Raw genomic sequence first — 453,419 nt, 5'->3', positions numbered from 1 at the left:
TGCGCCTGACCGAGATCCTCGGTTCCAAGGTATATAACGACAGCGCCTCGAACCTGACGGTCGCGCTGGGCAAGGATATCGCCGGCAAGCCGGTGATCGCCGACCTGGCCAAGATGCCACACCTGCTGGTGGCCGGTACCACCGGTTCGGGTAAATCGGTGGGCATCAACGCCACCATCCTGTCCCTGCTGTACAAGGCCGACCCGGCCGACGTGCGCCTGATTCTCATCGACCCCAAGATGCTCGAGATGTCCGTGTACGAGGGCATTCCGCACCTGCTGGCGCCGGTGGTGACCGACATGCGCCAGGCCGGCCACGCGCTCAACTGGGCGGTGAACGAGATGGAGCGCCGCTACAAGCTCATGTCCAAGCTGGGCGTACGCAACCTGGCTGGCTACAACAGCAAGATCCTGGAAGCGGCCAAGCGCGAAGAGCACATCCCGAACCCGTTCTCGCTCACGCCGGACGCGCCGGAACCGCTGGACAAGCTGCCCACCATCGTCATCATCATCGACGAGCTGGCCGACCTGATGATGGTGGTCGGGAAGAAGGTCGAGGAGCTGATCGCGCGCATCGCGCAAAAGGCGCGCGCGGCCGGCATCCACCTGATCCTGGCAACCCAGCGCCCGTCGGTGGACGTGATCACGGGCCTGATCAAGGCGAACATCCCGACCCGCATCGCGTTCCAGGTCTCGTCCAAGATCGACTCGCGCACCATCCTTGACCAGATGGGCGCCGAGACGCTGCTGGGTATGGGCGACATGCTGTACATGCCGCCGGGGACCGGCTTGCCGGTGCGCGTGCACGGCGCGTTCGTGTCCGACGACGAAGTGCATCGAGTTGTAAAACACCTGCAGTCTACCGGCGAACCGAATTACATTGAAGGCATCCTCGAAGGCGGCACGCTGGAAGAGGGCAACGCCGAAGGGCTGCCGGCCGCCGAGGGTGGCGGCGAGTCCGACGCGATGTACGACCAGGCGGTGGCGGTGGTGCTCAAGCATCGCCGCGCCTCGATCTCGCTGGTGCAGCGTCACCTGCGCATTGGCTATAACCGCGCCGCGCGCCTGCTCGAGCAGATGGAGCAGAGCGGGGTGGTCTCAGCCATGCAGAGCAACGGCAACCGCGATATCCTCGTGCCGACGGCGAACGCCGAATAAGACAAGGACCACACATGCAATTGAAATCCACATCCGCGCTGGCCACACTGCTGGCAGCCGGCCTGCTGGCCGCCAGCAGCCTGGCCAATGCCAGCGCGCTCGACCAGTTCAAGACTTTCGTATCTAGCACCAAGAGCGCGCGCGGCGAGTTCACGCAAAAGCAGGTGCGCACCTCGGCCAGCAGCAAGGTCACGCCGCCGTCGTCGGGCACCTTCCTGTTCTCGCGCCCCGGCAAGTTCATCTGGCAGTACCAGAAGCCGTACGAGCAGCTGCTGCAGGCCGATGGCGACCAGCTCTATGTGTACGACAAGGACCTGAACCAGGTGACCGTGAAAAAGCTGGGCAATGCGCTGGGCTCGTCGCCGGCCGCGATCCTGTTTGGCAGTAACGACCTGGAGAAGAACTTCACGCTATCCGAAGCGGGCGCGCGCGACGGACTGGAATGGCTGCGGGCGGTGCCCAAGTCGAAGGACACGACGTTCGAACAGATCGGCATTGGCCTGCGTGACGGCATTCCGCAGGCGATGGAGCTGAAGGATACGTTCGGACAGACGACGGTGCTGCAGTTCAGGAATTTCCAGCGCAATCCGGCGCTGAGCCCGAACCAGTTCAAGTTCGAGATGCCGAAGGGCGCGGACGTTTTCAACCAGTAGCGCGGCCTAAGGTACCAGTTTCACTATCAGGGCGGTGATCAGTGCGGTTTGCAGAATACCAACCGTCACCACCCATTTGATCACTTCCGTTCGCAGGTTGGCCATCTCGGCCCTGATTTGGGCGAATCCAGTTTCCATGCGCGTTTCGAGCTGCCGCATTTCTGTTCTAAGATCGCCAAGTCCTTTGACAAGCTCGTCCTTGCCTGCGTGACGGGAGGCGTAGTGTGCGTCGGCTGAACTGATGGCGTCGAGCAATACGGAGACGTAGGCACGGGCCTGGGCATGGGACACGCCCGCCGCCTCCAGCTGTTCCACCATTTTTTGCGTATCCAAAAGCATTTCGGTCATCTCGCATGCCTTCCCATGATAGACGGATCGCGTGATGATGGCGCGATTGAGCGTGCTCCGATACGTGGTTGGTCAATCGGCTACACTAGCGCCTTGCACAACAATACCCACGACTGAACGGCATACCCGCCATGGACGACCTTTTCAAGACCGAGCCCTCGCCGCCGCTGGCCGAGGCGCTGCGCCCGCGCACCATTGACGAGGTGATCGGCCAGAGCCACCTGCTGGGGCCGGGCAAGCCGCTCAACCTGGTGTTCAAGTCGGGCCGTCCGCACTCGATGATCCTGTGGGGCCCGCCCGGCGTGGGCAAGACCACGCTGGCGCGCCTGACCGCCAACGCGTTCGACTGCGAATTCATTCCGCTGTCGGCCGTGCTCTCGGGCGTCAAGGAGATCCGTGCCGCCATCGAGCAGGCGCAGCACTTCGTGTCGATGGGCCGGCAGACCATCCTCTTCATCGACGAGATCCACCGCTTCAACAAGGCGCAGCAGGACGCGCTGCTGCCGCACGTCGAATCGGGCCTGGTCACGCTGATCGGCGCGACCACCGAAAACCCGTCGTTCGAGGTGAACTCGGCGTTGCTGTCGCGCTCGCAGGTGTACGTGCTCAAGGCGCTCACCGAAGACGAGATGCGCCAGCTCCTGCAGCGCGCCCAGCAAAGGGTGCTGGGCCATCTGCAGTTCGACGAGGTGGCCGTGTCCACCCTGATCGGCTACGCGGACGGCGACGCGCGCCGCTTCCTGAACCTGCTGGAGCAGACCAAGACCTCGGCCGACGCCGCCGGCACCACCCAGATCACGCGCGAGTTCGTCGAGAACGCGCTCACGCTCAACGCGCGCCGTTTCGACAAGGGCGGCGACAATTTCTACGACCAGATCTCGGCGCTGCACAAGTCGGTGCGCGGCTCCAATCCCGACGCCGCGCTGTACTGGCTGTGCCGCATGCTCGACGGCGGCGCCGACCCCAAGTACCTGTCGCGCCGCATCGTGCGCATGGCGTGGGAAGACATCGGCATCGCCGACCCGCGCGCGATGCAGATGGCGAACGACGCCGCCACCACCTTCGAGCGGCTCGGTTCGCCCGAGGGCGAGCTGGCGCTGGCCCAGGCCGTCATCTACCTGGCCATGGCACCCAAGAGCAACGCCGGCTACAACGCCTACAACGAAGCGCGCGCCTTCGTAAAGCGCGACCGCTCGCGCGAGGTGCCGGTCCACCTGCGCAACGCGCCGACCAAGCTCATGAAGGAACTGGGCTACGGCCACGAATACCGCTACGCGCATGACGAACCCTACGCCTACGCCGCCGGCGAGACCTACCTTCCGGACGGCGTGGCGGAACCGGGCTGGTATCGGCCCACCGATCGCGGCCTGGAGGGCAAGATCGGCGAAAAGCTCAAGTGGCTGCGCGAGCTCGACGAGCAGGCGCGCAACGGTTGACCGGCCGTGTTATGCCGTGTGGATTGGTGCAGTTTGCATTTAACATTCAGGCAAATGTGATGTAACATCGACAGCTCGGGCAACCGGGCCAGTCGTCCCGGCACCAGCGAACATCGCCCGTCCGCTTACTGAGGAGGGGCATGGAAAGTCGGCCATACGAAGTCGAGGGAGACAGCGAGACAGCAGGGCTCATCCGCGCCATGGACTGGGCCGGCACGGCGCTCGGGCCAATGGACCAATGGCCGCAGAGCCTGCGCACCTCGCTCAGCATTTGCCTGGCCTGCCGCTTTCCGATCCTGCTGTGGTGGGGACCGGAGCGCATCATGCTCTACAACGACGAATACCGGCCGATCCTCGGCAAGAAGCATCCGGAGGCGATGGGCGGCGCCGGGCGCGAGGTCTGGAGCGACGTGTGGCCGATCGTCGGCCCCATGCTCGACACGGTCAGCAGCACCGCCCGCGCGGTCAAGGCGGAGGACCTGCTGCTCCTGATGAACCGCTACGGCTACAACGAGGAAGCCTACTTCTCCTTCAGCTATTCGCCGATCCCGGACGAAACAGGCGCTTGCGGCGGCATCTTCACCCCGGTCATCGAGACCACCGAAAAAGTGATCGGTGCGCGTCGCATCGAAAAGCTGCGCCAGCTGGCCAGCACGCCGCGTGCCGGCACGCTTGCCGAAGCGTGCGCGCAATATGCCGCGGTGCTCGCCGATGCGCGCGCCGACGTCCCGTTTGGGCTCATCTACGCGATCGATGCGGCGGCCGGGCGCGCCACGCTGGCTTGCTCGTTCGGCCTTGACGGCTACCCCGAGGCAGCGCCGCATGAGATCGCGCCCGGGGTTGGCGACGCGGTGTGGCCGGTGCTGGCCGCGCTGCACGCTAACGAACCGACGGTCGCCATTTGCCCCGAGGGCGTGCGCCTGCCGCGCGGCGCCTGGGACGACGCGTGCGGGCAGGCGATCGTGGCGCCGGTCAGGATGCCGGGACAGGAGCACCCGGTCGCGGTGCTGGTGGCGGGGGTGAGCCCGCACCGCGCCCTTGACGCGACCTACCTGTCGTTCTACCAGCTGCTGGCGGACCAGCTGCAGGGATCGATCGGCGAAGCGCTGGCCAACGAGGCCGAGCGCAGGCGCGCGGAAGCGCTGGCCGAAATCGACCGCGCCAAGACCACCTTCTTCAGCAATGTCAGCCATGAGTTCCGCACGCCGCTCACGCTCATGCTCGGGCCGCTGCAGGAGGTGCTGGCAGATCAATCGCTGGGCGCGGGCGCGCGCCGCCATCTTGAACTCATGCGGCGCAACGGGCTCAGGCTCCTCAAGCTGGTCAATGCGCTGCTCGACTTCTCGCGCATCGAGGCCGGGCGCATGGTGGCATCGTTTGCGCCGGTTGACCTGTCGGCCTGCACCGCCGACCTCGCAGGGGTGTTCCGCTCCGCGGTCGAGCGCGCAGGGCTGGCGCTGGACGTCGATTGCCCGCCGCTGCCCGAACCGGTGTACATCGACCGCACGATGTGGGAAAAGATCGTGCTCAACCTGCTGTCCAATGCCTTCAAGTTCACCTTCGAGGGCCGGATCGCGGTGCGGCTGCGGCGCGAAGGCGACCGGGCCGTGCTGCGCGTGTCCGATACCGGGGTGGGCATCGACGCGGCAGACCTGCCCAAGGTGTTCGAGCGTTTCCAGCGCGTCGAAGGCACGCGCTCGCGTTCGCACGAGGGCAGCGGCATCGGGCTGGCGCTGGTGCGTGACCTGGTGGCCATGCACGGCGGCGATGCGCGCATCGACAGCGTGCCGGGGCACGGCACGACGGTCACCGTTTCGCTCCCGCTCGGCAAAGAGCACCTGCCCGACGAACATATCGCAAGCGACGAAGGACAGTTGGCGCGAGAAACCTGGACCGAAGCCTATCTGGAAGAAGCCGAGCTGTGGCTCGCGCCCGCGCGCTCCGGCGTGATGGCGCCGGCCGGGCAGCGCAGCCTGGTGTTCGTGGTGGACGACAACCCGGACATGCGTGACTACGTCGCCGACATGCTCTCGCCGACGCACGATGTGTGCACCTTTGCCGAAGGCCAGCAGCTGCTGGACGCCGTGCGCGCCCATCGGCCCGACCTGATCGTGTCGGACGTGATGATGCCGGTGATGGACGGCTACCAGCTGCTGGCGGCGCTCAAGCGCGACAAGGGGCTCGCGTCGATCCCGGTCATGCTGCTGTCCGCGCGCGCCGGCGAGGACGAGCGCATCTGCGCCGAGCGCGCCGGCGCCGACGCGTACCTCGAAAAACCATTTTCGCGGCGCGAGCTGCTGGCCAAGATCGACGCGCTGCTGCTGCGCTGGCAGCTGCACCGGATCGAGTCCGAGCAGATCCAGCGGATGCGGGCGGTGTTCGAGCAGGTGCCGGCCGCGATTGCCCTGCTGCGCGGTTCCGAGCACGTGTACGAACTGGCCAACCCGCTGTACCGGCGCCTGGTCTTCGGGCGCGACTTGCTGGGCAAGCCGATCCGCAAGGCCCTGCCGGAGCTGGCCGGGCAGGGCGTGTTCGAACTGCTCGACGAGGTGTACCGGTCCGGCGAGCCCTACGTGGGCCACGGCCTGCACGTGGACCTGATGCGCGGCGATGGACCTGCGCTGCAGGAGAGCTACTTCGACTTCGTCTACCAGCCGCTGCGCGACGCCGAGGGAGAGGTCGACGGCATCGCGGTGGTCGCGTTCGAGGTCAGCGAGACGATCCGCGCCCGGCGCGCGGCCGAGATGGCCAGCCGCGCCAAGGACGAATTCATGGCCATGCTCGGGCACGAGCTGCGCAACCCGCTGGCGCCGATCGTCAGCGCGCTCGAAGTGATGAAGCTGCGCGGCATCGACAACGTGCGCAAGGAGCACGGCATCATCGAGCGCCAGGCGCAGCACCTGGTCGGGCTGGTGGACGACCTGCTGGACGTGGCGCGTGTCTCGGAAGGCAAGGTCGAGCTGCAGCGCGAGCCGGCCGAACTGGCGGAAGTGGTGGCGCAGGCGCTGGAGACTGCCGCACCCTTGCTGGAGGAACGCCACGACATCGTCCAGATCGACGTACCGCGCACCGCCTTGCCCTTCTTGGTGGACCGCCAGCGCATGAGCCAGGTGTTCGCGAACCTGCTCACCAATGCTGCCAAGTACAGCGACCGCGGCAGCACGATCCGCATCGCCGGCTGGCGCGACGGGCAGGACATCGTGCTCGAGGTGGGCGACAGCGGGCAGGGCATCGCGCCCGAGCTGCTGCCGCGCGTGTTCGACATGTTCTACCAGGACGCGCAGAACCTGGCGCGCTCGCGCGGCGGCCTTGGCCTGGGCCTGACGATCGTGCGCAGCCTGACTGAACTGCACGGCGGCACCGTGAGCGCGTTCAGCGAGGGACCGGGCAGGGGCTCCACCTTCACCGTGCGCGTGCCGGCCGCCCCGGCCGGCGCGGCGCAGCCGGGCGTGCCCACGGCCGCGAGCGTGGAAGAAGCGGGCAGGCATCCGCTGCGCATCCTGGTAGTGGACGACAACCGCGACGCCGCCGAAACGCTCGGCGAGCTGCTGCGCACCTTCGGCTACACGGTCGAACTGGCGTCCGACGGACCGTCCGCGCTGGCACGGCTGGAACGGCACTGGCCACAGCTGGCTATCCTCGACATCGGGCTGCCCGGCATGGACGGCTACGAGCTGGCGGCGCGCGTGCGCCAGCTGGCCGGCGCGCGCCCGGTGTACCTGGTAGCGCTGACCGGTTACGGGCAGGAGAGCGACCGCGAGAGTGCGCGGCAGGCGGGCTTCGACCACCACCTCACCAAGCCGGTGGACATGCGCGAACTGGTCAGGCTCACGACCAGTCTTGCGCCCAGCTGACGGCGGGCTTTTTGCATTCTGCCCCGTGTTTTGTGCGCTTCGTCGCAAGCCGATGGCGGCACGGGGAGCGGATCGGTACAGTGCAACCATACCGAACCACTTCTGAAGCAAGGAGCACATCATGAAAGTCCGTAAAAACCTCGAAGCCGTCTTCCTCGTCGCCGCCATCGTCACCGTGCCGGCCAGCTTTGCAGCCGACCGCGTGCAGGAGCTGCACGCCGCCAAGACCGCGCAGGCCGCGCCGGTCGCCGCGGACGCCAAGATGAACGTGGTCGTGGTCAAGGGCCACCGCCTCTCGGCAGCCGAGAAGGCGCAGCTGAACTGATGCAGGCTTATCCAGCGTGCGGCAAGGGGCCCCTTGTCGAATCTCGCTAGGATTTTCTGTCGGCTTGGTACAATTGCGCTTTCGACATACGCCCAGTCCAACCGACAATGATAGACATTCAACTTCTCCGCAAGGACATCGATAACGTCGCGGCCCGTCTTGCCACCCGCAAGTTTCAGCTGGACGTCGCAGGTTTCAACGCGCTGGAAAGCGAACGCAAGGCCATCCAGACGCGCACCGAGGAGCTGCAGAGCAAGCGCAACGCGCTGTCGAAGCAGATCGGCATGCTCAAGGGCAAAGGCGAGGACACCTCGGCCGTGATGGCGGAAGTAGCCGGCCTGGGCGACGAGCTCAAGGCCAACGAAGTCAAGCTGGCCAAGGTCCAGGACGACATGGCCAAGTTCATGTCGACGATCCCGAACCTGCCGCACGAGTCGGTGCCGGTTGGCGTCGACGAAACCCAGAACGTCGAGGTGCGCAAGGTTGGCACGCCGCGCACCTTCGATTTCGAAATCAAGGACCACGTCGATATCGGCGAAAAGCTGGGCCTGGACTTCGACACCGCGGCCAAGATGACCGGCTCGCGCTTCTCGGTCATGAAAGGCGGCATCGCACGCTTGCACCGCGCGCTGGCCCAGTACATGCTCGACACCCATACCGGGCAGCACGGCTACACCGAGTGCTACACGCCTTACATGGTCAATGCCGAGTCGCTGTACGGCACCAGCCAGCTGCCCAAGTTCGAGGCCGACCTGTTCTCGGTGAAGAAGGGCGGCGTTGAAGGCGAGGGTGAGAACTTCTACCTGATCCCGACTTCCGAGGTATCGCTGACCAACATGGTGCGCGAAGAGATCGTTGCGCTCGACGCGCTGCCGATCAAGATCACCGCGCATACGCCGTGCTTCCGGTCCGAGGCCGGCAGCTACGGTCGCGACACGCGCGGCATGATCCGCCAGCACCAGTTCGACAAGGTCGAACTCGTGCAGGTCGCGCATCCGGAGAAATCGTACGAGACGCTGGAAGAGATGGTGGGCCAGGCCGAAACGATCCTGAAGAACTTGGGCCTGCCTTACCGCGTGGTGGCGCTGTGCACCGGCGACATGGGCTTTTCGGCCGCCAAGACCTACGACCTGGAAGTGTGGCTGCCGGCGCAGAACACCTACCGCGAGATCTCGTCGCTGTCGAATACCGAAGCGTTCCAGGCGCGCCGCATGCAGGCACGCTTCCGCAACGCGGCAGGCAAGCCAGAGCTGGTGCATACGCTTAACGGCTCGGGCCTGGCGGTGGGCCGCACGCTGGTGGCGGTGCTGGAGAACTACCAGCAGGCCGACGGCAGCGTGGTGATTCCGGAAGTGCTGCGCCCGTACATGGGTGGGCTGGAGCGCCTGGTACCGGCGGCCTGACCGGTCGAGTTGCGCAGGCTCTTCCGTTTTTGCGAGAGCCTGCTATAATCTCGCTTCCTCGTGAAAACGACCGAATGAATACCTGGAGAGGTGGCAGAGTGGTCGAATGTACCTGACTCGAAATCAGGCGTACGGGTGACCGTACCGTGGGTTCGAATCCCACCCTCTCCGCCAAGTTTCAAGAAAAAGCTCCCGCCGGGAGCTTTTTTATTTCGAGGGCAGGAATGGCTTATGTCAGCCTATCACCTGCGCCAGCTCCGCCGCAATCTGCTGCCCCAGCAGGTGAATGTGATACCCATCCACGAATCCATGATGTGCCTGCACCGAGAACGGCAGTTGCAGCTTGCCGTTCGGCGCATCCTTGAAGCGTCCCCAGGCCAGCGATGGGATATCGGGTGAAGCGAGCGAGGCGGTGGGATGCTGGATCGACGTGAAATCAAGCCAGGGGATGCAGGTGACGAAAACCTGGTCCTTGGCCTCCCGCGGCGTCATTTGGCGGTATTTCTGGTTCATGCCCAGCATGGTTGCTGCTTCGTCCCGTGCCGCCTGGCCGCGCGCGACGAATTCGCGCAAATCATCCGCCCAGTCAAACAGGGCGAAGTTCAGGTCCTGGTTATGGTTGGTGACGGTGAACGACGGGATCAGGCGGTCGATGCAAATCACTTCGCCTTCGAAAATGCGGTAGCGGAAATTCTCAATCGCGAGCACGGAGCGCAGCACCGAGCGCAGCATCACGTGAAATGGCGGCAGCCCCTGCGCCTTGCACCATGGCCGGAAATCCGGCAGCTCAAGCGTGAACGTAATGTTCAGGGCCGGGCTCTCCATACGGTCGAACAATTCGAAACGGTCGCGGCGTTGTTCAAACTTGTGCATCTGTTTTTCTTGTTGTGACAAAGCGGAGGATTGTCTCACAGCAGGGCAGGGCCGAGCAGGATGCAGGCTGCCTTCGCTCTAACATTTTCTCAAAAGATACTGGTAATTTCGGCGGGGGCTGCTATAATGCGTGGCTCTCGACGTTACCCCGTCGGGAGACGACCAAGCAGGAGAGGTGGCAGAGTGGTCGAATGTACCTGACTCGAAATCAGGCGTACGGGTGACCGTACCGTGGGTTCGAATCCCACCCTCTCCGCCAATATTCGAAAAAAGCTCCCACCGGGAGCTTTTTTCTTTTCCGGAGAGGAGCGAGCCAGCTGCCTGGCTCGCGCGTGGGATTCGAAGACGGGCGCATGCTTGCGCCCGGGCGGCCTGCAGGATGTAGGCGATCCCACCCTCTCCGCCAATATTCGGAAAAAGCTCCCACCGGGAGCTTTTTTCATTTCCGGGATCTGTTTTTATTTCTGCTTCCCGCGCCGGAACTTCATCCACACCACCAATCCGGTGACGAAGAACGCCAACGGCATCAGTCCATAGAAGCTGATGAACGCTCGTCCCGCCAGGCCAAATGCTTCACCCGTGTGCAGCGGGAAGAGCGTGCTGACGAGACCCTCCGCGCCCGTGGCGCGCAAGGGATCCGATACCCGCAGTACGGAGCCGTCGCCGGCGTCCACGCTGATGCGGGTCGCGCCGTCTCCCTGCCGCAGCTCGCCGTCCTGCCGCACCCGGATTTCGTAGGGCTGTTTCGCGCTTGCGGGTAGCGTCAGGCGCGAGATGCGGGCCAGCGGAAATTGCGCTTGTGCGCGTTCCAATGCGGCGGAGGGGGTAACGCGGGGCTGTGCGGGCGCGCTGCGGTTGAGCACTTTGCCGGCTGGCGCGGCCGGTCCTGCCAGCCGGATCACCGGCGCCACCCAGTCCGGCTTGTTGAACTGCACGCCCGAAAAGCCGGACAGCACGAACAGCGGCGCGACGAAAAAGCCGGCGGTCCGATGGAGCTGGAAACTCAGGCGCGGCCAGGACCCGCCATAGCGCACGGTGAACGCGTGGCGGATCGCGGCCGCCGCCATCCTGGGCCACCAGACGATCACCCCGCTCAGCGCGGCCAGCACCAGTGCCACTCCTTCGATCGCTACCACCACCTTGCCCCCTTCGCCCGCCATCAGGTAGCGGTGCAGGTGGAACAAGGTCGGCATCAGCAACGCCCGCGTCAGGCCGGGCTCGCCCCAGTTGCGTTCGCCGGTGACCGCGAGCGTCGCGGGATCAAGCATGACTTGCCGGGTCACGCCCTGCGTCCAGGTGGGCGCAGGGGCAGGGCGGTACCAGGCGATGAAGACGTCGCCGGCACGCTCGGGAAACATCAGCATGTTTGGCCGGCCGTAACGCGCGTCAGCGGCCAGCCGATCGAATGCGGCCTGGGCCGTTGCCGGTGACACCCGCAATGGTGCGCCATCCTGCATCCCGGCGGGGGGAGCAACATGCAGCAGGCCGGGATTGAGCGCCCGATCAAGCTCGTGGCGCCAGCTCAGCAAGGTGCCGGTGAGCCCTTGCAGCGCGAGGATGGTGCCAAAAATCAGGCCGGTCCAGAGGTGAACGAGGCGGACATATCTTTTCATCGAAGGGAAGTTCGTTGCGTAAATGAGAATGTTTCTCAATTATATTGCTTCGGTAATTGGGAATCGTTATCATTCGCATTATAGCTTGCTTTCGGAAAACTATTACGCTTATGAAGAACAAGAAACCCATCTGTATCGCTGTCGCTGCCGCATGCAACATGCTTGTCGGGCCGGCGTGGAGCCAGGACCAGGCCGACGCCGCCCAGGAACCTGTTGCGTCGGTGGTCGTCACCGCAACCCGTGCCGCCAAGGCTGCCGACAAGATCCCGGGCGCGGTATCGGTGATCAGCCAGCAGGAGCTGGCGGCCCAGTACCAGATCGCGGACGACCCGTCGCAGGCGCTGGCCACCTACATTCCGGGCTACGCGCCGAGTCGCCAGAAGATGACGTCCACCGGCGAGTCGCTGCGCGGCCGCCAGCCGCTGATCCTGCTGGATGGGATCCCGCAGTCCAACCCCTTGCGTGCCGGAATGCGCGAAGGCTACTTTGCCGACAGCGCGATCATCGAGCGCATCGAGGTCATCAACGGCGCTTCGGCCATGCAGGGCATGGGCGCGACCGGCGGCATCATCAACTACATCACCAAGACGCCGCGCGCGAACGGCACCAGCTATGGCGTGAACGTGCGCCTGGCAAGCCAGCTGCGTGCCGATAACCTGGACTGGAAGACCGGCTACTCGGTCAGCCACAAGTCCGACCTGTTCGACCTGTTGGGCTACGCGAGCGTGCAGCAGCGCGGCATGGGCTACGATGGCGACGGCCGCCGCCTTGGCATCGACAACGTGCAGGGCGATTCGCTCGACAGCCATGCCAACGACCTGTTCCTCAAGGTCGGCAAGAGCTTCGGCGACCAGCGCCTGCAGGTGGAGCTGAACCGCTTCGACATGGCCGGCGACGGCGACTACAAGAACGAGCCGGGCGTGGTGGCCGAGGGAGTCCCGACCAGCTCGGTACGCGGCACGGCGCCCGGTGCGCCCCCGCGCAACAAGGTACGCAGCGCCAGTGTCGATTATCGCCACGCCGAGCTGGCGGGCGGCGCGCTCACCGTGCAGCTGTTCCGCCACCATTTCGAGTCGCTCTACGGGGCGACCAACGTGGCCACGTTCCAGGACGTGCGCATCGCGCCGAAAGGCACGCTGTGGGACCAGTCGCACATCGTGGCCAACAAGTGGGGATCGCGCGTGACCTACGTGCGGCCCGACACGCTGGTGCAGGGGCTGGAGTTGACCGTCGGGATGGACTACCTGCGCGACCATACGCTGCAGCGGCTGGCGATGACCGACCGGACCTGGGTGCCCGAGCTGAAGTTCGACTCGCATGCGCCGTTCGCCCAGCTCGAATACGAGCTCGGCGCGGTCACGGTCCGCGGCGGGGTGCGCCACGAGAACGCTGCGCTGCACGTGGACAGCTACCGGACGCTGGCGGCGTACGGCGACCAGCTGGTGCAGGGCGGCTCGGCCGAGTTCTCCAAATCGGTGAAGAACATCGGTGCGGTGTGGCGCCTGGCGCCTTCGTGGTCGGCCTTCGTATCGCGCTCCGAGGGCTTCGGCCTGCCGGATGCGGGCCTGGTGCTGCGCGGTGTAAATACGCCCGGCCAGTCGGTCTCGAACCTCATCAGCCTGCAGCCGATCGTGACGCGCAACCACGAGATCGGGGTGAACTGGCGCGGCCGTTCCGGCCAGGTCGGCATCTCGCGCTACGACTCGCGCTCCGAACTCGGTAGCGTGATACGCATTAATTCGGCCGGCGTGGGACTGGTCGAACGGGTGCCGACCGTCGTCAAGGGCTGGGAACTGAGCGGCGAGTGGCGGCCGCAGCGCGGCGTGTCGCTGTTCGGCAGCTATGCCGTGACAGACGGCAAGACCGCCGCTACCCAGGGTGCACCGCTTGATCTGGACCTGGGCGCCCGTTCCCAGGGGCCGAACAAGGCCGTGCTCGGCGCCAACTGGGCATGGCAACCGAAAGCGCAGTTGCGCGTGCAGGCAAGCCACCTGTTCGACCGCGACATCAACATTGGCCGCAAGGTGGGAACCAGCAACCTGGAAGAGCACTTCAAGGGCTACACCTTGGTTGACCTGGCGTCGAACTGGGAGACCGCATACGGCAAGCTCGGCGTGGCGGTCGAGAACCTGTTCGACCGCCAGTATGTCGGCTACTACTCGCAATCGGCCGCGGCCACCGATGCCGGAAACACCTATGCGGGGCGCGGACGCACATTGTCGGTGAGCCTCAGCCACGTTTTCTGAGCCTGGGTTAAATCGTCGGCGGGTGGGGTTCGATCGCACCAGACCTCCTTTTTGTTTCCGTGTATCATCGGATGCACTAGGAGCCTGTTGCGCTGGGCCTCTCCCGTTACGGCTTAGCTCGCATTTCTTTTATCAGCATTTTCGAGGGCATCAATGGTAAGAATCAGCATCCTCTACCCGAATAACAAAGGCGCGCGGTTCGATATTTCTTACTACGTCGAGACCCACATGCCGATGTCCATCAAACTTCTTGGTACGCACCCCGGCTTCAAGGGCGTCTCTGTTGAGCATGGGCTCGGTGGTGCAGTCCCAGGATCAGAACCGACCTACATCGCGATGTGCCACTTCCTTTTCGCCTCCATCGAAGACTTTCTGGCAGCCTTCATGCCAAACGCACCTGTACTTCAAGGCGATATGCCCAACTACACAGACATCGAGCCCGTAATTCAATTCAACCAAGTACTCATTGCCCAGTAGTCGTTCATTTCGCATGTCGCGGTTCAAGCTGTCATTCCACCCTCGGACAGAGGCCGTAGAACTTTTTTGCTGAGTAGAACGTCTTTTTGTTTCCGAGGTATTATTTAAAGGTTCAATGCGACTCAAGGAGAAGCGTGCGATGACCTGGAATCTCAAGAAGTATTCCTCGATCCTGGCGATGGCGATCCTGCCGTTCTGGTTTGGCGGCGCGGCCCTTGCCGGGCCCGTGGACGAGGCCAAGGCGCACGCCCACCTCGACGCCGTGGCGGCGGGCGACCTCGATGCGCTGATGCGCGACTATCCCGACGACGCCTACATGGAGTGGGTCGGTGGCCCGCTCGACGGCCGCTACCACGGCAAGGAGGCGATCCGCACCGTCTGGCAGAAGTTCATCGCCGCCAACGACGGCAAGCCGCGTCCCGCCAAATTCGGCAAGGCCGCCGCATACGCCAACCCCAAGGGCACCTCGGTTGAATCGAAGGCCGAGTACGGCGGCAAACTGCCGCTCAAGGTCCTGCATGTGCTGACTTATCGCGAAGGCGAACTGACCACCGAGGTGTGGCAGATCGCACCGGCCCTGCAGATCGAGCCATGAGGCGCGCCCGGGCGCTGTCGCTGGCGTTGCTGCTGGCGCTGGCGGGGCAGGCACGCGCGGGCACGGTGGAAGCACATGTGAGCAGTCCCGGCGGCCAGCCCGTCGCCGATGCGGCCGTGGTGCTCGAGCCGCTGACGCCATCGCGCCTGCGGCCGGGCGCAAGGGCGACCATCGAGCAGCGCGGCAAGGAGTTCATCCCTTACGTCACGGTGGTCCAGGCCGGCACGGCAGTGGAATTCCCGAACAACGACACGATCAGGCACCACGTCTATTCCTTCTCCGCGCCCAAGCGCTTCGAGATCAAGCTGTATGCCGGCAGACCCGGCCAGCCGGTCGTGTTCGACAAGCCGGGCGAGGTCGTCATCGGCTGCAATATCCATGACTGGATGGAGGCCTACGTGCTAGTGGTCGAGTCGCCATACTTTGCCAAGACCACGGCCGATGGGAAGGCGCTGATCGCGAACGTGCCCCCCGGGCGCTACCGCCTGCAGCTGTGGCATCCGCTGCAAAAGGCGCAGCAGGCCGCGCGCGAGGTCGAGATTGCCGCCACGCCCGCGCCGCTCAAGCTCGTCCTGGACGTGAAAGCGCGCGAGCGCAAGCCGCGCACCGAGGACGCGGATAGCTACTAGCCATGGCATCGACTTCGCTCCGGCGCCGCATCGTCATTGTCTTCGTGGGCTTGCTGGTGCTGGTCATGGGCCTGGTGCTGGCGCTGGTTCACACCAGCAGCGAGGCCATCGTCGGCAGCGAGGCGCGGCGCGAACTGGCGCTGGGCGCCAAGGTGTTCAAGCGGCTGCTCGACCAGAACCAGCACCAGCTCGAAACGGCGGCCACCGTGCTGTCCGGCGATTTCGCCTTTCGCGAGGCGATCGCGACCCAGGACCAGCCGACCGTGCGGTCGGTGATCGGCAACCACGCGCGCCGTATCAACGCGCAGGTGATGATGGTGGCCGGCACCGATGGCCGCATGATCGCCTCGACCCAGCGCGAGACGGCGCCCGGCGACAGCTTCCCGTTCCCGCTGCTGCTGTCGGCGGCCGAGGCGTCCGGCAAGAGCGCGGGCTTTCGCCAGATGCGCAACGGCCAGCTGTACCAGGTGGTGCTGGTGCCGATCATGGCGCCGGCGCGCATCGCGTGGGTGGCGATGGGTTTCCGGGTGGATGACCGCTGGGCGCGCGACGTGGCCGAGATTTCGGGTGTCCAGGTCCATATCGTGCGGGTGCAGGACGGCGCACAGCAGCTGCTGGCCAGCTCGGCCGAGCCGGCGCAACGGGCGGCCTTCGATAAATCGTTCACCGGCGGCGACCTGTACCAGACGATGCACATGCCGCTGGATGGCGACATCGAGGCGGTGCTGCAGCTGCCGGTGGCGCAGGTGCAGGCGCCGTTCAGCGTGCTGCTGGCCAAGCTGCTGATGGTGGTGGGCGCCGGCTGCGTGGTCTTTGCGGCCGGCAGCGCAATGCTGGCGCGGCGCATCGTGCGGCCGCTGGGTGACCTGTCCGACGCCGCGCGCCGCATCGCGCAGGGCGACTACGGCCAGCAGCTGCCCGAGCTCCCCGGTGACGAGATCGGCCAGCTCGCAACGAGCTTTGCGCACATGCGTGATGGGATCGCCAGCCGCGAAGAGCGCATCAAGCGGCTTGCGTACGTCGATGTGCTGACCGACCTGCCGAACCGCACCCGGTTCCTCGAGACCTTCGCCCAGATACCGGCCGGCAGCCGGGGGGCGGTGGCGGTGCTGAACATCGACCGTTTCGCCCTCATTAACAACGCGCTTGGCCATCCGGTCGGCGACCGCCTGCTGCGCGCGATCGGTGCTCGCCTTGTCGAGCTGGTCCCGAACGAGGGCATGGTGGCGCGCCTGTGGGGCGACCAGTTCGCTTTCCTGCTGCGCGGCGCCGACCGCGACGCGGCCAGGGAGTTCGCGGGCGCGGTACTGGCGACCTTGTCCGACCCGATCACCCTCGACGGCCAGCGGCTGGATATCTCGGGCCGCTTCGGCATTGCGCTGCACCCCGAGGATGGCGTGGATGCGAGCACCTTGCTGCGCCGGGCAGAGCTGGCGATGGCCGAGGCCAAGCGCAGCCACCGCGCGATCGCGTTTGCCAAGGACAGCGGCGCCGAACCGGAACCGGAGCAGCTGTCCCTGATCGGCGACATGCGCCGCGCGATGGCCAGCGGCGAGTTTGCCGTGTTCTACCAGCCCAAGCTCGAACTGAAGAGCAGGCGCATCGTCGCGGCCGAAGCGCTGCTGCGCTGGCTCGATCCGCAGCGCGGCATGATCCCGCCGGGGCGCTTCATCCCGTTCGCCGAGCAGACCGGCTTCATTCGCGAGATCACGCCGTGGGTGCTGGACGCGGTGATCCGGCAGCTGGCGCTATGGCAGGAGACGGGCATCGACATCACCGTCTCGGCCAACCTGTCCGCGCTCGACCTGCTCGACCCCGGCCTGTCAGTACGCGTGCGCCAGACGCTGCAGCGCTATGGGGTGCCGGCCGAGCGCCTGTGCCTGGAAATTACCGAGAGCGCGCTGATGGGCGACCCGGCGCTGGCGATGGCGCACCTGGCGGACTTCGCGGCGCTCGGGATCAAGCTGTCGATCGACGACTACGGCGTGGGCCAGGCCTCGCTTGCCTACCTCAAGCTCCTGCCGGTCAATGAGCTCAAGCTCGACCGCAGCTTCGTTACCGCGATCGACCAGTCGCCGAAGAACTCGGCCATCGTGCAGTCCACCATCATGCTTGGCCATGCTTTGGGCTTGTCCGTGGTTGCGGAAGGCATCGAGACCGACGCGGAGATGCGCTGGCTGCTCGAACATGATTGCGACGTCGGCCAGGGCTACCGCATCGCACGCCCGATGCCGGCCGAGAAGCTGCCGGACTGGATCGCGTCGTTCAGCGCGAACGCGCCGGCCACCGCCTGATACGGCCGCTCAGTACAGCGTTGCGCGCGTGCGCGCCGGCAGCTCGGCGTCGTACTGCTCGCCGCCCACTTCGCCGCCGCTCAGGTCCTTGAGGATGGTGCCGGTGCTGGGCAGGGCCGAGCGCTCCAGTTGCGCGGCCGGGTCCCACAGGCGCGAACGCAGGATCGCGCGCGAGCATTGGAAGAACACCTTCTCCACGTGGATGCGCAGCACCGTGCGCGGTTCCTTGCCCTCGAACGCAAAGCGCGCCAGCAGCGCCGGATCGGCCAGGATCTCGGCGCGCCCGTTCACGCGCAGGGTCTCGCCAATGCCGGGAATGAGGAACAGCAGCGCCACGCGCGGATCGGCCACGATGTTGCGCAGGCTGTCGATGCGGTTGTTGCCGCGCCGGTCGGGCAGCAGCAGCGTGTGCGCGTCCTGCACGTGCACGAAGCCGGCCGGGTCGCCGCGCGGCGATACGTCAAGGCCATCGGCGCCGCTGGTGGCCAGCGCCACGAACGGCGCGGCCTCGATGAAGGCGCGGTAGTGCGGGTGGATGTAATCGACCTCTTTGCGGATCGAGGGCGCGGCCGGTGTGCCGTAGAGGCTTTCGAGCGCCTCTTGGGTGGTGATCTGGTGGGGGCTGCTCACGTGTGGTTCCCGTGGTTGTCGTCTCACGCCCAACTGTACAGCAAGTCGGCGCTTTGGTCACAGGACCGGCTCAGGCGCTGGACGCCACCAGCCACACCGCCGCGATGCGCTCCACGTCCTCGTAGCCCTGCTGTGCGAGCAGTTCGCCGAACACGTCCGGATCGAGCTCGCCATAGGTCCAGCTGGCCGCATGGCGCTTTAGCGCCGGCGTGATCGCCTGAAGGAAGGGATCGTCCGCGCCGGTCATGGCCACGCCGGTGTACACCATCAGCGTGCCGCCCGGGCGCAGGCGCGGCAGCGCGGCATGGACCAGCTCCACCGACAGCTGCGCGCCGTGCAGGCCGCCGCCGTCGCGGTAGGTGCGGCCCTGGCTGTCGAGCACATAGGGCGGGTTTGCGACGACCAGGTCGAAGTCGCCGCTCACGTCGTCCAGCAGGCTGCTGCGGCAGGGCTGCACGTGCGGCACCCCGGCCAGCCGGGCGTTGATGGCCGCAAGTGCCAGGGCGGACGGGTTCACGTCCGCGGCGATCACTTCGGCGTGCGGATAGCGCAGCGCCAGTTCGATGGCGCATGGCCCGGCGCCGCAGCCGATGTCGATGATGCGCCGTGGCGCGGCCGGCAAGTTGGCAAGGCCGCCCAGCACCGCGGCGACAAAGCGCACCGTGTCCGGCCCGAAGAACACCGCATCGCGACCGGCGCTGGGAAAGGCCGAGTGAAAGTAGAGCTGCTGGCCCAGGGTGGCGGCGCGCACCGCCGAGCGCCAGCCGTCGGCCGCCTGCACGAGCACGCTGGCGCGCCGCATGAGCGTGCACATGGAGGGCGGCAGCAGCGTGTCGGCAAACGGCCTGCTCCAGCCGAATACGCCGCGCAGGTCGCTGGCCGTTGCGTTCCCGGCGCGGGCGTTGACGCGGCGGTGCGTGGCCGGCGTCACCGTGGTGAAGCGGTAGCCCTGGGCGGACAGTTCTCGGCCGAGCTGGACCAGCGCGTCGGGGTCGTGGATGTCGAGTGGCATGCCGGCCAGCATGCGCGCTTGCCGGCGGGCTATCTGTACGGCGTCGAACCGAATCGCGCCCAAATCGGCGATTGTGTGAACATTCGAACATACCGCGACTGCGGACTTGGCCATACTGCCTGAAAGGCTTACTCACCCGGGAGGATCGGACATGAACACGATTGCGCATACGCCCAGCAGCCGCATCGACATCGAGCTCGAGCGCGAGCGGCACGAACGCCAGCGGCACGACGAGGAACGTACCGGCCTTGCCGAGCAGGAGGAGCTGCGCACCAAGGACGCGCGCGAGAACCTGGACGCCAGCCACCTGAAGCGGTCAACCGGCCGCTAGGCCGGGCGGGAGGTATCGATGCGCTGGGAAGGTGATCGCGAAAGCAGCAACGTCGAGGACCTGCGCGGGCAGGGCGGGGGAGGCGGATTCGGTTTCGGCGGACGCTCGGTCGGTATCGGCACGATCGTCATTGCGCTGATCGGTTCGTGGTTCTTCGGCGTCTCGCCCGGCACCATCCTGAACCTGCTGACCGGCGGTGGCGCCCCCACGGTCCAGCAGGCCCCGCAGCAGCGCACCGGCCCCGAGGACGAGCAGACCCGCTTCGTGCGCACGGTGCTGGCCTACACCGAGGACACCTGGACCGAGATCTTCCGCGAACACGGCGGCACCTACAAGCCGCCCACACTCACCATTTTCGAGAACGCCACCCGCACCGGCTGCGGCACCGGACGCACCGCCGCCGGACCGTTCTACTGCCCGGCCGACCAGCACGTGTATATCGACCTGGCCTTCTACAACCTGATGCGCCAGCGCTTCCACGAATCGGGCGAGTTCGCGCAGGCCTACGTGATCGCGCACGAAGTCGGCCACCACGTGCAGAACCTCATGGGCATCATGGACAAGGTGGACCGCAAGCGCCAGGCCATGGACGAAGCGCAGGCCAACGCGCTGTCGGTGCGGGTCGAGCTGCAGGCCGACTGCTTTGCCGGGGTGTGGGGCAACCGCACCAACCAGGCGAAGAACATCCTGGAGCAGGGCGACGTGGAATCGGCCCTGCACGCGGCCACCGCCATCGGCGACGACACGCTGCAGCGCCAGTCGCAAGGCGTGGTGGTCCCGGATTCGTTCACGCACGGCACCTCGGCGCAGCGCGTGCGCTGGTTCAAGCGCGGCATCGACAGCGGCGACGTGCGCCAGTGCGACACGTTCGGCGCTTCCCAACTGTAAGCAGGCTTCCCGCAACCCGGTCGTCGTCTTTTTGAGGAAACCGCGCCAAAACGGACTGTTCCTTTCCGTGCGCGTATCGCTATTGGCGACTGTTTGCCCTACCTTGGTTTCTCGCGCCCCGCGCGGGCGCTTTGCTTCCCACAAACGTTTGAGGAGGAGGAATTTATGCTGGCAATGAACTACCGCGGCCCGTACCGGGTTCGCGTCGGGCACAAGCCCGATCCGGTGATCGAGCATCCGGGCGACGCCATCGTGCGCGTGACACGCGCTTGCATCTGCGGTTCCGACCTGCACCTGTACCACGGGCTGGTGCCGGACACCCGCGTCGGCCACACCTTCGGCCACGAGTTCGTCGGCGTGGTGGAGCAAGTCGGTTCGGCGGTGGAAACGCTCAAGCCGGGCGACCGCGTGCTGGTGCCGTTCAACCTGTTCTGCGGCTCCTGCTTTTTCTGCCAGCGCGAACTGTACAGCAACTGCCACAACACCAATCCGGAAGCCACCGCCGTGGGCGGCATCTACGGCTACTCGCACACCACCGGCGGCTACGACGGCGGCCAGGCCGAATACGTGCGCGTGCCGATGGCCGATGTGGGGCCGTACAAGATCCCGGACGACATCGAGGACGACGACGCGGTGCTGCTGACCGACGCGCTGCCGACCGGCTACCAGGCAGCGGAGATGGGCGACATCAGCGAGGGCGATACGGTTGTGATCTTCGGCGCCGGCCCGATCGGCATCTTCGCCGCCAAGTCGGCCTGGCTGATGGGCGCCGGTCGCGTGATCGTGGTGGACTGCCTTGAATACCGGCTCGAGTTCGTCAAGCGCTACGCCCAGTGCGAGGTCATCAACTTCCGCGAAGTGAAGGACATGGCGCTGCACATCAAGAAGATGACCGACTGGCTGGGCGCGGACGTGTGCATCGACGCGGTCGGGTGCGAGGCATCTGGCAGCATGGCGCAGACCATCACCGGCCGCTGGACCATGTTGCAGGCGGGCGCCGCCACCGTGCTGCACTGGGCGATCAACTCGGTGCGCAAGGGCGGCAACGTCTCGATCGTGGGCGTGTATGGCCCGACCTTCAACGCGGTCCCGATCGGCAACGCCGTCAACAAGGGGCTGACCCTGCGCATGAACCAGGCCAGCGTCAAGCGTCACGTGCCGCACCTGATCGAGCATATCCGCGCCGGGCGCCTCAACCCGAAGGAAATCATCACGCACCGCGTGCCGCTGGAAGAGGTGTCGGACGCCTACCATATCTTCTCCAGCAAGCTCGATGAGTGCATCAAGCCGGTCCTGATCCCGCCGCGCGCAGGCAGCATTGCGCGCACGACGGCGAGCAGCATCCTGCACTGAAGGAGAACTGAATGGACAACGAGATCGCCCGCCACGACCAGGCGGAACAGCGCCACAACCCGCACCACCACGGCCACGTGGACTACGACCGCCAGATGGATTTCCACCTCGACCGCCAGCGGCCGTCGCGCGAACAGCTGCAGCACATCCAGGGCTGGGGCGCGGACCTGGACCGCAAGAACCGCCCGGCTGTGCCGATGGAGCACACGCCGCCGCGCTTCATCGACCCGCAGCCGGGCCAGCCGGTGCAGCAGGCCCAGACGGTGGAGGTGTTCTGCTCGCCGGAGCGGCCGGGAATCACCCCCATCTTCGGCACCGCGCAGCCGCCCAAAGGCCTGTCCGGCATGATCCGGCGCGCCGCCTACCGGCAGACCGAGAACGACCTGCGCCACTGGCTGATGCTGCTGCTGGCCGACCGCGTGAATGTGGTCGAAGGCATCGTCGACGACCTGGCGCACGGCCACGTGCCCAACGTGCTGGGCGAGATGGGCATCAAGGCCGAAATGCGCCACAACCCGGCCGGACTGGTGAAAAAGGCGGCCATCGTCACCGCGCTGGCCGGCGCCACCTGGTATCTGATGAGCAGCCGCCGCAGCCGGCGTTGACCCGCACTCGCTCGCCAGCAAACCGTCGTCCCCGCGCAGGCGGGGACCCATGCTGAGCCAGACTGACGGTTGCCGTTGTTCCCGGATACTGTCCATGGGTCCCCGCCTGCGCGGGGACGACGAACTAGAAGCCCCGCGATTGGTTCCCCCGATCGCGGGGCTTTTTGCGTTTGAGCAAACCCTTCCGTTGAAGCTCGTCCAAACTTCCAAAGTGCCCAGCTCGCTTGTGCGCTGAGAACGGATACCGCAAGGCGGCGGCCCGCCGACCACTTCAACGAGGAGTCACCATGAACATGCGTAAAACCCTGCTGGCCGCGTCGCTCGGCGCGCTTTCCCTGTCGGTGTGCGGCTGGGCGGCGGCGGCGCCGATGATGAGCGCGCCGCAGCTGCAGTCGAAACAGGCGGCGGCGTCGCTGGTGTCGCAGCTGTCCAAGCAGCTGGCCAGCCGCGGCCTGGATGCCAACCACGGTTTCGCGGTCAAGGTCCAGCATCCCGGCGTGCAGGGCACGCAGGTGGTGCGCGTGCAGCATACCTACAAGGGCGTGCCGGTGTTCGGTTCGGAATCGGTGGTGGTGGTCGATGGCACGGGGCACATCGTGAGCGAATCCGCGTCCGATCGCCGCAGCCAGCTCGGCAGCAAACCCGGCGCCAGCGTGGACATCGACGTCAAGCCTGCGATCTCGTCCAAGGCGGCCATCGACGCCGCGCTGGCTTCGGTGGGCCCGGGCGCCACCCACCTGGCCCCGCCGAACGCGGAGCTGATCATTTTTCCGGTCATGAAGACCGAGCGCCTGCCCGCCGCCGCCAACAAGCCCGAGGCCGAGCTCAACGCGCTCGATGTGCAGGACGTGGTGGACCACTACGAGCTGGCCTACCTGGTGCACACCCGCTCGGTGGTGGCGGACAAGCCGGTGTACCGCGACACGGTGGTGAACGCGAAGGACGCCCACGTGATCGACCAGTGGAACATGCTGCAGACCGTGATCGGCGTGGGCAAGAGCCAGTACAACGGCGAGGTCCCGATCAGCACCACGCTGGTGAACGGCGCCTACCAGATGAAGGACAGCACGCGCGGCAAGGGCGGCGCGTATGGCGCAATGGCGATCACCAACGCCAACCACGGCAGCAGCGCTGGCCTCATCTACACCAACAGCACCAACACCTGGGGCGACGGCAAGCAGTACGTCGAAGGCGGCAGCACCACCAACGCCAACGGCCAGACCGCGGCGGTGAACGCGATGTGGGGTCTGATGAACACCTACGACACGCTCAAGAACGTGATGGGCTGGCTGTCGCTGGACGGGCATGACACGGCCACCTACATCGCCGCCCACGTCAACACCGCTTACGACAATGCGTACTACAGCGACACCTGCCGCTGCATGTTCATCGGCGACGGCTCGATGTTCTACAGCCTGGGCTCGAACGACGTGATCGGCCACGAGATGGGGCACGGCGTGACGGCGGCCACCTCGAACCTGACCTATTCGGGCGAATCGGGCGGCCTGAACGAATCGAGCTCGGACATCAACGGCGAAGTGGTGGAAGCTTACGCGCGCGCGGGCGGCAAGGGCGACACCGTTCCGCTGACCGGCAACGACTGGGTGATGGGCAAGGAGATCAGCAAGAACGGCACGCCGCTGCGCTGGATGTACAAGCCGAGCAAGGACGGCAGCAGCCCGGACGCATGGAGCACCTCGATCAAGCGGCTCGACGTCCACTACAGCAGCGGGCCGAACAACCGCATGTTCTACTTCCTGTCGCAGGGCTCGAACGCGGACAAGAACAGCGACCAGTACAGCAAATACCTGGTGAAGAACCCGGGTGCGATGAGCGGCATCGGGCTGGATAAGGCCTACCGCATCTGGTTCAAGGCCAACACCACCAAGTTCACCTCGAGCACCAACTACGCCGATGCGCGTAACAAGATGGTGGAATCGGCTGAGGAACTGTACGGGAAGGGCAGCAAGGAGGCGATTGCCGTGCAGCGCGCTTACGCGGCGATCAACGTCGGCGCGGACGTGGACGAGAGCCAGTAGCGGTAAGGGTAGGGTGGGCAGGTCTTCCTGCCCACGCGTTCAAATCACGCTCGCAGGCCGGCGGTATTGCAGGCGTGCTCTGAACGCGTGGGCAGACAAGCTGCCCACCCTACCGTTCAAGCAGCGGGTAGGGGTCCACCGGGGTGCCTTTCCACCACTGTTTTTCCGGCGTGAGCTCGATCAGCGCAAAGTGCAGGTGCGGCGCTTTCGCGTCCGCGTTGCCGGTGCTGCCCACGTAGCCGACCAGGTCCCCGCGCTTGAGCGTCATCCCTTCCTTCAGCCCTTCCGCATAGCGATCCAGGTGCGCGTAGTAGTAGGCGTACTTTTCCTCCGGATCGAACTGGTACACCGTCAGCCCGCCCGGCTTGCTCTTGAAAAGCTTGACCACCTTGCCGTCGCCGGCCGCCAGCACGCGCGTGCCTAGCGGCGCCATGATGTCCAGTGCCTCGTGCTTGCGCGCGCTGCCGCGCTGCTGGTCGAAGGTGTCGCTGATGTCGCTCGCCTTCACGCCTTCGACCGGCACCAGCAGTTTGCCGCCGCCGCTTGCCAGCCGGGGCACCGTGGCCAGCACGGTCGCCGTCACCGGGTCGGGCCGCAGCGGCAGGTCGGCCTCGGTCAGGTCAGGCTCGATCTTCGGCGGGTCGGCCAGCCGCACCTGTTCGCCCTGCGGCGGCGGTGGCGGCAGCGCATGGCCGGTCGCCGTCACCACCGGCTGGGGCGCCTGCGCTGGGGGCAACTGGCTCAGCCAGGCAAACAGAGCACCCGCGCCAACCAACACGCCGAACAGGAAAGTGAGCAGCCATCGCATGTGCGCCTCCTCGGGTCAGGGTCATTCCTCCAGCACGACGTCGGTGCCCGCGGCGACCACTTGCGCCACTTCGGCCGCGCTCCAGTTGGTCAGGCGGATGCAGCCGTGGGATTCCGTCTTGCCGATCGTGGACGGCACCGGGGTGCCGTGGATGCCGTAGTGCGGCTTGGACAGGTCGATCCAGGCCACGCCTACCGGGTTGTTCGGGCCGGGCTTGACGGTGGTCTTCTTGTCGCCCGGCGAAGCGTCCCAGAACAGCTTGGGGTTGTAGTGGTAGGTCGGGTTCTGCAGCACGCCCTGCACCTTCCAGTTCCCGATCGGCAGCGGGTCGTGCTCGCTGCCGGTGGACGCCGGGTACTGCGCCAGCTGCTTGCCGGCCGCGTCGAACAGCATCAGCACCTTTTGGCTGTTTGAGACCGCGATCCTGGCCGCCTTCGGCAGCGGCGCGGCGCCCAGGACGTTGGGCACCAGAAGCTGCTCGCCGGCGCGGCCCAGGTTCTTGCCGGGGTTGAGCCGTTCGAGCAGGGCAGGGCTGGCGTGGAAGCGCTCGCCCAGCGCCTCGGCCGGGCTGGCAAAGCCGAGGACCGGCAGTTCGGCCTTGGCCATCATGTCCTCGGGCACCGGGCGGTAGGGGCCGGCCGCATCGGCCTCGGTGACCGTGTAGCCCGCCAGCGTGGGCGCGCCGTCGGTGTTCAGTGCGTTGAAGGTGGCGTCGTCCAGCTTGCCGGTGGCGGGGAGCCCGCGCGACTTCTGGAAGCCGGCCAGCGCCTGGCGCATGTTGGAGCCGTAGGCGCCGTCGATTTCGCCAGGCGAGAAGTGGGCGCGGTCCAGCAGCACCTGGGCGCGCAGCAGGCGGCCGGCCTGCCCGGCCTCGACCTGGTTCTGGTTGTCCGCAGCCGTGGCCGCGGGGAGTTGCTGGGCGAGGGCGGGCAAGCTTGCAGCCAGCCACGCGAAGAGGAGTGGGTACTTCGTTCGATTCACAGGGTCACCATTGCAAACTACGATGGGGTCCAGCCTAGTGCCGGGCCCGTCAAGGGTCTGTGCGCGAACGAACTCAGGCGCCTGGCGCCGCCAGCGGCTACAATCGCCGCAATGAGCAAGGAATTTATCGTGACCCTGTTGCCCTCCGGCTGGCGCTTTGCCGTGCCGGCGGGCGAACCGATCCTGCGCGCGGCCGAGGCTGCAGGATTCGAGCTTCCCAGTTCGTGCCGCAACGGCACCTGCCGCACTTGCCTGTGTCGCAAGGAAAGCGGCGAGGTGCGCTACCTGGTCGAGTGGCCCGGCTTGTCGTTCGACGAAAAGCGCGAGGGCGACATCCTGCCTTGCGTGGCCGTGCCGGTCACCGACGTCGTGCTGCGCGCCCCGCTCGCGCGCCGCATCGCCTGGCCCGATTGACGCGCGCTTCCCCGCGCACGATTGAAAACTGCCCAAGTTCTTCCATGCTAGTCTGATTGCCAACGGCGATTGTCCGGGCCGGGCCGCCATCGGGCAGCCGCGCCGTTTTTCTTTCAACAGGGAGGACCAGCATGAGCAAACAGAAGGCATCCAGCGGCAGCCAGAGCCGCCAGTCCGCCGGCAACATGTCGGAAGAGGACCAGGCCAAGCAACGCGCAGGCGTCAAGCAGAAGAGCAGCCAGAACAGCATGTCGCGCCAGAAGGCCGGCAGCCAACAGGGCGCTGGCGGCGGTGCCAAGCAAGGCTACAAGAAGGGTTCCTGAACCACCGGCGGCCTGGACTGCGCCCGCGCCGCCCGGTTCGTGGCGGCGCAGCGACGGCCAGGTCCGCCGCTTGATTCAGGATAACGGCCCGCGCCAGCGGGATTGTTACGATCAACCTTGGCAGAAAGGACGAGCATGAAGAAATGCGATGCGCGGCCTGCCGCGGCTGCAGGCGAGCCGCGGCGCGGCCACCAGACGCCCGACCCCGAAACGCCGCCGCCGACCCGCACGCCAGACCAGCAGCCGGATGAGTATCCGGCCCCGACCCACGCCCCGGTCCAGGAACCGAGGATGCCGGAGCCGCCGATCAAGGCCTGAGGCGCTCAGCGCTTGCCGCGCTGCGGCTCGTGCGGCTGGCCGCCGTGGTGGTTGCCGTGGTCGCCGTGCTGGCGGCTCGGCAGCGGCGGGATCTGGCGGATCATTTCCTCGGTCTCTTCCTGGGCCGGGGTTTTCTCGCCGCTGCCGATGTCGGGTTCCTCGAGGTAGGGGCGGCCCTTGTGGGCGGGGTCGGTGGAATGGGGACGTGCCATGTTGCGCTCCAAATGCGTAATGAATAAAGGTCATCCTAGCAGCACCGTGGCGGCGATTGGCGCGCAATAGTCCAGGTGTTGCTTATCGGCTACAGAAGTTGCCGATGGTGTCAACCGTCACAAGTGCGTCATCGTTTGATGCATAGAATGACTTATAAGTCAGTATCAGCTTCACCTTGGAGACACATGATGGGCAATTCCCTGCACAATAAAATCTACCTCGGCCGCAGCTCGTTCCTGGGCTCGCGTCGTTGGCAAGTTGCGATGGTCTGCGGCGTGCTTGCAGCGGGATTGCTGACCTGGGCCGGGTTGCACGGCTGGCACTAAGCTCCAGTGGTTGCCGCCGGGCGGCGGGGCAGGTACGATGTCGCCCTTGCGAAGAAAAGGCGGCAATGAAAGACCAACAACTGACCATCGACGAACTCGACGCGCTCGAATTCATCCGGCGCGGCGCGCGCACCGACCGTTACAACGCCTGTGTCGGCCGTAACGCCAAGAAACTGGCCGGGCTCAAGCTGATCCAGTACGCGCGCAACGGCAGTGTCGCGCTGACCGACAAGGGCACGCAGGAATTGTTCCTGCGCCGCTGCATCGCGGCGCTGCAGGCACTGCAGGCCGACCCGTTGGCGCCGCTCGACGCCGACGTCGTCCATTTTCTCGGCCGTAAGTCGCACATTGCCGTGCGCGAAGAGGGTGGCTTCACGCTCACCGACAAGGGCCGCGAATCGCTGGCCGACATCGCCGGCCAGCACGGCGCGCGCTAGCCGTGGCTGGGCGGGCGGCGCTTGTGCGGCTGCAGCAGGCAGCGCACGGCGATTTCCGGCGGCACGTTCATGGTCGCCAGGAAGGCGGCCGCTTTCTGCACCCCGAGCGTCGGGATCGAGGCGATCGCCTGGTTGATCAGGTCGCGCGTGCGCAGGTCGGTGCGCTGCAGCCGCTGGCCCGGTTCGACCGCAGTCAGGTCAATATCGGTGGTGGACATTCCGAACCTCAATTGCCAAATAGATATTTGTCATTGTAGGCCAATCTTGCCGGATTGGCCACACAACGCGGCGCTCAGACGAAGGCGGTTTCGTCCGCCAGCGACATCACCGGCGGCAGGCTGCGCTGCTCGCGCAGCATCTGCTCGAAGTCGGCAGCCGGCAGTGGGCGGCTGAAGAAGTAGCCCTGCATCTCGTCGCAGCCCTGGCTGCTCAGGTAGTGCAGCTGCTCGGCGGTTTCCACGCCTTCCGCGATCACCGACAGCTTCAGGTTGTGCGCCAGCGCGATGATCGAGCTGACGATCGCCGCGTCGTTGGCGTCGTCGGTGATGTCGGCCACGAACGAGCGGTCGATCTTGAGCACGTCGATCGGGAAGCGCGACAGGTAGGACAGGCTCGAATAGCCGGTGCCGAAATCGTCGATCGACAGCTTCACGCCCAGCGCCTTCATCCGGTGCAGCAGGTCCACCGCCGGCGTCACGTCGCTCATGAACAGGCTTTCGGTCAGTTCGATCTCCAGGCACTCCGGATCCAGGCCGGTGTCGGCCAGCGCCGCCTCGATCCCGCGGATCAGTTCCGGGTCGCCGAACTGGCGCGCCGACAGGTTCACCGCGACCCGCAACCTGCCCAGGCCCGCGTCCTGCCAGGCCTTGTTCTGGGCCGCGGCGGTGCGCATCACCCAGGCGCCGATCGGCACGATCAGGCCAGTCTCCTCGGCCACGCCGACGAAGCGCACCGGGGGCACCATGCCCAGCTCCGGGTGGTTCCAGCGGATCAGCGCCTCCATGCCCACGATCTGGCCGCTGGACAGGTCCACCTGCGGCTGGTAGTACAGCACGAACTCGTCGCGCTCGAGCGCGTTGCGCAGCGCTGTCTCGATGCGCACCCGCTCCAGCGATTCCTCGTTCATCGCCGGGGTGTAGAACTGGTAGTTGTTGCGGCCGAGCTTCTTGGCGCGGTACATCGCGATGTCGGCATGTTCGATCAGGCTGTCGGCCGGCGTACCCTCGCTCGGGTACACGGCCACGCCGATGCTGCAGGTGACCATGAACTCCTTGGTGCCCAGGATGACCGGGCGCGCCACCGACTCCATCACGCGCTGCACGATGTCGTGCGTGAGCGGCTCGCCCGCGTGCTCGGACAGGATCACCACGAACTCGTCGCCCGACAGCCGCGCCACCGTGTCGGTGTCGCGCAGCGCGCCGCGCAGGCGCGCGGCCACCGTCACCAGCAGCACGTCGCCGGCCTTGTGGCCCATGCTGTCGTTGACGTACTTGAAGCGGTCCAGGTCGATCATCATCACCCACACCGGATAGCCGCTGCGGGTGGCGTAGGCCACTGCCTGGCCCAGCCGGTCCTGCAGCAGCGAACGGTTGGGCAGGCCGGTCAGCACGTCGTGCTGGGCCACGTGGTACACGCGCTGTTCCGTGAGCTTGCGGGCGGTGATGTCGCTGCCGGTGCCGCGGTAGCCGGCAAAGGCGCCGGTATCGTCGAACAGCGGGGTGCCGTTGATGCTGAACCAGCGGGTGTCGCCGTTGTCGTCCCTGATCTGGTACTCGAAGTTCTGGAACGGCTCGTGCGCCTTGACGCGGGTGATGTGGGCGCGCCCCTCGTCGGTCTGGTCCAGGTCCGGCACGCACTCCCAGCGGGTCTTGCCGAGCAGGCGCTCGACCGCGATGCCGGCCTTGGTGCTGAAGTCGCCGGTGATGCTGGTGAAGCGGCAGGCCGCGTCCTGCTCCCAGTACCAGTCGGACGACATGGCCACCAGCTGGCGGAAGCGCTGCTCGCTTTGCTGCAGCGCGCGCTCGGTGCGGCGCCGTGCCAGCACGTCATCGACCAGGCGCTGGTTGCTGCGCTTGAGGTCCGCGGTGCGCTCGCGCACCAGCTGCTGCACGCGCCGCGCGCGCTCGCTGGTCAGGTGCACGAACGCCGTCATCAAGACGGTGAACAGCACGCCGCCCACCAGCATCGAGACCGAGCCGAGGTGGTCCGGCAGGAACGGGCGCGGCGTGGCGGTCGCCTCGACCAGCCAGTGGCGGCCGGCGACGATGAAGCTGCGATCGAGGCGCGTGCTGTAGCCGGGAGCGAGCCACGCCGCCAGCTTGTCCTGCGGGACGGGCGCGCCCGGCGCGGCGGTCGAGAACATCAGCCGCGCGGGGTCGGCCTGCGGGCCGGCGTACACCGCCAGCTCCACGTTGCGCTCGTCGAGCAGGCCGGACGTCGCCAGGATGGTGCGCACCAGCTCGGGCCCGCGGATGATCGCGGCGGTGTCGCCCGCCAGGCTGCCGTCGGCGGCGAACACCGGCATCACCAGTTCGAAGCTGGCCTGGCGCCGGGTGTCCTGCGCCAGTTCCACCAGGTCGCTCGCGGCGGCCACACCGGTCACGCGCGCGCGCTCGACCGCCTCGCGCACCTGCGGATGCGCGCCCGCGTCCAGGCCGAACGCCGGTTCGTTGCCGGCCATCGGTTCGAGGTAGTGGACGATGCTGTACTCGGGCCGGCGCGGGGCCGTGCGCTGCACGCCGCCGCGTTTTTCGGTGATCACGGTGCCGGGGCGCACGCGCTGCAGTTCGGCCTCGACCCGGGCGCGCTCGCTGTCCTTCACCAGCCGGTGATAATTGAAGGCCTGGATGAACGGGTGGCGCTTGAGCAGCGGGGTGGTGAAGTCGTGGAACTGCTCGCGCGTGACCGGGCGCACGGTGGAGAACAGCTGGTTGGCCGCGGTCAGCACTTCGACCGCGTCGTTCAGGCCCTGGCGCACCGCGGCCACGCGCTGCGCCGCGCGCTGCTCGAATGCGAACGCCTGGTTGTCGTACTCCAGATGGACGGCAGCCATGAACAGCGCGGCCGACGCCGCCAATCCCGTGCCCAGTGTCAGGCTGGCCGCTAGGGTCAGTTTGAAAGGCTGTGGACGGGGCATCGGGCGATCAGGCGCATTGTAGAAAAGTTTGTTCGTTGCCGGTGGGCACTACTCGCGCCAGTTTGTCACAAAATCGGCCGCTTGGGCAAACGAATTGCGGCAATCGTGTTCCAGGTTCAGTCTGGACGATGCGCGAGCCACACCACCAGCAGTCGCGCCAGCAGCCAGTTGAGCCAGCGCGCGCCCAGGCCGCGGCCCTGGCCGACCCATGCGAAGCGGCGCGCCGCCCGTGCGCTTGCGGCGCCGTCCCCGCCTTTCAAGGCAAAGAAGATGTGGTTGTTCCCGGCCACGCCGTCGAACCAGCACACCTTGCCGCCGAACGCCTGGCGCAGGCGGGCCAGCATGGCGCCCCGCGCCGGGTCGTAGCTGAATATATTGGCAACGGCAACGCCGCCCGGCCGCAGCGCCTCGCGGCAGTCGGCGTAAAAGCGCGCGCTGCCGAGCGACGCCGGCAGGCCGTCGCGGTCGAAGCCGTCCAGCAGCAGTACGTCGGCGCTGCCGCGCAGGCGCGCCAGGTAAGCGGCGGCGTCGGCCTGCACCACGGTGAACCGGGCGTCGTCGGGCGGCACCCGGAACTGCTCGCGCAGGGCGATCACGTCCGCGCGCAGCTCGATCACGGTGATGCGCGCGCCGGGCAGGTGGCGGTAGCAGAACTTGGCCAGCGAGCCGCCCCCCAGGCCGACCATGACGATGTGGCGCGGGCGCGGCACGAACAGCGCAAAGCACATCATGGCGCGCGCGTAGGCCAGCACCAGCGCGTCCGGCCGGCACAGCAGCATTTCGCTCTGCACGTCGCCGGGCCGGAACTCCAGCGTGCGCCGCCCGTCGATGGTGCGCACCAGCGGCGCGGCGTGATCCGGGGCAGGCTCGGCGGCGGGTGGGCGGGAAGGGCTGGGCATGCCCGGCAGTATATGCGAATGGCCCCCGGCCGGCTGCTTGTTGCCGAGCATAAGTTTCTGATAAGCTGGCCGCCGCAGCCCACACGGAGGCAATTCCCATGTTCCTGGACCACCCCACGATTTCGGCGACGAACAGCCAGACCGAGCCGGACCGCATCGAGCGGCTGAACCGGGTGTACGGCTACGCCCTGGCGCTGGCCGACCAGGATGGCTGCGCCGCCTTCGTGGACAAGGTCACCCAGCTGCACGACCACAAGGGGACGCTGATCGTGTTCTGGCACGACGCCCCGACCGATGCCGAGAAGGCCTACTGGGCAAGCGCCTGGGCCAGCAAGGTGGGCGACGGCTCCACCAGTGTCGAACACGAGTTTTAAGGACAGCCGATGGATTCCACCGCAATGGTCCTGGCGCTGGGCAACCTTGCCCTGTGCGCCGCACTGTTCTTCTTCGATTATGGCGCCGCGCGCCCGGCCGCGCTCGGCGTATGGGGCCTGTCGCGCCAGTGCCAGGCCGGCGCCTGGCTGCTGCTGGCGCTGTCGGCCTCGAACGTGCTGCCCGAGCCGCTGGCGCTGCCGCTTGGCTACGCGCTGCTGTTCGCCGGCGTGGCGCTGGAGGCCGGCGCGTTCTGGGAACTGGCCGGCAAAAGCGCCTGGCGGCGCCCGGTGTTCGTCGCGCTGGCGCTGGCGGTGGCGGTATTCCTGGCCTGCTACATGGTGGACGAATCGGCGCTGCGCGCGCTCGCCGCGTCGCTGGTGCTGGGCGGCTTTTACCTGTGCGCCGGCGTGGCGCTGGCCAGCGGCTGGCGCGGCGCGCGCATGCTGCAGCGCTTCCTGGCCGTGGCCGGGATCGTGCTGGCGCTGGCGGTGGCCGCGCGCGGCGTGCTGGTGCTGGCCGCGCCCGGCGGCTGGGCGTGGTGGTCCAACCCGGTGCTGCGCCAGTGTTCCACCGCTGCGTTCTATCTCTTGATGCTGCTGTACGCGTTCGGCATGCTGCTGCTCGCGAGCGAACGGCTGCAGGCCGAGCTGGCGCGGCTGCAGGTCGCAGACCCGGTCACCGACGTGCCGAACCGGCGCGGTTTCTTCAACCTGCTGGCGCCGTGGATGGCGCTGGCGCGGCGGCCGGGCATGGCCACCGCGCTGGTCACGCTCGACCTGGACCAGTTCAAACGCATCAACGACGGCTACGGCCACACCGCCGGCGACGTGGTGCTGCGCCACGTGGCCGAGGTGTGCAAACGCCAGCTGCGCGACAGCGACCAGCTGGGGCGCCTGGTGGGCGGCCAGTTCGCGATCCTGCTGCCGCGCACCAACCTGGACGAGGCGGCGCTGGTGGCCGAGCGCATGCGCGCGGCGCTCGAAGCGCACCCCTGCAAGACCGAGCGCGCGCTGATCGCGATGACGGCCAGCTTCGGCGTGACCACCATCCGCCCCGACGACAGCACCGTCACGCTGTTCCAGCGCGCCGACGGGGCGCTGCGCAGCGCCAAAGAGCTGGGCCGCAATCGCGTGGCGCAGGCGGCGCCGGCAAGCGCGGTGGAGGAAGCATGAGCGCGGCACTGCGGCGCCTGCTGCTGCCGCTGCTGGCCGCCGGCTGCGTGCTGGCCGGACGCGCGCAGGCGGCCGGGCCGACGCTCACCCTGTGCTTCGAGCGGCGCGACGTGCTGCCCTGGCGCACGGTCGACCACCACGGCCTGAATTTCGAGTTGCTCGACGAGGTCGCGCGCCGCACCGGGGTCACCTTCGTGTACCGCGGCATGCCCTGGAAGCGTTGCCTGGAGGAGCTCAAGGCCAACACGGTCGATGGCGCGTTTTCGGTCAGCTACAACCCCGGGCGCGAGGAGATCGGCGTGTTTCCGGGCGGGGCATCGCCCGACCACAGCAAGCGCATGAACGGCGACGGCTACATGCTGGTGCGTCGCCGCGGCAGCCCGATCGACTGGGACGGCAAGGAGCTGCGCCATGTGGACGGGCGCATCGGGGTCCAGCTCGGCTATTCGATCGGCGAGTTCCTGAAGAGCCGCAATGTCGCCATCGACGAGGGCAGCCAGCAGGCCGATGAGCTGGCGCAAAAGCTGGTCAGCGGCCGCATCGCCGCGGCCGCGTTCGGTGGCGCCGATGCCGAGCGTGTGCGGCATGGCCCGTTCGCGCAGCAGCTCGAAGTGCTGCCGGTGCCGCTGCTGCAGCAGGACTACTACTTGGTGCTGTCGCACGCGCTGGTGGAGCGCGACCCGCGGCTGGCCAACCGCGTGTGGGACGCGGTTGGCGTGGTGCATGCCAGTCCCGCGTATCTCCGTCGCAATAAAGCGGCAATCGACGCGGTAATGCGCGGTAAGCACTGATTCCGCTGTTTTTTGCTTCTGGGAAATGGCATACTAAGAGTTTATTTCTTGACATTTCCTTGCTCATCCCGCCTCATGCGTCGTCTCATTTTCCTCGTGATCGCTGCAAGCTGCGTTTTTGGCAGTGCTCCGGCGACTGCCGCCGGCACGCTCACCCTGTGCTACGAGCGGCGCGAGGTGCTGCCCTGGCGTACGCTCGATGGCCAGGGCCTGAATTTCGAGCTGCTGCGCGAGGTGTCGCAGCGCACCGGCGTGCAATTCGATTACCGCGGCATGCCGTGGAAGCGCTGCCTCGAGGCGATCAAGGCCAACGCGGTGGACGGCGGCATTGCGGTCAGCTTCTACCCGGCGCGGCTGGCGGTGGGGGCCTATCCCGGCGGCGCGCACCCGGACCGCGCCAAGCGCATGAACGTGGGCGGCTACATGCTGGTGCGGCGCCGCGGCAGCGCGATCGACTGGGACGGCAAGGCCTTCCACCACGTGGACGGCAAGATCGGCTTCCAGCTCGGCTATTCGGTGGGCGAGTTCCTGCGTTCCCAAGGCGTGCCCACGGACGAGGGCAGCCAGCAGCCTGAGGAGCTGGCGCAGAAGCTGGCGGCCGGACGGCTGGCCGCGGCTGCATTCGGCGCGGCCGACGCCCAGCGCCTCGCGCACGGTCCGTTCAGCGCCCAGCTCGAGGTGCTGCCGGTGCCGCTGCTGCAGCAGGACTACTACCTGATGCTCTCGCACGCCACGCTCGCGCGCGACCCGCAGCTGGCCAGCCGGTTGTGGAACGAGGTCGGGGCGGTGCGCACCAGTCCCGGCTACGCCCGGCTCGAGGCGAGCAAAGTGGAGCCGGAATGGCGATGAAGGGGGGCCTGGCGCGGCTGTTGTTTGCCAAGCTGCTCGACAGCTGGAACCAGAACATCGTGTTCCGGCTCGGCGCCGGCATCGTGCTCGCGGTGGTGCTTTCGACCGGCGTGTACACGACCTACGTGATGCACACCCTGTCGGCCGAAGCCAATGCGCGCCTGCAGGACCGCGTCGAGCGCCAGGCCCAGGTGCTGTCGCAGGCGCTGGCGCAGCCGCTGTTCGACATCAACAGCGCGGCCGTGTCCTCGGTGGTCGGCGCGCTCGGCGCCACCCCGGAGGTGATGTGGCTGCGCGTGCTCTCGCCCGAGGGCGACGTGCTCGCATCGATGACCGGCGTGCCGCGCGATCCGGCGTCCGCGATCCGCGTGGCGCGCACGATCACCTTCAACGACGGCACCCGCACCTACCAGGTCGGCTCGATCGAGCTGGCCTTTTCGCGCCAGCCGATCGACCAGGACTTGCGGCGCCAGACGGTGCGCACCGTCACCGCCAACTTGCTGCTCACGCTGGCCATCGTGGTGTGCGTGTTCCTGGTCGGGCGCCGCATGACCCAGCCGTTCGTGGACATCCAGGTGGCGCTGGACAAGCTCGCGCGCGGCGAGACCGACATCGCGCTGTCGGGCATTGGCCGGCGCGACCAGATCGGCCGGCTGTCGTCGGCGGTGCGCAGCTTTCGCGACACCCTGAACCGCTTGCGCCGCGCCGAGCAGGTGACCACCGGCCTGTTGCGCGAAAAGAGCGTGATCGAGCAGCAGCTGCGCGAACTGAACGAAGACCTGGAAATGCGCATCGCCGCGCGCACCGCCGAGCTGACCGATTCGATCCGCATCGCGCGCGACACCCAGGAAAAACTGCAGGCGATCGTGGAAACCGCGCTGGACGCGGTGGTGCGCATGGACGGCAACGGCCGCATCGTCGGCTGGAACACGCAGGCCGAGAAGACCTTCGGCTTCACCCGCGAGGAGGCGCTGGGCCGCGCGCTGGACGAATGCATCATCCCCGAGCGCTACCGCGAGGCGCACCGCGCCGGGGTGCGCCGCTACCGCGAAGGCAAGGGCGGCGGGGTGCTCGACACCCGGATCGAAATCTACGCGCTGCGCCGCGACGGCACCGAGTTCCCGATCGAGCTGGCGATCACGCGCGTGCAGCTGGCCGACAAGGAAGAGTACGAATTCTGCTCGTTCATCCGCGACATCTCGGAGCGGCGCGAGCGCGAACAATCGCTGCTGGCCGCCAACGTGCGCGCCGAGGCGGCCAACGTGGCCAAATCCGAATTCCTGGCCAACATGAGCCACGAGATCCGCACGCCGATGAGCGCGATCATCGGCATGGCCTACCTGGCGCTGCGCACCGACCTCAATCCCAAGCAGCACGACTATGTGAGCAAGATCCACCGCGCGGCCTTGTCGCTGCTGGGGATCATCAATGACATCCTCGACTTTTCCAAGATCGAGGCGGGCAAGCTCGACGTCGAGGAAATCCCGTTCACGCTGGACGAGGTGCTGTCGAACGTGGCGTCCGTGACCGGCCAGAAGGCGGCCGAAAAGCAGCTGGGCTACCTGGTCAACGTGCCGCGCACCGTGCCGCGCGAGCTGGTGGGCGACCCGCTGCGCCTGGGCCAGGTGCTCATCAACCTGGTCAACAATGCGGTCAAGTTCACGCCTTCGGGCGAGATCGAGCTGTCGTGCACGCCCTTGCCCACGGCCGTGAGCGGCCGCGTGCGGCTGCGCTTTGCGGTGCGCGACACCGGCATCGGCATGAGCGCGCAGCAGCAGTCCAAACTGTTCCGCGCGTTCAGCCAGGCCAATGGCTCCACTACCCGCGAGTACGGCGGCACGGGCCTTGGCCTGTCGATCTCGCAGCAGCTGGTGGGGCTGATGGGCGGGCGCATCGCGGTCGAGAGCAGTCCCGGACGCGGCTCGACCTTCCGCTTCGACCTTGAGTTCGCGCTGTCCGGCCGCCCCGAGCGCGTGGCCGAGGCGCCGGCGGCGCCGGCTGCGCTGCCCGGCGTCGGCCAGGCGCGCGTGCTGCTGGTCGAGGACAACCTGGTCAACCAGCAGATCGCGGCCGAGCTGATGACCGCGCAGGGCATCGTGGTGGACATCGCCGCCACCGGCCAGCAGGCGCTGGACAAGCTCGCGCTGGCCGGTCCCGACGGCTACAACCTGGTGCTGATGGACCTTGAGATGCCGCAGCTGGACGGCCACGCGGCCACCATCGAGCTGCGCAAGGATGCGCGCTTCAACAAGCTGCCGGTGATCGCGATGACGGCGCATGCGCTGGCCGAGATCCGCGAACGGTGCCTGCGCGAGGGCATGCAGGATTACATCACCAAGCCGGTCGAGCCCGAAAAGCTGTACCACACGCTGGCGCGCTGGCTCGGCCACGCGCTGCCGCAGCCGCAGGCGGCGCTGCCGGCCCCGGGTCCGGCGCCGCTGCCGGGGCTGGTGGGGCTGGATACTGCGTTCGGGCTGCGCAACGTGGCCGGCAACGAGCCGCTCTACCTGCAGCTGCTGGAGCGCTTCTGCGCCACACAAGGCACGGCCGGCGCCGACATCCGGGCCGATTTCGAAGCCGGGCGCCTGGACCTGGCGGGCCGGCGTGCGCACACCTTGCGCGGCGTGGCGGGCAACATCGGCGCGCGCGAGCTGCAGACGCTGGCGCAGGCGGTGGAGGAGGGGATGGCGCTGGAAACCGCGGACAAGACCATCCTTGCGCGTGGCGTGGCGGCACTGGAGTCGGCCGTGGCCGACCTGGTGCGCAATATCGAGCGTTACTTCGACAGCGACACCAGGAGTGCCGCACCGGTGCCCGAAGCGCTGGAGGGCGCCGCGCATGCGCTCGCGCACCTGGCCAGGCTGCTGGAAGAATTTTCAGGCGACGCGACCGACTATTTCGACAGCGTGCGGACCTGCCTTGCCCGCGTGCTCGACGCGGGCACGATGACGAGCCTGGAAACTTACCTGTCCGGTTACGAATTCGAGGAAGCGCGGCAGTTGCTGGCGCAGCACGGCGTGAAATTCACCGTGCCGCACGACGCCTGACGGCCGGCGGCACGCGCGCATCTGTTGATGCAGCTCGTGTCCCGCCGCTGTTGCGCCTACCGGAACATGGGCAAATCGTATATATTGTTTAAATCGTTAAACAATGGAGTATTCGATGGCCCAGAAAGCACCCGCCAAAGCCGCGGCTAAGAAAAACGCGGCAAAAGTTGCATCGGCGGACGAGGCGCTCGCAACAGCGCCGGCCAAACGCGCAAGCAAGGCAGCACCCGCCGCAGGCGCAAAACGCGCCGCTGGCAGCGCCACCAGCACAGTCAACAGCACGGCCGGCGCCAAAAAGGGCGCCGTCACCAAGCCGGCAAAGCGAGCAGCCCAGGGGACCGACAAGTCCGCCGCCAAGGCTGCCGCGGCAAAGCCGGCCGCCAAATCGGGCGCGGTAAAACCGGCAGCCAAGGCCAGCGCCGTCAAGCCGGCTGCCAAGGCAGGCGTGGCCAAGCCCGCTGCAAAAACCGGCGCAGCCAAACCGGCCGTCAAGCCTGGCGCCGCAAAACGGGCTGCCAAGCCGGCGGTGGCTGCCAAGCTGGCGAAACCCGCCGCGAAACCGGCAGCAAAACCGGCAGCAAAACCGGCAGCAAAATCGGCGTCCAAACCGGCAGCCAAACAGCCGGCAGCAGGCGCGGTCAAGCCCGCCGCAAAAGGCGCGCGCGCGCCGGGTCGGGCAACCGCCGCCAAGTCCGCGGGCGTTGCCGCCACGCGTCCGCTGGTGCGCCGGACAGCCGGCGACGGCGAAGCGGGCGCCAACGAAAAGCAGCGCCTGGTGCGCGACAGCTTCACCATGCCGGAGCGCGAATACGCGGTGCTCGCGCAGGTCAAGCAGGCGTGCCTCAAGGCCGGCTTCGAAATCAAGAAGAGCGAGCTGCTGCGGATCGGCGTTGCCCTCATCAGCCAGATCGACCTGGCGACGCTGCAAAGCGTGCTCTCGAGCCTGCCGCAACTGAAGACCGGGCGCCCGCGCAGCCACTGAGCGGCACCCGTCGCGTTGCCCGTAGGGTGGGCGGGTTTCCCGCCCACGCGTCCAAATACAGCTAGCATCGCGGCTCATTTAGCCTGAGTTGAACGCGTGGGCAGGAAGACCTGCCCACCCTACGTGGCGCGGCAACTTGTTACGTCAATCAATGCATCGACGCGTTCGTCAGCTCCTTCAGCTCGCGGATCGGGATGTTCGACTTCTCGTGCATGCGCAGCAGGATCGTCGCGCCCACATTCAGCTTGCGGTGGCGGATCTTGCTGATGATCGGCGGTTGCACTTCCAGCACCCGGCACAGTTCCGCGTCGTTCTTCAAATTCATGCGCTCGATCAGCGTGTCGAGCAGCTTGTTCGGCACAAAGCTCGACGGCTCCAGCGCCCGCGCACGTTGCATGGCCTCGAGCATTTCCTGTTTTCTTTGCCGTACGCTCATGTACTTCTCCATCGTCTGTTGAACTTTGGTTAAGGACAGATCGTCAGTTCTGGAATGCCGGGCTGGCTCAGTGTTGTTTTATTGTTATCTTATGTGGCGATAGTACTACGAGAACGCCGATCTCGACGCACTGTTCGTGAACAGTTCGGAAGCCGAGCTGGCTAACTCGTAGTTTCTTTCAGCCCGGAACGGGTGAGCACGAGAATGCGGTCGGCCATGGCGGCCGCCGCGTGGGAGTGGGTGACCATGATCGCCCCGGCGCCGCTGGCCCGGGTCTCGGCGCGCAGCAGGTGCAGGATGCCGTCGGCGGTCTCGGGGTCGAGGTTGCCGGTTGGTTCATCGGCCAGCAGCAGGGCGGGGCGGTGCACCAGCGCGCGGGCAATCGCCACCCGCTGCAGCTCGCCGCCGGACAACTGGCGCGGGAAATCGTTGTCGCGCCCGCCAAGCCCGACCGCCGCCAGCATGCTGGATGCGCGCGCGGGCGGTTCGCCGTTGAGCAGCAGTGGCAGGGCAACGTTCTGCAGCAGCGTCAGGTGCGGCAGCACGTGGAATGCCTGGAAGATGAAGCCCATGCGCGAGCGGCGCAGCCGGGTTGCCGCGTCATCGTCCAGCGCCGACATCGGCTGGCCGTCCACCAGCACCTGACCACTATCCGGTGCATCCAGTCCCGCGATAATATTGAGCAGGGTCGATTTGCCCACGCCCGATTCGCCCATGATGGCGACGAATTCGCCGGCCTGAAAGCGGTGCGACAGACCCGACAGTACCTGCCTGCCGCCGTAGGATTTGCCCAGGTTGACCAGTTCGAGCATCGTCAGCGTCCGCGCGGTCCGGTGGCAAAAAAACCGGGGCGGGCGGCGGGCGGGCAGCAGCGAAAAGCGGGCATCGGGCGGTTTCTCTCCAGGCCAGGATGGTCCGGCGCCGCGCACGGTTGGCGCAAGGCGGCGCTGGAAAGCAAGGGATTCCGCTATGATGGCCAACACAGCAACATTCCCTAGCCATCCCGCATCGTGCGGCATGGCGGCACGAATGATAAACCTTATGCTGACGTCATGCACGACCGAAACGCGACAAGCCACTCCCAGCGCCCATGATCCGGCAGAGCTTTCCGCCGGGCTGCTCGCGCGCGAGGCATGGATTTCCCCCAAATTCCTGTACGACGCCCTCGGTTCCCGGCTGTTCGAGGCGATCTGCGAGCTGCCCGAGTACTACCCGACGCGCACCGAGGCCGCGATCTTCGAGCGCCACGGCGCCGATATCGCGCGTGCCGCGGGCGCCGGCGTCACGCTGATCGACCTGGGCGCGGGCAATTGCGCCAAGGCGGCCGCACTGTTTCCGCTGCTGCGGCCGCGACAGTACGTGGCGGTGGACATTTCCACCGAGTTCGTCAGCGATGCGCTCGAGCGCCTGCGCCTGCGTCATCCGGGCATGGACATGCAGGCGTGCGGGCTCGACTTCTCGCAGCGCTTCGACCTGCCGCCTGGCGTGCGCGACGAACGGCGGCTGTTCTTCTACCCCGGCTCGTCGATCGGCAACTTCAGCCCGGACGAGGCGGTGGCCTTCCTGCGCCGCCTGCGCGGGCAGTGCGGCGACGACGGTGGCCTGCTCATCGGCATCGACCTGGACAAGGACAAGGCGGTACTGGATGCCGCGTACGACGACGAGCTGGGCGTGACCGCCGCCTTCAACCGCAACGTGCTGCGCCACGCCAACCGGCTGGCGGGCGCCGACTTCGACATCCGGTGCTGGCGCCACCACGGGTTCTTCAATCCGGACGAAGGCCGGGTCGAGATGCACCTGGAGGCCGAGCGCGACCAGGTCGTGCGCTGGCGCGGCGGCGCGCGCGAGTTTGTCCGCGGCGAGCGCATCCACACCGAGAACAGCTATAAATACCGCCCGGCCGACGCCATCGACCTGCTCGAACGCGGCGGCTTCGAGGCGGCCCGCATCTGGACCGACCCGCGGCGCTGGTTTGCCGTGATCCACGCGCAGGCGATGCACTGACATGGACAGCGCACTGCTGCGTCACTACGAATCGGTGCGCCAGCGCTCGCTGCGGCTGGCCGAGCCGCTCAGTGCGGAAGACTGCTGCGCCCAGTCGATGCCCGACGCGAGCCCGGTCAAGTGGCACCTGGCGCACACCACCTGGTTTTTCGAAACCTTTGTGCTCGAGCCGCACGAGAGCGGCTTTGCGCCGTTCGACCCGTCGTTCCGCTACCTGTTCAACTCGTACTACAACGGCATCGGCGCGCGCCACCCCCGGCCGCAGCGCGGGCTGCTGACACGGCCGCCGCTGGCGCAGGTGCTGGCCTGGCGCGGCCAGGTGGACGAGCGCATCGCAGCGCTGGCTGCGACCGCCGGCGATGCGCTGCGCGACCTGCTCACGCTCGGGCTGCACCACGAACAGCAGCACCAGGAGCTGATGCTCACCGACGTCAAGCACCTGCTGGCGCAACATCCCGCGGCGCCGGCCTACCTTGGCAGAGGGCTGCCGGCCGCGCCGCCGTCCGCGCCGCTCGGGTGGCAGCGCTTCGAGGGCGGCCTGGTCGAGGTTGGCTACGAGGGCATCGGCTTTTGCTTCGATAACGAACTGCCGCGCCACCGCGCCTGGGTCGAGCCCTTCGAGCTCGCCACCCGGCTGGTCACCAATGCCGAGTATGCGCGCTTCGTCGAGCAGGGCGGCTACCGCGACCCGGCGCTGTGGCTGTCCGACGGCTGGGACCGCGTGGCCGCCGGCGAACTGGCGCACCCGCTCTACTGGCAGCGCGACGGCAACGGCGGCTGGCGCGAATTCACGCTGCACGGGCTGGCCCCGCTCGACCCGCACCGCCCGGTCACGCACCTGTCGCTGTACGAGGCCGACGCCTACGCGCGCTGGTGCGGCGCGCGCCTGCCGACCGAGGCCGAGTGGGAGCTGGCGGCGCAAGGCCAGGCCGTGGAAGAGGGCTCCTTGCACCCGGATTCGGCGCCACGCTTCGGGCTGTCGCAGCTGTTTGGCGCCTGCTGGCAATGGACCAGCAGCAGCTATGCGCCTTATCCGGGCTACCGGCCCCAGGACGGGGCGCTGGGCGAATACAACGGCAAGTTCATGGTCAACCAATATGTGCTGCGCGGCTCCTCATGCGCCACGCCGGCCGGCCATGCCCGCGCCAGCTACCGCAACTTTTTTCCCGCTGGTGCGCGCTGGCAGTTCACCGGCATCCGACTGGCCAGATGAACCGCATGCGCGGGCGCAGGACCCGATTGCTGAACCGGCGCGCCAACGCCTACATCCTGGCGCACCCGCTCGACTTCACGCTGCAGGTGCTCAAGTGCTTCAAGGCCAACCAGGGCCTGCTGCTGGCCGGCGCGGTCGCCTACTACGCGCTGCTGTCGATCGTGCCGTTCCTGATGCTGGTGGTGGTGGTGCTGTCGCACTTCATCGAGCAGGGCGAGCTGCTCGAGACGCTGCGCCGCTACCTCGAACTGCTGGTGCCGAGCCAGTCGCGCGCCATCGTGGCCGAGGTCGCGCATTTCCTCGACAACCGCGACCTGATCACCTGGGTGCTGGGCGGCACCATGCTGTTCTTCAGCTCGCTGGCGTTCACGGTGCTGGAAAACGCGATGAGCGTGATCTTCGTGCACCGCGTCGCGATCCGGCGCCGCCACTTCCTGGTGTCGGCGGTGCTGCCGTACTGCTACGTGCTGGCGCTTGGCGCCGGTGTCATGATCGTTACCCTGGTGGCCGGCGCGCTGCAGGTGATGGGGCAGGAAAGCGTGAGCCTGTTCGGGCACACCTGGTCGCTGAACGGCATTTCCGGCGCGCTGCTCTACCTGCTGGGCCTGGCCGGCGAAATCCTCGTGCTCACCTCGATCTACCTGGTGATGCCGGTCGGCCGGCTGGTGCCTTCGCACGCGCTGGTCGGCGGTGTGACGGCGGCGCTGCTGTGGGAGATCGCGCGCCACGTGCTGGTCTGGTACTTCTCCACGCTGTCGCAGGTGAACCTGGTGTACGGCTCGATGGCCACCGCGATCGTGGTCATGTTCAGCCTGGAGATCGGCGCCACGCTGCTGCTGTTCGGCGCCCAGGTGATTGCCGAGTACGAACGGGTCGGCCGCGCCTACGCCGACCGCAACCCGCGCCCGCTCACCACCCGGCCCTGAGCGACGCCAGGCTGGCCGTTCCATTCGTGCCGGATAAACCCGTGGCGAGCCCGCCACAGCGCCCCAAGCCTTTGACTCTCGTCAAATTCCCGTCATTGCCAAATGGCAGAGTTGATTCTCTGGATCAATAGCTTCAGGTGAAGAACGATCGGAGGGGAACCATGGCTGACCTTGAGTTTGGCAGCATACTGTACGTGCTGGCCGCCGTGCTGGCTGCGGCGCTGGTGCTGGTTGCGGTGCGCCGCATGCGCCGCATGCAAAGGCGGCGCCGCCGCACCGCCGTCCAGGACGCCGGCCTGAAGCTCGCTTTCGACGCCTGCGCGCCCGAAGGCGGCGATCCCTCGCTCGAACCGTTCCGGCTTGGCCGGCTGCGCAGCGAAACGCTGGATGGCCCTGACCTTACCCGGCACCAGTGACGCGCGAACCGCCGCCAAGAGGTCAGAGCAGCACCGCGCGGCCGCGGCCGGCCGACTTGGCGGTGTAGAGGGCGTGGTCGGCGCGCTCGATCACCTGGCCGATCGGTTCGCCGTCGCGCACGCGGGTCAGGCCCGCCGAAAAGCGCAGGCGCAGCTGCGGCACGCTGCTTGATACGGCGGTGTCGGCCAGCACCGCGCGCAGCCGCTCGATGCCGACGGTCGGCTCGCCCGGCCCGTTCTCCGGCAGGATCAGCAGGAACTCCTCGCCGCCCCAGCGCCCGATCGCGTCGGTGGTGCGCAGCACCGCTTGCGCCTGCTGGGCAAAGCCGCGCAGCGCCTCGTCGCCCACGCAATGGCCGTAACTGTCGTTGATCGCCTTGAAGTGGTCCAGGTCGATGATGCCGACGTAGAAGCGCTGCCCGCCGCGCGTGCGGCGCTGCACGTGCTCGTTCAGCAAATCGAGCATGTGGCGGCGGTTGGGCAGCCCGGTCAGCTCGTCGTGCGTGGCCAGCTCGCGGATCTGGGCCAGCGCATCCTCCAGCGCCAGGCGCTGCGACTTGAGCTTGGCGCGCAGGCTGACCAGGTGGTTCGACAGCTGTGCGATGGCGGCCAGGACGGTGGCCGTCATCACGAAGTTGAAGCATTCGAGCAGCGCCGGGTAGTGCGCCGGATCGGTGCGGCTGCGCCACACCATCACGGCGCCGATGGCCACCAGCGTGTAGATGCAGGCCGCGCGCACGGCGGCCGCGCGCATGGTGAACATCCCGAAGGTCATCACCAGCACCAGCAGGGGCAGGGTGGCCGTATGCACCGGACCCAGCACGGCGTAGCCGGCCGCCACCAGCGATTGTGCGGCGATGATTTGCGGGTAGGCCAGCGTGGGGTCGGCAAAGCGCTGGTTGATGCCGCTGCGGATGATGACGAAGAAGCTCGCCATCGTGGCCGCCGCCAGCACGGCCACAACGGCGACATCGCGCACGGGGAACACGTCGAGCACGGCCCCGGCAATGCACAGGGCAATGCCGATCGCGGTCACCAGCGAGGCGAGCAGCAGCACCGTCAGGCAGCGGCGCTGGCGCGGGTCGCTGGTCAGCAGCAAATCGGCCAGCCGCGCGTGCGGCGCGGGAGCGCTGACGGGAGTCGACGACAGGGCGGCCAGTTCGGTAGGCATCGGCTGTTCTCGCAAGGGCGCCGCGCGGCGGCGAAGTGCAAAAGATTATACAGCCGACAACTTTGTAAAGTTATCTCTTATTAAAGCTAGTTGCAGAAAAAACACTTACTGGCACCGCTTGCGCCGATGACGTGCCTGCTGTCCGCCGGCGGCTTGGGTATCATGTGCCGCGGGCTGCGCGGGCGGCCGTTTCAGATGGGAAGGACGAACAGGTGGCACACCAGCGCATTCTTGAGGTCTCCACGCCGGGTCGGGGCACCCGCGACATCACGGACGCGGTCGGCAAGGTCGTTGCCGAATCGAAGGTCCAGTGCGGGCTGGCCCACGTGTTCGTGCAGCACACCAGCTGCTCGCTGACGATCACCGAGAATGCCGACCCCGACGTACGGCGCGACCTGGAAACGATCATGGCGCGCCTGGCGCCGGACGGCGATCCCGACTACCGGCACGATACCGAAGGCCCGGACGACATGGCCGCGCATGCGCGCAGCGTGCTGACCGATAGCGGCTTGACGGTGCCGGTGGGCGGGGGCCGCTTGCTGCTCGGGACCTGGCAGGGCATCTACCTGTGGGAGCACCGCACGTCGGCGCACCGGCGCAGGGTGGTGGTGACAGTGCTGGGCGGCTGACAGCCACGCGGGCCGGAAAGCATCAACGCGCCTGGCTTCGAAGGCGCGAACGCCTGCTGGTTCAGGCCGCTACAGTTACCTGTGCCGTTCCTGCCTCCATCCGCCCGATGACTGCCGCACTCTCGAAGCCTTCACGCTTGAACAGCGCGAGCACCTCGTCCACGCTGCCAGGATCGCACGACACCAGCAGGCCGCCCGAGGTCTGCGGATCGGTCAGCAGCGCGCGCTGGGCGGCGGTGATGCCCGGCGCGAGCTGCACGTCGTGACCATACGCGTCCCAGTTGCGGCCCGACGCGCCGGTGAAGAACCCGTCGTGCGCTAGCTGCTCGACGCCGGGCAGCAGCGGGATTGCTTTCATGTCCAGCTGCGCGGCCAGCCTGGCGCCGCGCGCCAGTTCCAGCAGGTGGCCCAGCAGGCCAAAGCCGGTGACGTCGGTCAGCGCATGCACGCCGGCCATCTCGGACAGCAGCTTGCCCGGCTTGTTCAGCTTGGTGGTGTTGGCGATCATCGCGGCGTAGCCTTCCTCGCCGAGCGCGTTCTTCTTGAGCGCGGCCGACAGCACGCCCACGCCAAGCGGCTTGCCCAGCACCAGCACGTCGCCGGCACGCGCGTCGGCGTTGCGCTTGACCTTGGACGGGTGCACCAGCCCCATCACCACCAGGCCGTAGATCGGCTCCACCGAGTCGATGGTGTGGCCGCCGGCGATCGGGATGCCCGCTTCGGCGCACACCGATTCGCCGCCACGGATGATCTGGCCGATGGTGTCCAGCGGCAGCTTGTTGATCGGCATGCCCACCAGGGCGAGCGCCATGATCGGCGTGCCGCCCATTGCGTACACGTCAGAGATCGCGTTGGTGGCGGCAATGCGGCCGAAGTCGAACGGGTCGTCCACGATCGGCATAAAGAAGTCGGTGGTGGCGATCAGCGCCTGCTCGTCGTTGAGCTTGTACACCGCGGCGTCGTCCGCGGTCTCGATGCCGACCATGAGCTGCGGCGGCACCGGGAAGCCGCTCGACTTCTTCAAAATTTCGGACAGCACACCGGGCGCGATCTTACAGCCGCAGCCGCCGCCGTGGGAAAAAGAGGTCAGTCGGATCGCTTGGTCAGTGGCAACGCTCATCGTGTGGCTCCAGTTTGTCAGGTTGGTTCATGTGTAACGCGTGATTATCGCCCAACTTGGCTACCCCCGCTTGCTCGGCCTTTCCGATGCCGTGCGTGCTTTTGTGTGATTATTGCAAGGTTAATTCTCGGTAACATAGAGCTTTCCCCATCCACCGGAGCTTATCCATGCGGCATGCGCTGCGTCTGCTCGTTGTCCTGTTGGTCTCCTTTCTCGCGGGGTGTGGCGCTAATGAAGAGCGCCTTCCCACTACCGGCCAGACGAGGTTGCTCGGGCAAGCGCAAATCGGGACGGGCGAGTTACGTATTTTCGACCGCGAACGCGCTACTTATGGCATCTCGACCGTGCCGAATGGCTATGCCATTACCGACCTGGCCAACGGGGGCAAGTGGCTGATGGATGTGCAGCCCGGCACTCGCTTGCGGTTTGCCGACGTGTCGGTCGTGCTCGACCCCGATGGACCCGCGGCGCAAGCGTACCGGCTCTACAAGGCTGCGTTCAACCGGACACCGGACGCGGGCGGGACCGGTTTCTGGATCCAGGCCATCCAGTCTGGGGTCAGCGCGCAGCAGGTGGCCGATGGGTTCATCCAGTCGGATGAATTCAAGTCGGTCTACGGTGGCAGCCCGGGCAGCCAGCAGATCGTTGAGGGCCTGTATCGAAACATACTCGGACGCGACGGCGAACAGGCGGGCATCGATTTCTGGAGAAATGCGCTTGAGCGCGGGGCCGCAACGCTGCCGCAGGTGCTCGTCGGCTTCAGCGAGAGCGCGGAGAACAAGGCCGGCGTCATCGGCAGCATCCAGTCAGGCATTCCGTTCCTGGAGCCTGGCGTCACGTACGTCCCCATCGCGAACGCCGGCGCAAACCAGATTGCCGACCTCGGTCGCCTTGTCACCCTGGACGGTAGCCTTAGTACCGTGTCGGTGGGCAAACCGGCCATCTACACGTGGGTGGTCACCTCCCGGCCCGCGGGCAGCGCGGCGGTGCTGCTGCAACCGGCGTCGGCGAGGCCGTCTTTTATCCCGGACCAGCTCGGAACCTACGAGCTGTCGATGACCGTCAGCGACGGCGTGAAGACAAGCGCCGTCTCCAAGGTGTCTGTCCGGGTGCTGTGGAGACCCTCCGACAGCGAGTTGCCGGCTTCCGGCAACATGGTCTACCTCGCCAGCCAGCAAGGCGATTATGTCGGCGGCGGGGCGACGCTGCTCTACACGCCGTCAAATGCCCTGTTCAAGGTTGACGCGGCTGGGGCCACGCTTACGGTCGACGTGACGAGCGACGTCAACTGGAGCGGCCACTTTGTCGTCCGGAACACCATGACCCGGCTGGAGCGTGGTTATTACGGCGACCTGGCCCGTTGGCCGTTCCATGACTTGGCCAAAGGCGGGCTGGACTGGAGTGGCGCAGGACGCGGCTGCGGCGACGAAACCGGATGGTTCGTGGTTGACAGCGTGACGTACGAGGGAACGACACTGAAGGCGCTTGATTTGCGGTTCGAGCAGCATTGCCAAGGTGGCGAACCTGCGCTGCGTGGGCGCATCCGCTGGAGTGCTTTGGATAACACGCCTGCACCACGCCCGGTGATTCCGCCGGTGCCGGACGGGCTCTGGCAGCCGCCGGACAGCGCGACCCCGCAAGCGGGCAATTATGTTTACCTCGCCAGCGAGCAGGGCGATTACATCGGCGCTGGCAAGAGCTACCTCTATACTGGTGGTGACGCGAAGCTGACCGTCGACGCTGCCGATGCGCGCGTGCGTATCGGCGTGACGGGCGACCAACAGTGGCGGGGCGATTTCGCGGCCATGGTCCCGTTGACGGCGTTACAGGCGGGCTATTACGGCAACATCACCCGCGGTCCCATGGAAAATCCGTTCGCGGCAGGTCTTTCCTGGCAGGGCGAGGGAAGGGGGTGCGGCCTGGAAAGCGCGTGGTTTGCGCTGGATAAGGTGACGTATGCGCAGGGACGCCTGACAGAGCTCGACTTGCGGTTCGAGCTACGCTGCCAAGGATCCACTGGCCGCCTGCACGGCAAGGTCCACTGGTCGGAAGGCGCTACGACCGCGCCGCCAGGGCCGGTCTATCCACCGCCATCGGGACTGTGGCAACCGGCGCCAGGCACAACACCAGCGACGGGCAACTTCGTCCTGATTGACATGACGGCGATGAGCGGGTCGGGCGCGCGGCTGTACGTGTACACCCCGAGTAATGCACCGATCGCCGTCTCCGCATTTGGCAACCGCATCCATGTCGACATCCGCAGCGAGTTGTATTGGTACGGTGACCTGGTGGGGATGGAGAGCCTCGCGCAATTGCAGGTGGGTTACTACGGGGGCCTGCAGCGGTATCCTTTCAACAATCCCCTCAAGGGGGGCATCGACTGGGCTGGCGGCGGGGCGGGATGCAATCAGATTGCCGGCTGGTTCGTCATTGACAACATCCGTTACGAGCAAGGCCGATTGACAGCGCTGGACGCGCGCTTCGAACGGCGCTGCGAAATTTTCGGGCCGCCATTGCACGGGCAAATCCATTGGACGGCGAACTAGGGCGCGCCGGGCAAACATGTAAAAAAAAACGGCTGCCGGGGCAGCCGTTTTTCATTCACGCTGGACGCGATCAGTAGTCGCCGAAATTGCGGCGCGCGCTGTCGGTCGAGCGCGGGTGCGAGCCCTTGTAGCCACCGCCGGAGCGGTTGTTGTAGCCCTCACCGGAGCGCTGCGGACGGTCGCCCGCGCGCTGGCCTTCGCCCGAGCGGTAGCCTTCGTTCGAACGGCGGCCGTCGTTGGCACGGTAGCCTTCGTTCGGACGGTTGAAGCCTTCGTTCGGACGGCTCTGGCCCTCGCCCTCGCGGCGCGGTGCGCCGGGGCCGAAGCTGCGCTGGCCCGGCTTTTTGCCGTAGCGGCCTTCGCCCGGCTTCCAGCCCGGACGTGCAGCCGAACGGGGTGCCGGCGCGCGCTTCGGCTCCAGGCCTTCGACCACGTTCACCGGGATCGGCTGCTTGGTGAAGCGCTCGATGCGGCGCACGTGCATGCTCTCGGCGTGGTTCACCAGCGAGATCGCCAGGCCGTTGCGGCCGGCACGGCCGGTGCGGCCGATGCGGTGCACGTAGTCCTCGGGGAACTTCGGCAGGTCGTAATTGACCACGTGGGTGATGTTCGGCACGTCGATGCCGCGCGCGGCCACGTCGGTTGCCACCAGCACCTTGACCTGGCCGCGGCGCAGGCCGTTCAGGGTGCGGTTGCGCGCGCCCTGGTGCATGTCGCCGTGCAGCGCAGCGGCGGCAAAGCCGGCGATGTTCAGGCGGTCGGCGATCATGTCGGCGTCGCGCTTGGTCGCGGTGAACACCACGGCCTGGTCGAGCGCGTCGTCGCGCAGCACGTGGTCGAGCAGGCGGTTCTTGTGCGACAGGTCGTCCACAAAGTGCACGCGCTGCTCGATGTTCTCGTGGCGCTTGGTGGCGCTGGCGATCTGGATCACCAGCGGGTCCTTGGTGATGCGGCGCGCCATGTTGCCCACCACGCCGTCGAGCGTTGCGGAGAACAGCATGGTCTGGCGGCTTTCAGGCGTGGCGGCGACGATCTTTTCGATGTCCTCGATGAAGCCCATGTCCAGCATGCGGTCCGCTTCGTCGAGCACCAGCATCTCGAGCTGGGAGAAGTCGATCTTGCCCGACTCCATGTGGTCGATCAGGCGGCCCGGCGTTGCCACCAGGATTTCCGGATTCTTGGCCAGCAGTTGCATCTGCTTGGGGTAGGGCATGCCGCCCAGGATCGACACCGCGCGGACGCGGCGGATGTTCGCCCCGTATTTTTCGGTGGCGGTGGTGACCTGCAGCGCCAGTTCGCGGGTCGGGGTCAGCACCAGCATTTTCGGCTGGGCCGGGCGGAAACGTACGCGCTCGCCGCGCGAGCGGGCCGACTGCGCTTCCTGCGCAGCGGTGCGGCCCATCGGCGCCTGTTCCGCGCTGGCCAGTTTATGCAGGGCCGGCAGCATGAAGGCTGCGGTCTTGCCCGAGCCGGTCTGCGACGACACCAGCAGGTCACGCCCGCCAATGCCGGCCGGCACGGCCTGTTCCTGGACCGGGGTCGGCTGGGTGTAGCCGGCGTCGGTGACGGCTTTGACGATAGAAGGGTGTAAGCCTAGTGCTTCAAAATTCATTGTCTACTTTACTCGTTTCTTTCAAGTGGGCGCCCGGGCCATCAAGGACGAGCGCGAAAATAGCAACGCGAACCAACCAACAACGAAATGACTTAAAAGATGAAAAAGAAATTTCGGCACAAAAGCTTTGCGCCGGGACGGTGCCAGGTTGCGGCACACAGGGCGGAGGGCTTTTCGGGAGGGTATCTCGTGGATACCTTGGGCTTGCGAAGCTGCTAGTGATACTGCTTGCGAACTACTTGCCGCGATGGGAGCGGCGGTGCTTTTTGCAGCGCACAAAACGAACTATACCGCAGTTTGGGCCTGCATGTATAGTCCGCCCTGTTTTTTTTGCGGCGCGGCCACTGCCGCGTCAGCGCTTGTGGGTGTGGCCGTTGCGCGGCTTGAAGCGCGACGTGCCGCTGTACTTGTTGCTGGTGCGGTTGCGGTGGTCGGCCTCGAACGACACGACGGCGCTGTCCATCACGCTTTCGGCAATGTCGCCGGTGCTGGCCGAGGTCTTGGGCACCAGGATCGTGGAACCGGTCTTCAGGCGGCTTTGCGCCGGAATGTTGTTGGCCTGGCGGATCACTTCAGGCGTGGTGTGGAATTTGGACGCCAGCGTGGCGATGCTCTCCTTGGCGCCGGTGATCTTGTGCGTGGTCCAGGTGGACAGCGCGCGGCCCCACTGCGACAGGTTGATGTGGAACTTTTCCGCGTTTTGCTTCGGCAGCAGGATCTTGGTCTCTTCGCCGGTGATCACCGGCTTCTTGAACTGCGGGTTGAGCGCCTTGAATTCGTCCACCGACATTTCGGCCAGCTGGGCGGCGATCGCCACGTCGATGTCGCTGGTCTTGTCCACCTGGGTGAAGTAGGGCGAGTTCTCGATGTTCGGCAGGCTGATGCCGTACTGGCCCGGGTTGGCGATGATGTTCTTCACCGCCTGCAGCTTGGGCACGTAGTTGCGCGTCTCGGCCGGCATCAGGTCAGACAGGCTGTCGAAATCGGTGGGCTTGCCCAGCGCCTGGTTGCGCTTGATGGCACGCTGGACATTGCCTTCGCCCCAGTTGTAGGCGGCCAGCGCAAGCTGCCAGTCGCCGAACATGGTGTACAGCCGCTGCAGGTAGGTGAGCGCCGCATCGGTCGAGGCCAGCACGCCGCGGCGCTCGTCCTTGAACATGTTCTGTTTGAGGTTGAAGTCCTTGCCGGTGCCCGGCACGAACTGCCACAGGCCGGATGCGTTGGCGGTGGACAGCGCCTGCGGGTTGAACGCCGATTCGATCACCGGCAGCAGGGCCAGCTCGGTCGGCATGCCGCGCTTTTCGAGCTCGGACACCACGTGGTACAGGTACAGCGAGGCGCGGCCGGCGGTGCGCGCCAGGTAATCTGGCCGGCTCACGTACCACTGCGTGTTGCGCGTGACCAGCGCATTGTCCAGGTCGGGAATGGCATAGCCGCTGCGAATGCGGCCCCACAGGTCCGGGTCCTTGTAGTCGTCCAGCCTGGACGCACCGGACTGCGCCGGGGCGCTGCGGATGCTGGCTACCGGCGCGCCAGTGCTGGCGTTGTCGGCGGCGTGGCTGAGGGCAGGGGCGAGCAGGAAAGCCAAAGCGGCCACTGCGCGGGAAATGCGGGTCGTTTCGTGCATAGCTATCCAGTGTTGCGTCCGGGAACTACTTGGCCGGGGAGTTTGGGAGTGTAAGGATGAGGGCCCAAGCCAGTCAAGAAATATGTCGAGCTCGTTACAAATTTTTCCGTTTTAAATCTATTGTTAAGTGCTTGATTCTTTGCGGCAATCTTTGTAATGGCACTAATGGAACAACAACTTTTTTGCCTCTAAGAACAATCCGAAATGTGAAATTCTGCCGGTGACGGCATTGACCGCCGGTTACTTTCGAGGCAGCGCATCGCGCCGCGACGGAGTATATTTGCTTGCAGCACTGTAATTCCAACGTGACACTGTTCAAGTATGAAAAACTCTGTGATCCTCGCCGTCTCCGGCAGCCTGCGGGCCGCTTCCTACAACACGGCAGCCCTGCGGGCAGCCCAACAGGTGGCCCCGCCGTGGGCAGATGTGCGCCTGTTCGACGGCATTGGCGCGCTGCCGCTGTTCAACCCTGACCTCGACAACGCGGCGCCGGAGCCGGTGACCGCATGGCGCACCGCGCTGGCCGAAGCGGACGCGGTGCTGATCGCCAGCCCCGAGTACGCCCACGGCGTGACCGGCGTGTTGAAGAACGCGCTCGACTGGGTGGTGAGCATGCAGCACCTGCCGGGCAAGCGCGTTGCGCTGCTCAACACATCGCCCCGCGCCTACCATGCGCAGGAGTCGCTGCGCGAGATCTTGCGCACGATGTGCCTGCGGCTGGTGCCCGAAGCCTCGATCGACCTGCCGCTGCAGGGCAGCCGGATGGGGGTGGACGGCATCCTGGCGCGGCCCGACATGGTGCAGGCCCTGCGCGGCGCGGTCGAGGTGCTGGCGGCACCGTAGCAATGCTCGGGGCTGTCTAAAAGGTACAGTCTGCCATCGCCGGAACTATGAGCGCACGCAAAGAGTGCGTACAATCCCGGCTTTGCGCGGAGCGCATTTTTTAGAAGGCATCACATGAGCACTACCGACCTGAACGATGATGCGGTCATCGAAGCGACCCGCCGCTGGCTGGAACGCGCGGTGATCGGCCTGAACCTTTGTCCGTTTGCCAAGTCGGTGTATGTGAAGGAACAGGTGCGCTACGTGGTGTCGCACGCCACCACCCCCGAGGCGCTGCTGGAGCAGCTGATGGACGAGCTGCAGCTGCTGTCCGACACCAGCGCGGAAAAGATCGACACCACGCTGCTGATCCACCCGGGCGTGCTGACCGAATTCCTCGATTTCAACGACTTCCTCGACGTCGCCGACGCCGCACTGGAAGACATGGAGCTCGAGGGCGAGCTGCAGGTGGCCAGCTTCCACCCCGAGTTCCAGTTCGCGGACACGGACCAGAACGACATCTCGAACTACACCAACCGCGCGCCGTACCCGATCCTGCACCTGCTGCGCGAAGACAGCATCGCGCGCGCGGTCGAGGCCTTCCCCGACGCGGCCAAGATCTTCGAGAAGAACATCGAGACCATGGAAAAGCTCGGCCACGAGGGCTGGGACAAGCTCGATGTCGGACCTGCCCGCTGACAAGCTGCCGCCACGGCCGGACACACCGTGCGTGGCGGTTTGCTCGACCACGTTCGACGAGGTGTGCCGCGGCTGCGGGCGCACCGTGGTCGAGGTCGCGCACTGGGTGTCGATGAGCGCAGAACAGAAAGAAGTCGTGTGGCAGCGCATCCTGTCGCAGGGCTACCCCCGCCGCAACGGCTGAGGGTAGGGTGGGCTCTCGAGCCCACGCCGTTCGGAGACGCGTGCGAACGCGTGGGCTCGAGAGCCCACCCTACGCATGCAACCCGCCTTAGAAACTGCCGATGAAATCGCGCTTGCCGATTTCGACCCCGCTGTGGCGCAGGATTGCGTACGCGGTCGTCAGGTGAAAATAGAAGTTGGGCAGCGCGTAATGCAGCAGGTAAGGCTGGCCCTTGAACTCGCGGGTGTTGCCCGCCACCGTCAGCACGATGTCGCGCGCCTCGCTGGCGGCGATCGCCTCGCGCGGCAAGCCTTCGATGAACGCCAGCGTCTTCTCGATCCGCTGGCGCAGCTCGCCAAAGCTCTGCTCCGTATCCTCGTAGCGCGGCACCTCGACACCCGCCAGGCGCGCGCACGCTCCCTTGGCGAAGTCGGCCGCGATCTGCACCTGGCGTGTGAGCGGGAACATATCCGGATACAGCCGCGCCTGCAGCAGCGCCGCCGGCTCGATCTTGCGCGCGCTGGCGTGCGCCTCGGCCTTCTCCAAAATGGCGGACAGGCTGCCCAGCATCTGGCGGAACACGGGCACCGCAGCGTCGTACATTGAAACGGTCATGTTGGTCTCCTTCAGAAATGACGCAATGATAACAACTCCCTTCAATCCGCGTATCGAATTGCACATTTTGCACCTTTAGTTTCTCCTCTCCAATTTTGGTGACTTGGAGCAAGGTTTAGGCGCATAATGTTGACGTGCAATATTGCTCGCTAGGCAGCTAGTTTTTTAACATTTCGGATCATTTCATGCCGAAGACCGATTTCTTCCGATTCCCTCTTTACCTGGGCAAGATCTACGGGAAGTCGATCTATGGCGCACTGCTGTTGGTTGTGCTGGGAGGATTGGCGATTCCGGCCGGCGTGGGCAGTTATTTCCTGATCGGCGTGCAGGAGCAGCGCGCCGCCGAGACGGCGCTGAACGAGTCGCTGCAGCGCAACGCCGACATCCTGGCGCTGGGCGTGCAGGAATCGCTCTGGAACATGAACGCCGAAGCGGCGCGCCAGCTCGCCGAGTCGGTGATGCGGGACCCTTCAGTCGTGCATGTGGTGGTGCGCGGCGCGTCCGACCCCGGCTTTGTCGATCTGCGTTCGACCCGCGTCCCGGCCGGCCAACTGCGGCGCGCGCAGCGCCATGTGTTCATGCACGGCCAGCCGATCGGCACCATCACGGTCGAGATGGACGACCTGCGCAGCCAGCACGAGCTGCACACCCGGCAGGTGAACCGGGCGCTGGTGCTGGCCGGGCAGTTGGCCGGTTCGGTCCTGCTCATCGCGTTGTTCCTCAAATATCGCCTGTTGCAGCCGCTGCGCGCGCTGACCGGTTTTTCCGACCGCCTCTCGCGCGGCGACTTCGAAACCCCGCTGGTGCTCGCCGCCAGCGACGAGCTGGGACTGCTCGGTAGCCAGATGGACAGCATGCGCATCGCGATCCGCAACCTGTTCCTCGACATCGGCCGGCGCGAGGAACGCTTTCGCTCGATCGTGGCCCAGGTACCGGGCGTGGTGTTCCGCGCCCGTTTCGGCGGCGCGATCGAATTCGTCAGCGACGCGGCCGAGGAGATCACCGGGTATCCGGCCAAGCGCTTTATGGGCGCGCCGGCCGAACACTGGTCCGACCTCATCTGCCCGGAAGACCGGCGCATGCAGCGGCGCGTGGTCAAGGAGGCGGTGGAGGCTGGCCGGCCCTACGAGGTCGAGTACCGCATCATCGACGCCTGGGGCATCGAGCGCTGGGTGCTGGAAAGCGGCCAGCCGGTGGACGAGCCGGACGTGTCGGCCTGCCGTATCGACGGCATCATCTACGACATCAGCGAACGCAAGCACAACGAGATGCAGATCGAGGAGCTGCTGACCGAGCAGGGCGTCATCCTCGACAACGTGATGTTCGGCGTGATGTTCGTGCGCGAGCGGCGCGTCATCTCGGCCAACCGCCATTGCGAGGAGCTGTTCGGCTACACCAACGGCCAGCTGGTCGGCGCCTCGACCGAACTGCTGTTCCCCAGCCCGCACGAGTACGAGCGCGCCGGCGAGTGCTACTACCCGGTCCTGGCGGAGGGCGGCAAGGTCGAGGAAGAGCGCCAGTTCCGGCGCCGCGACGGCAGCCTGATCTGGTGCCTGGTGAGCGGGCGCGCGCTCGACCCGCTGCGGCCGCACGAAGGCAGCCTCTGGGTCTATGCCGACATCACGGCACGCAAGCTGGCCGACGAAAACCTGCGCCTGTGGGCCACCGCGCTCGAGCACATTGCCGACGGCGTGATGGTGATCGACCTGAACGGCAAGATCATCGCCACCAACCCCGCGTTCACCCAGATCACCGGCTACACCGAGGCCGAAGCGCTGGGCCAGCAGTCCAGCCTGACGAGCTCCAAGCGCCACGACGAGCGCTTCTACGACGCGCTGTGGCGCGACCTGGCCGAAACCGGTTTCTGGCGCGGCGAGATCTGGAACGCCCGCAAGAATGGCGAGGTGTACCTTGAATGGCTGACGGTGTCGGCCGTGCGCGACGATTCGGGCGCGGTGACCCATTACGTGGCCGTATTCAGCGACATCACGCGCGCCAAGGAAGCGCAGACCAAGCTCGACCACCTGGCGCACCACGACCCGCTGACCGCGCTGCCGAACCGGCTGCTGTTCCACGACCGCCTGCAGCACGCGCTGCAGCAGGCCGGGCGCAACAAGACCGAGCTGGCGGTGCTGTTCATCGACCTGGACCGCTTCAAGAACGTGAACGACACGCTTGGCCACCACATTGGCGACGAGCTGCTCAAGCAGGTGGCGCGGGCGCTGTCGAGCAACCTGCGCGAGGGCGACACGCTGGCGCGCCTGGGCGGTGACGAGTTCATCGTCCTGCTCGAAAACATCGACGGCCAGTTCGGCGCCGGCCACGTGGCGGGCAAGCTGGTGTCGATGTTCGAGCAACCGTTCACGGTGTCCGACTACGAATTGTTCGTCACCTGCAGCGTGGGCGTGAGCATGTACCCGCAAGACGCGCAGGACCTGAACATGCTGATCCGGAATGCGGACGTGGCGATGTACCAGGCCAAGGCACGCGGGCGCAACAACTTCCAGTTCTACGCGCCGTCCATGACTGGCGAAGGCCTGGAACGCCTGCGCATCGAGACCATGCTGCGCCGCTCGATCGAAAAGGGCGAGATCTTCCTGCACTACCAGCCGCAGGTGGAGATCGATTCCGGCCGCCTGATCGGGGTCGAGGCGCTGGTGCGCTGGCAGAACCCGGAGCTGGGCCTGGTGCCGCCGGCGCGCTTCATCCCGCTGGCTGAGGACACGGGCTTCATCAGCCAGCTTGGCGAATGGGTGCTGCAGCAGGCGTGCACGCAGATGGTGAGCTGGCAGGAAGCGGGCTTCGTTGTGCCCAAGCTGGCGGTCAACCTGTCGGTGCGCCAGTTCGAGCGCGGCAGCATCGCGGCCATGGTCGACGGCGTGCTGCGCGAATCAAGGCTGGAGCCGGCGCGGCTGCAGCTCGAAGTGACGGAATCGGTGATCATGAACACCGGCGACGCGCTCCAGTTCATCAACGACCTGCACGAGGTCGGCGTGGGCCTGGCGATCGACGACTTTGGCACAGGTTACTCTTCGCTGGCATACTTGAAGAAATTGCCGGTGCAGACGCTGAAGATCGACCGCAGCTTCATCAAGGACATTTCGACCGATGCCAACGACGAGGCGATCACGGTCGCGATCATCCAGCTCGGCAAGAGCCTGAACCTGTCGGTCATCGCGGAAGGCGTCGAGACCGCCGAACAGGCAGCGTTCCTGCTGCGCCACGGCTGCAACCGCGCACAGGGCTACTATTACAGCAAGCCGGCGAGCGCACAGGAGCTGCTGGCACGATGGGGACGACGGGATGAGCGAAACCTTATTGCAGCGGCCACAGGCTGACCAGGCCGCGCCGAAAAGCCGCGGCCGCAGGCGCTTCCTGCTGGCCGGGCTGGCGGCCGGCGGTGCGTTGGTGGTCGGCTGGGGCCTGGCCCCGCCGCGCCAGCGTTTGCATTCCTCGGCGCCGCTGCCGGTCGCGGGCGGTGCGGTTGCCCTCAACGGCTGGGTCGCGATCGCGCCCGATGGCACCGTCTCCGTCGTCGTTCCCCGCAGCGAAATGGGGCAGGGCGTGCATACCGCGCTGCCGATGCTGGTGGCCGAAGAGCTGGACGTTCCCTTGCCCGCCGTGCGCGTTATGCAGGCGCCGATCGACAAGATCTACGCCAACCTGGCGGTCATGGAAGACAACCTGCCGTTCCACCCCGACGACAAAGGCTCGACCAAGCAGGGCGCGCAGTGGCTGCTGGCCAAGGTCGGGCGCGAGCTGGGCATCATGTTCACCGGCGGTTCGACCAGCGTGCGCGACGCATGGGGGCCGATGCGCGAAGCCGGCGCGGTGGCGCGCGCGATGCTCGTCAAGGCCGCGCTCGCGCAGTGGAAGGCCGCGCCGGACGACTGCCGCACGCAGGATGGATTCGTGATCCACAAGGACGGCCGGCGCCTGGCCTACGGGCCGCTGGCCGCGCGCGCGGCCGACGCTGGCGCCGGCATCGGACCTGGCGACGTGCGCCTGAAGGAGCCGAGGGATTTTCGCATCATCGGCAAGCCCGTGCCGCGCCGCGATTCGCCCGCCAAGGTCAACGGCACGGCGGTGTTCGGCATCGACGTGCGTCCGCCCGGCATGGTCTATGCCGCGGTGAGGATGACGCCGGTGTTCGGGGCCACGGTCGCATCGTTCGACGCGGCCAGGGTGGCGTCGATGCCGGGTGTGCTCAAGGTGCTCGACATTTCGGGCGCGCTGCTGCCGATGATGGGAGCGGGGGCCGGGGTGGCGGTGATTGCGCAGCACTGGTGGCAGGCCAAACAGGCCGCGGCGGCCTTGCCGGTGAACTGGAACGAGGGCGCGACGGCGAAGCTGTCCAACGACACGATTTTTGCGGGATTCGCGCATGCGCTCGATACCGAATCGGGCTTCACCTATCACGAAAGCGGCACGCAGGACGTGGCCGGTGCCGCCAGAACGGTGACGGCGGAGTATCGCGCGCCCTTCCTTGCACACGCCACCATGGAGCCGGTCAACTGCACCGCGCAGGTCGCCGATGGCAAGGTCCGGCTGTGGGCCTCGACCCAGGTGCCGAGCGTGGCGGTGCAGGCCGCCGCGCGCGTGGCGGGCGTGAGCCGGGACGACGTGTCGATCGAGGTGCCCTTGCTTGGCGGCGGCTTTGGCCGCAGGCTGGAAGTGGACATGGTGGCGCAGGCGGTCGCAGTGGCGATGGCCTCCGGCGGCAAGCCGGTGCAGCTGATCTGGACGCGCGAAGACGACGTCACGCACGACGTCTATCGCCCGGCGGCGCTGGCGCGCTTTTCTGCAAAGCTCGACGCGGCTGGCAATGTGCTGGCCTGGCAAGGCAAATCTGCCAGCGCCGCGATCGGCCACCAGTACTACCCGCGCAACCTGGGCCTGCCTGGCGTGGGGCCGGACAAGACCACGGCCGAGGGCGAGTACGATATGCAGTACGAGATCGCCAACCAGCACATTGCGCACGTGATCGTGGACAGCGCGGTGCCGGTGGGGTACTGGCGTTCGGTGGGCCACTCGCACAATGCGTTCTTCAAGGAGAGCTTCATCGACGAGGTGGCGCACGCGGCCGGCAAGGACCCGGTGGCGCTGCGGCGCGCGCTGCTGGCCCGGCATTCGCGCCACCTGGCGGTGCTCGACGCCGCCGTCGCACGGGCGGGCAAGCCGGCCGAGGGCAGGGCGCACGGCGTGGCGCTGCACCAGTCCTTTGGCAGCATCGTTGCCCAGGTGGCCGAGGTGTCGGTAGCGGGCAAGGACATCCGCGTGCACAAGGTCGTCTGCGCGGTCGATTGCGGCATGGTGGTCAACCCGAACATCGTCGCGCAGCAAATGGAGTCGGCCGTGGTGTTCGGCCTGTCGGCGGCGCTGGCGGGCGAGATCACCGTGAAGGACGGGCGCGTGGCGCAGTCCAATTTCGGCGACTACCCGGTGCTGCGCATCGACCAGGCGCCCGAGGTCGAGACCATCATCATGCCCAGCGCCGAACTGCCGCAGGGGGCCGGCGAGCCGGGCGTGCCGCCGATCGCGCCCGCGGTGGCCGCCGCCGTGTTCAAGCTGACGGGCCAGCGCCTGCGCAGCCTGCCGCTGCGGCTGGCGTGATGCGGCGCGCATCCCCGCTGCGCCGTAATTTCGGCATCGACAGCCTGCGCGGGCTGGCCATCCTGCTCGTGATCGTGCACCACCTGGCGCTGCCGTTCCGGGTTCCGCTGGGTCCGAGCCTGCTCGGCGAGTGGCTGCCAAAGCGGCTGATCAACGCCATCAGCTTCAATGGCTACGAGGCGGTGTTCGTCTTCTTCGTCATATCCGGCTTCCTGATCACGACCCGGATCATCGAGCACGACGGGGGCTTGGAGCGCGTGAGCCTGGGCCGCTTCTACCGGGCGCGCGCCAGGCGCATTCTACCGCTCCTGGGCGTGACGCTGGTGATCCTGGGCGCGCTGGCATGGCTTGGCGTGCCCGGGTTCGCGCCAGAGAACGGACGCCAAAGCGTGGGTGGCCTGCTCGGGTCCGCGCTCACGTTCACCTTCAACTGGTACGAAGGCCGCACCGGCTGGGCGCCGGCGGGCTGGGACGTGCTGTGGTCGCTCTCGATCGAAGAGGTTTTCTATCTGGGCTTTCCCTTGCTGTGCCTGTGGCTGCCGCGCCGGGTGCTGGTGGCCGCGCTGCTGGTGTGGGCCGCCAGCCTGGTTCCGCTGCGCTCGCTGGTGCCGATGAGCGACGAGGTGTGGTGGGAAAAGGCCTATTTGCCCGGCATGGCCGCCATCGCGTGGGGCGTGCTGGCCGCGCTGCTGGCCCAGCGCTGGCGGCTGGCCTGGCGCGATGCCCGCGCGCTGGCGATCTTCGGCGGCTTTTGCATCCTGCTCGCCATCGGCTGGGGCGAGCTGGTGCACCGCCACCTGTTCAAGTCCGGCATGTACCTGCTGTGCCTTGGCGCCAGCGCGGCGCTGATCGCGGCGCACAGCCAGCCGCCGTCGCAGTGGCGTGGTTTGCGGTGGCTGGCGCGGATGGGGGAGTTGAGCTACGAGCTCTATTTGTCGCACATGTTTGTCGTGCTCGGCGCCGTGGCCCTCTACCGCGCGCTTGCGGGCGCCTCGCAAACCTGGACTTTCGCGATCTACCTTCCCGTGCTCGTCGCTTGCTACTGGCTGGCCATCTCGATCGAGCGGCTGCTCGCGCGCCCGTCACCCGGTGCGGCGCCGAACGTGATCTTGCGGCGCAGCTCCTGAGCACGCACTGTTTCTATACCTGTGCGCTGGAGACCACGCGGTTGCGCCCGGCGTGCTTGGCGGCATACAGCGCCTTGTCCGCAGCCTCGACCAGCGCCGCCGGCTCGTGCAGCCGCTCCTTGTCGAAGCTGGCCACGCCGATGCTCAAGGTGACCATGGGGTACGCCGCGGACGGTGCATGCGCCAGCCCGAGCGAGGCCACATGTTCGCGGATGGCGTTGGCCACCGACAGCGCCTGTTCGGCCGAGGTGTCGGGCAGGATCGCGGCGAACTCTTCGCCGCCGTAGCGCGCCGCGATGTCGGCCGGGCGCTTGAGCTGGCCGGCCAGCGCCTGCGCCACCGTGACCAGGCAGGCGTCGCCCTGCTGGTGCCCGAAGTGGTCGTTGTAGGCCTTGAACGAATCGATGTCGATCAGGAGCAGCGACAGCTCGCCGCCGGCGCGCTGGGCGCGGCGCAGCTCGCGGTCCAGCGCCACGTCGAAGTAGCGGCGGTTGGCGATGCCGGTCAGGCCATCCACGTAGGAGCGCGCGCGCAGCGACTCGGCATGGTCGAGCAGGCGCCGCTCGCGGTCCACGGTGCCGCTCACGTCGCGGATCTCGATCAGGCAGAAGCGCTCGTCGCCCTCGCTGAAGGGCGTCACCGTCACCGCCTGGTCGATCGGCGGACCGTCGAAGCTGCCGGCCTGGCGCAGCGGGAAGGGCGAATGCTCTTCCGTTTGCGGGATGGCCGTGGTGACGTTGTCGGCGAGCGCGCCGAGCACCGCCGCTTCCACGCGCGAACCGCGCAGGACGGGAAAGACGTCGAACAGCGACTGGTTGCGCACGCGCGAGGCGGCGCGGCCCGAGCGCGGCACCATCCAGCCGTTCCACAAGACGATCTCGTGGTTCGCGTCAAGCACGACGACGCCGCAATTGAGGAGGTTGAGCGCGCGCGCGGTCAGGTCAGGCTCGGAATGGATCACGGCAGTGTTCGGTATGTGACAACCCGCCGGATCATACCGGAATTTGCCGGCCGTGCGCAGCCTGCGGTCAGCCGGCGTTGCGCAGCAGGGTGCGCAGGTTGCACTCGCGCTGCCACTGGCGGCGCTCGTCGCTCGACTGGGCCAGGCGGGCTTGCTCGGCGTCGGGGATTTTCTGCTGCGCCTGCACCATGCGGTCGGCCACCGCCGGGTCGGGCAGCACGGTGCCGAAGAAGGCGACGGTCTCGCCGTGCTGCAGCAGCAGCGTGGGGAAGTTCTCGACGTCGAGGTCGCCCACCACGTCGGCCTGGTCTTCGATGTCGATCCAGACGAATACCTTGTCCGGATGGCGCGCGGCGAGCGCGTCGAAGGCGGCGCGGTACGACCCGCAGGTGCCGCACCAGGCGGCGCACAGGCACGCGACGATCCAGCGGTCGCCCGCGAGCGCGGCGGCGACCTCGGTGCGGTTATCGAGCTCGAGGGTCAGGCTATGCATGGGCGGCATTCTACAACGAGCGGCGCCTTCCGGCACGGCCGGGCATGGCTGGGGCGGCGTGGGCCGGGTTAAAATAGGGGATGCCTATCATTCTTGCTATCGAAACCTCGTCCGAGCTCGCATCGTGCGCGTTGCTCGACGGGGACCGCCTGGCCTGGCGCGAGTCGTCGGGCGTGCGCACCCACTCCCAATCCGTCCTGCCGATGGTGCAGGAGCTGCTGCACGAAGCGGGCCGGCGCCTGGCCGATTGCGATGCGGTGGCGTTCGGCGCGGGGCCGGGTTCGTTCACGGGCGTGCGCACGGCGTGCGGGGTGGCGCAAGGGCTCGCGTTCGGCGCCGGGTTGCCGGTGGTGCCCCTGGTGACGCTGGAAGCGATGGCGCAGGCCTGCCGCGAGCGCACCGGCGCGCGCGACGTGCTGGCCGTGCTCGATGCGCGCATGGGCGAGGTGTACTGGGCCCAGTACCGTTTTGACAACGGCTGGCAGATCGTGCGCCCGCCAGCCTTGAGCGCACCCGGCGCGGTCGCGCCGGAACTGGTCGAAGGCCTGGCCGCGTGCGGCAACGGGTTTTCCGCCTATCCGCAGGAGTTCGCGCAGTGCGCGTTCGCGGCCGGCGCACTGGCCGACATCGCGCCGCATGCGCGTGAACTGGCCGCGCTGGCGGTCCCCGCGCTGCAGGCCGGGCAGGCCGTGCCCGCCGCACAGGCCCAGCCGCTTTACCTGCGCAACAAGGTCGCCTACACCTATGCCGAACGGCAGGCGATCAACGCAGCCAAGGGCGGACAGGCGTAATGGCGGCAAGCGTCCACGACCTGCTCGATTTCGCGCCCATGTCGAGCGCGGACATCGACGAGGTGAGCGCGCTGGAAAACAGCGTGTTCCCGCACCCGTGGAGCCGCGCCAATTTTGTCGACTCGCTCGCCAGCGGCTACGATGCCTGGGTCGTGCGCGACCCGCTGGGCGAGCTCGCCGGCTATTTCCTGCTCATGTATGCATTCGATGAGGCGCACCTGCTCGACGTGGCCGTGGCCGGCGGGCGGCAGGGCGAGGGGCTGGGCCGCTGGCTGCTCGACAAGGCGTCGGAGCGTTCGCGCCAGCACGGCATGCTGTCGGTGCTGCTGGAAGTGCGGCCCTCCAACGAACGCGCGCTGCTGGTGTACGAACGCTATGGCTTTGTCGAGATCGGGCGGCGCAAGGGGTACTATCCTGCGCATGAGGGCAAACGCGAGGACGCAATCGTGATGAGGTTCCAGCTATGAGCGGCATGAGCGCACGCGACGCGGCATTCCTGCAGGAGATGGGCATCGGTCCATTGTGGACGCTGCGCGACGCGCCGGCGGCCGAACCGGGGCCGCAGGCCGTGCAGGAGCAGGTACCAGTTGCCGCGCAGGCGGCGCCCAAGGAAGAAACGGTCGAGCCAGCGGCGCCAGCCGCTGCGCGAGCGGTGCCGGACGGCGCACCGACCGACGAACAGATTGCCGGCATGGACTGGGACGAGCTGCGCGCGGCCGTCGCCAGCTGCAACCGCTGCGGCGTCTGCAAGGAGGGCCGCAAGCCGGTGTTTGGCAGCGGTGCCCGCCAGGCGGCCTGGTTCGTGGCGGCGGGCGCGAGCACGGCCGCGGACGAGCAGGCCGGCGCGCCGCTGTCCGGCGACACCGGCAAGCTGCTCGATAACATGCTGTTCGCGGTGGACCTTGCGCGCGAGCGCGACGTGTACGTGACCAACCTGGTCAAGTGCCGCCCGGTAAGCAGCCGGGGCGGCGACCGCGCGCCGACGCAGGAAGAGGCCAACGCCTGCCGCCCTTACCTGGAGCGCGAGCTTGCCCTGGCAGGCGCCGGCACCGTACTTACGCTTGGCCAGATCGCCGCCAATGGCCTGCTCGGCAAGCCGCTGTCCGAACCGCTCAGCGGCAGCCGCGGCGAGGTGCACGAACTGCGTGGGGTGCCGCTGGTGGCCACGCTGCATCCGGGCGAACTGCTGCGGCGCGGCGCCGATAAGGCGCTGGCCTGGGCCGACTTGTGCAGGGCGAGGGCGGCCCGTGCGCGATCCGGCTGACAGCTACCAGGAACAGTTTCATCGGCGCTGGCGGCACCTGCGGCGCGCGCGGGTACGCGCGCTGGCCTGGCTGCTGGATGCCCCCGACCTGCTGGACGTGAGCGACCCCGGCTGGCACGGCAAGGTCGGCACGCTCGGCCCGGTCACGCCCGAAGTGGCGCAATGGCTTGCCGACCTCGATCACGACCCGTCCGCCCTCGATGCCGCGCTCGGCAACCGCATGTACACGCGGCTCGGGCTGTATGCCGAAAAGCTGATGGCCTTCTACTTCGAACAGCGCGGCATCCTGGTCGCGCATGGCCTGCAGGTGCGCTCTTCACCCAACGACACCGTGGGCGAATTCGATTTCCTGCTCGATGCGGGGCCGGGCGGGGTCGAGCACATCGAATTCGCCACCAAGTTCTACCTGCTCGAAGGGCAGGCCGCGCGCCGGTTCGACGAGCTGGTGGGGCCGAACCTGGCCGACACCCTGGGCAAGAAGATGCGCAAGATCGTGGACCAGCAGCTCGAGCTGGGAAGGCACCCGGCGGCGCAGGCGCTCGTGCCGCGGCCGGTGGTCAAGGCGCACGCGCTGGTCAAGGGCTGGCTGTTCTACCCGCTCGGCACCTGGCCGACGATTGCCGGCATCTCGGCGCAGCATTGCCGCGGTTTCTGGTGTGCGCTCGACGAGGTGCAGGGACTGGCCGGGGATGCCTTCCTGATCCTGCCGAAGCTGCAATGGCTGCCGCCGTTCCGGGCGCAGTCGGCCACGTGGATACTGAACCGCGCCGAGCTTTATGCGGAGCTGTCGGCGCAGTTCGAGGGGAACCAGTCGCCGGTGCTGGTGGCGGTGGTGCGTGAGCAGCCGGGCTGCATCGAGGAGGTGGAGCGCGGGTTTATCGTGCCAGACGACTGGCGGGAGCGGGCTGCCGCGCGGCGCATCCCGTAGGGTGGGCACTTGTGCCCACGCGTTACGGTCGATTCGCCGTTACCTGTCACCGCGTGGGCACAAGTGCCCACCCTACGACAATGTGCCGCGCGTCAGTGTTTGTGCTCGCCGATGAGCGCCAGCGAATCGTGTTCGGCCTGGTTGGCCGCATGCCGGCGCATGATCAGGTACATCACGCCCGCCAGCGACAGGCCGAACAGCACGATGATGACATCCAGGTTCAGCTTCAGCGTGATCATGATCGCGTACATCGCAAGCATGGTCAGGATCGACAGGTTCTCGTTAAAGTTTTGCACGGCGATCGAATGGCCGGCACTCATGAGCACATAGCCGCGGTGCTGCAGCAGCGCGTTCATGGGCACCACGAAGAAGCCCGACAACAGCCCGATCAGCGCCAGCAGCGGATAGGCGATCCACACCGAATGCACGAACACCATGCTGGCCACCACCAGCCCCATGAGGATCCCGAGCGGGATCACGGTCAGCGACTTCTTGAGCGGAATCATGCGCGCCGCCAGCCCAGCGCCCACCGCCACGCCAATGGCCACCACGCCGATCAGGGCCGTGGCTTTATCCAGCGGCATGTGCAGCGAGTGCTCTGCCCACTTGAGCACGATGAACTGCAAGGTGGCGCCCGCGCCCCAGAACAGGGTGGTGACGGCCAGGGAAATCTGGCCCAGCTTGTCGCGCCACAGGGTGGCCGAGCAGTTGGCGAAATCGACGATCAGGCGCGCCGGATTGGTTTCCTGGTGCGGGTAGCGGGCCCCGGTGTCCGGAATGCGCAGGTTGAACAGCGCGGCAATGGCGTACACGGCCACGATCACCAGCAGCGAGGCCTCGCTCGGCGTGTCCACCGCCGTGTCGAAGAACGGCATGTCCACGTGGCTCAGCAGCCAGGCGCCGCCGTGCGGGCCGACCAGCGCGCCGCCCATCACGGTGCCCAGGATGATCGACATCACCGTCAATCCCTCGATCCAGCCATTGGCGGCAACGAGCTTTTCGGCAGGCAGCAATTCGGTCAGGATGCCGTACTTGGCGGGCGAGTACACGGCCGCGCCAAAGCCGACCACGGCGTTGGCCACGAGCGGGTGCACGTCGAGGAAAATCATGGCGCAGCCCACCACCTTGATCATGTTGGCGATGAACATGACCCGGCCCTTGGGCAGCGAATCGGCGAAGGCGCCCAGGAAGGCCGCAAACAGCACGTAGAACAACACGAATGAAAGCTTGAGCAGCGGAGTAAGCGAATCCGGGGCCTTCATCGAAGTTAGCAGATCGATCGCGACAAATAGCAGCGCGTTGTCCGCCAGCGACGAGAAAAACTGCGCCGCCATGATGGTATAAAAACCACGGTTCATTCGGAGGTTCTGAAAACTGGACTGGGTTGCTTTATACCATGAAAGACCGCGCCGCCAAAGAAATCGGCCATGCGAAAGTGCTGCGTCCGGTAAAATATCCGTTCCCGTTATCACTTCAAGAAGTTCTTATGCCTCGCCCGCTTTGCGCCACCATCCACCTCGATGCCATGCAACATAACCTGGCCCGCGCCCGAGCGTGTGCGCCGGCGTCGAAGATCTGGGCGGTGGTGAAGGCCAATGCCTATGGCCATGGGTTGGAACGCGGAATGCGCGGCTTTGCCGACGCCGACGGCCTGGCGCTGATCGAGCTGGAAAACGCGGTGCGCCTGCGCCAGCTCGGCTGGACCAAGCCGATCCTGCTTCTGGAAGGCTTTTTCGACGCTTCCGACATTCCGCTGCTCGCCGAGCACAGCCTGAACCCGACGATCCACAACTACGAGCAGATCAAGATGCTCGAGTACACCAAGCTGTACCGTCCGATCGACGTGCACCTGAAGATGAACACCGGGATGAACCGCCTCGGTTTCCGTCCCGAGGCTTACGCGGCGGCGCACGCGCGCCTGGCCGCGATCCCGGGCATCCGCTCGATCACGATGATGACCCACTTTGCCAATGCCGACGAACTGGAGCACCCGCGCCTGCCGATCCGCGAGCAGCTGCGCCGCTTCCGGGTGGGGGCCGAGGGCCTGCCGGGCCAGCGCAGCCTGGCCAATTCGGGCGGGGTGCTGCACCTGGCCGAGCTCGAGGGCGAGCTGCCCAGCGACTGGGTACGCCCCGGCATCATGCTGTACGGCGGCACGCCGGGCGGCAAGAGCGCTTCCGAATACGGCCTGCTGCCGACCATGACGCTCACCTCCGAGATCATCGGCATGCAGCAACTGCAGGCCGGCGAGACGGTCGGCTACGGCAGCCGCTTCGAGTCCACCGGCCCGATGACGGTCGGCGTGGTCGCCTGCGGCTACGCCGACGGCTACCCGCGCCACGCGCCGCACGGCACCCCGGTGGTGGTGGATGGCGTGCGCACCACGCTGGTGGGCCGCGTGTCGATGGACATGATGGCGGTGGACCTGACCCCGGTGGCCAATGCCCGTATCGGCAGCAAGGTCATCCTGTGGGGCGACGGCCTGCCGATCGACGAGGTGGCCCACGCCGCCGGCACCATCGGCTATGAGCTGATGTGCGCGGTGGCGCCGCGCGTGCGCGTGGTCGAAGGCCGCCTGGGTACCCTCTGTGGCTAAGGCGCGTACCAGCTTTGTGTGCAGCGACTGCGGTGCGACCGCCAGCCGCTGGACCGGCCAGTGTGCCGATTGCAAGGCCTGGAACACCATGGTCGAGACCGTGGTGGACGCGCCCGGCGCCAACCGCATGTCGCAGTCGCAGTACAAGGGCCTGGCGCAGGCGGCGCCGGTGCTGTCGCTGGCGGACATCGAGGCGATCGACGTGCCGCGCTTTGGCACCGGCATCGAGGAATTCGACCGGGTGCTGGGCGGCGGACTGGTGGCGGGCGGGGTGGTGCTGATTGGCGGCGACCCCGGCATCGGTAAGTCCACGCTGCTGCTGCAGGCGCTGGCCAACATCGCGCATGTGCGCAAGACCCTGTACGTGAGCGGCGAGGAATCCGGCGCCCAGATCGCGCTGCGCGCGCGCCGGCTGGCGGTGGACGCGCGCGACCTGAAGCTGCAGGCCGAGATCCAGCTTGAAAAGATCCTCGGCACGCTGGCCGAGCTCAAGCCCGAGGTGGCGGTGATCGACTCGATCCAGACCCTGTATTCGGACGCGCTCACCTCCGCGCCCGGCTCGGTGGCCCAGGTGCGCGAATGCGCGGCCCAGCTCACCCGCGTGGCCAAGCAGAGCGGGGTGACGATCATCCTGGTCGGCCACGTGACCAAGGAAGGCGCGCTGGCCGGCCCGCGCGTGCTCGAACACATCGTGGACACGGTGCTGTACTTCGAGGGCGACACCCAGTCGAGTTTCCGCCTGGTGCGGGCGATCAAGAACCGCTTCGGCGCGGTCAACGAGCTGGGCGTGTTTGCGATGAGCGAAAAGGGCCTGAAGGGCGTGTCCAACCCGTCCGCGCTGTTCCTGTCCCAGCACGACAGCCAGGTGCCCGGTTCGTGCGTGATGGTGACGCAGGAAGGCACGCGCCCGCTGCTGGTGGAGATCCAGGCGCTGGTCGATGCCAGCCACTTGCCCAATGCGCGCCGCCTGTCGGTGGGCCTGGAGCAGAACCGGCTGGCCATGCTGCTGGCCGTGCTGCACCGCCACGCCGGCGTGGCCGCGTTCGACCAGGACGTGTTCATCAACGCCGTGGGCGGGGTCAAGATCACCGAGCCGGCCGCCGACCTTGCGGTGCTGCTTGCGATCCATTCTTCGATGCGCAACAAGCCGCTGCCGCGCGGGCTGGTGGTGTTCGGCGAAGTGGGCCTGGCCGGCGAGATCCGGCCCGCGCCGCGCGGCCAGGAGCGCCTGCGCGAGGCGGCCAAGCTCGGTTTCTCGATGGCGCTGATCCCGAAGTCGAACGCGCCCAAGCAGCCGATCGAGGGCATGCGCATCGTGCCGGTCGAGCGGATCGACGAAGCGTTCAGCAAACTGCGTGAACTCGATTAAGGCAGCGGCGGTCCCGGTTTTCGTATAATTTCCTCTGATAATTAGCGCCCCGTTGCAAGCCGTGTTACCAGAACAAAGGAAGTCCCAGCGCAAAGTCCTCAAGAGCCGCGCCATGGTCGCGCTCGATGGCAACCAGACCGTCGAGGGCCGTACCCTCGACATTGGCACCGATGGCATGAGCGTTGGCTTTTCCGACCCGGTCCAGGCCGGGCAGGGCGCTTATGTCCGCTTCGACGTGATGCTCGATGGCAAACCCAACCACGTCACCGCCCGGGCCAAGGCCGTGTACTGCATCTTCAGCCAGGGCCAGTTCAAGGTCGGCTTCCAGTTTGTGAACCTGGACGCGGCCAGTTCGACGGTCATTACCCGCTTCCTGCGCTGACCCACGAGTAAACAGCAAGCGGCGAGCGCCCTGTCGATGGCCTCGCCGCTTTTTCATCGCTTGTCACCCGCGGTTGCGGGTTGTTTCACTACTCGTGATAGTGATCATGCAGGCCCTCGTGCCGTTCACGGACATCCTGGTAGAGTTCGTAAAAGACCATCGCGACCATGCCGCCCAACATTGCTACGCCAATCACGTCGAACATAAGCTGAAAACGCCTTTGAGCATTCCCTCCATCTGGTTGATCCGCTTCCAGCGTAGGCAAATGCCGAGGACATTGGCAAGGTGAGCAGGAGGCGCTATTTCAGTGTCATGTCCGGCGTCATTACTGCTTTCAGGCACAAAGTGTAGTCGTCGTGCGGGTCGCGCTGCTCGAACCACCACACGGCGCCGCGGGGAAAGTCGATGTCGTGCGCGCGCCCGAACAGCAGCTTTGATGCGAGCCGGCCCAGGGTGGGCTGGTGCCCCACCACCAGCACCGCCCCTTGGGCATGGGGCCAGTGCGCCGCGTGCAGCACCGCATGCGGGTCCGCGCCCGGCCCGACTTGCTCCACCACGTCGTAGTCGCGCTCCAGCTTGTCAGCCGTCTGCTGGGTCCGTGTTGCAGGACTGACAAGTATGCGGCAATGCTCGGGCAGGCGCACGTTGAGCCAGTCGGCCAGGTGTGCCGCCTGCTTGTGGCCGAGCGGGGTGAGCTCGCGCAGGCGGTCGGGTTCGCCGTCTTCGGCGTCGGCGTGGCGCCACAGGATCAGTTCCATTGCTTCCTCCGTGCGTGGGTTCGAGCGGCCAGGCCGCGAATCGTTCAAGACTGCCCCAATTGTGCGGCAAATAATCCGGGATCAGGACAAGATGTCGCCGGCTCGCCCTGCTGGACGGGCGCATCTTGTTCATGTCATTAACTTGTCATATTTGGCCGGTACACTGCACAGCAATCAGAACCGTGCCACCAACCCAAGAGGACTTGTCATGCGCATGAAGCACCTGTTCGTTTCGATTGCCGTTGCCGCTTCGACCGCATTCGGCGCAACCGCCCAGGCCGCCGACATCACCGGCGCCGGCGCCACTTTCCCGTTCCCGATCTATGCCAAGTGGGCAGAACTGTACAAAAAGGCCACCGGAACCGGCCTGAACTACCAATCCGTCGGCTCGGGTGCCGGCATCAAGCAGATCAAGGCGAAAACCGTCGATTTCGGCGCCTCCGACATGCCGCTGGCGGCTGACGAGCTGAATAAGGAAGGCCTGTTCCAGTTCCCGGCCATCATGGGCGGTGTGGTCGCCATCGTCAACCTGCCCGGCATTACCCCGGGCCAGCTCAAGCTGACCGGCCCGGTGCTGGCCGACATCTACCTGGGCAAGCTTACCAAATGGAACGCGCCGGCCATCGCCGCGCTGAACCCGGGTGTCAAGCTGCCGGACGAGGACATCACCGTGGTGCACCGCGCCGACGGTTCGGGTACCTCGTTCCTGTTCACCGACTACCTGTCCAAGTCGAGCCCCGAGTTCAAGGGCAAGATCGGCGCCGGCACCGCGGTCAAGTGGGCGACCGGCGTGGGCGGCAAGGGCAACGAGGGCGTGGCCGCCAACGTGCAGCGCATCAAGGGCTCGATCGGCTACGTCGAGTGGGCCTACGCCAAGAAGAACAAGATGTCGCACACCCAGCTGAAGAACCACGACGGCCAGTTCGTGCAGCCGGACGACGACACCTTCAAGGCTGCCGCCGCCAACGCCGACTGGGCCAAGGCCCCCGGCATGGCCGTGGTGCTGACCGACCAGCCGGGCAAGGCGGCATGGCCGATCACCGGCGCCTCGTACATCCTGATGCACAAGGTCCAGGCCGACCCGGCGCGCGGCAAGGAAGTGCTCAAGTTCTTCGACTGGGCGTACAAGAACGGCGGCCAGGCCGCCACCGAGCTGGATTACGTGCCGATGCCGGCCAACGTGACCAAGCTGGTGGGCGATGCATGGAAAGCCAACCTGAAAGACGCTTCGGGCAAGGCCATCTGGTAAGTCAACAAGAACAAGGCAGGCGGCGCCCGCTCCGGGCGCTTTAATGCCGGCAATCGAGTCAAGAGGATAATGAGCGCGCCATCCACCGTCGCCATCGCCAGGCGGGCAGAGCCGGACACGGCCGATGCCAGCCAGGCTGCGCTGCGCACCACCATGCGCAACCAGCGCATCCAGGATTTTTTCTTTCACAAAATCACCTGGCTGTTCGCGGCCTCGGTGCTGCTGGTGCTGGTCGGGATCATCGTCTCGCTGGCCATCGGCGCCGCGCCGGCCTTTGAAAAATTCGGCCCCGGCTTCATCACGTCGAGCGACTGGGACCCGACCAACGAGCAGTTCGGCGCGCTGATCGCCATCTGGGGCACGCTGTCCACCTCGATCATCGCGCTGGCGCTGGCCTTCCCGGTCAGCTTTGGCATCGCGCTGTTCCTTACCGAAATCTGCCCGGCCTGGCTGCGCCGGCCGCTGGGTACCGCGGTCGAGCTGCTGGCGGGCGTGCCGTCGATTATCTACGGCATGTGGGGCCTGTTCGTGTTCGCGCCGCTGTTTGCCGACCACGTGGAACCGGTGCTCAAGAGCACGCTGGGCAAGCTGCCCTTCATCGGGCCGCTGTTCCAGGGGCCGATCATGGGCGTGGGCGTCCTGACCGCGGGCGTGATCCTGGCGGTGATGATCATTCCCTTCATCTCGTCGGTGATGCGCGACGTGTTCGAGATCGTGCCGGCCGTGCTCAAGGAATCGGCCTACGGCCTGGGCTGCACCAAGTGGGAAGTGGTGCGCAAGGTCGTGTTGCCGTACACCCGCAACGGCGTGGTGGGCGGCGTGATGCTGGGCCTGGGCCGCGCGCTGGGCGAAACGATGGCCGTGACCTTTGTCATCGGCAACGCCAACGAACTGTCGTGGTCGCTGCTGGGCCCGGGCGCCTCGATTTCTTCGACCCTGGCCAATGAATTCGGCGAGGCCGCGCCGCTGCACATGGCCTCGCTGTTCGCGCTGGCCCTGATCCTGTTCACCATTACCTTTATCGTGCTGTCCGCTGCCAAACTGATGCTGGTCGCCATGTCCCGCAAGGAAGGCGTCAAATGAAGACTGCCGCCATGAATCCCGTGTACCGCCGGCGCCTGCTGGGCCACCGCATCGGCATCGCGCTGTCCGTGCTGGCGATGGCCGTGGGCCTGGGCTTTTTGCTCTGGATCCTCGCCACGCTGCTGGTCAAGGGCTTTGCCGCGCTGTCGCCGGCGCTGTTCACGCAGGACATTCCGCCGCCGGGCAGCGAAGGCGGCGGCCTGCGCAACTCGATCGTTGGCTCGCTGCTGATGGTGGGCCTGTCCACGCTGGTGAGCACCCCGGTGGGCATCCTGGCCGGCATGTACCTGGCCGAGTATGGCGAGCGCAACAAGTTTGCCCAGGTGACGCGCTTCGTGACCGACATCATGCTGTCGGCCCCGTCGATCGTGATCGGCCTGTTCGTGTATGCCCTCTACGTGGCCAACGCCAGGCACTTTGCAGGCTATGCCGGCTCGATCGCGCTGTCGCTGATCGCCATTCCGGTGGTGGTGCGCACCACCGACAACATGCTGCGCCTGGTGCCCAACAGCCTGCTGGAAGCCGCGTTCGCGCTGGGCGCGCCGCGCTGGAAGGTGGCGCTGATGGTGCGCCTGCGGGCGGTGAAGGCGGGGATCATCACCGGCGTGCTGCTGGCGCTGGCCCGCATTGCCGGCGAAACCGCGCCGCTGCTGTTCACCGCGCTGGGCAACCAGTTCTTCAGCACCGACATGAACGCGCCGATGTCGAGCCTGCCGGCCGTGATCTACCAGTTTGCAATGAGCCCGTACGACGACTGGCGCACGCTGGCCTGGGGCGGCTCGCTCCTGATCACCTTCAGCGTACTGCTGCTTAACATTTTGTCGCGCACCGTCTTCAGCCAGAAGGCGCCGCGCTAACACTCGAACGATGAATTCCATGATCCAGCCCATGACCATGCAAGCCCCGACCGAAACGGTGGAGAAGGTCAAGACCATCGAGATCTCCGGCTTGAATTTCTTCTATGGCAAGACGCAGAGCCTGAAGGACATCAACCTCGACATCCACGAGAAGCAGGTGACGGCCTTCATCGGCCCGTCCGGCTGCGGCAAGTCCACGCTGCTGCGCACCCTCAACCGCATGTACGACCTGTACCCGGGCCAGCGCGCCGAGGGCGCCATCGTGTACAAGGGCCGCAACATCCTCGACCCCGGCCTGGACGTGAACATGCTGCGCGCCAAGGTCGGCATGGTGTTCCAGAAGCCGACCCCGTTCCCGATGTCGATTTATGACAACATCGCGTTTGGCGTGCGCCTGTACGAGAACCTGTCCAAGGGCGAGATGGACGAGCGCGTCGAGTGGGCGCTCAAGAAGGGCGCGCTGTGGGACGAGGTCAAGGACAAGCTGAACAAGAGCGGCCTGTCGCTGTCCGGCGGCCAGCAGCAGCGCCTGTGCATCGCGCGCGGCGTGGCGGTCAAGCCCGACGTGCTGCTGCTCGACGAACCGACCTCGGCACTGGACCCGATCTCGACCGCCAAGATCGAGGAACTGATCAGCGAGCTCAAGCAGGATTACACGATCGCGATCGTGACCCACAATATGCAACAGGCAGCGCGTTGTTCGGACTACACTGCTTACATGTACCTGGGCGAACTGGTGGAATTCGGCGAGACCGACCAGCTGTTCATGAACCCCGCGCGCAAAGAGACGCAGGACTACATTACCGGCCGCTTCGGCTGACCAAAACAGGACGGAGAACACACGTATGGTAGGCGAGCTTCATTCATCCAAGCAGTACGACCAGGAGCTGGAGGCGATCCGCTCGAAGGTGCTGCAGATGGGCGGCATGGTCGAGACGCAGTTCGAGGAAGCGCTCAACTGCTTCAAGGTGGGCGATCCGGCCCGGGCCGACAAGGTGATGGCCGACGACAACGCCGTCAACCAGCTCGAAGTGCAGCTGGACGACGCCTGCAGCCACCTGATCGTGCGCCGCCAGCCGGCCGCGAACGACTTGCGCACGGTGATGGCGACCATCAAGGTCATCACCGACCTGGAGCGCATCGGCGACGAGGCGACCAAGATCGCGCGCACCTCCAAGAGCCTGCACGCGCGCGGCACGATCGGCTTTGCCCACTACGACATGATGCGCACCATCGCGCGCGCCACCTGCGACCTGCTGCACGACGCGCTCGATGCGTTTGCCCGTTTGGACGGCAAGCAGGCGCTCGAGCTGATCGCGGCGGACGAGGTCATCGACCACGAGTTCCGCTCGGTGCTGCGCAACCTGATCACCTTCATGATGGAAGACCCGCGCACGATCTCGCCGGCGCTGGACACGCTGTGGGTGGCCAAGGCGATCGAGCGCATCGGCGACCACGCCAAGAACATCGCCGAGTATGTCATCTACGTGGTCGAGGGCCGCGACATCCGCCACACCATCAAACCGCCGAGCGAGAACGAAGTCTGATGGCCGAGCCGACCCGTGTACTGATTGTCGAAGACGAACCGGCGATCGTCGAGCTGGTGAGCTATTCGCTGCGCGAAGCCGGCTGGGAGGTGGCATCGGTGGGCGATACCGCTTCGGCGTGGACCGCGATCGGGCAGCGCCGCCCGGACCTGCTGCTGCTGGACTGGATGCTGCCGGACCAGAGCGGCCTGCGCTTCCTGGGCCGCATCCGTGCCGACCGCGACTTCAAGGATATCCCGGTCATCATGCTCACCGCAAAGAGCATGGAAGAGGACAAGATCGCGGGGCTGGAGACCGGCGCCGACGATTACGTCACCAAGCCGTTCTCGCCGCGCGAGCTGCTGGCGCGCGCCCGCGCGCTGCTGCGCCGCAAGAGCCCGCACGTGGCCGATGCGCCGCTGTCGGCCGGCTTGGTGCTGCTGGAGCCGGGCAGCTGCACCGTGACCGTAGAGGGCAAGCCGATCGAGATTGGCAATGCCGAATACAAGCTGCTCAAGTTCCTGCTGGCGCACCGCGAGCGCGTGTTCTCGCGCGGCCAGCTGCTCGACAAGGTGTGGGGCGACCACGCCGTGATCGAGGAGCGCACGGTGGACGTGCACGTGGGGCGCCTGCGCAAGGCGCTCGGGCCGGCCGATGGGCTGATCAAGACAATCCGCAGTGTCGGGTATATGCTGTCGGAAAAACAAACGTAAGCCAATACACTTGGTACCGTCGTCCCCGCGGAGGCGGGGACCCATAGGCCGCGTGATTGTACGCTCAGCATGGGTTCCCGCCTCCGCGGGAACGACGGTTACAGGCTAACACTGAATGAATCCAAAACTGCTGTTCTGGGTCCCAGCCCTGCTGCGCGTGGCCCTGGTATTTGCCGCCGCCGGCGTAGTCTGGTGGATGTCCGGCCCCGTTTCCGCCCTGGCGCTGGCGCTGCTGATCGTGGTGGGCATGCTGCTGATGCAGCTGTTGTACCTGCAGCAGCTGGACGAATGGCTCACCGACCCGCACAGCGGCAAGCTGCCGGACGGCTGGGGTTCGTGGACCGACGTATTCGCGCGCCTGTACCGCATCCGCCGCGACGACGAGCGTAACCAGGCCGAGCTGGCCGAGTGGCTGGCGCGCTTTCGCGAGGCGATGCAGCTGCTGCCGGAAGGCGTGGCGATCATGGACGACGTGCTGCAGCTCGAATGGTGCAACCGGGCCGCCGGCAAGCACCTGGGCCTGACGCTGGAGCGCGACAAGGGCCGCCGCGTGACCAACCTGGTGCGCGCGCCGGAGTTCATCGACTACATCATCCTGGGCCGCTACGAGCAGCCGCTGACGCTGCACTTCCGCGGCCGCAAGCTCGAAGTGCGCGTGATCCCGTTCCAGAGCCGGCGCCAGATCCTGGTGACGCACGACGCGACCGAGGCCGAGCGGGTCGAGGCCATGCGGCGCGACTTCATCGCCAACGCCTCGCACGAACTGCGCACGCCGCTGACCGTGGTGGTGGGCTTTCTTGAAATTGCGCTGGCCGACCCGGGCATGGACCAGGCCACGCGGCTGGCGCACCTGAAGCTGATGACCGAGCAGGCGCAGCGCATGCAGCGGCTGATCGAGGACATGCTGACGCTGTCGCGGCTGGAGTCGGACGAATACCCGCTCAAGCGCGAGAAGGTGGACGTGAAGGCGCTGGTCGAGGCGGTGGCGAACGAAGCCAGGGCGCTGTCGGGCGGGCGCCACGAGATCGAGGTGCACGTGGACGGCCCGGACGTCATGGGCAGCCTGGACGAACTGCGCAGCGCGTTCGGCAACCTGGCGTCCAACGCGGTGCGCTATTCCCCCAACGGCGGCAAGATCGTGCTGTCGTGGCAGCGCGGGCAGGACGACCTGCGCTTTTCGGTGCAGGACAGCGGCATCGGCATCGACCCCCAGCACATTGCCCGCCTGACCGAGCGCTTCTACCGGGTGGACAAGAGCCGTTCGCGCGAGACGCAGGGCACCGGGCTGGGCCTGGCGATCGTCAAGCACGTGCTGGCGCGCCATGGCGGGCGCCTGCAGATCGAGTCGCAGCCGGGCAAGGGCAGCACCTTCATCGCCTGCCTGCCCAATACCTCGCTGCCCGGCTGACCGGTTAGCGCTGTTTCGGCGCCTGGTTCGCCTGCATGACCATGGCGCGGTACTGCGCGAACGGTTCCATGCCCATCTTCGCCCGGCGCTCGTCGAGGTGTTTGGGGTCCTCGATCGGCTGCACCTGGAGGCCGCCTGACTGCGTCTGGCGGAACTGGCTGCCGTAGAGCTGCTTCTTGCCCTCGCTGACCAGCACGCGGTCGATGTTGAGCGCAACGTTGCCTGCGTAGAGATCACCGCGTTCGGCGGCAGCCTTCATCGCCGGCAGCAGCCGCTTGATCACCTGGTCAGGTGCATGTTGTACCAACAGCCAGGCGTGGTGCGCGCCGGCGTAGCCGACCAGCTCGGCGTCGGGCCAGCCGTAGGTCTCGAGGATGCGGCGCAGTTCTTTCTGGTTCTGCTTGTCGGTCTCGATCATCTTCTTGATCGCGGCAGGGTTGGCCAGGTCGATATTCTGTCGTGCATCCTGGTCGGCCCGGGCCAGCTCGGCAAGCCGGTCGGCCAGCGCGGGATTGGAGCCCTTTTCCGGGATCAGCTTCAGGTCGCGTTGAGCCGGCGCGTTAAGCTGAACCAGCGGCGCCTTGCCAACCAGGCCGGGCGCGTCGGCGCGAACCAGATAGATTCCCTTGGGCAGGGTGGCGGCGTAACAGGCGCCATTGAAGGGCAGGGGGTGCTGTTCGGGCGGGGTCTGGGTCACCGCGATGGCGACCGCTTTCAAGCCTGCAGGCAAGGGACCGCTGGCGCGAACACAGCCGCGCAGCTCTGCCGTTGCGGATGCCGGTTCCGCCCCCAGTGCCGCCTGCGACAGCAGCGCGCCCGCGACGAGCAAGCCCAGGGACCGGAATCGCTGATTGTTTTGCATTTCTTACTACTTTCCAACAGTTTCGACAGCACACTTTACTCCACCTGCGGGTGCGCATGGTATTTACGGCAAGAACCAGCGGCAACGACCGGGCACGCGAAAGGGGTACAATTCTCGCTTGCACTTTTTCCCCGCCAATCATGCTTTCTCGACGTACCGCTCTTTTCGCACTGGCCGGCCTGGCGCTGGCCGGCTGTGGCAGTGAACCCAAGGTCCCGCCCACTCCCGTTGCCGGTCCCACCCCAGCGCCCCGCAAGCTCAGGATCGCGCTCGCCCTTGGCGGCGGCGCCGCGCGCGGCTTTGCGCACATCGGCGTGATCAAGGCGCTGGAGGCGCAGGGCATCGTGCCGGACATCGTGGTGGGCACCAGTGCCGGCTCGGTGGTCGGCTCGCTGTACGCTTACGGCTACAGTGGGTTCCAGTTGCAGAAGATCGCGCTGGAGATGGACGAGGCGACCATTTCGGACTGGGCGATTCCTTTTTTCAGCAAGTCGTCCGGCGTGCTCAAGGGCGACGCGCTGCAGAATTACGTGAACAAGGCGGTGCACGGCACGCCGATCGAAAAGCTCAAGATTCCGTTCGGCTGCGTGGCGACCGACCTGAAGAATGGCCAGCCGATCCTGTTCAGGCGCGGCAACACCGGGTTGGCGGTGCGCGCGTCCTCGTCGGTGCCGGGCGTGTTCCAGCCGGTGAAGATCGGCGACCACACCTATGTGGACGGCGGCCTGGTCGCGCCGGTGCCGGTGCGCTTTGCGCGCGAGATGGGCGCGGACTTCATCATTGCCGTGAACATCTCGAGCTCGACCGAAGGGCAGGCCACCAACAGCTCGCTGGACGTGCTGATGCAGACCGCGAACATCATGGGCCAGCGCCTGAACCATTTCGAGCTCAAGGACGCGGACGTGGTGATCACGCCGCCGCTGGGCACGATGGGCAGCAGCGACTTTAACGGCCGCAACCTGGCGATCCTCGCCGGCGAGCAGGCCGCCGCCGCCGCGCTCCCGCAGATCAAGGCCAAGCTCAAGGCCAAGCAGCAGTCTTAACCCAACCTGAGGATGCAAGCCATGCAAATGAAACCTGTCCTGACCCTGGATGACGTGAAGAAGATCGCGGCGGCAGCCGAAGACGAGGCCAACCGCAACAACTGGAAAGTGGTGATCTCGATCGTGGACGATGGCGGGCACCTGCTGTGGCTGCAACGCCTGGACGGGGTGGCGCCGGTTTCCGCCTACATTGCGCCGGCCAAGGCCAAGACCGCGGCGCTCGGCAAGCGCGAGTCCAGGATCTACGAAGAGCTGATCAACAACGGCCGCTATTCGTTCATGACCGCGCCCGAGATCGAGGGCATGCTCGAGGGTGGCGTGCCGATCGTGGTCGATGGCCATGTGGTTGGCGCGGTTGGCGTGTCGGGCGTGAAGTCGGCCGAGGATGCGCAAATCGCCAAGGCGGGTATCGCGGCGCTCGGGCTGGCTGCCTGAGCAGTGTTATCTGTCGCTTAAATAGTCACCTTTTGATCCGTCATCCCGGCGCAGGCCGGGATCCATAGACCGCATGCACTGGGTCACAGTCTCCGTCTTCGGTCCGCTCAGCATGGGTCCCGGCGTCCGCCGGGACGACGGGTCCTTTCATGTGCACCAGGCACCGATAGCTCATCAGTTATTGCTGATGTGAATGGGCGTGCTTCCAGTCATGCGCCCTGATCGCATCCATACTAAAAAACTCGCGGATTTAGTCGGCGCTCGATTGCCGGACAGGTGTCCCTGGGATATAATTTCAGGGTTTAGCCATCAATACACCTGCCGTAGCGCCTACACCGCCTCTCTTCACAGTGAATGACGTTTCAAGCCGCGATAAGTAAAGCGGATATCTCTGCAAATGTCGTCCACGCGTGGCGCCGCTACGGTAACTTTATTAGGGAGTTACCCTTGCCGCCATTTTTTTCTGGCCCAGCCGTCCCCGCCATCCTGGCTCTTGCCGACGGCACGATTTTCAAAGGATATTCGATCGGCGCTGCCGGCCACACCACCGGTGAAGTCGTCTTCAACACCGCGATGACCGGTTACCAGGAGATCCTGACCGACCCCAGCTACTCGCGCCAGATCGTCACGCTGACCTATCCGCACATCGGCAATGTCGGCGTCAATCCGGAAGACGTGGAAGCGTCCAAGGTGCACGCGGCCGGCCTGATCATCCGCGACCTGCCGCTGCTGGCATCGAACTTCCGTTCGACCCAATCGCTGTCCGACTACCTGAAGGCCGAGAACGTCGTGGCCATCGCCGGCATCGACACCCGCAAGCTCACCCGCATCCTGCGCGAAAAGGGTGCCCAGAGCGGTGCGATCCTGGTCGGCACCCAGGGTTCGGAGCCGCAGCCGGCGCTGGCGCTGGAACTGGCGCGCTCGTTCCCGGGCCTGAACGGCATGGACCTGGCCAAGGTCGTCTCGACCAAGACGCCGTATGAATTCGACCAGACCGAGTGGAAGCTCGGCCGCGGCTACGGCAAGCAGGAAAACCCGAAATTCCACGTGGTCGCGTTCGACTACGGCGTGAAGTACAACATCCTGCGCATGCTGGCCGAGCGCGGCTGCCGCATCACGGTGCTGCCGGCGCAAACCAGTGCCAAGGAGGCGCTGGCCCTGAACCCGGACGGCATCTTCCTGGCCAACGGCCCAGGCGACCCGGCGGCGTGCGACTACGCAATCGAAGCGACGCGCGAGCTGATCGAGACCGGCATTCCGACCTTCGGCATTTGCCTTGGCCACCAGATCATGGCGCTGGCTTCGGGTGCGAAAACGCTCAAGATGAAGTTCGGCCACCACGGCGCCAACCACCCGGTGCAGGACCTGGACTCGAAACAGGTGATGATCACCTCGCAGAACCACGGCTTTGCGGTGGACGCGGATACGCTGCCGTCCAACTGCCGCGTGACCCACGTCTCGCTGTTCGACGGCTCGCTGCAAGGCTTTGCCCGCACCGACAAGCCGGCCTTCTGCTTCCAGGGCCACCCGGAAGCCTCGCCCGGCCCGCACGACGTCGCTTACCTGTTTGACCGCTTCATCAGCCTGATGCAAGCCGCCGTGGAGAAGAAATAATGCCAAAACGTAGTGATATCAAAAGCATCCTGATCATCGGCGCTGGCCCGATCATCATCGGCCAGGCCTGTGAGTTCGACTACTCCGGCGCCCAGGCCTGCAAGGCCCTGCGCGAAGAGGGCTACAAGGTCATCCTGGTGAACTCGAACCCGGCGACCATCATGACCGACCCCGAGATGGCCGACGTGACCTACATCGAGCCGATCACGTGGAAGGTGGTCGAGAAGATCATCGAGAAGGAGCGTCCGGACGCGATCCTGCCGACGATGGGCGGCCAGACCGCGCTGAACTGCGCGCTGGACCTGCACCGCAACGGCGTACTGGACAAGTACAAGGTCGAGCTGATCGGCGCCACGCCGGAAGCGATCGACAAGGCCGAGGACCGCGCCAAGTTCAAGGCCGCGATGACCAAGATCGGCCTGGGTTCGGCACGTTCGGGCATCGCGCACTCGATGGACGAGTCGCGCGCGGTGCAGCGCGAGCTGGGCTTCCCTGTCATCATCCGTCCGTCGTTCACGATGGGCGGCACCGGCGGCGGCATCGCCTACAACGAAGAGGAATTCGAGGCCATCTGCAAGCGCGGCCTGGAAGCATCGCCGACCTCCGAACTGCTGATCGAGGAATCGCTGATCGGCTGGAAGGAGTACGAGATGGAAGTCGTCCGCGACAAGAAGGACAACTGCATCATCGTGTGCTCGATCGAGAACCTGGACCCGATGGGCGTGCACACCGGCGACTCGATCACGGTGGCGCCGGCTCAGACGCTGACGGACAAGGAATACCAGATCATGCGTAACGCGTCGCTCGCGGTGCTGCGCGAGATCGGCGTGGATACCGGCGGCTCGAACGTGCAGTTCTCGATTAATCCGGCGGACGGGCGCATGATCGTCATCGAGATGAACCCGCGCGTGTCGCGTTCGTCGGCGCTGGCGTCGAAAGCCACCGGCTTCCCGATCGCGAAAGTGGCGGCCAAGCTGGCGGTCGGCTTTACGCTGGACGAGCTGCGCAACGAGATCACCGGCGGCGCAACCCCGGCCTCGTTCGAGCCGTCGATCGACTACGTGGTCACCAAGGTGCCGCGCTTCACGTTCGAGAAGTTCCCGGCGGCGGACAAGCACCTGACCACGCAGATGAAATCGGTGGGCGAGGTGATGGCGATCGGCCGTACCTTCCAGGAGTCGTTCCAGAAGGCGCTGCGCGGCCTGGAAGTGGGCGTGGATGGCCTGAACGAGAAGACCCGCGACCGCGAGGTCATCGAAGAGGAACTGGGCGAGCCGGGGCCGGAGCGCATCTGGTACGTGGGCGACGCGTTCGCGCAGGGCTTCACGCTGGAAGAGGTGCACGCGTTGACCAAGATCGACCCGTGGTTCCTGGTGCAGATCAAGGAGATCGTGGACCTGGAGCTGTGGCTGGACCACCAGAAGCTGGAAAACCTGGACAAGACCACGCTGTACAAACTGAAGCAAAAGGGCTTCTCGGACCGCCGCCTGGCGTTCCTGCTGCACGTGACGCAGGATGAGGTGCGCAAGCGCCGCCATGCGCTGGGCATTCGCCCGGTGTACAAGCGGGTGGACACCTGCGCGGCCGAGTTTGCGACCAACACCGCGTACATGTACTCGACCTACGACGAGGAGTGCGAGTCCAACCCGACCGACAAGAAGAAGATCATGGTGCTGGGCGGTGGCCCGAACCGGATCGGCCAGGGTATCGAGTTCGACTACTGCTGCGTGCACGCGGCGCTGGCGATGCGCGAAGACGGCTACGAGACCATCATGGTCAACTGCAACCCGGAGACCGTGTCGACCGACTACGACACCTCGGACCGCCTGTATTTCGAATCGCTGACGCTGGAAGACGTGCTCGAGATCGTGGATCTGGAAAAGCCGGAAGGCGTGATCGTGCAGTACGGCGGCCAGACCCCGCTCAAGCTCGCGCTCGACCTAGAGGCCAACGGCGTGCCCATCATCGGCACCTCGCCTGACATGATCGACGCGGCCGAAGACCGCGAGCGCTTCCAGAAGCTGCTGCACGAACTGGGCCTGCGCCAGCCGCCGAACCGCACCGCGCGCACCGAAGCCGAGGCGCTGGCACTGGCCACCGAGATCGGCTACCCGCTGGTGGTGCGCCCGTCGTACGTGCTTGGCGGCCGCGCGATGGAAATCGTGCACGAGCAGCGCGACCTGGAGCGCTACATGCGCGAAGCGGTCAAGGTGTCGAACGACTCGCCGGTGCTGCTGGACCGCTTCCTGAACGATGCGATCGAGTGCGACGTGGACTGCATCTCGGACGGCCAGACCACCTTTATCGGCGGCGTGATGGAGCACATCGAACAGGCTGGCGTGCACTCGGGCGACTCGGCCTGCTCGCTGCCGCCGTATTCGCTGGCCCAGGAGACCATCGATGAACTGAAGCGCCAGACCTCGCTGATGGCCAAGGGCCTGAACGTGGTGGGCCTGATGAACGTGCAGTTCGCGATCCAGCGCCAGGAAGTGGACGGCAAGATGCAGGACACCGTGTACGTGCTGGAGGTGAACCCGCGCGCATCGCGTACCGTGCCGTTCGTGTCCAAGGCCACCGGCCTGCAGCTGGCCAAGATCGCGGCGCGCTGCATGGTGGGCCAGTCGCTGGCGCAGCAGGGCGTGACGAAAGAAGTGGTGCCGCCGTTCTTCAGCGTGAAGGAAGCCGTGTTCCCGTTCGTGAAGTTCCCGGGCGTGGACACCATCCTCGGGCCGGAGATGAAGTCCACCGGCGAGGTGATGGGCGTGGGCGCGACCTTCGGCGAAGCTTTTGTGAAGTCGCAACTGGGCGCTGGCATCCAGATGCCGGAGTCGGGCAAGGTGTTCCTGTCGGTGAAGGCGTCGGACAAGCCGCGCACCGTGCAGGTGGCGCGCGACCTGGCCGAGCTGGGCTTCACGCTGGTGGCCACCAAGGGCACCGCGGCCGTGATCCAGGCGGCCGGCATCCCGGTCACCGCGGTCAACAAGGTGATCGAGGGCCGCCCGCACATCGTGGACATGATCAAGAACCACGAGATCGCGATGGTGGTCAACACGGTCGAGGAAAAGCGCAGCGCGATTGCGGACTCGCGCACGATCCGTACCTCGGCGCTGCAAGCGCGCGTGGTGACCTATACCACGATCGCAGGCGCGGAGGCGGCGATCCAGGGCATGCGCTGCCTGGACCAGTTGCGCGTCTACGATTTACAAGGTCTCCATAAGGCCTTAAACTAAGCGCCAAGCAGTACCCGTAAAACCACAGAGCTCGTGCGGCCCAAGCCGTGCGCCTCTGTGGTTTTCGCTTGGTACGTCCACAAACAAACGCTAGAAGTACATTAAATATGAACACAACGGTTCCACTTACCAAATTTGGCGCCCAGCTCCTGAAGGACGAACTGCACCAGCTGAAAACGCAGGAACGCAAGAAGGTGATCGAGGCGATCGCCGAGGCGCGCTCGCACGGCGACCTGTCCGAGAATGCGGAATACGACGCGGCCAAGGAGCGCCAGGCCTTCATCGAAGGGCGCATCATGGAACTGGAAAACAAGCTCTCCAGCGCGCAGGTGATCGACCCGGCCACGCTGGACGCCGAAGGCCGCGTGGTGTTCGCTTCGACCGTGGACCTGGAAGACCTGGAAAACGGCCAGAAGGTGACCTACCAGATCGTGGGCGTGGATGAAGCGGACCTCAAGCTGAACAAGATTTCGGTGACCTCGCCGATCGCGCGCGCGCTGATCGGCAAGTACGCCGGCGACGTGGTCGAGGTGCAGGCGCCGTCCGGCCCGCGCGAGTACGAAATCCTGGAAGTACGCTACATCTGATCATGGAACGGGCCGCGGTGCTGCGCGGTGCGCGCCTCTTGGCGTCGGTGCTGTGGGCGGGCAGCCTGTGGGCGCTTGGCTACGTGGCGGCGCCCACGGTGTTTCGCATGCTGCCGTCCACGCAGGCTGGCGAGATCGTCGGCGCGCTGCTGGAGCGACAGGCGTGGCTGGCCATGGCTTGCGCGCTGGTGCTGCTGGTGCTGGCGCGGTTTGCGCATGACCTGGATGCTAAGCGCAAGCGTGCGCTGGTGATCTTGGTGGTGGCCATGCTTGCGTGCGCGCTGGTGATCTACCTGGGGCTGCAGCCGGCGATGGCGCGCATGCGCGAGGCAGCTGGGCCGGCCGGGGTGAGGGCGTCGCCATACTGGACGCAATTTGCGGCCATGCACGGGGTGTCGCAGGTGCTGCACATGGTGGAGAGCCTGCTGGGCGCGGTGCTGGTGCTGAAAAGCCGATGAGCGTAGGGTGGGCTCTCGAGCCCACGCTGCGGTACGCGCCGCGTGTCAACCGCGTGGGCTCAAGAGCCCACCCTACAGGAGACGCCAACAAAAAACCGGGGACTGGCCCCGGTTTCGATCACTTGTTCAGTGCGCCCTTCTTGGTACTGGCCTGGCGCGGTTTGGCGCGCTTGATGTTGCCGCCCGCCGTGACCCGTTCGTTCCCCTTGAGCAAAACCTTCTTGACCGTCGGCTTGGTCCGGCCGCTGGGGCTCGGCTTGACGATGGTGACCATGCGCATGCCCTTGCCGGCGCTGCTGCGCTCTTTCTCGGCTTCCTTCTTGGGCCGGTACAGGACCAGCAGCTTGCCGATGTGCTGCACCGGAGCCGCGTCGAGCTCGGCGCAGATCTGCTCGTAGATGGCAATGCGCTCTTCGCGGTCGTCGCCGAACACGCGCACCTTGATCAGGCCGTGCGCGTCCAGGCTCTTGGCGATCTCTTTCATCACGGCCGGGGTCAGGCCGGCTTCGCCGATCATGACCACCGGATTGAGACCGTGGGCTTCGGCGCGCAGCGCGCTGCGTTCGGCGGGAGTCAGTGTAAGCATAATGTAATTCTTTTGGATGATCCTTTAAAAGCAGTATTCTACGCGAATGGCCAAGAACAAATTAAACAAAAACTGGTTGCACGACCACATTAATGATCCGTACGTGAAACTGGCGCAGAAAGAGGGCTACCGCGCACGTGCCGCCTACAAGCTCAAGGAAATCGACGAGGCGGAAAAGCTGATCAAGCCTGGCCAGGTCATCGTCGACCTTGGCTGCACCCCCGGCAGCTGGGGCCAGTACACCCGCCGCAAGCTGGCGGGCAAGGAGGGCGGCGGCATCCACGGCACGATGATCGGGCTGGACATCCTGCCGATGGAACCGATCGCGGACATGCATTTTATACAAGGTGACTTCCGTGAGGAAGACATCCTGGCCCAGCTGGACGAGGTGCTGGCCGGCCGCAAGGCCGACCTGGTGCTGTCGGACATGGCGCCGAACCTGTCGGGCATCCCGGCCGCCGATGCAGCGCGCATGGAGCACCTGATCGATTTGGCGATTGAGTTCTCTCAACTCCACCTGAAGCCATCTGGCGCATTGTTGGTGAAGTGCTTCAAGGACATGGGCTTTACCCAGATCCTGGAGAAGTTCCGCGACGAGTTCCGGACCGTGAAGCAGGTCAAGCCCAAGGCCAGCCGCGACAAGTCGTCGGAAATCTTCCTGCTGGGCCGCGGGCTCAAGCATCCCGCCCAGCAGAAAAGTGACGAAACGGATGATTCGGCCCTTGATATTTGAGTCCGCAACCGCACATCACTCGCGAGAGACCTGTAAAGTCGTGAAAAATCGCCTGCTGGTCGCTGTGAAATGCTATAAAAGTGGTATTTCGGCAGCGTCCTGTAGTGCTGCGTGGCACGGCCTGGTTATTGCGGGTAAAATCGGCATTCTAAAATCTGTCAAGATGCGTGCCGCATCGGAGGAGTTTTCGTGAATAATATGTTTTCCAAGTCCGCCATCTGGGTGGTCGTCGCGCTGCTGTTGTTCATGCTGTTCAAGCAGTTCGACAACCACAGCGTCGCAGGCGGGAGCAAGACCATTGCTTATTCCGAACTGCTCGATGACGTGAAGGCAAAGCGCATCAAGGACGTTGTCATCGAGGGTTCCAACATCACGGCCACCCGGACCGACGACAGCAAGGTGCGTTCGACCGCCACCATGCTCGACCGCGGGCTGATCGGCGACCTGCGCGACAACAACGTGCACTTCGACGTCAAGCCGCCCGAGGAGCCGTCGTTCCTGCAGCAAGTGTTCATTTCCTGGTTCCCGATGCTGCTGCTCATCGGCGTGTGGGTGTTCTTCATGCGCCAGATGCAGGGCGGGGGCAAGGGCGGCGCGTTCTCGTTCGGCAAGAGCAAGGCGCGCATGATGGACGAGACCAACAATACCGTCACCTTTGCCGACGTCGCCGGTTGCGACGAGGCGAAGGAAGAAGTGGGCGAGATCGTCGACTTCCTGAAGGACCCGACCAAGTTCCAGAAACTGGGCGGCCGCATCCCGCGCGGCGTGCTGATGGTCGGTCCCCCGGGTACCGGTAAAACCCTGCTGGCGCGTGCCATCGCGGGCGAAGCCAAGGTGCCGTTCTTCTCGATCTCGGGTTCGGACTTCGTTGAAATGTTCGTCGGCGTGGGCGCATCCCGTGTGCGCGACATGTTCGAGAACGCCAAGAAGCATTCGCCGTGCATCATCTTCATCGACGAGATCGACGCGGTCGGCCGCCATCGTGGCGCCGGCATGGGCGGCGGCAACGACGAGCGCGAGCAGACCCTGAACCAGCTGCTGGTGGAAATGGACGGCTTCGAGGCGTCGTCGGGCGTGATCGTGATCGCCGCGACCAACCGTGCGGACGTGCTGGACAAGGCGCTGCTGCGCCCGGGCCGCTTCGACCGCCAGGTGATGGTGGGCCTGCCGGATATCCGCGGTCGCGAGCAGATCCTGAACGTTCACATGCGCAAGGTGCCGATCGCCACCGACGTCAAGGCCGACATCCTGGCGCGCGGCACCCCGGGTTTCTCGGGCGCCGACCTGGCCAACCTGGTCAACGAGGCCGCGCTGTTCGCGGCACGCCGCAGCAAGCGTTTGGTCGAGATGAGCGACTTCGAGGACGCCAAGGACAAGATCTTCATGGGTCCGGAGCGCAAGTCGATGGTCATGCGCGAGGAAGAGCGCCGCAACACGGCCTACCACGAGTCGGGCCACGCGGTGATCGCCAAGCTGTTGCCGAAGGCCGACCCGGTGCACAAGGTGACGATCATGCCGCGCGGCTATGCGCTGGGCCTGACCTGGCAGCTGCCGGAGCATGACAGCCTGTCGGGCTACAAGGACAAGATGCTGGAAGAGATCTCGATCCTGTTCGGCGGCCGCATTGCCGAAGAGATCTTCGTCGGCCAGATGTCCACCGGCGCATCGAACGACTTCTCGCGTGCCACCAAGCTGGCGCGCTCGATGGTCACGCGCTTTGGCATGAGCGAGAGCATGGGCGTGATGGTGTACGAGGACGATGCCAACGAAGGCTTCTTCGGCGGCTCGACCAAGACCATCTCCGAGGCGACCCAGCAGAAGGTGGATGCCGAGATCCGCGCCATCCTCGACCAGCAGTACGCGCTGGCGCGCCGCCTGCTCGAAGAGAACCGCGACAAGGTCGAAATGATGACCAAGGCGCTGCTCGAGTGGGAAACCATCGATGCCGAGCAGATCAACGACATCATGGCCGGCCACGAACCGCGCCCGCCGAAAACGGGTCTGCTGACCAAGCGCACGCCCCCGGGCGACCGCGATGGCGGCGTGGCGCAGAACCAGACGGCACACGCCTGATTTCCTGAACCCTGCCCTGAAAGGCACCCAAGCGGGTGCCTTTCGCTTGTTAACGACCTGGATTTACTCACATGCGTCAATTTCTTCAATGCGGTCGCTTCGACTTCAACCTCGACAAGCGCACCCTGGTGATGGGCATCCTGAACGTCACCCCCGATTCCTTTTCCGATGGCGGCAGCTACCAGTCGCTGGAGTTTGCGGTCGAGCGCGCCGAGCAGATGGTGGCGGACGGCGTCGACATGATCGACGTGGGCGGCGAATCGACCCGGCCTGGTTCGCCCAGCGTGCCGGTCGAGGAGGAGCTGCGGCGCGTGATGCCGGCGCTGTACGCGCTCAAGGGATTGGAAAAGCCCTTGTCGGTGGACACCTGCAAGCCGGAGGTCATGCGCGAGGCCATCATCGCGGGCGCCGACATGATCAACGACATCAACGCGTTTCGCGCCCCCGGTGCGATCGAGGCGGTGGCCGACAGCGACTGCGGGCTGTGCGTCATGCACATGCAGGGAACCCCGCAACAGATGCAGGAAAAGCCGGTCTATACCGACGTGGTGCGTGAAGTGATCGACTTCCTGCGCGGGCGGGTGGATGCGATGGTGGCCGCCGGCATCGACCGCGAGCGGATCTGCGTCGATCCCGGCTTTGGTTTCGGCAAAACGGTCGAGCACAACTACGCGCTGCTGCGCCACCTCGGGCGCATTCGCGATGAGATTGGCCTGCCCGTGCTGGCGGGGCTTTCGCGCAAGTCGATGATTGGCGCGGTAACAGGTCGTTCTGTAGAGAAACGTCTTGCAGGAAGTTTGTGTGCGGCATTGGCTGCCGTAGCGCATGGCGCTAGAATTGTCCGAGTGCACGATGTTGCAGAAACGGTCGACGCGCTCAAGGTATGGCAGGCGGCGACCGCCGACTAACTGAACAAATAAAAGAGAACAAATGGCTCGCAAATATTTCGGTACGGATGGCGTTCGTGGCCTCGTGGGCCAGTCGCCCATTACGCCAGACTTCGTCATGCGGCTTGGCTACGCGGCCGGCACGGTGCTGGCAAAGGGCACGACCTCGGCCAGCGGCCGCCCGGTGGTCCTGATCGGCAAGGACACCCGCATTTCTGGCTACATGCTGGAAGCGGCGCTGGAAGCCGGCTTTTCCGCCGCCGGCGTGGACGTGATGCTGGCCGGCCCGATGCCGACGCCGGCGATTGCCTACCTGACGCGCGCGCTGCGGCTGCAGGCGGGCGTGGTGATCTCGGCCTCGCACAACCCGTTCCAGGACAACGGCATCAAGTTCTTCTCGGAACTCGGAACCAAGCTGCCGGACGCGGTGGAGCTGGAAATCGAACAGGCGATCGACCGGCCGATGGGCTGCGTGCCGTCCGACAAGCTCGGCCGCGCGACGCGCCTGCGCGATGCCGGCGGCCGCTACATCGAATTTTGCAAGAGCACGTTCCCGAACGAGCTCGATCTGCGCGGGCTGAAGATCGTGGTGGACTGCGCCAACGGCGCCGCCTACGACATCGCACCGCACGTGTTCCATGAGCTGGGCGCGGAAGTGGTGGCGATCGGCGCCAAGCCGGACGGCTTCAACATCAACGCGGGCGTGGGCGCGACTGCACCGAAGGCGATGTCGGAGGCGGTGGTCGAGCACAAGGCCGACCTGGGCATTGCGCTGGACGGCGACGCTGATCGCCTGATCATGTGCGACGCGAGCGGGCGCCTGTACAACGGCGACGAGCTGCTGTACGTGATGGTGCGCGACCGCCTGGCGATTGGTCCGGTGGCGGGCGCGGTCGGCACGCTCATGACCAACATGGCGCTGGAAGTGGCGTTCAAGGAGCTGGGCGTCGGCTTTGCGCGCGCCAAGGTGGGCGACCGCTACGTGCTCGAGGTGATGCAGGAGCGCGGCTGGCTGTTCGGCGGTGAGGGCTCCGGCCACCTGCTGGCGCTCGACAAGCACACGACCGGCGACGGCATCATCTCGGCGCTGCAGGTGCTGTCGGCGCTCAAGCGCGCCAACAAGAGCCTGGCCGAGTGCTGCGCCGACCTCAAGCTGTATCCGCAAACGCTGATCAACAAGCGGGTGACGCCGGGCTTCGACTGGACGCGCGATTCGGTACTGGTGGCCGAAAAAGAAGCGGTCGAGCGCGAGCTGGGCGATGCCGGCCGGGTGCTCATCCGTCCGTCGGGCACCGAGCCGCTGATTCGCGTGATGGTCGAGGCGAAGAGCGCGTCGTTGGCAGAGAGCATGGCCAAGCGGATCGCCGACAAGCTGGCGGCCTGAGCAGCTTTTTGGTTACATTGACGCGCCATACCCGAAGCGGTATGATCGTTTCAATCGGAGTGTAGCGCAGCCCGGTAGCGCACCTGCTTTGGGAGCAGGGGGTCCAAGGTTCGAATCCTTGTACTCCGACCACCGTTTCAAAAAGCGGGCTGTCCGAGGACGGCCCGTTTTCACATCCGAACGCGGCGCTCGCCGTGCATCGTCTGCCCATAGCTCAGTTGGATAGAGCATCAGCCTTCTAAGCTGAGGGTCGCTGGTTCGAACCCAGCTGGGCAGGCCAACAAAATCAATAGCTTAGGTGGCCGCATGTGTTTGGAGAGATGAATCTCCAAGCTTCTCAGTGCGCATGGTACCCGTTTGGTACCCCGGCTATAGCAATGGCATGACTTCAGGCTCGACAGTTCGCGCTTGTGCAGGTTCTGCTTATTTTGACGACGTTCTCGGCTTACCCAATAGTAGAACACTTCGATTCCCGGACTCGCCTCTCTTTGGTGTGCGAAAGTAGTTCGCGCGCGCGTGTAGTGTAAGAAAATTCCTCGGTAACTTTCGCCCCGTAGGTTTTGCAGTATCTCCGAAAACTTCGCGTGGCAACGCCTTCAGCACGTGTTGTCCTTTCGTCTCGGTTTGCTGCGAGCAGGTTACGCCTGCCATCTGATGGCTCTGTAATCTTCCGTTGCTTCGTGCGCGTCCCTTGATCAGAGAGTCTCGGGATATGCCCAGTCGTAAGCTCAGGTTTGACTCATGGCCCATGGAAATATTCCGTCGTTTCGAGTGGGCGTACCATTTTTGATATAGTACGGCTGAGCTTGGACCTAAATCATGACTGAACTAATAAGCGCATACGCACCAACGGACGATGCTGGCAAAACGAAAGTTGTCTTTGTGCATGGCCTGGACGGCCATGTCCGTCATACGTGGATGTCGAACAGAACTAAGGACGACACCCTGTGGCCAAGGTGGGTTGGAGAAGCGACAGGTTGCCCCGTCTGGCTGCTAGGTTACGCTTCAGCTAAGACCCGTTGGTTCGGCGATGCGATGTCACTGCCTCACCTTGGAATAGCTTTATTAGATACGTTATGTAGCGCCCCAGCTTTTGCCGATGATGATGAGCCGATTGTTCTGGTAGGGCATAGTCTTGGCGGGTTGGTAATCAAGATGGCCGTCAAGTCGGCTTTTACCTTAGGGGTGGCACGGTACGAAAAGTTGGCTCGGAGAATAAAGGGAGTAGTCTTTGTTGGGACGCCTCACTTCGGCTCGATTTGGGCCTCGATTGTTTCTTTTTTTCACCTCGCACGCGCCAATCCGCAGATGAGGAATCTGGGCTTACACGATGAACATTTGGCGTCGTTGAATACGGAGTTTCGGAATCTGGTGCGTCGTGAAGAAATCCTGACGAGGACTTTTGTCGAAACCGAGCCAATGCGCGTGCCGTATGTTGGGCGGTTTCTTCCTGGCGTAACAATCGTTAATCCCACTAGTTCAGAGCCAAATCTTCCTGGCGAAGTAGGCGTCCCTGTTCAAGCTCATCATCTTAGTATCTGCAAGCCGAAGGACAAAAACGCTCATATCCATAAGTCCTTGTTGAATTTCCTTGAGCAGGTGACGGCCAAGCATTTGTCCAGCGTGGAGGCACAGCGAGAGCGACAAATGCCTTCAACAGCAATGGAGGCCATTTGGCCAACGGAGCGTACAGATACTGAGACGCATTTGGCGTTTGCGATGTTTGGAGATGGACCAGACGTCGAGGCCCCAATCTCTACCGCTGTATGTATTGTGACCGATGCGCCGGACCGTTTACGGCAAGAGTTACTTGCACTATCAAAGCGCGTGCAGGCGGACCCGTTAGTCGATGCAAAGGCGAAACAGCGAGCGCAAAATGCTTCGCTCGAAGCCCTTCTTTCTGATGCGGGAACGCGAGACGCCGCGCTCAGAGGGATTGCGACTATTTCTTTCTCAGCTTATTTGTATTATTGCAAGGGTGCCGCTCTTAAGGAGATGTCGGAGCAAGACCGTGCGTTCAAATTTTTGGTATCACCTTTGGTCCACCGGCTTAGTAAGCGCGGGGAGAAAGTGGTGCAATTTCATTGCGACCTACTAGATTTTGGTGTGTATTTGGAATCGGCGATTGCGGTGGTTGCGTCGGACTTCCATCGAACTATCAATCCTCCCGAGCGAGGTCGGAATAAATACCACGTCCTCGAAGAGCTTGCTCAGCTCGTAGCTAAGGCGAGCGGCCAATACCTAGGTGACATTAACAACTTGGAATATGCGAACGTGTTCCAATACTTGCGAACACGCATTCGATATGCTGAAAATGTGGTGACCGGAGAACGACACACGCGCGATAAAAACCCCTTGCCCTAGAAGGGGTCATCGACACCTTTATCAGAAAAGTATCGCCGTCTCGCTGCTGCCGCCCTTTGCGCCTGAGCGCTCGCTAAAATGTCTTGCCATTTATTGACCAAAACTGGCTCGATAGAGGCGGCGTACGTTAACATACCTTCGAGCCATCGCTCTTTTCTGTGTGGATTTTTTTCGCCGGTCCTGTGCCAGTGTTCAGAGAGTCCATACTTTTCAATATAGTGGAAGATTAGACGGAGCCTGCTTTTCATTCGCTTTGGAAGTCTTGGCATTGCCGCATCATTTACGCTCAGCCCTGTAACGTACTGGCAGCGTCCCTTATATTGATATCTGCATTTTTTATCTCGAAGGGAAAACCCTTCGGACTCCACGACCATGCGTACTGAAGTAAAGGAAGGCACCTGATCACCAGAAAATGTCAGGTCATCCGCATATCTTGTGAACACAGAGCCATGTGACCGGGCCAAGGTCAAAAGTTTCCTATCTAGATTATCGCAAACTAAATTCGCCAGTATCGGGCTACATCTTGTCCCTTGACGTAGGAACCCTTCGATAGTGCATGCTTTTGCTAAAATTGCGGCCACGCTTGCAGGCATCCCTGTCGCTATAAGAGCAACTCTGACCTGTTCCGTGGTTATTGTGTCGAAGAAGCTCTTGATATCGGCGTGAAGTATAACGGACGCGGCAAGGTGCTGTTTCGCGTTGCTGCGAGATGAACGCTTCTTCCGGAAGCCTTGAACATGGTCCGCAAACTGCACGCTATGCGCAACTATCATCGCGACTGAGCGGTGTAAACTCGAAAGCCGGTGGTCCTTAGCCTGAAATACAACCCGATATTCACCCCTACGATTTCTGCCGCGTTTGGGTATTTTTAGTGGAAAGTAATAATCTCTTTGAAGTGGATGGTTAGCGTATTCATTGATGAATTCAGCATCCACACCACACGCTTGAGCGACGTGGTCTAGCGTCTTCAGGTCTACCAGCTTTGTAGAGGTCATGGTCGGTTGCAACGGCGAGATGGAACGAGTGAGGCCTCAGAATCGGGTTCGAACTCGAACCCACAGAAAAACTTTAGACCAGTCATCCCGCTGTTGCCTGACAGAGGATATCAGGCACCCCCCATCATGTAAAGGTGGCCAGTTGAGGCGTCGGGAGCGTATATCGCGCCGTGCAACGGCTACAAGCAAACCCTGGATTCGATGCGCCAACCCTACCGCCTTTACCATGTGGGGTACGCTACCGCAGCCGTGCAAGTGCACTGCAAACCCAGTGAGCATCGTTGCAATCTCACCGTGGTCTTCGGAGATATTGCAAAGTATTTGAGAACCTGCCGTCCTCGGGCTATCAACTTTTTCCGCTCCACAGGCATGTAAAGGTTGCCTGACAGCACTGATAACGGCCCCAAGCGTCGGTTGTCGCCCTGACATCGTCGATGCTCGACTCGAAACCTGACCCTTTATCGACGAGCCGATGCTGCGCTCGCTCTCCATCCTAACCCTACACAAGTATAGGGATAGCTCAGACCGCCGCGGGTAGGGCGCTCAATGTTGTTGCGCCTCGCGCGGCGCAACGTCCCCTTTGTCATCCAAACGCATTGCTGCCTCTATCGCGGTGTCCCTCCGCGATGATAGGATGTTTCATTCTCGAAACAACCGACTAGGCAGCACATGAACCATCAGGCCCTCTCATCCTTTATTTGGTCAGTCGCGGACCTATTGCGCGGAGACTATAAACAAAGCGAATACGGCCGCGTCATCCTCCCGTTTACCGTACTGCGTCGCCTAGACTGCGTGCTGGAGGCGACCAAGCCCGCCGTGCTGGCCGAGTTCGACGCCAAGACCAAGGCCGGCCTGAATCCCGAGCCTTTTCTACTGCGCAAAGCCGGCCAAAGCTTCTATAACGCCTCCCCGCTGGACCTTGTGAAGCTGCTGGGCGACCAGGACCACATCCGCCAGAACCTCTATGCCTACGTCCAGGCGTTCTCGCCGGCCGCACGCGACATTTTCGAGCGCTTCGACTTCTACACCCAAGTCGAACGTCTGGCCAAGGCAAACCTGCTCTACCTCGTCACCGAGAAGTTCGCCAACATCGACCTGCATCCCGAGGTCGTGGACAACGCCAGCATGGGCCTCGTGTTCGAGGAGCTGATTCGCAAGTTCGCCGAAATCTCGAATGAGACGGCCGGTGAGCACTTCACCCCGCGCGAGGTCATCCGCCTTATGGTGAACCTGCTGTTCATCGAGGACGACGACGTGCTCACCCCCGGCAATGCCGTGGTGCGTACCATCTACGACCCGACGGCAGGCACCGGCGGCATGCTCTCGGTCGCCGGCGAGTACCTGCTGGAGCACAACCCGCAGGCCCGATTGACCATGTTCGGCCAGGAACTCAACGACGAGTCCTACGCTATCTGCAAAGCCGACATGCTCATCAAGGGCCAGGACGTCGCCAACATCGCTCCCGGCAACACACTCAGCGACGATGGTCACGGCGGACGCAAGTTCGACTACATGCTGTCCAATCCTCCCTTTGGCGTCGAATGGAAGAAGGTCGAGAAGGTCGTGCGCCAAGAGCACGAGAGCAACGGCTTCGACGGTCGTTTCGGTCCTGGCCTGCCGCGTGTGAGCGACGGCTCCCTGCTGTTCCTGATGCACCTGCTCTCCAAAATGCGTCCGGCGCAGGACGGCGGCAGCCGCTTCGGCATCGTGCTCAACGGCTCGCCACTGTTTGCCGGCGGCGCCGGCAGCGGCGAGAGCGAAATCCGTCGCTATGTGCTTGAAAACGACCTGGTGGAGGCCATCGTCGGCCTGCCCACGGACATGTTCTACAACACCGGCATCGCCACCTACGTCTGGATTCTATCGAATAAGAAGCCGTCGGACCGCAAGGGCTATGTACAGCTCATCGACGCAAGCGGTTTCTGGCAAAAGATGCGCAAGGGCCTGGGCAGCAAGCGCAAGGAGATGAGCGATGCCCATATCGCCATTGTCACGCGCCTGTTTGGCGACTTCAACGAGGCCGAACTCGTCACGGCGTTCGATGAGGCTGGTGCAGCGCTGACCGAGCCGCAGCTCGTCACCGGCACCGACAACATGCCGACCGTGCCCTTAGGCGGCAAGCTCAAGCGTCTGCCCATCTCCCGCATCTTTAAGAATGAGGACTTCGGCTACACCACTATTACCGTCGAGCGCCCGTTGCGTGACGAGAACGGTAACGTGGTGTTGGGTGTGAAGGGCAAGCAGAAGGGCAAGCAGCAGCCAAACAGTGCACTACGGGATACCGAAAACGTGCCTCTGGCTGAGGATATCCAGACCTACTTCGAGCGCGAGGTCCTGCCGCACGCACCAGATGCGTGGATTGATGAAGAAAAGAGCAAGGTCGGTTACGAGATTCCATTCAATCGCCACTTCTACGTCTTCGAACCGCCTCGTAGCTTCCATGCTATTGACGATGAGTTGAAGGCTGCGTCGGTCAAAATTATGAAGATGCTGGAGGAGCTGGCGGAATGAGTATGGCACGGTACAGAGAGTACAAGGACAGTGGTATCCCGTGGGTAGGCGACGTGCCAGGACACTGGCACATCCACCCACTATTACGGGTGGCGGCCGAACGTTCAGAGTCAAACGCCGACATGCAGGAGAGCAATCTACTGTCGCTCAGTTATGGCCAAATCGTTCGGAAGGACATCGACTCCAACGAGGGGTTGCTTCCCGAGTCCTTTGACACTTACCAAATCGTTCACGAGGGCGATATCGTCCTGCGACTTACCGACTTGCAAAACGACAAGCGCAGCCTTCGCAGTGCTCAGGTTCGAGAGCGTGGCATCGTTACCTCCGCCTACTTGGCGCTCCAACCGACGGGTGCTGTTTCGGCGTTTCTCTCGTACTTATTACGAGCCTACGACCTCACAAAAGTTTTTTACTCGATGGGAGGAGGATTGCGCCAGTCAATGAAGTTTTCCGACCTGAAGCGCATGCCAATCGTAGTTCCTCCTGAGTCAGAGCAAACCGCCATCGTCGCCTTCCTTGACCGCGAAACCGCCAAAATCGACGCGCTGATTGCCGAGCAGGAGAAGCTTATCGTTCTGCTGGCTGAAAAGCGTATGGTCACGGTTTCCCATGCCGTTACCCGTGGCATCCGCCCTGATGCGTCGTTAAAGGAGTCCGGTATGGCTTGGCTAGGATCTGTACCAGCACACTGGAATGCGAAACCGCTGAAGGTTTTGTTTCGACAGCAGAAGCGACAATCTTTCCCCGAAAAAGACGTTCTTTCGGTCTACCGCGACTTTGGAGTAATAAGAAAAGATTCGAGGACTGATAATTTCAACAAAACGCCTGACGACCTGAGCTCATACCAACTTGTTGAGCCAAACGACCTCGTTGTGAACAAAATGAAGGGATGGCAAGGGTCTTTGGGCGTTAGTCAGTTCGAAGGTATAACGAGTCCTGATTATATGGTGTTTACTCCTCTGCATTCAGAGAGCTCAGAATATCTTCATATTCTGTTGAGATCAGCACCGATGGTTAGTACTTATCGCTCTATTTCAAATGGAATCCGACCTGCGCAATGGCGCCTTGAGCCGGAGTCCTTCTTGAGGCTGAAAGTATTTCTTCCGCCAGTTGCAGAACAGCAAGCAATTGTAGCTTTCTGTAAGAGCGAAATGCTCAAGCTTGATTTGCTAACTTCAGAAACCGAAGCGATGTTAACTTTGCTCAAAGAACGCCGTAGCGCCCTTATCGCTGCGGTGGTTACTGGGCAAATTGACGTCCGCAGCGCAGCGCGGCAGGCGACGGCCGGGGTGGAGGCGATGGCCGCATGAGCGACATCCAGTTGTTTCGCCTGAATAGGGGCACGGCCACCGAACTTGTCGGCCGCGCTGCACCTTTGGAGAAAACCCTGCAGAGCCTTATCGAAGGCCAGATGGAAACCTTCCTCGGGGTTCGCTTCCTCGCCAACGAATACGCCACTGGTAAAACGCACCGGGGCCGTATCGACTCGCTGGGGCTGGATGAGAACAACTGCCCGGTCATCGTCGAGTACAAGCGCCATAGCAATGAGAACGTCATCAACCAGGGCCTGTTCTACCTCGACTGGCTGCTGGACCACCAAGCTGAGTTCCGCTGGCTGGTAATGGAAAAGCTCGGCAAGGAAACGGCTGAACACATTGAGTGGGCAGGCACGCGGCTGTTGTGTATTGCGGCCGACTTCACCCGCTACGACCAGCACGCAGTGCAGCAGATACCGCGCAATATCGAACTCATCCGCTACAAGCTGTTCGGAGACGACCTCTTGCTACTGGAACTGGTCAACACGCAGAGTGTGCCGGACACCATGGCCGTCAAGCCGACATCGACTGATGAATCGCCGACCCAGCCGGGTACTCCGAAGCCTGTTGGGAAGGATAAATCGCTGGTCGAGCAATTGGCACTGGCCACGCCGGAAATTCGCGCGCTCTACGACCAGACTACCTCGCTGCTGCTATCACTAGGCGACGACGTACAACAGAAGGCCCTTAAGCTCTATACGGCCTTTCGCCGCTTGAAAAACTTCGCGTGCGTCATCGCGTATCCGAACCGCCTGCTTGTTACGCTCAAGCTCGACCCGAGCACAGTCGCTCTCGAAGAAGGTTTTAGCCGCGACATCCGTCAGGTAGGCCATTGGGGTACGGGTGACGTGGAGCTGTGCGTACGCAGTTCTGCCGACCTCCAGAGGGCCCAAGCATTGCTGGAGCGCAGCTACGCCGAGAACTGAGCGCCACTCAAGCATTCGCATAAGAAGACGAATAAGAGACAAAGCATGAGCCAGAACCTGCACCAGGAGCACCACTTTGAAACCGAAATTTGCACCCACTTGGCAGTCAACGGTTGGCTGTACGCCGATGGCGATGCCGCCCGGTTCGACCGCACCAGCGGCCTGTTCCTACCCGACCTGCTGGCCTGGGTGGAGACGACGCAGCCCGATAATTGGCAGCGCCTGACCAAAAACCACGGCGCCGGTCTGCCCCAGGTGCTCGCCGACCGCATTCGCAAGAACATGAACGAGCGCGGCACGCTCGACGTACTGCGCCGGGGCGTGGAAATGCTGGGGCTCAAGGAGCCGCTGGAGCTGGCCCAGTTCAAGCCCGCGCTGGCCATCAACCCGGCCATCCAGGCGAAGTACGCTGCCAACCGGCTGCGCGTGGTGCGCCAAGTCTGCCACTCGCCCAACAATCCAAAGGACGAGCTGGACTTGGTGCTGTTCCTGAACGGTATTCCCGTGGCCACGGTGGAGCTGAAAAGTGATTTTACGCAGAGCGTGCACGACGCCGTTGACCAGTACCGCTTCGACCGTCTCCCGCAGCCCAGGGGCGGCGTGCTGGAGCCGCTGCTGGGCTTCCCGGGCGGGGCGCTGGTGCACTTCGCGGTGAGCCAGAGCGAGGTGATGATGTCCACGCGGCTGGCGGGGCCGGCGACGGCCTTCCTGCCCTTCAACCGGGGCAATGCTGGCGGGGCCGGCAACGCGCCCAACACGGACGGCTTCGCCACGGCCTACCTGTGGGAAGAAGTTTGGGCGGTCGACAGCTGGCTCGACATCCTGCACCGCTACCTCATCTGCAAGCGCAACGACAAGAAGCAGCCGCAGGCCATCATCTTCCCGCGTTATCACCAGCTCGACGCGACGCGCAAGCTGGTTGCCGATGTGCTGGACAAGGGGGCTGGCGAACGTTACCTGATTCAGCACTCGGCCGGCTCAGGCAAGACCAATTCGATTGCCTGGACAGCGCACTTCCTGGCCGACCTGCACGACGTCCAGCACAACAAACTGTTCGACAGCGTACTGGTGGTCAGCGACCGCACGGTGCTGGATGCGCAGCTACAGGAGGCCATCTTCGACTTCGAGCGCACCCACGGCGTGGTAGCCAGCATCACCAACGAGCACGGCAGCAAGAGCGCCCAACTCGGCCAGGCGCTCAAGGACGGCAAGAAAATCATCGTCTGCACCATCCAGACCTTCCCGTTCGCCTTGCAGGCGGTGCAGGAGCTGGCGGCCACCGAGGGCAAGCGCTTCGCGGTGATTGCCGACGAGGCACACAGCTCGCAAACTGGAGAGGCCGCGGCCAAGCTCAAGCAATTGCTGTCGGCGCAGGAATGGGCCGACTTGCAAGACGGCGGCGAGGTGGACACAGAGGCGCTGCTCGCCGCGCAAATGGAGGCCCGCGCCGGGGTGACGGGCCTGACTTACGTGGCCTTCACCGCAACGCCGAAAGCCAAGACGCTGGAGCTGTTCGGTCGCAACGGGCCGGACGGGCTGCCGCAGCCTTTCCACGTCTACTCGATGCGCCAGGCCATCGAAGAAGGCTTCATCCTCGACGTTCTTAAGAACTACACCAGCTACAAGCTGGCCTTCAGGCTGGCTCACGACGGGCAGGAGTGGGACGACAAAGAGGTCGAGCGCAGCACCGCGATGAAAGGTCTGATGCAGTGGGTACGGCTCCATCCCTACAACATTGCAAGCAAGGTGCAAATCGTTGTCGAGCATTATCGCGAGAACGTGCTGCCGCTGCTGGAGGGGAAGGCCAAGGCGATGGTCGTGGTCGGCAGCCGAAAGGAGGCCGTGCGCTGGCAGAAGGCTATCCGCGCCTACATCACTAGGCAGAAATACCCGCTCGGTGTGTTGGTAGCCTTTTCGGGAGAGGTGAACGACACCGAAAGCTTCCCCGAGGCCGTGACCGAGACCAGTGAGGCTTTGAACCCTGGACTGCGTGGACGAGACATTCGCGAAGTCTTCAAGGGCGCCGACTACCATGTGCTGTTGGTGGCCAACAAGTTCCAGACCGGCTTCGACCAGCCGCTGCTATGCGGGATGTACGTGGATAAGATGCTCGGCGGCATCCAAGCGGTGCAGACGCTCTCGCGCCTGAACCGTGCCTACCCTGGCAAGGACACGACCTATGTGCTGGACTTCGTCAACGAACCGGCAGAGATTCTCAAAGCGTTCAAGACTTACTACGAAACTGCCGAGATGGAGGCGGTAACCGACCCGCATCAGGTCTACGACCTGCGCGCCAAGTTGGACGCCACCGGCTTTTACGACGATTACGAAGTGGACCGCGTCGCCAAGGTGGACCTGGATCCGAACGGCACGCAGAAACAACTCGACGCCGCCATTGCGCCTGTGGCTGACCGCCTGCTCAAGCGCTACAAGGCTGCGCAGCAGGACAAGCTGGTGGCCGAGGAGAAGCACGACGACAAGGTTGCGCGCGCGGCCAAGGACCAGTTGAAAGCGCTGCTGCTGTTCAAGAACGACATGGGTGCCTACGTGCGGCTGTATGCCTTTCTAAGCCAGATTTTCGACTACGGAAATACCGACATCGAGAAGCGCTTCCTGTTCTACAAGCGTCTTATTCCCTTGCTGGACTTCGGCCGTGAGCGTGACACGGTAGACCTCAGCAAGGTGGTCCTGACCCATCACACGCTGAAAAGCCGAGGCAAGCAGTCGATGGGGCTAAACGCCGATGGCAGCTACAAGCTGCCTCCGATGGACGCTGTAGGCAGCGGCAGCGTGCAGGAAAAGCAGCAGGCTTACCTGAACGAAATCATCGAGAAGGTGAACGGCTTGTTTGAGGGAGAACTGACCGATGACGACCAGCTCGTCTACGTCAATGGTGTGCTCAAGGGGAAGCTACTGGAGAACGAGACCTTGATGCGCCAAGCTGCCAGCAACAGCAAGGAGCAGTTTGCTAATTCGCCGGACCTCAAGGATGCGTTACTGCACGCCATTATGGATGCGCTCGATGCCCACCAGACGATGAGCACTCAGGCGCTGGGCTCGGAAAGGGTCAGGGACGGTTTGCGTGACATCCTGTTGGGGCCAGCGCAACTGTATGAAGCCTTACGAAACAAATCCGGGCATGGGGCACCTAGGGCTTCAAACTGAGGTGAAGGAACATAAAATTTAGTAGGTCAGACTTGACCTGCCACGACTGTGAGACGAGTTAGAGTTCCGTGACGCTTCCGGCGAGGAGTAGCCATACAGGGCAATCCTCCGGCACCGTTAACTTACTAATTTGCAAGTGATCAAGAGAGAAAAATGAACGTAGAATATCTTGTCCTTATTGATTCTTCAGAGCTTTATTGCCAGTCCGTGGAGTCTTTGAATAGTTCGATACAGGGCTATGATCAGATTAAGGTTGGCGGCACTGAACTTAAGTTTTCCGGTTGCAAATTTAAATATGACGTAGCCTTTCGCAATGTTGAAGGTGGAAACCAAAGATATTTTCATATAAAACTCGGCCTTGATAGAGATTCGGATGAGCAAAAGTTCAGAGATTTGCTGAAGTTGCTTCGAACTATTCTGACGAAGATTAGCGGCAGACCGCCCGAAATACTGTGGGATGAAATGGGAAGCCGATTGTGCGAGCGGGCGTATCCAAAACTTCATCGCACAGAGAATCTCCTTAGGAAATTAATTACCAAGTTTATGCTGCTGAACGTTGGGGTGGCATGGACAAAAGAGGCCATACCGAGTGAAGTCGAAGAATCTATAAAAACAAAGAGGTCTGACAGGTCGGCTAATTATTTGCATGATCTCGATTTCATCCAGCTTTCGAACCTCCTTTTTAAAGAATATTTTACTGGTGATGTCAGGAAGATAACTGAGAAGATTTCAGCATCTACGACTACTGCCGACCTGGATATCAACGAACTGAAAGAACTTGTCCCTGCGTCAAATTGGCAAAGATACTTCGCTCCAATCATCGAGTGCGATAGTGGATACCTTAAAAAGCGATGGGAGCGGTTATACGAATTAAGGTGCAAAGTTGCACACAATCGGTTTATTACTGTTGATGAGTTAAAAGAGATTAACGTGTTGACCGATGAGCTTGACGAGAAGTTCGATAAGGCAATAAGTAGCTTGGCGCAAGTAGAAGTTTCGGCGGCGCAGAAGGAAGAAGTTGCAGAGAACGTCGCAGCGACATCTAACGGTTTGTTTGCTGAATTTCTGAAGACTTGGGAAATCCTTTTATCTTCCTTAAGGGAGCTTGGAGAGTTCTCCGCAGCTGATAGAGAGGAAGTGCGCAAGCTTGCGAAGCACAACTGGGAAGGTTTGACGAGTTTTGCGCTTAGGAAAAAATATATAAACGAAGAATTTAAGGAGCGAGTTGCCGAGATAGCTCAGTTTAGGAACGCGATTGTCCACAATCCTGATGTCTCATTGGCGACAGTGAGCATTTTGGCAAGAATCACGATGATGGAGAGGCTTGCTGAGGAACTTTGGGAGACTGCGGAAGGCACAAGAATTGGGTTGGCGAGAATGAGAGAGGCAATGTGATAAAAGAATGAGTAGATACTGCAAATCCGTTGATTATGGCAAATTCGGGTCGCCGCCGGAATTAGCCATTCGCTAGCGTTGAACGTATTTGATTTCGCAGTTCTAGTTAGCAAGATGTCGCGCTAGAGTTGGGACTGCGCTGCTGACAAGGCGACCACCTAGGCCGCCACTAACCCTATAGGGAAGCGTTGCGCTTTCCCTATAGGGCTGCGTCGCGGGAGCTGACCGGCCTCGTCATAATCTCAACAAACGATTTTGTCCTCACTGTGGGCTTCGGCATGGCAATGTTCAACGCAGCGAGCAGGGGTTCTGGATTCTGCGCGTGCGGCTTCAACAACGCCTCGATAACTGCATCTACAAGCCCGCTGTTCGCTTGAAGTCGCTCACGAGCAAGTTCCATCGCGGCGACCCTAACGGCGGCGCTGTGGCGCTTCTGCGGGGCCTGCCGAGCGAATCCGTACCCTGAAGCTACCTTTTCATGGAAGCTGGCTTGCATAGCCGATAGTTTGGCCTTGCCTCCATGCAGGTCCGACCCGTTCATCTTGCCGTTCACCAGAGGCAGCAGCAGCACATGGCAGTGCGGTGCGCTTTCGTCCAGATGGACCACTGATGAAAGCACTGGTACCCCGAAATGTGTCTCGGCCCAGAGAGTGGCATCCTCAAAATACTTGCGGGGGTCGACGCTAGTTTTCGTCGGCAGCGTGAACAAGAGCTCAAGCGCCATTACCGCTGTCTTGCGAAGCTTCGCGATTCGGGCATTGTCCATCAGCGACTTCGCAAGTTGCGCCACACCGTCAGCGGTGGCAGGGCCACGTAGGCTGAAATTATCAGGGATGCGTGCCGCGTCGATGTGGCCGTCGCAGCCAATCTCGGCGGCAATCTCCCGCAGATTATGCTTCGCCGCGACTTTGATAATGTGCGGGCCATACAATCGCTTGATGCATAGGGCGTGGCCGGCGGCCATGTGCGCCCCCTTCGTGGCCGGAACTGCCGGTTCCCTGCATACTGTCGAGCCACGTTGTGGCAGGGGAGTGACGGTCGCGGACACAAGACGCAGGTAATGTGGAGGGCGCATTAACGGGAGCTGTCCTGAGCGCGCAGACGCAACCATGCATTTACTGCACGGCGGCCTGGCCCCGTCAGGTAATAGACGCCTCGCCTTACTGCGCGGCCGTCACGGTCCGTGTCAGGAACCATTGCGCACCGCAGGCCGGGTTCGCCGAGGCCGAGGGCGCGCAGCGCAGAAATCAGGTCGGGGCCATTGCTGCACCCCGCCGTTGAATCCACGCTTTTGCGGGGCATCGGACGGGTCAAGAGCGCGTGCAAGGCGCGCAGGTAGCGGGGGTTCTCGGTGCCGGCGAATACGATGGTCTCGGTAGTTTCCTCAGGGGTTTTCGTGGTAGCGAAGAGGTCAGATTCTTTCGAGCCGGCCAATTTCTTCCGAGGCTGTTTTTTGGAACGCTTTGCCATTATTCGCCCCCAGCGAGCAAGCGGCGGATTTCGGCGACAGACCATGCCAGGCGGCCCGAGATGCGGACGGGGCGGAGCGGGCCGTTTTCGAAGCACGCCCACGAGCGCAGAGTTTGCGGCTTACGGTTGACGTGGAACGATGCGCACGCCGTGTCGACATGGCTGCGAGTTTCGCTTTCGAGCGACGGGAATTTTTGAACTGACGGCATTGGAGAGCCCTTTCGTGTTGAGAGGGCTCCTATTCAATACCGCATGATTGATTTCGATACTATGTTCGGCGCTTAAGTGCGCTTGCGTGCGTCTAGCTGCACTTGGGTTCTCGCTGCGAGTGCTTGTTAAGTCGTTTTCCCAAGCTTGCTTTTGTCAACCCTGCAACTTCACCACTGTCATCCGTGTACGAAAGTATCCCATTCCGCACATCGCCATTGAAAGGACTCGTCTCTTTTATGGCAAGCTCACGTAACTTTACGAACACTGCCGCAGTTTCTAGGCTACCGGCCAGTTCAATCGCCATCCGAATTGGTGCGTCCAACGAATTTGTTCGAGATTTTTTATACACTCGCACGGGAGCGGCCTGCGCGGGCGGCCGTTCCGCTTCTATGTACCGAAAAAGTTGCTCTGAACTAATTCTTAGGTCAGACACGGATATGGTCATAGGAGGCTTGACTGAATGAAGTACGCTTCTGACCCCATCATTCGATATGCTCACGATGCTCTTAAGTTCGGTTGAGGAGTTCCCCTGACTTAACGCATACAGTTCTGGCCTATCTGCAAAGAAATGATCTGTGCCCTTCGGGGCTGACGGGCGAAGAGGGGTATCAAGATATTTTTCCCCTCCATCTTTCTTGGCAACATCAAATTTTTGAGGCAAGAGGATGGTTAAATTTATATCTCCGTTGATAGCATTCGCCAGGAAACGGTCAGCACACCAGAACGCCGACAGGCCGCGTTCTTGCCGTAACTCGTTCAAAATTTTTGCCGCGTCGTCTAATGTCTCAAACGGTTTAAGTCTCTTCATATAACTATTGCTATTTCACTAAAATCTACTGATGCGCCTATATCGTCTCAGGGTCAAGCGGCGCGCACTACTCTTAAGCCTGACTCAATCGGATTGAACATGACCTCGCCCTGGTCGAGTATCCAAACTTCGATTTGGTCATGCCATTTGCGCAATAGGTCCAGCGGACGGCGGCGATAGTGCTTTTCGGCAAGAGCGCTTGGCTTGTGGCCCATAATTTGCGCTGATATACCGCTCGGCATTTCTACCCATTCGCACAACGTCCCGAACGAGCGACGTAGGCCATGCAGAGAGACATGCGGCAGGCCGGCCGCTGCGAGAGCCTTGGTGTGCGCAATGCGCGGCTCAGCAAGCTTCCCGTCGGCGGCCGTTTCGCTGCTGAACACCCATTGATTACGTCGGGGGAGGGCGGCCAACAGGTGCGAAACGTAAGGTGTCAGCGGAATCGTCCGCACGCCTTCTACCTTGTCATGGATGGTGAGGCTTCGCCATTGAAAATCCACGTCTTCCCAACGCAGGGCGGCAAGTTCTTCACGGCGTGCCCCGGTTAGCAGTAAGGCTTGCAGGTATGCGCTGATAACTGGGTTTCGGATTTTTCGAACGGCATCAAACCACATCTTTAGCTGCTCGCGCTGCAGGCTGTCGCCCTCCTTGGACTGGCTCTTGGGCAACACATCCCTCACGGCGCGGGCGCTGTATGCATCGGCAGGCACCATGTCGCGATACTCGGGCATGTCGGCGCACCACCGGATAAAGGCCCTCAGCAACCGATAACTTTGTGCGGCGTTAGTTGGTCTGTCGCGCGCTTCCTTCGCCAACCAATCAGCAATTGTCGTGCCGCCCAAGTCGACGAGTGCCAGCGACATCAACGGGAACAGTGGGCCGGCGACGGTGAGGCCCGCCCCTCGTTTTTTCGTTTCCCCGCCTGGCGCGGCCAAGGTGACGTGATTTCGTAAGTGTCCTGCGCTCCACTTTGCTTTACGCGAACTCACGTACTTTGGCCATACGTCGCCCAGCGTTATCGACTCGCGCAGGGCGGCAGCGGCAGCCGCGCTCTTGGCGGCTAGTTCAGCGGCTTCGGCGGCGGACTTGGCGTCTCGCGCTGCTTGCGCGGCAGCCAGAACATCGGCTTTTACCTGTCGTGGGTCTTGTCCACTGTCGATGATGACTTTCAGGCGGCGGGCTTCTGCCTGTGCAGCGGCGATGTCCCAAGTCTTCGGGTCGCCAATCTTGATGCGTATTACCTCGCCATTTAGCTTTGCCTGGAATATGTACGATTTGCCTCCATTCGGCGTCGCACGGAGCCCAAGTCCGGGCGCTCCTGTGTCCCACAGGAAAGATAGCTTTTGACCATCAAGGAGAGGAAAGGCCTCGACTCGGCCAGCTGTAAATTTAATTTTTGCCATCGACGTTGATGCAGATTCTTGCGGCTCGGTGGCCAGCCAGTACCCCTTTGGTACCCGGAGCCGCAGTATATCGATCAACTTGCATCAACGCAACGTATGGCGGTGACGATGATAGGTAATTGATTTGTAAGGTGATTGCCGTTTTTCGTAAATGCCAATCAACGCCGAAAAACTCGGTCTTGTTCAGCCTTCTAAGCTGAGGGTCGCTGGTTCGAACCCAGCTGGGCAGGCCACTTGAAGCCACTATCCATGAGTTAATCTGGCATGTCCGTCAGGCTCTGCTCAGCAAGGGTAGTTCCGCAAACTACCTCTTAGGCTCAACAATAATGCCCAGTTCTACGGTGGTGCCTACTAGTGGTGCTTGAGCTCTAGTGTACGAGTAAATCGGTGGGTGCCGTTGGGGTATTTGAGTATTGGTACTTTCGATTGAACTCCTACCGGTTCTCCTGCAGGTTCTGGGACCGCTCTGTACGGCGAAAAGCTGTGCAGGGGCTGATAGATTGGCCCGAGCTCGGAGGAGCGGCATCCAAGAATGCACTGAGGAAACGTGTAAAATAAAATCTAGCTGAACAGGGGGCTTGCCCACACTTCTTTTCCTACAGTACCACCATGTTGCCCATTTCTTGATGTGTATTTGGTAAGAAGGTGTCGACAAACAACGGAGTGTAAAAATTGACTGATTTGAAGTTTTCCGATGTTGAAATTGGGGTCTGCGAGCTCCGAGAGCTGAAACCCATCAATGTCATCCTTGGGCGTAACGGAGCAGGAAAAAGCCGCTTACTCCGCTCGATCGATAAGCAATTAGCTGGCCAAGAGCAGTACCGAGTGACATATGTTACGCCGGAGAGGACTGGCGTATTTCGACGGGATGGCAATGTCGATACCAACATGTCGGGCAATCCGCAGTGGGCCGCGCAAGTCAGGCGCGCAAATCAAACTAGTAATTCTAGTTTCAAGGCAATGTCACATCTTGCGTTGCGCAACGCTGAGACGGCCTACCTTCGGAAGCTTCAAGATGTAGACGCTCGCGGCAAGAGCTTCCAAACCGACTGTCTTGGCCCGATCAATCGAATGCTGAGTAATGTCTTCATTGAGCAAGGTGGAAACGATTTTGTACTTCGAACAATGGAGGGGCTAAAGGTCGAACCAGATGCCTTGAGCAGTGGTGAGTCAGAAACGATCGCCCTCGCCTCCGAAGTAATGAGCTTTATCATGGCAGTCGATCCCAACAAGGAGAACGTACTACTATTGGATGAGCCTGACGTGCACCAGCATCCCGATTTGCAGGCGCGATTTGGTCACTACCTTCTAGAACTACTCAATTCTATCCCGGAGGCAGTCAGGAAGAGGGTATTCATTTATATTGCGACGCACAGCACAGCGCTTGTCTGTGCGCTTGCTGGTAGCGAGCTTGTTGCTGTGGGAACAAAGGAGTTTAGTAGCAATGTCGTTTCCTTTGCCCCTGTGTCTGATAATCTCAAGAAGGTGGCACCATTTTTCGGGCATCCGCTTTCATTGAGCCTCAGTAACGATCCTATCCTCATTCTCGAAGGTGAGGATGATGAGCGGGTCTGGCAGCAAGCCGCCAGATCTTCGGGCGGGCGGATCCGCGTCTTTCCAGTGCTCGCACAGTCCGTTAACCAGCAATCCGAACTGGAACTCTTTTGTGCCAAGACGCTTGGCACTGTCTATGACAATCCCAAAGCGTATTCCTTGAGAGACGGCGACGGCGTTCCAGGTACGCTCAACGCCGTTGGTTGCGTCGAGCGGTTCCGACTGCAGTGTTACGCCATCGAGAATTCACTCGTGACGAATGAATGCCTAGCCGTCCTGAACATTACCTGGGCGGAGTTTCGAGAGCTTGGCATGGCTTGGATTAACGATAACCCCGGGCACCAGAATGTTGTTCTCTTGAAAGATCTGCTGAATGCACAGGATCGATTAAGAAACACCAAGATCAAAGCGGTTCGACAACTGATCGTGGGTATAGCTGGGTCAAAAAAACCTTGGGAGGTCGTTGTCGGACAGGCCTTGGCCAGTGTGACCGGAAAGACGTTTCCACCAGACGATGAATTTTCGCTGCTAAGCTTTTTGGGCGACGCTGCCGCAGTAGGTCTACTGCAGAGAGGAGCTCCTCAGGCTTAGCGTTAGCGACTGAACTTGCGATTGTTTTGCCTTGAGCGTACGGTTTGCGCGTACAGATCCTGCTCGACATTTGCAAGATGCTCCGCTTGCAACGATCAAGGCGTAGTTCGACGTGCGCTAGGGCGAATGGATGGCTGCGGCCGTATGGTGTCGGTGGCCTGTCGTGAACAATCCGGCAAGAGTGCCGGTCGTACCAATGTGCCCTAAAAACCGCGCTAGCCCCGCGGACCGCACCAGGAGCGCGTTGGGCAACGCGGTGCTGCTGGAAAGAGCGACGAATCACGCGCCAGGGCCTTGTCGAACCAACTGGGCAGGCCACTTAAGGCAAGTGTTCGAGCGGGTTTCAATGGACCGAAGCTCAACCATCCGTTACCTTGCTGAACGCCACGTACACTGCGTGATCAATCGGATCGCTTGCAGTTTTTGCGTTCCCATTAGCCACCCATCTCATCATGACGATGCGTTATTGTGACCGGTCGTTCCCTAGCTCGATGATTTCGGCTCCAGCCTGAGCCGGCAATTCGTCCACTGCGACTACCTGAGGCTCAGCCGCCGAGCCAACGAAATGTCGATACATGACGAATTTCTTGTCCGTCTCTCCGTAGGCGTTCGTAGGTATAACAACGGCTGTCTGAGATTCGGATAGGTACAGCCAAGCAGGCCGATTTTTCTCAGCGAAGTCCAGCCGCTCGACCAACCCAGTTTTTGGATTTCGGCTGAGCACGAATCCTTGGAGAAAGTTTGACGTAAACTCGCCAGTGACGACGAGTGCGCGGGCCTTCGAGCCGACACAGGCAACCTGAACCGATGAGCCTCGTGAGCTGTCTCTATCTCCGAAAAAGGGACGCTTGGTGCCATCCTGTCGCAAATAGTAGACGTAAGTATCTGCAATCTTTGAATCGCGAAGTGCATCGACACGTCGCCCCGTGTTACCACCAACATTACAGGTCGCCACTAGTTCGGTCGCAACCGCGAAGGCATGCGCGAACAGACAGAGTTGCAATAAGAAAAGTCGCCTCATTTCACCATGTCCCGAAGCACCTGCATCGACTCAGGGTTCGCTGCCAGTTTTTCAGCGGCAGCCTTGATTTTGCTGTAGTAGATCCCGTTTCTGATTCCACGATAGTCTTTGTATGCTTCGGCCACGGCATCGGCCGAATGATCGGCAGCTCGTTTCTCAATGAGGGCCTGCAGATATGCCGTACCGACGCGAATGTTCGTTGCTTCGTCCAGAAGTTGGTCGCTATCGTGAAACTCGTCTGCGTCGCGGTAGAGATCAGCTTCACGCCTCCGTTGGCGCCAGGGTTTCTTGAGATTTTCCAGTCGGTAGAGTTCTCGGATTGGGGCCTTCAATAGTTGCATCAAACCGCGGGCGCTACTTCCGTCGCTACGGGCGTTCTTGTCAAAGCGTGACTCCATGTAGATCTGGCATATGATTAGTTCAGTGGACAAGTTCGAACGGTTGTTTGCGTCGACCAAGCTTCGAATTTCGCGCAGTCGAGCCAGATCCTCGACCTCAATAGCAATTCCCTTTGTGTCCGAGACGGGTGTCAGCCTCGCAGAGTGTGTCTTGATGACCCTTTTCGTCGCCATCTCATCGGTCCCAATTCGGGTTCAGAGGCGGCGCCTCGGGCGCATAAAGGATCAGTGTGGCTTGCTCGATCCGTGATGCCACGACTTTGGCAGTCTTTCCTTCATGGTTTGTCCGGCCTTCAATACGACGCCCGCTGCTGAGTTCGATCACGTACGGACAATCTGCAATCGGCTGACCTGCCTCGTTCTTAATCTCAAAATGCTGATCGTACGACTCTTGCGACGCAGTAGGATCCTCTGCCGCTCTTGCTTCCGACGTTTGCCCGCCCCGCCTGACAATATCTGTGCTGGCGGCATTCCCGGAAACGTTTTGGAACCGCACGTTTTGGTTGGGCACCAAGCGTGGGTGCGGATAGCATTGGCAGACACAAAGATCCTCCTCAAGGGCGACCTGTATCCCATTCCAACTTTCGTTGAGGCGAGCGCCAACGCAAAGAATGTGGCCGGTGCTGTTGCAGGCGGGGCAGTGGATCGGATCGTTTTCGAGTGCTATGCGGGCACCATTAATCGAACCATGGCTGCTGGCGCCGATTACCTTGCCGCCCGCGGTTGTCGTGGCACCTTCAGTAATCGTGTGTCGCTTCACGCTTTCCCCTCGTGCTGGTACGGTCTCGCGCCATAAAGAATGGCAACAGGAGCACCCTAGCCAAAGGGCATCTGCAGATATTGACCTAGCGCAAAAGACTTGCCTGCGGTTCAATCAAACAGATCGTTTATTCTCGCTGCTCATAGCCGATCCAAGCGTCCCCCATCCACCCGCAGCATCGCGCCCTGCACAAACGCTGCATCCGGCGATGCCAGGTAGGCAATCGCGGCTGCCACGTTCTCGGGCTGGCCGACGTCGCGCTGGTCGATCTTCTCCACGCCCGCCTTGATGTTCGGGTTATTCCACAGCATGGGCGTGTCGATGGCGCCGGGCAGGACGGCGTTGACACGGATGTGGCGCGGCTTGCCTTCCAGTGCGGCCGAGCGGGTCAGCGAGAGCAGGGCGGTCTTGGCCGCGGCGTAAGGCGCGATCAGCGGCGAGGTCTCGATTGCATGCACACTGGACACGTTGACGATCGCCCCGCCATGGACCATCGTGCGAAATGCGTGCTTGATGAAGAAGAAGGCACCGAGCAAGTCAACGCCCAGCACGCTGTTCCAGTCCTCGGCCGTCTGCTCCTCGAGCGGTTTGAAGTTCATGACGCCGGCGTTGTTGACCACGACGTCCAGCCGCCCGAAGCGCGCAATGGTTTCGTCCACCGTGTCGCGCACCTGTTCTTCGTGCGAGACGTCGCAGGTACTGCAGAACACGACAGGCGCGCCCTCTGCCTGCAGCCGCGCCTGCGCCTGCGCCAGCTTGACCGAATTGCGCGCCGCCAGCACGACGGTCGCGCCTTCGCGTGCCAGGCGCGTTGCCACGGCCATGCCGATGCCGCCGGTCGCGCCGGTAATGATGGCTACTTGTCCAGTGAAACGCATGACGTCCTCCTGACGCTCAGTTTCCCTCCGTGTTGCTCGGCGCCAGCGTGCGGCCGTCGTCGCGCGGCATGGTTGGCCGCACGTTGCAGATCAGGTCGTAGTCGCTCGGCATGGCCATCGGCACCTGCAGGCACACGCTCTGCGTCGGCAACACCTGCAACCAGTCCTGCACGAGTTCGCGGTAGGCGATGCCCACGGGCCGGATCTTGCGGTTCAGGTCGAACAGGCCCAGCGCGTTGACCCGGCCCTTGTCCTCGCGCAGGGCCGAGTCCCAGTCCACCTGGTCGGTGAGGGAATACCAGGTGAAGCCGACCAGCGGCACGCCGTTGTTGCGCACGCGTAGCACGTTCGCCCATTCCTTGCGCAGCCACTTGACTGCCTCGTCGCCGTTGGGGCCCTCGCACAGGTTGGTTTCGGTGTGCATCACCGGGAGCCGATAACGGTTGTAGTACTGGTGGGTGATGACAGCGTAGCCAAAGATTTCGCCTGCGGCACGGGTCGAACCATCGGCACGGACGTAGTGCTCGTTGGTCTGGTAATAGTCGTTGCCCATGATGCAGTGGTGCTTCAGGTTGTTGTTGAGGAAGAAGTGGTACTCATCGCGGGTCATCCCGTTGTCGAGCATGTATTCGTACATTTCGGAATCGACCCGGCGGCCGTAGTTCAGGTCGAGCGACAGGAAGCGGCGCGCATTGCGCACTTCGGCCGGGCCGATGGCGCGCGGGTTTTCGGCATGGTAGTACTCGCTCGATTCGCTTTGCACGAAGAGCGCGTCCGGCCGCACTTTCAAAATGGCGTGCATGGCCAGGATGTTGGCCTTGACGATGTGCTTGAGCGCGGTGACGAACGCGCGGTCGGTGCGTTCCTGTTCGTTCCACCAGCCATACAGGGTGGAGAACAGGGCGCAGATCGACATTTCGTTAACTGGCGTGTAGAGCTGGTTCCACGGGTAGCGCTCGGCGAAGGCGCGTGCGTAGCGGGCGAAGAGCTCGGGGAAGTCGGGATTCTGGAAGTTGCCGAGCCAGTCGGGCAGGCCGAAGTGGCACAGGTCCACGATGACGGCAATGTTGCGCTCGCGCAGGTCGTAAAAGCTCAGGTCGGCAAAGTCCCAGTCGTAGCGGTTGGGGCCAAGCCAGGTGCGGTGCAGGGGCGGGCCGTAGCGCAACACCTTCAGGCCCAGTTCCTGCACCAGGTCGAAGTCGGTGCGCCAGTATTTGTAGTGGCCGCATTTTTCCATCTCATCGACACGCTTCCTGCCGTGGTCGATGGTCGGGGTGCTGTTTTCGATCCCGGTTGCGAAGATGAATCCCGGGGACATGATCCCTCCCTAGTGCGTCTCACCATCCATGCTCATTCTGCCAGAACGGGGTTTGCGGTGATGTTCCGTATCGTGCGCGCCTCGCGTTACTCTCGAGTAAACGTTATGCTGTTTGTCCGACAACATTTCTCGCGCCATGTCCGCTGCCGCCAGCCCGTCCAGCCAGAGCGAATTGGTCAATCGGCGCCTCGCCGTTGGCCTGTCGCTGTCGTTGGCGGCGCACGCGTTGCTGCTGTCGCTGCAGTTCGGTGTGCCGGGTCTGGGGGCCGGTGCCGTTTCCCGGCTGGTCGTGAGGCTTGCAGCTCCGCTGCGGCCGCTGGCGAGCGAGCCTGCGCTGCGGGCTGGCGGCCCGGCTGAACCGGTCGCGGCAATGCCGGAAGCGCCGGTGCCGGCCGCCCCGGCACACGGGCTGCGGCTGATGGAGCGTATTCCGCCGCCGCCACCGGCGAAGGCGAGCCCGGCAAAACGAGTCCCACGCAAACGGACCGGCCGGCCCGTTGTTCATCCCAAGACCCAGGCGTTGAGCGAGCGTGTGATTGCGCAGGATGCCAAGCCCGAGCCATCGTTCAGCATCCCCCAGCCGGAACCGGACGCGAGTACGGACAGCGGGACGGTCGCGTTGCGCACTGGCGCTGAGGAGGGTAGCGGCGCCAGCGTCGCCGGCAACGACGCTGAGCAGCGTGAACGGATCGAACAGGCGACGGCCGAGCAGCGTCTTGCAGAGACGCGCAGGCAAGCGGAAGAGGCGGCAGCCCGGCAGGCGCAGGAGGAGACTCGCCAGCTGGAAATGGCAAAGTTGGAACAGCAGCGCCAGGAACAGGAACGGCAGGCGGCGCTGCGCGCGCAAGAGCAGCGGCAGGCCGAGCAGGCGCTGGCGTTGCGTCGCGAGCAGGAGCGAACGCAGCGCGAAGAACAGCTGCGCGCGGCGCAGGAAGCACAACGGCAGGAGCAGTTGCGGCTGGCCGAAGCGGAGCGTACCCGCGCGCAGCAGGAACAGCTTCGCCGGCAGCACGAGCAGCAAGCGGCCGAGGCGCTGGCGCGGCAGCAGGAACGCGAGCGCGAGGCTGCCGCGGCCTGGGCCCGGGAGCAGGAACAGCAGCGGGCGGCGGAGGTGGCGTCGCGTGAACTGGCGCGCCAGCGTGCCGCGCAAGAAGAGGCCCGCCTGCTGGCCGAGCAGCGCGCCGCGCAGGACCGGCAGGAGCGTCAGCGCCAGGCCGAGGAACAGGAGCGGCAGGCGCGCCAGCGCCAGGCAGAGGAGCTGGCGGCGCGGCAGCGCGCGCAGGAGGAGCGCCTGCAGGCCGAGCTGCGCCAGCGGGAGGCGCTGGCTGCCCAGCAAAAGGCTCAGCAGGAGGCGCTGCGGCGCGAGGCGGAGGATGCCGCGCGGCGGCAGGCCGAGCAGCTTGCGCAGCGCCAGGCAGAGGAACTGGCGCGCCGGCGCACCCAGGAAGAGGCGCAGCGCTCGCAGGCGGCGGTGGCTGGCCAGGAGTCGATGGTGCCGGGCGCCGGAGCGGGCAGGCCGCTTGGCGGTAACGGGCTGGACGGTGGGGCGACACGGCCTGGGCGCACTGCGCTTGGCAGCGAACTTGGCAACCGCGCACGTGAGCTGGTGCGGGGACTGGGCGTGCTCGGCGGTGCGCCACCTGTCGCGCGCGCGGCAGAGGACGACCAGCGGCAACGCCGGCGGGTCGTGTCCACGGGAGCGGAGCGCGACGTGCCGCTGCGCCTGTACATCGACGGTTTTCGCCAGAAGATCGAGCGCAACGGCACGCTCAACGGCGGCCAGCTGGGCGATCGGGTGCGAATCGATCCGGTCGTCAGCGTGGCGCTGCGCAGCGACGGCACCGTCGAGGACGTGATGATCGTGCGCTCGAGCGGGCATGCGGAGGTGGACGCGGCGGTGCGGCGGATCGTGCGCCTGAACGAGCGCTATGCCGCGTTCCCGCCGAATGTCGCCGCACTGTACGACGTGATCGAAGTCCGCCGGATCTGGACGTTTGCGAACGGGCTCAAGCTGCTGGAAGAAGTGCGCTGACGCCAAGCTGGTTGGGCCGGCACTACGGTTGAGCCCGGCTTTCAACGCCTCCCTGCTCTAAACCTTGCCACCTGAGCCCGGCGTTTGACGTGCGCCAAAGCCCAGCCATTGAGACGCCGTACTCTGACATGGAGGCGTTTCTTGACAGGCGATCATCATGAGATTCTCTTTTGCAAGAGCACTTCTACGGAGCTGCCCCCTGTTGATCGTATCGGCGCTGGCAGGGTGCGCCAGTGGGCTGCAGTTCCATTCCGGCGGCGCCGACGGCCGGGCGGAAGCGGCGCCGCCCACTGAAATGATCACCGAACAGCTGATCCAGGTGGAAAAGACGAAGGCAGCCCAGCAGAAGCAGCAAGACATCTCCTCCCTGATCGTCAAGAACCCCGGGCCGTACCGCATCGGCGCCGGCGACGTGCTGTCGATTACGGTGTGGGACCATCCCGAGCTGGCCGGCGCCGGCATGCCCGCCGCCGCGGCCGCCGCCGACAACGGCACGCTGGCCACCGCCGCCGCCAATTCCACACCGCCGGGCTTCGTCGTCGACCACAAGGGCCGCATCCAGTTTCCGTTTGCCGGGCTGCTGCCGGTGGAAGGGCTGACCGAGGAGCAGGCGCGGGCGCTGCTGTCCGAAAAGCTGGCCAAATACATTGCCAATCCCAACGTCACACTGCGCGTGCAGTCGTACCGCAGCAAACGCGTGTACATCGACGGCGAGGTCAAGTCGCCGGGGCTGCAGGCAATCAATGACATCCCGATGTCGCTGATGGAGGCGCTCAACCGTGCCGGCGGGCTGCTGCCGACGGCGGACCAGAGCCGCATTGCCGTGGAGCGCAGCAAGGTACGTTACGACATCAACCTGCGCGAGCTGGTGCAAAAGGGCATCGACCCCAACACGGTGCTGCTGGCGCCGGGCGACGTGGTGCGCGTCCATTCGCGCGACGAGAGCAAGGTGTTCGTGTCGGGCGAGGTGATCACGCCCAAGGCGCTGACCATGCACGACGGGCGCCTGACGCTGAACGAGGCGCTGGGGGAAAGCGGCGGGGTGAGTCCGTTGTCCGGCGACGCGCGCCAGATCTACGTGGTGCGCAAGACCGCCGAAGGCACGCGTGTGTTCCAGCTCGACGCACGCGTGACCGGATCGATCGCGATGGCCGAGGAGTTCGAGCTGCGGCCCAAGGACGTGGTGTATGTTGCCGCGTCGCCGCTGGCCAACTGGAACCGCAACCTGAGCCTGCTGTTCCCGGGCGCGTTGACCTCGGCGGTGGGCGTGACCACCCGGCCCTGACCGCAGGAGGAATCCATGACCACGCCAGGCGAACACCACCAGCTCACCCATGTCGTACACAGTCCCCCGATCCTGTCGGTGCCGGTCAACCCGTACCCCTACGAGCGGCCGGGCGACGAGCCGACGGTGGACATCAAAGGCTATTTCAATACGCTGTACGACAGCCGCTGGCTGATCGGCGGGATCACGGCGCTGATCACCTTCGTCGCCGTGCTGTATGCGCTGGTGGCCAAGCCGGTCTATGAAGACAACCTGATGATCCACGTGGAAGAGGAGAGCCCGAACGCGTCCAAGAACATCCTGTCCGAGGCGTCGTCGCTGTTCGAGACCAAGAAGGCGGCAATCGCCGAAATGGAGTTGCTGCGCTCGCGCATGGTGGTGTCGCGCGCGGTGGACAACCTGCAGCTGTACATCCAGGTCGAGCCAAAATACCTTCCGATTGCCGGCTTCTGGTTTGCCAACCAGAACAGCGGGGTGCTGTCCGAGCCCGGCCTGTTTGGCTACGGCGGCTATGTCTGGGGCGGCGAGCGGGCCGACGTGTCGGTGTTTGATGTCCCCGATGCCTGGCTGAACCGGGAATTCACGCTGACCGCGCAGGGCAACAACCGCTACCGGTTTTCCGGCGGCGGCCAGCGCCTGGTGTTCGAGGGCACGGTCGGCCAGCGCTACCGGGTGCCAACGCCCGACGGCGTGGTCGAAATCAAGGTGGACCGCATGTATGCCAAGGCGGGCGCGCGTTTTCGCATCAAGCGCATGTCGCGGCTGGGCACGATCCAGGCGATCCAGCTCGCGCTGGTGATCGCCGAGCAGGGCAAGCAGTCGGGGGTGATCGAGGTCAAGCTGCAGGGAGAGGACGCCAAGCGCATCCACAGCCTGCTGTCCGAGGTGGGGCGTGAATACATGCGCCAGAACCTGGCGCGCAAGACCGAAGAGGCGGAAAAGTCGCTGGCGTTCCTGAACCAGCAGCTGCCGATCCTCAAGCGCCAGCTGGAGCAGTCCGAGGACCGCTACAATCAGTTCCGCAATGCGCACGGCACGGTCGACCTGCAGGAAGAGGCACGCATGAGCCTGGAACAGGCGGCCGCGGCGCGCGCGCGGCGCATGGAACTGATCCAGAAGAAGACCGAGCTGCTGTCGCGCTTTACCGAGGACCACCCGGTGGTGGCGGCGATCAACCGCCAGCGCAAGGAGGTCGATAACGAGCTCGACGCGATCGCGGCCCGGATCAAGACCCTGCCGGTGCTGGAGCAGGACGAGGCGCGGCTGACGCGCGACATCAAGGTCAACACCGACCTGTACACGGCGCTGTCGAACACGGCCCAGCAGCTGCGGCTGATTTCGGTGGGCCGGGTGAGCAACGTGCGCATGATCGACGCGCCGATCGCGCCGGAAAAGCCGATCAAGCCGAACCGGCCCCTGATCGTGGCGCTGGCGGTGGTCACGGGGCTGTTCCTGGGGACGCTGATCGCCTTCACGCGCAAGGCGATCAAGGGCGGCATCGACGACCCGCAGAAGATCGAGCGGATGTTGCGCGCGCGTGTGGTGTACGCGTCGATTCCGCACAGCAGCAACCAGGACAAGCTGCTGCGCAAGGCACGCGGCGAGGGCGGGGTGCTGCCGCTGCTGGCCCAGATGATGCCGGAGGACGAGGCGGTGGAGGCGCTGCGCAGCTTCCGCGCCGCGCTGCAGTTCTCGATGCCGCACTTTAAGAACAACATCGTCATGTTCACCGGACCGACGCGCGCGCTCGGCAAGTCGTTCGTTTCGGCCAACTTCGCGGCAGTGGTGGCGGCCAGTGGCAAGCGCGTGCTGCTGATCGACGCCGACCTGCGCAACGGCCACCTTCACCGCTACTTTGGCGTCAGCCGCGAACGCGGGCTGTCGCGCACGATCACCGGTGCGCTGCCGGTGGAAGAGATCATCCACCACAGCGTGATGGAAAACCTGGACTTCATCCCGACCGGCGAGCTGCCGCCGAATCGCTCCGAGTTCCTGCTGCACCTGAATTTCGGCAGCCTGCTCGAAGCCGTCAGCCCGCATTACGACCTGGTGCTGCTCGATCCGCCGCCGCTGCTGCCGGTGTCGGACGCGCTGATCATTGGCGCCCATGCCGGGGCGGTGTTCATCGTGGCGCGCTCGGGTGTGACGACCGAGGCGCAGATCAACGAATCGATCAAGCGCCTGAACCAGGCCGGGATCTCGCCGCAGGGCGTGCTGTTCAACGACATGGCCTTGCGCCTGGGTGCCTACGGCGGCCAGTACAAGTACGGCACGCCGAGCCAGATCGGTTACGTCGCCGGCTAGCACCGCCAGCGCGTGTGGCCGACCGGAATGCGGCTGGATCGGGGGCAGGTCGTGGACGCCGGCGTCAGTGTGCAACAGGTGCCGCCGGCCGCCGCAACCTTCCCATGGCCGCGGTTGTGCGTGGCAGCGCCCACCGGCGGCACATATGCAATGCCGATACCGCCGATCTGTAGGAATTCCGACCGACGCACTTGCGGCCGTCGCCAATGATCTTCACCGGCAGCAGGCCCGTCCGCGACCCCCAAGCCTTGGTAGCGATCGCTGGCGTCGGCACTGGTAACTGATCGAGAAATTCTCGAGTCGGGCGTGGGGCGTATGGAAGCGCCTGTATCCTTCCTGTGCGTTTGATCGGCGGCGTTTGTGCGTGGCCGGCGGCGTGGCCAATGGCTCATCCGGTGACGGCGCCGCGGATTTACACCAGCCTCGCCGGGAAACCGTGATCGCATGCCCCCCCGGGGACGGTCGCCACCGACCCGGGTTTGGCAAGCGCCAGGCACCGGGCGCGGTGAGTGGCGTCCCTTACTCCGGCGACATGGCGGGCGCCTGCGCCTGTTTTGCCGGGGGCGTCAACAGCAGCCGCTTGGCGCTGGCACGGACACGGTAGGTCTGCGATTCGAACATCAGGTAGGACAGGTAGGCCACGCCCACGATCAGGACCACCATGCCGGCGTAGATGGCGTAATCGAGCGGCTTGTCGGGGGCCAGTTGATCGCGCCCGAATGCGGCGCGGCCAAGGAAGCGCAGCAAGATAATCGTGGGCACGTGGATCACGTACAGGGTGAATGAAAACTCGGAGAAGAACTGCGCGAACGCGCGCAGGCGGCGCAGGGGGCGGGAGGCGTGGTCGATCTTGATCTGCAGCGTTGACAGGAGCAGCAGGAAGGGCAGGCTGCAGACCAGGTCCTGGACGAAGGAGGCGGGCACCAGGTCGTCGTTGCTGCCCGTGATGCGGTAATAGATCGACAAGGCGCCGGCGATCGCGACCAGGGCGTAACGCCAGAAGGGGGCGCAGTCGATCCGGATCCGCGAAAACAGCGCGCCCAGCAGCCAGAGCGCAAAGTACAGGGTGATCGCCCACGGCAGGAGCGATGCGATCAGCGCGAGCGCGGCGACGCTGGCGGCCTGGCGCCACAGGCCCGGGCCGCGGAAGGCCAGCAGCAGGAGCGGAAACGCGACGTAGTACCAGGTTTCGTTGGCCAGGCTCCACAGCGCGTAGTTGCCGCCAAAGTTCTTGACCAGCACCGTCTGCAGCCCGACCAGGTTGCCGGCGAAGCTCAGCACCGAAAAGTCGTTGTCCGCCCCGAGCCCCATGGCGGCCGGGTTGAGCGCCCCGGTGATGATGCCGACGCCAACCATCACGACCATGGCCGGCACCAGCACGGTCCACAGGCGCGTGGCGCGGTCGATCGCGTAGGAGCGCAGCGCTTGCGGCTGGTTCAGCTTGTTAAGCAGGCTGCCGCCGACGAGCCAGCCGCTGACGAGGAAGAACACGACAACGGCCTGGTGTGCGAACCCGGTGATGAAGGCCAGCCCAAGGTAGTACAACGGTGGTTCCGTCACCGAACGCAGACTGGGAAACACCTCGGCCCGCAGGTGTGCTGCCGCGACCTGCAAGGCGGCCATCCCGCGCAGCAGTGCAATCAGCAGCGAATGGATCGAGTCTTCGCTCAGCTGGCTGCGCTGCTGCCAGTGGAGTGTGGGCAGGGTCAGCGGACGCATGGTGTCTCCTGTTCGCGGCACTCAGCCGCAGTGGTCCCAAGGGTGGAGCCGGTCATTGCCGGACAGGGCGAGGGCCGCGCGTGCCATCCAGTAGCCGAGCGGAATCGATTTGACCAGCCAGGCCACCCCGGCAAACGCCAGCACGGCGAAGCCGAGTCCATGCAGCGCGGGCGTGGCCGGCAAACGGCGGACGCAGCGGATGCAGCCCAGGCTGACGAGGGTGCCGATGGCCCAGCCGGCGATCGCCTCGGACGGGGTGTGCTCGGCGCCGGCCACCAGCATGGTGGCGACCAGGCCGCCCAGTACGAGGCCGGCGGCGATGGCGGCACGTTGCAATACGACCCCGTGTCCGCGTACCAGCAGGTAGAACAGGACGGGAAACACGGCGGTGGCGCCGGTGGCGTGACCGCTGAGCGCCTTGAAACCGAGCGCTGGCAAGCCCGTACCCCAGCCGAGGAAGGCGATCTTGCTGGCGCCAACCAGGCCGATACCGCACAGGTACAGCAGGCTCCAGCACAGTGCCATCCGCCAGGCGCGGCTGGCCAGCAGCCACGCCGCCACCGCCGCAGCGGCCGGCAGCGTCAGCGTGATGTCCCCCAGGTGCATGAGCGCGAGCCAGGTCATGTCGGTCAGTGTGCGATGGCCACCAGCGTGCGCCAGATGATGCGCAGGTCCATCCAGAAGCTGCGCTCGCGCACATAGCGCACGTAGTAGTCGAGCTTGGCGGGAAGGATCGTGTCGACGTAGGCGCGCTCGGGGTCGGGGGCACGGCCCAGGATCGTGCTTTCTTCCTTGTACAGGATGGAGGCCCAGTCCGTCAGCCCGGGCGCGACCGACAGCACCAGTGCCCGCACGTCGGCCGGGTAGCAGGCGACGTAGCGCGGCACCTCGGGGCGCGGGCCGACCAGGCTCATGGTTCCCTGCACGACGTTGAGCAGTTGCGGCAACTCGTCGAGCTTGTAGTGGCGCAGGAAGTGGCCGGCACGGGTGACGCGCGGATCGCGCCCGACCGTGAGCTGGCGCTGGTCGTCGGGTCGCACGACCATGGTGCGGAATTTCAGGATGTTGAACAAAATCCCGCCGCGCCCGACCCGTTGCTGGCGGTAGAACACCGGTCCGGGCGAGTCGAGCTTGACCCACAGCGCGATCAGCACGAAGAGCGGCGCCAGCACGACCAGGCCGATGGATGCCGCCAGCAGGTCGAAGGCGCGCTTGCTCATGCCAGCAACTCGTGCATCGCCGCGATGACGCGTTCCTGGTCGGCATCGGTCATGCGCGTGTACAGCGGCAGGGTCAGCATCGACTGGTAGCTGGCTTCGGCCACGGGGAACTGGGCCGGCGACAGGGCGCAGGTGTCGCGCCAGTAGGGCTGGCGGTGCAGCGGAATGAAGTGGACACTGGTGCCGATGCCGCGTAACGACAGCTCGTTGATGAGCGCGTCGCGCGACAGGCGCGCCTGCGGGTCCAGCCGCACCACGTACAGGTGCCAGGCGTGGGTACTGTCGCCGCTTGGCTGTGGCGGCAGCATTAGTGGCAGGCCGGCCAGCGCCTCGTCGTAGCGGCGCGCGAGCCGCACGCGGCGATCGAGGAAGCGGTCGATCTTGCGCAGCTGTTCAATGCCGATTGCCGAGGCAATGTCGGTCAGGTTGTACTTGAAGCCGGCCGCCACCACCTCGTAGAACCAGGCCGGCGTCCTGGAGACGTAGCGGTTGAACGCATCCTGGCTGATGCCGTGCAGGCGCATCAGGCGGATGCGCCGCGCCAGCTCGGGGTCGCGGGTCACGATCATGCCGCCTTCGCCGGTGGTCATGGTCTTGTTGGCGTAAAAGCTGAAGACGGTCACGTCGCTGTCGAGGGTGCCGACCAGGCGCCCCCGGTAGCGCGTCGGGAAGGCATGCGCGGCATCCTCGACCACCTTGATGCCGCGGGCGCGCGCCAGTTCGAGCAAGGCGTCCATCTCGCAGGCCATGCCGGCGTAGTGCACCGGGACGATGGCGCGCGTGCGGCCGGTGATCGCGGCCTGCACCGCGAGCGGCGACAGGTTGAGCGTGGCCGGATCCACGTCCGCGAAGACGGGCGTCGCGCCGAGATAGCGCACCACTTCGGCGGTGGCGGTGAAGGTGAGGGTGGGCACGATCACCTCGTCGCCCGGCCCGATGCCCAGGGCCTCGAGCGCCAGGTGCAGGCCGGCCGTGGCCGAGTTGACCGAGATGGTATCGACGTCGGCGCCGAGGTAGGCACGAAACTCCTGCTCGAAGCGCTTGGTTGCCGGCCCGGTCGTGACCCAGCCCGAGCGCAGGCAGGCGACGACGGCGGCGATCTCTTCCTCGCCGATGTCGGGCAAGGCGAACGGCAGGAAAGTGGGCGTGCCGGCGTCGGCGTGCGGTTGGTCAGCCATGGTGATTGCCTCCTGCACATGCGGTCAAGAATCGTTGTCCAAGGATGGGGTAGGTGTGGTTGGCCAGCGCGTAGGCGCGCCCGCGCTGGCCCAGCGCCTCGCGCCGCGCGGGGGCCAGGGCGAGCATGCGCAGGACGCCGTCGGCGATTGCTTGCGGATCTTCCGGCGCCACGGTCAGCCCGCAGCCGGCGTCGGCCACCGGGTCGTTGCCGGCCTCGACCGCATGGAGCACGGGGCGGGCCGCCATCATGTAGTCGATCAGCTTGTTCGGGGCAATGCCGAAGCGGTACAGGGGCTGGCGCTGCCAGCCGATGTAGGCCAGGTCGAAACGCGCCAGCAGGGCGGGCACCTGGCGCTTGGCGACCGGTTCGAAGAAATGCACGTGTTCCAGGCCCATTGCTGCAGCGCGCTGCTGCAGGGCCCTCTTGTCCGGGCCGCCGCCGACCAGCACGAACGAGACCGGCTGCGCGCGCAGCAGGCTGGCCGCGTCGAGCAGGGTGCCCAGTGCATTGGCCACGCCGTGGGTGCCGGCGTAGCCCACCACGAAACGCCCGGCGCCGCATAGGCCGGACAAGGCCCGGTCCAGCGCCGGCGGCAGTTCCTCGACCGCCGCCAGCCATTCGGCGGGGTCGGTCCCGTTGGGCACCACGTGCAGCTTGTGCGGCGCCATGCCGTGCGCCTCGAGGTGGTCGCGCACCTTGGGCAGGATCGACACCACGGCGTCGGCGTGGCGGCAGGCGTAGTTTTCGGCCGCCTGCAGCAGCATGATGAACGGGTGCCAGCGCGAGTAGCCGCCCAGCTCCATGGGCGACAGCGGCCACAGGTCGTGGACTTCGAACAGCAGCCGGGCGCCGGCCAGGCGCGCGATGCGGTGCGCTGGCCAGATATCGAGCGGATAGGTGCTCGAGGCAATGACGACGTCGGGTCGGCGTTCGGCCGCCAGCGCGCGCGCTTCGCGCAACAGGCGCCACACGAACGCGGCCATGTTGCGCACGCGCGCCGGTCCGTTGCCGGTGTAGGCGGGGGTGGCATACCAGGTGTAGTCGATGCCGTCGATGGTTTCGTCCACCCGCGTGCGCCCGCCCAGCTGCGGTCCGCGCGCGCGGATGTGCGAGTTGGCCGAGGCGACGATCCGCACCGCGTGCCCAAGGCGCACCCACTCGCGCGCGAGGTAGTAGGGCCGGTATTCCATGCCGTGGCGCACGGAGCCGGCGTAGTGGTTGATCAGCAGGATGTTCAGGCGCGCCATGCCAGCTCCTCGACCAGGCGGCGCGCGTTCAGGCGCGTGTTGTCGACCCAGTTGGTCTCCCACTGCACCGGATGGGTCAGGAACAGGATGCGGCGGTGCTGGCCGAGCGCGTCGAATGGCGACATCGGGCGGTAGTAGACCGGGTACTTGCGGTCGCTGATGTACATGTCGATGTTGCGCAGCAGCGGTTCGTCGTAGGCTTCGCATTCGATGCCGCAGTGCGCGCGCAGGCCCGGGTCGCGCAGCAGTTCGTGGTTGATGACGTTCAGGCGCCGGTTGGCAAAGTCGCCGTGGCTGGCCACGGTGGCAAGCGGCATGCCGAGGCGCTGGCGGATGCTGTCGAAGTTGCGGATGAACAGCTCGCGGATCTCGGGGAAACGCTGGCGCAGCGCGTCCGCATCGCGGATGCGGTGGCGCTTGGCGAAGTCGGACACTTCTTCGTAGTGGTAGCTCGCTTCGCTGCCGGCTGCCGCGATCTCGCGCATGAAGCCGAAGTCGAGGGTGCAGAGCCGGAAATAGTAGGTGGCGTGGATGCCGTGGCGCGACTCGACCGCGAACAGCTTTTTTGCGGTGCGCAGGTCGCTGTCGATGTCGTGCCGGTGCACCAGCACGCGCTCGGGCAGCGTGGCCGGCTGGGCGAGCGCGCGGAAGAAGTCGCGCACCGGCAACTGCGCATAATCCATTTCATTGGCCTGGCGCAGGACGGCCTCGTACTCGCCCAGGCGCGACGGCATCAGGTAATCGGCGTAGAAGCGGTGGAAGACGGTTTTCATTGGAGGCTGTATTTCGCGCGATAGGGACGAAAGCCGAGGATCTTCTTGAAGGTCTGCATGCCCGGCTGGGCGCCGAAGAAGGTGTCGTACATGACGTAGCGGACGGCCCGCTGCTCGATCATCTGGGCGACGATCTCCACCACCAGCAAATGCATGATGCCGTCGTTGTTGCGGATGCCGATCAGGTGGCTGAAACCGGCGAAATTGCCGAACAGGCCAAGATTGGCGTAGGCGACCAGCCGGTCGTGCTCGTCCAGAATGCCGTAATAGCGGAAATGCGGCAGGTTTTCGTAGGCCTGTTTTTTTTCCCGGTACTGTGCGTCCATCGGCCGGCCCTGGCGCTGTTCGAGCGAGGTATTGATGGCGTGGATGTCGTCAACGTAGCGGTTGCGGTCGATTTCGCCAAAGCGGTAGCCACGCGAACGGGCGCGCTTGGCGTGCCAGGCGCCATTGTTCTTTCCCTTGATCGCATCAAGGTATTGTTCGCGCGTGCTGCACTGGCCCAGGTCGACCAGCGCCGCGCCCATGGTCTTGTGGCGGATGATCTTGTAGCGCGGATGGGGCTTGGTGTAATAGCGGTAGACGGACCGGATATTCTCGGGATCGATTTGCTGGCGAAATTGCAGATGAGCCACCGGCAAACGCAGGAGCTGGATGAACATATTGTAGTTGTGCAATATCTTGTCCATGGCGTTAGCTCATCGATTAGCGTACACAATACGGCGTCACGCCACGCCGCTGTTTGAAGTTCCTTAAGCCTTCCTGCGCGCGCGGCCGGGTGACGGCAGCCGCGTCGTTGCGCGCTTGCGGCGGCGGGCCCGCGGTATCAGATGTGGGCATAGAAGTCCACCAGCTTGCGCGACTCGGGTTGCCAGTTGTACTTGTCGAGCACGGCGCGGCGGCCGTTCTCGCCCATGCGCATGGCCAGCTCCGGATGCAAGACGAAATGGTCGATCGCGGCCGCGATGGCGGCCGGGTCGCCGGGATCGACGCACACGCCGCAGGCGGCGCCTTCGACGATCTCGCGCCACAGCGGAAAGCGGGATGCGATCACCGGGATGCCGGCGGCCATGTACTCGAACATCTTGACCGGCAGCGCGTCGAGGTAGTTGACGACCGGGTGCAGGGTGACCAGTCCGGCGACCGCACGCCCCATGACGTGGCGTACACCAGCGCGGTCGAGGTGGCCGTGCGCAACGACGCGCTGCCAGCCGGGGTAGGCGGTCACCTCGCGTTCGAGCGCCGGCTCGGCGAAGGCCCCGGCCAGCGCCAGTCGGGCGGGCGAGCGCAGCAGGGCGCAGGCGCGCACCAGTTCGCGGATGCCGCGGATCGCGGAGATGCCGCCGACGTAGCAGACTTCGGCTTGTTTGCCGCTCCAGGCGGCGGGGGCGTCGAATTCGTGCAGCAAGGGGAAGTTGTTGACGTCCACGGTGGCGCGGTTGATGCGCAAGAACTTGTCGCGGATGAACGGGGTCGCGGCGATGATCCCGTCGAAGCGGCGGCAGGCGTAGCGCTCGTAGGCGCCGAACGAGTGCGACAGCACGCGCCCGGACAGCTGGCCCAGGTAGGGCTTGGCCAACAGCTGGGCCGGCACGTCCTCGTGCGCGTCGAACACCACTTTCTTGCCCAGCTGCTTCAGGCGCAGCCCGATCGGGATCAGTTCCGGGTCGTGCAGCTGGTAGACGTCGGCGTCGAGCGCGCGCGCGGCCGCCAGCACGCGGGTGGTGGTGCGCAGCATCCGGTTCACGCGCCCGGGCAGGCGGCCGACGTCGAGGATGCGCACGCCGTCGTCGCGTGCGGCGCCGGCGCCGTCAGCCACGACCAGGTGCACCTCATGGCCATGCTCGGCCAAGGTGCGGCACTGCTTGACGAAGATCCGGGTGTCGTGCCGCGGATGGGCCGAGGTCAGGTGCGCGATCTTTGCCATATTTCCTCTCATACATGTACTTCGAATAGGCACCGAGGGTGGCGCCGATCAGCATGTCGGTGAAGTAGTGCGAGGTCAGCAACAGCAGGATGGTGGTGCAGGCCAGCCCGAAGCCGAGCATGAAGCTGCCGCAGCGACGCGAGGCGAAGAACTCGCGCACGAACATCGGCAGCGCCGGCAGCACCATCAGCGCGCTCAGGTAGACCAGCCCGAACAGGCCGAGGTCGACCCAGGCGGACAGGATGTTGTGCGAGTAATAGCCCGGCTCGTAGCTGGCGTAATCGCCCAGCAACGGGTGGGCCGCAATGGTTTGCAGCGCGTGCACGGTCAGGTGGTGGCGCTTGTTGGCCGAGGTCGATTGCGACAGGTCGAGCAGTTCGAGGATGCGGTTGTCGGGTAGCGCGGCCAGCACCTGGTCGAAGTAGAGATTGGCCACGACCAGGGTGGCGATGGCGACCAAAATCAGCGCGAGCTTGTAGCGCGAGTAGTAGAACTCGATGATCGGCACCATGAACAGCAGGGCGACGAACTCGCTGCGCGCGGTATTGAGGAACAGGGTGACGGCGCCGGTGACGTGCAGCAGCAGCCGCAGCGCCAGCGGCCGGGTGTAGGCGATCACCGCCAGGTAGGTGAACAGGTAGGAGCGCGAAAAACCCTGGTAGGTGGCCAGGCTGTCGGCATCCTTGGCAATGCCCAGTGCGCCGAGGTAGAACACCCCGTCCACCGAGAAGGCCACCGCGATCCCCGTCATTGCGGCCAGCGCGGCCAGGCCGAGCAGGCGAAAGCGGCGCTGTTCGAAGTCGAGGTACTTGAAGATGATGAAGATGTTGACCAGGAAGTGGATCTGGAGAATGTGGTTGGCCGCGATCACGCGGTTGGCGCCGGTGGCGGCGTTGAGCACCACCACGGCCGCGAAATAGCACAGGTACAGGCCGAAGTGCAGGTCCACCAGGCCCAGCTCGCGCGGGTCGCGCCGCACGCGTCCCAGGTAGATGAAGGCCACCGGCAGCGCGAACAGGAGCGAGATGGGCGCGAAGTAGCCGCCGAGGAAGGCCCCGGTGGTGCCGGTTCCCAGCAGCGTGTGGTAATAAAAAAAGCCGGGGAACAGCAGGAAGAAGGCGGCGCCGAGCACGGTCTGCTCGAGGCGGTTGCGGCTGGCGGCGATCGGTCTCATGCGGGCACCATCCGGTTTTGCGAGTACAGCCACGACAGGTGAAGGTAGACCAGGTAGAGCAGCGAGTAGCCGAGCGTGTACCAGAGTACGTTTTGGTGCAGGCTGCCCGGGGCCAGGAAGGCGCTGACGGTCATCAGGAACAGCGCCACCTGCCACACCAGGTCGACCTTTTGCTTGCCTGCCACGAAAAACACATAGCTGAGCGGACTGGCGATAAAGTTGAGGAAGTACAGCGGGGCCAGGATGCGGGCCAGTTCGCCGGCGGCGCGCCACGACTCGCCGAAGATCCAGGCAAACAGCATCGGCGAAAACAGGAACAGGACCAGCGACGGGCCCAGCCCGAGCGCGAGCAGGATCTTGAAGGTGTAGCGGTAGGCGTTGGCGCAGTTACCGACGGTTTTGAATTCTTCCACCGACTGGCGCTTGAATACTTCGAGCACCGAGGCGGCCAGCAGCGCGACCGGGGCGTACAGCACGCGCTGGGTCAGCGCGAACAGGCCGGCGGCGTAGGCGCCGTGGCGCAGCCCGATCAGGAACAGCGGCAGCTGGCTGACCATGGCGTTGAGCAGGTTGCCCGGCAGCGAAAAGCGCCAGAAGTCGCGGTGCCGCACGAGATAGGCGCGCTGGGCGCGGTCCAGGCGCAGGCCGATCGGCGCGCGCGGCGGCTTGAGCTGCAAGCGCGCGGCGGCCAGGCCGGCCGCAAGGCCCAGGAGCTGGCCGCCGAGCAGGGCCAGCTCGCCGCCGCCCAGGTACAGCAGCACCAGTTGGCCGACCGCGATCGTGCCGGCGCCCCAGATCTTGGCGTGCGCCGCCTTGCCGAAGGCGCCGTGCGAGGTTGCGTAGGCGAGGGTGGTCTGCATCGCGGCGGTCAGCCAGGTACCCAGGCCCAGGGTGAACAGGGCGGTGAGCGACAGCCGACCGAGTGCGTGGATGCCGAGGCTGCGCGCGGCCAGCGCGCCGGAAGTGACCAGCAGCGCGGTGACGGTGGCGCTGTAGAACACGACCCGGAAGCAGGTGCGCTGCTGCTCGGGCTCGTGGTCCAGGATCATTGCGGTTTCCATGCGCAGCGTGGCGGTGACGGCCGCCACGGCGACGACGCCGAGCCACAGGCTGAAGGCCCCCATTTCTGCGGGCGTACACAAGCGCGTGATCAAGGGGGCGACCGCCAGCGGCAGGGCCTGGGCCCCAAGGGTGCCGCCCAGCACCGTGATCACATGCTTCCAGAACGTCGGCAGCGCTGCTTTCATACGGCGGCGGGTTCCCCGGCAGCTGGCAGCGCGACGCCGCAGGCGCTCAGTACCGCCAGCGCCACCTTGCGCGCGCCGGCGTCGTCCAGGTAGGGCCCCATCGGCAGGCTCATGACCCGGCCTGCCATCTCCAGCGCAACCGGGCAGGCGTCGGGGCGCGACAAGTGGGCGTAGGCCGGCTGCAGGTGCATGGGCACCGGGTAGTGGACCGCCGTCGGGATGCCTTGCGCATGCAGCTCGGCCTGTACCCGGTCGCGCTCGTCGAGCACCACCGTGTATTGGGCCCAGGCGCTGCTGCGGTCGCGCGCGTGGCCCACCAGCTGCACGCGCCCGGACAGCAGCGCGTCATAGCTGGCGGCGGCGCGCTGGCGCTGCCCGAGCTCCCATTCGAAACGGTCCAGCTTGGCCAGGACGACCGCGCACTGCAGCGTGTCCATGCGGCCACCGACGCCAACGCGGGTGTGCACATAGCGGCGCGACTGGCCGTGCACGCGGATTTCGCGCGCCGCGGCGGCCAGCGCATCGTCGCTGGTGAACAGCGCGCCGCCGTCGCCATAGCAGCCGAGCGGCTTGCTGGGGAAAAAGCTGGTGCAGCCGCTGGTGGACAGGTTGCAGCTCTTTTTGCCGCGGTAGGTGGCGCCGAAGCTTTGCGCGGCGTCCTCGATCACGGGCAGGCCATGGCGCAGGGCGATGGCGTTGATCTCGTCCATGTCGGCCGGCTGGCCGTACAGCGACACCGGCATGATGGCGCGGGTGCGCGGCGTGACCAGGGCCTCGATCAGGCCGGGGTCGATGTTGCAGGTGGCCGGGTTGATGTCGGCGAACACCGGCCGGGCGCCCAGCAGGACGATCGCTTCGGCGGTGGCGATGAACGAGAACGGGGTGGTGATCACCTCGTCGCCGGGACCGACACCAAGCGCCATCAGGGCGATCAGCAAGGCCTCGGTGCCGGACGAGACGGTCACGCAATGGCGCGCGCCGGTGCAGGCCGCCAGCGCCGACTCCAGTTCGGCCACCTCGGGCCCCATGATGTACTGGCCGTGGTCGAGCACGGCCTGGATGCGTGCGTTGATCAGCTCGCGCGAGGCTTGGTATTGCGCTTTGAGGTCGATGAATTCCATGATCGGTCGGAAAGAGTCAGCGTTGGGAGGTGGCGGGCAGCAGCGTGCAGGCGCCGCGCTCGAGCAGGTAGGTGTCGCCGGTATGCGGGCAGACGGCCTGGGCGGCGCCGGACAGCGGTAACGGCAGGCGCTCGCCAAAACGGCTGATCCAGCCGATCTGGCGCGCCGGGACCCCGGCCATCAGGGCGAACGCGGGCACGTCGCGGTTGACCACGGCACCGGCGGCGATGAACGCGTACTCGCCAATGGTGACGCCGCAGACGATGGTGGCATTGGCCCCGATGGTGGCGCCGCGCCGCACCAGGGTGCGCCGGTACTCGTCCTTGCGCACGACGGCGGCGCGCGGGTTGTAGACGTTGGTGAACACCATGCTGGGCCCGCAGAACACCTCGTCTTCGAGGGTCACGGCGTCGTACACGGAGACATTGTTCTGGATCTTGACCTTGTCGCCGATGCGCACGTCGTTGCCGACGAACACGTTCTGGCCAAGCGAGCAGGCCCGTCCGATGCGCGCGCCGGCGCAGACGTGGGCAAAGTGCCAGACGTGCGTGCCGTCGCCGAGCCGGGCGCCCTCGTCGACGATGGCCGATGGGTGGATCGTGGCCGCCATGCTCAGTACTCCAGCGGCAGCGCCACACGCTTGCCGTCGCGCGCCGATTTGTAGGCGGCAATCAGCACCTCGAGCGACTTGAGCCCTTCGCGGCCGTCGGTCTCGGGCTCGGCCTCGCCGCGCAGCACCTTGATGACGTTGTCGTAATAGAGCGGGTGGCCAAAGCCATAGACCGAGGTGGTCTGGTAGCTGGCATCGCCCACCTTGTCGTCGTCCGGGTCGGGGGCGGCAAATTCCCACTGCAGCACTTCGTTGACGGCGACGCCGCCGATGCGCACGGTGCCGTGCTCGCCGAGCACGGTGATCGACCCTTCCAGGTTGCGCGGGTAGGTCAGCATGGTCACGTTCATCGAGCCGAGCGCGCCGTTGCGCCAGCGCAGGCTGAGCACGCCCGTGTCCTCGACCTCGATGTCGCGCGCCAGGGTGGCGGTGTAGGCCTGCAGGCTTTCGACGGGGCCGATGATCCAGTCGAGCAGGTCCACGTAGTGGCTGGCCTGGTTCATGAACGCGCCGCCGTCGAATTCCCAGGTGCCGCGCCACTTGGCGCTGGCGTAGTACTCGGGCGGGCGGGTCCAGAACACGTTCAGGTTGACCATGTAGATGCGGCCGAAGCGCTTTTTCTCGACGGCACTCTTGAGCAGCTGCAAGGTGGCGTTGCGGCGGTTTTGCTTGACCACGAACAGGCGCACCCCGGCTGCGTCGGCCGCCGCGACCATGCGCTTGCCATCCTCCCAGCGCGTGGCCATCGGCTTTTCGGTGATCACATGGCGGCCGGCGCGCGCGATCTGGATCGCCTGCTCGGGATGCAGGCCGGACGGGGTGGCGACGATGAAGGCGTCGGCGTCGCATTTGGCCAGCATGGCCTCCAGGCTGGCATAGGCCTCGGCCCCGGTTTCGCCGGCCGCCGCCGCCAGCGCCCGCGGGTCGATGTCGCACACGCCGGCCAGCTCGGCGCGCTCGGCGTGCTGGCGCAGCGCGCCGATGTGGTTTTTCGAGATGCGGCCGCAGCCGACCAGGGCGAAACGGATCTTGCGGTCCGTAATGGCAGGGGGGTAGTTGCGCATGGGGCTCTCCGGTTCAGGCCTTGACGACGTTCGGCTGGCGCTCGAGGTAGACGCCGCGGGTGTCGACGATCAGGTTCGCGTACTTGCGGATCAGCTCGTAATCGAAGCCGCTGTGGGCGGTGGCCAGCAGCACCACGTCGTAAGAGGCGATCGACTGCGGCGTCAGCGCCACGCTCGACAGGTCGAAGCGGTGCTCGCGCATGCGCGGGAACACCGGCACGTGCGGGTCCGCGTAGTCGACGTGTGCGCCTTTGTCGCGCAGCAGCTCCATCAGCTCGACCGAGGGCGACTCGCGCATGTCCTCGACATCCTTCTTGTAGGCGATGCCCAGCACCAGCACGCGGCTGCCCATCACGCTGCGCCCGCGCTGGTTGAGCGCGTCGGACACCTTGCCGACCACCCAGTGCGGCATGTCGCTGTTGATCTCGCCGGCCAGTTCGATGAAGCGGGTATGCAGGCCGTACTGGCGTGCCTTCCAGGTCAGGTAGAACGGGTCGATCGGGATGCAGTGCCCGCCCAGGCCCGGGCCGGGATAGTAGGGGGTGAAGCCGAACGGCTTGGTGGCGGCGGCGCGGATCACCTCGTGGATGTCGATCTGCATCTTGTCGGCGATGATCTTCATCTCGTTGACCAGGCCGATATTGACCGCCCGGTGGATGTTCTCGAGCAGCTTGGTCAGTTCGGCGGCGCGGGTCGAGCTGACCGGCACCACGCGGTCGATCGCCGGGCCGTACAGGGCCAGCCCGGCCTCCAGGCAGGCCGCGGTCGAGCCGCCGCAGACCTTGGGGATGGTGCGCGTCTCGAAATTGGGGTTGCCCGGGTCTTCGCGCTCGGGCGAGAACACCAGGAAGACCTCGCGCCCGACCTCGAAGCCGCGCGACTCCAGCCGCGGACGCAATTCCTCCTCGGTGGTGCCGGGGTAGGTGGTGCTCTCGAGCGAGACCACCTGGCCGGGCCGCATGTAGGGCAGCAGCGCGTCGGTGGTGTCGAGCACGAACGACAGGTCCGGCTCGCGGTAGGGGTTGAGCGGGGTCGGCACGCAGATGATCAGGGCGTCCGGCTCGCCGGCGCGGGAAAAGTCGGTGGTGGCCTCGAAGCCGTTGGCACGCGCGCGCGCGATGTCGGCGGCGGAAATGTGGTTGATGTAGCTGGCGCCCGCGTTCAGCTTGTCGACCTTGGCGCTGTCGATGTCGATCCCCAGCACCTTGAACCCGACCGCGGCATAGCGCAAGGTCAGCGGCAGGCCGACGTAACCCAGGCCGATGATGCCGATGATGGCGCTGCGGTCGCGCAGCTTGGCGGTCAGCTGCTCCAGGTGGGCTGATTGGTGTTCGTCGCGCATAGTTGTCCTCTGGTGGGGTGGAAGCCGCCGCTAGATGCGAAACGGCACGAATTTCTTGATCAGGCCGGGCTCGGGTACGGCCAGTACCGGCGCTGGCGCTGTGGCCGGGGCGGCCTGCTGGGGCGTGTATTCGGTGACGATGGCCTTGACCATCGACTCGATCATGGCGCGCTCGTGGGTGTCGCAGGCCATCATCAGGCAGGTGATGCAGGTCTCCAGCACCGACGGGCGCAGCGCGTTTTCCTTCATCCGCATGATGCGTGGGTGCTCGCTGGGGAACACCACGCCCTCGGTCAGCAGCTCCTCATGCAGCTTTTCGCCCGGGAACAGGCCGACGAACTTGATCTCGATCTCGCCGCCCGGGTTCTGCGGCGTCTTTTCCGTCAGCCCGGTCATTGCGATCATGGTGCGCGCCAGGTCGAGGATCCGGACCGGCTCGCCCATGTCGAGCACGAACACGTCGCCGCCCTTGGCCATGGCGCCGGCCTGGATCACCAGCTGGGCCGCCTCGGGGATCAGCATGAAGTAGCGCGACACCTCCGGATGGGTGATGGTGAGCGGGCCGCCGCGCGCGATCTGGCGCTGGAACAGCGGGATCACCGACCCGGATGAGCCGAGCACGTTGCCAAAGCGCACCATGCAAAAGGTGGTGTGGGCGCCGTGCCGGGCCGCCGCAGCCTGGAAGATCAGTTCGGCGATGCGCTTGCTCGCGCCCATGATGTTGGTGGGGCGCACCGCCTTGTCGCTCGAGATCAGCACGCAGGTCTCGACCCGCGCCCGGGCGGCGGCCTCGGCAACCACCTGGGCGCCGAGCACGTTGTTGCGCAGGCCCTCGACGATGTTGGCCTCGACCAGCGGCACATGCTTGTAGGCGGCCGCGTGGTAGATGGTCTGGACCGCGCCGTCGTGCAGGATGCGCGCGACCAGGTCGGCGTTGCACACCGAGCCCAGGTGCGCCTCGGCGGCCAGTTCCGGGAAGCGGGTGGCCAGCTCCTGGCGGATCGTGTAGAGCGCGTATTCGGAATGGTCGAGTAGGTGCAGGCAGGCCGGGCCGAGCGTGGCGATCTGCCGGCACAGTTCGCTGCCGATGGAGCCGCCGGCGCCCGTGACCAGCACCTGCTTGCCGCGCACGCAGCGCGCGAACAGGTCCACCCGCGGCGGCACCGGCGCGCGCCCGAGCAGGTCTTCGAACTTGAGCTCGCGGATCGAGTCGCGCGGGGTGGCCTTGTCGTCGGCCAGGTCCACCAGGCGGCTGAGGATCTTGGTCGAGACCCCGGCCTGGCCGAGGCGCTGCATGATGTCGCGCAGCCGCTCGGGCGAGACCGACGGGATGGCGATGACGACGGTGCGGATGTTGTGCGCCTGCACCAGTTCGACCAGCCGGTCGGTGTGGAACACGCGCAGGCCGGCGATGGTCCGGTCGTTCAGTACATGCTTGTCGTCGAAAAAGCAGACAGGGCGGTATTCGCCGCTGTTGCGCATGGTCTGGGCCAGCTGCGCCCCGGCCTCGCCGGCACCGTAGATGGCGACCGTGTCCGAGACCGGGCGCCGGCGCGTGCTGTGGTTGCGCAGGAAGTTGCGCATGCCGATGCGCGAGGTGACCACGTACGAGAATACGATGAACCAGTAGATTGCCAGCGCGCTGCGCGGGAACATCTCGTCGTTGATCGCAAACAGCACGACGTAGGCGCACAGCACCGCCACCGCCAATGCCAGGCCGGTGACCGACAGCAGGCGCTGGTCGATGAAGCGGATCACGGCCCGGTACAGGTCGGACATGGACAGGGCGGCAATCGTCACCACCGCCACCAGCACGTACGAGGCGGGGCCGTAATGCATGGCCAGTTTCAAATCGCCGCCGCGCAGCAGCATGGCAATCAAAAAACAAAATGGCAGCGCTAGCAAGTCGATCACCACCATCAAGGCGATTTTCGTGGTCCGATGCAGGGACACCATTCCGGCGCAAAACTGACTGACGACATTCTCATTTAGCATGGACATGGCCTTGATGCTGCTCGATTTGGTTTCGTCGGCGTGAATGCTTGTACGGCGCGCTGCTCTAAGTGCCTGATTTTGAAGCGCTAAGGTCTTTTTTATTGCCTGTTTTTATTTTCCGAATTGAATTAAATTAAATGGCTGAATTCGAGTTCTTATTGCTGAGTAAGTTTATTATCGTGTCCGCTACGAATGGTGAGTTTGACAACGCTCAACGGCGAGTAGTGAATTAAATCTGCTCAGCTAATTCATTATTTTTTGGAAATGAATATCGGAAATAGAAATGGCGTTTTTATTTCCATTTTTCATTTCAAAACGGGAATATCCGGCCGGCGGGCGCTGCCCGGTTTGGCCCTGTGCTCTCTCCAGCGGCAGGGTGTAGGTGTCGCCGCGCTCCAGATAGATCACGCGCCCGTCCAGCCCGGCCGCCCCGGTGGCGCGCTGAAAGTCGGCCAGCGGTGAATGGAACATGTCGTAGTCGGAGAAATGCAACGGGATCGCGCGGCGCGCGCCAGTCAGCTGGAGCAGGCGGGCGCCGTCCTCGCCATCCATCGACAGCTTGAACGGGCCGGCAAGACGCATGCCGCCCAGGTGCAGCAGCGCCAGGTCGATGTCGGGAAAGCGCTGGCCGATCTGCGCCAGCTCGTCGAACAGCACCGTGTCGCCGGTGATGTACATGCGATAGCCGGGGCCGAACGCGCCGGGGCCGAAGTCCAGCAGCGCGCCCATCACCTCGGGCAGCAGCCAGGCCAGCGCACGCGGCCCGTGGCGCGCCGGGAGCGCCGTGATGCGCAGCCTGGCCTCGCCCTTGCGCACCGTCAGCGAATCCCACGCGGCCAGCCCGTAGTGCTGGGTGAAGCCGAGCTCCTCGAGCTGCGGCGCCGCCTCGCTGGTGGTCACGATGGGCACGTCGCGCCGCAGCCGCTGCTGGACCAGCCAGTCGAAGTGGTCCTCGTGCAGGTGGGTGAGCACCACCAGGTCCACTGGCGGCAGCGCGTCGATGCCGATGGCCGGGCTGGCCAGGCGCTCGGAGCGCAGGCCGTACCCGAGGCGCACGAAGGAGCCGCGCGGCAGGAAGTTGGGATCGGTCAGGATCGCCAGGCCCTGGTACTCGATCAGCACGGTGGCGTTGCCGATGAAGCGCACCGAGCCGCCTTGCGCGGGCGCCGCCGGGCCGGACGGCAGGGTCAGGATGTATTCGTCCGGCTCCTGTGCCCGCGCCGCGGTCCATGGCGCGGCCAGCAGCGCGGCCGCGCCCACCCATGGGATGAGCAGGGTCCGGAGCAGGACAAGCGCGGGCAGGTGCATGGAGGGTCCTTGGACTGGTCTGGCGGCCTGGTGCGAAACACGCACGGCTGACCCGTTGGAGTGCGCGCCTGCTCTTCAGTTCAACAACCCTTGATCCATCCCCAATAAACCTGCGCGGCCGGGGAGCCTTTTGCGCTGCGCGTTGTCTATTGCTGCAGCCGTGACAGCCGGAATCGTTGCGGTCTTTTCGAAGTGGGGAGGAACGCATGAGCAAGATCATCGGCATCGACCTTGGCACCACCAATTCCTGCGTGGCCGTGATGGAAGGCGGGCAGGCCAAGGTGATTGAAAACGCGGAGGGCGCGCGCACCACGCCCTCGATCGTGGCCTACCAGGACAGCGGCGAAATCCTGGTTGGCGCGCCCGCCAAGCGCCAGGCGGTCACCAATCCGCAGCACACGCTGTACGCGGTCAAGCGCCTGATCGGCCGCAAGTTCGACGATCCCGAGGTCCAGAAGGACATCCACCTGATGCCCTACAAGATCATCCGCGCCGACAACGCCGACGCCTGGATCGAGGTGGCGGGGCGCAAGCTGGCGCCCCAGCAGGTGTCGGCCGAAGTGCTGCGCAAGATGAAGAAGACGGCCGAGGACTACCTGGGCGAGCCGGTCTCCGACGCGGTGATCACCGTACCTGCCTATTTCAACGATGCCCAGCGCCAGGCCACCAAGGACGCCGGGCGCATCGCCGGGCTCGAGGTCAGGCGCATCATCAACGAGCCCACCGCCGCCGCGCTCGCATTCGGCCTGGACAAGGCCGGGCAGGGCGAGCGACGCATCGCGGTGTACGACCTGGGCGGCGGCACCTTCGACATCTCGATCATCGAGATTGCCGACGTGGAGGGGGAAAAGCAGTTCGAAGTACTCTCGACCAACGGCGACACCTTCCTCGGCGGCGAGGATTTCGACCAGCGCATCGTCGACTACATCATTGGCGAATTCAAAAAAACCAGCGGCATCGACCTGGGCAAGGACCCGATTGCCCTGCAGCGCATCAAGAGCGCGGCCGAGCGCGCCAAGATCGAACTGTCCTCGACCCAGCAGACCGAAATCAACGAGCCCTACATCGCCATGGCCGGGGGCGCGCCCGCCCACATGAACCTGCGCATCACCCGCGCCAAGCTCGAATCGCTGGTCGAGGACCTGGTCGAGCGCACCATCGAGCCGTGCCGCACCGCGCTCAAGGATGCAGGCATCCAGCCTGAACAGGTCGGCGACGTGATCCTGGTCGGCGGCATGACGCGCATGCCCATGGTGCAGGAAAAGGTGCGCGCCTTCTTCGGCAAGGAACCGCGCAAGGACGTCAATCCCGACGAGGCGGTGGCGGTGGGCGCAGCGATCCAGGGCTCGGTGCTGGCCGGCGAGCGCACCGACGTGCTGCTGATGGACGTGACCCCGCTCTCGCTTGGCATCGAGACCCTGGGCGGCGTGATGACCAAAATGATCCCAAAGAACACCACGATCCCGACCCGGCATACCCAGATGTTTTCGACCGCGGACGACAACCAGCCGGCGGTCACGATCAAGGTCGCGCAGGGCGAACGGGAAATGGTTGCTGGCAACAAGCTGCTGGGCGAATTCAACCTGATGGGCATTGCGCCCGCGCCGCGCGGGATGCCACAGATCGAAGTCACCTTCGACATCGATGCCAACGGCATCCTGCACGTCTCGGCAAAGGACAAGGCCACCGGCAAGGAAAACCAGATCACGATCAAGGCCAACTCGGGCCTTACCGAGGCCGAGATCGAGAAGATGGTGCGCGACGCCGCCGCCCATGCCGACGAGGACCGGCGCGCGCGCGAGCTGGCGGACGCGCGCAACACGGGCGATGCGCTGGTGCATGCCACCCGCAAGACCCTGGCCGAACACGGCCAGGCGCTCGATGCCGGCGAGCGCAAGGCGCTGGAAGACGCGGTGGCGCGGCTGGACGAGGCCCTCAAGGGCAATGACAAGGCCGCGATCGACAGCAGCATCGCCGCGGTCAACAGCGCCAGCCAGAAGCTCGGCGAGAAAATGTATGCCCAGCAGCAAGGTCCCGCTGCCGGCCAGGAACAGCCGGAACAGCAGGGGGCGGGGGCAGGGCGCCAGCAGGACGACGTGGTGGACGCCGAGTTTCGCGAGGTCAAGGGAGGCTAGGGCACGCGGGTTCGGTGCAGCAACGGCTGGCGGCGAGAAGGGAGACTTTGATCTGCACGAGGGCGGGGCCTGGCACCGGGGGCTAGCATCAAGACGTGGCGACCCGGAGCACGCGATGACGATCACCGTAACCCTCGAACAGCTTGTGCGCCTCGCACCGCGCATGCAGCCGCGCTACCGCGAGGCGTTTCGCACCGGCCAGGCCGCGCTCGACCTTTGGGGCATCTCGGCCACGCCGCAGCGGGTCGCGCACTTCCTGGCCCAGGTGCTGCACGAATCGCAGGCCCTGACGGTGGAGTACGAAAACCTCGATTACAGCGCCGCGCGGCTGGGGGCGGTCTGGCCCTCTCGCTTCGGACGTGGTGCGTCGCTGAGCGCGGCGGCCTACGCACACAATCCGCGCAAGCTCGCCAACCTGGTGTATGGCAAACGGATGGGCAACAGCGCGCCCGACGATGGCTACACCTACCGCGGCCGCGGCCTGTTGCAGCTGACGGGCAAGGACAGCTACGCCCGCGCCACCCGTGCCATGCGCGCGAGCGTTGCCGGCAGTCCTGATTTTGTCGCCCGCCCCGATGCCGTGCTCGACCCGCGCTGGTGCGTGCACGTGGCCGCCGCCATCTGGCAGGACAAGGGCTGCAACCAGCTGGCCGATGCGGGCGACCTGTCGGAGCTGACGCGCCGCATCAACGGTGCCGACAACGGCCTGGCCGAACGCGACGCCTGGTGCCGCAGCACCGGCGAGATCTGGTGCTAGGCCCGCTGGCGCCTGGCGCCGTGGCCCGATACGCCGGCAGGCCCGTTGCCGCTTACGCCGCCGGCGTTGCCACAGGGCGCGGCTGCGGCGCCATCGGCGGCACCACGATGTCGTCGTTCAGCCGCAGGAACTTGAAGCCGGCCAGCTTCTGCCCGTTCTTGCCCTCGCGTGCATTGCGCGCCTCGCGTTCGGCGGCGCGCGCCATGAACGACGCGAACGTCTCCTCGCGCACCTGCGGCTCGGACGAATGCAGGAAGTGCCGCTCGCCGTTCGGCCCCAGCACCACCAGGCCCACGTGCGAGGCCCAGTACTCGCCGTTTTTGGTCGAAATCACGTTGACGAAGTCGCCTTCCTGCAGCTGGCTCGCGACCTCCACCACGCGCTCCTTCGGCACGTACGACTGGCGGCTGGTCTCGACCGGGATCGACGCGTCCGTGTGGTGGCGCGTTTTCAGGAACCGGGCGCGGTCCACCGTCATGTCGTAGGTCGCCGCATTGGCCCCGGCCAGTTGCGCGCTGACGTCGGTGACCAACCAGCGGTTCTGCACGTTCCAGTCCAGCTCGGTGTAGTGGTTGCGCGTCTTCACGCCGATCACGCCGTCGCGGTAGCGGATCCGCTGCAGCATCCAGAAAAATTCCTCCCACGACTGCGACAGCGCCATCGCGTAGGTGTGCTCGGCAAAGACCACGCAGTCGCTGTGATCGAGCGAGAACATCGGCAGGCTGTCGTGTATCTCGTACGGAAATTCGCCCAGCAGGTTGAGCGTGTACGGCTGGCCGATGTTCTTGCGGCCGATGGCGGCGATGCGGTGCCGCAGGTCGGGCTCGGCCTGGTGGATGTAGCCGATGTAGCGCCCGGCCTCGCGCGGCGTCATCTGGTACAGCTGCTTGTGCAGCACCGTCTCCAGCGCTACCGGACCCGCTGGCGCAGTCGACGGGGCAGGGGCGGTTGCGCAACCGGACAGGACGGCAGAGGCGAGCAGGAGGCAGGCGAGGCGCATGGCGAAAATTAACAGTGTTGGAAAACGACAAACTAACGGCTGGGGCCGAATTTGACAATGAAAACTTGTGCATGGGCCATAACCCTATGTTCAACTGCACTCACCACATTCCTCAAGGTTATATCCCGACATGCACAAGTGATTATGGTGAAAGGTTAATTCTCGTCAATACTGTGCGCGCGGCAGGCAGAACCTGCCAATTTTTCAAAAAAAATCGCACCCAGGAGATTCATGATGTTCAAACAAACACCGCTAGCGGCCGCCGTCTCGCTGGCTCTGTGGAGCTTGTCGGCAATGCCGGCAATGGCCCAGACCCAGGAAGCCCCGATCCAAACGGTCGAAGTGACCGGTATCCGCGCCTCGATGGCCAAATCGCTGGAGGTGAAAAAGAACGCCACCGCCAACGTCGAGGTGATCACCGCCGAAGACGTGGGCAAGATGCCGGACAAGAACCTGGCCGACTCGCTGCAGCGCCTGGCCGGCGTGGCCGTGCGCACCGACTACGACGAGGCCGAAAAGGTCTCGATGCGCGGCACCAACCCGGACATGTCGCTGATCCTGTTCAACGGCCACACCGTCTCCGGTGGCGACTGGTACGTGGGCGACCAGGGCTCGAGCAGCCGTTCGACCAGCCTGTCGCTGATGCCGTCCTCGGTCCTGAACCAGGCCCTGGTGTACAAGACCTCGCAGGCCAACATCGTCGATGGCGGCATGGCCGGCACCATCAACGTCACCACCAGGAAGCCCCTGGCTGCCAAGGAGCGCCTGTCGGGCGTGGTCAGCGCCGGCATGAGCTACGCCACCCTGCCGGGCAAGAGCGCCCCGGACCTGAATGCCACCGTCAACTGGAAGAACGAAGCGGGCACCTTTGGCTTCATCGCCCAGGGCTTTGCCGAAAAGCGCTACGTGCGTCGCGACACCTCCTCGACCCTGGCCTACGGCTTCTCGAGCGGCTATGACGTCATCAACCTGAAGAACATGCCGGGCATCACCGACGAATCGCTCAAAGGCAGCGGCTACACCGCCAAGGACCTGGACGGCGTGCGCATGCGCGGCACCGCCAGCACCGAGTTCGTCGAAGGCGTGCGCGACCGCAAGGGCGGCATGCTCTCGCTCGAGTTCAAGCCGAACAAGGACCTGGACGTGACCATGACCGGCTTCTACTCCGGCATGAACGCCAACAACTACGGACGCCTGAACGCCGGCGCGTTCTACAGCATGCTGATGGGCAAAGCCGACACGCTCGGCGGCACCGGCACCAACACCAACGTCAACGGCCAGCAAGTCTACGCGACCCTGAAGAACCCGGTCATCGTGACTGAAAAGACGATGTACGGCGACACCATTCGCGTGCTCAAGGCCGCCGACATCATGTACCCGGCCGGCACGCCGCCGCAGTACATCGGCAACTCGGAAAGCTTCTACCGTAACGGCGCGCGCGCCACTTCCGGCTTCCTCGACCTGGACGCCAAGTACCGCGTCAACGACGACCTGACCGTCAAGACCCTGTTCTCGACCACCCAGGGCGTGGGCAAGACCGACGCCGACCAGGGCCTGACCTACGCCCGCTTCGGCACCGGCGCCTCGTTCTCGTATGGCGCCGTCGACCAGGCACCGTTCATCAAGTACTACGGCGCTGGCGCCAACGTGCCGGGCATGAACGCTGACGGCAGCGGCAACATGCTGATCGGCCGCACCATCTCGGGCATCAAGACCACCGACAAGGAAAACAGCCTGCAGCTGGACGCCGAGTACAAGGTCAACAAGAGCTTCATCGAGTCGATCGAAACCGGTGTGCGCTACGCCGACCACCACCGCGACAGCGCGCGCCGCTATCCGGCCTACCACACCAAGGACATCAACGCCAACGCCCCGACCAGCTACATCGGCTTCCCGGGCGACTTCGGCAAGGACCTGGGCGGCCCGGCTGGCTGGGACAACACCGGCTTCACCTTCACGCCTGAGACCCTGAAGGCCTACTTCGCGGCCAACACCAAGCCCACCAGCGACGAGTTCGAGCGCCGCGTGTTCTCCGAACTGCACGTGCGCGAACGCCAGTCGGCCGCCTACGTGATGGCCAACCTGGAAGGCGAGCGCTGGTCCGGCAACGTGGGCCTGCGTTTTGTGCAGACCCGTGAAACCGCCGACATCCCGACCCCGATCGCGCCGGGCAAGTGCGAGCGTGCGGCCCCGGGCCAGCCGGCGATCCCGTGCGCGGCCTATCCGGGCGCGGTCACCACCGCCGGCGACCTGCAGCCGTACTACGACAACACCCCGTTCAACGGCTTTACCGGCAATACGTACTACTTCGCGCACACCGACCGCAAGTTCAACAACTTCCTGCCGAGCCTGAACATCCGCTACGAGCTGTCCAAGGACATGATCGCCCGCTTCGGCGCGAGCAAGACCATCAGCCGCCAGAACTACAACATGTATGGCGTGGGCTTCTCGGGCGCGGCCTGCGATGCCCAGGGTTGCCACGTGAACGGCCCGAACCCGGACCTGCACCCGATGACCGCCAAAAACCTGGACGCATCGTGGGCCTGGTACTTCGCGCGTCGTTCGCTGGTGGCCGTGGACCTGTTCTACTCGAAGATCGACGGCTATGCCAAGACCGGCACCACCGGCGGCGCGACGGTCGAACTGTGGGACGAGCTGTCCAAGGCCGGCAAGGTCTATGCGGTCAACACCTCCTCGCAGCAGGGCGCGAAAATCGCGGGTATCGAACTGTCGTACGAGCAGCCGCTGTTTAACACCAACTTCGGCATCACCTCGAACGTCAGCAAGGCCCATACCAAGGTCGACGACGGCCGTCCGATGGTCGGCGCTTCGGAGTACGCAGCCAACCTGGGCGGCTACTACGAGGACGACAAGCTGTCGGCCCGCCTGGTGTGGAACTACCGCAGCGAGTACGTGAACAGCTCGACCGCGCCGTCGCCGACCGCGAACAGCCAGGGCATGACGACCATCCAGGGCATCCTGATGCCGTCGGCACCGACCATGGCCGCACCGGTCAAGACCCTCGCGTTCAACGCAAGCTACAGCTTCACCCCGAACCTGGTGCTGAGCTTCGACGCGACCAACCTGACCAACGTGCGCCGTGCGTACTATCGCTACAGCGAGGACGAGCAGTCCAAGCTGGACGTGATTGGCCGCCAGTTCTACCTGAACCTGAAGTACAAGTTCTAAGCCAGACGGCAGCAAACGAAAAGGGGAGCCTCGGCTCCCCTTTTTTTGTAGGGTGGGCGGGTTTCCCGCCCACGCGTTCAATTCCGGCAGGCGCCGTGGCCGCCTATGTTTTGTTTGGACGCGTGGGCGGCATAGCCGCCCACCCTGCCTGCTACTTGCAGTTCTTGAACCTGAACTCCCCGATGCGCGTGCTCCAGTTGAACGAGCCGGTCGCACGGATGTACTCCTGCGTGTACCAGAAATTGCAGTCGCCGCTCGGGTCGATCGTCATCGCGCTGTAGTCGCCCCAGCGGTTGTAGGTATCGACCTGCGAGCCGCCGCCCGACACCAGCACCGCTTCCGGCTCCAGCCGCCCCATTGGCTCGCTGCGCAGCCGGCCGGTGTAGCGCACCCCCGGCGGCGTCTTGGTGCCGGACGCACTGTAGCCCAGCGCGATATTGCCCATCCTGTCCATCGCGATGCTGCCCATCCAGCGGTCCAGGCCATCCGGCGCCCAGGTGCCTTGCTGGTACACCGCCACGCTGTCGCTGGCCGGGTTGCGGATCTCGTACCAGCGCACGCCCACCGGCCCGTCGGTGGGCGCGCCCGGCTGCTGCACCGAATGGTTCGCGACCAGCACCTCGCGGTTGCCAAAGTTGCGGTACGCGAGCCGGTGCATCAGCCGGTCGCCCAGCGCATCAAGTGCCTCGCCGGGTGCCGGCTGGCGCACGCACGGGCCGCCATAGGTGCTCGGGCAGGCGATCGTGAACGGCGCCACCGGCACCGTCACCGGCCCGTCGACCGTGGCGTTGGCGAACGAGAAGCGCCACATGAACAGGTGGTCGCCCGTGCCGTCGGCCAGGAAGTCCAGCGTCAGCATGTAGTTCGGGCTGCCGGCGGGCGGCGCTGCCGTGCCGTCCAGGTCCGACGGCAGGATCGGGCCATACGCCGTGCCGAAGTCATAGCAGCGCGCGCTCGCCGAACCGCCGGACAGCAGCGCCGCACGATCCACGCCGCAGGCGCGCGGGCCCAGGTAGCCGCCGGCCGTGGCGCTTTCGAACAGCACCCAGGTGAAGTAGATGGCGTCGGGCCAGACGCCGACCTTGGGATAGTCGGGGAACACGATGTTGCCCGCGCCATTGCGGATCTCCCACGCGTAGCGGTAGTAGCTGCCGGTCGCGTCGGCGGAGGTGGAGACGGCGATGCACTGGTAGTACGGTCCGGTGTCGGTCTTGGCCGGGTCCCACGCGAACTGGGTCAGGATCCAGCGCTTGGCCTGCTTGTCGTACTGGACGATCGGGTCGCCCCAGTTGCTGGTGCGGCAGGCGTCCGCGCCAGGGCTCCCGGTCATGCCGGCGAACAGGGCGTTGCCCGGGATCGGGCCGAGCAGCAGTGCGCCATTGGCCTTGTTGTAGATCGCAAGGCGCGTGTTCACCCACTGGACGTACTGGCTTTCGCCGACCGCGCCGTTCGGGTCCGGCGGCGCGCCTGTCCCGTCGGAGGCAATGCCGTCGATGTTCAGCAGCGGCCCGCCGGTGTACACACCCGGTGTCAGCGCGCCCTGGCCGCTGGTCAGGCTCGATGCCGGCGGTTGCCCGCGCGCGGAGGTTGGCGGCGCCTGGGTGCGCATGGCGGGCGAGATCAGGCGCAGCGGCACCACGCGGCGCGGAGCCGCCACCGCGTTCAGCGGCATCGCCTTCGCCATCGACGCCAGCGTCGGGCTCAGGTCCGCCTTGGGCAACTGGGCTTCGGTGACGGCGATAGGCGCGGCCAGCGCATGGGCGCCGGCCGCAAGCAGCGTTGCCAGAAGCAGGTTGTGTGCGTAACGAGTCTTCATCTCGGGTTCTCCCGTGCGTTAGCGTGCGAACGTTTTGCTGCGCTGCTCGCGCTTGCGCAGGCACCCGGCCAGCAGCAGGCCGCCGGCCAGCAGCGCCACCGACGACGGCTCGGGCACCGCGCTGATCACGAACGCGTGCTCGTTGCCGTTCGGGGTCCAGGTCTTACCGAGGTCATAGCTCTCCATGCCGACCGCGCTGCTGTTGCCGGCCGTGGTCTCCCACAGGAATTCGTTGGGGTCGCCCAGGTTGCTGAAGGCGCCGTTGTGCAGAACGAGCCAGTAGGTCCCGGCGCCAAGTCCGGGCACCGTCCCGAAGTCGAACTCGTTGCGGTATTCCGCCAGCCCCAGGTAGGAGCCGGTGCTGGTGCGTGTCACGCTGCTGGTGGTGCCCGAGCCGAGGATCGACCCACCGGGCGCGCTCAGGATCTGCCACGAAATGCTGCCGCGGTAGGCGCCGCTGGCCTCCAGGCTCCAGAAGGTCAGGCTGGCCGGGCTCTGGCCGGCGCCGATCGTGAAGTCGTCGGCTTGCCAGGCAAAGCCCATGTTGTTGGCGCTGGCGTGGTCCGGCGGACCGTTGTCGAAAACAGGGACGGCGCCGGCCAGCGCGGGAACGGTGCTGGCAACGATGGATGCACAAGTGAGGAAACGGCGTATCGACGCTTTCAGGTTATTCATACACGCTCTCCAGAGATGAGGGTCTCGTGCTCGTGATGGCACGATTAAACAGGAGTAGGCAGGAAGCGTGCCGAGCGGCCCGCGCGAGGGGAGGCGCTGTCGGCCAGGCCGACACAGGCGAGCGCCATGGCCCGAGTGTGAAAAGTTTCGACGCCATTGGCCGGTAGCGCACATTGTGCGTCACCTAACGGTGGCCCTCGTCCCCGACCGCTATGATGGAGGCGTGTGAGTGAGGCGCCGGCGATGCATTCGCGGGTCAAAGCCAAATATCTCAACAGGCCAGCCGGTCCGCCTCGAGGATCGGCACCAGAATCCATGTGCCGGCGCGCCCGCGGGTCGCGCCGGCCGACAAACGGAAGCGGAGGTTGCCATGTCTGCGATCAAGCACCCACCCAAGCACCTGGTCCGCGCGTATCTGGAGCGCCGTGTGCGCGAACAGAAACCGCCCCCCACCCCGGAAGAAATCCGACGCCAGCTTGGGTGGGAAATGCTGATGCCGGCGGACCTGAAAATGGCGACGTCCCGCTCGTAGTTGGGGCAAGACCGGCGCCGTGGCGCCGCCCGCAAGGGGCGCCGCGCAACGCCGCAACGTGTCAAAAGTTTCGACAAAGGAGAGTACGATGACCGCCCGAATCGGCAACAAGGACCAGGCCCAGCACCGCAGCAAGCAGGAAAAGCGCGAGACCAAGCGTGCCAACGTGGTGCGCGAACAGGCCAAACAGGCGGCAGCACGCGCCAAGTACCGCAACCAGGTCAAGGGCCGTCCACCGATGGACCTGTCCGCCAATCCCGCCGTCTGACGCGGCCCGTTCCGCTCGCAAGGCCCGCCCCGGAGAACGCGGCGGGCCTTTTTGCTGCCTGCCGTTCGCCGCCGGCTTCGCCATTCGCCGCCTTCCGTCCGCCATTCACCGAAAACCGCTTCCGCTGCCGCGCGCCCGGCGGTATCTTCTGTCCGTGTTCAACAGACAGGAGTGACCGCACATGCGCAGCAACGACTCTTACCGATGGCGCCGCCAGATGCTCTGGGGCCTGCTGCTGGTTGTCCTCGGCATCGCGCTGTTCCTCGACCAGATGGGCATGTTCGACATCGAACGGCTGTGGCATTATTGGCCGCTGATTCTTGTGGTGGCGGGGCTGAACCGCATGATCGGCTTTCCCAGTGCGCGCGACTTCACCGGCGGCCTGTGGATGACCTGCATCGGCCTGTGGCTGTTCGCCGTCTTCGAGGGCGACTACGGCCTGACCATCTATAACAGCTGGCCGATTTTCATCATCATCTGCGGCGTGGCCATGGTGCTCGAACCGGTCGTGGCGCGCCGCCTGCAGTCCAGGGAGTCCGACAATGAGAAACGATAACCCAGGCCGTACCGGCACCGGCCAGCTCGTGACGGGCGCGCTCGTCATCGCGATCGGCGTGCTGTTCCTGCTCGATAACCTCGACATCATCAACGTGCGCCATGCGATCACGTTCTGGCCGGTGGTGTTCATCGTCGCGGGACTGGTCAAGCTGTTCGACACCAGCTCGCCCAACAACTACGTGGTCGGCGGCATCCTGGTCGCGATTGGCGCGGCGCTGGTGTGCAACCGGCTCGGCCTCTTCTACCTCACCTGGGGCATGGTGTGGCCGCTGTTCCTGATCGTGGCCGGGGCGCTGTTCATGTACCGCGCCTTCGAGGCCGGCCGCCGCCGCGATGCCGCCAGCGCGCCGCAGGCCGGGACCACGTGGACGGACGCAGGCGCCAAGACTGGCGCCGGCATGCCGCCTTCGGACGCGGTGGTCGACATCAGCGCCATCCTCGGCGGCTTCGAGCGTAGCGTCACCAGCCAGGCCTTCCGCGGCGGCGACATCACCGCCATCCTTGGCGGCTGCTCGCTCGACATGCGCGGCGCCTCGATCGAAGGCGAGGCCGTGCTCAACGTCTTCGCGTTCATGGGCGGCGTCACCATCAAATGCCCTCCCGATTGGACGGTCGTGCTGCATGGCTCGCCGATCCTGGGCGGCTTCGAGGAAAAGACCGCCCACCCGCCGGTCGCCACCAAGCGCCTGGTCGTGACCGGCTACGCCATCCTGGGCGGCGTGGAAGTGCGCAACTGATGCAAGGCCCGTTCGGCGCGCGCCAGGGCAGCCTGCTGTACCTGCTGGCCTGGCTCCTGTTTGGCGTCGCGCTGGCCTGGCTGCTCGCGGCCGCGGCGGGCGTCACTCTGGGCGCCAGCCTGCTGTTCGCGCTGCCGCTCACCGTGCTCTATGGCGTGGCCGCCGGGTTCTCTTCATACTACCTGTGCCGCGCGCACCCGCTGGGCGCGGTGGCTCACTGGCGCGTGCTGGCCGCGTTCGGGTTCGCGGCCTTGTGCGTGGCCGGGCTGTGGCTGATCGCGGCCAGCCTGTGGAACGACTTGCTCGGGCAGGGCGGCATTCCCTGGAACCGCTCGCTGGCTGCCACCGTGTTCGGCCTGGGCCTGATCCTGTATGGCTTGTGCGCGGTCGCGAACTACCTGGCGATTGCGGTCGGGCGCGCCCGCGAGCTCGAGACGCGCGAGCTGCAGGCGCAGCTGATGGCGCGCGACGCCGAGCTGCGCCTGCTGCGCACCCAGGTCGATCCGCACTTCCTGTTCAACAGCCTGAACTCGGTGAGCGCGCTCACCACCATCGACCCCGCCGCTGCGCGCGAGATGACCCTGCAGCTGGCCGAGTTCTTTCGCCGCACGCTGGGGCTCGAAGCGCGCCGCCGCATTCCCTTGCGCGACGAGCTGGACCTGTTGCGCCACTACCTGGCGATCGAGCAGGTGCGCTTTGGCGACCGCCTGGCGTGGGACGAAAGCATCGATGACGCGGCGCTGGCCTGCCTGCTGCCGCCGCTGATCCTGCAACCGCTGGTGGAAAACGCGATCAAGCACGGCGTGGCGCGCCGGCTCGATGGCGGCAGCCTGCGCCTGTCGGCCGCGCGCGCCGGCTCGCTGCTGCGCATCGCGCTGGAGAACGACAGTGGCGACGACGAGGTGCCGCGCCCGGCCAGCGGCCACGGCCTGGCCAACGTGCGTTCGCGGCTCGCCGCCGTGTACGCACACGAAGCGAGCGCGCACTGGTCGGCCGGGCCGGGCACGTTCCGGGTCGAGCTTGTGCTGCCGGCGCAAACCATGGAGAGCTGAGCGATGCGTGTGCTGATCGTGGATGACGAGCACCTTGCCAGGGCCGTGCTGCGCGAGCATCTGGCGGCGCTGGAAGATGTCGAGATTGTCGGTGAATGCGCCAACGGCTTCGATGCCGTCAAGGCGATCACGGAGCTCGAACCGGACCTTGTCTTCCTCGACATTCAAATGCCAAGGCTCGACGGCTTCGAGGTGGCCGAGCTCGCGGGCCACAAGACGCGCTACCTGTTCGTCACCGCTTACGACCAGTTCGCGCTGCGCGCGTTCGAGGTGCATGCGGTGGATTACCTGCTCAAGCCGTTCTCGCGGGCGCGGCTGGAGCAGGCGCTGGCGCATGCGCGCTCGCTCGTTGCGGCACCTGCCGGCGTGAGCCCGCTGCTGTCGGAGGCGGCCCGCCGCAACGGCCCGCTCGCGCGCGTGCTGATCCGCGATGGCGCGCGCGTGCACGTCGTGCCGGTCGAGAGCATCGGTTACATCGAAGCGCAGGACGACTATGTGCGGATCAGCGCCGGCGGCAAGTCATGGCTGAAGAACCAGCCGCTGTCCGAACTGGAAGCCCAGCTCGACCCGGCGGTGTTCGTCCGCGTGCACCGCTCCTACATCGTCAACCTGGCGGCGATCCGGCGCATCGAACAGGCCAGCAAGGACAACCACTGCGCGGTGCTCGACGGCGACGTGCGCATCCCGATCAGCCGCAGCGGCTACCAGAAGGTGCGCGAGCTGATACGCTAACCCGCACTGGGCGCTCGCCCGATGCCCCACCAGCGCGGCAGCAGCTCGCGCACGCGCGGCTGGTCGAACCGGTCGTCGATCAGCACCACCACGCCGTGGTCGGCCATCGTGCGCACCACGCGCCCGGCCGCCTGCACCACCTTTTGTACGCCCGGGTACAGATAGGTGTAGTCGTACCCCGCGCCGAATGTCTCCTCCAGCCGCTGCCGCAACTGTTCGTTCACCGGGTTCACCTGCGGCAGTCCGAGCGTGGCGATGAACGCCCCGATCAGTCGCTCGCCCGGCAGGTCGATCCCTTCGCCGAACGCGCCGCCCAGCACCGCGAATCCGATGCCGCGGCCACCCGGCACGAAGCGCGCCAGGAACTCGGCGCGCTCGGCCTCACTCATGCGCCGCCCCTGCAGCCAGGCCGGGATGTCCGGGTGGCGCTCGGCAAACAGCGCGGCCGCCTGCTCCAGGTAGTCGAAGCTGCTGAAAAAAGCGAGGTAGTTCCCGGGCCGGTCGCGGTACTGGCTTGCCATCAGCTCCGCGATGGGCGCGAGCGAGGCCGCGCGGTGCTGGTAGCGGGTGGAGATCCTGCTTGCCACCCGCACCGCCAGCTGCTCGCTTGAAAATGGCGAGTCCACGTCGATCCACGCCGTATCCTCGGGCAGGCCGAGCGCATCGGCGTAGTAATGCCAGGGACTGAGCGTGGCCGAGAACAGGGTGGTGGAGTGCGCAAGCGCGAAGCGGCTCTTCAGGAACGGCGCCGGCACCACGTTGCGGATGCACAGCGCGCTGTCGCGGCCGTCGCGCGTGAAGTCGCACAGCGAATGGCTGGCGAAGGAGTCGGCCAGCCGCGCGAAGTGCAGCGCCTCAAAGTAAAAGCGCTGCAGCGCCGGGTCCAGCGGCCCGGGCTGCTCGGCCAGGTGGTCGGTGATCGCGCTGGCGGCTGCCTGCAGCGCGTCCAGCAGTGCATCGGGCAGCGCCGGCAGCACCTGGTACGGCGCGCCGTGTTCCTTGTCCAACGCCGACCATGCGCGCGTCACGCGCCCCAGCGCCTTCTTCGCCAGCGGTGGTGCTGCCGCGCGGGCGGCCCGCAGCGCGCCGCGTTCCAGCGATGACGTGAACATCGAGCGGGCGCGCGAGACCATGTTGTGCGCTTCGTCCACCAGCACGGACACGCGCCACTGGTTCGCCAGCGCCAGGCCATGCAGCATCGCGCCCGCGTCGAACCAGTAGTTGTAGTCGCCCACGATCACGTCGCTCCAGCGCGCCATCTCGCTGCCCAGGTAGTACGGGCACACCGCGTGCGCGAGTCCCACCTCGCGCAGCGCCGCACGGTCCAGCGTCACGTGGGCGAGGGCGGCCTGGCGCGCTGCCGGCAGGCGGTCATAGAATCCTCGCGCCAGTGGACACGACTCGCCGTGGCAGGACTTGTCCGGATGCTCGCAGGCCTTCTCGCGTGCCGCCAGTTCCAGCACGCGCAGCGGCGTGCCTGCTCCCAGCGTGGCCGCGGCGTCGAGCGCCAGCTGGCGGCCGGGCGTTCTCGCGGCCAAAAACAGCACCTTGTCGATGCGCTCCTGCGGCGCCGCCTTCAGCACCGGGAACAGGCTGCCGACGGTTTTGCCGATCCCGGTGGGCGCCTGCGCGAGCAGGCAGCGCCCGCTGGCGTTGGCCTGGAACACGGCCTTTGCCAGTTGCCGCTGGCCGGTGCGAAAATCCGCATGCGGAAAACGCAGGGTGGCCAAAGCCGCGTCGCGCGCGCCGCGGCGCGCAAGCTCCTGTTCGGCCCAGGCGACAAAGCGCTGGCACTGGTCCGCAAACAGCGCGGCCAGCTCGTGCGCCTCGCGCGTCTCGCGCAGCACCGTCTCCGCGCCGCTGCCGATGTCGTAATACACCAGCGCCAGGTTCACCCGCTCGAGTTGCAGCTGCGCGCACAGCAGGTGGCCGTACACGCGCAGTTGGGCCCAGTGCAGGTGCCGGTGGTTGTCCGGAATGCTGGCGAACTGGCCGCGGTAGGTCTTGATCTCTTCGATCAGGTTCTGGGCCGGGTCATAGCCGTCCGCCCGGCCGCGCACCAGCAGCGGCCCATGCTCGCCCGACAGCGCGACTTCAGCCTGATAGCCGGGGCCGCGCCGCCCAGTGACGGTGGCGTGTCCGGCGATGCCTTCCTGTGCGGTGGGCGAGGGCGTGAAGCGCAGGTCCAGGTCGCCCTGCTTGGCCGTGAACTCGCACAGCGCGCGTACCGCGACGACGTAGCTCAAGCGTTCTGTTCCCACTGCAGGTAGCACACCGCCACCGGCATCTGGTGCGTGGCGCAGTAGTCGATCCAGCGCAGCTGGTTGTCCTGCAGCCGGTCGCCCGGGCCCTTCACCTCGATCATCCGGTAGCGCCGCTCGGACGGCCAGAACTGGATCAGGTCGGGAAAGCCGCTGCGGTTGGCCTTCACGTCGTGCAGGATGCGCTCGCACCAGCGCTTCAGGTGCGCGGCCGGAATGCAGGCGAGCGCCAGCCCGATCAGCGCTTCGTCCAGGTAGTCCCAGAGCAGGAATGGGGACTGGATGCCCGCTTTCTCGACAAAGTGGCGGCAGATGGTGTCGCGGTAGCGGCCATCGTCCAGTTCGGCCAGGCAGGCGTCGAACTCGCGCGCGCGGCGCTGGTAAAAGTCGGGGCTGTGCAGGTCGGCCGGCGCGCGGTGGAACGGATGGAAGAACGCGCCCGGGATGGCACTGAAGATCGCGCGCCAGCAGAGCAGCCCGAACAGCGCGTTGGCGAGCGCGTTCTCGACGTAGAATACGGGCGCCTCGGTGCGCGCCAGATGGTCGCGCACCACGCCTTCGACCCACCAGTCGCCAGGGGGCATTGGCAGGCACAGGTCGATCCGCTCGGCCGGCGCCGCACGGCGCGGCCTGGTGCGCACATGCCCGAGCTTGCGCGCAAGGCGCGGGCCGATGCGCAGCAGGTGCTGGCGTTCGGCGTCGCTTTCCGGCGCGGCCTGGGCCTTGAGCAGCAGGGCGTGTGCCTCGGCATACTGCCCGTCCTTTTCGAGCACGCGGATCGCCCGCCCGCGCGCGCCGGGAAAACGGCAGGCCACGTACACCGCATGGGCACGCCCGAAGTCATGTTGCTTCTCGTAGTGCTGGCCTATCTTGAACAGCAGCTTTTCGCGCCGCCCGTCGATCCACTCGTTGTCCGGCGCCGCCGGGGGCAGGTCGGGGACGATCGTGTCCGGGGATTCGCCGCCCTCGAACCGCTCGCGGCAGGCATGCAGCTGCAGGTACAGGTCGATGTCGCGCCGGCTGCGAAACCCGCGCGACGCCTGCGAAAATTCGACTTGCTCGAAGCGGTAGATGCCCAGGTCCGACAGCACGAACTCGGTCCAGTCCTGGCGCAGGTTGCCAAAGAAGATCAGCCGTAGCCGGTCGCACAGCGGCTTGGCGACGATGCGCAGCGCCGTGTCCGGGCAATCGCGGTACCAGGCAGAAAACGGGCGGCTGTCGGCAAAGTCCGGCCGCAGGGACGCCAGTTGCTCGGCCTTGCGCGCGCCTTTCTGGTGCATCGTCAGCTGGAACACGAGTGCGATCTCGGGCTTGGACAGCAGCTCGAACAGTTCTTCCAGCCCCAGCACGGGGTCAAGCTCGACCCAGCCCGTGGGCAGCAGGTGGCGCGCCGCCTCGACCGGGCAGCCGATCTCTGCGTAGTTCAGCTTGCTTGCCCGGAACAGCTCGCCCTTGCGCATGACCATGCGGACGAACAGCGCACGGGCAGGGCGGGGCAGTGCGGGAAAGGCGGCGATGAACGCCCGTTCGTCCTCGACCAGCAGGTCGTCGTAGCGCAGGGCGATCCAGTCCAGGACACGCTGGAAATTGTCCAGATAGTAAAACTCGTTTTCCAGGATCCTGATCATTATTGAAACGCTACACTGTGCTTTTGTACAGTATAGCGTTTCAGGGCCCGCCTACCCAGCGGATTCGCCGCGGCTCGACTGTTCGATGTGGTTTTGCCCTGCGTTCAAGGCTGAGCCGTGGCTTTTGCGGCACACCCGGCCTCGGCTTCGCAGCCGCCGTCATTGTGTTTGGCCGAGTGCTGGATGACCGCCGAGATCAGCGCGACGTCGCTGTCCACCGGCGCACTCACAGGCTGCACCGTGCCTGCAGGCTTTTTCGGCCGGGCCAGGGTCTTGCCGTGCTGGGCGACCGCCAGCTTGCCGGCGCGCGGGCGCTGGCTTGCGCTGGCCGGGCGCTTCGGTTCGGCTACCCTGGACACCGGCGCCGCCGCGACCGCCGCGTGTCTGGTGGCGGGCTGCTCGATCACTGCCGCCGCCGCGACCGGTTTTGGCGCCGCCTCGGCGACTGCGGCCTGCTTCTGTACGCCCACCTTCTCGTCCACCACGGCAGCGTGGGTGGGCCGCGGCGCCTCCTCGGCGCTCGACTGGGCGGGGGGCGACAGCAGCACCAGCGGCGGCTCATCCTGTCGTGCCGGCGCTGGCCGTGCCTCGTCGATGATCGCCGCGTGCTGCCCGTCGCCCTCGCTGCGGGCGGGCGAGGCCTCCACCGGGGAAGCTTGCGCCACCGGTTCACCCGGGGGCAGTCCCGTATTGTCCCGCGCCAGCCAGATCAAGGTGCCGACCAGGCACACCGCCAGCACTGCGCCGCCCACGTACCAGCCCAGCCGCGCCGGCGACGCCGGACCCCGCCCAAGCCCGCGCGTGCCGTCGCGCTCGAGCATCGCGAGGATGCTTTCGTCGTTACCGCCACGCCGCGGCGAAGACATCAGGTTTGGTCGCGTGGAGTGTTGATTTTCGTCTGAAGGGCGCACGGTGCAGGCTCCTAAGATGATGCTTCCAGTTCTGATTAGAAACAATCTGGGGAATCCCATGCTGATCTTGATCGCACTTCTCTACTTTTGTGTGGTGTGTTGCGTCATTGGATTGTTCGTTTTCCCCACCGCGCGCGAGCTGATGCGTGCCCGCCTGGTGTTGATCGCGCAGCGTGCCGGACAGCGCCACTGGGCCTGGCGCCCGCAGGTCCGCGTGGATTGGCGGCGCGGCCTGCGCGCCGCCGCCAGGGCTGCCTTCAAATACATACGCCGCCACCGCGCCATGTTCGCAATCGGGGTGCCGGTGGTCGCCATCCCGCCCTTGCTTGCCCTGGTCCTGCGCAGCCCGGCGATGCTGCCCGACGCCGGTCCGACCGAGGCGCTGCCTGACGCCAAGGTCGCCGCGCTCCTCAAGGGCGAGCATCTGGTACCGCCGGTGGCGCTGCCGCCGCTCGCCTTCAGCACGCCCGAAGTCGAACTGGTGCGCCCGATGCTGGCAGACGCCAGCCGCAACTGGGGCCTGCTGCACCCGGAATTCAGCCAGCGCCTGCTGCTGGCATTTCGCATCATGCGGGAACAGCACGGTTACGAGATGGCATTGCTGGAAGGCTATCGCAGCCCGTCCCGGCAGGACATGCTGGCCAAAATGGGCAGCCAGGTCACCAACGCGCGCGCCTGGCAAAGCTGGCACCAGTACGGCCTGGCAGCCGACTGCGCGTTCTGGCGCGACGGCAAACTTGTGATCTCGGAAAAGGATCCCTGGGCCATGCGGGGCTACCAGCTCTATGGCCAGGTGGCCGAGTCGCTGGGCCTGACCTGGGGCGGGCGCTGGACCATGACGGACTTCGGCCACACCGAACTGCGCCTGCGCGGCGCGATGCGGCGCCCCGGTTGAACCGGGCGGCGCCCGCGAAATCTTGTGACCTGTCAAATTATGCGACACCGAACGGTGCCAACATTGCTTGCGAGACTTTTCCCCTCCAACTACCGCAAGCCTTCCCTATGGCCCGACTCTGGCAGTTCCTGACCGACAGCCGCGTGCTGGCCGTGATCGGCATTTCCGCCTTCGCGCTATTCCTGTTCCTGATCGCCGACACGTTTGAAATCGCGCTGATCTGGGCGCTGATCGCTGCGCTTGCACTGCTTGCGTGCTGGGGCGTGTTCTGGCTGGTCCGGCGCCAGTGGCGCAAGCGGGCGGCGGCCAAATTGGGCGAGAGCATCGTCGCCGCCGACGGCAACGGCCAGGGGCAGGGCAAGAGCGAGGTGGCGGTGCTGCGCAAGGCGATGCTCGAAGCGATCAACACCATCAAGACCTCCAAGCTCGGGCTCACGCGCGGCGCCGCGGCCCTCTACGAGTTGCCGTGGTACATGATCATCGGCAACCCGTCGGCCGGCAAGAGCAGCGCCATCGCGCATTCGGGCCTGACCTTCCCGATCCCGGGCAGCAAGGCCGTGCAGGGTGTGGGCGGCACCCGCAACTGCGACTGGTTCTTCACCACCGACGGCATTTTGCTCGACACCGCCGGCCGCTATTCGGTGCTCGAAGGCGACCGCACCGAGTGGTTTGGCTTTCTCGACCTGCTGCGCAAGCACCGGCGGCGCGCGCCGATCAACGGCATCCTCATCGCCGTCAGCGTGGCCGAACTGGCCACCGGCCCGGCCTACGCCTCGATGGAGCTGGCGCGCAGCCTGCGCACGCGGGTGCAGGAACTGACCGAGCGCCTGGGCGTGTACGCACCCGTGTACGTCGTCTTCACCAAGGCCGACCTGATCGCCGGCTTTTCCGACTTCTTCGAAGGCAGCGAGCGCGCCGAGCGCGACCGCGTGTGGGGCGCCACCCTGCGCTACAACCGCCGCAGCACGCCGCAGGACGTGCTGGCCTTCTTCGACCAGCAGTTCGACGAGCTGCAACAGGGCCTGAAAGAGATGAGCGTGGCCACCATGGCCGGCAACCGCAGCGCGCGCATGCGCCCCGGCGTGTTCACCTTCCCGGTGGAATTCGCGTCGCTCAAGAGCCAGCTGCGCGCCTTCCTCGCTACCCTGTTCGAGGAGAACACCTACCAGTTCAAGCCGGTGTTCCGCGGGTTCTACTTCACCAGCGCGCTGCAGGAAGGCGCGGTGCAGGACCTTGCATCCAAGCGCGTGGCCGGGCGCTTCGACCTCGAGCTGCCGCCGGCGGAGCAGGCGGGCGGAGCGCGCGAGGGCGAGCAGACCGGCTACTTCCTGCTCGACCTGTTCCGCAAGGTGATCTTCGCCGACAAGGACCTCGTCAAGCGCTACACCAGCCCGACTGTGGCGCGCCTGAAATACGGCTTGTTCTTCGCCGGCGCCATCGCGTTCGGCGTCGCGCTCGGGGGCTGGACCTGGTCATGGTCCGGCAACCGCCAGCTGATCGCCGACGTGCAAAGGGACCTGGACCGGGTGGTCAAGCTGCAAGAGCGCCGCGTTGACCTGCAATCGCGGCTGGAAGCGCTCGACATCCTGCAGGACCGCATCATGCAGCTGGCGAAGTACCGCAACGACCAGCCGCTCGCGCTCTCGTTCGGCTTGTACCAGGGCGACGAGCTCGATCGCAAGCTGCGCGACGAGTACTTTGCCGGCATGCGCGAGGTGATGGTGATGCCTGTTGCCGCCGGCCTGGAAGCCATGCTCGGCGAGATGAACGCCAACGCCGCGCAGCTGGACCCGAATTCGCAGGCCTCGCCGCCGTCGGTGCCGGGGCAGCCGTACCAGGACGTATCCCCGACCAATGTGGGCGACGCCTACAACGCGCTCAAGACCTACCTCATGTTGGGCGAAAAATCGCGCGCCGAGCCGGGCCACCTGAACGACCAGCTGACCCGCTACTGGCGCGTCTGGCTCGAGCAGAACCGCGGCGCCATGCCGCACGAGCAGATGGTGCGCAGCGCCGAGCGCCAGATGACCTTCTACGTCTCGCAGATCCACGACCAGGCCTGGCCGCAGATCACGCTCAAACTGGGCCTGCTCGACACCGCGCGCGAGAACTTGCGCCACGTGGTGCGTGGCACGCCCGCGCGCGAGCGCGTGTACGCCGACATCAAGACCCGCGCCGCGGTGCGCTTCACCGGCGTGACCGTGGCCCAGGTTGTGGGTGACCAGGACAAGGGGCTGGTCGCCGGCAGCTACGCGGTAAGCGGCGCCTTCACCCGCGAGGCCTGGGAGAAGTACGTGCAGGGCGCGATCCGCGAGGCGGCCAACAAGGACCTGCAGAGCACCGACTGGGTGCTCAAGACCTCGACCCATGACGACCTCACGCTCGAAGGCAGTCCCGAGCAGATCCAGAAGACCCTCACCGACATGTACAAGGCCGAGTACGCGAAGGAGTGGAGCAAATTCGTGCAGGGCGTGACCGTCGCCGACCTCAATGGCTTTGACGCCAGCGTGCAGGCGATGAACCGGCTGGGCGACCCGCAAACCTCGCCCATCGCCAGGCTCCTCAAGGTGATCTACGAGCAGACCACGTGGGACAACCCGGGCGTGCCGCGCGAGCTGGGCAAGGTCGAGCGCGGGGTGCTGGGGTGGTTCAAGGAAGTGGTCCTGCGCCGCGCCCCGAGCGACGCGCGCACGCTGGCCGACGCGGTCGGTCCCGTGGGGCCGGGCGGCGTGCAGCCGGGCGGGGCGCCAGCGCTGGGCGTGATCGGCCGCGAGTTCTCCGGCGTCGCGCGGCTGGTGGGCGCGCGCGAGAAGGAAGCTTCGCTCATGACCGGCTACCTCGACGCGCTTTCGCGCCTGCGCACCCGGCTGAACCAGCTGAAGAACCAGGGCGACCCCGGCCCCGGCGCCAAGCAGCTGATGCAGCAAACGCTCGAGGGCACGGGCTCGGAGCTGGCCGACGCCCTGAAATACGTGGACGAGCAGATGCTGACCGGGATGAGCGACAGCCAGAAGCAGGCGCTGCGCCCGCTGCTGGTGCGCCCGCTGGTGCAGACCTTCTCGATGATCGTGCTGCCGTCCGAGGCCGAGATCAACAAGACCTGGCAGGTACAGGTGGTCGAACCGTTCCAGAAGACGCTGGCCGGCAAGTACCCGTTCAACGCCGCCTCCAGGGTGGAAGCGACCAACGCCGAGATCGGCCAGTTCTTCGGGCCGGACGGCGTAGTGGCCAAGTTTGTCAATACGTCGATGGGACCGCTGGTGGTGCGGCGCGGCGACATGCTCACCTCGCGTACCTGGGCCGACATCGGCATCACGCTCTCGCCGCAGGTGGTGAGCGGTTTCCCCGGTTGGGTGGCGCCGCTGTCGTCCAACGGCGTGGCGGCTGGCGGCGCGCCGCAGACCGTGTTCCAGGTGCAGCCGCTGCCTGCGCCCGGCACGACCGAATACACGATCGAGATCGACGGCCAGCAGCTGCGCTACCGGAACACGCCGCCTGCATGGACCACGATGGTCCACCCCGGCCCGCAAGGCGTGAACGGGGCGCGCATCAGCGCCGTGACTTTCGACGGGCGCACCGTCGAGCTGCTGAACCAGCCGGGCGAATTCGGCCTGCAGCGCATGATCGAGGCGGCCGCCAGGAAGAACAAGGGCGACAACGTGTTCGAGCTGCGCTGGTCCGGCAACAACGTCGCCGTGGCCATCAACCTGAAGAAGGTGAGCAGCCCGGACGTGAACGGCAACGGCGAAACGCAGGCGCGCGGCTTCAAGGGCTTGCGCCTGCCGGAAATGATCGTTGGCCATGGCGCGCCCACCCCGGCCGTGGCCAGCCTGGGCGCGGGAGGCCGGTGATGCGCACGGCGACCGAACGTATCGGCTACTTCGGCAAGATCCCGGCCCGCAGCGACTTCATCAAGATGGCCTATGACGCGCCCGTGATGGGCATGCTCGACGAATGGCTGGCGCAGGTCATGAGCGCTCTGCCTGCCAACCCGCGCTGGAAGCTCGACTACGACGCCATGCCGCCGGTGAGTTTTGTCTTCGTCGGCCCGGCGCGGCACTATGCGGTGGCCGGTCACCTGGTGTCCAGCCACGACCAGTCGGGCAGGCGCTTTCCGTTCCTGATGATGCGTACCGTGGACGTGCCCGACCCGGTGGGCTTCGTCTCGCGCTCGCCGCTGGCGCTGGCGCCGCTGTGGACCTATTACGATGCGATGGCACCGCGGATCGTCGCATCCAGCGACCCCGGGCCGCTGCTGCAAGGGATCGCCGACGCCAACGTCGTACTGGGCGACGCGCAGCCCGAGCTGGCCAGCTTCCTGGCAAGCGGCACCGTCTCGTCACTGTCGGCCCTGCTCGGGTGCCAGGTCGAGCGCCTGGTGCTGGCCCTTGGCCTGGTGCTGCAGCCGGTCATGCACAGCCAGCCGGCGGCGGTGCACAAGAGCCTTGTCCTGCCGCTGCCCGAAGACGCCACGGCACGCTGCGCGGTGGCCGCCTTCTGGCTTGAACTGGCCGCGCCGTTCCTGCGCCGTGGCGGCTTTGACCTGGCCCTGTTCATGACGCGCCAGGACGGCAAGCCTGTGCTGGTGGTCGGCTTTTGCAGCGCCGTCGCCGAAGCCCTGCGCGCGATCATCGACCCGCTGGAGGCGGCCGATCAGCAGGTTGGCTTTGCCGACACCAGCTGGGTTGATGAGCAGCTCGGCCTGGACGTGGACGTGCGCGCCCTGGCCAGCTACCTCGACCAGCCGCAGCTGCCGCTCAGGCTCGCGCGCGAGCTGTTCCTGCAAACCTTCATCGGAGCCGCATCGTGAAGCCCATCCTCCTGTTCGCGGCAACGCTGCTTGCCGCCGGCGCCGCCTGCGCCCAGAACGCCTCGCCCATCGTCGTGACCGGCACCGTGGGCGACGAAGCCAGCAAGGCTTCGCTGCTGGCGCGCCTGCGCGAGGTGTACGGCGCGGCTCGGGTGGTCGACCAGCTGTCGGTGGGTAGCGTCGCCACGCCGGCCAACTGGAACGAGCACGTCCAGAAGCTGATCAGCCCCGATCTCAAGCTCATCACGCGCGGGCAGCTGAAAATCGACGGCAACAACGTCAGCCTGCGCGGCGACGTGGCCAACGAAACGCAGCGGCAACAGATCGCGGCAAGCATCGCCGAAAGCCTGAACCCCACCTACGTGGTCAACAACGGCCTGCGCGTGGCGGCTTCCGAGCAGGGCGTGCTCGACGCTGCACTGGCCAACCGCATCATCGAGTTCGAATCCGGCAAGGCGGCGCTGACCGACTCCGGTAAGGCGATCCTGGATCAGATGGCGGTGGCGCTGCAGAAGATCAAAGGGGTGCGCGTCGAGGTGATCGGCCATACCGACAACGCGGGCTCACGGGCCGGCAACCTCTCGCTGTCGCAGGCGCGGGCCGAGGCGGTCAAGAGCTACGTGGCAGGGCGCGGCATTAACCCCGACCTCATCTCGGTCTCGGGCGAAGGCCCGGACCGCCCGGTTGCCGACAACCGCACCGCCGAGGGCCGGGCGCGCAATCGCCGCATCGAGTTCAAGGTCATCCAGTAAGCCCTGGCGCGTAGGGTGGGCGGGACCGCCGAGGGCTTGTGCCCACGCGGTCGAATGCGCTGCGTGTGCACCGCGTGGGCTCTAGAGCCCACCCTACGGCAGCGTGATCGTCACGTTCGCCGCCCGCGGCGGCATCCTGACCACGTCGTTATAGCTGGACATGGTGACCTGCGTGTTGTGCGCCAGCGAGGCCCGGAACCCGATGTACGCCAGCAGTCCGGACAGCGCGAACACCGACCCCAGCACCCACAGCGACAAATCGCTGCGCAGCTTGTTGACCACCTGGTCGGGCCGCTCGGCGTGCGGCGCAAAGCCGCGCGCCTTGCCGCGCATGCGCGCGATCTCGTCGCCCAGGCGTGCCGTCAGGTAGTTCAGCTTGTCCGGCGCATCCAGCGCAAACCGCCCCTGGAACCCGAGCAGCAGGCACATGTGGAAAACCTCCAGCGCCTGCAGGTGCACCGCGCCCTTGGCGCGCAGGTCCTCCAGCCGGTTGAAGAAGTGCTCGCCCGCCAGCTGGTCGCCGAACACGCGCAGCTGCAGCGGCCGGGTCTCCCACGACTCGCGGATATCGTGCTGCGACGAGAGGATGATCTCGTCCACCGCCGCGCAAAAGGCGTACTTGGCCGCGGTGACGTCCTCGGCCGCAATGCCAAGCTGCTTGGCCTGGCGGTCCACGTCGCCCAGGAACTGCGTCATGTGGTCGGCGAAGGCTGCCTTGTCGTGCGGGCTTCCGCCGTTCTTGAGCAGGAAGAGGGCGTAAAACCCGTCGTACATCAGGTCGACCAGGTTCTGCGCGCCAGGGCCCAGCGCGGCGCGGGTCTTGTCGTGGACGGCCCGGCGTTCGATGTGATTGGTTGTGCTCATGCTGCGATCGCTATCAGTTCGAGTTTCAGGTCGCGCATCCCGGTCGGTACATAGATCGAGATCGCCTGTGCCTTCAACATGCTTTCGTAGAGGGCACCCTTGTTTTCAAGGATGAAGTAGTAGGTGTCCGGCCGGATCGGGATCGCTGCCGGCACCTGCGGCGAGTGGACCAGCTTCACGCCCGGCATGGCCGACAGCACGAATTTCTCCACGTCTTCCGGCGCGCCGATCTTGAAACGCAGCGGCACCACCTCCACCAGCTGCAGCGCCGGCATGTCGGCCGATACCGCCAGGTACAGCGCCGTCTGCGCGTTGATCTTGCCCGAGTCGAGCGCGCCCAGGTGGTAGGAAGGCCGCTCGTTGCGCAGCGCGATCGAGAAGTACTTCGACGAGATCACGGTATCGAGCAGGTTGCGCACGATCTCGTCGATGCGGGCAAAAGCGGGCCCGGGATCGGCATGCACGTAGGCTGGCAGGTCCTCGAGCTTGTAGCTGCGCGAATAGGTCATCAGTCCGCCCGCCAGCGTGAGCAGCTCCGAGAACAGGCGCTCCGGATGCAGGTCCGGGTGCGCCAGGTAGTGCGACAACGCCGCGTATCCGGTGCTGGCCGTGTGCAGCAGCCAGAACGCCGACATGTCGCCGCCGCGGATCTCGATCACGTTCTTGCTCGGTTCGCGGTGGTGGCCGTACAGCGCGTTGACCTTGGCCAGCAGCTTTTCCATCAGCCGCGCCAGCTGCGTGTGCAGCCCGGGTGCGCCCTCGATCGTGACCGCCGGCGGCGTGAACGATGGATCGACTTCGAAACCGCCCGTGGCCACGCGCCGCAGCCGCACCAGCGGAAAGCTCTCGTACGCTTCCAGCGGGTCGAGCTCGGACACCAGCCGCACGGTCTTCTTCAGGTAGCTCACCGGCGCTTCGGCCGCGCGCGTGTACAAGTCCTGGGTATCGCGTTCGTGCTGCACGTAGCGTGCGTCCGGGCTCGCGTGCACGCCGTCGGCGCAGTTCTCGCCGTGCGGCTTGAGCGCGGGCAGGGCGGCGTGATAGGTCACCGTCTGCACCGACGGCGCCAGCTCGGAAAGGCGCACCTGCAGCGGCAGGTCGTCGCTCTCCGGCGCGCGGTACACTTCGCCGTCCGGGAAGATCACCGACAGCTCGCTCACCCGCAACACGTCCGAGCGCAGCGCATCGTGGTCAACCGCCAGCCGGCGCACCCCCCACGAATACGGGTGGAGCGCGCTCGCCGTCTGGTTCAGCCTGGCTTCGTGGTAGCGGTCCTGCTGCTGGAAATGCTGGGGACGCAGGAACAGTCCCTCGCTCCATAGCACTTTCGATGGATGGTTCACGTCAGCCTCGCTCGCAGGGTTGGCTTGAAATCTCTAGCTTGAAGGAAATTGCAGCCTCCTCATTGACAGTGCACAGACGACAGCATCCTGAGCTCGGCAGCGGTGGCCCGCGCGCCCGCGCCCACCGACAGCGCGCACGCATGCAGGCCCACCGTCACGCCCTGGCGCTCGGCCTCGGCTGTCGGAAACGCCAGCCGCCAGCGCTGGGCGGCCGGCGCGTGGAACAGCGCCACCACCCCCACGTAACCGGCCTCGCGCGACACCTTCTCCGTGACCTCGTAGTGCTGGCCAGGCACCAGCGTGACCTCCTTCACCTCGATCAGGTCCGGCCCCAGCGCCTGTTTTTCGGCCGCCGGGTCGAGGAAGGCCGCCAGCGGCGCCTGCTCGAACGCCGCGTTCTGGCGCAGCTTGTAGATGCGCGCGACCAGGGCCAGCGGCTGCCCCGATTCGTCCACATTCAGCCTGGTCGCCGCATGCAGGCGCAATGCGATTGCCCGGGGCGGCTTTTGCGCATCGGGCAGCTCAGGCGGCTTGCGCAGACCGGTCGCTTCCAGCGCGGCGCCAGCAATCGAACCGATGCCGCCGCCGGCACAGCCGGCCAGCAGCAGGCACAGGGAACACAGGACATGCAGTCGCAGTTTCATGGGCATCGCCTTGCATTCGGTAAAGTTCAACGCTGACCTTAGCCGACTCTGCAAAACGGCCCGTGAGAAGGCGCAATGGTTGATATGAAAGAGCACAAAACCGACGAAATCACAGTCAATTGATGACCCGCAATTCCCTTGGGAACGCTTGCCGAATAATGGCCTCTGGTCAAAACGTACCGGAGAAAAAGTATGACCTTCCAGCGTGTCATTCCCACCCTCGTCTGTGTTGCCGTGCTGTCCGCCTGCGCAAGTGGTGGCCAGGGCTCGGGCAACGCGCCCAAGGCCCCGACCATCGCGGCCGCAATGTCCGAGGCCGACGCGGCGGTGATGGCCGGCCAGAACGACAAGGCCTACGCCATCCTCAAGACCGCCAGCAGCACCTTCCCGACCGAGAAGACCCCGTGGCAGCGCATGGCGCAGATGCGCTTTGACAGCGGCAACTACGGCGAGGCGATCGTCAACGCCCTCGAAGCGCTCGAGCGCGACCCGGACGATACGCTCGCCAACAGCATTGCCGCCGTGGCCGGTCTGCGCGTGTCGAGCAAGGCGCTGGCTGACCTGACCCAGAAGAACAACCTGTCCGGCACCGTGCGCAGCGAAGCGCAGGACCTGGCCAAGCTGCTGCGCGAGGCGCTCGGCGAGAAGGAGCTGGTGCCGTCCGCGAACACCCGCGCGATGGCGCGCGCCAAGGAGGCCGCGCGCCGCGCCAGCGTCGCCGCGCAGCCCAAGCCGGCCACCACCACCGCCGCCAGCAGCGATCCGTTCGGCGCGCTCAAGTGACCCGCCGGCCGGCGCGTGCCGGCCGCCCATTCCTGCAACCCTGGAGTCGACATGGCCAAAAGTGAAAGCGTGCAGAAGCGCCTGCAGAAAGTGCGCGCGCCGCGTGTGCAGATGACGTACGACGTCGAAATCGGCGACGCGATCGAGAACAAGGAGCTGCCCTTCGTGGTGGGCGTGGTGGGCGACTTCGGCGCCGACCCCAGCGTGGAGAAGAAGCGCCTGAAGGACCGCAACTTCGTCAACGTCGATGCCAGCAATTTCGACGAGGTGCTGGCCGGCGTGGCGCCGGTGGCCAACTTCCGCGTGCAGAACCACATGTCGCCCGAAGGTGGCGAGTTCGCGGTGCAGCTGCAGTTCAAGGAAATGGACGACTTCCGGCCCGAATCGGTGGTGCAGCAGGTGGCCCCGCTCAAGGGATTGCTGGACGCGCGCACCAAGCTGGCCGACCTGCGCAACAAGCTCGCCGGGAACGACAAGCTGGAAGACATCCTGTCCGAAGTCCTCTCCAACACCGAAAAGTTGGGCGCCCTGCGCAAACCGAACAAGGAGGAATGAGATGGCCGCCGTTCTACAAGAATCCGCCAAGCCGGCGGTCGAACTGGACACGTCGCTGCTGGACCAGATCGTCGAGCAAAGCCGGGTCGCCAAGTCGAGCAGCGAAAAGGAACGTGCGCGCGACATCATCGGCGAGCTGGTGACCCAGGTGATGGAGGGGACGGTGGTCATGTCGGCCAACCTGTCGGCCACCATCGACGCCCGCATCGCGGAGCTGGACCGCATCATCTCGGCCCAGCTCTCGTCCGTGATGCACGCGCCGGAGTTCCAGAAGCTCGAACGCAGCTGGACCGGCCTGCACTACCTGGTCAAAAACAGCACCACCAGCGCCCAACTGCAGATCCGCATGATGAACGTGACCAAGCGCGAGCTGGTCAAGGACTTCCAGTCGGCGCTCGAATTCGACCAGAGCACGATCTTCAAGAAGGTGTACGAGGAGGAGTTCGGCACCTTCGGCGGCGCCCCGTACGGCGCGCTGATCGGCGACTATGAGATCACGCGCCAGGCCGAGGACATCTACTTCCTCGAGCAGATGTCGCACGTGGCAGCCGCCGCGCATGCACCGTTCATCAGCTCCGCCGCGCCCGAGCTGTTCGGTATCGACAGCTTCGCGGAGCTGGGCAAGCCGCGCGACCTGGCCAAGGTGTTCGACACCGTCGAATACGCCAAGTGGAAGGGTTTTCGCGAGTCGGAGGATTCCCGCTACGTTGGCCTGACCCTGCCGCGCTTTTTGGGCCGGCTGCCGTACAACCCGGCCGACGGCATGACCACCGAAGGCTTCAACTACGTGGAGGACGTGGACGGCACCGACCACCAGAAGTACCTGTGGTGTAACGCCGCCTACGCCTTTGCCACCAAGCTCACCAAGGCTTTCGAGGACTACGGTTGGTGCGCGGCGATCCGCGGGGTGGAGGGCGGCGGCCTGGTCGAGAACCTGCCCACCCACACCTTCAAAACCGACGAGGGCGAAGTCGCGCTCAAGTGCCCGACCGAGCTGGCCATCACCGACCGCCGCGAAAAGGAGCTGTCGGACCTGGGCTTCATCTCGCTGGTCCACTGCAAGAACACGTCCTATGCCGCGTTCTTCGGCGCGCAGTCGGCGCAAAAGGCCAAGAAGTACGCCAATGAGGCGGCCAACGCCAACGCGGTGCTGTCCTCGCAGCTGCAGTACATCTTTGCCGTCTCGCGCATTGCCCACTACATGAAGGCCATGATGCGCGACAAGATCGGCAGCTTCGCGGCTGCCTCCAACGTGCAGGACTACCTGAACCGCTGGCTGACCCAGTACGTGCTGTTGGACGACAACGCCAGCCAGGACCAAAAGGCCCAGTTCCCGCTGCGCGAGGCCAGCGTGCAGGTTTCCGAAGTGCCGGGACGGCCGGGCGTGTACCGCGCCGTGTCCTTCCTGCGCCCGCACTTCCAGCTGGACGAGCTGTCCGTTTCGCTCCGATTGGTCGCGGAGTTGCCGCAGTCGACCAAGAACTAAACCTACTAACCTGAACCATGGAGTAAGAAATGGCAATTGACGTGTACCTGCAGATCGATGGCATCAAGGGCGAGTCGATGGACGACAAGCACAAGGACTGGATCGAGTGCAAATCGGTGTCGTGGAAGGTGTCGCAGCCGAAGTCGGCCACGGCATCGACCAGCGGCGGCCACACGGCGGAGCGCGTGGAAATGAGCGAAATCACGATCAGCAAGCTGACCGACCTGTCCACGCCGCTGCTGCTGCAGAACTGCGCGTCGGGCAAGACGATCCCGAAGGCGACCCTGCACTTCATGCGCGCGGACGGCAACGGCGAGCGCATCAAGTACTTCGAAGTGCAGCTCTCCAACGTGCTGATCGGCGACGTCAACCCGCAGGTGGGTGACGGCGAATTCATGCACGAAAACGTGGGCCTGAAGTTCTCGGCGGTGAAGTACATGTACACCCAGCAGAAGGTGGGCGGCGGCGCCGGCGGCAATACGTCCGGCGGCTGGGACCTGTCCAACAACAAGATCTACGCCTGACGCCAGGCTGTGTGCACTGACCGCGGCTCGAGGGCCGCGGTATTTTTTCGGAGGCGCGATGACGGGATTCGCACCTGGACTGCTGGATCGCCTGATGAGCGAAGGCGGGCAGGGCGGCGCTGGCACGCAGCTGACGATCGAGCAGCTCAAGGACAGCATCGCGCGTGACCTCGAAGCCCTGCTCAACACGCGTATCGCGATCCCGTCCCGACAATTCGACGAATACCCGCTCGCGCGCGCGTCGATCCTCAATTATGGACTGTCCGACTTCGCGGGCATGTGCCTGACCAGCGCCGAGGACCGCGAAGCCATCTGCGCCAGCCTGAAAGCTGCCATCGAGATCCACGAGCCGCGCCTGACCGGCGTGTCGGCATTTCTCGAACCGTCTGCCGATGGTGTGAATCGCCTCAGCTTCGTCATCCGCGCCAGGTTGCTTTCCCATCCCGACGCTGACCCGGTCAATTTCAACGCCGTGCTGCAGCCGTCGTCGCTGCGCTACTCGATCGCGAAGGGTGCGCGCCAGCGGAGCCAGCCCGAAACGTAAATATGGAGATGTCATGTCCTACGTAGCCATTAATCCCAGGAAGTTTGAGGACACCTCGGTCGGCAGTGGCCAGTGTGTCGCCTTCGTGCAGGCGGCCACACAGGTTGGGCCAACGCGAAATTGGACCCGGGGAAAGCTCGTCATGGGAGCAAACCTGCCTGTCGGTACCGCGATTGCCACATTCGATGAGCAGGGGCGATATGCGAACGACACGCACGGAAGATCTCACGCAGCCATCTACTTGGGACAAACCGCCGTCGGCATCCGGGTACTGGACCAATGGTCACACCGCAAAAAGCAACCAGATGGGACCGTGAAGGTGGTGCCGCATATGGTTCAGGAGCGCACCATATATTTTCAACCTCAAAGCCTGAAGGAGGTGGACGATGGCCGCAAGTATTACGTCATTGAGTAGTTTGGTATTTGCGGCATTGGCTGGCACGGCAATCCAATCCAGCGCCGGACCATTGATCGAGTGCCCGAAAACGCACAGTGACGGGTTCAAGACGGGCGTGCTCTACGATGCGGACGTGTTCCAGGGACCTCCAAAGAACGCCGCAAGCTTGATTCCAGACGAAGAGACATCCGAATGGGAACTTGAGGTCTACCAGCGCAACAGTGAACAGCGTGGAGAAAGCCTGCAATTGGTTTGTAGCTATTCAGGGATTAAGTCAACCGTCGCCATCGAAATTCCCCGGGCCGCTACCTTTTGCAAAGTCGAGGATACGAAGCGGGGCACAGTGGCGTTCTGCGGGAGCAGGTTGCCTGCGCCGACGAACAGCAATGGCAAAGTCCCCCTGTAGCTCAATGCGCTAGGTGGAAGCACCAGCAAATATAGAGGACGGTGATGGATATTAATCTCAAAACACTGATCGGCAAACTAAACGACACCACCCGCACGGCCGCAACGCGCGCCGCCAATATCTGCGTTGGGCTGGGCCAGTACGAAGTCGATGTCGAGCACCTGTTCCTGGCGCTGCTGGAGCAGCCGGCCAGCGACTTTGCGGTTATCGCCCGCCACTGCGACATCAGCGCCACGGGACTTGAGACCGACCTGCGCAACGAGATATCGCGCTTTGCCACCGGCAGCGCGCGCACACCGGTTTTCTCGAAGCACCTGCCCACGCTGTTCGAGCACGCGTGGCTGATCGCCTCGCTCGGCAACGGCGTGCCAAACCAGATCCGCAGCGGCCACCTGCTGCTTGCGCTGCTCACCGAGCCGGACCTCGCGCAGCTGGCCCAGCGTTCGTCCAAACTGTTCGCCAGGTTCCCGCTCGACCGCCTGAAGCACGACTTCGACCGGCTCACGCGCGGCTCCGACGAGGCGGCAGCCGTCCAGCAGGCGCAGGCGACGACGGCGGACCCTGTAACGGAACTGGAGGCGCAAGCCCCCGACAAGACGCCCGCGCTGGACCAGTTCACCACCTGCCTGACGCAGCGCGCGCGCGAGGGCAAGGTCGACCCGGTGATCGGCCGCGACCCAGAGATCCGGCAAGCCATCGACATCCTGATGCGGCGCCGCCAGAACAACCCCATCCTGACCGGCGAGGCCGGCGTGGGCAAGACTGCCGTGGTCGAGGGACTGGCGCTGCGCATTGCGAGCGGCGACGTGCCCGAGGTGCTGCGCGGCGTCGAGATCCACACGCTGGACATGGGCCTGCTGCAGGCCGGCGCCAGCGTCAAGGGCGAGTTCGAGAACCGCCTGAAGAACGTGATCGACGAAGTGAAGAAGAGCCTGCACCCGATCATCCTGTTCATCGACGAGGCGCACACGATGATCGGCGCGGGCGGCTCGGCCGGCCAGAACGACGCGGCCAACCTGCTCAAGCCGGCGCTCGCGCGCGGCGAGCTGCGCACGATCGCGGCCACCACCTGGGGCGAATACAAGAAATACTTTGAGAAGGACGCCGCGCTCGCGCGCCGCTTCCAGGTGGTCAAGGTCGAGGAACCGGACGAGGAAACCGCCTGCGCCATGCTGCGAGGGATGGCGCCGCTCATGGAAAAGCACTTCAATGTGCGCATCTACGACGAGGCGATCCAGGAGGCGGTGCGCCTGTCGCACCGCTACATCAGCGGCCGCCAGTTGCCGGACAAGGCGATCAGCGTGCTCGATACCGCCTGCGCCAAGGTCGCGCTGGGCCAGAACGCAACCCCGGCGCTACTGGAGAACAGCACCCGCAAGCTCGAACAGCTCGATGCGCAGATTGCCGCGCTGGCGCGGGAGGAAAGCGCCGGGGCGGACCATGCCGCGAAGCTCACCGCGCTGCGCGCGGAGCGCGCCCGGCTGGACGGCGAGCGGCAGCAGCACCAGCAGCGCTGGGAAAGCGAGCAGGCCATCGTCGCGCGCATCCACGCCCTGCGCGCCGGCCTTGAAACGGGTGAGGGAGACCGCCAGGCGCTGGCCGCGCTGCTGGAGGAACTGCGTGCACTGCAGGGCGAAACGCCGATGGTGCCGGTGCAGGTGGACGGGCACACGGTCGCCGGCATCGTCGCCAGCTGGACCGGCATCCCGCTTGGCCGCATGGTCAAGGACGAGATCAAGACGGTGATGAACCTGCAGGCGCTGCTGGACGAACGCATCCTCGGACAGAAGCAGGCGACCGGCGTCGTCGCCCAGCGCGTGCGCACATCGCGCGCGCACATGGATGACCCGAACAAGCCAAAGGGCGTGTTCCTGTTCGTCGGCACATCGGGCGTGGGCAAGACCGAAACGGCGCTCGCGCTGGCCGACCTGCTGTATGGGGGCGAGCGCAAGCTCATCACCATCAACATGAGCGAGTACCAGGAAGCGCACAGCGTCTCTGGCCTGAAGGGTTCGCCGCCGGGCTATGTAGGCTATGGCGAAGGCGGCGTGCTGACCGAGGCGGTGCGCCGCAACCCGTACAGCGTGGTGCTGCTGGACGAAGTGGAGAAGGCTCACAGCGACGTGCTCGAACTATTCTTCCAGGTTTTCGACAAAGGCGTGATGGACGATGCCGAAGGACGCCAGATCGACTTTCGCAACACGATCATCATCCTCACCTCGAACGTGGCCTCAAGCCAGATCATGCAGGCCTGCCTGAACAAGCCGGCAGCGGACCTGCCGACGCCCGACCAACTGGCCGAGCTGGTGCGCCCTTACCTGGTCAAGCAGTTCAAGCCGGCCTTCCTCGGCCGGCTGGCGGTGGTGCCGTTTTATCCGATCAACGACGACGTCCTGGCCAGCATCATCCGCCTCAAGCTCGATCGCATCAAGCAGCGCGTGGCCGACAACCACCAGGCCGAGTTCAGGTATGACGACGCGCTGGTGGATGCCGTCCTGTCGCGCTGCACCGAGGTCGATTCCGGCGCGCGCAACGTGGACACCATCCTTAACGGCACGCTGCTGCCCGAGATCGCGGACACGGTGCTCGCAACGATGGCCGAAGGCGGCGCGATCGCCCGCATCAAGGTCAGCGCGACCAAGGCGGGCAAGTTCAAGTACGCCATCGAAGCGGCGTAAGGAGGCATCATGCTCAACATCGAACAACTGCTCGCGCCCATCAGCGAGGCGCAACCCTGCGGCGAGAACCTGGCGTTCTCGCCCGAGCTGGATGCGATTGCCAATGCGCGCCGCGCGGACGATCCAACGCTGGAGCAGGGCGCGTGGGTCACCACGCTCAAGGAAGCGGACTGGAAGTTCGTCGCAAAGCGCTGCGCGGAACTGATCGAAAAGCGCAGCAAGGACTTGCAGCTGGCCGTGTGGCTGGCCGAGGCCAGCGCCAGGACGAGCGGCCTGCGTGGCCTGGCCGACAGCCTGCTGCTGATCGGCGCGCTGTGCGAACGCTACTGGGACGACGTGTACCCGTTGCCGGACGAGGGCGGGTTCGACCAGCGCATCGGGAACCTGCATTGGATTGCCACGCGCGCGCCGCAAATGATCCTCGAGATCCCCATTACCGAAGGCCCTGCAGGCCATTCGATGAAGGACTTCGAGGTCGCCCGGTCGCACGGCGGCGAGCCGGGCGAGGAGCTGGAGGCAGCACGGCGGCGCAGTTCGCGCGCCTTCTACCAGCAGCTCATGCTGGACTGCGACCACTGCGCGGCCGCGCTGGCGGACCTGGAGCGCGTGGTCGATGACCGCGTTGGGCAGGAGGGGCCAAGCCTGTCGTCAGCCAAGGCGGCCTTGCAAAGCCTGATCCATTTCGTGACGCCGGCGGCGCGCGAAGCCGGCGCGTTGCCGGAAGCCGCCCCCGATGCCCCGGTGGAGGCCGCAGACGGGCCGGCGCCGCGGGCGATTTCGTCGGGACCGATCCAGAACCGCGCGCAGGCGCTGGCGCAGCTGCGCATCGTGGCCGAGTACTTCCGCCGCACGGAACCGCACAGCCCGGTGGCCTACCTGGCCGAAAAGGCCGCCAACTGGGGCGAGCAGCCCCTGCACCTGTGGCTGCGCGCCGTCATCAAGGACGACGCGGCGCTGGCACGGTTGCATGAGTTGCTGGGGATCGAAAGCTAAGCGCTGCGATAGATATGCGCCGTCATCCCGGCGAAGGCCGGGATCCATGCTGAACACGAACACACGCGGCTGGGGCAGGCCTTGCCGCGGCGCGCCCCGCCTTTTGCCGGGACGACGTGTGTCTGCTATCCGCGCTTACTCTTCAGCCGATTTTTCGGTCGTCTTTCCCATGCCCGGCGCCACCAGTTCCGTGGCCTTGGCCACCTGTTCCTCGACCGCACGGACCGCGTCGCGCGTGGACTGGGTCACCTTTTCGTAGCCAGCGAACGCGTTGTCGATGGCGGCCTTGATGATCTCCACCGCGTTCTCCGACCCCGGCTTCACGTTCTGCGTCACATCGTGGATCAGCGCCGTGAGCGTGTTCTTCGCCTCGTGCACGTGCGTATCGGCGGCATCGCGGAATTCGCGCAGGATGTCATCGACCACCTGCTTGAGCTCTGCGCCGTAAGCTGCGGCACCCGCCATCCCCGGCTGCACGCCGGAGGAAACCGCTGCCAGCGCCTGCTGCGGATCTTTCGCCTGGCTGAGCTCCTTGCCGACCGCCAGCGCGCCCTGCGCCGAATCCTTGGCTGCCTGCAGGTTCAGTGCCACCACCTGCTGCACCCCTTGCACCGCCTTGTTGGCGAGCGCGTTGAAGGTCTGGGTCTGCAGGTCGAACAGGGTCTTGGTGGCAGATGCAAATTGTTCCGGATTCGTAAACATGGTTTCTCCCTCGGTAGAAATGCGGTGCAGCTCGATTATTTCTGGCTAATTCTTTTCGTGCAATGGCTGTCCTGATAGGGGCCCGACGCCTTTTCCCAGCCCGGCCCCAGCGGCGTCTGCGAGCAGGCGAGCTGGCCATCCACCTTGCTGCGCCATTGGAACCAGGGCGCCGGGCCGGCCACGGCGGCGGCAACATGCAAGGCGAGGAGGAGGGCGGCGACGGTCTTCATATGCAGGCTCAGCATAACCCGATGGTACGGCAAGTCAAGGGCTTGACCTTACCATCATGGGAAGGTGTATCCTGAATTATCGAGATGAGAACGGAGGGCGGCGATGTCGTGCACCGCGAGTGAAACCAGGAACCTGAACATTGGCGAAGCGGCCAAGGCATCAGGCGTGACGGCCAAGATGATCCGGCACTACGAGTCCATCGGCCTGATCGGCGAGGCGCGCCGGACCGACGCCGGCTACCGCCTCTACAACCAGCAGGATGTGCAGGTGCTGCAGTTCATCCACCGTGCCCGCGCGCTCGGCTTTTCGCTGGAGCAGATCGGCGACCTGCTCGCGCTGTGGCAGGACAAGCACCGCGCCAGCGCCGACGTGCGCGCGCTGGCGCACCGGCATATCGAGGAACTGAACCAGAAGATCGCCGAATTGGAGTCGATGCGCCGCACGCTGGAACGGCTGGCCTCGTCCTGCCACGGTGACGGCCGCTCTGAATGCCCGATCCTGGACGACCTGGCGGGGTAGGCGGACAGCCAGAAACGCAAAACGCCGCAATCCTTTTGCAAAGATTGCGGCGTTTTGCGCCGGCTGCTGCCAGAAGATTTTGGTGCCCACGGAGGGACTCGAACCCCCACACCTCGCGGCACATGGACCTGAACCATGCGCGTCTACCAATTCCGCCACGTGGGCACTGCTATGCTGCTACTACGCTTACTTCCGCGTGGGCAGAATCTGCCCACCCTACATTCTTTGGTGCCCACGGAGGGACTCGAACCCCCACACCTCGCGGCACATGGACCTGAACCATGCGCGTCTACCAATTCCGCCACGTGGGCACTGCAATGCTACATACGACAATCAATTCCGGTAGAGTTTGGTGCCCACGGAGGGACTCGAACCCCCACACCTCGCGGCACATGGACCTGAACCATGCGCGTCTACCAATTCCGCCACGTGGGCACTGCTTCAACTACGCGGCATCGCTGCCGAGGCCGAGATTATAGCGGAACCATTGCAAAAGTCAAAGACCCCCGCGAGAAATTCCCGAGCACTGTTCGTTAGGCGAATCCAGTGGTACTCCGTTACACTATGCGTGTCTACGTGTCAATGTGATCTGACGCGCCAGCCGGACTGGCGCAACTTTTGGAAAAAACAAAACGATTTGAAGCAACCTACTCATACCATTCCCAGCCGCGAGGAGATCCTCGCCGTCTTCCGCGAAACCGGCGAGGCCCTGGACTTTAACGCCCTGGCGCGGCTCCTCAAGGTCAAACCAGCTGCACAGGAAGTGCTCACGCGCCGCCTGAACGCCATGGAGCGCGACGGCCAGCTGCGCACCGACATCAGCGGCCACTATGCACTGGCCGATCATTCCGGCTTCGTGGCCGGGCGTATCAGCGCGCACCGCGACGGCTATGGTTTCGTGGTCCCGGACGACGGCAGCGAAGACCTGTTCCTCAACGATAAGGAAATGCAGAAGGTGCTCAACGGCGACCGCGTGCTGGCACGCGTCACCGGCACCGACCGCCGTGGCCGCCCCGAGGGCACCATCGTCGAGGTGGTCGAGCGCGGCAACACCCACATCATCGGCCGCCTGCTGAACGAAGGCGGGGTGTGGGTCGTGTCGCCCGAGGACAAGCGCATCAGCCGCGACGTGCTGATCGTCGGTTCGCCCGGCAAGGCCAAGGAAGGCCAGGTGGTCAGCGTGGAGCTGATCGAGCAGCCTTCGCGCTTCCAGCAACCGACCGGCAAGGTCGCCGAGGTGCTGGGCGAGCTGGACGATCCCGGCATGGAAATCGAGATCGCCGTGCGCAAGTTCGGCGTGCCCCACATCTTCTCCAGCGGCGCCACCAGGCAGGCCGCCAGGCTGCCGTCCGAAGTGCGCGAGGCCGACATGGGCGACCGCGTGGACCTGCGCGACGTGCCGCTGGTGACCATCGACGGCGAGGACGCGCGCGACTTCGACGATGCGGTGTACTGCGAGCCGGTGAAGATCGGCCGCGTCAAGGGTTACCGCCTGCTGGTCGCGATTGCCGACGTGAGCCATTACGTCAAGCCCAACGATGCGCTGGACAAGGACGCGCTCGAACGCAGCACCTCGGTGTACTTCCCGCGCCGGGTGATCCCGATGCTGCCCGAGAAGCTGTCCAACGGCCTGTGTTCTCTCAACCCGAACGTGGACCGGCTGACGCTGGTGTGCGACATGGTGGTCACCGCCAAGGGCGAGGTCGAGGCCTACCAGTTCTACCCGGCGGTGATGCACTCGGCCGCGCGCCTGACCTATAACGAGGTGGCCGAGATCCTGGCCGAACCCAAGGGAGCGCAGGCACAGCGCCGGCTGTCGGTCGTGCCGCACCTGCTGAACCTGAACGAGGTTTTCCACGCGCTGCTCAAGGCACGCCAGGAGCGCGGCGCGATCGACTTCGAGACCACCGAAACCTACATCGTCTGCAATGCGCTGGGCAAGATCGAAAAGATCATCCCGCGCACCCGCAACGACGCGCACCGCCTGATCGAAGAGTGCATGCTGGCCGCGAACGTGTGCGCGGCCGACCTGCTGATCCGCCACAAGCACCCCGGCACCTTCCGCATCCACGCCACGCCGACCGAGGAAAAGCTGAACCAGCTGCGTACCTTCCTCAAGCAGGCCGGACTGAACCTGAACGGCGGCACCAGCCCGTCCGCCGCCGATTACGCCGCGCTGATGCAGCAGATCAAAGACCGGCCGGACGCGCAGCTGCTGCAGACCATGCTGCTGCGCTCGATGCAGCAGGCCGTGTACAGCCCGGACAACATCGGCCACTTCGGCCTGGCGTACGAAGCGTATGCGCACTTCACTAGCCCGATTCGCCGTTATCCCGACCTGCTGACCCACCGTGCCATCAAGGCCATCCTGCAGGGCAAGCGCTACGAGCCGACCGACATCGACCTGTCCAAGCTGAACACCACGATCAGCAACTCGGCGCGCAAGCAGATCGCCAAGGACCGCGCGCAGGGCAAGCAGAAGGAAGAGAAGGACCTGACGGTCTGGGACGCGCTGGGCGTACACTGCTCGGCCAACGAGCGCCGCGCCGACGAAGCCTCGCGCGATGTCGAGGCCTGGCTCAAGTGCTACTACATGAAGGACAAGCTGGGCGAGCAGTTCACCGGCGTGGTGTCGGGCGTGACGCCGTTTGGCATCTTCGTGCAGCTCGACGAGCTGTACGTCGAAGGCCTGGTGCACGTGACGGAGCTGGGTAGCGACTACTTCCAGTACGACGAGGCGCGCCACGAGCTGCGTGGCGAGCGCACCGGCAAGCGCTTTGGCCTGACCGACCGCGTGAACGTGCAGATCGCCCGCGTGGACCTGGAGTCGCGCAAGATCGACCTGGTGCTCGCTCAGTCCGGGCAAACCGGTACGTATGAGCAGGCCACATCGCCCGAGCGCAAGCGCGCTCGCAAGCCGGCATCGAGCGAGCAGCCGTCGCGCTTTGCGGTCCAGGCCGACGACGAGGAAGCGCCGGCGTCGTTCAAGCCGCCGCGCGCGGGCAAGGCAGGCAGCGCTGCGGCCAGGAGCGGCGCCCGAAAAACAGCATCCAAAAAGGCGGCCCCCAAAAAGGCCACCGCCAAGAAGCCAGCATCCAAAACGAGCAGGAAGAAGAAGTAATACATGAAAAACAAAATGATTTTCGGGTTCCACGCGGTGACTTCGCGCCTGCGGCACGAGGCGTCGTCCGTGGAAGAGATCTTCGTTGACGCCACACGCAACGACCGCCGCATGCAGGACCTGGTGGCACATGCCAAGTCGGCCGGCGTGCGCGTGATGCCAGTCGAGGCCGCGCGGCTGGACAAGATCGTGGGAACCCACCGCCACCAGGGCGTGATCGCGTTCGCGGCCCAGCTGTCGCTGGCGCGTAACCTGGACGAACTGCTCGATGCGGTGGAAGGCCCGCCGTTGCTGCTGATCCTTGACGGCATCACTGATCCGCACAACCTGGGCGCCTGCCTGCGCGTGGCCGATGGCGCCGGCGCGCATGCCGTGATCGTGCCGAAGGACCGCGCGGTCGGCCTGAACGCCACCGCGGCCAAGGTCGCCAGCGGCGCGGCGGAAAGCGTCCCGTACATCACCGTGACCAACCTGGCGCGCACCATGCGCGAACTGAAGGAACGCGGCGTGTGGCTGATCGGCACATCCGACGACGCCGACAAGGGCTTGTATGAGGCGGACTTCACCGGCCCGACGGCGCTGGTGATGGGTTCGGAAGGCGAGGGCATGCGACGCCTGACGCGCGAGACTTGCGATCTGCTGGTCAGCATCCCGATGTTCGGTTCGGTGGAGAGCCTGAACGTGTCGGTCGCATCCGGCGTGTGCCTGTATGAGGCGCGGCGCCAGCGGATCGCGAAAGGCGCCTGAGTCGCGCAAACGCACTCCGGCACGTAGCTTTCGCACGTCGTCCCCGCGCAGGCGGGGACCCATGCTGAGTTGACTGGCCCGCGGCGGCGGCTCCTTTGCGATAACGCTCCATGGGTCCCCGCCTTCGCGGGGACGACGTTTGAAATTGCAGGCGAAGAAGTTTTTCGTCGGTGTGCCGCCACTCCCCGCGCCTACTCAGCCAGAATTGACCCCCCGTAAGCAAGCGTGGTCCGAATCGGCTACCATGGCCTTGTCTTGCATTCGTAACTACACCTTTATGTTCTCCAAGCTGCGCGAAGACATCAACAGCATCATCGAGCGCGACCCGGCTGCCCGCAACGGTTGGGAGGTGCTTACCTGCTACCCCGGCCTGCACGCCATCGTCATGCACGGATGGGCGCACGCCTGTTGGACGCACGGCTTCAAATGGCTCGGGCGCTTCATCTCTTACCTGGCCCGCATCATCACCGGCATCGAGATCCACCCGGGCGCAGTCATCGGCCGCCGCGTCTTCATCGACCACGGCTTTGGCGTGGTCATCGGCGAAACCGCCGTGGTCGGCGACGACTGCACCATCTACCAGGGCGTCACCCTGGGCGGCACCACGCTCACGGCAGGCGCCAAGCGTCACCCCACGCTCGAGCGTGGCGTCATCGTCGGCGCCGGTGCCCAGGTGCTGGGTGCGTTCACGGTAGGCGAGTACGCCAAGGTCGGCTCCAACGCGGTCGTGATCAAGCCGGTGCCGCCGGGCGCCACCGCGGTCGGCAACCCGGCCCACATCGTGCGCAAGGAAGAGCAGTCGCGCAGCGCAAAAATGTTCGCCGCGTATGGCGTGACCAATGGCGACGACCCCATGTCCAAGGCGCTGCGCGGCCTGATCGACCACGTCGCCCGCCAGGACGAGCAGATGGAACGCCTGTGCGCGACCATCAAGGCCGCCGGCATCGCCTGTCCCCACCTCGGCGAGAGTGATAAACTCGACCAGGCACAACTGAATCGCCTGGTTGAATAAGGAAACGCATGACCTCAGAAAACGCGGGAGCCTTCGATCCCGCCGCCCATCTCGACGCTGTCGAGCTCCGCGTGCTTGCGGTGCTGGCCGAAAAAGAAGCGCTCACCCCTGACAATTACCCGATGTCGCTCAACGCGGTCGTCAACGGTTGCAACCAGCTGTCCAGCCGCGACCCGGTGATGCAGCTGACCGACGACGAAGTGCAGGACACCCTGCAGCGCCTGATGGAGCGCAAGCTGGTCAACTGCATCACGCAAGCCGGCGCGCGCGTGGCCAAGTACGAGCACCGCATGCGCATCAAATGGTCGCTGGAACAGGACAAGCTGGCCGTGCTCACCGTGCTGATGCTGCGCGGTCCGCAAACGGCGGGCGAGGTGCGCACCCGCACCGGCCGCCAGCACGATTTTAAATCCGTGGCCGAGGTCGAGGGCGCGCTGCAGTTCCTGATCGATAAATATCCGCCGCTGGTGGCCAAGCTCGAGCGCGCGCCCGGCACCAAGGAACATCGCTACGGCCAGCTGCTGGCCGGCGAGATCGAACTGGCGCACGAGGATGCGCGCACCGGCGCCGCGGCCCCCGCTGGCGGCGGTCGCGTCGCCCAGCTCGAGCAGGAAGTGGCCACGCTGCGTGCCGAGGTCGAGGCGCTGAAGACCCAGTTCGACAGCTTTCGCAAGCAGTTCGAGTAACCTGCCCGGACCGGCGTTACTGCGCAGCGTACTCCAGCGTAATCAACGCACTGTCCGGCCACTGCTGGTTTCCGAGCGGCACCTTGTAGCTGCGCTTGTGTACGGCGAGCTTGAGCGAGCGCTCGCCGTCGGTCAGGGTGGCTGACCGCAAAGGCTGCTCCGCCTGGTACGAAAAGGTGACGTCGCCCTTGTTGGTCATGCACCAGTCCGTCGTCAGCAGGACGGTGTTCGCCAGCGCGACGATCCAGAACGGGATCTCCTCCTTCGCGATTGCCACCTCGACCTTGCATTCGAGCCGCAAGTCGCCAAGCCGGCGCACATTGTCCGCCAGTCCCGGCGTGCGGACATTGGCGCCGATCTTGTATTGCCCCTTCTTCCTGTTGAAGATGAGGTCGGCGTTCGCGTCGTACGCCGCTTCGCTGCGGGGCACCGAGAAGATGCCCTGCGCGGAAACCGGTACCGGAATCGAAAAGTCGTCGCTGGCAATGCGCAGCGCGAGGGTCGAGCCATCCTCCTCCGACAGTCCGTTGTCCGACGTGTGGCACATGCCGATGCACTTGGCGCGGTTGGCGACCACGCGAAAGCGCAACTGCGGCACGTCCGGGGCCAGGCGGTGCTGGCGGTCGAAGGTTTCCAGCCCTGCCCACACGGCGCGGTACGACTTCATCTCGGGCTTGCGCACTCCTTCGACCGGCACCGTCTGGATGTCGTCGTCCTGTGCGAACGCAGCGCCGCACAGGGCAAGGCTGAGCAACAGTGACGTTGCGTGCTTCATGCTCAGCCCTCGTCGCGCCAGCGGCGCAGGCGGATCGCGCCGAAGATCATCGCGACGCCTGCCGCAACGCCGATCCATGCGTCGGGGCCGGCCAGCGTTCCCCACGACTGCGCCACTACCGCGCCCAGGTCCAGCCCCTTGTGGGCGGTGTTCAGCAGCAGCGACGGGTCGATATCCTTGTAGCTGAACCAGATGCCCGGCACGATCCCGGTGAGCGCGCGCGCCACCACATCCTGCATGAACGCCATCAGGCCGGACATATCGCTCCCGGTGGTCTGGCTCAGCGTCAGGCTGACCCACTTGGCGATCACCAGCGTGACCAGTGGCGTGCCCACGGCCCACAGGAACACCTTGGAGCGCGCCCAGCCCGACACGAGCATCAGCCACCCGATCGTGGGGGCCGCCCACAGCGCGTACACCGGCAGCAGGCTGGCCAGGGCCAGCGGCGCAAGGTACAGCTGCGGGCTGGCCAGCACATCGCCGAACAGGTTGACGCCGTTCACCGCCAGGGCCGCGCAGGTCAGCACGACCATCAGGAGAGACACGGCGACCGCAAACGCCATCGTGATGACCGGCGTGACGATGACCGCGGTCAGCACCTTGGAGAGCACGGTCATCTCGTCGGAGGTCGGCAGCGACTTCCAGAACAGGATGCTGCGGTCGCGGCGCTCGTCGTACAGCGCGCCCAGGCAATAGAAGAACACGACGATGGCCAGCATCATGAACAGCGGGGCCGAGACGGCGAGGTAGCCGCTGGTGATCATGCTGATGACGTCGCTGCGCAGGTCCATCGGCAGCGCGCGGAATACAGTGGCCTGGTGGACCGGATGGCCATTGATGGTCATGTGCACGCCGTGCTTGGCGAGTCCGAAGATCATGCTGCTGCCCATCGTGGCGAGCAGGATGCCCGCCACCACCAGCGGTGTCCAGAACATCGATCCCTTGTGCTCCCAGAATTCGCGGCGGAGCAGCCATTTCAGCGTATTCATGCGTAGGTTCCTTTCATCGTTGCCACGAACAGGTCGGCCAGGCTCGGGTTGCGCGTTTCGCCAAGCGTGGCGAGCTGGGTGCGCGAGACGCCATCAAAGAGCATGACCGGCTTGCCGAACACGGTGCGCGTGTCGATCGGGGCGAGGGCGTTGGCGGCGGTGACCTTGTCGGCCGCGACCATCACTTCGGTGTAGCGCTCGCCGATTTCGTCCATCGAGGCCGACAGCACGATCTTCCCTTCGCGGATGAACATCAGGTCGGTGAGGATGTGCTCGATCTCCTCGACCTGGTGGGTCGTGATGACGATGGTCTTGTTCTCGTCGAAGTAATCCTCCAGCAGGTTCTGGTAGAACTGCTTGCGGTAGATGATGTCCAGGCCCAGCGTGGGCTCGTCCAGCACCAGCAGCTTGGCGTCGATTGCCATCACCAGCGCCAGGTGCAGCTGCACGATCATCCCCTTGGACATCTGCTTGACCTTCATCGACGGGGTCAGCTTGGTGTTGGCGACATAGCGCTCGGCCTTGGCGCGGTCAAAGCGCGGGTGCACGCCGGCCACGAAATCGATCGCTTCGCTCACGCGCAGCCAGCGCGGCAGGATCGCCACGTCGGCGATGAAGCACACGTCCTGCATCAGCTGGTCGCGCTGGGTGCGCGGGTCCAGGCCGAGCACCGACAGCTCGCCCTCGAACGGGATCAGGCCCAGTGCAGCCTTGAGGGTGGTGGTCTTGCCCGAGCCGTTCGGGCCGATCAGGCCAACGATGCGGCCGGCCGGAATGTCGAAGCTGATGCCGTCAACCGCGGTGCGCTTGCCGTAGCGCTTGGTCAGGCCTTTGGCGGAGAGGGCGCTCATGCCGCACCTCCGGGCTGCGTTTGCGCGAGCAGCGCGGCCGGGTCGATGCCCAGCCGGCGGATGCGTTCGAGCATGGCGGGCCATTCCTCGCGCATGAAGCGCTCGCGCTCGCTGGCCAGCAGTTTTTCGCTTGCACCTTCGGTAACGTACATGCCGATTCCCCTTCTTTTTTCCACGAGTTGTTCGTCGACGAGTTCCTGGTAAGCCTTGGATACGGTGATCGGGTTGAGCTGGTACTCCGCCGCGACCTGGCGCACCGAGGGCAGGGCATCGCCTGCCTTGAGCACGCCGTCGAGCATCATGCCGACCACGCGATCCTTGAGCTGGCGGTAAATGGGTGTGTTGTCGTTCCAGCCGACTGTCATGGGCGGCCTCCTTGGTTGGTGAAACTTCGCAATGGACCACTTCTGGTGAAGTATTGAAGTGGTGTTGTAGTGAAGTATAACAGTGACGCTGGATGTGTCAACAAAAATATTGAACGACTTGGCGCAAGGCGACCTTGCGTTGTTCAGCTAGCATTGGCTGCTTCGTTGTTACAAGGATTCCAGAGCGGCCAAACTGACGATATTGCGGGCGTTGAAGGACTTGGACAATAATCCGTACAAAGGGCCAGTGCAGGTGTCGGTCGTTGTTGTTGACAGAAATGGGAATGCGATGCCGGTCGAGTTGGGGCAACGAGTCGGCGCATCTCCGGACGGCGATTTTCAGCAGTTGATTGCCGCTGACGGAAGACCAACGGGCGACCGGATGGATCGTAGGGGGCACCCTGGTCAACGCGATTTACTTGCGCGGCGGCCCCATGCTCACCGGCCGGGAGTCACCACGCCAGAGGGCAATCCGCATTTGCCGATTTGGACGGGAGGGGAATGATGGTGCCGAAATTCACATACAACGATATTGTCCGGGTCAAAGGGGCAGCGCAGGCGCCCGGCGGGCAATTGGGCTGGATAGTGGGGGTGTTTGAGGAACGGGCAGGCACCTATTTTGACAAGTTTGCCCCTGGAGTGGTCTACACGGTCGAATTCGAGGACGGTTCGGCCACCGAACTGCATGAAAACAAGCTGGAGCCTGCTACGATCCAGGAAGGCGAACAGGCAACGCGAGCAAAATCCGCTGGATGAACCTCTTGCGGAAAGCTAGATCGCTGCGCCGTCTATCGCGTGGCGACTCAACTGGCCGGTAGTGGCAAGCTCGATCCAGCCGCCGCGTGGAGACTCCGTATCGAGCTCCCAGTCGGGCAGCACGTAGCGGCGCTTCTCGCCCAGCAGATGCAGCGCAGGCCGGTGGGTGTGGCCGTGGATGATCACGTCGGCGCCGGCCTGCTCGAACAGCGCATCGACCGCTTCCGGCGTCACGTCCATGATCTCGTACGACTTGGTCGCGTGCGCCTCGCGGCTGCCTTCACGCAGGCCGGCGATGATCTGCTTGCGCTGCGCCAGCGGCAGGGCTAGGAACTGCTGCTGCCATGCGCGCTCGCGCACCTGCGCGCGAAACGCCATGTACTTGGTGTCGGCGGTGCACTGGGCGTCGCCGTGCACGAGCGCGATCCGCTTGCCGCCCACGGTGATGACGTGCGGCTCGGCCAGGATGGTCAAGCCCGCCGCTTGCGCAAACTGCGCGCCGACGAGGAAATCGCGGTTGCCCGCAATCCAGAAGAGCGCGACGCCGCGGTCGGCAAGCGCACGCAGGGCATGGACCACGCGCTGGTGAAAGGGCGTGTCGAGGTCGTCATCGCCCGCCCAGTATTCGAAGATGTCGCCCAGCAGGTAAAGCTGCCGGGCGTGCACGGCGCGCTCGGCCAGGAAGCGGAAGAACGCTTCGGCCGTGCGCGGGTGCGATTCCTGCAGGTGCAGGTCGGAGATGAAAAGCGCGAGCGCCTGGTTTGCGCTCATACAGCCAGTGCTCGCAACGGCGCGCGCTCCATCATCAGAGGACTTCGACCTTCTCGATGACCACGGCGTCCACCGGCACGTCCGAGTGCATGCCGCTGCGGCCGGTCTTGACGGTGTTGATCTGGTCCACCACGTCCTGGCCCTCGGTCACTTTGCCGAACACCGCGTAGCCCCAGCCGTCCTGGCCCGGGTAGTCGAGGAAGCTGTTGTTCTTGGTATTGATGAAGAACTGGGCCGACGCCGAGTGCGGGGCCGAGGTGCGGGCCATGGCGATGGTGTACTTGTCGTTCTTCAGGCCGTTCTTGGCTTCGTTCTCGACGGTCTGGTCGGCCGGCTTCTGGCGCATGGTCGGCTCGAAGCCGCCACCCTGGATCATGAAGTCCTTGATCACGCGGTGGAAGATGGTGTTGGTGTAGTGGCCGGCGTTCACGTAATGGAGGAAGTTGGCGACCGTTTTCGGCGCCTTGGCTTCGTCCAGTTCGACGGTGATGTTGCCCTTGTTGGTGGTCATGCGTACGGTGGCCATGGATCGTCCTTTTTAGTTGATTGGCAATTGCGAATCCGTTATTTTACCGCCTCGGACGACTTGATGACGCTCGCGGACTTGATGACCACCGGCGTCACCGGCACGTTCTGCAGCCCGTGGATGTCGTCCACCACGACCTTAGCAATCTTGTCCACGACGTCCTGGCCTTTGACCACCTTGCCGAACACCGTGTAGCCGCCGTTGCCCTTCGGTCCCGGATAGTCGAGCCCGCTGTTGTCGCCCACGTTGATGAAGAACTGCGAGGTGGCCGAATCCGGATGATCCTCGCGCGCCATCGAGATCGTGTACGGCTGGTTGGACAGCCCGTTCTTCGATTCGTTGGGAATCGGCTTGTTGGTCGGCTTTTGCACCAGCTTGTCGGTGAGCCCGCCGCCCTGGATCATGAAGCCGTCGATCACCCGGTGGAACACGGTGCCCTTGTAGAATCCCGATTTGACGTAGCGGAGGAAGTTGTCCACCGTCTTGGGCGCCGCTTCGTGATTCAGGTCGATCACGATTTCGCCCATCGTGGTCTTGAGGGAAACTTCGGGCTCGGCCAGCGCGGCGCCGGCAACGGCCATGGCAGCCAGCGTGAGGGCGGCGCGCGCGAACAGGGAAGGGGCAGGGCGGTTCAGGTTTGGCATCTTGGCTCTCGTGTCGTGGATGTGGCGCAAAGTGCTGTCAAGTCTTTTCCCGAAAAATAAACCTGAGCCAACTGCGGCCAGTCAGGTTTTTAAGAATGCTATACTCTGCGAACAACGTCCCATTCTATCAAAACAAGAACAAGGCAGAGGGACCTGACGATCTCGACGCAAGCTCAATCGTAGCCGGTGCGCGCCTTCGCGGCGGACGTGCCCGGGTGCCGTTCCGTCCATTGCGTCGCGTTCGTTAACAACCTCAAGACTTCATGAGCCAACTAAAAATCTACAACACGCTCGCGCGTGACAAGCAGGTCTTTGTCCCGATGGTTTCCGGCAAGGTCGGGATGTATGTATGCGGCATCACCGTGTACGATCTGTGCCACATCGGTCACGCGCGCATGATGGTGGTGTTCGATTACATCTACCGGTGGCTCCGGGCCTCGGGCTACGACGTCAAGTTCGTGCGCAACATCACCGACATCGACGACAAGATCATCAAGCGCGCCGTCGAGAATGGCGAAACGCTGTCGTCGCTGACCACCCGCATGATCAAGCAGATGGACGAGGACCTGGGCGCACTGGGCGTGCTGCCGCCCACGGTGGCGCCGCGCGCGACCGAATACGTGCCGCAGATGCTCTCGATTATCGGCAAGCTGGAAGAAAACGGCCTGGCCTACAAGGGTGAGGACGGCGACGTCAACTACGCGGTGCGCGGCTTCCCGGGCTACGGCAAGCTGTCCGGCAAGTCGCTGGACGACCTGCGCGCCGGCGAGCGCGTGGACGTGAACACCGGCAAGCGCGACCCGCTCGACTTCGTGTTGTGGAAGTCGGCCAAGGAATCCGAGCCGGCCGAGGCAAAGTGGGACTCGAAATGGGGCATGGGCCGTCCGGGCTGGCACATTGAGTGCTCGGCGATGTCCTGCGCGCTGCTCGGCGAGCAGTTCGACATCCACGGCGGCGGCATGGACCTGCAGTTCCCGCACCACGAGAACGAGATCGCGCAGTCCGAAGGCGCGTTCGGGCACCAGATGGTGAACTACTGGATCCACAACGGGTTCGTGCGCGTGGACAACGAGAAGATGTCCAAGTCGCTGAACAACTTCTTCACGATCCGCGACGTGCTCAAGGAGTATGACGGCGAGGTGATCCGCTTCTTCGTCGTGCGTGCGCACTACCGCAGCCCGATCAACTACGCCGACAGCAACCTGGAAGACGCGAAGAACGCGCTGACCCGCCTGTACACGGCGCTGGCCGATATCGACCTGGGAGCCGATGCGCCGCAAGTGGACTGGAGCGAAGAACACGCCGTGCGCTTCCGCGAGGCGATGGACGACGACTTCAACACGCCGCTGGCGATTGCCGAGCTGTTCGAGCTGGCCACCAAGGTCAACAAGACCAAGTCGCTGGTTGACGCGCGCCAGCTCAAGGCACTGGGCAATGTGCTCGGCCTGCTCGGGCGCGAACCGCAGCAATTCCTGCGCGCGCCGGTCGGCGACGCCGGCGGGTTGGACGAGGCCAAGATCGCCGAAGCCATCGAGGCCCGCAAGGCAGCCAAGAAGGCGCGCAACTTTGCCGAGGCCGACCGCATCCGCGCCGAGCTGACGGCTGCCGGTATCGTGCTCGAAGACAAACCCGACGGCACGACGAACTGGCGTCGCGCATAATGGCACTGAACAAGGACAATGCGGGCGCCGCCCCGCAGCTGGACGTTCCCGCCTACTGGGTCCAGGCCAAGGCCGAGCTCATGAAGCGCGACCGCATCATGAACAAGCTGATCCCGCAGTTTGGCGACATGTACCTGCGCGGCCAACCCGACCCGTTCACCACGCTGGCGCGCTCGGTGGTCGGCCAGCAGGTGACGACCAAGGCGGCGGACGCCGCATGGGCCAAGCTGCAGGCCACCTGTCCCAAGTTCACGCCGGCCCAGGTGATCAAGCTGGGCGCGGTGCAGATCGCCGGCTGTGGCCTGTCCAAGCGCAAGACCGAATACATCCTCGACCTGGCCGACAGTTTCAAGGCCAAACGCGTGCACAGCGACCTGTGGTCCGAGATGGACGACGAGGCCGTGATCGCCGAACTCGTGCAGATCCGCGGCATTACCCGCTGGACAGCCGAGATGTTTTTGATATTTAATCTGCTCCGGCCGAATGTGTTGCCGCTTGATGACCCCGGCCTGATCCAGGGCATCAGCCAGAACTACTTCTCGGGCGAGCCGGTCTCGCGCAGCGACGCGCGCGAAGTGTCGGCCAACTGGGAGCCGTGGCGTACAGTTGCCACATGGTATTTGTGGCGTAGCCTGGACCCGGTTCCGGTAGAATAGCGCCTGACACCGCCGCGAGGGGAAATGTTTATTGCTCCGCGGCTAAGAATGATGGCCTGTTGCCTATGAGCCGTCATTCCCGCGCAGGCGGGAATCCATGCTGAGCGTGTATTCACGCGGCCTATGGGTTCCCGCCTGCGCGGGAACGACGGGCAGAAGGAGCGGGCTGAAGAACACCCGGAGGTACAATGACTAAAACAACTTTCCTCAGTTTCGAGCAACCGATCGCAGAACTCGACTCGAAAATTGAAGAGCTGCGTTTCGTGCAGGACGATTCCGCCGTCGACATCTCCGAAGAGATCGACCGCCTGGCCAAGAAAAGCCAGCAGCTGACCAAGGACATCTACGCCAAGCTCACCCCGTGGCAAGTGTCGCAGATCGCGCGCCACCCGCAGCGTCCGTACACCATGGACTATGTGAACGCGATCTTCACCGATTTCCATGAGCTGCACGGCGACCGCACCTTTGCCGACGACCAGTCGATCATCGGCGGCCTGGCGCGCTTTAACGGCCAGGCCTGCATGGTCATTGGCCATCAGAAGGGCCGCGACACGAAGGAGCGCGCCATGCGCAACTTCGGCATGCCCAAGCCTGAAGGCTACCGCAAGGCCATGCGCCTGATGAAGGTGGCCGAGAAGTTCAACCTGCCGATCTTCACCTTCGTGGACACCCCGGGCGCATTCCCCGGCATCGACGCCGAAGAGCGCGGCCAGTCCGAAGCGATCGGCCACAACCTGTACGTGATGGCCGAACTGAAGGTGCCGCTAATCGCCACCATCATCGGCGAAGGCGGCTCGGGCGGCGCACTGGCGATCGCCGTGGGCGACGCGGTGCTGATGCTGCAATACGCGACCTACTCGGTGATCTCGCCGGAAGGCTGCGCCTCGATCCTGTGGAAGACCTCGGAGCGTGCGTCCGACGCGGCCGACGCGCTGGGCCTGACCGCGCACCGCCTCAAGGCAATGGGCCTGATCGACAAGATTGTCAGCGAGCCGCTGGGCGGCGCGCACCGCGATCCGAAGCAGATGGCGCAGCTCCTGAAGCGCGCGCTGGCCGACACGCTGCGCCAGTTCCAGGGCATGAAGACCAAGGACCTGCTCGAAGCACGTCACCAGAAGCTGATGAGCTACGGTAAATTCAAAGAGACGCTGCCGGCCGAAGAGTGAGTCGTCCACACGCCGGGCCGGACCAGGCCCGGTCGATTCCCGCCAGGCTCGCACGCGTGCTCGACGCGCTGCGGGCCGAATTTCCTTCTCCCGCCATCGCCGTCGCCTTCAGCGGCGGGCTCGATTCCATGGTGCTGCTGCACCTGGCCCACGCATGGGCGCGCGAGCACGGCATTTCCCTGTTCGCCTTCCACGTCCACCATGGCCTGAGCCCGAACGCGGACCAGTGGCTGGCCCATTGCGAGCGCGCTTGCGCGCAGCTCGGCGTGCGCTTCGACCATCGCCGCGTCGCGGTGGACAAGGGCCGTTCCGGCGTCGAGCAAGCCGCGCGCAAGGAGCGCTATGCGGCGCTTGGCCAGATGTGCGTGCAGCACGGCGTGGGCCTGCTGCTGACCGCCCACCATCTGGACGACCAGGCCGAGACCGTGCTCCTGCAACTGCTGCGCGGCTCCGGGCCGGCCGGGTTGTCCGGCATGGACACGGCCAACCGGGCGCCGACCTTGCTCGGCACTGCCGACGTGGTGATGGCGCGCCCGCTGCTCGGCCTGACACGCGCTGAACTGGAAAGCTGGGCGCGCGAAGAGGCCCTTGGCTGGGTCGAGGACGAGTCGAACATCGATCCGCGCTACGCCCGCAACGCGCTGCGCCACCAGGTCATGCCGGCGCTGGCGCAGGCGTTCCCCGGCTTTCAGGAGCGGGTGGCAAGGAGCGCCGCGCACGCCCAGTCCGCCCAGCGGCTGCTGAACGAACTGGCCGCCCAGGATCTCGCCGCCTGCCTGGCGGGCGACGCGCTGTCGCTGCCGTGCCTGCGCAAGCTGAACGAAGACCGCATCCACAACCTGCTGCGCTATTGGCTGGCCCAGCGCGGCATCAGGATGCCGTCCACCTCCTGGCTGGAGCAGATGGCGGCCCAGGCACTGGACGCGCGCGAGGATGCGCAACTGCGCGTCACGCATCCCGAGTGCGAAATCCGGCGCCACCGCGATCGCCTTTACATCACGCCGCGGCTGGCGACCCTGGCCGGCATGCGCGACCCCGATGACGTCGGCGTCATCCAAAGAGAAGGGCAGGCGTTCCGCTGGAACGGCGAGGCCTCGCTTGCCTTCCCGGACTACGGCGGCGTGCTCCACTTCGACCCCGCGCCCCAAGGCTTTGATCCGGACTGGCTGCGCGCCCGGACGCTGCAAATCGATTTTCGCAAAGGTGGCGAACGCCTCAAGCCGGCCACCAACCGTCCCACGCGCAGCCTGAAGGCGCACTACCAGGCGCTCGGCGTGCCGGCCTGGGAGCGTGAACGCTTGCCCTTGGTATTCGCAGGGTATGACCTCCTGTTCGCCGCCGGTATCGGCATGGATTGCCGCCATCTTGTCAGCGAAGCAACGCAGCCGATAGCTTTACGGTGGGAAATGAAGCCATTCCTTTAAGGAATTAACATATTCTCAAAGGTTCTGAGAAATTTCGGTTTTCCCGACTTGTGATTTTGCGTTGCAGCATGCTAGAGTAGTCGTTACCTTTGATTTTACTCAAGCGGAATAACCGAATCGCTATGGCTTTAATTGTTCACAAGTACGGCGGGACGTCGATGGGCTCGACGGAACGGATCAAGAACGTCGCAGCCCGTGTCGCCAAATGGCATGACGCAGGGCACAAGATTGTGGTGGTGCCGTCCGCAATGGCGGGCGAAACCAATCGCCTCATCGGACTGGCCAAGGAAATCATGCCTCAGCCGGACCCGCGTGAACTGGACATGATCGCCTCGACCGGCGAGCAAGTCTCGGTCGGCCTGCTGGCGATGGCCCTGCTGGCGCGCGGCAAGGACGCAGTCTCCTACACCGGCTGGCAGGTTGGCATCAAGACCGACTCGGCCTTCACCAAGGCGCGCATCCAGTCGATCGACGACAGCCGCGTCAGGGCCGACCTCGACGCTGGCAAGATCGTCATCATCACCGGCTTCCAGGGTGTGGACGAAGAGGGCAACATCTCGACGCTGGGCCGTGGTGGCTCGGATACCTCGGCCGTGGCGATCGCCGCTGCCCTCAAGGCTGACGAATGCCTGATCTACACCGACGTGGACGGCGTGTACACGACCGACCCGCGCGTGGTGGAAGAGGCGCGTCGCTTGAACAAGATCACCTTCGAGGAAATGCTCGAGCTGGCCTCGCTGGGCTCGAAAGTTCTCCAGACCCGCTCGGTCGAATTTGCCGGCAACTACCACGTGCCCACGCGCGTGCTCTCGTCGCTGACCGATCCCCTGATGCCGCTGGAAGAAGAAGCGAATTCCGGCACCCTGATTTCGTTTGAGGAAGAAACCAACATGGAACAAGCCGTCATCTCCGGTATCGCTTTCCACCGCGATGAAGCCAAAATCACCGTCCTGGGCGTGCCGGACCGTCCGGGAGTCGCCTTCGGCATCCTGGGCCCGATCTCGGACGCCAACATCGAAGTGGACATGATCATCCAGAACCAGTCGGTGGAAGGCAAGACCGATTTCACGTTCACCGTCTCGCGCGGCGACTACGCCAAGGCGATGGGCGTGCTGGAGAGCGTGAAGGAGCAGCTGGGCGCGACCCGGATCCTGGGCGACGCCAAGGTGTCCAAGGTGTCGGCCGTGGGCGTGGGCATGCGCAGCCACGTAGGCGTCGCAACGCACATGTTCCAGACGCTGGCGGCGGAAGGCATCAACATCATGATGATCTCGACCTCCGAGATCAAGATTTCCGTGCTGATCGACGAGAAATACATGGAGCTGGCAGTGCGCGCGCTGCACCGTGCCTTCGAACTGGACAAGGCTTAAAAAAGTTGAAAAAAAATGGGGCGTGTTCCTTGACCAAATGAATCGTCCCCATTAATATGCGTGCTCTCGGTTCTGGAGCACCGGAGCTGAGACTGGAGGCGTGGCCGAGTGGCCGAAGGCACTTCCCTGCTAAGGAAGCATACGGGCTTAAACCTGTATCGTGGGTTCGAATCCCACCGCCTCCGCCAAGTTGAGCAAAAAAGCCGCTGCAAAGCGGCTTTTTTCATTTCTGAAGCGCCTGCGCGCTTTGACGCACTCAAATGCCGGGCGCTTGCGCCGGCTGCTGCACCATTTGGCGCGACGCGTCACGGAATCGTTCCATCAGCCACTCGGTCGCTGGACCGGTCGCGAAGTCCAGGCGCCGGATCAGCGAGAACGGATAAATCAACCGCCCCCTGTCCGCCAGCGCCAGTCGCACCAGCGTCCCGTTCGCAAGGTCTTGTTCGATGATGTGGCTTGGCATGGAGCCCCAGCCGAGCCCCGCCACCAGCAGGCGGTGCTTGGCATCCAGGTCCCCCAGGCGCCAGGTCCGCGTTGAATACACGTTGAAGTCGCGTCCCTCGGTCATCCTGCTGCGATCCGACAGAACCAGTTGGGTGTGTTCGCGCAGCGCGGTGATTGGAATCTGTTCCTCGAACTGGGCGAGGGGATGGGAAGGCGCCGCAACCACTTCCAGAACGATTGCACCGGCCGGGACGGCATCGATCTGGTCTGGCCAGCTTCCTTGCGGACCGGCGATGCCGAATCCCGATTCGCCGTCGAGCACGAGCTTCAGCACGCCTCCCAGCGCTTCCATCTTGAGCTTGAGCGCCGTCGTCGGAAACTGCACGGCAAACGCCTGCAACACCGGGACCAGCGCGGCCGACGGATACATGACATCGACCGCCAACGAGACCTCGCCTTCCAGCCCCTTGGCCAGGCCTTCCGCGCGCGCTGCCAGTTCGCTCACCAGCAGGTCCACGCGGCGCGCATCTGCCAGCACGGCGCGCCCGGCTTCCGTGAGCACAGGGCGCCTGCGCCCGCGCTCGAACAGCGCGAAGCCGAACTGGGCTTCAAGGTTGCCGATGGTGTAGCTGATTACTGACTGGGCCCGGTCAAGCGCGTCCGCAGCGCCAGAAAAACTGCCACGTTCGACGACAGCAAGAAAGACCCGCAACTGGTCAAGAGTGGGCGTTCGCTCGGCCATGGTATCGAAAATTTAGATATTAACGATCCATTGTAAGCGATTGTTTGCATGGGAGCTGGGCCATATCATTGAACCCATTACCCCAACTCATTGCAAGCAATGAAGAGTTCTATCCCGACCCGTACCACCGCCAAATATACGAACACCGCAATCGCCCTCCACTGGGCCGTTGCCGCCCTGATGGTGTGGGGCTTTGCGCTTGGCTGGATCATGACCGAGATCCACGGCATCACACCGACCAAGCTGCGCTACTTCTCCTGGCATAAGTGGATCGGCGTGACCGTGCTGGCATTGGCGCTGTCGCGCCTGCTGTGGCGGGCAACGCATCAACCGCCTGAACTGCCAGACGGGATGCACGGTTGGGAAAAGCTGGCAGCCCATGCCGGCCACGCGCTGCTCTACGTGCTGATGCTGTCGATACCGGTTAGCGGCTATTTCTACACGTCCGCGGCCGGGGTGCCGGTGGTGTATCTCGGGGTGCTCCCGCTGCCCACCTTTATCGACGCCGATCCCGCGTTGGCAAAGGTGCTCAAGGCGGTTCACATCTGGCTGAACTATGGCTTGCTGGCCGCGGTGGCAGGGCACCTGCTGGCCGTCGTCAAACACCAACTTTTCGATCGCCAGCGCCTGCTGCAGCGGATGCTGCCGTTCGGCCGGTAACGATTCAAATTTTCAGGAGGCCCAACATGTTCCACCAATCCAAAGTCCGCATGCTCGCGCTGCTTGCCGGCGTATCGCTGTCGGGAGGAGCGCTTGTAGCCCATGCAGCAGTCGATCTTTCGAAGAGCAGCTTGACCGCGACTTTCAAGCAGATGAACGTCCCGGTCGACGGCAAGTTCAAGACCGTCAACGCCAAACTTCAGTTCGATCCCTCGAACCTGCCCAAGTCGAAGGCGCAGATCGACGTCGATGTGAACAGCTTCGATCTTGGCAATGCGGAGTACAACCACGAAGTCACCGGCAAGGACTGGTTCGACGCGAAGAGCTTCCCGCGCGCGACCTTTGTGTCGAGCTCCATCAAGCCCGGCGCCAACGGCCGCTACGACGTCACGGGAACGCTGACGATCCGCGGCAAGGCAAAAAGCGTGATCGTTCCCATGCAATACCGCAAGGAGGGCGCCGCCCAGGTGTTCGACGGCGTGCTGCCGATCAGGCGCCTGGACTACGGCGTCGGCCAGGGCGACTGGGGCGATACCGCCATCGTCGCCAACGACGTCCAACTGAAATTCCACATCGTTTATACCGGCCAATAAGGCTGATCTCACCTCAGGAGTATATTTTGAAGAAGCATTCGCTCGTCGTAGCTCTGTTCGCCGCACTTTCCGTCACCGCCCTTGGTTCGGCCATGGCGGCACCGACCACCTACAACCTGGACCCGACCCATACCTACCCAAGCTTTGCGGCCGATCACTTTGGCGGCATCTCGACCTGGCGCGGCAAGTTCACCAAGAGCAGCGGCACCGTCACGCTGGACCGTGCGGCCAAAACCGGCACCGTCGATGTGACGATCGACGCTGGCTCGGTTGATACGGGTAACGTAGCGCTGGACAAGCACCTGAAAACCGCGGAATTTTTCGATGTCGCCAAATTCCCGACTGCGCATTTCAAGGGCAGCGATATCCGATTCGAAGGCGACACTCCCGTTGCCGTCAGCGGTCAATTCACCTTCCACGGCGTCACCAAGCCGCTGACCCTCAAACTCGAATCGTTCAAGTGCTTCGTCAACCCGATGATCAAGCGCGAGGTGTGCGGCGCCGAGGCCAGCGCGCAGTTCGACCGTGCCGATTACGGCGTCAGCTACGGCGCCAGCTACGGCTTCAAGACCTTGACCCAGTTGCAGATCCAGGTCGAGGGCATCAAGGCCGATTAACCGGATAGCCGCCCGGTCAGGCGGGGAGGGAAGCCGGACGCGCTGGTCGCAGCGAGTACCCTTGTCGGTACAGCGTGACCAGCGTAAGCCGGAAATTGCTCAGCTCTTCCAGCTTGAGCCTGAGCTGGTAGATCGCAACGCGGATATTGTTCATCGCGCTCGATTTGCCGGACTCGTTAAAGAACGCCACCAGCTCCGGTAACGAGATCACCCTGCTGGACCTGGTCAGGAAAAATTCCGCGAGCGCCACTTCGGTTGGACTTAACCGCACGGAACGCCCGTTCAGGGAAATCGCGCGGCGCTCGCGCTCCAACGTAATCTCGCCGCAGGCAAGCCGGTGCACGCTGCGTTGGGAGCCGGTTGCCAGCGCCAATAGCCGGAACGCGAGTTCCGCCGGGCCGAAATCGGGGAACAGCCAGTCCGCCACGGCGCGGCTGTACTGTGCCATCGATTGCAGGTTTGCTTCGCTCGACGCGATGCCAATGACCGGCACGTTGAGGCCACCTTGCTTGCGCATGTGGGAAAGACGGGCGAGCAAGGCAGTGTCGCCGCCATCGACCACCACGATTGTCAGCCCTTCCGGTGCAATTGCGAGATCCTTTTCGCTGGCCACTGCTGCCGTGTATGTCACGAAAGGCACAATTCCAGCGCGCCCCAGCAGCTCTGTTCCACGATGCACGCGCCGCGGCCCGTCGCCAAATGCTGCCTTCACCTTCGCGAAGGTCGAATGACTACCGATGATGTTAATGGCGAGATTCATCGCGATGAGTTAAGGCAGGGATGGTTGCGTTAGCGGCAGTATAGCATGGAAAAACATTAATGCAACCACGCTTGCGTTAATGTCGACCTGGATCGTCCCCGACCTCCCAGGTACAAAGTCCCTTGGTGTGCAGGCTTGCGCCCAGGCGTTGGTAGAAACGGATCGCGCCCTCATTGTTGCTCTCGACGCCCCAGCGTATGCGCGTATGGCCCGCAGCTTGCGCGACCTGTCTCGCACGCGCCATCAAGGCTTCCCCGATCTTCCTGCCACGATATTTGGCGGTGACAAAGACGTCGTCGATCATCATGAATTCGGCGCCCAGCCAAATGGAGTAATTCACCGTGTAGGAGATGTAGCCTGCAGGCTCGCCATCGAATTGGGCGAGGAGGACGCCAAATCGCGGGTCCTTGCCGAAGCCCGCCCGCCTGATCTCGGAAGGGCTGGTATGAATGTGCTGCAAAGCGTTGTGGTGCTCGGCTTCCTCCAGCATCAGCTTGTAGAAGACCTCAACGTCCTGTTCGGTCGCGGCGCGGATTTCGATCATGGTTCCTCTCAAAATGAAGACAGACTAAAAAATGCCGGGTAACGCTTGCAGGCATCCGCAAGCGCAGCCCGAATTGCGTTAAGATGCCCGGCTGACGCGTGGAATCGACGGATGAACGAATGGAACCGAGCACAAAACAAAAGCGGACCGGCGGCCGGAGTGCGCGCGTGCGCGAAACGGTGATCGCGGCGGCACTGGAAGAGCTTGCGAACAAAGGGTACGACGGCTTCAGCATCGCCAACGTGGCGAAGGCGGCAGCGGTGCACGAAACGTCGATTTACCGGCGCTGGGGAACGCGCGACGCGCTCATTATCGATGTGCTGGACGCCGCGCACATGGCCCCGATCCCGGATCTGGGAAGCCTGCATGCAGATCTTTGCAAGCTGATGACCAATTCCCGCGACTTGATGAATTCCCCGATCGGCCGCAGCCTGTTGCAGCTGGCCGCATCGGTCCAGCCCGAGGGCGCGTTTTATCCGGTCATGAAGGAATTCTGGCAGCGCCGCATTCCGGCGCTCGAAGCCGTGTTTGTGCGCGCCATCGCCCGGGGGGAATGGAATCCGCAGGTGTCGTTCCGCATGCGGCTCGATTCGCTGTTGGGCGCGGTGACATGGCGGGTGAGCGTCACCCACGATGGGGTGACGGACGATTACATCGAAGATCTCGTGTCTTTCCACTGTATTGGCGGCATTGTGGGAGCAAACAAGCAAAATGGATCGCTCGCCTGAAAAGAAGCCCCACGGCAGTCGTGGGGCCAAAGCATTGCGGGAGAGTTATCTGCTAGAGATAACGGCCGGCATCATAGTTCGGTATTGACTGTTCGCCGATGAACATTAGTGGCCGCTAAACATGGATTTCTCGCCGTGACGATCGCCATAGAATGGCCCGCACGAGCAAATACATGAGGAAGGGTCATGGACATACTGGTAGGTGTTATCCTGGGCTTGATGGCGGTCGGGAGTTCCAGGCTGGTTGGCTTTGACCGGGAACGCAGCTTTTTCCCGGTCCTGCTGATTGTGATTGCAACCTATTACCTGCTGTTTGCAGTAATGGGCAAGCAGCCAGGGGCGCTTGAAAAAGAGACCATGGCGGCAGCCGTGTTCGCCGGTATTGCAATGGTGGCGTACAAGCGCAGCTTGTGGCTCGTGCCCCTGGGCCTGGCCGCGCACGCGATTTTCGATGTCGTTCATGGGGAACTGATCGTCAATCCGGGCGTCCCGGATTTCTGGCCGACGTTTTGTCTTGGATTTGACCTGGTCGCCGCGGCCTATCTTTCGGTTTTGTTGTTGCGAAAGGAACTTCTCGCAGTGAAAGCGTTAGCGTGAATCTTGAAAATTCAATGAAATTGCCTGTGCTTGCCGCCGCCCAGTGCGCCGTCCATGATGGCGACCTTGCGCGGAACGTCGAGCGTCACCTGTGCTTCATGCAGGCCGCACATCGCCATGATGTGCAGTTCCTTGTCTTTCCCGAGCTGTCCCTGACCGGCTATCTGCCATCGCAGTCCGGCGCATTTGCGCAGGATCTTGATACGCCCTTGATTGCGCCGCTGCGCAGCTATGCGCGCGAGGCAAGGATGACGACAGTGATCGGCTTGCCCCTGCGATCCGCCGCCCATGACAAGCCGCTGATCGCGGCTTTTGTGCTGCATCCAGAGGGAGCGTTGTCCGTGTACACAAAAGTTCATCTCCATGCCGGCGAAGAGCCGCATTTCGCCCCAGGAAATGGCGGTGACCTGCTCAACCTGTGCGACACGCGCCTGGCGTTGTCGGTCTGTGCCGACTTCAGCCAGCCCTCGCATGCTGCCGCGGCAGCTCGTGCGGGGGCGGACGTGTACGTGTCCAGCGTCTTGATCAGCGAGCGGGGCTATCCTGCCGACAGCGCCATCCTGCAGGGGTACAGTCAATCGCACGAAATGGCCGTGTTGATGGCAAACCACGGCGGACCGACCGGCGGTTGGACTTCGGCCGGGCGCAGCGCCTTTTGGGATCAAAACGGGGAGCTGGTCGCGAGCACCGCAGGCGCCGGCAATCAGTTGTTGGTCGTCACTGGAAGCCACGGAAAATGGACTGGATTCGCAACGGCCGTGGCTATTCCAGAGTAGCCAGCTTCAATTGACCGGCAAGTAAAAGCGTGCGAGGTCATCCAGCGAGACCCCGTACGCATGCGCCACGCCAACGACGGTCCTGAACTGCGGGTTTTCCACTTTTCCAGACTCCAGGCGGGAAAGCACCGGCAGGTTCAGCCAGGCCGCGCCGTGCCCAAATTGCTCGGTGTGCACACGCAGGACATCCGACAAGATCATCCCGCGCTTGAGCCGAACCTGGACAAGATACTCGTGCATGAGCACTGGCTATCCCTCAGAACTTGTAGCGCAGGCCGACGGAGAGATTGTCGAGCTTCAGCGAGCCTTCATCGGCGTTGATGGCTTTGCCGTAGTATTCGTACTCGGCAAACACGGCGATTTTCTCGTCCAGCGAATAGCTCACACCAAATCCCACCATCGGGGTCACGCGGCGCGTGTCGAATACCTCGACCTTGGTGCCTTGCGTGGCCTTGCCGGTGGTGCCGGGGCGGGCGATACCCAGCTTCGCATAAGTTGAAAAATCCTTCGAAACGGCCATGCGCCCGGTCACCGCAGCGTAGAACGTTTTTGGTTCCACCGAGACGGTGGTGTCGCCAGCGGAAATCGAGGTTTTCCCGAAGTTGATATAACCGGCTTCCACGCCAAAACCGTTATCGAATTCGTAGCCCCCGAAGAGCTTCGCGCTTGTCGAGCTCATCGAAAGGTCGATCGATTCCGAGTTCATTTTTTGTTGGGTCCGGCCGACGCTGGCGCCGGCGTACGCTTCGCCCGCCACGGCGGGAGCGATGGACGACGCGATCAACAACAGCACTACTAGCTTTTTCATATGGCAGCTCCTTGAGTTTGTGAGGGATCGAACAATATCCAAACTCTGGCTGCGTGAGAAATATGATTAGGGCAGGCTAATTTATGCGCCCGATTGGCGCTACAGATTTCCCGATTCTCAATGGCTGAGTCGCATAACAGCATCGCTTTTCGGTTTTTTTATGCGCTCGATTCGCGCTTTGAACAAAAGCGGTTGGAACGCGCTTAGGCTGTTACTGCGGACACGCATCAGCCCGCCACCCGGTCCCGAACCCTCGGTGACCTGGCGCTCAACCTCAAGGAGCGAACCGTGAAAAATGTACGAAACGTCGTCATCGCAGGCCTGCTTGCCGCAGGCTTTACCGCAGCCTCGGCCAGCGCAGGCACGCTGACCTACCAGGGCGTCACGTTCACATCGAGTTGGAGTGGGAACGTCCTGAGCCTGGAAATCGACGCCGCGCACCCGACCGGGGACTGGCTTACCGCGACCACGCTGGGGGCGCTGCAAATCAAGGATATCGGTAGCTTCGACAGCGTCAGCCTGACCTCGGCCCCGGGCGATGCAATCAACTGGGCCATGTCGTCGAACGAGCTGACGGCCACCGGCTGCGACGGCGGCGCGCATGTGGGATCGAGCCTGTGCTACTCCGGCACCCACGTGTCCCTGACCGACAACATGGTGTTCCAGTTCACCTTCAGCGGCACCAACACCGACTTCACCTCGCCCCACCTGAAGGTCGAAATGTTCAATGGCGCCGGCGGCGACAAGGTTGGCAGCCTCCTGTCGCAAAACATCCCGGCGGCGCCGGTCCCGGAGCCAGACACCTACGCCATGATGTTCGGCGGGCTGGCTGCGCTGGCCGCGCTGGCGCGCCGTCGCAGGGATCGCGCCTGAAGCGAAGGACATTCGGTCATTGCCGATGGCAGCTCAAAGCCTGAGCTGCCAATATCCGACGTCGATCCAGCGATCGCATTTGAAGCCCACTTCGCAAAAGTGGGCCGCCTTGGCGAATCCCATCGCTTCGTGCAGGGCGACACTGCGTTCGTTCGGCAGGGCGATCCCGCCGATGACCAGATGGATGCCCTTTGCGCGCAGCAGGTCGATCAGTGCACGGTACAGCGCGCCGCCCCAGCCCTGGCCGTGCGCGCCGCCCTCCAGGTAGACCGACGTTTCGACCGAGTGCCGGTAGGCCGGGCGCACGCGCCATTTGGTCGCGTAGGCGTATCCGCGCACTCGTCCATCGGTTTCGAGCACGAGCCACGGCAGAGCGGCGTCGTTGACATCGTCGATGCGCCGGGCCATGTCGTCCGGTGTCACGGGTGTTTCCTCGAACGAGATCGTGGTCTGTTCGATGTAGGGGTTGTAGATTGCGGCCAGGGCTGCGGCGTCGGCGCGCGTAGCGGGGCGGATGGTTGGAGAGGTCATAGTGGTTCCAGGTTATGCAGCGCGGCCGGCGTCGTACCAGCCCCGGCTTGCATTGACGACGCGTACCACCAGCAGCATCACCGGCACTTCGATCAGCACGCCGACCACGGTCGCGAGCGCCGCGCCGGATTCAAACCCGAACAGGCTGATCGCGGCGGCCACGGCCAGCTCGAAGAAGTTCGATGCGCCGATCAGGGCCGAAGGGCAGGCGACGGAATGCTTCTCACCCGCCTTGCGGTTGAGCCAGTAGGCCAGCGCCGAGTTGAAGAAGACCTGGATCAGGATCGGCACCGCCAGCAGTGCGATCACCGTTGGCTGTTTCAGGATCGCGTCGCCCTGGAAGGCAAACAACAGTACCAGCGTGAGCAGCAGGGCAGAGATCGACCACGGCGCAATGCGGCCGACCGCCACATCGAACGCCGCCTGCCCCTTGGCCATCAGCGCACGGCGCAGCAACTGGGCGATGAGCACCGGGATCACGATATACAGGATCACCGAGACGATCAGGGTCTCCCACGGCACGGTGATGCTGGATACTCCGAGCAGCAGCGCGACGATCGGCGCGAAGGCAAACACCATGATCAGGTCGTTCAGGGCTACCTGCGACAGCGTAAAGTACGGGTCGCCGTTGGTGAGCCGGCTCCAGACGAACACCATCGCGGTGCACGGGGCAGCGGCCAGCAGGATCAGGCCGGCGATGTAGCTGTCAAGCTGGCCTGCGGGCAGCATCGGTGCGAACAGGTGGCGGATGAAGACCCAGCCCAGCAAGGCCATCGAAAACGGCTTGACGAGCCAGTTGACGAACAGCGTCACGCCGATGCCCTTGACGTGCGCGCGGACCTGGTCCAGCGCGCCGAAGTCGATCTTGACCAGCATCGGGATGATCATCACCCAGATGAGCACGCCGACGGGCAGGTTCACCTTCGCGATCTCCATGGCGCCGACGGCCTTGAACAGGGCAGGGAAGGCCTGGCCGAGCAGGATGCCGACGACGATGCACAGGCCGACCCAGGCGGTCAGGTAACGTTCAAAAAAACCCAGCGGGGCAGGGGCGCCCCGGTTGCTGCTCACCTCACATTGCACGGACATGCTTTGCTCTCTTCCTGGTTCGTTTCACAGCGGCAGATTGCCGATTTCCTTGATCGCGCGGCGCCGGGCATCCGCATCCATCGTTTCGATGGGCAGGGCCACGAAGGCCTCGATGCGGCGCTGGATCTGGGCGAACACCGTGGCGAATGCCGCGCGCTTTTCTTCATCCGAGCCGGTGACCGCGGCCGGGTCTTCATAGCCCCAGTGCGCGGTTGCGGGCCGGCCCGGCCAGAAGGGACAGGCTTCGCCGGCGGCGTTGTCGCAGACGGTGATGATGAAGTCCATGTGCGGCGCGGATGGCAAAGCGAATTCGTCCCAGCTCTTGCTGCGCAGCCCATCGGTAGGGTAGGCGGGGGCCAGCCCCTTGATCTGCTCGATGGCGAAGGGGTTGATGGCGCCGGTGGGCTTGCTGCCGGCAGAGTAGCCCGTGAAGCGGCCCTGGCCGAGGATGGTGGCCAGGGCTTCGGACATGACGCTGCGGGCGGAATTGCCGGTGCAGAGGAAGAGGATGTTGTAGGTCTTGGTGGTCATCAGGATCAGCTCAGTCAGTTGCGGCGCAGCCGTTGGCAGGTGCCGGGGTGCAGGCAGCGCCGCTGCAGCAGTTCTCGGTCAGGAAGGCGAGCAAGCCGTTCATCTTGTCGAAGTTGGCGGAATAGATGACGAAGCGCCCCTCCTGCCGGGGCACGATCAGGCCGGCGTGTGTCAACTCTTTCAGGTGAAACGACATGGAGGATGCGGGCGCGCCGAGCGCCTCGGAGATCTTGCTTGCCGCGAGTCCCTCCGGCCCGGCCTGAACGAGCAGCCGGAACGTGGAAAGGCGAGATTCCTGCGCTAGTGCGGCAAGGGCAGTGATGGCGTCTGTGGTGTTCATGCCAAACCTTTCAATTTGATTGTTCGAGTATAGTCGAATTTTTTGGCTGACAACAGCATCATTTCGACATTTCTAGAAATGTGTTGACAACCGCGAATTGCCGTTGGTATTCTTCGTTCGTCGAATCACGAATGATTTATTCGCCCATTCTTGAATGCACCGTAGGACAATACAAGGAGAAGAACGATGAGTACCGCTACGACCCTGAACAATCTTCCTGTTGCAGTGCTGGGCGCTGGCCCGGTGGGACTGGCTGCCGCCGCCCATCTGCTCGAGCGCGGGCTGACCCCGCTGGTCCTTGAGGCTGGCTCTGCCGTAGCGGCCAACCTCGCCACCTACCGCCAGGTGCGGCTGTTCTCCCCGTGGCAGTTCAATGTGGACAAGGCCGCGCGCCGCCTGTTGCTGCAACACGGCTGGAATGCGCCCGCCGACGATGGCTTGCCGACCGCCGGCGAGCTGGTGGACCAGTACCTTGCACCGTTGGCCAGCCTTCCTGCGCTGGCACCGCATCTCAAGTTCGGCCAGCGCGTTATCGCGATCACCCGCGCCGGTTTCGACAAAGTGAAGACCAAGGGCAGGGAAGCGGCGCCTTTCATTGTGCGCACGCAGACTGCCGAGGGCCCGCAGGAATTCCTGGCGCGGGCGGTGATCGACGCCACCGGCACCTGGTCCCATCCGAATCCGCTGGGCGCGAACGGCATCGCGGCGATTGGTGAAAGCGCGCTGGGCGAACGCATCGCCTACGGCATGCCGGACGTAGCGGGCCTGGAACGCTCGCGCTACGCGGGCCAGCGGGTGCTGGTCGTCGGCGCGGGACACTCGGCAGCCGGCAGCCTGCTGGCCCTGGCCCAGCTGGCGGAACAGGATCCGCGCACCAGCATCGTCTGGGCGACCCGGAGCAGCCAGCTGGCGCGTGTCTTCGGTGGGGGCGACGCCGATGGCTTGCGCGCGCGCGGCCAGCTTGGCCAGCGTTTGAAGGCGTTGCGCGATTCGGGCGCGCTGGAGATGCACGAGGACTTCCGCATCCGCGAGATCGTCGAATCCGGCGGTAAGCTGCACGTGATCGGCGAGCTGAAAGACGGTTCCGCGTCGGCGATCGACGGCATCGACCGCATTGTGTGCGCCACGGGCGCGCGGCCGGACCTTTCCATCACCCGCGAGCTGCGCGTGCGGCATGACCCCTGGCTCGAGAGCACGGACCTGCTCGCGCCGCTGATCGACCCGAATGAACACAGCTGCGGCTCCGTGCGTCCGCACGGGCACCGCGAGCTGGCGCATCCCGAATCGGGCTACTACGCAGTTGGCGCAAAGAGCTACGGCCGCGCGCCCAACTTCCTGATGGCGACCGGGTACGAACAGGTGCGCTCGGTGGTCGCCGCGCTCGCCGGGGACATGGGCGCCGCCGACGATGTGCAGCTCGAGCTGCCCGAGACGGGTGTGTGCAATACCCGCCTGGCCTACGACGACGCGGAGACAGACAAGTCTTCCGGCTGCTGCGGTGGCCCCGGGCCGCGCGGCGAGGCGCAAGACCAGTCCTCGGGCTGCTGCGGTGGCCCCGGGCCGCGCGGCGACGCGCAAGACCAGTCCTCCGGCTGCTGCGGTGGCGCCAAACCCGCAGCGGGCACCGGCACGCTTCGGCTCAGCGAGCTGCCTGCGCGCTGGTTCCGCACCCTGGCGCTCTCCGGCGCCCACTGCTGCGCATGAAGATGCCGGGAACGTCCACTGCACACGCCCGCGCAACCGTTGGCATACTCGCCGTAACGCAGATTACCTCGTGGGGGGCGCTCTACTACGCGTTTGCGGTGGTGGCGCCCCGGATCCAGGCCGAGCTTGGGATGGGGCCGGAACTCCTGTTCGGCGCCTTCTCCTGGAGTTTGCTGGTCTCCGGGTTGGCCGCCACCCCGGTCGGCGTGCTGCTCGACCGCTTTGGCGGGCGCTACGTCATGGCGGCCGGTTCCTTGCTCAGCGCACTTGGCCTGGCCTGGCTCGGCAGCGTGAGCGGGGTGGTCTCTTACTACGGCGCCTGGAGCCTGATCGGCCTTGCGATGGCGCTCACGCTGTACGAGGCGGCGTTTGCGACCATCAATCGCGAACTCGCTTCCGGCGCGCGCCGCGCCATCTCCACGCTGACCTTGTTCGGCGGCCTTGCGAGCACCTTGTTCTGGCCGCTGACGAGCTGGCTCGACGCCAAGCTGGGATGGCGCGCCACTTTCCTGTGGTACGCCGGCGCGCAGGCGCTGGTGTGCTTTCCCCTGCATTTGCTGCTCGGCCGCGGCGGCGCTGCCGGCAGGGCGGCAAGAACCGGCAGCGCGAAAGGCCATACCTTGGCCCAAGCCGTGCGGCAGCCGGTGTTCTGGATGCTGGCGCTCGCTTTTTCGGCCAACACCTTTGTCTTTTCCGCGATGGCGGCGCACCTGATTCCGTTGCTGCGCCAGCTTGGGGTGGCAGCGGGAACCGCGGTGCTGCTGGCCGCCATGATCGGCCCCATGCAGGTTGCAGGCCGGCTGTGTGAGATGGCGTTCGCACGCAGGGTGACGCCACAGGGCGTTGGCAAGCTCACGTTTGCCACGCTGCCCGCCGCATTGCTGATCCTTTACCTTGGCGGCGCGCAGGCGTCGGCCGCGGCCGCATTCTGCATCCTGTACGGGCTCAGTAACGGCATCCTGACCATTGTGCGCGGCACTTTGCCGCAAGCGCTGTTCGGCAGCGAGCACTATGGTGCGATCGCCGGGGCAATGGCAGCACCATCGCTGCTGTCAAAGGCCGCGGGCCCTTTGCTGGCGGCCATGTTCCTGCACGCCTCCGGCACACCGTCGGCGCTGGTGCTGGTGATGCTCGCGGTCTCGGTCATCTCGTTCGCGTTCTATCTGGCGGCAGTACGCGTGGCGAGCGGCCGGTCGCGCACGCTGCTCGCCGTGCCCGCGGACTGATGATATGCTGATCCGCCCAACCATCAATGACCCGATGACCAGTTCCTGCTGCGGCCCCCGCCCGGGCGCAAACGATGCCCCCGACATTGACGCCGATGACCTTGCGCGCATGTGCAAGGCGCTCGGCCATCCTGCCCGCGTGCGCCTGCTCAGGCATCTGGCGGACTATGGCGATTGCTATTTCGGGAAGCTGACCGACGTGCTGCCGCTGGCCGCCTCCACGATCTCGCAGCACGTCACGATCCTGAAAGAGGCCGGCCTGATCGAAGGCGCGTCCGACGACAAGCGTGTGTGCTATTGCGTCAACAAGGAGCGGCTGGCGCAGTTGAAGCAGGCGATCGGGCTTCTGTAGCATCCGGCTGTCGATCGTTTCATGATGCCCGTGCGGCCAAACCGGTCGCCGATTCATGAGCGGGATTCATAAGGCCAAGCAAAATCAGCCGCGTTTTCCAGTCTGGTTTGCCGCTACCATGCTGTTTTGCCAGCATGGCCCGGCGGCATGAACCAGTGCCGGCCAGGTCTTCGCAACACCTGAAAGGAATCCCCATGACTGTAAAAGCTTACGGCGCCCTCGCGGCCGACAAGCCGCTCGAATCGCTCGATATTACCCGCCGCGCGCCCGGACACCACGACGTCCGGATCGACATCGCGTTTTGCGGCGTCTGCCATTCCGACCTGCACACCGTGCGCGCGGAGTGGGCCGGCACACTGTACCCATGCGTGCCCGGCCATGAAATCGTCGGCCGCGTGTCGGCGGTGGGCGACCACGTGTCCGGCGTCAAAGTCGGCGATCTCGTCGGCGTCGGCTGCATGGTGGACAGCTGCCAGCATTGCGAGGACTGCGAAGCGGGCCTGGAAAACTACTGCGACGGCATGGTCGGCACCTACAACGGATCCACGCCGGATGCGCCGGGCCACACGCTGGGCGGCTATTCCCAGCAGGTGGTAGTCCACGAGCGGTTCGTGCTGAAGGTGCGCCACCCGGAAGCGCAACTGGCCGCGGTGGCGCCGCTGCTGTGCGCCGGCATCACCACGTATTCGCCGCTGCGCCATTGGAACGCCGGCCCCGGCAAGAAGGTCGGCATCGTCGGTATCGGTGGCCTTGGCCACATGGCCATCAAGCTCGCGCGTGCGATGGGCGCGCACGTGGTCGCGTTCACGACCTCGGAATCGAAGCGCCAGGACGCGGAGGCGTTGGGCGCGCATGAGGTGGTCGTGTCGCGCGATGCCTCCGCCATGGCAGCACGCGGCAAGAGCCTGGACCTGATCGTCAACACGGTCGCCGCGCCGCATGACCTGGACGCCTACCTTGCGCTGCTCAAGCGCGACGGGACCATGGTGCTGGTCGGTGCGCCGGCTTCGCCGCATCCGTCGCCGCAGGTGTTCAACCTGATCACCAAGCGCCGGGCGATCGCCGGCTCGATGATCGGCGGCATACCTGAAACGCAGGAGATGCTCGACTTTTGCGCCGAGCACGGCATCGTGGCGGACATCGAGATGATCCGCGCCGACGAGATCAACGAAGCCTACGAGCGCATGCTCAAGGGCGACGTCAAGTACAGGTTCGTGATCGACAACGCCACGCTGGCCGCTTGATCGATGCAGCCACAAGTGTGTACGCGTGAGATCCCGGCGCCGGCAGCCTGGGGCGGCGTCTTTGCGCTGTCGCTGGGCGCGTTCGCGCTAGTTGCCGCCGAGTTCATGCCGGTCAGCCTGCTCACGCCCGTTGCGGCCGATCTTCTCGTGACCGAAGGGCAGGCCGGGCAAGCCATTTCGGTCTCCGGGGCGTTCGCGCTCATCACCAGCCTGTCGCTGTCTTCGCTGGCGGGAAAACTCGACCGCAAACTGCTGTTGCTGGCGCTGACGATGCTGATGATCGCCTCCGGCACGATCGCCGCCTTCGCACCGAACTATCCGGTGTTCATGGCCGGCCGGGCATTCATCGGCATTGCCATCGGCGGCTTCTGGTCGATGTCGGCGGCGACAGCGATGCGGCTGGTGCCCGACCATCAGGTTCCCAAGGCGCTGGCGGTCGTCAACGGCGGCAATGCGCTGGCGACCGTGGTGGCGGCGCCGCTCGGCAGCTTTCTCGGCGCGGTCGTCGGCTGGCGTGGCGCCTTTTTTTGCCTGGTGCCGGTGGCCGCGGTCGCCCTTGGGTGGAAGCTGTTCGGATTACCGCCAATGCCCGCCCCGCGAAGGCAACACGGGCGCAATGCCGTCACGCTGCTCAAGCGGCGGGCGGTGGCGCTCGGCATGGCGGCGGTCAGCGTGTTCTTCATGGGGCAGTTCGCGCTGTTTACCTATCTGCGGCCGTTCCTGGAAACCGTGACGCATGCTGGCGCCACGATGACGTCGCTGATGCTGCTGGTGATCGGCATTGCGGGCTTCATCGGGACCACGCTGATCGGCACCTTGTTGCGGGATGGCCTGTACCGGACCCTGGTTGCCATCCCTTTGGTCATGGCGGCGGTCGCCACCGGGCTCATGGCATTCGGCGGCTCGCCCTCCGTGACCGCGCTGCTGCTCGCCGCATGGGGTCTGGTTGGCACCTCGGCGCCGGTGGGCTGGTGGACCTGGCTGGCGCGCACGCTGCCCGACGATGCCGAGGCTGGCGGTGGACTGATGGTCGCAGTGGTCCAGCTCGCGATCGCATCGGGCGCGGCGGCCGGCGGCATCCTGTTCGATGGACAGGGTTATGTGGCCACGTTCAGCGCCAGCGCAGCGCTGCTGGTGTTCGCGGCTGTTCTCGCATTCCTGGCCGCGCGCGCCGCGTCGTCGGTCCGCGACTCGAAGCAGTAGAATCGAACGTTCACCTACACCATTCATGCGCCAGATGGCACGCGAAAACATCAACGACATCCTCGTGTTCCTGGCCGTGGCGCGCGAGCGCAGCTTTACCCGCGCCGCGGCCAAGCTGGGCATGACGCAGTCCGCGCTCAGCCACATCATCCGCGCACTCGAGGCGCGCCTGGGCGTGCGGCTGCTGACGCGCACCACACGCAGTGTCTCGCCCACTGAAGCCGGCGAGCGGCTGCTGCAGAACGTGGCGCCGCGGCTGGAAGAGATCGAAGCGGAGATTGCCGCGGTCAGCGACCTGGGCGACAAGCCGGCCGGCACCATCCGCATCACTGCTACCGACCACGTCATCGATAACGTGCTGTGGCCGCGGCTGGCGGCGGTGCTGCCGGAGTACCCGGACATCCATGTGGAGATCAGCGCCGATTACCGCATGGTCGATATCGCGGCCGAGCGCTACGACATCGGCGTGCGCTGGGGCGACCAGGTGGAAAAGGACATGATCGCGGTGCGCCTGACGCCGGACATGCGCACCATGATCGTCGGCTCGCCCGCTTACTTTGCGCACCGGCCGCTGCCCGCCTCGCCCCAGGACCTGTCGAAACACAACTGCGTCGGCCTGCGCCTGGCGAGCGCCGGTGGCGTCTACGCGTGGGAGCTGCGGCACGAAGGGCGCGACCTGGAAATGCGCCCGCGCGGCCAGCTCATCTTCAATAGCGCTTACCAGATGCTTGGCGCCGCGCTGAGCGGTTGCGGCCTGGCGTTCGTGACGGAAGACCTGGCCGGACCCCATGTGCGGGCCGGGCGCCTGGTGAGCGTGATGGAAGACTGGTGCCCGTCTTTCCCCGGCCTGCACGCCTACTACCCGAGCCGGCGCCATTCATCGCGGGCGCTGGCACTGGTCATCGACGCGATTCGTTTGAAGGACTGAGCAGTCCCGAGCATCGCCGGGACCAGCATTTGAAAAGGAAAAAACATGGAACTGAAACGTGTGGGGTCGCAGCCCTCGATGAAGGGCCCCGACGAATTTTTTACTGGCAGCGTGCGGATCGACCCGCTCAATTTTCCACCCGCACCGGCGCGTGTTTCGGTGGCCAGCGTCACGTTCGAGCCGGGCGCGCGCAGCGCCTGGCACACCCATCCGCTCGGACAGACGCTCGTGGTTACCGCGGGCTGCGGCTGGACCCAGTGCGAGGGTGAGCCGATCGTGGAAATCCGCGCCGGCGATGTGATCTGGTGCCCGCCCGGCCACAAGCACTGGCATGGCGCGACCCCGACCACGTCGATGACGCACATCGCCATCCAGGAAGCGCTCGATGGCAAGAACGTCGAGTGGCTGGAAAAGGTCACCGACGAGGAGTACCTGGCCGGGCCGCCCGCCGCCGGCAGCCGTTGACGTCAGTGTGACCGGTCCGCAATCGACTGGTGCGGTTTCAGGGCCGGTTCCTCGCTGGCCCGCTCGTCCTTCATTTCGCGGCTCAGGAAGAAGTTCAGCGCCGTCCGGATGATCGCAATGGCGGCCAGCTTGCCGATCCGGTCCCAGCTCGGCGCGACCGATGTCGACAGGATGTCGGCTGCCAGCTGCAGTTCCAGCGCGAGCGTAAGGAAGCGCGCGAACGACAGCCGGATCGGGGTGAAGCTGGCTTGCTGCTTGACGGTCGCGTGCCGGACCAGGCCAACGACGACCACGGCCACGCCGGCCGCGATGATCAGGGCGCCCAGCGTCTCGACCAGCAGCCGCAGCCACTCCACGTAGTACTGTACTTGTTCCTCGACCTGGCCGAACATGCATGCCCTCCAGGCCACATGCTAGCCGAACAGGTCGTTTGAGGACGTACGATTGCTGCAGCCTGGCCGAGCCTGCGGCTCATGCCGGGGTGGTGGCGGGAACCCCCTTGCCACTGCCTGTGCTGGCGACCGAAGCCACCCCGACGGCGGCCGCATCGACCAGGTGCAGCGTCTGCGTCGGGAACGGAAATTCGATGCCGCGACGATCGAGGAAAACGTAATTCATCCAGTGATCCCTTGGTGCATTGCTGATGAGGGAGGTATTCAGGTGCGCTTGTCCGGACCGGATTTGCGCCGATTGTTCTGTGCGACTGCCGCTGGTTGTGGCGGAGCAGGAAGCTGGACGAGCTCCAGCCGGGCTCCCTGCAGCCGCACCCCGAGGCCGGCCTTGATCCGGTCCAGATCGCCATTGTCCAAGGCCGGCTGGGCCTGGATCAGGACGATCGTGACCGCCGTCGGCGCCTGGTTGCCGGCAGCCGGCGCCGTGGCGGGCGTGGACTCATTTGCCTGGGACGCAGTGTCCGGGCGGGTTGCCGCAGTGCCGTCGGCGATCGAAATCCTCTGGATGGACGGGTACTGCGCCAGCACCTCCCGAATGATCTCGCCTTGCAGCGCCTTCGCTTCCTGCATCTTCGACAGCTGCAGGTTCAGCTCATCGGCCTTGGATGCGCGGTCGCGCAGCTCGTCGATGGTGCTGTTGTACACGTCGCGCTTGAGCTCTTCACGCAGGGCCACCAGGTCGATCTTCTCCTGCCCCACGTGGCGCACCACCAGCGTCGCCTTTGAAAAACCACCTGAGCGCAGCTGGCCGGAAAGCCGTGCCTGTGCGGCCGCTGGCAGGGGCGTGCCGCCCAGCGTGACGGCCACGCGGCGCGCGCGCACCGACACCTCGCGCGAGAGGACGAAGGAGCCCGGCTCGGTCTCGAGCTCGCGCAGCACTTCCTTGCTGGTAGCGAGGAACATCTGGTCGCGCACCATGCCATAGGCAAGGTAGCCGCTGGGCAGGGCCAGCGCCAGCACCCCGATCGCGATGACGGCATGGGCGCGCCGCTGCAGCGTGGGGGTTGCTTGTTCGTGTTCCGGAAAGCCCATCAGCTTGACGAACAGGAAGGTGGACAGTGCGATGAAAAATGCGTTGATGGCGAACAGATAGGCCGCACCCAGCAGGAAGTCCCAGTTGTGCGTGGCCAGGCCGTAGCCGACGGTGCACAGCGGCGGCATCAGCGCGGTGGCGATGGCGGCGCCCGGGATCACGGTCGATTCTTCGCGACGGGTCTGGGCAATGATGCCGGCGCAGCCGCCGAAGAATGCGATCAGCACGTCCCACAGGTTGGGCGTGGTGCGGGCCACCAGTTCGGACTGCGCCTGGGTCAGCGGGCTGGCGAGGAAATACAGGCTCGAGGTCAGCACGCTCAGCACGGCAAAGATCAGCAGGCTGCGCGCGGCGCTGCGAATCAGGGCAAAGTCGCTGATGGCCGCGCCATAGCCGATGCCAAGGATTGGCCGCATCAGCGGTGAAATGAGCATTGCGCCGACGATCACGGCGGCCGAGTTGACGTTCAGGCCAACCGAGGCGATGAGGATGGCGAAGAACAGCACCCAGAGGTTGGTCCCGCCGATGCGCACGCCGGCGCGGATGCTGTGGTCGATGACGTCGTGGTCGTGCTGGTCTTGCCGGAGGTCGAAGAGGTTTTTGAGGGCATGAAACATCAATGCGGCCTTTTCTGTCGGGCGCCGCGCGCAGCGGTGCCGGTGAGAGGAGCTGCCGCGGGCAGCCGTCGAAGGCTGTATCCTAACTCAACAACTGGCCCGTGCATCAGGCCGGCAGCGGCAACAGGATCGAACGTGCGGCCTGCAGCAGCGCCGCGCCCATTCGCTCCAGCCGCGCCGGCTGGATCCGCCACGCGTGCCAGTACAGCGGAACGTCCACGTGCAAGTCCGGCGTCAGGTCCACCAGCGCTCCCGATTGCAGCATCGCCGCGCATTGTTCCAGCGGCAGCATGCCGTAGCCAAGGCCCAGGCGGATCGCCTCGGCATAGGGTTCGCTGGCCGGCACGTAGTGGAACGGATAGGCGCCTTCCGGCAGGCCAAAATGCTGCAGCAGGAAGTTGGTCTGCAACAGGTCCTTGCGGTCAAAGACCATCACCGGGGCGCGCCGCGCGGCCTCGCGGTTCATCCCGGCCGGGAACCAGCGACTGGCAAATGCCGGCGCAGCGACCATGCGGTAGCGCATCAGGCCCATCGGCGTGACACTGCAGCCGCGCACCGGCGCGGCGACCGACGAAATGCAGGCAACTGCCTGGCCTTGTTCGAGCAGGGCCGCGGTGTGGCCTTGGTTGTCCAGCACGAACTCGACCAGCAACTGTTCCTTGAGCAGGACGGGCGCGAGCGCCGGCAACAGCCAGGTGGAGAGCGTGTCGTTGTTCACCGCGAGCGCCACGCGCGCCGGACCGGCATCGTTGCCCAGTTCGGCAAGGAACTCCGCCTCCAGCAGCGCGCGCCGCCGCAGGAACTGCAGCAGCCGGATGCCGGCAGCGGTCGGCCGGCACGGACGGGTACGCACGAGCAAGGGGGCGCCCATGTCCTGCTCGAGCGCGGCAACACGCTGCGAGACCGCCGACGGCGTGATGTGCAGCTGGACTGCCGCCTGCTCGAAGCTGCCGTGGTCGATGGCGGCGACAAACGCTTCGCTGCGGCGCGGATCGATGTTCATATAATTAGTGCGGCTTATGGTTCAGTAGATTTCGTTAATATAGTTGATGCAGGAGGGCAGCGGAAGGCATGCTCGGGTTTTCGACGAGCAGAAGGAGCAAGCAGTGTTTTCCCAACAGGTTTTCGTGCAGGGGCTGGGCATGGGCGCCAGCCTGATCATGCCGATCGGCGCCCAGAACGCCCATGTGATCCGCACCGCCATCCGCGGCCGGCATGTGGGGCTGACGGTGGCCATTTGCGTGCTGGTGGACGTGCTCCTGATCGCCCTGGGGATGGCCGGCCTGGGCGCGGTGGTCGAGTCGTCGCCGCTGGTGCTGGCCGCCTGTCGTTACGGGGGCGCGGCCTTCCTGCTGTGGTACGGATTGCGGTGCCTTGGCAGTTCCTGGAAGGGTGCAGATGGACCGTCGCTGGTCGCCGGGGCGCAGTCCGGTACGGCAACGGCGGCGGTGGCCGCAGTGCTGGCCATGTCGCTGCTCAATCCGCACGTCTATCTCGATACCGTGGTGCTGCTGGGTGCGGTGGGCAGCAGCCTGGCGGCCGGTCACCGCACCTCGTTCGCGGCAGGTGCGATGGCCGCTTCGCTGCTGTGGTTCTCGGCGTTGGGGCTGCTGGCGCGGCGCTGCGCGTTCGTGCTCGGCCGGCCAGGCGTGTGGCGCGCGGTGGAGGCGCTCACCGGCGCCACCATGCTGGTGCTGGCGGGATTGCTGCTGCGTGGCTGAAGCGACTCCCGCCGCGCGCGATCAGCGCTTCAGTTGCGACAGGTCGCGCACCGCGCCGCGGTCGGCGGACGTGGTCAGCGCGGCGTAGGCTTGCAGCGCCTGCGACACCACGCGGTCGCGGTTGACCGGCTTCCAGGCGTCCTGGCCGCGTGCCTCCATCGCCGCGCGGCGCCGCGCCAGTTCGTCGGCCGGCACGCGCAGGTCGATCTTGCGGTTGGGGATGTCGATATCGACTGCATCGCCGTCCTCGATCAGGCCGATCGCGCCGCCTTCCGCCGCTTCGGGCGAAGCGTGGCCGATCACCAGGCCCGACGAGCCGCCCGAGAAGCGTCCGTCGGTGAACAGCGCGCATGCCTTGCCCAGGCCCTTGGACTTGATGTACGAGGTCGGGTACAGCATCTCCTGCATGCCGGGGCCGCCCTTGGGGCCTTCGTAGCGGATGATGACGACGTCGCCGGCCTGCACCTGGTCGCCGAGGATGGCTTCCACTGCCGCGTCCTGGCTCTCGAACACGCGCGCCTTGCCGGAGAACTTGAGGATGCTCTCGTCCACGCCGGCAGTCTTCACGATGCAGCCTTTTTCGGCGATGTTCCCGTACAGGACAGCCAGGCCGCCGTCCCGCGAATAGGCGTGCTCGCGGTCGCGGATGCAGCCGGTGGCGCGATCGAGGTCGTTCTGCGCGTAGCGCTCGGACTGCGAGAACGCCACCTGGGTCGGCACGCCGCCCGGCGCGGCGCGGAACAGCTCGTGCACGGCCGGGTCAGCGCTCCTGCGGATGTCGTACTTCTCGATTGCCTCGGCCAACGACTTGCTGTGCACCGACGGCACCGTCGTGTCGAGCAGGCCGGCGCGTGCCAGCTCGCCCAGGATGGAGATGATGCCGCCGGCGCGGTGCACGTCCTCGATGTGGAACTTGTCGGTCATCGGCGCGACCTTGCACAGGCATGGTACCTTGCGCGAGATGCGGTCGATGTCGGCCATCGTGAACTCGACCTGCGCCTCGTGCGCGGCGGCCAGCAGGTGCAGCACGGTGTTGGTGGAGCCGCCCATCGACACGTCCAGCGCCATCGCGTTCTCGAACGCGGCCTTGGTGGCGATGCTGCGCGGGAGGACCGACGCGTCGTCCTGTTCGTAATACCGTTTAGCCAGTTCCACGATCAGGCGGCCGGCGCGCAGGAACAGGTCGCGGCGATCGGCGTGGGTGGCGACGATGGTGCCGTTGCCCGGCAAGGACAGGCCCAGCGCCTCGGTCAGGCAGTTCATCGAGTTGGCGGTGAACATGCCGGAGCACGAGCCGCAGGTGGGGCAGGCCGAACGCTCGGCTTCGAGCACATCGGCGTCCGACACGGCCGAGTCGCCGGCCTTGATCATGGCGTCGATCAGGTCCAGCTTGATGATCTTCTCGTCGTTGTTGACGACCTTGACCACTTTGCCCGCTTCCATCGGCCCGCCCGAGACGAACACCACCGGGATGTTCAGGCGCATGGCAGCCATCAGCATGCCCGGCGTGATCTTGTCGCAGTTGGAGATGCACACCATTGCGTCGGCGCAGTGGGCGTTGACCATGTATTCGACCGAGTCGGCGATCAGGTCGCGCGAGGGCAGCGAATACAGCATGCCGCCGTGACCCATGGCGATGCCGTCGTCCACGGCGATGGTGTTGAATTCCTTGGCCACGCCGCCGGCTGCCTCGATCTCGCGCGCGACCAGCTGGCCCAGGTCCTTCAGGTGCACGTGGCCCGGCACGAATTGGGTGAACGAGTTCACCACGGCGATGATCGGCTTGTCGAAGTCGCCGTCCTTCATGCCGGTGGCGCGCCACAGGGCGCGGGCGCCCGCCATGTTGCGGCCTTGGGTGGTGGTGCGGGAACGGTAGGTGGGCATGCGCTTGTCTCCTGGACTGCTGAATGAATTGCCCTAGGGTGCCGCAGGCGCTGTGATTTGTCCAATATGTCGTAAGAGGCCCTGTGATTCGCTAAGCGTATCACAGGGCCGCCGGACTACCACACCCGGCACTGCTGCGCGGCCGGGCGCACCATCTTCGCATTGGCCTTGCAGCTGAAGGCGCGGCTGAACGCGGGCAGGTTCGACAGCGGGGCGTTGACCCGGTAAGCGGTCGGTGCGTGGCTATCGGACTCGACCACCTTGTGCAGGAAATCGGTGGTGTTTGCGGTGCACCAGTTCTGCGCGAACCGATAGAAGAATCGCTGGGCCGGCGAGGTGCCGCTGGCGTCGCGGCGGTACAGTTTGGCCTCGCCCAGCCTTGCCTGCAGCGCTTCGAAGGCCAGGCGCACGCCGCCGTAATCGGCCACGTTTTCGTGGTACTGGCGCTCGCCCTTCATCTTCACGCCGGGCAGCGGCTCGTGCGCGTTGGCCTGGTCGATCACGCATTGGCCCTGCTTTTCCTCGGCCTTGATGTCGGCGTCGCTCCACAGTTCCTGGTCGCGCCCATCGGCGCCGTACATATGCAGGTCGGCGACGTGAACGAACTCGTGCGCAAAGACCGAGCCGAAGATGGCGTAGTTCAGTTCGGGCGCGGCGTTGGCGTCAAAGCGCGGCGAACCGAGGTAGGCCGCGGTCATGATGATCGAGTTCGACAGCGCGTCCGGAAAGCCGTTGGGGACGACCAGGCGCGCCGCCGCCATGCCGTCGCCCACCCACGGGCTCACGATCATGTCCCAGGCAGTCAGGGAGTGTTCCTTGCCCACCCGCGCCCAGGTGCGACGCTGTTCGTAGGTGCGCGCCGCCAGCACGTTGGACAGGAAGCCTGACGCGTCCAGCGGATAGCTGCCGACTTCCGGCCATTGGTCCGGGAAGCCGATTTTCAGGTCGGTCCTGGCCAGCTTGTCCGCGGTCGCTTTCCTTCCCTCGGGCGAGAGCCATTGCGCGTCGGCCACCGCTGCCACGATGCGTTCCTTGATGTCGGAGGCGATCTTCTGCGCCGCGTCGCGCGCCTTCCAGCCCAGCACGCGGGTGGCGTATTGGCGCGAGAACTCGACCCCCATCGCGCGCACGGTGGCGTCGCGGCACTGGCCGACAGGGTTGCCCAGCTGGACGCGCAGCGACGGACTGAGGTCGCCGAAGGCCGCGTTGTAGGGCGACGGCAGTTCGCCGCGCAGCGAGAACAGGAACGACCAGCGGATGAAGGCACGCAGCTCGGCTGGCGTGCGGGAAGACAGCTCCTTTTCCACCGCCTGCACATAGGCGGGCGACGTCAGGTTGACGACACCGTTTGGCGGGGTACCGGCCAGCTCGAAAAAGTGGGCCCAGTCGATCGACGGCGCCAGTTGCGCCAGCTGGGCAAGCGTGCGCGGGTTTTCGGCCGCGTCCGCGTCGTAGCGGTTGCCCAGGTGTTTGCGCAGGGCCGCCACCATCGATGCCACCACTGCCGCGTCGCGCTTGGCGTCCTCTTGTGCCATGCCGGCGGCGGTGAAGGTGCGCTCCACGACCTGCTGGTTCCCGAAGAGGTAAGGGTTGTTGATCTCGCCGCGGTAGCGGTCCCACTGCTTGCGGTCCGGCTGTCCGCTGTACTCGAAGAATGGCTGCACGCCGATGGCGTTCAACTCCAGCAGCAGGGCCTGGATCTGGGCGGGCGACTGCGCGGCATCGATCCGGGCCAGCCACTGCTTGACGATCGCGCCATCGGACGCATTGCCGGACAGGCAGGAGGAGTAGAAGGTCTTCAGCCGTGCAAGCTCGGGGTCGCCCGACACGTCCTGGGCAAACAGGGTCTCGAAACTGTGCTCGAGATTTGCCTCGAACTGCTGGCTGATCATATGGATCGTCGGGTGCGCCGCGTCCGTCTTTGCAGTGGCAATGAAGCCGCCGCAGGCCCGCAGGTAGAAGTCATCGCATGCATCGACCGCGTTATCCATTGCCGCCAGCGAGATGACGTTGCCGGTCGCCGGCGCGGTCTTCTTGCGCTCCTGCGCGTGCGTCTTCTTGTGCGTGGCGGACGGCGCGGCGGCGTTGGCCTGCGCGCATGCGGCGCTTGCCAGGGCCAGGACAATGCCGGCGACGGCACGGGCGGATCGGTGCTGCTTTTGCATGTCGTTGTTTTCCTTCTCTCGGACGCGAAAGTGCGATCAATGGTTATCGGCGCGTCAATACCATACATTAAAATGTGAGCCAGTGGGACATCTGCATGCCACATTCTCGGGCACATTTGCGATGCGGGGCATTCGCGCTTATCCTGCGAGCGGTGCCGCCGGGCGGCGCGCATTTGCGTATCGAAGGAGCTGCATGTGAACTGGGACTATCCCGACCCCCACACCTATGCCGTGGCCGCGACGGCTGCCGACATCGATGGCCTGAACCACACCAACAACGCGGTCTATGTGAAGTGGTGCGAACAGGCGGCGTGGGCGCATTCCGAGGCGCTTGGCCTGTGCCTGGCCGATTATCACCGGCTCGACCGCGCCATGGCGATCCGCCGCAGCGAGTACGACTACCTGCTGCCCACGTTCGCCGGCGAAACCCTCCTGATCGGCACCTGGCTTGTCGCCAGCGACGGCAAGACGCGCATGCAGCGCCGCTTCCAGGTGGTGCGCCTGGCCGATGGCGCGACCGTGCTGCGCGGCTGCTGGGACCTGGTCTGCATCCAGCTGGGCACCGGCCGGGTTAGCCGCATGCCGGAAGAATTCAAGTCGGTCTACCTGCCGGCCGTCCAGGGCGAGCAAAGCGCAACATAGACAAAAAAGTAAGTTTTGCGGTTATGATTGGTTGTTGTCACCCCGCTCAGTTCATTGGAAGGTGGTCCGATGTCAGCAACCAGTTCATTGCCGGTCACGTTCAAGGCCATCATCGTCGGCGCCGGCTTTGGCGGCATCGGCATGGCGATTGCGCTGAAAAAGGCGGGGCTGGACAGCTTCGTCATCCTGGAAAAGTCGCAGGATGTGGGCGGCGTCTGGCGCGACAACGCCTATCCTGGCGCGGCCTGCGATGTTCCCTCGCATCTGTATTCGTTCTCGTTCGAGCCCAATCCCGACTGGTCGCGCGTGTTCGCGACCCAGCCCGAAATCCACCGCTACCTGCAGCGCTGCACCGATAAATATGGCTTGCGCTCGCACCTGCGGCTTGGGGCGGAAGTGCGGCAGGCCGACTATGACGAGGCGCAGGCGCTGTGGCGCGTCACGCTGGCCGACGGCACGCGCCTGCGCGCCAGCATTCTCGTCACCGCCACCGGCCAGCTAAGCCGGCCGGTCGTGCCGCGGATCGAGGGCATCGAGCGTTTCGCGGGCCCCGCCTTCCATTCGGCGCGCTGGGATCATGACGCTGCGCTGGAAGGCAAGCGGGTTGCCGTGATCGGCACCGGCGCGTCGGCCATCCAGTTCGTGCCGGCGCTTGCGGACAAGGTCGGCCAGCTCACGGTGTTCCAGCGCTCCGCCGCCTACATCATCCCGCGCGGCGACCGTGCCTATCGTGGCTGGGAGCAAGCGATGTTCCGGCGCCTGCCGTGGACCATGCGCCTGCACCGCGCTGCCATCTATCTCAAGTACGAATCCAGGGCGCTCGCGTTCACGCGCATGAAGCCCTTGCTGTCGCTGGCGGTGGGCCTGCCGTTTCGCCGGCTGCTGGCGCGCCACGTGCCCGATGCCGCGCTGCGCGCAAGGCTGGTGCCGGATTATCCGATCGGCTGCAAGCGCATCCTGCTGTCGAACGACTATCTGGCCGCGATGGCCAAACCGAACGTGGAACTGGTCACCGAGTCGATCAGGCGCATTACGCCAGGCGGGATCGAGACCGCGGACGGACGCCACCATGCGGCCGACGCGATCGTCTATGGCACCGGCTTTGCCGCGACCGAGTTCCTGGCGCCGATGCGCGTCACGGGGCGCGGCGGGCTGGACCTGCACGACGCGTGGAAAGAAGGCGCTGCCGCTTACCTCGGCATGACCGTGCCGGGCTTCCCGAACTTCTTCATGCTCTATGGTCCGAACACGAACCTGGGGCACAACTCGATCCTGTATATGCTCGAGAGCCAGATCGCGCACGTCATGCGCTGCCTCGATGCGGCCGAACGCGCGGGCGGGCAGGCGGTCGAGGTTGAACACGCGCGCTACAGCGATTTCAATAGCGGCATCCAGCGGCGCCTGGCGAAGTCGGTATGGGCCGGCTGCCGCAGCTGGTATGTGGACGCGGCAGGGCACAACAGCACCAACTGGCCGGGCTTTACGCTGTCGTATCGCTGGCTGGCAAAACGCTCCGGACTGCAGGCCTACCGTTTCAGCCGGCCGCTCGAGGGCAGTGCCGACAGGGCGGTGATCATGCCGCCCCAGGGCCGGGTCGAACGGCTGAACGCGGGCATGGTGCGGCTGCTGCTGCGTACCTGCTTCCGGCCGCTGGTGGGGCCGCCGTGGAGCGCGCGTTGGCAGCGCCTGGCCGTTGCACTGCTGTCGCCGCTGATGCCCGGCGTGCGGGGCGTGGCGCGCCTGCGCCGCACCGTCGGCACGGTCCCCGTCGAGGTCGTGACGCCAAATGGTGCGGCGGGCGAGGGCGCCATGCTGTACCTGCACGGCGGCGCTTTTTGCCTCGGCACGCCCGGCACCCACCGCAGCGTGACGACGCGGCTGGCGCGCCAGGCGCACATGCCCGTCTGGGTGCCGGACTATCGGCTGGCGCCCGAGCACCCGTATCCCGCCGGGCTGGACGATGCGCTGGCCTGCTACGACGCGATGATCGCGCAAGGACTGGCTGCGAGCCGGATCGTGATCGCCGGCGACTCCGCGGGCGGCGCGCTGGCGCTGGCGCTGGCGCTTACGCTCAAGGCGCGCGGCGAACCGATGCCGGCCGCGCTGGTGCTGGTCTCGCCGCTCACCGACCCGTCCGCGAGCGGCAGTTCGCTGATCCTCAAGCGTGCCGAGGACCCGATGGTGCGCCAGGGCTGGCTTGAACAGGGGCTCGGCTGGTACGCCTGCCCGCGTTCGGCCATGCCGCACCATCCGCTCGAGACCGACTTGCGAGGGCTGCCGCCGATGCTGGTGCAGGTTGGCGACCAGGAGATCCTGCTGTCGGACTCTACCCGGCTGGCCGAACACGCGGCGGCTTGCGGTGTGCCGTGCCGGCTCGAAGTGCATGCCGGCCGCTGGCACGTGTTCCATCTGTCGGCCTTCTATCTCCAGTCCGCAGTCGCCGCGCTGGGCAGGATGGCCGACTTCGCGCGCGACTGTGTGCTGCGCGTGCCCGAACGTGACGGGATGCGTGCAATCGGAGGGCAGCAATGAGCATGGATCGCCAGTGCGTATTCATCACCGGCGCGGCAGCGGGCATCGGCCGTGCGACGGCCCGCCTTTTCAGCCAGCGCGGCTGGTTTGTCGGCATTGCGGACATCGACGCGCCCGCGCTGGCTCAGCTTGCACAGGAATTGGGTCCATCGGCCATGCGATTCAGGCTGGACGCGACCCGCGCGGAGGAATGGAATGCCGCGCTTGGCGCCTTCTTCGACAAGACGGGGCGGCTCGACCTGCTCGTCAATAACGCGGGCATCCTGATCTCCGGGCCATTCGAGTCGAACGCGCTGGCGCGGCACGATGCGCTGGTGGACGTGAACATCAAGGGCGTGATCCATGGCTGTCATTGCGCGCAGCCGTTCCTGGCCAGGACGCCGGGCGCGCGGGTGGTCAATTTGTCGTCCTCCGCCGCGATCTATGGGCAGGCGGCGCTGGCGACCTATTCGGCCACCAAGTTTGCCGTGCGCGGGCTCACCGAGGCGCTCAACATCGAATGGCAGGACCAGGGCATCCGCGTCATGGACGTGATGCCGCTGTTCGTGCAGACCGCCATGGTCAAGGACATGGACGCGGCAAGCATCCGGCGGCTTGGCGTACGGCTCACGCCCGAGGACGTGGCGAACGTGATCTGGAAGGCGGCCCATTACCGCGGCAGCCCGGGCAAGGTGCACTGGCCGGTGGGTTTTCGGGCGAAGCTGTTTCATGCGCTGAACGGCGCCGGGCCGGACCGGCTGGCCAGGTTCATCGCACGCATGATTGCAAAGTGAGCCGGCGCGGGCAGTTGGCGCTGCCCACGCATTCGAGGTGTGTTACTTGACCGGCGGCGTATGTACCCCGGCCGAGGCTACATCGCCCAGTTTGCGGCCGTACGGGTTGGTCACGCTGTGCTCGATCAGGATGTCCACCGGCGTCACCGTGCGCCCGTAGAAGGCGTGGTTGCGCCCGTCGTCGATCGTGATGACGGTGCCGTCCAGGTTGATCCCGCCGTACAGGCCCTTGGTGCGGGTGAAGGTGACGATATCGGACGTGATCGGCGCCGCGGCGCCCGCGCCAACCGGGCCGGCCGCAATGCTGACGTCGCCGCCGAACTTGAACGAGGTGGACAGCAGTGAATTGAGCGCCTTGTCCGTCATCACCAGCGCCACCATCTCCGCCTTTTGCGCGCCAGCCTGCAGGCCCAGGCTGCCGGAGCCCATGTGGTAGAAAGCCGGACCGTTCCAGCCGCTGCCGGTGCGGCTGCGCGCGATCACCAGCAGCGGTCCGCCCGATCCGCCGACCACAAAGCCAGCCTGGTAGATTGCCGGGCTCACCATGACCGCCTTGGCTTCATGGACGTGGGTTTGTAGCCAGCTCATCTGCGGATCGCGCATGAAGTCCGCCAGCGTCTTCTCCGCGTCATCCACCCGCGCGTGGGTGTCTTCTTGCGTGGGCGTGGACTTGCAGCCTGCAACCAGCAGCGCAACCCAGGCCAGCAGCAGCACCGATGTGCGTGCAAACAATGTGGGCATCATGACCTCGCAGCGTAACAAGTTAAGAACCCGTCAGGGACTGCCTGCAGAATAGGCGAGGCGAAGCACGCTGGATATTGGACCTTCGGCCACTTTGCCGGTGCGACGGCCCGCATCCCGGACGGCCGCTGCCGTGATCACAAGCGCGCCAGATGGTTCCCGCTTCTGTCGGCTGAGCGCGCATCCCCTTTGCGGAAGCTCAAAGCGTGCAAGCGTTCGGCTGATCGCCCGTCGGCAGCCGCCTAGAATCGACGCAGATTCGTGCGACCGATACCACGGCCAAGTCCGTATCGTATTGCCGCAGGTGACAAGCATCCCGTTTGAGGCGCCGCCCGGGCAGGGCAGGCCGAAGGAAGGTTTCATGGAGTTCAGTTCCGCCCAGCCAGAGGGCGCGATCGGCAAGGCTTCACTACGCAGCTGGACGCCAGCGCTTTGGAGTGCCGCATGCTACTGGGTGGCCGCGCAGCTCGCCTCGATGCTGGCGAATGCGCCCGTGCCGCTGCCACATTTCCGGCCGGGCGGCGCGGTCCTGATGGCGGCGATGCTGCTCAACCCGGCACGGGCCTGGTTCAGCATCCTGCTCGCGGCACTGCCGGTGTCGCTGCTCGTGCAATGGCACCACGGCCTGCCGCTGGCCCTGGCCTGGTTCAGCGGGGACGCCAGTGTCGCGGTCCTCGGTGCTGCGGGAGCGCTGTGGCTGCTGCGCGGGCCGCCGCGGTTCGACCTGCTGCGCCACGTGCTCGTGTTCGCGTGTTGGTGCGCCTTCGCTGCGCCAGCCCTGGCCGCGCTGCCGGAGGCGGCCATGCTGTCCGCGGCCGGCACGGGCCCACCGTCGTTCTCGCAGGCGTGGAGCGCGCGCATGTTCGGCGGCGCGGCGGCGGTGCTGGCCATCGTGCCGCCGGCGATGGGCCTGCGCACCGGCGCGCTTGCGCGGCTGCTGCGGGACCGGCCGCAGCGCCAGTTCGAGGCGGGCCTGGCAGCCATTGCGATCGCGGTGCTCGGCGGCTGCGCGTTTGTCAGCAAGGGAGCGCCGGGCCACTTGTCGGCGCTGCTCGGCTACGCGCCGCTGCCGCTGCTGTTCTGGGTCGCGCTGCGCTTTGGCTCCCTGGGCGCCGGCCTTGCCATGTTCGTGTTCGCCGCGCTGGTCGTCGCTTCGACGGCGGCGGGCGGCGGGCCGTTCGCCAGCGATGCGATGGGCGGCGCGCCATTGCCGCTGACCCTGTTCCTGGATGCTGTTGCGGTGCCGATGCTGCTGCTGACCGCGCTGACCCAGGAGCGGCGCGGCACGCTGGCTTCGCTCAGGCACGAGCAGGAAAAGCTGGGCGTTGCGCTGGCGGCCGAGCGCAGGCGTGCCGAGCGGCTGGCGCGCGAGCGCCGCGCCCGCGCCGAGGTCGAACAGTGCGTCGCCCAGCGCACGGTGGAACTGCGGCGCGCCAACGAGGTGCTGCGCTCCGAGATCGCCGCGCGCAGGAAGGCGCTGGAAGCCGAGCGCGCCGCGGCCTCGCGCTTTTCGAACCTGTTCCGGCTGGGCCCGGACGCGATGGCGCTTGGCGCCTCGGCCGACGGAGCGCTGGTGGACGTGAACGACCGCTGGCAGCAACTGTTCGGCTATGGCCGCGACGAGGTGATCGGCCGCAGTCCCGGCCAGCTTGGCCTGTACGCCGGCCCCGACGACAGCGCAAAGGTGCAGGCCTGCTTTGGCGGGCAGGGCGCCACCCGCGACCTTGAGCTGCGCATGCGCGACCGCCAGGGGCGCGAGCTGCAGGTGCTCATGTCCGGGGTCTCTATCGGCGCGGGCAGCGAGTGCTGCTTCCTGGCGATCATTCGCGATGTGACGGGGCAGCGGCGGGCCGAGGCCGAACTGCGGCGGCAGCGCGAGCAGCTGACCCACCTGAGCCGCGTGGTGGTGCTGGGCGAGCTGTCCGGCGCGCTGGCGCACGAACTGAACCAGCCGCTGGCCGCCATCCTGGCCAACGCGCAGGCGGGCCGGCGCTTCCTGTCGCAGCCGTGCCCGGACATGGGCGAGATCCACGACATCCTGGACGACATCGTGGAAGAGGACAAGCGCGCCGGCGAGGTGATCCGCCGGCTGCGCGCACTGTTCAAGAAGGAAGAAACGGTGAAGAAGCCGCTCGCCGTTGCGGACCTGGTGCGCGACACGCTCCAGCTCACGCACGGCAACCTGGTCGAGCGCAATGTCGCCGTGGAGTTCGCGCCCGGGCCGCCGCTGATGGTGCGGGGCGACCGCATCCAGCTGCAGCAGGTGCTGCTGAACCTGGTGGTGAACGCCTGCGACGCCATGCGCCTGGCTCCGCCCGCGCGGCGCCGCATCTGCATCGCCAACGCGCTGCGGGCGGACGGGCAGGTGACGCTGACCGTGGCCGACAGCGGCCCCGGCATCGCGCCGGACATGATCGGCAAGGTGTTCGATCCCTTCTTTACCACCAAGGCCGAAGGGCTCGGTTTCGGCCTGTCGATCTGCCGCGCGATCATCAGCCAGCATGGCGGGACGATCGAGGCCAGGAACCTGGCGCAGGGCGGCTGTGCGTTCTGCATCAGCCTGCCCGTCTATTTTGGGGACAACTATGAGTGACGAAAAAACCGTGTACCTGGTGGACGACGACCCGGGCGTGCTCAAGTCGCTGGGGCGGCTGCTGCAATCGGATGGGCTGGCGGTACGCGCCTTCCAGTCGGCCGGCGAGTTCCTTGCGCAGCACGACCCCGCGCTGGCCGGCTGCATCGTGCTCGACATGCGGCTGCCGGACCTGGGCGGGCTGGCGCTGCAGCAGGCGCTGCTGGCGTCCGGCTGCGAGCGCCCGGTCGTGTTCATGACCGGCTTTGGCGACGTGGCCGACAGCGTGCAGGCGATGAAGGCTGGCGCCGTCGATTTCCTGACCAAGCCGTGCGACGACGACGAGTTGCTGCGCGCCGTCCATGGCGCCATCGCGCGGGACGAGGAGCGGCGCCGCGTATCCGACGAACTGCAGCGCATCCGCGGCCGCATGGCCTTGCTCACGCCGCGCGAACACGAGGTGATGCAGCAGGTGGTGGACGGGCGCATGAACAAGCAGATTGCGGCCGACCTGGGGGTGGCCGAAAAGACGATCAAGGTGCACCGCGCCCGCGCCATGGTCAAGATGGGCGCATCGTCGCTGGCGGACCTGGTGCGCAAGACCTTCGAGCTGGAAGTGGGCGCGGTGGTGGAGGGCCACGACAGGCCAGGGCGGCGCCAGCACTGAAGGCTGTCCCGGCGCGCCAACCGATTGGACCAACGTGCAATCGCCATTTGCGTTCCCGTCCCTTATAAGACCGCAATGGACACCCATGCAGTCAAGGTGGCGGTGGTTGACGACGAGGCCTCGGTGCGCAAGGCGCTGGCCCGGTTGCTGCGCGCCGCCGGCTACCAGCCGCTGACCTACGCCAGCGGCGCCGACTTCCTCGACGCGCTGGGGCGCGAGCGTTTCGCCTGCCTGGTCCTGGACCTGCAGATGCCCGGCATGTCGGGCCTGGATGTGCAGGCCTGGCCGCTGTTCCGGCAGGCCGGGGTGCCTGCCATCGTCATCAGCGCGCGCGACGAGCGCGAGGCGCGCGAGACCTGCATGGCCGCCGGCGCCTTTGCCTACCTGACCAAGCCGGTGGACGACCGCGAGCTGCTCGCAGCGGTGCAGGCAGCCAGCGCCAAGGCACGCTAGGACCAACGTCCAATCGACGCCTGCGCGACTGACACCGACAATCGGTGTTTGGTTGTCGTTGGCATACCTGTTGGGGAGGACGCAATGTTCATTAAACTGCTGGCCGAATTCATCGGCACCTTCTGGCTTGTCCTCGGGGGCTGCGGCAGCGCCGTGCTGGCTGCCAGGTTTCCCGAGGTCGGCATCGGCCTCACCGGCGTGGCGCTGGCGTTCGGCCTGACCGTGCTGACCGGCGTGTACGCGCTCGGTCCCATTTCTGGCGGCCACTTCAACCCGGCGGTGTCGGTCGGGCTGTGGGCCGGCGGGCGTTTTCCGGGCAAGCAGCTGGCGCCCTACATCGTGGTGCAGGTGGTGGGCGCGGTGGCCGCGGCCGGCATCGTGTACCTGATCGCGAGCGGCCAGCCCGGCTTCGACCTGCAGGCGTCGGGGCTCGCGGCCAACGGCTACGCGGCGCACTCGCCTGGCGGTTATTCGCTGGAGTCGGCGTTCCTGTGCGAGGTGGTGATGACGTTCATGTTCGTGCTGGTGATCCTTGGCGCGACGCATACGCGGGCGCCGGTCGGGTTTGCCGGCATTGCGGTGGGGCTGGCGCTTACGCTGGTGCACCTGATCAGCATCCCGGTGACGAATACGTCGGTCAACCCGGCGCGCAGCACCGGGCCGGCGCTGTTCGTGGGCGGCTGGGCGGTGATGCAACTGTGGATGTTTTGGGTGGCGCCACTCATCGGCGGGACGCTGGCCGGGGTGCTGTACAAGGCGGCGTTCCAGCGCGAGGTGCGCGAGCCGGCAGTCACCGGCGGGCTGGAGCCGGGTGTCGCCGGTGCGCGGCCGTGAGCCGTGGCCAGCCAGGCTTTTGTTGAACGCGTGGGCGGGAAACCCGCCCACTCTACGTGTATCAAGCAAATTGACAGCGGTCAACGTGGAGGGCAGGGCGGCGTGGGAGCATCGGACCTGGTCATCAGCAATCTGGGGCGGAGCGGCCGATGGACGAGCTTTTGCGCTATTTCGAAGAGGAGCTGGGCCTGTTCGGCCAGTATGCCCGTGAGTTTCGCAACCGCTTCCCCAAGCCTGCCAGCGACCTGCACATTGCCGGCGACACCTACGAAGACCCCAGCGTCGCGCGGCTGATCCAGTCGGTGGCGCTGCTCAGTGCGCGCGTCAGGAAGCGGCTGGACGACGACTACCCCAAGTTCACCGAGGCGCTGCTGGAAAGCCTGTACCCGCACTACTTGCGGCCGATGCCTTCGTACTCAGTCGCGCAGGTGACCGCGGGCGAGGCGGGGCAACTGGCCACGCTGGCACGCGGCACCGCATTGCGTTCAAACGCGGTCGAGCACACCATCTGCCAGTTCCGCACGGTGTATGACGTCACGCTGGGCGCGCTGGCGGTGGTGCACGCCGGTTTTTCGTCGATGGTGAACGCGCCGCGCTCACTGCGCCTGCCGCGCGGCGTCAGTGGCTGCATCAGCATCACGATCGCTTGCACCAACCCGGCGTCGCACATTACGCGGGATTGCGCCGGCACGCTGCGCCTGTTCGTGGACGGCGAACCCTCGCTGCGCGCGGCGCTCATCGATGCGCTGTTCATGCGTACCGCTTGCGCGTACCTGCAGCCGGAGCCGGGCGGGAGCTGGACCCGGCTCGAGCGCGTGCCGCTGCGCCTTGCCGGCTTTGCCGACGACGACGCGATGATCCCGTCGCCGGCACGCTCGCACCCGGCATTCCGGCTGCTCGCCGAGTACTTTGCCTATCCCGAAAAATTCAACTTCATCGACCTGCAGCTTGCCGAGTTGCTGCCGCTGCTGCCGGCCCGCTGCCAGCGCTTCACGCTGCACTTGGCGCTGTCCGGCGTGCCTGCCGACTCGGCGGGCGCGCGCCTGCTCGCGCCGCTGGCGCACAAGAACCTGCTGCCCGGCTGCACCCCGGTCATCAACCTGTTCGACAAGGCGGGCGTGCCGGTGCAGCTGTCGCACACGAGCGCCGACTACGCGCTGGTCGCGGACGTGGCGCACGCCGGCGCATACGAAATCTACAGCGTAGACCAGGTGCGCCTGGTGCGCGAGGGCGCGGGCGGCGGCCGCGTGACGGAATTCAGCCCACTGTATGCGGTGCGCCACGACACGGCACAAGCCTCGCCGCGCAACTACTGGCTGACCCGGCGCGATGATGCCATTGCCGCGGTCAGCCCGGGTCACGAGCTGCGCGTCTCGCTGATCGACGCCGAGTTCAGCCCGACGGCCGCCGCCGGCGCCACGCTGTCCACCGAACTGACCTGCACCAATCGCGACCTGCCATCGCAGCTGCGCTACGGCCATCCGGAAGGCGATTTGCGCGCCGACGGGCTGGCCGGCGCCTATCCGATCCGTATGCTGCGCCGGCCCACGCCCAGCTACCGCTTCGCCAGCGGGAACGGGGCACACTGGCGGCTGGTCACGCACCTGGCGCTGAACCACGCGCAGCTTACGAATGCCGGGCTGGGCGACTTCCAGAAAATGCTCGCGCTGTACGACCTGGTGCGCACGCCGATCTCGCAGCGGCAGGTCAACGGCATCGTCGGGCTCGAGCACGGTGCGGTGCGGGCGTGGGTGAAGACCTTGCCCGCGTCCACGCTCATGCCGGGCATCGCGATCCGCATGACGGTAGACGAGGAAGCTTTTGTTGGCAGCAGCCTGTACGTGTTCGCGCAGGTGATGGACAGGTTCTTCGCGCTCAATGCGCAACTCAACTGCTTCACCCAGCTCACGCTGGTGTCGGAACAGACCGGACAGGAGATCATCGCATGCCCGCCGCGCACGGCCGAGAACACGAGAGCGTGATCGAGCGCCTGCTGCGCGAGCCGGAGCAGTTCGGCTTTTTCCAGGCGGTGCGGCTGGCGCTCCTGTGGTATGCGCAGCAGGGCGTGCCGGCCGGGCAGGCGCTCGAGCGCCACCTGCGTTTCCGGAACAGCGTGTCGCTCGGCTTTCCGGCAAGTGAAATCGAAGCCGTGGCGCTGCAGCGCGGCGAGCACGAGTCCAGCGGCCAGTTGCACATCACGCCCACCTTCATGGGCATGCTGGGCACGCACGGGGCCTTGCCCGCGCACTTCACCGAACGTGTCGTGGCGTGGCAGTCGGGCCAGCAGGACGAGGCGCCGCGCGCCTTCCTCGATTTGCTGTCGAACCGCATGCTTGCGTTGTTCTACGAGAGCTGGCGCAAGTACCGGGTCGAGCATGCCGAGCGTGACGGCTTCGAGCCCCTGCTGCTTGCGCTGGCGGGCTTTTACCCCGGCAGCGCGCTGCAGAACACGGACGGGCTGTGCGACGACGCGGTGGCGTACTACGCCGGACTGATCCAGCAGCGGCCGCTGTCATCCAGGGTGCTGGCGCGCATCCTGTCGAGCTACCTCGGCGTGCCGCTGGCGGTCGAGGAAATGGCCGACTACTGGGACGTGATGGCGCCAGGCGAGCAGACCTGCCTTGGCCTGGCCAATGCGGCGCTGGGCGACACGGCCGTGGCGGGGGCGCGCAGCTGGCGGCCCGACCTGCATGTGCGGGTTCGGATCGGCCCGCTGGACCGCGCGGCCTACGAGCGCTTCCTTCCCGGCCGGGCAGGCGCGGTCGCGCTCGAAAAGGTGCTGGGCCTGTTCGGCGTGCCCACGCTGGTGTACACGGTCGCGCTGGTGCTGCGGGCCGGCGAGGCGCGGCCGGTACAGCTGGGCGGCAGCAAGCGGACACGCCTGGGCCTGGACAGTTTCATGCTCGACGAGCCTGCGCCCGCCGACCGCACCGACATGCGCTACCAGCTGCGCCCGCTGCGTCCCTTGCGCCCGCTTGGCGAGGGGGCTTGACCTTCCTACGATGGAAGGCTTTATCCTGTGCCTATCCTATGAGGAGGGCACATGCAGGACTCAGGCAATACTACCCAGACCGTTGAACTGGATTTCGGCATCGTCGGCATGACCTGCGCGTCTTGCGTGGCGCGCGTGGAGAAGGCGCTCAAGGCGGTTCCGGGCGTGACCGACGCCACCGTCAACCTTGCAACCGAGAAGGCCGCCGTGCATGCGGGCGCGGGCATCGACCCGCAGGCCCTGGTGGCGGCGGTGGAAAAGGCCGGCTACGAGGCCGTGCCGGTGGACCGCGAGCAGCCGGCCGCCGCCCCGGCGCAGCCGTCCGGCCTGCCGTCGTGGTGGCCTGTCGCCGCCTCGGCCGTGCTCAGCCTGCCGCTGGTCATTCCCATGTTCGGCCAACTGTTCGGCGCCGACTGGATGCTGCCGGGCTGGCTGCAGCTGGTGCTCGCCACCCCGGTCCAGTTCTGGCTCGGCGCGCGCTTCTACCGCGCCGGCTGGAAGGCGCTGCGCGCTTTCAGCGGCAACATGGACCTGCTGGTCGCGATCGGCACCAGCGCCGCCTACGGGCTGTCGCTGTACTTGCTGGTCAAGCACTGGGGCCACGGCATGGCGCACCTGTACTTCGAGTCCTCGGCGGTCGTGATCACGCTGGTCCTGCTCGGCAAGTGGCTGGAAAGCCGCGCCAAACGCCAGACGGTGGAGGCGATCCGCGCGCTGGAGTCGCTCAAGACGCTTGAAGCCATCGTGCGCCGCAACGGCAGCGACGTGGTGGTGCCGCTGGAGCAGGTGCGCACCGGCGACCTGCTGGTGGTGCGCCCGGGCGAGCGGGTGCCCGCGGACGGCAAGGTGATCGAGGGCGCCAGCCATCTGGACGAGTCACTGCTGACCGGCGAGAGCCTGCCGGTGGCAAAGCGGCCGGGCGACCAGGTCACCGGCGGCGCGGTCAATGGCGAGGGCATGCTGCTGGTCGAGGCGACCGCGGTGGGCGCGGACTCGATGCTGTCGCAGATCATCAAGCTGGTCGAGGACGCGCAGGCGGTCAAGGCCCCGATCCAGCGGCTGGTGGACAAGGTGAGCGCCGTGTTCGTGCCGGTGGTGCTGCTCATTTCGCTGGTAACGCTGCTGGGCTGGGGCTTTGCCACCGGCGACTGGCAACAGGCGCTGCTCAACGCGGTCGCGGTGCAGGTGATCGCCTGCCCGTGCGCGCTTGGCCTGGCCACGCCCACCTCGATCATGGTGGGCACCGGCGCGGCGGCGCGCCACGGCATCCTGATCAAGGACGCGGAGGCGCTGGAAACCGCGCACGCCGTCAAGCTGGTCGTGTTCGACAAGACCGGCACGCTCACCGAGGGCAAGCCGCAGGTGGTGGCAGTGGAGGGCGATGAACCGAATCGCGTGCTGGAGCAGGCCTGGGCCGTGCAACAGTACAGCGACCACCCGCTGGCCAAGGCGGTGGTGGATGCGGCGCGCGAACGCGGCCTGGTCCTGCCGCAGGCCAGCGAGGCCTCGGCCTTGCCGGGGCGCGGCGTGCAGGCCCGGTCGGGCGAGCAGACCCTGTACCTGGGCAACCTGCGCCTGATGCAGGAGCTGGGCGCCGCGACTGGCCCGTTCGCCAGCGCGGCCAGGCGCCACGAAGAGTCAGGGCGCACGGTGTCGTGGCTGGCAGCCAAGGACGGCACCGGCGTGCACATCCTTGGACTGGTGGCCTTTGGCGATCGCGTCAAGCCGTCTGCATCGCTGGCCGTGCAGCGCCTGGCGCAGATGGGCGTGGGCGCGATGATGCTCACTGGCGACAACCAGGGCAGCGCGCGGGCGGTGGCCAAGGCGCTGGGATTGCAGTCGTACGTGGCCGAAGTGCTGCCGGCCGACAAGGCCCGCGTCGTCACCGAGGCCATGGCGTCCGGCAAGAAGGTCGCGATGGTGGGCGACGGCATCAACGACGCGCCGGCGCTGGCGGCGGCCGACGTGGGCATTGCCATGGCCAGCGGCACCGACGTGGCGATGCACACGGCCGGCATCACGCTCATGCGTGGCGACCCGGCGCTGGTGGCGGACGCGATCGACATTTCGCACCGCACCTACCGCAAGATCCGGCAGAACCTTGGCTGGGCCTTTGTGTACAACGTGGTCGGCATTCCGCTGGCCGCGTTCGGGATGCTCAATCCCGTGATCGCGGGCGCGGCCATGGCGCTGAGCTCGGTGAGCGTGGTGAGCAATGCGCTGTTGCTGCGGCGCTGGAAGCCTGCCCCGGTGGCGCAGGTGGAACAATCAACTTCAACCCAACCAGGAGAACGAAGCATGTATGAATTGACGGTAGACGGCATGACCTGCGGCCACTGCGTGAGCCGCGTGACCAAGTCGGTGAAGGACGTGGACGACGCGGCCAAGGTGGAGATCGACCTGGCGTCGAAGAAGGTGCGCGTGGACAGCGGCGCCGGCATCGACGAGATTGCGGCGGCGATCGATGAGGCCGGGTACCCGGTGCTCGACAAGAAAGCCGCCTGAACCAACCGATAAACCCAAAACGTCGTCCCCGCGGAGGCGGGGACCCATAGGCAGCGTGCAGCTCACGCTCAGCATGGGTCCCCGCCTCCGCGGGGACGACGTTTTTGCGTTAGCAGTTCCCTTCAGTGCCCATGGTGTGCGCCGGGCTTTTTCACCGTGAGCACGGTATCGCTTTCCGAACCGCCGGCTTTCGCCCGCGGCGCCTCCGGCAATTCACCCGTCCATTCGCGCGCCAGCGTTCCCGGAGGGTTCTTGTACCAGCCCGGGTCCTTGTAGTCGCCCCGCGCCAGGCCTTCGCGCACCTTCAGCACGGTGAACATGCCGCCCATCTCGACGCCGCCGAACGGCCCTTCGCCAGCCATCATCGGCAAGGTGTTTTCCGGCAGCGGCATCTGCATGCCGCCCATCGAACCGCCTTTTTCGCCCATCACCATGTAGCCGGGGATCAGGTCGTTGATCTTTCTGGCTACGCCACGGTGGTCCACGCCGATCAGGTTCGGCACCTGGTGGCCCATCGCGTTCATCGTATGGTGCGACTTGTGGCAGTGGAATGCCCAGTCGCCCGGATTGTCCGCGATGAATTCAATGGCCCGCATCTGGCCCACGGCGACGTCCGCCGTCACCTCCGGCCAGCGTGCGCCCGGCGGGACGAAACCGCCGTCGGTGCAGGTCACTTCGAACCGGTGCCCGTGCACGTGCATCGGGTGGTTGGTCATCGTCAGGTTGCCCACGCGGATGCGCACGCGCTCGTCCTTGCGCACGACCATCGGGTCGATGCCCGGGAACACGCGGCTGTTGAAGGTCCACAGGTTAAACTCGGTCATGGTGTTGGTGCGCGGCGTGTAGCTGCCGGGATCGATGTCGTAGGCCGACAGCAGGAACACGAAGTCGCGGTCCACCGCGTGCTGGCGCGGGTCCTTCGGGTGCGTGACCCAGAAGCCCATCATGCCCATCGCCATCTGGTTCATCTCGTCGGCGTGCGGGTGGTACATGAAGGTGCCGGCATGCTTGGCCACGAATTCGTACACGAAGGTCTTGCCGGGCGCGATGCCAGGCTGGCTCAAGCCGGTCACGCCATCCATGCCGGAGGGCAGCAGCTGGCCGTGCCAGTGGATGCTGGTGTGTTCCGGCAGCTTGTTGGTGACGAAAATGCGCACGCGGTCGCCCTCGACCACTTCGATGGTCGGGCCCGGGCTCTGGCCGTTGTAGCCCCACAGGTTGGCCTTCATGCCGGGCGCCAGCTCGCGCACCACCGGCTCGGCAACCAGGTGGAATTCCTTGACGCCGTCCTTCATGCGCCACGGCAGGCTCCAGCCGTTCAGGGTGACGACCGGGTTGTAGGGGCGGCCGCTGGACGGCGCCTGCGGCGGCATGGTGGCGGCCGAGGACTGGACCGGTGCTTCGGGCAGCGAAGCGGCGCCGGCCTTGCTGATGGCCGAGGCGCCCACCATCGCGACGCCGGCGCCGGCCAGGAATGATCTGCGGGATGTCATTGCTTGTGTTCCTTGTTCATGTCGTGGTTGCCGACCTGGCTGCCCAGCGTCGCTTCGAGCGTGGCGTGGGCGACCCAGAAGTCCTTCAGCGCGTCGATGTAGGCGTTCACCGCGCCGGCCTGCTCGCGCGCGTCGGCCAGCAGTTCGAACGTGGAGGCGAGCATGCCGTTGTAGCGCAGCAGCACTTCGCCCGAGATCTTCTTGCGCAGCGGGATCACGTCGTCGCGGTAGTGGCGCGCCAGGTCGTAGGACGAGCGGTAGCCCAGGTAGGCTTCACGCGCCTCGCTGCGCGCGTTCACGGCGGCTTCGGCAACGCGGTTCACCGACTGCATATAGATCGCTTCGGCGCGCGCCACGCGGGCGCCGCCCCAGTCGAACAGCGGCAGTTCGAGCGAGATTTCGTAGCCGCGCGAGGTCGGCAGGTCGCTGCCGGTGTTGCGCACGTAGCCCAGGTCGAGCACGTTGATGAAGCGCGTCGTTTTGGTCAGGCCCAGCGCCGATGCGGTGGCCTGCGCCTCTGCGCGTGCGGCCTGGATATCGAGCCGCTGGCTGATGGCCATGCGTTCGATGTCGTTCAGTTCGGCCGGCGCGGCCGGCAGGTCGGGCAGGCGGTCCGGCAGCGCGTAGCTGGCATTCTCTCCCCACAGGCCCATGAGGCGCGTGAGCCGCTCGCGCGCTCCCAGCGCCTGGCGTTCGGCGCGCACCACGGCAGCCGCGGCCTCGGCCTGGAATGCCTGCTCGCGGGCCAGGTCGAGCTGGCTGGCGTTGCCGGCCTGCGCCATGCGGGCGGACAGCTCGGCACTGGCTTCGGCAGCCTTGTTCACCTGGCGCGCGTACGCCACGCCCTGCTGGGCGGCGACCGCCTCGTACCAGGCGCGGCGCGTTTCGGCGGCTTGCCGTTCGATGGCGGCGCCCACCAGCAGCCGCACCTGCTCGAAGCGCCGGCTTTCCAGGCGCGAGGCCAGCGGCAGGGTCAGCGCGCCGATCAGGTTGACGGTGAAGGTGCGTTCGATCTCGATGTCGCCGCCGGCGCGGGTGCGCTTGAAGTCGAGCGACGGGTTCGGCAAGCGGGACGCCTGCGCCAGGTCGGCCTGGGCGATGCCGACTTCCCAGTAGGTCGATTGCAGGCCGGGATTGTTCAGTAGCGCGATGCGTACGGCGTCGTCGGCGCCAAGCGGCTGGCGCAGCATCGACTTGATCGTGTCGGCAATCTCGCGCTTGTCGTCGTCGGTGCGCACGATGCGCGGCTCCTGGCCGATGCGTGCGCGGGTTGTGGCAGCCACCTGGCCAAAGCCGCCGTCCGGTGTGACGCTGGCGCAACCGGAAAGAACGGCAAGCGCGGCGGCGGCGGCGAGCGGTCGCAGCAAGATCTTGCTCATTGCTTCATTCCTTCGTGGTGGTGCTGGTGGGCCGGTTGCGGCGCGGCCGGCTCGGGCGCGCCCATCGTCAGCATCATGGAGTTGAGCGCGCCGACGGTCCGGTTGAGCGCCTTCCAGTTCTTGTCAGGGCTTGCGGCCGGGGCTTGTGGCTGGCCGGCCGGCACAGCGGCGACATAACGCGTTGGCGGCACCGGTGCGTCCGGATTGGCCGGATCGGGCTGTTTGTTGCCATCGGCCGCATGGGCCAGCGTGGCGAAGCCGACAGCGACGCAGGCGGCCACGCGGCGAAAGGTGGTAAAGGATGTCATGGAATCCTCGGTTCAAATACGGGCTGAAGCCGGCCGTGCACAAGCAGGGCCGGGACGAATCAGGCGCGCGCGAACCGGGGAGGTCGTTCGGGGTGTTCGGGGTCAACCGTCGGAACGTGGCCGTCGGCGAAGGGAATGGCGGTGGTCACCGGCGCGTGGGGCGGGGCGGTGGACAAGGGCTGGGCGGCGAGGGCGGCGCCCACGCAGCAGAAGGAGCAATTGCTGCACTTGCCGTCGTGGTGGGCGGTCTTGCCCTTGCAGTCTTGCGACGCCGCTTTGCCGGCCTGGCCATGATGCGCGGCCATCTTGCAGCCGGCGTGGCCCTGCATGGCATGCATGGCGGGTGCGGAATGCTCCGACGAATGCGCGCACGGCATCATCGTTGCCGAAGCGAAGCCCTGGAAGGGCACCGCCAGCAACGCCAGCCAAAGTATCAGCGATCGCAGGATTACATTCACCAGATCATTTTAGCACGGGCGCGAGTGTGGTAGCACTAGCCGGCCCCCAGCCCCGCGGACTTGAAATAGATGTGCTGGATGGCCGGGTACACGTCGCGCACCTTGGCCTCCAGCCGCTCGATCGCGTCTTCCACCTCGTCGATGGTCATGCCGCGGTTGAACTGCACGGCGGCGTTGAGCAGCACCTCGTCCGGGCCAAGCTGCATGGTCAGCAGCCGGCCAACGGTCATGATGCTGGGGTCGGTACGGAAGATCTCGCGCAGTTTGCCGGTCTGTTCGCGCCCGATGCCTTCGCCGACCAGCAGCCCGCCGGTCTCGCGGGCCAGCGTGACGGCCGCGCCGATCAGCAGCAGGCCCACGGCCACCGAGGCAGCCGGGTCGAGCCAGGGAGCGTTAAAGAGCTGGCTGAGCGCGATGCCGGCCGCGGCAATGGCCAGGCCAGCCAGCGCCGCGGTGTCCTCGATGAAGACGGTGAACACGGACGCGTTCTTGCTCGCGCGAACGGTTTGCCACAGGCTGGCGCCCGGGCGGCGCATCTCGTTGAGCTCCTTGCGCGAGACATTCCAGCTGTACGCCTCGAAACCGGCCGCGATGGCCAGCACCACATAGTTCCAGAACGGATCGCCCATCGGCTCCGGATGGCGCAGCGAATGCACGCCGTGGTAGATCGACAGGCCGCCGCCAAGCGAGAACACGGACAGCGCCACGATCAGCGCCCAGAAATAGATGGCCTTGCCGTAGCCGAAGGGATGGCGTGGCGTGGGTTGCAGCGTGCTCATCTTTTCGCCGATGAGCAGCAGCACCTCATTGCCGGTGTCCACCGCCGAGTGGATGCCCTCGGCCAGCATCGCCGCGCTGCCGGTGACCAGGGCGACGCCGAACTTGGCGCCTGCGATGCCCAGGTTCGCCAGGATTGCCGCATAAATGACCTTGCGCGAGCCGGCCTTGGAGTCCGTTTGCGCCGTGTTCTCCTCCTGCATTACCCGTTCCATTTTCCATTTGCCGTAACGCTAGTGTAGCCAAACCGGCAAGCAAGAGCATGCACCGGCGTGGCGGTCAGCGCCGGAAGCGCACATCCACGTTCACGACCGGTGCGTCCGCCTTCGGCTTCTTCGGTTTTTTGGGCTTTTTCAGGACCTGGCCGCTGGCGTTGGTCTCGGGCACGCGGTGGTCCGGCTCGAAACCGGCTTCCTCGACCCGCTTGAGGGTTTGCTTGGTCAGCTGTTCGATCGCCGCAAGCTGCTGCACCTCGTCGGCGCACACCAGCGACACCGCCTCGCCCGACGCGCCGGCGCGGCCGGTGCGGCCGGTGCGGTGCACGTAGTCCTCGGCCACGATCGGCAGGTCGAAGTTGACGACTACCGGCAGCTCCTCGATGTCCAGGCCGCGCGCGGCCACGTCGGTTGCCACCAGGACCTTGACCTCGCCGGCCTTGAAGCGTTCGAGTGCGCGCAGGCGCGCCGGCTGCGGCTTGTCGCCGTGGATGGAATCGACGCTGATGCGCTTGGCGGACAGCAGGCCCACCAGCTCCTCGACGCCCTTGCGGGTCTTGGCAAAGGCCAGCACCTGCGGCCAGCCGTGTTTCTTCATCAGGTGCAGGAACAGATCGCTCTTGCGTTTCTTGTCCACCGGGACCACCCATTGGCGGATCGCCTTGACCGTGGTGTTGCGCGGCGCGGCCTCGATGCTGACGGGGTCGCGCAGCAGCTTGGCGGCCAGCGCGTGGATCGGGTCGGAGAAGGTGGCCGAGAACAGCAGGGTCTGGCGTTGTTTCGGCAGCGCCATCAGGATCGCGTCGAGCTCGCGCGCAAAGCCCAGGTCGAGCATGCGGTCGGCTTCGTCCAGCACCAGCGCCTGCACCTGGTTCAGCTTGAGCGCGTTTTTTGCATGCAGGTCGAGCAGCCGGCCGGGCGTGGCCACCAGCAGGTCCACGCCGCGGCGCAGCTTCATCATCTGCGGGTTGATGCTCACGCCGCCATAGGCAACCAGGGTGCGCAGCGGCAGGCCGGCGCCATACGCGCGCACGCTGTCGTGCACCTGTTCGGCCAGCTCGCGTGTGGGCACCAGCACCAGTGCGCGCGTCGCGTTGCTGCTCGCCTGGCCGCCATCCATCACCAGCCGCTGCAAGAGCGGCACGGCAAAGCCGGCGGTCTTGCCGGTGCCGGTCTGGGCGGCGGCCATCACGTCGCGTCCGGCGAGGACGGCGGGAATGGCTTGCGACTGGACGGCGGTGGGGGCCTTGTAGCCGAGCGATGCGAGGGTGCCGGCGATCTGCTCGATCAGGCCGAGGGAAGCAAACGACATGGGGGTGCCTGGCGCGTAAAAAGGCGACAGTTTACCTTGCTCGAGCGGAAAAAGCTGCGGTGTTCAGGCGTGGGCCGATGCGGCCGGCACGGGCACGGTCGGCTTGACCGGCTCGTGCCTGTCCTTGCACCCGGCCGCCAGCAGGCAGGCCAGGGCCAGCGCGCACCACCGCGAAAATGGAAGGATCATGATGGTTCCTCCGGATGAAGAACCATCATAGCCGGGTGGCGCGCGCCGCGGCGCAGCGTTCAGAAACGGTAGGAGATGCTGGCGCGCAGGACCGGGTACACCTTGTACGACGAGGTGTCACCCGCCAGGCGGGCCTGCTCGGCGGCCACGTCGGAGGCCAGCGCCTTGCACACGGTCTGCGAGGTGGTGCAACCCAGGCTCACCAGGTGCACGTCGGCCTTGCCCTGGTAGTAGGCGCCCAGGTCGGCGTTGAAATGCAGGCGCTTGTCGGCGGCCAGCGGGTTGCCCCAGCCAATGCCAAGGTAGGGTGCGGCCTTGCGGAACTTGACGGTGCCGTTCAGTACGCCAACGTCCGCTGCCGTGTAGTTTTTGCCGTTGATGGTGAAGCCGCCCAGCGGGTCGGCCTTGGCATTGGCATCGAAATTGGTGCCGTTGTACACCAGGCCGCCAGTCAGGTGGAAGGTGCTGTTCTCGCGCAGGTACCAGTCGAACAGGACGTCGATAGTCTGCAGCTTGCCCTTGAGGTCGTAGTCGATCATGCCCGAACGCTTGGTCATGTCGTGCTTGAGGTAGTTGGCGCCGAAACGGCCGTTCAGGTAGGTTTCCATCGGCACCACCAGGTGCAGGCCGGCGCCGGTGGTGCCGGCATCGGCGGTCACGGCAACCTGGGCCTGCGCCGAGGCGGCGGTGGCCAGCACGGCGGCCAGGACGAGCGCTTTGTGTTTCGGGAACATCGGGTGACCTTTCAAATGTGAAATATATGACTGTGCGGCATTTTAGCCGCAGAGCCTGCCCGTGACGATCTTTGTGCAGCAACGTGTGGCGCCCATGCCGCTTTCGGGGCACGCCGGGGGCGGTTCGTCGGCGCCGGTGGGCCTTTGTCGCACCGGTGCCCACTGCGCAGAAAGGGGTTGCTAAGGTGGAAGCACTCCCACTACATTTGAGTTCATTATGATTTCAGCCACACTTTTCATTTTCCGGCTGCTGCTGTCATGCATGGTGGCGTACATCGTCTTTGCCATCGTGCTCGGCCAAACGGTGTTCCGCTACGCGGTCAACTTCGGCGGCTATGCCGTGCTGGGCGGCTTTGCGCTCGGGCTGGTGGTCCTGTCGGTTGCGTTTTCGCACGTGCGGCGGGTGCGCCTGGTGGCAGGCACGCTGGACATGGACAAGCTGGGGGCGCGCCAGCGCCGCCAGATCGAGATCCCGTTCGAGGCCGGCGAAGCGTTCGACCTGGTGGACGCGGCCATTCGCGAGCTCCCGGGTTCGCTGGTGATCGACAGCGCGCGCGACAGCCTGCAGGTGCGCGGCAAGATCAAGCGCTTCGACCCCTACGGCAATGCGCACAGCGGGCGCAACCAGGTGCTGGTGACGGTCACGCCCAATGGCGACACCGGCACCGCGATGCTGGTGTGCGAACCGGCGCGCGCCGCCTGGACCGACTGGTTCCTGGTCGATCACGGCACCAACCTCGAAAACGCCGAGGCGATCGGCCGCGCGATCACGCGCCGCGTGGCCGAGCGCCGCCGTGGCGAGCGGGCCAGCGTGCGCGACACCGTGGCCGAAAAGGAGATCGCGGTGGCGCGCCTGAACCTGCTGCAGGCGCAGGTGGAGCCGCACTTCCTGTACAACACGCTCGCCAACGCCCAGCTGCTCACGCGCAGCGACCCGCCGCTGGCCGACAAGATGCTCGGCAACCTGATCCAGTACCTGCGCCATTCGCTGCCGCGCGCGGGCGACGGCATGTCCACGCTGGGGCAGGAGCTGGAGCGCACCCAGGCCTACCTGGACATCCTGAAGATCCGCATGGGCGAGCGCCTGAGCGCGCAGGTGCAGGTGGATGCGACGCTGGAACGCCATCCGTTCCCGTCGATGATGCTGCAGACGCTGGTGGAAAACGCCATCAAGCACGGGCTGGAGCCCAAACCGGGCGGCGGCACGGTGTGGATCCTGGCGCGGGTGCAGGGCGGGGCGCTGTCGGTGACGGTGGCCGACGACGGCATGGGGCTGACCGGCCACACTGGCGGCAGCGGCATCGGCCTTGCCAACGTGCGCGAGCGCCTGCGGCTGGAATACGGCGAGCGCGCAATGTTTGCCATCGGCTCCAACTTCCCCAGCGGCGTGGCGGCGACCATCACCGTGCCATACCAGATCGCACAGGAGACGGCGCATGCTTAAATGCGTGGTAGCGGAGGACGAGGCGCTGCTGCGCGCCGAGCTGGTGGCCCAGCTGCGCGAAGCCGCGCCCGACCTGGACCTGGTGGCCGTGTGCGAGGACGGGGCGAGCGCGCTGGAGGCGATCGCCGAACACCAGCCGCAGTTCGCCTTCCTCGACATTCGCATGCCGGGCATCTCGGGCCTGGAAGTGGCGGCGGCGCTGGCCGAGGCGAGCCCGCAAACCCAGGTGGTGTTCGTGACCGCGTACGAGCAGCATGCGCTGGACGCGTTCGAGCGCGGCGCGGTGGATTACCTGCTCAAGCCCGTCGCGCCCGAGCGGCTGGCCGCCACGCTCACGCGCCTGCGTGCGCGGATGGGGCATGGCGGTCCCGATCCCCGGCTGCTCGACAGCCTGCTGCGCCAGCTTGGCCATTCGGCCCCGGCCAAGGCGCCGCCGCTGGCATGGATCACCGCCAGCCGGGGACAGGAGACGCGCCTCATCATGGTCGAGGATGTGGTGTACTTCCAGTCCGATGCCAAGTACACGGTGGTGATGACCGCGGACGGCGAAGCCCTGCTGCGCACGCCGCTGCGCGAGCTGCTTGCGGTGCTCGACCCGGCCATGTTCCGCCAGGTGCACCGCTCGACCATCGTGAACATGCGCGCGGTCGCTTCCGTCGCCCGCGATGAAGCCGGGCGAGGGCGCATCCGGCTCAAGAGCCGCCCCGAGACGCTGACCGTCAGCCAGGCTTTCATGAGTTTGTTCCGCAACATGTGAATGTGTGTAACAGCGCACGGACCTGAACGTTGCATTTGTTAAACTTCGGGGACATTGTCCTTGTGAGGAAAGCATGAAATCCCTGATCGCCGCAGCTGCCCTGGTGGCAGTTTCCGTTCCGGCCATGGCGCAGACCAACGTGAGCGTCACGATCGGCCAGCCTGGCTTCTACGGCCAAATCAACATCGGCGACGCGCCGCCGCCGGCGCTGGTGTACGAGCGCCCGATCATCATCCAGCAGGCGCCGCGCTACGTCGCCCAGCCGGTGTACCTGCGCGTGCCGCCCGGCCACCGCAAGCACTGGTCGCGCTTCTGCGGCCGCTACAACGCCTGCGGGCGCCCGGTGTACTTCGTGACCGACGACTGGTATGAGCGCACCTACGTGCCGCACTACCGCGAGGTGCATTACCGCCCCGAACCGCGCGTGGTGCGTGCGCCGGAATGGCGCGACGATGACCGCGGCGAGTGGCGCGAAGAGCATGGGCGCGGCCACGGCGAGGGCCACGGTAACGGGCACGGTAACGGTAACGGTAACGGGCACGGCCGCGGGCACTGAGCCTTAGTACAAGTTAGCTCCGATACGTCGTCCCCGCGCAGGCGGGGACCCATAGGCCGCGTGCGTTTACGCTCGGCATGGGTCCCCGCCTGCGCGGGGACGACGTTGTTTCATGGATCGGGTGTACAGCACGCTCCCGGTGTAGACTTGTCCTGTTCGCCCCGGCGGGGTAGTGGAACAGGAGGCAGGTTTGCAGAGCGAGATCGTGATCGTAGGCGGTGGCGCCGGCGGGCTGGAGCTGGCATGCAAGCTCGGGCGCAGGCTCGGGCCATCAAAGGTGGCGCTGGTCGACAGCCGCCTGTACCACATCTGGAAGCCGTCGCTGCACGAGGTGGCGGCGGGCACCCTCGACATCCACCAGGAGGGCCTGTCGTACCAGATGCTGGGGCATGACAACGGCTTCACCTTCACCCTTGGCCCCATGACGGGCCTGGACAGCACCAGCAAGCGCATCACCGTCGGCCCGGTCAGCGGCGGCGGCGAGGAAGTACTGCCGGAGCGGCACATCGGCTACGGCGCGCTGGTGCTGGCGGTGGGCAGCACCTCCAACTACTTCGGCGTGCCGGGCGCACGCGAACACACGATCTCCCTGAACGCCACCGAGGACGCCGAGCGCTTCCGGCTCAAGCTGCTGCGCCTGCTGGCGAGCGCGGACGAGCATCTCGAGGAAGGCCAGAAGAGCGGGCTGGACGTGGTCATCATCGGCGGCGGCGCCACCGGCGTCGAGCTGGCAGCCGAGCTGCGCGAGGCGTCCGGCGTGTACGCGGTGTACGGCTTTTCGCACCTGCAGGCGCGGCGCGACGTGCACATCACGCTGCTCGAAGGGGCGCCGCGCATCCTGGCGCCGCTGCCCGAGCGCGTGTCCAACGCGGCGCTGCGGCTCTTGAACAAGCGCGCCATCCAGGTGGTGACCGACTGCCGCGTGACCAGCATCGAGAAGGACAAGGTGCACGACGGGAAGGGCAACACCTATCCCGCCGACCTGTGTGTGTGGGCGGCGGGCATTCGCGCGCCCGAGTTCCTTGGCACGCTGGGCCTGCCGACCAATCGCGGCGGCCAGGTCGAGGTGGACGAGCACCTGCGGGTCAAGGGCGTGCCGGACGTGTATGCGCTGGGCGACTGCGCGGCCTGCGTGGACGGCAATGGCAAGCCGGTGCCGCCGCGCGCGCAGGCGGCGCACCAGCAGGCCGATTACCTGCGCACCACCTTCGTGCGGCGCGCGCAAGGCAAGGCCGCGCAGGAGGCGCCTTACCGTTATCGCGATTACGGCTCGCTGGTCTCGCTCGGGCATACCACCACGGTCGGGAGCCTGATGGGGGCGCTGCGCGGCGCCTCGTGGTTCGTCGAAGGTTTTGTCGCGCGCATGATGTACCTGAGCCTGCACCTGCTGCATCACCAGGCCGTGCTGGGCTCGGTACGCACCGCGGTGCTGGCGGTGGCGCGGTTCCTGATCCGGCGTACGACGCCGCTGGTCAAGCTGCACTGACGGCAGCGGCGGCTCGTATGGGCCGGCTGGACGCGTGGACGTCTTTGGTAGGGTGGGCGGGTCTCCCGCCCACGCGTTCAAATCAAGATGACCGGTGCGGCAGCGTGAGCGTCAGCGCGGCGCCGCCGTCGGGGTGGGCCGCCAGGGTGAGGGTGCCGCCCAGCACCCGCGCCCGTTCGCGCAGCAGGCGCAGGTCGTGGCAGCGAAGGTCGTGCAAGGCGTCCGGGCGCGGGCCGTGGCCGTTGTCGCGCACGGTCAGCATCGCCTGCTCGCCGTCGTCGTCGAGAATCAGCTCGGCCTGGCTCGCGTTGGCGTGGGTGGCGGCGTTGCGCAGGCCTTCCTCGGCGCAGCGCAGCAGGAGCACGCCTTGTTCGCGCGTACACTGCACGTCGTCGTCCGGCAGGCTCGCGCGTGTGGCGAGGCCGTGACCGGCGCCAAAGCCGTTCGCCAGTTCCGTCAGCGCCGCCTTGATGCCGAGGAATTCGAGCTTGTCGTTCCACAGCGCGAGCTGCATCTCGCGGTTCGTTTCGATGATCGTCGTGAGCAGCTGCTTCATCTGCGCGGCGCGCTCGCGTGCCTTGCCTTCGGCCGGCAGCTGCTGCGTGAGCAGTCCGAGGTGCATGGTCAGCGCGGTCATCGACGAGCCGAGGTTGTCGTGCAGCTGGCGCGCGAGCTGGCGCCGCTCTTCATCCCAGCAGTTGGCGAGGTGGCCGAGCAGCTCGGTCAGCTCGGCCACGCGGGCGGTGAGCTGCTGTTCCAGCTCGGTGGTCGGGGCGGGGACGTTGGTCATCGTTCGTCGGTAATGTTTCCGGGATCATACATCAGCTGTCCGGACCGCGGCGCGCGCGCAACTGTGAGTCCGCGCACATACCGCCACCGGATTTGCCGCCACCCTTGAGCTTGTGCCATTCAACCAACGAAAGCAAGGGAGCTCGTATGACCACCAAATCCAGCGCCAACCAGGACGCCATTGCCATGCTCACCGCGGAGCACCGTGAAGTGAAGCAGATGTTCGAGCAGTTCGAACAGATGACCGACCGTGCCAAGGTGAGCAAGAAGAAGCTCGCCGACCAGATCTGCGAAGCGCTGATCCTGCACACGGCGATCGAGGAAGAGATTTTCTACCCGGCCGTGCGCGAGGCGGTGGACGAAGCCGAGGACAAGCTCGATGAAGCGCTGGTCGAACACGCCTCGGCCAAGGACCTGATCGCGCAGATCCAGGAGATGGACCCGGGCGACGAACTGTATGACGCCAAGGTCAAGGTGCTGTCGGAGCAGGTGGAGCACCACGTCGAGGAAGAGGAAAAGGAAATGTTCCCGATGGCCAAGAAGGGCGGACTGGACCTGGCGGCGCTGGGCGAGGAAATGGCCCAGCGCAAGCAGGAGCTGAAGACGACGCGCTGACTGGCGACGCTCGCTTCGGTAGGGTGGGCAGATTCTGCCCACGCGTTCAACAGCCCTCGCCCGGCCCGCGCTGGATATCCCGGTCGGTCAGGCGCCGCCTGAACGCGTGGGCAGGATCTGCCCACCCTACGCAAGGCGCCAGCCTCAGGCAGCCGGGCGCACGCTCGGCTGCGCGGTGGCCTGTTCGCCGAGCGCGTCGAGCAGCAGGCGAATGTCCACCGGCTTGACCAGGTGCAGGTCGAAGCCGGCTTCCAGCACGCGCTTCTGGTCTTCCTCCAGCCCGTAGCCGGTGAGCGCGATCAGGCGCATGTTGCGGGTGGCCGGATGCTCGCGCAGGCGGCGCGCCACCTCGTAGCCGTCGATGCCGGGCAGGCCGATGTCCACCAGCGCGACATCGGGCGGCTCGGCGGTGGCCGCGGCCACGCCTTCCAGCCCGTCGCCGGCCTGGCGCACCGGGTAGTTGTAGGCGTCGAGCATGGTGGCCATCATTTCGCGGCCATCCTCGTTATCCTCGATCAGCAGCACGGTCGGCCTGGTGGCATCAAGCTGGTGGCGGCGCGGCGCCGGTGCAGCCTGCACGGCCGCGGCGATGCGCGGCAGCCGGATCTCGAACCTGCTGCCGTTGCTGTTGCCGTCGCTGTGCGCGTTGACGCTGCCGCCGTGCAGCTCGACCAGGCGGCGCACCAGTGACAGGCCGATCCCCAGGCCACCTTGTGCGCGGTCGATCGAGATCGTGCCCTGCACGAACACGTCGAATACATGCGGCAGCAGTTCCGGGCCGATGCCCACGCCGGTGTCGCTGACGGCCAGCACCACGTTGCCCTTGTCGCAGGAAACGGCGATGTCGATGCTGCCACCAGCCGGCGTGTACTTGAGCGCGTTGTCGATCAGGTTCGACGTCACCTGCTCCAGGCGCGTGGCGTCGCCCTCGACCCAGCCCGGTTCGAGCTCGACGTTGATGCGGTAGCCGGCGGTGCGGCCGGTGGCGCGGAAGGTGTCCAGGCAGGTCGAGACCAGCGTGGACAGGTCGAGGGCCTTCTTCGACAGCAAAATCTTGCCTGACATTGCGCGCGACAAATCGAGCAGGTCGTCCACGATGCGCGACAGGTGCTGGGTTTGGCGCTGGATGATGACGCGGGCGCGGGCGTTGCTTTCGGCGTGCGAGCCGGGCAGGCCGAGCAGGGCGGCGGCGCTCGAGATGGCCGACAGCGGGTTGCGCAGCTCGTGGCCCAGCATGGCCAGGAATTCGTCCTTGGCGTGGCTCTTGCGCTCGGCCGCGCGGCGCTCTTCCATTTCACGCACCAGCTGGCGGTTGGTCGCGGTCAGCTCGGAGGTGCGCTGCGACAGCTTGTCGGCCTGGCGCTTGAGCTGCTCGTTCTTGTTGGCCAGCGCAACGAACACCGAGACCTTGGCGTGCAGGATCTGCGGAATCACCGGCGTGAACAGGAAATCGACGGCGCCGCGCTGGTAGGCCTTGAGGCGGTCGATCTCGTCGGCCAAGAAGGCGGTCACGAAGATGATCGGGATGTCGGCCGAGCGCGCGCGCTGGTGGATCGCCTCGGCGGTTTCGAAGCCGTCCATGCCGGGCATGTTCACGTCGAGCAGGATCACGGCAAAGTCGTGCAGCAGCACCTGGCGCAGGGCTTCCTGCCCGGAACGCGCGGATACCACCGTGTAGCCGGTCTCGTCCGCCCATTGGTCGAGGAGGCTTGTCAGGGCCAGCAAGCTCGCGGGGTCATCGTTGACGACGAGGATTTTCGGTTTGTCGGATTTCGGCACGATGTTTCTGCTGAGGCGTAAAGAGTCGCTGGCGGTTTTGTGAAAAGCATAGCAGAGCTTTGAAAAATTGCTGAAACAAAACACGCCCTCGTTGCAACAAACCATCATATCACGACAGTGATATTTGCAAAAAAGTTATCGTGCGCGCCCCCGACCGTACGCTGCCGCACATACCCGGCGCAGGCGCTTGTGGGATAGTCGGAACGTGTCCGGTTCGACCGTGTCTATGGAGAACATGGGCCATTCTTGAAAGGACAAAAATGAACATCAATAGCATCGTCAAGGACGAATTTCGCGACAAATGCCTGCGCGACCTCGTCAATTCCCCGCTGACCGCGCTGGACGGCGTGACACTGGAGCAGGCGCAGGCGCTGCGCGTGGCGTTCGGGGTGAACACGGTGGGCGACCTGGGTGAGCTGAAGGTGGTCAAACTGGCGCAAGCGATCAAGCAGCTGGCCGTGTGCGAGATGGAAACGCCGAAAGAGGTGGCCGAGGAAGTGCTGATCGACGACGCGGTCGAGATGACCTTCCCGGCCAGCGATCCGCTCGCGGTGGCGTCGAGCGTGACGCGCATCGAGGTGCCGCCCGAGATGGTGGAGGCCAGCACCGACCACCAGAACGCGTCGGCAATCGAGGCGCACAACGAGGAAACCGTGGGCGAACCGGCGCTGCAGCATGCGCAGGTGCGCAAGGAAGAGCACAACAGCTGATCGGCCGGCTGGGTGCATTGCCTCGGTTGGCGGTAGCGTATTAAGTTAGCATCTGCACGTCGTCCCCGCGCAGGCGGGGACCCATGCGTCGCGTCCCGTCACGCGGCCTATGGGTTCCCGCCTGCGCGGGGACGGCGTTCTTGTTTGTGTGCTTAAAGACGTCCGCACCCGGCGGTACGGGCGGCCGGGCGGCGCGCAGGCAGGATCACCGGTGCGGCGCCAGCTCCTGGCTGTCGGGCAGCGCCACCTTGGCCGGCTGGCGCGAGGCGGCAGTGGTGCAGAAGCGGTTCTTGCCGCTGCGCTTGGCTTCGTACAGCGCGTAGTCGGCAATGCTGATCAAGGCGTCCACCGTTTCGGCATCGTCCGGGTACAAGCTGATGCCGATCGAGGTCGACAGCCGCAAGGTCAGGTCGTTGATGAAGAACGGCTCATTGAGCACTTCGACCAGCTTGGCGGCCGGCCCCATCGCGTCGGCCAGGCTGTGCACCTCGCCCAGCACCACCATGAACTCGTCGCCGCCCAGCCGCGCCACCGTGTCCTCCTTGCGCGAGGACGACAGCAGGCGCTGCGAAACCATCTTCAGGATCTCGTCGCCGTAGGCGTGGCCATAGGTGTCGTTGATGGCCTTGAAGCCGTCCAGGTCGAGATACATGATCGCCGCCTTGGCGTGGCTGCGCGCGGCGTGCTGCAGGGCTGTTTCGATGCGGTCTTCGAGCAGGCGCCGGTTCGGCAGCCCGGTCAGGGCGTCGTGCAGCGCCAGTTCCTGCTGGGCGCGGCTGTACTGCGCCAGTTCCTTGTACAGCAGGCGCACTTCGAGCATGTTGTGGATGCGCTTGTGCACTTCCAGCAGGTCGAACGGCTTGCTGATGAAGTCGCGCGCGCCCGCTTCCAGCGCGGCGATCTTGAAGCTCGGCTGCGCGGTCAGCGCCAGCACCGGCAGGTAGCCACCCTGTTCGATCTCCTTGAGCCCCTTCATGACCTGGAACCCGTTCAGGCCCGGCATCTGCAGGTCGAGCAGGATCAGGTCGTAGTTGTGCTCGCGGTGCAGCGGGCACACCTGCTCCGGTTCCATGGTCGAGCTGACGCACGTGTAGCCCTCCTCGCGCAATATCTCTTCCATCAGCTCGATATTGTCGGGCGAGTCGTCCACGATGAGGATCTTTGCGTTCAGGATGTCTTGTCTGCTCGGCATGCGATTTCTCTTCCAGGGGTTCGAGTTCCAGGTTGAACCCCGTCTTACCCATCTGCGTTAGTCTAGCAAACGGGGGTGAATTTCTTGTAGGACAGCGCCGCGTGCGGGGGTAGGAACATGAATGACCGCGTCACGCATGCCCTGGCCGTGCCTGGCGCTGGCCGGCGACGAGCGGCGCGGACGGGCTGACGATGCCGGCCACGGCGGCAATCAGCTCGCTGGGTTCGACCGGTTTGGAGATGTGGGCCGAAAATCCCGCTTCAAGCGCACGCAGGCGGTCCTCGGAGCGCGCGAACGCGGTCAATGCAATGGCCGGCAGGTTGCCGCCGTGTTCGCGACCGAGCCCGCGCACCCACTGCAGCAGTTCGAAGCCGTCGACCTCGGGCATGCCCAGGTCGCTGACCAGGATGTCGGGCAGGGCTTTGCCCAGCATGGCGAAGGCCTCGCGCGCGCCGGACGCGGTGCGCACCGTGGCGTGGCAGTCCGCCAGGATGCGCGCCATCAGATCGCGCGCGTCGCGGTCGTCGTCCACCACCAGCACGTCCACGCCGGTCAGGTCGCGCACCGCCATTTCGTGCGTCTGCGGCGCCGGCTGCGGCACCGGGTTGCGCCCGAAGCGCTGGTTCGGCGTCTTTGGCGGCGCCACCGGCAGTTCGATGGTGAAGCGCGCGCCCAGCCCTTCGCCGGCGCTTTCGGCGCGCACCAGGCCGCCGTGCTGCTCGACCAGGTTCTTGACGATGGACAGGCCCAGCCCCAGGCCGCCGTGGCGGCGCGTGGTGGAGGCGTCGGCCTGGCGGAAGCGCTCGAACACGTGGGTGATGAATTCGGGCTTGATGCCAAGGCCGGTGTCGCTGACGCTGATGTCCACGTGCCCCTCGCGGCGCGCCAGGCGCACCGTGACCTGGCCGCCCTTGGGCGTGAACTTGATTGCGTTGGACAAGAGGTTCCACACCACCTGCTGCATGCGCGCCGGATCGCCCGCGACCAGCCCTGCGTCCTTGTCGTAGCGGCGCTCGAGGCGGATGCCCTTGGCTTGGGCCGCCGGGCGCACGGTCTCGATGGCGGCGTCGATGAAGACGGCCGGGTTCAGGGTCTGGGTGTCGAGCAGCACCTTGCCCGAGGTGATGCGGCTCATGTCGAGCAGGTCCTCGATCAGCTGGGCCTGGGCGCGCGCGTTGCGCTCGATGGTCTGCAGGCCGCGCTGCAGGTCGGCGCCGTCGCGGCTGGCGCGGCGCAGCACTTGGGCCCAGCCGAGGATCGCCGACAAGGGCGTGCGCAGCTCGTGCGACAGCGTGGCCAGGAATTCGTCCTTCATCTGGCTGGTGCGCTCGGCTTCGGTGCGCGCCTCGCGCTCGCGCTCGAGCAGCACCTTGCGCTCATCGGCCGCCTGCTGCGCGGCCTCGTACAGGCGCGTGTTGTCGATGGCGATCGCGGCCTGGGCGGCAATGCCGGCCACGATGCGTTCGGTGCGCTCGGTGAACACGCCCGGCTCGGGGTGGCCGAAGAACATGCTGCCCAGGACCTCGCCCGAGCGCGCGACCACCGGCACGGCCAGGTAGCTGCGCACCGCCGGATGGCCGACCGCCAGGCCGAAATAGGGCTGCTGGCCGGGCTCGCGCGGCTCGTGCGCGATGTCGACCGAGCGCACCGGCCCGGTCGCGGACAGGCTGGGGCCGAACAGCGCCGTGGCCTGGTGCTCGCCGAAGCTCTCGAACTGGGCGGGCGTGGCGCCGGACATGGTGTACAGCGTGAACAGGCGGCCGTCGCCCGCCGGGCCGTGGTAGAAGAAGGCGCCGAAGCGCGCACCCGCGATGCCGGCGGCGGCGTCGGTGGCGGTCTGCAGCAGCGAGCGCAGGTCGCGCGTGGAGGCCAGCGACGCACCGGTGCTGTTGAGCAGCTCGAGCACGTGCGACTCCTCGCGCAGCGCACGCTCGGCGCGCTTGACCTCGTCCACGTCGGTGTCGGTGCCGAACCAGCGCGACACGCGCCCGTGCAGGTCGCGCACAGGGTTGGCGCGCGAGAGGAACCAGCGGTATTGGCCGTCGGCGCCGCGGATCGGGTATTCGATCTCGAACGGTTCGCCGCTGGCCAGGCAGGCCTGCCAGTGCTCCAGCACCGCAGGCAGCGCGTCCGGCTCGACCAGCCGCTCCCAGCCCCAGCCGCACACGTCGTCGGGCGAGGTGCCGGTGTATTCGTACCAGCGCTCGTTGAACCAGACCATGGCGCCATCGGGGCGCGCCATGAACGCCAGTTGCGGAATCGTGTTGGCCAGCGCGCGCAGCACTTCCTCGCTCTGGCGCAGCGTGTCCTCGGCATTCTTGCGCACCGTGATGTCCTGCACCACGCCGGTGATGCCGAGCACGTTCTCGTGTGCGGCCGGGTCGTAGTCGGCGCGGCCCACCAGTGCGATCCAGCGCGTGCCGCCGTCCGGGCGCAGCCGGCATTCGAGGTTGACCTCGGAATGGCTGGCGAAGGCGTGCAGGAAGGCGCGCCGCACCTGCTCGCGGTCCGGCTCGTCCAGGCGCTCGCGCAGCGCCGTCCAGGCGATCGAGGTATCGGCCGGCAGGTCGAACATGGCGGCGGCGCGCGCGCCCAGTGTCACCTGGTCGGTGGCGGCATCCCAGTGCCAGTCGCCCAGCCCGCCCGCGGACAGGGCCAGCTGCAGGCGCGCATTGCCGTCGATGAGGGCCTGCTGGTCGGCCTTGCGCTGGGTGATGTCCTGTACATAGATGGTCAGGCCTTCGCTGGACGGGAAAATGCGCACGCCCAGCCAGCCGTTGATGCGCGGGTAGAAGAACTCTTCGCTGACCGTTTCGCCGGCCTGCATGGCGCGGCGGCAGGCGGCTCCGAACGGACCTTGCGCCAGCTCGGGAAACTCGTCCCACAGCGCGCTGCCGAGCAGTGTGGCGCGCGAGGCGTCGGGCGCGGCCAGCATCTCGATCGCGCGGCCATTGAGGTAGGTGAGGCGCCAGTCGTGGCCCACTGCGCAGATGCCGTCGGTCAGGCTTTCGAGCATACCCTCGATGCGGGCGTTGGCGGCGCGCAGCGCCTCCTGCGCGGCGACCACGCCTTGCTCGGCGCGGCGGCGCGCGCCCACCATGCCCTCGGGCTGGTCGGGCCGGGATACCTTGCGTTGCTCGTTCACCCGCGCGCCTCCGTGCACGCACGCGCGGTGGCAAGCGACGGTGGGGGAGGGGGGCGCGCAACGGCGCCAGTGATCTGTTTTGCGGGCATCGTGCTGTTCTCGGTGGGCGCCGCGGCCCTCCAGCAGGGATGGCGCGGCCGGCGCATTGGCCGATTCTAGCCCAGCACGCCGCTGGCCCCCCACACGGTTGACCGGCTAGCGCGGGGTGCGGCGCACCCGTTCGACCTGCGCCAGCGCGCCTTGCAACTGGTCGATCTCGTAGGGTTTTTGCAGCGACAGGTAGGGAAAGTCGAGGTGGCGCAGCAGGGTGTCGCCGTAGCCGGAGGCAAAGATGACCTGGATGCCGGGCTGGCCGGCAAGCGCCTCGCGCGCCAGCTCGACGCCGGACATGCCGGGCAGGCTGACGTCGGAGAACAGCACGTCGTAATGCCCGGCTGCAAGACGCGCCAGGGCATCGTTCGGGTGGCCGACGCCCTCGGCCTCGTAGCCGAAGGCGCGCAGCATCTCGCACACCAGGTATTGCGAGTCCAGGTTGTCCTCGACGACCAGCACGCGCAGGGCGCCGACGCTCTCCTGTTCGGCTGGCTGGCTGCTGGCTGGTGCCAGGGTACACAGCACGCCGCCGATGCCGCCGCCGGCGTCGCGCAGCGGGGTCAGGTAGAGGTCGCGGGTTTCCTCGGCACGGCCGCCGGCGCGCACGAACACCAAAGCGGCGCGCGGCTGCACCGCGGGCTCGCCGCGCAGCGCGCGCTCCATTGCCTCGCGCGCGACGGCCAGCGGCGGCGGCATCACCGGCGGCACGTTGCCGCCCGGCGCTCGCCCGTAGCCGGGGCCGGCCAGCGCGCCGTAGGCTTCGTTGAACACCACCACGGGCTCGCGGCCCCAGGCCAGCAGTGCCGGCAGGGGCGAGTTGAACAGCAGGTCGGCAGCCACGCGCAGCGGCAGCGGCCAGGCGTCGGGACTGCCCAGGCGGGTGGACGACCAGTCGTAATCGGTGACGGAGCGGGCGGTAGCGCCGGATGTGGCCATGTTTCTGTTATGGGAACGTAAAGGGAGGCCAATCCTACACCAAAGACCCGGAACCCAGCACGGGGCCCGTCTTTTGTGCGTGCCCTGGAATCAGGACAAAAAAAAGCCCGCGGCTTGCGCTGCGGGCTGAATCTATTTCCCTTGAAGGAGATAGAGGAGACAGGAAGGATGATGCTGCATTGCGGCAAAGGTTTCCAATTTATATTGGTAATGGTTGCCATCATGCAGCCGAATATGGCGCGCAAGGCCGTGCAATCGTGCTCCGCTTGGTGCATCAGAGAAAATGTTCTACGATTGCAAAATATGCGAAAAAGTTTCCTGACGATCTACGTGGGCGCCGGGCTCATCGCCTTGCAGGCGATGGCCGCGCACGCGTCCGACCAGGATGAGGCGCTGGCGGACTACACGCTCGAACAGCTGTCCAACGTCGTCGTGACCTCGGTGTCGCGCCAGGAGACCAGGCTGGCCAATGCGCCGGCCTCGGTGTATGTCATCACCGGCAGCGACATCGCGCGTTCGGGCGCCGCCGCGCTGCCCGAGGCGCTGCGGCTGGCGCCGAACCTGCAGGTGGCGCGGCGCGACGCCAGCGGCTACGCGATCAGCGCGCGCGGCTTCTCGACCACGCTGTCGAACAAGATGCTGGTGCTGATCGACGGGCGCAGCGTGTATTCGCCGCTGTTTTCCGGCGTGTTCTGGGAAAGCCAGGACGTCACGCTGTCGGACGTCGAGCGCATCGAGGTGATCAGCGGCCCGGGCGGCACCGTGTGGGGCGCCAATGCCGTCAATGGCGTCATCAATATCATCACCAAGTCCGCCAGGGATACGCAGGGTGGCCTGCTCAATGCCGGTGCCGGCACCTACCAGCGTGGCGGCGCGGTGCGCTACGGCGGGCAGTTGGGCGAGGGCAGCTGGTACCGCGCGTATGCCAAGGTCACCTACGACGAAGACGCGATGGACCCGGCAAGGGGCCATGCGCAGGTCGGGTGGCGCCGGTCGCAGGCCGGGTTTCGCATCGATAGCGAGGGCCAGGGGCGAACCGTGACGGTCAGCGGCGACGTCTATGACGGCCGCTTCGGGCAGGCGCGCGCGGGCGACATCGTTACCGCCGGCGCCAACCTGCTGGGGCGCGTGACGCGCCAGCTCGACCGCGGCGGTGAACTGAAGGTGCAGGCCTACATCGACCAGACCCGGCGCGACCAGCCGGCCGCGGCCCAGCGCCTGTCCACCTTCGACCTGGAGGTCCAGCACGCGCTGCCGATCGGCCAGCGCCACCACCTGGCCTGGGGCGGCGGCTACCGCTACAGCCTGGACCGGATGACCAACGGGCCGCAGCTCATCTTCATACCGGCCGAGCGCCATTTGCAGTGGTCGAACCTGTTCGTGCAGGACGAGGTCGCGATCACGACAGCCTTGCGCGCGACCGTGGGCGTCAAGCTCGAACACAATGTTTACAGCGGGAGCGAGACCATGCCCAGCCTGCGGCTGGCCTGGAACGCGACCCCGGCCAGCATGCTGTGGGCCGGCGCCTCGCGCGCGGTGCGGGCGCCGGCGCGCATCGACCGCGACGTGATGCAGCTGGCGCCGGGCCGCACGTCCGGGCCGCCGTGGGCGGTGGCCGGCGGGCCGGACTTCGATTCCGAGAGCGCGCGGGTGCTGGAGCTGGGCTACCGCGCCCAGTTTGACAGCAAGCTGTCGTGGTCCGCAACCGCGTTCGCCAGTCATTACGACGGCCTGCGCACGCTCGAGCCGGGCACGGGGCAGGGCGCGCTGTTCCAGAACCTGGGCAAGGGCCGCGTGCGCGGCATCGAGCTGTGGGGCGCATGGCAGCCGCTGCCGAGCTGGCGGCTCAGCGCCGGCGGCGTGGTGCAAGACGTCGAGTTCAGCCTGAAGCCCGGCAGCAGCGACCTGGCGCGCCAGACTTCGCTGGCGAGCAATGACCCGCACAGCTACTGGTCGGTGAAAAGCTCGCACGACCTGCCGGGGAACCTGCGCGCCGACCTGAGCTTGCGCCACGTGGGACAGCTGCCCAACCCGGTGGTGCCGGCCTACACCGAGCTGGATGCCCGCCTGGCGTGGCCGGCCAGCGGCCGCGTCGAGCTGGCGCTGGTGGGGCGCAACCTGCTACATTCGACCCACGCCGAATTCGGCGATGCGCGCACGCGGCAGGTATTCGCGCGCTCCGTGATGCTCACCGCCGCCGTGCGGTTCTAGAAGGAGACCCATGCGAACATTGCTCCTTCCGGCCGCAGCGCGCCCCTGGCGCCAGCGCCTCGCGCAACTGGGACTGGCGTGGTGCGCGGCGGTGTTTGCCGTGCTCGCGTGCGGCGCCCAACACGCGCAGGCCGAAGCGGCGGCGTCGGGGCCGAGCCTGGAACGGCGCGTCAAGGCGGCCTTCATGTACAAGTTCCTCGGCTATACCGAATTTCCCGCCAATGCGTTCGCCGACCCGGCCAGCCCCATCACGATCCTGGTGTCCGGTTCCGACGAGATGGTGGCCGAGCTGGCCGCGCTGACGGCCGGACGCAGCGTGAACAGCCGGCCGATCGTCGTGCGCGCCCAGCGCGAGACGGAACCTGGCCTGGCGCACCTGCTGTTCGTGGCCGGCAGCGACTGCGCGCGGGCCGGGCGCGTGATCCGCGCCGTGCGCGCGCTGCTGGTGGTCACCGAGTGCGATACCGGCCTGCAGCAGGGCAGCGTCATCAACTTCCGGATCGTGGACGAGCACGTCCGCTTCGACGTCTCGCTCGAGGCTGCCGACAGCAACGGCGTCAAGCTCAGTTCGCGCCTGCTCACGGTGGCCAACCACGTTCAGAAGGGGGCGCCATGAGCAGGCTGTTCGATACCGGCACCGTGCGCGGCAAGCTGATGCTGATGGCCGTGTCGACCACGCTGGCGGCGCTGCTGGTGACGTCGGCGGCCATGTTGCTGTTCGACGTGCGCACCTTCCAGCGCTACTGGGTGGATGACCTGAACACGCAGGCCGACATCATGGCGCGCGTGACCGCCCCGGCGCTCGCGTTCAACGACGCCAAGACCGCGCAGCAGAACCTGGCCGTGCTGCGGGTGCGGCCGCAAATCCTGGTCGCGGCCGTGTACACCGCCAGCGGCGCGCTGTTCGCGTCCTACACGCCGCAGCCGGGCGACCATCCGGTGCCGGCGCGCCCCGGTGCGCCGGGCTACCGGATCGAGCGCGGCGAACTGGTCGTGTTCCACCCGGTGGTCGAAAACGGCGAGCAGCTGGGCACGGTGTACCTGCGCTCGCGCTACGGGCTGGTGGACCGGATCTTCAGTTACGGCGGCATCCTGGCGGCGGTGATGCTGGCGGCGCTGGGGGTGGCGGCGCTGGTGGCGCGCAAGCTGCAGGCCGGGATCACGCAACCGCTGCAGACGGTGACCCATGTCGCGCGCGAGGTGATGCAGCGGCGCGACTTTTCCTTGCGCGTGCCTGACCACCAAGGCGGCGAGATCGGCGTGCTGGTGGACGCCTTCAACGACATGCTGGCCGAGATCGGGCGCCGTTCGGACGCGCTGCAGCAGGCCAACCGCACCCTCGAACACGAGATGCACGTGCGCGAGCGCGCCGAGGAAGCGCTGCGCATCGCCGACAAGCGCAAGGACGAGTTCCTCGCCACGCTGGCGCACGAACTGAGGAATCCGCTGGCGCCGATCCGCACCGGCCTGGATATCCTGCGCATTCGCAGCGGCGACGCCCAGGCGACCCAGCGCGCCACCGACATCATGGAGCGCCAGCTGCGCCAGATGGTGCGGCTGGTGGATGACCTGCTGGACGTCTCGCGCATCAACACCGGCAAGCTGGCGATCAAGATGGGGCGCGTGGAGCTCAAGGCCGTGGTGAACGACGCGCTGGAAGTGGTGCGCTCGTACATCGAGCTGCACGGCCACGAGCTGGTGATCGACCTGCCCGACCGCCCGGTGTTCCTGCACGGCGACGCCACGCGGCTGGCGCAGATCCTGTCCAACCTGCTCAACAACGCGGCCAAGTACACCAACCGCGGCGGCCGTGTGTCGCTGTCGGCGCGGGTCGACGACAAGACGCTGGTGCTGGAAGTGAGCGATACCGGCATCGGCATCGCGCCCGAGATGCTGGACTCGGTGTTCGAGATGTTCGTGCAGGTCGATTCCACCCTCGAGCGCAGCAACGCCGGCCTGGGCGTGGGCCTGTCGCTGGCGCGCCGGCTGGTCGAGCTGCACGGCGGGACGATCACGGCGGCGAGCGACGGACTGGGGCGCGGCAGCCGCTTCACGGTGCGCTTGCCGATCGTGGTGGATCCGGAGCCGCCGACCAAGCCGACGCCGGCCGCGTTCATCAGTGCCGAGACCTATCGCATCCTGCTGGCCGACGACAACGTCGATTTTGTGAACAGCATCGGGGCGCTGCTTTCGGCAATGGGGCACAGCGTGGTGATCACCCATAACGGACCGGACGCGCTGACGGCGGCCGCGCGCTTCTGCCCGGACTATGCGTTCCTGGACATCGGGCTGCCGCAGATGTCCGGCTACGACCTGGCGCGCGCGGTGCGCAACCTGCCGTGCGGGCCGATGACCGTGCTGATCGCAGTGACCGGCTGGGGCCAGGAAAAGGACCGCCAGCTGGCGTTCGAGGCCGGGTTCGACCATCACATGGTCAAGCCGGTGCGCTTCGAGCAGATCGAAGAAATCCTCGGCAACCGCACCATCATCGACAAGCGTCGCCGGTAGGCGAAAAAAACGGAAGCCTTGCGGCTTCCGTTTGCATCAAGGACGATGCGAGGAGAGGCCAGGCATCAGGCCTGTTTTGCTTTGCGGCGGCGAGCCAGGAAGCCGAGCACGCCCAGGCCGCCGAGCATCATGCCGTAGGTTTCAGGCTCCGGAACCGGGGCAGCCATCATCTGGGCCGCGCCACCGAACGATGCGCCGGTGGTGCCGACCATGTTGCCGCTCACCTGGATGTAGTAGTTACCAGCCATCAGGTTGTTGGCCGACAGGGTCCACACGTCAGCCGAGCCGCTCGACTTCATCACGCCGCTGGCGATCAGGCTGCCGGTGCCGGAACCGGTACCGGTGCCGGTGTCCGAGCTGCTGGTGCCGTACAGGGCCAGGCCGGTGATGTCCAGGCCCGTGCTGGCGGTGTGGCTGATCGACGAGATGATGGCGTCCAGGCTCATCGGGGTAGTGCCGGACACCGAGAAGGTGAATTTGTCCGCAAAGGTGGCGCCCTGGTTGTTCGCACCGAGCACGTCACCAAAGAAGCCGGCGTTGTCCGTGAAGGTCAGGGTCTGCGGCGACAGACCGATGACGCTCGAGCCGGTGGTGGTTTGTGCCATGGCAGCGGTACCAAAGGTAGCCAGCACGATTGCAGCAAGCAAAGTCTTTTTCATGTCTAAACCTCTCAGAAAAACAGCCGCGTCCTGCAGCTTGGTTGTTCAAGAATCGGGGGACTTCATCGTAGCGCAGCCGTGTCCAAAATCGCCATACGCGCACGGATAAGAGCGCTTCTTCGCGGAAAACTTCCGCTAATCAAATGATTTCCGGCAGGCCAGCAAGCGAACCCGGCCTTCATAGGAGAAGCGCGTTTTTCGGCTTGAAGGAGGGAAAATTCCGGCGGTGTTGCCGAAAGAATGTCGGCCCGGTCCTACACGAAGAGAAGAGCGATTCCGGTGCGGTACGGACACTCTCGAGGGCGATTTTCTGAACGCCGGGAAAGCTTTGACGCAACGTCAGGCTTTGTCGCGCAATTTTCGCTAACTCAGCAGTGCGGAGGGGGAGGGGAGAAAAGAAAAATGGCCCAGTGTTTCCACTGAGCCATTTTTTGTATAGTTGGTGCGGCTGGCAGGAATCGAACCCACGACCCCTTGGTTCGTAGCCAAGTACTCTATCCAGCTGAGCTACAGCCGCCCGAGGCACGCATTATAGCAGCACTGGCGCAAATGGCAAAGTGCCATGGTGTGCAGCTATGCGCGGCCCTACCGGCACGGGGCCACAAACAAAAAAGGGACCAGGTTTTGCAACCTGGTCCCGATATTGTTGGTGCGGCTGGCAGGAATCGAACCCACGACCCCTTGGTTCGTAGCCAAGTACTCTATCCAGCTGAGCTACAGCCGCCCGAGGCACGCATTATAGCAGCACTGCCGCAAATGGCAAAGTGCATGGTTTGCAGCAATCCACGAACCTTGCCGGCACGGGGCTACAAACAAAAAAGGGACCAGGTCTTGCAACCTGGTCCCGATATTGTTGGTGCGGCTGGCAGGAATCGAACCCACGACCCCTTGGTTCGTAGCCAAGTACTCTATCCAGCTGAGCTACAGCCGCCCGAGCCACGCATTATAGCAGCGCGATTCGCTTTCCGGAAGCCTTAATTTCTTTCATTTCCGCAATCCGATCTGGTAGATTAAGACATCGCAATTCTGAGCGGGACGACATGTTGGCTGGCAGCAGGTATTCCGGGTTGGGACAGGGGCGGCGCATCGTGCGCTGGCTCGCTGGAATGCTGCTGGCGCTGGCCGCCGCCGGTGCGCTCGCCGCCGGCCCGCGCAGCCTGCGCTTCGAGCGCCTGGGCCTGGAGCGCGGACTGTCGCAGGAGTCGGTGCTGACCATCCTGCAGGACCGGCACGGCTTCATCTGGTTTGGCACCCAGGCGGGACTGAACCGCTTTGACGGCTACACGATGACCGTGTACCGCAACGACCCGGACGATCCCGGCAGCCTTCCCGACAACTTCGTCACCGCGTCGTTCGAGGACGATGCGGGCCGGCTGTGGTTCGGCACCAAGGGCGGGCTGGCCCGGTTCGACGAGGCGAGCCAGAAGTTCGTGCGCTACCGGCCACCCGCGACCTCGGGGGCGGCGGCGATGCTGGGGGTGAGCGCCATCTGCTCCGATGGCAGCGGCGGTCTGTGGCTGGGCAGTCCTTCGGGGCTGCGCCATTTCGATCCGGCGAGCGGACGCTTCATGACGCTGCGCCATGAAGCCGGTGACAGCGCCAGCCTGGCCGAAGATCACGTCAACGCGCTGGCCCTGGACGGCAGCGGCGCGCTGTGGGTCGGCACCGGCGCGGGGCTGGACCGGCTGCCCCGTGGCGCGCGCCGGTTCGAACACTTCCGCGTCGATCCCGGGCAGGACGCGCGCCGCAACACGATCCTGTCGCTGTCGATGGGGCCGCGCAGCACGCTGTGGGTCGGCACCCGCGCGGGGCTGGAGGCCTGGCGCCTGGGCGACGGTGCGCCACAGCGGCGCCACCTTGGCGAACAAGAGGGCATGGCCGACGTGCGCGTGCTCGCCCTGTATCACGACGCGGGCGGCACGCTGTGGGTCGGCACCGAGCTCGATGGACTGAAGTGGCGCGATCCTGCCGCGGGCCGCTTCGTCAGCTACCGCAGCGAGCCGATGGACCGCCACAGCCTGTCCGACAACCAGGTAGGCGCGATCCTGGTGGACCGCACCGGCACGCTGTGGGTGGGCACCCTGTTCGGCGGCGTGAACCGGGTGGACCTGGCCAGCGGCGGCTTTGCCCGTTACACCTACAGTCCCGGCCAGGCAGGCGGGATCGGCAGCAACAAGGTGCGTGCGGTGGCCGATGCCGGCAACGGCCGGCTGTGGATCGGTACCACCGGCGGCGGCCTGACGCGCTTCGACCCGGCCAGCGGCTTGGCCGAGCACTACCGGCATGAGGCGGGCCGCGGCGCGAGCCTGCCGGATGATACGGTGACCTCGCTGGCCAATGGCGACGGCGGCCTGTGGGTCGGCACCGCCGTGGGCCTGGCCTGGCGCGATGCGGCAAGCGGCCGCTTCAAGCCGGTGCCGCTGGGGGACAGCGACAACTACGTGCAGGGATTGCGCGTGGGGCGCGACGGCACCTTGTGGATCGCGACCCGCAACGGGCTGTTTGTGCGCGGGCCAGACGGCAAGGTGCGCGGCTGGCGCCATAGCGCGGAGGATGCGCGCAGCCTTGGCGAGAACTTCACGTATTCGGTGCTGGAAGACCGCAAGGGCGCGATCTGGATCGGCACCGACAGCGGCCTTGACCGGCTGGACCGGGACACCGGCACCTTCACCCACTTCCGCCATGATCCGGCCGATCCGGACAGCCTGCGCCACAACCGCGTGTACTACCTGCACGAGTCGGCGCGCGGCGAGCTGTGGGTCGGCACCGCCGGCGGCCTGCACAAGATGGCGCTGGGGCCGGACGGGCGCGCGCGCTTTGCGATGCTGCGCATTGCCGACGTGCGCGATACGGTGCCGGTCGGCGCGATCCTCGAGGACATCACCGGCCAGCTCTGGGTGAGCAGCACGCTGGGCCTGTCGCGGGTGGACCCGGCCACCCGCAAGTTCAAGCTGTACACCGCCGCGGACGGGCTGGTGGACGGCTCGTTCTTCGTCGGCTCGGCCTGGCGCTCGCCGCAAGGGGAGCTGTATTTTGGCGGCGTGAACGGCATGACCTCGTTCACGCCATCAGAGGTGCGCGACAACCCGTACGCGCCACCGGTCCTGATCACCGACTTCCAGGTCGATAACCGGCCGCGCGCGCTCGGCGTGCCGCCCTACGATGCGCGCGACATCACCCTGTCGTACCGCGATGCCACGTTCTCGATCGAATTCGCGGCGCTGCACTACGCCGATTCGCGCGCCAACCGCTACGCCTACCGGCTCGACGGCTTCGACCAGGGCTGGGTCGATACCGGCGCCGCCAAGCGCTTTGCCACCTACACCAACCTGGACCCGGGCCGCTACGTGTTCCGGGTCCGCGCCAGCAACAAGGATGGCGTCTGGAGCGAGGCGCCCACTTCGCTCGTCATCACCATCACGCCGCCGTTCTGGAAGACCTGGTGGTTCCGTACCCTGGCCGCCGCGCTGGCATTGTCGGCGGCGTATTGGGGCTACCGCCTGCGGGTGCGCGTGCTGATGCAGCAGAAGGACCGGCTTGAGCGCCAGGTGAGCGCGCGCACCGCGGAACTGGTGCTGCAGAAGGAAGCGGCCGAGCGCCGCAGGCTCGAAGTCGAGCAGCAGAAGGAAGTGGTGGAGCAGGCGCAGCGCAATATCGCGCGGCTGTCGGAGCTGGGGCGCATGCTGACCGCGAACCTGGACAGCGAATCGATCATGGGCACGTTGTACGAGCAGGTGCGCGCGCTGATGGATGCGCCGGTGTTCGGCATCGCCCTGGTCCAGCCGGAGCGCGGCGTGCTGGCCTACCCGTTCACGGTGGTGGGCGGGCAGCGCTGCCCGCCATTCGAACGGCCGCTGGCCGCGCCATACCAGCTGGGTGCGTTGTGCGTGGCGACCGGGCGCGAGATCCTCATCGGCGACCTGGAGCAGGAATGGCGCGACTACCTGCCGGATGCGCCCGTGGAGCGTGCCGGCGAAATGGCGCTGCCGTGCGCGCCGCTGGCCCAGGGCACGCCGCGCTCGGTGCTGATGGTGCCGGTGACAGCCGGCGCGCGCGTGCTGGGACTGGTGACCGTCCAGGGTTTCGGGCGAAATGCCTGGCGCCGCGTGCACCTGGATATGCTGCGCACCCTCGCGGCCTATGTCGGCGTGGCGCTGGACAATGCCCACGCCTACCGCCAGCTCAAGGACACCCAGGCGCAGCTGGCGGCGCGCGAAAAGCTCGCTTCGCTCGGCTCGCTGGTGGCGGGCGTCGCGCATGAACTGAACACCCCGATCGGCAACAGCCTGCTGATGGCCAGCACGCTGCGCGAAAAGACCGATGCGCTGGCCGAGCGTTTCGAGGCGGCCCAGCTGCGCCGCTCGGAACTGGAACAGTGGATCGCGGCATCGACCGAAGCGTCGCACCTGATCGAGCGCAGCCTGCACGGCGCGGCCGACCTGGTCAACAGCTTCCGGCAGGTTGCGGTGGACCAGGCCAGCGCCCAGCAGCGCCGCTTCGACCTGGCCCAGGCCTGCCAGGAGATCGCGGCGACCATGATGAAGCAGGTGCGGCTGGCGGGCCACACGCTGGAGCTGGCGGTGCCAGACGGGATCGTGATGGACAGCTTTCCCGGACCGCTTGGCCAGATCGTGATCAACCTGGTCAACAACGCCTTGCTGCACGCGTTCGAGCAGCCGGGCGGACACATGCTGTTGTCTGCCGAATCGGTGGAGCCCGGACGGGTGCGCATTACGTTCCGCGACAACGGCCGCGGCATCGATCCGGTCCACCTGGCGCGCGTGTTCGAGCCCTTCTTCACCACGCGCATGGGCAGCGGCGGCACCGGGCTTGGCCTGAACATCGTGTACAACATCGTCACCAACCTGCTGGGCGGGACCATCCGGGCCGAAGGCGAACCCGGGAAGGGAGCGCTGTTCGTGCTCGACCTGCCGCTTTCCGTGCGCGCGGCGCACATCGCAACCACCGACTAAGGGAACCATGACCATCATCACCACCATCGAAGACCTGCGGATCCTGGCCAAAAAGCGCGTGCCGCGCATGTTCTACGACTACGCCGACGCCGGTTCATGGACCGAGTCCACCTACCGCGCGAACAGCGAGGACCTTCAGAAGATCAAGTTCCGCCAGCGCGTCGCGGTGAACCTGGAAAACCGCAGCACCAGAAGCACGCTGATCGGCGAGGAGGTGGCGATGCCGGTCGCGCTTGCGCCCACGGGCCTGACCGGCATGCAGCATGCGGACGGCGAGATCCTGGCCGCGCGCGCGGCTGAAAAATTCGGCGTGCCGTTCACACTGTCGACGATGAGCATCTGCTCGATCGAGGACGTGGCCGCGCACACCACCAAACCCTTCTGGTTCCAGCTGTACGTGATGCGCGACCGCGACTTCATCCACCGCCTGATCGAGCGCGCCCGGGCCGCGCGCTGCTCGGCGCTGGTGCTCACGCTCGACCTGCAGGTGCTGGGCCAGCGCCACAAGGACATCCGCAACGGCATGAGCGCGCCGCCCAAGCTCACCATCCGGAACATGCTCAACCTCGCCACCAAGCCGCGCTGGTGCCTGGGCATGCTGGGCACGCCGCGGCGCCAGTTCGGCAACATCGTCGGCCACGCGACCAGCGTGTCGGACCTGTCCTCGCTGTCGTCGTGGACCAGCCAGCAGTTCGATCCGGCGCTGTCCTGGGCCGACGTGGAATGGATCAAGCAGCGCTGGGGCGGCAAGCTCATCATCAAGGGCATCATGGACCCGGAGGATGCGCGGCTGGCGGTCGAGAGCGGGGCGGACGCGCTGATCGTGTCCAACCATGGCGGGCGCCAGCTCGATGGGGCGCAGTCCAGCATTGGCGCGCTGCCCGCCATCGTGGACGCGGTGGGCAAAGGGATCGAGGTGCACATGGACGGCGGCATCCGCTCGGGGCAGGACGTGATCCGCGCGCTGGCGCTCGGCGCCAAAGGCGTGTACATCGGCCGCCCGTTCCTCTACGGACTTGGTGCGATGGGCGAGGCAGGCGTGACCAAATGCCTTGAGATCATCCGCAACGAGCTTGACCTGACGATGGCGTTCTGCGGACTGCGCGACGTGCGGGATGTGGACAGGAATATCCTCTTGCCCGGCAGCTTCTGAGCTGGCCCCCGTGGGTGTTCGTAGGGTGGGCAGGTTTCCTGCCCACGCGTTCAAGGTACGCGGGCGCAGCTTGAACGCGTGGGCGGGAGACCCGCCCACCCTACCAAGGCGGTTCTAGACGAGGTTTTGCGGCCGCCCGTCGGCCCAGGCTTCGATGTTATCGACCAGCATATCGGCCAGCGTCTGCATCGCCCCGGCGCTGGCCCAGGCCACGTGCGGGGTCAGGATGAAGTTCGGCAGGCGCAGCCGCAGCAGCGGGTTGTCCGGCGCCGGCGGCTCCTTGCTGAGCACATCGAAACCCGCGCCGCCGATCACGCCGTTGGCCAGCGCGTGCGCCAGCGCCGCTTCGTCCACCAGCCCGCCGCGCGCGGTGTTGATCAAGAGCGCGTTCTTCTTCATGAGACCCAGTTCGCGCGCGCCGATCATGCCGCGCGTCTGGTCGTTCAGCGGCAGGTGCAGGCTCACCACGTCGGAGGTGCGCAGCAGCTCTTCCAGCGGCAGCGCCTCCACGCCCGGGTCTTGCGGCGGCGTGCGGGTGGCCACTGCAATGCGCATGCCGAATGCGCGGCCCAGCTGCGCCACCTTCTGGCCCAGTGCGCCATAGCCCACGATGCCCAGGCGGCTGCCGGCCAGGTCCGCGATCGGGTGGTCCAGCAGGCAGAAGCGGGACGACTGCTCCCAGCGCCCGGCCTCGACGTCGGCGCGGTAGGCGGCCAGGTTGCGGCGCAGCGCGAGCATGAGTGCGAACACGTGCTCGGGCACTGCCACCACCGAGTAGTTGCGGATGTTGGCCACCGCGATGCCACGCGCGCGGCAGGCGGCCAGGTCCACGTTGTCGGTGCCGGTGGCGGCGACGGCGATCATCTTCAGCCCCGGGAGCTGCGCAATGGCGTCTTCGCGCACCGGGACCTTGTTGGTGATGGCGATGGTCGCGCCGGCCAGGCGCGCGACGACGTCGGCCGGCTCGGTGCCGGGGTAATCCGTCCAGTCGTGCTCAAAGCGCGGGCGGCGCACGTTGGCGACCAGGCTGTCGCGGTCGAGGAAAACGATATGGTGCATGGCATGCCTTTCGGTGTGTCCGCCGATTGTAGAGCATGCAGGAACGAAAAAGACAGGCCGGAGCCTGTCTTTTGGGATGGTGGGACTTGAGCGCTTATTTGTTGGTCTGTGCTTCGGCCTGGTTTTCGGCTTTTTCTGCCTTGGCTTCAGCTTTTTGCTTCTGGGTTTTCTTGTGGGCCTTGGCCTTCGATTTGTGGGCTTCGGCCTTTGCGCTTTCAACGTCGGATTTCGCTTCCGCCTCTTTCTTCTCTACCTTGGCGTTGGCCTTGGCAGCTTCCTTGGTTTCGTTGGCCTTGGCCTTGCTCACGTCCTGGTCGGCCTTGGTCGTGGTCGATGCGGCCGGGGTGGTGGTCTGGGCCGGCGCGGTGGTGGTTTGGGCAGCGAACACCGAGGTTGCGAAGAGGCCAGCGATCAGGGTAGCGACGATTTTGCTCATGGTAAATTCCTTCGGAAGTTGATCAGGGTGGGGGCACCAGGCCCCGTGCTACTGAGCTCAAAAACGGCGTGGCGCATGCCAGCGTTGACGGTTTTTACATCCGCTTACAATCGCCGCGCAGCAATGTTTCACGGTTAGATGGCGTACAGTCGCGCCCTGGCCCGCCGCGCTAGACTGGGCAGCATCGCCGTTCGCGCAGGTGCCGCCATGCCAGACGCACTCAAGGTGTACAAACAGAAGCGCAATTTCTCGGTCACGTCGGAACCGGCCGAGGGCGGCGAGCCGTGCAAGAACGGGCTGTCGTTCGTGATCCAGAAGCACTGGGCCAGCCGGCTGCACTACGATTTCCGGCTGGAGCTGGACGGCACCATGAAGAGCTGGGCCGTGCCCAAGGGGCCGAGCTACGACACGCGCGACAAGCGTATGGCGGTGCACGTGGAGGATCACCCGATCTCGTACAACGAGTTCGAGGGCACGATTCCGGAAAAGCAGTATGGCGCCGGCAAGGTCATCATCTGGGACAAGGGCACCTGGGAACCGCTCGAGGACCCACGCCAGGGATATGAGAAGGGCAGCCTGAAGTTCGAGATGCATGGCCACAAGATGCACGGCAAGTGGGCGCTGGTGCGCATCAAGAACCGCAGCGACGAGAAGCAGGAACCGTGGCTCTTGATCAAGGAAAAGGACGACTTCGCGCGCCCGGTCGAGGAATTTTCGGTCGTGGATGAAATGCCCGACAGCGTGCGCGAGCTGCCGCTGCCGCCGGACGCGATCAAGCCCGCACCGGCCGCAAGGCCGAAGGCGGGCAAGCGTGGTGCGCTGCCGGCAGGGGCCGCCAAGGCGGCGCTGCCGGACGAATTTGCACCCGAGCTGGCCACGCTGGTGGACAAGCCGCCGACCACGCCGCAGGACTGGGTGTTCGAGGTCAAGTTCGACGGCTACCGCATGCTCGCGCGCGTCGAGGGCAAGTCGGTGCGCCTGGTTACCCGCAACGGCAACGACTGGACCGGCAAGCTCAAGCCGCTGCAGCAGGAGCTCTTGCGCCTGAAGCTGGCGGACGGCTGGTACGACGGCGAGATCGTGGTCAACGACGAGCAGGGACGGCCGAACTTCGGGATGCTGCAACTGGCCTTCGACGGCTCCAACACGGCGCAGATCGTGTACTTCATCTTCGACGCGCCGTTCCTGCGCGGCTACGACCTGCGTGAGGTGCCGCTGGACGAGCGCCGCGCGCTGCTGCAGGCAGAGCTCGAGAAAAAGCCGTCCGAGACGGTGCGCTTTTCGGCCGAGTTCGGCGAGGATCCGGTGCAGTTGATGGAAGCGGCCTGCAAGCTGGGCCTGGAAGGCGTGATCGGCAAGCGGCGCGACTCCAGGTATGTGTCGCGCCGCTCGCCGGACTGGATCAAGCTCAAGTGCCAGCAGCGGCAGGAGTTCGTGATCGGCGGCTATACCGACCCACAGGGATCGCGCATGGGCTTTGGCTCGCTGATCCTGGGCTACCACGACAAGGATGGCGTGCTGCAGTACGCGGGCAACGTCGGCACCGGCTTTAACGACACGACGCTGCGCGAGCTGATGAAGAAGCTCAGCGCGATCGCCACCGACGAGAACCCGTTCCCGCCCAAGGCCGTGCCGGGCCGCACGAACCACTGGGTCAAGCCCAAGCTCATCGCCGAGGTAAGTTTTTCGGAGTGGACCAAGACCGGTTCGATCCGCCATCCGTCATTCCAGGGCTTGCGTACCGACAAGCCCGCGAAGAAAATTACCCGAGAGGAGGCGAAGAGCGTGGAAACAGTCGAACCACGGCACGAAGAGGCTGCCCCAGCGACGACAGTGCCGTCGAGCTTGAAGGTGACGCATGGCGAGCGCGTGGTGGACCCGTCCACCGGCGTGACCAAGCTGGAACTGGTGCGCTACTACGCGCTCGTCGGCGAGCTGATGCTCGAACACCTGAAGGGCCGTCCGCTCGCGCTGGTGCGCGCGCCGGCAGGCGTGGGCGGCGAGCTGTTCTTCCAGAAGCACGCGGACGTGCGCAAGCTGCCGGGCGTGGTGCACATGCCGGAAGAGCTCGATCCGGGCGACCCGCCGATGCTCGAAATCGTGTCGGTGGAAGGTATTTTGTCCGCCGCGCAGTGGAACGTGGTCGAGTTCCACACGCAGAACGCGACGCGCAAGGCCTACGCCAGGCCGGACCGGATGGTGTTCGACCTCGACCCGGGCGAGGGCGTGCAGTGGAAGGCGATGCAGGAAGCGGCGCAGCTGATGCACGCCTTCCTCGACCAGCTCGGCCTGCCGGCGTTCCTCAAGACCAGCGGCGGCAAGGGCTTGCATGTGGTGGTGCCGGTCAAGGGCAGCCTGGGCTGGGATGAGGTCAAGGGCTTCTCGCAGGCGGTGGTGCGACACCTGGCCGCCACGCTGCCGGACCGGTTTGCGTTCAAGAGCGGCGCCCGCAACCGGGTCGGCAAGATTTTCATCGACTACCTGCGCAACGGGCAGGGCGCAACGACGGCCAGCGCCTGGTCGGCGCGGGTGCGGCCGGGGCTGGGCATCTCGGTTCCGGTGGCGTGGGACGAGCTGGCGCACCTGAAGTCGGGCGACCAGTGGAACGTGCAGAACGCGCACACGCGGCTGGACAAGGGCAACGATCCGTGGAAGGGGTATGCCAGGGCGGCCAAGACCCTGACGGCGGCGATGAAGCAGCTGGGCTTAGCGCCGTGACGGCCGCACTTTGTAGGGTGGGCGGGTCTCCCGCCCACGCGTTCAGATGTCGCTTGCATCGCGAGGCGCCCAACCTTTGACTGAACGCGTGGGCAGGAAACTTGCCCACCCTACGGCCCCGCCTCAGGATTCGTTCTTGATGATGCCGCGGATGTTTGTGCACATGAGCGCGACCTGCAGCGTGATCAGCGCCCAGGCGTCGTCGTGCCAGCCCCAGATGATCCACAGGATATTGCTGAGGATGAACATCGAGAAGCCGAATACCCGCCGATCGGCGCGCTTGGAGCCGATCAGGTAGGCGGCGAACAGGGTGACCGCCATCGCAGGCCATTGGAGCAGGTCGAGCAGCTCGTCCATGCCCCCTCACGCCGCTTTCTTGCGGCGCGTTGGCGCCTTGGCGGGGGCGCTGGCCTTGGCGGCGCTGGATGTCTTGGCGGCTGCGGCGCGCCGTGCGGGCGGCTTGTCCTCGTTGGCCGCTGCGGCGCGCTTGGCGGGCGCCTTGCGCGCCTTGGGAGCGGGAGCCTCTTCCTCCTCGGCCTCGCCGGCCGGCGCGTTCCTGGCCGGTTTCTTGCCCAGGCTGGCCTGCAGCAGCGACACCAGGTCGATCACATTCGAGCTGGCCGCGCGTTCCTTCTCCGGCCCCGGCATCGTGAGCGTGTGGGTTTCGTTGGCGGCAATCTTCTTCTCGATCAGCGCCATCACGTCCTCGCGGTAGGTGTCGTGGAATTCCTCGGGGTTCCAGTCCTCGCTCATGCCTTCGACCAGGGCGGTGGCCATCTTCAGTTCCTTGTCCGAGAGCGCGGCCGACTTGGCGTTCGGCTCGGGAATCTTGAGCTCGCCCGCATCGCGGATCTCGTCGGCGTAGCGCAGCGTGTTGAGCACGATGGCGTCACCCACACATACCAGCGCGGCCAGGTGCTGCTTGACCCGGATCACCACGCGCGCAATGCCGATCTTGCCGGTCTGCTTGAGCGTCTCGCGCAAGAGCGCGTACACCTTGTCGCCGCCCTTGCCGGGCGCCAGGTAGTACGGCTGGTCGTAGTAGAGCAGGGGCACCTGGTCGGCATCGACAAAGGCGACGATGTCGATGGTCTGGGTGGCCTCGGGGTTGGCTCGGCGCAGGTCTTCCTCGGAGAGCACCACGTACTCGCCGGGCGTGTACTCGTAGCCTTTGACGATCTCGTCCCAGGGCACTTCTTTCTGGTTGCTCTTGTTGTAGCGCTTGAAGCCGACCGGCGAAAAGTCGCGCCGATCCAGCATGGTCAGGTCCAGTCCCTTGTCGCTGACCGCCGGATACATCTCGACGGGAATATGCACCAGCCCGAAGCTGATTGCGCCTTTCCACATGCTGCGTGCCATGGCCGGCCTCCTTTCCCTTACTCACCCACGGTGCCGGTGACCGGGAGGATCACGCCTGTAATGTAGCTCGAACATGCGGAAGATGCGAGGAACACGTAGGCGGGTGACAGTTCTTCCGGCTGGGCCGGGCGCTTGTAGGTGGTGCTGGCGCCGAACTCCTTGATCTTGTCGGGCGACTGGTCCGCCGGGTTGAGCGGCGTCCATACCGGTCCCGGGGCCACGCAGTTCACGCGGATGCCCTTGTCGATCAGGTTGGCGGCAAGCGACATGGTGAAGGCGTGGATGGCGCCCTTGGTCGCCGAGTAGTCGAGCAGTTTTTTCGAGCCCTTCAGGCCGGTCACGGAGCCGGTGTTGATGATGGCCCCGCCGCGCTTCATGTACGGAATGCAGGCCTTGGCCATGTGGAAGTAGCCGTAGATGTTGGTGCGGAAGGTTTCGTCGAAGCGGTCCTCGGACAGGTCGGTGATGTCGCTGGCGTGTTCCTGGAACGCGGCATTGTTGACCAGCACGTCCAGGCGCCCCCATTCGGCCACGATCTTGTCCACCGCTTCCTGGCAGAACTCCATGTCCTTGACGTCGCCGGGCACGGTCAGGCAGCGCTGGCCTTCGGCCTCCACGCAGCGGCGGGTTTCGGCGGCGTCCTCGTGCTCGTTCAGGTACAGGATCGCCACGTCCGCGCCCTCGCGCGCAAACAGCACCGCCACCGCGCGCCCGATGCCCGAGTCGCCACCGGTGACGATGGCCACCTGGCCCTGCAGCTTGCCGCTCCCTTTGTAGTGCTCCGCCATGAACTTGGGCTTCAGGTCCATCTGCGCTTCCAGCCCGGGCTTGACCAGATGCTGCTCGGGCATCGGCGGAGCCGGTTGCTGGGCGCCGGTCTGCACGGGCTGCTCCTGCTGCTCCTTCTGCATGCTGCCGTCGCGCTGGTCCTGGCGGCTCTGGATCGATGCCTGCTGTTTTGCCACGTCGTCCTGGTTTGCCATGTCGCTCGTCTCCTTTGTGCATTCGATTCCCGTAGCGGGAAAGTATTCGCGCCACAGGGGCGAAAGACGGTGCGCTCCCACACACAGCGTCGCGATTGCCTTGACGCACCCGTTCAAGCGGGGGATCGCGCCGCTGTGGCGCCGTAAAGACAAGCCGGCCCGGCGGGCGCCATTTGTTGTTGATTAATCATTGTCGAATAGCTAATATCGGTTCGTTGCGGACGGGAATCGGCCACCCGGCGCGGTTCGTATGGCTGAGCGATGGTCTTTCGCAGAAAGGGCAAGCATGAACCGGTTCCGGACGAGGCGCATGCGCGGCGCCGATGCGGTCATGGCGGCGGCCTTGCTGGCTGCGTGTCCGGCCTACGCGGCCGACGTGCATGTGAGCGGGCGCGTCGTTTATGGCGCGGTGTACCGGGTCGAGGAAAGCGACCCTGCACTGATCACCTCGTTGAACGGCGCGGCCATCGGCCTGGTTGGCCGTGGTAGCGGCGGAAACACGGACGACGCCAACCTCAACTACCGGCGCGGCGACGCCGCCTCGCGCGCGCTCAAGGCCTATTTCGACGTCACGGCCAGCGCGGGCGACTGGACGGGATTGGTGCGCGTGAAGGCGTGGCACGACTACGCCTTGCTCGGCGACGGACGTCCCTGGGGCAACTCGCCAAACGGCTACACGCCGGGCGCGCCGCTGTCCGATGCCGGGGCGCCGCTGCGTTCGCGGTTTTCGGGGCTTGCCTTTGGCGAAGCGTGGGTGCAGCAGCGCGCCACCTTCGGCGCCACCCGGCTCACGGCGCGGCTGGGCCAGCAAAACCTCAACTGGGGCACGCGCTTTGCCACCCCGGGCGGGCTGGAAGCGCTCAATCCCCGCGACCTGCCGGCGCTGCACCGGGCCGGCGCCGTGCCGCAGGAGACCAGGGTGCCCGTGCCGATGCTGTTTGGCCGGCTGGACACGGCGGGGGGCATCGCGGTCGAGGCGTACTACCAGACCGGCTTTCGTGGCAACGTCTTCGACATGTGCGGCAGCTTCTGGGCGATCAGCGACTATGTAACGGACGGCTGCAACAAGGTCATGTCCGGCCAGCCGCAGGTGAGCGACCGCGCGCGGCTGCCGCTGGGCGCCTACATGGGCCGCTTGCCCACGCCCAAGCCGGGGCGGGCGGAGTACGGGGTGTCGGTCGGCTGGCAGATTGCGCCGGGCTTCGAGGCGGCGCTGTACCACGCCCGCTACAACTCGCGCATCGCGCTGCCGAGCCTGCGCCGCAGCACGCGTCCGACCGGCCCCGCACTCATCCCGGGCGACCCGGACGGGCGCAACATGGCCTATTTCACCGAATACCCGGAAGGGCTGGCGATCAGCGCGGCGAGCTTCACGCGCAAGGCGGGCGCGAACACCGTGTATGGCGAGCTGTCGTGGCGTCCGCGCGCGCCGTTCATGATCTCGCCGGGCGACGTGGTGCCACCGTTCCTGAGCCCGACCGCAATCGCTTTGCTGCGCGAGCGCGCCAACGCGGTGCCGCCCGGCGGCTTGTTCCATGGATTCGACCTGCACGCGCTGGCGCAGGTCCAGCTTGGCGTGCAGCAGGAATGGACGCTTGGTGCAGCCGGCCTGACGCTTGGCGCGGAGGTGGTGGCCAAGCACACGCCCGGCCTGCCGGACCAGGCGCTGCAGCGCTACGGCCGCAGCGACATCTTCGGCGTTGGCCCGGTGCAAGGGGTTTGCATTCCCGCCGGCGACCCGGTCCGGCAGTGCACGCTGCGCGGCTACACGACCGCCGACTCGTTCGCCTACCGGCTGCGCGGCGAGCTGCGCCTGCCGCCGCCGGCGCCCGGACTGGCCGCCAGTGCCAGCCTGGCGTTCGCGCATGATGTGCGGGGCTGGTCGGGTGACCTGTTGATCAATGAGGGGCGCAAGAACGCCGTGGTGGCGCTGCGTTTCGAGTACCTGCAGCGCTATGTGGCCGATGTCAGCTACATGCCGGTCTGGGGCGGCGACTACAACGTGACGGCGGACCGCGACGCGCTCGCACTATCGCTGGGCATCAAGTTCTGAGATGGCGCACGCCTGCACCGGTTTGGTGCGGCGGCACCCGGCGTAAGGACGGCCAGGGCTGGCACGCATCCTGCGACAAGCGTGGTTGTTCATGATTTTTCGCTTTCGACAGATGATCCAGACCCGCAATCTGGCCGCGCAGGATGTGCAGGCCATTCTTCCCGACCTGATGGAACTGCTGGCCGACGTGGTCGAGCACGGCTCGTCGGTCGGTTTTCTCGCGCCGCTCTCGGCCAGCGAGGCGCGCGCCTATTGGACCGGCGTGGAAAAGGCCGTGGCCGAGGGCAGCCGGGTGCTGCTGGTGGCCGTGCGCAATGGCGAGCTGCTTGGCACGGTGCAGCTGGACCTGTGCCAGAAGGCCAACGGCCGCAACCGGGCGGAAGTGCAAAAGCTGATCGTGCGCAGCGATGCGCGCCGTGCCGGCGTGGCCAGCCTGCTGATGTGCGAAGCGCAGGCGCAGGCGCTGCAGCTGCGGCGCGGCCTGCTGTTCCTCGATACCGAGGCCGGGTCGGGCGCGGAGCGGTTCTACCAGTCGTGCGGCTTCACGCGGCTGGGCGAGCTGCCCGACTTTGCCTGTAATACCGACGGCGAGTGGCGCGCCACCGCGATCTACTTCAAGACGCTGTTCACGCCGGAGCGCCTCGAGCCGGCCGATTCTTAGGCCTGCTCGCGCGCCCCGTTCTTTTCGCGGGGCGCCAGCCGCACCGGGGCGGCGTTGGCCGGGTAGAGCGCTTCGTGTCCTTCGTACACCCGGGCGATGGCGGCCATGTCGGCCTGCTCGTCGCCGCTCAAGGTCATGTAATCGACCACGCTCAGTTCCTTGGCGCGGTAGTCCATGTACACCAGCAGCACCGGCACCTTGGCGGCCAGCGCCAGGCGGTAGAAGCCGCTCTTCCAGTGCGGCCGGTAGCTGCGCGTGCCTTCCGGCGTGATCGCGACCCAGCACCACTCGGAGGCCAGCATCGTCTGCGCCAGCTTTTGGGTTGCGCCTTGCGGCGCGCTGCGGTCCACCGGCACGCCGCCCCAGTAGCGCATCACCGGGCCCATCGGCCCGCGGAACAGCGAATCCTTGGCCAGCCAGCGGAACGGCAGGCCGATCGCCCACTTGCCGAACAAACCGACCAGGAAGTCCCAGTTCGACGTGTGCGGGTACACCACCGCGATGCCGTGCGGGCCGGGCAGGGGCTTGAAGCGCAGGCGCCAGCCGAACAGGTTCAGCACGCGCAACGCGGTGCGCTGGCCCCAGGTCGGCAGGTCCTCGGGGCGCAGCAGGTAATCGCTCATGGTGTCTCCGGGGCCTTGCGGCCAGATATCAGGTGTCGCCGGTGCGCACGTATTGCGCCGTGGAAATCAGCGCGAATTCTATAGCGATCAGGAATGGCCGACAAGCAAAAATACTGGCAGGGCGGGGTGCGGCGCGGGTATTATTCGCCACGTTGAAACTCTTGCATCGGAGAGCCCATGTCCACCACGATCTACCACAACCCGCGCTGCAGCAATTCACGCAACGCGCTGGCGCTGCTGCGCGAGAACGGCATCGAGCCGGACGTCGTCGATTACCTGGCCAATCCCCCTTCGCGCGACGCGCTGCGCGACCTGATTGCGCGCGCCGGCCTGTCGGTGCGCGACGCGATCCGCTCCAAGGAAGCGGTGTATGCCGAGCTGGGGCTGGACGACCCGACGCTGTCGGACGAGGCGCTGCTCGACGCGATGGTCAAGCACCCGGTGTTGATCAATCGCCCGTTCGTGGTCACGCCCAAGGGCGTGCGCCTGTGCCGCCCGCCCGAGCTGGTGCGCGAGATCCTGTGAGCTAGTGCTGCACGGCGCCGATATCGACCGCGGCGCCGCGCGGCTTGCCTTCGAAATCCTGCTCGGCGGATTCACCGCCGCGCAGCCCCTTGCCCACGGCCGGCGACCTGGCGGTGAGCCGGAAATCCGGCGTACCCTTGCGGTCGTAGGACAGAAAGCCCGGCGGCGCGGCCACGGTGCCGGTGTGGGTCATGCCTTCGTGCAGTTTCCAGTCGCCGGCGCTATTCTGGAAGACCAGGTTGTTGCGGTAGCTGTTGTGCGCGCCTGTCGCGCCTTGTTCGACCACGCCGGCCTTGTTGTCGTACACAATGTTGTTGAATACCTGGGTGCGGTCGTTCGGCCCCTGGGTGTGGTAAAAGTCGCCGCCGCCGACGATGATGCCCACGTCCGAGGCCGTGACCGTGTTGCCCGAGATGATGACGTTGTTCGCGTCATGCCACAGGTGGATGCCGGCGCCGGAAACGCGGTACACGATGTTGTTCTTCACCGACGCGGACGTGCTCACGTAAATGCCGTGCACGAAGCGGCAGCTGTCCGGCCCGATGTCATGCACGCTGTTGCGCACCACCTCGGACTTGATGCCGCGATAGTAGCCATCCACCCCGATACCCGCACCGCCGCCGCTCTCGCACGGCACGTCGTTGGCGACGTGGTGCACGTGGTTGGCGCGGATGCTCACGTACGAGCCGCCGTTGTAAATGCCCGAGAGCCATTTGGCCCCACCCTGGTACTGGCTGCCATCGATCTCGAAGCCGATGATGTCCACGAAGTTGCCACGGTTCTGCCATGCGGTAGACGAGCTTGAATTGAGCGGCGGCACGATCTTGGCGCCCCAGCGCTCGGTGGATTCGTACACGATGCGCGCCTCGGGGCTGCCGCTGGCGGTGGTCTTGAAGCCGCCGGTGTACACGCCCGGCGCCACGTGCACCGTGGTGCCCGGGGTGACCACCTGGGCCGCGCGCAGGATGGTGCGGAACGGCTCTTCCTCGCTGCCCGGGTTGCTGTCCGAGCCGTTGGGCGACACGTACAGGTTGGCGCGCACGACTTCCGGAATGACCATCTGCTCGGACGTGGTGTCGCGCATGCGGCAGGCGGACAGCATCACCATGAGGCAGCAGGGCAGCACGGTCAGCGCGGCGCGGGCGAGCCGGCCGGGGGAGGGGATTGGGGGCATGGCAAAATCCTTCTGCACGGGCACCCGCCCAGTTTTACTGACGACAACACCCACCGGTGCCGCATTGCGCAAACTTCGCTTTGCGCTTGCGCAAGCGCACGCGAGCCGTTCTGTGCGTGCGGGGTATGTTCATGCCAGCTCCAGCAGCATCGCCTGGTGGTCCGAGCCTTCTTCGCTGCCGTCCACCCGCACCTGGCGCACGCGCCCGGCCAGGTCGGCGCTCACGAAAATGTAGTCGAAGGTGAAGGGCAGGCCGGCATTCGGCGCGTCGGCGTGCAGGCCCACCGTGGGCGCGTGGCGGCGGCCGGGGTGCGCCAGCTGCCAGGCGTCGCGGTAGGGCAGCGTGCCGTCGGCAAACGAGGCCAGCATGCGCAGGTATTCGTCGGAATGCGGCAGCATGTTGAAGTCGCCGGCCAGGATTGCGGGCGCCGCGCGCGGCACCGCCGCGAACGGGCCGCCGCCCGGATCGCCCGGACGCTCGCCGACCGCGTGCGCCCACGCCTCGCGGTGCAGCTCGCGCAGGCGCTCGACCTGGGCCATGCGCTGGTGTTCCGAAAAATATTCGAGGTGGGCGGTGGTCACGCGCAGCGGGCCGCCGGGCGCCTGGAGCGTCGCTTCCAGCGCGCCGCGCGGCATGCTCATCACCTCGGGGTCGGGCGGCCAGGGCAGGGAGTGGCGAAAGCACTGCAGTACCGGCAGCCGCGAAAAGATCATGCTCCCCAGGCGGCGCCGTGTGCCCGCGGGGCCGAGGGTGTCCGTCCATACGCCTTCGACGCCAGTGTAGCCCGGCAGGCGGCGCGCCAGCGCCTGGAACTGGTCGCCCGGATCGCTGCCGTCGCGCGCGGGAAAGCCGCTCGTGACCTCCTGCACGCACAACACATCGAAATCGGAGAAACGGTCGAGGCAAGCGATAATGCGGTCAAGGTTGGCGCCACCGGCCTGGGTGCGGGCGCCCTGGATATTCCAGGTGATGAGCTTGAGCATGAACGAGCCTTTCAGTGCAGGTCGAAAAGTGAGCTCAGGCTATCGGATGACGGCAGCTGGGCCATGATGCAGCGCAGGCGTGCGCGCCGGGCGGCGTTTTTGGAGGATGCGATGTTTACGATGATCTTGATGCTCTACCTGCAGCAGGGGCTGGACGTCACCCTGCAAGGCGCCACGCCGCGCGGGCAGTTCGGCACGCGCGCGCAGTGCGAGGCCGCCGCGGTGCGGCTGCGCGGGCCGCTGCCTGTGCCGCGCGGTTACAAGGCGGCGTGGCAGGACGTGAGCTGCATGCCGATCCAGCGCAACGTGCGGGTGAACGATACGCCGCAGCCGGACCTGGCCAAGGTGTTGCGCGAGCAGCCGGCGACGGGCTGCCAGGCCGAGGGAGCGTGGCGGCGGGTGGCGGAGATGTGCCAGGGCGCGCCGCATTGAACGTGGTTTTCGTAGGGTGGGCTCTTGAGCCCACGCGGTAGCTCGCGCCGCGCGTACCATCTGGTTTTGGTAGGGGGCTCCTGCACCCACGCGGTAGCTCACGCGGCGCGTACCACCGCGTGGGCACAAGTGCCCACCCTACGCCAGCCCGAGACTATTTCTTTTTCCAGTCGCGCACAATGTCCGAGCACAGCGTTTCGCCCGCTTCCCCGCTCATGCCCAGCGTCTTGGCGCTGCCGGCGCCGGCGCGGACCTGCTCCTCGCTGCGCCACGGCGCGGGCGCGCCGACACTGCCGGACTGCCGGCAGCTCACCCGGTCGCCAACCCGCTTGCGGTACAGGACCTGCCCGTCCGGCCCGGTGTACTCCTCCAGCGATCCGGTGCGCGAATCGTCGACGTGCGCCGCGGCGATCGCGCGCTCGAACCGGTTCCCGTTTTCCAGCTTCATGGCGCCGCCGCTCTTGCCACGCAGGTCGCGGTCGATCTTGCCAACGTCGCGCCGCGCCGCGGCCAGGATGTCCCGGGCAGAAGGCGCCACCGGGGCCGGGGACGTGATGGGAGCGGGCTCAGCCGTGACGGGGGCTGGTTCGGCGGGCGTGGCACGCGCACTCACCGCAGCGGCAATGGCTTGCTTGCGCCGGCCGTCGCGTTCAGGCGAGGGGAGAGGGGCGGGCGTGCGCGCCGCCGGCGGCTTGGGCAGCAGCAGCACCGTGAACTCGCGGCGCGCTTCCTCACCAGGCGCGGGACGGCTGGCCGAGTGCAGCCACGCCCCGGCCAGCAGCGCGTGCACGGCCAGCGACACCACGAGCGGCCAGCGCCGCTTCGCGCCGCCGTGGTAGTGCAGGTCCGTCATCCGGTCAGGACTTGGGCACCGTCAGCGCATTCTTGATCGTCACGCAGCGCTGGTCTTCCTCGAGCGCATCGGCCAGCGAGCGGCGGGTGCCGGCCGACAGCGCGGTCATCTTGGCTGCCGCCTCCGACAGGCGCTTGACGCTTGCGCTCGTGCAGGCGGTCGGGATCATGCTGTACGAGTACGAGCGCATGTACACCGGGCCGGCGCTCTTGTCCATCTCGGGCAGCTTGTCCAGCCGCTCTTGCGCGCTCTGCTCGCTCAGGCCCACTTGTTCGGCCGGGAACAGGTAGCCCATCGCCGTGCGGATCTTGGAGAACGGCAGCTTGGTCTGCAGGTCGCCGGTGGTGGCGAGCCATTCGGCCTTGGTGGCCGGGTCCGGACGCACGACGGTTGCCGCCAGCGCCGCTGCCTGGCCAGCGTCGGACTTGTCGCGCGCCTGCTCGGCCTGCACCAGCTGGGCGCTGCCCGGCCAGTTGTGGCGGTTCAGCTGCTGGATGATCTTCCAGCGCAGGTCCTGGTTCACGTCCAGGCCCTCGACCTTGGTGCTGCCGTCAAGCATCGAAGCCAGGCGTGCCAGCGCTTCCTTGCTGCCGGCCAGGTCCACGTACACGCTGAACCAGCGGCGCTGGAAGTTGTCGTCGCCACGGGCGGCGGCGGTGGCGTTCCAGGCCATGTCCTCGAGCGCCTTGCCGGTCTGCTGCGCCCACGCGCCCGTCAGGCCCATCTTGCCGATGTACTCGTGCGAGGCGGTGATCTTGCCCAGCACGTCGCCCAGCAGCGTGTAATCCTTCTCCTGCGGCGCGTTGTTCAGCGCGACCGAGACGAAATCGTTGAGCGGCAACTTGCCGTCGCGCACGCCATCCCACAGGCTCTGCCACAGCATGGTGCGCAGCAGCGGGTCGCTGACGGCGGCCAGGTGGCTGCGCGCGGTTTCGAACGAGCGCTGGTCGAGCTGGACCTTGGCAAAGCCCCAGTTCTGGTAGTTCGGATAGACCAGGTCCGGGCAGGCGCTGCCCACCAGCTCTTTCACGCGGGTTTGCTTGCCCGAGTAGGTGACGGCCACGTTCTTGACCAGTTCGAGCTTGTCGCCGTTCATGCGGAAGCTGCCGACCTGCACGCGTTGCTCGCGCAGGGTCGGGAACTGGCTGGTCGCGCTCTGGTCGATGGTGAACGAGGCGATCTTGCCGCCCTGGCAGCTGTAGCTGGCCGCGATGGTGTTCACGCCCGGCTGGTACAGCCATTCGCGCGTCCACTTCGACAGGTCGCGGTGCGCGGTCTGGCCCAGCGTGCCGATGAAGTCGTCCAGCGTGGCGTTGCGGTACTGGTACTTGACCAGGTAGTTGTGCACGCCCTTGCGGAACACGTCCGCGCCGAGCAGCTGGCGCAGCTGCATCAGCGTGGCCGCGCCTTTCGAGTAGGTGATGGCGTCGATGTTGTCGAACGCGTTCTGGGTCGAGGCGACCGGCACTTCGATCGGGTGCGTGGTCGATTTCTGGTCCTGCACGTAGGCGTTGGCCTCGCGCTGTGAATAGAAGGCCTGCCAGGCATCCTTGAATTCGGTGGCCTCGGCGGTGCCCAGCACGCCCATGAATTCGGCGAAGCTTTCGTTCAGCCACAGGCCGTTCCACCACTTCATGGTCACCAGGTCGCCGAACCATTGGTGCGCCATCTCGTGCATGATGACCATGGCCAGCGTCTGGCGCTGGCCGGCCGTCATGTCGGCCTTGAACATGAAGCCGTTTTCGGCGAAGGTGATCGCGCCCGCATTTTCCATCGCGCCGTACAGGAAGTCCGGCACCAGGATCTGGTCGTATTTCTCCCACTGGTAGGGAATGCCGTAGTACTGGTCGAAGAACGCCAGGCCCGCCTTGGTGTAGCGGAACCATTCGGCCGGCTTGATCTGCGAGGCCACCGACTGGCGCGCGAACAGGCGCATCGGGTATTTGCCCGAGGTGTCTTCCCACATCTTGTAGGGGCCGGCGTGCAGCGAGAAGTTGTAGGCGGACAGCTTCTTGGTCTTCGGGAAGATCCAGCGGCGGGCACCGCCTGCGTCTTCGATGCGCGTCTCGCGCGTGGCCGACACCACCACCCAGTCGGCGGGCGCGGTCACGTTCAGCTGGTAGGTGCCCTTCAGGTCGGGCTGGTCGAACGAGGCGAACATCTGGTGCGCCGCGGCCGGCTCGAAGTGCGAGTAGGTGTAGGCGCGGCCGTCCACCGGGTCCACCATGCGGTGCAGGCCCTCGCCGTTGGTGCTGTGCAGGCGTTCGTAGTCGACGGTGACGGTGTTGCGGCCCTTGGCCAGGTCTTGCGGCGCGAGCGTGATGAACCACTGGTTGTAGTCGGGCTTGATTTCCTTGCCGTTGACGACCAGGCGCTTGATGGTGGCCTTGTCCAGGTCGATCGTGAGCGGGGCGCCGGTGTCCTTCAGGTCGAAGGACAGCGCGGTGGTGGCGGCAAAGCTCTCCTTACCGGTGAGCGTGAAATCGAGCACGTAGTCGACGTTCGATACGCGTGCAGCGCGCGCGGCGGCATCGGCCTGCGACAGGAAGGGATTCGGTGCGCGCACGGCGGTGGTGGCCGCATGGGCGCCGGCGCCAAAAGTAAATACGGAGGCAATGGCAAGCGCGATGGCGCGCGGAGCAAGCTTCTTCAAAATGGTCATCCTCTAGCGGGAAATAAATTGTCGGCAAGAATAGCACCGCGCGGCAGGATAAACGACACATATGCATTGAAAAATCTGCCGTGGCCCGGTGCTATACTGCGCCGTTCTTTTTCTTGACGAGCCCGGCTGGACGCGCGCGGGCCGGGAGTGTCGCATGAGCTGGTTTTACCTGTTGATCGCGGGCCTGCTGGAGGTCGCCTGGGCGGTTGGCCTGAAATACAGCAGCGGCTTCACGCGCCTGTGGCCGTCGGTGTTCACGCTGGTTGCGATGGCGGGCAGCGTGGGCATGCTCGGCATTGCACTGCGCCAGCTGCCGCTTGGCACGGCGTATGCGGTCTGGACCGGCATCGGCACCATCGGCACCGCGATCGCCGGCATGGTGCTGCTGGGCGAGCCGGCCGGCGCGCTGCGCCTGGGTTCGATTGCACTGATCGCGGCCGGCATCGTCGGCCTCAAGCTGGTCACGCCTGCCTGAGCGTCGCTTTCGCGGCGCAATGCCGCATTGTTTTTCCTGACGCATCTGCTCGTCGTGCCTGGCGGGAAGCACCGTACCGCAATCCAGTGTTCGTTTGATTTGGGTCGTCCGCCGTGTTTTCGCGCGCGGCGAAGATGGCAGCCATTCGCGCTTGCGGCGCGCTGACCATTTCAATCCAACCCTGGACATTTCCGATGATCTTACTCACCGGCGTGGCTGGTTTTATCGGTATGCATGTCGCGCGGCACCTGCTCGCGCAAGGCAAAACGGTGCTCGGCGTGGATCACATGGGCCCGTGTGCGGAGCCCGCGCTCAAGGAGGGGCGGCTGGCGCAGCTGCTGCCCGACGCGCAATTTCGCTTCGCCCGCGTCGACCTGGCGCAGGCGCCGGCGGTCGAGGAGCTGTTTGCCGCCGCGCGCTTCGAGTGCGTGATCCATCTTGCCGCGCAAACGGGCGTGCGCTATTCGGCCACGCATCCGCACGAATGCGTGATGAGCAACGTGGTCGCGTTCGGCAACGTGATCGAATGCTGCCGCAAGCACGGCGTGGGGCACCTGGTGTACGCCAGCAGTTCCAGCACCTACGGCGCCAACCGGCAAATGCCGTTTTCCGAGCACCATCCGGCAGACCACCCGGTGAGCCTGTACGCGGCCACCAAGCGCAGCGACGAGCTGCTGGCGCACAGCTACAGCCACCTGTACGGGCTGCCGACCACGGGCCTGCGCTTCTTCACCGTGTATGGACCGTGGGGGCGGCCGGACATGGCGCCGATGCTGTTCGCGCACGCGATCGTGCAGGGCCGGCCGATCGAGGTGTACAACGGCGGCAAGATGCTGCGCGACTTCACCTTCGTCGACGACGTGGTGGAGTCGGTGGCGCGGCTGGCCGCGCACCCGGCCACACCCGACCCAGGGTTCGATGCGGAAAATCCCGATCCGGCCACGAGCTATGCGCCTTACCGCATCTACAACGTCGGCAACCAGCAGCCGGTCGAGCTGACCGAGTTCATCGACGAACTGGAGCGGGCGCTGGGGCGCAAGGCCGAGCGGCTGCCGCGGCCCATGCCCGGGGCCGACATGGTGGCCACCTGCGCCGACACCCGCGACCTCGAGCACGCGATCCACTGGACGCCGGCCACGCCGCTTGCCACCGGCATCGACCGCTTCGTGCGCTGGTACCAGGGCTACTATGCGTGACCTGCAGCCGGCGCCGATGCCACTTCGCAATCCCACGCCGGCAGATCGCAGCGGGCCGGACCGGCTGTCGCTGGTGGTGCCGATGTACAACGAAGAGGACAACGTGCTGCCGCTGGTGGCCCAGGTGCAGGCTGCGATGGCAGCCTCGCCCTGGCCGTGGCAGCTGATCCTGGTGGACGACGGCAGCCGCGACCGCACCGCCACGCGCATCCGCGAGGCCGTCGCGCTCTGCCCGGATCGCATCGGCGCGGTCATCTTGCAGCGCAATTTCGGCCAGACCGCGGCCATGCAGGCGGGCATCGACGTGGCCGAGGGCAACATCATCGCCACGATGGACGGCGATTTGCAGAACAACCCGCACGACATCGTGCGCATGGTGCGGCGGCTGCTGGATGAAGACCTGGACCTGCTGGTCGGCTGGCGGCGCGACCGGCAGGACAATCTTTGGGTGCGCAAAGTGCCGTCGTGGTGTGCCAACCGGCTGATCGTGGCGGTCACCGGCGTGCGGCTGCACGACTATGGCTGTTCGCTCAAGATCTTTCGCACTTCCGTCATCAGGCAGGTGCGGCTGTATGGCGAGATGCACCGCTTCATCCCAACCTGGATGGCCACCGTCACCTCGCCCGAGCGGATAAGGGAAGAGCCGGTCAGCCATTTTCCGCGCGTGCACGGCCAGTCCAAGTACGGGCTGTCGCGCACCTTCCGGGTCCTGCTCGACTTGCTGTCGATGTATTTCTTCGCACGCTACCGGGCCGCGCCGGGGCATTTCTTCGGCCGCATTGGCCTGCTGTGCGGGTTTGGCGGTGCGGTCGCTCTCGGCTGGCTGGCCTGGCGCAAGCTGATGGACGGCGAGGACATCGCCAACCGCCCGCTGCTGATGCTGGGCATCCTGCTGGCCGTGATCGGCGTGCAATTCATCTGCACCGGCATCGTCACCGAAATGTTGGCGCGCACCTATTTCGAATCGAGCGGCAGGCGTACCTACCTGGTGCGCGAAGTCCTTGGCGGCGGGCCAGGCGAGGGGAGCGCGGGATGAGCAAGGACGCTGCCCCGCGCATGAACGGCGCGCGTGCGCTGTGGCTGGCCGCACGCGGCACCGCCATGCAGGCGCGGCCGATGCTGGCGGTGGCGCTGGCGCTCTACCTGGGGCTGTTTTTCCGCCTTGGCGACTTTCCGCTGTTTGACGTGGACGAGGGCGCCTTCAGCGAGGCCACGCGCGAAATGCTCGAGCGCGGCGACTTCGTCACCACCTGGCTCAATGGCGAGCTGCGTTTCGACAAGCCGATCCTCACCTACTGGCTGCAGGCGCTTTCCGTGAGCTGGTTTGGCCTCGACGAATTCGCCCTGCGCCTGCCTTCCGCGCTGGCCAGCGCCGGCTGGGTGGTGGCAGTGCTCGTGTTCACGCGCAGGCAGGCGGGGGAGGCGGCGGGGTACGCGGCCGCCTTCATCGCGGCCACCACGCTCGGCGTCACCGTGATCGGCCGCGGCGCCATTGCCGACGCGCTGCTCAACCTGTTCCTCGCGCTCTCCATGTTCGATATCTACCGTTACCTGGTCGAGCCGCGCGTGCGCTACCGGCGCCGCGCCTGGCTATGGATGGCGCTGGGCGTGTTGACCAAGGGGCCGGTGGCGCTGCTCGTGCCCGCCGCGGCGAGCCTTGCTGCGTACACGCTGCAAGGCCAGCTGGCGCGATGGTGGAAGGCGCTGCGCGACCCGGTGGGGTGGCTGATCCTGCTCGTGCTTGCCGGTCCGTGGTATTTGCTCGAATACCTGGAGCAGGGGCAGCCCTTCATCGACGGCTTCTTCCTGCGCCACAATGTCGAGCGTTTCGTGGCGCCGCTGCAGGGTCACGGCGGTGGCCTGCTGTACTACGTGCCGGTGGCGCTGCTGCTGCTCCTGCCTTACACCGGCCTGTTCCTGCGCGCGCTGCGCGAGCTGCCGCGATTGCGGGCGACGCCGCTCGACACTTTCCTGTGGTGCTGGTTCCTGTTCGTGTTCCTGTTCTTCTCCATCGCGGGCACCAAGCTGCCCCACTACCTGCTCTATGGCATCACGCCCTTGTTCATCCTGATGGCGCTGCACCGGCACGTGCTGGCGTCGCGGTGGCTGGCGTTCGGGCCACCGCTGCTGCTGATGGGCCTGGTGGTCGCGCTGCCGCACGCGGCGCGCATTTTCGGGCCGCGCACACGCAACCCCTACTACCGGGAAATGCTCAGCCAGGCAGACGTCTTTGGCGCCGAATGGCAGATCGCCGCCGCGGCCCTGATGCTGTGCGTGCTCGGGCTGGCGCTGATGCCGCGCAGCCCGCTGTGGCCGCGGCTGGCCGGGTGCGCCTTGTTGTGCGCGTTCGCGTTCGGCGGCCTGGCGCTGCCCGCCATCGCGGCCCTGCAGCAGGGACCGGTCAAGGAAGCCGCGCTGCTCGCGCGCGCCGCGCGCTTGCCGGTGCGCACCTGGCAGTTCAACGTGCCCAGCTTCAGCCTCTATCGCCAGGCCGTGACCCCGCGCGCCGATGTGTTGCGCAAGGGTGACGTCGTCCTCACGCGCAGCGACGAGCTGGCGCGCCTTGGCGAGATATCGGTGCTGTACCGCAAGGGTGGGGTGGTGCTGGCGCGCATCGAGAGTTGAGGAGACCCGATGAAAACATTTCCCCGTTCGCCATGGGCATGGGCACCGCCGCTGGTGGCCGCCATGCTGCTTGGCTGGATCGCCGCCACCGGCAGCAACCACAGCCTGTTCCTGGTCCTGAACCATGCCGGCCACCGGCTCGGGGACAACGTGTGGGTCAACTTCACGCTGCTGGGCGACGGTGCCGTCGCGCTGGCCCTGGTCCTGCCCTGCATCAAGCGCTCGCCCCAGTGTTTTTGGGCGGCCCTGATTGCCGCCGTGATCGCCACGTTGTACGTGCAGGGCGTCAAGCAAATCATCAACGTGCCCCGTCCGATCGCAGTTTTTCCGCCGGGCGAATTCTTCCAGGCCGGGCCAGCCTATCGGGCCGTGTCCTTCCCCTCGGGCCATGCGGCCGCGATCTTCGCGATCACCGGGATCTGGATCATGGGCCTGGCGCGCCATTACCTGCTGCGCGTGCTGCTGCTGGTGCTTGCCACGCTGGTAAGCCTGTCGCGGGTGATGGTCGGCGTGCACTGGCCGCTCGACCTGCTCGGCGGCATGCTGGGCGGCTGGTTGGCGGCCTGGACTGGCCTGGGCCTGTACGGGCGCTACGGCTGGAAGACGGCGGGCCTCGGCGGGCTGGCCGCGGGCGTGGTGCTGCTGGTGGTGGCGGCCTGGTTGCTGTTCAGCAGGCACATCGGCATTCCGGCCGTGCTGCCGCTACAACGCACGCTGGGCCTGGTGTGCCTGGTCTGGGGGGCGTGGGAAATGCTGCAGATGCTGCCCAGGCTGCAGCTGCGCCGCCAGTCGAAAGGGGAGTGACATGGACGAGGACCTGTGGTGGCTCGTGATCGGCTTTGGCGGCCAGGCGCTGTTCATGGCGCGCTTCGTGATCCAATGGTTCGTCAGCGAACGCCAGCACCGCAGCGTGATTCCGGTGTCGTTCTGGTACTTCAGCATCCTCGGGGCGGTGGTGCTGCTGGTGTACGCGCTGCACCGGCGCGACCCGGTGTTCAGTGCCGGGCAGCTGCTGGGCGTGCTGATCTACCTGCGCAACCTGCACCTGGTCCGGCTGGAACGCGCGGGCGCGCGCCAGCCGCAGAATTCGTCGTGAACCGCGGGTTTTGGTAGTTGTAGGGTGGGCAGATTCTGCCCACGCGTTCAAATCACGCATGCAATGATTGAACGCGCGGGCGGGAGACCCGCCCACCCTACGTCAAGCCGGCAGCGGCGCGTCCCGGTTGCGGACGGGAGCGACTCACTCGCGCCCGAACTGCGGATTCGGCCGGGTCAGGTAATACCACTCATGGTTCGGCGCGGCATTGGTGTCCGGGAACAGGATGCGCCCGCTGAACTCGGCCACCACCGGCGTGCCGTCCGCCCGCACGCCGATCTGCTCGCCCTCGGCGACCGTGTCAAAGCTCGACCAGGCGCGCGAGAACTGGTCGTTCGCATCGAGCTTGTCGTGCACTGCCACCATTGCCAGCGCTTCCATTTCCTCGAACGGTACCGGGGCTGGCTCGGGCGCGTCGATGAGCTTGAGGAAGGCGAGGGTGTTCACGATCGCGCGGTAGGCCACTTGCGGCGCCGTCGGGTCCTCGTGCTGTCCGCACTCGAGCGTGAGTGCATAGCCGCCCGTCGAGCGCATGTATTCGGTGGTGCCCATGCCGTAGCGCAGCACGGTTTCCAGTTCCGCCGCATTGCCGCGGCTGCGGCGTTTGACACCCTGGCCGTAGGTCGCCAGCCAGCCGGTCACGAAGCGGCGCACGCCCAGGCGGCGCGCCAGCGCGCGCTCTTTCTCGGCATGGCGGAACGGCTCCAGCGGGCCGTCGTTGTTGAGCGGGCCCACCATGCAGAACGGCTCGCCGTTCTTGGCGTTGAACGAGTGCAGGTCGAGCAGCACCTCGTGCTGCGCCAGCAGCGGGCACAGCCAGTTGCCCACGTGGTCCTCGAAGTCCTGCGGATCCGCCTTGGGGAACAGGTCGCGGTTCAGGTTGCGGTCGCCCGAGCGGGTGTTCTGGGCGTAGGCGAGCGGGTTGACGATCGGCACGAAGGTGACGCTGCCGGCCGCGATGTACAGCTTGCCGCTGTCGATCTCCTCCATCACGCGCAGAATGGCCTTGGTGCCGCAGGTTTCGTTGCCGTGGGTCGCGCCCATGATGATGACGCGCGGACCCTGGCCCAGGCCGGTGTAGTTGACGGATTTAAACTGCAGCTTGCGTGGGGAGCTCATGACGGGGGTATTCCAAATAAATAGCGGATTCGCTATTTTATCTGGGAAAGCCCCGGCTGGTAGCCCGAACGCTTGCGCTCGCCGGCGCAGGATGGCGCCGGCGCCACGCGCTCAGTCCAGGTCGGCCGCGTCGTGCCGCTCGGGCACCTGGTCCTCCGGCTTGCCGCGCACGCGGTTGACCTTGCGTCCGCGGATCACCGCCGGACGTGCCGCCAGCTCGTCGGCCCAGCGCCGCACGTTCTGGTACTCGTGCACCGACAGGAACTCGGCCGCGTCGTACAGCTCGCCGCGCACCATGCCGCCGTACCACGGCCAGATCGCCATGTCCGCAATCGTGTACTCGTCGCCGGCCACGTAGCGGCGGCCGGCCAGCAGGCGGTCCAGCACGTCGAGCTGGCGCTTGGTCTCCATCGCATAGCGATTGATCGGATACTCGAATTTTTCAGGCGCGTAGGCGTAGAAGTGCCCGAACCCGCCGCCGACGAAGGGCGCCGAGCCCATCTGCCAGAACAGCCAGTTGAAGGTTTCGGTGCGCGCGCGCAGCTCGGTCGGGAGGAAAGCGCCGAACTTCTCGGCCAGGTACACGAGGATCGAGCCCGATTCGAACACGCGCAGCGGCGCCTCGCCACTGTGGTCCACCAACGCCGGGATCTTCGAGTTCGGGTTGGCCTCGACAAAGCCGCTCGAAAACTGCATGCCCTCGTTGATCTTGATGAGCCAGGCGTCGTATTCCGCGCCCTTGTGGCCGAGCGCGAGCAGCTCTTCGAGCATGATCGTCACCTTCACGCCATTGGGCGTGGCCAGCGAATACAGCTGCAGCGGATGCTTGCCGACCGGGAGCGCCTGCTCGTGGGTTGGCCCTGCCACCGGGCGGTTAATGTTGGCAAACGTGCCGCCGGAGGCAGCGTTCTCCCATACCTTGGGAGGTACATATTTCGATTGTTCGGCCATCAGTCTTTCCTTCTATTCTGGCTGCGCAAGGCGCAGGGGAACCACGTTTGGCGCCGACTCGATCACGTCGGCTTCGCGGCGCTCGCGCAGGAATGCCGCCACATGGCGCATGCGCTCCGCGCTGTCCATCCATTGCGTCTGCTCGATCAGCGCGCGCAGGCCGGGAAAGGCTTCGAGCGTGTGCGGGCTGGCGTAGGCATCGACCAGCAGCTTGAGCAGTTCGCCCGGCTGGCCGCAGGAGCGGCGCGCACGCTCGTCGATGACCGAGAGCAGGGCGCGCTGCATGCGCGGCGTCGGGTTGACGATATGCGCGAATACGGCCGGGGTGTTGGCGATCGACTGGCACATGGCGCGCTCGATCGCATCGGGCTTCAGGTCCGAGGCGATGTCGAAGTACGCGCGGTCCCAGCGCGTGCGCGCGTACGCATGCCCGGGCGGGAACGCGTCGACGGTCTCGAACCCGAGCGCGCGGCTGGCGCGCGCCAGCAGGCTTGTCAGGACGGGGATCAGCGGCATGGCGGCAGGTGGCGGAGTTGGCACATGCCACAAGTGTAACGTAAGCGCGGGCCGCGCATCGCTGCACGGCCCGCGCCAGCCCATCAGGCAAAGCGCCCGGCGCGGAAGTCCTCGACTGCCTGGAACAGCTCCTGCTCGGTGTTCATCACGAACGGACCGTACTGCGCGATCGGCTCCTTCAGCGGCCGCCCGGCGATCACCAGGAAACGGCTGTCCTGCGCGGCCTTGATGCGCACGCCGTCCGCATCGGCGGCATTGTCGAGGATCGCCATGCGCGCCTGCGGCACCGCCTTGCCATCGACCACCAGCTCGCCGCGGTACACGTACACGAAGGCGTTGTGCCCGGCCGGCAGCGGCAGGTCGAAGCTGGCGCCGGCCGGCAGGTGCACGTCCAGGTACAGCGGCTCGGTGCCCTCGCGCACCACGGCCCCGGTCACGCCATGCGTGGTCCCGGCGATCACCTGCACGCTGGCGCCGGTGTCGAGCGCAAAGCGCGGCAGCGCCTCGTTCGGGATGTCGCGGTACCACGGCTCGGTCATCTTGTCCTTGGCGGGCAGGTTGAGCCACAGCTGGAAGCCTTCCATCAGGCCTTCCTCCTGCTCCGGCATCTCGGAGTGGACCACGCCGCGGCCGGCGGTCATCCACTGCACGCCGCCGTTGGTGATCAGGCCCTCGTTGCCGGCACTGTCGCGGTGGCGCATGCGGCCCGTGAGCATGTAGGTCACGGTCTCGAAGCCGCGGTGCGGGTGCGACGGGAAGCCGGCGATGTAGTCGCCCGCCTTGTCGCTGCCGAACGCGTCGAGCATCAGGAACGGGTCCAGGCGGCGCTGCAAGGGACCGGTCAGCACGCGGTTGATCTTCACGCCCGCGCCGTCCATCACGAACTGGCCACCGACCAGGCGCTCCACGCCGCGCGATTTGGTGACGCTTTCTGCTTTCAACTGCTGTGTCATGCTGTGCTCCTTGTAGTGGCGCCGCCTGGCGCCGGTGGGTGGATTACGCGAGCGCTTCGACTGCGGCGTCGGCCTCTGCCTGGCCCTTGGCTGCCGCGTCCGGTCCCATTGCCTGGCCCGGAGAATACACGAAGGTATGGTCTTTCAGGCCCAGGAAGTTCAGCAGCGTGACGATCTGCGGCACCTGCGGATCGGACTCTTTCGGGTACACGCCGCCGCGCGCCGCGGCCACGTACACCTTCTTATTCTTCAGCAGGCCTTCCGGGCCGGCCTCGGTGTAGCGGAAGGTCACGCCGGCACGCGAGACCGCGTCGAACCAGCCCTTGAGCTGCACCGGCATCGCGAAGTTGTACATCGGCGCGCCCATCACGATGATGTCCGCGGCCTGCGCTTCGGCGATCAGCGCGTCGTCCAGTGCCACGCGCGCGGCCTGCTCGGCGGTGCGCTGGTTGGCGGGCGTGAACAGGGCGCCGAGCGTCTCTTCGTCAAGGATCGGGTGCTTGTCGGCCACCAGGTCGCGCACTTTGACCTTGGCGTCCGGGTGGGCGGCGACGAGCTTGGCGGTAATCGAGTTGGCCACGCGGATCGATTCGGATTGGGCGCCGCGCAGGCTGGAGTTGAGCTGGAGGATGTTCATCTGTGCTTCCTTCTTCAGTGAGAATTCGATAGAAAGCACTTTACCAATTCCAAAATCGAGCCGGAAGACAGTAAAATGGATAACATTATTCAGCCAGTGGAACAATATGGATATCGAACCGAATGACCTGGTGCTGTTCGCCCGGATTGTCGAGGTTGGCAGCTTCAGCAAGGCGGCGCAGCGCGTCGAGCTGCCCAAGTCGACCGTCTCGCGCCGCATCTCGCTGCTGGAAGCGCGCCTTGGCGAACGGCTGCTGCAGCGGACCACGCGCAAGCTGGTGGTGACCGAATTCGGCGCCAGCCTGCTCGAGCATGCGCGCAAGGTGGCGGAAGAGGTGGAGGCGGTGGATGCGCTGGCCCAGCACCGCCAGGCCGCGCCCAGCGGCAAACTGCGCGTTTCGCTGCCGGGCGACTTTGCCAACCTGGGCATGGTGGAGGTGATCAGCCGCTACCTCGAGCGCTATCCCGAGGTGACGCTGGAGCTTGACCTGTCACCGCGCCGGGTGGACCTGCTGGCCGAGAACTTCGACATCGCGATCCGGATGGGCGACCTGCCGGAAGACTCCACGCTCAACGCGCGCCGCGTCTCGTTCGAGCGCTTCGGGCTGTACGCCGCGCCCTCGTACATATCCCAGCGCGGCCTGCCCGAGCATCCCGACGATTTGGTGGAGCACGACCTGCTGTGCATCCTGTCGCGCAACGGCGGCCCGGTGCCGTGGGTGCTCACGCGCGGCAAGGTGGTGTGGGAGCGCACGCTGCCGGCGCGCCTGACCGCCAATTCGCCCGACCTGCTGGCGCGCATCGCCTGCAGCGGCGCGGGCATTGCGGCCAGTTCCGGGCGCTTTGCCGGGCCTTACGTGGAGAAGGGGGAGCTGGTGCGCGTGCTGCCGGAGTGGGAGCTGCCGCCGAACACCGGCTGGGCCGTGTTCCCGGGGCGGCGCCTGATGGCGGCCAAGACGCGCGCCTTCCTCGACCTGATGGAAGAGATGTGCTGCAGCGAGGCGCGCCGGCGCGAGGCCGCCTGATTACGCCGTGCGGCGCGGGCCGTTCCCCATCATCTCGCCCAGCCGCACCGGGCGCTCCGGCGCCCACCCCGGATTGAACGCGATGGTGTCCTTCTTGAACAGCATGACCACCGTCGAACCGAGCAGGAAGCGCCCCATTTCCTCGCCCTTGCGCAGCACCACCGGCGGCTCGGCGCCATAGCTCCATTCGGTCAGCTGCGGCAGGCGCGGCGGGTTGACCACCCCGTGCCACACGGTGGCCATGCTGCCGACGATGGTCGCGCCCACCAGCACCATCACGAACGGGCCGCATTGCGGGTTCTCGAACACGCACACCACGCGCTCATTGCGGGCGAACAGGCCCGGCACGCCGCGCGCGGTGGTCGGGTTCACCGAGAACAGCGCGCCCGGCACATAGATCATGCGGGTCAGGCGTCCCTCGCAGGGCATGTGGATGCGGTGGTAGTCCTTCGGGCTCAGGTACAGGTTGGCGAAGCTGCCGTGCGCGAACTGCGCCGCGAGCGCAGCGTCGCCGCCCACCAGCTGGGTGGTGGTGAACTTGTGGCCCTTGGCCTGCAGGATCTCGTGCTCGTCGATGTCCCCGAACTGGCTGATCGCGCCATCCACCGGGCAGACGAAATCGGCGTCGGCCAGCGGGCGCACGCCGCTCTTGAGCGGGCGGGTGAAGAATTCGTTGAAGCTGGCGTAGCTGGCAATGTCCGCATTCTCGGCTTCCGCCATGTTCACACCATACTTGTCCACGAACCAGCGGATCAGGCGCGTCGTCATCGCCCCGCCCTTGGCGCCGGCCACGCGGCCGGCAAGAGAGGTCAGCGCCTGCTTCGGAAGCACGTATTGCGGCAGTACTTTGATGCGATCGGACACGGTCGGGAACCTTTTGGCGTGGAAGTCGGAATACGGATTATAACGGGCTGCTGTGCCGGACCGGGAATCGGTTTTCCGCAACGCCAGCCCAGTTATGCATATCCTAAAAACGAACGCTGACTGGAGAGATCACTGTGTACCACCATGCCATGTATGCATGCGGCGCGCCGCTGCGCCTGACCATCATTGCCGCCTCGCTTGCCACGGCCCTGGCCGCGCAGGCACAGGAAACCCAACCGAAGACCACGAGCGCGAAGAGCGAGGACACCACCATGCAGAAGGTCGAGGTGCGCGGCGCCGCCGATGCCTACGACCCGCGCCGCGACGACACGGCCAGCAAGGTCGTGATCACGCATGAGGAGATCGTCAAGTACGGCGACACCAGCGTGACCGATGTGCTCAAGCGCGTGCCGGGCGTGACCGTGAGCGGCTCGCCCGGCCGCGGCGGCGAGATCCGCATGCGCGGCCTGGGCAACGGCTATACCCAGGTCCTGATCAACGGCGAGCGCGCGCCGGCCGGGTTTTCAATGGATTCGCTCGCGCCCGACACGATCGAGCGCATCGAGGTGCTGCGCGCGGCCAGCGCCGAATTTTCGACGCAGTCGGTGGCGGGCACCATCAACATCGTGCTCAAGAAGGCAGTCAGCAGGGCGCAGCGCGAGATCAAGGTGGGGCTGGGCCGCGGCGCCGGCGTGACCAACCCGACCGTGAACCTGCAACTGGCCGACCGCGCCGATGGTTTTTCATGGTCGTTCCCGCTCAATGTCTCCTACCAGGATGCCGAGCGGCCGGCCCCGGCAATCGAGCACGACTACGACCTGGCCGGGAACACCATCGCACTGCGCAGCACCGACTTCGTCAACACCAACCACATCTCGACGCTCAATTCGGCACCGCGCCTGAACTGGAAGCTGGCCAACGGCGACCAGCTGACCTGGCAGAGCTTCGTGAACGTGAATCGCGTGCGCATCGACCTCGATTCGAGCACCACCGCCCAGGTCGGGGCGAACGTGCCGGTGCCGTACGTGCACACGCCGATGCACAACGGCTTCGAGATGCTGCGCTCGGACCTGAACTGGACCCACGAGCTCGCATCCGGCGCCAAGCTGGACGTGAAGCTTGGGGGCTGGGTCGGCGGCGGCTACAGCGAGCAGCACCGCTACGGATACCGTGAGGGTGTGCAGGTGTTGGACAGTATTACCGACAACCGTGGCCACGACTACAACCTGTCCTCGACCGGCAAGTACACCAACCCGCTCGGCAACGGCCATTCGCTGGGCATCGGCTGGGACGTGGGCTACGGCCGCCACAACGAGCACCGCATCCAGGAAGATTATCCGATCGCCGGCTACGGCGGGTTCGCCAGTGACGAGCGCTTTGTGAGCCAGTCGGCCCGCGTGGCGACCTACGTGCAGGACGAGTGGAACATCACGCCGCGCTGGTCGCTGTACCTGGGCATGCGCTGGGAGGGCGTGCGCGTCACCACCTCGGGCAGCGGCTTTGACACCGTGCACACCAATTCGTCGGTCCTGAGCCCCTTGCTGCAGACGCTGTACAAGCTCCCCGGCGCCAAGGACCAGTTGCGCTTTGCCGTCACCCGCACCTACAAAGCCCCCGACCTCCTGAGCCTGCCGCCGCGCCGCTTCGTCTCGGTCAACAACAGTGCGACCGAGCCGGACGTGATGGGCAACCCGAACCTCAAGCCGGAACTGGCGCTGGGCTTTGACGCCTCGTACGAACACTATTTCGCCGAGGGCGGCCTGCTCTCGCTGAGCGCGTCGCGCCGCAATATCCAGGACTTCACGCGCAACGTGATCATCCTCGATGGCGACCGCTGGGTGCAGCTGCCGTCCAACGGCGGTTCGGCCGAGACGCACTCGCTGGAGGCGGAAGCGAAGCTGCCGCTCAAGGTGCTGATGGCGGGCGCGCCGGCGATCGACCTGCGCGCGAGTGTCACGCGCAACTGGTCGCGCGTGGATGCGGTGCCGGGCCCGAACAACCGGCTCGACCAGCAGAACCCGCTGTCGGCCACGCTGGGCATCGATTACAAGGCCGGCCCGCTCACCGCCGGGGCCAGCTTCGCGCTGCGCACCGGCGGGCCGGTGCGGGTCTCGGAGCAGCAGACCGCGTACCAGTCGGTGCGCCGCGACCTGGACCTGTACGCGCTGTGGAAGTTCGACCCGAAGGTCCAGCTGCGGGTGGCGCTGTCGAACGTGCTGCGCCAGGACGGGGTCGGCGCGACCGCCTTCATGGAGCCGGGCGGCCTGGTGACGCGCACGACCACCTACCCCGGCCACATGCTCGCACGCGCCACGCTCGAGATGAAATTCTGACGACAAGCCGGGCCGGGACCATGCCATACATATCAAAAATAGTCCCGGCCCATCAATCCGCGAGGGCGTATTTAGTGGACAATACCGCAATTCCTAAATCATTGATTTCATTAGACATATGCATGTAGATGCCAAGCCGTTGCGGCTTACCCTGGTTGCGGCGGCGGTTGTCGCCAGCTTCGCTGCGCACGCGCAGGAAAGCCAGCCGAAAGGCGGGACCGAACAGAAGGCTGCGGAGTCGAAGATGCAGCAGGTGGAAGTGCGCGGCAGCGCCGAGGCCTACGATCCGCGCCGTGACGACACGGCCTCGAAGATCGTGGTCAACCACGAGGAGATCGTCAAGCACGGCGACACCAGCGTGCTCGACGTGCTCAAGCGCGTGCCGGGCGTGACCGTCAGCGGCGCCAACGGCCGCGGCGGCGAGATCCGCATGCGCGGGCTGGGCAGCGGCTACACGCAGATCCTGATCAATGGCGAGCGCGCGCCGGCCGGCTTTTCGATCGATTCGCTGGCGCCCGACGTGATCGAGCGGATCGAAGTGCTGCGCGCGGCGACCGCCGAATTCTCCACCCAGTCGATTGCGGGCACGATCAACATCGTGCTCAAGAAGGCCATCAAGACCGCGCAGCGCGAGCTCAAGCTCGGCTACGGCCGCGGTCCCGACTTCACCAACCCCACCGCCAACCTGCAGCTGTCGGACAAGGCCGGCAAGATGTCATGGTCGCTCGCGGCCAACGTCATCCACCAGGAGGCCGGGCGCGATTCGCCGGCGCTGGAAGAGGGCTACGACGCTGCCGGGCGCGAAGTGCTGCTGCGCGAGACGGCTTCGAACGCGGGCACCCACTTCGACGCCATCAACATCACGCCGCGCATCAACTGGAACCTGGCGAACGGCGACACCGTGACCTGGCAGACCTTCCTGAACGCGAACCGGTTCGCGATGGACCAGTACAGCGACGTGAGCACGCTGCTCGGCAGCGCGCCGCAGTTCCCGCACCAGGGCATGTGGATGACCAACACCAACCGGTTCTTCCGCACCGACGTGAACTGGACCCACAAGCTGGAATCGGGCTCGAAACTCGACTTCAAGCTGGGCACGGCGGTCGGCGCGCTGCGCAACGACACGCACCGCATGGCTTTCGATCGCGGCACGCCCACGCTCGACAGCGACATCTACTCGCACGGCACCGACCGCGACCTGAGCTCGACCGGCAAGTACACCAACCCGCTGGTCGAGAACCACACGCTCGCGCTGGGCTGGGACATGGGCTTCCACAACCGCAGCGACGCGCGTTACCAGAACGACCTGCCGATCGGCGCCGCGCCCGGCTTCATCCTCGACGAACACTACAACGGCCGCGTGGCACGCCTGGCCGGCTTTGTGCAGGACGAGTGGAACGTCACGCCGCGCTGGTCGATGTACATGGGCGTGCGCTGGGAAGGCATCCAGACCCGCGTGGAGGGCAACACCTTCGACACCGCGCACGCGCGCTCGTCGGTGTGGAGCCCGCTGATGCAGACCCTGTACAAGCTGCCCGGCACCAAGGCCGACCAGGTGCGCCTGGCCCTGACCCGCACCTACAAGTCGCCGGACGTGCAAAGCCTGATCCCGCACCGCTTCCTGTCGTTGAACAACAGCTCGACCGAACCTGACTTCATGGGTAACCCGAACCTGAAGCCGGAGCTGGCGCGCGGCATCGACGCCTCGTACGAGCACTTCTGGGAAGGCGGCGGCATGCTGTCGGCCAGCGTCTCGTCGCGGCAAATCAAGGACTTCACGCGCCAGATGGTGGTGTTCAAGGATGGGCGCTGGGTTGGCATGCCGTTCAACTACGGCGACGCGCGCACCTATGGCCTGGAGCTGGAATCGAAGTTCCCGCTCAAGACCCTGTTCGCCGCCGCGCCGGCCATCGACCTGCGCGCGAGCGTGAGCCGCAACTGGTCCACCGTCGACTCGGTGCCGGGCCCGAACAACCGCCTCGACCAGCAGACCCCGCTGTCGGCCACCTTCGGCATCGATTACAAGGCCGGCCAACTGACGACGGGCGCGAGCTACGCCTTCAAGAACGGCGGCCCGGTGCGCATTACGGTCAACCAGATGGCCTACCAGAGCGTGCGCCGCGACCTGGACATGTATGCGCTGTGGAAGTTCAACCCGCAATACCAGCTGCGCCTGGCATTGTCCAACGTGCTGCGCCAGGATTTCATCAACTCGGGCAGCTACGCCGACACCACCGGCTCGGTGACGCGCACCTCGATCTATCCGGGCAAGATGATCGCCCGCGCCACGCTCGAGATGAAGTTCTAACCCAGCCGCATCGCGATCGCCCCGCAGGCCACCAGGGCCACCGCCGACAGGCGGGCGGGGCCGACGCGCTCGCCCAGCACCAGCGCCGCGATCGCTGTCGCAAACAGGATCGAGGTTTCGCGCAGCGCGGCAATCGCCGCAACCGGCGCCAGCGTCATCGCCCACAGCGCAATGCCGTACGAGCCGACGGTGGTCACGCCGCCGAACAGCACCAGCTGCCCATTGGCGCGGGCGAACGGCAGCAGGTCACGGCCGCGCCTGACCACGGCCCACAGCAGCACGCCCAGCCCGGTCAGCAAAAAGATCCAGATCGTGTACGCCGCCGGCGCGCCGGAGCGGCGCACGCCGGCGCCGTCGATCATGGTGTACGAGGCGATCACGCAGGCCGTCAGCAGCGCGAACACGGTGGTGCGCCGCGCGCTGGCCGAGGTTGCGCGCGCGGTGGCGTAAAGTGCCAAAATGCCGCCGCAGATCAGGCCCACCGCCAGCCACTGCACGGTGTCGAGCCGCTCGCCTGTGAGCGGGCCATCCACCACCGCCACCAGCAGTGGCGCGCTGCCGCGCATGAGCGGATAGGCGTGGCTCATCTCGCCGCCGCGGTAGGTTTCCACCAGCAGCGCGTAGTACACCACCTGCACCACGCTCGACGCCGCGATGAAGGGCCAGCTAGCCTGCGCCGGCGCGACCAGGAAGGGCAGGGCGAGCGCGCCGACCAGGCCGCCGCCGGCGGTCACCACGACGGTGGCGAGAAAAGTATCGGATTGCGATTTGACCAGCGCGTTCCAGCTCGCATGCATCAGCGCGGCGCAGAGCACCGCGGCCATCACCAGCCCCGGGACATGGCCGCTTGCAGGGTTCATGCGCTCTCGTGGTGGCCGGCGAAGTAGCGGCGCGCGACCAGGATCGCCAGCACTTGCATGCCCGCGCACAGGTAGAAGCTGGCGCCGGCGCGCCAATCGTGTGGCGGCAGGTGGCTGACCGCGCCGATGATGGCGGTGCCCACCAGCGGCATGATGATCACGCCCAGGCTGCCCACCGACTGCAGGGAGCCCATCAGCTCACCCTGCTGGCTCGACGCCGTGGTCTTGGACACGATGGCTTGCAGCGCCGGGCCGGCGGCAAATGCGAGCAGGTTGCACAGGATGACCACGTACATCAGCCAGCCCTGGGTGACCAGGCCGTAGAGCAGGTAGGCGATCGCGCCCGAGCCGAGCCCCAGCATCGACAGGCGCACCTCGCCAAAGCGGCGCATCAGCACCGACAGCAGGCCGGCCTGCACCACCACCGCGGCCAGGCCCACGCAGAACATGGCGATGCCGTTGTCGCGCGGCCCCCAGCCGAAGCGGAAGGTGGTGTATAGCACCCAGGTCGATTGCAGCATCACGCCGGCAAAGGTGACCAGCGTGTACACGACCACCAGGCCGCGAATGTCGCGCCGTGCCGCCAGCCGCGCCAGCGCGCCCAGCGGGTTGATGCGGCTGAAGTCCACCGGCGAGCGCTGGCCCGGCGGCAGCGATTCCGGCACCATGAAGTAGCCATACACGAGGTTGGCCGCCGACAGCGCCGCCGCGAAGTAGAACGGCAGGTGCAGGCTGACGTTGCCGAGCAAGCCCCCCAGCATGGGACCGAACAGGAAGCCCAGGCCGAACGCGGCGCCGACCTTGCCGAAGCTCTTGGCACGGTTCTCCGGGCCGGAGATGTCCGACGCGTAGGCCGATGCCACCGACATGCTCGCCGAGGACATGCCGCCGATGACGCGGCCGATGAACAGGCACGCCAGGTTGGGCGCCCACGCGGTGGCGAGGAAGTTGATGCACATGCCGGTCATCGAGTACATCAGCACCGGGCGGCGGCCAATGCGGTCGCTGACCGCACCGAGCATGGGCATGAAGATGAACTGCATCAGCCCGAACACCATCGCCATCACCCCATACCACAGGGCCTGCTCTTCGCGCCCGCTCACGAACTGGCCGACCAGGATGGGCAGCACGGGAACGATCAGGCCGATGCCGAGCATGTCGATGAACACCGACACCAGCACGAAATTCAGGTTGCCCTTGGAGGCTTGTTGGGTTGCTGTGGTGGTGGTCATGTTGTCCCGGTGTAGAAATCACAAGCGCAAACGATTATCTTAACATCGGGGCAAGTTTTTTTCACTCTCCCGGTGGGCCTCCGACCCATTCTTGCGCAAAGGTGGCGCGAAAATCCATCAGCAGCTTGACACGATCTTCGGCCAGCTTGCGGCCGGACTCGGTTTGCATCATCGATGGCAGCCGCGCCAGCTTGGCCACGAAATGGTCGAGGGTGTAGGTGGCGTCGTCGAGCGGACGGTGCAGGGCGAGCGGATCGTCCGGATGGGCCAGCGGGCGGCCGAGCTGCCCGCCGACGTAGAGCACGCGCGCCAGGCCCACCGCGCCGAGCGCGTCGAGCCGGTCGGCGTCCTGCACGATCTTCGCTTCGATGGTTTGCGCCGCAATGTTGGCCGAAAAGCTGTGCGCCTCGATCGCGTGGGCGACTGCGTCGAGCAGGTCGGCCGGAAAACCCATCCAGCCGAGCTGGTGGTGCGCCAACCGCGCCGAGCGGCGCGATGCCTGGGCGCGTTCCGGGTGGTCCTTGGGCAGGTTGACCAGGTCGTGCAGGTGGCAGGCAGCCATCACCACCAGCGCATTGGCCTCGGGATGGTCCGGCAGCAGCGCTTGCGCGTTGCGCCAGACGCGCGCCAGGTGGCTGGCGTCGTGGGCGCCATCGCTACCCGCGGCGGCTGCAGCAAGCGCCGCCAAACGCGGCTGCCAGGTGGCCAGGTCGGTGTCGGGCACGCTCATGCCGCCGCCCCAGTGATCGAGGTTGCGCGCTGCGAAAGCGCATCGGCCGCCGTGTTCTTGTGGCGCGGGATCCAGCGCAGCGTCACGTCGCGCAGCTGGGCCAGCAGCGCATGGACAGTGCGCCGGTACGGCAGCAGCGCCACGGCGGCCGCGTGCTCCGGGCCGTTGACGTCGTCCACCACCACCTGGCTGTCGCCGTAGATCGTCAGGCCGTGCGAACCGAGGCGCACCGCCGCTTCCAGCAGTGCGATCAGGGCCTGGTATTCCGCCTCGCTGCTGTTGCCGTAACCGGCCTTGCGCGAGATTTCGATTACCTCGCCATCCGGGCCGTGGAGCAGGGCGCCGATGCCGCAGGCGCCAGGGTTGGGCCGCGCGGAACCGTCGAACCATGCGCGCCACGCGGTTGGCGGTGCGCTGTGCCGCAATTTGTGCTGCGCCAGGGCGGACTTGCGCTCGGCCTTGCGTCGCGCCAGCCGCTCCTGCGCGGCCTTTGCCAGTGCCGCACGTTGGGCCAGCAGTTGCGCCAGCCCGGCGGGGCCGGCTTGTTCTTCCAGCGTGGCGCGCAATGCCTGGTCGAGGGGCATGCCGGTGCGCTCGGCCAGCTTGCGGCTTGCGCTATGTTCGCGCTTGAAGGCCGCCTGCTGCAAACTGAGTAAATCGTTCATACCGGGAGCATACCCGATCGCTGGCTCAGGCACCGGGAAAATGACGCGCAGGGTGGGCAGGTTTCCTGCCCACGCGTTCAGGTAACGGGGAATAGCCAGGCCAAGGCGCAGCGGCCATGCGACCTCCGGTTGGACGCGTGGGCGGGAAACCCGCCCACCCTACCGGATTGCGTCAGTTGTAACGCCAGTCGTTCGGCGCACGGTCGTAGCGGTTCGGTACGCCGTCGTGGTCACGGTCCCAGCGGTCGCGCTCGTGCCGGCGTTCCCAGCGCTCGCGTTCCCAGCGTTCGCGCTCCCAACGGTCGCGGTCCCAGCGATCGTGGCCGTTGCCGCGCGCTTCGAAGCGGTCGGGGATGCCGTCGCGGTCGCGGTCGGGACCGTAGGGCGTCCAGCGCGCCGGCTCCATGTACCAGCCGCCATCGCGGCGGTACCACTGCGGCGCGTTGTACACGTAGCCCGGGCGCTCGGCGATCCAGTAGCCGGTGACCCACTCGTGGCGGTGGCCGCGCCACTCCCAGTGGCCGGGTGCCCACACGTAGCCGCGGCGCGGGGCGGGAATCGCCTCGTACATTGGCGCCGGCGGGGCCGAGCCGATGACGACGCTGTAGCTGGTCTGCGCCATCGACGGCAGCGGTGCGTACGCGGCAGTGCCGAGCGCGAGCAGGATGGCAAGGGAAAGGCTGCGTTTCATGAGTGGTCTCCAAAATCCATGACGGATGAACCCACTATAGCAACCGCGGCCCGCGGCGGGGCGCTTTGAAAAAGGTACTTACAACTGATACAGAAGGCGGCACAAGCGCCGCAAATATGAAGATGGCAAGGCGGGTGGAACGACGGCCGGCGCGCAGCTATGGAACTAGCGCGGCACGCGCCGGCAGCCGCGACGGATCAAGCCTTGCTCCCGGCGCGTTCGGCCTGCAGCGACGCACGTTTTTCAGCTTCGGTCATGCGCTTGGCGGACACGATCACGACGGGCATCGAGGCGGCAGCGGCGCTGTTTGCAGCCGGGGCGGCGACGTGGGCCTGGGCTTGCGGCAGCGTCTCGACAACGTAGCTCAGCGAGCCGGCGAAGGCGAGGGCGGCGACGAAAACGGCTTCCATGTGTTTGATGAGGTTCATGTTGTTTCTCCTTGCGTGTGTGGTTTCGATGTGAGCACTGTATCCAAGCGCCCCTTGCATCTCCAGCGACTTGCGACGAGCCGCAGAAAACGCGGGATAAGCTGCAGAAAATCCGGGCCGGGGCCGTGTTTTTACGTGCCCCCCGCTAAGCGTTCCCGACGGCTGCGTGGGCGGCAAGAGGTGGAGGGGCGCGGGGGATGATCGCGACCGTACTGGATGTGCTGGCTGCCAACCGCACCGCGTGGCGGCGCGCGCGCAACTTGCGCACGGCCGCGCGGTCGCGGCAGGTTGTGCGGCGGACCAGCATGCTCCCCGGCCCGCTGGGCTGGGCGGCACTTGCGGGCGTGCTGCTCATGCTGGCGGGCGCCGCGGTGATCGCCTTTCATGCCCGGCTGCTGTGGACGGTCGCGCAGCGCGAGCAGGCGCCGGCCGCGCTGGCATCATTGCGCACGGTGCTGGCTGGTGTGAGTTTTACTGTGCCGGACAAGGTGGGCATCGTCGCCGGGCAGAACGATGGCGCCATGCTGCTGGTCGCCACCGGGATGCAGGCACAGGAACCGCTGCGCATCGACCTGTGCACCCAGGTGCTCGACCCTGCACACCCGCGCCTGCTGCCGCTGCGGATCGGGCTGTCGTTCAATGAGGCGGCCGCGCTTGCCGCACGCAACGAGGCAGCAGGGCGCCCCGCCACCCTGCGCAACATCGTGCTGGGCGATGGGCTGCCGCATATCGAGATTGGCGGGGGCGATGCGCGCACCGGCCCGTTGACGCTGAGTTGGGAGGGCAGCGCGCGCTGGGTCGGCGATGACGGAGCGGCGGCCCAGGGTAACGCCACGTTCCGCCAGCAGGGCTGGCTGCTGCTCGGCGAGCAGGACGCCCTCCACCTCTACCGCCGCAAGAATGCCGCCTGTCCGCAAGCAGGTGAACTGGTGCTGCAGCGTTACCGCGCGGCGGCGCAGCCCGCGGCCAGCGCGCTCGTCACTGTGTTGCCGTTCAACGGCCCGGCGGTCATGGCCAAGCTGCCGCCCGGGCGCTACAGCGTGCCGAACAGCCCCGTGCCCACCGTGGAGGACGGCACACTGTTTGCCGAGCTGCGTGAACACGGCTTGTTGCGGCTGCGGCCGGACGGGCTGGCCGAGCTGGCGCCGCCCGACCTGGCCGCGTGGCGAGCGTTGCCAGCGCAGGCGCGCATTGCCGGCGCCGCGCAATGGGACGGGCCGCCGCTGGACAGCGACGCCCGCCGCCTGCTCGACCATCTATACCACCGCGCGGACGGCGACTACCTGCGCGAGCAGGTCCGCGTGTTCAACAGCGAGCGTCGCCTGCTCGCGTGGCGCGCGCGGGCGCTGCCCGACGGCGCGCGCTGGCTCGCAACGGCCAGCGGCGCGCCGCTGACCACCAACGCATCGTTGCCACCATCAGCCGCCCGCCTGTTCGACCGGTTGCCCGAGGGTTGGGGCCCGTGGAGCAGGGTGGCCGAGGCGGCGGAACGCAACGAGCTCGCGCTTGCGCTGCCGGCAGCCGCCAGCGCCGGCCAGACGCTGGAACTCATGCTGGCCGGCCGCATCGTCAGCGTGCGCGGAGCCAGCGTGCGTTCCCGCCAGGACGCCTGCACTGGCCGCGCGTGCCCGGCTGCCGACTCGGTGCAAAAAATGGTGCTGGACCTCGAGCCGGGTGCGCGTATCGTCACGCTGCTCGCTTCCCCGATCGACGCGGCCGGACTCGCCGAGGCGCGTTACCGGCATCTCGATGTCGTCGATGGACAGCTCGCATGGCGCGCGCTGCCGCCGGCCCAGGCACCTGTGCACGAGGCCAGTGCCAACGTGACGCTGGCCGACCGCAACGGCGTGGCGCTGTGGACGGGCGGCGAGCCCTCGGCCCTCGCCGTGCAGGCAGGCTTGGCCCCGCTCCTCGGCATTCGGCCGGGACACGTGAACAGCATCGCCGGCATGCTTGCGCGCTTGCCCGCGGCAAGCGGCGAACACAGTGCGCGCCTGACGCTTGACCTGGGCATGCAGGTCGCTGCGCAGTCGGCGCTGGAATGCATCGGCATGCGGCGCGGTGCGTGGGACGGGCGCGCCTGCCATGGCGGCAAAGCCATCCCACCGGGACGGCAGGCGGGCCTGGTGCTGCTCGATACCGAAACGGGCGAGATCCTGGCGGCCGCAGGCGCGGGCATGGCCAGCGTCGACGCCGCCAACTGGGACGAGGTGCGAAACTTCGATGCCGCCGATCCAGCAGCCAGCCCGCTGCGCCTGCCGGCCTTGCAGCACGACGGCGGCAGGGACCGCAGCCCCGGTTCGACCTTCAAGATCGTCAGCGCACTCGGGCTGGAACTGGCCGCGCAGCGCGATGCCCGGCTCGACGCGGTGCTGGGCGGGCTGCCGCTGGACTCACTGGACGCATTGGCGCGCGCGAAAGGATTCGCGTTTCGCACCGCTGCGGCCACCTATCCCGCGCAAACCGCGCGTGCGCACATCACCAATTTCCGCGACCAGGGCCTGTCGCGGCGCGCGCAGGACGGGCAGCTTGGCCTGGAACAGGCGCTCACCTACAGCCTGAACACCTGGTTCGCCTGGAGCGCGGAGCTGAGCGACCGCACGCTGTTGGGCAAGCCGGAAGGGGGCCTGCCCGACCTGCAGGCACTCGACCCAAGTGCGCTGCGTGCCGTGCGGCCGATCCTCGACATGGCATGGCGCCTCGGCTTCGGGCAAGCGATGCGCCTGGACGGCGGCCTCCTGCCCGCTGGCTACCGCTGGTCCGACTGGGACGCGCTGCAGGCCACCCCCGCCGGCATCGACCCGGTCCGCTCGCGCCACGAGCTGCGCCAGATGGCGATCGGATTGCGCATGCAGGCCACGCCGCTGCAGATGGCGGTGGCTGCCGGCGCAGTCGGGCAGGGGACGACCATCGTCCCGCATCTGCTGGCGGAACTGGACGGCCATGCCGCAAGCGCTGCGCCCGGGCAGCCGCTGGGCGTACGGCTTGACCGTATCCGCGCTGGCATGAAGGGCGTGATTGAACGAGGCACCGGCGCGGGCGCGTTCAGGGACGTCCGGTTCACCCCCCTGCGGCCCGGCTTGTACGGCAAGACCGGCACCGCCCCGACCGGCGAGCGCGACGCCGATGGCCGCGAGCTGGCCACGGTCTGGTTCACCGGCTGGCTGGAGCCGGGCAGCATGCCGGGACAGCGGCACCGGCTTGCTTTCGCCACCTTCGTCAGCCGCTCCGAGGCCACCGGCGGCGAGCACGCGGCCCCCATCGTGGCTGCCCTGCTGGACGCGCTGGGCCGGCGCACACCGGCGCACTGAACAGCGCGCCTTGCTCTTGCGTTGTATGGCAATATTTTGTCGAGTTCGCCATCGACGAGGAAGGTATGCGGTTGCCGGGAACCCGATATCAGGAGCCTGGTTGGGAACAGGTGCGCAAGCTGCTGGGGCAGTGCTCCCTGCAGGCGCTGGTGCGCTGCGATTGCGCTCGCCTGGTCCAGCCGGGCACCGAAGACGACACCATGGGCGAGTATCTCGACCTGTGCGGCGACGCGCTGCGCGCCTGCGCCGGCAGCGCGCGTGCGCAGGCGGCCGGCAACAGCTACGGCGACACGGTGCTGGAGCTGGCCCTGAGCCTGCTGTACGAGCTGCAGGCGCGGCCCGCCGACTGGGCCGGTTTTTGCGCGGCCATCTCCGGCGAGTACCGCCGCCTTGGTCCGTTCTGGCTGGGCGCGGGCGCCGACGGGCTGCTGCGCAAAAAAATCAACGACATGTACGCGCTCCTGCGCGACAAGGTGGACTCGGACAATTACCAGGTCGCCTGCGGCCGTCCGTGCAGCCCGAACCGCATGTACGCGTTCCGCATGCTCGACACCGCGCGCGGCGAAATCGCCCGCCTGCTCGACGCCTGGCGCGAGCACCGCGAGCAGGTGGGCGCCATCCTCGGCCGGGCCATCGACGCCGAACCCATCGAGGCGCGCCAGCTGCGCCAGGGCGGCCCGTGCAAGGCCGACTGGGTGCTGCGCTGGAGCGAGTCGCTGGAGCGCTTCGGCGGCAGCCCCGGTCCGCTGCACACGCGCTCCAAGCGCTTTGCCAGCCTCAAGACCAGTCCCGCAAAGATTGACGCCATGCTGCGCGAGATCGCCGAGTACGAGCACATCTCAGCCAACCGCGACCAGGACTGGCGGCTCGACGCCGACCAGGCGGCCGGCTGGCTGGACGACTACTGGCGCGTGCTGGCCGAGTCGCACGAGGTGGCCACGCCGGGGCCGGACCAGATCCTGCAGGCGCTCGAGGACGAGCTGGACCAGGTTGAACCCGAGCCGCCCGACGATGGCGCCGCACCGCCCGAGCGCGACGAGCCGATCGGCACGTTGCCGTCTCCCGTTTTCCTGTCCCCCCGCTTTGTCGACGTAGCGCTGAACGCGCGCGGCGCAGGGGCATGGGCCGAACGTGCGCTGGCGCGCGACTCGATGCCGGTGCGACTGGCCGTGTACCTGAAACTGCTGGGGCCTTTCGACGACAGCTATCCATCGGAATGGCTCGACCCGGCGACGGGCGAACTGCCGACGATGCAGCAGCTGGCCCTGCTTGCGCGGGTATCGCTGCCCACGCTGCGCAAGCGGCGCGACGCGGCGATCGAACGGCTGGTGTCGGCGCGCCGATGAGGGAAGAGGACATGAAGAGAACCGATGAACTGGACCGCAAGCTGCAGGAGAGGCTGATCACCGGCCGCCGGATGGAGGGCGATCGCCTTGTACTGCCGGACGCCGTCTTGCGCGCCGCGCTGGAAGGCACGCGCGCGCTGACGGAAAACGAACGCGCAGCGCTGCAGGCGTCGCCGTTGACGGCGCGCCGCCTGCGCGAGCTTGCCATCGCCCGCCGCGCGGGTAGCAAGGCCGTGAACGACGATGCCTGGTTCGGCAGCGGTGGCATGCTGCGCGCCGCGGACGCCGGCGTGCTGACGCGGCTGGCCACCGACGACGGTCACTGGATCCTGCACTTCTCGCAGGAGGAAGATGGCTGGCACATCTGCCTGCAACTGCTGGCCCGCGCGCCATTCACCGCGCGCCTGCTGCGCGAACGCCCGGTGCTGAGCGTGACCGATGGCGCCGGCGCCGTGCTGCTCAGGGGCCGCCTGGACGCCGACGGCGAGTGCGAAGGCCTGTGGACCGCGCCACAGCCGCCGGCACAGCACTTCCAACAGCACGGCGCCCGTTTTGCGGTGCGCCCTGAACCGCTGGCCTGAGACCATGCTCGGCCTGCTCAAGCGCGCTGCCGTGCACGTGCCCGGGCCGGGCTGCGGCTTCGTGGCCGTTCGCGTCGCGGGCCGCGTGGCCGTGCCGGATGGCTGCGGCGCCGTCATCGTGGATGGCGCCGGCCGCACGCGGCGGCAGGCCGGGGCAGAGCGCATCGTCGCCGCCGAGGGCGAAGTGGCATGGTTGTTCCATCCCGGCCCCTACCAGGCCGAGCTGACCCCGTTCGCCGCCGCACCCGAGATCGGGCTGCGCGTTGACTTTGCGGTGGACAGTCCCGACCCGCGCCTGCGGCAGCAGCGCTTCGACCTGTACCTGGCGAGCGAGGCGGTGGAGCGCGTCGAGCTGGCCGCCCTGGCCGGTGCGATGGAATCGGCGCTGCAGGTCGAACTGGCGCAAGGCCACCTTGAGCTGCCGCCGTGTGCCACGCTGGACGAGTGGAACGCCTTTCGCGCCGGTTTCAACCAGCTGATGTACACGCGCTTTGGCGTGAGCGTGGACGACTGCGTGCCGGTGGACCTTGCCGCGTCGCGCGACTATGGCCGTATGCTGGCCGAGCGCGACACCGCTGCGGTGGTCGAGAACATCGCCGCTGTCGAAGTAGCGGCGGAGCCTGCCTTTGACGCACCCGCCACCGACGCACGCGTACTGCGCCGCCTGTTCCTTGAGCTCCCCTGCCTGATGGGCGGGCTGCGCCAGGCCCCGCTGCCCACCGGGCCGGGCCAGTTTGCGCGGCAGCGCGCGCTGCTGCATCGGCTCGACCTGGCCTGCCTGTGCGCCGCCACCATGCCCGCGCTGGAGCTGGCCAGCCCGGGCCAGCCGCTCGCCGCATTCGAACAGGTTCGCCGCGCGCGCCATAGCCAGCACGCTGCGCACGCGCTTGACGAGGCGTGGGCTCTGCTGGCGCGCATGGAGCGTGCTGATGCGAATTTGACCGAAACGCGGCTCGATGAACTGGACCGCATCGTCGCCAATCTCGAATACCACTGCGTCGGCAGGCGGGCCGCCTGCGCGGGAGAACCGGCATGAGCGCGCCGCATACCGCCGAATGCCGCACCATCCTGGCCGACGGCAGCATCGCAACGCTGACCGCAACGCGCCGCCCGCGCGAGGGCCGCGCCGACGTCAAATGCAGCGCGCCGCGGCTCGACCTGGCCGAGCGCATGCAGCAGGTGGTCCGCCTGGCGCGCCACACCGAGGTGCGCTTCGACAGCCGCGACCAGGTGATGATCAGCATCGACCGCTGCCCCGGCCCCGAAGAACGCGACTGGGAGCTGGCCGCCGTGCTGGCTGACCGGATGGTGCGCGGGCTGCTGCCTGCGCGTGCGCTGCTTGCGAACGGCTGGTCCGATGCGTGGCACCTGGGCCGCATCGGCGGCCATGGCCTGCGCGCGGCCCCGGCCGACGTGCTGTTGGGCGGCCCGGACGGGCTGCCACACCTGGGCGCGCTGGCCGGCCATCCGGATCCGTCGGCGCGCGTGTCGAGTGCGCGCGCGTGGTTCCCGCTGCATAGCGGTGGCGCGGACGACAGCCTGGGCTGGGTCGAGGTGAACGTGGTGCCGGCCGAGGTGGCGGCCGAGGACGAGGAAGCGGCGATTGCCGTGCCCACCCTCGACCTGTCCGGCCAGCAGGCGGTGCGCGCGGTCTTGCTGGGCGCGCGCCACTTCGACGGGCGGGTGGGGCGCGGCTGGCGCACCACGGTCCGCTTTTCGCCGGCGCGCTTCGAGGGCAATTCGTATGAACTGGCGCTGGTGATGGCCGACCGCATCGCGCGCGGGCGCGAGTTCGTGCCGCGCGGGCGCATTCTCGCCTCGGGCTGTTCGAGCAGCTGGCATGCCGGCGTGGTGGAAGCGGTGCAGGCCGTGGCCGAGAAGTGCGCACTGCTGGCGAACGAGGCCGCGCCGGGCGACCGCGTGCTGCTGCCACGCGCCTGCGAAGGGCGCATCCCGGCCGGTTTCGGCGACCGGTTGCGCGAGCGCGGCGCCAGTTTCGCGTGCGTGGAGCGGATCGGAATCGTCTAGGCCGCACGCTTAGCGAAAACCCAATGCGCATGGTCGCGTCCGCTGCTAAAATGCAAACTTGCAATAAAAATTTGTTAATACATTGTCCGGTCGCCAGGAGATGACCATGTTCCAGATGTTCGGATTCGGCGGGGCTGCCTGCCCGCGCTGCGAGCGCAAGAACGCGGCCAGCGACGGCTATTGCGCGGGCTGCGGCCTGACCCTGGGCGCGCCCAGGAATGCGCCCGTGCTGCGCGAGAACCGCTGGATCGCCGGTCCCGACGAACTGGCGGTGTTTTTTGGCGTGCGCGAGCTCTCCGGCATTTTCGTCAAGACCTTGCGCGTGCCGGCCACGGCGCGCGCCTACATCCTGCAAGGCGACAAGGCGACCGAGGTCCCGCAGGGTGAGTACGAAATCGAAGGCTTCTTTACGCGCCTGAACCACCTGCTGCGCGACCAGCATGCCGAGATCCTCGTCACGCGCAGCGGCGCGCTGCCGGTGGAGTTTTCGTTCGACGACCTGGCCAGCTGCGAGCAGCTCCGGCTATCCGCGCGCTTTACCGTGAGCCTGCAGGTCGAGAACGTGCCCGCGTTCGCGCGCCACTTCATGACCATGCCCGGCACCATTGGCGTGGCCGAGCTGCGCGAGCTGCTGCGCGCGCCGGTTCGCCAGTTTGCGCTTGAATTTGTCGGTGCGCGCGCCATGCGCGACATGGCGGCCAACACGGCGCTGCGCGCGGAGCTCGACGAACGCCTGCAAGGCGCGCTGGGCCTGCTGCTGGCGCAGTACGGCCTGGCCGCGGTGCGGGTGGATACGCTCGAACTGCGCCACGACAAACATGACGCCAACCGCGAGCGCGTGGGCAGCCTGTGGCTGGCGGCAAGCGAACGCCAGGCCGGGCTCGAACACGCGCGCCAGCTCGACGAACTGTACGATGCCGAGGGATGGCAGAGGATACGCCGGGAAGAGCAGCAGGTCCGGCTGCGCCAGCGCCGCGCCGAACTGACGCTGGACGAGGCCGAACAGGCGCAGGCGCGCCGCGCGCGCGAGATTGCGCTGTACGGCCGGGTGGCCGAGTCCGAATCGCGCAAGCAGGCAATCGAGCGCGGCGCCGGCGACGTGCTGGCCGAACTGGAACACGACCTGGCCCGGAAGGGCGCGCACCGCGCCGGCGAGGCCGACGGCTGGGCCCATGTGCGCGTGCTGGCGCAGCTGCGCATGCGCTCCGAGCTCGCCCTTGCACAGCAGGATGCGCTGCAGGCGCGCCAACTCGCGCAGCAGCGGTTTTCGCACCAGCTGCTGCAGCAGCAGATCAGGAACAAGATCGAGCAGGCATTGGCGATCGAGGACGCCGCGCGCCAGCGCGCCGAGCTGGCCCGATTGCGCGAGGCCGAGGCGCTCGCGGCGCGCCGTGCGCGTGAACTGGACGACGAGGAGCATGCCGCCCGCCGCCAGGCACTGATTTTGGCGAACACTGCGCGCCAGCGCGAGCTGCAGCGCGCCGAATCGGTACAGGACGAGGCCACGCGCCAGAAGGTCGAGGCACTGCGCCGCACCGGCGACGATGCCGATGCGCTGGCCCGTCACGAGCGCCTGCTACGCACCATCGAGGCCGACGCCCGGCACGAGCGCGCGGTCCAGCAGGTCAGGCTCGACGCCGATGAACACCGCCACGCGCAGGCAATCGAGCTGGCCCGCTTCGAGGTCCAGCGCGCCGAGTCGTTCGGGCGGCTCGACGACGCGGCCAAGCTGGCGCTTGCACCAAGCGCCAACGCCGCGCCGCTCGCTGATTTCCTCAAGACCCGGGTGCATGCGACCATGCGCGCGGACCAGCTTGCGGCCTTGTCCGGCGTGGTCGCGGCGGCGCACGGCACGCCGGTGCTGTCGATTGCGCGCCGCTGCGCGCATGGCCACGCCGCGCGCGATGGCGACGTGTTCTGCGCGGCCTGCGGCGCCGCCCTGGGCGGATAAGCCATGCACAGCGCCATCCAGAAAATCCGCGAGCTGCGCACGCTGTACGAGGACGGCTTGCTCGGCAAGGACGAATTCGACCGACGCAAGGACGCGGTGCTCGACACTGCCTACCATGACGAGCGCGCACGGGTCTCTTCCCAACAGGCGGAGGGCACCGAGCTTGGCTTGATGGCGGGCCAGGAACTCGGCCCGCCGGCACGGCGCTACCGGCTGGTGCGACAGGTGGCGCGCGGCGGCATGGCCGAGGTGTGGCAGGCGCTCGACCTGGCGACCGAGGCGCAGGTCGGCCATGGCGCCGAGGTCGCGCTGAAGATCCTGCCGCCGCACCGCGCGCACGCCACCCACGAGGCGCGGCTGCTGATGGAGGAGGCGATCCGTGCGCGCCGCCTGGCGCACCAGCACGTGGTGCGCGTGTACGACTGGTCGCACGACCCGGCCACCGGCTGCGCCTTCGTCATCATGGAATGCCTGGACGGCGAGGACCTGGACGGCGTGCTGGCGCGCGATGGGCGCATGCCGCTGGAACGCGCGCTGGCGCTGTTGGCGCCGGTGGGCGAGGCGCTCGACTATGCGTGGGAGCGCCATTCGCTGGTCCACCGCGACCTCAAGCCCGCCAACCTGTTCCTGGGGCGCGACGGGACCGTCAAGCTGCTCGACTTCGGCATTGCCGGCGGCGCGCTGCAGGCCAGCGCGCCCGCCAGTTCGGGCACCGCGCCGTACCGGGCGCCGGAAGCGGGAGACCCGCAGCTGGCGCCGGATCGTGCGCTGGACGTCCACGCTTGCGCGGTGCTGCTGTTTCGCATGGTGGAGGGCGTACTCCCGTTCGACCGCAACCGTCGCCCTGCGGCGCGCCCGACGGTGCTGGCGGGGGCCGCGCTGGAAGTGGTGCAGGCCGGCTTTGCGGCCGAGCCGTCGCTGCGCCCGCCCAGCGTGACCGACCTGCTGCGACGCCTGCGCCGCGCCACCGCCCAGCAGGCTGCCGCCAGCGCGCTGGCGGCCGAAACGATGGCGCGGCAGCAGGAGGCGGTGGAGAGCGCACCGGCGATATCGATCCCGGCCGCGCCGCCGCAGCCGCCGCCGGCTGCCAGCGTGCCGGAGCAGCGCCGCGAGCAGGAACGCCGGACACGCGCAAGTGCCGAGGCCGAGCGCGAAGCGCGCAAGGAAGCGCTGCGCCGGCGCCTGCGCGAACACCTCGCGCAAGAAGCGCACGAGCGCGACCGCACCCGGCAGAACGCCCAGCGCCGCCCCAGCCATGCCGCGCCGCTGTCCCCGGTGGCCGAACAGATGATGAATTCGCGCCTGGCGTACGCCGCCACCGCCGCCACCCCGGCGCCCGGCCCGGCCGTGACCGAAGCCCCACGCGCGGCCCAGCAGGGCGCGGCCACGCAAGCGGCGCGCGGACGGCTGCGCGACCGCTTCCTGGATGGCAGCAGCGAGGGGCCCGAGATGGTGGTGCTCGCGCCCGGCCGCTTCCTGATGGGCTCGACCGAAGAGGAGCGCCAGGCCGCACTGGAGCTTGGCGCACGCAAGGCCTGGGTCGAGCGCGAGGCGCCGCGCCACCGGGTGTCGATCGCGCGGCCGCTGGCAATGGCGCGCCATCCGGTCACGGTGGGGCAGTGGCGCCAGTTCGTGCTCGGCACGCGCTGGAAGGGCGGCGGCGACGTGAGCTGGGCCGCGCCCGGCTTCATGCAGGGTGACGAGCACCCGGTGGTCGGCGTGAGCTGGCAGGACGCGCAGCTGTACGTGCGCTGGCTGTCGGCGCGCACCGGCAAGCGCTACCGGTTGCCGAGCGAGGCCGAATGGGAGTTCGCCTGCCGCGCGGGGAGCGCGACGCCGTTCGCGTTCGGCGCCGACATCCGTCCCGACCAGGCCAACTACGACGCCCGCTTCGCCTGGAGCGGCAGCGCGCGCGGCGTGCCGCGCCGGGGCACCACGCCGGTCGGCAGCTATCCGCCCAATGCGTGGGGCCTGTGCGACATGCACGGCAACGTCTGGGAGTGGGTGCAGGACGTGATGCACGACTCGTACGAAGGCGCGCCCGTCGACGGCAGCGCGTGGGAAGCGGGCGGGGACCAGGAGCGGCGCGTGCTGCGTGGCGGTTCGTGGCTGTACCACCCGCGCTACCTGCGCTCGGCGGTGCGCAACGGCTTTGCGGCGCGGCTGTCGAACGACAAGGTGGGCTTTCGCGTGGCGCGCGAGGTCGAGCAGGCCTGAACGACGCCGTCGGCCGGCCGCCATGCTAAAGTGGCCGTTTCGGCATCCTGCACTGTCCATGCACGACCTTCTCGATAACATCTTCTGGCAGTCCCTGAGCGGCCCGCACGCCCGCTACGCCACCGGTACCAGCAACGCGCGTCGCTACGCGCCCGGCTTTTCACCCATCGTCGGCTTCCCCGATCCCCAGCAACCGGACTTTGCGGCACTGCGCCCGTTCTGCGAACCCGGCGAGCATTTCTACTGCGACGCCTGGACCGGCCCGGCGCCGGACGGCTGGCGCATCGAGGCCGAGTCCACCATGTTCCGCATGGTGTGGGACGGCGTGGCGCCCGTGCGCGACCGCGCGCCGGATGCCGTGCCGCTGGGGCCACGCCACGCGGTGCAGGCGCTGGAGCTGGCCAGGCTCACGCGCCCGGGTCCATTTGGCCCGCGCACCATCGAGCTGGGCGACTACTTCGGCTACTTCGACGACGCCGGCAAGCTGGTCGCCATGGCCGGCGAGCGGATGGCCGCTGCCGGGCTGCGCGAGATCAGCGGCGTGTGCACCCGCCCCGACCAGCGCGGGCGCCGGCTGGCGGGCAGGCTCATGGAAAAGCTGGTGCTGCGCCAGCTCGCGCGCGGCGAGACACCGTTCCTGCACGTGATGAGCGCGAACACGGTGGCGCATGACCTTTACTTGCGCATGGGTTTTCGCGACTACTGCGAGACGGTGGTGCGCATCGTGACACCTGCCTGACGCTGGCCAGGGGGCACCGAACGGGTGTACAGTCAGGCCAACCAGAACAGAAGGAGCCCTGAATATGAGCATCATCGTCCGCCGTGACACCGCCTACCCGATGCGCCACACCGTGCTGGTGCGCGACCACGAACTGCTCGTGGACGGCACCATCGAGGAAGGCGGCGACGACGCCGGCCCCAACCCGCACGACCTGTACGACGCGGCGCTCGGCGCCTGCAAGGCGATCACGCTGGTGTGGTACGCAAAGCGCAAGGGCATCGCGCTCGAAGAGGTCGAGGTGATCATCGACCGCGACGCCAGCGGCGAGCGGCAGGGTGTGTACAAGCTCGACACCGCGTTGCGGCTGGGCGGCGACCTGACCGACGCGCAGCGCGAGGAACTGCTGGCGGTGGCCGGCAAGTGCCCGGTGCACAAGCTCATGACGCGCGTCACCACCGAAATTACCACGCGCCTCGCCTGAGCCTGCTGTCGGGGTAACGGGCGTCGGCTGCGCCCGCGTTTGCGCTAAGCTTCACTGCGAGACATCGTTTGGTGCCGACCAGTGAGGCTGCCATGAAAATTCCCGATCACCTGCGGATTCCCGTGCTCGTGTTTTCGCTGCAAGCGATTCTCTTGGCAGGCTGTGCGATGATCTTCCTGGTGCTGTTGCCGCCTTAGGCCGGTGACAGCATCGGCGCGCGCCGGCGATCCCCGACGCGCGCACGCACGCTCCAGGTTTCCGGGTAAGGTCCGCCGGCAAAGCGCGCGCGCGCCGGCATGCACGCCAGCCGGTCAAGCGCGGTGGCCGGTGCCAGCGGGGTGTCGAGCCCGGTGGCAGGGTCGCGGTGCCAGAACCCGCCGGCGCGATGGAACACGGGCGGCAGCGCGGGCCGCGCCGGTGCCGGCTCGCTCCCTGGCACCACCAGACAAAAGCTTTCCGCCAGCGCGCCGCCATCCACACGCGCCAGCACCAGCACATGCGGCAGCAAGGCCGCGACCTGCAGCTCCACGATGCCGCGCACGCTTGCCGTCAGTTCGATCCGCATTCCCTCGCGCAGCGGCACCTGGCGCCCCTTGCCGGGCCATTCGCCATCGATCAGCAGGCCGAAGCGCGACACGTCCTCGATGGTGAATCCGCCGCCCGCGGCGCGGATCGCGGCGTGGTGTGCGGAGAGCCGGCGCGTGAGCGCGTCGCGCCCGGCACCAGTTGCGGGATGATGCGCGAGCAGCACCGTTGCGGCCGGCGCCAGCGCGTCGAAGCGGCCCAGCGTCCATTCGGTGGCAGCGAACAGGCGCAAGTGGCGCGGCATGCCTGGCGTGGGCTGCGGGCTGACAATGCTGGCAGCGTCGGCCGGATACGGATGCGCCTCGCCGGCATCGGGCAAGCTGATCTCGACCAGTTCCTCGTCCCACGCGATGGTCGGCAGGCCCAGTTGGATGGGGCCGGGCGTGGTGGCGTCCAGCTCCAGCCGGGCGATGCCGGCGTTGCGCGCGGCCACGTCGATGTCCACCGTGCCGCTGGTGGTGTGCGCGTTCACGCGCGCGATCGATGATTCGTCCGCAAACACGCGCACGTTCTTGTGGCTGGACAGGAAGGCCTGGTGGATCTCGGACAGCGTGGCATCGGCGCGCGGCACCAGCACCACCAGCGAGCACACCCAGGTGCGGCTGGCCGCGCCGGCGCGCCCGTGCAGCTCGACCTCGATACGGTGCTGGCCGTGTTCGATGCCGCGTGACGAGAACTCGATGAAGGCCGGGCACCAGTTGCCATCGGCCGCGCGCGCCAGCGTTTGCTGCTGCGGGCAGTACAGGTGCAGCGCCGACTTGAGCAGCATGGTCAAGCGCGGTGGACAGTCGCCGGGCATGCCGCGCAGGTCGAGCTTGATCGCCTGCCGGCCACCGGCGGCGCGCGGATCGAAGCCGCTCACGTGCAGGTGTGGCCGCGCGGGCACGCTGTTCGCCTGGCGCTCGACCACGGGGGCGGCCTGTGGCGGCGGCTGCGGATGGCCGTGCGCGCAGGTGTCCCCGCCTGGCATCACCCAGACTGTGCAGTGCGGATGGTCGGGATCACGGCAAAGGTTCATGGCGGTAAAGCGGTTGTCGGAACGGCAAGCGTACCGGCTTTCGCTCAGCCGTGGCGCGCGGATCGGATGATTTCCCAATGGAATCAATGACCTGGCAATACGGTCTCATCTGGCGTGGCCAGCGGCCGCAGCACGAGCGCTGTCAGGTTATCGGCATACAAGCCGGACGGCGGATCCGTCTCCATTTCGTGGAACAGGGCATCGACCATGGCCGCGGCACTGGCGCAGGGCTGCAGCAGTGCCGGCCAGCGCGCGACCCAGTGGTTGGCGCCGGCGCACGACCAGAAGCCGTCGGTGGCCAGCACGTAGGCGGCGCCGGGCCGCAGGGCGATGGCGCGGCGGTCGTGCAGCGGCGCCAGCCATGGCGGCAGTTCGCGTGCGGCCAGCTCGTGCAGCGGGTCGGCCAGCACGGCCGGATTGTCGAAGGAATTGCCGAGGATGAAGGCCTGCGCAATCACTGGCCGGTGCTCGCCGTGCACCTGCTGCCACCACGTGCGTTCATCCAGCAGGCCCGCCATGGCGACAGCGGTCGCGGGCACGTGGTCGATGGTGAGCACGCTGGCGTGGCCGCCGGCGATTTCGTACAGGCGCGAGTCGCCCACGTGGTACAGCAGCGCTGGCCCGTGCGGCGGCAGCTCGAGCAGGGTGAGCGTGGTGCCCGGGCGCAGCGGCGAATGGGCAACGCGCGCGAAATGGTGCTGCAGGCGCGTGTGCAGCGCGTCCAGGTGCCGCGACAGTTCGGTGACGGTCGTGCACGGCGGCACGGCGAGCAAGCCTGTTGCGACGGCCTCGGCGGCTTCGCGTCCGTGGACATGGCCGCCCATCCCGTCCAGCACCGCCACGCGCGCGTGGCCCTCGGTCCAGCCAGCAACCCGCTGGCGGCGTGGCCGCTGGTCCGCCAGGAAGGCCGCCGTGCCGTGCGGATCGATCATCAGGTAGTTGTCCTGGTTTTCCGGGCGGCGCAGTTCGCCGGCGCCGTCGCTACTGCGCGCGGCAACGTCGAACCGGGGGCCAAAATCGAGCGGGTCCATGGTCATCTTCGGTCAGCCATCAGTGTCACTGTACGCCAGTCGGGAGCGCGGCGGTGCGGGTTTTCAATTTACAAACCAATGTGCTAAGTTTGGCGTCAAGACATGGCTCCCTGGAATCACCCGAATGCTGATACGACGACTGGAAGACGCCGACATCCCGGCGGTGGCGCGCCTGTTTCGCGCGGCGGCCCTGGAATTCATCGTGCACGAATCGCCGCCTGAGGGCGCGGCCAACTTCTTGCGCGAAAACGACGAAGAGGGCCTGCGCGGCTTCGTCCGCCAGGGGCACGTCTATCACGTGGCGCTGGCGGACGGCGAGCTTGCAGGCTTCGTCGCGGTGCGCGAGCTCACGCACCTGTTCCACCTGTTCGTGGACAAGCGCTGGCACGGCCGGGGCGTGGCGCGGCGCCTGTGGGATGTCGCGCGGCGCGCAGCGCTCGATGCCGGCAACCCCGGCTTCTTCACCGTCAATTCGTCCAACCATGCGCTGCCGGTGTATGCAGCCTGGGGCTTCGTGCCGACTGCGGAGCGGCAGTTCACCAAAGGCCTGTACTACACGCCGATGCGGCTCGAGCCGGTGGTTTAGGCGCTTCACTTGCGCGACTCGTCGGCGCGGCGCAGCCACAAGCTGCTGGCCCAGCCGCGCACGTCGCGGCCGTCGATGGGTGCGCTGATCTCCCACCAGTCGCCGGCGCGGTTGCCGGTTGCCGTCACGAGCGTTCCGGCCGGGACCACGCCCAGCCGGCGCGCGCCGACGCTGCGCGAGCTGCGCAGGTTCAGGTGGTCGTAGGTGCGGTACTCGCGGCCTGCCACCGGCATGTCGGCGGCGAGCGGTGCGGCCTTGGCCAGCGGGGCCGCCACGGCCGGCGCAGCGGGCAGCACCAGCCAGGTCAGCGCGCTGCCAATGCCCAGCGTGCCGATTGTCAGCACCGCCAGCGCGCGTGCGTTGGCGCGGCGCCACCAGCGCGCGGGCGTGAAATGGGCCGCCAGCACCAGCGTCGCAACCAGTGCGGCGGCATACGCGGCGACGGTCAATAACGTCGTGCTGGACATGGACTGTCACGCCTCAAAGCGCAGCACGTAGTGGCCGGCGACCAGGTGGTGGCCCGGCGGCAGCAGGTACGGCTGCTCGGCGCTGGCCTGCTCGACGGCGCAAACGAAGCGCAGCTCGTCGTCCAGGTGGTAAAGCGCCTGGGTCGCGGACAGGCGGCCGATGCGATAGCCATCCTCCACCGCTTCGAAGCTGAACGCATTGCGCGACAGGCCAAGGCGGTCGGCGCTCGCGGGCTCCAGTCCCGGCGCGCGGCGCAGGCAGGCAGGCGAATCGAGCACGCGCAGGGCAGCCAGCATCGGCGCGCTGCGGCCAAACACGAAGCGCGCGCCAGCTGCGATGCCCTGGCTTGGTCCGCGCGGCAGGCAGAGCAGGGCGCTGTAGCGCTCGGCCATCTGCGGCGGCGGCGTGAGCAGGCGCACCGCGTCGCTGTCGGCCGGCGTAAAACTGGCGGGCAGCACAACCTGCTGGCGTCCCGCCGCCGTGATGGCGTGGACCTGGTCGGTTTCGTCCACCGCAAAGCGGATCAGCGCGTCGTTGCCTGCGGCCGGCGCAAGCGCGCGGTCCAGTCCCAGCTCAAGCGCCACCGCGCCGGTTTCACGATAGCGCGACAGGCGTGGCAGGGCCAACGCGGCAAGGCAGACGCGCTGGCGTGCCACCGGGGCGTAGGTGGCGTCGGTTTCCAGCGGCGCGGGTCGCGCTGCCTGCCGCTGCGACGGCAGCGCGGTCTGTTCGGGCTGCGCGCGTGGCTTCCACACGGCGGGCGCCTTGGCTGGCTCGGAAGCGGGGCGCGGGGGCGCCACCGGACGCGCCTGAATTGGGGCGCTGCGCTGGATTTTCAGGAGCAGCCGGGTACCGCCGGTGCTGCCGTGCGGCCGGATGGTGTAGCAAGCTGTCGCCGCGTCGAACTGGCAATCGAACGCATCCTTTGGCCGCACCTGCACTTCCAACGGCGTGTCCGGGCCGTCGTTGACCAGCAGGACAGCGCCATCGGGGCCGAACGGCCAGTCGGGCACCGGGTAGGTCGCGCCGCGCCCGTCAAGGCCCAGCAGCACCAGGCGCTGGTTGGGGTACACGGGCCCAACCTGCTTCCACACCACACTGTCGCGCGAGGCGCTGACGGTGTAGAGCACCTGTTCGCCCGGCGAGGGCAGGTACACGGCGTGGCCGAACTTGACCTGCACCTCGCCCGGCGCCAGCTCATGTGCGCCGACCACGTCGTAGCGCACGTCGTCGTTACCGAGCAGGTCGCCGAAATCCTTCTGGTGCAGCGCCGCCAGCGATTGCGCCAGGTCGCGCACCCGGGCGCCGCGCGTGAGGTGGCGATCGTCGTCCACCTCCTCCTGTGGCAGCAGCAGCGTCACGTGCGAAAAGCAGCGCGTGGCTGCGCGGCCGCGGTGTTCGCGCGGCGAACGTTCGAGCAGGTCGCGCAGCAGGGGGCGGCGCGAAAACAAAGACAGGCCTTGCGCCTGCCAGATCGCCTCGGCATTGAACACGTCATTGACCTTGCCCAGGGCTTCATGTTGGACGTACACGGGCATCTTCAGCTCCTATCGGGGTTGGTTCGCGCTGCACCGAACGCTAGCAGGGGGCAGATGAAAAGCAGCAGGTGCGAGCCGCCCGCGGACAGAAAGCTCATCGGCTGCCCCATCACCGGGAAGATCGCGAGGTTGGTGCCCCACGAGAGTAAAAAATGGCCGAACAGGAAGGCCGCGCCGCCGCACAATGCAAAGCAGCGAAAGCGCGCGAACCACGCCTGCCGGAAGTCGCGTGCGGCCGCAGCCGCGAGCCATGCGCAAACTGCCTCGCGCAGCAGCGCCGTGACCAGCAGCGCCTGCAACAGCCACAACCCCAGCGCGGCGAGCAGGCCGTGGCGGTTCAGGAAGAAGGACGGCGCAAAATCGTCCTGCACGGCCGGTACGCGCATCACCTCGCCCGCGCCCTGGCCGAGGGTGGATACACCGAGCAGGTGGTCAGCGCCGACCCAGCCGCCATCGGCAATGGCCTGTGCGCCCAGCAGCAGCTGGCGCCCGGTGTGTGGATGGGACGCGGGGTCGAGCCAGACCTGGAAGCGGTCGGCGTAGAAGCTGAGGCGGTCGGCTTCGGCGGCGCCGGCGGTGCGCAGGGCGCCCACGCCGAGCACCGCCGCACAGGCCAAGCCCGCGAGTGCGATCCCGACGGCGCGGTGGCGCGCCGCAAACGCCCAGGCGAGCGCCATCGCGCCTGCCCAGGCCAGCAGCAGTACCAGCGGCGAGTAGTCGTCCACCTGCACGAGGGCGACCGCCAGTAGCGCGACGAACAGCGCAGCTGGCGTGAGCAAGCGCAGGCAGCGCAACAGCGCACCGGCGGATGCGCCGCCGCGGTCGAAGGCCAGCGCAAGGCAGTATGCCGCCAGCGCCGCCAGCGCTAGCTTGGCAAACTCCACCGGCTGGATATCGAAGACGCCGGTCTCGCTGCCCACCGCGACTTGCAGCGCCAGGGCCAGCAGCGCAAGCGCAGCGGCGCCCAGGAGTACTGCCTCGAAGCGTTGGCGCGGCACGATGCGGCCCCACGGCGCGATGGCAAGGCGGAACCCTGCGCCCAGTCCAAGCGCAGCCAGTGCGGCGGTCTTCTGGAAGTGGCGCAGCCACGAGGATTCCATCACACCGAGCCCAAGCTCGAGCTGGGACAGCAGCCCGATCGCGAGCAGAATCACCCCGGCGGCGGCCACCGCGCTGAAACGGCGTGGCGCGAGCAGCGCGTACCAGAGCGCCGACCACGCCAGCACCAGTGAGATGCCGGCGCCCGGCGCCGCGCCAACCCGCAGGGCTATCAGGGCCGCGAGCCCGGCGCAGGCGATGGCGGGGCCGGCGGCCCCAAGCGCGAATGCCACCAGCCGCCGGCCCGGCAGGGCCTTTGATGCGTGTAGCAGCCCGGGCGCAACGGACAGCAGCAATATCAGCACGGCTGCGGCGGCAAGCTGCCAGCGGTCGGGAACGTGCATCGTCCACGGGTCGCGCTGCTGCCAGGTCCAGCGGACGTTGGGTGGCAGGCGCACCTCTGGTCTGGCAAACAGCGCGACGTGGCTTGCCGGCCGCAGCGACAGCACGCCGGACGTGGCGAGGATGGCAAAGCGCGTGCGGCCGACCGTGATGGCCGTCGCGTCCTTGAGCGGCGCTTCGAGCCTGGCAAGGTCCTGCGGGCCGTCCCGCGTGATGATGGACAGGGTGGTCGGGCCGTTCGTCGCGAGCAGCGGGCCGTCTCGGCCGATCCGGATCGACGCGTTCGCGGGCTGCGTTCCGGCGACCCCGATCTTCAGCCCGCAGTACAGGTTCCCGCCCAGCTGGAGTGGCCGGGGGATCAGGGCGAACGCGGGCGCGTGGCGGTTCCAGGCCGCGACGAGGCGCTGCGAAACGCGAGCGTCCGGGCAACCAGGCTGCAGTACGCCGTCGCGGCTGACCGTGCCGCCGTCGTAGCGCCATCGATGTGCGCCATCGCTGAGCGTGATTGCGCGTGCGTCGGCGTTGTCGATGGTGAAGCGTTGCATACCCAACTGGAAGCGCTGGCCGGGCGCCAGGACGATCGCGCCGCTGCGGATGTCGGTGCCGTCACGGCGCAGCGTGAACGGGCGTGCGCCGGTGGCGTCGCGGACCCACCAGTTACCTCGCGCGTCGCGGCGCAGTCCCAGTTGGGCCGCGTCGGCAGACGGCGCTGCAAGCTCCTGGCGGCCGAGCGTGACCGACTCGCCCGGCTGCAGGCTGATGTCCACCCGCGATGGCAACCAGGTTGCCGGTGCGCGCAGCACGCAGGCCAGCTGTACCAGGCACAGCATGGCCAGCGCCAGCGCACACGCGCCGATGGTTCCGATACGCCTCATGCCGCGCACCTCCAGCGCTGCAGGCTGGCCGTGCGGATGTCTTGCACGGCACGACTGATGTCGAGGGCGTGGCGTGGACGATGTTCACGTTGCGGGGCCAGCAGGCGCCGCAACAGTGCCAGCGCGGGGCGGCCGGCGCCGGGCGTGTCGTCGTCCACGGCTTCAATGAAACGTGCTGCTTCGTTTCGCGTGAGCGTCGGGAGCAGCCTGCCGGTAGGCGAGCGGAGCGCGCGCGGCCCATCCGCGCTGCCGTGCAGACGGAACGCTTCGGCACAAGCGCTGCAGAAGGCAAGCGCCTCGCCGCCGGTGACGATGTAGTGAAACAGCGCGCCCAGCGCAAAGTAATCGGTGCGGCAGTCGGTCTCGTAGCGGCCGTGCGCGTCAGGGAAAAACTGCTCCGGGGCCTGCCACCGCGGCGTGCCGGAATACGGGTGCGCGCCAGCGGTTACGAGCTGGCTGGTGCCGAAGTCCGTCAGCTTCAGGTTGCCGGCTTCGTCGAGCAGCAGGTTGGCGGGTTTCAGGTCCAGGTAGCGCCAGCCGTGCTGGTGGACGGTGGCAAGCGCGTGGTTCACTTGCGCGATCCAGTCGAGGATGCGGGAAAAGGGCGGGGGAGCGGTGCGCGCGAGGTGCTGCGCCAGGTCACACTGCATCAGCTCCAGCGCGAACGCGGGCAGGTCGTCGTGGCTGCCGCTGTCGAGCATGCGCACGATATGGCGCTGGTCCCACGGCTTGAGCGAAGCGAGGAATGCGATCTCGGCCTGCACGCTGCGGGTCCAGTATTCGCGCTGGTCGCAGCCGGCGCTGTCCATGCGCGCGCGGTTGACCAGCTTGAGCGCGACGTCGCCAAAATGTCCGGGGCCTTGCGCGTGCCACAGCAGTCCGTAGGCGGAGCCGGCCAGCGGTGCGCGCAGGCGGTAGGCGCCGGCGCGCAAGGTGATGATGGTTCCTGGTTCGTACATGCCTTCCGCTAGCGGAGGGCAGCCGAAAGCACGTGCTGGCGGTGGGGAGCGGTGCGTTGAACGCGTGGGCAGCACAGCTGCCCACCCTACGCGAGTTCCCACGGTCGCCGGTAGGGTGGGCAGGTCTTCCTGCCAACGCGTCCAACCAGACGAAAAAAAGCCGCGCAGGTGGCGCGGCTTCGTTCAGCTTTTGCTTACCAGCCGTGGTGCCGGCCGTGGCCGTGGTGCCAGTAGCCGCGGCCACCTTCGATGACGACCGCCGGCTGCTGGTAGTACACCGGGCGCGGCGCCTCGTAGTACACCGGGCGCGGCGCTTCGTAGTACACCGGCGCCGGCTCGACGTAGACCGGGCGCTCTTCCACATACACCGGGCGCGATTCCACATACGCAGGCGCCGGCTGGTAGTAGCTGACCGAGCCGTACGCGCGGTTGTCGCGGTAGTAGCGGTCGTCACGGGTCGGCAGCGAGCTGCCCACCGCCGCGCCGAGCACCCCGCCGACGATCGCGCCGTCGCGTCCGCCCGCGCCGTGGCCAATGGCCGCACCCAGCGCCGCACCTACCACCGTATTCACTCCGCGATCGTCAGCCATCGCCGTGGTGGACACGGCGGCCGCGGCCAGGAGCACCGCACCAAAGCATTTCTTGTTCAACATGGCCATTTCCTCTTGCCCTACGGAGGATCAGGATGATCGCAGTTACGCCGGGGCATGGGGAAACTATAGCGCGCTGCTTTGGCGACGCCATCTGTTCATACACAATCTTACAAATCCGCACCCGATTGCAACATGCGCCCCGTTCCCCCTTGCACTTTCGGGCCCAGCCCCCCATCTGGCTCACGTCCGCTTTGCACATAGAAACACCATGCGCCGTTCGCCGCTTCCGTTTTTTGCATTACTTGTACTGTTGCACGTTTATATCGGTGCGCGCCTGCTGCCCGCGATCGAGCCGGGGCTCATCGGTGGTGCGGTCGGCGTGCTGCTGCTGGCCGCCTCGAGCGTGCTGGTGCCCGTGGGCCTGGGCGCGCCGCGCCTGAAGCGCCTGCGCTGGTCCGAGCCGCTGACCTGGGCGGCGCTCATCGCCATGGGCTATTTCTCGTCGCTGCTGGTGCTCACGCTGCTGCGCGATGTGGTGCTGGCGGTGCTCGGCCTCGCTGGCCGGCTGACGCCGCTGGTGACGCACGACAGCGCGGTGGCGGTGCCCTTGACCGCGCTTGCGGTGACGCTGGTCGGCTTCGTCAACGCGCGCCGCGTTGCGCGCGTGGTCCGGGTGGATGTGCCGATCGCTGGGCTGCCGCCATCGCTGCACGGCTACTCGATCGCGCAGATCTCCGACATCCACGTCGGCCCCACCATCAAGCGGCCGTACCTGAACGCCATCGTCAACCGCGTCAACGCGCTCAAGGCCGACGCGATCGCGATCACCGGCGACCTGGTGGACGGCAGCGTGCGCCGCCTGGCGCTGCACACCGAGCCGCTCAAGCGCCTGTCCGCGCGTGACGGCGCGTTCTTCGTGACCGGCAACCACGAGTACTATTCGGGCGCCGAGGAATGGATCGCGGAGATGCGCCGGCTTGGCCTGACGGTGCTCATCAACGAGCACGTGGTGCGCGAGCGCGACGGCGCCGGGGTGATGATCGCGGGCGTGGCGGACTTTACCGCCCACCATTTCAATCCGGCCCACAAGAGCGATCCGCTGGCTGCGGCGGCCGGCGCGCCGGAGCACGTGCAGGTGCGCATCCTGCTCGCGCACCAGCCGCGCAGCGCCGAGGCGGCGGCCGGCGCTGGCTACCACCTGCAGCTGTCCTGCCACACACACGGTGGCCAGTTCTTCCCGTGGAACCTGTTCGTGCCGCTGCAGCAGCCGTTCGTGGCGGGCCTGAACCGGGTGCGCGACATGTGGGTGTACACCAGCCGCGGTACCGGATACTGGGGACCGCCGAAACGCTTTGGCGCACCGTCCGAGATCACCCTGGTGCGGCTGGTTGCGGCGTGAAAATCTGTACATACAGCAAAGTTGTCAAAGATGCGTTATCGTGAGCGCTTTGCAACTTTCTGAAGGACAGACTCGCAATGAACCGCCGCCCCTGCCGTCTCCCCGCCCTGACCATCCTGGCCGCCTCGCTGCTGGCCGGCGCCGCCCATGCCGCCACGCCGGGCAACGATCCGGCCGCGCTCGCCAAGATCCGCGACACGGTAATGCAGAGCAACTACGCCTACGAGCGCCTGGCTGACCTGACCGACCTGATCGGCCCGCGCCTGTCCGGCTCGACGGGCGCGGCGGCGGCGGTGCAGCAGGTGGCGGACGAGCTGAAGAAGCTTGGCGCGAAGGTGACGCTGCAGCCGGTCAAGGTTCCGCACTGGGTGCGCGGCGAGGAGAAGGGCGAGCTGGTCGGCTATAGCGGCCGGCCGGACGGCGTCAGCCAGCGCATCGTGCTGACCGCGCTGGGCGGCTCCGGCGCAACGCCGGCGGGCGGCATCACCGCGCCGGTGCTGGTGGTGCACAACTTTGACGAGCTCAAGGCATACAAGCCGGCCGACGTGAAGGGCAAGATCGTTCTGTTCGACGTGCCGTTCGACCAGCTGATGGCCGACCGCGGCCTGGCCGGCAACGCCTACGGCCAGGCGGTGGCCTACCGTGGCGCCGGCCCGCGCATGGCGGCGCAGATGGGCGCGGCGGCGGCGCTGGTGCGTGCCGTTGGCGGCGCGGCCTACCGTATCCCGCACACCGGCGCGACCCAGCTGCCGGCCGATGTCAAACTGCCGGCCGCCGCCGTGTCGATCGAAGACTCGATGCTGATGGACCGCCTGTCCAAGCGCGGCCCGATCACCATGCACCTGACCCTGACCCCGCAAACGCTGCCGGACGCCGACAGCTACAACGTGATCGCCGACTGGACCGGCAGCGAAAAGCCGGACGAGATCGTGATCGTGTCCGGCCACCTGGATTCGTGGGACCTGGGCACCGGCGCCAACGACGACGGCTCGGGCGTGACCAGCGCGATGCAGGTGATCCACACGCTCAAGCAGCTCGACTTCCGTCCCAAGCGCACGATCCGCGTGATCGCCTGGATGAACGAGGAAAACGGCCAGCGCGGCGCCAACGCCTACAACGAGTCGGTCAAGTCCACCGCCGAGAAGCACATCGCCGCCTACGAGGATGACGGCGGCTCGGGCCGCCCGTTCGGCGTCAAGGCCAGCGTGCCGCTTGCCAACGTGAAGATGTTCGCACCGCTGCAGCAGGCCCTGCTGCCGCTGGGCGCCGGCGTGTTCCACCGCGAGGACGTGATCGGCTCCGGCGACCTGTTTGGCCTGGAGCGCATGGGTGTGCCGACTTTTGAGCCGGTGATCGACTCGTCGGACTACTTCAACTACCACCACACCCCGGCCGACACCTTCGACAAGGTCAATCCGGACAACCTGCGCCGCCACGCGGCCGTGATGGCGACGACCGCCTGGTTTATCGCCAACGCCGACGCGCCGATCGGCCGCGCCGCCGTGCCGGCCGAGACCGGCCGTCACTGATCGGCAGCCTCCGATCGTCGGCCGCTTGGTTCCCGCGCCCCGGCCGCGCGGGAACCGAGCCCCGTGCATGGACTCTGTCAGCGCATCACCGCTCAACGGAGGACATGATGAAACAGAAACTGGCTGGACAACGCATTGCCGTGCTGGCCGCAGACGGCGTCGAGCAGGCTGAACTGACGGTGCCGCTGGCCGCGCTGCGCGCCGCCGGTGCCGAGGTCGAGATCATCTCGCTGCACGATGGCAGCATCCGCGGGGTGAACATGGACGCGCCGGGCGACAGCTTCGAGGTGGACCGGACGGTGCACGAAGCGCGGGCGCGCGACTACGACGGCTTGTTCATTCCCGGTGGCTTCATCAATCCCGACTTCCTGCGCCAGTCGTCCGCCTCGCGCGATTTCGTGCGCGATTTCGACCACCAGCAAAAGCCGATCGCCACGTTGTGCCACGGCCCGTGGCTGCTCGCATCGAGCGGGCTGGCGAGCGGGCGTGCGCTGACCTCGTGGCCGGGTGTGCGCGACGATATGGTCAACGCCGGTGCAACCTGGCTCGACCAGGAAGTGGTGCGCGACGGTAACCTGCTGACCAGCCGCGGCCCGCAGGACCTGGTGCCGTTTATCCGCGACATGATCCAGCTGTACGCCGGCGGGCCGCCCAGCAACGGCGCGCTGCGGCGGCGCCATTCCGACCCGCAGCGCGAGGCGCCATCGTCGTTTGCCATGGCGGCCGCACACCTGATGCCGCGCATGTCGGCCGGCACCATGATTGGCCTGGCGCTGATCGGCGCGGGCATGCTTGCGTCAGGCCGCGGCAACCGGATGGGCGGGCAGCAGGCGGCCTCGCGCTAGACGTTCTGTAGCGTAGGGTGGACAAGTCCCTTGCCCACGCGTTCAAACGCAGCGTGCCGACCGCCGGCGGCCGAAAGTGACGGCGCGGTGACGGTGCTGTTCGTTGAACGCGTTGACAGGGTGAGGCTGGGCAGTGCCCAGCCGAACGCCCGCCCTGCGGGTTACCGCCTGCGGTCAAACCCTCCCTGATGCCTAGCCAATCTGGATCCGCCGCACGGCGCGCGCATTGCCGCGAAACGGCCGCCCGTACACGGTCTGGATGCCGCTGGCAAAGTTCTGCCCCCAGACCAGCTGGGCGCGCGTTTCGTGCTGCTCGCTGGACCAGTACCAGCCGCGATCGAATTGCTCGCGCAGGTTGGCAAACAGCAGGGCCAGTTCGCGCCGGGTTGGCAGGCTGCCGCCCTGCGACGCGGCCCAGTCCTGCGCGGCCGGCCAGCTGACGTCGCTCGCGCCGCCCGGCAGCAGCACCAGGTGGTGGTCGGGCTCGCCCTGCCGGCCAAGGATGAGCCCGGCGTACAGTTCGCCCTCGTTCAGTCTCTCTTTCACTTCTGCGTGATTGCCCATCGGGGTTCCTTTTCGCGTCATCGGTGGCAGCTAACTATGACTGCGGATCGCACCGCTTAGTTGCCGGGTCTGCCGCGATCTACCTCATCCAAACGTTTGATTTCTGTGAGGAAAATGGCCTTACGCATTTGTTACGCGTAAAAAATTTTTTGACGAAAACGTTGAACTTGGGAAGTTTCCGGTCCTCAAAGGTACTCATTCACTTGTTGAGGTAAGGAACCTTCCCAATGCAAAAACTTGGAAACATTGCTAAGGCTGTTCGTATCAATGCTCTGCTGTGCGCCAGCGCTGCCGTCCTGCTGGGGACCACCGGGGCAGCCTCTGCCGCAACGATCCCGGCCACGACCTATAACTACTACGTGAGCCCGACCGGCAGCGACAGCGCCGCAGGTACGAAAACCGCGCCGTTCCGTACGCTGGCGCGCGCAGCCCAGGTTGCGACCAAGCCGAGCACGACCGTGTGGGTCGCCGCAGGCACCTACACCGGCGGGTTCAAGACCACCGCCAGCGGCACCTCCAGCGCCCGCATCTACTGGGTCTCGACCACCAAGTGGGGCGCCAAGATCGTTCCGGGCTCGACCGCCAACGTGTGGGACAACCGCGGCAGCTACGTGAGCATCGTCGGCTTCGACATCGACGGCAGCACCAAGCCGTCGGTGACGCACGGCATCTACACCGGCGGTTCGTACAGCCAGATCGTCGAGAACCACGTGCACCACATCGCCAAGAGCGCTACCTGCACCAGCGCCGGCGGCTCGGCCATCGGCGTGGACAGCTACTACGGCGGCGTGTGGAACGACGTGATCAGCAACATCGTCAACGACATCGGCCCGTCCGGCTGCAAGTACATCCAGGGCATCTACGTGTCCACCTCGGGCAGCGTCAAGAACAACCTGGTGTACCGCGTCGGCGAAGCGGCGATCCACCTGTGGCACGACGCCAACCACGTGACCATCACCAACAACACGGTAACCACCTCGCACTACGGCATCATCGTGGGCGGCGGCGACTTCTACCACACCAGCGCCGGCGACAACTACACCGTGGTCAACAGCAACATCGTGTACGACAACACCTACGGCATCTCGGAGCAGGGCGTGACCGGCACCAGCAACAGCTACAGCAACAACCTGGTGTACCAGAACAGCGGCTTCAACATCTCGCTGAAGAACGGCCTGACGGCCAAGAACACGGTGTCGTCGAACCCGCTGTTCGTGGCTTACTCGCGCACCGCGACCACGCCGAACTTCCACCTGACCTCGAGCTCGCCGGCGATCGCGCGCGGCACCTCGGTTGGCGCTTACCCGACCGACATCGAGGGCAAACCGCGTAACTCGACCACGGGTTACGACATCGGCGCTTACCAGCACTGATCAGCCTGAGCTGAAGCCACAGCCCGCATACAGCGATGCATGCGGGCTTTTTTGTGCCCGGTGGAAGCAAAAGATTCCGCGAAACAATTGCCCCGCGAGACTACCGTTTCCCAGCCGGAAAAGATGGGTATGTCTTTGATACTTCAGGAAAATTTTTTCTCAAAAACATTGAACTCAGGAAGTTTCTAGCACTCAAACGAGCTCATCAACTGTTGAGTTAAGGAAGTATCCTGATGCAAAAAACTGGAACCATCGCCAAAGCCCTCCGTGTCAACGCGCTGCTGTGCGCAAGCGCAGCCGTCCTGATGGGCGCCGCCGGCTCCGCATCGGCAACGGTGTATCCGATCCCGGCCACCACCTATAACTACTACGTCGCGCCGACCGGCAGCGACAGCGCCTCTGGCAGCAAGAGCGCACCGTTCCGCACGCTGGCGCGCGCGGCCCAGGTCGCAACCAAGCCGGGCACGACCGTGTGGGTTGCCCCGGGCACCTACACCGGCGGCTTCAAGACCACCGCCAGCGGTACCTCCAGCGCCCGCATCTACTGGGTCTCGACGACCAAGTGGGGCGCCAAGATCGTGCCGGGCAGTACCGCAAACGTCTGGGACAACCGTGGCAGCTACGTGAGCATCGTCGGCTTTGACATCGACGGCAGCACCAAGCCGCGGTGACCCACGGCATCTACATGGGCGGCTCGTACGACCATGTGGTGAACAACCACGTGCACCACATCGCCAAGAGCGCCACCTGCACCAGCGCCGGCGGCTCGGCGATCGGCGTGGACAGCTACTACAAGGGCGTCTGGAACGACGTGGTCGGCAATACCGTCAACGACATCGGCCCGGCCGGCTGCAAATACATCCAGGGCATCTACGTGTCCACCTCGGGCACCGTGAAGGACAACCTGGTGTACCGCGTGGGCGAGGCGGCAATCCACCTGTGGCACGACGCCAACCACGTGAAGATCATCAACAACACGGTGACCTCTTCGCACTACGGCATCATCGTGGGCGGCGGCAACTTCTACAACAGCAGCACCGGCGACGACTACACGATCGTGAACAACAATATCGTGTACGACAACACCTACGGCATCTCGGAGCAGGGTGTCACCGGCACGCACAACAGCTACAGCAACAACCTGCTGTACCAGAACAGCGGCTACAACATCTCGCTCAAGAACGGCCTGACCGCGAAGGGCACCGTGTCGTCGAACCCGCTGTTCGTGGGCTACTCGCGCACGGCGACCACGCCGAACTACCACCTGACGTCGAGCTCGCCGGCGATCGGCCGCGGCACCTCGGTGGGCATCAACCCGACCGACATCGAGGACAAGCCGCGTAACGCGACCACCGGCTACGACATCGGCGCTTACCAGCACTGATCGGGCAGGTCCGCCCAGTCACGAAACCCGCAGGCAGCGATGCCTGCGGGTTTTTTCATGGCTGTTTGCCGCATGGAAAAGCTGTTTATGTGATTGATACGGCGGGGAAATTTTTCGGAGAAAACGTTGAACTTGGGAAGTTTCCAGCCCTCAAAGGTACTCATTCACTTGTTGAGGTAAGGAACCTTCCCAATGCAAAAACTTGGAAACATTGCTAAGGCTGTTCGTATCAATGCTCTGCTGTGCGCCAGCGCTGCCGTCCTGCTGGGTACCACCGGGGCAGCCTCTGCCGCAACGATCCCGGCCACGACCTATAACTACTACGTGAGCCCGACCGGCAGCGACAGCGCCGCAGGTACGAAAACCGCGCCGTTCCGTACGCTGGCGCGCGCAGCCCAGGTTGCGACCAAGCCGAGCACGACCGTGTGGGTCGCCGCAGGCACCTACACCGGCGGGTTCAAGACCACCGCCAGCGGCACCTCCAGCGCCCGCATCTACTGGGTCTCGACCACCAAGTGGGGCGCCAAGATCGTTCCGGGCTCGACCGCCAACGTGTGGGACAACCGCGGCAGCTACGTGAGCATCGTCGGCTTCGACATCGACGGCAGCACCAAGCCGTCGGTGACGCACGGCATCTACACCGGCGGTTCGTACAGCCAGATCGTCGAGAACCACGTGCACCACATCGCCAAGAGCGCTACCTGCACCAGCGCCGGCGGCTCGGCCATCGGCGTGGACAGCTACTACGGCGGCGTGTGGAACGACGTGATCAGCAACATCGTCAACGACATCGGCCCGTCCGGCTGCAAGTACATCCAGGGCATCTACGTGTCCACCTCGGGCAGCGTCAAGAACAACCTGGTGTACCGCGTCGGCGAAGCGGCGATCCACCTGTGGCACGACGCCAACCACGTGACCATCACCAACAACACGGTAACCACCTCGCACTACGGCATCATCGTGGGCGGCGGCGACTTCTACCACACCAGCGCCGGCGACAACTACACCGTGGTCAACAGCAACATCGTGTACGACAACACCTACGGCATCTCGGAGCAGGGCGTGACCGGCACCAGCAACAGCTACAGCAACAACCTGGTGTACCAGAACAGCGGCTTCAACATCTCGCTGAAGAACGGCCTGACGGCCAAGAACACGGTGTCGTCGAACCCGCTGTTCGTGGCTTACTCGCGCACCGCGACCACGCCGAACTTCCACCTGACCTCGAGCTCGCCGGCGATCGCGCGCGGCACCTCGGTTGGCGCTTATCCGACCGATATCGAGGGCAAGCCGCGTAACTCGACCACGGGTTACGACATCGGCGCCTACCAGCACTAAGCGGCCGCGCAAGCCCGCGTGCAATGATGCATGCGGGCTTTTTCTTCCGACGATGGAACTCGCCAGCGCCTGGCGCGTCCAACGTTGCTTTTGCACTCTTGAGGTAAGGAATCGCCCGATGAAGAAACTCAAGCATTTCGCTACGAACGCTCGCGCCAACGCCATCCTGTGCGCAGGCCTTGCCGTCCTGCTGACGGCTTGCGGCGGCGGCAACGTTGATGGCGGGCTGGGCCAGAACACGCAGTTGGCCGCCACCGCGGTGGACAGTGCCCAGCCGCAAGCGGCCGGCGCCCCGGCCGCCGAGGCGCCGGATGCGGCACCGGTTCCTGCAGAGCAGGCGCAAGTGCCGGATGCGAACGTCGCCAGCGGCGCTGCGCCCGCAGCGGCCCCCGCTTATCCCGGCAGCGATGGCGCAGCCACCGGCCAGGCTGCGGCCGCCAAGGCGAGTCCTTTCGAGATGTCGGGCTACGGCAAACCGGCTGACAGCACCGCGCCAGGCAGCGCCGAGGGCGCCAGCGGCACCCAGGGCGCGACCGCCAGCGCATCGCCCGACCTGCGGGCCGCTGCGGCTGCCAGCCCGGCAGCGCCACTGGCCCCGGATACCGATCCGGTCCCGCCGGAGGCCGGTTCGACCATGTTCTGATGCGCGCGCCGCGCCGTCCTTGAGGCGGCGCCCGCGACTGCCCGCATGCAGCGATGCATGCGGGCTTTTTTTTCGTCCTGCGCTTGCAGCCGGCCTCATGCCTTCGCTTGCCCGCCGAACTCATCCTTTGCCCTGTAGAAAAGTTGCTTATGTCCTTGATACTACAGGGAAATTTTTTCTCAAATTCATTGAACTCAGGCAGTTTCCTGCGCTCAAAGCTTACTCATTTACTGTTGAGCTAAGGAATTCTTAGGATGAAACAAATCGTCACTCTTGCATCGAACGCCCGCCTGAACGCACTGCTGTCCGCCAGCATTGCAGCACTCGTGGTGTCGATTGCACCAGCGCACGCACAGGCCGCCACCGCGACCACCAGCGTCACGGCCGCCGCCACTCCTGAAGACCAGATCACCCAACTGTACCAGTCGCTGCTTAACCGCTCGCCGGACGCGGGCGGCCTGGCGTATTGGACCTCGGTGCTGAACAGCGGCGTCCCCATCGACGTGATTGCCTCGTACCTGAAGAGCAGCGACGAATACCAGGCGCTGCACGCGGGCGACACCACCGGCGGCATCCCGGCCACCACCTACAACTACTACGTGGCGCCGACCGGCAGCGACAGCGCCGCCGGCACCAAAGCCGCGCCGTTCAAGACGCTGGCGCGCGCCGCCCAGGTCGCCACCAAGGCGAGCACGACCGTCTGGGTTGCCCCGGGCACCTACACCGGCGGCTTCAAGACCACCGCCAGCGGCACCGCGACCGGCCGCATCTACTGGGTCTCGACCACCAAGTGGGGCGCCAAGGTCGTCCCGGGCTCGACCTCCAACGTCTGGGACAACCGCGGCAGCTACGTCAACATCATCGGCTTTGACATCGACGGCAGCACCAAGCCGGCGGTGACGCACGGCGTGTACACCGGCGGCTCGAACACCGTCATCCAGGGCAACCACGTGCACCACATCGCCAAGAGCGCCACCTGCACCAGTGGCGGCGGTTCGGCCATCGGCGTGGACAGCTACTACGGCGGCGTGCTCAACGACGTGATCGGCAACACCGTCAACGACATCGGCCCGGCGGGCTGCAAATACATCCAGGGCATCTACGTGTCCACCTCGGGCAACGTTAAGAACAACCTGGTGTACCGAGTCGGCGAGGCGGCGATCCACCTGTGGCACGACGCCAACCACGTCAACATCATCAACAACACGGTGACCTCGTCGCACTACGGCATCATTGTTGGCGGCGGCGACTTCTACCACACCAGCGCGGGCGACAACTACACGGTGGTGAACAACAACATCGTGTACGACAACACCTACGGCATCTCGGAGCAGGGCGTTACGGGCAAGAACAACAGCTACAGCAACAACCTGCTGTTCCAGAACAGTGGCTACAACATCTCGCTCAAGAACGGCCTGACCGCCAAGAACACCGTGTCGTCGAACCCGCTGTTCGTTGCCTACTCGAAGACCGCCACCACGCCGGACTACCACCTGGCTGCCGGCTCCCCGGCGATCGGCCGCGGCACCTCGGTCGGTGCGCTGCCGAACGACATCGACGGCAAACCGCGCAACGCCACCACCGGCTACGACATCGGCGCCTACCAGCACTGATCGGTTGTAGGAAAGGGTTCCCGCCAGGACGGCGGGACGAGCAAGCCCGCAGGCATGCTAGCCTGCGGGCTTTTTTTTCCTCACGGGTGGGCGTCGGCCGGCTGGACGCGTGGGCAGAAACCTGCCCACGCGTTCAACTATGGCTTCCGATCTCTATTCCTCGCCCAGGGGCAGCGCGACCTGCGGCCCTTCGGCGCCGGCGCGGTTCATTTCCTTGCTCACCTTGTGCCACTCAAAGGCATCGGAGGGCAGGGCGGTGCGGCGCGCCAGTTCGATCGCCTGCTCGGGCGACAGGGTCGGATCGAGCCACAGCTTTGCGTCTTCGGCGTTGAGCACGACCGGCTTGCGGTCATGGATGTCGAGCATGCCCGCGGCCGCATCGTCGGTGACGAGCACGAAGCCGGCCTCGGCGCGGTTCTCCTCGAACGGGCCGAAATTGGCGAGCGCCAGCATGTAGAGGGGAGCGTGGTCCTTGCGGTGGATGTGCCAGGGCTGCTTCTTGCCCTTTTCGCCGGTCCACTCGTACCAGCCTTCGGCCGCCACCACCGCGCGCCCGTTCTTGAGCAGGCCGCGCCAGTAGCGGTTGGTCAGCTTTTCCATGCGCGCGTTGATACAGATGGGCACCTTGCCGTCCGCCCACTTTGCGCGGTAGCTCCAGAATACGTCGTCCACGCGCTGCTGCCCGTCCTGGATGTGCATCAGGGGGCGGTAGGTGCCGGGACAGGCGTTGTAGGCGGGCGTGGCCTCGCTGTCATAGACGGCATCGGTCCAGCCGAACACACTGGCGTAGTAACGGGCCGTCTGGCTTTGGTCGAATCGTCCACACATGCTGGCATGGTACCTCAACTGACCGGTGCGCTGCGCCGCGCGCAGGTGTTGCAAAACCAACTCGTCCGGCGCACCGTTATGCTAGAATGCGCCGCCCGCCCGGATGGTGAAACTGGTAGACACCCGGGACTTAAAATCCCGTGCCAGCAATGGCGTGCCGGTTCGATCCCGGCTCCGGGCACCAGAATTCATGCGGGTTCCAGCTGATGGGGCCGCCAGAAGAAGACCTCCCGATTTTTCCGCAAAACGGCGATTTTTCCGCAAAAATGCCGTTTCCTACCTGGTTGGCTTGACGAGCTTGCCCTTGCGGTGCCTGACATATCTCCGCGTCATGGCCGAGGTCGAATGCCACAGCTGCGTCTGCGCGGCAGCAATACCCTGCTGTTCGTCGGTGTCCGTCGCGGCCTTGGCGCGAAGGTCGCGGAACTGGAAGTTTCGGATCGCGTCCGCCAATGCCGGGTTGGCCCGCCCGGCCCCTGCACGGGCCCTGTCCATCGCACCGCGCAGCTCGTAGCGGGTCATCGGGGTGCCGTTCATCATGTTGATCAATGCGAGGCCCATCACCTTCCTCCTGCTGATGCGCTCGATGACGGCAGCCAGTTCGCCCTCGATGGCGACGCGCAGTTTGGCCCCGGTCTTTCCCTGTCGAACCGAAACGGCTCCGTCCTTGATGTCGCCGCGGGTCATCTTGAGCACGTCCGCGGGTCGCTGCCCGGTCAGATAGGCCAAGTCCATCGCGTCGCGCAACGGGGGCTCTGCGGCGGCATACACGGCCTTGTAGACCTCGTCGTCGATGTAGACATCGCGGCCGGTCTCGCGATAGCCCTTAATGCCGGCGCACGGGTTGGCCTTGCTGGTCATGCCCTTGGCGCGGGCGAAGTTCCAAATGCAAACGGATCTTGGCTTTTGCGATCGCGGGCTGGCGCCGTAACAAGCTGGCCAAACGCTTGGCCTTGCGATTTGCCAGAATCAGCGGATTGTCATAAGTTGAAGATCGTCCATCCGTGGTCCACGTCCAACTATGGGCGTCCCCACGGAGCACGCCGGGCCGGCTTTTAATTTCCACCAAGAAGAGACCGGCGGGGGAAAGCACCAGCGCATCGACCTCGTTGACTTTGCCCTCGTCATCAATGAATTCGAAGTTCGCAAGAGATCCGTCACCGAACTCCATTTCGTTCAATCGCGCGAGCCCATGGCAACCGTGGAGATTGACCTGAATACCATTCCAGGCGATGAGCTCGGTTATTCCGGCCTGGTTCAAGCGGCATTGGCGCCCTTCGCCGCTCGCCATCCACAGCTCCGTGCGACCGTCTACGTCTACCAAGGGCCGAGCATCAATTTCGGCCAGCCGGCGTATTGCGCGTTTTTTGGCGTCGCAGGTGACCGGCGCGTGCTGCAGGCATTACACGACGGGTTCTCCACCACGCGTGGACTCAAAGCGCGCTACAGCGAATCCATCGTGCAGTCGCAGGCCCTGCGCCAGTACCACCTCGAAGATGGAGAGCTTTGGCGCCCTGACGAGGAACATGTGTGGTGTGCAGGAGATGAGACTGGCGAAGCCGAAGACGTTGACGTTGAAGTTGACGGCGACGAGAACGCGCTCGCGGAGGAATGGCCCGGCGACGCCAGCACTACCGTTCCTTCCAGGCGCAGCCAAACGCCTGGCCGGTTCCGGGCCGTGCGCACTGATGCGAGCGTCGGCAGCATTTGTCGGAGTATAGAGAGTGTTTTCGGCCTGCCCGAGGGCGCGGTCGCTTTGCGTGGACCGGACAGGAAAGTGCTTCGCGCTGACGCAACAATTCGCACACTGCGTGCGCGCTGGGAAAAATGATCGGAGCAGATCGATTGCAGTGTCTTTGATGAAGGGATTCCTTGATGAGCCTGACCTGGATGGTTATTGTGGTTCTGGCGGCGCTCGCTGTAGCAGCTGCTGTCCTGATGAATGCGCGGCGCAGCCCGGGCCAGCAGCCTGCGGCCAGATCGGACTCATCGGAACAGTCCGGCGTTACCGGCTCCCTTGATGCCGCTGAGGACGCTCGCCCCCAACGCATTGTCGTCGGCGCCAGTCCCGACCGCCCGCTCATGTCGGTGCAGCTGGTTGACGAAGTACCCGTATGGGCGAATGCGTCGCCATCAAGTGCGCTGGCGGCGCCCACCGTCGAACGCATCTCGACTGTTCTGTAGGCCGTCCCTGGCCTGCTGTTGGCAAGTGAGGCCCATGGTCGCCGCTTGATGGAAGTGGTGATCAATGGTGAGCTGACTCCAGCAGCGGATGGTATCGGGTGGCGCGCTTTCGCTACCGGCCCTAATGGCATTACTGAGCACGCGCGCCTGCTTGACGCCGATAAGCTGCAAAACATGATCAACTGCGCGGCAGTTTGGCAACTGGCGTCCGTCATCGTGGCGCAAAAACATTTGGCCGATATCAGCCGAAAGCTCGATGAAATTGCGAAGGGCGTGAGAGGGATTTCTAATTTTCTCGACGATGAGCGCAGGTCGATGGTCGAGGGCGCTTACTCATGGCTTCGTCAGGCAATCGATGCAGTGACGGCGGGTGAAATGACTCCCGCTGTGCGCCATCAGCTGGAAGGCGTTGAGCGTGATCTGGAGTCGATACTGAATCATCTGATTCGTGAGTTCCGCCGGGAGCTCCTGGCGCCCGTGAAGGAAGACAGCATCGGCACCGAAGATCAGACGGATGGCCTCGTACGGAAGGCCAAGCATCTGGAGGAACTGGGGGGGACATGGAGCAGTGCTTGCGTTCGCGTGTGGCTGCCTGGCACGTGCTGACGCTGTTTCCCGGCGAGCCCGTACTGAAGAAGGTGCGGCGGGAGGCCATCGAGCGTGACGTTGGCATCGTCAAGCAACTCGCGGATGAGCTTGTTTCTAATATCTCAGCGGAGGCTGCAGCCATGTCGTCGTTCTGGAATCGGCAATCCACGATTGACGAAAGGCGCAAGCGCGTGCATGTCCAAGTCGATTCCGGCAAGAGCCGCCTGACCAATGCCGCCATCTTGTCCAACGATGCACTGGTCCGCACCGGTCGTCTTCTGGCGCGAGACGCCGGGCTGCATCGGCTATATCTTGAGATTGACCGGGGGCGTATCTGTGGCGTTCGCCATGCCATGACCGACGGCGCGGCGGTTCCGGCCGCAGCTTGAGAGCGCTCGGGTCGAAGGCATATTGCTGCGCGCTAGGCTAACTATGACGCGCGCCGCCCGCCCAGGTAGGCGGCGTTCCGCGGCCGGCCATGCCCGAGCTGGCGCGCCACATCGAGATAGGCCGCGTGCGCGGGGCAGGCGCCCTCGGCCAGCGTGATGCGGGCGGCAGCCAGTCGGCCAGTCCGAGCGCGATCGGGGCAGTCAGTTGTCGGCACATGGTGTCCTCCCGGGGTTGTCGCGGCCAGTGCTGTTTCAGGATGCCGGTGGCGCCTTGCCGTAGCGTTCGACCAGCACGGAGCGGGTTTCGGCCCATGTTGCGGCAATGTCGGTGGCGGTCACTTCCGGTTCGCCGCTGGCCACTAGCGCGTCGATTGCGGCCACGTACACCAGCGTTTTCTCGCGCACCGAGCGGCGGATCAGCGTATAGGCCGTCATCAAGGTGTCGTCCAGCGACGTCTCCGGTATCAGGTTGGGGTACGGTGCGAACGCGTCCGGGTGCGCGTCTTGCAACAAGTGCAGGATGGCGCTGCCGATGCCTTGCGTGAATCCCAAGTAGCCGCTTGCGACCATCTTGGCCAGATTCCAGCTGAATTGGTTGATGACGCCGGGGCTGTGGCGCAGCACGGTAAGGGTTGTGTCCCCGTCGCTGCGCGTGAGCGCGACGGTCAGCTTGGGTTCGAGAAATGCCATATCACGTCCTTTCAGGTTGAAAAAGCCAGCGGCAGCGCCGCCGGCCCGGGGTTGTCAGTACGTTGTCATTCGGACTCGCACGCCTTGTGCTTGCCGTTGTCGGTCACGCGGCGCGCCGTGCTATAGCAGGCGGCGCGCTTGTTGGCTGCGCGTTCGCCGCAGGCTTTGAACATGCGGAAATCCATCAATTTACTTTTATAGTACGCGTTGCACTGGGCAATCAGGGCGTCATCCTGGCGGTCGCAGATGTCGTACAGTTCGCCAAGCGTCTTGCCGCACACCTCGCTGTCCGGGATGCGCTCGTCATCGCGCTGTTCCTGCTCCTGGCCTGCCGAGCAAAACACGTGCGACCAGTTGCACATGAATTGCGGCCACAGGTATACCGGCCCGGGCAGTTCGTCGGCCGGGCGGCGCCCGATGATGCAGATGATGCCGGGGCCGCCGACCTTGCACTTGATCTTGGGGAAGTAGTTATCTTCCAGTTGTTCGACCAAGTCGACGGTGCTCATGCTGCCGTCGAGCATCGTGATCGACGAGTTGGGGGCCGGCGTGCCGTGGATTACGACCGTCGATTCGCGACCGCCGTCGTCCTCGCCGCCGCCGCCGCCACCGCCGCCACCGCCGCCACCGCCGCCACCGCCGCCACCGCCGCCACCGCCGCCGCCGTCACCGCCGTCACCGCCGCCGCCGTTGACGACGACCACCGGCCCGTCGCCGCCATCGTCGTCGCCGCAGCCGTCTATGCCCTGGTTCTGGTCGTCGCAGGCGTTGTGGCGCGCGGACCCATCGCGGCGCAGGCCCTGGCTGTACTCGACTACCGCGCGCGCCGCGCCGCCAACGGCGCGCTCGAACTCCTGTACCGCGGCACTGTCGAGGGTGGTGCCGGGCAGCGGCGTGTAGGCCAGCACCAGCGTGTCGCCCTCGGACCATTCGATGATCCGGGCTTGCGGCGGCGCCGCTTCGATGGTGGCGCACACCACGCGGTTCGGGGTCCGCTCGGTACAGACCTGCCATGGACTGCCGTCGTTCGGGCGCACCAGCGCAAGGCTCGAAAGCCGGTCATCCGCCGCGCCCGAGCGCAGTCCGGTCAGGGAGGCGGGGTAGGCACGGGCCGTGGCCAGCAGTTGCCGATTCAGCCCGGACGGTGCCGTGCCGCTAGGTGCCGGCGCCGTGCTGGCAAACGCAGCCGGAGCGGCGCTGGCGTTGGAACTGCTGCCGCCGAACGCGGTCAAGACTGCAGCCAGCAGTGCGCCAGCGAGGATCAGGTGTGACGCATGTTTCATGATGTCTCCTCCAACCTGCACAAAAAATGGGGAGCAGCGTGGTGGCTGCTCCCGATGCGAGAGAAATCAGGTCATTGATGGTTAAGTGGCCCGGGTGTCACCTCCTTTCTTACAGTCCTGCATGGTGTCGAACAGACCCAGCATGGCGGTGGCCTGATGCAGGGTGCCCATCAGTGCTTGTGCCAGCATGTGCAGCGGTAGCGGGCCGTCCAGATGGTGGGCGCGCAGGTAGTCGTGCGGGACTTCGTCCCACAGCGGTCCGGGGAACGGCGGCAGCGGTTCCATCGGGAGCGTGATCTCGAGCTGGCATCAGTCCGCGCTCAGGGCGAACTGGGCCTGGTCGGTTACGGCGAAGTGCAGGTGCGCGACCGCCGCGTAGCGGCGACGGCATTCTCTTCGCGCGGAGTGGCTTTTTTCATGGGTAGTCCTTTTGTTGTATGAGAAACAACGGATGGGCCAGTATGCCGCGGTGCCGGCGGCGCTGCAGCAGCCTGGATCAGCTGGTGAGGTTGACCGGGATCAGCGCGCGGGGCGGCCGTGGACATGGCGGCGGCGGCCACGCTCGGTTGGCGCGCAGTGCGGCGTCCAGGTCGACCACGCCCCGGGTGTGGGTGTCGCGCTCGATGTGGCCGTAGACCCAGCGCGCAGCGAGGCCATGCCGGAGCAAACGAGCGTGCGCGCATGGTCTGCGGGTCGGGCAGCGCCGCCGTGCACCGGCGGCGGTAGCTCCGCCAGCTCAACGTCAGGTCGGCGCGGCGGCGAACTGGTGGCGCAGTCCGTGCGCGGTGAGCCCGAGCATTTTGCGGGCGACCTGCAGCGGGCCCAGCGCGTGTCAGAGCGGGACCGCCCCGCTTCGGGCTCGGGCGCGCTTGGCCAATCAGTCTGCCAGGCAAAAGGGGCGACGAGGTGTACAAGCGCTGGATCAGGATGATGGAGTAGGCGGAGCCTGGGTTTTGGGACGCTGAGACTAGGTTTAGCGCGGCGAGGCTCGCAACGAGAAGATCGGCATCATCGGCGCTGACTGGAGCTAAATGTCCCATCCCTGCATTTGGCACTCGCACCGTCGGCACTTGATCGTGCGTTGACTTGGCCGGTAAAGCACTTGGTTTTATGCGAGCTCAAGGGCAGAAACTGACCGGGCTCATGAGGTGTTGTTTGAGGTGCTAGCGCAAGTATTTGATTTTGAAGCCGCGGAGCGGCCTGCAAAGCCGTTGACGGCTCGTCATGCACCTCATGCGCACACGCATCGATACACCGCCCGCGGTAGATTCGAGTGATCTTTTAGCCGGAACCAGCTGCATCGATGGCTAAGCGCGATTGACTGCTCAAGCAAATACGCTGTGACCGGCACTCATTCCCGCCGCGGCTGGTGATCTTCGACTGACCAATGGAGCGATACGGCGTCTAAGCGGCGTCGCTGTCTACCAGGGGCATCTCGGCCGCGGCGCGCGCAGCTGTGATTGCGGGCAAACGTTGTCTGTCTGTTTTGTGCAAGAATCAGGCGTCTAGTCAACCTTTGAAAGCCACTCGATGACGCTCCTGGCTGTTGCCGCACTGGTCATTATGGTTTTTGCATACTTGAAGAAGTCGCGCCGGCGCGTCAGCGCCGTCAGCGCGCCCCCGGATTACGCCGTGCAGCTATCGGAGTGGGTGGAGCTGGTGAATGTGGCAGGCGAGGCATGGGCCCGGGGCAAGCGGATCAACTGGTTGCCGCCCGAAGCGTTCGGCGACGGCGCCTGCCTCCTTACCGGCGTCATCGACCTAGCCGACGCCGACCCGGCGCTCAAGGCGGTGATCGATCGGGAACTTTCACCTGTCTACTTCGACGCGACCTGCGTGGTGGCACGGATGCTGGTCGCTGCCGGAGGCGACGAACACCTCATCCTGGGTTCGATCGATGACCTTGCCGTGCAAGAGAAACTCGCCGCGCTGTGCGCCGGCGACGAGCTGGCGCAGGCAGTGTGTGTGCAGATTTGCTCCGAGTCGATCAGCCCCGTGATCGCTAAGGACGACCGCGACAAATTCGAGCGGATTTGGCAGCAATATGGCTGACGACGGCAGCGCGTCTGGGCCCCGGTTGTGTCGCCTGAGGTACCACCGTTGCCGATAACAAGCACGCCCATGCAACAAGAACGCCCAATGCTGCGCTATCCCCCCGGTGCTTGCGTCGATGGCCTGGCTGGCGCCGCCGCCGGCGGCGTGCGCCGACCTGACGCTGCAGGCCGGCACCGACCGCGTCGCCGTCCGGTTAGTGCACGGCCACCTGCGCGCCCGCGCAGGGCAGCGCCCGCTGGCGCTCGACCGCTACTTGGCAGACCTGCGGGCCGGCGCCGAGCGCGCCAGGGCGGGCGCAGCGCTGGGGCGCGGGTGCTGGCCCACATGCGGATCCTTTCGATGGCTGGAGTGCCGAACTCGGTGAACTGCGGTCGTGCGGTGCGGTGAAGGTCTGAGCGCGGGACGGCTCGTGTCGGGCAAAGTGGGTCAGGAAATCGTTCCGCAAAACTCAGTACGAAAATCCAATTAAGAGGGAGGAGAGCGGACTAATTAGCGCGCTTTTGCGGAACGAAAAACTGGCCTAAGTCTTTGATTTTTTTAAGTTACGCTGCAGACTTAAAATCCCGTGCCAGCAATGGCGTGCCGGTTCGATCCCGGCTCCGGGCACCAGCTCTCAATCAGCCGTCTTTTTGATCGGGCGGTGTCCCGAACAAATCGTTCAGCGCGTCGAGGCTGCCCTTCGGCCGCACGTTGCTGCGCCGGCCGGCGAACTCTTCCTCGATATTGTCCCGGTAATAGCTCCACGCCGCGCCCGAGGTGGACAGCTTGCGCCACACCTCCTCGCCCACGCCGGAATAATCGATCGCGGTGCCGTCGTCGAGCTCCACGCGCAAGATGCGTTCGCGCCTGTCGTAGCCGATTGCCCGCAGCTTTCCCGCATTGATCCGCTTCATTTCCATCGCTAGCCCTCCAATGCTTGCCGGCCCACCGGCGGCTGCCCGGCCATGCGCGCAACCAGCACGACAGCGGCAAACATCAACAGGTGCGCCGCCATCGAGACAAACGGACCGTTGCCGTTACCATCGACCGACCCCACCTGGTCCATGAACTGCCCGGCAAAGTTCCAGCCCCAGTGCAGCCCGATCGCGGGCCACAGGCTCCTGCTGTAGTAGAGCGCGGCCGCATACGCCAGCCCAAAGCAGAATAGCATCAGCCATTCGACCGGGCCGTTCGACAGCCGGTAAATATGATTCAGCACGTACACCAGCGCCGAGGCAGCGATGAACACGGGGCGCTGCCCGAGCGCCGGCAGCGCGCGCATGAGAAAGCCGCGGGTGACGATATCCTCTGCCACCGAAGGAATGAAGGTGTACGGCAGCATCGCGAGCGCGGCCAGCAGCCACGCCTGCCAATCCTTGTCGGCGGCGAAGCGCACCTCGTACACCCCCAGCGCGCTGCCCGCCGCGAGTGCGCCCAGCTTGACCAGCACCGCCAGCGCAAAGCACGCCGCGAGCAGCGTCGCCCAGCCGGCCGAGCGCTGCATGTACCACGCATCCAGCCCGCGCCACCCCAGCGCCCGCCCGCACAGCCAGGCGACGGGCAGGAACAGCACCATCAGCGTGGCCGCCACCGGCATGCTGTGCAGGATGCGGGCGCCAAGCCCCTCTGGCAGCTGGTAGGCGATGAACAGGACAGCGAAGACGGCGAGCAGCCGTATTGACGACGGTGCGCTCATGGGGTGGGAAGTGGATGGCATGTTGGCGTCATTACAAAAAAGCGCAGCGTAGGCGAAGATGGTCAAGCAGTCAACACGGCCTTTGGCTCGGCCGTCGATTGGTGTAGCATGCTGGGCGGCGCCCGAGCGAGGGCGCAACGCTCTGCCCAGGACAAGAATTGAACATCACCATACATGACGAACTGCGTTCTTTCGTCGACCCGCTGACCGAGATCGAATACGCCGCGCTGGAAAAGAGCCTGCTGGCCGAAGGCTGCCGCGACGCGCTCGTGCTGTGGAACGATGTGCTCATCGACGGCCACAACCGCTACGCCATCTGCCAGAAGCACGGCATCCCCTTCAAGACCGTCCAGAACGACAGTTTCGGCTCCATCGAGGACGTGAAGCTGTGGATGATCGATAACCACCTCGCGCGGCGCAGCGTGTCCGACTTCCAGCGCGGCCTGCTGGCGATCCGAAAAAAACAGATCGTCGCGGCCCGCAAGGCCCAGCGCGCCGCCGAGGCGCCGGAGCAAGGCCAGGACGCCGAGCCTGAGGACACCTCGCCGCCGTGGAACAAGCGTGAAGACATCGCCCGCGCCGTGCGGGTCTCGCCCAACACCATCAGCCAGATCGAACGCATCCAGAAGACCGCCGCGCCGCAGCTGGTCGAGGCGATCCGCCGGGGCGACATCTCGATCAACGCGGCGGCGACCGTCGCCCAGCTGCCGGAGCCGGCACAGGTGGCAGCGGCCGCCGGCGGCCGCAAGCAATTGCAGGAAGCGGCGCGCCAGGTGCGCGAGCAGCGCGCCGCCAGCCGGCCGCGCAAGGAAGGTGACGACGGCGAGCCGGTCGATACGGCCGCGCGCATGCGCGCCGAGATCGCCGCGCTCAAGGACCGCGTGGCGACCCTGCTGACCGAGAACGAAGTACTCAAGCAGCGACTGGCCGCACTGGGCGGCGAGAGCGCATAACAACACCAACGAAAGGGACACCCCATGCTCACCTCCCGCCTCATCGCCACCGCCATTGCCGGTTGCGCTGCGCTCGGCGCCGCGCCGCTGTCGTTTGCCGCCGACACCGCGCCGGCTGTCGTCGCCAGCAAGTCGCCGTACAGCGCCGCCGAGATCGCGCGCTGGAAGAAAACCGCGGGCCGCGTGACGATCATGCGCGACAAATGGGGCATCCCGCACATCTTCGGCAAGACCGATGCGGACGCCGTGTTCGGCATGCTGTACGCGCAGGCGGAGGACGACTTGAACCGCGTCGAGCTCAATTACGTGGGCGCGCTTGGCCGCATGGCCGAGGTGGAAGGCGAAAAGGCGATCTGGAGCGACCTGCGCATGAAGATGTACATCTCGCCCGCCGACCTGAAGGCGCGCTACGCGCAAAGCCCCGAATGGCTGAAGAAGCTGATGAACGGCTTTGCCGATGGCCTGAACTTCTACCTGTACTCGCACCCCGAGGTCAAGCCCAAGCTGCTGACCCGCTTCGAGCCGTGGATGGCGCTCGCGTTCAGCGAAGGCAGCATCGGCGGCGACGTTGAATCGATCGACCTGAAGCAGCTCGAAAGCCTGTACGGCAAGCGCGAGCAAGTGGCGCTGGCCAGCCTGGACAAGGGCTTTGACGAGGAGCCGAAGGGTTCCAACGGCTTTGCCATCGCGCCCAAGCTGTCCGCCAGCGGCCATGCGCTCCTTTTGATCAACCCGCACACCTCGTTCTACTTCCGCCCCGAGATCCACGTGGTGAGCGAAGAGGGCCTGAACGCCTACGGGGCGGTCACCTGGGGCCAGTTCTTCGTGTACCAGGGCTTCAACGACAAGGCCGGCTGGATGCACACCTCCGGCGGCGGCGACGTGATCGATGAATACCTGGAGACGATCGTCGAGAAGGACGGCAAGGTGTTCTACCAATACGACGGCAAGCTGCGGCCGATGAAGGCGGTGCCGGTCACGCTGCCATACAAGACCGCGAGCGGCGGCACGACCAGCAAGACCGTCACGGCCTACTTCACGCATCATGGCCCGGTGGTACGCGCGCAGGACGGCAAGTGGGTCGCGGTGCGCATGATGTTCGAGCCGATGAAGGCGCTCGAGCAGTCCTACCTGCGCACCAAGGCCAAGGACTACAACGCCTTCTACAAGGTCATGCAGCTGCGGACCAACTCATCGAACAATACTGTTTACGCGGACGGCGACGGCAACATCGCCTACTTCCACGGTAACTTCGTGCCCAGGCGCGATCCCAAGTTCGACTGGACCAAACCGGTGGATGGCAGCACCGCCGCCACCGAATGGCACGGCCTGCACGAGGTGAAGGAGACGATCAACCTGTACAATCCGCAGAGCGGGTACGTCATGAACACCAATAACTGGCCGTTCACCGCCGCCGGCGCCAACAGCCCGCGCGAGAAGGACTACCCGGCCTACATGTGGTCGCTGCCGGAGAACGCGCGCGGGATCCATGCGGTGCGCGTGCTCCAGGACGCGAAGGACCTGACCCTGGACGGCCTGATCGCCAAAGCCTACGACAGCTACCTGCCGGCGTTCGAGCCGCTGGTGCCGGCCGTGCTGAAGGACTACGAGGCGCTGCCCGCGAGCGATCCGCGCAAGGCCAAACTGGCGGCGCAGGTCGAGGCGCTGCGCGGCTGGGACCTGCGCTGGTCGGCGCAATCGGTGCCCACCGCCCTGGCCGTGTACTGGGGCCAGGACATGGTGGCGCACGCCGCGCCCCGTTCGCGCGCGCAGGGCGTGCCCGTGGTCGACTTCATCCAGACGAGCCTGAATGCCGACGAGCGCCTTGACGCGCTAATGCGTGCCTCCGACAAGCTGGCCGCGGACTTCGGCAGCTGGCAGACGCCGTGGGGCGAGATCAACCGCTTCCAGCGCCTGTCCGGCGACGTGAACCAGCGCTACGACGACAGCAAGCCGAGCATCCCGGTGCCGTTCACCTCGGCCACCTGGGGCTCGCTGGCGTCGTTCGGCATGACCGCCAAGCAGGACACCAAGCGCATCTACGGCGACCGGGGCAACAGCTTCGTCGCGGTGGTCGAGTTTGGCCCGCGTATCCATGCCAAGAGCGTGCTGGCGGGTGGCGAAAGCGGCGATCCCAAGTCGCCGCACTTCAATGACCAGGGCGAGATGTACAGCCGCGGCCAGTTCAAGGACGTGCTGTTCTACAAGGAAGACATCGAGAAAAATCTCGAGCGCAAGTACCACCCGGGCACGTAACTGCCGTGGTCGCGTAGGGTGGGCACAAGTGCCCACGCGGTGATACGTGCCGCGTGAACACCCGCATGGGCTCAAGAGTCCACCCTACGTCAGCGCACCGCCACGGTCGCCAAACCGCCTTTCTCAGCAACATTTCCCCTTGTTATAATTCTTCGATTGATCGGTCTAGTCGGAGCAGGGCAGTGGCAAAACTCTATTTCAGGTATTCGGCAATGAATGCCGGCAAATCGACCTCCTTGCTGCAGGTAGCGCACAACTACGAGGAGCAGGGGCAGGAGGTCAAGCTCTACACCGCCGCGATCGACGACCGCTATGGGGTTGGCCTGATCACCTCGCGCCTGGGGCCGCAGCGCCAGGTGGACGTGTTCGACGCCAACACCAACTTCCTGGAAAAAACGCCCAAGGTCGGCTGCGTGCTGGTGGACGAGGCCCAGTTCCTTTCCACCGTACAGGTCCAGCAGCTGCACCAGGTGGCGCAGGTGCGCGGCATCCCGGTCATCTGCTACGGGCTGCGCAGCGACTTTCGCGGTGATCCGTTCCCGGGTTCGGCCTACCTGCTCGCGCTGGCTGACGACATCGAGGAAATCAAGAACATCTGCACCTGCGGCAAAAAGGCGACCATGAACGTGCGCGTGGACGCTGAAGGCCGCCGCATCAAGGAAGGCGAGCAGGTCAGCATCGGCGGCAACGAAAGCTACCGCCAGGCCTGCGGGCGCTGCTTCTACACGGGCCTGCACACTTGACAGCCTGGCTCGCGCCCGGCTGCGGCGCGCTTGCGCCCGCGTGGCTGTGCGCGCATGGCGACCTGCTGCTGTACCTGCTGCCCTCAGCCGCGCTGGCCTTCCTGATCTGGATCTTTTCCAGCGCCCATCCGATTTTCTTCATCTTTACCGCCGCCGGCACCCTGTGCCATGAACTGGCCCACTTCGGCGTCGGGCTGCTGGTGGGCGCCGAGCCGTCCAACCTGACCGTGATCCCGCGCCGCGCCGGCCGCAACTGGGAGCTGGGCTCGGTCACCTTCCTGAACCTGCGCTGGTACAACGCCGCCCCGAGCGCGCTGGCTCCGCTCCTGGTGCTGCTGGTGCCGCTGGCGGTCGCGGCCTGGCGCACCGAGCCGGGCTGGCATTTCCAGCCGCTGGACCTGGGCCTGGCCTGGCTGCTGGCGCCGCAGTTCCTGTCGTTCTGGCCGTCGCCGACCGACTGGAAGCTGGCGGCGCGCTCCTGGCCCTACCTGGTGGTGCTGCCGCTGCTCGGGCTGTTGCTCTTCTACTACCGCGCGCCGCTGTTTCAAATTGTAAAAACCTGAAGCGCTGGCTTAGGCGAGCCTTAAGCTCAAGGCACGAAATCGCACAACCCGGCTCTGCGCCACGCGGCTATCCTGTAGAATTGGCCGCAAGCGCCGGTTTCGGCCGGCGACTTCCACCGAATTACGCTCGGAGAGATCAAGAATGAAGAAGCATGTGTTGACGGCAATACTGGCAGTCGCCATGTCGGCCCACGTGGTCACGGCGCAGCCCGAGAAGGTCGCCGTCACCCCGCTCAAGCCGTCGGCCGAGCAGGCGCAGGCCGCGCTCTGGGCTTCGCGCGTGATGGCGCGCTACCACTACAAGGCGCTGCCGCTGGACGACGCCATGTCGGAGAAAATCTTCGACAACTACCTCAAGTGGCTCGACAGCGACAGGCTGTATTTCACCCAGGCCGACCTGAACCAGTTCGCGCCGATGCGCACCAAGCTCGACGACGCGATCAACAACGAAAACCTGACGCTGCCGTTCCAGATCTACAACGTGTACCAGCAGCGCTTCAACGAGCGCATGGCCTACGCGCGCGAGCTCATCAAGGGCAAGTTCGACTTCACGGTTGACGAGTCGATGCAGCTGGATCGCGAAAAGGCCCCCTGGGCCAAGAGCGAGGACGAAGTGCGCGACCTGTGGCGCAAGCGCGTCAAGAACGACTGGCTGCGCCTGAAGCTGGCTGGTAAGGACGACAAGGCGATCCGCGAAACGCTGGATAAGCGCTACGAGAACTACCAGAACCGCCTCAAGAAGCTCAATAGCGAAGACGTGTTCCAGATGTTCATGAACGCGTACGCCACCGCCATCGAGCCGCACACCAACTACCTGGGCCCGCGCTCGGCCGAGAACTTCGACATCGCCATGCGCCTGTCGCTGGAAGGTATTGGCGCGGTGCTGCAATCGCGTGACGACTACACCGTGATCCGCGAGATCGTGCCGGGCGGCCCGGCTGCCATCTCGGGCAAGCTCAAGGTGGGCGACCGCATCGTGGGCGTGGCACAGGGCGAGAAGGGCAGCTTTACCGACGTGCTCGGCTGGCGCATCGACGACGTGGTGCAACTGGTGCGCGGCGAAAAGGATTCGCTGGTGCGGCTGGACGTGATCCCAGCCGACGCCGGCCCGGACGGCAAGCACGTGACCGTCTCCCTGGTGCGCAAGAAGATCAACATGGAAGAGCAGTCGGCCAAGAAGTCGGTCATCAAGGTCAAGGAAGGGGGCGTGGAGCGCCGCATCGGCGTGATCTCGCTGCCGACCTTCTACCTCGACTTCGAGGCGCGCCGCCGCGGCGACAAGGACTTCAAGAGCGCCACCCGCGACGTCCAGCGCATCCTGACCGAGTTCAAGAAGGAAAAAGTGGACAACGTGCTGGTGGACCTGCGCAACAACGGCGGCGGTTCGCTGATCGAAGCGGTGGAGCTCACCGGCCTGTTCATCGACAAGGGCCCCGTGGTGCAGCAGCGCACCGCAGAAGGTCGGGTTGACGTCGAGAGCGACACCAACGCGGGCCTGGCCTGGGACGGCCCGATGGGCGTGCTGATCAACCGTGGCTCGGCCTCGGCGTCGGAGATCTTTGCCGCCGCGATCCAGGACTACGGCCGCGGCATCGTCATTGGCGAGCCGAGCTTCGGCAAGGGCACGGTGCAAACGCTGATCAACCTCGACCGCTTCGCGCCCACCGACAAGGTGCACTACGGCGAGCTGAAGATGACGATTGCGCAGTTCTTCCGCATCAACGGCGGCACCACCCAGCTGCGCGGCGTGACGCCCGACATCAAGTTGCCGGTGACGGCGGACGTGGACAATTTTGGCGAATCGTCCTACGACAACGCGCTGCCGTGGGTGCAGATCAAGCCGGCCAACTTTGCGCCAGCAGGCGACCTGAAGGACCTCGTGGCCCCGCTGCAAAAACGCCATGAGGCGCGCGTGGCCAAGGACAAGGACTTCGTGTACCTGCAGGAAGACATCGCCGAAGCCGTCAAGCTGCGCAAGGACAACCTGATCTCGCTGAACGAGGCGGTGCGCCGCAAGGAACGCGACGCGCAGGAAGCCAAGGCGCGCCAGCGCGATGCCCGCCTGGCCGGCAAGGTGGAGGACGAATCCGCCGGACCGGCCACCAAGGAAGCGCGCAACAGCGGCAAGACGCCGCTGCCGTCCAAGCCGACCAAGACCATGATCGCCAGCCGCGGCCAGGACGACGGCCTGCAGGCCGACGAGCGCAACCTGCAAGCCGAGCTGGCCGCCGAAAAGGCCGCCAAGAACGCCAAGGACGTGCTGCTGCAGGAGGCCGCCCATATCCTGGCCGACGAGTCGGTCATGCTCAAGACGGACACCCGCATGGCCTCGCGCGCGATGCCCTACCTGCCGTCTACGCGGGTGAGCGGAAACTAAGCCGCAGGCCCGCCTGCCGGCACGGTGCAACAGGAAGGCTCTTCGGAGCCTTCTTTTTTTGCCTGTACGTTCGCGCAGGACGCACCGCGAGCGACCTTTCCGACTTGTGTTGTAAATACGATGGATTGTTCATCCGCCATCATCCTTTCCCACTGGAACGTTCTTCCTCTTTTCCGATAGGAAATACCGAGCCCCGTGCTGGCGAGCTCATCCAATTGAAAATTGCCTTTTTTTTAGCTGTGCTACGATCAATCTGCCGTTGTAAAAAACACAAACTTGCACAGTTAAAGGAGCAATCATGTTAATTCGTCAGTTCATCGTGGCGGCGTTGGCGGCAAGCGCGTGTGCCGCACACGCGGACGTCATCCCATCGGCAGGAAGTGCGGGCTCGACTGCGCAGGGCGGCTTCCTGTCGAGCTGGACCGGAGCCAATGGCGCCAACATCCTCAGCTCGGGCGTCCTGTCCGGCAATGTCAGCCTGATCGGCGGCATCTCGTACGATGCCGCCTCAAAGGCGAGCGCCAGCCAGGGCACGGCAACCCTGGCGGACGTCCTGTACGGCAAGGCGAGCGCCAGCATCGGGCAAAATGCGGACGGCCAGACCAAGCTCTACTACCAGCAGGGTATTGACGGCATGTACCTGGTCGGTGCGGGACACGGCATCCTGGCCGCCATGCTCGGGCCGGGCGTGTCCGTCGTGGGCTCCAGCGACGGGGTGATCATCAGTAATGCCAAGGCCGGCGGTGGCGCGGCCGTCGGCTCGGGTGGTGGTGGTGGTGGTGGTGGATCGACTGGCGGCGGTACGGGCGGTGGTGGCTCGGGCGCAGGCGGCTCCGGCGGGGCAAGCTCGGGCGCAGGCGGAGGTGGCGGCGGCCAGGGCGGTGTCGCTGGCAACGGCGGCACCACTGGCGGCTCGCCTGGCGCAACGGTGGACCACTCGGCTGGTGGCGGGATCACCGTGACCCTGCCGGTCCCGGCCCAGGTTCCCCCGGTCGCCGACGTGCCGCCTCCGTTTGGCGGCAACCCGCAGGGTGACGACGGCGGCCAGGTCGCCGAGGTGCCGGAACCGTCGAGCATTGCGCTGGTGTTCGCCGGCCTGCTCGGCGCTGGCGGTCTGGCTCGCCGCCGCAAGCGTTGAACGGCTGACGACAGACGGATGGGCGCACGCCGCGCCCATCCATTCTGCCTGCCGGATTGATATCCGCGCATCATTTTCAGGTACAATCCCTTGTGAACGACCGTGCTTTTTTAGGGGCGGCGATAACAAGGAGACATCATGGACCTGGACTACACGGAAGAGGACCTCGCGTTTCGCGACCAGGTCCGCGCCTTCCTCGCTGAACATCTTCCCGCCGACCTGCAGCACAAAGTGCGCAGCCATTTGCGTCTGTCCAGGGACGACATCGTCCGCTGGCACAAGATCCTTTACAAACAAGGATGGGTCGCGCCGGGCTGGCCGCGCGAATACGGCGGACCGGGCTGGACCCCGGTGCAGCGCCACATCTTTGAAGAGGAGTGCGCCGCCGCCGGCACCCCGCCGGTGATGCCGTTCGGCGTGAACATGGTCGCGCCGGTGATCATGGCGTTCGGCTCGCAGGCGCAGAAGGACTACTACCTGCCGCGCATCCTGTCGTGCGAGGACTGGTGGTGCCAGGGTTATTCCGAGCCCGGCTCCGGTTCCGATCTTGCCTCGCTCAAGACCAGCGCGGTGCGCGACGGCGACCACTACATCGTCAACGGCCAGAAGACCTGGACCACGCTGGCCCAGCACGCCGACATGATTTTCTGCCTGGTGCGTACCGACCCCAATGTGCGCAAGCAGGAGGGGATCTCGTTCCTGCTGATCGACATGCGCTCGCCCGGTGTCACGGTGCGCCCGATCATCATGCTCGACGAAGACCACGAGGTGAACGAAGTCTTCTTCGACAACGTCCGCGTCCCGGTGGCTAACCTGGTCGGCCAGGAGAACAAGGGCTGGACCTACGCCAAATACCTGCTCGGCCACGAGCGTACCGGCATCGCCGCCGTTGGCCGCTCCAAGCGCGAGCTGGCCTTCCTCAAGCGCCTGGCCGCGCGCGAACAGAAGAACGGCAGGCCGCTGATCGAGGACCCGCTGTTCGCCGCCAAGCTGGCCGCGCTCGAGATCGAGCTGATGGCGCTCGAGATGACCGTGCTGCGCGTGCTCGCCAAGGCCGACCGCGCGCCCGGCCCCGAAGCATCGGTGCTCAAGGTGCGCGGCACCGACATCCAGCAGATGCTGACCGAGCTGATGGTCGAGGCGGCCGGCCCGATGGCGCTGCCGTTCGATCCGGACTACCTCGAAGGCGAGGCGGCGCAGAGTTTGGCCGGCGACGACGAGGCTGCGCCGCTCGCGTCCTATTACTTCAACTACCGCAAGACTTCGATCTACGGTGGTTCGAACGAGATTCAACGCAACATCATCTCCCAGATGATCCTGGGGCTGTGAGGGAATAACATGGACTTCGACTTCAAGGAAGAACAGCTCCAGTTTGCCGACGCGCTCAAGCGTTGGATCGGCCGCGACTACGGCTTCGAGGCGCGCGGCGCCATCGTGCAATCGGAGCACGGCACGTCCGACGCCGCATGGAGCACGCTGGCCGAGCTGGGCATGACGGCACTGCCGGTGCCGGTCGCGCAGGGCGGCTTTGACGGCAGCGCGGTGGACATGTTCGTGGTGATGCGCGAACTCGGCCGCGGCCTGGTGGTGGAGCCGTATTTTGCGACCGTGCTCGGCGCGCAGTTCCTCAAGCTCGGCGGGGGCCACGAGGCGCTGCTCGAGCGGGTTGCCGCCGGCGAGCTGAAGCTGGCCTGCGCGCTGGGCGAGCGCCAGTCGCGCCACGACATGGCCGACATCGCGACCACCGCAAGGCGCGAGGGCGACGGCTACGTGATCGACGGCGAGAAGAAGGTCGTGATCCACGGCGCGCACGCCGGCGTGCTGGTTGTCTCCGCCCGCACCGGTGGGGGAGAGCGCGACCACGACGGCATTTCATTGTTCGTGGTGCCGGCCGATGCGCCGGGCGTGCAGGTCACGGGTTACCGTACGCTGGACGGCCTGCGCGCCGCCGACGTGCGCTTGAGCGGGGTGACGCTGGGCGCGCACGCGCTGCTCGGCGCCGTTGGCCAGGGATGGGACATCCTTGACGCGGCGCTCGATTACGGCGCCGGCCTGCTGTGCGCCGAGGCGCTTGGCGCGATGGAAGCGCTGTTCGACGCCACGCTTGACTACCTCAAGACGCGCCAGCAGTTCGGCGTCCCGATCGGCAAATTCCAGGCGCTGCAGCACCGCATGGCCGACATGTTCATACACCTGGAGCAGGCCCGCTCGATGGCGCTGCTGGCCGCGGTCAAGCTGGACGCGCCGGACGCGATCGAGCGTCGCCGCGCCGTCTCCGCCGCCAAATACCGTATCGGGCAGGCTGCGCGCTTCGTCGGCCAGCAGGCGGTGCAGCTGCATGGCGGCATGGGCGTGACCGACGAACTGCCGGCCTCGCACTACTTCAAGCGGCTGTCGATGATCGAGCTCACGCTCGGCGACGCCGACCACCACCTGGCGCGCTTCATCGCGCAGCCGGGCTTTGCGCAAGGGGCCGCGGCATGAGCAAACACTGGTATTTCGAGGACTTTTATCCCGGCCAGGAGATCGACCTGGGCAAGCGCACCGTGTCCGAGGAGGAGATCATCGCGTTCGCGCGCCAGTTCGACCCGCAGCCCTTCCACATCGACCGCGAGGCCGCCGCGCACTCCATCTACGGCGGCGTGATCGCCAGCGGCTGGCACACCTGCAGCATGATGATGCGCATGGTGGTCGATGGGCTGATGTGCAGCGCGTCGAGCATGGGCTCGCCGGGACTGGACGGCGTGCGCTGGCTCCAGCCGGTGCGCGCGGGCGACACGCTGGCCGTGCGCTACCTGACCGTCAAGGTCAAGCCGTCGAACTCCCGGCCGGACCGCGGGGTGGTCTGGTCGAAGTGGGTCGCCACCAACCAGCGCGGCGAGGAGGTCTGCATCATCGAGGGCATGGGCATGTTCGGGCGACGCCCGGCTTAATCGGCGCCCGTCCGGTAGCAGTTGCGGCCGGCCGCCTTGGCGTCGTACAGCCCGGCGTCGGCCGCCTGCACCAGTTCCATCGCCGAGCTGTGCTGGCCTGGCACCACGCTGGCGATGCCCATGCTGACCGTCAGGCGGCCCGGCATGGGTGCGGCTTCGTGCGGGATCGCCATCGCTTCCAGTTCGGCCAGCAGCTTGAGCGCCACCCGCTCCGCGCCCTGCGCGCTCACCTGGGGCAGCAGCACCGCGAATTCTTCCCCGCCGTAGCGCGCCACCAGGTCCTGCGGGCGGCCGGCCGCAAGACGCATCGCCTTCGCGGCCAGTTTCAGGCTGGCGTCGCCGGCCTGGTGGCCGTAGTGGTCGTTGTACAGCTTGAAATGGTCGATATCCACCAGGATCAGCGACATCGGCTGGCGCGCGCGGGCGCAGCGCCGCCATTCGGTATCCAGCCGCTCGTCGAATGCGCGGCGGTTGGCCACCCCTGTCAGGCCGTCGGTCAGCGACAGCGCGCGCAGCGCGTCGGCCTGGCGCTTGACGGTGAGCTGGGTGCGCACGCGGGCGCGCACCACGGCCGCGTTGACCGGCTTGGTGATGAAATCGGCCGCGCCGGCCGCCAGCGCCCGCGTTTCGTCCTCCGGGCTCTTGAGCGCGGTGATGAAGATGACCGGGATGTCGCGCGTCTCGGCCGCCTGGCGCAGCTCGGCGCACACGGCGTAGCCATCCTTCCCGGGCATCATCGCATCGAGCAGGATCAGGTCGGGAAGCTGGGCGCGCGCGATCTCGAGCGCCTTTTCGCCCGACAGCGCGAACAGCACCTCGTGCTCGTCCTGCAGCGCGCCGTACAGGATCTGGACGTTTTCCATCGCGTCGTCCACCACCAGGATGCGCCCGTTCACCGCCAAGTCGGTCCAGCTCATGCTTGTATCTTCCCGTTCAATATATCCTGGAGCAGCGCCGCCGCGACGTCGAAACGCAGGGTGCCGATGGCGTCGGCGAGCGCGTCGCCGGACTTGGCATCGAGCAGGCCCGCCAGCGCCGGACGCAGCGCATCGAACTGCGCCATCGCCTTCAGGTTGTTATTGTGTAGCAGATCGAGCAGTCCGATCAAATCCTCGCGCTGGGCGCACGTGCCCGCCGCGACACCCGGCTCGGCGCCATCGCCCGCGGCGTCGATCTCGCGCGAGGCGTCCAGCACGATCGACAGCGCGGCGTCCAGGCGCGCCAGGCGCAGTGCGAGTGCGGCCTCGTCGGCGCTGCGCAGCGCCTGTTCGAAGTCGAGCGCCAGCGCCGCCACCTCGTTGGCGCCGAGGTTGGCCGCCACGCCGCGCAGGCGGTGCACCAGCTGCTGCGCGCCCTTGCGGTCGCCGCTGCGCAGCAGTTCGCGCACCTCGTCCAGGGTGCGCCCCTGCGAGCTCTCGAAGCGGCGGAACACGGCCGCGAAGTTCGCAAACGCGCCGCCGAAGCGCGGCAGCGTGGCCTTCAGGTCGATGCCGGGGATGCTCGGCGGGGCAGGCCAGGCCCCCGGCGCCGCCGCCTCCGCCGCGCCGCCGGCCGCGCGCCCGGCCACCGCCAGCAGCGTATCGACCAGCACGTCCACCTCGATCGGCTTGGCCAGGTGCGCGTCCATGCCCGCCGCCAGCGCGCGGCGGCGGTCTTCTTCCATCGCGTTGGCGGTCATGGCGATGATCGGCAGCCGGCCCAGTCCCATCGCGCGGATCGCGGCGGTCGCCTCGTAGCCGTTCATGACCGGCATCTGCAGGTCCATCAGCACCGCATCGTACTGCACGCTGCGCTCGGACAGCATCGACAGCGCCATCTGGCCGTTTTCCGCGATGTCCACCGAGGCGCCCGCGTGCACCAGCGCGTAGTTCGCCACTTCCTGGTTGATCACGTTGTCCTCGACCAGCAGCACGCGCAGGCCGGCCAGGCGTCCCGCGAGCGGGATCGGGCGCGCCGGGGCGGGCGCGGCGCCGCTGCACAGCTCCGCCACGGTCTCGAGCAGCGCGCGCCGGGTGAACGGCTTGGCCAGCAGCGCGTCCACGTGCAGGTCGTCCGCCAGCGCGGCCAGGCGCTCTCGCTCGGGGTCGGCCGCCGCCAGCGCGCAGCGCGGCAGCCGGATCGACTGGTCCGAGCGGGCGTAGGCCAGCACGCTGGCGCCGTCCAGGTCGGGCATGGCGCTGTCGAGGAAGGCCAGGTCGTAGCGGCGCCCGGCGCGCAGCAGGGCCAGCGCCGCGGCGCCGCCGTCCGCGCGGTCCACCTGCCAGCCGAACGCCTCGCAGGCACCGGCCAGCGCCGCCAGCGCGCTCGGGTTGTCGTCCGCCACCAGCACCGCCAGGGCGGGGTCGGGGCAGGGCAGCGCCGGCGCGTGCGGCGCGAGCGGGAAGGCGAGCTCGAAACTGAAGGTGGCACCAAGGCCCGGCGCGCTGTCCACGCGCAGCTGGCCGCCCATCAGTTCCACCAGGCGGCGGCAGATCGCCAGGCCCAGGCCGGCGCCGCCGTACTTGCGGCTGATCGAGCTGTCGGCCTGCGAGAACGCCTCGAACATGCGCTCCTGCTGGTCGGGCGCGATGCCGATGCCGGTGTCGCGCACCGAAAACGCGAGCCGCGCCGTGCCCGCGTCAAAGCCGGCGGCGCGCACCGTGAGCACCACTTCGCCCTTGTCGGTGAACTTGATCGCATTGGCGGCCAGGTTCAGCAACACCTGGCCCAGCCGCACCTGGTCGCCCACCAGCGAGCGCGGCACGGCGCTGTCCACGTCGAACACCGGCTCGACCCCCTTGGCCCAGGCGTTGGACGCGGCCACTGCCGCCACCGTGGCCAGCACGTCGTCCAGCAGGAACGGCTGGTGTTCGAGCACCAGCTGGCCCGCTTCGACCTTGGAAAAATCGAGCACGTCCGACAGCATGCCCAGCAGCGACTTGGCCGCCAGCTGCATGCGCTCGACGTAGCCGCGCTCGCGCCGGCCCAGCGGCGCTTCCTCCAGCAGCCGCGCCAGGCCCATGATCGCGTTCATCGGGGTGCGGATCTCATGGCTCATGTTGGCCAGGAACTGGCCCTTGGCGCTGCTGGCATGCTCGGCCTCGTGCAGCGCCTGCACCAGCCGGCCCTGGGTGCGCTTCAGTTCGGTCACGTCGGTGTACAGCACGTAGAAGCCGCGCACCGTGCCGTGCTCGTCGAAGTCGGGAATGTAGTTGCCCCACGCGTGCACCAGTTCGCCCGAGCGCATCTGCAACTGGCGCTCGAAGCTTTGCGCCCGGCCCGCCAGCACCGCATGGATATGCTCGTTCACCTGCTCCAGCTGGTCGACCGCGATCAGGGCCTGCACGCGCTCGCCGAACACCTGTTCTTCGCTGCGTCCCAGCCATTGCAGGTAGGGCCGGTTGGCGAACCGGCAGCGCAGGTCGGCGTCCCAGTAGCCGACCATGCCGGGCAGGTGGTCGGTGACGGTGCGGATGAAGCGCTCGTTGCGCGCCAGCCGTTCGCTGGTGGCGCGCAGCGCCGTCTCGGCCGCCACGCGCGAGCTGATGTCGCGCATCGTCCCCTGCATCATGCCCTTGCCGCCGATGTCCACGCTGGTGAGCACCACGTCGGCGTGGAAGGTGCTGCCGTCGCGCCGCCGGTACTGCCACTCGAAATGCGCGCCGCCGGTGTCCATCACCTGCCGCATGTACTGGCGCATCAGCTCTTCCGAACCGCGGCCGTCCGGCTGGCATGGCGGCGACACGCTCGCCGGCGACAGCGACAGCAGTTCGTCGATCTCGTCGAAGCCGAACAGGGCGGCGGCGGCGCGGTTGGCGCTGACGAAGCCCGCGCCGTAAGCGAGCAGCGTGTGGGCGTCGCCCGAGCCTTCGTACAGCGCGCGGAACAGCTCTTCGTTGTCGCGATTGCGCTGCTCCTGCAGCTTGCGTTCGGTGATGTCCAGCACCACGGCGTTGATGCCGACGATTTCGCGGTCCGGGCCGAACACCGGGTAGTAGCTGGCCAGCCAGTGCCGCATCACGCCGGGCGCCGCCGGCACCCCGCCCACGCTCTCCAGGTCCACCATCGGCCGGCCCGATTCCAGCACGCGCCGGTAGTCCAGCTCGAACTGTTCGCCGACCGGTCCCAGCACCTCGGGCAGCGTGCGGCCGATGTGCTCGGAGGCCGGGACCGCGTTGATCGCGGCAAGGTAGTCGTTGATCATCACGAAGCGCAGCTCGCGGTCCATGAAGCACAGGCCCACGGGCGCCGACGCGTACACGGTTTCGAGCAGGGCGGTGGAGCGTTCCAGTTCGGCGGTGCGCTCATTGACCAGCGTGGCCAGCCCGCGCCGGTAGCGCGCCAGCTTGCGGTCCACCTGGCGCAGCGCGTCGGCCACCGCGTCGGCCTCGGCGATCGCCATCTTGGGGATCACCACCGCCTCGCCGCGCCCGAGCGCCTGCGCCGGCCCGATCAGTGCACGCACCGAGCGCGCGATCGAGCCGCCGATCAGCCATGCCAGCCCCAGGCTCACCGCCAGCAGCGCCGCCACGCCGGTCAGGATCGCGCCGTGCGGGTGCCCCAGCATCTGCGGCGCGGCGTCGCGCGGCACGGTCACTGCCACCGTCCAGCGGTGCTCGCGCGAGCGGGCGAACGCAGCGAATTCGGCGTCCGCGTCCTTGCCGAGCGCTGCGATGCCGATGTCGCGGCGCGCCAGTGCCTGCGCCACCGCGGCCGGCAACGGCGTGCCCTGGGTCGCGGTCAGGTCGGCGTTGCTCGCCACCAGCCGCTGCTGGTTGTCGAACACCTGGGCCATCCACTGGTCCGGCAGGTGCTGGCTGGCCAGCAGGTCGGCCACCGGCTTGGGCCGCATCTGCACCGACAGCGCGTACACCACCTTGCCTTCGCGCCAGACCGGTACGATGATCGACAGCACCTGGGTCGGGTCCGGGCCGGGCGTACGCAACCCGGTTGCGACCGATTCGCCGGTGGCGAATACGCGCTTGACTTCGGCCCGCGCGCCGCCCGGCGGAATTTCGCTGCCGTAGGCAAAGCGCGTGTTGAGGATTTCGCGTCCTTCGGCGTCCGCCAGCGCAATCGCGTGCGCCGGGAATTCCGGGCGCAGCAGGTTGCGCGCGTTGGCGTGGAATTCGGCCAGCCGGCCGTGCGCGAGCAGCCAGGAATTGGCCAGCACGCGTGCCGCCGTCTCGCTGCTGGCGAGCTCGCGGTCCACTGCCGCCACCAGCGCCTGCGCCACCGTCTGCGCATCCTGCGCCACGTGCTCGCGCTCGCGCCGCCCGGCGTCGCGCGCAAACGCGACATAGCCAATCAGGATGGGCAGGGCGCACGCAAGGATGAGCGTGAACAGCTTCGACCGGATCGAAGGAAGACGTTGGCGACGGAACAACAAGGAAAACCTCGGGGATGCGCACAGCAAGGCGGGTTGCCCGATGGTAACAAACTGCCGCTTTACCGCCTAGCGCGGGGCCGTTCCCGCGCGGCGGGCGTGGATACGGCACAACAGAGTGTGACATCTGGCGCGGGCAAGGCGGATTTTCTGCACAACAGGTATTGCCGGGTGAAAATGGGCTGCGTTCTGGCATACAATGGCCGCGCGATCGTAACAGGTACGGAAAGGAACACATGGCAAGGCCCGAAAAAGTCCGGCTCGGCGAGATACTGGTCCAGCAAAAACTGCTGAGCGAGGAGCAACTTTCTGCCGCGCTGGCCGACCAGAAGCGCACGGGCCGCAAGCTGGGCCGGGTGTTCGTCGAGAACGGCTATGTGACCGAAGAGCAGATCTGCGGCGCGCTGGCGCGCCAGCTCAACATCCCGTACATCAACCTCAAGTTCTACAACATCAACGCCGACGTAGTGCGGCTGCTGCCCGAAACCGCCGCGCGGCGCTTCCGCGCGCTGGTGCTCGAAGACCGCCGCGAGACGGTGCTGGTGGGCGTGGCCGACCCGACCGATTTGTTCGCGTACGACGAGATCGCGCGCCTGCTCAAGCGCGGCGTCGAGCTGGCGGTGGTCAACGAGACCGAAGTGCTGCAGGCGATCGACCGGATCTACCGCCGCACCGAAGAGATCACCGACTTCGCGCGCGAGGTGGAACAGGACCTGGGCGACGCGTTCGTCGATTTTGGCGCGCTGGCCGCCAACCCGGGCCTGGAAGAGGCGCCGATCGTCAAGCTGCTGCAGTCGGTGTTCGACGACGCCGCCCAGGTGCGCGCCTCGGACATCCACATCGAGCCGCAGGAATCGCGCCTGCAGATCCGCTTTCGCATCGACGGCGTGCTGCACCTGCAGACCGAGGCCGACATCAAGGTCGCAACGCCGCTGGCGCTGCGCCTGAAGCTGATGGCCGACCTGGACATCTCGGAAAAGCGCCTGCCGCAGGACGGCCGCTTTGCCGTCAAGGTCAAGAACCAGCGGCTGGACGTGCGTATCTCGACCATGCCGACCCAGTACGGCGAATCGGTCGTGATGCGCCTGTTGAACCAGGCCGGCACCCGGCTGCGGCTGGACGCCATCGGGATGCCGCCGGAACTGGTCGAGCGCTTTCGCGCGATCGTGCAGCGCCCCAACGGCCTGGTGCTGGTGACCGGCCCCACCGGCAGCGGCAAGACCACCACCCTGTACAGCGCGCTGGCCGAGCTGAACTCGGTGGAGAAAAAACTCATCACCGTCGAGGACCCGGTCGAGTATCGCCTCGCCGGCATCAACCAGGTGCAGGTCAACGACAAGATCGAGCTGACCTTCGCGCGCGTGCTGCGCTCGGCACTGCGCCAGGACCCGGACATCGTGCTGGTGGGCGAGATGCGCGACCAGGAGACCGCCCAGATCGGCCTGCGCGCCGCAATGACCGGCCACCTGGTGCTGTCGACCCTGCACACCAACGACGCCGCCAGCACCCCGCTGCGCCTGATGGACATGGGCGTGCCGCGCTACATGGTCGGCGGCTCGCTGCAGGCGGTGCTGGCGCAGCGCCTGGTGAGGGTGATCTGCGAAAGCTGCACCACCGAATACCAGCCCACCGCCACCGAGCAGGGCTGGCTGCGCGCCGAGCTGGGCGAGCACGTCGAAAGCACGCGCTTCTTCCATGGCAAGGGCTGCTCGCACTGCAATGGCACCGGCTACCGTGGCCGTACCGGCGTGTACGAGCTGCTCGAGATGACGCGCCGCGTGACGGCCGCTGCCAACCACCCGGATCCGGGGCACTTCCTCAAGGTGGCGCAGATGGAAATGGCCGGGAACACCTTGCGGCGCCACGCGGTGCAGCTGGCAGTGCAGGGTCGCACCACGATCGTCGAGGCGATGCGCGTGTCGAACCAGTTCGTCGAGGAATAATCGGTGCCGTCGTTCGCCTACAAGGGCCGCGACGCCAGCGGCAAATTGATGCAGGGCGTGCTGGAAGCGGCGGACGCGAACGCCTGCGCCGACCAGCTGTTCGGCTCGGGCGTGACGCCGATCGAGATCACGCCCAGCCGCAAGAAGGCCGGAGGGGAAGGCAAGGGTATCTGGGCGCGCCTCACCGAAAAGAAGGTGACCTCGCTGGACGTGCAGCTGTTCTCGCGCCAGATCTACACCCTGCTCAAGTCGGGCGTGCCGATCATGCGCGGCCTGGCGGGACTGCAGGAATCGGCCATCAACAAGTCGTTCGCCACCGTCATCAAGGACCTGCGCGAATCGCTCGATTCGGGCCGCGAGCTGTCGGTGGCGATGAAGAAGCACCCCGCGTGCTTCGATAACTTTTATCTGTCCATGGTCCGCGTGGGCGAAATGACAGGCCGGCTCGAAGAGGTATTCCTGCGGTTGTTCGACCACATGGAATTCGACCGCGACATGCGCGAGCGGGTCAAGACGGCGATGCGTTACCCGTCCTTTGTGATGGTGGCGATGGTCGCGGCGATGGTGGTCGTGAACGTGTTCGTCATTCCGCAGTTCGAGAACGTGTTCAAGCAGATGCACGCCGAGCTGCCGCTGATGACGCGCATCCTGATCGCGACCTCGCGCTTTACCGTCGAGTCCTGGCCGGTGCTGCTTGCGCTCGCGGTCGGTGCGGCCGTGGGTTTTCGCAGCTGGATCGGTACCGCCCGGGGGCGCCTTGCCTGGGACCGTCACAAGCTGCGTATTCCGATTGCGGGCAAGATCATCCACAAAGCCACGATGGCGCGCTTCGCGCGCAGCTTTGCGTTGTCGATGCGAAGTGGGGTACCGATCGTGCACGCGCTGACCGTGGTGTCGCAGACGGTCGACAACGCATTCCTCTCCGCACGCATTGAGCTGATGCGTGACGGCGTCGAGCGCGGCGAGAGCATCGTGCGCACTGCCACCAATGCCCAGGTGTTCACGCCGATCGTGCTGCAGATGATCGCGGTGGGCGAGGAGTCGGGCTCGCTGGACGACCTGATGGATGAAATCGCGCAGATGTACGAACGCGAGGTCGATTACGAACTCAAGACCCTGTCGAGCCAGATCGAGCCGATCCTGATTATTTTCCTCGGCGTGATGGTGCTGGTGCTTGCTCTCGGCATCTTCCTGCCGATCTGGGATCTGGGCAAGGCGGCCCTGCACAAGTAGATGACGCGCGGCGGTGACAACCTGAGCGCAGTGCCGGCTTGCGGGGTCCTGCCGGGCCGAAGAGCGCAAGACGGGTTCACGCTGTTCGAATTCGCGGTCGCCGCGACTGTGCTGGCTGTGCTGGCAGGCGTGTTGCTGATGCGGATTGCGTTTTACCAGCAAGAGTCCGAGCGGGTCGCCGTCCAGCAAGTTGTTGCCACGCTGCGCACCGCGCTGGCATTGCGTGCGGGAGCCGTGTCGCCAAAGGGCGACCGCGCTGCCATGCTGCGACTGACTGAAGAAAATCCGCTGGACTGGCTTGAGCGCAAACCCGCGAACTATTTGGGCGAATATTACTCTCCGGAACTGAAACAAATGCCGCACGGAAATTGGGTGTTTGATCGACGCGACAAATGCCTGATTTATTTACTCAACAGTCCCAAAAGTTTTAGCTCTGAGGCATCAAAGTTTCTTAAGTTCAAGGTAGAATACAACGAGCTAGGAAGGCGGGCTGCGGGAGAGCGGTTCGGGCCCACAGAGGTCTCGCAAGGCGTCGCACTGATCCAATTGACTGGCGAGTCCGATGCCACAGCTGACCCATAGAAATCAATCTGCGGAGCGTTCCGCGAGATATTCATCAAGTCTGGAGAATTCAATGAAGAAAAGCTTTAACAATGCCGCACAGGCCGGTTTCACGCTGATCGAACTGATCGTCGTGATCGTCATCCTCGGTATCCTGGCCGCCACCGCGCTGCCGAAGTTTGCCGATATGAGCAACGATGCCCGCACAGCGGCTGTGCAAGGCGTGCGCGGCTCGCTCACCTCGGCTGCCGGCCTGGTGCACGCGCAGGCGATTGTCAGGGGGCAGACCGGTGCAACCGGCTCTGTGTCGATGGAAGGTGTTGCCATCGCTACCGCGTATGGCTACCCCACCGTGACTTCGATCGTCACCGCGGCCAACATCGATGGCATGACCAAGTTCACCAGCACTGACAGCGCGGTCTCCACCAACAATCTCCCGACCTTGACCACCGATGAAGTCGGTTTCCTGCCCTCGGGCGTGGCGATGACTGACACCAAGGCTGCGACCTGCTACGTCAAGTACACGCAAGCCACCGCCACGAACACCACGGCGTCGGCTAGTGCGGTCACCAGCGGCTGCTGATCAGTTGATCCAATAAAGGCAGTGACCGGCCCCGATATTCGTATTCCGGGAGTCATGTTGCAGTACTGCCAACCACGCCGATCGGGGCAAGGGTTCACGATGGTCGAACTGATCGTCGTCCTGGTCCTGGTCGGCATCCTCGGCGCCATTGGCGCCGCGCGTTTTTTTGACCGGCGCGATTTTGACGCGAGCAGTTTCAGCGACCAGGCGCGTTCGGCCTTGCGGTATGCGCAAACCGTGGCCATCGCCCAGCACCGCCCGGTTTATGCAATCCTCGACAGCACGTCCGTTCGCTTGTGTTTTGTCGCGGGAGCGACATGCGTCGGATCCGAGGTGGCGGCCCCGTTCGCCGTCAGCACCGGCGGCCCCTGCACCTCCTCGAAGTGGTATTGCGTGCGCGTCCCCCAAGGCGTGAGCGTGAGCCAGGTCGTCAGCGTCGCGTTCGACGCACTTGGCCGTCCCACTGACTCAGCCGGCAACCTGCTCGCCGCCTCGGTAACAACAAGCGTCTCCGCGGGCGCCATGACGGTCCCGATCACGCTTGAGGCCGAAACTGGTTATGTACACTAGAAAGGCCCGCCGCGCGCGCGGCGTTACCCTGGTTGAGCTGGTGTTGTTCATCGTCATCGTCAGCATTGCGGTGGCCGGCGTCCTCGGCGTGCTCACCTTCACGACCAAACATGCTGCGGATCCGCTGCGCCGCAAGCAGGCCTTGCTGCTCGCGGAGGCGCTGCTGGAGGAAGTAGAGCTTGCCGATTTCACCTACTGCGACCCCAATTCGGAGGGCGCCGAACTGGCCACTTCCGTGGCTGAGTGCAAGGTTCCAGAGAAGTTCGGCCCCGAGGGCGAGAGCCGGCCGTTCAACAACGTGAACGATTACGCCGGCTCGGCCACACCCTTCAACGACGCCAGCGGCAAGCTGGTGGACGTGAATGGCGACGACATGGGACTGGCCGGCTATTCGGCCAGCCTTCAAATCGTGCCGGAGAACCTCGGCGGAATCGCTGGGAACACGCAGGATGACCCCAACGTGCTGCGCATCAGCATCACGGTCACGTATGACAACGGCCAATCGGTACGACTGGACGGGTATCGCACGCGCTATGCGCCGCAAGTGCAATGAGGTTGCCCATGAAAAAGTTCGATCGGCCGCGCGGATTCACCCTGGTTGAGGCGATCGTCGTCATCGTGATCATCGGGATCATCGCGGGCGTGGTGGCAGTGTTCATCCGCATGCCGATGCAAGGATATGTCGAGAGCGTGGGGCGGGCCGAACTGGCTGACGAGGCCGACCTGGCGCTGCGCCGGATCGCGCGCGACCTGCGCCTTGCCTTGCCAAACAGTATCCGGGTGCCCGCGGATGGTCATGAGATTGAATTCCTGCAGACCAGCACCGGCGGGCGCTATCTCGCGGCCGACGATGGCGCTGATGATCCTGCAAACAACAAGTTCGCGCTAAACTTCGGCAATCCGAGCAGCACTTCTGTCTGGTTCACTGTCGCGAACCCCATGCCGAGCATGATCGGGCGCTTGGCCGTGGGCAACTACGTCGTTGTCTACAACTTGGGTGCCGGTTACGATCCAGCCGACGCCTACCGGCTCAACGAAAGCGACTCCGCCGGAATCAATATTGCCCAGATTACCGATGTCACGACGGACGCGGCGGGCACCAGGATTCGGATCGCCAACAATCCATTCGTTGCGCAAAATCCGCCGATGCCGTCGCCCAACCACCGGTTCCAGGTGGTCACTGGCCCGGTCACTTATCGCTGCGAGTTACAAGGTGACGTCCGGGTGCTCAAGCGCTACTGGGGCTACGGGATTGCCCGGAACCAGCCCGACCCGCCGTCTGGCAGCGGTACCAGGAGTGCCATCTTGGCCGAGCGCGTGGATAGTTGCGACAACCTTTTCCGCTACACCGGCCGGGTTGCCGGAGAGCGCAACGGCCTTGTTGTCGTGTCGCTGCCGCTCAGATCGCGCAACACGGCCGATCCGCCGATCCGTCTTGTGCATCAGGTACACGTGGACAATACGCCATGAACCGAGACTCTGACATTTTCCGTCGTGCCCGGCGCAGCGCCGGGGTCGGCATCGTGACCGCAATCTTCCTGTTGGTCGTGCTGGCCGGGCTGGGCGTTGCGATGATCACTGTGTTTACATCCCAGCAATCCGCTTCGGCGCTGGACGAGCAGGGCGCACGCGCGTACCAGGCGGCCCGGGCGGGCATTGAATGGGGACTGTACCAGCAGCAGATTGCCAGCAGCTGCGTGAAGGCGAAGACGTCGTTCGGCCTGCCTCCCGGCACTTCGTTGTCTGGTTTCACCGTTAGCGTCACCTGCGAGCAACTCGGCAACGACGAGGACCCGTTGGCGCGCTGGGTGATCCACGCGTGGGCCTGTTCCGAACCCGCTGCCGACGGCAACTGCCCCAACGACAACCCCAGCAACGCCGATTACGTGGCGCGCGAAATGGAGGTGCAGATATGAGTTGGCTCCGGCGCTTGCGTGCATGGATGGCCGTCGCATTCGCACTTGCCTTGGCCACACTGGCGCCGTGCGCGTCCGGCCAGAATGTGACGCTCCGCTCCAGCCTGGCCGGTAACCTCGACTTCACCGGCACAACGGCGACTATGCGTACCAGTGGCGGTACCGGCAGCTCCACGTGCGCGGTGCGGCGCAGTACGGACACGCTGAGCAAGACGCTGACGGGCGTGCCCCAAGGCGCCACCGTTGTCGCAGCCTACCTCTACTGGGCGGGCTCCGGTTACTTGGACCAGGATGTCAGCTTCCAGGGACAGCCCATCCACGCCGACCGCACCTATTCCGCGACTTTTCCCGGCAACGGCAATGCCTACTTCAGTGGCGTCGCCGACGTCACGAGCTTGGTCAAGGGCAATGGCACTTATACGTTCTCCGGTTTGACCATCAGTACCAGCTCGGCCTATTGCTCGGTGGAGGGCGTGCTCGGTGGCTTTGCCCTGCTGGTGATCTATTCCCACCCCGACGTACCGTTCCGCGTCTTGAACCTGTACGAAGGGTTCCGGTACACGCACTCGCCAGAGCAGCCCAGCTTTACCCTGGACTTGACCAATTTTACGGTGCCGTCTCCGCTGAACAACAATACTGCGCGCATCGGGCACATTACCTGGGAGGGCGACGACACCTTGAGCGGGCCCGGCGAAAACCTCAAGTTCAACGGTACCGTGCTGAGCGATCCGACCTTGGTTAACGGCTTACCGATCAATCCGGCGAATAACCAGTTCAATTCCAAGAGCAGCATCAACAACGATCCGGCCTCGTGGGGCATCGACTTCGACGCGTACACGATTGGGGCGCCGATCATCCAGGCCGGCGATACCAAGGCCACGACCGTGTACTCATCGGTCCAGGACCTGGTCTGGCTGAGCGCGGAGATCGTCGCGGTGCCGAACATTCCGGTGGCGGACCTGGCGCTCACGATGGTGCGCACTGGCGATCCATCGCCCGGGGCGATCGTCAACTACACGCTCACCGTCACCAACAACGGCCCCTATGAGGATGGCGGTCCGATCACGGTCGTCGACAAGCTGCCCGTCGGCATGGTCTTGCAGTACGCGTCCGGTACGAACTGGACCTGCAGCGCCTCCGGAAACACGATCACCTGCCAGTACAACGGAACAGTCGCGAACGGGCAAACATTACCGCCGCTCACGGTGAGCGCGCAGGTGGATGCCTCAGGCACAACCAGCTTTCACAACGAAGCCTCGGTCGCGACCAGCCCCAGTCGATTCGACAATACGCAGGCCAATAACACCGCGTTCGATGATTCGACCGATTCGACCTTGATCGGTGCCGAATATGTGTTCACCACCAAGGCCTGTCCCGACGGTGCGCGGATTGGCGATTCGACCACTTGTCCCCGGTTTGTCGGTCCGCTGCTCGCGGCCACATTACAACCATTGTGGGTGACTCTGCAATCCGGTGGCTATGCGGTATCGCAGTCCAATAGCAGCAACAAGTCACTGCGCTTTGCGCTTGGTTGCGTGAACCCGACCAGCGCCAACGGCAAGGTCGCGACCTTGACCACTTCAACGACCTTGACGCTGAATTCGTGTTATTCCGGCACGGTCAACACCTATGCGCAATGGACGGGCTACTTCAGTGCGGCGTTCGGCAAGACCCCGTCGGCATATATCGGGCAATTCAAGTATCCGGACGTGGGCATCATTCAACTGGATGTGCAGGAAAATAATGGGAGGAATGGCTCGGCCAGGTTTGTATCCTATCCGCAGGTGAGCTATGTATCGATCACCAACATCAACGAAAACGGCGACAATCCGGGCGGTGGGCAGCCGTTCTCGATGGCGGGCGAGCCGTTCAGTGTCGCCATCAAGGTGGCGGACGCCGACGGCAATTTTCCGCCGAATTTCGGGCACGAAGCGGCTCCTTACGGCCCGGTGAGCGTGGCGCTCGGCCCCGATCCGAGCAAGATCAGCGCCACCTTCACCGGGCCGGCAGGCGGCGTCTATACTGGCACGGTCACCTATACTGATCTCGGTAGTGTCGACCTGGCCGCGACCATCTCCGGGCAGCCCGGGCAGGGCTGGGGAACGGGGACCTATTTCGGCCATTTCGTGCCGGGCGCGACCTATACGACGAGGACCGTGGGCTACTTCTATCCCGCCTATTTCACGACGGTAGCAACCGGTCGGATGACCTGCCTGCCGCGTATGCAATGCCCGACCGGCAAGCTTGCAGGCGGTGAGGACCGCGCCATCGGCACCGCGGCCTATTCGGCCCAGCCGTTCCAGGTGGACGTGCGTGCATTCAATGCTGCAGGCACCGACAAGACGGCCCAGATGGCCAGCATACCGGCGTTCACAATCACGCTCGATCCATACAGCGCCCCGGGCCCAACTGGCATCACGGCGGGCACGCTCGCCGCCAACACGCTGCCCTCGAGCGCGACATCGTTGTCTACCTCCGCTCCGTCGTTCAAGCTGGCGGTGCCTTATGTCACTGGCCAGGCGCGTGCTGCCTGGACCGCGCCGACCTCCGCCTATGTGCGCGCCACCGCCAAGTTCAAGCGCGTGGCCGCCGCGGCGCCAGATTATTATGTCGAGAAAACTGTCACCTCAAATCGCGGGGCAGGCGGCTTGTCGAAAGAGGGGGGCGTGCAAGTTGTCGCAGGTCGCCTGTTGGTCGCCAACTCCAACGGTTCAGAACTGTTGAAGCTGCCCCTGCATGTGTATGGCCAGTACTGGACCGGAACGTCGTGGGACAACAATCCCAACGACAATACAAGCCAGGTCAAAAACATCCCATACTTTAGTAGCTGTAAGAAGAAGCTGCCAGGCGGCGGCACGGTAGACGACAGTACCTGCGGTGCGTTCGCCTTGCAGAGTCTGCCCTCAGGAACGTGGCTGCAGCTGGCCGAGGGTGGGCAGGCCACGTTCTGGCTCAAGGCCGCCGGCGCGGGCAATGCTGGAAGTGCGTCTGTGACGATGGATGCAGCACTCGCGCCGTGGCTGCCCAGCACGACCGGGAAAGTGGTGTTTGGTGTCTACAAGAGCCGGCTAATTTACATTCGTGAGGTTTATTAGCGACAAGGCTTTCCAAGCGGAAACGAAAGGTGACTATTTTCATCCGGAATACTAAATTTCCGTAAAGCCAGCCCTCACTCTTGAATATAATCAAGGCTCTACAGAACGAAGTTTAGTTCCCGCTTCACTACGCATGGGCTTATTCAAACGCAAGACTAAAAGCAACAGCTGGCTTGCTATAGCGCTACGGACTGACGGCATTATTGCCGCCAGCGTCGCTCCATCCGCCGCAGGAAAACGCGCGGTAGCCCTGGCGGTCTTCCTGCCCGGCGAGGTCGGTCCCGACGATGTTGAAAGAGCAGCCAAGGAATTGCGTGCCCCCAGCTATCGCTGCTCGACATTGCTTGCCGCGGGAGAGTACCAGCTGCTCACCGTTGACGCACCCAACGTGCCCGCCAATGAGCTCAAGACCGCGGTCCGTTGGCGCCTCAAGGACTTGCTCGATTTTCCGCCAGCCGACGCGACCATCGACGTGCTCGACATTCCGTTGGGCGCGCAAGCGGGAGCGCGGCAGCGCATCCTGTTCGTGGTCGCCGCGCGCAATACCGTCATTGCCGCTCGGCAGAAACTGTTTGCGGACGCGAAAGCCGGTTTGACGGCCATCGACATCCCTGAGATGGCCCAGCGCAATCTTGCTGCACTACTTGAGCCCGACGGGCGAGGCCTGGCGATGCTGTCGCTGGACGATGACGGCGGCCTGTTTACCGTGACCTATGGCGGTGAACTCTACCTGTCGCGCCGGATCGATATTCCGCTTGCCAACCTTGTCGATGCGGACCACGACCGGCGCCATCAGCACTTCGACCGCATCGCGCTTGAGCTGCAACGGTCGCTGGACAATTTTGAGCGCCAGTTTTCGTTCATCAGCGTATCCAAACTGGTGCTGGGCCCAAGTCCAGTCACCGGCCTCGACGAATATTTGTCGAGCAACCTCTACACCCCGGTCGAGACGCTCGACCTGGCCAGCCTGTTCGATCTGGAGCGCGTTCCGGAGCTTGCCGACAATGCTCAGCAGCAACGATTCTTCCTGGTGCTCGGTGCCGCGCTGCGCAATGAGGAACAGCCGAAATGAGCCAGCAGATCAACCTGTTCAACCCGGCGTTCCAGGAAAAGCGCAAGGCATTCGGGGCCGCTGCGATGGCGCAGGCGCTGGCCCTGCTGGTGCTTGGCGTGGCGCTGCTGGCCGGGTATGGCAGCAGGCATGCGGCGCAGCTGCAGCATCAGGCAGATGCCGGGGCCCGCAAGGTCGAGAAAGAGAAGGCCCAGCTCGCACTGGTAGCGGTCGAATTTGCGCCGCGCCAGAAGAGTGCCCCACTCGAAACTGAGCTGGCCGAGGCAGAAGGCCAACTGGCTGCACTCAAGCGCATTGCCGACGTGATCGATCGCGGCGAACTTGGTAATGCTACGGGGTACTCCGAATACTTCCGCGCCCTGGCGCGCCAGCGTGTGGATGGCCTGTGGCTGACCGGGCTGGCCATCACCGGGGCCGGGTGCGACATTGGCGTGCGCGGGCGCGCGGTCGACGCTGCGCTGCTGCCTGGCTTCCTTGGCCGCCTTACGCGCGAGAAGATCATGCAGGGCAAATCGTTTGGCAGCTTGCAGATCAGTCAGCCATCGTCCAGCGCGCAAGGCAAGGACGGCAAACCGAGCGCCACTGCGGGGCAGTACGTCGAATTCAGCCTGCAGTCCAAGCCGGAAGGGGCTCAGTCATGAAGCAACAGTGGCAGAAATTCGCCGCGCGGATCGATGCGCTGTCGCTGCGCGAGCGCGTCCTGCTGTTCGCGGCGGCGGCCACGGTGATCGTGTCGTTGGCTTACTTTACCGTGTTGGGCCCGGTGTTTCGCAAGGAGCTGGCCCTGCGCGCGCAGATCAGCCAGCAGCAGAACAACCTCGATGGCATGAATGACGAGATCGCGCGGAAGATCGAAGCCTACCAGCGCGATCCGGACGCGGCCACGCGCGCGCGTCTGGAGACGGTGAAGAGCGAATCGGCTCGATTGGGTGACAGCCTGCGCGCCATGCAGAAAGGGCTGGTGGCGCCGGAGCGGATGGGGCCGTTGGTGGACACCATCCTGCGCGCGAACGGCCGTTTGCAGCTGCTCTCCATGCGCACTCTGCCGGTCAGCTCGCTGAACGAATCCCCGGCCGCCCCGGCAGAAGCAAAAGGCGAACCGAAGGCCGGCAGCACAAACGAAGTGGCCACCAAGCTGGCTGCGATCAAGCAGGCAACCGAGGCGGGCGCTGGCGCCGTGCCGGAGGCCGGCGGCGTGCCCGCGGTCGCGCCCAAGCCCGGCAGTTTGCTGTACCGCCATGGCGTTGAGATCACGGTGCGAGGCCAATATCTCGACATGATCGATTACATGAACGCGCTGGAGAGCCTGCCGACCCAGCTGTTCTGGGGTGGCGCGCGCCTCGAGGTCGAGGACTACCCGACTGCGCGCCTGACCCTGACGCTGTACACCCTGAGCCTGGATTCGAAATGGCTGAAGCTCTGATTTTCGCGCGCCACCTGGTCGCTGGCGCCGCCCTGTCGCTGGTGGTGGCTTTTGCCCATGCCCAGTCGCTGCAGGATCCGACCCGGCCACCAGTCCTGTCGACTGCCGGCGATGCCGGCGCGGTAGCGACCGGGCCGCAGTTGCAGTCGGTGCTCATCTCGCGTCAGCCTGGCGGGCGTCACGTGGCGGTGATCGACGGTGACACTGTGCGGCTTGGCGACCAGTACAAAGGGGCGCGCGTGACGCGCATTAAGCAAAACGAAGTTGAGCTGGTACGCGGCAAGGAGCATCAGGTGCTGAAGCTGACGACGGCCGACGAAACGGATGGGGCGGTTACGCCCGTAGCTCGACGAAGATAGGACGAGAACGAGAGCACGCATGCCAATACATTTTTCCAAAGTAGGGGTGGTCATGGCCGCGCTCGCGCTGGCCCTGGCCGGGTGCCAGACTTCGCCCCGCCATGATACGTACGATGCGATCAAGGCCGACGTGGCCAAGGCTGCGGCAGCTCCGGTCGCGCCGGCCACGGTGGACGCGGCAGTCGCCGACGCCTTGCTGCCTGCACCCGCCACGCTGGCCAAGGAACTGCCGAAGGCCCGGCCGGCAATGGAGGAGCGCTTCAACGTCACCTTCAATAACGTGCCGGCCCAGCGCTTCTTCCACGCCATCGTCGCGGGTACCCGCTTCAACATGCTGGTGCACCCTGACGTGTCGGGCAACATCAGTGCCAACCTCAAGGACGTGACCATCGTCGAGGCGCTCGACGCGGTGCGCGAGATGTACGGGTACGACTACAAGATCGAAGGCAACCGCATCAGCGTCAGGCCGCCCTCGATGCAGACGCGGATGTTCCAGGTGAACTACCTGCTGGGGACGCGCCGGGGCACGTCCACGCTGCGGGTCGTGTCGACCACGGTGGCCAACGTCAACAACAATAACAACAACTCCAATGGCCAGGGCAACTACAACAACCAGAACAACCTGAACAACAACGCCGACCCGAACAACCCGAACAACCCGAACAGCCAGTACGGCCAGCAACAAGGCAACAGCACCCAGGTCAGCACCGCCACGAACAACGACTTCTGGAAGGAGCTCAAGGAAGCGCTGCAGGCAATCGTCGGCTCCAAGGAAGACGGACGCAGCATCGTGATCAGCCCGCAGTCGGGCGTGGTGGTGGTGCGCGCGATGCCCGATGAACTGCGCAATGTCGACACCTACCTGAAGGCGACCCAGCTGTCGGTGGACCGGCAGGTGATCCTGGAGGCGAAGATCCTCGAGGTGGAGCTGAACGACCAGTTCCAGAGCGGGATCAACTGGGCCTCGTTCGCCTCGTTCCGCAGCTCGCATACCAACCGGGTGTCGACCGGGTTCGTCGGGCCGGGCACCACCATGAACCCGTTGCCGTACGACGGCAGCCAGCCGGCGGCGATCACTGCCAATGGCCTGAGCGCCAGTTCCGGCTTCTCGCTGTCGAACGCCGCCGAAAATGCCGGCTCGATTTTCGGCCTGGCCTTCCAGACCAGTAACTTCAGCGCGCTGCTGTCCTTCCTCGAATCGCAAGGTACCGTGCATGTGCTCTCGAGCCCGCGCGTGGCCGCGATGAACAACGAGAAGGCCGTGCTCAAGGACGGCACCGACGAGTTCTACGTGACGGGCGTGAGCACCACCACCAACTCGAGCGCGAGCGGCAATACCACCAGCCCCACCGTGACCTTCACGCCGTTCTTCTCGGGCGTGGTGCTGGACGTGACGCCGCAGATCGATGCGAACAACAACATCTTGCTGCACGTGCACCCGTCGGTAAGCCAGGTCACCACGGTGAACAAGGGCGTGAGCCTGGGCACCGCCGGCAGCCTGACCTTGCCGATGGCCGCGTCGTCCACCTCCGAAATCGACAGCATGGTGCGCGGCCAGAACGGGCAGGTGGTCGCCATCGGCGGCCTGATGCGCCAGCTGGCCACCGACGACCAGTCGCAGGTGCCGGTCGCCGGTTCCATTCCACTCGTCGGCAACCTCTTCAAGAGCAAGAAGCGGGTCAACCAGAAGCGCGAGCTGGTGGTGCTCATCAAGCCGACGATTGTCGAAAGCGGCACCAACTGGAACCAGGACCTGCTCGACGCAGCGGGCCGCATCGAGAAGCTGGACCCGAACGGAAAGGGGCGCCGCTGATGTACACGGAACATTTCGGCTTGCGTGAGCCGCCGTTCGGCATCACGCCCGATACCAGTTACTTCTTCAGCAGCCCGCGCTCGCAAGAGGCGCTGAATACGCTGCTGGTGGCAGTGCGCAACGGCGAAGGCTTCATCAAGATCACCGGCGAAGTCGGCACCGGCAAGACGCTCCTGTGCCGCAAGTTCATGGACATGCTGGGCGAGGACTTCGTCACCGCCTACATCCCGAACCCCTACCTGGAACCGCGCACGCTGATGCTCGCGCTGGCCGACGAACTCGAGCTGCAGCTGGAGAAGGACGTCGACCAGCACCAGATGCTCAAGTCGATCACCCAGCGCCTGGTGGACCTGGCGCAGAAGGGCAAGCGCGTGGTGCTGTGCCTGGACGAGGCGCAGGCGATTCCCGTGGAGAGCCTGGAAGCGCTGCGCCTGTTGACCAACCTTGAAACGGAAAAGCGCAAGCTGCTGCAGATCGTCCTGTTCGGCCAGCCTGAACTCGACCACAACCTGGCGCTCGACTCGATCCGCCAGCTGGCGCAGCGGATCACCTTCCACTACCACCTCGGGCCGCTGTCCAAAGACGACCTGGATTACTACATTTCGCATCGGCTGCGAGTGGCCGGATTCGGCGGTGCGCGCCTGTTCTCGAAAGCCGCGGTGGCCAAGCTGTACGACGCCAGCCGCGGCGTGCCGCGCCTGGCCAACATCCTCGCGCACAAGGCCCTGATGCTGTGCTATGGCGAAGGCAAGCCGCAGGTCGGGGCCAAGCATGTGGCGCACGCGGCACGCGATACGATCGCCTCGCGCCGCCGTGTGGTGTGGCCGTGGGTGGCTGGCGCCAGCGCATTGGCGGCAGCTGTGGCCGGATTAACCTTGGTGCTGGTACGGTGAGCTTAATTAATAAAATGCTGCAGGACCTCGACGCGCGCCAGACGGCGGCGAACGAGGCGACGAACTTGTACACCAAGCCGGTCGCACGGCGCGAAGATGGTGTCCCGCTGCCGGTCCTGGTTGGCGCCGCCGTCGGCGTGGCGGTGCTCGCCGCTGCCGGCGCTTTCGGCTGGCGCTACTGGCAGAAGGCGCACCAGCCGCAGGCTGTGCCGGTTCCCGTGCGGGTTGTGAGCCTGTCCAGCGCGCCGGCGCTCGCGCCCGCGCCCGCGGCCGCCGTACCGGCTGCGCCCGCGCCCGAGCCGGCGCCCATCGCCAAGGAAGAGACGGTGGCTGCACCGCCGCCGGTGACGGTTGTTGAAGCGCCAAAGGCAGCAACGGCACCCAGGAGGCACAAGGAAAGGGACCTCCACAAGCGCGAGGCGCTGGCTGCGAAACCAGCTGCGGCCGAGGCGAAAGCGAAGGCGAGCGCTTCAGGCAAGGAAGAAACCGCCGCCCAGAAGGCCGAGACGGGCTACCGTCGCGCGCTTGCCAGCATCCAGGAGGGCTATGTGAACGAGGCCGTGGTGCAGCTGGAGCAGGCCTTGCAGGCCAATCCGCGCCACGACGCAGCGCGGCAGACGCTGGTCAGCCTGCTCATCGAGAACAAGCGCAGCGACGAAGCGATGCGCCAGCTGCAGCTGGGCCTGACGCTGGACCCGGCCCAGCCGGCGCTGGCCATGCTGCTCGCGCGGCTGCAGATCGAGCATGGCGGCACCGGCATCGATACCTTGACGCGCACCTTGCCCTATGTCGGCGCGAACGGCGAGTACCGCGCCTTCCTCGCGGGCGCGCTGCAGCGGCAGCAGCGGCACCGCGAAGCGGCCGAGCAGTACCAGGCGGCGCTGCGCAGCGCGCCGCAGAACGGCGTGTGGTGGATGGGCCTGGGCATTTCGCTGCAGGCCGAAAAGCGCGACGCCGAGGCGCTCGACGCCTTCCGCAAGGCCAAGGGCAGCGCCACGCTGGCGCCGGAGCTGCTGGCCTTCGTCGAGAACAAGATTCAGCAGTTGTCGCGCTGAGGCTTGCGGCCTGATTGCGTAGGGTGGGCTCTCGAGCCCACGCGCGCACGTGGCGCCTAAAGCGCGTGGGCACAAGTGCCCACCCTACACCTTGGCCAGCCGCTCCAGCGCCGTGCGCAGGGTCGCATCCTGCTTGGCAAAGCAGAACCTGACCACGCCCGACTCCTTGCCTTCGCGGTAGAACGCGGACACCGGGATCGCCGCCACCTTGATCTCGGCCGTCAGCCATTTGGCAAATTCCGCTTCGCCCAGCGACGAAATCGCATCGTACTTCACGCACTGGAAGTAGGTGCCGTCCGCCGGCAGCAGCGTAAAGCGCGTGCCCGCCAGCCCTTCGCGGAACAGGTCGCGCTTTTTCTGGTAGAACCCCGCCAGCTCGAGGTAGGGAGCCGGATCGGCCATGTAGCCTGCGATCCCGTGCTGCATCGGCGTGTTCACGGTGAACACATTGTACTGGTGGACCTTGCGGAACTCCGCCATCAAGGCCGCGGGCGCAGCCACGTAGCCGACCTTCCAGCCGGTGACGTGGTAGGTCTTGCCGAAGCTGGATACGACGAATGCGCGCTCGGCCAGCACCGGGTGCCGGCTCACCGATTCGTGCCGCTGGCCGTCGTACACCATGTGTTCATACACCTCGTCCGACAGCACCAGGATATCGGTGCCGCCGACGATCGCGGCCAGCGCGTCCAGGTCGTGCGCGCGCAGGATCGAACCGGTGGGGTTGTGCGGGCTGTTGATGATGATGAGCCGCGTGCGCGGCGATACGGCTGCCGCAACGGCGTCCCACGGCACCACGTAGCCCTGTTCCCCGACCTGCATTGCCACGGTGACGGCCTTACCGCCCGCCAGTTCCACCGCGGGGAGGTAGCTGTCGTACGCGGGTTCGATGATGATCACTTCATCGCCCGGATGCACGCAGCACAGGATGGCGGTGGTGAGCGCCTGGGTCGCACCGGCGGTGACGGTGATCTCGGCGTTGGCATCGTACTGGCGGCCATACAGCATCGCGATCTTGGTGGCGATGGCGCTGCGCAGGGCAGGGGCGCCGGCCATGAGCGGATACTGGTTGTGCCCGGCGCGCATGGCGGCATCGACCAGGTCGAGCAAGAGCGGATCGCAGGCAAAATCAGGAAAACCCTGGCCAAGGTTGACGGCGCCATGCTCTGAGGCCAGCGCGGACATGACGGAAAAGACGGTGGTGCCGACCGATGGCAGGCGCGATTGCAGTACTGGGGTGGTCATGATGCGGATGTCGATGTCGAGTCGTCTATTCTAGCGCGCGGCCACGGCGCGTGCCGGAGGCGGCGCAAGCGCCAGCGGCTTTGCAGACGAAGCCAGTACCGGTCAGGCGGCGGCCGCGAGCGCCTTGACCCACGCCTCGGGCGTGAGGATGCGGAACATGCCGGCCTGCGCAGTCTTGCGCGCGAGCTTGAGCAGGGCCTTGTCCTTGGTGACCAGCGCCTGCGCCGCCGCGTCGCGCGCGAGCTCGAGGAATTTCTGGTCGTCCCGGTCGGTGCAAACCGGCAGCCGGATCGCCTTCTGGTCGGGCGCCACCACCTTGATGAGCGCGTCGAAGGCTGCCTGCGCCTGCGCGCGGCTGGCCTCGTCCAGCGGCAGGTGTGGGTAGTGCAGCACCACCAGGTACTCGTCGCGGCAGTCGGCGCGCGTCACCGCTTCCACCTCGCCGGACTGCAGCCTGGCCAGGAGGGGCGCCCAGCGCGGGTCGTGGAAAACGAACAAGTCGAGGCAAACATTGGTGTCGAGGACGATGCGTTGGGCTGGAGCGGGTATCATGTCGGCAATTTTACTTGCTGGACCGCTCCAATAGCTATGCTGATCGTACTTTCACCGGCCAAATCGCTGGACCTCGACACCCCGCCCACCACCACACACAGCACCACTCCCGATTTCATCGAGCATTCGCGCGAGCTGATCGACGTGCTGCGCGCATACGCGCCTGCGCAGGTCGGGCAGCTGATGGCCATCTCGGACCAGCTGGCCACGCTCAACGTGACGCGCTACGCCTCATGGAGCGCTGACCACGCCGGCGCGCGGCAGGCGGTAATGGCCTTTGACGGCGACGTGTACACGGGCCTGGATGCGCGCCACCTCACGCCCAAGCAGCTGGACTACGTGCAGGCGCACGTGCGGATTTTGTCGGGCCTGTACGGGGTGCTGCGCCCGCTCGACCGCATGCACCCGTACCGGCTCGAGATGGGCACGCGGCTGGCGAACCCGCGCGGGAAGGACCTTTACGCGTTCTGGGGCGAACTGGTCACGCGCAAGCTCAACGAGACGATCGCGGCCAACGGCGACAAGGCGCTGGTGAACCTGGCGTCGGAAGAGTACTTCAAGTCGGTCAAGCCCAAGCTGCTCGATGTGCCGGTGATCACGCCGGTGTTCGAGGACTGGAAGGGCGGGAAGTACAAGATCATCTCGTTCTACGCCAAGCGGGCGCGCGGGATGATGGCGCGCTATGCGGCGGCGAAGGGGATACGCGATCCGCAGAAGCTCAAGCACTTCGACGTGGATGGCTATGCGTTCGACGAAGCGGTGTCGAGCGAGCGGGAGTGGGTGTTCCGGCGCCGCGTGGCGGCGTAGGATGTAGGGTGGGCTCTCGAGCCCACGCGGTCGACACGCGGCGCGTGAACTCGCGTGGGCTCAAGAGCCCACCCTACAGGCAGGTTTATTTGGCCACCGCATCCTTCGGCGCCGGCATCGGATCAGCCTTGGACCAGAACTTCCACCACTGCTTGCCGCCCGCGTTCGGGTTGATGAAGCGGCTGTTCGGGTAGTTCTTCAGGAACACGCGCTGGGTGTCGTCGCGCAGGTCCAGCATGCCCAGCTTGTCGTAGCAGCGGGTCATGATGAACAGCGCTTCCTCGCGCGCCGGCGCGTCGCTGTAGTTGGTGACCGCGTCCTGCGCCCGGTTCAGCGCGGCCAGGTAGGCGCCGCGGCGATAGTAGTAGTTCGAGACGTGCACCTCGTACTGCGCCATCGCGTTGACCAGGTACTTCATGCGTGCGATCGAATCCGGTGCGTATTTGCTGTTCGGGAACTTGTCGACCAGCGCCTTGAATGCGGCGAACGCTTCGCGGGTCGCCTTCGGGTCGCGCTCGGTGGGGTCCTGTTCGTAAATAAAGCTCAGGAAGCCGATCTGGTCGTTAAAGTTGATCAGGCCACGCAGGTAATACATATAATCCACTTGCGGGTGGTTCGGGTGCAGCTTGATGAAGCGCTCCACCGATGCCAGTGCCTCGGCAGCGTCCTGGGCCTTGTAGTGGGCGTATGCAATTTCCATCTGCGCCTGCGCGGCGTAGGTGCCGAACGGGTAGTTGGACTCGAGCTTTTCGAACAGCTTGATCGCGGCATCGTAGCGCCCGCCGTCCATCTCCTGGCGCGCCTCATCGTATAATTTCGCGGCTGACCAGTTTTTGGTTTCGTCGGCCTTATCCGGAAACAGGCTGCACGCCGACAGGCCAAGCAGGGCACAAGTAGCAACCAACACCGACAGTTTTTTTTGCATAGCGTTTTGCAAGAAAGTTTTACCGAGATTCAAGGAACGGCTGATTATAGCCGATGGGACTGACGTGATATTAACTCCACCGCCGAATTCGGCTGATTTACCCTTTGACCCCGATTTCGACGATGAGATCGACTCCGACTTCGCGCCCGCCGAGGGCGCCGACCGGTCGCCCATCACGCTCGCCCTGACGCCGGAGGTCTGCGGCCAGCGCCTGGACAAGGTGGTGGCGGCGCTGGTGCCGCAGTTCTCGCGCAGCCGCATCCAACTGTGGTTCGAGGGCGGCCACGTCACCGTGGACGGCAAGCCGGCGCGCGGCAAGGATACCGCGTACGGCGACGAGACCGTCGTCATCACGCCCCAAGCCGCGCCCGAAGACACGGCCTACACGCCCGAGCCGGTGGACCTGGACATCGTGTACGAGGACGCCGACATCATGGTCATCAACAAGCCGGCCGGGCTGGTGGTGCATCCGGGCGCGGGCAACTGGTCCGGCACGCTGCTCAACGGCCTGCTGCACCATTGCCCGCAGCTGGCCAACGTGCCGCGCGCCGGCATCGTGCACCGGCTGGACAAGGACACCAGCGGCCTGATGGTGGTCGGCAAGACGCTGGCCGCGCAGACCGACCTGGTGCGCCAGCTGCAGGCGCGCACGGTCAAGCGCGAGTACTTCGCGCTCGTCTGGGGCACGCCGCACCTGTCGGGCACCATCGATTCGCCGATGGGCCGCCACCCGCGCGACCGCGTCAAGATGGCCGTTTCGACCAGCATGAACGCCAAGCCGGCGATCACGCACTACGAGCGCATCGCCACCGGCATGCTCGACCGCAAACCGGTGAGCCTGGTGCAGTGCCGCCTGGAGACCGGGCGCACGCACCAGATCCGCGTGCACATGCAATCGATCGGATTTGGCCTGGTCGGCGACGCGGTGTACGGCAAAACGCACCTGGCCAGCGCCTTCCACCGCCAGGCGCTGCAGGCGCGCCGCCTGGGCCTGACGCATCCTTCCACCGGCGAGCACGTCGAGTGGGTGGTGCCGCTGGCGCAGGACTTTGCCGAGCTGCTCGCGCGCGCCGGCATCGAGGAACCGGAAGCCGTCTGATGACCGGGGACTCCGTCATCCATCCCGCCTGGCCCGGCTTGCCGCCATCGGTCGGCGCGCTGGCCACCACGCGCAAGGGCGGCGCCAGCACCGGGCCGTACGACGATGGCCGCGGTGGCGGCGGCTTCAACCTGGGCCTGCACTGCGGCGACGACCCGCACGCGGTTGAGGCTAACCGCGCGGCGCTGCAGTCGCTGCTGCCGGGGCGGCCGGCCTGGATCGCGCAGGTGCATGGCGTGGGCGTGGTCGATGCGGCCACGGTCGGACCAGGCCAGCCGGTGCGCGAGGGCGACGCCAGCATCAGCGACCAGCCGGGCGTTGTGTGCGCGATCATGACGGCCGACTGCCTGCCGGTGCTGTTTGCCGACCTTGACGGCAAGGTGGTCGGCACCGCGCACGCGGGCTGGCGCGGGCTGTCCGGCGGCGTGCTTGCCACCACGGTTGCGGCAATGCGCGCGCGCGGGGCGGGCGAGATCACGGCGTGGATGGGCCCGGCAATCGGCCCGTCCAAGTTCGAAGTGGGGCAGGATGTGCTCGACAGCTTCCTCGCCAACCTGCCGGAGCACGAGGTCCGGCCTTGCTTTGCGCCTTACCCCGGCCGACCCGGCAAATACCTGGCCGATATCTACTCCCTCGCGCGGCGCATCCTGGCGCGCGACGGCATCACGCGCGTGTACGGCGGCGAGCACTGCACCGCCACCGAACGCGACACCTTCTATTCCTATCGCAGGGATGGCGTCACTGGCCGGCTGGCCAGCTTGATCTGGCTCAAGTGAGCCGAGCCTTGGTCCTCAGTACTATCTAGTCTTTGGCATTTGCATCTTGCGCGGTGGCCTGCAGCTCGGCTGCGGCCCGCCGCGCACGCCTGCGTTTGCCGCCGGTAAGATAAAAAAGTATAGACATTGGCAACACGCAGTAGCCGAAAAAAGTCATAATTCCCGACAAGACGTTCGGCTCGGTCGCAGCCATCAAGGCGACGACGTAAACCCATCCGATGGCAACGATCCACATGGTTTTCCTTTGCTGACAACCCGATTTTAATCAATGGATGCTGATATGAACATGCCCGATCCCCAGGCCTTTGCAACTTCGTGGATGTCCCAGTTCACGGATCCAAGCGTGTGGCAATCGTGGATGAAGATGCCGGACATGGCCGCGCCGCCCGCCGCCAACCAGATCGCGGGGCTGCTCAAGGATTATGGCGCCGCCATCGCGCCGGCCAAGCTCGAGGAATTCCGCAACGACTACCTGCAGAAGGCGGCCAGGCTGTGGCAGGACTTCATGTCGGGCAAGACGCCCGAGCTGCATGACCGGCGCTTTTCGGGCTCGGAGTGGCAGAGCAACCCGCTCTCCGCATTCACCGCGGCCAGCTACGTGCTCAACGCCGAGTTCATGCTGGCCCTGGCCGACGCGGTGGACGCCACGCCGCGCGACCGGCAGAAGATCCGCTTCGCCGTGCAGCAAATGGTCGATGCGATGTCGCCGGCGAACTTCTTTGCCACCAACCCCGAAGCGCAACGGCACATGCTCGAGACCAAGGGCGAGAGCCTGACCAAGGGCCTGGCCAACATGCTCAACGACCTGCAGAAGGGCCGTATCTCGCAGTCGGACGAATCGGCGTTCGAAGTCGGGCGCAACGTCGGCACCACGGCCGGCCATGTGGTGTTCGAGAACGAGCTGTTCCAGCTGATCCAGTACACGCCGGTCACGCCGCAAGTGCGCGCCGTGCCGCTGCTGATGATTCCCCCGTGCATCAACAAGTTCTACATCCTCGACCTGCAGCCGGAAAATTCGCTGGTGCGCTACGTGGTGGAGCAGGGCAACACGGTGCTGATGGTCTCGTGGCGCAATCCCGACAAGTCGATGGCCAACGTCACTTGGGATGACTATGTGGAGCGCGGGGCGATCCAGGCGATCGAGGTCGCGCGCGAACTGTCCGGGCAGGACAAGGTGCACGTGTTCGGCTTTTGCGTCGGCGGCACGATTGCGGCCACGGCACTGGCGGTGCTGGCCGCGCGCGGGCAGCAACCGGCGGCGAGCCTGAGCCTGCTCACCACGCTGCTCGATTTTTCGGACACCGGCGTGCTGGAAGTGTTCGTGGACGAGGCGCAGGTGGTGCTGCGCGAGCAGACCCTGGGCCGCGGCGGCATCATGCCGGGGCGCGACCTGGCCACCACGTTCTCGGCGCTGCGGCCGAACGACCTGGTATGGAATTATGTGCAGCACAACTACCTCAAGGGCAAGGAGCCGCCGGCCTTCGACCTGCTGTACTGGAACGCGGACAGCACCAACCTGCCGGGGCCGATGTTCTGCTGGTACCTGCGCAACACCTATTTGGAAAACAAGCTCAAGCAACCGGGCCGCGTGACCGTGTGCGGCCAGCCGGTTGACCTGGGCAAGATTGCTGCGCCCGTGTTCCTGTACGGGTCCCGGGAAGACCACATCGTCCCGTGGGAGGCGGCATTCGCGTCGATGAGCCTGCTGAACCCGAAGAACGCCAAGGCCAACAAGTTCGTGCTCGGCGCCTCGGGCCACATTGCCGGCGTCATCAATCCGGCGTCCAAGAACAAGCGCAGCTACTGGGTCAATGACAAGAACGGCAAGACGCGCCCGCGGACGGCGGCTGCATGGATCGAGGGCGCAACCGAGCACAAGGGCAGCTGGTGGCCGGAATGGGCCGCGTTCCTGGCAGAGCATGGCGGCGAGCAGGTGGCGGCGCCTTCGTCGGCAGGCAACGACAAGTACAAACCGATCGAGCCGGCGCCGGGACGCTTCGTCAAGGTGCGTGCCGACGCGTAATTGCACCGTTCTGGTGCATATGATTATCGTCGTGCTAATTATATGCACCAAATTAATTGCTGCACCTGCGCGCACAACGTGGTATTTTTCAGTTTTGGCCGTCCCGCAAAGCAACATCTGATCTCGTCGTACGATCGACAGACGGCGGCTTTTTGGCAATCATTCAGTGCGCTGCGGCGCAGTATATGGACCTTGAAATGAGTAGTGCAAAGAAGAGTGCGGAACGCCTGATCAAGAAATACCCGAACCGTCGCCTGTACGACACCCAGACCAGTTCCTACATCACCCTCACGGACGTGAAGCAGCTCGTGCTGGACGCCGACGAGTTCACGGTGGTTGACGCGAAGACCAACGAGGACCTGACGCGCAGCATCCTCCTGCAGATCATCCTGGAGGAAGAAGCCAACGGCATGCCCATGTTTTCCAGCGCGGTGCTGGCCCAGATCATCCGTTATTACGGCCATGCGATGCAGGGCATGATGGGCTCGTACCTGGAAAAGAACGTGCAGGCCTTCACCGACATCCAGAACAAGTTCACCAGCGCAGCCGGCGCCTTTGGCGATGGCAAGGCCTTCAGCCCGGAGATGTGGACCCAGTTCATGAACGTGCAGGGGCCGATGATGCAGGGCATGATGAACAACTACATCGACCAGAGCAAAAACCTGTTCCTGCAGATGCAGGAGCAGATGCAGCACCAGAGCAAGGCGATGTTCGGCACCGCGTTCCCGTTCGGGCCGATGGGGACGCCGGACAAGAAGTAAGCCTCGCGCGGCGCGGAAATCTTCCACTAGTCTTAAAACCGTCATCCCGGCGCAGGCCGGGATCCATGCTGAGCGTCCGAAGTAGCAGGCGTTCTATGGATCCCGGCCTGCGCCGGGATGACGTTTTTGAGGTAACGGAAGAAGACAGGCCAACACGGCGTTTCTCGCGCTGGCACACCGGCTGTCGCCCATCCCCGCCTTCCTGTACAATCGCGGATTGCCCTGATTTCGCTGTCCGCCATGTCTGAACTCCGTCGCAATCCCGCTCCCGCTCCCACCGCCAACGGCCCGGCGCCCAAGGTCGGCTTCGTTTCGCTCGGCTGCCCCAAGGCGCTGGTCGATTCCGAGCAGATCCTGACCCAGCTGCGCGCCGAAGGCTACGAGACCGCCAAGTCCTACGACGGCGCCGATCTCGTGATCGTCAACACCTGCGGCTTCATTGACGCCGCAGTGCAGGAGTCGCTCGATGCGATCGGCGAGGCACTGGCCGAAAACGGCAAGGTGATCGTCACCGGCTGCCTGGGTGCCAAGAAGGACGCCTCGGGCGCGGACATCATCACCCAGGTGCACCCCAAGGTGCTGGCCGTGACCGGCCCGCACGCGCTGGCCGAGGTGATGGACTCGGTGCACACGCACCTGCCCAAGCCGCACGACCCGTTCCTGGACCTGGTGCCCGACCACGGCATCAAGCTCACGCCCAAGCACTACGCCTACCTGAAGATTTCGGAAGGCTGCAACCACCGCTGCAGCTTCTGCATCATCCCGTCGATGCGCGGCGACCTGGTGTCGCGCCCGATCGCCGACCTGCTGCTCGAGGCCGAGAACCTGTTCAAGTCCGGCGTCAAGGAGCTGCTGGTGATCTCGCAGGACACCAGCGCCTACGGCGTGGACGTGAAATTCCGCACCGGTTTCTGGAACGGCCGTCCGGTCAAGACCCACATGACCCAGCTGGTCGAAGCGCTCGGCCAGCTCGCCAAACAGTACGGCGCGTGGGTGCGCCTGCACTACGTTTACCCGTATCCGCACGTGGACCAGGTGATTCCGCTGATGGGCGACGGCCATGTGCTGCCGTACCTGGACATCCCGCTGCAGCACGCGCACCCCGACGTGTTGAAACGCATGAAGCGTCCGGCCAGCGGCGAGAAGAACCTCGACCGCATCCAGGCCTGGCGCAAGATGAACCCGGACCTCACGATCCGCTCCACCTTCATCGCCGGCTTCCCGGGCGAGACCGAGGAGGAGTTCGAGTACCTGCTCGACTTCCTGCGCGAGGCGCAGATCGACCGCCTGGGCTGCTTTGCCTATTCGCCGGTGGAAGGCGCGACCGCCAACGAGCTGCCCAACCCGGTGCCGGAAGAGGTGCGCGAGGAGCGCCGCGCGCGCGTGATGCTGCTGCAGGAAGAGATTTCGACGGCGCGCCTGCAGGCGAAGGTTGGCAAGACGATCCGCGTGCTGGTGGACGAGGTGACGGCGCGCGAGGCGATTGGCCGCTCCGCTGCCGACGCGCCCGAGATCGACGGCGTGGTGTACATCAAGCGCGCGCTCACGCCGGGCAAGGCCAAGCCGGCCGTGGGCGAATTCATCGACGTGGTGGTCACCAAGGCGGACGCCCACGACCTGTGGGCCACCGTGGCCTGACGCAAACGAGGACACGATGGCGAAGAAGTCCCTGCAGACCAAGCTGATCCACAGCGATTACACGGCGCCGGAAGGCTTTGACGCCTTCCCGGCCGCGATCCACCACGCGTCCACGGTCCTGTTCAAGGACGTCGCGGCGATGCGCTCGGGCGACTGGAAGAACAAGAGCGCTTATACCTACGGGCTGCACGGCACGCCGACCACGTTCACGCTGGAAGCGCGGCTGGCCGAGATCGAGGGCGGCAGCCACTGCCTGCTGGCGCCGTCTGGCCTGGCCGCGATTTCGATGATCGACCTGGCGCTCCTCAAGAGCGGCGACGACGTGCTGTTGCCGGACAACGTGTACAACCCCAACCGCGAGCTGGGCCGCTGGCTGTCGCAGGACTTCGGCATCACCGCGCGCTTCTACGACCCGCTGATCGGCGCCGGCATCGCCGACCTGATCCAACCGAACACCAAACTGGTCTGGACCGAGGCGCCGGGCTCGGTGTCGATGGAAGTGCCGGACCTGCGCGCGATCTGCGACGCGGCGCACGCGGCAGGCGCGCTGGTCGCGCTGGACAATACCTGGTCGGCGGGCCTGGCGCTGCGCGGCTTTGACCTGGGCGTGGACATCATCATGCAGGCGCTCACCAAGTACCAGTCCGGCGGCTCGGACGTGCTGATGGGCGCCGTGATCACGCGCGACCAGGCGCTCAACGACCGCATCGCGCTGGCCCATATGCGGCTCGGGATGGGCGTGTCCGCGGACGACACCTACCTCGTCATGCGCGGCCTGCCGAGCATGAAACTGCGCTTCGAGGCGCACGACGCCAGCGCGCGCAAGGTCGCGGCCTGGCTCAAGGCACGGCCCGAAATCACCCGCGTGCTACACCCGGCGTTCGAGGACTGCCCGGGCCACGAATTCTGGCGCCGCGACTTTACCGGCGCGGGCGGCCTGTTCTCGGTCGTGTTCGACGCAAAGTACACGGAAGAGCAGACCGACCGCTTTGTCGATTCGCTCGAACTGTTTGGCCTTGGCTACAGCTGGGGCGGCGCGAACAGCCTGGTGATGCCGTACCGGATCCAGGGGATGCGGCGCGACTGGAAGGACGCTGGCGTGCTGGTGCGGTTTAACATTGGTCTGGAGGACACGGCCGACCTGATCGCCGACCTGGAGCAGGCGCTGGCGCGGCTGTAAACCAATTGTTACGTTGATTATTTAACCATTTGGCCTGCCCCCGCGGGCGTGCGCCCCGGCAGCCGGGCCGAGTGTGAACCAGAATCAAGAAAGAGCCACCCTTCGAGGTGGCTTTTTTGCGCTTGCTCTATTTCCGTACGGCAACACCTGTGTTACATTCTTTCCGCATGGCAACTCAGCGCTAGTTGCCAGGCGTCCAACAGAGAGAGGAAAACACAATGACAACGATCAGCTCGTCCGTAACCACCACCCTGCCATACGATGTCGATGACCTGACCCTGACCGGCACTGCCGACATCGACGGCACCGGCAATTCGCGCGCCAACGTCATCACCGGCAACTCGGGCGCGAACGTGCTGAACGGCATGGCGGGGGCGGACACGCTGATCGGCGGCACTGGCAACGACACCTACGTGGTGGACAACGTGGGCGACGTCGTGATCGAAAACCCGGGCGAGGGTACGGACACGGTGCAGTCGAGCGTCAACTACACGCTCACCGCCAACGTCGAGAACCTGACACTGACCGGCAGCGGCAGCATCTACGGCACCGGCAACGCACTGGATAACGTCATCACCGGCAACAGTGGCAGCAACGTGCTGTCGGGCATGGATGGCAACGACACCCTGGTCGGCAACGCCGGCAACGACACGCTCGACGGTGGTACCGGCGCGGATAACATGCAAGGCGGCACCGGGGACGACACCTACGTGGTGGACAGCACGGGCGACGTGGTCACCGAGGCCGCAGGCGCCGGCACGGACACGGTCCGCTCCAGCATCAACTACACGCTTGGCGACAATCTCGAAAACCTGACCCTGGTTGGCACGGACAGCCTGGACGGCCGCGGGAACGCGCTCGATAACGTCATCCTTGGCAACAGCGGCAGCAACCAGCTGTTTGGCGACGCCGGCAACGACACCCTCAACGGCGGCGCCGGCGCGGACCACATGGAGGGCGGTGCCGGGGACGACACCTACGTGGTGGACGACGCGGGCGACCTGGTGGTCGAGGCCGCGGGCGCCGGGACCGACACGGTGCAGTCGAGCATTTCCTACACCCTGACCGACAATGTCGAGAACCTCAAGCTCACCGGCACTGCCAACATCGACGGCACCGGCAACGAACTGAACAACACCATCACCGGCAACACGGGCGCCAACGCACTTACCGGCGGCGCCGGAGACGACCTGCTCGATGGTGGCGCGGGGGCGGACACGCTTGGCGGCGGCACGGGCAACGACACCTACGTCGTGGACAACGCTGGCGACACCGTGGTCGAGAATGCCGGCGAAGGCATCGACACGGTCCAGGCCAGCGTGAGCTTCGTGCTGTCGGCCAACGTCGAGAACCTGACGCTGACTGGTGGCGCTGCCATCAACGGCACCGGCAACGAGCTCGACAACCTCATCACCGGCAACGGCGGCAACAACGTGCTCAGCGGCATGGCCGGCAATGACACCCTGGTCGGCAATGCGGGCAACGACACGCTCGATGGCGGCACCGGCGCCGACACCATGCAGGGCGGCGCGGGCAGCGACACCTACGTGGTGGACAACGCCGGCGATGTCGTCATCGAAGCGGTGGCCGAGGGCACCGACCTGGTGCAGTCGAGCATCGACTACACGCTCACCGCCAACGTCGAGAACCTGACCCTGCTGGGCACCGACAACCTGGCCGGCACCGGCAACGCACTGGCCAACATCATCACCGGCAACGGCGGCGACAACCTGCTGTCCGGCGGCGACGGCAACGACAGCCTGTACGGGCAGGGCGGCAGCGACCACCTGTTTGGCGATGCCGGCAACGACCTGCTCGACGGCGGCAGCGGCGGCGACCAGCTCGAAGGCGGCGCGGGCGACGACACCTACGTGGTGGACGACAACGGCGACCTGGTGATCGAGGCAGCCGGCGCCGGTACCGACCTGGTCCAGTCGAGTATCACCTACACGCTCACCGACAACGTCGAGAACCTGACCCTGACGGGCACGGCCAACATCAACGGCACCGGCAACGAGCTCGACAACATCATCAACGGCAACACGGGCGACAACGTGCTCGATGGGCGCGCGGGCAACGACACGATCAACGGCAATGCCGGCAATGACACGCTCATCGGTGGCGATGGCAATGACCAGCTCAACGGCGACGCCGGCGACGACCAGCTGTCCGGCGATGCCGGCAACGACGTGCTCAACGGCGGCGTTGGCGCGGACACGATGCGTGGCGGCAGCGGCGACGACACCTTCATCGTGGACAACGCAGGCGACCTCGTGATCGAGAACGCGGGCGAAGGCACCGACACGGTCCAGGCCGCCATCAGCTACACGCTCACCGACAACGTCGAAAACCTCACCCTGACGGGCAGCGCCAACAACAACGGCACCGGCAACGGGCTGGACAACGTCATCACCGGCAACGGCGGCAGCAACGTGCTGTCCGGGCTGGATGGCAACGATACCCTGATCGGCAACGCGGGCAACGACACGCTCGACGGCGGCAGCGGCGCCGACAACATGCAGGGCGGCGCCGGCAACGACACCTACGTGGTGGACAACGCGGGCGACATCGTCACCGAACTTGCGGGCGGCGGCACGGACACCGTCCTGTCCAGCATCGACTACACGCTCACCGCCAACGTCGAGAACCTGACGCTCACCGGCACCGACAACCTGAACGGCACCGGTAACGCGCTTGCCAACATCATCACCGGCAACAGCGGCGACAATACCGAGTCCGGCGGCGACGGCAACGACACCCTGTACGGCCAGGCCGGCAACGACCACCTGATGGGCGACGCGGGCAATGACCTGCTCGACGGCGGGGCCGGCGCGGACCGCATGGAAGGCGGCCTGGGGGACGACACCTACGTGGTGGACGACAACGGCGACCAGGTGATCGAGGCGGCGGGCGCCGGCACCGACCTGGTCCAGTCGAGCATCACCTACACGCTCACCGACAACGTCGAGAACCTGACCCTGACGGGCACCGCCAACATCGACGGCACCGGTAACGAGCTGAACAACATCATCATCGGCAATGCCGGCAACAACACGCTGGATGGCCTTGCCGGCAACGACACCATCGACGGCGGCCTGGGTGCGGACACCATGCGCGGCGGCACGGGCGACGACACCTTCATCGTGGACAACGCGGGCGACCTGGTCATCGAAAACGCCGGCGAGGGCACGGACACGGTGCAGGCGAGCATCAACTACACGCTGACCGACAACGTGGAGAACCTCGTCCTGACCGGCAGTACAGCGATCAACGGCACCGGCAACGCGCTGGACAACGTCATCACCGGCAACGGCGCGGCCAACGTCCTCTCCGGCCTGGACGGCAACGACACCCTGATCGGCAGCGCCGGCAACGACACGCTCGATGGCGGCACCGGCGCCGACAACATGCAGGGCGGGACCGGCAATGACACCTACGTGGTGGACAATGCCGGCGACGTGGTCACCGAGGCGGCAAGCGCGGGCACCGACACGGTCCAGGCAAGCATCGACTACACGCTCGGCGCCAACGTCGAGAACCTGACGCTGACCGGCAGCGCCGACCTGCGCGGCACCGGCAATGCGCTGGCCAACACCATCATCGGCAACAGCGGCGCCAACCTGATCGACGGCGGCGCGGGCGCGGACAACATGAGCGGCGGCGCGGGCGACGACACCTACGTCGTGGACAACACCGGCGACGTGGTTACCGAGGCGGCCGGTGGCGGCAACGACACCATCAACGCGAGCGTGACCTACACGCTGTCGGCCAACGTCGAGAAGCTGGTGCTGACCGGCGCCGCGGCCATCAACGGCACCGGCAACGCGCTGGATAACACGATCATCGGCAATGGCGCCAACAACGTCCTGGCGGGCATGGGCGGCAACGACGTGCTGATCGGCGGCGGCGGCAACGACACCTACATCGTGGATGACGCGGGGGACACGGTGGTGGAGAACGCGGGCGAGGGTACCGACACCATCCAGGCCAGCGTGAGCTATGCGCTGTCCGGCAACGTCGAGAACCTGACCCTGTCGGGCAGCGCCAGTATCGACGGCGCCGGCAACGGCATGGACAACGTCATCACCGGCAACGGCGGCAACAACCTGCTCAATGGCGGCGCCGGCAACGACACGCTGTCCGGCGGCGCTGGCAACGATACCCTCGTCGGCGGCCTTGGCGCGGATACGCTGCAGGGCGGCGCCGGCAACGACAGCTACCGGGTTGCCCTTGGCGACGGCGCTGACCGCATCATCGACAGCCAGGGCAGCGACACGCTGTACATCGGCAGCGGCCTGTCCCGCGCCAGCCTGGCCGCGGCACAGTCGGGCACCGATCTCGTGCTCATGTACGGCACCGGCGGCGACAGCGTCGTGCTGGCGGGCTGGATGGGCCAGGCCGAAGGCGTGAGCCGCATCGTGTTCGACGACGGCTCGTCGATGGACCGTCCCGCGATCCTGGCGCTGCTGAGCGGGCCGTCCACGCCGCCGGCGGCCACCGATACCGCCCCTACCGCGGTGGACGACGCGGTGACCGTGCACGAGGACGGCGGCGTGCTCGCCGTGCCGGTTGCGCAGCTGCTGGCCAACGACACCGACCCGGATACTGGCGCCGTGCTCACCGTGACCGCCGTCGGCGCATCCGCGGCGGGCGCGAGCGTCACCCTGAACGGCGACACCGTCCAGTACGATCTCGGCGGCCGCTTCCAGCAGCTGGCCGACGGCCAGGTGGCGCAGGACAGCTTCACCTACACCATCACCGACAACACCGGCAAGACCTCGACCGCGACCGTCAACGTCTCGATCGTCGGCACCAACGACGCGCCGGTGGCGGCCGGGGATGCAGGCCAGGTGACCGAGGATGGCCAGGCAAGCGCAAGCGGCAACGTGCTCGCCAACGACACCGACGTCGATGCCGGCACCGTGCTCAAGGTCGCAGCGCCGGGCACCTACGCCGGCACCTATGGCTCGCTCGTGCTGGCGCAGGATGGCAGCTACACCTACACCCTGAACAACAGCGCCGCCGGCGTGCAGGCGCTGGCGCAGGGGCAGGTGGTGACCGACAGCTTCAGCTATGCCGCCACCGATGGCATCGCTACCTCCAGCAGCAAGCTCGATATCACGGTCACCGGCGCCAACGACGCGCCGGCCGCAACGGGCGACAGCGGGCAGGTCGCCGAAGACGGCCAGCTGGCGGCAAGCGGCAATGTGCTGGCCAATGACACGGATGCCGATGCCGGCACCATGCTCAAGGTCGCAGCGCCGGGCACGTACGTTGGCACTTACGGCTCGCTCACGCTGGCGCAGGATGGCAGCTACACCTACACCCTGAACAACAGCGCCGCCGGCGTGCAGGCGCTGGCGCAGGGGCAGGTGGCGACCGACAGCTTCAGCTATGGCGCCACCGATGGCACCGCCACCTCGAGCAGCAAGCTCGATATCACGATCACCGGCGCCAATGACGCGCCCGTGGTGGCGGCCGATACCGGCGCAGTCACCGAGGACGGCCAGCTGACCGCAAGCGGCAACCTGCTGGCCAACGACGCGGACCTGGATGCGGGCACCGTGCTGAAAGCGACTGCAGGCACGTGGAAGGGCACCTACGGCACCCTGACGGTGGCGCAGGATGGCAGCTACACCTACATCCTGGACAACGGTTCGGCCGCGGTCCAGTCGCTGGCGCAGGGACAGGCCGTGGTGGACAGCTTTGCCTACTCGGCAAGCGACGGCATCGCCTCCACTGCCGGCAAGCTCGACATCACCGTCAGCGGCGCCAACGACAAGCCGGTGCTCAAGGCCGATACCGTGACCATCACCGAGGACCAGGCCAGCGCCAAGGGCAACGTGCTCGCCAACGACAGCGACGTCGATGCCGGCACGGTGCTCAAGGCGACTGCCGGCACGTTCACCGGCAGCTACGGCCAGCTCGTCCTCGCGCAGGACGGCAGCTTCGAGTACAAGCTCGATGCGGCCAAGGTGCAGTCGATGGGCCGGGGCGACACGCTGGCCGAGCACTTCAGCTACACGGCGACCGACGGCATCGAGAGCCTTGGCTCCACGCTCGACGTGCTGATCTCGGGCGCGAACGACGCACCGGTGCTGGTCAAGGCGCTGGCCGACCAGTACGTCAACTTCAACAAGTCGTTCTCGTTCACCCTCCCGGGCGGCAGCTTTGCCGATCCGGACAAGGGTGACGTGCTGACTTATTCGGCGACGCTGGCCGACGGCTCGGCGCTGCCGTCCTGGCTCAAGTTCAATGCGGCCACCGGCACCTTCTCCGGCACCGCACCGAAGGACATCGTGACGGTCGACGTGCGCGTGACCGCTACCGACAAGGTTGGCGCGACCGGCAGCACGGCGGGCAGCCTGTCGGTGTCGGACGTGTTCAAGCTGGCGGTCACCCACGGCAACGCGGGCGTGGGCAACGGCAGCGGCGACGCCGCGCCGCCGGGGCAGGACACCAACTTCAACGATGGTCCGGGCACCGGGCCGGGCAACCCGGGCGCGAAGGGCGGCACGTCCGGGCCGGGCACGGGGTTTGCGGCCGAAAACGGGACGCTCGACTGGCTCGGGCTTGACCTGGCGCGCTTGGAACAGGCGCATGGTGATACCGTCGGGATGGTGCAGCTGGTGGGCGTCGCGCAGCCGGGTGCCATCGAGCTGCTGGTCGCCTGAGCAAACTGCGATAACTCAAGCACGTCGTCCCCGCGCAGGCGGGGACCCATGCTGAGCTGGCTGTAACAAGGCTTCGCCGAAGATTGGCGAGCCTGCCCACGGGTTATGGGTTCCCGCCTGCGCGGGAACGACGTGCTCAATGCACTGGCAAGGGTTGCGCAGCCGCCGTCAGGCTTGTGCCGTCTGCCGCTGCAGTATCCGCCGGATGGTCCCGGCCAGGTCTTCGGCCGAGAACTTGGCCACATACGCATCGGCCCCCACCGAGCGCACGTGCTCCTCGTTGGTGGTGCCCGACAGCGACGAGTGGATCACCACCGGCATGTCCGCGAACCTCGCCTGCTTCTTGATGTTGCGGGTTAGCGTGAACCCGTCCATCTCCGGCATCTCCAGGTCCGTCACCACCAGGGCCACCTTGTCATAGACCGTCTTGCCCTCGGCCTCGGCGCTGGCCGCGATGGCGTTGAGCTGGTCCCACGCCTCCGTGCCGGTCTTGGTCATGATGAAGGGCAGGCCCATCGCCTCCAGCCCTTGTTCGATCAGTACGCGCGCCACCACCGAGTCGTCCGCGGCCAGCACCACCGCGCCCGGTTTGATGCGGATCTTCGCGCCGATCGTCTGCGGATTGACGTCCATCCGGTCCGACTCGCTCAGCTTGCGCAGGATGGTCTCCACGTCCAGCACCTGCGCCAGCCGCGGCGGCCCTCCAGGCTCATCCTGCAGGCGCGCGATGCTGGTCACCATGCCCGAGCCGGCGCTGTGTTCGGATGAGAGCACCTGGCCCCAGTCCAGCCGCACGATCTCTTCCACGCTCTCGACCGCAAACGCCTGGGTCGAGCGCGCGAACTCGGTCACCAGCATGATGTTCAGTCCCGTCTGCGGCTTGCAGCCGGTGATGCCGGGCAGGTCCAGTACCTGGATGATCTGCCCGCGCAGGTTGACCACCCCCAGCACATGCGCAGGCGCGCCAGCCACTGCCGTAATCTCGGGCATGGCGACAATCTCGCGGATCTTGAAGACGTTGATGCCGAATAGCTCGCTGCGCTGGGAACGCTCGTCCGCGCCAAGGCGGAACAGCAGCAGCTCGAACTTGTTGGTGCCGGCCAGATTGCTGCGCTCGTCAACTTCCTGCTGCACGGATTTCATCGTTCGCCCCGGTGTCGTGATGCTCACTCCGGGACAGTATTCCAGCCAGGCAAACTACGCCTTGCTGAAAATCATTACACGGGCATCGAACGGTTGTTGTTCAGGTCGATGAAACCGCGGATCAGGCGGTAGGCTTTCCAGATCCACGCGCCGACCGCCAGCAGGCCGGCAAGCGGGATGCCGAACAAGGTGAAGGCCAGTATCACCGCCAGGGCCATGCACAGGATGTAGATCCAGAACGAGCGGATCATCCAGGTGTGGTGGCTGTACACCAGCGTGCCAGCCGTTTCGGGCCGCTTGAGGTAGTTGACGATCAGCGGCAGGAACGACAGCATGCCGAGCGAAAAGATGAACGAGATGCCGTGCGCAAGGTAGAGGATGCGCGCCAGCTGTTTGGCGTCTTCCAGACCGCTGTCCAGGATGAGTTGCTGCGACATGAATGCTCCTTCCGGGCATCGGCCCGGCCACGCCCTCATTGTAGCAGCCGGGGATAACGTTCCGATAACAGCGCGCGGCGTCAGCCGGCGCGCGCGGCGGCCTGCTGCGTCCACGCCACGATGCTGCCGGCATCCATCGCGCCAGCCTGGCGGGCGACTTCGCCCCCGCCCGCAAACAGGGCAAGGGTGGGGATGCTGCGGATGCCAAAGCGCGCCGCCAGGTCCTGCGAGGCTTCGGTATCGACCTTCAGCAGCCGCACGTTCGGCTCCAGCCGCTGGGCGGCCTGCGCGTACGCGGGCGCCATCATCTTGCACGGGCCGCACCACGCCGCCCAGAAGTCGACCAGCACGGGAATATCGCTGCGGCTGATGTGCTTGTTGAAACGTTCGCTGCTCACGTCCACCGGACGGGCGGTGAACAGCGGCTGGCTGCACTTGCCACAGGTTGGTTGGTCGCCCAGGCGCGCTTGCGCGACACGGTTGACCGCGTCGCAGTGGGGGCAGACGATATGAAGCGGGTCGCTCATGTTTCCTCCTTTGCAACTAGATGCGTTCTTCATATTGTACGGCACGTCCAGCGCAGCGATCCTATCGCGCGCCCCTAAAATTGCCTTACAGATAAACTTTGTGTTCCTAAATGAAACATTCGAAGTTTCGTGGAATGAACAATGACGATGTCGCCCCGCCCGGCATGCGCCTGATCGGCTGTGCCGGCTGGACTCTGCCGAAAGATGCGCAGGCGGCGTTCCCGGCCGAGGGGACGCACCTGCAGCGCTACGCGTCCGTATTCCCGGTCGCGGAAATCAATTCGTCGTTCCACCGCCCGCACCGCGCCCAGACCTACGAACGCTGGGCAGCGTCGGTGCCGGACGGCTTTCGCTTTTCGGTCAAGCTGCCGCGCACGATCACGCACGATGCGCGGCTGTGCGGCGTTCAGGCGCTGCTGGACCGGTTCGCCGGCGAAGCCGGGGCGCTGGGACACAAGCTTGGCTGTGTGCTGGTCCAGCTGCCGCCCAAGCTCGCGTTCGATGCGCGTGTGGCGGAAGACTTCTTTGCGCGTCTGCAGGCCAGCTTTGGCTGCATGGTCGCGTGCGAGGCACGCCACCCGAGCTGGTTCACGGACGGCGCCACCGACCTGCTGCGCGAGCGCGCGATTACCCGCGTGATCGCCGATCCGCCGGCGGGACAGAACGGCCCGCACGTGCCGACCACGTCCACCATCTACGCGCGCCTGCACGGCAGTCCGCGCGTCTACTACTCATCCTATCCGGAGGAATACCTGTCGGCCCTGGCCGCCGACATGGCCGAGCATGTGGCGGCGGGGCGTACTGTCTGGTGCATCTTCGATAACACGGCGTCCGGCGCGGCCGTGCCCAATGCGCTCACCTTACTGCACGCGCAGGCCGGACAGGCTTTGCCTGGAAATGCCATACTTCCGGCATGGTGATGGCGACCTTCCGTTTTTATGAGGAGCTGAACGATTTCCTGCCGCGCGAGCGGCGCGGGCGCGAGTTCGCCGCGCACTGCGCGCGCGCGGCCACCACCAAGCACATGATCGAGGCACTGGGCGTGCCGCATACCGAGGTCGAACTGGTGCTCGTCAACGGCGAGTCAAGCACGTTCGAGCGCCTGATCGAGGACGGCGACCGCATCGCCGCCTATCCCAAGTTCGAAGCGTTCGACATCACCCCGCTGCTGCGCGTGCGGGAACGGCCGCTGCGCCGGCTGCGCTTTGTGGCCGACGCCCACCTGGGCGGCCTGGCGCGCTTCCTGCGCCTGGCCGGGTTCGACACCGTGTACGACAACCACATCCACGACGACGAGATCGCGGAACTGGCGGCGCGCGAGGGCAGGGTGGTGCTCACGCGCGACCGCGAGCTGCTCAAGCGGCGCACGATCACGCACGGCTGCTACATCCACGCGCTCAAGCCCGAGGCGCAGCTGCGCGAGCTGTTCGACCGGCTCGACCTGTCCGCCAGCGTGCAGCCGTTCGCGCTGTGCCTGCACTGTAACCTGCCGGTGCGCGCCGTGGACAAGGCCAGCGTGGCCGACCAGCTGCCGCCGGCGGTACGCGCACAGCATGACGAATTTACCACCTGCGACTGCTGCGGCCGCGTGTACTGGAAGGGCTCGCACTGGAAGCGCATGACGGACCTGCTGGCGCGGGCCGCCGACGTTGATCCCAACCCGAGCGCGTGAGGCGATGCCCATGTACAATCGATCCATCAACCAGAGCACACTGTGAGCCGGCCCTTGCAGCAGCTACCTTTCCCGATCCGAAACGAATGTCCGCCTGGCGCTTGCGATTGCGAGCGCGAGAAGCTGCTGGCCGACCCGAACGGCGACTATCGCCCGCTGCGCATCACGCGCAACGAGGAGCAGCGGCTGCTGGCGCGCATCGAGCGCATCTCCACCTACGAAGACCTGCTGCATGTGCAGGAGCTGGTGCGCTCGCACATCGGGGCTGCGCTGCGCATCGAGCCGGGGCCGAACGAAGTGCGCACTGTGCGCGGCATCATCATCGTGTTCGAGCACAAGCCCGGTCTGTGCAAAAAGCTGCGGCAGTCGGTGCCGGCCGCGATCCGGCGCTGCCTGGACCGCAATCCTGACATCACCTACGCCCTGCTGGACGCGCACGACCTGTTCGGCATGAGCTAACGTCACCCGTCGACCCGGCGAAAGCCGGGATCCATGCTGAGCATCCGAAGCCACCAGCAGCGTGGTACTGCGAAGTCAGCATGGGTTCCGGCCTTCGCCGGAACGACGGTGAATTTTAAGGGCGACCGCGGGACGATCCGAAGATCACCGACGCCAGCGCCGCGCCGAGCAGCACCACGCCCGCCCACTGCCACGCCGTGATCGAATCCCCAAGCACCAGCATTCCCGCCGAAATCCCGACCAGCGGCACCCCCAGGCTGAACGGGGCGACGCGGTTGGCGGGGTGGCGCTTGAGCAGCCCGGTCCATAGCGCATACGCGAAAATGGTCGCGCACCAGCCGAGAAAGGCCAGCGACGCCCATGCCTTCCACGACAGGCGCGCCGGGTTCCAGTTGGTGCCGCCCGGATCGAACGCCAGCGAGAGCAGCACGAACGGCACCACCGGCACCAGGCAGCTCCACACCATGAACGGGATCACCTCGAACTGCGGCGTGGCGTGCTGCGCGCGCCGCACCACGATGTTCGATGCCGCCCACATCGCCGCCGCGCACAGCGCCAGGACGAAGCCGGCGGGCGTGGTGGTGTTGGCGCCGTTTGTGCCCGCGTAGCTGGCGATGAAGCAGGCCAGCCCCAGCGCGGCCAGCGACAGCCCGCGCTTGAGCGGCGTGCCAACCGGCTCGCGCAGGGTGGCAAGGCCAAACAGGGCGGTGAAGAACACCTGGGTTTGCATCAGCACCGACGCGAGCGCGGCCGACATGCCCACCCGCAGCGACATGAACAGGAAGCCGAACTGGCCAACGCCCTGGCACAGGCCATACAGCACCAGCCACTTGGGCGCCATTTTGGGCGGACGCACCAGGAGCGCCAGCGGCAGCACGGCGAACAGGTAACGCCCCGCGCCAAGCTGGAAGGGCGTGAGTTCGCGCAGGCCGAACTTCATCGCAATGAAGTTCGTGCCCCAGATGAAGACCACCGCGACTGCCGCGGCGAAGTCGCGCGTGCTGAACGCCGTATGCTGCACCACGACGCCGTCAGTGCGCGTGCGCGCCGCCAAGGTAGGCGGCCACCACCTTGGGATCGTTGCGCAGCCTGTTGGCCGGTCCATGCAGCGAGATGCTGCCGTTTTCCAGCACGTAGCCGTAGTCGGCCACATTCAGCGCCGCCTGCGCGAACTGCTCCACCAGCAGCATGGTCACGCCCTGCTGCTTCAGGCGAGTGATGATGCGGAACACCTCGTCCACCAGGATCGGCGCCAGCCCCATCGAGGGCTCGTCCAGCAGCACCACCTCGGGGTTGAGCATCACCGCGCGCGCCATGGCCAGCATCTGCTGTTCGCCGCCCGACAGCGTGCCCGCCAGCTGGTTGCGGCGCTCCTTCAGGCGCGGGAACAGGTCCATGGCGCGTTCCAGGTCATGCTGCACGTCGCCTTTCGGGCGCGCGCCGGTAAAGCGCGGGAAGGCGCCCAGCAGCAGGTTGTCGGTCACGCTCATGGTCGCGAACACGCGCCGGCCCTCGGGCGAGTGCGCCAGGCCCGCACGCGCGATGCGGTGCGAGTCCATGCCCGTGATGTCGCGCCCGTCCAGCGTGACGGTGCCCGCCTTGGGCCGAATCATGCCCGAGATCGCGCGCATGGTGGTGGTCTTGCCGGCCCCGTTCGAACCGATCAGGGTGACGAGTTTGCCCTTGGGGACATCGAGCGAAATCCCGTGCAGGACTTCGACCTTGCCGTAGGCCGCTTGCAGGTTTTGAATCGATAGCATGCTGTTCTCCTTACACGGCCGCGGCGGCAGGCGGCTCGGCTTCGCTGGCCCCGCCCAGGTAGGCTTCGATCACTTTGGGATCGGCCTGCACGCTGGCGGGCGCGCCCTCGGCGATCTTCTGGCCGAAGTCGAGCACGGTCACGGTGTCCGAGATCGACATCACCACGTCCATGTGGTGCTCGATCAGGATGATGGTGATGCCGTGGTCGCGGATCTTGCGGATGATGGCCATCAGCTCGCGGATGTCCGGCGCGGTCAGGCCGGCAGCCGGCTCGTCCAGCAGCAGCAGGCGCGGGCTGAGCGCGAGCGCGCGGCCGATTTCGAGCAGGCGCTGCTTGCCGTACGGGAGATTGCGCGCTTCCTCGTTGGCCAGTTCCGACAGGCCCACGAACTCGAGGATCGCCGCGGCCCGTGCGCGCGCGGCCAGCTCTTCGCGCTTCACGCGAGGGGTATGCAGCATCACGTCCGCGATGTTCGAATCGAACGTGTGGTGCAGGCCGACCAGCACGTTCTCGGTGGCCGTCATCTCGCCGAACAGCTGCACGTTCTGGAAGGTGCGGGCGATGCCGCCCAGCGCGATCTGCGACGGCGTGCGGCCGGTGATCGCGGCGCCCGCGAACTCCACCTTGCCCGCGGTTGGCTTGTAGATGCCGGTCAGGACGTTCATCATCGTGCTCTTGCCCGAGCCGTTCGGGCCGATCAGGCCGTGCACCGAACCGCGCCGCACCGCCAGGTCCACCTGGTTGAGCGCCTTCAGGCCGCCGAACTGCATCAGCACCTGGTCGGCGCGCAGCAGGTCGCCGCCGGCGCCCTCGTGGCGCACGCCCTCGAACGGGTCGGCCTGGCCAGCCGCGACCGAGCGCGTGTGCCGCACGCTGCGGTTGAACAGGCTGCGCAGGTAGCCGACGATCCCGTCCTGCAGGTAGTACACGACGAACAGCGTCATCAGGCCAAAGATCGTCAGGCGCCAGTCCACCATGTTTTCGATGCGGTAGGCCATTACCGCCATGCCGATCGTGGCCGCAAGCGGCACCACCACGCCGCGCGGCGTGGTGCGCTTGCGCGCCAGCGCCACCGCGGACCCGATCACGGCCAGCACGGCCGCCACCACGGCGATCTGGCGGAACAGCCCCACGTCCTGCAGCAGGCTGGGGAGCATCACCACGATCACCGCGCCGATCATGGCGCCGGAACGGGTTTTGCGCCCGCCCATGATCACCGCCAGCAGGAACAGGATGGTCAGTTCGAAGTTGTAGGTGTTGGGCGAGATGTACTGCTCGGAATACGAGTACAGGCTGCCGGCCAGGCCCGCGAAACCCGCGCTGATGACGAAGGCGTACACCTTGTAGCGGTAGACCGACACGCCCATGCAGTCCGAAGCGATCGGGCTGTCGCGCAGCGCTTCGAAGGCGCGGCCCAAGTGCGACTTGAGCATGCGGTGCACGACCAGCAGCGAAAGCAGCATGAACGCCGCCACCATGTAGAAGTAGCTGGTCTCGTCCAGCACCTTGCCGAACATCTCGGGCTTGGACAGGGTGATGCCCATCGCGCCGTTGGTCAGGTCCGTCATCTCGTTGATGAGGATCTGGATGATGGTGCCGAAGGCCAGCGTCACCATCGCCAGGTACGGGCCGGTCACGCGCAGCGCCGGCAGGGCCAGGACCACGCCGAACAGCGCGGTGCCGCCGATGCTGGCCGGGACGGCGAGGTACCACGCCAGGTTGTACTTCATGATCAGGACGCCCGTGATGTACGAGCCCACGCCGAACAGGCCGGCATGGCCAAGCGACACCTGGCCGGTGTAGCCGACCACGATGTCCAGGCCGAACAGCAGGATAGCGTAGATCAGGATGGTCTCGACCAGGTGGACGTAGTACGGGTTGGTGACGAACTGCGGGAAGGCCGCGAGCGCGGCGACGGCCGCCAGGCCGATGAAAAATGTCGTCTTCATGCTCACACCTTCTTGATCGCGGCTTTGCCGAACAGGCCCGAGGGCTTCACGGCCAGCACCAGCAGCAGGAGCACCAGGCCCGGCACGTCCTTGTAGCCGGTCGAGATGTAGAAGCCGGCCGCGGTCTCGGCGATGCCGAGGATGATGCCGCCGACGATCGCGCCCATGCCCGAGGTCAGGCCGCCGATGATCGCCACCGCAAACGCTTTCAGGCCGAGCGATGCGCCCATGTTCGCGCTGGTGAGCGTGAGCGGCGCAACCAGCACGCCGGCAAACGCCGCCGTGGCCGAGGACAGCGCGTACGAAAACGTGATGACCAGGCGCGTGTTGATGCCCATGAGGCCCGCGGCGTCGCGGTCATTGGAGGTGGCGACCACGGCTTTCCCGTAGATCGACTTGCGGTTGAAGATCTCGACAGCCGCCATGATGGCGAGCGCGCCGACGATCACCAACAGCTGCATCGGCTGCACGTTCGCGCCCATCACGTGAATCGGCTCGGACGACAGCGGCGAAGGGAAGGGCAGCACGTCCTTGCCCCAGATGTTCTCGGCCACGTTCTTGAAGATGATCGCCAGCGCGATGGTGGACATGATCCAGCCGAATTCGGACTTGATGCGGATCGCGGGCCGCACGCCGATCCACTCGACGAACACGCCTTGCAGTGCGCCGAACAGCACCACCAGCGGGATCATCAGCCAGTAGCTCATGTAAGGGCCGCCGTGGATCGTGCCGACCACGGACAGGCCGACCAGCGCGCCGAGCATCAGCGCCTCGCCCTGGCCGAAGTTAAGGGTGCCGGAGGTGGCGAAAGTGAGTTGGTAACCGAACGCGATGACGGCGTAAATCATGCCGAGCGCGATCCCCGAAAAGACCAGCTGCAAAAGGATATCCATCGTTTTCCACCAAAGGGAAGGGCGCGCGTGCGCCTTCCGTCAACAGAAAAATGGCCAGCCTTGGAATCAAGGCCGGCCACTGCACAGCATTGCTACGGATGCTTTACTTGGCCAGCACGACGCGGCCGCCGCGCACTTCGCCGAACTTGGTGTTCTCGAAGTTGATGGCCTCGTGGTCGGTGTGGCTGTATGGCTTGTTGTAGGTGGTGACGACGCCTTCCAGCTTGTCGTTCAGGTTCTCGAGTGCGGCGGCGATCTTCGGGCCTTCGGTCGAGCCGGCCTGCTTGATGGCGGCGGCCAGCAGGTACACCGAGTCATAGCCCTGTGCTGCCGACACGGCCGACGGCATGCGCCCGCCCTGCGGGTTGTAGTTCTTGATGTAGGCGTCGATGAAGGCCTTGCGCTTGGGCGTGTCGCCGTCCTGGATGAAGGTCTGCGGCATGCGCGTGCCTTCGCCGTTCTTGCCGGCGTTGTCGATGAAGTTGGCCATTGCCAGCGTCCAGCTGCCGATGATGGGCACGTGCCAGCCGATCTTCTCCATGCCGTTGGCGATCTGCGCCAGCTCCGGCCCGATGCCGTAGGTGAGCACGACCTCGGCGCCGGCCTGCTTGGCCTTGAGCAGCTGCGCGGTCATGTCCACGTCGCCGATGTTGTACTTCTCTTCGGTGACCGGCTTGATGCCGCGCTTCTCGAGTGCCTTTTCCAGGTCCTGGCGGCCGAGCTGGCCGTAGTTGGTGGAGTCCGCGAGGATCGCGACCTTCTTGAACTTGCGGTTGTCCACGGCCTCGCGCGCGATCATCTCGGACTGGATGCTGTCGTTGGCCGAGTTACGGAAGACGAAGTTCTGCGGCTCTTTCTCGAACTGCTTGGTGACGATCGAACCGGTGGCCACGTTGTTCATGACCGGGATCTTGGCCTGCTGGTAGAAGCGCTGCGAGGCCAGTGCGACGCCGGTGTTGATGTAGCCGACGGTGGCAACCACGTGCTCCTTGTTGATCAGCTCCTGCGCGATCTGCACGCCGCGCTCGTTCTTGGCTTCGTCGTCGCGTTCAACGAGTTCGATCTTGCGGCCCAACACGCCGCCCTTGGCATTGATTTCAGCGACCGCGAGGCGCACACCGTCGCGCATCGACGTGCCCATTGGCGCCGAGCCGCCCGTGAATGGACCGGAGACCCCGATCCTGATGGCCTCGGCGGCCATGCCCGACATCGAAAAACCCAGTGCTACACCTGCAACCAATGCTTTCAACTTGAAATTCATTTGCTGTCTCCGTAGTGTGTTTTTGTTGTGCCGCGACGTTGGGCCAAGGCCGAGCCTGAGCGCCAATCGTTCGGTCCATTGTAGGATCGCAATTAGGCAACAGCAATTGTTAGTTTCGTTGCAACGCACCATGTGGCGCGCATGTCACCACCTGTAAGATGCGTGTAAGCAATATAGGGTACACATGGGGAACTTTGCACCAATATGGTGCAAACGGCGGCTCGAATGGGCAAAAAGAAAGCCGGCTTGCGCCGGCTTTGCTCTGCTGCTGAGGAAAACTTAGCGGTGATGCCAGCCGCCGCCTCCACGGCCGCCATGCCAGCCGCCGCCGTGGCCGCCACTCCAGTGACTCCACGAAAAGCCCAGGCCGATCGAAATCGGCGGCCACCAGTAGTAGGGGCTCGGGGCAGCGTACACGGGTGCCGGGGCGTACACCGGCGGGGCGACGTACACGGGTTGCTGGACGATGGTCGTCGGCGGCGCGACGTAAGCGGGTACGTTCGTGTAGGCCGGCGCCATGTCGGTGACGGTCACGTTCGATTCGCCCGAGGCGGCCATGCGCGCGCCGGTGCCGGGCGGAACTGGCGTCACGGACACGGTCTGCCAGCCGTTCGGATCGGCATAGCGCGGATTGTATGCATACTGCGGCTGGGTTGCGCAACCTGCAAGGCTCGCCAGCACAACGGCAATAAGTAGGGCTTTCATGTAAACGGTCCTCCTGATGTTCCCACTATAAGAACTTCGCGGAACTTTTGCTGGAGAATTACAGCTTGTTACAGGTGCGAGCCTAACCGAAACTTTTGAACGCGGCTTGAGCGCACGCGTGTTTGCGTAGCGTGGGCAGGTTTCCTGCCCACGCGTTCAGGCGGCACATGCATTGTTTGAACGCGTGGGCAGAAGATCTGCCCACCCTACGAGACCCCGCTCAGGCCAGCACGTTGAGCAGGCCGTCCAGCCCGCAGAAGTTCAGCGCCACGTCAGCCTGTGCGCGCACCACCGGCTTGGCGCGGAAGGCTACCGACAGCCCGGCCACGCCCATCATCTTCAGGTCGTTGGCGCCGTCGCCCATCACGATCGCACGGCTGGTCGGCACGCCCAGTTCGGCGCAGATGCGCTGCACCGTGCGCATCTTCTCGTCCGCGTCCACGATGCCGCCGACCACGCGCCCCGTCAGGCAGCCGCCTTCCGCTTCCAGCACGTTGGCGTGCGTGTAGTCCAGGCCCAGCCGCGCCTTCAGCCGCTCGGTAAAGAAGGTAAAGCCGCCCGATACCAGCAGCGTCTTGATGCCTGCGGCCTTCACCGACTCGAGCATCGCTTCGCCGCCCATCGACACGCGCAAGCGCTCGTCGTACACGCGCTGCAGCGCGCCCACGTCCAGCCCCTTGAGCAGGCTGATGCGGCGCGTCAGGCTGGCCGAGAAATCGAGTTCGCCGCGCATTGCCGCCTCGGTGATTTCGGCCACCTGCGGTTTCAGGCCCTGCATGTCCGCGATCTCGTCGATGCACTCGATCGTGATGAGCGTGGAGTCCATGTCCATCGCCAGCAGCGAGAAGTCGGCCAGCGTGCGGCCGGGCCGGATGAAGGTTGCGTCCACCTGCGCCGCGAATGCAGCTTCCTGCACCGCCTCGCGGGTCTCGTGCGCGTGCTCGACGTCCTCGCAGCGGATCGCACGGGGGCCAAGGACGGTGATGTGTGCCGGCCGGGCGATGGCCGCGATTTGTTCGAGCCGCGCCTGGTCGGCCTGCGGTCCCTGCAGGACCAGATTCATCTTCATGTCGTTACGTCAGTAGTTGTTTGATGGTTTGCTTGACCTGGTTCACGCGCGCGCCCAGGTCCGGCATGTTGGCCGTGATGCGCAGCTTGTCCTGTCCCGCCAGCTTGATGTGGCGGTTCTTCTGGATCAGCGTGATGATCTTGATCGGGTCGACCGGCGGCTTTTCGATGAAGTGCAGGCTCGCTGCCTCGCCGTGCGCGTCGATCTTGTTGATGCCCACGGATTTGGCCAGAATGCGCAGCCGGTGCGTTTCGATCAACGCCTTCACCGCGTCCGGCAGCTTGCCGAAGCGGTCGATGAGCTCTTCCTGCATGTCGTCGATCTTGTCCTGGCTTTCGCAGTTGGCCAGCCGCTTGTAGATCGACAGCCGCTCGTGCACGTCGCCGCAGAAATCCGACGGCAGCAGGGCCGGCACGTGCAGGTTGATCTCGGTGGTGGAAGACAGCGGGGCGCTCATGTCCGGCTCGCGGCCCGCCTTGAGCGCGCGCACGGCCTCATTGAGCATGTCCGAATACAGCTGGAAGCCCACTTCCAGCATTTCGCCCGACTGGTTCTCGCCCAGCACCTCGCCGGCGCCGCGGATCTCCAGGTCGTGCATGGCCAGGTAGAAGCCGCTGCCCAGTTCTTCCATCTGCTGGATCGCGTCCAGCCGGCGCTGCGCCTGCTTGGTCAGGCCGTTCACGTCGTTGACGAGCAGGTAGGCGTAGGCCTGGTGGTGCGAGCGGCCCACGCGCCCGCGCAGCTGGTGCAGCTGGGCCAGGCCGAACTTGTCCGCGCGGTGCATGATGATGGTGTTCGCGGTCGGCACGTCGATGCCGGTCTCGATGATGGTCGTGCACAGCAGGATGTTAAAGCGCTGCGCCACGAAGTCGCGCATCACCTTTTCCAGGTCGCGCTCGTGCATCTGGCCGTGGGCCACGCCGATGCGGGCCTCGGGTAGCAGCTCCTGCAGCATGGCGCGGCGGTTCTCGATGGTCTCGACCTCGTTGTGCAGGAAGTAGATCTGGCCGCCGCGCTTCAGTTCGCGCAGGCAGGCTTCGCGGATCACGGAGCCATCCTCGGTGCGCACAAAGGTCTTGATCGCCAGGCGCTTTTGCGGCGCGGTGGCGATGATCGAAAAGTCGCGCAGCCCTTCCAGCGCCATGCCCAGCGTCCGCGGGATCGGGGTTGCGGTGAGCGTGAGCACGTCCACCTCGGCGCGCAGCGCCTTGAGCGCCTCCTTCTGGCGCACGCCGAAGCGGTGTTCCTCGTCGATGATGACCAGGCCCAGGCGATCGAACTTCACGTCCGGCGAGAGCAGCTTGTGGGTGCCGATCACGATGTCGAGCGTGCCGTCGGCCATGCCCTTGATCGCGTTGTTCACTTCCTTGCCGGTCCGAAAGCGCGACAGCTCGGCGATGCGCACCGGCCAGTCGGCAAAGCGGTCCGCAAAGGTCTGCGCGTGCTGCTCGGCCAGCAGGGTAGTGGGCGCCAGGATGGCGACCTGCTTGCCGCCCATGACCGCAATGAACGCCGCGCGCAGCGCCACCTCGGTCTTGCCGAAGCCAACGTCGCCGCAGACCAGCCGGTCCATCGGGTGCCCCGAGGTCATGTCCTTGATGACGTTGTTGATCGCTTCCGCCTGGTCGGGCGTCTCGTCAAAGCCGAAGCTCTGCGCGAAGTTTTCGTAGTCCACGGACGAGTACTGGAACGCGTGGCCCTGGCGCGCGGCGCGGCGCGCGTACAGGTTGAGCAGCTCGGCCGCGGTGTCGCGGACCTGCTCGGCGGCCTTGCGCTTGGCCTTGTCCCACTGGCCGGAGCCCAGCGCATGCAGCGGCGCGTCCTCTGGCGAGGCGCCGGAGTAGCGCGAGATCACGTGCAGCTGCGAGACCGGCACATACAGCTTGGCGTCCTTGGCGTACTCCAGGTGCAGGAACTCGGTCTCGCCTTCGCCCAGGTCCATGCTGACCAGGCCCAGGTAGCGGCCGATGCCGTGGTTGATGTGCACCACCGGGTCGCCGATCTTGAGCTCCGACAGGTCGCGCACCATCGACTCGACCTGGCTGGCGGCCTCCTGCTTCTTGCGCCCTGCACGGCGGCCGGCGCCGGCGTACAGCTCGGTCTCGGTGATGAAGACGAGCTCCCCGCTCGACGCCTCTGACAGCTCGAAGCCGGCCTGCAGGGGCGCCACGCCCAGCGCCACCTTGGCGCCCGAGGTGCGGAAGTCCTCGTAGCTTTCAACTGCGCCGAGGTCCAGCTTGTATTCGTTGAAGTACTGCTGCAGCGTTTCGCGCCGGCCGTTCGATTCGGCGCAGATCATCACCCGCGTCTGCGTGCGCATCAGGTACGAGCGCAGGTTCGCAAGCGGATCTTCCAGGCGGCGGTTGACGGCGATGTCGGGGATCGGCGCGGACAGCTCGGATGCCTGGCCGAGCGCATCGCGCGTGATGGCCCAGCGGCCGTGCGGCTTGGCGCGGGTGAAGAACTGCTCGGCCGAGAGGAAGATCTCTTCCGGCGGGAGGATCGGGCGCTCGCGGTCGGCCTTCAGGAAGCGGTAGCGCGATTCGGTGTCGAGCCAGAAGCGCTGGATGGCGCCGTCGATATCGCCCACGAACGCCAGTGGCGCCTCCTGCGGCAGGTAGTCGAACAAGGTCGCGGTCTCGTCGAAGAACAGCGGCAGGTAGTACTCGATGCCGGCCGGCGCGATGCCGTTGCCGATATCCCGGTAGATCGGCGATCGGGTCGGGTCGCCCTCGAAGCGTTCGCGCCAGCGGCCGCGGAAGGCCGTGCGCGACTGTTCGTCCATCGGGAATTCGCGGCCGGGCAGCAGGCGCACTTCCTTCACCGGGTACAGCGAACGCTGGGTGTCGGCGTCGAAGGTGCGGATGGTCTCGATCTCGTCGCCGAACAGGTCGATGCGGTAGGGCAGGGGCGAGCCCATCGGGAACAGGTCGAGCAAACCGCCGCGGACCGAATATTCGCCCGGCGACATCACCTGCGAGACGTGGGTGTAGCCGGCCAGCGTGAGCTGCGCCTTCAGTTTCGCTTCGTCGAGCCGCTCGCCCTGCCGGAAAAAGAAAGTGTACGCGGCCAGGAAGGACGGGGGCGCAAGGCGTACCAGCGCGGTGGATGCCGGCACCACGAGCACGTCGCACTGTCCGTTGCGGATCTCGTGCAGCGTCGCCAGGCGTTCGGACACCAGGTCCTGGTGGGGCGAGAAGGCGTCGTAGGGCAGCGTTTCCCAGTCGGGCAGCAGGTGGCACGACAGCTTGTTCTCTGCGAACCACGCGATCTCGTCGAGCAGGCGCTGGCCATCGCTGGCATTGGCCACGACCACGGTCAGCATCTCCTTTTTCGCCTTGAGCTCCTGGCCCGCGACCGCGAGCGCGTAGGCGTCCGATGAGCCGTACAGGGTGGGCAGGGCGAAGCGTTGTCCGGGTTTGGGGAGATGTTTTTTGAGATCGAACGACATGCAGCGGGCGAAAACAATCAGCGGATCGGTTGTCAATTATAGACGAAGGGGATGGCGCCCGCCGCCGTGCAGCTATCCCCGGCAAGCGGATTATGGCTATACTGTCGGGCACCTTGTACTAAAACTACATATCACCGGAGACACCATGGAGCAGACGGCTCACACGCCGCCGCTGGCCCAGCCTGGCGAGGCATCGGCCACGAATACGGGACCGCTGGTCATCGTCACGATCCTGTTTTTCATGTGGGGCCTCCTGACCTCGCTGAACGACATCCTGATCCCGCACCTGAAGGGCATCTACACGCTGAGCTACATGCAGGCGATGCTGGTGCAGTTCTGCTTCTTCGGCGCCTACTTCATCGTGTCGCTGCCGGCCGGGATGCTGATCCGGCGCATCGGCTACCAGCGCGGCGCCGTGACCGGCCTGTTGATCGCCGCCTGCGGCTGCGCGCTGTTCTACCCGGCGGCGCAAAGCGGGTATGCAGTGTTCCTGTTCGCGTTCTTCGTGCTGGCAAGCGGCATCACCATCCTGCAGGTGGCGGCCAATCCCTACGTCACGGTGCTCGGGCCGGCGCGTACGGCGTCCAGCCGGCTGACGCTGACCCAGGCCTTCAATTCGCTCGGCACCACGGTCGGGCCGCAGGTGGGCGGGCTCCTGATCCTGTCCGCGGCGGGCGCTGCTGCCGGCGGCGCGGCCAGCGTGCAGGGACCGTATCTTGGCCTGGCCGCGGCACTTGCGCTGCTTGCGGTGCTGTTTGGCCTGGCGCGGCTGCCGAAGATCAGCCACGAGCAAGACGCCGCGGTCCCAGGCGGCGGATCGCTGTGGGCGCATCCCCACCTGGTGCTGGGCGCGGTCGCGATCTTCCTGTACGTGGGCGGCGAGGTGAGCATCGGCAGCTTCCTCGTCAGCTTTTTGGGCGAGCCGGATATCGCCGGGCTGTCGCACGCGCAGGCCGCGCATTACGTCAGCTTTTACTGGGGCGGCGCGCTGCTGGGGCGATTCATCGGCTTTGCCGTCATGCGCTCGGTCAGCCCGGGCAAGGCGCTGGCCGTCAACGCGGCCGGCGCCATCGTGCTGGTGCTGGTTGCCGTGTTCGGACATGGGCCGCTGGCCATGGTCGCGATCATCGCGGTCGGGCTGTGCAACTCGATCATGTTCCCCACCATCTTCAGCATGGCGCTGCACGGCCTTGGTCGACTGACGGGCCAGGGCTCGGGCGTGCTGTGCATGGCCATCGTCGGTGGCGCGCTGGTGCCGTTTGCGCAGGGCGCGCTGGCCGACCATGTGGGCCTGCAGCCCTCGTTCATCGTGCCGGCGGCCTGCTACCTGTTCATCCTGTATTTCGGGGCGCGCTTTGCGCAGCTGCACAAGAGCGCCGGGTAGGGTGGGCGGGTTTCCCGCCCACGCGTCCAGCGGTGGCATGGGTTGCGACAGCGCGCGCGGTGTTTGAACGCGTGGGCGGCAGAGCCGCCCACCCTACCTGTGCCGCCACCGATCAGAACACGGCCGTGGTGTGCCGCCATGCCGGCAGGTCCTGCACGCGGCCGAACCAGGCCATGATGTGCTGGTACTGGGCGAGCGGTACGTTGGCGCGCTCCAGGTACATCATGGGCGCGGCCATTGCGTAGTCGGCCAGCGTGACCGCATCGCCGCACACCCACTGGCGGCTTGCCAGGTGCGCGTCGAGCACGGCCGCGAACCGGGCCAGGTCGCGCTCGCCACGCGCCAGCTCCACCGGGTCGGTGTCGATGCCGTAGACGACTTTCTTCCACACGTTCTCCCACACAATGACACCGATCGCCGGCGCGAAGTGCTGGGTGGCCCAGAACATCCAGCGGTTCACGTCGGCCCGTGCAATCGGGTCCTCGGGGTAGAGGGTCTGGCCGGGCGTGCAGTCGGCCAGGTATTGCATGATCGCGCACGATTCCGTGAGCACGAAGTCTTCGTCCAGCAGCACCGGGATCTTGCTGTTCGGGTTGACCTCTTCCAGCCGGCGCCGGTCGGCCGCGCTGGCCAGGTTGATCTCGACCAGGTCGAGCTTGATGCCCAGGTGATGGGCAGCCATGGTCACGCGGCGGGCATTCGACGACACGGGGTTGTAGTACAGGTGCATCGCAGTCTCCTTGCTGGGTTGTTGATGCAGCAATGCTACGCGTAGGGTGTGACAGTTTTTGTCAGTAGTCTTGTTCGATCCCGAGCTCGGCTCGCCACTGGCGCAACAAGTCGTGGCGTGGGCGCGGATAGCGTTCCGAAGTCAGTTCCGCGTGGCCGATCCGGTCGACGCGGAAGTGGCGCAGCGCTTCGCGCAACTCGCACCATGCAGCAAGAATACGGCTCTCGTCGAAGTACGCCAGGGCGAATGGCCAGACTGTGCGCTGCGACGTTGTTCCGTTCACGTCGCTGTAGTCGATGCGCAGCTTGAACTGCCGCCGGATCGCTTCGCGCGCCGGGCCGACGAAGCGATCGGAAGGCGCGGCCTGCTGGCGCACCGGCACCCACAGGCTCATTTCGGCCATGTGATCGCGCAGGTCGCTTGGCGTGGCGGTGGCGATCTTGGCAAGCGCGCTCTTGGCCGCCGCCGCCAGCGACTCGTCGCCCTGGCGCTTGACCCAGCGCGCGCCCAGCACCAGCGCCTCCAGTTCGTCGGCGCCGAACATGAGCGGCGGCAGGAAGAAGCCGCTGCGCAGCAGGTAACCGACGCCAGCCGAGCCGTCCACCGGGGCGCCGAGCTGCGCCAGGGTCTGGATGTCGCGGTAGATCGTTCGCTCGGACACGCCTAGCTGCGCGGCCAGCGCTGCCGCCGTCACCGGGCGGCGATTGGCGCGCAGGGCGTCCATCAGCTGGAACAGGCGGCCGGTGCGGCTCATGGTCAGGCGGTGGGACGGCGGTTGGCGATCCCGAACGGCACGTGCACCATCGGGATGGTGCCGCCGGGCGCGGACTTCAGGTGGGTGAGCTGGTCGTCGAAGAAGATATGCGGCCTGAATACCGACAGCACGCGCGCCTTGTCCATCCCGCCCAGGAAAAAGGTCTCGTCGGCGGACACGCCCCAGCTCTTGAGCGTGGTGACCACGCGCTCGTGCGCGGGCGCGCTGCGGGCGGTGATGATGGCGATGCGCACGATCTTCTTGTACGCCGGGTCGCGCCGCTGTTCGCGTTCCTGCATGCGCTGCATCAGCGCCAGCTTCTGGAACATGTCGGCCAGCGGGCCTGGCTGGTGCGGGCGCGCCATGTGCAGGGTTTCGTGCGCGTGGAATTCGTCGATGCCGTCGCGCTTGAACACCAGCTCGGACTCGTCGTCCGCGATCACGCCGTCGAAGTCGAAGGCCACGCGCAGTTCCTCGTCCGCCTCGTCATCGACGATCTGCGAGGGCAGCACCAGCCCGGCCGGGTAGTCGGCGGCGATGGCGTTCTTGACGTCTTCCTCGTTCGCGGACAGGAACAGCGACACATTAAACGCGGGCAGGTAGGCGTACGGCGACTTGCCGCTCATGAAGCTGGCGCGCGTGATGTCCAGGCCGTAGTGCGCGATCGAGCGCATCACGCGCAGTCCGGTCTCTGGCGAATTGCGCGAAAAGAGCACCACTTCCACCGGCGCCTGGCGCGGGAAGTGGCGGTTGATGGTCAGGAAGCGCCGGATGAACGGGAAGGCCACGCCGCGCGGCAGGATCTCGTTGATGTGCGCTTCCTGGTACTTGCGGTATTCCTCGGGCCCGCTGTCCAGGTACACCTGGTGCGACGCGGAGAGATCGAACAGCGCGCTCGAGGACACGCCGATGACCAGCTTGTGCTCAATCTGGAACGCCATTCGGTCTCCTTCGGGTTACGGTCAGCCCGCACCGTGCGCCGCGGGGGCGACCGGCGTTGCAGGCGGCAGCGGCCGTATCGGGGCGGTCTGCGCGGGCGGCACCGCCAGCGGATGCGATGGGGAGCCCGGTGCAGGCAGCGGCGCCGCGCCCGTCTGCGGCGCTGCCGCGGGGGCGGACGCATCGCCCGGTGGCGGCAGCGTTGCCTGCTCGATGTCGATGCTCTTGAGCTCCGGCGTTTCGGCGAACTCGCTGTACACCCAGTCGTCGTTCTCGCGCACCACGCCGTCCGGCACCGCGCGTTCTTGTTCCGGCCGCTTGTTCAGCGCCACGTGCATGTAATCGATCCAGATCGGCAGCGCGACCGTGGCGCCGAACTCCTTGCCGCCCAGCGAGCGCGGCTCGTCGTAGCCCATCCACGCCACCGCCACCACGCCGCCGCCGTAGCCCGAGAACCAGCCGTCCATCGCATCGCTGGTGGTGCCGGTCTTGCCGGCGATGTCGTTGCGGCCCAGGCGCTTGGTGGCCTCGGCGCCGGTGCCGTACTTGGCCACGTCGTGCAGCATGCTGTCCATGACGAACACGTTGCGCGGGTCGAGCACGCGGTTGTCTTCGATGCGCGCTTCCGGCGTCTTGACCTCGGCCAGCACCTTGCCGTCGCCGTCCTGGATCTTCGAGATCAGGTAGGGCTGCACCTTGTAGCCGCCGTTGGCAAAGATCGCGTAGGCGCCCACCATCTGCTGCGGCGTGACCGCGCCGGTGCCGAGCGCCAGCGTGTAGTTCTTCGGCTGGCGCGCCTCGTCGAAGCCGAACTTGCCCAGGTATTCGTGTGCGTACGGCACCGAGATCGCGCGCAGCAGCCGCACCGACGCCACGTTCTTCGAGTGTGCCAGCGCGTTACGCATGGTGATCGGGCCGTCCCACTTGCCGTCGTCGTTCTGCGGCGTCCAGTTCTTCCCGGCGTCCTCGCCCGGCATCTCGAGCGGCTCATCCAGGATCATGGTGCCCGGCGAATAACCCTTGTCGAGCGAGGCCGAATAGATGAACGGCTTCATGCCCGAACCCGGCTGGCGCCACGCCTGGGTGACGTGGTTGAACTTCTGCAGGCCGAAGTCGAAACCGCCGACCATGGCGCGGTAGGCGCCGGTGTCGGCGTCCATCGCCACGAATGCGGCCGCCACCTGCGGCACCTGGCTGATCGCCCACGGGGCCTTGGCGTTCTCGCGGTAGATGCGGATCACCGCGCCCGGCGTCAGCTTGAGCGCGTCCTTGGCCTTGTCCGACAGCGCGTTGGTGGCCAGTTTCAGGCCGGCGCCGGTGATGTCGATGACGTCGCCGTCCACGTTCTCCACCTGCACCTTCGAGGGCGAGGCCGACAGCACGACCACCGGGATCAGCCCGTCGCTCTGTGGGCGCTTCTGGATCGCCTCGACGATCGCATCCTCGCGCTCCTCGCGGTCGGACGGCAGATCGATGCGCGCCTCCGGCCCGCGGTAGCCGTGGCGCAGGTCGTAGGCGAGCACGTTGCGGCGCAGCGATTCGTAGGCGGCTTGCTGGTCCGCCTTGACGATCGTGGTGGTCACCGAGATGCCGCGGGTGTAGGCCTCGTCCTTGAACTGGGCATACACCTGCTGGCGCGCCAGTTCGGCCACGTACTCGGCATGCACGTCGTATTCCTGGCCGCGGGTGTTCACGCGCAGGGTCTCGTGCAGTGCCTTCTCGTACTGCTCGTCGGTGATGAATCTCAGGTCGTGCATGCGGCCCAGCACAGCGTGCTGGCGTTCGCGCGCCCGCTTGGGGTTCACCGCCGGGTTGTGGCGGGCCGGGTTCTGCGGCAGGCCGGCCAGCATCGCCATCTCGGCCACCGACAGCTGGTCCAGTGTCTTGCCAAAGTAGGTGCGCGCCGCGCTGGAGAAGCCGAACGAGCGCTGGCCAAGGTAGATCTGGTTCATGTAGAGCTCGAGGATCTGGTCCTTGGTGAGCGCCTTCTCGATCTTATAGGCGAGCAGCACTTCGGTGAGCTTGCGCGATGCGACCTTTTCGCGCGACAGGAAGAAGTTGCGGGCCACCTGCATGGTGATGGTGGAGCCGCCGCTTGCGCCAAAGCCGTGCACCACGTTCGAGCGCAGCACGCCGAACGCGCGGAACCAGTCGATGCCGCTGTGTTCATAGAAGCGCGAGTCCTCGATCGCGAGCACCGCCTTCTTCATCATGTCCGGGATCTTCTCGATCGGGACGAAATCGCGGTGCTCCTCGCCGAATTCGCCGATCAGCACATGGTCGGCGGTGTAGATGCGCAGCGGGATCTTGGGTTTGTAATCGGTGACGGCGTCGATGTCGGGGACGTTTGGCGCAATGGCGAACATGACGTAGCCGACGGCGCCGCCGACGAACAGCAGCAGCGCGGCCAGTGCCAGCAGGAGGAAGCCGCGTGCGCGGCGGGGAGGCTGATGCAGCTTGGAGGATTTTGTCAAAACTGAACTCTCAAGGTTTGGCCTGCTCGATATCCAGGCCATTGGCGGCAAATTATAATCCGCTTTCATTCCTCTACGGCATGTGCCATAGTCACGCCTTTGCAGGATCATGGCGCTGCACTTTCGGGCGCGCCAGTCAATACTTTTCGAGGATAGCGCATGCCTTACGATCCCAGCCCCGCCTCCGTCAAGCCATACATACCCGCGTCCGCCCAGCTTCCCGAAATGACCTTCCGCGCCCTCATCGTCGGCGTGATCCTGGGGATGGTGTTCGGCGCCTCGTCGCTGTACCTGGTGCTCAAGGTGGGCCTGACGGTGAGCGCGTCGATACCGGTGGCCGTGATCGCGATTACGCTGTTTGGCCTGGCCAAGAAGTTCGGGGCGCGCGAGCTGTCGATCCTTGAAAACAGTATTACCCAAACCGCCGGCTCGGCCGGCGAATCGCTGGCCTTCGGCCTGGGCGCCACCATGCCCGCCATTATGATCCTCGGTTTCGACCTCGAGATCACGCGCGTGATGCTGGTGGCGGTGCTGGGCGGCCTGCTGGGCATCCTGATGATGATCCCGATGCGCCGCACCATGATCGTGGACCAGCACTTCGAGCTCAAGTACCCGGAAGGCACCGCTTGCGCCGAGGTGCTCAAGGCCGGCGCCACGCCGGGTTCGCGCGCGGCCGCGGGCGAGGCGCTGGACGAGAATTCGAACGAAGCGAAGGACGCGCGCCGCCGCGCCTTCATCATCTTCGGCGGCTTCGGCCTTGGCTTGCTGTACAAGGTGGTGAGCATCTCGCTCAAGGGCTGGAAGGATACCGTCAATTTCATCTTTGGCGCGCCGCTCAAGGCCGGCTCGATCGGCGCCGAGATCTCGCCCGAGCTGCTGGGCGTGGGCTACATCATCGGCCCGCGCATCGCCATGATCATGGCCGGCGGCGGCGTGCTGTCCTACCTGCTCCTGATCCCGATGATCAAATTCTTCGGCGAGCAGCTCGCGGTGCCGGTCGCACCGGGCACCATGCTCATCAAGGACATGACGCCGGACGATATTCGCAGTGCATACGTGCTGTACATCGGCGCGGGCGCCGTGGCCACCGGCGGCCTGATCAGCCTGGTGCGCTCGCTGCCGACCATCTGGCACGGGCTCAAGGCCGGCCTGTCGGGCCTGGGCAAGGCCAGCAGCGCCGACAAGTCGCTGCGCACCGAGCAGGACATGTCGTTCAAGTCGGTCGTCATCGGCTGCCTGGCGATCATCGCCGTGATCACCTTTGCAACGCCGCTGCATATGAACGTGCTGGGCGCGCTCCTGATCCTGATGTTCGGCTTCCTGTTCTCGACCGTCTCGTCGCGCCTCACGGGCGAAGTGGGCTCGTCGTCCAACCCGATCTCGGGCATGGCGGTGGCCACGCTGCTGTTCACCTGCCTGATCTTCCTGGTGATGGGCTGGACCGGCGGGCAGTACTACGTGACCGCGCTGTCGGTTGGCGCGATCGTCTGCATCGCCGCCAGCAATGCCGGCACCACCTCGCAGGACCTGAAGACCGGCTTTTTGGTCGGCGCCACGCCGCGCCTGCAGCAGTATGCGATCCTGGCCGGGGCACTTGCGTCGGCGCTGATCCTGGGGCCGATCCTGCTCAAGCTGAACGATGCCGGCACCGTGTACGTACCGGCTGCCAAGGTCGCGCCGGGCATCACGGTGGACGCATCCAAGCTGACCGCCAGCGCACAGCTGCAGGGACCGCAGGCCGCGACCGATCACAATACCTACAAGGTCTGGCAAAAGACCGACGCCAACGGCGGCCCGGCCGGCAAGTACCTGGTGACGGACGACGGCAAGCTGGCTTACCTGGTGGACCCGGGCATCAATGGCCAGTACCACCAGCGCCCGGACGGATCGGAAGTGAAGAAGTTCGACGCGCCCAAGGCCGTGCTCATGTCCTACATCATCAAGGGCATCCTCGACCAGCAGCTGCCCTGGACGCTGGTGCTGTTTGGCGTGATGATTTCGATCGTGCTCGAGATGGCGGGCGTATCGTCGCTGGCGTTCACGGTGGGCGTGTACCTGCCGCTCGTTTCGACGCTGCCGATCGCCATCGGTGGCCTGATCCGCTGGGCGGTGGACCGCCGCAATAACCAGCTGCCGCAGTACGAGAAGCTCTCCGACCACGAATGCCAGGCCGCGGGCGATCGCAGCCCCGGCACGCTGCTTGCATCGGGTTACATTGCCGGCGGCGCGCTGGCGGGCATCGTCATTGCCATCACGGCGGGCTTGATGACCGACTTCGACAACAACATGAACAAGTGGGCAGAGGCGGCCAACCCGTTCTTCGCCGGGGCCAGCGCGGATGCGTTGTCGATTATTCCGTACGCGGTGATCTGTGTGCTGCTGTACTGGGTCGGGCGCGAGAAAGCGCAGCCGTAAGTGAGCCGCCGTTCGTAGGGCGGGCGGGGTGAGGCTGGGCAGTGCCCAGACGAACGAACGCCCACGCGTTCAGGCGGCAGTGGCCCGCCTCACACCGTCACACGTACGACAGGTCGTGCTGCAGGATCGCGTCGTCCAGCCACTCGTCCACGTGGCCGAAACGGTATCCCAGCGCCGTGGCACGCGCGGTATCGAGCGCCAGCGGGGCAGGGTAATCGAAGGGCGACAGTTCGCCCGCTGTCCTTGATCCGGCCTTCAGCACCCGGGGCGCCGCGTCCAGCATCTGCGCCACCTTGTGGTACAGGTCGTGCGCGGAAAGCGCGCCGTCGCAGGCCGCGTTCACCGCTCCCTCGAACCGCTGCGCGCCGGCCCACACCAAAAAATCGGCCGCGTCCTGCGGCGACAAAAGGGAAGTCGTTGCGCGTTCGTCGGTGTAGCGCAGCGGTGCGCCGCTGCGGATCAGGTCCACATAATGCGCCAGCCGCCCGGTGAAATCGCCCGAGCCACCCAGCACGTGGGCAAGGCGCGCCGTCACCAGCGGCAGTGAGCCGTCGCGGTACAGGTAGGCCTCGGCCTGCAGCTTGCCGCTCACGTAGCTCTGCGTGGCCAGGTTCGGGTCGTGCCAGGGGTAGCTGGTGTCGATCGGTTGTGCGAGCACGTTCAGGTCCGCTTCCCTGGCCGGCTTGTCCAGCTTGCCCAGCAGGGGGCGGTACACGTCGATGGTCGAGGTCATGACGTAGCGGCCCACCTTGCCGGCGAAGGTGCGCACCGCAATGGCTGCATCCAGCGGGCTGTAGCACATTTGGTCGTACACCACGTCGTACTGCGCGTTGCGGAAGGCTGCGCGCATGGCCAGCTCGTTGCGCCGGTCCACCCGGATCCGCTCGATGCGCGCGCCAAACGGATCGGGCGCATAGCCGCGGGTGGCGATGGTGACCCGGTGGCCGGCCATCACCAGCCGCTGCACCAGCAGTTTGCCGAAAAATCGCGTACCACCGATCACCAAAATATTCTTGTTCATGTCTCTTCCTCAACCGATCAGGTATATTTTGTGCTCAGTAGTTGCTATGATCAAACGAGAAAAAGTTGGGGCTATGCGTAAGAAAAACTTAATCATGGTGCGCCGGTGAAGGCGCTGCGCAGCCTGTCGGGCCTGATCGATTTCGACTGCGCGGCGCGCTGGGGCAGTTTCAAGCTCGCGGCGCAAGAGCTGCACAAGACGCCGGCGGCGGTCAGCCAGCAGATCAAGCACCTGGAGGAGACTGTGGGCTTTGCCCTGTTCGTGCGCCACCCGCGCCAGATCACGCTCACGGACAAGGGCCAGGAGCTGGCGGTGGCTGTCGCACGCATGCTGGGCGAGCTGCGCGACAAGGTCGGCGCGCTGCAGCAGGGCGACGAGGAGGCGGTGCTGCGCATCTCCACCACGCACTCGTTCGCGATCAAGTGGCTGGTGCCGCGCATGCACCGCTTCACCAAGCTGCACCCGTCGCTGGACATCCGCATCGACTCGAACGACGCCCCGGTGGACCTGCAATCCAACAGCACCGACGTGGCGATCCGCTACGGGCCGGTGGTGGAGGGTGACCCGGCCACGCTGTTCCGCGAGCGCCTGGTGCCCGTGTATAGCCCGGACCTGCTGGCGCCGGGGCAGGGCGCGCTGACCCTGGCCGACCTGAAGGACCACCCGCTGCTGTGCGAGAAGTCGAACGAGAAGTGGCTGCAGCTACTGAACGAGAACAAGGCGCTCAAGGGCAGGTACGATTTCTCGCGCGGGTACAGCCACTGGGGCGTGCTGGTGCAGGCGGCGGTGGCGGGGCAGGGCGTGGCGCTGGTGCCATACGGGATCGCGTATGGCGACCTGGCCGCCGGCGCGCTGCGCCAGATCGCGTGCCGCAGTGCGCCGTTCGGGCATGGCTACCGCTTCCTGGTCAATCCGCACAAGGAAGGCATGAGCAAGATCCAGCGCTTTCGCGCCTGGGTGGTGGCGGAGATGGACGCGATGCGGCGCGCGATGGAAGCCTGAAACGAACGACGGCGGCCATGCGGGCCGCCGTTGTTGTCTGCAAGCGCGCTGCGCTTACTTCACGCCGTGCATCAGCTTCTGGATCAGCGGGGCGATCAGGAACAGGAGCGCGCCGGCGCCGAGCAGGGCCCAGAAACCGAAGGTGTAGCCGCCCAGGGCCGACTGTACCGACATGCCTTTTTCGCCCGAGACGAAGCTGGCGAAAATGCCGGACAGGTTGTTGCCGATGCCGGTGGACAGGAACCAGCCGCCCATGCCCAGGCCAACCAGGCGGGTCGGCGCCAGCTTGGTCACCATCGACAGGCCGATCGGCGACAGGCACAGTTCGCCCACGGACTGGATCACGTAGACCATGAACAGGGTCCAGAACGGGATCTTGCCAACCGGGTCAACCAGGAACGACAGTGCGTACCACAACAGGCCAAAGGCCAGGCCGTTGAACACCAGGCCCAGGCCGAACTTGCGCGGGATCGACGGGTTGGCGCGGCCCAGCATGACCCACACGTAGGCCACGATCGGCGCCAGGGTGATGATGGCGATCGAGTTCACGCTCTGGAACCACGCGGTCGGGAACACCCAGCCGTTGAAGTTGCGGTTGACGATGTTATCGGCCAGGAAGGTGAACGAGCTGCCCGCCTGTTCGAAGAAGCACCAGAACATCACGTTGAAGAAGAAGATGATCATCATTGCAATGGTCTTGTCGCGCGCCACCTTGCCCTCGCGGACGCCCTCGACGATCAGCATGATCGCCAGGATGATGAACAGGACCGACAGCACCGCCTGCAGGCTCTCGGCGCCGGCCTTGAGCAGCGCGTAGATGAGCGGGATCACCAGCATGCCGCCGATGACCACGTACACCATGCGCATCGGGTTGGCCAGGTTGCCGGTGGCGGCGCCAATGCCCTTGAGCTGGCGGCGGCCGAAGTAGAACCAGACCAGCGAAAACAGCATGCCAATGCCGGAGGCGAAGAACACGATCTTGTAGGCCGGGGTGTCGCCGGTGTTGAAGACGTGCTGCGCCAGCACCTGGGTCAGGATCGGCGCGATGAAGGCGCCGGTGTTGATGCCCATGTAGAAGATGGTGAAGCCCGAGTCGCGGCGCTGGTCGGTCACGCCATACAGCTGGCCGACCATGGCCGAGATGTTCGGCTTGAACATGCCGTTACCCACGATGATCGTGGCCAGGCCCATCTTGAAGATGTCCTGGTTCGGGATGGTGATCATGAACAGGCCGGTGGCCATGAAGGCCGCGCCGATCAGGATCGAGCGCTGGTAGCCGATGACGCGGTCGGCAATGTAGCCGCCGAACACGGCGCCCGCATACACGATCGCGAGGTAGGAACCATAGGTCAGGTTGGCCGTCGCCTGGCCGGACGGGTCGCCGCCGAAGAACTGGGCGACGATGTAGAGCACCAGAGCCCAACGGATGCCATAGAAAGCGAAGCGTTCCCAGAATTCGGTCATGAACAGCATCCACAGCGGTGCTGGGTGGCCCATGATCTGTTTGAACTCCGGAATAGCTTTGGCCGATGAAGTTGCAGTAGCTGCACCGCTCATGCGGTTCCTCCCGAAATAGTTTTATAAGAATATGCTTTATTAGTTTGGAAAGCCCGGGAAGGCGTTTTCCAATAGGGTCGCATTTTAGTGTAAATCGTTGAGTTCAAGCGAATTTTTTGGAGATGTGGTAATGGGCGCGCGCGTCCCTTGCGCCAACGTGGACGCAAGATGACGCGACTTGTCGTATATTGGCAAGAAAGCCGGATTGTTCCGGTATCAGCAAAGGAAAAAGAACAGATGAATCACGACGTTGTCGACACCCTGATTTCGCCGGAAGGGCGGCTCGAGATCCTGTCGAAGGCCGAGGTGGCCAAGCTGCTCGACACGAGCCAGGGCGGCCTGTACCAGATCTTCCGCAATTGCGCGCTGGCGGTGCTGAACTGCGGTAGCTCGATCGATGACGGCAAGGAGTTATTGGAGCGTTACAGTTCGTTCGATATCAAGATCATCCAGCGCGAGCGCGGCATCAAGCTCGATATCCGCGGCGCGCCGGCGATTGCCTTCGTCGATGGGAAGATGATCAAGGGGATCCACGAGCACCTGTTCGCAGTCCTGCGCGATATCGTGTATGTCAATTTCGAGGTCGTCGACAATCCCAAGTTCGACCTGGCCCGGCCCGAGGGCATCACCGACGCGGTATTCCACATCCTGCGCAACGCCAACGTGCTGCAGCCGCAGCGCAATCCCAACCTGGTGGTGTGCTGGGGCGGCCACTCGATCAGCCGCGGCGAATACAACTACTCCAAGGAAGTGGGCTACCAGCTGGGCCTGCGCGAACTGGATATCTGCACCGGCTGCGGTCCCGGCGCGATGAAGGGGCCAATGAAAGGCGCCACCATCGGCCACGCCAAGCAGCGCCTGGGCGGCGGCCGCTACCTGGGCATCTCGGAGCCGGGCATCATCGCGGCCGAGTCGCCGAACCCGATTGTCAACGACCTGGTGATCATGCCGGACATCGAAAAACGCCTGGAGGCGTTCGTGCGCACGGGGCATGGCATCGTCGTGTTCCCGGGCGGCGCGGGCACGGCGGAAGAAATCCTGTACATCCTCGGCATCCTGCTGCATCCGGAGAATGCGGAGATGCCGTTCCCGCTCGTGTTCACCGGCCCGGCGTCGGCGCGCGCGTACTTCGAGCAGATCGATGGCTTCATTGGCGCCACGCTGGGTGAAGAAGCGCAGCGCCGCTACAAGATCATCATCGACGACCCCGAAGAGGTGGCGCGCGAGATGCAGGCCGGGATCCGCCAGGTGCGCGAGTACCGCAAGTCGCGCAGCGACGCGTATTACTACAACTGGCTGCTCAAGATCGACCACGAGTTCCAGCGCCCGTTCCGGCCCACGCACGAGAACATGCGCAACCTGTCGCTGCACAAGAACCAGGAAAAGCACCTGCTGGCCGCAAACCTGCGCCGCGCATTCTCGGGCGTGGTGGCGGGGAACGTGAAGGAAGAGGGGATCCGCGCGATCGAGAAGCACGGCCAGTTCGAGATCGACGGCGAGCCGGAGATCATGGCGCCGATGGATGCGCTGCTCACATCGTTCGTCGAGCAGAGCCGCATGAAGCTGCCGGGCAAGGCGTACGTGCCGTGCTACCGGATCGTCAGCTGAGCGGTTGGCTCCGTAGGGTGGGCGGCTTGTCCGCCCACGCGTTCAAGCAACGGATGCAGTGCGGCTGTGCGATCCCTGTCTGAACGCGTGGGCGGGAAACCCGCCCACCCTACGAGTGAACCGCAACCAGGCGTCGCTCCGATCAGTCCTCGCGCCGCAGGTGCGGGAACAGGATCACGTCGCGGATGTTCGGCGAGTCGGTAATCAGCATCATCAGGCGGTCGATGCCGATGCCGCAGCCACCGGCCGGCGGCATGCCGTATTCCAGCGCGCGAATGTAGTCGGCGTCAAAGTACATCGCCTCTTCGTCGCCCGCGTTCTTCGCTTCCACCTGCGCCATGAAGCGCGCTGCCTGGTCTTCCGGATCGTTCAGCTCCGAGAAGCCGTTGGCGATCTCGCGGCCCACGATGAACAGCTCAAAGCGCTCGGTGATGCCCTCGCGGCTATCGGACGCGCGCGCCAGCGGCGACACCTCGACCGGGTAGTCGATGATGAAGGTCGGCTCCCACAGCTGCGCTTCCGCAGTCTCTTCGAACAGCGCCAGCTGCAGCGCGCCAAGGCCCGAGGTCGAGAACGGCGTCACGCCAAACTTCTTCAGCTCGGTCTTCAGGAAGTCCATGTCGTTCAGCTGCTCAGCGGTGTAGCCCGGCGCGTACTTGTTGATTGCCTCGACGATGGTCAAGCGGTGGAACGGCTTGGACAGGTCCAGCTCGCGCCCGCCATAGGTCAGGGTCGCGGTACCATGCGCATCGATCGCGGCCTGGCGGATCACGGCTTCGGTGAAGTCCATCATCCAGCGGTAGTCCACGTAGGCCGCGTAGAACTCCATCATGGTGAACTCGGGGTTGTGCCGGGTCGAGACGCCTTCGTTGCGGAAGTTGCGATTGATCTCGAACACGCGCTCGAAACCGCCCACCACCAGGCGCTTGAGGTACAGCTCGGGCGCGATGCGCATGAACATCTGCATGTCCAGCGCGTTGTGATGAGTGATGAAGGGCTTGGCCGCGGCGCCGCCCGGGATCGGGTGCAGCATCGGCGTTTCCACTTCCATGAACCCGTTCTCTTCCATGAAGCGGCGGATCGACGACATGGCCGCGGTGCGCGCCTTGAACGTGCGGCGGGTCTCTTCGCTGGTGATCAGGTCCACGTAGCGCTGGCGGTACTTGGTCTCCTGGTCGGCCAGGCCGTGGAATTTGTCCGGCAGCGGGCGCAGCGACTTGGTGATCAGCTTGAGCTGGGTGACCTTGATGGTCAGCTCGCCGACCTTGGTCTTGAACAGCGTGCCTTCCACGCCCAGGATGTCGCCCAGGTCGTAGTGGCGGAAGGCTTCCATCGCCGCTTCACCGGTGTCGTCCAGCGTCACGTAGATCTGGATGCGGCCGTTGGCGTACTGGCCGGACGAGTCCTGCAGCGTGGCGAACGCGGCCTTCTTGCCGGCTTCGCGCTTGAGCATCATGCGGCCGGCCAGCTTGACGTGCACCGGCTTGGCCTCGAGCTCTTCGCGCGAGTGCGAGCCGTACTGGCCTTGCAGGTCGGCGGCGTTATGGCTCGGGCGGAAGTCGTTGGGGAAGGCGACACCCTTCTGGCGCAGTGCCGCCAGTTTGGCGCGGCGCTCGGCCATGATCTTGTTTTCGTCGGTCGCCGCCAGCGGCGTTTGGTCTTGGTTTTCCGTGTTCATGGTGGAGTTCAGGTTTTATTGTTCAATCAAGCGGCGAGCAGGTCGTCGACGGACAGTTCGGTGAAATCGGGAGCGATGCGGATCACATTGTCGTACGCGGCAAACGCGGCGGCGTCGAGCGTGGTTGACAGCACCACCGCCGGCATCCCCGCATTCTTCGCCGCTTCCACGCCCAGCGGCGCGTCCTCGAACACGATGCAGTCGGCCGGTTGCACGCCCACCTTGTCGGCGGCGGCCAGGAACACGTCGGGATGCGGCTTGCCGCGCTTGACGTCGGCCGCGCCCACCACCGCATCGAAATGCTGGCGCAGGGCGAGGCCGTCGAGCACGAAGGCGATGTTCCCCGGAGGCCCGGAGGTGGCCACGGCCAGCGCCACGCCACGCTCCTTGGCGCGCGACAGGAAGGCGGAAAAGCCCTCGACCTCCTTGCGGTGCGGCTCGTACATCTCGCGGTAGATCTCTTCCTTCTCGTGGTTCATCGCCGCCACCTTGTCGTCGGACAGGTGTTCGCCCAGGTAGGCGCGCAGGATCTCCTTGCCCTGTCGTCCGGCGGTGGTGCGGAAGAACTCGTCCGGGTCGATCTGCACGTCCAGGCGGCGGAACAGCTCGACCCACGAGCGGGTGTGGAAGTCCATGTTATCGACGATCGTGCCGTCCATGTCGAACACAAAGGCGCGTTTTGCCTGCGTCATCAGATGCCCTGCTTGAGCGAGGCCGAGATGAACTCGTCCAGGTCGCCGTCCAGCACGGCCTTGGTGTTGCCGGTCTCGACGTTGGTACGCAGGTCCTTGATGCGCGACTGGTCCAGCACGTACGAGCGGATCTGGTGGCCCCAGCCGACGTCGGTCTTGGAGTCTTCCAGCTTCTGCTGCTCGGCCATGCGCTTGCGCAGCTCCAGCTCGAACAGCTTCGCGCGCAGCATGTCGAACGCCTCGGCCTTGTTGCGGTGCTGCGAGCGGTCGTTCTGGCACTGCACCACAATGCCCGACGGGGCGTGCGTCAGGCGCACCGCGGAGTCGGTCTTGTTGATGTGCTGGCCGCCGGCGCCGGATGCGCGGTAGGTGTCGATGCGCACGTCCGCCGGGTTGATCTCGATGTCGAACGACTCGTCCACCTCGGGGTACACGAAGAGCGACGAGAACGAGGTGTGGCGGCCGTTGGCCGAGTCGAACGGCGACTTGCGCACCAGGCGGTGCACGCCGGTTTCGGTGCGCAGGTGGCCATAGGCGTACTCGCCCTCGACCTTGATGGTGGCAGTCTTGATGCCCGCGACCTCGCCCTCGGATACCTCGAGCAGTTCGGCCTTGAAGCCCTTGCGTTCGCAGTAGCGCAGGTACTGGCGCAGCAGCATGGACGCCCAGTCCTGGGCCTCGGTGCCGCCGGCGCCAGCCTGGATGTCGATGAAGCAGTTGGCGTGGTCCATCGGATTGCTGAACATCCGGCGGAACTCCATCGCTTCGATGACTTTCTTGATGCCTTCGGCGTCGGCCTCGACCGCTTCGATCGTGGCGTCATCGCCTTCTTCGCGCGCCATGGCGAACAGGTCGGCGGCGTCCTTGAGGTCGGCGTCGGCTTTTTGCAGGGTCAGGACCACGCCTTCCAGCTCTTTCTTCTTCTTGCCGAGGTCCTGGGCGCGTTTCTGGTCGTTCCAGACGGTGGGGTCTTCCAGCTCCTGGTTGACCTGTTCTAGATCATCTGACTTCTTATCGAAGTCAAAGATACCTCCGAAGTTCGGCTTCGCGACTGGTCAGGTCGGAAAGCAGGGAGGAGAGGGCGTTGATGCGTTCAGCTTCCATGATCTTGGCGTTCTTTTCCGTAGGTTGAATCGAACCTTCGATTATACCCCACAGCGCGCCGGTTATTCCTGCCGGGAGCGCCGTTGCTTGATGCTTGCCCGCGCCGTACCGTATCATCGGCCAGTCTTGTCATCCGGATCACTCATGCGTTCCAGCCTGCATTACCAAATTTGCATCGGCCTTGTGCCCGTCCTTGTGCCCGCGCTCGTCTGCGCGGCTCCGCACGCGCCTGCCGGGGCCACGGCCACGCTGGCGGTGCTTGAAACGACGGACATCCACGCAAACGTGGTCGGTTACGACTATTACAAGCTGGCCGCCGACGCGTCGCTGGGCCTGGACCGCACCGCCACGCTGATTGGACAGGCGCGGCGCCAATTCGCCAACACGCTCCTGCTGGACAATGGCGACACCATCCAGGGCAATGCGCTGGGCGACTACCAGGCGCTGGCCCGCCCGCTGCGTTGCGACCAGCGGCTGGCGATCTACAAGGCCATGAACCGGCTCGGCTTTGAAGGCGGGGGCGTTGGGAACCATGACTTCAACTACGGCTTGCCATACCTCGCGCAAGTGACCGGCAGCCGGTTCGACGTCGATGGCGTGGACAAGACCAGGCGCTGCGCGGGGCCGGTGTTCCCCATCGTGCTGGCCAACGTGTACAGCGCCAGAACGCGCAAGCCGCTGTTCCAGCCTTACCGCATCATCGACAAGCGCATCGCGGCAACGGACGCACACGGCAAGCCGGTCACGGCAACGGTCAAGGTGGGCATCATTGGCCTGACCACGCCCGGCATCCTTGCGTGGGACAAGCGCTGGCTCGACGGGAAGGTGTACACGGAAGGCGTGCGCGAGGCGGCGGCAAAGTACATTCCCGAGATGCGCTCGAAGGGCGCTGAGCTGGTGGTGGCGATCTCGCACGGCGGCATCGACGGCGCCGACTATTCGCCGAAAATGGAAAACGCGGGCTACTACCTGGCCCAGGTGCCAGGCATCGACGCGATGCTGCTCGGGCACGCGCACGCCGTCTTCCCGGACGCAGCGAGCCGCGCGCCGCAGTTCAACCTGCCCGGCATCGACAAGGCCAAGGGCACGGTGTTCGGCGTACCGACGGTGATGGCCAGCCTGTGGGGCAAGCATCTTGGCGTGATTGGCCTGCACCTGCGGCACGACGGCAAGCGCTGGGTGGTGGACAAGGACCGGACCACCGTGGAGGTGCGCGCCACGCAGCAGGCCGATAAATCATTTGTGGCGCCAGACCCGTCGATCATGGAACTGGTGGCGCACGAACATGCCGGCACCATCGACTTCGTCAAAACGCCGATCGGCGAGACCGACTTCAGGATGTCCACGTACTTTGCGGATGTGGGCGACGTATCCGCGATCCAGGTGGTGAACGATGCGCAGGCCGACTATGTGAAGAGGTACATCGCGGCGAACCTGCCGCAGTACGCCAGGCTGCCGGTGCTGTCGATGGCCGCGCCGTTCAAGGCCGGGGCGGCGGGACCGGCGGACTATACGGACGTCCAGCCGGGCAAGCTCGCCCTGAACAATGCGGCCGACCTGTACCTGTACCCGAATACGCTGGCCGCGGTGAAGATCAGCGGCGCCCAGCTCAAGGCATGGCTGGAAAAGTCCGCCAACCGCTTCAATACCATCGACCCTGTCAGGGGGCAGGCGCAGGAGCTGGTTAACATGGGCTTCGCCAGCTACAACTTCGATATGGTCACGTCCAAGGACCTCAGCTACGAGATCGACGTCACGCGCCAGCCGGGCAGCCGTATCCGCAACCTGTCCTGGCAAGGGCAGCCGGTTGGGGACGGACAGGAATTCATCGTCGCGACCAACAGCTACCGCGCCAGCGGTGGCGGCGGCTTCGCGGGCCTTGACGGCAGCGCGACCGTTCTCGCCGCGCCGGACACGAATCGCGACGTTCTGATCGCCTACATCCGCAAGACCGGAGCGCTCAAGCGCGCCACGCAGGCGGCCCAGCGCAGCTGGCATTTCACGCCGGTGCAGACGGCCGGGCCGGTGGTGATCCGGGCCGCACCTGGCCTGCTCCAGCTGGCGCAGGATGCCGGCTTGTCCAGTCTCCGCTCGCTGGGCGCGGACGGAAAAGGCTTTGAGCTGTACAGCGTGGACCTGTCGAAGTAAGCCTACAGGCAGACCGCGTCCAGTCCTTTCATGTCGATGGCGTTGGCAGCGGCGACCAGCTGGTCCTGCTTGATGCCGTTGCCGTCGATCGTGATCACGCATTTGCCGGCCACGGCAGTCAGCTTGCCGCTGCCGTTTTCCTTGCTGTAGACGACCAGGGTCTTGCGGTCCTTGAGCGGCTGCAGCGAGGCGAAGCCGCCGCCTTCGGGCAGTTCGCCGAGCTGGGCTTGATCAAGCCTGGGCACGCTCATCGCACGATTGCCGGGACGGATGCGAACGATGTCGAGCGTGAGCCCGCTCTCGTTCTTGCCGGTGTAGGTCTGGGTCACGCCGGAGGTGTGGTCGGACATGTGCTCGGCATCGAACGGCGCGTCGGTCTTCCAGCCGGCCAGTTTCATGGGGATGAATTTGTCGAGCGCGGGGCCGGAGGGCTGCTGGCTGGCCGCGTTGGCGACCGACGCGGCCAGTGCCGCGGCCAGGCCGGCCGCGAGAAGTGCTTGCTGAGGTTTGCGCATGTCTGCTTCCTGTATCAGATAACAGGCGTGCAAGTTATCGCAAGGGTGGGGCTGCAGCCAGCCCCACCAAGGGGGTGAGTCGGTCGCGCGTCAGTGCAGGCTCTTTTTGTCGGGCTGCACCAGCACGAACGGGTGCACGACCGAGGCCCACAGCGTCGAATCGGCCACCGCCCACACCTGCGCCTGCTCGTCCCTCACCTTGTGCAGCTTGCCCTCGGCCATCCAGCGCTGCACGTTGTCCTTGTCGTCGTGCGAGATGCGCACGGCCACGTCCACCAGGTCCAGGTCCTCGCTCACGTACACCACGGCACCGGCCGCGAAGTGCTTTTCGAGTTCGCTCCATCTGATGCGGGCGGTTTCGTGGTTAACCTTGTCGTACAGCTCTTTGTCGTTCTCTGGCTTGGTTTTCATGGTGCGGCTCATAATGGTTCAGATAATCTCGATCACCGGTTCCGGCGACCCCGCCCATGTTAACCGATAGGCATCGCCCTTGCGAACATTGCCTACCAGTGCAGGCCGAAAGCAGGCGAGGTTGGTGCCGCCGGCGCGCCGCACGCTGGGGTAGATCACGCCCATCGAGCCGGTTTCGAGCAATTCGAGCGCCAGCGCCTGCGAGGTTTCGTAGCTCTTCGGGTCCAGGCACTTGGGGCAGGCGTTGGCGCCGCGCAGGTCGTGGAAGGTGGCCGTGAAGTCGGCCAGCATGCACTGGTAGCTGACGCTGTCGTCGAAGCGGTTGATCTCCTGGTACTCGACCGTTTTGTGGAAGCACACCTCGGCCAGTGCGGTTTCGGTTTCGAACGCGCAGTACCAGGCGCCGCGGTCGCCGTCGTTGAAGCGGCTGCCTTCGGGGCGCGGGTAACAGAACGCGGCGTTGATGATGCGAAAGTGCGGCACGCCGAACACCAGTTCGTCCACGCCGATGCCGGGCAGGCCGCCATACTCGCCGCGCAGGCGCTCGTTGGTGGCGTTGTCCAGGTCGAACAGGTCGCGCAGCACGTCGTCGCTTTCCGCCAGCGGCACCAGCACAGAGTCCTCGATGTCGGCAAAGCGCGACGGGATCAGGCGGCAGGTGTCAAACTGGCGCAGGTTGGTCAGTTTGCGGACGGCGCCCACTCACAGGCCCCCGCGCCGGGCGTCCAGCAGCTTGCGCACGGTCTGCATGCCGAGCAGGCCGCCGCCCAGCATGGTGGACAGCGGCGTGCGCCCGTTGAAGATGGGGTTGGTGTTGGGCAGGTGAACCCATTCGTCGGCGAGCTTGTCGCCGTAGAGGACGTGCAGGGCCTTGTAGATGCCCAGCAGGTAAGAGATGCGGGTGATCCGGTCCACTTCGAGCACGCGGTCCGGGTTCTTTTTCCATTCATAGAAGGCCGAGGACGACAGGCCGCCAAGCAGTTCGCGGGCGTCTTCGTCGCGCAGCTTCCAGGCGGCGGCAAGCCGGAAAAAGCCTTTCAGGGCCGACTGGGACAGCCGCTCGCGCTCGGCCTTGGAGTTCAGGTCGACCAGCACGGCGGGTTCGAAGCGGCTTTTGGGGTAGGCGTAGGCGAGGCTCATGGATTCCTCCGTATATGGACTCTTTATACTCCAAATTCGGAGAGTCTGCAATTGATGGTTGTCAGCCGTGTGTGACCATGACAAAATCGCAACCCTTGTCCAAATGAAAGGGTGTGTCCCATGCGTTTGAGATGGTTTTCCCTGGTTTGCGTGGCCCTGTTGACCCTCGCCGCCGCCGCGAGCGCCCAGCGCCTGTCCAATGATGAGCTGAAAAAGCAGGTGGCCGACACCGAGCGCGCGTTTGCGGCAACCATGAAGGCGCGCGACCACAAGGCATTCACGACCTTCCTCTCTGACGAGGCGGTGTTCTTTGGCGGTAACCCGAACGAGGTCCTGCGCGGCAAGGAAGCAGTGGCCAAGGGCTGGAAGGGCCTGTACATCAAGCCCGAGGCGCCGTTCTCGTGGGAGCCGGACCAGGTCGAGGTGGTCGAGTCGGGCACGCTGGCCCTCTCCACCGGGCCGGTGTATGACGCCAACGGCAAGCTGATCTCGCGCTTCAGCTCGATCTGGCGACTGGAGGCGCCGGGCACGTGGAAGATCGTGTTCGATCGCGGCACGCCGGTTTGCGATTGCAAGAAGGCTGAGGGAAAGTAAAACCGACGTCGTCCCGGCGAAGGCCGGGACCCACGGATGCTCAGCATGGGTCCCGGCTTTCGCCGGGACGACGGCAGTGGGTGGGTCAGGCCGGTTCGGCGTGTTCGACCAGCAGCTGGACCTTGGTCACGCCGTTGTATTCGTTCGCGTCCAGCCGGAACGCCACGCGCGCGCGGTCGCCCAGCCCGGCGGTCTGGCCGAACCAGATTGCGTCATAGCGCTTGCCGTTGCGTTCCAGGAGCAGCTTCAGGTGGCGCTCCTTCAAAATGCGCTGGCTGAGCACGGTGAACTCGTCGCAGAACACGGGCGGCGCAAAACCCTGGCCCCACACCTGCCCGTCCATCAGCTCGATGAAGTTCGTGCTGTAGTACGCGTCTTCCAGCGGACCGTCGGTCTCGATCACGCGCTCGAGCTGCGCTTGCGTCAGCCACGCGCGGCCCACCGCCTCGAACGCCTGCCTGAAGCTGTCCAGCGCATTGGCCCGGATCGTCAGGCCGGCCGCCATGGAGTGGCCGCCAAACTTGTCGATCAGGCCCGGCACCCGCTTTGACACCAGGTCCAGCGCGTCGCGCAAATGAAAGCCCGGGATCGAGCGGCCCGAGCCCTTGATCAGCCCGTCGCCGGCCGGCGCGAAGGTGATCGTCGGCCGGTAGAACTTCTCTTTCAGGCGCGAGGCGACGATGCCGATCACGCCCTGGTGCCAGCCCTCGTCGTACACGCAGATCGTGCTGCTGTCGGCGGGCTGGAACTCGTCCAGGTGCAGCAGGGCCGTGTCCTGCATCTCTGCCTCGATCTCGCGGCGCTTGAGGTTGATTTCGTTGAGCTGCTGCGCGATCGCCCAGGCGCGGCCCTCGTCGTCCGTGACCAGGCACTCGATCCCGAGCGACATGTCGTCCAGCCGCCCGGCCGCGTTCAGGCGCGGGCCGACGGCAAAGCCAAGGTCAAACGGCGAGGCGCTGCGCGCTTCACGGCCGGCCACGCGGAACAGTGCCGCCACGCCCGGTTGCATGCGGCCGGCGCGCATGCGTTTGATGCCCTGGGCGACCAGGATCCGGTTGTTCGCGTCGAGCCTGACCACGTCCGCGACCGTGCCGAGCGCCACCAGGTCGAGCAGGCAGTCCAGCTTGGGCTGGGTCTGCTGGTCGTACACGCCGCGCCGGCGCAGTTCCGCGCGCAGCGCGAGCAGCACGTAGAACACGACGCCCACGCCGGCCAGGTTCTTGCTGGGGAAACCGCACTCAGGCTGGTTCGGGTTGACGATCACGCGCGCGTCCGGCAGCGTGTCGCCCGGCAGGTGGTGGTCGGTCACCACAACCTCGATGCCGCGCCGCTTTGCTTCCAGCACGCCGTCGATGCTCGCGATGCCGTTGTCCACGGTGATGATGATGTCCGGCTGCTTTTCACGCGCGGTCAGTTCGACGATTTCCGGCGTGAGGCCGTAGCCATATTCGAAGCGGTTGGGGACGATGAAGTCCACGCGCGCGCCCATCATCGACAGGCCGCGCAGCGCGGTGGCGCAGGCGGTGGCGCCGTCGCAGTCGTAGTCGGCGACGATGGTCATCTTTTTACCGGCCGCGATGGCGTCGGCCAGGAACGCGGCGGCGGCGTCGATGTGTTTCAGGCTGGCGGGCGGCGCCAGCGCCTGCAGTTCGCTCGACAGTTCGCGCGGATCGGACAGGCCGCGCGCCGCGTACACGCGGGCGAGCACGGGGTGGACCCCGCCCTGGCGCAGCATCTCGGAAGTGCGCAGCGGGCAGGGGCGGATGGTGATGCGGGTGTTCAAATCAGTCGTTCCAAAGTCGGCCGGCGCCAGAATTTGCGCTGCGCCATGGCGGTGGTGGTGAATTCGGCGTGTGCGTCGCGGTGGCTCATCACCAGCTTGAGCTGTTTGATGCGGCCGGCGGCCAGGGCGGCGAGCAGCGGCGCGAACAGCTCGGATTCCAGGCGCTGCATTTCGTACAGCCAGCCGGACCAGTCGGCGGCGATGGCGGGGGCGGCGACGTTGCCGGCGATGAGCAGGGTGTCCGCTTGCGTGGCGCCGACCTGGGGCAGCGACGTCAGACGTTCAGTGGCCAAGGCGGACAGCCAGCCGGGGGATTCGAAAGCTGCGACGGTCGTTCCATTAGCGGACTTTGGAAGCTCGGCATGGGTCCCCGCCTGCGCGGGGACGACGGTCTTGGGTGAGGCGGTACTGTTTGTTGTGGCGGCGCCCCAGAGCCAGAAGGCGTTCACCGGCGGCTGGCGGCGCGATTCGCGGGCGGCGTTGGCCGGGTGCGTGTACCACAGCATCTGGATTTCGTTTTGCAGCTTGCGGTAGGCCAGCGCACGCGGGCCGGTCGGCATGCAGTCGGTCAGGTTCATGCCCACCGCCGCGTCGGGCGTCGAGGTGTCCATGCCGGCCCAGTCGTCGGCGCGCATGAACCAGGTCTGCGCGTCCCCATACTCCAGCGTGTGGCCCGCCTCCTCGACATACGGGCGGGCTGCGTCGAACAGGGCGCGGCTGTCGGCATCGTGCAGGTCCAGCTGCCGCAGGTCCGGCATCATCAGGTGGCTGCGCGCGATCTCGATATGTGACGGGTTGATAATGAACCAGGTGCCGTCCTGCGGGTCCAGGCCGAAACCGCGCATCGCCGCCACCGCAAAGCCGGGCTGGCCATGCTGTTCCAGGCCGAGCGCGCGCGCCAGCCAGACCTCGTGCGGCAGCGCGCGCGCTGTCTGGTCGTACGGCTGGCGGTGATGGGTTGCAGTGCGCGACACCAGTGCGGCAAGGGCGGGCGCCTGGAGCGAGCGCACCAGGTCGGGCGCAAATTCGGGAGCGGGCAGGGCGAACGGCAGGACGAGGGTAAGCTGAACCATGCCGTGATTGTAGGGCAAATGCCGTGTCAGCGAGTAATTCCCGTGACACGGCTGCGACAGTGGCGATCTCAGGGCGTGGCGGCCGGCCCGGACTGGTCCGGCTCGATCTCGACATCCCCGTAGGTCAGGCCAATGGCCTCTTCGTACCAGGTCTGCACCAGCGCCAGGTGCTCGCGCTCCTCGTTCAGGGCGACGGTGAAATCGTTGACCATGTCGGTGAGCTCGTGCTCGTCCGCGAGCGCGACCAGCGTTTCCCAGCCGGCCTTGTCGGCCAGCTCGGCGGTGACGATGGCGTGCAGCGACTGGGCCAGGCTGGTGCGGGGATCGTTCAGCACTTGCACCAGCCCTATCGACTCCACGCCGACCAGGTCGGCACTGGGCGTCTGCGAGGTCGGGTCGCCGCCCAGCGACTCGATGGCGTCGCTCAGCAGCAGGAAGTGCCGCGCCTCGTCCGAGCGGATCGCCTGCAGGTCCTCGATCGTCATGCTGATTTCGCCATCGAGCATGACCTCGCATTTGGTGATGAGGGCGTCGTACAGGCGTGCGCCGGTGCGCTCGAAGGCGAGCCGCTCGCCCAGCTTGTCGAGCAGGATCTGCGGGCTGTCGCCCTTGAGCATCTGCACGCCCATGCTGACCGCGCCGGTGATCGTGCCTGGCAGCGGGACCGAGCCCAGGCCTTCGGCGTCCGCGATGTACGAGCTGCGCACGTCGGCCAGCGCCGATTCGTCGCCTTCCTCGCCGCGCGCGCTGCCGTCGTCCTTGAGCATGGCCTTGGTGTCCAGTGGCGACATCTGGATGCCGGTCCGGTTCATGCCAACGTGTTCCGAATGCTGTGCCATGGTGTTCTCCTCGTTGTCGGTTGGCTCACGGTGAGATCGGGCCGGGCGCGGCACTGATCACGCCGCTGGCCGTTCCCTTGCGCGTCATTTCCGTGCCGGGCGACCAGATGTAGCCGGCCGAGACAGCCTCGCTCGGCGAGCCGTCCGAGTTGATGTAGGTGCGGTAGTGCAGCGAGGCCGCGCTTTCCCGCGCGCGCGGCACGAAGGCGGTGCCGTCGGTGCGCAAGTCCACCTCGTTGTGCAGCACGCGGCGCACGAAGTCGCGCTGGCTGCGAAATGCCAGGGGCGCGGCAAAGTCGTTGGTGATGATCTCGGCCGGGTCGCGCTTTTCGACCGCCTTGATGGCCTCGGCCGCCGTGTGGAAGTGCCCCAGCTCGTAGTCCAGGAAGCGCTCCCAGATCGCCTTGACGTGGTGATTGGTCTCCTGCTCGACGCAGCTGTAGTAGTTGTAGCACTCGGCCGCCTCGTGCAGCAGCCACTGTTCGAGCACCGTTTCGGTTGGGTCGAGCATCGACTCGTACTGGGTCACGTGCTGCTCCTCGACCGACGCGATTTCGGCGTACAGCTGGCGCGCCAGCGGGTCGGAGAAGGTGGGCCCGATGTTCATGTAGTAGTTGTGGGTCTGCGCCTCGCCGGCCACGATGGTGAGCGCGTGCAGCTTGGTCAGCATGGCGGCGCGTGTGCGGTCGTAGTGGTTGCGCAGGTCGTCCTGCGGGGCGCGGTGGTGCTCGATGGTCGGGCGGCCGGGCAGGATGTCGGTGTAGCTTTGCAGGATGTTGTTGGCGTCCTTGCCCTCGAGCCGGTCGAGCAGGGCCGCGTAGCGGTACATGTGGTCGAAGTCTTCCAGCAGGCCGAAGCGGTAGACCTGGGCCAGGTAGGGATCGGGCTCGACCTGGGCGATGGCGGCGGTGACTTCGATCGCGACCTGTTCGTAGCCGATCGTGGTTTCGAGCGGCGAATGGTCGGCGGCGAGCAGCCAGTTGACCATCGTGCACTGGTGCTGCTCGGTGCGCCGCACTTGCGCCAGCGGCAGGCGCAGGTCGGCGTTGCAGCGCGCCGCCATGTGGCCGAAGCGCAGCGCTTCCTGCTCCAGGCCGTTCATCAGGATCACGCGCACGCGGGTGAAGGCGTCGTCGTCGAGCTTGCTGATCGGCTTTTGCACCATGTCGCGCCAGGTGAAGCGCTGGTCCTCGACTCGGACCCCTTTGGAATCGAAGAGACTGAATGCCATGTTGGTTCTCCGGGTGGCAAAAGAAGCGCAGGGCCGCGCCAGCGGTCCGCGTCGTCATTCGATGCCTTGCATGGCTGGCTAGTTCAATCAATATGGGTTGGGGCTGGGTGGGTTCGTCCTCTGCCGGGCACATCGCGGACGCGCCTGCGGGCAGCCCGTACCCTAAAAACCGTCATCCCGGCGCAGGCCGGGATCCATGCTGACTTCCCGAAGTAGCCACCGGGTTATGGATCCCGGCCTTCGCCGGGATGACGGCTCGACGTTGGGAGGCAAGAGGTGACTCCGTCACTATTCGCCCGACTGCGTGCGGCCACTCAATTCAATTGTGTCAATCCCTGTCATGGTTGAGCTTTGTATGGCAAACTGCGGGGTCTGACGTTTTTGTGCCCGGACCCATGAGTCTCATCCAGAACCTGCCGTATGAATGGCTGGTCGGCCTGCGCTACACGCGTGCCGGCAAGCGCAGCGGCCGCAACAGCTTCATTTCCTTCATCTCGCTCATCTCGGTGTCCGGGATCGCGCTCGGCGTGGCCGCGCTCATCGTCGTGCTGTCCGTGATGAACGGCTTCCAGAAAGAAGTGACCGACCGCATGCTGTCGGTGCTGGCCCACATCGAAATCTTCGACGCCAGCGGCGGCATGCCCAACTGGCGCCAGGCCGAGCAGGAGGCGTTCCGCAACCCGGCCGTCAAGGGCGCGGCCCCGTTCGTCGAGACGCGCGGCATGCTGCTGCGCGACGGCGAAATGCGCCCCACCGTGATTCGCGGCGTGCTGCCCAGCGAAGAGCGCAAGGTGTCCGAGGTCGCCAACCAGATCAAGCAGGGCAGCTTCGACGCGCTCACGCCGGGCTCGTTCAACATCGTGCTGGGCTCGGCGCTGGCGCGTTCGCTGAACGTCACGGTCGGCGACAAGGTGACCATGGCGCTGGCCCAGACCCAGCCCACGCCGGCCGGCGTGCTGCCGCGGCTGAAGTCGTTCAACGTCGTCGGCGTCTTTGAAGCCGGCCACTACGAGTTCGATTCGGCGCTCTCGTTCGTGAGCCTGGAAGACGCCGAAAAGATGGAGCGCCTCGACGCGCCGTCCGGCCTGCGCCTGCGCATCGCCGACATGCACAAGGCCCCGCAGGTGGCCGAGGAGCTCAAGGGAAGCATGTCCGGCGACCTGATCATGCGCGACTGGTCCAAGCTCAACGCCAACTGGTTCGCCGCCGTGCAGACGGAAAAACGCATGATGTTCATTATCCTTACCCTGATCATCGCGGTGGCCGCGTTCAACCTTGTGTCCACCCTGGTGATGACGGTGACCGACAAGCAGGCCGACATCGCCATCCTGCGCACGCTTGGCTCGTCGCCGCGCTCGATCATGAAGATCTTCATGGTGCAGGGCGCGCTGGTGGGGATCATGGGCACGCTGGTGGGCGTCACGCTCGGCGTGATCGTGGCCCTGAACATCGACGTGATCGTGCCGTTCATCGAACACATGTTTGGCGTGCAGTTCCTGTCCAAGGATATTTACCTGATCAGCGAAATGCCGTCCGACCTGCGCTGGCCGGACGTCTTCAAGATCGGCGGCCTGTCGGTGCTGCTGGCCTTCGTCGCAACCATTTACCCGAGCTGGTCCGCTTCGCGCGTCAAGCCGGCGGAGGCGCTGCGCTATGAATAACGATGTAAGCATGATGCCAGTGCTGTCCTGCCGCGGCCTGTCCAAGACCTTCAAGGAGGGCAACTACCAGGTGCGGGTGCTGGACGGGATCGACTTTTCGGTGGCGCGCGGCGAGCGCGTGGCCATCGTCGGCGCCTCCGGTTCCGGCAAATCGACCCTGCTGCACTTGCTGGGCGGGCTCGATACGCCGACCTCGGGTTCGGTCACGCTGATGGGGGAGGATTTTGCCTCGCTGTCCGAGACCCGGCGCGGCGAGCTGCGCAACTCGTCGCTGGGCTTCGTGTACCAGTTCCACCACCTGCTGCCGGAGTTCTCGGCGCTCGACAACGTGGCGATGCCGCTCCTGATCCGGCGCGTCAAGCGCGCCGCGGCCAACGAGCGCGCGCAGGCCATCCTTGCCCGCGTGGGCCTGGCCAACCGGGTCATCCACCGGCCGGGCGAGCTGTCGGGCGGCGAGCGCCAACGGGTTGCGCTGGCGCGCGCGCTCGTCACCGAGCCGGCCTGCGTGCTGGCCGACGAACCGACCGGGAACCTGGACCGCAGCACCGCCGAGTCGATCTTCGACCTGATGCTCGAACTCTCGCGCACGCTCGGCACCTCGTTCGTGATCGTCACCCACGACCCCGAACTGGCACGCCGCTGCGACCGCGTGCTGCGCCTGACCGAGCACGGACTGCAGGCGGTCGAGGCCTAGGCGAATGTGGATCGACACCCACTGCCACCTGGACGCGGCAGAATTCGGCGCACAGGCGCTGGATGTCGCGCACAGGGCAGGGCAGGCCGGGGTGTCGATGATCGTGATCCCGGCGGTCGAGCGCGGTAACTTCGAAACCGTGGCCTCGCTTGCCGCCAGCGCCCCGAACGCCTGCTATGCATTGGGAATACACCCGATCTTTGTGCCGCAGGCGCAGGACGAGGACCTGGAGGCCTTGCGCGCGGCGGTGGAAGGCGCGCTGGACGATCCCAATTTCGTCGGCGTCGGCGAGATCGGGCTGGACTTCTTCATTCCCATGCTGTGCGAGCCGGCCATGCGCGACAAGCAGGAGCGCTTCTTGCGCGAGCAGCTGCGCATCGCGCGCGACTTCGACCTGCCGGTGCTGCTGCACGTGCGCCGCTCGCAGGACCAGGTGCTCAAGCACTTGCGCCAGATCCGCCCGCCGTGCGGTATCGCCCACGCCTTCAACGGCAGCTTCCAGCAGGCGCAGCACTACATCGACCTGGGCTTTCATCTCGGGTTTGGCGGCGCCATGACCTTTACCCGCGCGCTGCAAATCAGGCGCCTGGCGGCCAGCCTGCCGCTGGACGCGATCGTGCTCGAGACCGACGCGCCCGACATCGCTCCCGCCTGGGTGCACCCGGAGCGCAACAGCCCGGAACAGCTGCCCGCCATCGGCGCGGCGCTGGCCGAACTGCGCGGCGTGGACGAGGCCACCATCCGCAGCGCGGCGCACCGCAACGCGCTGGCCGCCATCCCTCGCCTGGCGCGCCTGCTGCCCGCCTGACCGCGTCCTGCGGCCGCGCCACTGTCCATCCATACAGTGGCGACCACATCCTTGCCATTTGGTTCAGGTCGGCAATGCTGACGGACCGCAACTGAGCTCTGCGGTATACGTGTCACCATGGTTGCTTCGAAATACACTTGAAGACAACATCAGGAGCGAGCTTTGGAGAGCACGGCCGAGTTCCTGCGGGTGCTGCAACACGAGCAATCCCTGAGCACCGCACACCGCCAGCTTCGACTGCGCCTTGCGCACTCGGACCAGCTGTCGGACGACGTGCTGCTGCCCCAGCGGGTCGAGGGTGGCGAGTCGATCTGCGACGGCCTCGAGTACCGGGTGTCGTGCGTGGCAAGCAGCCCGGCGTTGCCGCTCAAGGAACTGATCGCGCTGCCGGCCGAAATCCAGATCGTGACCGACCGCGGCCAGCTGCGCAGCGTGTGCGGCATCGTCACCGAGGCCAGGGCCGGCGACTTCGACGGCGGGCTGGCCACCTACCAGCTGGTGCTGCGCGACGCGCTGTCGATCATGGAAAAGCGCACCAACAGCCGTGTCTTCCGGTACCAGAACGAGCTCGAGATCGTGCAGGTGCTGTTCGACGAGTGGCGCCATTCCAATTCGGTGCTGGCCGGCGCCTTCGAGTACGAGCTCGATCCGCTGTTCGACATGCGCCAGTTCCCGCCGCGCGAGCAGGTCATGCAGCACAACGAATCGGACGCGGCGTTCGTGCGGCGCCTGCTCAAGCGGCGCGGCGTATCCTGGGTGTTCCGGGCGGGCCGCAGCCGCAATACTGCGGTCGATCCCGCGCACGACCTGGTTCCCGCGCATACGCTGGTGCTGTTCAACGATGCCAACAGCCTGCCGCAAAACGCGGCCGGCGCGGTGCGCTACCACCGTGACGGCGCCACCGAAAAGCGCGACACCATCACCACCTGGAGCGCGGCGCGCCAGCTGCAGCCGGGCAGCACCACGCGCCACAGCTGGGACTACAAGAACCCGTCCGGCGGCCACTTCATGCTGGCCACCGCGCGCGGCGTGGCCGACCAGGGCGCCAGCGGCAACCAGCTGGCGGCCACGCTGGACGACTACCTTGTCGAGATGCCGCACGCCGGCAACGACATCGAGGATCACTGGCGGCTTGGCCAGCTGCGCATGAACCGGCACGAGTTCCAGACCAAGTGCTTCCACGGCGAGGGCAGCGTGCGCGATTTCTGCGCGGGCGAGTACTTTTCGCTGACGGGGCATCCGGAAATCGACACCCACCCGGCGGCCGAGCGCGATTTCGTGCTGACCGAAGTGCGGCTGTCGGCGCAGAACAACCTGCCCAAGGACTTGTCCGAGCGCGTGGATGCGCTGTTAAGGCGCAACCACTGGATTGACGGCGTGGACCACGCCGCAGTGGGGGACGATGGCCAGATGCGGGTGCGCGTGAGCTTCACCGCAGTGCGGCGCGGCGTGCCGGTGGTGCCCGCGTTCGACCCGCGCACCGACCTGCCGCACCCGCAGCTGCAAAGTGCGCTGGTGGTCGGGCCACCCAACGAAGAGGTGCATTGCGACCCGCTGGGCCGGGTCAAGATCCGCTTTCCCGGCATGCGCGACGAGGACCACAAGCACGCGCACGGCGCCGGCGCCTCGAACTCCCCGGCCGATTCGGCCTGGGTGCGGGTGGCCTCCAACTGGGCCGGCAACGGGCCGGGCAGCCAGCAGCAGTGCGGGACGCTCGGCCTGCCGCGCGTTGGCACCGAGGTGCTGGTGGCGTTCCTGGGCGGCGACCCGGACAAGCCGGTCGTCATTTCGCAGTTGTTCAACCAGCGCGCGGTGCCACCGGCACTGTCGAAAGCCGGCGACCTGCCGGGCAACCGCTACCTGTCCGGCGCGCGCAGCCGCGAGGTGGGTGGCGCGCGCGGCAACCAGCTGCGTTTCGACGACACGCGCGGCCAGATCAGCGCCCAGGTGGCGAGCGACCACGCCGCGTCCGAGCTGAACCTGGGTTGGCTGACCGAGCCCAAGGCCAACGGCCACGGCGAGCCGCGCGGCGAGGGCGCCGAGCTGCGCAGCGACGAGGCGGTGGCCGTGCGCGGCGGGAAGGGCGTGCTGCTCAGCGCGCACCCGGCGCGCCACGCCATGTCGGACCAGCTGGAACGCGGCCACCTGACCGGCCTGGCCGAGCTCATGCAGGGCATGCTCGACGAGCTCTCGCGCCTGGCGGTCGCGCACACGGAAGACGAGGAAAGCCAGCCGCGGCTGGCCGAGCTGGTGGACAAGCTCAAGCGCTGGCATGAGGGAACCAACCTGTCACCGGATGGCGCGCCGGTTGGCGAGGCGCGGCAGCCGATTCTTGCCGGAGCCGCGCCCGGCGGCATCATCCTGGGCAGCAACGACAACCTGGCGCTCGGCGCGCAGACCAAGATCGACGTGGTGTCGGTCGGCGACACCGAGCTGTCCACGGGCCGCAACCTGTTCCTCAGGGCGGCGCGCAGCCTGTCGCTGTTCGTGCACGAGCTGGGCATGCGGTTCGTTGCCGCAAAGGGCGACGTGGTGTTCCAGACGCATAAGGGAAAGGTCGAGGTCAAGTCCGCGGACGAGATCAGCCTGATCGCCACCAAGGGCATTTCGATCCAGGCGCCCTTCGTTCGGATCGTCGGCGACGGCGCCCAGACCACATGGACGGCCGGGACCATCGTGCAGAAGAGTTCGCACGAACAACGGCTGGAGGCCGCCCACTTTCAAATGATCACGGGAACTGCCGGCAGTCCGGAGGTGGCGGCGGCGCCGGAATCCAGCCTGGAAACCGACGAGCGCATCATCGCCGTGGACTGGCAAACCGGCTTGCCGGCGCGGGGCCGGCGTTACATTGCCAAGCATGAAGACGGCACCACCATCGAGGGCGTGACGGACGAGGAGGGCAGGACCAGCATCCTCCAGTCGTACGCGATCGGCGACATCGAGTTTCGTCTGCTGCCCAGGGACGACAAAGGCTCATCGGGCGAGGGGTGACATGACGGAACCGACCAGGCCGTTGCCACCGCCAACCATCGACACCAAGGATGGCAGCCTTGTCGCGCACTCGGTGGCCACGCCCAGGGCGTTCAAGGTTCGCGGCTTGTTGCGGGTTCCTCCCGAGAAGGTGATCCCGGTGATTTTTGTTCCTGGGATCATGGGTACCAACCTCAAGGTGCGCCCCAACGCCGTGGTGACCAACCAGGTCGACCTCAAGCCGGGCGAAGCAGCGTGGCGCCCGCCGAATGGCCTGGTGCAGGGAATTACCGAAGTGCGGCGCTGGCTGCGGCGCGATCCGATCCAGCGGCAGAAGATCCTGAGTCCGGCGCTGCTCGACGTGGACCGCAGCGGCGACCTGCCGGAATCGTCCTTGAAGGAAGAGCAAATGCGGCAGCAGGGCTGGGGCGAAGTACACGTTGGCTCTTACGGCGCCTTGCTGGCGCGCCTGCAGGAGGAGTTGAACACCACCTTCGAGCAGTCCGGCCAGCAAAGGAAGATCTTGCCGCACTGGCGCAAGGTCATCGGCTGCGCGCCGTCGCGCTGGGGCGTGCGCAATATCGCGCCATTGACCGAGGATGAGCTGATGGTGCATGCCGCCCACTACTTTCCCGTGTATGCCGTGGGGTACAACTGGCTGCAGTCGTGCGCCGTTTCGGCCGACCGGCTGCGGGAGCGGGTCCTGGCCATCATCAAGGAATGGAATGTCGGGAACTGGACCTGCAAGCACGTGATCCTCGTGAGCCATTCGATGGGCGGCCTGGTGGCGCGCGCCTGCGCCAAGCAGATTCCGGCGCAGGTGTTGGGCGTGATCCACGGGGTGATGCCGGCCTATGGCGCGCCGGTCGCGTACCGGCGCATCGCCTGCGGCACGGAAGGGGGCCGCTTCAATCGTGACCTTGGGGACAATGTGCCCGACGAACTGTTCGCCGTGATCGCGGGGCGGACGGCGGAGGAGACCACCCCGGTCATGGCCGTGTCGCCCGGCGTGCTGGAGCTGTTGCCGAACCAGTACTATCCGGCGCCCTGGTTGAGCGTGAAGACCGTGCGGACGGTCAACAAGACGGAGCAGTACCGCGAGGTGCTCAATCTGCCGCAGGGCAACCCGTACGACTTTTACCGCGACACGCAAAGCTGGTACAGGATGATCGATCCGGCGCTGGCGGACCCGGCCAAGGATTACGCGCGCTTGCCCGGCGGGGTGTCGGCGATGATCAGCAAGGCGATCGGCACTGCGGAGCAATTTCACCGATCCGTGTTGGCGGACGGACCAGCCGCCGGCAGCAGCGAGGCCGCGGCGCAACCGGCATCGGCCGCCGCGATGCCCAGCGCAAAACCGAGGCCTTATTACCATCCCCGGACCTACGCCTATTACGGCGCGGACGAGGAGCATCGGTCGTTCGGCCAGATCCGCTGGGTGGCCGCGGAGCCAAGCGGGCAGAACCTCGTCATCACGGACAACAACCTCAAGCAAGCCCGCCTGAGCCACTGCTTTCCGGATGGGACCAGGGAGGTCCAGGTGGAGGGCCGCTTTCCGTTGCGCTTTCGTCCATGGCTGCAGGACGCAGCCGGCGACGACACGGTCCCGTACCAGTCAGGTGCCGGCGCCGCGACGGGCGTGCTGCAGGCGTTCCGGATGCAGGGCTACAGCCATCAGGGGAGCTTCCAGCACGAGGACGTGATCCTGCTCACGCAATACCTGATTGCGAAGATCGTACAGAGCCTGAAATGAAGCGTCGCTCCGGCTTTTTGCTTCCACTACAGGTTCTGCTGGGGGTGGCGTTCTTCCTGATGGCCGACGTGCTGGCCATGCAAGGCATCCATGATCGCTATAGGGTGGCGAAGATGACTGAGAAGATGAAAACATTTTGTCTTGGCCGATTCCTGATCGATCTTCCCGCCAATGCCACCGTCAGCTACGGCCCGGCCTTCATTGACGGCTTTCACCTCTGGACACGGCTGGAAGACGACGGCGAGTTCACGCGGCGGGTGGCTGCGCGGGAAACCGAAATCGCGGGCCAGATGAACAAGCTCGGCAAGAAGAATCTTGAGCTGGTCAAGACTTACCGCAGCGGGGCGTTCAACGGCAAGATGTTTGTGTTTGGCAGATGGCGCGCCGACTGGACGGAGAACGCGAAGGAACGCCACGTCGAGGCGGTCGCGGTGGAAGGATTCCTGCACGGTGAGGGCGTGAGCTTCCACTTCAGCACAGAGAATTACGATCCGGCGCTTGCCGGCGCCATGCTCAAACTGTTCGAAAAAATCGCCGTGCGTGGCGACGACGAGCTGCCGGCGCGGCCGGGATTTTGCGTCGGCCATGCGATCGTCCAGGATCCGCATCACGACCCGACCGAGCGCGCGACCCTCTTTGCCGGACTACCGGGACATCCCGACCTGGCAATCGTGTTCGATTCCACCGCCGGCGTAAGGCCTTCGCGGCCACTCCTGGCGCGCAATGCCGCCGCCAACGAGTCGCTCCCGCTGTTGATGCGGCTGCCCGTGCGCACCCTGCGCGAAGGCGGGCGCGTCATCAATGGCTTGCGTGGCGAGGAGCTGGTCGAAAAGGCGACCGAGCTCAATTTCGCCACCACCTTCAGCTTTGAATGGGAGATGTTCGGCAAGGAAGACGACGTGCACGCGCCCTTGCTTAGCCTGGAGCTGCAGACCGGCCTGAATCCCCATGCCGGCGGAAAGCCGGTGCAATCGAGCCTGACCGAATCGGCGCTGGTGCAATTGTGGGACAAGATTTCCGCGAGCGTGCGGTTACGGCCCACCACGCCGATACCGGCTGCGCCGACCCCCGCCCCGGGTGCGCAACTTGGAACGAACGCGCGCGCCGGGGAAACCTGCCCGCAGAGCGGCTGGTGGCAGTGCAGCGAAGGGGGGAATGGCGTGCGGGTATTGGGTGGCCAGCGACAGTACCTGAAGAAGGGGCAGCGCATGCCGCAGGCGCTATTGCTGCCCGCCCCGACGGTCTGGGAGAAAGTGCGCGGCATCCAGCCAAGTTTCGAGGCGAGTACGCCAACGATCTGGAAACTGGCCGACCGGCGAACGGCGTCGCGCGCCCAGGCATCGCCACATCTGGAGCAGGCGGAAGTGCCGCGCGCCGATGCGCTGCAGGCCGGCAGCGTGCTGCCGGCGGGCGCCGGCGCCAACACGCCGCTCGGCACTTACGTGAAGACGGGCGAGCCGTGCCCGGCAAGCGGTTGGTGGCGATGCGAGGAATCGGCGGCGCTGGACGGAACGCGCTGGTTCGCCAGTGGCACGCTGCTCCCGGCTGCCACCTTCCAGCTGCCGACCGGCGTGTTTGCGAAGGCAGCCAGTCCGCCAATCATCCGGCGCCGCAGCAACTGGCAGCTTTTGCGGCATGCCGATGCGCAGGGCGACGTACCCGGGGTTGGTCCCGGGGAACCGCCGGAAGCCTGACGATCTCCTTGCCTGGAGGTGTGCGTGATAGCCGCGAAGCGACTGACGAAGGTATTGGGTTCGCTATTCTTGCTTGGCTTGCTACTCGGCGCCGTCTTCGCCTTGCCGCGGCGGTCCGGAGGGCATCAGGAGGCGCTGCTTGCCGGCGAAACGAAGACGGTTTGCGTTGGCCGCTTCCTGATCGACCTGCCGGAAGGCATGCGGCTGTCACGCAGCCAAACCTTCATCGATGGCTTTCACGTCAACGCGTTTCCCGAGACAAGCGACGCATTCCGTACCCGCGTCGCGGCACGCCAGGCCGAGATCGAAGCCAAGCCGAACGAGCTGCGGCGCCAGAACCTGGAATCGGCGACACGGATCCATGTTAACGGCTTCGACGGCAAGATGTTCGTCTTCGGCCGCAACGCAAGCTACACGATGGACTATGGCAAGCGCCAGGTGCTGGAAGGCGTTGCGCTCGAAGCGCACGTGCATGCCGATGGCCTGAGCTTTGCCGTGATCGCGGACGATTACAACCCGCAACTGATCGAGAACCTGCCAAAGCTGATCCGCCAGCTGCGGCGCGTCGCCCCCGGCGTCATTCCCGCCGAGCCGGGCTTCTGTTTTGGCGAGGGAATGTTTGTCGATCCGCTGGCGGCCGACCAGGGCGAAAGCACCAGCATCTTCGTGGACATTCCCGGCCATCCTGATGTGGTCATCGCATTTTCGACGATGGCGGGCACCAAGCCGCGCCACGGACTATTGGAGCGCAGCGCGCGGGCCGCGGCGCGGGAACCGCTGTGGATGCGCGCTGCCTTCAAGACCTTGCGGGAAGGAAAGCGATCGATCAATGGACTGGCCGGGGAGGAGGTGGCGGTCAAGGTGACCGAGCTGAACTTGAGCACGGGATTCGGCCTGGACTGGGAGATGGCGGGCAACGAGACCGATGTCCATGCCCCATTCCTGCACCTGGAAATGGAGACCGGGCGCAATCCGCGCGCGGGTGGCAAGCCCGTGCAATCCAGCCTTGCGCAAGACAGCGTGCTGGAGCTATGGGACGCGATTTCCTCGAGCATTCGCCTGCGACCGTCGGCGCCAGCCAGCAAGCTGCCCGCGGACGCCCTCGCTTCCGGTCAGCCTTGAACTGGCGGCTGCTCCGGTGCGCTTGTAGCGGAACGGAGGACTGATGCGCTGTGCGATCCTCGGTTTTGTCGCGGGCGCATGGCTGCTGCAGACCTGCGCGGACCTGCCAGGCCATGCCATTCTGGCGGCTTGCATGGCGCTGGCGCTTGTGCTGGCCGTCGCACTGCGCGGTCCGCTGCGTGCAGCATTGGCTGGCGCGCTCCTGGGCTTTTGCTGGGCGGCGCTGGTTGCCGGACTGGCGCTGGGCAGCGGGCTCGCGCACGAGGAGGAGGGGCGTGACTTCACGGTCGTTGGCACCGTCGACAGCCTGCCGAATCGGTTCGAGCAGGGCGTACGCTTCAACTTCAGGGTCGAGCGCACCGAGGGTAGCGGGCCGCGGGTGCCGCCGCTCGTGGCGCTGTCGTGGTATGACGGCCTGCGCGGCGGGAACGCGGCCGAGGTGCTGCCCGGCGAGCGCTGGCGGCTCACCGTGCGCCTGCAGCGGCCGCACGGGAACGCCAATCCGTACGGCTTCGACTACGAGGCCTGGCTGCTGGAGCAGGGCGTACGCGCCACCGGCTATGTGCGCCCGTCGGGCGAGGCCAACCGGCGGCTGGATGCCTTCGTTGCCACGCCGGACAACGCGGTCGAGCGTGCGCGCTTCGCCCTGCGCGGACGCATCTTGCGCGCACTGCCGGGCAAGGAATACGCTGGCGTCATCGTGGCGCTCGTCATTGGCGACCAGCGCGGCATCGACCAGTCCGACTGGGTCGTCTTCAACCGCACCGGCATCAGTCACCTGATCTCCATTTCGGGCTTGCACATCACGATGGTCGCGGGCTTGTTTGCGCTCGGGGTCGCGGCATTGTGGCGCAGGTCGTTCTTCACGCGCGCGCAGCTGCCGCTGCTGCTGCCGGCACAGAAGGTGGCGGCAGTGGCAGGCGCCGCCGTCGCGCTGCTGTATGTGCTGCTCGCCGGCTTCGGCGTACCCGCGCAGCGCACGCTCTACATGCTGGCGGTGGTGGCGCTCGCGCTGTGGTTCGGCCGCATCGCTAGCGTGTCGCACGTGCTGTGCGCGGCCCTTGGCGTGGTCGTGCTGCTCGATCCGTGGGCGATGCTGTGGCCCGGGTTCTGGCTGTCGTTCGGCGCGGTGGCCGTGATCCTGTACGCCAGCGTGGGCCGCATCGGAGAACCGGAGACGGGCTGGCGCGGCGCGCTGCGTGCTGCCTTGCGTACCCAGTTTGCGGTGACGCTTGGCCTGGTGCCGCTGACGATGCTGCTGTTCGGACAGGTGTCGCTGGTCAGCCCGTTGGCCAATGCGGTGGCCATTCCGCTCGTGAGCTTCGTGGTGACGCCGCTGTCGCTCGCGGGCGCGCTGCTGCCCGAGCCGCTGTGCGGGTGGCTTCTGGTCCTCGCGCACGTAGCCGTCGAGCTGCTCGCGCGCATGCTGTCCTGGCTTGGCGCGCAGCCGCTTGCCGTGTGGACGGCGCCGCAGCCGCCGGCCTGGCTGTTCGGCCTGGCGCTCGCAGGAACGCTGTGGATGCTGGCCCCGCGCGGCTGGCCGCACCGCTGGGCCGGCGCGTGCGCCTGGCTGCCGTTGCTCGCGCAGGTCCCCACGCATCCCGGCGCCGGCGAGTTCAGCGTCACGGCCTTCGACGTGGGACAGGGGATGGCCCTGCTGGTCGAGACGCAGCACCACCGGCTGCTCTACGATACCGGCCCGGCCTACGCGCTCGATGCGAACGGTGGCAACCGTGTGATCGCTCCCTACCTGCGCGCGCGCGGCATCGGTGCGATCGATGCGATGGTGGTCTCGCACAGCGACACCGACCATTCGGGCGGAGCACTGGCGTTGCTGCAGGCAGTGCGCTTTGGCTGGGTCGCATCGTCGCTCTCGGCGGGCAGCGCCATCGCGCGGGCGGCGCCACATCATGTGCACTGCGCGGCGGGGCAGCGCTGGAACTGGGACGGCATCGAGTTCCAGATGCTGCAGCCCAGCGCAGCAAGCTATGCCGACACCGGCCTGAAATCGAACGCGCGCAGCTGCACGTTGCGGATCGCAGGGCAGCGCCGCAGCCTGCTCATGGCCGGGGATATCGAAGCGGCGCAGGAGGCAGCGCTTGTGTCGCGTGCGGCGGGGATGCTCGCGGCGGATGTGCTGCTCGCGCCGCATCACGGCAGCGGCACCTCGTCGACGGCGCCGTTCCTGGAGGCGGTGCACCCTTCGATCGGCCTGTTCCAGGTGGGCTATCGCAATCGTTACCATCACCCCAAACAGCAGGTGTTCGAGCGCTACGGCGTCATGGGCATCCGGCGCTTGCGCACCGACGAATCCGGCGCCGTCATGCTCGACTTTGGCGATCAGGTGACGGTGCGCGAATACCGGCGCGAGCACCGCCGCTACTGGTACGACAGCCCGTAGTGGCTTCCCTCTAATCGCACGCGGAATCTCGCATTAGAATGGCCACTTGTGTTTTTGGCACCAGTATCCATGACCAAGCCGCTGCTCCATTTCAGCCACGCCAACAGCTACCCGGCCGGCACCTATCGCCAACTGTTCGACGCCCTGGACGGGCAGTTCGACGTGCGTGCGTTCGACATGCACGGCCACGACCCACAGTACCCGGTGGACGACGGCTGGCGCGCGCTGACGGCGGAACTGGTCGCGCAACTCGAACAGCACGGGCGGCCGGCGATCCTGGTCGGGCATTCGCTGGGCGGCATCCTGAGCCTGTTGGCGGCGGCCCAGCGGCCGGACCTGGCCCGCTGCGTGGTCATGCTCGATTCGCCGGTGGTCGCCGGCTGGCGCGCCGTGCTGTGGCGCCTTGCCAAGCTGCGCGGCTGGGCCAACAAGCTCTCGCCCGCGCGCTTCTCGGAGCGCCGCCGCACGGTCTGGCCGGATGCGGCAGCCGCGTACCAGCACTTCGCATCGAAGCAGGTGTTCGCTGCGTGGGCGCCGGGCGTGCTGGCGGACTACCTGGACAACGGCCTGGTGCCGCACCCGGAGGGCGTACAGCTGCGCTTTAGCCGGGAAGTCGAAACCGACATCTACAACACGCTCCCGCATGACATGGGCGCGCTGCTGAAGAAGCCGTTCCCGGTGCCGGTAGGCTTCATCGGCGGCACGCGCTCGGAAGAGATGCGGCAGGCGGGCCTGGGCTCTACGCGCAGGCTGGTTGGCGCGAACATCGCGATGATCGAAGGCGGACACCTGTACCCCATGGAGTCGCCCCTGGTCGCGGCGCGCGAGACCGAACGGATGGTCGCCCGGTTGCTCGGCCGATCGTAAAGACTTTTACGCCGCAGGCTGCTTTTTCGCGTAAAATCGCGGGGATTTACCGCTCTCCCAGGACGTCCCGATGACTATTAAAAGCGACAAATGGATCCGCCGGATGGCACTCGAACACGGCATGATCGCGCCGTTTTCGCCGGGCCAGGTGCGCGAGGCCGATGGCCGCCGCATCATTTCCTACGGCACCTCCTCGTACGGCTACGATATCCGCTGCGCCGACGAATTCAAGGTTTTCACGAACATCAACAGCACCATCGTCGATCCGAAGAATTTCGACTCGAACTCGTTCGTCGATGTGAAGAGCGACGTGTGCATCATCCCCCCGAACTCGTTCGCGCTGGCGCGCACCATCGAGTACTTCCGCATTCCGCGCAATGTGCTGACGGTCTGCCTGGGCAAATCGACGTACGCGCGCTGCGGCATCATCGTCAACGTGACGCCGTTCGAGCCGGAGTGGGAAGGCTATGTGACGCTGGAGTTTTCGAACACCACGCCGCTGCCGGCAAAGATCTATGCCGGCGAAGGCTGCGCGCAGGTGCTGTTCTTCGAAAGCGACGAGATTTGCGAAACCTCGTACAAGGACCGCGGCG

Annotated in this window: 404 protein-coding genes and 12 tRNA genes (2 of these 416 running past the window's edge); 238 read left to right on the top strand and 178 right to left on the bottom strand. The window is 65.9% G+C overall.

Going from position 1 to position 453,419, the window contains the following annotated elements; all coding sequences use genetic code 11:
• Positions 1-1,157: the 3' end of a DNA translocase FtsK gene (locus tag NX774_RS09765; RefSeq protein ID WP_258821981.1), read on the top strand. The gene continues 1,267 nt to the left of window position 1, outside the view; the window shows 1,157 of its 2,424 coding nt (coding positions 1,268-2,424); the start codon falls outside the window, past its left edge; its stop codon occupies positions 1,155-1,157.
• Positions 1,158-1,171: 14 nt separating this feature from the next.
• Positions 1,172-1,810, top strand: a complete 639-nt coding sequence (lolA, locus tag NX774_RS09760; RefSeq protein ID WP_258821980.1) for an outer membrane lipoprotein chaperone LolA — start codon at positions 1,172-1,174, stop codon at positions 1,808-1,810.
• A 6-nt stretch (positions 1,811-1,816) separates the two neighbouring features.
• Here the strand turns inward: lolA and NX774_RS09755 are convergent, their stop codons facing one another.
• Positions 1,817-2,158, bottom strand: a complete 342-nt coding sequence (locus NX774_RS09755) for a CCDC90 family protein (RefSeq protein ID WP_258821979.1) — start codon at positions 2,156-2,158, stop codon at positions 1,817-1,819.
• Between the two features lie 131 nt (positions 2,159-2,289).
• Here NX774_RS09755 and NX774_RS09750 point away from each other — a divergent pair, with 131 nt between their 5' ends.
• The 5 genes from NX774_RS09750 to NX774_RS09730 all read left to right on the top strand — a co-directional run bounded on the left by NX774_RS09750 (position 2,290) and on the right by NX774_RS09730 (position 9,350).
• A complete protein-coding gene (locus tag NX774_RS09750) occupies positions 2,290-3,594 on the top strand; it encodes a replication-associated recombination protein A (protein ID WP_258821978.1) in 1,305 nt (434 codons plus the stop codon).
• 140 nt (positions 3,595-3,734) lie between these two features.
• Positions 3,735-7,448 (top strand): ATP-binding protein, encoded by a 3,714-nt coding sequence (locus NX774_RS09745; RefSeq protein ID WP_258821977.1) that lies wholly within the window; start codon positions 3,735-3,737, stop codon positions 7,446-7,448.
• Between the two features lie 121 nt (positions 7,449-7,569).
• The gene (locus NX774_RS09740) at positions 7,570-7,773 is read left to right on the top strand and encodes a hypothetical protein (RefSeq protein ID WP_258821976.1); all 204 of its coding nucleotides are present in this window, start codon (positions 7,570-7,572) and stop codon (positions 7,771-7,773) included.
• Positions 7,774-7,880: 107 nt separating this feature from the next.
• Complete coding sequence (gene serS / locus NX774_RS09735) at positions 7,881-9,176, top strand: serine--tRNA ligase (protein ID WP_258821975.1); 1,296 nt, start codon at positions 7,881-7,883, stop codon at positions 9,174-9,176.
• Positions 9,177-9,260: 84 nt separating this feature from the next.
• Positions 9,261-9,350, top strand: a tRNA-Ser gene (locus NX774_RS09730).
• A 60-nt stretch (positions 9,351-9,410) separates the two neighbouring features.
• Here the strand turns inward: NX774_RS09730 and NX774_RS09725 are convergent.
• A complete protein-coding gene (locus NX774_RS09725) occupies positions 9,411-10,049 on the bottom strand; it encodes a CatA-like O-acetyltransferase (RefSeq protein WP_258821974.1) in 639 nt (212 codons plus the stop codon).
• 169 nt (positions 10,050-10,218) lie between these two features.
• Between NX774_RS09725 and NX774_RS09720 the strand changes: the two genes are divergently transcribed.
• A tRNA-Ser gene (locus NX774_RS09720) sits at positions 10,219-10,308 on the top strand.
• Positions 10,309-10,507: 199 nt separating this feature from the next.
• Here NX774_RS09720 and NX774_RS09715 read toward each other — a convergent pair.
• Entirely contained in the window at positions 10,508-11,701 is a 1,194-nt protein-coding gene (locus tag NX774_RS09715) for a PepSY-associated TM helix domain-containing protein (RefSeq protein ID WP_258821973.1), read from the bottom strand.
• A 71-nt stretch (positions 11,702-11,772) separates the two neighbouring features.
• Between NX774_RS09715 and NX774_RS09710 the strand changes: the two genes are divergently transcribed.
• From NX774_RS09710 to NX774_RS09690, 5 genes are all read left to right on the top strand, one after another.
• Positions 11,773-13,908, top strand: a complete 2,136-nt coding sequence (locus NX774_RS09710) for a TonB-dependent receptor (protein WP_258821972.1) — start codon at positions 11,773-11,775, stop codon at positions 13,906-13,908.
• A gap of 153 nt (positions 13,909-14,061) precedes the next feature.
• Entirely contained in the window at positions 14,062-14,385 is a 324-nt protein-coding gene (locus NX774_RS09705; RefSeq protein ID WP_258821971.1) for an EthD family reductase, read from the top strand.
• Positions 14,386-14,524: 139 nt separating this feature from the next.
• Positions 14,525-14,980 (top strand): nuclear transport factor 2 family protein, encoded by a 456-nt coding sequence (locus tag NX774_RS09700; protein WP_258821970.1) that lies wholly within the window; start codon positions 14,525-14,527, stop codon positions 14,978-14,980.
• Positions 14,977-15,609, top strand: a complete 633-nt coding sequence (locus NX774_RS09695) for a methylamine utilization protein (RefSeq protein ID WP_258821969.1) — start codon at positions 14,977-14,979, stop codon at positions 15,607-15,609. The genes NX774_RS09700 and NX774_RS09695 overlap by 4 nt, the downstream gene beginning before the upstream one ends.
• Positions 15,610-15,611: 2 nt before the next feature.
• Positions 15,612-17,903 carry a putative bifunctional diguanylate cyclase/phosphodiesterase gene (locus NX774_RS09690; RefSeq protein WP_258821968.1) on the top strand — a complete coding sequence of 764 codons (2,292 nt, stop codon included), beginning with the start codon at positions 15,612-15,614 and terminating at the stop codon, positions 17,901-17,903.
• A gap of 9 nt (positions 17,904-17,912) precedes the next feature.
• Here NX774_RS09690 and NX774_RS09685 read toward each other — a convergent pair whose 3' ends face one another.
• Positions 17,913-18,533: a pyridoxamine 5'-phosphate oxidase family protein gene (locus NX774_RS09685; protein ID WP_258821967.1), complete on the bottom strand. Its 621-nt coding sequence runs from the start codon at positions 18,531-18,533 to the stop codon at positions 17,913-17,915.
• Positions 18,534-18,603: 70 nt separating this feature from the next.
• Positions 18,604-19,545, bottom strand: coding sequence for a methyltransferase (locus NX774_RS09680; RefSeq protein WP_258821966.1), 942 nt, complete (start codon positions 19,543-19,545; stop codon positions 18,604-18,606).
• Between the two features lie 151 nt (positions 19,546-19,696).
• Here NX774_RS09680 and NX774_RS09675 point away from each other — a divergent pair, with 151 nt between their 5' ends.
• The 5 genes from NX774_RS09675 to NX774_RS09655 all read left to right on the top strand — a co-directional run bounded on the left by NX774_RS09675 (position 19,697) and on the right by NX774_RS09655 (position 24,761).
• Positions 19,697-19,876, top strand: a complete 180-nt coding sequence (locus NX774_RS09675; RefSeq protein WP_258821965.1) for a hypothetical protein — start codon at positions 19,697-19,699, stop codon at positions 19,874-19,876.
• A gap of 18 nt (positions 19,877-19,894) precedes the next feature.
• Complete coding sequence (ypfJ, locus tag NX774_RS09670) at positions 19,895-20,764, top strand: KPN_02809 family neutral zinc metallopeptidase (protein ID WP_258821964.1); 870 nt, start codon at positions 19,895-19,897, stop codon at positions 20,762-20,764.
• 165 nt (positions 20,765-20,929) lie between these two features.
• Positions 20,930-22,117, top strand: a complete 1,188-nt coding sequence (locus NX774_RS09665; RefSeq protein WP_258821963.1) for a zinc-dependent alcohol dehydrogenase — start codon at positions 20,930-20,932, stop codon at positions 22,115-22,117.
• 11 nt (positions 22,118-22,128) lie between these two features.
• On the top strand, positions 22,129-22,722 hold the full coding sequence (locus tag NX774_RS09660) for a hypothetical protein (protein WP_370660414.1): 594 nt from the start codon (positions 22,129-22,131) through the stop codon (positions 22,720-22,722).
• Between the two features lie 287 nt (positions 22,723-23,009).
• Positions 23,010-24,761 (top strand): M4 family metallopeptidase, encoded by a 1,752-nt coding sequence (locus NX774_RS09655; RefSeq protein WP_258821962.1) that lies wholly within the window; start codon positions 23,010-23,012, stop codon positions 24,759-24,761.
• A gap of 109 nt (positions 24,762-24,870) precedes the next feature.
• On the opposite strand, the gene NX774_RS09650 is transcribed toward NX774_RS09655, so the two are convergent.
• The gene (locus tag NX774_RS09650) at positions 24,871-25,569 is read right to left on the bottom strand and encodes a M23 family metallopeptidase (protein WP_258821961.1); all 699 of its coding nucleotides are present in this window, start codon (positions 25,567-25,569) and stop codon (positions 24,871-24,873) included.
• Positions 25,570-25,590: 21 nt separating this feature from the next.
• Positions 25,591-26,502 carry a L,D-transpeptidase family protein gene (locus NX774_RS09645; RefSeq protein ID WP_258821960.1) on the bottom strand — a complete coding sequence of 304 codons (912 nt, stop codon included), beginning with the start codon at positions 26,500-26,502 and terminating at the stop codon, positions 25,591-25,593.
• A gap of 159 nt (positions 26,503-26,661) precedes the next feature.
• On the opposite strand from NX774_RS09645, the gene NX774_RS09640 reads away from it, so the two are divergent.
• From NX774_RS09640 to NX774_RS09630, 3 genes are all read left to right on the top strand, one after another.
• Complete coding sequence (locus NX774_RS09640) at positions 26,662-26,964, top strand: 2Fe-2S iron-sulfur cluster-binding protein (RefSeq protein ID WP_258821959.1); 303 nt, start codon at positions 26,662-26,664, stop codon at positions 26,962-26,964.
• 131 nt (positions 26,965-27,095) lie between these two features.
• Positions 27,096-27,287 (top strand): hypothetical protein, encoded by a 192-nt coding sequence (locus NX774_RS09635; protein ID WP_258821958.1) that lies wholly within the window; start codon positions 27,096-27,098, stop codon positions 27,285-27,287.
• 135 nt (positions 27,288-27,422) lie between these two features.
• Entirely contained in the window at positions 27,423-27,605 is a 183-nt protein-coding gene (locus NX774_RS09630) for a hypothetical protein (RefSeq protein WP_258821957.1), read from the top strand.
• A 5-nt stretch (positions 27,606-27,610) separates the two neighbouring features.
• Here the strand turns inward: NX774_RS09630 and NX774_RS09625 are convergent, their stop codons facing one another.
• Positions 27,611-27,817 (bottom strand): hypothetical protein, encoded by a 207-nt coding sequence (locus NX774_RS09625; protein ID WP_258821956.1) that lies wholly within the window; start codon positions 27,815-27,817, stop codon positions 27,611-27,613.
• A gap of 186 nt (positions 27,818-28,003) precedes the next feature.
• Between NX774_RS09625 and NX774_RS09620 the strand changes: the two genes are divergently transcribed.
• Positions 28,004-28,144, top strand: a complete 141-nt coding sequence (locus tag NX774_RS09620) for a hypothetical protein (protein ID WP_258821955.1) — start codon at positions 28,004-28,006, stop codon at positions 28,142-28,144.
• A 65-nt stretch (positions 28,145-28,209) separates the two neighbouring features.
• A complete protein-coding gene (locus NX774_RS09615) occupies positions 28,210-28,581 on the top strand; it encodes a hypothetical protein (protein WP_258821954.1) in 372 nt (123 codons plus the stop codon).
• Here the strand turns inward: NX774_RS09615 and NX774_RS09610 are convergent.
• The 3 genes from NX774_RS09610 to NX774_RS09600 form a co-directional block, all read right to left on the bottom strand.
• A complete protein-coding gene (locus NX774_RS09610; protein ID WP_258821953.1) occupies positions 28,578-28,799 on the bottom strand; it encodes a hypothetical protein in 222 nt (73 codons plus the stop codon). The two genes, NX774_RS09615 and NX774_RS09610, sit on opposite strands and share 4 nt — an antisense overlap.
• A gap of 74 nt (positions 28,800-28,873) precedes the next feature.
• A complete protein-coding gene (locus NX774_RS09605) occupies positions 28,874-31,717 on the bottom strand; it encodes a bifunctional diguanylate cyclase/phosphodiesterase (protein WP_258821952.1) in 2,844 nt (947 codons plus the stop codon).
• Positions 31,718-31,833: 116 nt separating this feature from the next.
• Positions 31,834-32,616, bottom strand: coding sequence for a spermine/spermidine synthase domain-containing protein (locus tag NX774_RS09600; RefSeq protein WP_258821951.1), 783 nt, complete (start codon positions 32,614-32,616; stop codon positions 31,834-31,836).
• 98 nt (positions 32,617-32,714) lie between these two features.
• Here NX774_RS09600 and NX774_RS09595 point away from each other — a divergent pair, with 98 nt between their 5' ends.
• The 6 genes from NX774_RS09595 to NX774_RS09570 all read left to right on the top strand — a co-directional run bounded on the left by NX774_RS09595 (position 32,715) and on the right by NX774_RS09570 (position 39,832).
• A complete protein-coding gene (locus NX774_RS09595) occupies positions 32,715-32,990 on the top strand; it encodes a hypothetical protein (protein WP_258821950.1) in 276 nt (91 codons plus the stop codon).
• Between the two features lie 9 nt (positions 32,991-32,999).
• Complete coding sequence (locus NX774_RS09590; protein WP_258821949.1) at positions 33,000-34,163, top strand: GGDEF domain-containing protein; 1,164 nt, start codon at positions 33,000-33,002, stop codon at positions 34,161-34,163.
• Positions 34,160-34,954: a substrate-binding periplasmic protein gene (locus tag NX774_RS09585; protein WP_258821948.1), complete on the top strand. Its 795-nt coding sequence runs from the start codon at positions 34,160-34,162 to the stop codon at positions 34,952-34,954. Before NX774_RS09590 ends, NX774_RS09585 begins: the two co-directional genes overlap by 4 nt.
• A gap of 75 nt (positions 34,955-35,029) precedes the next feature.
• Entirely contained in the window at positions 35,030-35,803 is a 774-nt protein-coding gene (locus NX774_RS09580; protein WP_258821947.1) for a substrate-binding periplasmic protein, read from the top strand.
• Positions 35,794-38,850: a hybrid sensor histidine kinase/response regulator gene (locus NX774_RS09575; RefSeq protein ID WP_258821946.1), complete on the top strand. Its 3,057-nt coding sequence runs from the start codon at positions 35,794-35,796 to the stop codon at positions 38,848-38,850. The genes NX774_RS09580 and NX774_RS09575 overlap by 10 nt, the downstream gene beginning before the upstream one ends.
• Before the next feature lie 115 nt (positions 38,851-38,965).
• Positions 38,966-39,832: a hypothetical protein gene (locus NX774_RS09570; protein WP_258821945.1), complete on the top strand. Its 867-nt coding sequence runs from the start codon at positions 38,966-38,968 to the stop codon at positions 39,830-39,832.
• Between the two features lie 148 nt (positions 39,833-39,980).
• Here the strand turns inward: NX774_RS09570 and NX774_RS09565 are convergent, their stop codons facing one another.
• Both NX774_RS09565 and NX774_RS09560 read right to left on the bottom strand, forming a co-directional pair.
• Entirely contained in the window at positions 39,981-40,268 is a 288-nt protein-coding gene (locus NX774_RS09565) for a hypothetical protein (protein ID WP_258821944.1), read from the bottom strand.
• A 161-nt stretch (positions 40,269-40,429) separates the two neighbouring features.
• On the bottom strand, positions 40,430-41,080 hold the full coding sequence (locus NX774_RS09560; protein ID WP_258821943.1) for an ABC transporter ATP-binding protein: 651 nt from the start codon (positions 41,078-41,080) through the stop codon (positions 40,430-40,432).
• Positions 41,081-41,309: 229 nt separating this feature from the next.
• Here NX774_RS09560 and egtD point away from each other — a divergent pair, with 229 nt between their 5' ends.
• The 4 genes from egtD to NX774_RS09540 all read left to right on the top strand — a co-directional run bounded on the left by egtD (position 41,310) and on the right by NX774_RS09540 (position 44,827).
• Positions 41,310-42,272: an L-histidine N(alpha)-methyltransferase gene (gene egtD, locus NX774_RS09555; RefSeq protein WP_258821942.1), complete on the top strand. Its 963-nt coding sequence runs from the start codon at positions 41,310-41,312 to the stop codon at positions 42,270-42,272.
• A gap of 1 nt (position 42,273) precedes the next feature.
• Positions 42,274-43,485: an ergothioneine biosynthesis protein EgtB gene (egtB, locus tag NX774_RS09550; protein ID WP_258821941.1), complete on the top strand. Its 1,212-nt coding sequence runs from the start codon at positions 42,274-42,276 to the stop codon at positions 43,483-43,485.
• Entirely contained in the window at positions 43,482-44,411 is a 930-nt protein-coding gene (locus tag NX774_RS09545; RefSeq protein WP_258821940.1) for a YihY/virulence factor BrkB family protein, read from the top strand. The genes egtB and NX774_RS09545 overlap by 4 nt, the downstream gene beginning before the upstream one ends.
• A gap of 161 nt (positions 44,412-44,572) precedes the next feature.
• Positions 44,573-44,827: a hypothetical protein gene (locus NX774_RS09540; RefSeq protein WP_258821939.1), complete on the top strand. Its 255-nt coding sequence runs from the start codon at positions 44,573-44,575 to the stop codon at positions 44,825-44,827.
• A 22-nt stretch (positions 44,828-44,849) separates the two neighbouring features.
• Here NX774_RS09540 and NX774_RS09535 read toward each other — a convergent pair whose 3' ends face one another.
• On the bottom strand, positions 44,850-45,998 hold the full coding sequence (locus tag NX774_RS09535) for a GGDEF domain-containing protein (RefSeq protein WP_258821938.1): 1,149 nt from the start codon (positions 45,996-45,998) through the stop codon (positions 44,850-44,852).
• 212 nt (positions 45,999-46,210) lie between these two features.
• On the opposite strand from NX774_RS09535, the gene NX774_RS09530 reads away from it, so the two are divergent.
• Positions 46,211-46,627, top strand: a complete 417-nt coding sequence (locus tag NX774_RS09530) for a secondary thiamine-phosphate synthase enzyme YjbQ (RefSeq protein ID WP_258821937.1) — start codon at positions 46,211-46,213, stop codon at positions 46,625-46,627.
• A gap of 61 nt (positions 46,628-46,688) precedes the next feature.
• Here the strand turns inward: NX774_RS09530 and selD are convergent, their stop codons facing one another.
• Complete coding sequence (gene selD, locus NX774_RS09525; protein WP_258821936.1) at positions 46,689-47,747, bottom strand: selenide, water dikinase SelD; 1,059 nt, start codon at positions 47,745-47,747, stop codon at positions 46,689-46,691.
• Positions 47,748-47,914: 167 nt separating this feature from the next.
• On the opposite strand from selD, the gene NX774_RS09520 reads away from it, so the two are divergent.
• The gene (locus NX774_RS09520; protein ID WP_258821935.1) at positions 47,915-50,293 is read left to right on the top strand and encodes a DUF4214 domain-containing protein; all 2,379 of its coding nucleotides are present in this window, start codon (positions 47,915-47,917) and stop codon (positions 50,291-50,293) included.
• A 70-nt stretch (positions 50,294-50,363) separates the two neighbouring features.
• Here the strand turns inward: NX774_RS09520 and NX774_RS09515 are convergent, their stop codons facing one another.
• Positions 50,364-51,905, bottom strand: a complete 1,542-nt coding sequence (locus tag NX774_RS09515; protein ID WP_258821934.1) for a DEAD/DEAH box helicase — start codon at positions 51,903-51,905, stop codon at positions 50,364-50,366.
• A gap of 352 nt (positions 51,906-52,257) precedes the next feature.
• On the bottom strand, positions 52,258-53,532 hold the full coding sequence (locus NX774_RS09510; RefSeq protein WP_258821933.1) for a transglycosylase SLT domain-containing protein: 1,275 nt from the start codon (positions 53,530-53,532) through the stop codon (positions 52,258-52,260).
• A 321-nt stretch (positions 53,533-53,853) separates the two neighbouring features.
• Between NX774_RS09510 and NX774_RS09505 the strand changes: the two genes are divergently transcribed.
• The 3 genes from NX774_RS09505 (at position 53,854) to NX774_RS09495 (ending at position 55,237) form a co-directional block, all read left to right on the top strand.
• Positions 53,854-54,375 carry an NADPH-dependent FMN reductase gene (locus tag NX774_RS09505; RefSeq protein ID WP_258821932.1) on the top strand — a complete coding sequence of 174 codons (522 nt, stop codon included), beginning with the start codon at positions 53,854-53,856 and terminating at the stop codon, positions 54,373-54,375.
• A gap of 114 nt (positions 54,376-54,489) precedes the next feature.
• Entirely contained in the window at positions 54,490-55,053 is a 564-nt protein-coding gene (locus tag NX774_RS09500; protein WP_258821931.1) for a DUF1415 domain-containing protein, read from the top strand.
• Positions 55,034-55,237, top strand: a complete 204-nt coding sequence (locus NX774_RS09495) for a DUF1289 domain-containing protein (protein WP_258821930.1) — start codon at positions 55,034-55,036, stop codon at positions 55,235-55,237. Before NX774_RS09500 ends, NX774_RS09495 begins: the two co-directional genes overlap by 20 nt.
• 87 nt (positions 55,238-55,324) lie before the next feature.
• Here the strand turns inward: NX774_RS09495 and NX774_RS09490 are convergent, their stop codons facing one another.
• Positions 55,325-55,831 carry a DUF1993 domain-containing protein gene (locus NX774_RS09490; RefSeq protein WP_258821929.1) on the bottom strand — a complete coding sequence of 169 codons (507 nt, stop codon included), beginning with the start codon at positions 55,829-55,831 and terminating at the stop codon, positions 55,325-55,327.
• A gap of 185 nt (positions 55,832-56,016) precedes the next feature.
• Here NX774_RS09490 and NX774_RS09485 point away from each other — a divergent pair, with 185 nt between their 5' ends.
• From NX774_RS09485 to NX774_RS09475, 3 genes are read left to right on the top strand one after another with little or no spacing between them, the layout of a single operon-like run.
• Entirely contained in the window at positions 56,017-59,169 is a 3,153-nt protein-coding gene (locus tag NX774_RS09485) for an EAL domain-containing protein (protein WP_258821928.1), read from the top strand.
• Positions 59,135-61,444, top strand: a complete 2,310-nt coding sequence (locus NX774_RS09480; RefSeq protein WP_258821927.1) for a xanthine dehydrogenase family protein molybdopterin-binding subunit — start codon at positions 59,135-59,137, stop codon at positions 61,442-61,444. The genes NX774_RS09485 and NX774_RS09480 overlap by 35 nt, the downstream gene beginning before the upstream one ends.
• Positions 61,444-62,571 (top strand): acyltransferase family protein, encoded by a 1,128-nt coding sequence (locus NX774_RS09475; RefSeq protein ID WP_258821926.1) that lies wholly within the window; start codon positions 61,444-61,446, stop codon positions 62,569-62,571. Before NX774_RS09480 ends, NX774_RS09475 begins: the two co-directional genes overlap by 1 nt.
• Before the next feature lie 13 nt (positions 62,572-62,584).
• Here the strand turns inward: NX774_RS09475 and NX774_RS09470 are convergent, their stop codons facing one another.
• Positions 62,585-63,532 carry a sensor domain-containing diguanylate cyclase gene (locus NX774_RS09470; protein ID WP_258821925.1) on the bottom strand — a complete coding sequence of 316 codons (948 nt, stop codon included), beginning with the start codon at positions 63,530-63,532 and terminating at the stop codon, positions 62,585-62,587.
• Positions 63,533-63,599: 67 nt separating this feature from the next.
• Positions 63,600-64,025 (bottom strand): thioredoxin family protein, encoded by a 426-nt coding sequence (locus NX774_RS09465; protein ID WP_258821924.1) that lies wholly within the window; start codon positions 64,023-64,025, stop codon positions 63,600-63,602.
• Between the two features lie 80 nt (positions 64,026-64,105).
• On the opposite strand from NX774_RS09465, the gene tsaB reads away from it, so the two are divergent.
• The 4 genes from tsaB to NX774_RS09445 are packed head-to-tail and all read left to right on the top strand — an operon-like array spanning position 64,106 to position 67,008.
• Positions 64,106-64,816 carry a tRNA (adenosine(37)-N6)-threonylcarbamoyltransferase complex dimerization subunit type 1 TsaB gene (gene tsaB, locus NX774_RS09460; protein WP_258821923.1) on the top strand — a complete coding sequence of 237 codons (711 nt, stop codon included), beginning with the start codon at positions 64,106-64,108 and terminating at the stop codon, positions 64,814-64,816.
• Positions 64,816-65,283: a ribosomal protein S18-alanine N-acetyltransferase gene (gene rimI, locus NX774_RS09455; RefSeq protein ID WP_258821922.1), complete on the top strand. Its 468-nt coding sequence runs from the start codon at positions 64,816-64,818 to the stop codon at positions 65,281-65,283. Before tsaB ends, rimI begins: the two co-directional genes overlap by 1 nt.
• A 5-nt stretch (positions 65,284-65,288) precedes the next feature.
• The gene (locus NX774_RS09450) at positions 65,289-66,080 is read left to right on the top strand and encodes a uracil-DNA glycosylase (RefSeq protein WP_258821921.1); all 792 of its coding nucleotides are present in this window, start codon (positions 65,289-65,291) and stop codon (positions 66,078-66,080) included.
• Positions 66,064-67,008 (top strand): DUF1853 family protein, encoded by a 945-nt coding sequence (locus NX774_RS09445; RefSeq protein ID WP_258821920.1) that lies wholly within the window; start codon positions 66,064-66,066, stop codon positions 67,006-67,008. Before NX774_RS09450 ends, NX774_RS09445 begins: the two co-directional genes overlap by 17 nt.
• A gap of 92 nt (positions 67,009-67,100) precedes the next feature.
• Here the strand turns inward: NX774_RS09445 and lplT are convergent, their stop codons facing one another.
• Positions 67,101-68,366 (bottom strand): lysophospholipid transporter LplT, encoded by a 1,266-nt coding sequence (gene lplT, locus NX774_RS09440; RefSeq protein ID WP_258821919.1) that lies wholly within the window; start codon positions 68,364-68,366, stop codon positions 67,101-67,103.
• A 128-nt stretch (positions 68,367-68,494) separates the two neighbouring features.
• Between lplT and alr the strand changes: the two genes are divergently transcribed.
• The 3 genes from alr (at position 68,495) to NX774_RS09425 (ending at position 71,355) form a co-directional block, all read left to right on the top strand.
• On the top strand, positions 68,495-69,604 hold the full coding sequence (gene alr / locus NX774_RS09435; protein ID WP_258821918.1) for an alanine racemase: 1,110 nt from the start codon (positions 68,495-68,497) through the stop codon (positions 69,602-69,604).
• Positions 69,597-70,973 carry a DNA repair protein RadA gene (gene radA, locus NX774_RS09430; RefSeq protein WP_258821917.1) on the top strand — a complete coding sequence of 459 codons (1,377 nt, stop codon included), beginning with the start codon at positions 69,597-69,599 and terminating at the stop codon, positions 70,971-70,973. Before alr ends, radA begins: the two co-directional genes overlap by 8 nt.
• Before the next feature lie 61 nt (positions 70,974-71,034).
• Positions 71,035-71,355, top strand: a complete 321-nt coding sequence (locus NX774_RS09425; RefSeq protein WP_258821916.1) for a PilZ domain-containing protein — start codon at positions 71,035-71,037, stop codon at positions 71,353-71,355.
• A gap of 299 nt (positions 71,356-71,654) precedes the next feature.
• On the opposite strand, the gene NX774_RS09420 is transcribed toward NX774_RS09425, so the two are convergent.
• Complete coding sequence (locus NX774_RS09420; protein ID WP_258821915.1) at positions 71,655-72,113, bottom strand: SixA phosphatase family protein; 459 nt, start codon at positions 72,111-72,113, stop codon at positions 71,655-71,657.
• A gap of 208 nt (positions 72,114-72,321) precedes the next feature.
• On the opposite strand from NX774_RS09420, the gene pstS reads away from it, so the two are divergent.
• The 7 genes from pstS to phoR all read left to right on the top strand — a co-directional run bounded on the left by pstS (position 72,322) and on the right by phoR (position 78,949).
• The gene (gene pstS, locus NX774_RS09415) at positions 72,322-73,362 is read left to right on the top strand and encodes a phosphate ABC transporter substrate-binding protein PstS (RefSeq protein ID WP_258821914.1); all 1,041 of its coding nucleotides are present in this window, start codon (positions 72,322-72,324) and stop codon (positions 73,360-73,362) included.
• Positions 73,363-73,431: 69 nt separating this feature from the next.
• On the top strand, positions 73,432-74,445 hold the full coding sequence (gene pstC, locus NX774_RS09410) for a phosphate ABC transporter permease subunit PstC (protein WP_258821913.1): 1,014 nt from the start codon (positions 73,432-73,434) through the stop codon (positions 74,443-74,445).
• On the top strand, positions 74,442-75,302 hold the full coding sequence (gene pstA, locus NX774_RS09405) for a phosphate ABC transporter permease PstA (protein WP_258821912.1): 861 nt from the start codon (positions 74,442-74,444) through the stop codon (positions 75,300-75,302). Before pstC ends, pstA begins: the two co-directional genes overlap by 4 nt.
• Before the next feature lie 37 nt (positions 75,303-75,339).
• Positions 75,340-76,122, top strand: a complete 783-nt coding sequence (gene pstB, locus NX774_RS09400; RefSeq protein ID WP_258822733.1) for a phosphate ABC transporter ATP-binding protein PstB — start codon at positions 75,340-75,342, stop codon at positions 76,120-76,122.
• Between the two features lie 25 nt (positions 76,123-76,147).
• Positions 76,148-76,849 carry a phosphate signaling complex protein PhoU gene (gene phoU, locus NX774_RS09395; protein ID WP_258821911.1) on the top strand — a complete coding sequence of 234 codons (702 nt, stop codon included), beginning with the start codon at positions 76,148-76,150 and terminating at the stop codon, positions 76,847-76,849.
• On the top strand, positions 76,849-77,541 hold the full coding sequence (locus NX774_RS09390) for a response regulator (protein WP_258821910.1): 693 nt from the start codon (positions 76,849-76,851) through the stop codon (positions 77,539-77,541). The genes phoU and NX774_RS09390 overlap by 1 nt, the downstream gene beginning before the upstream one ends.
• 115 nt (positions 77,542-77,656) lie before the next feature.
• Positions 77,657-78,949: a phosphate regulon sensor histidine kinase PhoR gene (phoR, locus tag NX774_RS09385; protein WP_258821909.1), complete on the top strand. Its 1,293-nt coding sequence runs from the start codon at positions 77,657-77,659 to the stop codon at positions 78,947-78,949.
• A 4-nt stretch (positions 78,950-78,953) separates the two neighbouring features.
• Here the strand turns inward: phoR and NX774_RS09380 are convergent, their stop codons facing one another.
• Complete coding sequence (locus NX774_RS09380; protein WP_258821908.1) at positions 78,954-79,811, bottom strand: DUF6624 domain-containing protein; 858 nt, start codon at positions 79,809-79,811, stop codon at positions 78,954-78,956.
• 140 nt (positions 79,812-79,951) lie between these two features.
• Here NX774_RS09380 and NX774_RS09375 point away from each other — a divergent pair, with 140 nt between their 5' ends.
• The 6 genes from NX774_RS09375 (at position 79,952) to NX774_RS09350 (ending at position 87,178) form a co-directional block, all read left to right on the top strand.
• On the top strand, positions 79,952-80,854 hold the full coding sequence (locus NX774_RS09375; RefSeq protein WP_258821907.1) for a patatin-like phospholipase family protein: 903 nt from the start codon (positions 79,952-79,954) through the stop codon (positions 80,852-80,854).
• A 21-nt stretch (positions 80,855-80,875) separates the two neighbouring features.
• Positions 80,876-81,289 (top strand): heme-binding protein, encoded by a 414-nt coding sequence (locus NX774_RS09370; RefSeq protein ID WP_258821906.1) that lies wholly within the window; start codon positions 80,876-80,878, stop codon positions 81,287-81,289.
• Positions 81,290-81,736: 447 nt separating this feature from the next.
• Entirely contained in the window at positions 81,737-82,903 is a 1,167-nt protein-coding gene (carA, locus tag NX774_RS09365; protein WP_258821905.1) for a glutamine-hydrolyzing carbamoyl-phosphate synthase small subunit, read from the top strand.
• Positions 82,903-86,133, top strand: a complete 3,231-nt coding sequence (gene carB, locus NX774_RS09360; protein WP_258821904.1) for a carbamoyl-phosphate synthase large subunit — start codon at positions 82,903-82,905, stop codon at positions 86,131-86,133. The genes carA and carB overlap by 1 nt, the downstream gene beginning before the upstream one ends.
• 107 nt (positions 86,134-86,240) lie before the next feature.
• Positions 86,241-86,720 (top strand): transcription elongation factor GreA, encoded by a 480-nt coding sequence (gene greA, locus NX774_RS09355; RefSeq protein ID WP_258821903.1) that lies wholly within the window; start codon positions 86,241-86,243, stop codon positions 86,718-86,720.
• Positions 86,721-86,722: 2 nt separating this feature from the next.
• On the top strand, positions 86,723-87,178 hold the full coding sequence (locus tag NX774_RS09350; RefSeq protein WP_258821902.1) for a DUF4149 domain-containing protein: 456 nt from the start codon (positions 86,723-86,725) through the stop codon (positions 87,176-87,178).
• A gap of 118 nt (positions 87,179-87,296) precedes the next feature.
• On the opposite strand, the gene yhbY is transcribed toward NX774_RS09350, so the two are convergent.
• Positions 87,297-87,764, bottom strand: a complete 468-nt coding sequence (gene yhbY, locus NX774_RS09345; protein WP_258821901.1) for a ribosome assembly RNA-binding protein YhbY — start codon at positions 87,762-87,764, stop codon at positions 87,297-87,299.
• 46 nt (positions 87,765-87,810) lie between these two features.
• Here yhbY and NX774_RS09340 point away from each other — a divergent pair, with 46 nt between their 5' ends.
• From NX774_RS09340 to NX774_RS09310, 7 genes are all read left to right on the top strand, one after another.
• Complete coding sequence (locus tag NX774_RS09340) at positions 87,811-88,497, top strand: RlmE family RNA methyltransferase (protein WP_258821900.1); 687 nt, start codon at positions 87,811-87,813, stop codon at positions 88,495-88,497.
• A 189-nt stretch (positions 88,498-88,686) separates the two neighbouring features.
• A complete protein-coding gene (gene ftsH / locus NX774_RS09335) occupies positions 88,687-90,570 on the top strand; it encodes an ATP-dependent zinc metalloprotease FtsH (RefSeq protein ID WP_258821899.1) in 1,884 nt (627 codons plus the stop codon).
• A 71-nt stretch (positions 90,571-90,641) separates the two neighbouring features.
• Entirely contained in the window at positions 90,642-91,478 is an 837-nt protein-coding gene (gene folP, locus NX774_RS09330; RefSeq protein ID WP_258821898.1) for a dihydropteroate synthase, read from the top strand.
• A 22-nt stretch (positions 91,479-91,500) separates the two neighbouring features.
• Positions 91,501-92,841 (top strand): phosphoglucosamine mutase, encoded by a 1,341-nt coding sequence (glmM, locus tag NX774_RS09325; protein ID WP_258821897.1) that lies wholly within the window; start codon positions 91,501-91,503, stop codon positions 92,839-92,841.
• A 55-nt stretch (positions 92,842-92,896) separates the two neighbouring features.
• A tRNA-Pro gene (locus NX774_RS09320) sits at positions 92,897-92,973 on the top strand.
• Positions 92,974-93,044: 71 nt separating this feature from the next.
• Positions 93,045-93,121: transfer RNA gene (locus NX774_RS09315), tRNA-Arg, on the top strand.
• Positions 93,122-93,660: 539 nt separating this feature from the next.
• Positions 93,661-95,205 carry an esterase/lipase family protein gene (locus tag NX774_RS09310; RefSeq protein ID WP_258821896.1) on the top strand — a complete coding sequence of 515 codons (1,545 nt, stop codon included), beginning with the start codon at positions 93,661-93,663 and terminating at the stop codon, positions 95,203-95,205.
• Here NX774_RS09310 and NX774_RS09305 read toward each other — a convergent pair.
• Positions 95,202-96,200, bottom strand: coding sequence for a reverse transcriptase family protein (locus NX774_RS09305; protein ID WP_258821895.1), 999 nt, complete (start codon positions 96,198-96,200; stop codon positions 95,202-95,204). The genes NX774_RS09310 and NX774_RS09305 overlap by 4 nt on opposite strands.
• Before the next feature lie 669 nt (positions 96,201-96,869).
• Between NX774_RS09305 and NX774_RS09300 the strand changes: the two genes are divergently transcribed.
• The 5 genes from NX774_RS09300 (at position 96,870) to NX774_RS09280 (ending at position 105,513) form a co-directional block, all read left to right on the top strand.
• Positions 96,870-98,711, top strand: coding sequence for a type I restriction-modification system subunit M (locus tag NX774_RS09300; RefSeq protein ID WP_258821894.1), 1,842 nt, complete (start codon positions 96,870-96,872; stop codon positions 98,709-98,711).
• Positions 98,708-100,021 carry a restriction endonuclease subunit S gene (locus NX774_RS09295; protein ID WP_258821893.1) on the top strand — a complete coding sequence of 438 codons (1,314 nt, stop codon included), beginning with the start codon at positions 98,708-98,710 and terminating at the stop codon, positions 100,019-100,021. The genes NX774_RS09300 and NX774_RS09295 overlap by 4 nt, the downstream gene beginning before the upstream one ends.
• Complete coding sequence (locus NX774_RS09290) at positions 100,018-100,953, top strand: DUF5655 domain-containing protein (RefSeq protein WP_258821892.1); 936 nt, start codon at positions 100,018-100,020, stop codon at positions 100,951-100,953. Before NX774_RS09295 ends, NX774_RS09290 begins: the two co-directional genes overlap by 4 nt.
• Before the next feature lie 45 nt (positions 100,954-100,998).
• A complete protein-coding gene (locus NX774_RS09285) occupies positions 100,999-104,118 on the top strand; it encodes a type I restriction endonuclease subunit R (protein ID WP_258821891.1) in 3,120 nt (1,039 codons plus the stop codon).
• Between the two features lie 153 nt (positions 104,119-104,271).
• On the top strand, positions 104,272-105,513 hold the full coding sequence (locus NX774_RS09280; RefSeq protein WP_258821890.1) for a HEPN domain-containing protein: 1,242 nt from the start codon (positions 104,272-104,274) through the stop codon (positions 105,511-105,513).
• Positions 105,514-105,712: 199 nt separating this feature from the next.
• On the opposite strand, the gene NX774_RS09275 is transcribed toward NX774_RS09280, so the two are convergent.
• The 4 genes from NX774_RS09275 to NX774_RS09255 form a co-directional block, all read right to left on the bottom strand.
• Positions 105,713-106,477 (bottom strand): plasmid recombination protein, encoded by a 765-nt coding sequence (locus tag NX774_RS09275; RefSeq protein WP_258821889.1) that lies wholly within the window; start codon positions 106,475-106,477, stop codon positions 105,713-105,715.
• 110 nt (positions 106,478-106,587) lie between these two features.
• Positions 106,588-106,983 (bottom strand): hypothetical protein, encoded by a 396-nt coding sequence (locus tag NX774_RS09270; protein WP_258821888.1) that lies wholly within the window; start codon positions 106,981-106,983, stop codon positions 106,588-106,590.
• Between the two features lie 301 nt (positions 106,984-107,284).
• Positions 107,285-108,001 (bottom strand): hypothetical protein, encoded by a 717-nt coding sequence (locus tag NX774_RS09260; RefSeq protein WP_258821886.1) that lies wholly within the window; start codon positions 107,999-108,001, stop codon positions 107,285-107,287.
• Positions 108,002-108,054: 53 nt separating this feature from the next.
• Complete coding sequence (locus NX774_RS09255) at positions 108,055-109,407, bottom strand: tyrosine-type recombinase/integrase (RefSeq protein WP_258821885.1); 1,353 nt, start codon at positions 109,405-109,407, stop codon at positions 108,055-108,057.
• A gap of 672 nt (positions 109,408-110,079) precedes the next feature.
• On the opposite strand from NX774_RS09255, the gene NX774_RS09250 reads away from it, so the two are divergent.
• Positions 110,080-111,552, top strand: a complete 1,473-nt coding sequence (locus tag NX774_RS09250; protein ID WP_258821884.1) for an AAA family ATPase — start codon at positions 110,080-110,082, stop codon at positions 111,550-111,552.
• 463 nt (positions 111,553-112,015) lie between these two features.
• On the opposite strand, the gene NX774_RS09245 is transcribed toward NX774_RS09250, so the two are convergent.
• The 5 genes from NX774_RS09245 to NX774_RS09225 form a co-directional block, all read right to left on the bottom strand.
• On the bottom strand, positions 112,016-112,573 hold the full coding sequence (locus NX774_RS09245; RefSeq protein WP_258821883.1) for a hypothetical protein: 558 nt from the start codon (positions 112,571-112,573) through the stop codon (positions 112,016-112,018).
• Positions 112,570-113,145 (bottom strand): transglycosylase SLT domain-containing protein, encoded by a 576-nt coding sequence (locus NX774_RS09240; protein WP_258821882.1) that lies wholly within the window; start codon positions 113,143-113,145, stop codon positions 112,570-112,572. The genes NX774_RS09245 and NX774_RS09240 overlap by 4 nt, the downstream gene beginning before the upstream one ends.
• A 1-nt stretch (position 113,146) precedes the next feature.
• Positions 113,147-113,731, bottom strand: coding sequence for a PAAR domain-containing protein (locus NX774_RS09235; RefSeq protein WP_258821881.1), 585 nt, complete (start codon positions 113,729-113,731; stop codon positions 113,147-113,149).
• 140 nt (positions 113,732-113,871) lie between these two features.
• Positions 113,872-114,609: an SDR family NAD(P)-dependent oxidoreductase gene (locus NX774_RS09230; RefSeq protein ID WP_258821880.1), complete on the bottom strand. Its 738-nt coding sequence runs from the start codon at positions 114,607-114,609 to the stop codon at positions 113,872-113,874.
• Between the two features lie 16 nt (positions 114,610-114,625).
• Positions 114,626-115,927, bottom strand: a complete 1,302-nt coding sequence (locus tag NX774_RS09225; RefSeq protein WP_258821879.1) for a family 1 glycosylhydrolase — start codon at positions 115,925-115,927, stop codon at positions 114,626-114,628.
• A 112-nt stretch (positions 115,928-116,039) separates the two neighbouring features.
• On the opposite strand from NX774_RS09225, the gene NX774_RS23380 reads away from it, so the two are divergent.
• From NX774_RS23380 to NX774_RS09210, 3 genes are all read left to right on the top strand, one after another.
• Positions 116,040-117,959 carry a TonB family protein gene (locus NX774_RS23380; RefSeq protein WP_307731173.1) on the top strand — a complete coding sequence of 640 codons (1,920 nt, stop codon included), beginning with the start codon at positions 116,040-116,042 and terminating at the stop codon, positions 117,957-117,959.
• A gap of 202 nt (positions 117,960-118,161) precedes the next feature.
• Positions 118,162-119,244 carry a polysaccharide biosynthesis/export family protein gene (locus NX774_RS09215; protein ID WP_258821878.1) on the top strand — a complete coding sequence of 361 codons (1,083 nt, stop codon included), beginning with the start codon at positions 118,162-118,164 and terminating at the stop codon, positions 119,242-119,244.
• A gap of 15 nt (positions 119,245-119,259) precedes the next feature.
• Complete coding sequence (locus NX774_RS09210; protein WP_258821877.1) at positions 119,260-121,548, top strand: polysaccharide biosynthesis tyrosine autokinase; 2,289 nt, start codon at positions 119,260-119,262, stop codon at positions 121,546-121,548.
• A gap of 519 nt (positions 121,549-122,067) precedes the next feature.
• Here the strand turns inward: NX774_RS09210 and NX774_RS09205 are convergent.
• From NX774_RS09205 to NX774_RS09130, 16 genes are all read right to left on the bottom strand, one after another.
• Positions 122,068-123,267 (bottom strand): acyltransferase family protein, encoded by a 1,200-nt coding sequence (locus tag NX774_RS09205; protein WP_258821876.1) that lies wholly within the window; start codon positions 123,265-123,267, stop codon positions 122,068-122,070.
• 21 nt (positions 123,268-123,288) lie between these two features.
• A complete protein-coding gene (locus tag NX774_RS09200; RefSeq protein WP_258821875.1) occupies positions 123,289-123,873 on the bottom strand; it encodes a phosphatase PAP2 family protein in 585 nt (194 codons plus the stop codon).
• 23 nt (positions 123,874-123,896) lie between these two features.
• On the bottom strand, positions 123,897-124,487 hold the full coding sequence (locus NX774_RS09195) for a sugar transferase (RefSeq protein ID WP_258821874.1): 591 nt from the start codon (positions 124,485-124,487) through the stop codon (positions 123,897-123,899).
• Positions 124,484-125,665, bottom strand: coding sequence for a DegT/DnrJ/EryC1/StrS family aminotransferase (locus NX774_RS09190; protein ID WP_258821873.1), 1,182 nt, complete (start codon positions 125,663-125,665; stop codon positions 124,484-124,486). Before NX774_RS09190 ends, NX774_RS09195 begins: the two co-directional genes overlap by 4 nt.
• Entirely contained in the window at positions 125,658-126,905 is a 1,248-nt protein-coding gene (locus NX774_RS09185; protein ID WP_258822731.1) for a glycosyltransferase family 4 protein, read from the bottom strand. Before NX774_RS09185 ends, NX774_RS09190 begins: the two co-directional genes overlap by 8 nt.
• The gene (locus NX774_RS09180; protein WP_258821872.1) at positions 126,902-127,687 is read right to left on the bottom strand and encodes a hypothetical protein; all 786 of its coding nucleotides are present in this window, start codon (positions 127,685-127,687) and stop codon (positions 126,902-126,904) included. Before NX774_RS09180 ends, NX774_RS09185 begins: the two co-directional genes overlap by 4 nt.
• A complete protein-coding gene (locus NX774_RS09175; protein WP_258821871.1) occupies positions 127,684-128,376 on the bottom strand; it encodes a hypothetical protein in 693 nt (230 codons plus the stop codon). Before NX774_RS09175 ends, NX774_RS09180 begins: the two co-directional genes overlap by 4 nt.
• 137 nt (positions 128,377-128,513) lie before the next feature.
• Positions 128,514-129,614 (bottom strand): glycosyltransferase, encoded by a 1,101-nt coding sequence (locus NX774_RS09170; protein WP_258821870.1) that lies wholly within the window; start codon positions 129,612-129,614, stop codon positions 128,514-128,516.
• Positions 129,520-130,788 carry an O-antigen ligase family protein gene (locus NX774_RS09165; protein WP_258821869.1) on the bottom strand — a complete coding sequence of 423 codons (1,269 nt, stop codon included), beginning with the start codon at positions 130,786-130,788 and terminating at the stop codon, positions 129,520-129,522. The genes NX774_RS09170 and NX774_RS09165 overlap by 95 nt, the downstream gene beginning before the upstream one ends.
• On the bottom strand, positions 130,785-132,035 hold the full coding sequence (locus NX774_RS09160) for a lipopolysaccharide biosynthesis protein (RefSeq protein WP_258821868.1): 1,251 nt from the start codon (positions 132,033-132,035) through the stop codon (positions 130,785-130,787). Before NX774_RS09160 ends, NX774_RS09165 begins: the two co-directional genes overlap by 4 nt.
• On the bottom strand, positions 132,032-133,156 hold the full coding sequence (locus tag NX774_RS09155) for a DegT/DnrJ/EryC1/StrS family aminotransferase (RefSeq protein WP_258821867.1): 1,125 nt from the start codon (positions 133,154-133,156) through the stop codon (positions 132,032-132,034). Before NX774_RS09155 ends, NX774_RS09160 begins: the two co-directional genes overlap by 4 nt.
• A 16-nt stretch (positions 133,157-133,172) precedes the next feature.
• Positions 133,173-133,766: an acyltransferase gene (locus tag NX774_RS09150; RefSeq protein WP_258821866.1), complete on the bottom strand. Its 594-nt coding sequence runs from the start codon at positions 133,764-133,766 to the stop codon at positions 133,173-133,175.
• A 2-nt stretch (positions 133,767-133,768) separates the two neighbouring features.
• The gene (locus NX774_RS09145; protein ID WP_258821865.1) at positions 133,769-134,830 is read right to left on the bottom strand and encodes a Gfo/Idh/MocA family protein; all 1,062 of its coding nucleotides are present in this window, start codon (positions 134,828-134,830) and stop codon (positions 133,769-133,771) included.
• A 13-nt stretch (positions 134,831-134,843) separates the two neighbouring features.
• Positions 134,844-136,172 (bottom strand): nucleotide sugar dehydrogenase, encoded by a 1,329-nt coding sequence (locus tag NX774_RS09140; RefSeq protein WP_258821864.1) that lies wholly within the window; start codon positions 136,170-136,172, stop codon positions 134,844-134,846.
• 30 nt (positions 136,173-136,202) lie between these two features.
• The gene (locus NX774_RS09135; RefSeq protein ID WP_258821863.1) at positions 136,203-138,092 is read right to left on the bottom strand and encodes a polysaccharide biosynthesis protein; all 1,890 of its coding nucleotides are present in this window, start codon (positions 138,090-138,092) and stop codon (positions 136,203-136,205) included.
• Between the two features lie 318 nt (positions 138,093-138,410).
• Complete coding sequence (locus NX774_RS09130; RefSeq protein WP_258821862.1) at positions 138,411-139,475, bottom strand: MBL fold metallo-hydrolase; 1,065 nt, start codon at positions 139,473-139,475, stop codon at positions 138,411-138,413.
• A 206-nt stretch (positions 139,476-139,681) separates the two neighbouring features.
• Between NX774_RS09130 and dnaK the strand changes: the two genes are divergently transcribed.
• Complete coding sequence (gene dnaK, locus NX774_RS09125; protein ID WP_258821861.1) at positions 139,682-141,610, top strand: molecular chaperone DnaK; 1,929 nt, start codon at positions 139,682-139,684, stop codon at positions 141,608-141,610.
• Positions 141,611-141,725: 115 nt separating this feature from the next.
• Entirely contained in the window at positions 141,726-142,367 is a 642-nt protein-coding gene (locus tag NX774_RS09120; RefSeq protein WP_258821860.1) for a glycoside hydrolase family 19 protein, read from the top strand.
• A gap of 52 nt (positions 142,368-142,419) precedes the next feature.
• Here the strand turns inward: NX774_RS09120 and NX774_RS09115 are convergent, their stop codons facing one another.
• Positions 142,420-143,265 carry an N-acetylmuramoyl-L-alanine amidase-like domain-containing protein gene (locus NX774_RS09115; protein ID WP_258821859.1) on the bottom strand — a complete coding sequence of 282 codons (846 nt, stop codon included), beginning with the start codon at positions 143,263-143,265 and terminating at the stop codon, positions 142,420-142,422.
• Positions 143,266-143,598: 333 nt separating this feature from the next.
• Here NX774_RS09115 and NX774_RS09110 point away from each other — a divergent pair, with 333 nt between their 5' ends.
• Positions 143,599-146,556 (top strand): TonB-dependent receptor, encoded by a 2,958-nt coding sequence (locus NX774_RS09110; RefSeq protein WP_258821858.1) that lies wholly within the window; start codon positions 143,599-143,601, stop codon positions 146,554-146,556.
• Positions 146,557-146,707: 151 nt separating this feature from the next.
• On the opposite strand, the gene NX774_RS09105 is transcribed toward NX774_RS09110, so the two are convergent.
• The gene (locus NX774_RS09105; RefSeq protein WP_258821857.1) at positions 146,708-148,372 is read right to left on the bottom strand and encodes a hypothetical protein; all 1,665 of its coding nucleotides are present in this window, start codon (positions 148,370-148,372) and stop codon (positions 146,708-146,710) included.
• A gap of 18 nt (positions 148,373-148,390) precedes the next feature.
• The gene (locus NX774_RS09100; protein ID WP_258821856.1) at positions 148,391-149,047 is read right to left on the bottom strand and encodes a PEP-CTERM sorting domain-containing protein; all 657 of its coding nucleotides are present in this window, start codon (positions 149,045-149,047) and stop codon (positions 148,391-148,393) included.
• 370 nt (positions 149,048-149,417) lie between these two features.
• Between NX774_RS09100 and NX774_RS09095 the strand changes: the two genes are divergently transcribed.
• The 6 genes from NX774_RS09095 to NX774_RS09070 all read left to right on the top strand — a co-directional run bounded on the left by NX774_RS09095 (position 149,418) and on the right by NX774_RS09070 (position 152,926).
• Positions 149,418-149,579, top strand: a complete 162-nt coding sequence (locus NX774_RS09095) for a hypothetical protein (protein ID WP_258821855.1) — start codon at positions 149,418-149,420, stop codon at positions 149,577-149,579.
• Positions 149,580-149,667: 88 nt separating this feature from the next.
• Positions 149,668-149,847, top strand: coding sequence for a hypothetical protein (locus NX774_RS09090; protein WP_258821854.1), 180 nt, complete (start codon positions 149,668-149,670; stop codon positions 149,845-149,847).
• A gap of 181 nt (positions 149,848-150,028) precedes the next feature.
• Complete coding sequence (locus tag NX774_RS09085; protein WP_258821853.1) at positions 150,029-150,403, top strand: LiaF transmembrane domain-containing protein; 375 nt, start codon at positions 150,029-150,031, stop codon at positions 150,401-150,403.
• On the top strand, positions 150,390-151,142 hold the full coding sequence (locus NX774_RS09080; protein ID WP_258821852.1) for a LiaI-LiaF-like domain-containing protein: 753 nt from the start codon (positions 150,390-150,392) through the stop codon (positions 151,140-151,142). Before NX774_RS09085 ends, NX774_RS09080 begins: the two co-directional genes overlap by 14 nt.
• A complete protein-coding gene (locus tag NX774_RS09075; protein ID WP_258821851.1) occupies positions 151,142-152,194 on the top strand; it encodes a sensor histidine kinase in 1,053 nt (350 codons plus the stop codon). Before NX774_RS09080 ends, NX774_RS09075 begins: the two co-directional genes overlap by 1 nt.
• A gap of 3 nt (positions 152,195-152,197) precedes the next feature.
• A complete protein-coding gene (locus NX774_RS09070; RefSeq protein ID WP_258821850.1) occupies positions 152,198-152,926 on the top strand; it encodes a LytR/AlgR family response regulator transcription factor in 729 nt (242 codons plus the stop codon).
• On the opposite strand, the gene NX774_RS09065 is transcribed toward NX774_RS09070, so the two are convergent.
• The 3 genes from NX774_RS09065 to NX774_RS09055 form a co-directional block, all read right to left on the bottom strand.
• Positions 152,923-155,172 carry an ATP-dependent DNA helicase gene (locus NX774_RS09065; RefSeq protein ID WP_258821849.1) on the bottom strand — a complete coding sequence of 750 codons (2,250 nt, stop codon included), beginning with the start codon at positions 155,170-155,172 and terminating at the stop codon, positions 152,923-152,925. The genes NX774_RS09070 and NX774_RS09065 overlap by 4 nt on opposite strands.
• On the bottom strand, positions 155,169-156,815 hold the full coding sequence (locus NX774_RS09060) for a VRR-NUC domain-containing protein (RefSeq protein WP_258821848.1): 1,647 nt from the start codon (positions 156,813-156,815) through the stop codon (positions 155,169-155,171). Before NX774_RS09060 ends, NX774_RS09065 begins: the two co-directional genes overlap by 4 nt.
• A gap of 104 nt (positions 156,816-156,919) precedes the next feature.
• A complete protein-coding gene (locus NX774_RS09055; protein ID WP_258821847.1) occupies positions 156,920-157,681 on the bottom strand; it encodes a hypothetical protein in 762 nt (253 codons plus the stop codon).
• 103 nt (positions 157,682-157,784) lie between these two features.
• Between NX774_RS09055 and NX774_RS09050 the strand changes: the two genes are divergently transcribed.
• The 4 genes from NX774_RS09050 to NX774_RS09035 all read left to right on the top strand — a co-directional run bounded on the left by NX774_RS09050 (position 157,785) and on the right by NX774_RS09035 (position 164,183).
• Complete coding sequence (locus NX774_RS09050; RefSeq protein ID WP_258821846.1) at positions 157,785-158,621, top strand: M15 family metallopeptidase; 837 nt, start codon at positions 157,785-157,787, stop codon at positions 158,619-158,621.
• 107 nt (positions 158,622-158,728) lie between these two features.
• Complete coding sequence (gene tssM, locus NX774_RS09045) at positions 158,729-162,472, top strand: type VI secretion system membrane subunit TssM (protein ID WP_258821845.1); 3,744 nt, start codon at positions 158,729-158,731, stop codon at positions 162,470-162,472.
• A complete protein-coding gene (gene tagF / locus NX774_RS09040) occupies positions 162,472-163,431 on the top strand; it encodes a type VI secretion system-associated protein TagF (RefSeq protein ID WP_258821844.1) in 960 nt (319 codons plus the stop codon). The genes tssM and tagF overlap by 1 nt, the downstream gene beginning before the upstream one ends.
• The gene (locus tag NX774_RS09035; protein ID WP_370660413.1) at positions 163,428-164,183 is read left to right on the top strand and encodes an OmpA family protein; all 756 of its coding nucleotides are present in this window, start codon (positions 163,428-163,430) and stop codon (positions 164,181-164,183) included. Before tagF ends, NX774_RS09035 begins: the two co-directional genes overlap by 4 nt.
• Before the next feature lie 93 nt (positions 164,184-164,276).
• Here the strand turns inward: NX774_RS09035 and icmH are convergent, their stop codons facing one another.
• From icmH to tssJ, 3 genes are read right to left on the bottom strand one after another with little or no spacing between them, the layout of a single operon-like run.
• The gene (gene icmH, locus NX774_RS09030) at positions 164,277-165,047 is read right to left on the bottom strand and encodes a type IVB secretion system protein IcmH/DotU (RefSeq protein WP_258821843.1); all 771 of its coding nucleotides are present in this window, start codon (positions 165,045-165,047) and stop codon (positions 164,277-164,279) included.
• Positions 165,044-166,390: a type VI secretion system baseplate subunit TssK gene (tssK, locus tag NX774_RS09025; protein WP_258821842.1), complete on the bottom strand. Its 1,347-nt coding sequence runs from the start codon at positions 166,388-166,390 to the stop codon at positions 165,044-165,046. The genes icmH and tssK overlap by 4 nt, the downstream gene beginning before the upstream one ends.
• Before the next feature lie 59 nt (positions 166,391-166,449).
• On the bottom strand, positions 166,450-167,040 hold the full coding sequence (gene tssJ, locus NX774_RS09020) for a type VI secretion system lipoprotein TssJ (protein ID WP_370660412.1): 591 nt from the start codon (positions 167,038-167,040) through the stop codon (positions 166,450-166,452).
• Between the two features lie 186 nt (positions 167,041-167,226).
• Here tssJ and NX774_RS09015 point away from each other — a divergent pair, with 186 nt between their 5' ends.
• Genes NX774_RS09015 through tssA form a run of 9 tightly spaced genes read left to right on the top strand, consistent with a single transcriptional unit; the run spans position 167,227 to position 175,400 of the window.
• Complete coding sequence (locus tag NX774_RS09015) at positions 167,227-167,817, top strand: tetratricopeptide repeat protein (protein WP_258821840.1); 591 nt, start codon at positions 167,227-167,229, stop codon at positions 167,815-167,817.
• Positions 167,818-167,868: 51 nt separating this feature from the next.
• Complete coding sequence (gene tssB, locus NX774_RS09010; RefSeq protein ID WP_258821839.1) at positions 167,869-168,372, top strand: type VI secretion system contractile sheath small subunit; 504 nt, start codon at positions 167,869-167,871, stop codon at positions 168,370-168,372.
• 1 nt (position 168,373) lies between these two features.
• Entirely contained in the window at positions 168,374-169,858 is a 1,485-nt protein-coding gene (tssC, locus tag NX774_RS09005; RefSeq protein ID WP_258821838.1) for a type VI secretion system contractile sheath large subunit, read from the top strand.
• 29 nt (positions 169,859-169,887) lie between these two features.
• The gene (locus tag NX774_RS09000) at positions 169,888-170,382 is read left to right on the top strand and encodes an Hcp family type VI secretion system effector (RefSeq protein ID WP_258821837.1); all 495 of its coding nucleotides are present in this window, start codon (positions 169,888-169,890) and stop codon (positions 170,380-170,382) included.
• Between the two features lie 58 nt (positions 170,383-170,440).
• Positions 170,441-170,926, top strand: coding sequence for a type VI secretion system baseplate subunit TssE (gene tssE, locus NX774_RS08995; protein WP_258821836.1), 486 nt, complete (start codon positions 170,441-170,443; stop codon positions 170,924-170,926).
• Positions 170,927-170,939: 13 nt separating this feature from the next.
• Entirely contained in the window at positions 170,940-171,341 is a 402-nt protein-coding gene (locus NX774_RS08990; RefSeq protein ID WP_258821835.1) for a BPSL0067 family protein, read from the top strand.
• A complete protein-coding gene (locus NX774_RS08985) occupies positions 171,313-171,729 on the top strand; it encodes an STY0301 family protein (RefSeq protein ID WP_258821834.1) in 417 nt (138 codons plus the stop codon). Before NX774_RS08990 ends, NX774_RS08985 begins: the two co-directional genes overlap by 29 nt.
• A 44-nt stretch (positions 171,730-171,773) precedes the next feature.
• Positions 171,774-174,407 carry a type VI secretion system ATPase TssH gene (gene tssH / locus NX774_RS08980; protein WP_258821833.1) on the top strand — a complete coding sequence of 878 codons (2,634 nt, stop codon included), beginning with the start codon at positions 171,774-171,776 and terminating at the stop codon, positions 174,405-174,407.
• A 9-nt stretch (positions 174,408-174,416) separates the two neighbouring features.
• The gene (tssA, locus tag NX774_RS08975; RefSeq protein ID WP_258821832.1) at positions 174,417-175,400 is read left to right on the top strand and encodes a type VI secretion system protein TssA; all 984 of its coding nucleotides are present in this window, start codon (positions 174,417-174,419) and stop codon (positions 175,398-175,400) included.
• Positions 175,401-175,535: 135 nt separating this feature from the next.
• Here the strand turns inward: tssA and NX774_RS08970 are convergent, their stop codons facing one another.
• Both NX774_RS08970 and NX774_RS08965 read right to left on the bottom strand, forming a co-directional pair.
• Positions 175,536-176,102, bottom strand: coding sequence for a phasin family protein (locus NX774_RS08970; protein WP_258821831.1), 567 nt, complete (start codon positions 176,100-176,102; stop codon positions 175,536-175,538).
• A gap of 35 nt (positions 176,103-176,137) precedes the next feature.
• Positions 176,138-176,332 (bottom strand): hypothetical protein, encoded by a 195-nt coding sequence (locus NX774_RS08965; protein WP_258821830.1) that lies wholly within the window; start codon positions 176,330-176,332, stop codon positions 176,138-176,140.
• A 103-nt stretch (positions 176,333-176,435) separates the two neighbouring features.
• Here NX774_RS08965 and cueR point away from each other — a divergent pair, with 103 nt between their 5' ends.
• The gene (cueR, locus tag NX774_RS08960) at positions 176,436-176,852 is read left to right on the top strand and encodes a Cu(I)-responsive transcriptional regulator (RefSeq protein ID WP_258821829.1); all 417 of its coding nucleotides are present in this window, start codon (positions 176,436-176,438) and stop codon (positions 176,850-176,852) included.
• An 80-nt stretch (positions 176,853-176,932) separates the two neighbouring features.
• On the opposite strand, the gene NX774_RS08955 is transcribed toward cueR, so the two are convergent.
• From NX774_RS08955 to NX774_RS08945, 3 genes are all read right to left on the bottom strand, one after another.
• Positions 176,933-177,017: transfer RNA gene (locus NX774_RS08955), tRNA-Leu, on the bottom strand.
• Between the two features lie 61 nt (positions 177,018-177,078).
• Positions 177,079-177,163, bottom strand: a tRNA-Leu gene (locus tag NX774_RS08950).
• Between the two features lie 39 nt (positions 177,164-177,202).
• Positions 177,203-177,287: transfer RNA gene (locus tag NX774_RS08945), tRNA-Leu, on the bottom strand.
• Between the two features lie 202 nt (positions 177,288-177,489).
• Between NX774_RS08945 and rnr the strand changes: the two genes are divergently transcribed.
• The 4 genes from rnr to NX774_RS08925 all read left to right on the top strand — a co-directional run bounded on the left by rnr (position 177,490) and on the right by NX774_RS08925 (position 182,418).
• Complete coding sequence (rnr, locus tag NX774_RS08940) at positions 177,490-179,973, top strand: ribonuclease R (RefSeq protein WP_258821828.1); 2,484 nt, start codon at positions 177,490-177,492, stop codon at positions 179,971-179,973.
• Positions 179,974-179,976: 3 nt separating this feature from the next.
• The gene (gene rlmB, locus NX774_RS08935) at positions 179,977-180,720 is read left to right on the top strand and encodes a 23S rRNA (guanosine(2251)-2'-O)-methyltransferase RlmB (protein WP_258821827.1); all 744 of its coding nucleotides are present in this window, start codon (positions 179,977-179,979) and stop codon (positions 180,718-180,720) included.
• 277 nt (positions 180,721-180,997) lie between these two features.
• Complete coding sequence (cysE, locus tag NX774_RS08930) at positions 180,998-181,732, top strand: serine O-acetyltransferase (RefSeq protein WP_258822729.1); 735 nt, start codon at positions 180,998-181,000, stop codon at positions 181,730-181,732.
• An 8-nt stretch (positions 181,733-181,740) separates the two neighbouring features.
• On the top strand, positions 181,741-182,418 hold the full coding sequence (locus NX774_RS08925) for a YceH family protein (protein ID WP_258821826.1): 678 nt from the start codon (positions 181,741-181,743) through the stop codon (positions 182,416-182,418).
• Positions 182,419-182,434: 16 nt separating this feature from the next.
• Here NX774_RS08925 and NX774_RS08920 read toward each other — a convergent pair whose 3' ends face one another.
• The 4 genes from NX774_RS08920 to NX774_RS08905 are packed head-to-tail and all read right to left on the bottom strand — an operon-like array spanning position 182,435 to position 185,398.
• Positions 182,435-183,193: a hypothetical protein gene (locus NX774_RS08920; RefSeq protein ID WP_258821825.1), complete on the bottom strand. Its 759-nt coding sequence runs from the start codon at positions 183,191-183,193 to the stop codon at positions 182,435-182,437.
• Between the two features lie 2 nt (positions 183,194-183,195).
• Positions 183,196-184,182, bottom strand: coding sequence for a hypothetical protein (locus tag NX774_RS08915; protein WP_258821824.1), 987 nt, complete (start codon positions 184,180-184,182; stop codon positions 183,196-183,198).
• A complete protein-coding gene (locus NX774_RS08910; protein WP_258821823.1) occupies positions 184,179-185,033 on the bottom strand; it encodes an ABC transporter ATP-binding protein in 855 nt (284 codons plus the stop codon). Before NX774_RS08910 ends, NX774_RS08915 begins: the two co-directional genes overlap by 4 nt.
• Complete coding sequence (locus NX774_RS08905; RefSeq protein WP_258821822.1) at positions 185,030-185,398, bottom strand: GntR family transcriptional regulator; 369 nt, start codon at positions 185,396-185,398, stop codon at positions 185,030-185,032. The genes NX774_RS08910 and NX774_RS08905 overlap by 4 nt, the downstream gene beginning before the upstream one ends.
• A gap of 501 nt (positions 185,399-185,899) precedes the next feature.
• On the opposite strand from NX774_RS08905, the gene NX774_RS08900 reads away from it, so the two are divergent.
• The gene (locus NX774_RS08900; RefSeq protein ID WP_258821821.1) at positions 185,900-186,154 is read left to right on the top strand and encodes a DUF8139 family protein; all 255 of its coding nucleotides are present in this window, start codon (positions 185,900-185,902) and stop codon (positions 186,152-186,154) included.
• A gap of 15 nt (positions 186,155-186,169) precedes the next feature.
• On the opposite strand, the gene NX774_RS08895 is transcribed toward NX774_RS08900, so the two are convergent.
• The 3 genes from NX774_RS08895 to NX774_RS08885 are packed head-to-tail and all read right to left on the bottom strand — an operon-like array spanning position 186,170 to position 188,095.
• Entirely contained in the window at positions 186,170-186,925 is a 756-nt protein-coding gene (locus tag NX774_RS08895; RefSeq protein ID WP_258821820.1) for a UDP-2,3-diacylglucosamine diphosphatase, read from the bottom strand.
• Between the two features lie 34 nt (positions 186,926-186,959).
• Positions 186,960-187,451 (bottom strand): peptidylprolyl isomerase, encoded by a 492-nt coding sequence (locus NX774_RS08890; protein ID WP_258821819.1) that lies wholly within the window; start codon positions 187,449-187,451, stop codon positions 186,960-186,962.
• Between the two features lie 38 nt (positions 187,452-187,489).
• Positions 187,490-188,095: a peptidylprolyl isomerase gene (locus NX774_RS08885; protein WP_370660411.1), complete on the bottom strand. Its 606-nt coding sequence runs from the start codon at positions 188,093-188,095 to the stop codon at positions 187,490-187,492.
• Positions 188,096-188,358: 263 nt separating this feature from the next.
• On the opposite strand from NX774_RS08885, the gene cysS reads away from it, so the two are divergent.
• From cysS to NX774_RS08855, 6 genes are all read left to right on the top strand, one after another.
• Complete coding sequence (cysS, locus tag NX774_RS08880) at positions 188,359-189,756, top strand: cysteine--tRNA ligase (protein ID WP_258821818.1); 1,398 nt, start codon at positions 188,359-188,361, stop codon at positions 189,754-189,756.
• Positions 189,756-190,412: a DNA-3-methyladenine glycosylase family protein gene (locus tag NX774_RS08875; protein WP_258821817.1), complete on the top strand. Its 657-nt coding sequence runs from the start codon at positions 189,756-189,758 to the stop codon at positions 190,410-190,412. The genes cysS and NX774_RS08875 overlap by 1 nt, the downstream gene beginning before the upstream one ends.
• A gap of 188 nt (positions 190,413-190,600) precedes the next feature.
• Positions 190,601-191,578, top strand: a complete 978-nt coding sequence (locus tag NX774_RS08870; RefSeq protein WP_258821816.1) for an acetyl-CoA carboxylase carboxyltransferase subunit alpha — start codon at positions 190,601-190,603, stop codon at positions 191,576-191,578.
• Positions 191,575-193,002, top strand: a complete 1,428-nt coding sequence (gene tilS, locus NX774_RS08865) for a tRNA lysidine(34) synthetase TilS (RefSeq protein WP_370660410.1) — start codon at positions 191,575-191,577, stop codon at positions 193,000-193,002. Before NX774_RS08870 ends, tilS begins: the two co-directional genes overlap by 4 nt.
• Before the next feature lie 122 nt (positions 193,003-193,124).
• Positions 193,125-194,372 (top strand): aspartate kinase, encoded by a 1,248-nt coding sequence (locus NX774_RS08860; protein WP_258821815.1) that lies wholly within the window; start codon positions 193,125-193,127, stop codon positions 194,370-194,372.
• 94 nt (positions 194,373-194,466) lie between these two features.
• Positions 194,467-194,560: transfer RNA gene (locus tag NX774_RS08855), tRNA-Ser, on the top strand.
• A 68-nt stretch (positions 194,561-194,628) separates the two neighbouring features.
• On the opposite strand, the gene NX774_RS08850 is transcribed toward NX774_RS08855, so the two are convergent.
• Positions 194,629-195,558, bottom strand: a complete 930-nt coding sequence (locus NX774_RS08850; RefSeq protein WP_258821814.1) for a LysR family transcriptional regulator — start codon at positions 195,556-195,558, stop codon at positions 194,629-194,631.
• A 99-nt stretch (positions 195,559-195,657) separates the two neighbouring features.
• On the opposite strand from NX774_RS08850, the gene NX774_RS08845 reads away from it, so the two are divergent.
• From NX774_RS08845 to NX774_RS08835, 3 genes are read left to right on the top strand one after another with little or no spacing between them, the layout of a single operon-like run.
• A complete protein-coding gene (locus NX774_RS08845; RefSeq protein ID WP_258821813.1) occupies positions 195,658-196,218 on the top strand; it encodes a cytochrome b in 561 nt (186 codons plus the stop codon).
• 26 nt (positions 196,219-196,244) lie between these two features.
• Complete coding sequence (locus tag NX774_RS08840) at positions 196,245-196,811, top strand: YceI family protein (RefSeq protein WP_258821812.1); 567 nt, start codon at positions 196,245-196,247, stop codon at positions 196,809-196,811.
• Positions 196,812-196,837: 26 nt separating this feature from the next.
• On the top strand, positions 196,838-197,428 hold the full coding sequence (locus NX774_RS08835) for a YceI family protein (RefSeq protein WP_258821811.1): 591 nt from the start codon (positions 196,838-196,840) through the stop codon (positions 197,426-197,428).
• Between the two features lie 16 nt (positions 197,429-197,444).
• Here NX774_RS08835 and NX774_RS08830 read toward each other — a convergent pair whose 3' ends face one another.
• Positions 197,445-198,188, bottom strand: a complete 744-nt coding sequence (locus tag NX774_RS08830) for a winged helix-turn-helix domain-containing protein (protein ID WP_258821810.1) — start codon at positions 198,186-198,188, stop codon at positions 197,445-197,447.
• A 76-nt stretch (positions 198,189-198,264) separates the two neighbouring features.
• Positions 198,265-198,732 carry a GNAT family N-acetyltransferase gene (locus NX774_RS08825; protein ID WP_258821809.1) on the bottom strand — a complete coding sequence of 156 codons (468 nt, stop codon included), beginning with the start codon at positions 198,730-198,732 and terminating at the stop codon, positions 198,265-198,267.
• A gap of 119 nt (positions 198,733-198,851) precedes the next feature.
• On the opposite strand from NX774_RS08825, the gene NX774_RS08820 reads away from it, so the two are divergent.
• From NX774_RS08820 to NX774_RS08810, 3 genes are all read left to right on the top strand, one after another.
• Complete coding sequence (locus tag NX774_RS08820) at positions 198,852-199,460, top strand: TetR/AcrR family transcriptional regulator (protein WP_258821808.1); 609 nt, start codon at positions 198,852-198,854, stop codon at positions 199,458-199,460.
• A 186-nt stretch (positions 199,461-199,646) separates the two neighbouring features.
• Positions 199,647-200,057 carry a DUF6010 family protein gene (locus NX774_RS08815; RefSeq protein WP_258821807.1) on the top strand — a complete coding sequence of 137 codons (411 nt, stop codon included), beginning with the start codon at positions 199,647-199,649 and terminating at the stop codon, positions 200,055-200,057.
• Between the two features lie 14 nt (positions 200,058-200,071).
• Complete coding sequence (locus tag NX774_RS08810) at positions 200,072-200,833, top strand: carbon-nitrogen hydrolase family protein (protein ID WP_258821806.1); 762 nt, start codon at positions 200,072-200,074, stop codon at positions 200,831-200,833.
• A 6-nt stretch (positions 200,834-200,839) separates the two neighbouring features.
• Here the strand turns inward: NX774_RS08810 and NX774_RS08805 are convergent, their stop codons facing one another.
• Together NX774_RS08805 and NX774_RS08800 are read right to left on the bottom strand one after the other, a co-directional pair.
• Positions 200,840-201,073 (bottom strand): helix-turn-helix domain-containing protein, encoded by a 234-nt coding sequence (locus NX774_RS08805; RefSeq protein WP_258821805.1) that lies wholly within the window; start codon positions 201,071-201,073, stop codon positions 200,840-200,842.
• A 16-nt stretch (positions 201,074-201,089) separates the two neighbouring features.
• Positions 201,090-201,641 (bottom strand): porin family protein, encoded by a 552-nt coding sequence (locus NX774_RS08800; RefSeq protein WP_258821804.1) that lies wholly within the window; start codon positions 201,639-201,641, stop codon positions 201,090-201,092.
• Positions 201,642-201,929: 288 nt separating this feature from the next.
• On the opposite strand from NX774_RS08800, the gene NX774_RS08795 reads away from it, so the two are divergent.
• Positions 201,930-202,514 carry a PEP-CTERM sorting domain-containing protein gene (locus NX774_RS08795; protein WP_258821803.1) on the top strand — a complete coding sequence of 195 codons (585 nt, stop codon included), beginning with the start codon at positions 201,930-201,932 and terminating at the stop codon, positions 202,512-202,514.
• A gap of 33 nt (positions 202,515-202,547) precedes the next feature.
• Here NX774_RS08795 and NX774_RS08790 read toward each other — a convergent pair whose 3' ends face one another.
• The 4 genes from NX774_RS08790 to NX774_RS08775 are packed head-to-tail and all read right to left on the bottom strand — an operon-like array spanning position 202,548 to position 205,005.
• The gene (locus NX774_RS08790; protein ID WP_258821802.1) at positions 202,548-203,045 is read right to left on the bottom strand and encodes an arsinothricin resistance N-acetyltransferase ArsN1 family B; all 498 of its coding nucleotides are present in this window, start codon (positions 203,043-203,045) and stop codon (positions 202,548-202,550) included.
• A gap of 12 nt (positions 203,046-203,057) precedes the next feature.
• On the bottom strand, positions 203,058-204,134 hold the full coding sequence (gene arsB, locus NX774_RS08785; protein ID WP_258821801.1) for an ACR3 family arsenite efflux transporter: 1,077 nt from the start codon (positions 204,132-204,134) through the stop codon (positions 203,058-203,060).
• A gap of 24 nt (positions 204,135-204,158) precedes the next feature.
• Positions 204,159-204,665, bottom strand: coding sequence for an arsenate reductase ArsC (locus NX774_RS08780; RefSeq protein WP_258821800.1), 507 nt, complete (start codon positions 204,663-204,665; stop codon positions 204,159-204,161).
• Positions 204,666-204,675: 10 nt separating this feature from the next.
• The gene (locus NX774_RS08775) at positions 204,676-205,005 is read right to left on the bottom strand and encodes an ArsR/SmtB family transcription factor (RefSeq protein ID WP_258821798.1); all 330 of its coding nucleotides are present in this window, start codon (positions 205,003-205,005) and stop codon (positions 204,676-204,678) included.
• A 186-nt stretch (positions 205,006-205,191) separates the two neighbouring features.
• Here NX774_RS08775 and NX774_RS08770 point away from each other — a divergent pair, with 186 nt between their 5' ends.
• The 7 genes from NX774_RS08770 to NX774_RS08740 all read left to right on the top strand — a co-directional run bounded on the left by NX774_RS08770 (position 205,192) and on the right by NX774_RS08740 (position 212,127).
• The gene (locus NX774_RS08770) at positions 205,192-206,709 is read left to right on the top strand and encodes an NAD(P)-binding domain-containing protein (protein WP_258821797.1); all 1,518 of its coding nucleotides are present in this window, start codon (positions 205,192-205,194) and stop codon (positions 206,707-206,709) included.
• A complete protein-coding gene (locus NX774_RS08765; RefSeq protein ID WP_307731170.1) occupies positions 206,706-207,935 on the top strand; it encodes an MFS transporter in 1,230 nt (409 codons plus the stop codon). Before NX774_RS08770 ends, NX774_RS08765 begins: the two co-directional genes overlap by 4 nt.
• A 4-nt stretch (positions 207,936-207,939) precedes the next feature.
• Positions 207,940-208,287, top strand: a complete 348-nt coding sequence (locus NX774_RS08760) for an ArsR/SmtB family transcription factor (RefSeq protein WP_258821795.1) — start codon at positions 207,940-207,942, stop codon at positions 208,285-208,287.
• A 194-nt stretch (positions 208,288-208,481) separates the two neighbouring features.
• On the top strand, positions 208,482-209,531 hold the full coding sequence (locus tag NX774_RS08755) for an NAD(P)-dependent alcohol dehydrogenase (protein ID WP_258821794.1): 1,050 nt from the start codon (positions 208,482-208,484) through the stop codon (positions 209,529-209,531).
• A gap of 3 nt (positions 209,532-209,534) precedes the next feature.
• On the top strand, positions 209,535-210,734 hold the full coding sequence (locus NX774_RS08750) for an MFS transporter (protein WP_258821793.1): 1,200 nt from the start codon (positions 209,535-209,537) through the stop codon (positions 210,732-210,734).
• Positions 210,735-210,768: 34 nt separating this feature from the next.
• Positions 210,769-211,662 carry a LysR family transcriptional regulator gene (locus NX774_RS08745; protein WP_258821792.1) on the top strand — a complete coding sequence of 298 codons (894 nt, stop codon included), beginning with the start codon at positions 210,769-210,771 and terminating at the stop codon, positions 211,660-211,662.
• 45 nt (positions 211,663-211,707) lie between these two features.
• Positions 211,708-212,127, top strand: a complete 420-nt coding sequence (locus NX774_RS08740) for a (R)-mandelonitrile lyase (RefSeq protein WP_258821791.1) — start codon at positions 211,708-211,710, stop codon at positions 212,125-212,127.
• Between the two features lie 2 nt (positions 212,128-212,129).
• On the opposite strand, the gene NX774_RS08735 is transcribed toward NX774_RS08740, so the two are convergent.
• The 4 genes from NX774_RS08735 to NX774_RS08720 all read right to left on the bottom strand — a co-directional run bounded on the left by NX774_RS08735 (position 212,130) and on the right by NX774_RS08720 (position 215,232).
• Positions 212,130-212,519, bottom strand: a complete 390-nt coding sequence (locus tag NX774_RS08735; protein WP_258821790.1) for a DUF1622 domain-containing protein — start codon at positions 212,517-212,519, stop codon at positions 212,130-212,132.
• A 79-nt stretch (positions 212,520-212,598) separates the two neighbouring features.
• Positions 212,599-212,745, bottom strand: coding sequence for a hypothetical protein (locus NX774_RS08730; protein ID WP_258821789.1), 147 nt, complete (start codon positions 212,743-212,745; stop codon positions 212,599-212,601).
• 38 nt (positions 212,746-212,783) lie between these two features.
• On the bottom strand, positions 212,784-214,229 hold the full coding sequence (locus NX774_RS08725; protein ID WP_258821788.1) for a DUF389 domain-containing protein: 1,446 nt from the start codon (positions 214,227-214,229) through the stop codon (positions 212,784-212,786).
• A gap of 106 nt (positions 214,230-214,335) precedes the next feature.
• Complete coding sequence (locus tag NX774_RS08720) at positions 214,336-215,232, bottom strand: LysR family transcriptional regulator ArgP (protein WP_258821787.1); 897 nt, start codon at positions 215,230-215,232, stop codon at positions 214,336-214,338.
• 103 nt (positions 215,233-215,335) lie between these two features.
• Between NX774_RS08720 and NX774_RS08715 the strand changes: the two genes are divergently transcribed.
• On the top strand, positions 215,336-215,950 hold the full coding sequence (locus NX774_RS08715) for a LysE/ArgO family amino acid transporter (protein ID WP_258821786.1): 615 nt from the start codon (positions 215,336-215,338) through the stop codon (positions 215,948-215,950).
• 21 nt (positions 215,951-215,971) lie between these two features.
• Here the strand turns inward: NX774_RS08715 and ilvD are convergent, their stop codons facing one another.
• Both ilvD and NX774_RS08705 read right to left on the bottom strand, forming a co-directional pair.
• The gene (ilvD, locus tag NX774_RS08710) at positions 215,972-217,834 is read right to left on the bottom strand and encodes a dihydroxy-acid dehydratase (protein ID WP_258821785.1); all 1,863 of its coding nucleotides are present in this window, start codon (positions 217,832-217,834) and stop codon (positions 215,972-215,974) included.
• 116 nt (positions 217,835-217,950) lie between these two features.
• Positions 217,951-219,999 carry a M13 family metallopeptidase gene (locus NX774_RS08705; RefSeq protein ID WP_258821783.1) on the bottom strand — a complete coding sequence of 683 codons (2,049 nt, stop codon included), beginning with the start codon at positions 219,997-219,999 and terminating at the stop codon, positions 217,951-217,953.
• A gap of 195 nt (positions 220,000-220,194) precedes the next feature.
• Between NX774_RS08705 and NX774_RS08700 the strand changes: the two genes are divergently transcribed.
• The 3 genes from NX774_RS08700 to NX774_RS08690 all read left to right on the top strand — a co-directional run bounded on the left by NX774_RS08700 (position 220,195) and on the right by NX774_RS08690 (position 223,946).
• On the top strand, positions 220,195-220,641 hold the full coding sequence (locus NX774_RS08700; RefSeq protein WP_258821781.1) for an acyl-CoA thioesterase: 447 nt from the start codon (positions 220,195-220,197) through the stop codon (positions 220,639-220,641).
• Between the two features lie 69 nt (positions 220,642-220,710).
• A complete protein-coding gene (locus NX774_RS08695; protein ID WP_258821780.1) occupies positions 220,711-223,173 on the top strand; it encodes a flavin-containing monooxygenase in 2,463 nt (820 codons plus the stop codon).
• Entirely contained in the window at positions 223,170-223,946 is a 777-nt protein-coding gene (locus tag NX774_RS08690) for an SDR family oxidoreductase (protein WP_258821779.1), read from the top strand. Before NX774_RS08695 ends, NX774_RS08690 begins: the two co-directional genes overlap by 4 nt.
• Before the next feature lie 42 nt (positions 223,947-223,988).
• On the opposite strand, the gene NX774_RS08685 is transcribed toward NX774_RS08690, so the two are convergent.
• A complete protein-coding gene (locus tag NX774_RS08685; protein ID WP_258821778.1) occupies positions 223,989-224,678 on the bottom strand; it encodes a lipid-binding SYLF domain-containing protein in 690 nt (229 codons plus the stop codon).
• 370 nt (positions 224,679-225,048) lie between these two features.
• Here NX774_RS08685 and NX774_RS08680 point away from each other — a divergent pair, with 370 nt between their 5' ends.
• The 7 genes from NX774_RS08680 to NX774_RS08650 all read left to right on the top strand — a co-directional run bounded on the left by NX774_RS08680 (position 225,049) and on the right by NX774_RS08650 (position 234,710).
• The gene (locus NX774_RS08680) at positions 225,049-227,280 is read left to right on the top strand and encodes a sensor histidine kinase (protein WP_258821777.1); all 2,232 of its coding nucleotides are present in this window, start codon (positions 225,049-225,051) and stop codon (positions 227,278-227,280) included.
• The gene (locus NX774_RS08675) at positions 227,273-227,926 is read left to right on the top strand and encodes a response regulator transcription factor (protein WP_258821776.1); all 654 of its coding nucleotides are present in this window, start codon (positions 227,273-227,275) and stop codon (positions 227,924-227,926) included. Before NX774_RS08680 ends, NX774_RS08675 begins: the two co-directional genes overlap by 8 nt.
• A 75-nt stretch (positions 227,927-228,001) precedes the next feature.
• Positions 228,002-228,379: a response regulator transcription factor gene (locus NX774_RS08670; RefSeq protein ID WP_258821775.1), complete on the top strand. Its 378-nt coding sequence runs from the start codon at positions 228,002-228,004 to the stop codon at positions 228,377-228,379.
• An 84-nt stretch (positions 228,380-228,463) separates the two neighbouring features.
• Positions 228,464-229,213, top strand: coding sequence for an aquaporin Z (gene aqpZ / locus NX774_RS08665; protein ID WP_258821774.1), 750 nt, complete (start codon positions 228,464-228,466; stop codon positions 229,211-229,213).
• 149 nt (positions 229,214-229,362) lie between these two features.
• Positions 229,363-231,195, top strand: a complete 1,833-nt coding sequence (gene tssF / locus NX774_RS08660) for a type VI secretion system baseplate subunit TssF (RefSeq protein WP_258821773.1) — start codon at positions 229,363-229,365, stop codon at positions 231,193-231,195.
• Positions 231,159-232,205, top strand: a complete 1,047-nt coding sequence (gene tssG / locus NX774_RS08655; RefSeq protein ID WP_258821772.1) for a type VI secretion system baseplate subunit TssG — start codon at positions 231,159-231,161, stop codon at positions 232,203-232,205. The genes tssF and tssG overlap by 37 nt, the downstream gene beginning before the upstream one ends.
• A gap of 51 nt (positions 232,206-232,256) precedes the next feature.
• A complete protein-coding gene (locus NX774_RS08650; protein WP_258821771.1) occupies positions 232,257-234,710 on the top strand; it encodes a heavy metal translocating P-type ATPase in 2,454 nt (817 codons plus the stop codon).
• Between the two features lie 122 nt (positions 234,711-234,832).
• On the opposite strand, the gene NX774_RS08645 is transcribed toward NX774_RS08650, so the two are convergent.
• From NX774_RS08645 to NX774_RS08610, 8 genes are all read right to left on the bottom strand, one after another.
• Complete coding sequence (locus NX774_RS08645) at positions 234,833-236,203, bottom strand: multicopper oxidase family protein (protein ID WP_258821770.1); 1,371 nt, start codon at positions 236,201-236,203, stop codon at positions 234,833-234,835.
• The gene (locus NX774_RS08640) at positions 236,200-237,582 is read right to left on the bottom strand and encodes a TolC family protein (RefSeq protein WP_258821769.1); all 1,383 of its coding nucleotides are present in this window, start codon (positions 237,580-237,582) and stop codon (positions 236,200-236,202) included. Before NX774_RS08640 ends, NX774_RS08645 begins: the two co-directional genes overlap by 4 nt.
• Positions 237,579-237,890: a hypothetical protein gene (locus NX774_RS08635; protein ID WP_258821768.1), complete on the bottom strand. Its 312-nt coding sequence runs from the start codon at positions 237,888-237,890 to the stop codon at positions 237,579-237,581. The genes NX774_RS08640 and NX774_RS08635 overlap by 4 nt, the downstream gene beginning before the upstream one ends.
• 59 nt (positions 237,891-237,949) lie before the next feature.
• Positions 237,950-238,348 carry a DUF2946 family protein gene (locus NX774_RS08630; protein ID WP_258821767.1) on the bottom strand — a complete coding sequence of 133 codons (399 nt, stop codon included), beginning with the start codon at positions 238,346-238,348 and terminating at the stop codon, positions 237,950-237,952.
• Positions 238,349-238,383: 35 nt separating this feature from the next.
• Positions 238,384-239,328 (bottom strand): cation diffusion facilitator family transporter, encoded by a 945-nt coding sequence (locus NX774_RS08625; RefSeq protein ID WP_258821766.1) that lies wholly within the window; start codon positions 239,326-239,328, stop codon positions 238,384-238,386.
• A gap of 76 nt (positions 239,329-239,404) precedes the next feature.
• Entirely contained in the window at positions 239,405-240,652 is a 1,248-nt protein-coding gene (locus NX774_RS08620) for a DEAD/DEAH box helicase (protein ID WP_258821765.1), read from the bottom strand.
• A gap of 63 nt (positions 240,653-240,715) precedes the next feature.
• Complete coding sequence (locus NX774_RS08615; protein WP_258821764.1) at positions 240,716-240,841, bottom strand: hypothetical protein; 126 nt, start codon at positions 240,839-240,841, stop codon at positions 240,716-240,718.
• A gap of 59 nt (positions 240,842-240,900) precedes the next feature.
• Positions 240,901-241,575 (bottom strand): hypothetical protein, encoded by a 675-nt coding sequence (locus tag NX774_RS08610; protein ID WP_258821763.1) that lies wholly within the window; start codon positions 241,573-241,575, stop codon positions 240,901-240,903.
• A gap of 217 nt (positions 241,576-241,792) precedes the next feature.
• On the opposite strand from NX774_RS08610, the gene NX774_RS08605 reads away from it, so the two are divergent.
• The 4 genes from NX774_RS08605 to NX774_RS08590 all read left to right on the top strand — a co-directional run bounded on the left by NX774_RS08605 (position 241,793) and on the right by NX774_RS08590 (position 245,818).
• Positions 241,793-243,019 carry a histidine kinase gene (locus NX774_RS08605; RefSeq protein ID WP_258821762.1) on the top strand — a complete coding sequence of 409 codons (1,227 nt, stop codon included), beginning with the start codon at positions 241,793-241,795 and terminating at the stop codon, positions 243,017-243,019.
• The gene (locus NX774_RS08600; RefSeq protein ID WP_258821761.1) at positions 243,012-243,776 is read left to right on the top strand and encodes a LytR/AlgR family response regulator transcription factor; all 765 of its coding nucleotides are present in this window, start codon (positions 243,012-243,014) and stop codon (positions 243,774-243,776) included. The genes NX774_RS08605 and NX774_RS08600 overlap by 8 nt, the downstream gene beginning before the upstream one ends.
• A gap of 73 nt (positions 243,777-243,849) precedes the next feature.
• A complete protein-coding gene (locus NX774_RS08595; protein WP_258821760.1) occupies positions 243,850-244,332 on the top strand; it encodes a hypothetical protein in 483 nt (160 codons plus the stop codon).
• A gap of 190 nt (positions 244,333-244,522) precedes the next feature.
• Positions 244,523-245,818: an NAD(P)/FAD-dependent oxidoreductase gene (locus NX774_RS08590; RefSeq protein ID WP_258821759.1), complete on the top strand. Its 1,296-nt coding sequence runs from the start codon at positions 244,523-244,525 to the stop codon at positions 245,816-245,818.
• An 82-nt stretch (positions 245,819-245,900) separates the two neighbouring features.
• On the opposite strand, the gene NX774_RS08585 is transcribed toward NX774_RS08590, so the two are convergent.
• On the bottom strand, positions 245,901-246,608 hold the full coding sequence (locus NX774_RS08585; protein ID WP_258821758.1) for a sensor histidine kinase: 708 nt from the start codon (positions 246,606-246,608) through the stop codon (positions 245,901-245,903).
• Between the two features lie 146 nt (positions 246,609-246,754).
• On the opposite strand from NX774_RS08585, the gene NX774_RS08580 reads away from it, so the two are divergent.
• Entirely contained in the window at positions 246,755-247,222 is a 468-nt protein-coding gene (locus NX774_RS08580; RefSeq protein WP_258821757.1) for a hemerythrin domain-containing protein, read from the top strand.
• Positions 247,223-247,366: 144 nt separating this feature from the next.
• On the opposite strand, the gene NX774_RS08575 is transcribed toward NX774_RS08580, so the two are convergent.
• On the bottom strand, positions 247,367-249,001 hold the full coding sequence (locus NX774_RS08575; protein ID WP_258821756.1) for a response regulator: 1,635 nt from the start codon (positions 248,999-249,001) through the stop codon (positions 247,367-247,369).
• A 260-nt stretch (positions 249,002-249,261) separates the two neighbouring features.
• Between NX774_RS08575 and NX774_RS08570 the strand changes: the two genes are divergently transcribed.
• Positions 249,262-249,711 (top strand): hypothetical protein, encoded by a 450-nt coding sequence (locus NX774_RS08570; RefSeq protein WP_258821755.1) that lies wholly within the window; start codon positions 249,262-249,264, stop codon positions 249,709-249,711.
• Between the two features lie 205 nt (positions 249,712-249,916).
• Here NX774_RS08570 and NX774_RS08565 read toward each other — a convergent pair whose 3' ends face one another.
• From NX774_RS08565 to NX774_RS08555, 3 genes are all read right to left on the bottom strand, one after another.
• Positions 249,917-250,903 carry a GGDEF domain-containing response regulator gene (locus NX774_RS08565; protein ID WP_258821754.1) on the bottom strand — a complete coding sequence of 329 codons (987 nt, stop codon included), beginning with the start codon at positions 250,901-250,903 and terminating at the stop codon, positions 249,917-249,919.
• Positions 250,904-251,033: 130 nt separating this feature from the next.
• A complete protein-coding gene (locus NX774_RS08560; protein ID WP_258821753.1) occupies positions 251,034-254,048 on the bottom strand; it encodes an ATP-binding protein in 3,015 nt (1,004 codons plus the stop codon).
• 195 nt (positions 254,049-254,243) lie between these two features.
• Positions 254,244-255,077, bottom strand: coding sequence for a response regulator (locus NX774_RS08555; RefSeq protein ID WP_258821752.1), 834 nt, complete (start codon positions 255,075-255,077; stop codon positions 254,244-254,246).
• 303 nt (positions 255,078-255,380) lie between these two features.
• On the opposite strand from NX774_RS08555, the gene NX774_RS08550 reads away from it, so the two are divergent.
• From NX774_RS08550 to NX774_RS08540, 3 genes are read left to right on the top strand one after another with little or no spacing between them, the layout of a single operon-like run.
• Positions 255,381-257,288: a TOL_0244 family TonB-dependent receptor gene (locus tag NX774_RS08550; protein ID WP_307731166.1), complete on the top strand. Its 1,908-nt coding sequence runs from the start codon at positions 255,381-255,383 to the stop codon at positions 257,286-257,288.
• Positions 257,289-257,298: 10 nt separating this feature from the next.
• Positions 257,299-257,904, top strand: coding sequence for a TOL_0243 family YfiR-like periplasmic protein (locus tag NX774_RS08545; RefSeq protein ID WP_258821751.1), 606 nt, complete (start codon positions 257,299-257,301; stop codon positions 257,902-257,904).
• Positions 257,901-259,796 (top strand): sensor histidine kinase, YfiR-like protein-associated, encoded by a 1,896-nt coding sequence (locus NX774_RS08540; RefSeq protein ID WP_258821750.1) that lies wholly within the window; start codon positions 257,901-257,903, stop codon positions 259,794-259,796. Before NX774_RS08545 ends, NX774_RS08540 begins: the two co-directional genes overlap by 4 nt.
• 65 nt (positions 259,797-259,861) lie before the next feature.
• Here the strand turns inward: NX774_RS08540 and NX774_RS08535 are convergent, their stop codons facing one another.
• The 4 genes from NX774_RS08535 to NX774_RS08520 form a co-directional block, all read right to left on the bottom strand.
• Entirely contained in the window at positions 259,862-260,455 is a 594-nt protein-coding gene (locus NX774_RS08535) for an FxDxF family PEP-CTERM protein (RefSeq protein ID WP_258821749.1), read from the bottom strand.
• 440 nt (positions 260,456-260,895) lie between these two features.
• Positions 260,896-260,972: transfer RNA gene (locus NX774_RS08530), tRNA-Arg, on the bottom strand.
• Between the two features lie 130 nt (positions 260,973-261,102).
• Positions 261,103-261,179, bottom strand: a tRNA-Arg gene (locus NX774_RS08525).
• A 130-nt stretch (positions 261,180-261,309) separates the two neighbouring features.
• Positions 261,310-261,386: transfer RNA gene (locus tag NX774_RS08520), tRNA-Arg, on the bottom strand.
• 109 nt (positions 261,387-261,495) lie between these two features.
• Here NX774_RS08520 and NX774_RS08515 point away from each other — a divergent pair.
• Both NX774_RS08515 and NX774_RS08510 read left to right on the top strand, forming a co-directional pair.
• On the top strand, positions 261,496-265,428 hold the full coding sequence (locus NX774_RS08515; protein WP_258821748.1) for a sensor histidine kinase: 3,933 nt from the start codon (positions 261,496-261,498) through the stop codon (positions 265,426-265,428).
• A gap of 7 nt (positions 265,429-265,435) precedes the next feature.
• Entirely contained in the window at positions 265,436-266,581 is a 1,146-nt protein-coding gene (locus NX774_RS08510) for an alpha-hydroxy acid oxidase (RefSeq protein ID WP_258821747.1), read from the top strand.
• A gap of 114 nt (positions 266,582-266,695) precedes the next feature.
• On the opposite strand, the gene NX774_RS08505 is transcribed toward NX774_RS08510, so the two are convergent.
• Both NX774_RS08505 and NX774_RS08500 read right to left on the bottom strand, forming a co-directional pair.
• Positions 266,696-267,640 carry a D-2-hydroxyacid dehydrogenase gene (locus tag NX774_RS08505; protein WP_258821746.1) on the bottom strand — a complete coding sequence of 315 codons (945 nt, stop codon included), beginning with the start codon at positions 267,638-267,640 and terminating at the stop codon, positions 266,696-266,698.
• 94 nt (positions 267,641-267,734) lie between these two features.
• Complete coding sequence (locus NX774_RS08500; protein ID WP_258821745.1) at positions 267,735-268,076, bottom strand: hypothetical protein; 342 nt, start codon at positions 268,074-268,076, stop codon at positions 267,735-267,737.
• Positions 268,077-268,283: 207 nt separating this feature from the next.
• Here NX774_RS08500 and ligD point away from each other — a divergent pair, with 207 nt between their 5' ends.
• The gene (gene ligD / locus NX774_RS08495) at positions 268,284-270,794 is read left to right on the top strand and encodes a DNA ligase D (RefSeq protein ID WP_258821744.1); all 2,511 of its coding nucleotides are present in this window, start codon (positions 268,284-268,286) and stop codon (positions 270,792-270,794) included.
• 123 nt (positions 270,795-270,917) lie between these two features.
• Here ligD and NX774_RS08490 read toward each other — a convergent pair whose 3' ends face one another.
• The 3 genes from NX774_RS08490 to NX774_RS08480 are packed head-to-tail and all read right to left on the bottom strand — an operon-like array spanning position 270,918 to position 273,136.
• Positions 270,918-271,151, bottom strand: coding sequence for a hypothetical protein (locus NX774_RS08490; protein ID WP_258821743.1), 234 nt, complete (start codon positions 271,149-271,151; stop codon positions 270,918-270,920).
• Positions 271,152-271,157: 6 nt separating this feature from the next.
• Entirely contained in the window at positions 271,158-272,153 is a 996-nt protein-coding gene (gene ku, locus NX774_RS08485; protein WP_258821742.1) for a non-homologous end joining protein Ku, read from the bottom strand.
• Positions 272,154-272,170: 17 nt separating this feature from the next.
• A complete protein-coding gene (locus NX774_RS08480; RefSeq protein WP_258821741.1) occupies positions 272,171-273,136 on the bottom strand; it encodes an SDR family oxidoreductase in 966 nt (321 codons plus the stop codon).
• A gap of 310 nt (positions 273,137-273,446) precedes the next feature.
• On the opposite strand from NX774_RS08480, the gene NX774_RS08475 reads away from it, so the two are divergent.
• Positions 273,447-275,189: a DUF1302 domain-containing protein gene (locus NX774_RS08475; RefSeq protein ID WP_258821740.1), complete on the top strand. Its 1,743-nt coding sequence runs from the start codon at positions 273,447-273,449 to the stop codon at positions 275,187-275,189.
• A 91-nt stretch (positions 275,190-275,280) separates the two neighbouring features.
• Positions 275,281-275,850, top strand: a complete 570-nt coding sequence (locus tag NX774_RS08470; protein WP_258821739.1) for a GNAT family N-acetyltransferase — start codon at positions 275,281-275,283, stop codon at positions 275,848-275,850.
• On the opposite strand, the gene NX774_RS08465 is transcribed toward NX774_RS08470, so the two are convergent.
• The gene (locus NX774_RS08465) at positions 275,847-276,473 is read right to left on the bottom strand and encodes a 1-acyl-sn-glycerol-3-phosphate acyltransferase (RefSeq protein WP_258821738.1); all 627 of its coding nucleotides are present in this window, start codon (positions 276,471-276,473) and stop codon (positions 275,847-275,849) included. The two genes, NX774_RS08470 and NX774_RS08465, sit on opposite strands and share 4 nt — an antisense overlap.
• A 177-nt stretch (positions 276,474-276,650) precedes the next feature.
• On the opposite strand from NX774_RS08465, the gene arsC reads away from it, so the two are divergent.
• Positions 276,651-276,998 carry an arsenate reductase (glutaredoxin) gene (gene arsC / locus NX774_RS08460; protein WP_307731165.1) on the top strand — a complete coding sequence of 116 codons (348 nt, stop codon included), beginning with the start codon at positions 276,651-276,653 and terminating at the stop codon, positions 276,996-276,998.
• Position 276,999: 1 nt separating this feature from the next.
• Here the strand turns inward: arsC and NX774_RS08455 are convergent, their stop codons facing one another.
• Entirely contained in the window at positions 277,000-278,172 is a 1,173-nt protein-coding gene (locus NX774_RS08455) for a DUF1565 domain-containing protein (RefSeq protein WP_258821737.1), read from the bottom strand.
• A 129-nt stretch (positions 278,173-278,301) separates the two neighbouring features.
• Positions 278,302-279,156, bottom strand: a complete 855-nt coding sequence (locus NX774_RS08450) for an endonuclease/exonuclease/phosphatase family protein (protein ID WP_258821736.1) — start codon at positions 279,154-279,156, stop codon at positions 278,302-278,304.
• Positions 279,157-279,267: 111 nt separating this feature from the next.
• Between NX774_RS08450 and NX774_RS08445 the strand changes: the two genes are divergently transcribed.
• Entirely contained in the window at positions 279,268-279,588 is a 321-nt protein-coding gene (locus NX774_RS08445; protein ID WP_258821735.1) for a hypothetical protein, read from the top strand.
• 154 nt (positions 279,589-279,742) lie between these two features.
• On the opposite strand, the gene NX774_RS08440 is transcribed toward NX774_RS08445, so the two are convergent.
• Positions 279,743-280,441: a hypothetical protein gene (locus NX774_RS08440; RefSeq protein WP_258821734.1), complete on the bottom strand. Its 699-nt coding sequence runs from the start codon at positions 280,439-280,441 to the stop codon at positions 279,743-279,745.
• 4 nt (positions 280,442-280,445) lie between these two features.
• The gene (gene pepN / locus NX774_RS08435) at positions 280,446-283,094 is read right to left on the bottom strand and encodes an aminopeptidase N (RefSeq protein WP_258821733.1); all 2,649 of its coding nucleotides are present in this window, start codon (positions 283,092-283,094) and stop codon (positions 280,446-280,448) included.
• A 163-nt stretch (positions 283,095-283,257) separates the two neighbouring features.
• Here pepN and sugE point away from each other — a divergent pair, with 163 nt between their 5' ends.
• The 6 genes from sugE (at position 283,258) to NX774_RS08405 (ending at position 288,495) form a co-directional block, all read left to right on the top strand.
• Positions 283,258-283,578, top strand: coding sequence for a quaternary ammonium compound efflux SMR transporter SugE (sugE, locus tag NX774_RS08430; protein WP_258821732.1), 321 nt, complete (start codon positions 283,258-283,260; stop codon positions 283,576-283,578).
• A gap of 194 nt (positions 283,579-283,772) precedes the next feature.
• The gene (locus tag NX774_RS08425; protein ID WP_258821731.1) at positions 283,773-284,774 is read left to right on the top strand and encodes an NAD-dependent epimerase/dehydratase family protein; all 1,002 of its coding nucleotides are present in this window, start codon (positions 283,773-283,775) and stop codon (positions 284,772-284,774) included.
• Positions 284,767-285,810 (top strand): glycosyltransferase family 2 protein, encoded by a 1,044-nt coding sequence (locus tag NX774_RS08420; protein ID WP_258821730.1) that lies wholly within the window; start codon positions 284,767-284,769, stop codon positions 285,808-285,810. Before NX774_RS08425 ends, NX774_RS08420 begins: the two co-directional genes overlap by 8 nt.
• Positions 285,807-287,399, top strand: a complete 1,593-nt coding sequence (locus tag NX774_RS08415; RefSeq protein ID WP_258821729.1) for an ArnT family glycosyltransferase — start codon at positions 285,807-285,809, stop codon at positions 287,397-287,399. The genes NX774_RS08420 and NX774_RS08415 overlap by 4 nt, the downstream gene beginning before the upstream one ends.
• Before the next feature lie 9 nt (positions 287,400-287,408).
• On the top strand, positions 287,409-288,203 hold the full coding sequence (locus tag NX774_RS08410) for a phosphatase PAP2 family protein (RefSeq protein WP_258821728.1): 795 nt from the start codon (positions 287,409-287,411) through the stop codon (positions 288,201-288,203).
• Position 288,204: 1 nt separating this feature from the next.
• Entirely contained in the window at positions 288,205-288,495 is a 291-nt protein-coding gene (locus tag NX774_RS08405; RefSeq protein ID WP_258821727.1) for a lipid-A-disaccharide synthase N-terminal domain-containing protein, read from the top strand.
• A gap of 144 nt (positions 288,496-288,639) precedes the next feature.
• Here the strand turns inward: NX774_RS08405 and NX774_RS08400 are convergent, their stop codons facing one another.
• The 5 genes from NX774_RS08400 to NX774_RS08380 all read right to left on the bottom strand — a co-directional run bounded on the left by NX774_RS08400 (position 288,640) and on the right by NX774_RS08380 (position 292,671).
• Positions 288,640-289,614, bottom strand: coding sequence for a M14 family metallopeptidase (locus NX774_RS08400; protein WP_258821726.1), 975 nt, complete (start codon positions 289,612-289,614; stop codon positions 288,640-288,642).
• Positions 289,615-289,725: 111 nt separating this feature from the next.
• Positions 289,726-290,565, bottom strand: coding sequence for a glutathione-dependent disulfide-bond oxidoreductase (yghU, locus tag NX774_RS08395; protein ID WP_258821725.1), 840 nt, complete (start codon positions 290,563-290,565; stop codon positions 289,726-289,728).
• 12 nt (positions 290,566-290,577) lie between these two features.
• Positions 290,578-291,081 carry a hypothetical protein gene (locus NX774_RS08390; RefSeq protein WP_258821724.1) on the bottom strand — a complete coding sequence of 168 codons (504 nt, stop codon included), beginning with the start codon at positions 291,079-291,081 and terminating at the stop codon, positions 290,578-290,580.
• Between the two features lie 83 nt (positions 291,082-291,164).
• Complete coding sequence (locus tag NX774_RS08385) at positions 291,165-292,034, bottom strand: pirin family protein (RefSeq protein WP_258821723.1); 870 nt, start codon at positions 292,032-292,034, stop codon at positions 291,165-291,167.
• Positions 292,035-292,077: 43 nt separating this feature from the next.
• Complete coding sequence (locus NX774_RS08380; RefSeq protein WP_258821722.1) at positions 292,078-292,671, bottom strand: FMN-dependent NADH-azoreductase; 594 nt, start codon at positions 292,669-292,671, stop codon at positions 292,078-292,080.
• A 106-nt stretch (positions 292,672-292,777) separates the two neighbouring features.
• Here NX774_RS08380 and NX774_RS08375 point away from each other — a divergent pair, with 106 nt between their 5' ends.
• A complete protein-coding gene (locus NX774_RS08375; protein ID WP_258821721.1) occupies positions 292,778-293,695 on the top strand; it encodes a LysR family transcriptional regulator in 918 nt (305 codons plus the stop codon).
• Here the strand turns inward: NX774_RS08375 and asd are convergent, their stop codons facing one another.
• Positions 293,696-294,559: an archaetidylserine decarboxylase gene (gene asd, locus NX774_RS08370; protein ID WP_258821720.1), complete on the bottom strand. Its 864-nt coding sequence runs from the start codon at positions 294,557-294,559 to the stop codon at positions 293,696-293,698.
• A 134-nt stretch (positions 294,560-294,693) separates the two neighbouring features.
• On the opposite strand from asd, the gene NX774_RS08365 reads away from it, so the two are divergent.
• Entirely contained in the window at positions 294,694-296,892 is a 2,199-nt protein-coding gene (locus NX774_RS08365) for a TonB-dependent receptor plug domain-containing protein (RefSeq protein ID WP_258821719.1), read from the top strand.
• A gap of 118 nt (positions 296,893-297,010) precedes the next feature.
• Positions 297,011-299,200 (top strand): TonB-dependent receptor plug domain-containing protein, encoded by a 2,190-nt coding sequence (locus tag NX774_RS08360; protein WP_258821718.1) that lies wholly within the window; start codon positions 297,011-297,013, stop codon positions 299,198-299,200.
• Here NX774_RS08360 and NX774_RS08355 read toward each other — a convergent pair.
• The 6 genes from NX774_RS08355 to NX774_RS08330 all read right to left on the bottom strand — a co-directional run bounded on the left by NX774_RS08355 (position 299,197) and on the right by NX774_RS08330 (position 303,806).
• Positions 299,197-300,060, bottom strand: a complete 864-nt coding sequence (locus tag NX774_RS08355) for an EamA family transporter (RefSeq protein WP_258821717.1) — start codon at positions 300,058-300,060, stop codon at positions 299,197-299,199. The genes NX774_RS08360 and NX774_RS08355 overlap by 4 nt on opposite strands.
• Positions 300,057-301,292: an MFS transporter gene (locus tag NX774_RS08350; RefSeq protein WP_258821716.1), complete on the bottom strand. Its 1,236-nt coding sequence runs from the start codon at positions 301,290-301,292 to the stop codon at positions 300,057-300,059. The genes NX774_RS08355 and NX774_RS08350 overlap by 4 nt, the downstream gene beginning before the upstream one ends.
• Before the next feature lie 61 nt (positions 301,293-301,353).
• Positions 301,354-302,022, bottom strand: a complete 669-nt coding sequence (locus NX774_RS08345) for an HD domain-containing protein (protein WP_258821715.1) — start codon at positions 302,020-302,022, stop codon at positions 301,354-301,356.
• Complete coding sequence (locus NX774_RS08340; protein ID WP_258821714.1) at positions 302,019-302,687, bottom strand: ribonuclease HI family protein; 669 nt, start codon at positions 302,685-302,687, stop codon at positions 302,019-302,021. Before NX774_RS08340 ends, NX774_RS08345 begins: the two co-directional genes overlap by 4 nt.
• Before the next feature lie 172 nt (positions 302,688-302,859).
• Entirely contained in the window at positions 302,860-303,378 is a 519-nt protein-coding gene (locus NX774_RS08335) for a YXWGXW repeat-containing protein (RefSeq protein ID WP_258821713.1), read from the bottom strand.
• 197 nt (positions 303,379-303,575) lie between these two features.
• Complete coding sequence (locus tag NX774_RS08330) at positions 303,576-303,806, bottom strand: hypothetical protein (RefSeq protein ID WP_258821712.1); 231 nt, start codon at positions 303,804-303,806, stop codon at positions 303,576-303,578.
• A 197-nt stretch (positions 303,807-304,003) separates the two neighbouring features.
• Between NX774_RS08330 and NX774_RS08325 the strand changes: the two genes are divergently transcribed.
• From NX774_RS08325 to NX774_RS08285, 9 genes are all read left to right on the top strand, one after another.
• Positions 304,004-307,117: a penicillin-binding transpeptidase domain-containing protein gene (locus NX774_RS08325; RefSeq protein ID WP_258821711.1), complete on the top strand. Its 3,114-nt coding sequence runs from the start codon at positions 304,004-304,006 to the stop codon at positions 307,115-307,117.
• Positions 307,118-307,227: 110 nt separating this feature from the next.
• Positions 307,228-308,463, top strand: a complete 1,236-nt coding sequence (locus NX774_RS08320) for a hypothetical protein (RefSeq protein ID WP_370660409.1) — start codon at positions 307,228-307,230, stop codon at positions 308,461-308,463.
• 11 nt (positions 308,464-308,474) lie between these two features.
• Positions 308,475-309,044: a hypothetical protein gene (locus tag NX774_RS08315; protein ID WP_258821709.1), complete on the top strand. Its 570-nt coding sequence runs from the start codon at positions 308,475-308,477 to the stop codon at positions 309,042-309,044.
• 4 nt (positions 309,045-309,048) lie between these two features.
• Positions 309,049-310,080 (top strand): hypothetical protein, encoded by a 1,032-nt coding sequence (locus NX774_RS08310; protein WP_258821708.1) that lies wholly within the window; start codon positions 309,049-309,051, stop codon positions 310,078-310,080.
• On the top strand, positions 310,077-311,072 hold the full coding sequence (locus NX774_RS08305; RefSeq protein WP_258821707.1) for a hypothetical protein: 996 nt from the start codon (positions 310,077-310,079) through the stop codon (positions 311,070-311,072). Before NX774_RS08310 ends, NX774_RS08305 begins: the two co-directional genes overlap by 4 nt.
• Before the next feature lie 106 nt (positions 311,073-311,178).
• A complete protein-coding gene (locus NX774_RS08300; RefSeq protein WP_258821706.1) occupies positions 311,179-313,023 on the top strand; it encodes a coiled-coil domain-containing protein in 1,845 nt (614 codons plus the stop codon).
• Between the two features lie 3 nt (positions 313,024-313,026).
• Positions 313,027-315,240 carry an SUMF1/EgtB/PvdO family nonheme iron enzyme gene (locus NX774_RS08295; RefSeq protein ID WP_258821705.1) on the top strand — a complete coding sequence of 738 codons (2,214 nt, stop codon included), beginning with the start codon at positions 313,027-313,029 and terminating at the stop codon, positions 315,238-315,240.
• Positions 315,241-315,298: 58 nt separating this feature from the next.
• Entirely contained in the window at positions 315,299-315,979 is a 681-nt protein-coding gene (locus NX774_RS08290; protein WP_258821704.1) for a GNAT family N-acetyltransferase, read from the top strand.
• Positions 315,980-316,043: 64 nt separating this feature from the next.
• Entirely contained in the window at positions 316,044-316,442 is a 399-nt protein-coding gene (locus NX774_RS08285; RefSeq protein WP_258821703.1) for an OsmC family protein, read from the top strand.
• A 193-nt stretch (positions 316,443-316,635) separates the two neighbouring features.
• Here NX774_RS08285 and NX774_RS08280 read toward each other — a convergent pair whose 3' ends face one another.
• Both NX774_RS08280 and NX774_RS08275 read right to left on the bottom strand, forming a co-directional pair.
• Positions 316,636-318,045: an FHA domain-containing protein gene (locus NX774_RS08280; protein WP_258821702.1), complete on the bottom strand. Its 1,410-nt coding sequence runs from the start codon at positions 318,043-318,045 to the stop codon at positions 316,636-316,638.
• An 83-nt stretch (positions 318,046-318,128) separates the two neighbouring features.
• Positions 318,129-319,076, bottom strand: a complete 948-nt coding sequence (locus NX774_RS08275) for a PP2C family protein-serine/threonine phosphatase (RefSeq protein WP_307731163.1) — start codon at positions 319,074-319,076, stop codon at positions 318,129-318,131.
• A gap of 124 nt (positions 319,077-319,200) precedes the next feature.
• Here NX774_RS08275 and NX774_RS08270 point away from each other — a divergent pair, with 124 nt between their 5' ends.
• The gene (locus NX774_RS08270) at positions 319,201-319,662 is read left to right on the top strand and encodes a GNAT family N-acetyltransferase (protein WP_258821700.1); all 462 of its coding nucleotides are present in this window, start codon (positions 319,201-319,203) and stop codon (positions 319,660-319,662) included.
• A 5-nt stretch (positions 319,663-319,667) separates the two neighbouring features.
• Here the strand turns inward: NX774_RS08270 and NX774_RS08265 are convergent, their stop codons facing one another.
• The 5 genes from NX774_RS08265 to NX774_RS08245 all read right to left on the bottom strand — a co-directional run bounded on the left by NX774_RS08265 (position 319,668) and on the right by NX774_RS08245 (position 325,595).
• Complete coding sequence (locus NX774_RS08265; protein WP_258821699.1) at positions 319,668-320,129, bottom strand: SH3 domain-containing protein; 462 nt, start codon at positions 320,127-320,129, stop codon at positions 319,668-319,670.
• Between the two features lie 6 nt (positions 320,130-320,135).
• Positions 320,136-321,668: a hypothetical protein gene (locus NX774_RS08260; RefSeq protein WP_258821698.1), complete on the bottom strand. Its 1,533-nt coding sequence runs from the start codon at positions 321,666-321,668 to the stop codon at positions 320,136-320,138.
• 2 nt (positions 321,669-321,670) lie between these two features.
• Entirely contained in the window at positions 321,671-323,983 is a 2,313-nt protein-coding gene (locus NX774_RS08255; RefSeq protein WP_258821697.1) for an FtsW/RodA/SpoVE family cell cycle protein, read from the bottom strand.
• Positions 323,980-324,942 (bottom strand): protein kinase domain-containing protein, encoded by a 963-nt coding sequence (locus NX774_RS08250; protein ID WP_258821696.1) that lies wholly within the window; start codon positions 324,940-324,942, stop codon positions 323,980-323,982. The genes NX774_RS08255 and NX774_RS08250 overlap by 4 nt, the downstream gene beginning before the upstream one ends.
• A 194-nt stretch (positions 324,943-325,136) precedes the next feature.
• A complete protein-coding gene (locus tag NX774_RS08245) occupies positions 325,137-325,595 on the bottom strand; it encodes a glycine zipper domain-containing protein (RefSeq protein WP_258821695.1) in 459 nt (152 codons plus the stop codon).
• 208 nt (positions 325,596-325,803) lie between these two features.
• Here NX774_RS08245 and NX774_RS08240 point away from each other — a divergent pair, with 208 nt between their 5' ends.
• From NX774_RS08240 to NX774_RS08230, 3 genes are all read left to right on the top strand, one after another.
• Positions 325,804-326,934: a metallophosphoesterase gene (locus NX774_RS08240; RefSeq protein ID WP_258821694.1), complete on the top strand. Its 1,131-nt coding sequence runs from the start codon at positions 325,804-325,806 to the stop codon at positions 326,932-326,934.
• A 77-nt stretch (positions 326,935-327,011) separates the two neighbouring features.
• Positions 327,012-328,463 (top strand): M20/M25/M40 family metallo-hydrolase, encoded by a 1,452-nt coding sequence (locus tag NX774_RS08235; protein ID WP_258821693.1) that lies wholly within the window; start codon positions 327,012-327,014, stop codon positions 328,461-328,463.
• Between the two features lie 104 nt (positions 328,464-328,567).
• A complete protein-coding gene (locus tag NX774_RS08230) occupies positions 328,568-329,308 on the top strand; it encodes a type 1 glutamine amidotransferase domain-containing protein (RefSeq protein ID WP_258821692.1) in 741 nt (246 codons plus the stop codon).
• 192 nt (positions 329,309-329,500) lie between these two features.
• Here NX774_RS08230 and NX774_RS08225 read toward each other — a convergent pair whose 3' ends face one another.
• A complete protein-coding gene (locus NX774_RS08225) occupies positions 329,501-329,872 on the bottom strand; it encodes an Lcl C-terminal domain-containing protein (RefSeq protein ID WP_258821691.1) in 372 nt (123 codons plus the stop codon).
• 227 nt (positions 329,873-330,099) lie between these two features.
• Between NX774_RS08225 and NX774_RS08220 the strand changes: the two genes are divergently transcribed.
• The 6 genes from NX774_RS08220 (at position 330,100) to NX774_RS08195 (ending at position 336,223) form a co-directional block, all read left to right on the top strand.
• Complete coding sequence (locus tag NX774_RS08220; RefSeq protein ID WP_258821688.1) at positions 330,100-331,245, top strand: choice-of-anchor Q domain-containing protein; 1,146 nt, start codon at positions 330,100-330,102, stop codon at positions 331,243-331,245.
• Positions 331,246-331,478: 233 nt separating this feature from the next.
• The gene (locus NX774_RS08215; RefSeq protein ID WP_258821690.1) at positions 331,479-331,916 is read left to right on the top strand and encodes a DUF1565 domain-containing protein; all 438 of its coding nucleotides are present in this window, start codon (positions 331,479-331,481) and stop codon (positions 331,914-331,916) included.
• Complete coding sequence (locus NX774_RS08210) at positions 331,913-332,629, top strand: choice-of-anchor Q domain-containing protein (protein ID WP_258821689.1); 717 nt, start codon at positions 331,913-331,915, stop codon at positions 332,627-332,629. The genes NX774_RS08215 and NX774_RS08210 overlap by 4 nt, the downstream gene beginning before the upstream one ends.
• A gap of 192 nt (positions 332,630-332,821) precedes the next feature.
• On the top strand, positions 332,822-333,967 hold the full coding sequence (locus tag NX774_RS08205; RefSeq protein WP_258821688.1) for a choice-of-anchor Q domain-containing protein: 1,146 nt from the start codon (positions 332,822-332,824) through the stop codon (positions 333,965-333,967).
• Positions 333,968-334,085: 118 nt separating this feature from the next.
• Positions 334,086-334,610 (top strand): hypothetical protein, encoded by a 525-nt coding sequence (locus NX774_RS08200; RefSeq protein ID WP_258821687.1) that lies wholly within the window; start codon positions 334,086-334,088, stop codon positions 334,608-334,610.
• Between the two features lie 254 nt (positions 334,611-334,864).
• Complete coding sequence (locus tag NX774_RS08195; RefSeq protein ID WP_258821686.1) at positions 334,865-336,223, top strand: choice-of-anchor Q domain-containing protein; 1,359 nt, start codon at positions 334,865-334,867, stop codon at positions 336,221-336,223.
• A gap of 153 nt (positions 336,224-336,376) precedes the next feature.
• Here NX774_RS08195 and NX774_RS08190 read toward each other — a convergent pair whose 3' ends face one another.
• On the bottom strand, positions 336,377-337,051 hold the full coding sequence (locus NX774_RS08190; RefSeq protein ID WP_258821685.1) for an SOS response-associated peptidase family protein: 675 nt from the start codon (positions 337,049-337,051) through the stop codon (positions 336,377-336,379).
• A gap of 97 nt (positions 337,052-337,148) precedes the next feature.
• On the opposite strand from NX774_RS08190, the gene NX774_RS08185 reads away from it, so the two are divergent.
• Positions 337,149-337,235 (top strand) — tRNA-Leu (locus tag NX774_RS08185).
• Positions 337,236-337,327: 92 nt separating this feature from the next.
• On the opposite strand, the gene NX774_RS08180 is transcribed toward NX774_RS08185, so the two are convergent.
• Positions 337,328-337,912, bottom strand: coding sequence for a tyrosine-type recombinase/integrase (locus NX774_RS08180; protein ID WP_258821684.1), 585 nt, complete (start codon positions 337,910-337,912; stop codon positions 337,328-337,330).
• Positions 337,878-338,144 (bottom strand): nuclease-related domain-containing protein, encoded by a 267-nt coding sequence (locus tag NX774_RS08175; protein ID WP_258822724.1) that lies wholly within the window; start codon positions 338,142-338,144, stop codon positions 337,878-337,880. Before NX774_RS08175 ends, NX774_RS08180 begins: the two co-directional genes overlap by 35 nt.
• Here NX774_RS08175 and NX774_RS08170 point away from each other — a divergent pair.
• The 4 genes from NX774_RS08170 to NX774_RS08155 are packed head-to-tail and all read left to right on the top strand — an operon-like array spanning position 338,073 to position 340,212.
• Positions 338,073-338,882 carry a hypothetical protein gene (locus tag NX774_RS08170; protein ID WP_258822771.1) on the top strand — a complete coding sequence of 270 codons (810 nt, stop codon included), beginning with the start codon at positions 338,073-338,075 and terminating at the stop codon, positions 338,880-338,882. The genes NX774_RS08175 and NX774_RS08170 overlap by 72 nt on opposite strands.
• 44 nt (positions 338,883-338,926) lie before the next feature.
• Positions 338,927-339,235, top strand: coding sequence for a hypothetical protein (locus tag NX774_RS08165; RefSeq protein WP_258821683.1), 309 nt, complete (start codon positions 338,927-338,929; stop codon positions 339,233-339,235).
• Positions 339,236-339,283: 48 nt separating this feature from the next.
• On the top strand, positions 339,284-339,841 hold the full coding sequence (locus tag NX774_RS08160) for a hypothetical protein (RefSeq protein WP_258821682.1): 558 nt from the start codon (positions 339,284-339,286) through the stop codon (positions 339,839-339,841).
• Positions 339,835-340,212, top strand: a complete 378-nt coding sequence (locus NX774_RS08155; RefSeq protein ID WP_258821681.1) for a hypothetical protein — start codon at positions 339,835-339,837, stop codon at positions 340,210-340,212. Before NX774_RS08160 ends, NX774_RS08155 begins: the two co-directional genes overlap by 7 nt.
• Positions 340,213-340,464: 252 nt before the next feature.
• Here the strand turns inward: NX774_RS08155 and NX774_RS08150 are convergent, their stop codons facing one another.
• From NX774_RS08150 to NX774_RS08135, 4 genes are all read right to left on the bottom strand, one after another.
• Positions 340,465-340,902 (bottom strand): hypothetical protein, encoded by a 438-nt coding sequence (locus NX774_RS08150; protein WP_258821680.1) that lies wholly within the window; start codon positions 340,900-340,902, stop codon positions 340,465-340,467.
• 65 nt (positions 340,903-340,967) lie between these two features.
• On the bottom strand, positions 340,968-342,185 hold the full coding sequence (locus tag NX774_RS08145) for a hypothetical protein (protein WP_258821679.1): 1,218 nt from the start codon (positions 342,183-342,185) through the stop codon (positions 340,968-340,970).
• An 81-nt stretch (positions 342,186-342,266) separates the two neighbouring features.
• Positions 342,267-342,470 (bottom strand): hypothetical protein, encoded by a 204-nt coding sequence (locus tag NX774_RS08140; protein ID WP_258821678.1) that lies wholly within the window; start codon positions 342,468-342,470, stop codon positions 342,267-342,269.
• Positions 342,471-342,681: 211 nt separating this feature from the next.
• Positions 342,682-342,852: a hypothetical protein gene (locus NX774_RS08135; RefSeq protein WP_258821677.1), complete on the bottom strand. Its 171-nt coding sequence runs from the start codon at positions 342,850-342,852 to the stop codon at positions 342,682-342,684.
• An 863-nt stretch (positions 342,853-343,715) separates the two neighbouring features.
• Between NX774_RS08135 and NX774_RS08130 the strand changes: the two genes are divergently transcribed.
• The gene (locus tag NX774_RS08130; RefSeq protein WP_258821676.1) at positions 343,716-344,237 is read left to right on the top strand and encodes a hypothetical protein; all 522 of its coding nucleotides are present in this window, start codon (positions 343,716-343,718) and stop codon (positions 344,235-344,237) included.
• 620 nt (positions 344,238-344,857) lie between these two features.
• Here the strand turns inward: NX774_RS08130 and NX774_RS08125 are convergent.
• Both NX774_RS08125 and NX774_RS08120 read right to left on the bottom strand, forming a co-directional pair.
• Positions 344,858-345,139, bottom strand: a complete 282-nt coding sequence (locus NX774_RS08125) for a KTSC domain-containing protein (RefSeq protein WP_258821675.1) — start codon at positions 345,137-345,139, stop codon at positions 344,858-344,860.
• A 2-nt stretch (positions 345,140-345,141) separates the two neighbouring features.
• Positions 345,142-345,936 carry a CPBP family intramembrane glutamic endopeptidase gene (locus NX774_RS08120; RefSeq protein ID WP_258821674.1) on the bottom strand — a complete coding sequence of 265 codons (795 nt, stop codon included), beginning with the start codon at positions 345,934-345,936 and terminating at the stop codon, positions 345,142-345,144.
• 137 nt (positions 345,937-346,073) lie between these two features.
• Between NX774_RS08120 and NX774_RS08115 the strand changes: the two genes are divergently transcribed.
• From NX774_RS08115 to NX774_RS08075, 9 genes are all read left to right on the top strand, one after another.
• Positions 346,074-346,868 carry a hypothetical protein gene (locus NX774_RS08115; protein ID WP_258821673.1) on the top strand — a complete coding sequence of 265 codons (795 nt, stop codon included), beginning with the start codon at positions 346,074-346,076 and terminating at the stop codon, positions 346,866-346,868.
• A gap of 24 nt (positions 346,869-346,892) precedes the next feature.
• Positions 346,893-349,124, top strand: a complete 2,232-nt coding sequence (locus NX774_RS08110) for an acylase (protein WP_258821672.1) — start codon at positions 346,893-346,895, stop codon at positions 349,122-349,124.
• 182 nt (positions 349,125-349,306) lie between these two features.
• A complete protein-coding gene (locus NX774_RS08105; protein ID WP_258821671.1) occupies positions 349,307-349,867 on the top strand; it encodes a thymidine kinase in 561 nt (186 codons plus the stop codon).
• The gene (locus NX774_RS08100) at positions 349,864-350,430 is read left to right on the top strand and encodes a M35 family metalloendopeptidase (protein ID WP_258821670.1); all 567 of its coding nucleotides are present in this window, start codon (positions 349,864-349,866) and stop codon (positions 350,428-350,430) included. The genes NX774_RS08105 and NX774_RS08100 overlap by 4 nt, the downstream gene beginning before the upstream one ends.
• A gap of 142 nt (positions 350,431-350,572) precedes the next feature.
• Entirely contained in the window at positions 350,573-352,807 is a 2,235-nt protein-coding gene (locus tag NX774_RS08095; RefSeq protein ID WP_258821669.1) for a carboxy terminal-processing peptidase, read from the top strand.
• 298 nt (positions 352,808-353,105) lie between these two features.
• Positions 353,106-353,945 (top strand): PEP-CTERM sorting domain-containing protein, encoded by an 840-nt coding sequence (locus NX774_RS08090; protein ID WP_258821668.1) that lies wholly within the window; start codon positions 353,106-353,108, stop codon positions 353,943-353,945.
• 138 nt (positions 353,946-354,083) lie between these two features.
• A complete protein-coding gene (locus NX774_RS08085) occupies positions 354,084-355,274 on the top strand; it encodes an acyl-CoA dehydrogenase family protein (protein WP_258821667.1) in 1,191 nt (396 codons plus the stop codon).
• 9 nt (positions 355,275-355,283) lie between these two features.
• Complete coding sequence (locus tag NX774_RS08080) at positions 355,284-356,429, top strand: acyl-CoA dehydrogenase family protein (RefSeq protein ID WP_258821666.1); 1,146 nt, start codon at positions 355,284-355,286, stop codon at positions 356,427-356,429.
• Positions 356,426-356,878 carry a MaoC family dehydratase gene (locus NX774_RS08075; protein WP_258821665.1) on the top strand — a complete coding sequence of 151 codons (453 nt, stop codon included), beginning with the start codon at positions 356,426-356,428 and terminating at the stop codon, positions 356,876-356,878. Before NX774_RS08080 ends, NX774_RS08075 begins: the two co-directional genes overlap by 4 nt.
• On the opposite strand, the gene NX774_RS08070 is transcribed toward NX774_RS08075, so the two are convergent.
• Together NX774_RS08070 and NX774_RS08065 are read right to left on the bottom strand one after the other, a co-directional pair.
• Positions 356,875-357,795: a diguanylate cyclase domain-containing protein gene (locus NX774_RS08070; protein ID WP_258821664.1), complete on the bottom strand. Its 921-nt coding sequence runs from the start codon at positions 357,793-357,795 to the stop codon at positions 356,875-356,877. The genes NX774_RS08075 and NX774_RS08070 overlap by 4 nt on opposite strands.
• Positions 357,792-362,243, bottom strand: a complete 4,452-nt coding sequence (locus tag NX774_RS08065; protein WP_258821663.1) for a PAS domain-containing protein — start codon at positions 362,241-362,243, stop codon at positions 357,792-357,794. The genes NX774_RS08070 and NX774_RS08065 overlap by 4 nt, the downstream gene beginning before the upstream one ends.
• A 236-nt stretch (positions 362,244-362,479) precedes the next feature.
• Here NX774_RS08065 and NX774_RS08060 point away from each other — a divergent pair, with 236 nt between their 5' ends.
• The 16 genes from NX774_RS08060 to NX774_RS07985 all read left to right on the top strand — a co-directional run bounded on the left by NX774_RS08060 (position 362,480) and on the right by NX774_RS07985 (position 378,759).
• Entirely contained in the window at positions 362,480-364,186 is a 1,707-nt protein-coding gene (locus NX774_RS08060; protein ID WP_258821662.1) for a GspE/PulE family protein, read from the top strand.
• A gap of 3 nt (positions 364,187-364,189) precedes the next feature.
• Positions 364,190-365,419, top strand: coding sequence for a type II secretion system F family protein (locus tag NX774_RS08055; RefSeq protein WP_258821661.1), 1,230 nt, complete (start codon positions 364,190-364,192; stop codon positions 365,417-365,419).
• On the top strand, positions 365,420-366,001 hold the full coding sequence (locus NX774_RS08050) for a pilus assembly FimT family protein (RefSeq protein ID WP_258821660.1): 582 nt from the start codon (positions 365,420-365,422) through the stop codon (positions 365,999-366,001).
• Positions 366,002-366,053: 52 nt separating this feature from the next.
• Positions 366,054-366,563, top strand: a complete 510-nt coding sequence (locus tag NX774_RS23375; RefSeq protein WP_307731161.1) for a prepilin-type N-terminal cleavage/methylation domain-containing protein — start codon at positions 366,054-366,056, stop codon at positions 366,561-366,563.
• A gap of 54 nt (positions 366,564-366,617) precedes the next feature.
• Complete coding sequence (locus NX774_RS08040; protein ID WP_258822723.1) at positions 366,618-367,133, top strand: prepilin-type N-terminal cleavage/methylation domain-containing protein; 516 nt, start codon at positions 366,618-366,620, stop codon at positions 367,131-367,133.
• Positions 367,123-367,686 (top strand): type IV pilus modification PilV family protein, encoded by a 564-nt coding sequence (locus NX774_RS08035; protein WP_258821659.1) that lies wholly within the window; start codon positions 367,123-367,125, stop codon positions 367,684-367,686. The genes NX774_RS08040 and NX774_RS08035 overlap by 11 nt, the downstream gene beginning before the upstream one ends.
• Positions 367,687-367,694: 8 nt before the next feature.
• Positions 367,695-368,603, top strand: a complete 909-nt coding sequence (locus NX774_RS08030; protein WP_258821658.1) for a prepilin-type N-terminal cleavage/methylation domain-containing protein — start codon at positions 367,695-367,697, stop codon at positions 368,601-368,603.
• Positions 368,600-369,049 carry an agglutinin biogenesis protein MshP gene (locus NX774_RS08025; protein ID WP_258821657.1) on the top strand — a complete coding sequence of 150 codons (450 nt, stop codon included), beginning with the start codon at positions 368,600-368,602 and terminating at the stop codon, positions 369,047-369,049. The genes NX774_RS08030 and NX774_RS08025 overlap by 4 nt, the downstream gene beginning before the upstream one ends.
• A 26-nt stretch (positions 369,050-369,075) precedes the next feature.
• Complete coding sequence (locus NX774_RS08020; protein WP_258821656.1) at positions 369,076-372,144, top strand: DUF6701 domain-containing protein; 3,069 nt, start codon at positions 369,076-369,078, stop codon at positions 372,142-372,144.
• 133 nt (positions 372,145-372,277) lie between these two features.
• Complete coding sequence (gene pilM / locus NX774_RS08015) at positions 372,278-373,216, top strand: type IV pilus biogenesis protein PilM (protein WP_258821655.1); 939 nt, start codon at positions 372,278-372,280, stop codon at positions 373,214-373,216.
• Positions 373,213-373,857 (top strand): PilN family protein, encoded by a 645-nt coding sequence (locus tag NX774_RS08010; RefSeq protein ID WP_258821654.1) that lies wholly within the window; start codon positions 373,213-373,215, stop codon positions 373,855-373,857. The genes pilM and NX774_RS08010 overlap by 4 nt, the downstream gene beginning before the upstream one ends.
• The gene (locus NX774_RS08005; protein ID WP_258821653.1) at positions 373,854-374,639 is read left to right on the top strand and encodes a type II secretion system protein M; all 786 of its coding nucleotides are present in this window, start codon (positions 373,854-373,856) and stop codon (positions 374,637-374,639) included. Before NX774_RS08010 ends, NX774_RS08005 begins: the two co-directional genes overlap by 4 nt.
• Entirely contained in the window at positions 374,624-374,998 is a 375-nt protein-coding gene (locus NX774_RS08000; RefSeq protein ID WP_258821652.1) for a hypothetical protein, read from the top strand. Before NX774_RS08005 ends, NX774_RS08000 begins: the two co-directional genes overlap by 16 nt.
• A gap of 19 nt (positions 374,999-375,017) precedes the next feature.
• Entirely contained in the window at positions 375,018-376,811 is a 1,794-nt protein-coding gene (locus NX774_RS07995; RefSeq protein WP_258821651.1) for a secretin GspD/PilQ domain-containing protein, read from the top strand.
• Positions 376,811-377,704: an ExeA family protein gene (locus NX774_RS07990; RefSeq protein WP_258821650.1), complete on the top strand. Its 894-nt coding sequence runs from the start codon at positions 376,811-376,813 to the stop codon at positions 377,702-377,704. Before NX774_RS07995 ends, NX774_RS07990 begins: the two co-directional genes overlap by 1 nt.
• On the top strand, positions 377,701-378,759 hold the full coding sequence (locus NX774_RS07985) for a tetratricopeptide repeat protein (protein ID WP_258821649.1): 1,059 nt from the start codon (positions 377,701-377,703) through the stop codon (positions 378,757-378,759). The genes NX774_RS07990 and NX774_RS07985 overlap by 4 nt, the downstream gene beginning before the upstream one ends.
• A gap of 84 nt (positions 378,760-378,843) precedes the next feature.
• Here NX774_RS07985 and NX774_RS07980 read toward each other — a convergent pair whose 3' ends face one another.
• Both NX774_RS07980 and NX774_RS07975 read right to left on the bottom strand, forming a co-directional pair.
• Complete coding sequence (locus NX774_RS07980; protein WP_258821648.1) at positions 378,844-380,001, bottom strand: pyridoxal phosphate-dependent aminotransferase; 1,158 nt, start codon at positions 379,999-380,001, stop codon at positions 378,844-378,846.
• A gap of 102 nt (positions 380,002-380,103) precedes the next feature.
• The gene (locus NX774_RS07975; protein ID WP_258821647.1) at positions 380,104-380,553 is read right to left on the bottom strand and encodes a putative toxin-antitoxin system toxin component, PIN family; all 450 of its coding nucleotides are present in this window, start codon (positions 380,551-380,553) and stop codon (positions 380,104-380,106) included.
• 36 nt (positions 380,554-380,589) lie between these two features.
• Between NX774_RS07975 and yaaA the strand changes: the two genes are divergently transcribed.
• Positions 380,590-381,360 (top strand): peroxide stress protein YaaA, encoded by a 771-nt coding sequence (yaaA, locus tag NX774_RS07970; protein WP_258821646.1) that lies wholly within the window; start codon positions 380,590-380,592, stop codon positions 381,358-381,360.
• Positions 381,361-381,445: 85 nt separating this feature from the next.
• Here the strand turns inward: yaaA and NX774_RS07965 are convergent, their stop codons facing one another.
• On the bottom strand, positions 381,446-382,285 hold the full coding sequence (locus tag NX774_RS07965) for an outer membrane protein assembly factor BamD (RefSeq protein WP_258821645.1): 840 nt from the start codon (positions 382,283-382,285) through the stop codon (positions 381,446-381,448).
• Between the two features lie 64 nt (positions 382,286-382,349).
• Between NX774_RS07965 and NX774_RS07960 the strand changes: the two genes are divergently transcribed.
• Positions 382,350-383,384, top strand: a complete 1,035-nt coding sequence (locus NX774_RS07960; protein ID WP_258821644.1) for an RluA family pseudouridine synthase — start codon at positions 382,350-382,352, stop codon at positions 383,382-383,384.
• Entirely contained in the window at positions 383,384-384,160 is a 777-nt protein-coding gene (gene pgeF / locus NX774_RS07955; protein WP_258821643.1) for a peptidoglycan editing factor PgeF, read from the top strand. The genes NX774_RS07960 and pgeF overlap by 1 nt, the downstream gene beginning before the upstream one ends.
• 25 nt (positions 384,161-384,185) lie before the next feature.
• On the opposite strand, the gene NX774_RS07950 is transcribed toward pgeF, so the two are convergent.
• Complete coding sequence (locus NX774_RS07950; RefSeq protein WP_258821642.1) at positions 384,186-384,395, bottom strand: hypothetical protein; 210 nt, start codon at positions 384,393-384,395, stop codon at positions 384,186-384,188.
• 84 nt (positions 384,396-384,479) lie between these two features.
• On the opposite strand from NX774_RS07950, the gene phaC reads away from it, so the two are divergent.
• From phaC to NX774_RS07915, 5 genes are all read left to right on the top strand, one after another.
• On the top strand, positions 384,480-386,183 hold the full coding sequence (gene phaC, locus NX774_RS07945; protein ID WP_258821641.1) for a class I poly(R)-hydroxyalkanoic acid synthase: 1,704 nt from the start codon (positions 384,480-384,482) through the stop codon (positions 386,181-386,183).
• Between the two features lie 197 nt (positions 386,184-386,380).
• Entirely contained in the window at positions 386,381-386,944 is a 564-nt protein-coding gene (gene phaR, locus NX774_RS07940) for a polyhydroxyalkanoate synthesis repressor PhaR (protein ID WP_258821640.1), read from the top strand.
• A gap of 240 nt (positions 386,945-387,184) precedes the next feature.
• On the top strand, positions 387,185-388,582 hold the full coding sequence (gene rimO, locus NX774_RS07935; RefSeq protein ID WP_258821639.1) for a 30S ribosomal protein S12 methylthiotransferase RimO: 1,398 nt from the start codon (positions 387,185-387,187) through the stop codon (positions 388,580-388,582).
• Positions 388,583-388,598: 16 nt separating this feature from the next.
• Entirely contained in the window at positions 388,599-389,762 is a 1,164-nt protein-coding gene (locus NX774_RS07930) for a cystathionine beta-lyase (RefSeq protein ID WP_258821638.1), read from the top strand.
• A gap of 218 nt (positions 389,763-389,980) precedes the next feature.
• The gene (locus NX774_RS07915; protein WP_307731160.1) at positions 389,981-396,436 is read left to right on the top strand and encodes a cadherin-like domain-containing protein; all 6,456 of its coding nucleotides are present in this window, start codon (positions 389,981-389,983) and stop codon (positions 396,434-396,436) included.
• 168 nt (positions 396,437-396,604) lie between these two features.
• Here NX774_RS07915 and NX774_RS07910 read toward each other — a convergent pair whose 3' ends face one another.
• From NX774_RS07910 to trxC, 3 genes are all read right to left on the bottom strand, one after another.
• Complete coding sequence (locus tag NX774_RS07910; RefSeq protein ID WP_258821637.1) at positions 396,605-397,579, bottom strand: chemotaxis protein; 975 nt, start codon at positions 397,577-397,579, stop codon at positions 396,605-396,607.
• A gap of 74 nt (positions 397,580-397,653) precedes the next feature.
• Positions 397,654-398,016, bottom strand: coding sequence for a DUF4870 family protein (locus NX774_RS07905; RefSeq protein ID WP_258821636.1), 363 nt, complete (start codon positions 398,014-398,016; stop codon positions 397,654-397,656).
• Between the two features lie 80 nt (positions 398,017-398,096).
• The gene (gene trxC / locus NX774_RS07900) at positions 398,097-398,543 is read right to left on the bottom strand and encodes a thioredoxin TrxC (RefSeq protein WP_258821635.1); all 447 of its coding nucleotides are present in this window, start codon (positions 398,541-398,543) and stop codon (positions 398,097-398,099) included.
• A 134-nt stretch (positions 398,544-398,677) separates the two neighbouring features.
• On the opposite strand from trxC, the gene NX774_RS07895 reads away from it, so the two are divergent.
• From NX774_RS07895 to NX774_RS07885, 3 genes are read left to right on the top strand one after another with little or no spacing between them, the layout of a single operon-like run.
• Complete coding sequence (locus NX774_RS07895) at positions 398,678-399,463, top strand: DUF72 domain-containing protein (protein WP_258821634.1); 786 nt, start codon at positions 398,678-398,680, stop codon at positions 399,461-399,463.
• Positions 399,457-400,215 (top strand): Mut7-C RNAse domain-containing protein, encoded by a 759-nt coding sequence (locus tag NX774_RS07890; RefSeq protein ID WP_258821633.1) that lies wholly within the window; start codon positions 399,457-399,459, stop codon positions 400,213-400,215. Before NX774_RS07895 ends, NX774_RS07890 begins: the two co-directional genes overlap by 7 nt.
• A gap of 54 nt (positions 400,216-400,269) precedes the next feature.
• Entirely contained in the window at positions 400,270-400,674 is a 405-nt protein-coding gene (locus NX774_RS07885; protein WP_258821632.1) for a hypothetical protein, read from the top strand.
• A 115-nt stretch (positions 400,675-400,789) separates the two neighbouring features.
• Here NX774_RS07885 and NX774_RS07880 read toward each other — a convergent pair whose 3' ends face one another.
• From NX774_RS07880 to mfd, 8 genes are all read right to left on the bottom strand, one after another.
• Positions 400,790-401,695, bottom strand: coding sequence for an EamA family transporter (locus NX774_RS07880; protein ID WP_370660427.1), 906 nt, complete (start codon positions 401,693-401,695; stop codon positions 400,790-400,792).
• A gap of 10 nt (positions 401,696-401,705) precedes the next feature.
• Complete coding sequence (locus tag NX774_RS07875) at positions 401,706-402,434, bottom strand: ABC transporter ATP-binding protein (RefSeq protein ID WP_258821630.1); 729 nt, start codon at positions 402,432-402,434, stop codon at positions 401,706-401,708.
• Positions 402,435-402,444: 10 nt separating this feature from the next.
• On the bottom strand, positions 402,445-404,385 hold the full coding sequence (locus NX774_RS07870) for a branched-chain amino acid ABC transporter ATP-binding protein/permease (protein ID WP_258821629.1): 1,941 nt from the start codon (positions 404,383-404,385) through the stop codon (positions 402,445-402,447).
• Between the two features lie 2 nt (positions 404,386-404,387).
• Positions 404,388-405,278 carry a branched-chain amino acid ABC transporter permease gene (locus tag NX774_RS07865; RefSeq protein ID WP_258821628.1) on the bottom strand — a complete coding sequence of 297 codons (891 nt, stop codon included), beginning with the start codon at positions 405,276-405,278 and terminating at the stop codon, positions 404,388-404,390.
• 103 nt (positions 405,279-405,381) lie between these two features.
• The gene (locus tag NX774_RS07860; RefSeq protein WP_258821627.1) at positions 405,382-406,539 is read right to left on the bottom strand and encodes an ABC transporter substrate-binding protein; all 1,158 of its coding nucleotides are present in this window, start codon (positions 406,537-406,539) and stop codon (positions 405,382-405,384) included.
• A gap of 279 nt (positions 406,540-406,818) precedes the next feature.
• The gene (locus NX774_RS07855) at positions 406,819-407,244 is read right to left on the bottom strand and encodes a YajG family lipoprotein (RefSeq protein ID WP_258821626.1); all 426 of its coding nucleotides are present in this window, start codon (positions 407,242-407,244) and stop codon (positions 406,819-406,821) included.
• Between the two features lie 220 nt (positions 407,245-407,464).
• Positions 407,465-408,307 carry a phosphoserine phosphatase SerB gene (gene serB / locus NX774_RS07850; protein ID WP_258822721.1) on the bottom strand — a complete coding sequence of 281 codons (843 nt, stop codon included), beginning with the start codon at positions 408,305-408,307 and terminating at the stop codon, positions 407,465-407,467.
• Between the two features lie 10 nt (positions 408,308-408,317).
• On the bottom strand, positions 408,318-411,764 hold the full coding sequence (mfd, locus tag NX774_RS07845) for a transcription-repair coupling factor (RefSeq protein ID WP_258821625.1): 3,447 nt from the start codon (positions 411,762-411,764) through the stop codon (positions 408,318-408,320).
• Between the two features lie 145 nt (positions 411,765-411,909).
• Here mfd and NX774_RS07840 point away from each other — a divergent pair, with 145 nt between their 5' ends.
• Entirely contained in the window at positions 411,910-413,148 is a 1,239-nt protein-coding gene (locus NX774_RS07840) for a sugar MFS transporter (RefSeq protein ID WP_258821624.1), read from the top strand.
• Positions 413,149-413,260: 112 nt separating this feature from the next.
• Here NX774_RS07840 and NX774_RS07835 read toward each other — a convergent pair whose 3' ends face one another.
• From NX774_RS07835 to NX774_RS07820, 4 genes are all read right to left on the bottom strand, one after another.
• On the bottom strand, positions 413,261-413,878 hold the full coding sequence (locus NX774_RS07835; RefSeq protein WP_258821623.1) for a glutathione S-transferase family protein: 618 nt from the start codon (positions 413,876-413,878) through the stop codon (positions 413,261-413,263).
• A 61-nt stretch (positions 413,879-413,939) separates the two neighbouring features.
• Positions 413,940-414,632: a helix-turn-helix transcriptional regulator gene (locus NX774_RS07830; RefSeq protein WP_258821622.1), complete on the bottom strand. Its 693-nt coding sequence runs from the start codon at positions 414,630-414,632 to the stop codon at positions 413,940-413,942.
• 2 nt (positions 414,633-414,634) lie between these two features.
• Positions 414,635-415,573, bottom strand: coding sequence for a 5'-nucleotidase (locus tag NX774_RS07825; RefSeq protein WP_258821621.1), 939 nt, complete (start codon positions 415,571-415,573; stop codon positions 414,635-414,637).
• 21 nt (positions 415,574-415,594) lie between these two features.
• On the bottom strand, positions 415,595-418,045 hold the full coding sequence (locus tag NX774_RS07820; protein WP_258821620.1) for a penicillin-binding protein 1A: 2,451 nt from the start codon (positions 418,043-418,045) through the stop codon (positions 415,595-415,597).
• A gap of 159 nt (positions 418,046-418,204) precedes the next feature.
• Between NX774_RS07820 and NX774_RS07815 the strand changes: the two genes are divergently transcribed.
• Positions 418,205-420,460: an OPT family oligopeptide transporter gene (locus NX774_RS07815; protein ID WP_258821619.1), complete on the top strand. Its 2,256-nt coding sequence runs from the start codon at positions 418,205-418,207 to the stop codon at positions 420,458-420,460.
• Between the two features lie 97 nt (positions 420,461-420,557).
• Here the strand turns inward: NX774_RS07815 and NX774_RS07810 are convergent, their stop codons facing one another.
• Positions 420,558-421,481: an NAD-dependent epimerase/dehydratase family protein gene (locus NX774_RS07810; protein ID WP_258821618.1), complete on the bottom strand. Its 924-nt coding sequence runs from the start codon at positions 421,479-421,481 to the stop codon at positions 420,558-420,560.
• 105 nt (positions 421,482-421,586) lie between these two features.
• Between NX774_RS07810 and NX774_RS07805 the strand changes: the two genes are divergently transcribed.
• A complete protein-coding gene (locus NX774_RS07805) occupies positions 421,587-422,483 on the top strand; it encodes a LysR substrate-binding domain-containing protein (RefSeq protein WP_258821617.1) in 897 nt (298 codons plus the stop codon).
• A gap of 54 nt (positions 422,484-422,537) precedes the next feature.
• On the opposite strand, the gene NX774_RS07800 is transcribed toward NX774_RS07805, so the two are convergent.
• Positions 422,538-423,980, bottom strand: a complete 1,443-nt coding sequence (locus NX774_RS07800; RefSeq protein WP_441294960.1) for a peptide MFS transporter — start codon at positions 423,978-423,980, stop codon at positions 422,538-422,540.
• Between the two features lie 297 nt (positions 423,981-424,277).
• Between NX774_RS07800 and ppnN the strand changes: the two genes are divergently transcribed.
• Positions 424,278-425,648: a nucleotide 5'-monophosphate nucleosidase PpnN gene (gene ppnN / locus NX774_RS07795; protein WP_258821615.1), complete on the top strand. Its 1,371-nt coding sequence runs from the start codon at positions 424,278-424,280 to the stop codon at positions 425,646-425,648.
• A gap of 142 nt (positions 425,649-425,790) precedes the next feature.
• Here the strand turns inward: ppnN and lysS are convergent, their stop codons facing one another.
• The 4 genes from lysS to NX774_RS07775 form a co-directional block, all read right to left on the bottom strand.
• Positions 425,791-427,326, bottom strand: coding sequence for a lysine--tRNA ligase (lysS, locus tag NX774_RS07790; RefSeq protein WP_258821614.1), 1,536 nt, complete (start codon positions 427,324-427,326; stop codon positions 425,791-425,793).
• A 26-nt stretch (positions 427,327-427,352) separates the two neighbouring features.
• Positions 427,353-428,018 (bottom strand): HAD family hydrolase, encoded by a 666-nt coding sequence (locus NX774_RS07785; protein WP_258821613.1) that lies wholly within the window; start codon positions 428,016-428,018, stop codon positions 427,353-427,355.
• Positions 428,018-429,122 (bottom strand): peptide chain release factor 2 gene (prfB, locus tag NX774_RS07780; RefSeq protein ID WP_258821612.1). Its coding sequence is split into 2 segments (ribosomal slippage): positions 428,018-429,040 and positions 429,042-429,122, totalling 1,104 coding nucleotides; the frame shifts between segments, so codons are not numbered across the junction. Before prfB ends, NX774_RS07785 begins: the two co-directional genes overlap by 1 nt.
• Positions 429,039-429,239: a hypothetical protein gene (locus NX774_RS07775; RefSeq protein WP_258822770.1), complete on the bottom strand. Its 201-nt coding sequence runs from the start codon at positions 429,237-429,239 to the stop codon at positions 429,039-429,041. The genes prfB and NX774_RS07775 overlap by 84 nt, the downstream gene beginning before the upstream one ends.
• A gap of 27 nt (positions 429,240-429,266) precedes the next feature.
• Here NX774_RS07775 and NX774_RS07770 point away from each other — a divergent pair, with 27 nt between their 5' ends.
• The gene (locus NX774_RS07770; protein WP_258821611.1) at positions 429,267-431,270 is read left to right on the top strand and encodes a bifunctional 2',3'-cyclic-nucleotide 2'-phosphodiesterase/3'-nucleotidase; all 2,004 of its coding nucleotides are present in this window, start codon (positions 429,267-429,269) and stop codon (positions 431,268-431,270) included.
• A gap of 2 nt (positions 431,271-431,272) precedes the next feature.
• Here the strand turns inward: NX774_RS07770 and NX774_RS07765 are convergent, their stop codons facing one another.
• From NX774_RS07765 to NX774_RS07750, 4 genes are all read right to left on the bottom strand, one after another.
• Positions 431,273-431,785, bottom strand: coding sequence for a hypothetical protein (locus NX774_RS07765; RefSeq protein WP_258821610.1), 513 nt, complete (start codon positions 431,783-431,785; stop codon positions 431,273-431,275).
• A gap of 90 nt (positions 431,786-431,875) precedes the next feature.
• Positions 431,876-432,196 carry a DUF2288 domain-containing protein gene (locus NX774_RS07760; protein WP_258821609.1) on the bottom strand — a complete coding sequence of 107 codons (321 nt, stop codon included), beginning with the start codon at positions 432,194-432,196 and terminating at the stop codon, positions 431,876-431,878.
• An 18-nt stretch (positions 432,197-432,214) separates the two neighbouring features.
• On the bottom strand, positions 432,215-432,898 hold the full coding sequence (locus NX774_RS07755) for an RES family NAD+ phosphorylase (RefSeq protein ID WP_258821608.1): 684 nt from the start codon (positions 432,896-432,898) through the stop codon (positions 432,215-432,217).
• A complete protein-coding gene (locus NX774_RS07750) occupies positions 432,899-433,336 on the bottom strand; it encodes an MbcA/ParS/Xre antitoxin family protein (protein WP_258821607.1) in 438 nt (145 codons plus the stop codon).
• A 150-nt stretch (positions 433,337-433,486) separates the two neighbouring features.
• Here NX774_RS07750 and NX774_RS07745 point away from each other — a divergent pair, with 150 nt between their 5' ends.
• The gene (locus tag NX774_RS07745; protein ID WP_258821606.1) at positions 433,487-433,930 is read left to right on the top strand and encodes a YybH family protein; all 444 of its coding nucleotides are present in this window, start codon (positions 433,487-433,489) and stop codon (positions 433,928-433,930) included.
• A gap of 85 nt (positions 433,931-434,015) precedes the next feature.
• Here NX774_RS07745 and recJ read toward each other — a convergent pair whose 3' ends face one another.
• From recJ to NX774_RS07725, 4 genes are all read right to left on the bottom strand, one after another.
• Positions 434,016-435,665, bottom strand: a complete 1,650-nt coding sequence (gene recJ / locus NX774_RS07740; protein ID WP_258822720.1) for a single-stranded-DNA-specific exonuclease RecJ — start codon at positions 435,663-435,665, stop codon at positions 434,016-434,018.
• 44 nt (positions 435,666-435,709) lie between these two features.
• On the bottom strand, positions 435,710-436,786 hold the full coding sequence (locus tag NX774_RS07735; RefSeq protein ID WP_258821605.1) for a hypothetical protein: 1,077 nt from the start codon (positions 436,784-436,786) through the stop codon (positions 435,710-435,712).
• Between the two features lie 68 nt (positions 436,787-436,854).
• Positions 436,855-437,625, bottom strand: coding sequence for a ferritin-like domain-containing protein (locus NX774_RS07730; RefSeq protein WP_258821604.1), 771 nt, complete (start codon positions 437,623-437,625; stop codon positions 436,855-436,857).
• A 25-nt stretch (positions 437,626-437,650) separates the two neighbouring features.
• The gene (locus NX774_RS07725; protein WP_258821603.1) at positions 437,651-438,856 is read right to left on the bottom strand and encodes a hypothetical protein; all 1,206 of its coding nucleotides are present in this window, start codon (positions 438,854-438,856) and stop codon (positions 437,651-437,653) included.
• A gap of 395 nt (positions 438,857-439,251) precedes the next feature.
• On the opposite strand from NX774_RS07725, the gene NX774_RS07720 reads away from it, so the two are divergent.
• The 10 genes from NX774_RS07720 to dcd all read left to right on the top strand — a co-directional run.
• Complete coding sequence (locus NX774_RS07720) at positions 439,252-440,517, top strand: lipoprotein-releasing ABC transporter permease subunit (protein ID WP_258821602.1); 1,266 nt, start codon at positions 439,252-439,254, stop codon at positions 440,515-440,517.
• Positions 440,510-441,211 carry a lipoprotein-releasing ABC transporter ATP-binding protein LolD gene (gene lolD, locus NX774_RS07715; protein WP_258821601.1) on the top strand — a complete coding sequence of 234 codons (702 nt, stop codon included), beginning with the start codon at positions 440,510-440,512 and terminating at the stop codon, positions 441,209-441,211. The genes NX774_RS07720 and lolD overlap by 8 nt, the downstream gene beginning before the upstream one ends.
• Positions 441,212-441,215: 4 nt before the next feature.
• Positions 441,216-442,019, top strand: coding sequence for a TatD family hydrolase (locus NX774_RS07710; protein ID WP_258821600.1), 804 nt, complete (start codon positions 441,216-441,218; stop codon positions 442,017-442,019).
• 162 nt (positions 442,020-442,181) lie between these two features.
• The gene (locus tag NX774_RS07705) at positions 442,182-445,010 is read left to right on the top strand and encodes a type VI secretion system Vgr family protein (protein ID WP_258821599.1); all 2,829 of its coding nucleotides are present in this window, start codon (positions 442,182-442,184) and stop codon (positions 445,008-445,010) included.
• A gap of 1 nt (position 445,011) precedes the next feature.
• Complete coding sequence (locus tag NX774_RS07700) at positions 445,012-446,742, top strand: esterase/lipase family protein (RefSeq protein ID WP_258821598.1); 1,731 nt, start codon at positions 445,012-445,014, stop codon at positions 446,740-446,742.
• Positions 446,739-448,436 carry a T6SS immunity protein Tli4 family protein gene (locus NX774_RS07695; protein ID WP_258821597.1) on the top strand — a complete coding sequence of 566 codons (1,698 nt, stop codon included), beginning with the start codon at positions 446,739-446,741 and terminating at the stop codon, positions 448,434-448,436. The genes NX774_RS07700 and NX774_RS07695 overlap by 4 nt, the downstream gene beginning before the upstream one ends.
• Positions 448,437-448,460: 24 nt before the next feature.
• Positions 448,461-449,558 carry a T6SS immunity protein Tli4 family protein gene (locus NX774_RS07690; RefSeq protein ID WP_258821596.1) on the top strand — a complete coding sequence of 366 codons (1,098 nt, stop codon included), beginning with the start codon at positions 448,461-448,463 and terminating at the stop codon, positions 449,556-449,558.
• Positions 449,559-449,601: 43 nt separating this feature from the next.
• The gene (locus tag NX774_RS07685; protein ID WP_258821595.1) at positions 449,602-451,959 is read left to right on the top strand and encodes a DNA internalization-related competence protein ComEC/Rec2; all 2,358 of its coding nucleotides are present in this window, start codon (positions 449,602-449,604) and stop codon (positions 451,957-451,959) included.
• 69 nt (positions 451,960-452,028) lie between these two features.
• Complete coding sequence (locus NX774_RS07680) at positions 452,029-452,826, top strand: alpha/beta hydrolase (protein ID WP_258821594.1); 798 nt, start codon at positions 452,029-452,031, stop codon at positions 452,824-452,826.
• A 70-nt stretch (positions 452,827-452,896) separates the two neighbouring features.
• On the top strand, positions 452,897-453,419 hold the 5' portion of the coding sequence (gene dcd, locus NX774_RS07675; RefSeq protein ID WP_258821593.1) for a dCTP deaminase. 44 nt of this gene lie beyond the right edge of the window; the window shows 523 of its 567 coding nt (coding positions 1-523); it begins with the start codon at positions 452,897-452,899; its stop codon lies beyond the right edge, outside the window.

Origin of the sequence: Massilia agilis (genome assembly GCF_024756255.1) — a bacterium.
In the GTDB taxonomy this organism is placed as follows: Bacteria; Pseudomonadota; Gammaproteobacteria; order Burkholderiales; family Burkholderiaceae_D; genus Telluria; species Telluria agilis.
This window is presented reverse-complemented; position numbering and strand designations above follow the sequence as displayed.

Excerpts from the sequence above, each read along its gene's own strand:
- NX774_RS07930 (WP_258821638.1), top strand. The coding sequence starts at position 388,599 with ATGGCGAAGAAGTCCCTGCAGACCAAGCTGATCCACAGCGATTACACG.
- NX774_RS08150 (WP_258821680.1), bottom strand. The coding sequence starts at position 340,902 with ATGGCATTTCTCGAACCCAAGCTGACCGTCGCGCTCACGCGCAGCGAC.
- NX774_RS08090 (WP_258821668.1), top strand. The coding sequence starts at position 353,106 with ATGTTAATTCGTCAGTTCATCGTGGCGGCGTTGGCGGCAAGCGCGTGT.
- alr (WP_258821918.1), top strand. The coding sequence starts at position 68,495 with ATGCCTCGCCCGCTTTGCGCCACCATCCACCTCGATGCCATGCAACAT.
- NX774_RS08265 (WP_258821699.1), bottom strand. The coding sequence starts at position 320,129 with ATGTCCAGCACGACGTTATTGACCGTCGCCGCGTATGCCGCCGCACTG.
- NX774_RS08605 (WP_258821762.1), top strand. The coding sequence starts at position 241,793 with ATGATTTCAGCCACACTTTTCATTTTCCGGCTGCTGCTGTCATGCATG.
- NX774_RS09090 (WP_258821854.1), top strand. The coding sequence starts at position 149,668 with ATGACCGCCCGAATCGGCAACAAGGACCAGGCCCAGCACCGCAGCAAG.
- NX774_RS08380 (WP_258821722.1), bottom strand. The coding sequence starts at position 292,671 with ATGAACATCCTCCAGCTCAACTCCAGCCTGCGCGGCGCCCAATCCGAA.
- NX774_RS08885 (WP_370660411.1), bottom strand. The coding sequence starts at position 188,095 with ATGCCAAACCTGAACCGCCCTGCCCCTTCCCTGTTCGCGCGCGCCGCC.
- pstB (WP_258822733.1), top strand. The coding sequence starts at position 75,340 with ATGCAAGCCCCGACCGAAACGGTGGAGAAGGTCAAGACCATCGAGATC.
- lysS (WP_258821614.1), bottom strand. The coding sequence starts at position 427,326 with ATGAACACGGAAAACCAAGACCAAACGCCGCTGGCGGCGACCGACGAA.
- NX774_RS08990 (WP_258821835.1), top strand. The coding sequence starts at position 170,940 with ATGTCCTACGTAGCCATTAATCCCAGGAAGTTTGAGGACACCTCGGTC.
- NX774_RS09300 (WP_258821894.1), top strand. The coding sequence starts at position 96,870 with ATGAACCATCAGGCCCTCTCATCCTTTATTTGGTCAGTCGCGGACCTA.
- NX774_RS09245 (WP_258821883.1), bottom strand. The coding sequence starts at position 112,573 with ATGAGGCGACTTTTCTTATTGCAACTCTGTCTGTTCGCGCATGCCTTC.
- NX774_RS09200 (WP_258821875.1), bottom strand. The coding sequence starts at position 123,873 with ATGCACCTGGGGGACATCACGCTGACGCTGCCGGCCGCTGCGGCGGTG.
- NX774_RS08405 (WP_258821727.1), top strand. The coding sequence starts at position 288,205 with ATGGACGAGGACCTGTGGTGGCTCGTGATCGGCTTTGGCGGCCAGGCG.
- NX774_RS08595 (WP_258821760.1), top strand. The coding sequence starts at position 243,850 with ATGAAATCCCTGATCGCCGCAGCTGCCCTGGTGGCAGTTTCCGTTCCG.
- NX774_RS09585 (WP_258821948.1), top strand. The coding sequence starts at position 34,160 with ATGAGCGCGGCACTGCGGCGCCTGCTGCTGCCGCTGCTGGCCGCCGGC.
- NX774_RS07990 (WP_258821650.1), top strand. The coding sequence starts at position 376,811 with ATGTACACGGAACATTTCGGCTTGCGTGAGCCGCCGTTCGGCATCACG.
- NX774_RS09500 (WP_258821931.1), top strand. The coding sequence starts at position 54,490 with ATGAGCACTACCGACCTGAACGATGATGCGGTCATCGAAGCGACCCGC.
- NX774_RS09515 (WP_258821934.1), bottom strand. The coding sequence starts at position 51,905 with ATGAATTTTGAAGCACTAGGCTTACACCCTTCTATCGTCAAAGCCGTC.
- NX774_RS08985 (WP_258821834.1), top strand. The coding sequence starts at position 171,313 with ATGGCCGCAAGTATTACGTCATTGAGTAGTTTGGTATTTGCGGCATTG.
- NX774_RS08470 (WP_258821739.1), top strand. The coding sequence starts at position 275,281 with ATGATTTTTCGCTTTCGACAGATGATCCAGACCCGCAATCTGGCCGCG.
- NX774_RS07760 (WP_258821609.1), bottom strand. The coding sequence starts at position 432,196 with ATGAAAACCAAGCCAGAGAACGACAAAGAGCTGTACGACAAGGTTAAC.
- phoU (WP_258821911.1), top strand. The coding sequence starts at position 76,148 with ATGGTAGGCGAGCTTCATTCATCCAAGCAGTACGACCAGGAGCTGGAG.
- NX774_RS08060 (WP_258821662.1), top strand. The coding sequence starts at position 362,480 with ATGGCAAGGCCCGAAAAAGTCCGGCTCGGCGAGATACTGGTCCAGCAA.
- NX774_RS09725 (WP_258821974.1), bottom strand. The coding sequence starts at position 10,049 with ATGCACAAGTTTGAACAACGCCGCGACCGTTTCGAATTGTTCGACCGT.
- NX774_RS08850 (WP_258821814.1), bottom strand. The coding sequence starts at position 195,558 with ATGGCCGAGCGAACGCCCACTCTTGACCAGTTGCGGGTCTTTCTTGCT.
- NX774_RS07860 (WP_258821627.1), bottom strand. The coding sequence starts at position 406,539 with ATGAATTTCAAGTTGAAAGCATTGGTTGCAGGTGTAGCACTGGGTTTT.
- NX774_RS08400 (WP_258821726.1), bottom strand. The coding sequence starts at position 289,614 with ATGAGCTCCCCACGCAAGCTGCAGTTTAAATCCGTCAACTACACCGGC.
- NX774_RS08415 (WP_258821729.1), top strand. The coding sequence starts at position 285,807 with ATGAGCAAGGACGCTGCCCCGCGCATGAACGGCGCGCGTGCGCTGTGG.
- NX774_RS07995 (WP_258821651.1), top strand. The coding sequence starts at position 375,018 with ATGCCAATACATTTTTCCAAAGTAGGGGTGGTCATGGCCGCGCTCGCG.
- NX774_RS09420 (WP_258821915.1), bottom strand. The coding sequence starts at position 72,113 with ATGGAACTGATCCTGTGGCGCCACGCCGACGCCGAAGACGGCGAACCC.
- NX774_RS08360 (WP_258821718.1), top strand. The coding sequence starts at position 297,011 with ATGCATGTAGATGCCAAGCCGTTGCGGCTTACCCTGGTTGCGGCGGCG.
- serB (WP_258822721.1), bottom strand. The coding sequence starts at position 408,307 with ATGAATCTGGTCCTGCAGGGACCGCAGGCCGACCAGGCGCGGCTCGAA.
- tssM (WP_258821845.1), top strand. The coding sequence starts at position 158,729 with ATGGCCCGACTCTGGCAGTTCCTGACCGACAGCCGCGTGCTGGCCGTG.
- NX774_RS09095 (WP_258821855.1), top strand. The coding sequence starts at position 149,418 with ATGTCTGCGATCAAGCACCCACCCAAGCACCTGGTCCGCGCGTATCTG.
- NX774_RS08870 (WP_258821816.1), top strand. The coding sequence starts at position 190,601 with ATGACTAAAACAACTTTCCTCAGTTTCGAGCAACCGATCGCAGAACTC.
- NX774_RS08290 (WP_258821704.1), top strand. The coding sequence starts at position 315,299 with ATGCACGACCTTCTCGATAACATCTTCTGGCAGTCCCTGAGCGGCCCG.
- NX774_RS08310 (WP_258821708.1), top strand. The coding sequence starts at position 309,049 with ATGCTCGGCCTGCTCAAGCGCGCTGCCGTGCACGTGCCCGGGCCGGGC.
- NX774_RS08285 (WP_258821703.1), top strand. The coding sequence starts at position 316,044 with ATGAGCATCATCGTCCGCCGTGACACCGCCTACCCGATGCGCCACACC.
- NX774_RS09565 (WP_258821944.1), bottom strand. The coding sequence starts at position 40,268 with ATGAGCGTACGGCAAAGAAAACAGGAAATGCTCGAGGCCATGCAACGT.
- NX774_RS08270 (WP_258821700.1), top strand. The coding sequence starts at position 319,201 with ATGCTGATACGACGACTGGAAGACGCCGACATCCCGGCGGTGGCGCGC.
- NX774_RS09740 (WP_258821976.1), top strand. The coding sequence starts at position 7,570 with ATGAAAGTCCGTAAAAACCTCGAAGCCGTCTTCCTCGTCGCCGCCATC.
- rimI (WP_258821922.1), top strand. The coding sequence starts at position 64,816 with ATGGCGGCAAGCGTCCACGACCTGCTCGATTTCGCGCCCATGTCGAGC.
- NX774_RS09560 (WP_258821943.1), bottom strand. The coding sequence starts at position 41,080 with ATGCTCGAACTGGTCAACCTGGGCAAATCCTACGGCGGCAGGCAGGTA.
- NX774_RS09310 (WP_258821896.1), top strand. The coding sequence starts at position 93,661 with ATGACTGAACTAATAAGCGCATACGCACCAACGGACGATGCTGGCAAA.
- NX774_RS09140 (WP_258821864.1), bottom strand. The coding sequence starts at position 136,172 with ATGCGCGACGAACACCAATCAGCCCACCTGGAGCAGCTGACCGCCAAG.
- NX774_RS08035 (WP_258821659.1), top strand. The coding sequence starts at position 367,123 with ATGTACACTAGAAAGGCCCGCCGCGCGCGCGGCGTTACCCTGGTTGAG.
- NX774_RS09680 (WP_258821966.1), bottom strand. The coding sequence starts at position 19,545 with ATGCCACTCGACATCCACGACCCCGACGCGCTGGTCCAGCTCGGCCGA.
- NX774_RS08095 (WP_258821669.1), top strand. The coding sequence starts at position 350,573 with ATGAAGAAGCATGTGTTGACGGCAATACTGGCAGTCGCCATGTCGGCC.
- NX774_RS07775 (WP_258822770.1), bottom strand. The coding sequence starts at position 429,239 with ATGATACGGTACGGCGCGGGCAAGCATCAAGCAACGGCGCTCCCGGCA.
- NX774_RS08025 (WP_258821657.1), top strand. The coding sequence starts at position 368,600 with ATGAACCGAGACTCTGACATTTTCCGTCGTGCCCGGCGCAGCGCCGGG.
- NX774_RS08600 (WP_258821761.1), top strand. The coding sequence starts at position 243,012 with ATGCTTAAATGCGTGGTAGCGGAGGACGAGGCGCTGCTGCGCGCCGAG.
- NX774_RS09600 (WP_258821951.1), bottom strand. The coding sequence starts at position 32,616 with ATGCCCAGCCCTTCCCGCCCACCCGCCGCCGAGCCTGCCCCGGATCAC.
- NX774_RS08625 (WP_258821766.1), bottom strand. The coding sequence starts at position 239,328 with ATGCAGGAGGAGAACACGGCGCAAACGGACTCCAAGGCCGGCTCGCGC.
- NX774_RS09055 (WP_258821847.1), bottom strand. The coding sequence starts at position 157,681 with ATGTCTTCGCCGCGGCGTGGCGGTAACGACGAAAGCATCCTCGCGATG.
- NX774_RS08915 (WP_258821824.1), bottom strand. The coding sequence starts at position 184,182 with ATGAATACGCTGAAATGGCTGCTCCGCCGCGAATTCTGGGAGCACAAG.
- NX774_RS07870 (WP_258821629.1), bottom strand. The coding sequence starts at position 404,385 with ATGAAGACGACATTTTTCATCGGCCTGGCGGCCGTCGCCGCGCTCGCG.
- NX774_RS09135 (WP_258821863.1), bottom strand. The coding sequence starts at position 138,092 with ATGGTGGTGATCGACTTGCTAGCGCTGCCATTTTGTTTTTTGATTGCC.
- NX774_RS08825 (WP_258821809.1), bottom strand. The coding sequence starts at position 198,732 with ATGATCGAAATCCGCGCCGCGACCGAACAGGACGTTGAGGTCTTCTAC.
- NX774_RS09295 (WP_258821893.1), top strand. The coding sequence starts at position 98,708 with ATGAGTATGGCACGGTACAGAGAGTACAAGGACAGTGGTATCCCGTGG.
- NX774_RS09190 (WP_258821873.1), bottom strand. The coding sequence starts at position 125,665 with ATGGCTGACCAACCGCACGCCGACGCCGGCACGCCCACTTTCCTGCCG.
- selD (WP_258821936.1), bottom strand. The coding sequence starts at position 47,747 with ATGAGCGTTGCCACTGACCAAGCGATCCGACTGACCTCTTTTTCCCAC.
- lplT (WP_258821919.1), bottom strand. The coding sequence starts at position 68,366 with ATGAACCGTGGTTTTTATACCATCATGGCGGCGCAGTTTTTCTCGTCG.
- NX774_RS09380 (WP_258821908.1), bottom strand. The coding sequence starts at position 79,811 with ATGCAAAACAATCAGCGATTCCGGTCCCTGGGCTTGCTCGTCGCGGGC.
- NX774_RS09085 (WP_258821853.1), top strand. The coding sequence starts at position 150,029 with ATGCGCAGCAACGACTCTTACCGATGGCGCCGCCAGATGCTCTGGGGC.
- NX774_RS08410 (WP_258821728.1), top strand. The coding sequence starts at position 287,409 with ATGAAAACATTTCCCCGTTCGCCATGGGCATGGGCACCGCCGCTGGTG.
- NX774_RS08720 (WP_258821787.1), bottom strand. The coding sequence starts at position 215,232 with ATGAACATCGATCCGCGCCGCAGCGAAGCGTTTGTCGCCGCCATCGAC.
- NX774_RS08905 (WP_258821822.1), bottom strand. The coding sequence starts at position 185,398 with ATGACAGTCGGCTGGAACGACAACACACCCATTTACCGCCAGCTCAAG.
- NX774_RS09110 (WP_258821858.1), top strand. The coding sequence starts at position 143,599 with ATGATGTTCAAACAAACACCGCTAGCGGCCGCCGTCTCGCTGGCTCTG.
- yaaA (WP_258821646.1), top strand. The coding sequence starts at position 380,590 with ATGCTGATCGTACTTTCACCGGCCAAATCGCTGGACCTCGACACCCCG.
- NX774_RS09170 (WP_258821870.1), bottom strand. The coding sequence starts at position 129,614 with ATGGCAAAGATCGCGCACCTGACCTCGGCCCATCCGCGGCACGACACC.
- tssE (WP_258821836.1), top strand. The coding sequence starts at position 170,441 with ATGACGGGATTCGCACCTGGACTGCTGGATCGCCTGATGAGCGAAGGC.
- NX774_RS08675 (WP_258821776.1), top strand. The coding sequence starts at position 227,273 with ATGAGTGACGAAAAAACCGTGTACCTGGTGGACGACGACCCGGGCGTG.
- NX774_RS08375 (WP_258821721.1), top strand. The coding sequence starts at position 292,778 with ATGGATATCGAACCGAATGACCTGGTGCTGTTCGCCCGGATTGTCGAG.
- ilvD (WP_258821785.1), bottom strand. The coding sequence starts at position 217,834 with ATGCCCACCTACCGTTCCCGCACCACCACCCAAGGCCGCAACATGGCG.
- NX774_RS09230 (WP_258821880.1), bottom strand. The coding sequence starts at position 114,609 with ATGCGTTTCACTGGACAAGTAGCCATCATTACCGGCGCGACCGGCGGC.
- NX774_RS09225 (WP_258821879.1), bottom strand. The coding sequence starts at position 115,927 with ATGTCCCCGGGATTCATCTTCGCAACCGGGATCGAAAACAGCACCCCG.
- lolA (WP_258821980.1), top strand. The coding sequence starts at position 1,172 with ATGCAATTGAAATCCACATCCGCGCTGGCCACACTGCTGGCAGCCGGC.
- carB (WP_258821904.1), top strand. The coding sequence starts at position 82,903 with ATGCCAAAACGTAGTGATATCAAAAGCATCCTGATCATCGGCGCTGGC.
- tssA (WP_258821832.1), top strand. The coding sequence starts at position 174,417 with ATGCTCAACATCGAACAACTGCTCGCGCCCATCAGCGAGGCGCAACCC.
- NX774_RS09495 (WP_258821930.1), top strand. The coding sequence starts at position 55,034 with ATGTCGGACCTGCCCGCTGACAAGCTGCCGCCACGGCCGGACACACCG.
- dnaK (WP_258821861.1), top strand. The coding sequence starts at position 139,682 with ATGAGCAAGATCATCGGCATCGACCTTGGCACCACCAATTCCTGCGTG.
- NX774_RS08190 (WP_258821685.1), bottom strand. The coding sequence starts at position 337,051 with ATGTGTGGACGATTCGACCAAAGCCAGACGGCCCGTTACTACGCCAGT.
- NX774_RS08230 (WP_258821692.1), top strand. The coding sequence starts at position 328,568 with ATGATGAAACAGAAACTGGCTGGACAACGCATTGCCGTGCTGGCCGCA.
- NX774_RS08510 (WP_258821747.1), top strand. The coding sequence starts at position 265,436 with ATGACCATCATCACCACCATCGAAGACCTGCGGATCCTGGCCAAAAAG.
- NX774_RS09535 (WP_258821938.1), bottom strand. The coding sequence starts at position 45,998 with ATGCCTACCGAACTGGCCGCCCTGTCGTCGACTCCCGTCAGCGCTCCC.
- NX774_RS09340 (WP_258821900.1), top strand. The coding sequence starts at position 87,811 with ATGGCCAAGAACAAATTAAACAAAAACTGGTTGCACGACCACATTAAT.
- NX774_RS09485 (WP_258821928.1), top strand. The coding sequence starts at position 56,017 with ATGCCGAAGACCGATTTCTTCCGATTCCCTCTTTACCTGGGCAAGATC.
- NX774_RS08890 (WP_258821819.1), bottom strand. The coding sequence starts at position 187,451 with ATGGCCACCGTACGCATGACCACCAACAAGGGCAACATCACCGTCGAA.
- NX774_RS09105 (WP_258821857.1), bottom strand. The coding sequence starts at position 148,372 with ATGAAGACTCGTTACGCACACAACCTGCTTCTGGCAACGCTGCTTGCG.
- NX774_RS09375 (WP_258821907.1), top strand. The coding sequence starts at position 79,952 with ATGCTTTCTCGACGTACCGCTCTTTTCGCACTGGCCGGCCTGGCGCTG.
- NX774_RS08900 (WP_258821821.1), top strand. The coding sequence starts at position 185,900 with ATGATGGTGCCGAAATTCACATACAACGATATTGTCCGGGTCAAAGGG.
- NX774_RS08085 (WP_258821667.1), top strand. The coding sequence starts at position 354,084 with ATGGACCTGGACTACACGGAAGAGGACCTCGCGTTTCGCGACCAGGTC.
- NX774_RS09665 (WP_258821963.1), top strand. The coding sequence starts at position 20,930 with ATGCTGGCAATGAACTACCGCGGCCCGTACCGGGTTCGCGTCGGGCAC.
- tssC (WP_258821838.1), top strand. The coding sequence starts at position 168,374 with ATGGCCGCCGTTCTACAAGAATCCGCCAAGCCGGCGGTCGAACTGGAC.
- NX774_RS07835 (WP_258821623.1), bottom strand. The coding sequence starts at position 413,878 with ATGCACCTGTACTACAACCCCGTGTCGTCGAATGCCCGCCGCGTGACC.
- aqpZ (WP_258821774.1), top strand. The coding sequence starts at position 228,464 with ATGTTCATTAAACTGCTGGCCGAATTCATCGGCACCTTCTGGCTTGTC.
- NX774_RS08195 (WP_258821686.1), top strand. The coding sequence starts at position 334,865 with ATGAAACAAATCGTCACTCTTGCATCGAACGCCCGCCTGAACGCACTG.
- recJ (WP_258822720.1), bottom strand. The coding sequence starts at position 435,665 with ATGCTGCGCCAGGGCGGGGTCCACCCCGTGCTCGCCCGCGTGTACGCG.
- NX774_RS09545 (WP_258821940.1), top strand. The coding sequence starts at position 43,482 with ATGAACCGCATGCGCGGGCGCAGGACCCGATTGCTGAACCGGCGCGCC.
- pgeF (WP_258821643.1), top strand. The coding sequence starts at position 383,384 with ATGACCGGGGACTCCGTCATCCATCCCGCCTGGCCCGGCTTGCCGCCA.
- icmH (WP_258821843.1), bottom strand. The coding sequence starts at position 165,047 with ATGAGCACAACCAATCACATCGAACGCCGGGCCGTCCACGACAAGACC.
- NX774_RS07890 (WP_258821633.1), top strand. The coding sequence starts at position 399,457 with ATGGTGATGGCGACCTTCCGTTTTTATGAGGAGCTGAACGATTTCCTG.
- NX774_RS08145 (WP_258821679.1), bottom strand. The coding sequence starts at position 342,185 with ATGAAACATGCGTCACACCTGATCCTCGCTGGCGCACTGCTGGCTGCA.
- NX774_RS09475 (WP_258821926.1), top strand. The coding sequence starts at position 61,444 with ATGCGGCGCGCATCCCCGCTGCGCCGTAATTTCGGCATCGACAGCCTG.
- mfd (WP_258821625.1), bottom strand. The coding sequence starts at position 411,764 with ATGTCGTTCGATCTCAAAAAACATCTCCCCAAACCCGGACAACGCTTC.
- NX774_RS09390 (WP_258821910.1), top strand. The coding sequence starts at position 76,849 with ATGGCCGAGCCGACCCGTGTACTGATTGTCGAAGACGAACCGGCGATC.
- NX774_RS08325 (WP_258821711.1), top strand. The coding sequence starts at position 304,004 with ATGATCGCGACCGTACTGGATGTGCTGGCTGCCAACCGCACCGCGTGG.
- NX774_RS09505 (WP_258821932.1), top strand. The coding sequence starts at position 53,854 with ATGAAAAACTCTGTGATCCTCGCCGTCTCCGGCAGCCTGCGGGCCGCT.
- ku (WP_258821742.1), bottom strand. The coding sequence starts at position 272,153 with ATGGCACGCAGCATGTGGAAAGGCGCAATCAGCTTCGGGCTGGTGCAT.
- NX774_RS07765 (WP_258821610.1), bottom strand. The coding sequence starts at position 431,785 with ATGCGCAAACCTCAGCAAGCACTTCTCGCGGCCGGCCTGGCCGCGGCA.
- NX774_RS09675 (WP_258821965.1), top strand. The coding sequence starts at position 19,697 with ATGAACACGATTGCGCATACGCCCAGCAGCCGCATCGACATCGAGCTC.
- NX774_RS07975 (WP_258821647.1), bottom strand. The coding sequence starts at position 380,553 with ATGATACCCGCTCCAGCCCAACGCATCGTCCTCGACACCAATGTTTGC.
- NX774_RS08500 (WP_258821745.1), bottom strand. The coding sequence starts at position 268,076 with ATGAGCAAAATCGTCGCTACCCTGATCGCTGGCCTCTTCGCAACCTCG.
- NX774_RS07700 (WP_258821598.1), top strand. The coding sequence starts at position 445,012 with ATGACGGAACCGACCAGGCCGTTGCCACCGCCAACCATCGACACCAAG.
- NX774_RS08505 (WP_258821746.1), bottom strand. The coding sequence starts at position 267,640 with ATGCACCATATCGTTTTCCTCGACCGCGACAGCCTGGTCGCCAACGTG.
- NX774_RS08345 (WP_258821715.1), bottom strand. The coding sequence starts at position 302,022 with ATGAGCGTGCCCGACACCGACCTGGCCACCTGGCAGCCGCGTTTGGCG.
- rimO (WP_258821639.1), top strand. The coding sequence starts at position 387,185 with ATGTCTGAACTCCGTCGCAATCCCGCTCCCGCTCCCACCGCCAACGGC.
- NX774_RS08565 (WP_258821754.1), bottom strand. The coding sequence starts at position 250,903 with ATGCCGAGCAGACAAGACATCCTGAACGCAAAGATCCTCATCGTGGAC.
- NX774_RS09510 (WP_258821933.1), bottom strand. The coding sequence starts at position 53,532 with ATGCACGAAACGACCCGCATTTCCCGCGCAGTGGCCGCTTTGGCTTTC.
- NX774_RS08970 (WP_258821831.1), bottom strand. The coding sequence starts at position 176,102 with ATGTTTACGAATCCGGAACAATTTGCATCTGCCACCAAGACCCTGTTC.
- NX774_RS08620 (WP_258821765.1), bottom strand. The coding sequence starts at position 240,652 with ATGTCGTTTGCTTCCCTCGGCCTGATCGAGCAGATCGCCGGCACCCTC.
- NX774_RS08610 (WP_258821763.1), bottom strand. The coding sequence starts at position 241,575 with ATGTTCCCGAAACACAAAGCGCTCGTCCTGGCCGCCGTGCTGGCCACC.
- NX774_RS07735 (WP_258821605.1), bottom strand. The coding sequence starts at position 436,786 with ATGGTTCAGCTTACCCTCGTCCTGCCGTTCGCCCTGCCCGCTCCCGAA.
- NX774_RS09750 (WP_258821978.1), top strand. The coding sequence starts at position 2,290 with ATGGACGACCTTTTCAAGACCGAGCCCTCGCCGCCGCTGGCCGAGGCG.
- NX774_RS07695 (WP_258821597.1), top strand. The coding sequence starts at position 446,739 with ATGAAGCGTCGCTCCGGCTTTTTGCTTCCACTACAGGTTCTGCTGGGG.
- NX774_RS09690 (WP_258821968.1), top strand. The coding sequence starts at position 15,612 with ATGGCATCGACTTCGCTCCGGCGCCGCATCGTCATTGTCTTCGTGGGC.
- NX774_RS08120 (WP_258821674.1), bottom strand. The coding sequence starts at position 345,936 with ATGCCATCCACTTCCCACCCCATGAGCGCACCGTCGTCAATACGGCTG.
- NX774_RS08425 (WP_258821731.1), top strand. The coding sequence starts at position 283,773 with ATGATCTTACTCACCGGCGTGGCTGGTTTTATCGGTATGCATGTCGCG.
- NX774_RS09755 (WP_258821979.1), bottom strand. The coding sequence starts at position 2,158 with ATGACCGAAATGCTTTTGGATACGCAAAAAATGGTGGAACAGCTGGAG.
- NX774_RS08815 (WP_258821807.1), top strand. The coding sequence starts at position 199,647 with ATGGACATACTGGTAGGTGTTATCCTGGGCTTGATGGCGGTCGGGAGT.
- NX774_RS08390 (WP_258821724.1), bottom strand. The coding sequence starts at position 291,081 with ATGCCGCTGATCCCCGTCCTGACAAGCCTGCTGGCGCGCGCCAGCCGC.
- NX774_RS08140 (WP_258821678.1), bottom strand. The coding sequence starts at position 342,470 with ATGGAACCGCTGCCGCCGTTCCCCGGACCGCTGTGGGACGAAGTCCCG.
- yghU (WP_258821725.1), bottom strand. The coding sequence starts at position 290,565 with ATGGCCGAACAATCGAAATATGTACCTCCCAAGGTATGGGAGAACGCT.
- NX774_RS09710 (WP_258821972.1), top strand. The coding sequence starts at position 11,773 with ATGAAGAACAAGAAACCCATCTGTATCGCTGTCGCTGCCGCATGCAAC.
- NX774_RS08080 (WP_258821666.1), top strand. The coding sequence starts at position 355,284 with ATGGACTTCGACTTCAAGGAAGAACAGCTCCAGTTTGCCGACGCGCTC.
- ligD (WP_258821744.1), top strand. The coding sequence starts at position 268,284 with ATGCCAGACGCACTCAAGGTGTACAAACAGAAGCGCAATTTCTCGGTC.
- NX774_RS23375 (WP_307731161.1), top strand. The coding sequence starts at position 366,054 with ATGAAGAAAAGCTTTAACAATGCCGCACAGGCCGGTTTCACGCTGATC.
- NX774_RS08585 (WP_258821758.1), bottom strand. The coding sequence starts at position 246,608 with ATGACCAACGTCCCCGCCCCGACCACCGAGCTGGAACAGCAGCTCACC.
- NX774_RS09290 (WP_258821892.1), top strand. The coding sequence starts at position 100,018 with ATGAGCGACATCCAGTTGTTTCGCCTGAATAGGGGCACGGCCACCGAA.
- NX774_RS08750 (WP_258821793.1), top strand. The coding sequence starts at position 209,535 with ATGCAGCCACAAGTGTGTACGCGTGAGATCCCGGCGCCGGCAGCCTGG.
- NX774_RS07720 (WP_258821602.1), top strand. The coding sequence starts at position 439,252 with ATGAGTCTCATCCAGAACCTGCCGTATGAATGGCTGGTCGGCCTGCGC.
- yhbY (WP_258821901.1), bottom strand. The coding sequence starts at position 87,764 with ATGCTTACACTGACTCCCGCCGAACGCAGCGCGCTGCGCGCCGAAGCC.
- NX774_RS08165 (WP_258821683.1), top strand. The coding sequence starts at position 338,927 with ATGAGCCTGACCTGGATGGTTATTGTGGTTCTGGCGGCGCTCGCTGTA.
- NX774_RS09240 (WP_258821882.1), bottom strand. The coding sequence starts at position 113,145 with ATGGCGACGAAAAGGGTCATCAAGACACACTCTGCGAGGCTGACACCC.
- NX774_RS09370 (WP_258821906.1), top strand. The coding sequence starts at position 80,876 with ATGCAAATGAAACCTGTCCTGACCCTGGATGACGTGAAGAAGATCGCG.
- NX774_RS09590 (WP_258821949.1), top strand. The coding sequence starts at position 33,000 with ATGGATTCCACCGCAATGGTCCTGGCGCTGGGCAACCTTGCCCTGTGC.
- ypfJ (WP_258821964.1), top strand. The coding sequence starts at position 19,895 with ATGCGCTGGGAAGGTGATCGCGAAAGCAGCAACGTCGAGGACCTGCGC.
- NX774_RS08615 (WP_258821764.1), bottom strand. The coding sequence starts at position 240,841 with ATGATCCTTCCATTTTCGCGGTGGTGCGCGCTGGCCCTGGCCTGCCTG.
- NX774_RS09705 (WP_258821971.1), top strand. The coding sequence starts at position 14,062 with ATGGTAAGAATCAGCATCCTCTACCCGAATAACAAAGGCGCGCGGTTC.
- rlmB (WP_258821827.1), top strand. The coding sequence starts at position 179,977 with ATGAAAAACAAAATGATTTTCGGGTTCCACGCGGTGACTTCGCGCCTG.
- NX774_RS09050 (WP_258821846.1), top strand. The coding sequence starts at position 157,785 with ATGCTGATCTTGATCGCACTTCTCTACTTTTGTGTGGTGTGTTGCGTC.
- NX774_RS09650 (WP_258821961.1), bottom strand. The coding sequence starts at position 25,569 with ATGCGATGGCTGCTCACTTTCCTGTTCGGCGTGTTGGTTGGCGCGGGT.
- NX774_RS09100 (WP_258821856.1), bottom strand. The coding sequence starts at position 149,047 with ATGAATAACCTGAAAGCGTCGATACGCCGTTTCCTCACTTGTGCATCC.
- NX774_RS09070 (WP_258821850.1), top strand. The coding sequence starts at position 152,198 with ATGCGTGTGCTGATCGTGGATGACGAGCACCTTGCCAGGGCCGTGCTG.
- NX774_RS07965 (WP_258821645.1), bottom strand. The coding sequence starts at position 382,285 with ATGCAAAAAAAACTGTCGGTGTTGGTTGCTACTTGTGCCCTGCTTGGC.
- NX774_RS08020 (WP_258821656.1), top strand. The coding sequence starts at position 369,076 with ATGGCCGTCGCATTCGCACTTGCCTTGGCCACACTGGCGCCGTGCGCG.
- NX774_RS08295 (WP_258821705.1), top strand. The coding sequence starts at position 313,027 with ATGCACAGCGCCATCCAGAAAATCCGCGAGCTGCGCACGCTGTACGAG.
- NX774_RS07875 (WP_258821630.1), bottom strand. The coding sequence starts at position 402,434 with ATGCTATCGATTCAAAACCTGCAAGCGGCCTACGGCAAGGTCGAAGTC.
- NX774_RS08695 (WP_258821780.1), top strand. The coding sequence starts at position 220,711 with ATGTCAGCAACCAGTTCATTGCCGGTCACGTTCAAGGCCATCATCGTC.
- NX774_RS08315 (WP_258821709.1), top strand. The coding sequence starts at position 308,475 with ATGAAGAGAACCGATGAACTGGACCGCAAGCTGCAGGAGAGGCTGATC.
- NX774_RS07895 (WP_258821634.1), top strand. The coding sequence starts at position 398,678 with ATGAACAATGACGATGTCGCCCCGCCCGGCATGCGCCTGATCGGCTGT.
- NX774_RS08515 (WP_258821748.1), top strand. The coding sequence starts at position 261,496 with ATGTTGGCTGGCAGCAGGTATTCCGGGTTGGGACAGGGGCGGCGCATC.
- NX774_RS09260 (WP_258821886.1), bottom strand. The coding sequence starts at position 108,001 with ATGAAGAGACTTAAACCGTTTGAGACATTAGACGACGCGGCAAAAATT.
- sugE (WP_258821732.1), top strand. The coding sequence starts at position 283,258 with ATGAGCTGGTTTTACCTGTTGATCGCGGGCCTGCTGGAGGTCGCCTGG.
- NX774_RS08385 (WP_258821723.1), bottom strand. The coding sequence starts at position 292,034 with ATGACACAGCAGTTGAAAGCAGAAAGCGTCACCAAATCGCGCGGCGTG.
- NX774_RS08465 (WP_258821738.1), bottom strand. The coding sequence starts at position 276,473 with ATGAGCGATTACCTGCTGCGCCCCGAGGACCTGCCGACCTGGGGCCAG.
- NX774_RS07915 (WP_307731160.1), top strand. The coding sequence starts at position 389,981 with ATGACAACGATCAGCTCGTCCGTAACCACCACCCTGCCATACGATGTC.
- NX774_RS09350 (WP_258821902.1), top strand. The coding sequence starts at position 86,723 with ATGGAACGGGCCGCGGTGCTGCGCGGTGCGCGCCTCTTGGCGTCGGTG.
- NX774_RS08745 (WP_258821792.1), top strand. The coding sequence starts at position 210,769 with ATGGCACGCGAAAACATCAACGACATCCTCGTGTTCCTGGCCGTGGCG.
- tagF (WP_258821844.1), top strand. The coding sequence starts at position 162,472 with ATGCGCACGGCGACCGAACGTATCGGCTACTTCGGCAAGATCCCGGCC.
- NX774_RS09080 (WP_258821852.1), top strand. The coding sequence starts at position 150,390 with ATGAGAAACGATAACCCAGGCCGTACCGGCACCGGCCAGCTCGTGACG.
- pilM (WP_258821655.1), top strand. The coding sequence starts at position 372,278 with ATGGGCTTATTCAAACGCAAGACTAAAAGCAACAGCTGGCTTGCTATA.
- NX774_RS08330 (WP_258821712.1), bottom strand. The coding sequence starts at position 303,806 with ATGAACCTCATCAAACACATGGAAGCCGTTTTCGTCGCCGCCCTCGCC.
- greA (WP_258821903.1), top strand. The coding sequence starts at position 86,241 with ATGAACACAACGGTTCCACTTACCAAATTTGGCGCCCAGCTCCTGAAG.
- NX774_RS08805 (WP_258821805.1), bottom strand. The coding sequence starts at position 201,073 with ATGCACGAGTATCTTGTCCAGGTTCGGCTCAAGCGCGGGATGATCTTG.
- NX774_RS07980 (WP_258821648.1), bottom strand. The coding sequence starts at position 380,001 with ATGACCACCCCAGTACTGCAATCGCGCCTGCCATCGGTCGGCACCACC.
- NX774_RS07800 (WP_441294960.1), bottom strand. The coding sequence starts at position 423,980 with ATGGGCCACCCAGCACCGCTGTGGATGCTGTTCATGACCGAATTCTGG.
- phoR (WP_258821909.1), top strand. The coding sequence starts at position 77,657 with ATGAATCCAAAACTGCTGTTCTGGGTCCCAGCCCTGCTGCGCGTGGCC.
- NX774_RS07825 (WP_258821621.1), bottom strand. The coding sequence starts at position 415,573 with ATGGCGTTCCAGATTGAGCACAAGCTGGTCATCGGCGTGTCCTCGAGC.
- NX774_RS09655 (WP_258821962.1), top strand. The coding sequence starts at position 23,010 with ATGAACATGCGTAAAACCCTGCTGGCCGCGTCGCTCGGCGCGCTTTCC.
- NX774_RS08820 (WP_258821808.1), top strand. The coding sequence starts at position 198,852 with ATGGAACCGAGCACAAAACAAAAGCGGACCGGCGGCCGGAGTGCGCGC.
- cueR (WP_258821829.1), top strand. The coding sequence starts at position 176,436 with ATGTCGTGCACCGCGAGTGAAACCAGGAACCTGAACATTGGCGAAGCG.
- NX774_RS08635 (WP_258821768.1), bottom strand. The coding sequence starts at position 237,890 with ATGACATCCTTTACCACCTTTCGCCGCGTGGCCGCCTGCGTCGCTGTC.
- NX774_RS09205 (WP_258821876.1), bottom strand. The coding sequence starts at position 123,267 with ATGCGTCCGCTGACCCTGCCCACACTCCACTGGCAGCAGCGCAGCCAG.
- NX774_RS07865 (WP_258821628.1), bottom strand. The coding sequence starts at position 405,278 with ATGGATATCCTTTTGCAGCTGGTCTTTTCGGGGATCGCGCTCGGCATG.
- arsC (WP_307731165.1), top strand. The coding sequence starts at position 276,651 with ATGTCCACCACGATCTACCACAACCCGCGCTGCAGCAATTCACGCAAC.
- NX774_RS07840 (WP_258821624.1), top strand. The coding sequence starts at position 411,910 with ATGGAGCAGACGGCTCACACGCCGCCGCTGGCCCAGCCTGGCGAGGCA.
- NX774_RS08030 (WP_258821658.1), top strand. The coding sequence starts at position 367,695 with ATGAAAAAGTTCGATCGGCCGCGCGGATTCACCCTGGTTGAGGCGATC.
- NX774_RS08760 (WP_258821795.1), top strand. The coding sequence starts at position 207,940 with ATGCTGATCCGCCCAACCATCAATGACCCGATGACCAGTTCCTGCTGC.
- NX774_RS09155 (WP_258821867.1), bottom strand. The coding sequence starts at position 133,156 with ATGGAATTCATCGACCTCAAAGCGCAATACCAAGCCTCGCGCGAGCTG.
- NX774_RS08650 (WP_258821771.1), top strand. The coding sequence starts at position 232,257 with ATGCAGGACTCAGGCAATACTACCCAGACCGTTGAACTGGATTTCGGC.
- NX774_RS08780 (WP_258821800.1), bottom strand. The coding sequence starts at position 204,665 with ATGACCACCAAGACCTACAACATCCTCTTCCTCTGCACCGGCAATTCC.
- NX774_RS08260 (WP_258821698.1), bottom strand. The coding sequence starts at position 321,668 with ATGCCCGTGTACGTCCAACATGAAGCCCTGGGCAAGGTCAATGACGTG.
- NX774_RS08455 (WP_258821737.1), bottom strand. The coding sequence starts at position 278,172 with ATGCCCCCAATCCCCTCCCCCGGCCGGCTCGCCCGCGCCGCGCTGACC.
- NX774_RS08420 (WP_258821730.1), top strand. The coding sequence starts at position 284,767 with ATGCGTGACCTGCAGCCGGCGCCGATGCCACTTCGCAATCCCACGCCG.
- NX774_RS09450 (WP_258821921.1), top strand. The coding sequence starts at position 65,289 with ATGAGCGCACGCGACGCGGCATTCCTGCAGGAGATGGGCATCGGTCCA.
- NX774_RS09700 (WP_258821970.1), top strand. The coding sequence starts at position 14,525 with ATGACCTGGAATCTCAAGAAGTATTCCTCGATCCTGGCGATGGCGATC.
- NX774_RS08670 (WP_258821775.1), top strand. The coding sequence starts at position 228,002 with ATGGACACCCATGCAGTCAAGGTGGCGGTGGTTGACGACGAGGCCTCG.
- NX774_RS09015 (WP_258821840.1), top strand. The coding sequence starts at position 167,227 with ATGACCTTCCAGCGTGTCATTCCCACCCTCGTCTGTGTTGCCGTGCTG.
- NX774_RS08860 (WP_258821815.1), top strand. The coding sequence starts at position 193,125 with ATGGCTTTAATTGTTCACAAGTACGGCGGGACGTCGATGGGCTCGACG.
- NX774_RS08765 (WP_307731170.1), top strand. The coding sequence starts at position 206,706 with ATGAAGATGCCGGGAACGTCCACTGCACACGCCCGCGCAACCGTTGGC.
- pstS (WP_258821914.1), top strand. The coding sequence starts at position 72,322 with ATGCGCATGAAGCACCTGTTCGTTTCGATTGCCGTTGCCGCTTCGACC.
- NX774_RS08450 (WP_258821736.1), bottom strand. The coding sequence starts at position 279,156 with ATGCTCAAGCTCATCACCTGGAATATCCAGGGCGCCCGCACCCAGGCC.
- NX774_RS08550 (WP_307731166.1), top strand. The coding sequence starts at position 255,381 with ATGCGAAAAAGTTTCCTGACGATCTACGTGGGCGCCGGGCTCATCGCC.
- NX774_RS09610 (WP_258821953.1), bottom strand. The coding sequence starts at position 28,799 with ATGTCCACCACCGATATTGACCTGACTGCGGTCGAACCGGGCCAGCGG.
- tssG (WP_258821772.1), top strand. The coding sequence starts at position 231,159 with ATGCCCGCCGCGCACGGCCGAGAACACGAGAGCGTGATCGAGCGCCTG.
- NX774_RS08070 (WP_258821664.1), bottom strand. The coding sequence starts at position 357,795 with ATGAGCTGGACCGACTTGGCGGTGAACGGGCGCATCCTGGTGGTGGAC.
- egtD (WP_258821942.1), top strand. The coding sequence starts at position 41,310 with ATGCTGACGTCATGCACGACCGAAACGCGACAAGCCACTCCCAGCGCC.
- phaR (WP_258821640.1), top strand. The coding sequence starts at position 386,381 with ATGAGTAGTGCAAAGAAGAGTGCGGAACGCCTGATCAAGAAATACCCG.
- NX774_RS08225 (WP_258821691.1), bottom strand. The coding sequence starts at position 329,872 with ATGGGCAATCACGCAGAAGTGAAAGAGAGACTGAACGAGGGCGAACTG.
- NX774_RS08770 (WP_258821797.1), top strand. The coding sequence starts at position 205,192 with ATGAGTACCGCTACGACCCTGAACAATCTTCCTGTTGCAGTGCTGGGC.
- tssJ (WP_370660412.1), bottom strand. The coding sequence starts at position 167,040 with ATGCCCATGAAACTGCGACTGCATGTCCTGTGTTCCCTGTGCCTGCTG.
- NX774_RS08250 (WP_258821696.1), bottom strand. The coding sequence starts at position 324,942 with ATGTACGAACCAGGAACCATCATCACCTTGCGCGCCGGCGCCTACCGC.
- NX774_RS09575 (WP_258821946.1), top strand. The coding sequence starts at position 35,794 with ATGGCGATGAAGGGGGGCCTGGCGCGGCTGTTGTTTGCCAAGCTGCTC.
- NX774_RS08775 (WP_258821798.1), bottom strand. The coding sequence starts at position 205,005 with ATGAACACCACAGACGCCATCACTGCCCTTGCCGCACTAGCGCAGGAA.
- NX774_RS08790 (WP_258821802.1), bottom strand. The coding sequence starts at position 203,045 with ATGACCTCTCCAACCATCCGCCCCGCTACGCGCGCCGACGCCGCAGCC.
- NX774_RS08010 (WP_258821654.1), top strand. The coding sequence starts at position 373,213 with ATGAGCCAGCAGATCAACCTGTTCAACCCGGCGTTCCAGGAAAAGCGC.
- NX774_RS09660 (WP_370660414.1), top strand. The coding sequence starts at position 22,129 with ATGGACAACGAGATCGCCCGCCACGACCAGGCGGAACAGCGCCACAAC.
- NX774_RS08480 (WP_258821741.1), bottom strand. The coding sequence starts at position 273,136 with ATGGCAAACCAGGACGACGTGGCAAAACAGCAGGCATCGATCCAGAGC.
- NX774_RS08545 (WP_258821751.1), top strand. The coding sequence starts at position 257,299 with ATGCGAACATTGCTCCTTCCGGCCGCAGCGCGCCCCTGGCGCCAGCGC.
- NX774_RS09580 (WP_258821947.1), top strand. The coding sequence starts at position 35,030 with ATGCGTCGTCTCATTTTCCTCGTGATCGCTGCAAGCTGCGTTTTTGGC.
- NX774_RS09595 (WP_258821950.1), top strand. The coding sequence starts at position 32,715 with ATGTTCCTGGACCACCCCACGATTTCGGCGACGAACAGCCAGACCGAG.
- NX774_RS09175 (WP_258821871.1), bottom strand. The coding sequence starts at position 128,376 with ATGGACAAGATATTGCACAACTACAATATGTTCATCCAGCTCCTGCGT.
- NX774_RS07855 (WP_258821626.1), bottom strand. The coding sequence starts at position 407,244 with ATGAAAGCCCTACTTATTGCCGTTGTGCTGGCGAGCCTTGCAGGTTGC.
- NX774_RS09490 (WP_258821929.1), bottom strand. The coding sequence starts at position 55,831 with ATGACCGTTTCAATGTACGACGCTGCGGTGCCCGTGTTCCGCCAGATG.
- NX774_RS07770 (WP_258821611.1), top strand. The coding sequence starts at position 429,267 with ATGCGTTCCAGCCTGCATTACCAAATTTGCATCGGCCTTGTGCCCGTC.
- lolD (WP_258821601.1), top strand. The coding sequence starts at position 440,510 with ATGAATAACGATGTAAGCATGATGCCAGTGCTGTCCTGCCGCGGCCTG.
- tssF (WP_258821773.1), top strand. The coding sequence starts at position 229,363 with ATGGACGAGCTTTTGCGCTATTTCGAAGAGGAGCTGGGCCTGTTCGGC.
- NX774_RS08490 (WP_258821743.1), bottom strand. The coding sequence starts at position 271,151 with ATGGACGAGCTGCTCGACCTGCTCCAATGGCCTGCGATGGCGGTCACC.
- NX774_RS08755 (WP_258821794.1), top strand. The coding sequence starts at position 208,482 with ATGACTGTAAAAGCTTACGGCGCCCTCGCGGCCGACAAGCCGCTCGAA.
- cysE (WP_258822729.1), top strand. The coding sequence starts at position 180,998 with ATGTTCTCCAAGCTGCGCGAAGACATCAACAGCATCATCGAGCGCGAC.
- NX774_RS08160 (WP_258821682.1), top strand. The coding sequence starts at position 339,284 with ATGGAAGTGGTGATCAATGGTGAGCTGACTCCAGCAGCGGATGGTATC.
- NX774_RS08640 (WP_258821769.1), bottom strand. The coding sequence starts at position 237,582 with ATGAGCAAGATCTTGCTGCGACCGCTCGCCGCCGCCGCCGCGCTTGCC.
- NX774_RS08005 (WP_258821653.1), top strand. The coding sequence starts at position 373,854 with ATGAAGCAACAGTGGCAGAAATTCGCCGCGCGGATCGATGCGCTGTCG.
- NX774_RS09620 (WP_258821955.1), top strand. The coding sequence starts at position 28,004 with ATGATGGGCAATTCCCTGCACAATAAAATCTACCTCGGCCGCAGCTCG.
- NX774_RS09540 (WP_258821939.1), top strand. The coding sequence starts at position 44,573 with ATGGCTGACCTTGAGTTTGGCAGCATACTGTACGTGCTGGCCGCCGTG.
- NX774_RS08110 (WP_258821672.1), top strand. The coding sequence starts at position 346,893 with ATGCTCACCTCCCGCCTCATCGCCACCGCCATTGCCGGTTGCGCTGCG.
- NX774_RS09195 (WP_258821874.1), bottom strand. The coding sequence starts at position 124,487 with ATGAGCAAGCGCGCCTTCGACCTGCTGGCGGCATCCATCGGCCTGGTC.
- NX774_RS09145 (WP_258821865.1), bottom strand. The coding sequence starts at position 134,830 with ATGCGCAACTACCCCCCTGCCATTACGGACCGCAAGATCCGTTTCGCC.
- NX774_RS08830 (WP_258821810.1), bottom strand. The coding sequence starts at position 198,188 with ATGAATCTCGCCATTAACATCATCGGTAGTCATTCGACCTTCGCGAAG.
- NX774_RS07730 (WP_258821604.1), bottom strand. The coding sequence starts at position 437,625 with ATGGCACAGCATTCGGAACACGTTGGCATGAACCGGACCGGCATCCAG.
- NX774_RS07810 (WP_258821618.1), bottom strand. The coding sequence starts at position 421,481 with ATGAACAAGAATATTTTGGTGATCGGTGGTACGCGATTTTTCGGCAAA.
- NX774_RS08305 (WP_258821707.1), top strand. The coding sequence starts at position 310,077 with ATGAGCGCGCCGCATACCGCCGAATGCCGCACCATCCTGGCCGACGGC.
- trxC (WP_258821635.1), bottom strand. The coding sequence starts at position 398,543 with ATGAGCGACCCGCTTCATATCGTCTGCCCCCACTGCGACGCGGTCAAC.
- NX774_RS09625 (WP_258821956.1), bottom strand. The coding sequence starts at position 27,817 with ATGGCACGTCCCCATTCCACCGACCCCGCCCACAAGGGCCGCCCCTAC.
- serS (WP_258821975.1), top strand. The coding sequence starts at position 7,881 with ATGATAGACATTCAACTTCTCCGCAAGGACATCGATAACGTCGCGGCC.
- NX774_RS08000 (WP_258821652.1), top strand. The coding sequence starts at position 374,624 with ATGGCTGAAGCTCTGATTTTCGCGCGCCACCTGGTCGCTGGCGCCGCC.
- NX774_RS09480 (WP_258821927.1), top strand. The coding sequence starts at position 59,135 with ATGAGCGAAACCTTATTGCAGCGGCCACAGGCTGACCAGGCCGCGCCG.
- NX774_RS08645 (WP_258821770.1), bottom strand. The coding sequence starts at position 236,203 with ATGACATCCCGCAGATCATTCCTGGCCGGCGCCGGCGTCGCGATGGTG.
- NX774_RS08170 (WP_258822771.1), top strand. The coding sequence starts at position 338,073 with ATGGGCGTCCCCACGGAGCACGCCGGGCCGGCTTTTAATTTCCACCAA.
- NX774_RS09280 (WP_258821890.1), top strand. The coding sequence starts at position 104,272 with ATGAACGTAGAATATCTTGTCCTTATTGATTCTTCAGAGCTTTATTGC.
- NX774_RS08200 (WP_258821687.1), top strand. The coding sequence starts at position 334,086 with ATGAAGAAACTCAAGCATTTCGCTACGAACGCTCGCGCCAACGCCATC.
- NX774_RS08350 (WP_258821716.1), bottom strand. The coding sequence starts at position 301,292 with ATGACCACCACCACAGCAACCCAACAAGCCTCCAAGGGCAACCTGAAT.
- tsaB (WP_258821923.1), top strand. The coding sequence starts at position 64,106 with ATGCCTATCATTCTTGCTATCGAAACCTCGTCCGAGCTCGCATCGTGC.
- NX774_RS07725 (WP_258821603.1), bottom strand. The coding sequence starts at position 438,856 with ATGGCATTCAGTCTCTTCGATTCCAAAGGGGTCCGAGTCGAGGACCAG.
- NX774_RS08895 (WP_258821820.1), bottom strand. The coding sequence starts at position 186,925 with ATGAGCGCAAACCAGGCGCTCGCGCTTTTCATCTCCGACCTGCACCTG.
- cysS (WP_258821818.1), top strand. The coding sequence starts at position 188,359 with ATGAGCCAACTAAAAATCTACAACACGCTCGCGCGTGACAAGCAGGTC.
- NX774_RS08705 (WP_258821783.1), bottom strand. The coding sequence starts at position 219,999 with ATGCAAAAGCAGCACCGATCCGCCCGTGCCGTCGCCGGCATTGTCCTG.
- NX774_RS08845 (WP_258821813.1), top strand. The coding sequence starts at position 195,658 with ATGAAGAGTTCTATCCCGACCCGTACCACCGCCAAATATACGAACACC.
- ppnN (WP_258821615.1), top strand. The coding sequence starts at position 424,278 with ATGAATCACGACGTTGTCGACACCCTGATTTCGCCGGAAGGGCGGCTC.
- NX774_RS08255 (WP_258821697.1), bottom strand. The coding sequence starts at position 323,983 with ATGAGGCGTATCGGAACCATCGGCGCGTGTGCGCTGGCGCTGGCCATG.
- NX774_RS09745 (WP_258821977.1), top strand. The coding sequence starts at position 3,735 with ATGGAAAGTCGGCCATACGAAGTCGAGGGAGACAGCGAGACAGCAGGG.
- NX774_RS07680 (WP_258821594.1), top strand. The coding sequence starts at position 452,029 with ATGACCAAGCCGCTGCTCCATTTCAGCCACGCCAACAGCTACCCGGCC.
- NX774_RS08280 (WP_258821702.1), bottom strand. The coding sequence starts at position 318,045 with ATGAACCTTTGCCGTGATCCCGACCATCCGCACTGCACAGTCTGGGTG.
- tssH (WP_258821833.1), top strand. The coding sequence starts at position 171,774 with ATGGATATTAATCTCAAAACACTGATCGGCAAACTAAACGACACCACC.
- phaC (WP_258821641.1), top strand. The coding sequence starts at position 384,480 with ATGTCCCAGTTCACGGATCCAAGCGTGTGGCAATCGTGGATGAAGATG.
- NX774_RS09570 (WP_258821945.1), top strand. The coding sequence starts at position 38,966 with ATGGCCCAGAAAGCACCCGCCAAAGCCGCGGCTAAGAAAAACGCGGCA.
- NX774_RS09275 (WP_258821889.1), bottom strand. The coding sequence starts at position 106,477 with ATGGCCGCCGGCCACGCCCTATGCATCAAGCGATTGTATGGCCCGCAC.
- NX774_RS09150 (WP_258821866.1), bottom strand. The coding sequence starts at position 133,766 with ATGGCGGCCACGATCCACCCATCGGCCATCGTCGACGAGGGCGCCCGG.
- NX774_RS09605 (WP_258821952.1), bottom strand. The coding sequence starts at position 31,717 with ATGCCCCGTCCACAGCCTTTCAAACTGACCCTAGCGGCCAGCCTGACA.
- NX774_RS08840 (WP_258821812.1), top strand. The coding sequence starts at position 196,245 with ATGTTCCACCAATCCAAAGTCCGCATGCTCGCGCTGCTTGCCGGCGTA.
- NX774_RS09695 (WP_258821969.1), top strand. The coding sequence starts at position 14,977 with ATGAGGCGCGCCCGGGCGCTGTCGCTGGCGTTGCTGCTGGCGCTGGCG.
- NX774_RS08445 (WP_258821735.1), top strand. The coding sequence starts at position 279,268 with ATGTTTACGATGATCTTGATGCTCTACCTGCAGCAGGGGCTGGACGTC.
- NX774_RS09630 (WP_258821957.1), top strand. The coding sequence starts at position 27,423 with ATGAAGAAATGCGATGCGCGGCCTGCCGCGGCTGCAGGCGAGCCGCGG.
- NX774_RS08540 (WP_258821750.1), top strand. The coding sequence starts at position 257,901 with ATGAGCAGGCTGTTCGATACCGGCACCGTGCGCGGCAAGCTGATGCTG.
- NX774_RS07905 (WP_258821636.1), bottom strand. The coding sequence starts at position 398,016 with ATGTCGCAGCAACTCATCCTGGACAGCGGTCTGGAAGACGCCAAACAG.
- NX774_RS08735 (WP_258821790.1), bottom strand. The coding sequence starts at position 212,519 with ATGTTCGGCCAGGTCGAGGAACAAGTACAGTACTACGTGGAGTGGCTG.
- NX774_RS09635 (WP_258821958.1), top strand. The coding sequence starts at position 27,096 with ATGAGCAAACAGAAGGCATCCAGCGGCAGCCAGAGCCGCCAGTCCGCC.
- NX774_RS09180 (WP_258821872.1), bottom strand. The coding sequence starts at position 127,687 with ATGAAAACCGTCTTCCACCGCTTCTACGCCGATTACCTGATGCCGTCG.
- NX774_RS08925 (WP_258821826.1), top strand. The coding sequence starts at position 181,741 with ATGACCTCAGAAAACGCGGGAGCCTTCGATCCCGCCGCCCATCTCGAC.
- NX774_RS08125 (WP_258821675.1), bottom strand. The coding sequence starts at position 345,139 with ATGGAAATGAAGCGGATCAATGCGGGAAAGCTGCGGGCAATCGGCTAC.
- NX774_RS09130 (WP_258821862.1), bottom strand. The coding sequence starts at position 139,475 with ATGCACCTGCCCGCGCTTGTCCTGCTCCGGACCCTGCTCATCCCATGG.
- glmM (WP_258821897.1), top strand. The coding sequence starts at position 91,501 with ATGGCTCGCAAATATTTCGGTACGGATGGCGTTCGTGGCCTCGTGGGC.
- NX774_RS07685 (WP_258821595.1), top strand. The coding sequence starts at position 449,602 with ATGCGCTGTGCGATCCTCGGTTTTGTCGCGGGCGCATGGCTGCTGCAG.
- NX774_RS08300 (WP_258821706.1), top strand. The coding sequence starts at position 311,179 with ATGTTCCAGATGTTCGGATTCGGCGGGGCTGCCTGCCCGCGCTGCGAG.
- NX774_RS08740 (WP_258821791.1), top strand. The coding sequence starts at position 211,708 with ATGGAACTGAAACGTGTGGGGTCGCAGCCCTCGATGAAGGGCCCCGAC.
- NX774_RS09640 (WP_258821959.1), top strand. The coding sequence starts at position 26,662 with ATGAGCAAGGAATTTATCGTGACCCTGTTGCCCTCCGGCTGGCGCTTT.
- NX774_RS09060 (WP_258821848.1), bottom strand. The coding sequence starts at position 156,815 with ATGATCAGGATCCTGGAAAACGAGTTTTACTATCTGGACAATTTCCAG.
- NX774_RS09000 (WP_258821837.1), top strand. The coding sequence starts at position 169,888 with ATGGCAATTGACGTGTACCTGCAGATCGATGGCATCAAGGGCGAGTCG.
- NX774_RS08680 (WP_258821777.1), top strand. The coding sequence starts at position 225,049 with ATGGAGTTCAGTTCCGCCCAGCCAGAGGGCGCGATCGGCAAGGCTTCA.
- NX774_RS07910 (WP_258821637.1), bottom strand. The coding sequence starts at position 397,579 with ATGAAATCCGTGCAGCAGGAAGTTGACGAGCGCAGCAATCTGGCCGGC.
- NX774_RS08535 (WP_258821749.1), bottom strand. The coding sequence starts at position 260,455 with ATGAAAAAGACTTTGCTTGCTGCAATCGTGCTGGCTACCTTTGGTACC.
- NX774_RS08800 (WP_258821804.1), bottom strand. The coding sequence starts at position 201,641 with ATGAAAAAGCTAGTAGTGCTGTTGTTGATCGCGTCGTCCATCGCTCCC.
- NX774_RS08690 (WP_258821779.1), top strand. The coding sequence starts at position 223,170 with ATGAGCATGGATCGCCAGTGCGTATTCATCACCGGCGCGGCAGCGGGC.
- NX774_RS09165 (WP_258821869.1), bottom strand. The coding sequence starts at position 130,788 with ATGAGACCGATCGCCGCCAGCCGCAACCGCCTCGAGCAGACCGTGCTC.
- NX774_RS07950 (WP_258821642.1), bottom strand. The coding sequence starts at position 384,395 with ATGTGGATCGTTGCCATCGGATGGGTTTACGTCGTCGCCTTGATGGCT.
- egtB (WP_258821941.1), top strand. The coding sequence starts at position 42,274 with ATGGACAGCGCACTGCTGCGTCACTACGAATCGGTGCGCCAGCGCTCG.
- NX774_RS08475 (WP_258821740.1), top strand. The coding sequence starts at position 273,447 with ATGCGCGGCGCCGATGCGGTCATGGCGGCGGCCTTGCTGGCTGCGTGT.
- NX774_RS09255 (WP_258821885.1), bottom strand. The coding sequence starts at position 109,407 with ATGGCAAAAATTAAATTTACAGCTGGCCGAGTCGAGGCCTTTCCTCTC.
- NX774_RS09305 (WP_258821895.1), bottom strand. The coding sequence starts at position 96,200 with ATGACCTCTACAAAGCTGGTAGACCTGAAGACGCTAGACCACGTCGCT.
- NX774_RS08440 (WP_258821734.1), bottom strand. The coding sequence starts at position 280,441 with ATGACGGACCTGCACTACCACGGCGGCGCGAAGCGGCGCTGGCCGCTC.
- NX774_RS08355 (WP_258821717.1), bottom strand. The coding sequence starts at position 300,060 with ATGAACCCTGCAAGCGGCCATGTCCCGGGGCTGGTGATGGCCGCGGTG.
- NX774_RS07830 (WP_258821622.1), bottom strand. The coding sequence starts at position 414,632 with ATGAGCCGCACCGGCCGCCTGTTCCAGCTGATGGACGCCCTGCGCGCC.
- NX774_RS07750 (WP_258821607.1), bottom strand. The coding sequence starts at position 433,336 with ATGAGCCTCGCCTACGCCTACCCCAAAAGCCGCTTCGAACCCGCCGTG.
- arsB (WP_258821801.1), bottom strand. The coding sequence starts at position 204,134 with ATGTCCGTGCAATGTGAGGTGAGCAGCAACCGGGGCGCCCCTGCCCCG.
- NX774_RS08725 (WP_258821788.1), bottom strand. The coding sequence starts at position 214,229 with ATGTTTCATGCCCTCAAAAACCTCTTCGACCTCCGGCAAGACCAGCAC.
- NX774_RS08205 (WP_258821688.1), top strand. The coding sequence starts at position 332,822 with ATGCAAAAACTTGGAAACATTGCTAAGGCTGTTCGTATCAATGCTCTG.
- NX774_RS09120 (WP_258821860.1), top strand. The coding sequence starts at position 141,726 with ATGACGATCACCGTAACCCTCGAACAGCTTGTGCGCCTCGCACCGCGC.
- NX774_RS08965 (WP_258821830.1), bottom strand. The coding sequence starts at position 176,332 with ATGAAGACCGTCGCCGCCCTCCTCCTCGCCTTGCATGTTGCCGCCGCC.
- NX774_RS08215 (WP_258821690.1), top strand. The coding sequence starts at position 331,479 with ATGCAAAAAACTGGAACCATCGCCAAAGCCCTCCGTGTCAACGCGCTG.
- NX774_RS07785 (WP_258821613.1), bottom strand. The coding sequence starts at position 428,018 with ATGACGCAGGCAAAACGCGCCTTTGTGTTCGACATGGACGGCACGATC.
- NX774_RS08240 (WP_258821694.1), top strand. The coding sequence starts at position 325,804 with ATGCGCCGTTCGCCGCTTCCGTTTTTTGCATTACTTGTACTGTTGCAC.
- folP (WP_258821898.1), top strand. The coding sequence starts at position 90,642 with ATGCGTCAATTTCTTCAATGCGGTCGCTTCGACTTCAACCTCGACAAG.
- NX774_RS09270 (WP_258821888.1), bottom strand. The coding sequence starts at position 106,983 with ATGGCAAAGCGTTCCAAAAAACAGCCTCGGAAGAAATTGGCCGGCTCG.
- NX774_RS08235 (WP_258821693.1), top strand. The coding sequence starts at position 327,012 with ATGAACCGCCGCCCCTGCCGTCTCCCCGCCCTGACCATCCTGGCCGCC.
- NX774_RS08220 (WP_258821688.1), top strand. The coding sequence starts at position 330,100 with ATGCAAAAACTTGGAAACATTGCTAAGGCTGTTCGTATCAATGCTCTG.
- NX774_RS08075 (WP_258821665.1), top strand. The coding sequence starts at position 356,426 with ATGAGCAAACACTGGTATTTCGAGGACTTTTATCCCGGCCAGGAGATC.
- NX774_RS08245 (WP_258821695.1), bottom strand. The coding sequence starts at position 325,595 with ATGTTGAACAAGAAATGCTTTGGTGCGGTGCTCCTGGCCGCGGCCGCC.
- NX774_RS09210 (WP_258821877.1), top strand. The coding sequence starts at position 119,260 with ATGACCACGCCAGGCGAACACCACCAGCTCACCCATGTCGTACACAGT.
- NX774_RS08920 (WP_258821825.1), bottom strand. The coding sequence starts at position 183,193 with ATGAAGCACGCAACGTCACTGTTGCTCAGCCTTGCCCTGTGCGGCGCT.
- NX774_RS08275 (WP_307731163.1), bottom strand. The coding sequence starts at position 319,076 with ATGGACCCGCTCGATTTTGGCCCCCGGTTCGACGTTGCCGCGCGCAGT.
- NX774_RS08130 (WP_258821676.1), top strand. The coding sequence starts at position 343,716 with ATGACGCTCCTGGCTGTTGCCGCACTGGTCATTATGGTTTTTGCATAC.
- pstA (WP_258821912.1), top strand. The coding sequence starts at position 74,442 with ATGAAGACTGCCGCCATGAATCCCGTGTACCGCCGGCGCCTGCTGGGC.
- NX774_RS08050 (WP_258821660.1), top strand. The coding sequence starts at position 365,420 with ATGACGCGCGGCGGTGACAACCTGAGCGCAGTGCCGGCTTGCGGGGTC.
- NX774_RS08910 (WP_258821823.1), bottom strand. The coding sequence starts at position 185,033 with ATGAGCGCCCTCTCCGCCAAAGGCCTGACCAAGCGCTACGGCAAGCGC.
- NX774_RS08180 (WP_258821684.1), bottom strand. The coding sequence starts at position 337,912 with ATGACCAGCAAGGCCAACCCGTGCGCCGGCATTAAGGGCTATCGCGAG.
- NX774_RS08335 (WP_258821713.1), bottom strand. The coding sequence starts at position 303,378 with ATGAAACGCAGCCTTTCCCTTGCCATCCTGCTCGCGCTCGGCACTGCC.
- NX774_RS09075 (WP_258821851.1), top strand. The coding sequence starts at position 151,142 with ATGCAAGGCCCGTTCGGCGCGCGCCAGGGCAGCCTGCTGTACCTGCTG.
- NX774_RS07710 (WP_258821600.1), top strand. The coding sequence starts at position 441,216 with ATGTGGATCGACACCCACTGCCACCTGGACGCGGCAGAATTCGGCGCA.
- NX774_RS09465 (WP_258821924.1), bottom strand. The coding sequence starts at position 64,025 with ATGCATAGCCTGACCCTCGAGCTCGATAACCGCACCGAGGTCGCCGCC.
- NX774_RS09615 (WP_258821954.1), top strand. The coding sequence starts at position 28,210 with ATGAAAGACCAACAACTGACCATCGACGAACTCGACGCGCTCGAATTC.
- tssB (WP_258821839.1), top strand. The coding sequence starts at position 167,869 with ATGGCCAAAAGTGAAAGCGTGCAGAAGCGCCTGCAGAAAGTGCGCGCG.
- NX774_RS08040 (WP_258822723.1), top strand. The coding sequence starts at position 366,618 with ATGTTGCAGTACTGCCAACCACGCCGATCGGGGCAAGGGTTCACGATG.
- NX774_RS08580 (WP_258821757.1), top strand. The coding sequence starts at position 246,755 with ATGACCACCAAATCCAGCGCCAACCAGGACGCCATTGCCATGCTCACC.
- NX774_RS07815 (WP_258821619.1), top strand. The coding sequence starts at position 418,205 with ATGCCTTACGATCCCAGCCCCGCCTCCGTCAAGCCATACATACCCGCG.
- NX774_RS09160 (WP_258821868.1), bottom strand. The coding sequence starts at position 132,035 with ATGAAAGCAGCGCTGCCGACGTTCTGGAAGCATGTGATCACGGTGCTG.
- pstC (WP_258821913.1), top strand. The coding sequence starts at position 73,432 with ATGAGCGCGCCATCCACCGTCGCCATCGCCAGGCGGGCAGAGCCGGAC.
- NX774_RS08555 (WP_258821752.1), bottom strand. The coding sequence starts at position 255,077 with ATGGCCACATCCGGCGCTACCGCCCGCTCCGTCACCGATTACGACTGG.
- NX774_RS09520 (WP_258821935.1), top strand. The coding sequence starts at position 47,915 with ATGCGGCATGCGCTGCGTCTGCTCGTTGTCCTGTTGGTCTCCTTTCTC.
- NX774_RS09285 (WP_258821891.1), top strand. The coding sequence starts at position 100,999 with ATGAGCCAGAACCTGCACCAGGAGCACCACTTTGAAACCGAAATTTGC.
- NX774_RS08340 (WP_258821714.1), bottom strand. The coding sequence starts at position 302,687 with ATGAACGATTTACTCAGTTTGCAGCAGGCGGCCTTCAAGCGCGAACAT.
- NX774_RS08810 (WP_258821806.1), top strand. The coding sequence starts at position 200,072 with ATGAAATTGCCTGTGCTTGCCGCCGCCCAGTGCGCCGTCCATGATGGC.
- NX774_RS08875 (WP_258821817.1), top strand. The coding sequence starts at position 189,756 with ATGGCACTGAACAAGGACAATGCGGGCGCCGCCCCGCAGCTGGACGTT.
- NX774_RS08730 (WP_258821789.1), bottom strand. The coding sequence starts at position 212,745 with ATGAATTACGTTTTCCTCGATCGTCGCGGCATCGAATTTCCGTTCCCG.
- NX774_RS08570 (WP_258821755.1), top strand. The coding sequence starts at position 249,262 with ATGAACATCAATAGCATCGTCAAGGACGAATTTCGCGACAAATGCCTG.